This is a genomic window from Gordonia sp. YY1 (genome assembly GCF_009872315.1).
GTDB classification, from domain to species: domain Bacteria; phylum Actinomycetota; class Actinomycetes; order Mycobacteriales; family Mycobacteriaceae; genus Gordonia; species Gordonia amicalis.
This window is the reverse complement of the sequence record NZ_WXYI01000003.1, coordinates 115,344-440,706: the sequence shown is the minus strand read 5'-3', so window position 1 is coordinate 440,706 and position 325,363 is coordinate 115,344. Positions and strand designations below refer to the sequence as shown.

Annotated in this window: 232 protein-coding genes and 8 pseudogenes (1 of these 240 running past the window's edge); 152 read left to right on the top strand and 88 right to left on the bottom strand. The window is 67.7% G+C overall.

Translation table 11 applies throughout. The annotated features are described in order from the left end of the window. Positions 1–73: 73 nt before the first annotated feature. Genes nadE through BPODLACK_RS07080 form a run of 3 tightly spaced genes read right to left on the bottom strand, consistent with a single transcriptional unit; the run spans position 74 to position 1,720 of the window. On the bottom strand, positions 74–898 hold the full coding sequence (gene nadE / locus BPODLACK_RS07090) for an ammonia-dependent NAD(+) synthetase (protein WP_159404980.1): 825 nt from the start codon (positions 896–898) through the stop codon (positions 74–76). Between the two features lie 43 nt (positions 899–941). After that, entirely contained in the window at positions 942–1,436 is a 495-nt protein-coding gene (locus BPODLACK_RS07085; protein ID WP_006436956.1) for a SixA phosphatase family protein, read from the bottom strand. After that, positions 1,433–1,720, bottom strand: a complete 288-nt coding sequence (locus BPODLACK_RS07080) for a hypothetical protein (RefSeq protein ID WP_006436955.1) — start codon at positions 1,718–1,720, stop codon at positions 1,433–1,435. The genes BPODLACK_RS07085 and BPODLACK_RS07080 overlap by 4 nt, the downstream gene beginning before the upstream one ends. Positions 1,721–1,835: 115 nt before the next feature. Between BPODLACK_RS07080 and BPODLACK_RS07075 the strand changes: the two genes are divergently transcribed. Beyond that, complete coding sequence (locus tag BPODLACK_RS07075; protein WP_006436954.1) at positions 1,836–2,708, top strand: DMT family transporter; 873 nt, start codon at positions 1,836–1,838, stop codon at positions 2,706–2,708. Between the two features lie 29 nt (positions 2,709–2,737). On the opposite strand, the gene BPODLACK_RS07070 is transcribed toward BPODLACK_RS07075, so the two are convergent. Then, entirely contained in the window at positions 2,738–3,181 is a 444-nt protein-coding gene (locus BPODLACK_RS07070) for a flavodoxin domain-containing protein (RefSeq protein ID WP_006436953.1), read from the bottom strand. Between the two features lie 269 nt (positions 3,182–3,450). Here BPODLACK_RS07070 and BPODLACK_RS07065 point away from each other — a divergent pair, with 269 nt between their 5' ends. The 4 genes from BPODLACK_RS07065 (at position 3,451) to BPODLACK_RS07050 (ending at position 8,103) form a co-directional block, all read left to right on the top strand. Next, the gene (locus tag BPODLACK_RS07065; RefSeq protein WP_096275012.1) at positions 3,451–4,983 is read left to right on the top strand and encodes a CoA-acylating methylmalonate-semialdehyde dehydrogenase; all 1,533 of its coding nucleotides are present in this window, start codon (positions 3,451–3,453) and stop codon (positions 4,981–4,983) included. Between the two features lie 11 nt (positions 4,984–4,994). After that, positions 4,995–6,170, top strand: a complete 1,176-nt coding sequence (locus BPODLACK_RS07060) for an acyl-CoA dehydrogenase family protein (protein ID WP_006436951.1) — start codon at positions 4,995–4,997, stop codon at positions 6,168–6,170. A 58-nt stretch (positions 6,171–6,228) separates the two neighbouring features. Then, positions 6,229–7,098 (top strand): 3-hydroxyisobutyrate dehydrogenase, encoded by an 870-nt coding sequence (gene mmsB, locus BPODLACK_RS07055; RefSeq protein ID WP_006436950.1) that lies wholly within the window; start codon positions 6,229–6,231, stop codon positions 7,096–7,098. A gap of 132 nt (positions 7,099–7,230) precedes the next feature. Then, positions 7,231–8,103 (top strand): type IV toxin-antitoxin system AbiEi family antitoxin domain-containing protein, encoded by an 873-nt coding sequence (locus BPODLACK_RS07050; RefSeq protein ID WP_006436949.1) that lies wholly within the window; start codon positions 7,231–7,233, stop codon positions 8,101–8,103. A gap of 52 nt (positions 8,104–8,155) precedes the next feature. Here BPODLACK_RS07050 and BPODLACK_RS07045 read toward each other — a convergent pair whose 3' ends face one another. After that, positions 8,156–8,659 (bottom strand): MarR family transcriptional regulator, encoded by a 504-nt coding sequence (locus tag BPODLACK_RS07045; RefSeq protein WP_006436948.1) that lies wholly within the window; start codon positions 8,657–8,659, stop codon positions 8,156–8,158. Positions 8,660–9,604: 945 nt separating this feature from the next. Here BPODLACK_RS07045 and BPODLACK_RS07040 point away from each other — a divergent pair. Beyond that, positions 9,605–27,973: an amino acid adenylation domain-containing protein gene (locus BPODLACK_RS07040; RefSeq protein WP_159404979.1), complete on the top strand. Its 18,369-nt coding sequence runs from the start codon at positions 9,605–9,607 to the stop codon at positions 27,971–27,973. A gap of 96 nt (positions 27,974–28,069) precedes the next feature. Beyond that, on the top strand, positions 28,070–29,053 hold the full coding sequence (locus BPODLACK_RS07035; protein WP_159404978.1) for a hypothetical protein: 984 nt from the start codon (positions 28,070–28,072) through the stop codon (positions 29,051–29,053). 77 nt (positions 29,054–29,130) lie between these two features. On the opposite strand, the gene BPODLACK_RS07030 is transcribed toward BPODLACK_RS07035, so the two are convergent. After that, positions 29,131–29,772 carry a TetR/AcrR family transcriptional regulator gene (locus tag BPODLACK_RS07030; protein ID WP_159404977.1) on the bottom strand — a complete coding sequence of 214 codons (642 nt, stop codon included), beginning with the start codon at positions 29,770–29,772 and terminating at the stop codon, positions 29,131–29,133. Between the two features lie 219 nt (positions 29,773–29,991). On the opposite strand from BPODLACK_RS07030, the gene BPODLACK_RS07025 reads away from it, so the two are divergent. The 9 genes from BPODLACK_RS07025 (at position 29,992) to BPODLACK_RS06985 (ending at position 40,831) form a co-directional block, all read left to right on the top strand. Beyond that, positions 29,992–31,539 carry an amino acid permease gene (locus BPODLACK_RS07025; RefSeq protein ID WP_159404976.1) on the top strand — a complete coding sequence of 516 codons (1,548 nt, stop codon included), beginning with the start codon at positions 29,992–29,994 and terminating at the stop codon, positions 31,537–31,539. 22 nt (positions 31,540–31,561) lie between these two features. Then, a complete protein-coding gene (locus BPODLACK_RS07020) occupies positions 31,562–32,407 on the top strand; it encodes an urea amidolyase associated protein UAAP1 (protein WP_006436942.1) in 846 nt (281 codons plus the stop codon). Between the two features lie 29 nt (positions 32,408–32,436). Then, on the top strand, positions 32,437–33,105 hold the full coding sequence (locus tag BPODLACK_RS07015) for an urea amidolyase associated protein UAAP2 (protein ID WP_006436941.1): 669 nt from the start codon (positions 32,437–32,439) through the stop codon (positions 33,103–33,105). Between the two features lie 54 nt (positions 33,106–33,159). Beyond that, complete coding sequence (locus BPODLACK_RS07010; protein WP_096274618.1) at positions 33,160–35,229, top strand: 5-oxoprolinase/urea amidolyase family protein; 2,070 nt, start codon at positions 33,160–33,162, stop codon at positions 35,227–35,229. Next, the gene (atzF, locus tag BPODLACK_RS07005; RefSeq protein ID WP_159404975.1) at positions 35,226–36,896 is read left to right on the top strand and encodes an allophanate hydrolase; all 1,671 of its coding nucleotides are present in this window, start codon (positions 35,226–35,228) and stop codon (positions 36,894–36,896) included. Before BPODLACK_RS07010 ends, atzF begins: the two co-directional genes overlap by 4 nt. Before the next feature lie 233 nt (positions 36,897–37,129). Next, positions 37,130–38,899 (top strand): hypothetical protein, encoded by a 1,770-nt coding sequence (locus BPODLACK_RS07000; protein ID WP_159404974.1) that lies wholly within the window; start codon positions 37,130–37,132, stop codon positions 38,897–38,899. 119 nt (positions 38,900–39,018) lie between these two features. Then, positions 39,019–39,213, top strand: coding sequence for a hypothetical protein (locus tag BPODLACK_RS06995; protein WP_006436937.1), 195 nt, complete (start codon positions 39,019–39,021; stop codon positions 39,211–39,213). A 185-nt stretch (positions 39,214–39,398) separates the two neighbouring features. Then, complete coding sequence (locus BPODLACK_RS06990; RefSeq protein WP_040004812.1) at positions 39,399–40,283, top strand: DUF3558 family protein; 885 nt, start codon at positions 39,399–39,401, stop codon at positions 40,281–40,283. After that, positions 40,280–40,831: a DUF3558 domain-containing protein gene (locus tag BPODLACK_RS06985; protein ID WP_006436935.1), complete on the top strand. Its 552-nt coding sequence runs from the start codon at positions 40,280–40,282 to the stop codon at positions 40,829–40,831. The genes BPODLACK_RS06990 and BPODLACK_RS06985 overlap by 4 nt, the downstream gene beginning before the upstream one ends. Positions 40,832–40,840: 9 nt before the next feature. Here BPODLACK_RS06985 and BPODLACK_RS06980 read toward each other — a convergent pair whose 3' ends face one another. Further along, positions 40,841–41,668 (bottom strand): acyl-[acyl-carrier-protein] thioesterase, encoded by an 828-nt coding sequence (locus BPODLACK_RS06980; protein WP_159404973.1) that lies wholly within the window; start codon positions 41,666–41,668, stop codon positions 40,841–40,843. Between the two features lie 100 nt (positions 41,669–41,768). On the opposite strand from BPODLACK_RS06980, the gene BPODLACK_RS06975 reads away from it, so the two are divergent. The 5 genes from BPODLACK_RS06975 to BPODLACK_RS06955 all read left to right on the top strand — a co-directional run bounded on the left by BPODLACK_RS06975 (position 41,769) and on the right by BPODLACK_RS06955 (position 47,500). Then, positions 41,769–43,445, top strand: coding sequence for an FAD-dependent oxidoreductase (locus BPODLACK_RS06975; RefSeq protein WP_159404972.1), 1,677 nt, complete (start codon positions 41,769–41,771; stop codon positions 43,443–43,445). A gap of 2 nt (positions 43,446–43,447) precedes the next feature. Then, the gene (locus tag BPODLACK_RS06970; RefSeq protein ID WP_159404971.1) at positions 43,448–44,725 is read left to right on the top strand and encodes a glycosyltransferase family 4 protein; all 1,278 of its coding nucleotides are present in this window, start codon (positions 43,448–43,450) and stop codon (positions 44,723–44,725) included. Beyond that, the gene (locus BPODLACK_RS06965) at positions 44,712–45,440 is read left to right on the top strand and encodes a class I SAM-dependent methyltransferase (RefSeq protein WP_159404970.1); all 729 of its coding nucleotides are present in this window, start codon (positions 44,712–44,714) and stop codon (positions 45,438–45,440) included. Before BPODLACK_RS06970 ends, BPODLACK_RS06965 begins: the two co-directional genes overlap by 14 nt. Continuing rightward, a complete protein-coding gene (locus BPODLACK_RS06960; protein ID WP_159404969.1) occupies positions 45,437–46,489 on the top strand; it encodes a prenyltransferase in 1,053 nt (350 codons plus the stop codon). Before BPODLACK_RS06965 ends, BPODLACK_RS06960 begins: the two co-directional genes overlap by 4 nt. A 153-nt stretch (positions 46,490–46,642) precedes the next feature. Next, on the top strand, positions 46,643–47,500 hold the full coding sequence (locus tag BPODLACK_RS06955) for an LLM class F420-dependent oxidoreductase (RefSeq protein WP_159404968.1): 858 nt from the start codon (positions 46,643–46,645) through the stop codon (positions 47,498–47,500). Positions 47,501–47,507: 7 nt separating this feature from the next. On the opposite strand, the gene BPODLACK_RS06950 is transcribed toward BPODLACK_RS06955, so the two are convergent. Further along, entirely contained in the window at positions 47,508–48,110 is a 603-nt protein-coding gene (locus BPODLACK_RS06950; protein WP_159404967.1) for a TetR/AcrR family transcriptional regulator, read from the bottom strand. A 187-nt stretch (positions 48,111–48,297) separates the two neighbouring features. Between BPODLACK_RS06950 and BPODLACK_RS06945 the strand changes: the two genes are divergently transcribed. The 3 genes and pseudogenes from BPODLACK_RS06945 (at position 48,298) to BPODLACK_RS06935 (ending at position 51,392) form a co-directional block, all read left to right on the top strand. Beyond that, positions 48,298–49,689: a flavin-containing monooxygenase gene (locus BPODLACK_RS06945; protein ID WP_159404966.1), complete on the top strand. Its 1,392-nt coding sequence runs from the start codon at positions 48,298–48,300 to the stop codon at positions 49,687–49,689. After that, a pseudogene (locus BPODLACK_RS06940) lies at positions 49,686–50,628 on the top strand (alpha/beta hydrolase). The gene BPODLACK_RS06945 and the pseudogene BPODLACK_RS06940 overlap by 4 nt, the downstream one beginning before the upstream one ends. Continuing rightward, positions 50,625–51,392: an SDR family NAD(P)-dependent oxidoreductase gene (locus BPODLACK_RS06935; protein WP_159404965.1), complete on the top strand. Its 768-nt coding sequence runs from the start codon at positions 50,625–50,627 to the stop codon at positions 51,390–51,392. The pseudogene BPODLACK_RS06940 and the gene BPODLACK_RS06935 overlap by 4 nt, the downstream one beginning before the upstream one ends. A gap of 123 nt (positions 51,393–51,515) precedes the next feature. Here BPODLACK_RS06935 and BPODLACK_RS06930 read toward each other — a convergent pair whose 3' ends face one another. Then, a complete protein-coding gene (locus tag BPODLACK_RS06930) occupies positions 51,516–52,208 on the bottom strand; it encodes a class I SAM-dependent methyltransferase (protein WP_159404964.1) in 693 nt (230 codons plus the stop codon). Between the two features lie 49 nt (positions 52,209–52,257). Here BPODLACK_RS06930 and BPODLACK_RS06925 point away from each other — a divergent pair, with 49 nt between their 5' ends. The 6 genes from BPODLACK_RS06925 to BPODLACK_RS06900 all read left to right on the top strand — a co-directional run bounded on the left by BPODLACK_RS06925 (position 52,258) and on the right by BPODLACK_RS06900 (position 59,980). Further along, positions 52,258–53,232, top strand: a complete 975-nt coding sequence (locus BPODLACK_RS06925) for an NADPH:quinone oxidoreductase family protein (RefSeq protein ID WP_159404963.1) — start codon at positions 52,258–52,260, stop codon at positions 53,230–53,232. 54 nt (positions 53,233–53,286) lie between these two features. Continuing rightward, positions 53,287–53,556 (top strand): DUF2277 domain-containing protein, encoded by a 270-nt coding sequence (locus tag BPODLACK_RS06920; RefSeq protein ID WP_024497587.1) that lies wholly within the window; start codon positions 53,287–53,289, stop codon positions 53,554–53,556. Between the two features lie 515 nt (positions 53,557–54,071). Beyond that, entirely contained in the window at positions 54,072–56,471 is a 2,400-nt protein-coding gene (locus BPODLACK_RS06915) for a TPR repeat region-containing protein (RefSeq protein WP_096275010.1), read from the top strand. Positions 56,472–56,691: 220 nt separating this feature from the next. Then, complete coding sequence (locus tag BPODLACK_RS06910) at positions 56,692–57,228, top strand: hypothetical protein (RefSeq protein WP_232513016.1); 537 nt, start codon at positions 56,692–56,694, stop codon at positions 57,226–57,228. A 175-nt stretch (positions 57,229–57,403) separates the two neighbouring features. Then, on the top strand, positions 57,404–59,230 hold the full coding sequence (locus tag BPODLACK_RS06905; protein WP_096275009.1) for an ABC transporter substrate-binding protein/permease: 1,827 nt from the start codon (positions 57,404–57,406) through the stop codon (positions 59,228–59,230). 3 nt (positions 59,231–59,233) lie between these two features. Then, positions 59,234–59,980 carry an amino acid ABC transporter ATP-binding protein gene (locus BPODLACK_RS06900; RefSeq protein WP_096274613.1) on the top strand — a complete coding sequence of 249 codons (747 nt, stop codon included), beginning with the start codon at positions 59,234–59,236 and terminating at the stop codon, positions 59,978–59,980. Positions 59,981–59,984: 4 nt separating this feature from the next. Here BPODLACK_RS06900 and BPODLACK_RS06895 read toward each other — a convergent pair whose 3' ends face one another. The 5 genes from BPODLACK_RS06895 to BPODLACK_RS06875 all read right to left on the bottom strand — a co-directional run bounded on the left by BPODLACK_RS06895 (position 59,985) and on the right by BPODLACK_RS06875 (position 63,930). Next, on the bottom strand, positions 59,985–60,791 hold the full coding sequence (locus BPODLACK_RS06895) for a FadR/GntR family transcriptional regulator (protein ID WP_096274612.1): 807 nt from the start codon (positions 60,789–60,791) through the stop codon (positions 59,985–59,987). Between the two features lie 139 nt (positions 60,792–60,930). Then, positions 60,931–61,329: an SDR family oxidoreductase gene (locus tag BPODLACK_RS23770; protein WP_159404962.1), complete on the bottom strand. Its 399-nt coding sequence runs from the start codon at positions 61,327–61,329 to the stop codon at positions 60,931–60,933. Continuing rightward, entirely contained in the window at positions 61,274–62,173 is a 900-nt protein-coding gene (locus tag BPODLACK_RS06885; protein ID WP_159404961.1) for an amidohydrolase family protein, read from the bottom strand. Before BPODLACK_RS06885 ends, BPODLACK_RS23770 begins: the two co-directional genes overlap by 56 nt. Before the next feature lie 103 nt (positions 62,174–62,276). Then, entirely contained in the window at positions 62,277–63,284 is a 1,008-nt protein-coding gene (locus BPODLACK_RS06880) for an alcohol dehydrogenase catalytic domain-containing protein (RefSeq protein ID WP_159404960.1), read from the bottom strand. Positions 63,285–63,288: 4 nt separating this feature from the next. Beyond that, positions 63,289–63,930, bottom strand: a complete 642-nt coding sequence (locus BPODLACK_RS06875; RefSeq protein ID WP_159404959.1) for a PaaI family thioesterase — start codon at positions 63,928–63,930, stop codon at positions 63,289–63,291. A gap of 196 nt (positions 63,931–64,126) precedes the next feature. Here BPODLACK_RS06875 and BPODLACK_RS06870 point away from each other — a divergent pair, with 196 nt between their 5' ends. Genes BPODLACK_RS06870 through BPODLACK_RS06855 form a run of 4 tightly spaced genes read left to right on the top strand, consistent with a single transcriptional unit; the run spans position 64,127 to position 69,211 of the window. Then, positions 64,127–64,924, top strand: coding sequence for a lysophospholipid acyltransferase family protein (locus tag BPODLACK_RS06870; protein ID WP_006434756.1), 798 nt, complete (start codon positions 64,127–64,129; stop codon positions 64,922–64,924). 19 nt (positions 64,925–64,943) lie between these two features. Then, positions 64,944–66,593 carry an AMP-binding protein gene (locus BPODLACK_RS06865; protein WP_159404958.1) on the top strand — a complete coding sequence of 550 codons (1,650 nt, stop codon included), beginning with the start codon at positions 64,944–64,946 and terminating at the stop codon, positions 66,591–66,593. Next, positions 66,594–68,042: a wax ester/triacylglycerol synthase domain-containing protein gene (locus BPODLACK_RS06860; RefSeq protein WP_159404957.1), complete on the top strand. Its 1,449-nt coding sequence runs from the start codon at positions 66,594–66,596 to the stop codon at positions 68,040–68,042. It begins immediately after the preceding gene. After that, the gene (locus tag BPODLACK_RS06855; protein ID WP_159404956.1) at positions 68,039–69,211 is read left to right on the top strand and encodes an alpha/beta hydrolase family protein; all 1,173 of its coding nucleotides are present in this window, start codon (positions 68,039–68,041) and stop codon (positions 69,209–69,211) included. Before BPODLACK_RS06860 ends, BPODLACK_RS06855 begins: the two co-directional genes overlap by 4 nt. A 27-nt stretch (positions 69,212–69,238) precedes the next feature. On the opposite strand, the gene BPODLACK_RS06850 is transcribed toward BPODLACK_RS06855, so the two are convergent. The 4 genes from BPODLACK_RS06850 to BPODLACK_RS06835 all read right to left on the bottom strand — a co-directional run bounded on the left by BPODLACK_RS06850 (position 69,239) and on the right by BPODLACK_RS06835 (position 74,172). Further along, positions 69,239–70,591, bottom strand: coding sequence for an alpha/beta hydrolase domain-containing protein (locus BPODLACK_RS06850; protein ID WP_159404955.1), 1,353 nt, complete (start codon positions 70,589–70,591; stop codon positions 69,239–69,241). After that, entirely contained in the window at positions 70,588–70,977 is a 390-nt protein-coding gene (locus BPODLACK_RS06845) for a carboxymuconolactone decarboxylase family protein (protein ID WP_159404954.1), read from the bottom strand. The genes BPODLACK_RS06850 and BPODLACK_RS06845 overlap by 4 nt, the downstream gene beginning before the upstream one ends. Next, the gene (locus BPODLACK_RS23765; RefSeq protein ID WP_159404953.1) at positions 70,974–72,416 is read right to left on the bottom strand and encodes an SDR family oxidoreductase; all 1,443 of its coding nucleotides are present in this window, start codon (positions 72,414–72,416) and stop codon (positions 70,974–70,976) included. Before BPODLACK_RS23765 ends, BPODLACK_RS06845 begins: the two co-directional genes overlap by 4 nt. Positions 72,417–72,705: 289 nt before the next feature. Next, positions 72,706–74,172, bottom strand: a complete 1,467-nt coding sequence (locus BPODLACK_RS06835) for an aldehyde dehydrogenase (RefSeq protein ID WP_159404952.1) — start codon at positions 74,170–74,172, stop codon at positions 72,706–72,708. 64 nt (positions 74,173–74,236) lie between these two features. Between BPODLACK_RS06835 and BPODLACK_RS06830 the strand changes: the two genes are divergently transcribed. The 8 genes and pseudogenes from BPODLACK_RS06830 to BPODLACK_RS06795 all read left to right on the top strand — a co-directional run bounded on the left by BPODLACK_RS06830 (position 74,237) and on the right by BPODLACK_RS06795 (position 81,174). Then, a complete protein-coding gene (locus tag BPODLACK_RS06830) occupies positions 74,237–74,818 on the top strand; it encodes a TetR/AcrR family transcriptional regulator (protein WP_006434747.1) in 582 nt (193 codons plus the stop codon). Further along, the gene (locus BPODLACK_RS06825) at positions 74,818–76,062 is read left to right on the top strand and encodes a cytochrome P450 (protein ID WP_159404951.1); all 1,245 of its coding nucleotides are present in this window, start codon (positions 74,818–74,820) and stop codon (positions 76,060–76,062) included. The genes BPODLACK_RS06830 and BPODLACK_RS06825 overlap by 1 nt, the downstream gene beginning before the upstream one ends. After that, positions 76,062–76,892 carry an SDR family oxidoreductase gene (locus BPODLACK_RS06820; protein ID WP_159404950.1) on the top strand — a complete coding sequence of 277 codons (831 nt, stop codon included), beginning with the start codon at positions 76,062–76,064 and terminating at the stop codon, positions 76,890–76,892. Before BPODLACK_RS06825 ends, BPODLACK_RS06820 begins: the two co-directional genes overlap by 1 nt. After that, complete coding sequence (locus BPODLACK_RS06815; protein ID WP_159404949.1) at positions 76,889–78,256, top strand: cytochrome P450; 1,368 nt, start codon at positions 76,889–76,891, stop codon at positions 78,254–78,256. The genes BPODLACK_RS06820 and BPODLACK_RS06815 overlap by 4 nt, the downstream gene beginning before the upstream one ends. After that, positions 78,256–78,453, top strand: a complete 198-nt coding sequence (locus tag BPODLACK_RS06810; RefSeq protein WP_024497636.1) for a ferredoxin — start codon at positions 78,256–78,258, stop codon at positions 78,451–78,453. Before BPODLACK_RS06815 ends, BPODLACK_RS06810 begins: the two co-directional genes overlap by 1 nt. An 11-nt stretch (positions 78,454–78,464) precedes the next feature. Beyond that, complete coding sequence (locus BPODLACK_RS06805) at positions 78,465–79,010, top strand: nuclear transport factor 2 family protein (protein ID WP_159404948.1); 546 nt, start codon at positions 78,465–78,467, stop codon at positions 79,008–79,010. A 6-nt stretch (positions 79,011–79,016) separates the two neighbouring features. Further along, positions 79,017–80,284, top strand: a pseudogene (locus BPODLACK_RS06800) (hypothetical protein). Then, entirely contained in the window at positions 80,281–81,174 is an 894-nt protein-coding gene (locus BPODLACK_RS06795; RefSeq protein ID WP_159404947.1) for an SDR family NAD(P)-dependent oxidoreductase, read from the top strand. Before BPODLACK_RS06800 ends, BPODLACK_RS06795 begins: the two are co-directional and overlap by 4 nt. Positions 81,175–81,259: 85 nt before the next feature. Here the strand turns inward: BPODLACK_RS06795 and BPODLACK_RS06790 are convergent. From BPODLACK_RS06790 to BPODLACK_RS06770, 5 genes and pseudogenes are all read right to left on the bottom strand, one after another. Next, a pseudogene (locus tag BPODLACK_RS06790) lies at positions 81,260–82,251 on the bottom strand (NAD-dependent epimerase/dehydratase family protein). Then, positions 82,248–83,303 (bottom strand): phosphotransferase, encoded by a 1,056-nt coding sequence (locus BPODLACK_RS06785; protein WP_006434739.1) that lies wholly within the window; start codon positions 83,301–83,303, stop codon positions 82,248–82,250. Before BPODLACK_RS06785 ends, BPODLACK_RS06790 begins: the two are co-directional and overlap by 4 nt. Before the next feature lie 13 nt (positions 83,304–83,316). Beyond that, positions 83,317–84,401, bottom strand: a pseudogene (locus BPODLACK_RS06780) (TIGR03857 family LLM class F420-dependent oxidoreductase). A gap of 4 nt (positions 84,402–84,405) precedes the next feature. Next, entirely contained in the window at positions 84,406–85,995 is a 1,590-nt protein-coding gene (gene fadD1, locus BPODLACK_RS06775; RefSeq protein WP_159404946.1) for a fatty-acid--CoA ligase FadD1, read from the bottom strand. 112 nt (positions 85,996–86,107) lie between these two features. Continuing rightward, positions 86,108–86,569: a hypothetical protein gene (locus BPODLACK_RS06770; RefSeq protein ID WP_006434736.1), complete on the bottom strand. Its 462-nt coding sequence runs from the start codon at positions 86,567–86,569 to the stop codon at positions 86,108–86,110. A 103-nt stretch (positions 86,570–86,672) separates the two neighbouring features. On the opposite strand from BPODLACK_RS06770, the gene BPODLACK_RS06765 reads away from it, so the two are divergent. The 5 genes from BPODLACK_RS06765 to BPODLACK_RS06745 all read left to right on the top strand — a co-directional run bounded on the left by BPODLACK_RS06765 (position 86,673) and on the right by BPODLACK_RS06745 (position 91,758). Further along, positions 86,673–87,614, top strand: coding sequence for a PaaI family thioesterase (locus BPODLACK_RS06765; RefSeq protein ID WP_159404945.1), 942 nt, complete (start codon positions 86,673–86,675; stop codon positions 87,612–87,614). 218 nt (positions 87,615–87,832) lie between these two features. After that, positions 87,833–88,636 (top strand): TIGR03084 family metal-binding protein, encoded by an 804-nt coding sequence (locus BPODLACK_RS06760; protein ID WP_159404944.1) that lies wholly within the window; start codon positions 87,833–87,835, stop codon positions 88,634–88,636. A gap of 61 nt (positions 88,637–88,697) precedes the next feature. Further along, a complete protein-coding gene (locus BPODLACK_RS06755; protein ID WP_006434733.1) occupies positions 88,698–89,861 on the top strand; it encodes an acyl-CoA dehydrogenase family protein in 1,164 nt (387 codons plus the stop codon). A gap of 46 nt (positions 89,862–89,907) precedes the next feature. Beyond that, positions 89,908–91,080 carry an acyl-CoA dehydrogenase family protein gene (locus BPODLACK_RS06750; RefSeq protein WP_006434732.1) on the top strand — a complete coding sequence of 391 codons (1,173 nt, stop codon included), beginning with the start codon at positions 89,908–89,910 and terminating at the stop codon, positions 91,078–91,080. A 3-nt stretch (positions 91,081–91,083) separates the two neighbouring features. After that, complete coding sequence (locus tag BPODLACK_RS06745; protein WP_394855153.1) at positions 91,084–91,758, top strand: TetR family transcriptional regulator; 675 nt, start codon at positions 91,084–91,086, stop codon at positions 91,756–91,758. A 10-nt stretch (positions 91,759–91,768) separates the two neighbouring features. Here the strand turns inward: BPODLACK_RS06745 and BPODLACK_RS23470 are convergent. From BPODLACK_RS23470 to BPODLACK_RS06725, 3 genes and pseudogenes are all read right to left on the bottom strand, one after another. Continuing rightward, positions 91,769–92,168 (bottom strand): annotated as a pseudogene (locus tag BPODLACK_RS23470) (Pr6Pr family membrane protein); the annotation flags it as partial. Positions 92,169–92,322: 154 nt separating this feature from the next. After that, positions 92,323–93,441, bottom strand: coding sequence for an NDMA-dependent alcohol dehydrogenase (locus BPODLACK_RS06730; RefSeq protein WP_159404942.1), 1,119 nt, complete (start codon positions 93,439–93,441; stop codon positions 92,323–92,325). A gap of 52 nt (positions 93,442–93,493) precedes the next feature. Then, positions 93,494–94,990 (bottom strand): aldehyde dehydrogenase family protein, encoded by a 1,497-nt coding sequence (locus tag BPODLACK_RS06725; protein WP_159404941.1) that lies wholly within the window; start codon positions 94,988–94,990, stop codon positions 93,494–93,496. Between the two features lie 258 nt (positions 94,991–95,248). Between BPODLACK_RS06725 and BPODLACK_RS06720 the strand changes: the two genes are divergently transcribed. After that, positions 95,249–96,397 carry an HPP family protein gene (locus BPODLACK_RS06720; protein ID WP_159404940.1) on the top strand — a complete coding sequence of 383 codons (1,149 nt, stop codon included), beginning with the start codon at positions 95,249–95,251 and terminating at the stop codon, positions 96,395–96,397. Positions 96,398–96,423: 26 nt separating this feature from the next. Here the strand turns inward: BPODLACK_RS06720 and BPODLACK_RS06715 are convergent, their stop codons facing one another. Beyond that, a complete protein-coding gene (locus BPODLACK_RS06715; RefSeq protein WP_159404939.1) occupies positions 96,424–98,085 on the bottom strand; it encodes a sigma-54-dependent Fis family transcriptional regulator in 1,662 nt (553 codons plus the stop codon). A gap of 68 nt (positions 98,086–98,153) precedes the next feature. Here BPODLACK_RS06715 and BPODLACK_RS06710 point away from each other — a divergent pair, with 68 nt between their 5' ends. The 9 genes and pseudogenes from BPODLACK_RS06710 to tuf all read left to right on the top strand — a co-directional run bounded on the left by BPODLACK_RS06710 (position 98,154) and on the right by tuf (position 106,112). Then, positions 98,154–99,029, top strand: a complete 876-nt coding sequence (locus BPODLACK_RS06710) for an exodeoxyribonuclease III (RefSeq protein ID WP_159404938.1) — start codon at positions 98,154–98,156, stop codon at positions 99,027–99,029. A gap of 161 nt (positions 99,030–99,190) precedes the next feature. Then, a complete protein-coding gene (locus BPODLACK_RS06705) occupies positions 99,191–99,793 on the top strand; it encodes a hypothetical protein (RefSeq protein ID WP_159404937.1) in 603 nt (200 codons plus the stop codon). A gap of 15 nt (positions 99,794–99,808) precedes the next feature. Beyond that, positions 99,809–100,189: pseudogene (locus tag BPODLACK_RS23465) on the top strand (class I SAM-dependent methyltransferase); the annotation flags it as partial. Between the two features lie 100 nt (positions 100,190–100,289). Then, positions 100,290–100,538, top strand: coding sequence for a hypothetical protein (locus BPODLACK_RS23460; protein ID WP_236577621.1), 249 nt, complete (start codon positions 100,290–100,292; stop codon positions 100,536–100,538). Between the two features lie 10 nt (positions 100,539–100,548). Continuing rightward, positions 100,549–101,352, top strand: a complete 804-nt coding sequence (locus BPODLACK_RS06695; RefSeq protein WP_159404936.1) for a hypothetical protein — start codon at positions 100,549–100,551, stop codon at positions 101,350–101,352. A 411-nt stretch (positions 101,353–101,763) separates the two neighbouring features. Continuing rightward, complete coding sequence (gene rpsL, locus BPODLACK_RS06690; protein ID WP_004020596.1) at positions 101,764–102,135, top strand: 30S ribosomal protein S12; 372 nt, start codon at positions 101,764–101,766, stop codon at positions 102,133–102,135. A gap of 6 nt (positions 102,136–102,141) precedes the next feature. Continuing rightward, complete coding sequence (gene rpsG / locus BPODLACK_RS06685) at positions 102,142–102,612, top strand: 30S ribosomal protein S7 (protein ID WP_006434721.1); 471 nt, start codon at positions 102,142–102,144, stop codon at positions 102,610–102,612. An 89-nt stretch (positions 102,613–102,701) separates the two neighbouring features. Beyond that, positions 102,702–104,807, top strand: a complete 2,106-nt coding sequence (fusA, locus tag BPODLACK_RS06680; RefSeq protein ID WP_024497658.1) for an elongation factor G — start codon at positions 102,702–102,704, stop codon at positions 104,805–104,807. A gap of 114 nt (positions 104,808–104,921) precedes the next feature. Next, positions 104,922–106,112: an elongation factor Tu gene (gene tuf, locus BPODLACK_RS06675; protein WP_006434719.1), complete on the top strand. Its 1,191-nt coding sequence runs from the start codon at positions 104,922–104,924 to the stop codon at positions 106,110–106,112. A gap of 180 nt (positions 106,113–106,292) precedes the next feature. Here tuf and BPODLACK_RS06670 read toward each other — a convergent pair whose 3' ends face one another. After that, on the bottom strand, positions 106,293–107,960 hold the full coding sequence (locus tag BPODLACK_RS06670; protein WP_159404935.1) for a long-chain-fatty-acid--CoA ligase: 1,668 nt from the start codon (positions 107,958–107,960) through the stop codon (positions 106,293–106,295). 145 nt (positions 107,961–108,105) lie between these two features. On the opposite strand from BPODLACK_RS06670, the gene BPODLACK_RS06665 reads away from it, so the two are divergent. Both BPODLACK_RS06665 and BPODLACK_RS06660 read left to right on the top strand, forming a co-directional pair. Beyond that, the gene (locus tag BPODLACK_RS06665; protein WP_006434717.1) at positions 108,106–108,702 is read left to right on the top strand and encodes a TetR/AcrR family transcriptional regulator; all 597 of its coding nucleotides are present in this window, start codon (positions 108,106–108,108) and stop codon (positions 108,700–108,702) included. Positions 108,703–108,790: 88 nt separating this feature from the next. Beyond that, on the top strand, positions 108,791–109,546 hold the full coding sequence (locus BPODLACK_RS06660) for an alpha/beta fold hydrolase (protein WP_024497660.1): 756 nt from the start codon (positions 108,791–108,793) through the stop codon (positions 109,544–109,546). Positions 109,547–109,582: 36 nt separating this feature from the next. Here BPODLACK_RS06660 and BPODLACK_RS06655 read toward each other — a convergent pair whose 3' ends face one another. Further along, positions 109,583–110,518, bottom strand: a complete 936-nt coding sequence (locus tag BPODLACK_RS06655) for an oxygenase MpaB family protein (RefSeq protein WP_024497661.1) — start codon at positions 110,516–110,518, stop codon at positions 109,583–109,585. A gap of 100 nt (positions 110,519–110,618) precedes the next feature. Here BPODLACK_RS06655 and BPODLACK_RS06650 point away from each other — a divergent pair, with 100 nt between their 5' ends. From BPODLACK_RS06650 to BPODLACK_RS06605, 10 genes are all read left to right on the top strand, one after another. Further along, positions 110,619–111,605, top strand: coding sequence for an o-succinylbenzoate synthase (locus BPODLACK_RS06650; RefSeq protein ID WP_006434714.1), 987 nt, complete (start codon positions 110,619–110,621; stop codon positions 111,603–111,605). A gap of 115 nt (positions 111,606–111,720) precedes the next feature. Then, positions 111,721–113,058, top strand: a complete 1,338-nt coding sequence (locus tag BPODLACK_RS06645) for a cytochrome P450 (RefSeq protein WP_006434713.1) — start codon at positions 111,721–111,723, stop codon at positions 113,056–113,058. A gap of 4 nt (positions 113,059–113,062) precedes the next feature. Then, positions 113,063–113,710 carry a TetR/AcrR family transcriptional regulator gene (locus tag BPODLACK_RS06640; RefSeq protein ID WP_159404934.1) on the top strand — a complete coding sequence of 216 codons (648 nt, stop codon included), beginning with the start codon at positions 113,063–113,065 and terminating at the stop codon, positions 113,708–113,710. A 168-nt stretch (positions 113,711–113,878) separates the two neighbouring features. Next, entirely contained in the window at positions 113,879–114,709 is an 831-nt protein-coding gene (locus tag BPODLACK_RS06635) for an SDR family oxidoreductase (protein WP_394855152.1), read from the top strand. A gap of 14 nt (positions 114,710–114,723) precedes the next feature. Then, on the top strand, positions 114,724–115,320 hold the full coding sequence (locus tag BPODLACK_RS06630; protein WP_024497663.1) for a hypothetical protein: 597 nt from the start codon (positions 114,724–114,726) through the stop codon (positions 115,318–115,320). Continuing rightward, positions 115,317–115,826, top strand: a complete 510-nt coding sequence (locus BPODLACK_RS06625; protein ID WP_024497664.1) for a hypothetical protein — start codon at positions 115,317–115,319, stop codon at positions 115,824–115,826. Before BPODLACK_RS06630 ends, BPODLACK_RS06625 begins: the two co-directional genes overlap by 4 nt. A 4-nt stretch (positions 115,827–115,830) precedes the next feature. Continuing rightward, the gene (locus tag BPODLACK_RS06620) at positions 115,831–116,484 is read left to right on the top strand and encodes a hypothetical protein (RefSeq protein WP_024497665.1); all 654 of its coding nucleotides are present in this window, start codon (positions 115,831–115,833) and stop codon (positions 116,482–116,484) included. After that, a complete protein-coding gene (locus BPODLACK_RS06615) occupies positions 116,481–117,044 on the top strand; it encodes a hypothetical protein (protein WP_024497666.1) in 564 nt (187 codons plus the stop codon). The genes BPODLACK_RS06620 and BPODLACK_RS06615 overlap by 4 nt, the downstream gene beginning before the upstream one ends. 67 nt (positions 117,045–117,111) lie before the next feature. Further along, positions 117,112–118,317, top strand: a complete 1,206-nt coding sequence (locus BPODLACK_RS06610; RefSeq protein WP_024497667.1) for an NAD(P)/FAD-dependent oxidoreductase — start codon at positions 117,112–117,114, stop codon at positions 118,315–118,317. A gap of 5 nt (positions 118,318–118,322) precedes the next feature. After that, positions 118,323–119,069, top strand: coding sequence for a DNA alkylation repair protein (locus BPODLACK_RS06605; RefSeq protein ID WP_159404933.1), 747 nt, complete (start codon positions 118,323–118,325; stop codon positions 119,067–119,069). Positions 119,070–119,092: 23 nt separating this feature from the next. Here the strand turns inward: BPODLACK_RS06605 and BPODLACK_RS23455 are convergent. The 3 genes and pseudogenes from BPODLACK_RS23455 to mftR form a co-directional block, all read right to left on the bottom strand. Further along, a pseudogene (locus BPODLACK_RS23455) lies at positions 119,093–119,425 on the bottom strand (DoxX family protein); the annotation flags it as partial. Between the two features lie 100 nt (positions 119,426–119,525). After that, a complete protein-coding gene (locus tag BPODLACK_RS06595) occupies positions 119,526–120,584 on the bottom strand; it encodes a ferredoxin--NADP reductase (RefSeq protein ID WP_159404932.1) in 1,059 nt (352 codons plus the stop codon). A 127-nt stretch (positions 120,585–120,711) separates the two neighbouring features. Continuing rightward, positions 120,712–121,341: a mycofactocin system transcriptional regulator gene (gene mftR, locus BPODLACK_RS06590; RefSeq protein ID WP_096274561.1), complete on the bottom strand. Its 630-nt coding sequence runs from the start codon at positions 121,339–121,341 to the stop codon at positions 120,712–120,714. A gap of 160 nt (positions 121,342–121,501) precedes the next feature. Between mftR and mftA the strand changes: the two genes are divergently transcribed. The 5 genes from mftA to BPODLACK_RS06565 all read left to right on the top strand — a co-directional run bounded on the left by mftA (position 121,502) and on the right by BPODLACK_RS06565 (position 125,581). Further along, positions 121,502–121,609 (top strand): mycofactocin precursor MftA, encoded by a 108-nt coding sequence (mftA, locus tag BPODLACK_RS06585; RefSeq protein ID WP_096274559.1) that lies wholly within the window; start codon positions 121,502–121,504, stop codon positions 121,607–121,609. Then, complete coding sequence (mftB, locus tag BPODLACK_RS06580; RefSeq protein WP_159404931.1) at positions 121,609–121,977, top strand: mycofactocin biosynthesis chaperone MftB; 369 nt, start codon at positions 121,609–121,611, stop codon at positions 121,975–121,977. The genes mftA and mftB overlap by 1 nt, the downstream gene beginning before the upstream one ends. Positions 121,978–122,047: 70 nt before the next feature. After that, complete coding sequence (mftC, locus tag BPODLACK_RS06575) at positions 122,048–123,340, top strand: mycofactocin radical SAM maturase (RefSeq protein ID WP_006434700.1); 1,293 nt, start codon at positions 122,048–122,050, stop codon at positions 123,338–123,340. 95 nt (positions 123,341–123,435) lie between these two features. Next, the gene (gene mftD / locus BPODLACK_RS06570; protein ID WP_159404930.1) at positions 123,436–124,632 is read left to right on the top strand and encodes a pre-mycofactocin synthase MftD; all 1,197 of its coding nucleotides are present in this window, start codon (positions 123,436–123,438) and stop codon (positions 124,630–124,632) included. A 136-nt stretch (positions 124,633–124,768) separates the two neighbouring features. Then, entirely contained in the window at positions 124,769–125,581 is an 813-nt protein-coding gene (locus BPODLACK_RS06565; RefSeq protein WP_159404929.1) for a mycofactocin-coupled SDR family oxidoreductase, read from the top strand. Between the two features lie 190 nt (positions 125,582–125,771). Here BPODLACK_RS06565 and BPODLACK_RS06560 read toward each other — a convergent pair whose 3' ends face one another. Next, complete coding sequence (locus BPODLACK_RS06560) at positions 125,772–126,881, bottom strand: CaiB/BaiF CoA transferase family protein (RefSeq protein ID WP_006434696.1); 1,110 nt, start codon at positions 126,879–126,881, stop codon at positions 125,772–125,774. 178 nt (positions 126,882–127,059) lie between these two features. Between BPODLACK_RS06560 and mftE the strand changes: the two genes are divergently transcribed. From mftE to BPODLACK_RS06530, 6 genes are read left to right on the top strand one after another with little or no spacing between them, the layout of a single operon-like run. Next, complete coding sequence (mftE, locus tag BPODLACK_RS06555) at positions 127,060–127,770, top strand: mycofactocin biosynthesis peptidyl-dipeptidase MftE (RefSeq protein WP_024497675.1); 711 nt, start codon at positions 127,060–127,062, stop codon at positions 127,768–127,770. Next, positions 127,767–129,305: a mycofactocin biosynthesis glycosyltransferase MftF gene (mftF, locus tag BPODLACK_RS06550; RefSeq protein ID WP_159404928.1), complete on the top strand. Its 1,539-nt coding sequence runs from the start codon at positions 127,767–127,769 to the stop codon at positions 129,303–129,305. Before mftE ends, mftF begins: the two co-directional genes overlap by 4 nt. Next, positions 129,302–130,651, top strand: a complete 1,350-nt coding sequence (mftG, locus tag BPODLACK_RS06545) for a mycofactocin system GMC family oxidoreductase MftG (RefSeq protein ID WP_159404927.1) — start codon at positions 129,302–129,304, stop codon at positions 130,649–130,651. The genes mftF and mftG overlap by 4 nt, the downstream gene beginning before the upstream one ends. A gap of 9 nt (positions 130,652–130,660) precedes the next feature. Next, the gene (locus BPODLACK_RS06540) at positions 130,661–131,092 is read left to right on the top strand and encodes a PPOX class F420-dependent oxidoreductase (protein WP_159404926.1); all 432 of its coding nucleotides are present in this window, start codon (positions 130,661–130,663) and stop codon (positions 131,090–131,092) included. Then, positions 131,079–131,759 carry a hypothetical protein gene (locus BPODLACK_RS06535; RefSeq protein WP_375295619.1) on the top strand — a complete coding sequence of 227 codons (681 nt, stop codon included), beginning with the start codon at positions 131,079–131,081 and terminating at the stop codon, positions 131,757–131,759. Before BPODLACK_RS06540 ends, BPODLACK_RS06535 begins: the two co-directional genes overlap by 14 nt. A 41-nt stretch (positions 131,760–131,800) precedes the next feature. Beyond that, the gene (locus BPODLACK_RS06530) at positions 131,801–132,664 is read left to right on the top strand and encodes an LLM class flavin-dependent oxidoreductase (protein WP_159404925.1); all 864 of its coding nucleotides are present in this window, start codon (positions 131,801–131,803) and stop codon (positions 132,662–132,664) included. A 25-nt stretch (positions 132,665–132,689) separates the two neighbouring features. Here the strand turns inward: BPODLACK_RS06530 and BPODLACK_RS06525 are convergent, their stop codons facing one another. The 4 genes from BPODLACK_RS06525 to BPODLACK_RS06510 form a co-directional block, all read right to left on the bottom strand. Then, the gene (locus tag BPODLACK_RS06525; protein WP_159404924.1) at positions 132,690–134,306 is read right to left on the bottom strand and encodes an NCS1 family nucleobase:cation symporter-1; all 1,617 of its coding nucleotides are present in this window, start codon (positions 134,304–134,306) and stop codon (positions 132,690–132,692) included. Positions 134,307–134,446: 140 nt separating this feature from the next. Next, on the bottom strand, positions 134,447–135,151 hold the full coding sequence (locus tag BPODLACK_RS06520; protein WP_236577614.1) for a GntR family transcriptional regulator: 705 nt from the start codon (positions 135,149–135,151) through the stop codon (positions 134,447–134,449). After that, positions 135,148–137,061 (bottom strand): S9 family peptidase, encoded by a 1,914-nt coding sequence (locus BPODLACK_RS06515; protein WP_159404923.1) that lies wholly within the window; start codon positions 137,059–137,061, stop codon positions 135,148–135,150. Before BPODLACK_RS06515 ends, BPODLACK_RS06520 begins: the two co-directional genes overlap by 4 nt. Further along, positions 137,058–138,857 (bottom strand): N-acetylglutaminylglutamine amidotransferase, encoded by a 1,800-nt coding sequence (locus BPODLACK_RS06510; RefSeq protein WP_159404922.1) that lies wholly within the window; start codon positions 138,855–138,857, stop codon positions 137,058–137,060. The genes BPODLACK_RS06515 and BPODLACK_RS06510 overlap by 4 nt, the downstream gene beginning before the upstream one ends. Positions 138,858–139,106: 249 nt before the next feature. Here BPODLACK_RS06510 and BPODLACK_RS06505 point away from each other — a divergent pair, with 249 nt between their 5' ends. Continuing rightward, on the top strand, positions 139,107–140,375 hold the full coding sequence (locus BPODLACK_RS06505) for a hypothetical protein (protein WP_159404921.1): 1,269 nt from the start codon (positions 139,107–139,109) through the stop codon (positions 140,373–140,375). Positions 140,376–141,010: 635 nt separating this feature from the next. Here BPODLACK_RS06505 and BPODLACK_RS06500 read toward each other — a convergent pair. Continuing rightward, the gene (locus BPODLACK_RS06500) at positions 141,011–141,487 is read right to left on the bottom strand and encodes a hotdog fold domain-containing protein (RefSeq protein WP_024497680.1); all 477 of its coding nucleotides are present in this window, start codon (positions 141,485–141,487) and stop codon (positions 141,011–141,013) included. A 488-nt stretch (positions 141,488–141,975) separates the two neighbouring features. Between BPODLACK_RS06500 and rpsJ the strand changes: the two genes are divergently transcribed. The 11 genes from rpsJ to rpsQ are packed head-to-tail and all read left to right on the top strand — an operon-like array spanning position 141,976 to position 147,290. Further along, complete coding sequence (rpsJ, locus tag BPODLACK_RS06495) at positions 141,976–142,281, top strand: 30S ribosomal protein S10 (RefSeq protein ID WP_003938093.1); 306 nt, start codon at positions 141,976–141,978, stop codon at positions 142,279–142,281. A 19-nt stretch (positions 142,282–142,300) separates the two neighbouring features. Then, entirely contained in the window at positions 142,301–142,960 is a 660-nt protein-coding gene (rplC, locus tag BPODLACK_RS06490) for a 50S ribosomal protein L3 (protein ID WP_096274550.1), read from the top strand. Continuing rightward, a complete protein-coding gene (rplD, locus tag BPODLACK_RS06485) occupies positions 142,957–143,658 on the top strand; it encodes a 50S ribosomal protein L4 (RefSeq protein WP_096274548.1) in 702 nt (233 codons plus the stop codon). Before rplC ends, rplD begins: the two co-directional genes overlap by 4 nt. A gap of 1 nt (position 143,659) precedes the next feature. Further along, positions 143,660–143,965, top strand: coding sequence for a 50S ribosomal protein L23 (rplW, locus tag BPODLACK_RS06480; protein ID WP_006434679.1), 306 nt, complete (start codon positions 143,660–143,662; stop codon positions 143,963–143,965). 30 nt (positions 143,966–143,995) lie between these two features. Further along, positions 143,996–144,832, top strand: coding sequence for a 50S ribosomal protein L2 (gene rplB / locus BPODLACK_RS06475; RefSeq protein ID WP_005194639.1), 837 nt, complete (start codon positions 143,996–143,998; stop codon positions 144,830–144,832). Positions 144,833–144,849: 17 nt separating this feature from the next. Beyond that, positions 144,850–145,131, top strand: coding sequence for a 30S ribosomal protein S19 (rpsS, locus tag BPODLACK_RS06470; RefSeq protein ID WP_004020551.1), 282 nt, complete (start codon positions 144,850–144,852; stop codon positions 145,129–145,131). Continuing rightward, positions 145,131–145,541 (top strand): 50S ribosomal protein L22, encoded by a 411-nt coding sequence (gene rplV / locus BPODLACK_RS06465; RefSeq protein WP_006434678.1) that lies wholly within the window; start codon positions 145,131–145,133, stop codon positions 145,539–145,541. Before rpsS ends, rplV begins: the two co-directional genes overlap by 1 nt. A 2-nt stretch (positions 145,542–145,543) precedes the next feature. Further along, on the top strand, positions 145,544–146,350 hold the full coding sequence (rpsC, locus tag BPODLACK_RS06460) for a 30S ribosomal protein S3 (RefSeq protein ID WP_004020549.1): 807 nt from the start codon (positions 145,544–145,546) through the stop codon (positions 146,348–146,350). A gap of 3 nt (positions 146,351–146,353) precedes the next feature. Further along, positions 146,354–146,770: a 50S ribosomal protein L16 gene (rplP, locus tag BPODLACK_RS06455; protein ID WP_004020548.1), complete on the top strand. Its 417-nt coding sequence runs from the start codon at positions 146,354–146,356 to the stop codon at positions 146,768–146,770. Then, positions 146,770–147,003 (top strand): 50S ribosomal protein L29, encoded by a 234-nt coding sequence (rpmC, locus tag BPODLACK_RS06450; RefSeq protein WP_006434677.1) that lies wholly within the window; start codon positions 146,770–146,772, stop codon positions 147,001–147,003. Before rplP ends, rpmC begins: the two co-directional genes overlap by 1 nt. Beyond that, positions 147,000–147,290, top strand: a complete 291-nt coding sequence (rpsQ, locus tag BPODLACK_RS06445; RefSeq protein ID WP_024497682.1) for a 30S ribosomal protein S17 — start codon at positions 147,000–147,002, stop codon at positions 147,288–147,290. Before rpmC ends, rpsQ begins: the two co-directional genes overlap by 4 nt. Before the next feature lie 65 nt (positions 147,291–147,355). Here rpsQ and BPODLACK_RS06440 read toward each other — a convergent pair whose 3' ends face one another. Beyond that, the gene (locus tag BPODLACK_RS06440) at positions 147,356–148,120 is read right to left on the bottom strand and encodes a glycosyltransferase family 2 protein (protein WP_024497683.1); all 765 of its coding nucleotides are present in this window, start codon (positions 148,118–148,120) and stop codon (positions 147,356–147,358) included. Between the two features lie 165 nt (positions 148,121–148,285). Between BPODLACK_RS06440 and BPODLACK_RS06435 the strand changes: the two genes are divergently transcribed. From BPODLACK_RS06435 to BPODLACK_RS06420, 4 genes are read left to right on the top strand one after another with little or no spacing between them, the layout of a single operon-like run. Then, positions 148,286–149,614: a sensor histidine kinase gene (locus BPODLACK_RS06435; protein WP_035760247.1), complete on the top strand. Its 1,329-nt coding sequence runs from the start codon at positions 148,286–148,288 to the stop codon at positions 149,612–149,614. Then, positions 149,611–150,708: a hypothetical protein gene (locus BPODLACK_RS06430; protein WP_024497685.1), complete on the top strand. Its 1,098-nt coding sequence runs from the start codon at positions 149,611–149,613 to the stop codon at positions 150,706–150,708. Before BPODLACK_RS06435 ends, BPODLACK_RS06430 begins: the two co-directional genes overlap by 4 nt. Beyond that, positions 150,705–151,955, top strand: coding sequence for a sensor histidine kinase (locus tag BPODLACK_RS06425; protein WP_024497686.1), 1,251 nt, complete (start codon positions 150,705–150,707; stop codon positions 151,953–151,955). The genes BPODLACK_RS06430 and BPODLACK_RS06425 overlap by 4 nt, the downstream gene beginning before the upstream one ends. Beyond that, positions 151,952–153,124 (top strand): hypothetical protein, encoded by a 1,173-nt coding sequence (locus tag BPODLACK_RS06420; protein ID WP_024497687.1) that lies wholly within the window; start codon positions 151,952–151,954, stop codon positions 153,122–153,124. Before BPODLACK_RS06425 ends, BPODLACK_RS06420 begins: the two co-directional genes overlap by 4 nt. Here BPODLACK_RS06420 and BPODLACK_RS06415 read toward each other — a convergent pair. The 6 genes from BPODLACK_RS06415 to BPODLACK_RS06390 form a co-directional block, all read right to left on the bottom strand. After that, positions 153,112–153,495 carry a GNAT family N-acetyltransferase gene (locus BPODLACK_RS06415; RefSeq protein WP_024497688.1) on the bottom strand — a complete coding sequence of 128 codons (384 nt, stop codon included), beginning with the start codon at positions 153,493–153,495 and terminating at the stop codon, positions 153,112–153,114. The genes BPODLACK_RS06420 and BPODLACK_RS06415 overlap by 13 nt on opposite strands. A 4-nt stretch (positions 153,496–153,499) precedes the next feature. Continuing rightward, the gene (locus BPODLACK_RS06410) at positions 153,500–153,991 is read right to left on the bottom strand and encodes a phosphoribosyltransferase (protein WP_024497689.1); all 492 of its coding nucleotides are present in this window, start codon (positions 153,989–153,991) and stop codon (positions 153,500–153,502) included. A 72-nt stretch (positions 153,992–154,063) separates the two neighbouring features. Continuing rightward, a complete protein-coding gene (locus BPODLACK_RS06405; protein WP_024497690.1) occupies positions 154,064–155,146 on the bottom strand; it encodes a hypothetical protein in 1,083 nt (360 codons plus the stop codon). 100 nt (positions 155,147–155,246) lie between these two features. Continuing rightward, complete coding sequence (locus tag BPODLACK_RS06400; protein WP_024497691.1) at positions 155,247–156,341, bottom strand: hypothetical protein; 1,095 nt, start codon at positions 156,339–156,341, stop codon at positions 155,247–155,249. Between the two features lie 14 nt (positions 156,342–156,355). Further along, positions 156,356–157,240, bottom strand: a complete 885-nt coding sequence (locus BPODLACK_RS06395; protein ID WP_024497692.1) for a glycosyltransferase family 2 protein — start codon at positions 157,238–157,240, stop codon at positions 156,356–156,358. A gap of 237 nt (positions 157,241–157,477) precedes the next feature. Next, positions 157,478–158,491, bottom strand: a complete 1,014-nt coding sequence (locus BPODLACK_RS06390) for a polysaccharide pyruvyl transferase family protein (RefSeq protein ID WP_024497693.1) — start codon at positions 158,489–158,491, stop codon at positions 157,478–157,480. Positions 158,492–158,825: 334 nt separating this feature from the next. On the opposite strand from BPODLACK_RS06390, the gene BPODLACK_RS06385 reads away from it, so the two are divergent. The 8 genes from BPODLACK_RS06385 (at position 158,826) to BPODLACK_RS06350 (ending at position 225,308) form a co-directional block, all read left to right on the top strand. Then, positions 158,826–160,286 carry an ATP-binding cassette domain-containing protein gene (locus tag BPODLACK_RS06385; RefSeq protein ID WP_024497694.1) on the top strand — a complete coding sequence of 487 codons (1,461 nt, stop codon included), beginning with the start codon at positions 158,826–158,828 and terminating at the stop codon, positions 160,284–160,286. A 38-nt stretch (positions 160,287–160,324) separates the two neighbouring features. Beyond that, positions 160,325–161,140, top strand: a complete 816-nt coding sequence (locus tag BPODLACK_RS06380) for an ABC transporter permease (RefSeq protein WP_024497695.1) — start codon at positions 160,325–160,327, stop codon at positions 161,138–161,140. Beyond that, positions 161,137–162,000, top strand: coding sequence for an ABC transporter permease (locus BPODLACK_RS06375; RefSeq protein ID WP_024499488.1), 864 nt, complete (start codon positions 161,137–161,139; stop codon positions 161,998–162,000). The genes BPODLACK_RS06380 and BPODLACK_RS06375 overlap by 4 nt, the downstream gene beginning before the upstream one ends. A gap of 334 nt (positions 162,001–162,334) precedes the next feature. Beyond that, entirely contained in the window at positions 162,335–170,470 is an 8,136-nt protein-coding gene (locus tag BPODLACK_RS06370; RefSeq protein ID WP_159404920.1) for an amino acid adenylation domain-containing protein, read from the top strand. After that, a complete protein-coding gene (locus BPODLACK_RS06365; protein ID WP_159404919.1) occupies positions 170,467–210,537 on the top strand; it encodes a non-ribosomal peptide synthase/polyketide synthase in 40,071 nt (13,356 codons plus the stop codon). The genes BPODLACK_RS06370 and BPODLACK_RS06365 overlap by 4 nt, the downstream gene beginning before the upstream one ends. A 96-nt stretch (positions 210,538–210,633) precedes the next feature. Beyond that, the gene (locus BPODLACK_RS06360; RefSeq protein ID WP_442903261.1) at positions 210,634–224,319 is read left to right on the top strand and encodes an amino acid adenylation domain-containing protein; all 13,686 of its coding nucleotides are present in this window, start codon (positions 210,634–210,636) and stop codon (positions 224,317–224,319) included. A 160-nt stretch (positions 224,320–224,479) separates the two neighbouring features. After that, complete coding sequence (locus BPODLACK_RS06355; protein ID WP_024497698.1) at positions 224,480–224,707, top strand: MbtH family protein; 228 nt, start codon at positions 224,480–224,482, stop codon at positions 224,705–224,707. Between the two features lie 286 nt (positions 224,708–224,993). Continuing rightward, positions 224,994–225,308, top strand: coding sequence for a hypothetical protein (locus BPODLACK_RS06350; RefSeq protein WP_024497699.1), 315 nt, complete (start codon positions 224,994–224,996; stop codon positions 225,306–225,308). Positions 225,309–225,433: 125 nt separating this feature from the next. On the opposite strand, the gene BPODLACK_RS06345 is transcribed toward BPODLACK_RS06350, so the two are convergent. Next, the gene (locus BPODLACK_RS06345) at positions 225,434–226,087 is read right to left on the bottom strand and encodes a DUF4190 domain-containing protein (protein WP_024497700.1); all 654 of its coding nucleotides are present in this window, start codon (positions 226,085–226,087) and stop codon (positions 225,434–225,436) included. 78 nt (positions 226,088–226,165) lie between these two features. Continuing rightward, positions 226,166–226,699: a DUF4878 domain-containing protein gene (locus BPODLACK_RS06340; protein ID WP_024497701.1), complete on the bottom strand. Its 534-nt coding sequence runs from the start codon at positions 226,697–226,699 to the stop codon at positions 226,166–226,168. A 179-nt stretch (positions 226,700–226,878) separates the two neighbouring features. Between BPODLACK_RS06340 and BPODLACK_RS06335 the strand changes: the two genes are divergently transcribed. Together BPODLACK_RS06335 and BPODLACK_RS06330 are read left to right on the top strand one after the other, a co-directional pair. Next, on the top strand, positions 226,879–227,985 hold the full coding sequence (locus BPODLACK_RS06335) for an LLM class flavin-dependent oxidoreductase (protein WP_024497702.1): 1,107 nt from the start codon (positions 226,879–226,881) through the stop codon (positions 227,983–227,985). Further along, a complete protein-coding gene (locus BPODLACK_RS06330; RefSeq protein WP_024497703.1) occupies positions 227,982–228,668 on the top strand; it encodes an FMN reductase in 687 nt (228 codons plus the stop codon). The genes BPODLACK_RS06335 and BPODLACK_RS06330 overlap by 4 nt, the downstream gene beginning before the upstream one ends. Here the strand turns inward: BPODLACK_RS06330 and BPODLACK_RS06325 are convergent, their stop codons facing one another. Next, positions 228,669–229,676, bottom strand: a complete 1,008-nt coding sequence (locus BPODLACK_RS06325; RefSeq protein WP_024497704.1) for a pirin family protein — start codon at positions 229,674–229,676, stop codon at positions 228,669–228,671. Positions 229,677–229,726: 50 nt separating this feature from the next. After that, positions 229,727–230,482 (bottom strand): acetoacetate decarboxylase family protein, encoded by a 756-nt coding sequence (locus tag BPODLACK_RS06320; RefSeq protein WP_024497705.1) that lies wholly within the window; start codon positions 230,480–230,482, stop codon positions 229,727–229,729. Between the two features lie 368 nt (positions 230,483–230,850). Here BPODLACK_RS06320 and BPODLACK_RS06315 point away from each other — a divergent pair, with 368 nt between their 5' ends. Beyond that, on the top strand, positions 230,851–231,543 hold the full coding sequence (locus BPODLACK_RS06315) for a DNA-binding response regulator (protein ID WP_035760270.1): 693 nt from the start codon (positions 230,851–230,853) through the stop codon (positions 231,541–231,543). Positions 231,544–231,785: 242 nt separating this feature from the next. Continuing rightward, complete coding sequence (locus BPODLACK_RS06310) at positions 231,786–232,163, top strand: LuxR C-terminal-related transcriptional regulator (protein ID WP_024497707.1); 378 nt, start codon at positions 231,786–231,788, stop codon at positions 232,161–232,163. A gap of 42 nt (positions 232,164–232,205) precedes the next feature. Here the strand turns inward: BPODLACK_RS06310 and BPODLACK_RS06305 are convergent, their stop codons facing one another. The 7 genes from BPODLACK_RS06305 to BPODLACK_RS06275 form a co-directional block, all read right to left on the bottom strand. Continuing rightward, complete coding sequence (locus BPODLACK_RS06305) at positions 232,206–233,165, bottom strand: alpha/beta hydrolase (RefSeq protein WP_236577618.1); 960 nt, start codon at positions 233,163–233,165, stop codon at positions 232,206–232,208. A 169-nt stretch (positions 233,166–233,334) separates the two neighbouring features. Next, a complete protein-coding gene (locus BPODLACK_RS06300) occupies positions 233,335–234,171 on the bottom strand; it encodes an anti-sigma factor (RefSeq protein WP_024497709.1) in 837 nt (278 codons plus the stop codon). Further along, positions 234,164–234,772 (bottom strand): ECF RNA polymerase sigma factor SigK, encoded by a 609-nt coding sequence (gene sigK / locus BPODLACK_RS06295; RefSeq protein ID WP_096274526.1) that lies wholly within the window; start codon positions 234,770–234,772, stop codon positions 234,164–234,166. Before sigK ends, BPODLACK_RS06300 begins: the two co-directional genes overlap by 8 nt. A gap of 47 nt (positions 234,773–234,819) precedes the next feature. Then, complete coding sequence (locus BPODLACK_RS06290; RefSeq protein ID WP_096274524.1) at positions 234,820–235,602, bottom strand: ABC transporter permease; 783 nt, start codon at positions 235,600–235,602, stop codon at positions 234,820–234,822. Continuing rightward, the gene (locus BPODLACK_RS06285; protein ID WP_159404917.1) at positions 235,592–236,845 is read right to left on the bottom strand and encodes an ABC transporter ATP-binding protein; all 1,254 of its coding nucleotides are present in this window, start codon (positions 236,843–236,845) and stop codon (positions 235,592–235,594) included. The genes BPODLACK_RS06290 and BPODLACK_RS06285 overlap by 11 nt, the downstream gene beginning before the upstream one ends. Beyond that, positions 236,823–237,080, bottom strand: a complete 258-nt coding sequence (locus tag BPODLACK_RS06280) for an MbtH family protein (RefSeq protein WP_159404916.1) — start codon at positions 237,078–237,080, stop codon at positions 236,823–236,825. The genes BPODLACK_RS06285 and BPODLACK_RS06280 overlap by 23 nt, the downstream gene beginning before the upstream one ends. After that, positions 237,077–250,885: a non-ribosomal peptide synthetase gene (locus tag BPODLACK_RS06275; RefSeq protein WP_159404915.1), complete on the bottom strand. Its 13,809-nt coding sequence runs from the start codon at positions 250,883–250,885 to the stop codon at positions 237,077–237,079. Before BPODLACK_RS06275 ends, BPODLACK_RS06280 begins: the two co-directional genes overlap by 4 nt. A 601-nt stretch (positions 250,886–251,486) precedes the next feature. On the opposite strand from BPODLACK_RS06275, the gene rplN reads away from it, so the two are divergent. The 4 genes from rplN to BPODLACK_RS06255 are packed head-to-tail and all read left to right on the top strand — an operon-like array spanning position 251,487 to position 252,941. Further along, positions 251,487–251,855, top strand: a complete 369-nt coding sequence (gene rplN / locus BPODLACK_RS06270; RefSeq protein WP_006434640.1) for a 50S ribosomal protein L14 — start codon at positions 251,487–251,489, stop codon at positions 251,853–251,855. Position 251,856: 1 nt separating this feature from the next. Further along, the gene (gene rplX / locus BPODLACK_RS06265; RefSeq protein WP_005197643.1) at positions 251,857–252,174 is read left to right on the top strand and encodes a 50S ribosomal protein L24; all 318 of its coding nucleotides are present in this window, start codon (positions 251,857–251,859) and stop codon (positions 252,172–252,174) included. Position 252,175: 1 nt separating this feature from the next. Continuing rightward, positions 252,176–252,754, top strand: coding sequence for a 50S ribosomal protein L5 (gene rplE / locus BPODLACK_RS06260; protein WP_096274515.1), 579 nt, complete (start codon positions 252,176–252,178; stop codon positions 252,752–252,754). A gap of 1 nt (position 252,755) precedes the next feature. Continuing rightward, the gene (locus BPODLACK_RS06255) at positions 252,756–252,941 is read left to right on the top strand and encodes a type Z 30S ribosomal protein S14 (RefSeq protein ID WP_005197641.1); all 186 of its coding nucleotides are present in this window, start codon (positions 252,756–252,758) and stop codon (positions 252,939–252,941) included. Positions 252,942–253,019: 78 nt separating this feature from the next. Here the strand turns inward: BPODLACK_RS06255 and BPODLACK_RS06250 are convergent, their stop codons facing one another. From BPODLACK_RS06250 to BPODLACK_RS06240, 3 genes are all read right to left on the bottom strand, one after another. Further along, complete coding sequence (locus BPODLACK_RS06250) at positions 253,020–253,172, bottom strand: hypothetical protein (RefSeq protein WP_236577613.1); 153 nt, start codon at positions 253,170–253,172, stop codon at positions 253,020–253,022. 92 nt (positions 253,173–253,264) lie between these two features. Next, positions 253,265–256,606 (bottom strand): hypothetical protein, encoded by a 3,342-nt coding sequence (locus tag BPODLACK_RS06245; RefSeq protein WP_159404914.1) that lies wholly within the window; start codon positions 256,604–256,606, stop codon positions 253,265–253,267. A 378-nt stretch (positions 256,607–256,984) separates the two neighbouring features. Next, the gene (locus BPODLACK_RS06240; RefSeq protein WP_159404913.1) at positions 256,985–257,440 is read right to left on the bottom strand and encodes an SRPBCC family protein; all 456 of its coding nucleotides are present in this window, start codon (positions 257,438–257,440) and stop codon (positions 256,985–256,987) included. Positions 257,441–257,645: 205 nt separating this feature from the next. Here BPODLACK_RS06240 and BPODLACK_RS06235 point away from each other — a divergent pair, with 205 nt between their 5' ends. From BPODLACK_RS06235 to BPODLACK_RS06215, 5 genes are read left to right on the top strand one after another with little or no spacing between them, the layout of a single operon-like run. Continuing rightward, positions 257,646–259,679 (top strand): hypothetical protein, encoded by a 2,034-nt coding sequence (locus BPODLACK_RS06235; RefSeq protein ID WP_096275001.1) that lies wholly within the window; start codon positions 257,646–257,648, stop codon positions 259,677–259,679. After that, entirely contained in the window at positions 259,676–261,121 is a 1,446-nt protein-coding gene (locus BPODLACK_RS06230) for an ATP-binding protein (RefSeq protein ID WP_096275000.1), read from the top strand. Before BPODLACK_RS06235 ends, BPODLACK_RS06230 begins: the two co-directional genes overlap by 4 nt. Next, positions 261,118–264,048: a Z1 domain-containing protein gene (locus BPODLACK_RS06225; protein ID WP_096274511.1), complete on the top strand. Its 2,931-nt coding sequence runs from the start codon at positions 261,118–261,120 to the stop codon at positions 264,046–264,048. Before BPODLACK_RS06230 ends, BPODLACK_RS06225 begins: the two co-directional genes overlap by 4 nt. A 24-nt stretch (positions 264,049–264,072) precedes the next feature. Next, on the top strand, positions 264,073–264,930 hold the full coding sequence (locus BPODLACK_RS06220) for a ParA family protein (protein WP_096274508.1): 858 nt from the start codon (positions 264,073–264,075) through the stop codon (positions 264,928–264,930). Then, positions 264,927–265,418, top strand: a complete 492-nt coding sequence (locus BPODLACK_RS06215; RefSeq protein ID WP_096274506.1) for a hypothetical protein — start codon at positions 264,927–264,929, stop codon at positions 265,416–265,418. Before BPODLACK_RS06220 ends, BPODLACK_RS06215 begins: the two co-directional genes overlap by 4 nt. 15 nt (positions 265,419–265,433) lie before the next feature. Here BPODLACK_RS06215 and BPODLACK_RS06210 read toward each other — a convergent pair whose 3' ends face one another. Beyond that, the gene (locus BPODLACK_RS06210; RefSeq protein WP_096274504.1) at positions 265,434–266,831 is read right to left on the bottom strand and encodes an AIM24 family protein; all 1,398 of its coding nucleotides are present in this window, start codon (positions 266,829–266,831) and stop codon (positions 265,434–265,436) included. Positions 266,832–266,955: 124 nt separating this feature from the next. Between BPODLACK_RS06210 and BPODLACK_RS06205 the strand changes: the two are divergent. After that, a pseudogene (locus BPODLACK_RS06205) lies at positions 266,956–267,787 on the top strand (HNH endonuclease). Positions 267,788–268,044: 257 nt separating this feature from the next. Further along, a complete protein-coding gene (locus BPODLACK_RS23275) occupies positions 268,045–268,185 on the top strand; it encodes a hypothetical protein (RefSeq protein WP_191834497.1) in 141 nt (46 codons plus the stop codon). 17 nt (positions 268,186–268,202) lie between these two features. Here the strand turns inward: BPODLACK_RS23275 and BPODLACK_RS06200 are convergent, their stop codons facing one another. The 19 genes from BPODLACK_RS06200 to BPODLACK_RS06110 all read right to left on the bottom strand — a co-directional run bounded on the left by BPODLACK_RS06200 (position 268,203) and on the right by BPODLACK_RS06110 (position 292,677). Then, the gene (locus tag BPODLACK_RS06200) at positions 268,203–269,684 is read right to left on the bottom strand and encodes a sugar transferase (protein ID WP_024497716.1); all 1,482 of its coding nucleotides are present in this window, start codon (positions 269,682–269,684) and stop codon (positions 268,203–268,205) included. Between the two features lie 98 nt (positions 269,685–269,782). After that, entirely contained in the window at positions 269,783–270,418 is a 636-nt protein-coding gene (locus tag BPODLACK_RS06195) for a GAF domain-containing protein (RefSeq protein ID WP_035760271.1), read from the bottom strand. A gap of 55 nt (positions 270,419–270,473) precedes the next feature. After that, positions 270,474–271,667 (bottom strand): lipase family protein, encoded by a 1,194-nt coding sequence (locus BPODLACK_RS06190; protein WP_232513011.1) that lies wholly within the window; start codon positions 271,665–271,667, stop codon positions 270,474–270,476. Positions 271,668–271,750: 83 nt separating this feature from the next. Further along, positions 271,751–273,004: a hypothetical protein gene (locus BPODLACK_RS06185; protein WP_159404912.1), complete on the bottom strand. Its 1,254-nt coding sequence runs from the start codon at positions 273,002–273,004 to the stop codon at positions 271,751–271,753. Continuing rightward, on the bottom strand, positions 272,991–274,097 hold the full coding sequence (locus BPODLACK_RS06180) for a glycosyltransferase (protein WP_159404985.1): 1,107 nt from the start codon (positions 274,095–274,097) through the stop codon (positions 272,991–272,993). The genes BPODLACK_RS06185 and BPODLACK_RS06180 overlap by 14 nt, the downstream gene beginning before the upstream one ends. Next, entirely contained in the window at positions 274,087–275,562 is a 1,476-nt protein-coding gene (locus BPODLACK_RS06175) for a hypothetical protein (RefSeq protein ID WP_006434625.1), read from the bottom strand. Before BPODLACK_RS06175 ends, BPODLACK_RS06180 begins: the two co-directional genes overlap by 11 nt. A gap of 114 nt (positions 275,563–275,676) precedes the next feature. Beyond that, the gene (locus BPODLACK_RS06170) at positions 275,677–276,774 is read right to left on the bottom strand and encodes a cellulase family glycosylhydrolase (protein ID WP_040004491.1); all 1,098 of its coding nucleotides are present in this window, start codon (positions 276,772–276,774) and stop codon (positions 275,677–275,679) included. Positions 276,775–276,824: 50 nt separating this feature from the next. After that, positions 276,825–277,919, bottom strand: coding sequence for a glycosyltransferase family 4 protein (locus BPODLACK_RS06165; RefSeq protein ID WP_159404911.1), 1,095 nt, complete (start codon positions 277,917–277,919; stop codon positions 276,825–276,827). Further along, positions 277,916–279,436 carry a flippase gene (locus BPODLACK_RS06160; RefSeq protein WP_159404910.1) on the bottom strand — a complete coding sequence of 507 codons (1,521 nt, stop codon included), beginning with the start codon at positions 279,434–279,436 and terminating at the stop codon, positions 277,916–277,918. Before BPODLACK_RS06160 ends, BPODLACK_RS06165 begins: the two co-directional genes overlap by 4 nt. Then, positions 279,433–280,398 carry a glycosyltransferase family 4 protein gene (locus BPODLACK_RS06155; protein WP_159404984.1) on the bottom strand — a complete coding sequence of 322 codons (966 nt, stop codon included), beginning with the start codon at positions 280,396–280,398 and terminating at the stop codon, positions 279,433–279,435. Before BPODLACK_RS06155 ends, BPODLACK_RS06160 begins: the two co-directional genes overlap by 4 nt. Positions 280,399–280,430: 32 nt before the next feature. Continuing rightward, the gene (locus tag BPODLACK_RS06150) at positions 280,431–281,831 is read right to left on the bottom strand and encodes an O-antigen ligase family protein (RefSeq protein WP_159404909.1); all 1,401 of its coding nucleotides are present in this window, start codon (positions 281,829–281,831) and stop codon (positions 280,431–280,433) included. A gap of 124 nt (positions 281,832–281,955) precedes the next feature. Beyond that, positions 281,956–282,555 (bottom strand): DUF4262 domain-containing protein, encoded by a 600-nt coding sequence (locus tag BPODLACK_RS06145; protein WP_024497727.1) that lies wholly within the window; start codon positions 282,553–282,555, stop codon positions 281,956–281,958. A 92-nt stretch (positions 282,556–282,647) separates the two neighbouring features. Further along, positions 282,648–283,856: an MFS transporter gene (locus BPODLACK_RS06140; protein ID WP_024497728.1), complete on the bottom strand. Its 1,209-nt coding sequence runs from the start codon at positions 283,854–283,856 to the stop codon at positions 282,648–282,650. Then, positions 283,853–284,602, bottom strand: a complete 750-nt coding sequence (narI, locus tag BPODLACK_RS06135; protein WP_159404908.1) for a respiratory nitrate reductase subunit gamma — start codon at positions 284,600–284,602, stop codon at positions 283,853–283,855. Before narI ends, BPODLACK_RS06140 begins: the two co-directional genes overlap by 4 nt. A 3-nt stretch (positions 284,603–284,605) precedes the next feature. Next, complete coding sequence (gene narJ / locus BPODLACK_RS06130; RefSeq protein ID WP_191834494.1) at positions 284,606–285,301, bottom strand: nitrate reductase molybdenum cofactor assembly chaperone; 696 nt, start codon at positions 285,299–285,301, stop codon at positions 284,606–284,608. After that, on the bottom strand, positions 285,298–286,989 hold the full coding sequence (gene narH, locus BPODLACK_RS06125) for a nitrate reductase subunit beta (protein WP_024497731.1): 1,692 nt from the start codon (positions 286,987–286,989) through the stop codon (positions 285,298–285,300). The genes narJ and narH overlap by 4 nt, the downstream gene beginning before the upstream one ends. Continuing rightward, entirely contained in the window at positions 286,989–290,747 is a 3,759-nt protein-coding gene (locus tag BPODLACK_RS06120) for a nitrate reductase subunit alpha (RefSeq protein ID WP_159404906.1), read from the bottom strand. The genes narH and BPODLACK_RS06120 overlap by 1 nt, the downstream gene beginning before the upstream one ends. A 183-nt stretch (positions 290,748–290,930) precedes the next feature. Next, a complete protein-coding gene (locus tag BPODLACK_RS06115; RefSeq protein WP_006360202.1) occupies positions 290,931–291,260 on the bottom strand; it encodes a cupin domain-containing protein in 330 nt (109 codons plus the stop codon). Between the two features lie 328 nt (positions 291,261–291,588). Next, a complete protein-coding gene (locus tag BPODLACK_RS06110; protein WP_159404905.1) occupies positions 291,589–292,677 on the bottom strand; it encodes a PQQ-dependent sugar dehydrogenase in 1,089 nt (362 codons plus the stop codon). A gap of 266 nt (positions 292,678–292,943) precedes the next feature. On the opposite strand from BPODLACK_RS06110, the gene rpsH reads away from it, so the two are divergent. From rpsH to BPODLACK_RS06035, 15 genes are all read left to right on the top strand, one after another. Next, entirely contained in the window at positions 292,944–293,342 is a 399-nt protein-coding gene (gene rpsH, locus BPODLACK_RS06105) for a 30S ribosomal protein S8 (RefSeq protein WP_005197628.1), read from the top strand. A 13-nt stretch (positions 293,343–293,355) separates the two neighbouring features. Further along, positions 293,356–293,892 carry a 50S ribosomal protein L6 gene (gene rplF / locus BPODLACK_RS06100; protein ID WP_006434616.1) on the top strand — a complete coding sequence of 179 codons (537 nt, stop codon included), beginning with the start codon at positions 293,356–293,358 and terminating at the stop codon, positions 293,890–293,892. 3 nt (positions 293,893–293,895) lie between these two features. Then, the gene (rplR, locus tag BPODLACK_RS06095) at positions 293,896–294,300 is read left to right on the top strand and encodes a 50S ribosomal protein L18 (protein ID WP_024497734.1); all 405 of its coding nucleotides are present in this window, start codon (positions 293,896–293,898) and stop codon (positions 294,298–294,300) included. Between the two features lie 46 nt (positions 294,301–294,346). Beyond that, the gene (gene rpsE, locus BPODLACK_RS06090) at positions 294,347–294,994 is read left to right on the top strand and encodes a 30S ribosomal protein S5 (protein WP_006434614.1); all 648 of its coding nucleotides are present in this window, start codon (positions 294,347–294,349) and stop codon (positions 294,992–294,994) included. A 2-nt stretch (positions 294,995–294,996) separates the two neighbouring features. Continuing rightward, positions 294,997–295,176, top strand: a complete 180-nt coding sequence (gene rpmD / locus BPODLACK_RS06085) for a 50S ribosomal protein L30 (protein ID WP_005197622.1) — start codon at positions 294,997–294,999, stop codon at positions 295,174–295,176. 3 nt (positions 295,177–295,179) lie between these two features. Next, positions 295,180–295,620, top strand: coding sequence for a 50S ribosomal protein L15 (rplO, locus tag BPODLACK_RS06080; RefSeq protein ID WP_004023566.1), 441 nt, complete (start codon positions 295,180–295,182; stop codon positions 295,618–295,620). A gap of 202 nt (positions 295,621–295,822) precedes the next feature. Further along, positions 295,823–297,151, top strand: coding sequence for a preprotein translocase subunit SecY (gene secY, locus BPODLACK_RS06075; RefSeq protein WP_024497735.1), 1,329 nt, complete (start codon positions 295,823–295,825; stop codon positions 297,149–297,151). Then, entirely contained in the window at positions 297,148–297,702 is a 555-nt protein-coding gene (locus BPODLACK_RS06070; RefSeq protein WP_024497736.1) for an adenylate kinase, read from the top strand. Before secY ends, BPODLACK_RS06070 begins: the two co-directional genes overlap by 4 nt. Before the next feature lie 23 nt (positions 297,703–297,725). After that, positions 297,726–298,520: a type I methionyl aminopeptidase gene (gene map / locus BPODLACK_RS06065; RefSeq protein ID WP_159404904.1), complete on the top strand. Its 795-nt coding sequence runs from the start codon at positions 297,726–297,728 to the stop codon at positions 298,518–298,520. A 100-nt stretch (positions 298,521–298,620) separates the two neighbouring features. Beyond that, positions 298,621–300,012 carry an alpha/beta hydrolase gene (locus BPODLACK_RS06060; RefSeq protein ID WP_316249304.1) on the top strand — a complete coding sequence of 464 codons (1,392 nt, stop codon included), beginning with the start codon at positions 298,621–298,623 and terminating at the stop codon, positions 300,010–300,012. 2 nt (positions 300,013–300,014) lie between these two features. Further along, the gene (locus BPODLACK_RS06055) at positions 300,015–302,108 is read left to right on the top strand and encodes a bifunctional lysylphosphatidylglycerol flippase/synthetase MprF (protein WP_159404902.1); all 2,094 of its coding nucleotides are present in this window, start codon (positions 300,015–300,017) and stop codon (positions 302,106–302,108) included. Positions 302,109–302,238: 130 nt separating this feature from the next. Beyond that, positions 302,239–303,156 carry a carbohydrate ABC transporter permease gene (locus tag BPODLACK_RS06050; RefSeq protein ID WP_006360190.1) on the top strand — a complete coding sequence of 306 codons (918 nt, stop codon included), beginning with the start codon at positions 302,239–302,241 and terminating at the stop codon, positions 303,154–303,156. Beyond that, positions 303,153–303,989 carry a carbohydrate ABC transporter permease gene (locus BPODLACK_RS06045; RefSeq protein WP_024497740.1) on the top strand — a complete coding sequence of 279 codons (837 nt, stop codon included), beginning with the start codon at positions 303,153–303,155 and terminating at the stop codon, positions 303,987–303,989. The genes BPODLACK_RS06050 and BPODLACK_RS06045 overlap by 4 nt, the downstream gene beginning before the upstream one ends. 52 nt (positions 303,990–304,041) lie before the next feature. Next, complete coding sequence (locus BPODLACK_RS06040; RefSeq protein ID WP_159404901.1) at positions 304,042–305,358, top strand: ABC transporter substrate-binding protein; 1,317 nt, start codon at positions 304,042–304,044, stop codon at positions 305,356–305,358. 56 nt (positions 305,359–305,414) lie between these two features. Continuing rightward, a complete protein-coding gene (locus tag BPODLACK_RS06035) occupies positions 305,415–306,527 on the top strand; it encodes an ABC transporter ATP-binding protein (protein ID WP_024497742.1) in 1,113 nt (370 codons plus the stop codon). On the opposite strand, the gene fdhD is transcribed toward BPODLACK_RS06035, so the two are convergent. The 5 genes from fdhD to BPODLACK_RS06010 all read right to left on the bottom strand — a co-directional run bounded on the left by fdhD (position 306,517) and on the right by BPODLACK_RS06010 (position 309,709). Beyond that, entirely contained in the window at positions 306,517–307,374 is an 858-nt protein-coding gene (fdhD, locus tag BPODLACK_RS06030) for a formate dehydrogenase accessory sulfurtransferase FdhD (RefSeq protein WP_006360186.1), read from the bottom strand. The genes BPODLACK_RS06035 and fdhD overlap by 11 nt on opposite strands. A 16-nt stretch (positions 307,375–307,390) precedes the next feature. After that, positions 307,391–307,840 (bottom strand): D-aminoacyl-tRNA deacylase, encoded by a 450-nt coding sequence (dtd, locus tag BPODLACK_RS06025; RefSeq protein WP_159404900.1) that lies wholly within the window; start codon positions 307,838–307,840, stop codon positions 307,391–307,393. Positions 307,841–307,895: 55 nt separating this feature from the next. Continuing rightward, positions 307,896–308,411 carry a hypothetical protein gene (locus BPODLACK_RS06020; RefSeq protein ID WP_159404899.1) on the bottom strand — a complete coding sequence of 172 codons (516 nt, stop codon included), beginning with the start codon at positions 308,409–308,411 and terminating at the stop codon, positions 307,896–307,898. Between the two features lie 162 nt (positions 308,412–308,573). After that, positions 308,574–309,320 (bottom strand): SIMPL domain-containing protein, encoded by a 747-nt coding sequence (locus BPODLACK_RS06015; protein ID WP_159404898.1) that lies wholly within the window; start codon positions 309,318–309,320, stop codon positions 308,574–308,576. Then, a complete protein-coding gene (locus tag BPODLACK_RS06010; protein ID WP_006434603.1) occupies positions 309,317–309,709 on the bottom strand; it encodes a phage holin family protein in 393 nt (130 codons plus the stop codon). Before BPODLACK_RS06010 ends, BPODLACK_RS06015 begins: the two co-directional genes overlap by 4 nt. 295 nt (positions 309,710–310,004) lie before the next feature. On the opposite strand from BPODLACK_RS06010, the gene infA reads away from it, so the two are divergent. The 8 genes from infA to truA all read left to right on the top strand — a co-directional run bounded on the left by infA (position 310,005) and on the right by truA (position 314,782). After that, positions 310,005–310,226, top strand: a complete 222-nt coding sequence (infA, locus tag BPODLACK_RS06005; RefSeq protein WP_005170487.1) for a translation initiation factor IF-1 — start codon at positions 310,005–310,007, stop codon at positions 310,224–310,226. Between the two features lie 119 nt (positions 310,227–310,345). Then, positions 310,346–310,459: a 50S ribosomal protein L36 gene (gene rpmJ / locus BPODLACK_RS06000; protein ID WP_005207978.1), complete on the top strand. Its 114-nt coding sequence runs from the start codon at positions 310,346–310,348 to the stop codon at positions 310,457–310,459. Between the two features lie 212 nt (positions 310,460–310,671). Further along, positions 310,672–311,040 carry a 30S ribosomal protein S13 gene (gene rpsM, locus BPODLACK_RS05995; protein WP_006360180.1) on the top strand — a complete coding sequence of 123 codons (369 nt, stop codon included), beginning with the start codon at positions 310,672–310,674 and terminating at the stop codon, positions 311,038–311,040. Continuing rightward, positions 311,040–311,447: a 30S ribosomal protein S11 gene (gene rpsK, locus BPODLACK_RS05990; RefSeq protein WP_004023536.1), complete on the top strand. Its 408-nt coding sequence runs from the start codon at positions 311,040–311,042 to the stop codon at positions 311,445–311,447. Before rpsM ends, rpsK begins: the two co-directional genes overlap by 1 nt. Before the next feature lie 24 nt (positions 311,448–311,471). Then, positions 311,472–312,077: a 30S ribosomal protein S4 gene (gene rpsD / locus BPODLACK_RS05985; RefSeq protein ID WP_005197585.1), complete on the top strand. Its 606-nt coding sequence runs from the start codon at positions 311,472–311,474 to the stop codon at positions 312,075–312,077. A gap of 89 nt (positions 312,078–312,166) precedes the next feature. Further along, complete coding sequence (locus BPODLACK_RS05980) at positions 312,167–313,219, top strand: DNA-directed RNA polymerase subunit alpha (protein WP_005197582.1); 1,053 nt, start codon at positions 312,167–312,169, stop codon at positions 313,217–313,219. Positions 313,220–313,302: 83 nt separating this feature from the next. Further along, complete coding sequence (gene rplQ, locus BPODLACK_RS05975) at positions 313,303–313,887, top strand: 50S ribosomal protein L17 (protein ID WP_159404897.1); 585 nt, start codon at positions 313,303–313,305, stop codon at positions 313,885–313,887. Positions 313,888–313,906: 19 nt separating this feature from the next. Next, positions 313,907–314,782, top strand: coding sequence for a tRNA pseudouridine(38-40) synthase TruA (truA, locus tag BPODLACK_RS05970; RefSeq protein ID WP_191835022.1), 876 nt, complete (start codon positions 313,907–313,909; stop codon positions 314,780–314,782). Between the two features lie 141 nt (positions 314,783–314,923). On the opposite strand, the gene BPODLACK_RS05965 is transcribed toward truA, so the two are convergent. The 3 genes from BPODLACK_RS05965 to BPODLACK_RS05955 are packed head-to-tail and all read right to left on the bottom strand — an operon-like array spanning position 314,924 to position 317,215. Further along, positions 314,924–315,529 carry a TM2 domain-containing protein gene (locus tag BPODLACK_RS05965; RefSeq protein ID WP_159404896.1) on the bottom strand — a complete coding sequence of 202 codons (606 nt, stop codon included), beginning with the start codon at positions 315,527–315,529 and terminating at the stop codon, positions 314,924–314,926. 60 nt (positions 315,530–315,589) lie between these two features. Further along, a complete protein-coding gene (locus BPODLACK_RS05960) occupies positions 315,590–316,096 on the bottom strand; it encodes a hypothetical protein (protein ID WP_159404895.1) in 507 nt (168 codons plus the stop codon). A 48-nt stretch (positions 316,097–316,144) separates the two neighbouring features. Beyond that, positions 316,145–317,215, bottom strand: coding sequence for an alpha/beta fold hydrolase (locus tag BPODLACK_RS05955; RefSeq protein ID WP_159404894.1), 1,071 nt, complete (start codon positions 317,213–317,215; stop codon positions 316,145–316,147). Between the two features lie 190 nt (positions 317,216–317,405). Here BPODLACK_RS05955 and BPODLACK_RS05950 point away from each other — a divergent pair, with 190 nt between their 5' ends. Then, on the top strand, positions 317,406–318,077 hold the full coding sequence (locus BPODLACK_RS05950) for a DedA family protein (protein WP_159404893.1): 672 nt from the start codon (positions 317,406–317,408) through the stop codon (positions 318,075–318,077). A gap of 9 nt (positions 318,078–318,086) precedes the next feature. On the opposite strand, the gene BPODLACK_RS05945 is transcribed toward BPODLACK_RS05950, so the two are convergent. Continuing rightward, positions 318,087–319,616, bottom strand: a complete 1,530-nt coding sequence (locus tag BPODLACK_RS05945; protein WP_159404892.1) for a MinD/ParA family ATP-binding protein — start codon at positions 319,614–319,616, stop codon at positions 318,087–318,089. Positions 319,617–320,012: 396 nt separating this feature from the next. Here BPODLACK_RS05945 and BPODLACK_RS05940 point away from each other — a divergent pair, with 396 nt between their 5' ends. The 9 genes from BPODLACK_RS05940 to BPODLACK_RS05900 all read left to right on the top strand — a co-directional run. Continuing rightward, a complete protein-coding gene (locus BPODLACK_RS05940; protein WP_024497754.1) occupies positions 320,013–320,396 on the top strand; it encodes a hypothetical protein in 384 nt (127 codons plus the stop codon). Positions 320,397–320,404: 8 nt separating this feature from the next. Beyond that, positions 320,405–320,719 carry a YbaB/EbfC family nucleoid-associated protein gene (locus BPODLACK_RS05935; protein WP_006434593.1) on the top strand — a complete coding sequence of 105 codons (315 nt, stop codon included), beginning with the start codon at positions 320,405–320,407 and terminating at the stop codon, positions 320,717–320,719. A 58-nt stretch (positions 320,720–320,777) separates the two neighbouring features. Beyond that, positions 320,778–321,086, top strand: a complete 309-nt coding sequence (locus BPODLACK_RS05930; RefSeq protein ID WP_006434592.1) for a type VII secretion target — start codon at positions 320,778–320,780, stop codon at positions 321,084–321,086. Then, a complete protein-coding gene (locus BPODLACK_RS05925) occupies positions 321,083–322,432 on the top strand; it encodes a hypothetical protein (protein WP_159404891.1) in 1,350 nt (449 codons plus the stop codon). The genes BPODLACK_RS05930 and BPODLACK_RS05925 overlap by 4 nt, the downstream gene beginning before the upstream one ends. Continuing rightward, positions 322,429–322,740: a PE family protein gene (locus BPODLACK_RS05920; protein ID WP_024497756.1), complete on the top strand. Its 312-nt coding sequence runs from the start codon at positions 322,429–322,431 to the stop codon at positions 322,738–322,740. The genes BPODLACK_RS05925 and BPODLACK_RS05920 overlap by 4 nt, the downstream gene beginning before the upstream one ends. An 85-nt stretch (positions 322,741–322,825) precedes the next feature. Continuing rightward, positions 322,826–323,890: a PPE domain-containing protein gene (locus BPODLACK_RS05915; RefSeq protein ID WP_024497757.1), complete on the top strand. Its 1,065-nt coding sequence runs from the start codon at positions 322,826–322,828 to the stop codon at positions 323,888–323,890. After that, positions 323,887–324,693 carry an ESX secretion-associated protein EspG gene (locus BPODLACK_RS05910; protein WP_024497758.1) on the top strand — a complete coding sequence of 269 codons (807 nt, stop codon included), beginning with the start codon at positions 323,887–323,889 and terminating at the stop codon, positions 324,691–324,693. Before BPODLACK_RS05915 ends, BPODLACK_RS05910 begins: the two co-directional genes overlap by 4 nt. Before the next feature lie 115 nt (positions 324,694–324,808). Beyond that, entirely contained in the window at positions 324,809–325,129 is a 321-nt protein-coding gene (locus tag BPODLACK_RS05905; RefSeq protein WP_006434587.1) for a WXG100 family type VII secretion target, read from the top strand. A 29-nt stretch (positions 325,130–325,158) separates the two neighbouring features. Then, positions 325,159–325,363, top strand: the 5' portion of a protein-coding gene (locus tag BPODLACK_RS05900) for a WXG100 family type VII secretion target (protein ID WP_006434586.1). It continues 92 nt past the right edge of the window; the window shows 205 of its 297 coding nt (coding positions 1–205); it begins with the start codon at positions 325,159–325,161; the stop codon falls past the right edge of the window.

Genomic DNA, 325,363 nt, shown 5'->3' with positions numbered 1-325,363 from the left:
ACCTCACTCGGAGGTCTTCCCTATGTCACGTCGACTCGCCGAACGCGGTACCTAACGTCCCGGGTCAGTACAGCTAGGCCCGCCACCAGGAGTCGTCGAGTTCCACCGGAGTCGTGCGCTTGTGCCGGTTGCGGTGCCAGGCGGCCTCGATCTTCTCCACCGCATCGATCGGGACCTCGCGGCCTTCGAGGTAGTCGTCGATGATCTCGTAGGTCAGGCCCAGTTCGTCTTCGTCGGTCTGGCCCGCCTTCTCGTCGAGCAGGTCGGCGGTCGGGATCTTCTCCCACAGTTGCTGCGGCGCACCGAGGTGACGCAGCAGCGATCGGCCCTGACGCTTGTTCAGACCCGACAGCGGCAGGATGTCCGCGGCGCCGTCGCCGTACTTGGTGAAGAAACCGGTGACGTTCTCGGCCGCGTGGTCGGCGCCGATCACCAGCAGCCCGCGGTCGCCGGCCACGGCGTACTGCGCGACCATGCGGTGTCGTGCCTTGGCATTGCCCTTGGTGAAGTCGGTGAGCGGCGCGCCCATCGCCCCCGAGATCTCGCTGTTCAGGGCATCCACTCCCGGCGCCACGTTGACGGTCAGCGTCTCGTCGGCCGCCACGAACTCGACGGCGGCGGCGGCGTCGTGCTCGTCGTGCTGTACCCGATACGGCAGACGCATGCCCACGAACACCGCGTCGGCGCCATCGGCCCGGACACGCTCCGCCGCGATCTGGGCCAGGCGCCCGGCCAGCGTCGAGTCGACGCCGCCCGACAGGCCGAGCACATATCCCGACGCGCCGACCGCGCGGAGATAGTCGGCGAGGAAGCCCACCCGCCGCTCCACCTCGTCGGCGGGATCGATGGAGGGTCGGACCCCCAGGGCTTCGATGATGGTCCGCTGGGTCTCGCGCATACGCGCTCCTATGCTCGCTCGGGGTCGGGTCGAGCAGCCGCGGTCACTCCTCCCGAGGTATCCGCACGCCGACGAGGTGAGCGTCGGGGTCCGGCGCCATACCGAGGCGCTCCCATGGCTGCGAGACGGTGAGTACCGCATACGCGGACGTCGGAAACCGATCGATCGGACCGGCCGGATCGAGCGTCAGCGCGGTCTGTGGCATACCGGGCTCGTGTCCGACGACGAGCAGCGTGGCCGCGTCGGCCGGCGCGTGGATGCGGATGGACTCGAGCACGTCGTCGGCGTCCCCGCCGTAGATGTCCTCGACAAAGGTGACCGGCGCCCGCACGCCGGTCCGTTCGAGGGTCTGGCGGGTCCGGGTCGACGTCGAGCACAGCACCGCGTCGATGCGCAGGCCTTCGTCGCCCATCCAGCGCCCGGCGAGGGCGGCCTGCCGGTCGCCGCGTCCGGCGAGCGGGCGGTCGTGGTCGCGCGTCGCCGGAGGATAAGCCGACTTGCCGTGACGCATCAGGATCAAGGTGCGTGTGCCGCTCATGCGGTGCCGGTCCGCCGGGACTCCGCGGGATAGGCGTCCGGATCGGCGGCGATGGTGCGCAACAGGCGAACGGTCGCGCGCCACGCGGCGGCCTCCTGGCGCAGGAAGGCGGCGTGCTCGCGCTCGTCGTGCATCTCGGCCTCGTCGGCCAGCGCATCGAACTCGAGGTGTTCGTCGACGGCACAACCGATGAGTTCGTCCAGGGTCGTGCAGTCGGCGCAGGCCCGCTCGATCGCGGCTGCGTCGAGAGTGGCCAGGCGTTCCAGATCCGACCGATACCGCATGCACTCGAATGTACGTCGTCGGCGCTGGTTGTCGGGGTTGCGACACCGGGTGCATCCGCGGCCGGCAGGTGCCCGACTCGGGCGCGGGGTCCCCGACGCCCTTACCCTTGGGGACGTGCACTCCTGGGTTCCCGCGCTACTGGCGGTGCTGGCGGCGTTGATGATCGCCGCCGGCACCGTGTTGCGGCAGCGTGCGTCCCGGGTCAACGGTGCGATCACCGTCGGATGGTGGGTGGGTGCCGGGATCGCGCTCTGCGGCTTCGGCCTGCAGGCGTCCGCCCTGGGGCTCGGGTCGATCCTGCTGGTACAGCCGCTCGTCGTGCTCGCGGTGTTGTTCGCGTTGCCGCTGGAGGCCTGGGCGGACCACCGGCATCCCGCGCGCATCGAGTGGGCGTGGGGAGGGGTGCTCGTCGTCTGCGTCGCGACGTTCCTCATCGTCTCGCGACCGGAACCGTCACTCCGGCGACCGGATGCGCTCCTGCTGTGGGGCACCGTCGGGGCCGTCATCGGGATGGTCGTGGGCCTGGTGATCCTGGCGCGACGCTCCAGCCCGCACTACAAGGCGCTGTTCTACGGACTCGTCGCGGGCACGATGTTCGGGGTCTCGGCGCTGCTGGTCAAAGCGGTGATCTACCAGATGACCCACGAGTTCTGGCGCACCTTCGTCCAGCCGGAGATCTATCTGTTCGTGCTGGTGGTGGTCTGTGCGGTGGTCGCGCAGCAGCTGGGTTTCGGGGCGGGCGACCTGCAGACGTCGTTCCCGTCCATGACGGTCGCCGAACCGGCGGTCGCGATGGTGCTGGGCGTGTTGCTGCTCGGCGAGAACCTCAACGTCTCGGTGCCGACCGCGATGTTCCTCGGCATCGTGCTCGCGATCATGATCCGCGCGGTGTGTGAGCTGGCGAAGCTGTCGGCTGTCCGCGGATGGGAGCAGGCGGTGGCCACAGAGACGGCAATGCCGCCGACCGTGGGACGGCCGGCGGCATGATCAGCTCGGAGTCGACCAGTCTGTTCTGATCAGCCCTCGATGAGTTCCGCGATGCCCTCGGCCCATTCTTCGGCCTGCTTCGCGGGCTTGATCGACGACGAGTTGTCGTGGCGGGCGTGCTCGCCGACCTGGACGGCCCCACGCTTCGTCAGCATCTCGGCGATGATCTCGCCGCCGCGGTTGAAGGTGTCGTAGATCGAGTCGCCGAGCCCGAACACGGCGAAGCGCAGCCCGCCGAGATCGGGGTTGACGCTCTCGAGTTCGTCGGCGAAGGGCTCGGCACCGGTGGGGAGCTCGCCCTCGCCGTAGGTCGAGCAGACGATCACCAGGAAGTCTTCCGGGGCAAGGTCCTCGACCGCGTACTCGCTCATGTCGTAGATCGAGGGATCGTGCTGGTCGAGCGCGTCCGCGATGGCGTCCGCGACGAGCTCGCCCGTTCCGGTCTCGGTTCCGTAGAGGATGACGACCGACATTTGCAGAACTCCTCTCGACGTCGGCTTTTGGCAGCGAGGGTAACCTAACCCGCTCCTCGCTGCGAAATCGCAGGTGGGAAGGGGGTTGGAAGAAATACTTGGATGTCCTACTATGTGGTGACAGAGGCCATAACCCCGAACTCCGGAACGGGGCGCTCGCCGCCGGCTCCGACGCCGACGAGGCAGGTCCGAAAACCCCGAACAACGCGTCAGGCCCCCGGCCGAGACCCCGACCAGGCAACGCCCGAGAAGAATCAAAGGTGATCTCCGTGTCCGCTCCCGCTGTCCCTTCCATCCCGCACTTCCTGAACGGCAAGCGCGTCACCGCCGAGGGTGGCCGCTTCGCCGACGTCTTCAACCCGAGTACCGGTGCCGTGCAGGCCCAGGTGCCGCTCGCGTCGACCGACGAGGTCGCCGCCGCCATCGCCACCGCCTCGAAGGCGCAGAAGGAATGGGCGGCGTGGAACCCGCAGCGTCGTGCCCGCGTCCTCATGCGCTTCGTGGACCTGGTCAACAAGAACGCCGACGAGCTCGCGACCACACTGTCGCTCGAGCACGGCAAGACCCACTCCGATGCCCTCGGTGACATCCAGCGCGGAGTCGAGGTCATCGAGTTCGCCATCGGCATCCCGCATCTGCTGAAGGGCGAGTTCACCGAGGGTGCCGGCAACGGCATCGACGTCCACTCGGTCCGCCAGCCGCTCGGTGTGGTCGCGGGTATCACCCCGTTCAACTTCCCGGCGATGATCCCGCTCTGGAAGGCCGGCCCGGCACTCGCCTGCGGCAACGCCTTCATTCTCAAGCCCAGCGAGCGGGACCCGTCCGTGCCTGTCCGCCTGGCCGAATTGTTCACCGAGGCAGGGCTTCCCGACGGTGTCTTCCAGGTCGTCCACGGCGACAAGGAAGCCGTCGACGCGCTCCTGACCCACCCGGACGTCAAGGCTCTCGGCTTCGTCGGCAGCTCCGACATCGCGCAGTACATCTACTCGACCGCCGCTGCACACGGCAAGCGTTCGCAGTGCTTCGGCGGTGCCAAGAACCACGCCGTCGTCATGCCCGACGCGGACCTCGACCAGGCCGCCGACGCCATCATCGGCGCCGCCTATGGCAGTGCCGGCGAGCGTTGCATGGCCCTCTCCGTTGCCGTGCCGGTCGGTGAGGAGACCGCGAACCGGTTGCGCGAGAAGATGCTCGAGAAGGCCAACGCACTGCGCGTGGGCCACAGCCTCGATCCCAAGGCCGACTACGGCCCGCTGGTCACCGCCGCCGCACTCGATCGTGTCCGCGGCTACATCGCCAAGGGTGTCGAGGAAGGCGCCGAGCTCGTTCTCGACGGCCGCGAGATCGGCACGCCTGAGCAGCAGTACGGCGACGACGACATCTCCAACGGCTTCTTCATCGGACCAAGCCTGTTCGACAACGTCACCAAGGACATGAGCATCTACACCGACGAGATCTTCGGTCCGGTGCTCGTGGTGGTGCGCGCGCACGACTACGAAGAAGCCCTCGCGCTGGCCTCGGATCACGAGTACGGCAACGGTGTTGCTATCTTCACCCAGGACGGTGACGCCGCCCGCGACTTCACCGCACGCGTCGAGGTCGGCATGGTCGGCGTCAACGTGCCGATCCCGGTGCCGGTGGCCTACCACACCTTCGGTGGCTGGAAGCGTTCCGGCTTCGGCGATCTCAACCAGCACGGCCCGGCGTCGATCCAGTTCTACACCAAGACAAAGACTGTCACGACGCGCTGGCCGTCGGGCATCAAGGATGGCGCGGAGTTCGTCATCCCGACGATGGACTGAGTGCGGCCGAGATGACCACACTTGCCGAGGCCGCAGTCGCGCGGCTCGACGGTGACGAACGCGTCATCGTCGAGACCGCAGCGGCTTTCGCGGCCAAGAAACTGGCGCCCTTCGCGCTGGAATGGGATGCGTCCAACCACTTCCCGGTGCCTGAGCTCCGCGAGGCGGCCGAACTGGGGATGGGTGCCATCTACTGTTCCGAGGACGCCGGGGGCAGCGGACTCCGCCGTCTCGACGGCGTGCGGATCTTCGAGCAGTTGGCCTACGCCGATCCGGCGGTCGCATCGTTCCTGTCCATCCACAACATGTGCGCATGGATGATCGATCACTACGGCACCGACGAACAGCGCAACAAGTGGGTGCCGCGACTGGCGACGATGGAGACCATCGCGAGCTACTGCCTCACCGAACCGGGTGCCGGATCGGATGCGGCGGCACTAGCCACCCGTGCCGAGCGTGAGGGTGACGAGTACGTCCTCACCGGGGTCAAGCAGTTCATCTCCGGTGCCGGGTCGTCGGACCTGTACGTGGTGATGGCCCGCACCGGCGACGCCGGACCCAAGGGCATCTCCACCTTCCTGATCGAGAAGGACACTCCCGGACTGAGTTTCGGTGCGCAGGAACACAAGATGGGTTGGCATGCACAGCCCACCGCGCAGGTCATCCTCGACGAGGTGCGGGTCCCGGCGGCCAACCTGCTCGCCGAGACCGAGGGCATCGGGTTCGGCATCGCGATGAACGGCCTCAACGGTGGCCGTTTGAACATCGCGGCGTCCTCACTCGGTGGTGCCCAGGCGGCGTTCGACAAGGCGGCCGCCTACGTCTCGAGTCGTCGGGCGTTCGGCAACTCGCTGCTCGACGAGCCGACCATCCGGTTCACACTCGCCGACATGGCGACCTCGCTGCAGACCTCACGGTTGATGCTGTGGCACGCGGCGACCGCGCTCGACGACAACGCCCCCGACAAGGTGGAGCAGTGTGCGATGGCGAAACGCTTCGTCACCGACAGCTGCTACGACGTCGCCGACCAGGCGCTGCAGCTGCACGGCGGCTACGGGTATCTGTCCGAGTACGGAATCGAGAAAATCGTCCGCGACCTCCGTGTGCACCGCATCCTGGAGGGGACCAACGAGATCATGCGGGTCGTCCTCGGCCGTTCGATCGCGTCCCGTTACCGGGAGAGCTGACGCGAACTCGCTGCAACGCAATGGTTTTCGCAGGCAAACACTCTAGGGAGCAAAGACAATGACGACGATCGCTTTCCTCGGCCTCGGCAACATGGGTGGCCCGATGGCCGCCAATCTGGTCAAGGCCGGGCACACGGTGCACGGGTTCGATCCGGTTCCCGAGGCGGTCGAGACCGCCAAGGCCAACGGCATCGAGACGTTCCCCGCCGCCATCGAGGCCGTGGCCGCGGCCGAGGTCGTGATCACCATGCTGCCCAACGGCGGCATCGTGAAGAAGCTCTACGACGAGATCATCCCGGTCACCCCGACCGGTGCGCTCTTCATCGACTCGTCGACCATCTCGGTCGACGATGCGCGGGAGATCCACCGTCGCGCCGTCGACCACGGTTTCGCTCAGGTCGACGCACCGGTCTCCGGCGGGGTGAAGGGTGCCGTGGCCGGCACCCTGGCCTTCATGGTCGGCGGCGAGGACGAGGCCTTCTCCGCGGCGCGTGGGACCCTCGACCCGATGGCGGGGAAGATCATCCACTGCGGTGCGGCGGGTGCCGGCCAGGCGGCGAAGGTGTGCAACAACATGCTGCTCGCCGTCCAGCAGATCGCGGTCGGCGAGGCGTTCGTCCTCGCTCAGAAGCTCGGCCTCGACGAGCAGGCGCTCTACGACGTCGTCACCGGTGCCACCGGCAACTGCTGGGCCATCGAGACCAACTGCCCGGTCCCGGGCCCGGTCCCGACCTCGCCGGCGAACAACGATTTCAAGCCGGGCTTCGCCACCGCACTGATGAACAAGGACCTCGGTCTGGCGATGGACGCCGTCGCCAGCACCGGCGCCCGCGCACCGCTCGGGACCCACGCCGCACAGCTGTACCGCGGCTTCGCCGAGCAGCACGCCGACCTCGACTTCAGCGCGATCATCACCTCGCTGCACTAGGTCTCGAAGTACCTGCCTGACGGCTCCTGAAATCCCGTTGCGTTTTGTCCCGGTTACCGGGACAAAACGCAACGGGATTTCTTGCGCTCGGGGGAGGTGGAACCGCGTCGACGCGTGCTGCGTCGAAGTTCCGTGGTCGACCTCAACGAGCTCATCATTCGCCAGGACGGCGTGCTGACGACGTCGCAGGCGCACGCGGCCGGGCTGAGCCGGTCCGCGATCAGCCGACGCCGGGCAGCGGGGGACTGGACCGCGGTTGCGCCCGCTGTCTACCTGGTCTCCGGCCATCATCGTTCGGCACGGGCGCAGGCCCGGATCGCGGTGCTCTCCGTCGGCGACGACGCCGCGCTCGGTGGGATCGCGGCGTGCTGGTGGCTGAGGCTGCATCCCAGGGAGCCCGCGAAACATCTGGTGCTCACGCGACGTCGCGGGCGCCACGCGAGGTCGTCGGCGACTGCGCTGGTACGGCACCGTGACCTCGCCGACGAGGACGTCACCGTCGAAGACGACCTCCGCGTCACCAGGCCCGCGCTGTCCGTCCTCGACGCGGCAGTCGATCTCGGGATCGGCGTCCTCGACTCGGTGCTGCTCTCCGAGGACGTGACGCTCGCCGACCTCCGGGCCGCACATGGCCGATACCCCAAACGCGCCGGATCCGGAGCGGTGTCGAAGTATCTCGATCAACTCGAGGACGGGACACGCTCTGAGGCTGAACGCCTGACCGCTGGACTGTTCCGTCGTGAGGGCATCGACGGATGGACGGCCAATCTGCCGGTATGCGGGTACCTGCTCGATTTCGCGTTCACGCAGGCCAGGCTCGCCGTCGAGATCGATGGCTTTGCGTTCCACCGCGACGCCGACACATTTCAGCGGGACCGGACCAAGCGCAATGCGCTTATCGCCGACGGATGGACAGTCCTGAATTTCACGTGGGCGGACCTGACCGAACGGCCGCAGCAGGTCGTCGAGGCAGTTCGGAGTGCTCTACTGCGGGCCGCTTCGTGATGACGTTGCGTTCTGTCCCGGTTGCCGGGACAAAACGCAACACCGATCTCGGTCAGAAGTCCCCGTTGTGCTTCCGCAACGACTGGATCGCCCCGACCAGGCCGGCCATCTCGTCGTCGGTCATGCCGACGTCGGCGAAGACCTTCTCGTTGAGGGTCTTGGTGGCGTCCTCGACGGTGGAGCGGCCGAGGTCGGTGATCTCGACGAGGGTGGTGCGCCCGTCGGTCGGGTGCGGGACACGTCGGACGAGGCCGCCTTCCTCGAGGCGACGGATCGCATGGGTGACGCTCGTGACGTGAACCTGGAGACGGTCGCTGGCCTTGGTGATGGGCAGTGCGCCCTGGCGTGAGAACGCCAGCAGCCGAAGGAGTTCGAACCGGGAGAAGCTGAGATCGAACGGTCGCAACGTGGCCTCGACGCGGGCGAGCAGGATCTGGTGCGCGCGCATCACCGAGGTCACCGCGACCATGCCGTCGGCGACGTCGCCCCACCCGGCCTGGGTCCAGTTGTCCCGTGCCTCGGTGATGGGATCGAAGTCCATGCTGCGCCCTGCCATGATCACCACCCTAATCGGCCTGCGGCGTCGCCGATCGACGGCGCGCCAACCGTCGATCACGGCGTACCTGGCCGCGACGGGGTCCGCCCGGCGGGGTAGTGGGCGGCGAGGAGCAGCAGGGCCAGTCCGTGGACCTGAGCCCTGCGCGAGCGGGATGCCTCCGCCGGGTCTGGCGCACGCGGTCGGTGCCTGCCCGGTAGAGGCCGGTTCGGCGACTGCGGCGCAACGGTCGGCACGCGGTGAACCGAACGGGGGACAGCGTGATGACCAAAGGCACCCGCCGAGTGACAAAGGTCCTACGGAGCAGCGCGGCAATGTGGTTGCCGCAGATGTACATGCGTCTGGGTCGTTGTAGTTTCCTGGAACGACACCGTCTGAATCGAGACCTTCTGTCGCGGTTGAGAATCTAAGTGGAGATTGAATATCGAAATGGTCACGGCGTCGTTAGTCAAATTATTCATACCCATTAGCTACCCAATCTAATGAGATTGACGATATGCGCACTCTGGGCGATTTGTGCTTATTAACCGTCTTCCGGTGTCGCCTGAAACCACCTCCCCGACAAACGGTTTCGGGACCGTACCCCCGGGTTTGTGAATCTGGATCCGAATCTGTTTCTGCGGCAGTGGAGATGCAGAAATCTGCGCGGATAACAGGCGGTCAGGGCAATGTCATCCGATTGGACCAATTGCCGAATGTCATCATTTCGAGACCTTGCCATCCTGGTTCATAACGGGCGGTTTGTCTTCGCGGAAATCGTTGTGGCGGAAAGTTTCGCGAGAGTAGGGTCCGTTCTTGTCGAGGGGGCGACAACTATCCAGGGGGGCCACTTTGCCCGGTCTCGTGTCAGGCGCGGGATTGGCGATTTGTGGTCTGAAGATTCCGCCAGGGCTCTGCCCCCATGCCCGGCGAATGCAGTCGATGAAGACGCATGGGGAGGCCGCGTTGACCATCTCAGAGAGAAATTTCGAGTCAACCTTCGACGATGAGTCGGGCGCTCGGTCACGGGTCGGCACCCTGCCCCTGTCCGCAGCGCAGCGGGGAATCTGGTTCGCCCAGCACGTGGCAGGTGACCTGCCGATCTCGGTGGCGCAGTACGTGGAGATCGAAGGTGAACTCGACACCGGTGTGCTGGAAGACGCCGCGCGGACGACCGGACGAGAATTCGGTTCCGGGTACCTGCGGTTGATCGAGGTCGACGGCGAGCCGCGGCAGTACGTCGACGCGGCCCACAGCGCCCCGGTGTACACCGTCGATCTGCGCGGGGAGCCCGACCCGGTCGAGACCGCACATCGCCTGATGTCGGAGGACTACTCGCGGCCTCTGGATCTGCTCGTCGACCATCTGATGACGAGCATCGTGTACCAGGTGGGGACGAACCACTACTTCTGGTACCTGCGTGCACACCACATCGCCCTCGACGGGTTCGGGGCGGTCACGATGGTCCGGCGCATCACCGAGCGGTACAACGCCGGCATCCGAGGCGAGGCCCCACCGCCTTGCACGGCAAGCGATCTCGCCGACATCATCGAGCAGGACGCGTCATATCCCGGCTCGACCCGCTACGAGAACGACCGGAAGTACTGGAGCGAACACCTCGAGGGTGCCCCGCCGGTGGTCAGTCTCGCCGGCCGACTCGGCAAGCCCACGCTGCATCCGACCCTCGTGAGCACCCCGTTGCCCGACGAGACCGCCCGACTCCTCGACGACGCCTCGCATGACGGCGGGGTCACGCCGGTGATCGTCGCGGCCTTCGCCGCCTACCTCGCCCGGATGACCGGGAGTCCCGAGGTCCTTCTGGGTCTGCCGGTCTCGGGCCGGCATTCCGCCGTCCTCCGTCGCTCGGGTGGCATGGTGGCGAATGTCGTGCCGCTCCGGGTCCCGGTCGCGGGGCACACGCTCAGCGAGGTCGTCACCGCCGTGAAAGGCGAGCTGCTGAGCGCTCTCCGGCGGCAGCGGTACCGCCAGGAGGACATCTTCCGTGACATGGGGATCGCCCGCGACGAGGCGTCCTCGTTCGGTCCGGCCGTGAACCTGATGATGGTCGACAGCGAGGTCGTGTTCGGCGACGTGGTGGGACGCCTGCACGTGCTGACGTCCGGGCCCACCTCGGATCTGTTCGTCAACATCTATCCCGGTGCGGGGCACGACAGCACGCACATCGACTTCCAGGGAAACCCCAACGTCTACACCGCTGCCGAACTCGCCGACCACCACCGCCGGTTCCTGATGTTCCTGCACGAGTTCCTCGGCGGTCCGCCGGAGCGCCAGGTGGGTCTGCTCGACCTGCTCGACGATCACGAACGCGCTGCGCTTCTGCCCGTTCGTGGTCCGGAAGGTGTTGCGCCGCGGCTTCTTCCGGACATCCTCGCCGAGAGCGTGGCTCGTCACGGCGACCGGGTCGCGATCTCGTCGAACGGAGTCCGCCTGACCTATCGGGAACTGGACGCCGTCTCGTCCCGGATGGCGCGCCGCCTGATCGCCCTGGGCTGCGGGCCGGACACGTCGGTCGCGATACTTCTCCGACGGTCCGCCGAGTCCGTCGCCGCCGCGTGGGCGGTTGCGAAGTCCGGGTCTGCCATCGTCCAGGTGGACCCGGACTACCCACGCAAGCGAATCGAGCACATCGTCGCCGACAGCGGCGCCGCGGTGGCCATCTCCGCCGACGAGTTCACCGATCGACTCCCGGAGTCGATGCCCACGGTGCTCGTCGACGGTGACGATTCCCGGGGGGACGAATCCCGAGGGGAGGGCGGTCTCGGGGAGGGGGCCGCCCTCGCCTCGGGCCCGGCGATCGGGGACGGCGACCGCATTCGTCCGCTGCGTGCGGACAACGTCGCCTACGTGACCTACACCTCGGGATCGACGGGTGTGCCGAAGGGCGTCCAGGTCACGCACAACGGACTCGCGAACCTGATCTCCGACCGGTCCGAGGCCTACGGCCTCGACCCGGAGTCGCGGGTGTCCTACGCGCTCTCGCCCAGCTTCGACGCGTCGATGGAACAGCTGCTGACCTGCTTCGCGAGCGGTTCCGCGCTGATCGTCGTGCCGCCGGACGTGATCGGCGGCGAGCGGCTCACACGCCTGCTCGCCGACGAGGGTGTCACCCACCTGACGTTGACGCCGGCGATGCTGGCCACGGTCGAGCCCGAGGAGCTGACCGATCTGCGGGCGGTCATGGTCGGCGGCGACAAGACCGCGCCGCGCATCGTCGAACTCTGGACGCGGCGCGCGCGGATGATCAACGAATACGGACCGACCGAGGCGACCATCACCGCCGCAAGCGGGGTCCTCGACCCTCCCGAGGGTCTGACGGCCGGCCGGCCGGTGCGCGGCGCGTCGATGGTGATCCTCGACCCTGCGTTGCAGCCGGTCCCCGTCGGCACCGCGGGCGAGTTGTATCTGACCGGACCGGGTCTTGCGCGTGGCTACGCGAACCTGTTCGCGCAGACCGCGGACCATTTCGTCGCGAACCCCCACGGCCGGCCCGGGGAGCGGATGTATCGCACCGGCGATCTCGCACGGTGGGTCGGAGACGATTCTGCACTGTCGCTCGAACTGTTGGGACGCACCGACTTCCAGCTGAAGATCCGTGGGTTCCGGATCGAGCCCGGCGAGATCGACGCGGTTCTCATCGGTCACCCGGACGTCGAGGCGTCGATCACCGTGCCGGTCCGCAACAACTCCGGCGCAACCGTCCTCGCGTCCTACGTGACGCCCGTCCGCGACCACCGGATCGATGTCCCGGAGCTGGGCCGATTCGCGCGCGAATCGCTTCCGCCGCACATGGTCCCGGCGGTGATCACCACGCTGGACGCCCTGCCGCTCAACCCGTTCGGCAAGGTCGACCGGAAGGCACTACCCGCTCCGGTCTTCGCGTCCGCGCGCACCGGACGGCCTCCGTCGGCGCCCGGGGAATACCGACTGGCACAGCTGTTCTCCGACGTCCTCGGGGTCGACGAGGTCGGCGCCGACGACAGCTTCTTCGTCCTCGGCGGCGACAGCATCTCCTCGATCGAGCTCGTCGCCCGCGCCAAGGCCGCCGGACTGGCGTTCTCGACCCAGGACGTGTTCGAGTGCAAGACCGTCGCGGCCCTGGCGGTGCGGGCCACCGACTCAGCCGACGACGACGCCCTGCAGGAACTCCCCGGGGCGGGCGTCGGATCGTTCCCGCTGGCGCCGATCATGCACGCGATGCTCGACCGGGGGCACATTTCCCGTTTCGCCCAGGCCGCCCTCGTCGAACTCCCGGACGACCTCGACCGCGCCGACCTCGTTCGTGCACTGGGCGCCCTCGTCGACCGTCACGACATCCTGCGCGCGGTACTGCGCGACGTCCACTCGGGCGAGAGGTTCGTCGAGGTGCGGGAACCGGGCTCGGTCGACGTCGACTCCACGCTCGCCGAGGTGTGGCTCGACCGTCGCGACGCCGACGAGATCGACCAACACCTGCAGGCCGCGGCCGATCTCCTCGACCCGACGGCCGGGTTGCTGACGCGTTTCGTGTGGATGCGGGACCGTGGCGGTGCGAAGCCGGATCTGTTGTGGCTCGTCATCCACCACCTTGCCGTCGACGGGGTGTCGTGGCGAATCCTCCTGGGCGACCTCGCGATCGCCCACGGTCAGATCGCGGCGGGCGCCGACCCGCAGCTCAGCCCGCGGACGACCTCCGTGCGGCGCTGGGTCCACGGCCTGGTCGAACGGTCCTCCGGCCGTACCGCCGCCGAACTCGACCTGTGGTCGGACATCCTCGCGGCCGGTGACCGTCCGCTGGGTGCCCGCGCGCTGGACCCCGATCGCGACGTCACCGCCACCGCGGAACGCGTGCGTGTGCGCCTACCCGCCGACGTCACCGAGTCGGTCGTCACCACCATCCCCGGCCGGTTCCACGGCAGCCCCAACGACCCGCTGCTCGCCGCCCTGGCACTCGCGCTGGCACGCTGGCGGTCTCTGCGCGGTGAGGCATCGGGCAGCGAACTGATCGCGCTCGAGGGGCACGGTCGTGAGGAGTCCGCGGTCCCCGGTGCCGACCTGACCGCGACCGTCGGTTGGTTCACCTCTCGCTTCCCGGTCCGCCTGGACCTGGCCGGCATCGATCTGGACGACGCCTTCGCCGGCGGGGCAGCCGCCGGCGCGGCGATCAAGCGGGTGAAGGAACAACTGCGCGCGGTGCCCGACAACGGCATCGGCTACGGCATGGTCCGGCACCTGGACCCGGTGGGCTGCAACGAACTCCAGAACCGTCCCGAACCGCAGATCAGCTTCAACTACCTGGGCCGCGCGGGCACCCGGGATCTCGTGGGACCGTGGACGCCGTCACGCGAGTTCGACGCGCTGGCCGGGACGGCCGACCCGTCGATGGCGTTGCCGGCCATCCTGGACATCAACGCGATCGCCGAGCCGGGTCCGGACGGACTCGAACTCGACGCCGTGTTCGAATTCGCCTCGCTGGTGCTCGACCGCGCCGAGGCCGAAGAACTGTCGCAGCTGTGGGTGCAGGCTCTCGAGGCCTTCGCCCGACTCGCGCAGGCCGATCACGTGGGCGGTCACACCCCGTCGGACTTCCCGCTCGTCGAGACCACCCAGGAGGAGATCGACGGCTGGCTGCGCGACCACCCGTCGATGGTCGACGTCTGGCCCTTGACCGCCCTGCAGGCCGGACTCCTGTTCCACGCCACCTTCGACGGCATCGACGCCAAGAACAGCGCCGGAGGCATGAGTGGCGCCGACGGCTACGTCGTGCAGGCAGAGGTCACCCTCGGCGGGTCGGTCCGGCCGGAACGGATGCGGCAGGCGGCGCAGGCGCTCATCGACCGCCACGACAGTCTCCGGGTCGCCTTCGTCGAGACCCGCTCCGGTCCACGCCAGATCCTGCTGCGCGACGTGCCCGTCGACTGGACCGATTCCGACCTCACCGGCATCGTCGACGCCGAGGAGCGGCATCGTGAGCTGCGCCGGCTGATCACCGAGTCGGCGACCCCCTTCGACCTGTCGCAGCCGCCGCTGGTGCGGTTCCACCTCATCCGCGTCGACGACGACGAGTTCCTGCTCCTGCTGACGAACCACCACATCGTGCTCGACGGCTGGTCGATGCCGCTGCTCGTCCACGACCTGCTCGCGCTGTACATCGCCGACTCGGCGGACGGCGGAGCGGCCGGGCTGCCCGCACCGCGGTCCTTCCGGGAGTACCTGCAGTGGTTGGATTCTCAGGACCATGAGGCGACGACGGCCGCGTGGGAGGAGATGCTGGCCGACATCGAGAGCCCGACGCGACTCACCGGCAACCCGGACCGGGTCGCCGCGGACGACGTCGCGCAGGTCGACCTCGATCTCGACGTGGCCACCACCGACGCGGTGCTCGGACTCGGCCGCGCCCACGGCGTCACCCCGAACACCGCCATCCAGGTGGCGTGGGCACTGCTGCTCTCCGCCATGACCGGTCGGTCGGATGTGGTGTTCGGCAACACGGTCTCCGATCGGCCGGCGCACATCGCGGGCATCGAGCGGATGATCGGCCTGTTCATCAACACCCTGCCGGTGCGGGTCCGGCTCGATCCCGACGAGACCGTCACGGAGTTGCTCACCAGGGCGCAGGCCCAGCAGGCCACCATGCTCGAGCACCGCAACATCGGGCTCGCCGAACTCCAGCGCGCCGCGGGGATGGCCGACATCTTCGACACCGCCACGGTTCTGGAGTCCTATCCCATCGACGCCGAGGGGGTCGCGGGCGCCCTGGCGGATGCCGGGTTGCGGTGGAAGGGCATCGTGGCGCACGACGCCACCCCGTATCCGGTCAGCCTGCAGGTCACCCCGCCCCGACCGGTGACCGCCGGACGGGGGGCGGGCGATCCGGGCCGCTACGAGCTGATCCTGAAGTACTCCGCCGATCGTCTCGACGCGCAGAGCGCGTCACTCCTGCTCGAACGTTTCGCGATGCTGCTGGGGCAGATCGCGGCGGACCCGGGCCGGAAGGTCGCGGCGGTCTCTCCCTGCTGGGACACCGAACGGGCCGCGCTGTCCCGCGTCGAGGGTCCGCCGGCCATGACACCGCGGACGCTCCGGGGCATCCTGTCGGACACCGCGCGCCGCCACCCCGACATGCCGGCCGTGCGTTCGGGAGAGGGCACGCTGACCTACCGGGAGCTCGACCGACGGGCCGACCGTGTCGCCCGTGAACTCGTGCGCCGCGGCGCCGGACCCGAGGGGTTCGTCGCGCTGGCGCTCCCGCGGTCGGTCGAACTGATCGTCGCCATGTGGGCGGTGGCCAAGTCGGGAGCAGCGTTCGTCGCCCTCGATCCCGGCAATCCCGCATACCGCCTGGCCGAGTTGCTGGCCGACTCGCACTGCACGCTCGGCATCACGGTCGAAGAGGTCACGAAGAACCTCCCGGATTCCGTCGACTGGCTCGTTCTGGACGCCGCCGGACAGGCGGATGACGAAGGGGCGGAAGCGGACTGGTCGACGACCACGGTGGAGGCCGACAGCAGTGCGTACCTGATCTTCACTTCCGGATCGACCGGACGGCCGAAGGCGGTCCACATCGATCACCGGGGCCTGCGAGACCGGGTCACCGAACTGGGCGACTACTTCGGCGTGCAACCGGGTTCGGCAGTGCTGCAGGTGTCGTCTCCGGGCTTCGACGCCTGCGTCTCCGAGGTGCTGCTCGCGCACGGCAACGGGGCATGTCTGGTGGTGGCGCCCCAGGACGTCTACGGCGGAACCGATCTCGAGGAACTGGTGCGGACCGAGGAGATCTTGTGCGCGATCATCACCCCGACCGCCCTCAACACCATGGACCCCGCACGCGTGCCGTCGCTCACGACGATCGCGGTGGTCGGGGAGGCGACCGGCGCGGACATCGTGAACCGTTGGGCCCCCGGACGCCGGCTGATGAACCACTACGGCCCCACCGAATGCACGATCTGGGCCACCGCGGCCGACGACCTGCAGCCCGGACAACCGGTGACCATCGGCGGGCCGGTCCGCGGGGTGTCTGCGGTGGTGCTCGACGCATGGCTGCGGCCGGTGCCGGTCGGCGTGTCCGGCGAACTGTACCTGGGCGGACCGGGTCTGGCCCGCGGGTACTTCGACCGTCCCGACCTCACCGCATCCCGGTTCGTCGCCGATCCCCGGTCGGCGACCGGCGAGCGCATCTACCGCACCGGTGACCAGGTGCGGTGGATCCGAGGACGCGGCGGACTCGAACTGGACTATCTGGGACGCAACGACCAGCAGGTCAAGATCCACGGTCTGCGTATCGAGACCGGCGAGATCGACGCACATCTCGCGCGGCACGACGCGGTCGCGCAGGCCGTCACCCTGGTCCAGCCGGGACCGGCGGGCCGGCCGGTCATCGTGTCCTATGTGGTCGGCACGCCGGGGGAGCAGCTCGACGTGACCGCGCTGCGCACGGACCTCGCGGAATCCCTGCCGCGCTACATGGTGCCGACCGTCATCCTCGAGTTGCCGGCGATGCCGGTCACCCGCACCGGCAAGGTTGATCAGAAGGCGCTCCCCGCGTGGGACTTCCGCGCCGAGAGCGCCGGCGGTCGAGAGCCGTCAACCCCCACCGAGAAGCTCGTCGCCCGGCTGTTCGCCGAGGTCTTGGACGTCGACACGGTGACCGCCGACGACAATTTCTTCGCCCTCGGCGGCGACAGCATCGTCTCGATGCAGCTCGTGGCACTGGCGAAGTCGGTCGGACTGACGATCACCGGCCGCCAGGTCTTCGAGGCGAAGACGGTCGCCGCGCTGGCGGCCCTCGCCGACCTCGACGGCCCCGAGTCCGGCGACCCCGCTCGAGCAGTCGAGACCGACGTCGCACCTCTGGAGAACCGCGATGCGCTCTCCGACAACGACTTCGGGGATGTCTGCGACTCCGATGCGGAGCTCCTCCACCATCGCTACCCGGATCTGGCCGAGATCTGGCCGCTGTCGCCCACGCAGGCCGGCATCCACTTCCATTCCACGCTCGATCCCGACGCTTCGGACAACTACACCGTGCAGTCGACGATCCGGCTGTCGGGGTACCTCGACGGCGCGCGGTTGCGTCGTGCCGCACAGGCGCTCGTCGACCGTCACGACATCTTGCGCGCCGGTTTCGTCGAGACCTCCCGGGGCCCACGCCAGGTCGTGGTCGGGCACACCGACGTCGCCTTCCGCGAGATCGACCTCACCGGCCGGTCCGCCGACCGGGCCCGGGAGGAAGCCGAACGCATCGCCGCCGAGGACGCCGCCGCGGGGTTCGACCTGAGCATCCCGTCGCTGATCCGGTTCACCCTGGTCCGTCTCGAGGCCGAGGCGTTCGCGCTGCACATCACCAATCACCACGTGATCCTCGACGGTTGGTCGATGCCGCTGCTCATCGGTGAACTCCTCGAGTTCTACGGCGAGCCGGAGCGTATCGACACGGCCGGCTCGGCCCCCTCCTACCGCGACTACCTGCGCTGGCTGGCCGAGCAGAACCACGACGCGTCCATCGCGGCGTGGACACGGGCCTACGCCGACGTCGACGCGGCGACCCGCGTCAGCCGGAACGGTGCCGCGATGTCGGGAGATCGGGCCGGCGAGGTCGGCGCGGAGTTGCCCGCACAGGAGTTCCTGCGTTTGCGCTCCGTGGCCGCCGATTCCGCGGTGACCGTCGGTACCGCGGTGTCCACGGCATGGGCACTCGTCCTGCGTGTGCTGACCGGTGAGACCGACGTGATCCTCGGTTCGGCCGTCGCCGGACGCCCGCCGGAACTGCCGGGGGTCGGCCAGGCCCTCGGGATGTTCCTGAACACCGTCCCGGTCCGGGTCCGGCTCGATCCCTCGACGTCGTTGCGGGAGTTGCTGGTCGAGGCCCAGGACCACAACGCCGAACTGCTCGACCACCACTACGTGGGCCTTCCCGCCATCCACCGCGCGGTGGGGCTGGCCGACATGTTCGACACCGCGCTCGCCTTCCAGTCCTTCCCCCTGCGCGAGTCGAGCCTGCAGGAACTCGTCTCGTCGGCGGGTCTCCGCGTCGACGGGCTCACCGGCGTCGACGCCACCCCGTACCCCCTGAGTCTGGTCGTGGCACCGAAAAACGATGCGGGGGAGGGCGAACCGGGCCTGTCCATCACCCTTCGCTTCCGCCGTGACGATTTCGACCCCAGCCGGGCGCGGGAGATCGTCGACCTCTTCGTCGAGTGCCTGTCCCGGATCGCCGACGACCCCGACGCGCGCCTGGGCATGCTCGCGCATGTCGGCGGCGAGCGGGATCGGCCGGCGCCGCTGCGGGGTCACCACCCGGAGACGTTGCCCGACATCCTCGCCGCATCCGTCGCCCGCCACCCCGACGCGATCGCGGTGACGTGTGGCGCGTCGGTGTCGTACCGCTGGCTCGACGAGCGGTCGAACCGAATGGCCAGATTCCTGTTGCGCCAAGGAGTCCGGTCGCACGACGTGGTCGCCTGTGTGTTGCCGAGATCGCTCGACGCGGTCGTCGCCCTCTGGGCGGTGGCCAAGACGGGTGCGGCATTCCTGCCGGTGGACCCGACCCTGCCTGCTGAACGGATCGGATACCTGCTCTCCGATGCCGATGTCAGGCTGGGTCTCACGCACGCCGGGACCGCTACCCTGGACGGTCCCGGCGTGCCCCCCGGCGTCGAGTGGCTCGAACTCGACGACGAACGGCACCTGTGCATGCTCGACGCCGAAGCCGCCGAGCCGATCAGCGATGTGGAGCGGGGCGGTCCGATCCGGATCGCACAGACCGCCTACGTGATCTACACCTCCGGTTCGACCGGCACGCCGAAGGGCGTGCTGGTCAGCCACCGCGGCCTGGCGCGGCTCGTCGACGCACAGCATCGCATCCTCGACTGCGATGCCACGTCGAGCGTTCTGCAGGTGGCCTCACCGAGCTTCGACGCCTCGGTCTTCGAGATGCTGATGGCGCACGGTTCCGGTGGGCGCCTCGTCGTCTCGCCGCCGGATGTCTACGGCGGCCCCGAACTCGCCGAGCTGATCCGTCGGGAACATGTCTCCCACGTGGTGGTGACGCCCTCGGCTCTGGCGACCGTGCCCGATGCGGGACTCGACACGCTGCGTGTCCTCGCGACCGCCGGCGAGGCCGTCGGCCCCGAGCTGATCGCGCGGTGGGCGCCGGGACGCGCCATGATCAACCTCTACGGCCCCACCGAATCCACCATCTGGGCCACGGCCAGCGAACCGCTCGAACCGGGTGGCCGGGTGACGATCGGCCGCGCGGTCGGTCCGGTCGCCGCAGCCGTGCTCGACACCTGGATGCGCCCGGTGCCCCAGGGCGTCGTCGGCGAGCTGTACCTGTTCGGACCCGGACTGGCCGACGGCTATGTCGGGAACGCGACGACGACCGCGGCCCGGTTCGTCGCGTGCCCGTTCGGTGACACCGGCGACCGGATGTACCGGACCGGCGACCTGGTCCGGCGCACCGTCGACAACCAGCTGGAGTTCCTGGGACGCAACGATTTCCAGGTCAAGATCCGCGGTACCCGGATCGAGGTCGGGGAAATCGACGCGCTCCTCGGCGGTCGCTCGGACGTGGCGTACGCAGCCACAATCGCCCGCAGTGACAACGGGATGCCGCGGACGCTGGTGTCCTACGTCGTGCCGGTACCGGGTGCGGAGTGCTCCGGCGACGACCTGCGGGAGTCGCTGTCGCAGCGGCTGCCCGCATACATGGTCCCGGCCGCGGTCGTCGTACTCGACGAGGTCCCGCGCACACAGACCGGCAAGCTGGACCGGAGCCGGTTGCCCGCACCGGTGTTCGCCGCAACGGAGTTCCGGGCACCGTCGAATCCCGCGGAGTCCGCGGTGGCCACCGCCTTCGAGGAAGTCCTGGACATCGCTCGGGTCGGTGCCGACGACGACTTCTTCGCCCTCGGCGGCGATTCGCTGAGCGCGTCGGTGGTCGCCGCGCGAGTGGGTGCGGCGTTGGGCGTCCGTGTCCCGGTGCGCGCCCTGTTCGAGGCGCCCACCGTGTCGAGCCTGGCCGCGCTCGCCGGATCGCTGCACGAAGGACAGCGGGCACCGCTGATCCCGGGCCCGCGACCGGAGCGCCTCCCGCTGTCGCTGGCGCAGCAGCGCATGTGGTTCCTGAACCGGATGGAGCCGGAATCACCCGCGTACAACATCCCGGTGATCCTGAAGCTGGCCGGACACCTCGACATCGCGGCGCTGGAGGATGCGCTCGCCGACGTGATCGGCCGGCACGAGGTGTTGCGGACGATCTACCCGGACGACGCCGGTGAGCCGCACCAGCTGGTGCTCGACCACGTGGCAGCAGCGGTGGAGATCCGGTACGTGCCCGAGAGCGCCGTCGAAGACGCGGTGGGCGAGTTCGTACGTCGCGGCTTCGACGTGACCACGAGGGTGCCGATCCGCGTGGGACTCCTGCGCATCGGCGAGCCCGGCACCGCGGTCGGCGGTCCCTTCCTGGACCAGGCCGGAGAGTTCCTGCTGATCCTGGTCGTGCACCACATCGCAGGTGACGGACAGTCCATGGCGCCGCTGGCACGGGATGTGATGTCCGCCTACGCAGCCCGGCTCGCCGGACAGGAACCGGCCTGGGAACCGCTCGAGGTCCAGTACGCCGACTACGCGCTCTGGCAGCGTCGGGTGCTCGGTGAGCCCGACGATCCGCAGTCCCTCATGCACGCGCAGCTGGACTACTGGCGGTCGACGCTGGCCGAGATCCCGGATGTGCTGGATCTCCCCACCGACCGTCCGCGACCTGCGGTGGCGAGTCTGTCCGGCGGCCACGTCCCGGTGGAGATCGACGCCCGGCTCCACGGCCGCCTGCTGGAACTGGCGCGATCGCGGAACGCGTCGCTGTTCATGGTCCTGCACGCCGCGCTGGCCACGCTTCTCGGCCGCTTGAGCGGTGGCGACGACATCGTCGTCGGGACCCCCGTCGCCGGCCGCGGCGAGCCGGGACTCGAACCGCTCGTCGGCATGTTCGTGAACACGCTCGCGCTGCGCACATCCCTCGACCGCGATCAGTCCTTCGCCGGACTTCTCGGCGAGGTCAGGGACACCGACCTGCATGCCTACGAGCACGGCGACGTCCCGTTCGAGCGGATCGTCGAGGAGCTGAACCCACAACGCTCGACCGCACACCACCCGTTGTTCCAGGTGGCGCTCGCCTTCCAGAACCTCTCCAAGGTCGACGTGCAACTGCCCGAGGTGACCGTGTCGCGGGTGCAGGCCGACACCGGTGTCTGCCAGTTCGACCTACAGCTCGTGGTCGCCGACGCCTACGGCGAGAACGGTGCGGCGAAGGGCATCTCGGGCGCGATGATGTTCGCGCACGACCTCTTCGACCCGGAGACGGTCCAGGGCTTCGTCAAGCGTCTGTGCCGGATACTGGAAGCGATCGTCGACGATCCGGAGACACCCGTCGGCGAGATCGACTGGCTCGACTCCGCGGAACGCACCGACCTGCTCTCCCGTGTCGGACGGCCGCGGCTCCCCGGTGACCAGGCGCCGCCCTCATCGGTACTCCTGCCGGAGGTCTTCGCCGCTGCGGTTCGGCGGAACCCGCACGGGCCGGCGGTGGTCGCCGGTGGCGTCGAGCTGTCCTACGCCGAACTCGACCGACGCTCGAATCGATTGGCACGGCACCTCATCCGACGGGGTACGGCACCCGAACAGCCGGTCGCCGTCGCGGTCGAGAGGTCCCTGGACTCCGTCATCGCCTGGTGGGCCGTGGTCAAGTCCGGCGCCGCCTACGTGCCGGTCGACCCGCACTACCCGACCGCCCGGATCGGTCAGATGGTCACCGATTCCGGTGCGACGCTGGGTATCACGACGCTCGGCGCACGCGCCGGACTACCCGGGACGATCGACTGGGTCGTCGCGGACGATCCCGCCGACGCCGCGCGCATCGACGCGCTGGACGACGGCGAGGTCGGACAGGCCGAACGGATCCGGCCGGTGCGCGCAGCGAACACGGCCTGGGTCGTGTTCACGTCCGGATCGACCGGGGTGCCCAAGGGCGTCGCGGTCACCCACGCCGGGGTCGCCGACTATCTGTCCTCGCTGTTCGTCGATCCCGCGAGCGGACCCGACTCCCGGGTCCTGCATTTCGCCTCGCCGTCCTTCGACGCATCCCTGCTCGAGATCCTGCTGGCGATCAGTTCGTCGTCGGCACTCGTGGTGGCGCCGACCGACGTACGAGGCGGCAGCGAACTCGGCGACTTCCTCCGCAGCCGACGCGTCACCCACGCGTTCGTGACCCCCGCGGCGCTGGCGTCGGTCGATCCCGCGGGTCTCGACGACCTGCGAGAGGTGATGTCCGGCGGCGACGAGGTGCCGACGGACCTGATCACCCGGTGGGTGGGCGACGATCCGGCCCGCGCACGCCGATTCCGAGTGCTGTACGGCCCCACCGAGGCCACGATCGTCGCCACTGCGACCGAGCCGCTGAAGGCGGGGGAACGGTCGACGATCGGTACCCCGATGGCCGGGATGCAGGCCCTGGTCCTGGACGCGCGGATGCAGCCCGTCCCGGTCGGCGTGGCAGGCGAACTCTACCTGGCCGGTCCGGCGCTGGCCCGTGGCTATCTGAACCGGCCCGGCGTCTCGGCATCGCGTTACGTGGCCCATCCCCACGGTCGGGCCGGGGAGCGGATGTACCGCACCGGTGACGTCGTCCGCTGGAATGCCGCCGGATCGTTGGAGTTCCTGGGACGCAACGATTTCCAGGTCAAGATCCACGGCTTCCGGGTGGAGCTCGGCGAGATCGACGCCACGCTGGGGGAGCACCCCGGGGTGTCGTTCGCGGTGACGGTGCCGCGCCGCGACAGCGGGGTCGGCATGCGGCTGGTCTCCTATGTGGTGCCCACTCCCGGTGAGGTGGTCTCGGGCGAGAAGCTGCGTGCCCTCCTCCTGGACTCGCTGCCGCCGTACATGGTCCCGGCCGCGGTCATGGTTCTGGACGAGATCCCGTTGACGCCGAGCGGGAAACTCGACCGCAAGGCCCTTCCCGCACCGCTGATCACCACCCGGCGATTCCGCGCCCCGGCGTCCCCGGTGGAGGAGATCGTCGCGGGGGTCTTCGCCGAGGTCCTCGGGATCGAGGGCGGGGTCGGTGCCGACGACGACTTCTTCGACCTCGGCGGCAACAGTCTCGCCGCGACCCGTGTCGTGTCGAGGATCGGCGCGGCCCTGGGCACCAACGTCGGCGTGTCGATGATCTTCGAGGCGTCGACGGTGTCGAAGCTGGCGGCACGGGCCGAATCCCACACGGCCATCGGCCGGATCCCGTTGGGATCGCTGGAACGACCCGCACGCATCCCGCTCTCGTACGCGCAGCAGCGGATGTGGTTCCTCAGCCGGATCGAACCCGACTCGCCGGCGTACAGCATCCCGATCGTCGTACGGCTGTCCGGACGCCTCGACGTCGACGCCCTCCGGTCGGCCGTCGGAGACGTCGTCGACCGTCACGAGATCCTGCGCACGGTCTACCCCTACGTGGATGCCGAACCCACGCAGGTGATCCTGCCGCCCACCGGTGACCGTGTCCCGGTGGTCGTCACGTCGGTTCCCGAATCGGAGATGCCGCAGGCGATGTCCCGGCTGCTGGCCAGGCCCTTCGACGTGACGTCGGAGGTCCCGGTGCGGATCAGCCTGTTCTCGCTCGGCGACGACGAGTGGGTGCTCGCGGTCGTCATCCATCACATCGGTGCCGACGGTTCGTCGTTGACGCCGCTCGCCCGCGATCTGATGAACGCGTATGCGGTCCGCACGAACGGTGGGGAACCCGGTTGGGAACCGCTGCCGGTGCAGTACGCGGACTACGCGCTCTGGCAGCGGGTGGTCCTCGGTGCAGCCGATGACCCCGACTCGCTCCTGCATGCGCAGATCGACTACTGGACCAGGCAGCTGGCCGACGCGCCTGCGCTGCTCGAACTGCCCGCCGACCGCACGCGGCCGCCGACACAGTCCTACACCGGCGGCAACGTGCCGCTGACCGTCGACGCCGATCTGCACGCCGCGCTGCAGCAGGTCGCGCGTGCCCACAACACCACGCTGTTCATGGTCTTCCACGCGGCGCTGGCGGCACTCCTGGCCCGGCTCGCGGCGACCGACGACGTGTCGATCGGCACCCCGTACGCCGGGCGAGGCGAGCGCGAACTCGACGATCTGATCGGCATGTTCGTCAACACCCTGGTCCTCCGCACACAGCTGCGGCCGGGCATGTCGTTGCGGGAACTGATCGACGACGTACGAGACACCGATCTGGCGGCCTTCGGCCACTCGGACGTCCCCTTCGAGCGACTCGTCCAGGAGCTCAACCCGGTCCGGTCCGACGCCTACAACCCGCTGTTCCAGGTGATGCTCGCGTTCCAGAACACCGCCTCGGCAGACATCGAACTACCGGAGCTGTCGGCGTCCGCCGTCGAGCCGGACACCGGGATGTCGCTGTTCGACCTGCAGGTGACGGTGTCGGACACCTACGACGCGAGCGGCGCGCCGGCCGGTCTCCGAGGCGGGATCACCTTCGCCACCGACCTCTTCGACGCATCGACGGTCGCCGGCTTCGGCGAACGCCTGATGCGGATGCTCACCGCGCTCGCCGAGGATCCCGCGCGAGGAGTGCACGAGGTCGACCTGCTCGACGACTCGGAACGGGACGCGGTCCTGGTGCGGTGCAACGAGACCGCCCACGCGATCGATCCGACGGCGACGCTGGCGTCGCTCTTCGCCGATTCCGCGGTCCGGTTCGCCGACAGCCCGGCGATCACCGCCGGCGAGACCGTCCTGACCTACGCGGAGTTCGCCGGCCGCGTCAACCGGCTGGCCCGGTGGCTCGTCTCCCGCGGGGTCGGCCCGGATTCACTGGTGGCGCTGCGGATGCGGCGTTCGCTGGACCAGGTGACCGCGATGTACGCGGTGCACGCCGCCGGTGGAGCGTACGTCCCGGTCGATCCCGATCATCCGGCCGAGCGGATCGACTACATGCTGGAGTGCGCCGACCCGGTCGTGGTCCTGACATCGCTCGACGGCGTCGAACTCGACGCCTTCGACGATGCGCCGCTGACCGACGACGACCGGCTCGGTCGGCTGACACCGGACCATCTCGCCTACGTCCTGTTCACCTCCGGTTCCACCGGAAGGCCGAAGGGCGTCGCCGTGTCGCACCGTTCGGTGGTGAACCAGGTTCTCTGGATCAGCGACGAGTACGAGCTGAACGTCACCGACGTCGTCCTCCAGAAGACGCCGGCCACGTTCGACGTCTCGGTGTGGGAGCTGTTCGCCACCCTCGCGGTGGGAGCGCGCCTCGTGATCGCGCGGTCGGACGGACACACCGACACCGACTACCTCGCCGACACGATCGCCCGGGAGCGCGTGACCATCACCTCGTTCGTGCCCTCGATGCTGGCGGTGTTCGCGGGCGCCGCGACCACCGGCTCGTTGGATTCGCTGCGGGCGCTCCTCGTGGCGGGCGAGGCCTTCGGCCCGGACGTGGTCGCCGCGGCGCGGCGGATGCTGCCCGGGGTGGAACTGCACAATCTCTACGGTCCGACGGAGTTCACGGTGCACGCCACCGCGTATGCCGCGCATCCCGACGACACCGGGGCCGTGCCGATGGGCAAGCCGGTGTGGAATGCCCGTGCCTACGTTCTCGATTCGCGGTTGCAGCCCGTACCGACGGGCGTCACCGGCGATCTGTATCTGTCCGGGACCCAGGTGGCTCGTGGCTATCACGGACGAGCCGGCCTGACCGCGGAACGCTTCGTACCCGACCCGTTCGCGCCGGGGGAGCGGATGTACCGCACCGGCGACCTCGTGCGCCGCCGGCCGAGCGGGGATCTGGAGTACCTGGGCCGCAGCGACTTCCAGGTGAAGCTGCGTGGCCTGCGAATCGAGCTCGGGGAGATCGAGGCGGTGTTCGCCGAACACCCGAAGGTCGCCCGCGCGGTCGCCACGGTCACCTCGACCGACACCGTCGAGTTCCTCGCGGTCTACCTGGTGCCCGCGACCCCGGGCATCGACTCCCCGGACGCCGCCGACTTCGACACCGACGAGGTGACGGCCTACGCGTCGACGGAACTGCCGGGGTACATGATGCCCACCGCGGTGCTGGTGCTGGACACGGTGCCGCTGACCGCGTCGGGCAAGCTCGACCGCAAGCGCCTGCCGAAGCCGGCGCTGAACACCGCGGAGTTCCGCGAGCCGTCGACCTGGCTGGAAGGTGAGATTGTCCGCACCTTCGAACACGTCCTGGGGGTGCCACGGGTGGGGGTCGACGACGACTTCTACGAACTCGGCGGCAACTCGCTGCGGTCGGTCCAGGTGGTCAACGACCTGAAGAGCGAACTGCACATGGACATCCCCGTCCGGTGGATGCTGTCGGCGTCGAGTCCGGCCGATCTGGCCCGGCGGATCGAGGACGGGATGGGCAACGGCGAAGGCACCGGCGAATCCATGGAACTCGACGCGCTGCCACCGCTGGGGTTCGACGTCCTGCTGCCGATCCGGCCGGGCGGTGAGAGGCCGCCCCTGTTCTGCGTTCATCCCGCGTCCGGGCTCTCGTGGGCCTATCACACCCTCGGCCGGCACCTCGCGTCCGGACGACCGGTGTACGGCCTGCAGGCACCACAGATCGGTGGCGAGAAGGACGGTCCCACAACCGTGGCCGGGCTCGCCCGCCGCTACTTCGACGAGATCCGCACCGTGCAGCCGCACGGGCCGTACCACCTGATGGGGTGGTCGCTGGGCGGCACGATCGCGCACGCGGTCGCCGCGGAGATGCGGGCAGCAGGGGAAGAGGTCGCGCTGCTCGCGATGCTCGACACCGAGGCCGACGCGGTCGACACCGAGGCGATCACCACCATCACGGCCGGTGAACTCATCAGCAACCTCGGACCGGTCCTCGGCATCGACTTCGTCAGCGCCGACGCGACCGCGGAGGAGGCGGCCGAACAGATCGCCGCGCGTCTCGGCGGCGGACTCGGCATCGACGCCGAATCCATCGAGAACCTCACCGAGGCGTACAACATGCTGATCCGGGCGACCGGGGACTGGCAGCCACCCGTCGTCGACGTCGACCTGCGGTACTTCACCGCGGTCCGCGACCGTCGTGCGGACGCGGTGGGGCACGACGGATGGGCACCGTATGTCCGCGGGAACATCTCGAACGTCGACGTCGACGTGCACCACCTCGGGATGACCGAGAACGAGGCGATCATCCGGATCGCCGCGATTCTCGACGAATACATGACTCGCGAAAACGGCCACGAGGACGGCCGTTCCGGGTCTAGCGTTTTTCAACAAGGGGAGATTCACCATCCAGAAATGAGGTAGTCCATGAGCAGGTCAGGGACTTCGACCGAGCTACACCGAATGCGCTTCCAGGGCTTGCGCGTTCGACGCCCAGCGGTCGTACTGTTGGGATGTGCGATGGCCGCGTCGTTCGCGGTGACCGCACCTGCCGACGCAGCCACTCCAGGGGCCGGGCCGCCGACACCGGACCTCGCCCCGGCGGGGATTCTCGCCGGGGCCCCGCCGATCGGGAGGTTGCCGGACCTTCGTCCGGTGTCCCAGGTGGTGGTGTCGAAGGCCGTTGGCGGGAACCAGGAGTCGGTCGTGACGTCGACCTGGCCGCGGGTTCTGCCGGGTGATGTGTCGGTGCATCCGACGCCGCTGGGGCCCGCCCGTCGGGTCGCCGATCGAGCGGCCGGAACCGGTGACGTCGTGCGTATCGGCAATCTCGAGCTACGTCGCCCCAGCGTCGTGTCCCGGCAGCTGGCCGGGGACATCAGTGCCGGCTCGGGTGAACTCGTGGCGGGTATCTCCGACGTCCTGCGCAGCAACGGGGTTTCGGTGGCTCGTGCGGACAAGGTCGCCGAACAGATGGTCGGCGACGCCGCGGTCGGTGGTGTGATCGGCGCCGGTGTCGCGGCTCCGCTGGCCTTGGCCGTCGGCGGTGTGGTCGGTGGTGGACTCGGACTCGTTCTCACACTTCCGCTTTGGCCTACCGGTCTCGTCGTGGGTCCGCTGGTCGGGACCGCTGTCGTCGCCACTCTGGTCGCGCTGCCGGCAGTCGCGGCCGGTGTCGCCATCGGAGCGGCGCACGGTTACGACAAGGGGTGGAAGGTGCCGCTCAACCGGAAGCCGGCCACGCGTCCCCAGCCGACGTCGGTCTCTCTCGACCGGGCTCCGGCCCAGGTGGCCCCGCCGGTACCGGCGACCGCCATCAGGCAGCTGACCCCGGTGTCCGCCGTCACGCGGTCGGCCCCGGTGCCCGCGGTTCGGCGCGTGACGCCGACGCCGGCGGTGAAGAGGATCGCGCCCGCCCAGTCCGCCCGTCGCGATGCGGTGCCGTGTTCGCTGCTGCGGATGGCGGAGGTCGCGTTACAGGGAGGTGTGGTCGGCAGCTGCTGATCGGACCAGAGCAACGACCCTGGCGCAGTGACCTACTGCGCCAGGGTCGTTCTGCTCTCCGCTGGGCCGTCGGCCGGTCAGGGCCGGTGTTCGGTCAGCATCCGGATCGCGCCGACGATCGTGCCGACGAGACCCTCGGCGGTGTGGCTGCCGAGCTCGCCGCGCTGTTCGTCGGCGCGCATCATGATGACCGACTCCACGAGGCGGAACGGCAGCAGACAGCGCTTGTCCGCCGGATCGCCCAGCGCCGCGGACGTCAGCGCCGCATAGGCGGCGGCGAGTTCTTGTCGCGCGGAGCGGAATTCGACGAATCGGGGTTCGCCCACCTCGGGTAGCAGATAGAGCGCGCCGAGGTTCCAGCGTGCGCGGGCGAGCTGTTCCACGTCGAACCGGGCCAGTGTGAGCAGCCGATCCAACGCCGGTCCCTCGGTGTCGAGCAGAGCGCGGGCCTGTTCGACCGAGGCGAGCACGGTCGTCTCCAGCAGGTTCGCGAGGATGTCGTCCTTGGTGCCGAAGTAGTGGTACATCGATGCCTGACGGATGCCCACGGCCTCGGCGATCATCCGCGTCGATGTCCCGGTGTAGCCGTGGCGCGTGAAGAGCTCGGCGGCGGCGTCGAGGATCTCGTCGCGGGCGGTCTCGCCCCGACGTCTCGACGGCACCAGGCGTGGGCGCCCGGGACCGCCGGATGTGGTGGCCGAGCGCGTGCCGGTCGCCATGATTCCTCCTGCGTTGGTGGATGTTCTCGACCCAGTGGACCATGTGTGAGCGACTCCGGAGGCCGTTGCGATACCTCGACCTGCATCGATTAACGCACTCGTTACGCCCGTTTTCGCGGTCGGAACAAAACTGTCAACCGCAAGAAATGTGCGTTCGCTTATCTGTCAACTGACAGATTCGCGCTCGACGAGGAGCTCCTCGACAAGAAAGAACGCACCATGACCTCAACCCCGGAAACGGCTGTCGCGCCACCGGCCACCGCGCCGGCCGGCGACCTCGACGCCGACGACCTCTCCGAATTCGGTTACGAGCAGCAGCTGCACCGCTCGCTCGGCAAATTCGCCTCCTTCGCCGCGGGCTTCTCGTTCGTCTCCATCCTGACCACGATCTTCCAGCTCTTCGGACTCGGCTTCGGATTCGGTGGACCGGCGTTCTTCTGGACCTGGCCGATCGTCTACGCAGGCCAGTTCCTGGTGGCCCTGTGCTTCGCGGAGATCGCTGCGCGGTACCCGATCTCGGGTGCCATCTACCAGTGGTCCCGGCGCCTGGGCGGTGAGGTCATCGGCTGGTTCGGTGGATGGTTCATGATGATCGCGCAGATCGTCACCGCCGCCGCGGCGGCCATCGCACTGCAGGTGGTCCTGCCTGCGGTGTGGACGGGCTTCCAGATCGTCGGTGACGACCCGACGCTCACCAGTACCAGCGGTGCGGCGAATGCGGTGCTGCTCGGGTCGATCCTCCTGGTGATCGTCACCGCGATCAACTGTGTCGGCGTCACCTGGATGAGCCGCGTCAACAGCATCGGCGTCATCTGCGAACTCGTCGGCGTCACCGCGGTGATCCTCGCGCTGTTCACCCACGCCCGCCGCGGCCCCGACGTCGTCTTCGACACCGGCGTCCCCGGGCAGCAACCCGGCTACATCTGGGCGTTCATCGTGTCCGGCCTGATGGCCGCATATGTCATGGTCGGCTTCGGTTCCGCAGGCGAGCTCGCCGAGGAGACCCGGGACCCGCGACGGGTCGCACCGCGCACCATCCGGATGGCTCTGACCGTCTCCGCCGTCGGCGGTGGACTGATGCTGCTCGGTGCGCTCATGGCAGCGCCGACGCTCGGTGAGGAACTCGCGACCGGCGGACTGCCCTACGTCCTGGATTCGGTGCTCGGCAGCTTCTGGGGCAAGGTCCTGCTGTGCGACGTCGCGGTGGCGATCTTCATCTGCACCCTCGCCATCCAGACCGCGTGCTCGCGACTGATGTTCTCGATGGCCCGCGACGGCCGGCTCCCGTTCTCCGCGCAGCTGTCCCACGTCAACCGCCGCACCGGTACCCCGATCGCGCCGTCGATCCTCATCGGTGTGCTCTGCATCGGCATCCTGCTGGTCAACGTGGGCAACTCCGCGATCTTCGCGACCCTCGCCAGCGTCTGCATCATCCTGATCTACCTGGCCTACCTCGCGGTCACCGGTCCGATGCTCTACCGCCGGTTCCAGGGCTGGCCGCACCGGGGCGGCGTCGACGCCGGCGGCAAGAAGCTGTTCAGCCTGGGTCGCCTCGGGATCGTCGTCAACGCTCTCGCGGTGCTCTACGGAGCGCTCATGGTGATCAACCTGGCCTGGCCACGCGCCGAGGTCTTCGATCCCGCGGGCGAGATGCCGATCCTGCGCTGGGCCGGACCGATCTGCATCGCCGTCACCGTCCTCGTCGGGATCGCGTGTTTCCCACGCGGCAAGGAACATCCGAAGCCCGTCACCTTCCCCGCTTCCTGAACAACTCGGAGGAGTCACGAGAATGACCACCATCACCGCCACCGGGACCACCGCGGGAGCCCGCGAGCATGCCCGGTCGCAGGCCGGCCGTATCACCGACAGCATGCCGGTCGTCCCGGCGTCGAACTGGCCGAACCCACCCGCGGGCATCGAGCCCGCATCCCTGACCTGGGCCGAGGCCGTTCCCGGTGGGCGCTACACCAGCAAGGTCCTGGCCCGCGGTACGCGCCTGCGCCTGCACGACGTCGCCGGTTCGGCCTGCGCCCACATCCTGTTGTGGCGCGCCGACGCACCGTGGGAGCGGCTCAATGTCGCCGACACGGTGAAGGTCCCGTGGCAGGCCTATCTCGGCGCCGGACATCCGTTGCTGAGTGATCAGGGACGCGTCCTGGCGACCGTCGTCGCCGACGAGTCCGGCCATCACGACGCCCTCTGCGGCACGACCACTCTCGCCGGCAACATCGCGAAATACGGCGACGGACATGTACATTCGGCAACCCCGGCGGGACGCGAGATGTTCACTCTCGCCGCCGCCAAGCACGGCCTGACGCCGACCGACGTCGCACCCTCGGTGTCGTTCTTCCACGGGGTGAAGGTCGAGGACGACGGCTCGTTGCGCTCCACCGGTTCCGCCGGTGCCGACAAGTCGGTCGACCTCATCCTGCACCTGCCGTGCGTCGTGGCGATCGTGAACACCGCACACCCCGTCGACCCGTCGCCGACCTTCGACACCACCTCGCTCGAGTTGCTCGCGTGGAAGGCCCAGGCCGAACTCGATGCGCTGCTGGCCGGCGTCGCACACACCGACCCCGAATACCAACGGGCCGTCGCCAACTCCGAAGACGCCTGGGCCGCGGCTCGTTTCTGAGCTCCCCATCCCGAGAGGACCGAACACTCATGACCGCCACCATCGATCTCGCCGCGGCACCCGCCGCCGGCCTCGCCCTCGTCACCGGCACGGTCGTCCACGACGCCACCGTGGGTGAACGCGGCCCCTGGTCGGGTGTCGTCGCGGCCGGCGACGTGCTCACCATCGTCGACCTACACGGCAACCAGGCCGTGGACACCCTCTTCTACGGTGCCGACGACCACACGAAGCGCTACTCGGCGCAGGCCACGATCGCCGCGCAGGGCAACATCTTCCTGACCACCGGCACCGTCATCCGCGACCAGGAGGGCGACCCGCTGATGACGATCGTCGCCGACGAGGTCGGCAACCACGACACCGTCGGTGGTGCGTGCTCGCAGGAGTCCAACACCCTCCGCTACGGCCACCACACCAAGCATCAGCACGCGTGTGTCGAGAACTTCCTGATCGAGGGCAGCCGGCACGGACTGGGCAAGGCCGACCTGGTCGGCAACGTCAACTTCTTCATGAACGTGCCGGTCGACCCCGACGGGTCTCTCGGCATCGTCGACGGACTGTCGGCGCCCGGAAAGCGCCTAGCGCTGCGCGCCGAGACCGACACCCTGGTGCTGATCTCCAACTGCCCGCAGATCAACAACCCGTGCAACGGATTCGACCCGACCGCGGTCCGGGTCATCGTGACCCGACCAGCCGCCTGACACCTCCGCCGCGTCGAATCCGTACAGCTCACCGACTCACCGAGGGACCACACCATGTCTGCCTCCATCGGGGCCCCCACGCCGGCCCCCGTCACCGTCCTGCGGTCCGGCCCGCTCACCACCATCCAGGACTGGCCCGGTCGTACCGGGTACTGGAAGGTCGGGGTACCGCCCTCCGGGCCGATGGACGACCTGTCGTTCCGGCTCGCCAACCTCGCGGTCGGCAACCCCGAGGCGGCGGCCGGCCTCGAGATCACCCTCATGGGTCCGGCACTGCGCTTCGAGGCCGGGGCCGTCGTGGCGGTCACCGGTGCGCCGGTCGCCGTGACGCTCAACGGACGGCCCGTGCCGCAATGGGTTCCGTTTTCGGTGGCTGCCGGTGACGTCCTCGACGTGGGTACCGTCGGGTCGCTGGGCATGCGGGCATACATCGCGGTGTCGGGCGGATTCGACGCGGAGGATTATCTCGGTAGCCGTTCGACCTTCACGATGGGGCGTTTCGGTGGACTCGACGGCCGGCCGCTCGCGGCGGGCGATCAGCTCGCACTGCTGGGCGGTCCGACCGGTCCGGCGCGGCGCATCCTCGGCGACGAGCAGCCCGCCTTGACCAACACCTGGCAACTGGCGGTGACCGTCGGTCCGCACGGCGCACCCGAGTTCTTCACCGAGGCCGACATCGCCGACCTGTTCGCCACCGATTACGAGGTGCACTTCAACTCCGACCGGACGGGCATCCGGCTGATCGGTCCCAAGCCGCGATGGGCGCGCAATGACGGCGGCGAAGCCGGACTGCATCCGTCGAACATCCACGACAACGCGTACTCCGTTGGTGCCCTGGACTTCACCGGCGACACACCGATCCTTCTCGGACCCGACGGGCCGAGCCTCGGCGGATTCGTGTGCCCGGTGACGGTCGTGACCGCCCAGCGGTGGAAGCTCGGTCAGCTCAAGCCCGGTGACACGATCCGCTTCGTGGCCGTGCGCAGTGCGGAGACCGCCTCGCCCAAGGAGACCGGCCTCGGCCGGCGCGCCAGTTTCGTCGACGTCCTGTCCTCGGGCGGCGACGCCGACAACGGAATCCTCGGCTCGACGACGACCGCCGACGGGTCGACGTCGGTGACGTACCGCCGCTCCGGAGACGACAACATCCTCGTCGAATACGGCGAGATGCAGCTCGACCTGGCGCTCCGGGCACGTGTGCACGCGCTGAGTGAGCGCATCGCCGCCGAAGAGCCCCGGGGTCTGATCGATCTCACGCCCGGCATCCGGTCGCTGCAGGTGAAAGCGGACCCGGATGTGTGGTCACAGACGCAGATGCTCGAATGGCTGGCCGAATGCGAGAGCGAGCTTCCCGCCGCCGAAGATCTCGTGGTGCCCAGCCGAACGGTTCACCTGCCGCTGTCGTGGGACGACCCGGCCACCCGGGAGGCCATCGAACGCTACATGCTCGGTGTGCGTTCCGACGCTCCCTGGTGCCCGTGGAACATCGAGTTCATCCGCCGCATGAACGGCCTCGACTCCGTCGACGACGTCTATCGCACCGTGTTCGACGCCAGCTATCTGGTACTCGGCCTGGGCGACGTGTATCTCGGTGCGCCGGTGGCGGTTCCGCTGGACCCCCGCCACCGGCTCGTCACGACGAAGTACAACCCGGCGCGGACCTGGACGCCGGAGAACGCGGTCGGCATCGGCGGTGCTTACCTGTGCATCTACGGAATGGAGGGTCCCGGCGGCTATCAGTTCGTCGGACGCACCACGCAGGTGTGGAACCATCGCCACCCGCAGCCGGCTCCCGGTTTCGATCCCGAACACCCATGGTTGCTGCGCTTCTTCGACCGTATCCACTGGTACCCGGTGAGTGCCGAGGAACTCCTCGACATGCGCGCCGACGTCGCTGCCGGCCGCGGGGACAGTACCAAGATCGTCGACGGTGTCTTCTCGCTGGCAGAACACCAGCAGTACCTCGAAGACAATGCCGCCGACATCGCCTCTCGGCGGGAGAAGATGGAGATCGCCCGGGCCGAGGAGCGTCAGAGATGGTCGGCGCAGGGTGAATTCGCCGACGACGGCAACGGCGCCGAGACGGCAGTGGTCGGCGTGGGGAACGAGGAGCGAGTGGCATGAGCAAGGTCGACGAGGTCTACACCCGGATCGCCGCGGCGGACCGTCCCGAGGTGTTCATCACGTTGCGTCCGCAGGCGGACGTCGCGGCCGAGTTCGATGCGGCACTCGCGTCCGGCGGGCCGCTGGCCGGCACGATCCTCGCGGTCAAGGACAACGTCGACGTCGCCGGGCTGCCGACCACCGCGGCCTGCCCGGGCTACGCCTCCACGCCGACCGCAGACGCACCCGCGGTCGCGGCACTGCGGGCGGCCGGTGCCGTGGTGATCGGGAAGACGAACCTCGACCAGTTCGCGACCGGACTCGTGGGAACGCGCAGTCCTCATGGCGCCGTGCGTGATTCGCGACGACCCGATCGCATCTCGGGCGGTTCGAGTTCGGGATCTGCGGTGGCGGTTGCGCTCGGATTCGCGGACATAGCGATCGGCACCGACACCGCCGGATCGGGCCGCGTACCCGCGGGCCTACAAGGGCTCGTCGGCGTCAAGCCGACGGTCGGGGCGATCTCGACCGACGGCGTCGTGCCGGCGTGTGCAAGCTATGACACGGTCACGATCTTCGCCGCCGACCTCCCACTGGCGAACCGCGCCATGTCGGCTATGGCTGCAGCGCAGGGCCCGAGGCCGTTCGGCTCGTCGGCGCCGCTGGCCGCACCGGAACGTCCTGTGGTCGCCGTGCCCGCCGACCTGCCTGAACTCGACGAGGCCTGGCGCGCCGCGTTCGCCGAGGCGGTGCTGCGGGCCGAGGCTGCCGGACTCGTGATCAAGACCGTCGACCTGTCGCCCTTCCTGGCGGCTGCGAAACTTCTGTATGAGGACGCGCTCGTCGCCGAACGGCACGACGCGGTCGGTGACTTCCTGGACTCGGCGGACCCGGACGATGCCGGGCTCGACCCCACCGTAGCCGGGATCATCGGTGCCGCAGCCCGATTCACCGCCGTGGATCTCCTCCGCGCGCGCCGCCGCCTTGCCGAACTCCGGACGGAGGCCATGGAGGAGTGGGGTGACGCCACCGTGCTGATGGTCCCGACCGCGCCGGCGCACCCGACGATCGCCGAGGTCGCCGACGACCCGGTCGGCGTCAACTCCCGGATGGGCACGTACACCAACTTCTGCAATCTGTTCGATCTCTGCGGCCTCGCCGTCCCGAGCGGCGTCGTATCCGAAACCGACGGGACCGAGGCGCAATTCGGCGTCACCTTCCTGGGCACGGCACACGAGGATGCGGTCCTCGTCGACGTGGCGGGCCGGTTCCTCGGTGCTCCCGACATCCGGGCGTCGTGGGTGGAGACCGCGGAGTCGATCGAGCTCGCGGTCTTCGGCGCGCACATGCGGGGCGGGCCGCTCACCCACGAGCTCAGCGAGCGTGGCGCCCGATGGGCGGGCGAGATCACCACGACCCCGACCTACCGACTCGTAGCGCTCGACACCATCCCGCCGAAACCGGGCCTGATCCGCGATCCTGCTGCCGGACGGGCCATTCGGGGCGAGATCTGGCGGTTGTCGCCGGCCGCGCTCGGCGAGTTCCTCGCCGCTCTGCCGGAACCGATGATGCTGGGCAAGGTCGAGGTGGCCGCCGGCGAGACGGGACCGGCGCGGTGGATCGTCGGCTTCGGTTGCGCGGCCGACGCCGGTGCTGCCGGAACGGAACTCGACCGCGACCGCTGGTAGTCCCGACCTCGCCCACCCGCATCTCATCCGTATGACGTCGAGCCCGGTATCCGGGTTCGACGTCATACGGATCCGGGCGGCCGCATCCGTCTCGCGCAAACCTTCCGACCTGGTCGTTTGTCCAGCAGGTCGCTTCCGTGCCGTGGCGCCGCGTCGGCTACCAATTTTCGATCCCCGGTGCTTAACTTGCTCAGCGCAAGGGGTGGGAGAAGAAAGTTGGACGAGTGACCAGCATGGGGCGGAACGGAACTCAGCGTTCGGAGAAGGTCGCGCGCCGCGCGGACCGCAAGCAGAAGCGCCAGCACCGCGTCGTCGCGGGTGCTGCCGCGCTCGCCACGGTCGCCGCGATCGGCGCCGGACAGGCGATGGAACCGGCCGCGGCAGAGGCATTGTCGTTGTGGCCGACCCCCACGACCGGCTCCGGTCTGGCGAACCAGATCAAGGACCTGAAGAACGAGTACGGTACGAATCCGCTGGGCGACCTCTTCGCCGACATCAACAACGAGGCTCTGGCCGAGCTCGTCGAGGCGTGGCGGATCGAGCTCTGCGCATCGGGCGGTGGCAATGGGGGAGCGGACTGCTCCGATTCGTCCACCGACCTCGGTGGATTCGGCGTCGCGGTCGTGCTGCCCGACAGCCTCGAGCTGGTCCCGGTCGGCGTGTACGGCTCGTTCAAGGAGCTCTACGACGGTATTCCGCAGTGGATCAAGGATGCCGCGAACGTCATTCTCGTGCCGATCTTCCAGACGGAGCTGCCCTTCGAGATCACACCCGAACCCGACACCACCGGCTCGGCGACGGTCAAGGGCAACGGTTTTCAGTTTGCACTCGCATACCGCGACGGTGATGCCACCGCCGTCTCCTACCTGCCGCTGAGCATCGCGACCGCCGGGGCCAGCGACGGCCGGTCGGCGTTCGCCTTCGCGGTGATCGGTTCGGCCCACGCGTGGAACACCGGCGATCTCGACGTGACCGTTCTCGGCAAGCCTCTGGCCACCATCCCGGGGATCACGGGCGTCGGTTGCTACGGCGGACTCACCGCCGGCTACGCCGACGGCGTCGGCGCGTGTGCGAATGTCGCCGGAACCTTCGACTTCCGCTACCAGCAGCCCAACGGCGAGGTGCAGTTCGCGCTCACCGACCCGACTGCGCTCCTGGCGGACCCGACCGGCGTACTGGGCGGCGCAGGTCTCGAGATCCTGTCCGGCTTGGCGTCCGCGCTGCTCGGCGGCGAAGGTGTCGACTTCGACGGAGACTGGTTCTCCCTCTCCAAGGACTTCGCCCGGCTCAGTGTCGGGGGCGACCACGGCCTGCTCAGCGGCAACTTCCTCCGCCTCACCAGCGACTACGGCTTCACCGGGCCGATCACCGTCGACTGGCTCGGCTCCACGGTCACCTTCCGTCCCCTGGTCGAGGTGAACGGCGAACTCCGGCCCAATCGTCTCGGCCGCCCGGTCATCTCCTTCGGTCAGCTCGACACCGGCGAGATCGTCCCGGTGATCCACATACCGAGCTACGAGTTCCCCTTCGGTATCCCGGCGACCGACGACGCGGTGATCCCGCAGTCGAACACCGTCGCCCGGGTCGCGGCCTCGGCCCCCGCCGGGTTCGCGTCGGTCACCTCTGCGGACACCGAAGCCCCCGAGCTCGCTGCCCCCGAGACCGGCGAGTCGGGCAGCGACGTCGTCGAGGAAGAGGAATACGTCGGCAAGCATCGCGCCACCTACGAGGGCAAGCACCGCGCCCCCGAAACCGCGGTGGACGCCGAGGACACCGGTGCGGGCTCGGACGACGGTGCGGGCAACGACGACGGTTCGGGCACCGACGACGGCGGTGAATCGGGCAGCGGCTCCAGCGGTTCCGGTTCCGACGGCGCCGGTTCGGACAGCGGCGGCGACGCGAGTCCGGACGCCGGCGGCGACGCGGGTTCGGACACCGACTCCGCCAGCGCATCGGACTCGGGCTCGGACTCGTCGAGCAGCTCCGGCGCAGAAGCGGCCTGACACCGGCCGCCCCTCAGACCGGCGCCCCGGCATTGGACTCGATCCGTGCCGGGGCGTCGACCACTACTCTGGACGAAAAGCGGGGCTGGACGCCACGCGGAGCCGATGAGGAGGTCGTGATGGCGATCGATCGCGACAGAAGCAGAGCGGTGTCGGAGGTCGTCCGGGAGCATCCGGTGATGAGCCTGGTCGCGGTCTCGCCGGGCATCGCCGTGTTCGTGGTCCTGCTGCTGCTCGACCAGACGTTCCTGGCGATCCTGTTCGCCGTCCTCGCCGTCGGCGGCGGAGTGTATCTGTTGACCCGCAAACGGTGAGCACGTCGCCCGCGCGGTGAAACCGCGACTCGACGGCGGGCGCGGCTACAGTGGTGGCCACTGAGCTCGACCGCGACGCCGTGCGCGTCGGCGGCGGGCGCACGCGGGTGAAGGGAGTGCGGGCACATGATCGACTATTCGGGTCGTCACCACGGCCCGGCGGCCGGGCGGCCGGGTCGCTGACCATGTCCACGCGCGTCGATGCCTACATCTGGGCGATCCGTTTGACCAAGACCCGATCCGCGGCGGGTGCGGCGTGCCGGGGTGGCCATGTGCGGGTCAACGGCGTAACCGCGAAGCCCGCTCAGCCCGTGGTTCCGGGCGACGAGATCCGTGTCCGTCTGGCCGGGCGCGAACGCATCGTCGAGGTGATCAAGACGATCAACAAGCGGGTGTCCGCGCCGATGGCCGCCGAATGTTTCGTCGACCGGTCCCCGCCACCTCCGCCCAAGGAGATCCTCGCGAGCCAGCCCCGTCGTGACCGCGGCGCCGGCAGGCCCACCAAACGTGAACGGCGACAACTCGATCGGCTCCGCGACTCGAGCTTCCTCGTCGCACTCCTCGCCGTCGTCGTGCTGCTGGTCGGCGGTTGTTCGGACGACGCGCCGGCCGACCCGAACAAGCCGAACACCCCGGAGGCCCCCGCCCAGGCGGGCTCCGGACCGTTTTTCGGCAAATGCGGTGGGGTGACGCTGGACGAGGTCACCCGGATCACCGGTTTCGGCGGGCTCACCGAGACCGTCAACAACACCTCGGTCTGTGAGTGGGACACCACCGGCTCGCGCACGGGCGCGGTCGCCTCGTTCAACTGGTACCGGGGTTCACCCATCGGCCGGGAAGAGGCCAACGTCAAGTTGTCGCGCGATGTCACGAACAAGCTCGAGATCGACGGTCATCAGGGGTTCATCGGCTACACCCAGTCCGGTCAGATCTGTGAGGTCGGTATCGGTTTCGGGGCCGACTTCTTCGAATGGTCCATCCGCGGCGACGCACAGCAGGCCCGTCCGATCGAGCAGATCTGCGACGCCGCCCGGGAGCTGGCGACACTGTCGATCGAGCGTGCGTCATGAGGCGGCCGCTGGCGGTTCTCATCGCCCTTCTCCTCGGCCTGACCGCGCTCGCCGGGTGTGCACGAACGGTCGACGGTGAGCCGGTGCCGGTGGGCGCCGCCGGACAGTCCGGCAGCAGTGACATCGACACCGATCAGTTCGACAAGCTGCTCCTCGAATGCGACGTGCTCCCCGACGCCATGATCGCCGACGTCGTGGCCGGCGGTGGATTCGCCGAGCGATCCTTCAGCGGTGCCATCTGCCGTTGGCTGGTGTCCGGTGCCACCGACGTCGTCAGCGTGACGTTCAACTGGTTCGAATGGGGCAACGTCAACCTCGAGAAGGAGACGGCGAAGAAGCTCGGATTCCAGACCGAGAACATCAAGGTCGCCAGCCAGTCCGCCTTCACCCAGCGCAGTCCCGACCGTCCGGGCGTCTGCGGGGTCACCGCGCGGGCGCCCAGCCGGGGGATCTTCACCTGGTTCGTCGAACCCCGCAGTGCGCCCCAGGGGGACCCGTGCGCAGCCCCGATCAAGCTGATGGAACTGCTCCTCCAGGGCGGTCAGTAGCGCCGCGCCTCAGGCCGGTAGCGGCGCCACCACCACACTCGCGGCAACGACCAGCTCGTCGCCGGACCCTGGTACCAGCAGCCACACCGTCAGCTGGTCGCCCTCGCGGACGCGACGAAGGGTGAGGCGCGTCCCGGGGACGATGGGCCGCAGGTACTCGATGACCACCCGGTGCGGCATGTCGACGAGATCGGGGTGTTCGACCAGCTCGTCCTCGATGGCCTCGAGGTAGGCGGCGTTGTTGAGGTGCTTGAACGGATCGAAGTCGGTGATGCGCAGGACGTGCTCGCGATCGGGGAACGGGATGTCCTCGGCGGCCGGAGCCTTCTCCGGGTTCATCGACTTCCACCGCAGACGGTGTTCGTCGGTCATCGACGACAGCATCTCGAAGGCCTCGTCCGACAGCCGCGAGGGCACGCCCTTGTCGTTGACGTTGATCCAGAACGCCTCGGTCTCGATCAGGCCCTCGGGACGCGGGTCGGGATTGAACCGGTTGGTCTCGTGATCGGAGGTGAGACGCACCCGCATGTTGGTCCACCGCGTCGACAGGGCCCCGCACCAGCGCTGGGCGGTCACCGTCCCGGGCCAGGAGATCGGCCGGATGACGTCGATGACGGTTCGCCGGACGATCCAGAACGGTTCGGTCTTGCCGAACTCCGTGGCCTCGAGGTTGTCGTTGGCGATGTCTTGCAGGTACCGAGCGACGGCGTCGAGCCGCACCCGCATGTCCTGATCGACATCACCGGTCCGGACCCGGTACTGCGCCTGGTAGAACCGGGCGCCGTCCTTGCGGGCCGGTAATGATCCCGCTTGTACACCTGAAGTAACCTGGCTCACTCGAGTCCCTTCAATGGGTCGCAGGTATCTTTGCAGTTAAGGTACAGTCAAGGCCGAAACTAGAACACGTTCTACGTATTGGATTACGAGGAAACAGCAGATGGCGCATGTGATTACCCGGCCATGTTGCAACGACGCGAGTTGCGTGAGCGTGTGTCCGGTGAACTGTATTCACCCGACGCCCGACGAGCCGGAATTCCTGACGGCCGAGGCGCTCTACATCGACCCGGAGACCTGCATCGACTGCGGCGCGTGCATCGACGAGTGCCCGGTCGAGGCGATCGTCCCCGACGATCAGCTCACCGAGCGCGACGAGCCGTATCTGCAGATCAACGCGGACTACTACAAGGACCACGACGTCGAGGGCGGGCTCGTCCCGCCGCGCAAGTCGCCGCAGCTGCCCGACAAGGAGCTGCACGTGGCGATCATCGGCGCCGGGCCGGCCGCCTTCTACGCCGCCGAGGAACTCGTGCGCAAGCAGAGCATCAAGGTCGACATGTTCGATCGCCTGCCCACGCCCTACGGCCTGGTCCGCGCGGGCGTCGCCCCGGACCACGCCGCCACCAAGGGCGTCGAGAAGACCTTCGCGTCCGTCGCCGCCAAGAAGAACTTCGACTACTACCTCAACGTCGAGGTCGGCAAGCACATCAGCCACGACGAACTCGTCGCGCGCTACCACGCGGTCATCTACGCGGTGGGTGCCGCCACCGACAAGCGGCTGGGCATCGAGGGGGAGGACCTGCGCAACTCCGTCGCGGCCACCCAGTTCGTCGCCTGGTACAACGGCCACCCGGACTTCGCCGACCTCGATGTCGACCTGTCCTCGGAGCGCGCGGTGGTGGTCGGAAACGGCAACGTGGCGCTCGACGTGGCACGCATCCTCGTGACCGATCCCGACGAGCTGGCCAAGACCGACATCGCCGACCACGCCCTGGCGAAGCTGCGTGAGTCGAACATCAAGGAGGTCGTGCTGCTCGGCCGGCGAGGCGTCGCCCAGGCTGCCTACACCAACAGCGAGTTCCTGGCCCTCGGCGACGTCGAGGGGGTCGACGTGGTCATCGATCCCGAGGACCTCGCCCTCGACCCGGCCACCGAGGCGGCGCTGGCCGACGACACGCTCGACTCCACCATCGCAACCAAGATCCGGCTGGCCCGCGAGTTCACCGAACGGCCGCAGACGCCCGGCAACAAGCGCATCGTCTTCCGCTTCCTGACGTCTCCTGTGGAGATCGCCGGTGACGGAGAGGTGACCGCGCTGACGTGCGTGCGCAATGCCTACACCGACGCCTCCGGGCGAGTGGCCGTGACGCCGACCGATGAGCGGTTCGACCTCGAGACGGGCCTGGTGCTGCGAGCCATCGGCTACCGGGGCGTCCCGGTCACCGACCTCCCCTTCGACGAGGGACGCGGCGTCGTCCCGAATGCCGGCGGGCGGGTCCAGGTGGCCGCCGACGGCGAGGTCATGCCGGGCCTGTACGTCACCGGGTGGATCAAGCGCGGGGCCACCGGCGGGATCGGCATGAATCGGCTGTGTGGTCAGGAGACGGCGCGCGCCGTGATCGACGACTTCGGCGCCGGCACGATCGCCGATCCGTCGACCCCGCGTGACGATGTCGCCGCGCTCGTCGCCGATCGCGGTGCCAACCGCATCGACCTCGCCGGGTGGAAGGCCATCGACGCCGCCGAGAAGTCGGCGGGCAAGGCGGCCGGCCGTGCGCGTGCGAAGTTCGTGAGCATCTCCGAGTTCGAGGCGGCTGCCACCGCCGGGGCGCAGTAACCGTGCGGATTGCACTGCTGTCCTACCGCAGCAAACCTCATTGCGGTGGGCAGGGGGTGTACGTCCGTCATCTGTCCCGAGAGCTCGCGCTTCTCGGGCACAGCGTCGAGATCTTCTCGGGGCAGCCGTACCCGGAACTGGACCAGTCGGCGATTGACGCCGGTGTCACGATCACCAAGGTGCCGAGCCTCGGGCTCTACGACGAGCCGGACCCCTTCCGTACCCCGGGACTGAGCGAGTACCGCGACTGGATCGACCTGCTCGAGGTCGGATCGATGTGGACGGCGAGCTTCGGCGAGCCGCTCACCTTCAGCCTCCGGGTCGCCCGGTTGCTGAAGGAGCGGCGCGACGACTTCGACATCGTGCACGACAACCAGTGTCTCGGTTACGGATTGCTCGACATCCAGAAGGCGGGCTTCCCGCTGATCGCGACGATCCACCACCCGATCACGCGGGACCGCACCCTCGCGGTCCGCGCGGCCAAGGGCTGGCGCAAGATCACTGCGTGGCGGTGGCATTCCTTCCTGCGTATGCAGGGACGTGTGTCGCGCCGGATCCCGGAACTGCTCACCGTCTCCCGTAGCAGCGAGGTCGACATCCGCAAGGCCTTCGACATCCCGTCGGGCCGTATCACGACGATTCCGCTCGGCGTCGACACCGAGATCTTCACGCCCGGAACCGAACGCGTACCGGGACGCATCGTCAGCATCGCCAGTGCAGACGCACCTCTCAAGGGGGTGTCGTACCTGCTCGAGGCGGTGGCGAAGCTCGCCGCCGAACGCGACGAGGTGCAACTGGTACTGGTGTCCAAATTGGACCCGAATGGACCGTCTGCCGCGATGATCGAGGATCTCGCGATCGCCGATCGGGTGTCGGTGGTCTCGGGGCTCGAGGACTCCGAGATCGCGGAACTCCTGGCCTCGGCCGAGGTTGCGTGTGTGCCGTCTCTGTACGAGGGCTTCTCGTTGCCGGCGGTCGAGGCGATGAGCTGTGGCACACCGCTGGTGGCCACTCGCGCCGGCGCGATCCCGGAGGTCGTCGGTACGGGCGAGGAAGCCGCGCTGCTGGTTCCGCCGCGGGACTCCGGGCGTCTGGCGCAGGCGATCGGTCGACTCTTCGACGACGCCGAGCTGCGGGCCCGTCTGGGCTCGGGCGGACGGCGCCGGGCCGAGGAGAACTACAGCTGGGTGGCGGTGGCCGCGAAGACGGCGGCCCACTACGAAACCGTGCTGGCCGGACACCGGCGAGCAACAGAAGGGACATCGAGTGCTGACAGTTGACTTCGACCGTCTGGGCGTGGGCCCGGGCATCAAGGCGATCGACATCGGGGCGGGTCAGGGCCGACACTCCTTCGAGATGTTCCGGCGAGGAGCGGATGTCATCGCCTTCGACATGTCGGAGAGCGACATGGCCGATGTCGCGGAGATGTTCGACGCCATGACGGCCGAGGGGCATGTGCCCGCTTCGGCCAAGGCGCGCGCCGAGGTCGGTGACGCACTGCGTCTCCCGTACGCGGACAACAGCTTCGATGTGGTGCTGATGTCGGAGATCCTGGAGCACATTCCGTCCGACGAGGGCGCGATCAGCGAGATGGTTCGCGTTCTCAAGCCCGGTGGGGTGGCCGCGGTGACGGTGCCGCGGTACTGGCCGGAGAAGGTCTGCTGGGCCCTGTCGGACGAGTATCACGAGGTAGAGGGCGGACACGTCCGCATCTACAAGGCCTCCGAACTGGCCGGCAAGCTGCGCACGGCGGGCCTCGAGGTCACCGGCACCGATCACGCACACGCTTTGCACGCTCCGTACTGGTGGCTGAAATGTGCTGTCGGCGTGGAGAACAACGACAACCCGCTGGTCAAGGGCTACCATCAGCTGCTCGTCTGGGACATGATGAGCAAGCCGTGGCTGACCCGGGTGGGTGAGCAGGTGCTCAACCCGTTCATCGGGAAGTCCGTGGCCCTGTATCTCCGTAAGCCCGAGACTGCTGCGTCTTCATGACGGTCGCTCCGGCTGTCCCTGGAGTGGTCACCGCCGAGCAGATGCGCGCCACGGGCGCAGCGATCGTCGGCATGCAGGAGGAATCCGGCGCACTGCCGTGGTTCCCCGGCGGGCAAACCGATCCGTGGGATCACATAGAATCGGCGATGGCGTTGTCGGTCACCGGTTTTCACGCCGAGGCCGAGGCCGCTTACGAGTGGTCGCGGCGCAAGCAGCGAGCCGACGGTTCCTGGCCGATCCGCACCGTGTGCGGCAAGGTCGAGGATGCCGGCACCGACAGCAACTTCTGCGCCTACATCGCGGTCGGGGTGTGGCATCACTACCTGATCACCGGGGATGATGGCTTCCTGCAACGGATGTGGCCGGTGGTCTGGTCGGCGATCGACTGCGTCCTCCGATTCCAGCGCGAGGACGGCGCGTACCGGTGGGGTGGCGACCACCGCACCGGCGCCATGTTCGGTGAAGCTCTGATCACGGGCAACTCCAGCATCTTTCAGGCTCTGGACTGTGCGATCCGGATCGCCGGTCAGATGGATCAGCCCGACGAGGACTGGATCGTCGCCCACACCAGGCTCGGGGATGTGATCCGCGCCGACACCGTGCGGGACGAGTGGGAGATCTTCACGCCCCCGTCCGAACATTCGATGGACTGGTACTACCCGATCCTCGGCGGTGCGGTGCGCGGCCAGGAGGGTCAGGAACTGATCGCCCGTCGCTGGGACCAGTTCGTCGTCCCCGGCAAGGGTGTGCGGTGCGTCGACCACCGCCCTTGGGTCACCGGCGCCGAAACCTGCGAGTTGGCACTGGCTCTCGACGCGCTGGGCGACACAGCTGATGCGGTCGAGCTGATCGCGTCCATACAGCACCTGCGCGATCCCGACGGATCATATTGGACGGGACTGGTTTTCGCGGACGGCAAGCGCTGGCCGGTGGAGAAGAGCTGCTGGACCTCGGCGGCTGTCGTCCTGGCCGCCGATGCCGTGAGCCGCACCAGCGTCGCCAACGGGATCTTCCGTGATGTCCGGCAACGGCTCGTTGTCGCGCCCTAGCCGGACCGTCGCTCCCTGAGGTGCGAGGAGCGCAAGCGACGAGCCTCGAAGGGTCTGAACCCCTGGCCTCTGTGGCGCCCATCACCTAGACTGGTGTCCAGTCAACCGTCCGATTCTGATGAGGGCGCAGCAACGGCGCCCGGGGAGGCCCTCATGGATTTCGGAATCGTACAGTTCACCAGTGATCGTGGCCTCATGCCGCACATCTTGGCGCCGCTGATCGAGAACGCCGGCTTCGCGTCGTACTACGTCCCCGAGCACGGGCACATCCCCACTCGTCGCGACGCCGCGCATCCGCAGACCGGTGACGAGACCCTGCCCGACGATCGGTACATGCGAACCCTCGACCCGTGGACGTCACTCGCGGCCGCAGCCGCGGTGACCGAGCGGATTCGACTGGGCACTGCGGTGGCTCTTCCCGTGCAGTCCGATCCCATCACCCTCGCCAAGACCATTGCGACGCTCGACCACCTCTCCGGTGGCCGGGTGACCCTTGGCGTCGGATTCGGGTGGAACCTCGACGAGCTCGAAGACCACCACGTGCCACCGAAGCGTCGCCGGACCATGCTGCGCGAGTACCTCGAGGCGATGCGGGCGCTGTGGACGCAGGAGGAAGCCGAGTTCGACGGCGAATTCGTCAGGTTCGGTCCCAGTTGGGCGTGGCCGAAGTCGACGCAGGCGCACATTCCGGTGCAGGTCGGCGGAGCCGGCACGGAGAAGAACTTCAAGTGGATCGCCCGCAGCGCCGACGGCTGGATCACCACGCCGGGCGAAGACGACATCGAGGGTTCGGTGGCGCTGCTCAAGCGGATCTGGGCCGACGCCGGCCGGGACGGCGACCCGCAGGTCGTCGTCCTCGACTTCAAGCCGGTGGCCGAGAAGCTCGAGAAGTGGCGCGAGATCGGTGTCACGACCGTGCTGTACGGCCTTCCCGACGACTCGGTCGAGCGCGCCAGCGGATACCTGGCCAAGCTGGCCGGCAAACTCGAGCTCGCACCGGCGGTCGTCTAGCGGTCCGTCAGGCGCCGGGGTCGGTGCGCAGGCCGGGCATCACGAAACGGTCGAGGTGGCGCCGGACCTGTCCGGCGTCGTCGATGTCGATGGTCTCGCTCGGCGTGGTTCCGAGGCTGATCAACACGCGCGCAACCCATTCGGCGACCTCGTGCAGATCGTGCGCGGGATGGATCTCGCCGCGGCCGGCGGCCGCCTCGACGTAGGGGAACCAGAAGCCGGCGAGGTCGGGGACCAGTTTCACGACGCCGACGCCCGCGCATTCGGCGAACTCTGTCGGCTCCTCGGTACGCAGCCGCATCAGGAGGGTGCCGGGGTCGTCGTAGGCGCCACGGCCGATCCGCACACCGGCGGTCAGCTGACCGGCGAGATCGCCGATGTCGTCGAGCGCGGTCCGTGCGTCCCGCCAGAACGATTCCGTCAGTCGCACGATGGTGGCGCCGATCATGGACGGTTTGTCCGGGTAGTGCCGGTACAGCCAGGCTCGGGAGACCCCGGCCGACTCGGCGACCTGTTGCATCGTGGTGGCGCGAATACCTTTGTCCGCCAGCAACTTCGCGGTGGCGTCGAGCAGGCGGTCGTGAACCGACGGGTTGGTTGTCTCGATCACGGGTTCTCCTGCGTTGCTCTGCGGTCTGCGTTGCTCGTTGTGGCGTGTGTGCTCCGGCGAAGACTAACAAGGCCGTAGACAGTTCGCGGAATCTGTGTACACGGTCCCGGCCATCGTGTAGACACAAACCAGATTGTGTCTACACCCGATGTTTGTCCAGAACTGATGTCTGTCCAGAGGGGGAAGCGTGCGCTTACCGACCACCGCGATCATCGGCGCCGGGATCAGCGGTCTGACCGCAGGCAAAATGCTCACCGACTACGGCGTCCCGTACACGTGTTTCGAGAGTTCCGACCGCATCGGCGGCAACTGGGCGTTCGGCAATCCGAACGGTCACAGCAGTGCCTACCGGTCGCTGCACATCGACACCTCCAAGCACCAGCTGTCCTTCCGCGACTTCCCGATGCCGGACGAGTATCCCGACTTCCCGCACCACACGCAGATCAAGGCCTACCTCGACGCCTATGCAGAGGCCTTCGACCTCATCCCCTCGATCGAGTTCACCAATGGCGTCGAACATGCACGCCGGCTCGACGGCGGCGGCTGGGAGCTGGAGACCCAGCACGGTGAACGACGCCGGTTCGACCTCCTCGTCGTCGCCGACGGACATCACTGGGACCCGCGTTTCCCGAACTTCCCGGGCGAGTTCGACGGCATCGAGATGCACGCACATCACTACATCGATCCGCGGACGCCACATGACTTCTCGGGCAAGCGGATCCTGGTCGTCGGCTTGGGGAACAGTGCGGCCGACATCGCGGTCGAACTGTCGTCGAAGGCGCTGGACAACAAGCTGACGCTGTCCACCCGGTCCGGGGCCTGGATCGTGCCGAAGTACTTCGGCGGCAAACCCGCCGACAAGTACTACAAGACCTCCCCCCACATCCCGATGTCGTGGCAGCGGAAGTTCGTCCAGATGATGCAGCCGATCACCGCCGGACGTCCCGAGGACTACGGTCTGCCGACGCCGAATCACAAGTTCTTCGAGGCACACCCGACACAATCGGTGGAGCTGCCGCTGCGTCTCGGCTCCGGTGACGTCATCGCGAAGCCGAATGTCAGTCGCCTCGACGGGTCGACGGTCCACTTCGACGACGGCACCTCCGACGACTTCGACATCATCATCTACGCAACGGGTTACAACATCACCTTCCCGTTCTTCGACCCCGACTTCATCAGCGCGCCGGACAACCGGATCGACCTGTACAAGCGGATGTTCTACCCGGGTATCGACGACCTCGTCTTCGCCGGATTCGCACAGGCGGTCCCGACGTTGTTCCCGTTCGTCGAATGCCAGGCGCGCCTCATCGGCGCGTACGCGACCGGACACTATCGCCCACCATCGGTGGCGGAGATGCGGGAGACGATAGCCGCGGACACGCAGTTCTTCACCGGCCACATGGTGCAGAGCGCACGCCACACCCAGCAGCTCGACCATTACCCGTACGAACACAACATGCGTACCAAGGAGATCCCCAACGGCCGACGCCGCGCGCAGGAAGAGGGGCCGATGACCTGGGCGGGAGTGGCGGACAACGTTCCTGTCGCAAGCGTCTCGGGAACGGAGGCCACCGCATGACCGCACCGTCCGGAGCGCAGACCGTCCGTTTCCCGTCGGCGGGCACCGAATGCGACGCCTGGTTCTTCGCCGGTTCGTCGGGCTCGCCTTTCGAGATCGACGGCAAACGCCCCGTCGTCGTGATGGCGCACGGTTTCGCGGGCACCAAGGATTCGGGTCTCGCGCCGTTCGCACAGCGATTCTCGGAGGCCGGACTCGCCGTCTTCGCCTTCGACTACCGCGGTTTCGGTCTCTCGGATGGGCAACCGCGGCAGCAGATCTCGCTGGAACGCCAGGCCGACGACTACCGGGCCGCGATCGTGGCCGCCAAGAAGCAAGCCGGTGTGGACCCGAATCGGGTGATCCTCTGAGGTGTTTCGCAATCGGGCGGTCATGCGCTGACGGTCGCGAGCGGTCGTCTCGACATCGCCGCGGTGGTCTCGGTGATCCCGCTCGTCAACGGTCTGGCCGCCGGTCGCGTGGCCTATGACCAGGTCGGAGGTGCGGCCATCGCGCGCTCCACCGCGTCGGCCGTGGCGAGTGCCGTGTCGTCGAAGCTGGGGCGCGGCCCGAAGATGATGCGCGTGGTCGGCGAGCCGGGTGACCGCGATGCGGCACTGACCGCCCCCGGATTCCTGGAGAGCTACCTGGCCATTGCCGGACCGTCGTGGCGCAACGAGGTCGACGCGTCGGTCGGTCTGGAGATCGGCGGGTTCCGGGCCGACAAGGCATGTCGGCGACCTCAATGCCCCGGTGCTCGTCCAGATCGCCGACTACGACTCGGCCGCGCCGCCGCAGGCGGCAGCCAAGACGGCTTTCAAGGCGCGCGCCGAGGTCAGGCACTATCCGTGTGATCACTTCGACGTCTTCGAGGGCAACGACTGGTTCGAACCGTGTGTCGGACATGCGGTCTCGTTCCTCACCCGCCACCTCGCGGACAAGACCGTGAGTGCCCGGTGAAGCGCGCGATCGTCATCGGCGGGGCGTCGGGTATCGGGCTGGCGACGGTCGACGCGCTGGCGGCCGACGGAGTGGAGGTCGTCGTCGCCGATGTCGACGCCGAGCGTGCCGAGAGAGTCGCCGCCGAGCGGGGTGACACGGTCCGTGCGTTGCGTCTCGACGTCACCGACGAAGACTCGGTGGTCGCCGCTTTCGACGCGGTCGGGGAGTTCGACACGGTGGTGAACTGTGCGGGCCTGTCGGATCCGGGTACCCTGACCGAACTCGACTTGAGCGCCTGGCGTCACACCCTCGACGTCTGCCTCACCGGTACGTTCCTGGTGATCAAACACGCCGGCCGTCGGATCGCCGACGGCGGCTCGATCACCTGTATCGCCTCGCTCAACGGTCGGCAGCCAGGCGCCGGGATGGGGTCGTACTGCGCGTCGAAGGCGGGGGTCCTGATGCTCGTCGAGGTCGCTGCCCTGGAACTGGCGGACCGGGGGATACGGGTCAATGCCGTGTCGCCGGGTCTGGTGTCGACGCCGCTGACCGAGGGAATCGGATTCGTCCCCGGACTCACCGAGGAGTACATCGAGAACACCCCGCTCGGACGCAGCGGCGAACCAGCCGAGATCGCCGACACCGTCGTCTTTCTCGCCTCCGACAAGGCGCGGTGGATCACCGGGGCTGCCTTCGACGTCAACGGTGGCGCCCACCTGAAGCGGTATCCCGACGTCCTCGGCAAGGCGCGGGCGATGCTGGAACAGTACGAGTCCCAATAGCCGGAGGCCGCAACTGTTTTCGGTAATCGATCTTCGCGCGGCACCGTTTCCCTGCCGCTGATCGGACTCGATCAGCGGCAGGGAACTGGTCGCTCGGGAGGGAAATCCTTACGCGGGAAGGCGCTAGCCGGCCAGCGGTGCGCCGACGACGCCGGAGTCGCGTCGTAGCACGCGCAGCGAGCCTTCGGCCCGGACCTCGGTGAACTGACCGGTTTCCAGGGCCTGGCAGTAGATCTCGTAGGGCGGGCGTCCGCCGTCGGCGGGATCGGGGAAGACGTCGTGGATCAGGAGGGCCCCGCCGATACGCACCCACGGGGCCCAGCCGTCGAGGTCGTTCTGGGCGGCCTCCATGCTGTGGCCGCCGTCGATGAACACGAAGTCGGCGGGCTTGCCCCAGATCCGGGCGGCGACGGTCGACGGTGCGAGGAGTCCGACGACGGTCTTCTCGAGCCCGGCGTCGAACATGGTGCGGCGGAAGCGCGCCGAGGTGTCGAGCGTTCCGGTGTGCGGGTCCACGAGGGATTCGTCGTGGTACTCCCAACCTGGTTGGTGTTCTTCGGAACCGCGGTGATGGTCGACGGTGACGATGACTGCGTCATTCGCCTCGGCGGCGGAACCGAGGAAGACCGTGGACTTTCCGCAATAGGTGCCGATCTCGATGCCGACCTTCGTCGAATCCGGTTGTGACAGATACTCTCCGGCGATCTCGAACAGCGTCTGTGCCTCGTCGAGCGGCATGAAGCCCGGCGCCTCGTCGGCGACTCGGCGACGTTCGGGGGACGGTGCGTTCGGCGACGGCGCCGTGGACTGTGACATGGCACAGATCCTATCGGGTGTGTGAGGGGCGCCGCGTAGGGTGAGCGATATGAAAGCTCAGGTACTCAGCGCAGAGACAGGCCCCTCCGGACTCGAGTTGACCGACGTCCCCGACCCCACTCCCGCCGACGGCCAGGTCGTCGTCGACGTCAAGTCGTGCGGTGTGTGTTTCCCGGACCTCCTGATGAGCCAGGGCAAGTACCAGCTCCGCGTGCCCACCCCGTTCACCCCGGGGACCGAGGTCGCGGGAGTGGTGCGGTCGGCGCCCGAGGGATCGTCGGTGAAGGTGGGGGACAAGGTCCTCGTCGCGTCGATCGTCGGCGGTTTCGCCGAGCAGGTCGCGGCCGCGCCGGAACAGCTGCTGCCCCTGCCCGAGGGACTCAGCTTCGAGCAGGGTTCCGCGATGGGCATCAACTACCAGACCGCGCTGTTCGCGCTGAAGACCCGCGCGCACACCCAGCCCGGTGAGGTCGTCGGCGTGCTGGGTGCCGCCGGCGGCGTCGGCACCGCGTCGATCATGGTCGCCAAGGCCATGGGTGCGAAGGTCGTCGCCATCGTGCACCGCAAGGGTGCCGAGGAACTGCTGCGCAGTGCGGGCGCCGACGAGATCGTGCAGCTCGAAGAGGGCTGGGGCGACAAGCTCAAGGAGGTCGCACCCAAAGGTGTCGACGTCATGATCGATCCGTCCGGCGGTGAGGTCTTCGACGAGGCGCTGCGCCAGGTCGCCCCCGACGGTCGCTACGTCGTGGTCGGTTTCGCCGCGGGCGGGATCCCGACGGTCAAGCTCAACCGCGTGCTCTTCCGCAACATCGCCGTCGTCGGCGCGGCCTGGGGCGAGTACGTGCGCACCCATCCCGAGCTGAACCTCCCGGCGAAGCTGCACGAGGAACTCACTCAGATGATCGCCGACGGCATGACCCCGCAGGTCAACGTCACCTACTCGCTCGATCAGCTGCCCGAGGCGTTGACCGATCTCGCCGAAGGGCGGATCCTGGGTAAGGCGGTCGTCAAGATCGGTGACTGAGACCGGTCCGGCCGGCGACGACCGCAGGAGATGCCACCTGCGAAGGGAACCGCCATGTGCCGCAACATCACCGAACTCCGCGGACTGGAACCGCCCGCCACGGCCGACGAGGTCGAGGCGGCGGCGCGACAGTATGTACGGAAGGTGAGCGGCGTTCGGCACCCGTCGCCGGCCAACGTCGAGGCCTTCGAGGCCGCGGTCGTCGCCGTCACGGCGGCGACCCGCACCCTGCTCGACGCCCTTCCCGAGCGTCGCCAGCCGCCCAAGACGGTCCCGCCGCTTCGACGCCCCGAGGTCCAGGCGCGAATCGCCGCGCGGGGGTAGTCGCTTCGATCAGCAATAGGTATCGCTGAGCGAAACCTATTGCTGACTGTGTGGGCTCCGAGTCGGAAGCGGTTCCTGACGGCCGCGATCGGCATTGTGGAGTACCTGAGTGCACCCCTGTCTTGGCAGGGTTAGGATCGCGAAGACATTTGTGCTGATCGTGGCCACCTCGTGGCCATGCGATTGGGTGGGGGACGAGTGACACCGAAGCCTGTAGAGGTGAACCCGAGCAGTCTCGCGGACGCAGCGAGGCACTTGCATTCGTACGGGACGTCGATTCGGCGGATCGAGTCGCCGACGTTCGGAGCTATCCGTAACTCGCTGGCGGGTTTCGAGACCGCATCAGCCACGGATGGCCTCGACGGGTCGGTGAGGCAGGCTCTGACAACAATTGCGGGTCGACACGAGCAGTTCGGTGATGCTCTGAAATCTGCCTCGAGCGCGGTGGTCAATGCCGACTACGTCGCCGCTCGGCTACTGGAGTCTCTTGGCGAACTCATCCATCGTCCTGAGTGATGGCGGCAAAGACTCGAAGTATTGTCCGCGACGCGCACCCCGAGATTCTCGCTCATGCCGCGTCCGCATTGGTTCCGGTGTCGGCCGCGATCGAGAGGAAAGCCGGGGAACTCCACGCGAAGGTAACAGGCCTCGATTGGAAAGGGGTCGCGCGTGACGGAGCGGTGACCCGCGCGGACTGGGAGAAAACGCAGATGACCCGGGTTGCGGACGCAGTCGAGGAACTCGGCGAAGCGTTCACGTCTGGCAGCAGTCGGATGGCCCCGATGGTCGCGAACCTCAACACCTCAGCGTCCAATCTCGAGAACGACCTGTTCTCAGTCGAAGATGATTGGACCGTTCGTGATCTGCGCGACTACGCCTCCGAAGAGAAGCGCAACGAGGGCGACTCCACCGCGCTGTCCGAGATAGCCGAAGCTCGCCGCATCCGGGGTGAGGAAGCGACCAACGAGACCATCCGGCTGCAGAGGCTTGCGCAGGAGCTGCACACGGCTGACGTGGACACGAAGCGCGCGATCAGCGAAGCAGAAGAACTCATCAGGACGCTAACACCCGTCACAGCGGGACTCAGCATCCGCCAGTCCGAGATAGACCTGCAGGCACTCAAGGATGGCAAGCTGTCGCCGGCGGGCCGAGAGCGTCTGAGGCGAGCGACATGCCTGAGTCCCGGCCAGCTTGAAGCGCTCCGCGAAGGGCAAGTCACGGAGATCTCCCAGGGGCAGTACAACTATTTGAGCAATATCATGACCGAGCTCGAGACGGCGAACATGGACGACCTCCTCAAAGTTCACAACGCCGCGCCCGGTCTGCTCGGAGACGCGTTCCGCATCATGTCGAGTCCCAATGTGCACACGAAAGCGGGCTCGACTGGCGGCCTGGACCGTTTGCCTGGCTCGGTTGTGTCGCTGCTACGCGAGAATCCGATAAAGCACACGACAGCAGGAACGTCGACCGGATTCCCCTACTCCTTCGCGGGGGTGCCGCGTCTCGAGGACTTCAAGGCACTCAACACAATCTTGAGTGACCGGACCGACCGTGGTCTGCAGTTGGGCACCGACGTCGACCGCGGGATGCTCAAGCAGTCCTCTGAGATCGTCGGAGCTCTACCGGACGGCGACGACAAGCTCTTTGGTCTGTACGACGAGAATCAGCGCGTCGAGGACGTTCGAAAGCTCGCGAGCTCGATGCTCACCAACTCGAGTCACGACCGGCAAGCCGTCACAGATTTCCTGACCGGGGAGCGGATGAGCGTGACAGTTGCTGAAGGGCATAAGTACGACGCCGACGCGCACGTGCTGAACATCCTTTCTGAACGGTGGTCTGTCGACGGTGCCAAACTCGGTGCGGAAGGTGACTTGTCGGGCGGCAGAGATCTTTTCGATTGGATCGGGGCGGCGGCACCATCCGAGGGGTACGAGGGACAGCTCGGTGGTAGGGCCGCCGATGCATTGGCGCGCATTCTGATCGAACACGAGAACGAACTCGATTCGCTGGTCGTCGAACGAGACTCAGCAGGAAACAACAAGTACGAAACCTTCGGTGACCGGAATGCCCTGCTGTCGCAGGTACTTGCCAAGAACCTCGCGCCGTATTTCGGTAACTTCGCCGGTGCTCCGGATGGGGTGTTGGTCAACCACACAGCCGCTCCGCTCGAAGACGCGGTGGAGTTCTCGAAACTCATCGGGGTGCTCTCCACGGATCCCGGTGCGGGTCGAGTTGCGTTGAGCGCAGCCGTGCACTGGGAGAACTTCCTCGCGCACGAGTACGGCAGCGACCCGGACAACTCGGAGCTCGCCACTGCCGCTGCCAAAATACACAGGTCAATGGACGACGGGTTGACCAACGCGCTCTCAACCCTCGCCGACAACGACCAGTGGGAGAGATTGCGGGAGTACAACGAGAAGTCCTTCCTGATCGACTCGGCCGGAGGGCTTTTGGCTGCTGGCGGGTTGAAAGTGCCTGGGCTTTCCGAGGTCGCCGGCCTGGCCGTGCCACTCGTGAAGATGGATGAGATTTCATTGCCGACTGCCGATCCGCAGGACAACGAAGCTGCATGGAAGACAGAGCTTGAGAACCTGGGAACCAGCCTCGACAAATTGACCGCCGGCCAAGACCGCGTGGTACAGGTGACGTCTGGCTACCTCGAGGATCGACCAGACCTCTGGGGCAAGGCGTGGATAGCTCGCGACGGTGCTTCGATAACATTTGTGAAGCCAGACGGGTCTATCGACCTGGAAAAGGTTGAGGCCAACGGTCGAGAATTCACGAGGTTCTCGAAGGAAATTGGCGCGGAAAGTACTCGTTTCGAATACAACGACCACTTCGGTGAATCACTCGAAGATCCGACCATTAACGATTCCGACCAGTCCATGGAGGTAGTGGACCGTGCGCCGCGCTGACGTTGTCGCAGTAGCATTGCTGTGCCTTGGGCTCGTGACTGCCTGCAGCGACATCGGTACATCCTCATCCTCGGGCTCTTCGGGCAATACCGCGTCCGGTTCGGTCCGATCTATGTCCCCCTCGGAAGCGCGGGCAGCAGACCGTTTGCAGTGGAGAATGCGCTGGCGTGAGGACGGTGCTGTCGACCTGTCATCCCCGACGGGGACGTTCATTCGTGGGGTGATCGAAGGAGAAACCCTACTACTCTTCGACTGGGATGTTGACGGTGAGTTTCCAGGCATCAAAGACGCGATTCCTGGGCGCAAGGATTGGATGCCGCCTCTGGGCAGCAACGACTACCAGACGGTGGATGAGATCTATAAGATTGCCGACGTTCGTGACCTCGGCGACAACTCTGCTGTCGCGCTTGTGTGCACATCCGGGCAGGTGAGCACCGAAGAAGCGAGTTTTCCGCCCTATTTCGATTCGGAGAATGTCCCCGATGCCCGCGACAGGTTCGTGGCGGTCGACCGTCTGACGTTCCATCGTGAGGGCGAGTCGCCGCCCGAAACCCGGCCCGGTCCCAGCCTGTTTCCCGGCTATGACGTATTCGGAGATTGGTGGGTGTCGGAGTACACGGATTCGTGGGCGCCACGGGGGTCGGGGCCTGACAAGTGGGGGCGGGAACCGATGCCCGACCCGAGTATCTGCGGTGACATGGGAGACCTGACGTCTCCCGGCCCGTCGTTCCCGGGCTGGTCGGGCGCCGGAGTCTGAGACGCGCGAACGCGCAGCGGGTGAGTCAGCAGTAGGTTTCGCTCAGCGAAACCTGTTGCTGATCCGTGCCACCTGCCCCGGCGGCTCGGAGATAAAACCCCAGTTCAGTGGGGTTACGCTCACCGGTGAGCAAAAATTTGGGACGTGACCGCGGGGTCGGGCTAGGGTCCGAGTGGTGTCCAACCACCGATCTCCCCGCGCTCATCGAGCCGCTCCGCGCGTGGTTCGAATCCTCGCGCTGGCGCTGACCGCCGCCATCGTCGGCATGCTGACGATCCTCGGCGGACCCGCGCCGCATGCCCAGGCAGCCCCCGACGACAGCTGTAGCCCGGCCGGGCTTGCGTCGGCGTCGGCTGCGCCGGTCAACCTGGCCGCCGCGGAACAGGGCGGTGAGGACAAATACACCACCCCGAACACCACGCCGATCGACCAGATCGACATCGGCTCGCTCGAACTGCTTGCGCCGGGCAAGATCTCCGTCGGCACCTTGTCCGACGCCGGACCCAGCATCTGTGTCAACAGCGCCGGCAACTTCACCGGCTTCGACAACGAACTCCTCAAGGCCATCGCCGCGAAGCTGGGTCTGCAGATCGAGTTCAACGGCACCGAGTTCGCCGGTCTGCTTTCGCAGGTCGCCAACAACCGGTTCGACGTCGGGTCGTCGTCGATCACGACCACCGACGACCGTCGCAAGACCGTCGACTTCACCAACGGCTACGACTTCGGCTACTTCTCGCTCGTCGCCCCCGAGGGCGGTCCCATCAAGGGATTCGGCGACCTGTCGGACTCCACCCGTATCGCCGTCGTCCAGGGCACCGTGCAGGACGACTACGTCGTCAACACGCTCGGCCTCGACCCGGTCAAGTTCCCCGACTACGCAACGGCTTACGCCAATCTCAAGAGCGGTCAGGTCGACGCGTGGGTCGCGCCGTCGCAACAGGCGGAAGGCGCGGTACGCGAGGGCGACGGCACCGCCATCGTGGAGAACACCTTCAGCGTCAACAACTTCGTCGCGTGGGCGGTCGGCAAGAACAAGCCCAAGCTGGTCGAGGCCCTGAACTCCGGGCTCGATGCCATCATCGCCGACGGCACCTACGCCAAGCTCTACGTCGACTGGGTGCCGCGCGAACTCCCCGAAGGCTGGAAGCCGGGCAGCAAAGCCGCACCCGAACCCGAACTCCCCGACATCGCCGCGATCGCCGCCGAGAACGCCGAGAACGCCGGCCCGACCGAAGCCACCACGCCCAAGAGCACGCTCGAACAGCTCGGTGACACCTTCTTCAACTGGGAGCTCTACGAGAAGTCGTTCCCCGAACTGATCAAGACCGGCCTGGTCAACACGCTGATCCTCTCCGTGGTCTCCGGTGTGCTGGGCACCATCCTGGGGATGATCCTCGCGGTCTGCGGCATCTCCCGGTCGCGCTGGTTGCGTTGGCCCGCACGTGTCTACACGGACATCTTCCGCGGTCTGCCGGCCGTCGTCGTCATCCTCATCGTCGGCCTGGGCGTGGGCCCGGTGGTCAAGGGCCTCACCGGAAACAACCCGTACTGGCTGGGCGCCGTCGCGTTGGCACTGCTCGCGGCCGCCTACATCGGCGAGATCTTCCGATCCGGTATCCAGAGCGTCGACGACGGTCAGCTCGAGGCGTCGCGTGCGATCGGCTTCAGCTATCGGCAGTCGATGCGGCTGGTGGTGATCCCACAGGGCGTCCGGCGCGTGCTGCCCGCACTGATGAACCAGTTCATCAGCCTCATCAAGGACAGCTCCCTGGTCTACTTCCTCGGACTGCTCGCCAGCCAGCGCGAACTGTTCGCCGTCGGCCGAGACCTCAACGCGCAGACCGGAAACCTGTCTCCGCTGGTCGCCGCGGGCATCATGTACCTCATCCTCACCATCCCGCTGACGCACCTGGTCAACTACATCGACCGTCGCCTCCGTACCGGTAGGCCGGCCGATGTCCACGATGATCCGTTGCCCGTCACCGTCGTCGAGAAGGGATAGGCCATGCCTGCCACCACCACACGAAAAGCTGTGTCGCTGACCGGTACCGACCTGCACCTGTCCTTCGCCAAACATCACGTGCTGCGCGGCGTCGACATCCAGGTCGACGCGGGTACGACGACCACCGTCATCGGCCCCTCGGGATCGGGCAAGTCGACGCTCCTGCGGGTACTGAACCGCCTGCACGAACCCGACCAGGGGGACATCCTGCTCGACGGCCGGTCGGTGCTCCAGGACAACCCGGACGAACTGCGCCGCCGAATCGGCATGGTGTTCCAGCACTTCAACCTGTTCCCGCACAAGACGGTGGTCGAGAACGTCGCGTTCGGACCGCGGAAACTCAAGGGGCTGAGCAAAGACGAGGCACGCGACGTCGCGCTGAAGCAACTGGAGATCGTCGGCCTGACCGAGAAGGCCGACGTGCGACCCGCACGCCTGTCGGGCGGTCAGCAACAGCGTGTGGCCATCGCGCGTGCACTCGCGATGACACCGGAGGTGATGTTCTTCGACGAGGCGACCTCGGCTCTCGATCCCGAACTCGTCAAGGGTGTGCTCGCACTCATGGCCGACCTCGCATCCGAGGGCATGACGATGGTCGTCGTCACCCACGAGATGGGCTTCGCGCGCAATGTGAGTGACAACGTGCTGTTCATGGATCACGGCGTCGTGGTGGAAACCGGTGAGCCCGGCGAGATCTTCGACGACGCGAAGTCGGAACGACTGCGTACGTTCCTGTCTCAGGTCCTGTAGCAGCTCACATCCACTGCACGAGTTCGTCGGACCGTTCCGGGTGACGGTCCCGGAACCGTTGGACGACCTCGCTGATGTGATCGTGCATCAGCGTCTCCGCCTTACGAGGACGGCCCGCGATGATCGCCTTGGCGATGTCGGCGTGGTCGTGGCTCATCGCATCGTCCTCGGCGATGGTGTCGCGGCCGGCCTCGAGGACGTGCTCGACGACGATGTGGTCGATCGCCTGCGTGAGCAGCGTGAGGACGCGATTGCCGCTGAGTTCGGCGATGACGGCGTGAAAGTTGTTGAGATCGCTGAAGATCTCGCTCTCCTCGTGTTCCTCGACGTCGTAGTCGAGGAACCGCGCGAAGGCGGCCTCCTTCAGCTTCCGATCCTCGATCCGGGCGACCTTGGCGGACAGTTGCGGTTCCAGGATCTCCCAGGTGTCGAAGACCTCGTCGTAGGTCGCGCCGGCGAGATGGAAATACAGCGTGGCGGTGCGCGCGAGGTAGGACGCGTTGAGCGCGCTCACGAACGGACCCCCACCGGGGCCGCGCTTGAGCGTGATCAGCCCCTGGACCTCGAGGATGCGAAGCGCCTCACGGAGGGTCTCGCGGCTGACCGAGTAGTTGGCGAGCATGTCGCTCTCGGCCGGGAGACGGTCGCCGCGCCGCAGCCCCAGGCTGACGATGTCGGAGACGATCGACGCGGCGGTGGTCTCCGATGCCTTGGGGGCACGCGTGGTCTCGCCATTCTTCTCCGAAGACGATCGCATCTCTCCGGGGTTGTAGATGATCGGGAGACCCGTGCGGGTCAGTTCGCGTGTCATCGTCGACCTTTTCTCATTCGGTGGCGGCGGTCCGCGAGCCGCTGGCTGGATTCGCAGTCGGATTGCACACTACTGGTGAACGGTGTCCGACTTCGGAATTTCGTACGTGTGAACGAAACCGGCGCTCGACGCGGCGGGTTCAGTACGGGGACGATCCACCGTCGACGTTGAGGGTGGTTCCGGTGATCGCGCCACTGTGCTCGCCCAGGAGGCTCACAGCGGCGTGCGTGACCTCGTCCAGGGTCGCATGTCGGCCCGTCCTTGTCAGGTCCTTGTAATTCTGCTGAGGATTCGAGTAGCGGCCCGTGTTGGCCTTTCCTGCCGACGACGACTGCGTCGGAACCCGCGTCGGGATCTCCACGTATCCGGAACACAGCGTGTTGCATGTGATGCCGAGTTCGCCCGGGTCGGGATCCGCCGGCCCCCGTGGTGGATCTCTGCGATGTCGGTGTCCGTGCTCCGTGGCGCGGACACCGACATCGTCATTCGCTGGGCCGATCGAGCCCGAACAGCCGAGCGGCGTTGCGGTACAACACATTGCGCCGCCAGTCGTCGTCGAACCCCAGGCCGGTGACGGCTTCGAGGGCGTGCGTGTAACCGTAGGGGATGTTGGGGAAGTCGCTGCCGAACAGAATCCTGTCCCCGGCGTCGACGAGACGCGACCGAAGGTCCGCGGGGAACGGGGCGTCCTCCTCGGCGAAGTCGGTGAACGCCATCGTGGTGTCCAGGTGCACGTTGGGGTACTCGCCCGCGAGGTCGAGGAAGGCCGCGTATTCGGGCATGCCCATGTGCGCGATGATCAGCGGCAACGACGGGAACCGATGCAGTAGAGCGCGAATGGGCTCCGGCCCGGTGTGCCGGCCGGGTGCGGGACCCGAGCCGCAGTGGATGATCACCGGCACCTGGGAGTCGGCGATCTGCGACCAGACTCCGTCGAGCAGGGAATCCATGGGGGAGTAGTCGCCGACCTGGATGTGGCTCTTGAAGACCTGCGTTCCCGCCTGGATCGCGCGAGAGACGTAGGTGGTGGCCGATTCCTCCGGGTAGAACGTCGCGGTGTGCAGGCAGTCCTCGTGGTTGGCGGCGAAGTCGTTGGCCCAGCCGTTCAGCCACTCCGCCATGTTCGGCTTGTGCGGGTAGACCAGCGACGAGTAGGCGCGGATACCGAATTCGCGCAGCGTCGACACCCGGACGTCCTCCTCGGCACGGTAGGTGATCGGCCACTCCCGCCCGACCAGCGGCCCCGCGGAGTCGAAGTACGACCACACCTTGTCCATGACCGGACGCGGCATGAAGTGGGTGTGGACGTCGACGATGCCCGGCAGGTGGAGGTCCTGCCAGACCGCGCGCACCCGATCCGCCTCGTGGGAGCTGAACGGCACAGGGCCCTCAGGTCTCGGGCTGTCAGGTCTGGAGGCTTCGGGAACGGCACTGTTCACCCGTACGACGGTACGCCCGGCGGAGGTCGCAGGGCATCTCGGCCGGTCAGCCGACGGCGGGCGAGATCAGCACCTTCCGATGATCATTGGGCGCCGACAACTCGGCGAACACGCGGTCCACCTCGTCGAGCCCGACGATCTGGCTGACCAGCGTCGACGAGCCCACCGCGCCGCGGTTCAGTTCGGCGGCCGCGGTGCAGAACTCGGTCTTGGTGTAGTAGGAGACGAAGTGCATGGACGCTTCCTTGACGATGCCTGCGACGGGCATGAAGTGATCATCGCCGAGGCACACGCCGGCGACGACGATGCGGCGGTGGGTTCGGACGGCATCGAGCGCCGCGGCGATCATCCCGGGTTTGCCGACGCATTCGATGACGACGTCGAAGCCGTCGCGGACCTCTCCGGACAGCTGCTCCGGTGTGTGCACCGCGGATGCGCCGGCGTCGAGGGCCGCGGCACGCCGACCGGGCGAGGGGTCGGAGCTGATCACCTCACCGGCCACGCCGCGCGACAACCAGTGCAGCACTGCCGTTCCCACCGGGCCGGCGCCCAGCACGAGGACGCGGTCGGCGGGTTCGATCCCGGCCCGCATCACGATGTGCAGACCGACCGCGAGGGGTTCGACCAGGGCGCCGTCCACCGGGTCGATGCCATCGACCCGCACACTCTCGGCCGCACCGACGACGACGAACTCGGCCAGTGCCCCGGGGAGGACGCCCAGCCCCAGGGTGCGGACGGACGGGCAGCGAGCGATGTCGCCGACCAGACAGGCGCGACATCGTCGGCAGCCGCGGACGGGCATCGACGCGACGTGATCGCCGAGGCGGAAACCGTGGTGTGCGCCGTCGGCGGGGTCGGGTGGGCCGACCGCGACGACCTCCCCGGCGAACTCGTGTCCCAAGATGGTGCCGGGTGGGAGAAACGGGGCGGTCGACAGGTCGGAGCCGCAGATGCCGTTCGCGGCGACCCGGAGGACGAGTTCACCGGGTCCGGGCGTGGGGTCGACGACCTCGACGACCTCGAATCCGTCTGCGGTGGTCACCGCGGCACGCATCCGCTCAGCCCTCCGACCAGCGCACCACGGGTCCGTCGACCGCGGATCGCGGGACGATGAAGACGCCCTCGGCCTCGCAGGTCACGCCCTCGGCGTCGGAGATGGTGCCGCGTGCGATGCGTTTGCGCCCGTTCTGCTCGGTCACCCACGCCTGGGCCACCAGCGCGCCGAGGGGAGTGGGGCGCAGGTAGCGGACGGTGATGGTGCCGGTGTAGCACGGTGAGGAGTAACTGGCCGCGTTGCCGAGCAGATGGTCGAGGAGCATGGCGCAGACGCCGCCGTGGACCTGCCCCGGCGGTCCCTCGTAGGCGGCACCCAGGGTGAACTCGCTGCGCACGCCGTCGCGGACGTGTTCGATGTCGAGCGGGGGTGCCAGGGCGTTGCGTACGCCGATCACGGCATTCCCCCAGGCCATGCCGGTGTTCTCGCGCGTGTGCCGGACGCCGTATGGGCCGTCCATCTGCTCGGTGCGCAGGTCGGCGACGATCTCGGCGATCCGCCGCTGCGCGTCGGCGAGTGCATCCTCGCCCACCTCGGTGCGGATCACGGCGTCGACGAGGTCGCGCACGGTGTCGGTCAGGGGCGTGTAGACGCCGCGTCGACGAGCGACTTCGTCTTCGGTTATGTCCTCGAGGATGAACTCCATATGTCTACCGATCAGTAGGTGTGGCATAGGTAACGAAGGGTGGAGGCCTGCAGTAGAACGTGTTCTAATTCAAACATTAGAACGTGTTCTCGTTTCTGTTTTCGTGGACACCGACCACCAGGTCATCCAGCCCACGGGCGACCTCCGGCGGTGACCCCGCGCGAGGCGGAAACACAACCACAGGCGCTGCTCCACGATGAGTGCCGAAACCTTCGACCTCACCGCTCGCGACGAGACCTGGGTCAAACGGGTGCTACCCGTCCTGAAACTCGTGGCCAAGACCTACTTCCGCTCCGAGGTCCGGGGCATGGACAAGGTTCCCGACGGGGGCGCCCTGCTGGTCTCCAACCATTCCGGCGGGCTGATGGCCTTCGACGTCCCGGTGATCAGCGTCGCATTCGCCGACGAGTTCGGACCCGACCGGCCGCTGTACACCCTCGCCCACGACCTCATCTTCACCGGCGCGGGCAAACAGATCTTCGGCAAGGTCGGCTTCCTGCCGGCCCACCCCAAGAACGCCGTCGCCGCACTCAGAGCCGGTGCCGCGACCATCGTGTTCCCTGGCGGCGAATGGGAAGCGCTGCGTCCCACCAGCCAGTCCGCGACGATCGACTTCCACGGACGCACCGGCTACATCCGCACCGCTCTCGAAGCGGGCGTCCCGATCGTCCCGATCGTCACCATCGGCGGCCAGGAGACACAGCTCTTCCTGAACCGCGGCGACAGCCTCGCCAAGCTGCTCGGACTGCAGAAGCTGCTCCGGGTCGACAGCGCGCCGTTCGCGTTCGGCTTCCCGTTCGGGCTCACCGCCCACTTCCCGCCGAACGTGCCGCTGCCGTCGAAGCTGGTCACCCAGGTTCTCGACCCCATCGACATCACGGCCGAGTTCGGGACCGATCCCGACCATGCCGAGGTGGACCAGATGATCCGCAAGCACATGCAGCATGCCCTCGACGGGCTCGCCCGCGAGCGCCGGTTCCCGGTGCTCGGCTGACCACGAAAGGAGATCGACGATGATCACTCGTTTCCGCGATCGCGTCACCACCTACACGTGGCTCGTTCGTACCCTCGTCCGCAGCGGCTTCCTCGGCACGCTGCGACTCGACCGCTACCTCCGGATGGGTCTCAACCTGCGTCGCCACGGCGGTGCGTCACCGGTGAGCGGAATCGGTCTGGCCGCCGCCCGTGCCCCGCAGGGCCTGGCCCTGATCGACGAGGCGGGCCGCCTCACATGGGGCGAGCTGGACGCGCGCTGCGACGCCCTGGCCGTCGGACTGCGTGAGCTCCCCGGCGCTCCGGTCACGACCGTCGCGATCCTCTGCCGCAACCACCGCGGACTGATCGAGGCACTCGCCGCGACGTCGCGGCTCGGTGCCGACGCGGTGCTGCTCAACACCGGCTTCGCCGGACCTCAGCTCGCCGACGTCCTCGAGCGGGAGGGTGCCGACGTCCTCATCGCCGACGACGAGTTCGACGAGGTCATCGCTCCGGCGGCGGAACGGCTTCCGGGGATGCGCCGCATCCACGCCTGGACCGAGACCGGGCCGGTCTCGGGTTTCACGACCGACTCGTTCATCGACGCGAACCTTGGCCGGCGACCCGCACGGCCGGAGCGCGCCGGACGCATCGTGCTGCTGACCTCGGGCACCACGGGTACCCCGAAGAGCGCGCGTCGCGGTGGTAGTACCGACATCGCGTCGCTGGCCGCGATGCTCGATCGCATTCCTTGGCGCGCAGGAGAATCCACGGTGATCGCGGCGCCGATCTTCCACGCCTGGGGATTCGGGCAGGTCGCCATCTCGGCGACCATGACGTGCACCATGATCATGCGCCGCCGCTTCGACCCGGTCGCGACCCTCGACCTCGTCCGCGACCACGAGGCGACCGGACTCGCCGTCGTCCCCGTGATGCTCGAACGCATCATGGACCTGCCCGACGAGGTTCTCGACGCGCATCCGATGCCCAGTCTGCGATTCGCCACGGCGAGCGGTTCGCGGATGCGTACCGATGCCCTGATCGCCTTCCTCGACCGCTTCGGCGACGTCGTCTACAACAGCTACAACGCCACCGAAGCCGGATTGATCAGTACCGCGACACCCGAGGACCTGCGCATCAGCCCGGACACCGCCGGCCGGCCGCTGACCGGCACCAGCGTCCGGATTCTCGGCGACGACGATCGCGAACTCCCGGTCGGCGAGATCGGTCGCATCGTGGTCGCCAACAACTCCGGATTCGACGGATACACGACCTCCGACACCAAATCCTTCAGTGATGGGCACATGGTGTCCGGTGACGTCGGGCGGCTCGACGAGAACGGCCGGTTGTTCGTGGTCGGTCGCGACGACGAGATGATCGTCTCCGGCGGCGAGAACGTCTATCCGCTCGAGGTCGAGCAGGTCATCGGTGCCCTCGACGAGGTGCACGAGGTCGCCGTCATCGGGGTCGACGACGACAAGTTCGGTCAGCGTCTGGCCGCGTACGTGGTGCGGACTCCGCAGACCCTCATCGGTGCCGACCAGATCCGCCGGCACGTCAAGGAACAGCTCGCCGGGTTCAAGGTTCCGCGCGACGTCGAGTTCCTTGACGAACTGCCCCGCAACGCCACCGGCAAGATCCTCAAGCGCGACCTGGAGTCGGCCGGACCGGAACGGAAGGTGAGCTGAATGACGAACGCACGCAACACACCTGACGTCACCGAGTTGTTCGCCGGTGCCGATGCCGGTTCGGGTGCCGAGCGCATGACGGGGCCGGACGCGCTGATGCTCAACATGGAGACCCCGTCGAACCCGATGCACACTCTCAAGGTCGCGGTCCTCGACACGTCCCGACACGGTCGTCCACTGTCACTCGCCGAGATCGCCGACGTCCTGCCGCGCTATCTCGGGATGTTCCCGCGTGCCACCCAGCGGGTGCGCTGGGTGCCCGGTTGTTCGGCGCGCCCCTTCTGGGTGCAGGACAACGGTTTCGACGTCTCCGACCACATCGACGAGGTGTGGGTCGGCGCCCCGGGTGGACGCACCGAACTCGACGCCGTGCTGTCCGAACTCGCGGTCGCGCAACTCGACCGCAACCGTCCGCTGTGGGCACTCACCCTGGTTCACGGTCTCGACGGCGGTCGGCAAGCGGTCGTGGTCCGTGTCCACCACGCGGTGGCCGACGGACTCGCGGCGCTCAACACCTTCATGGCCGCCACCGCAGAACCGGGCGATCGTGTTCCCCCGGCACCTGTCCCCGAGGCTCTCGAGCAGGACGCGCGGACCCTCACGAAGGCGGCGCGCGCGGAGTCGCGTCGACTGGTCCGTCGACTCCCGTCGGTGGTCTCCGCGGCCCGGCACGCGGTGGCAGCGCGGCGCAAGGCGTCCAACGGCGAGCTGATCCCGAAACCGCTGACGGTGCGTCGTACCAGCTTCAACGCACGTAGCGGGGCGAACCGGGTATGTGCGTCGGCCGACATCGCGCTGGCCGACATCCAGCGGATCGCCCTGGCCGCCGGCACCACGGTGAACGGTGCCCTGCACGGTGTGATCGCCGGTGCGATCAGGGACGAGCTCATCGCGCGCGGCGAGGAGCCGGGCACCCCGGTGACGATCTTCGGGGTCTGCAAAGACCTCGGGTCCAACCGGGTTCACGGCAACGAGATCGCCACCGCCATGGCGTATCTGCGCTCCGATCTGGCCGATCCCGTCGAGCGGATCGTCGCGACCGGCGAGAGCTGCGCGGCCACCGTGGCGTGCCGTCGGGACGTCGGCTTCGACCTGACCGAGAAGCTGGCGACCTATACCGGACGGCTCGGTCCGTTCTTCCGCGGACTGGCCGCCAACCGGGCACCGCTGGTGATGAACAACATCACCACCGCCAACATGCCCGGCCCCCGGACCACGCGCTGGATCGGCGACATCGAGGTGGTCGACTGGATCTCCTTCGCCCTGGCGATCGCGCCGGCCGACGTGAACCTGACAACCTACAGCTACGCCGGACGGCTCAGCATGGGACTCATCGCAACACCGGAATCCATGCCCGACCCGGCCGGGTTCCTCCGCCGGGTCGTGCGGGCGGTCGACGAGGCGACCGATGCGCTCGGTATCGGCGAGATGGCACGGGAGGCCAGTTGATCGACTGGGAGACCGAACGAGCCAGGCTAGGATTGTTCGCCGGCGTACTGCCTCGGGCGATCGGCAGTTCGATCGCGGCGGGACGAGGAAACCCGGAGACGGGTATCCCGGCAGCCGGGTGCGGGCCGCGGCAGGTCGGGGAGACCGCGATCGACGAACTGTTCATCGCGGTCAACTCGGTGATCCGGGACATCCCGCCGATGGAGACGGTCGAGGACATGGTGGCGCGATGCGCCGATGTGGCCGACGAATTCCTCCGACTGGGACCCGCTGGGATGCATCGGGATCCCGGTGCGCCCAGGATCCTGTCGCGCGACCGCAAGGTCTTCGGCACCACGTCGTTCGAGCACATCGACTATGCCGTCGACCCGAAGTTGCCGGCATCGGTGGCGGCGCTGGACCCGTACGCCGACGGCATCTCGTCGGTCCGGGTGATGACGAAGCGCCGGGCCGGCGCCCGATGGCTGATCTGGGTGCATGGTGCCGCGCAGGGACGACCGGATGACCTGTATGCGTTCCGGGCGGCGCATCTCCACAAGAAGCTCGGCTACGACGTCGCGTTCCCGGTGCTCCCCGCGCACGGACCCCGGCGCGTGACGAAGGTGTCCTATCCGGGTTTCGACCCGCTGGTGAACACCCTCATCACGGTCCGCGCCGTCGCCGAGATCCGGTCGCTGATCACCTGGATCGAGAGTCACGAACCAGCCGAGATCTCGATCGCCGGAACGTCTCTGGGTGGCCCCATCGCCGCCCTGGCCGCGTCGATGGACCCGCGGATCGCCGCAGTGCTCGCGGTGGTGCCGATGCTGGACATGCATGCGACGCTCGCCCATCACATGTCTCGCGGCGGACCCAAGGGGCAGCGCCTCGCATCGTTGATGCGCGACGAGTCGGTGCGCGAGGTGGCGAGCGTCATCAGTCCGCTGTCGGTGCAACCGATCGCAACCCCGGACCGCCGGATGGTGGTCGCGGCACTCAACGACCGCGTGACCTGGGTGTCGGCTGCACAGCAGCTCCACGAGCACTGGGGTGGACGCATCCACTGGTATCCCGGAAGCCATGTCGGCCATGCCATTTCGACCGGCATCCGGCACGCGACGGACGGATTCCTGAGTGAACGCGCGCGCCCGGCCGGCCCGGCCGAGGAGGGCAAGCGGGCGATCAACTGACGTCGCCCGCGACGAGTCCCGGAAATCCTACTCGGGCACCATGTCCGGATTCGCGTCGGCGATCAGCTCGTCCCGGTCCTCGACCAAGACGAACCCGGCGTTGATGGCCGCGTCGGCGGCGTCACGATAGTGCTTCTCGTATTCGTCGCGTGTGCCGTAGCGCTCTGCGAGCAGATGCGCGGGGACGGGGTGGGTCGATCCGAACAGTAGGCAGATGCGAGAGATCGGATCGGGGACAACGCCACTCAACACATGCGTCGGCGCGTCGACGCACGGCGTACGGACGCCGCCGAGGACGTTGCCGATGTCGTCGACCTCGAACTCGGGTTCGGCAGTCGTCACCCCGCGCAGACGCAGCGGATCGGCGACCGGTGGCGGATCCCCGCCGTCGGCCCACGCGCGGAGATGGCGCAGCCCCGCGCGCAACACGAAGCGCTGCTGGCCGCGGTTCACCGGATCGGGGCAGCCGAGGAACTCCTCGAAGTCGCCGATCTGATGCAGGTCGGCGTGTGAGGTACCGGCGATCTCCCACACCCGCAGACGGTCCGTGTCCGGCTGACGAACGAGGTGGTAGCGGAAGTTGGTCAGCAGATCGGTCTCGGTCTGCACGACGAGGACCGGTGCGTCGAGATCGGTACGGATCCTGGTGGGTTCGCCGCTGAACACGGTGCCCACATCGATGCCCGTACCCACGTCGCCGGCGGGCAGACCTGCAGCCGCACGACTGTGGATGAGGAACCCGTCGAAGTCCCCGGCGGCGGCCACCGCGTTGACATAGGTGGTCAGGGCCATCGCGGATTGCGATTCGCCGACCGCGAGCACCATGCCGACGGAGAGTCCGGCGAGCGGGTGATACGGGGTCGGTGCCTCTCCGGAGTGGTCACCACGAACCGCGTATCCGATCGAGCGGAAGATGTCGTAGCAGTAGGCGTCACCGGGGTGATGTAGTCCGCCGTAGCGGCCCGGGTCCTTGGCGGACAGACTCTGGGGTTCACCGGTGGCGACGCCCACCGAACCGGTGCCGCCCTCGACACCGACGTACTGTGCCGAGACCCCCACCCAGGCGTAACCCGCGCGCACCAATTCGGCGGCGAGATAGGAATACTCGGGCGCGGCATCACTGCCGCTGCTCACGTTCAGCCACTCCACGACGGCACAGCCGTTGAACGCGGCCGCGTTTGCGGGGCGTCGGACGACCAGCCGGGTCGTGAACTCGGCCGGAGGTGTGTCTCCGTCGCCGACGAGCCGGTCGGCGATTCCCGACGCGGCGTATTCGGTGTCGGTGTATCCGGCGGCGGCGAGGTCGGGCACCGGCGAGGCACTCAGCAACGAGGGACCCTTGCCGTCTGCCAGCGGGCGAAACATGATGTGCTTGTTCACTTCTGCTTCCGGTACTTCTTGATGACCTCACCGAACATGAAGTGCATCTTGGTGCCCTGGGGCCAGCCGATGTAATAGCAGAGGAAGAGACTGATCTCCTCGAGCTGTTCGGGCGTCAGCTCGCCGTTGCCCAGAGCGGCCCCGGCCTGGATCTCGGCGACGTCGATGTTGTTGCCCGCCGCGAGTGCACCGAGCAGGATCAGTCGCCGATCCCCGTCGGAGAGACCCTCGCGAGCCCATACGTTGCCGAACACCTGGTCGGCGGTGTGCGCGAAGTAGTCGCCGGGACCATCGCTCACCTCCCAGCCGTAGACCTCGGACATCCGCCTCAGGCCGCGCTTGCGCACCTCGTCGGGTGCGTCGTCGGAGACATTGGATCGGGTCATGCGGTTTCTCCTTCGAGATGGGGGACACCGAGTCCGGGGGCCAGCTCGCGGAGTGCGATCTGCCCGAGAGGCAGGTCGACGCCGAGTTCGTCGCCGAGCGCGAGCGCCAGCGAGAGGTCCTTCTCGCCCAGTGTACGAACGCCGGTGAAGATGCCGTACCACGGATCGTCGGTGTCGAGCGTCGCCGTGGTCTCCCGCAGCATGATCGCACCGGCACCGCCGGTGACGGCGTCGGTGTGCCGAACGACTTTGCCCAGCTTGGTGATATCGAGCCCGGCAGCCTCGGCGAGGCGCGCCGCCTCGGTGGTCGCGGTGAACGAGATGAAATGCAGGAGGTTCCTGGCGAGCTTCATCTTGGTGCCCGCGCCGACCTCCGGGCCCGCGTGCACGAGCATGTCGGCGGTGAGCCGGAAGGGCTCTTTGAGCTTCTCGTAGGCCTCGCGCGGGCCGCCGACCATGATCGCCAGCCGTCCCGACGCCGCTCCCATCGCGCCACCGGAGATCGGGGCGTCGAGCAGGACCACGTCGCGGGCCGCGCACTGTTCGGCGAGGTCGACCGCGGTGTCCGGTCCGATCGTGGAATGGACGGTGATGATGGTGCCCGGACGGGCCGTCGACAACAGTCCGTCGGGCCCGGTGACCACCGACCTCACCTGCTCGTCGTTCAGGACGCAGATGCCGACGATGTCGGTCCCGGCGGCGAGTTCGGCGAGTGAACCGGCCGCCTTCGCACCCTTGTCGACGACCTTGCCGATCGCCTCGTCGGAGAGCAGGAACAGGCACATCCCGACGAGATCTTCGGGCTTGCCGAACCGTTTGAGCGGCAACCGGTTCACGATGTCGGCGACCATCTCCTTCGGGGTGGTCGTGCGGGTGGCCTCGGTGTCGATGGGGCCGGGTGCGATGGCGTTCACCCGGATGTTCTGCCCGCCGAGTTCGGTGGCGAGCTGCTGGGTCAGGCCGTTGACGCCGACCTTGGCGAGACCGTAGAAGCCGCTGTACAGCCATGCGGCGGTGGAGGACTGGTTGACGATGGCGCCGCCGCCGTTGGTCATGTGCGGGTAGACGGCGCGGGTGACGTTGAGCGCACCGTCGAGGTTCACGGACATGAACTTCTTGTAGTAGTCCCACGGCACGGTGATGAGGAAGTCGAGCTTCATGCCGCCGTAGATCGCCGCATTGTTGACCAGGCCGTCGATGGAGCCGTAGGCGTCGACCGTCGCCGCGGCGAGTGCCTTCGCCGACTCCTCGTCGGCCACATCGGTGCTGACGTACAGTCCGCCGATGTCCGCCGCGACCTGCTTGCCCTTCTCGTCGGCGAGGTCGGCGACCACGACGTTGGCGCCCTCGGCGGCCAGTGCCCGCGCGTAGGCTTCGCCGATCCCGCCGGCGGCGCCGGTCACGATGACGGTCTTGTTCTCGAAACGCTGGGAACTCATTGTCCTGCTTTCTGTGTGGGTGGTGGGGTGGGCTCTGTGACGGGCTGTTGGGGGGCTTCGACGCGGTGCCTCGCTTCGCTCGGTACCGGCTCAGCCGGCGGGGTGGGAGGCGTTTCTCGCTTCGCTCGGTACCGGCTCAGCCGGCGGGGGAGGTGGTGGTGTGGGCTCTGTGACGGGCCGCTGTGGGGGCTTCGACGCGGTGCCTCGCTTCGCTCGGCACCGGCTCAGCCGGCGGGGTCGGTGCCGGCTCAGCCGGCGGGGTTGGTGCCGGCTCAGCCGGCGGGGGAGGTCACGCGGGTCGCGCGACGGCCTTGGTCTCCAGGTATTCCTCGAAACCGGCGACGCCCATCTCGCGGCCGATGCCGGACTGTTTGTAGCCGCCGAACGGGACGTCGGCGGAGTACCAGATGCCGCCGTTGACGCCCATGGTCCCGGTGCGAACACCGTTGACCACCTTGTTGATCCGGTCCTCGTCGGTGCCGTAGACCATGCCCGACAGTCCGTAGGGGGAGTCGTTGGCGATGCGAACGGCGTCGTCGTCGCCGTCGTGGGCGATGATCACCAGGACCGGACCGAAGATCTCCTCCTGCGCGACGCGTGCCGAGTTGTCGAGTCCGGAGATCAGCGTCGGCTCCACGAAGAAACCGTTGGGCTTGTCGGCCGGGCGGCCACCACCGATCTCGATGGTGCCGCCCTCCTGCTTGGCGAGTTCGATGTAGGACTCGACGCGCTGACGCTGACGCTCGGAGATCAACGGTCCGCAGATGGTGCCCGAACTCGTGGGGTCCCCGGCCGGGAGACCGGCCAGCGCGTCGCGGGTCGCGGTGATCGCCTCGTCGAGCCTGGGGCGAGGCACGACGAGGCGCGTGGTGATCGCACAGCCCTGGCCGGCATGGGTGACGACGTTGAACGCCGCCATCGCGCAGGCCGAACCGATGTCGGCGTCGTCGAGCACGATGAACGCGGACTTGCCGCCGAGTTCGAGGAACACCTTCTTCAGCGACTCCGACGCCGCGGCCATCACCTTCTTGCCGGTCGCGGTGGAGCCGGTGAAGGAGACGAGGTCGACGCGGGGGTCGGTGGACAGTTGCTCGCCGAGGCGGTGATCGGTGGAGGTGACGATGTTCAGGACGCCGGGTGGAAGGTCGGTTTCCTCGGCGACGACCTTGCCGACGAGCGCCGCGCACCAGGGGGTGTCGGGTGCCGGCTTGAGGACGACGGTGCATCCGGCGGCGAGGGCCGGCCCGATCTTGGCGAAGTTGATCTGGTGGGGGAAGTTCCACGGCGTGATCGCACCGACGACGCCGACGGCCTCCGACCGAAGCTCACGATGGTTCTTGATGCCCATCGGCCTGGCCTCGCCGAGATCGCGGGACCACTCGTAGCTCTCGGCGAGGTCGGCGAAGTAGCCGAGATCGGTCACCGGTCCCTCGAACTGCGGGCCGTGGGTGAGGAACGACGGGCAGCCGACCTCGGCGATCGTCAGTTCGCGGAACTCGTCGGCGTGGGCGAGGAGGGCATCGCGCAGTTGTCGTAGGCAGCGGGCGCGGAAGGCGTGGTCGCGCGACCACTCGGTGGTGTCGAAAGCGGTGCGGGCGGCGGCGATCGCGGCGTCCATGTCGGCGGCGGTGGCCTCGGCGGCCTGTCCGATGACCTCCTCGGTCGCGGGGTTGACGACGTCGAAGACACCGCCGCTGCCGGGGGTGAGCTTGCCGTCGATCAACAGATCCGACGCGGTTTCGGGGCGAAGGGGCATGAGCTGGAACTCCATCTGGACAGGTGTCTGGACTCGCGTTCAAACCTAGTGTAGCGTGGCTCACATGTCCAGCCCCGTATCCCAGGAATCCACACGTCGCCGCCTCACGCAGCAGCAGGCGGAGACGGTCTCGCGGCTCACCGAGGCCGCGGTCGACGTGCTGAACGCCGAGGGTTTCGACGGGCTCACGGTGCGGTCGGTGGCCAAGATCGCGGGTGTCGCGCCGGCGACGGCGTACACGTACTTCTCGTCGAAGAGCCATCTGGTCGCCGAGGTCTTCTGGCGGCGGCTGTCCGCGGGGGTCTCCGAACCCGATCCCGCCGCGGCGCCGAGCGAGCGGGTCGCGCAGGTGCTCCGCGAGGTGGCGCTCGTCGTGGCGGGGGAGGGGCAACTCGGTGGTGCGGTCACCGTTGCGCTGCTGGGGACCGACCCCGACGTCGAGCACCTCCGCGTCCGCATCGGTGCGTTCATCCGCCGGCGTCTGGCCGCCGCGCTCGAGGAGGATCCGGAGAATCCCGGGCCGCTCCTCGACACCCTGGAGATGATCTACTCCGGCGGCCTCGTCTACGCCGGCATGGGGCACATGACCTATGAGCAGACCTCCGAACGTCTTGTCGCTGCTGCGCATCTACTGATGGAGAAGTGATGACCGAAACGACATCGGTGCCGGGGATGGAGCGAGCCCTCCCCTTCGACCCGTATGCCTATGACTTCCACGAGGATCCGTATCCGACCTACGCCCGGCTCCGTCGGGAGGCGCCGGTCTACTACAACGCCGAGATGAACTTCTGGGCACTGGCGAATCACGCCGATGTCCGCGCGGGATTCCGTGACGTGCAACGGTTCTCGAACAGCTGGGGCGTGTCGATGGACCCGTCGGCGTACGGGCCCGACGCACACAAGTCGATGTCCTTCCTCGCGATGGACGACCCCAAACACATGCGCATCCGCAAGCTGGTCTCGAAGGGCTTCACGCCGCGCCGCGTCAACGACCTCGCCGGCCGGATCACCGCGCTGACGCACCAGCACTGGAGCAAGTGCCTCGACAGGGGCGAGTTCGACTACGTCCACGACTTCGCCGCACTGTTGCCCATGGACGTCGTCTCCGAGCTCCTGGGAGTCCCCGAAGCCGACCGGACACATCTGCGGCACCAGTCCGATCTGCTCCTTCATCGCGAGGACGGTGTCCTCGACATCCCCGAGGCCGCGATCCACGCGTACATCGAACTGCACAAGTACTATTCGGAACTCATCGCCGACCGGCGGAAGAGTCCCGGCGAGGATCTGGTCTCGGCATTGATCGAGGCCGAGATCGACGACGACGCGACCGGCGAGAAGATCAGGCTCACCGAGGACGAGATCGTCGGTTTCATGGTCCTGATGGTGGTCGCGGGTAACGAGACCACGACGAAACTCCTTGCCAATGCGCTCTATTGGGGCTGGCGTAATCCCGACGAACTGGCCAAGGTGTTCGCCGACCCCGAACTCGCGGTCCCGCAGTGGACCGAGGAGACGTTGCGCTACGACAACTCGACCCAGATCGTCGTGCGTCGCGTGATCGAGGATGCACCCTACGGCGACCACGTGATCCCGGCCGGTGACCGCGTCCTCCTCCTCGTCGGTTCGGCGAACCGTGATCAGGAGGTCTTCGGGCCGGATGCCGACAAGTACGACATCGGGCGCGACAACGGCCAGGCGTTGATGAGCTTCGGTCTCGGAGCGCACTTCTGCCTCGGCGCACATCTCGCCCGTCTCGAGGCCAACATCGGTCTCGGCGAGGTGATCCGGTCGATCCGCGCGGTCGACATCGACATCGACAAAGCCGTGCGCGTGCACTCGGTCAACGTGCGCGGCTTCGCCGAACTCCCCGTGAAAGTGACGGTGCGCTGATGGGTTTTCGTCCTCATCCCGAACGTCGGCCGGTCCTCGTCGCGGGTGCCTCGTCGGGCATCGGAGCGGCGACGGCCGAACACCTCGCGGCGGCCGGCCATCCCGTGGCCCTGGCGGCCCGCCGAGTCGAGAAGCTCCAGGAGCTGGCCGACAAGATCATCGCCGCGGGCGGCGAGGCGGTCGCCGTACCGCTCGACGTGACCGACGAACAGTCCGTGGTCGACTGCGTTGCGAAAGCGGAGGCCGCACTCGGCGAACTCGAGATCGCGGTCGCCGGAGCCGGCGACCTCGCGGTCGGGCTCTCCTACGAGACGAGCCCGGAGCATTTCGCCGATCAGGTCAACATCCATCTCACCGGCGCCTACCGGATCTACCGGGCCGTCATCGGTGGCATGATCGACCGTGCCCGAGGCGATTTCGTGTTCATCGGTTCCGATGTCGTACTCCACCCGCGGCCCTGGTCGTCGGCCTATGTCGCGGCGAAGTCGGGGATCGACGGAGTGGTCGCCACCATCCAGCTCGAACTCGAGGGCACCGGTGTGCGAGCAGGTGTGGTCCGACCGGGACAGACGCTGACCGGCATGGGCATGAACCTCGACCAGAAGACCACCGAGGACATGCTCAACGACTGGATCAAGCACGGCTTGGCCCGCCACGGCAACTTCCTCGAACCCCAGCACATCGCGCTGGCCGTCGCGGCGATGGTCACCATGCCGCGCGGTGCCCACATGCGCGCGGTCGAGGTGGAGGCCGAGGGTGCGGTCTCCCGGGACCGGGCCACGACACCAGAAGACCCACAGTCGACGAAGGACAAGGGGACCCATCGATGACCGCCACCACCGCATCAGGTCTGAAGAAGCCGCATCGAGTCTCGGGCGGCGAGAGCGAACACGGCCATCTCGACGAACTCGCGAGCGACCCGATCTCGCTGTTCTGGCGCGTCCGCGAGGAATGCGGCGACGTCGGCATGTTCCAGCTCGCCGACCGCGAGGTGGTGCTGGTGTCCGGGGCCGCGGCCAACGAGGAGTTCTTCCGCGCGCCCGAGGAAGACCTCGATCAGGCTGCCGCCTACCCGTTCATGACCCCGGTGTTCGGCGAGGGCGTCGTGTTCGACGCGAGCCCCGAGGAGCGGTCCAAGGCGATCCACAACTCAGCGCTCAAGGGCGCCCACATGAAGCAGCACGCGGTGACGATCCCGAACGAGGTGGAGCGCATCATCGCCGAGTGGGGCGACGAGGGCGAGATCGACCTGCTCGACTTCTTCTCCGAACTCACGCTCTACACCTCGTCGTCGTGCCTGATCGGACGCAAGTTCCGGGAGCGGCTCAGCGGGCACATCGCCCACCTCTTCCATGACCTGGAGAAGGGCACCGACCCAATCGCGTACGTCGACTACAAGGCCGACATCGAGAGCTTCCGCAAACGCGACGAGGCGCGTGCCGAACTCGTCGAGTTCATCCAGGGCGTGATGGACGAGCGCATCGCGAATCCGACTGAGGACAAAGACGATCGCGACCTGATGGACGTGCTCGTCCAGGTCGGCTTCGACGCCAACACGATCACTGGCATGTTCATCTCGATGATGTTCGCCGGCCATCACACGACGTCGGGCACCGCCGCGTGGACGCTGATCGAGCTGTTGCGCAACCCGGACTACATGTCGCGCGTCTACGACGAGCTCGACGAGATCTACGGCGACACGCCGGCCGGTGAACGTCCCGAGTACACCTTCGCCCGCACCCGGCAGATGCCTCGGCTCGAGAACGCCCTCAAAGAGGCGTTGCGCCTGCACCCGCCGCTGATCATCCTGATGCGTGTGGTGCAGAAGGATTTCCACGTCGAGGACTACGAGATCTCCGCCGGTCAGTCGATCGCGGTGTCGCCGGCGATCTCCAACCGCCTGCCGGAGGACTTCCCGGACGCGGACACCTTCGACCCCGACCGGTACGACAAGCCGCGGCAGGAGGATCTGGTCAACCGCTGGACCTGGATTCCGTTCGGGGCGGGCCGGCATCGTTGCGTCGGTGCGCAATTCGCGATCATGCAGCTCAAGGCGATCTTCTCGGTGCTGTTCCAGAACTACGAGTTCGAGATGCTGCAGCCGTCCGAGAGCTACCGGAACGACCACTCGAAGATGGTCGTTCAGCTCCAGCAGCCGTGCCGCGTTGCCTACCGTAAGCGTCAGGACCGCTGATGCGCATCGAGGTCGATCTGGATCTGTGCCAGGGCCACGGCATGTGCGAGCTCGAGGCCCCCGAGGTCTTCGCGACGAAGACCGACCATGTCGAGATCCTCGACGCGACTCCCGACGAATCCCGGCGCGCCGAGGTCGAGGCGGCCGTGCAGTACTGCCCGACGCAAGCGTTGCGTCTCATCGAAGATGACGAGTGAAGGTGGAACACATGTCTTTTGACCGTGCCGAACTGGAAGAGATGAAGGAACGGTGGCTCGCCGCCAACATCGAGGCGGAGAAGGCGGGAGACTGGAAGCCGCTCGCCGAGTTCTACACCGAGGACGCCACTTACGGCTGGAATTACGGCCCGAAGAAGGACTTCATGGCCGTGGGTCGCGAGGAGATCCGCGAACTCGCGCTCGGCCAGGAGATGGAGGGCCTCGAAGGGTGGGAGTACCCGTACCAGGCGTGGGTCATCGACGAGAAGACCGGCGACATGATCGGGCTCTGGAAGCAGATCTATGAGGGCACCCGCGACGACGGCACCCACTATGCGCTCGAAGGTATCCAGGGCAGCTGGTTCAAGTACGGCGACAACTTCCAGTTCTCTTGGCAACGTGACTTCTTCGACTACGGCAACGTCTCCGCACTCTTCATCGAGATGATGCAGAACAACGCGATGAGCGAGGGCATGCTCAAGCGGGTGGAGAAGGCGGCGCCGGGGAATCTGCCGGGCTGGTATGACTTCGGTAAGACGCCGGTCGCGTTCTGGTGAACTGAGATGACTCCCACAGCCCCGACCTACCAAGGTCTGAGTCAGGAACAGCTCGCCGTCCTGGTACCCGAACTCCTGCTGTGCGGTCAGATGATCGACCGCAGCGGAATGGCCCATCTCATCGGCGCATTCGGACGAGACGTGATGGGCCGGATCGCCATCGAGGAGTGGAAGGCCGCGAGTCCGGTCTACACACACCGGATCCGGACCGCGCTCGGTATCGACGGTGACGGCGTCGAGGACATGTTCAAATGCCTCCAACTCGACATCGGTGCGCCGCCGCAGTTCATGGATTCCGGTTTCGGGTCGACGACAAGTATCACGGGTCGTTCGTGCTCGATCACTGCGGTGCGCTGCTCGACGTCGAACCGCTCGGCGACGACTACGTCACCACGATGTGCCACGACATCGAGGACCCGACCTTCGACGCGACGGCCATCGCCACCAACCGGCGGGCGCGAATCCGGCCGGTGCATCGTCCACCTCGTCGTCCCGTCGACCGGACTCCGCACTGCGAGTGGACGGTCACCATCGAACCCGACCGCGAGGAACTGCCGCTCCCTCCGGACGCCGAGGAGATGTTCGGCACTCGCGCCGGCCAGATCCAGCTGTCCGCGATCGACAGCTCGGCAACCGACGGCTGGGTCGACTATCGAGGCCCGCTCGTCGAGGATCTCCAGTTCGCCGAGTGGTCGGCGTCGGCATTGGGGCGGATCGCCGAAGAGGTTGCGCTGCAGCATCAGCTGTTGTCCCTCGGCTTCCTGGTCGGTTTGCGGCGGTGTGCCGAGAGCGAGGATCAGGTGGTCGAGATCCTCCGCAGACAGCTGATCGGGATCGCCGGACTCGCGGCGGACCGCATTCGCGCGGCGCTCGATCTCCCCACCGGCGCCGCAGGTCTCGCCCAGGTCCTGGCCCTGCATCCGTGCTTCGGTCCGGCGCAGTACACCGGCCTGACCGCCACCGTCGACGGCGACGCCGTCGTCGTACGGATTCCGCGTGAGTCCGATGCGACGGCCGACGGCGGGTGGATGTCGATCATCAGCCCGGATCATCTGGAACCGCTGCAGGCGGCGGCGACCGCGGTGAATCCCTACCTGAGTGTCGAGGGTGCCGTCGAGACCGACGACGCGCTCGAGATCCGGATCGTCACGTCGGACACCGCACAGAAGGAGAGCGGCGAGGTGGCGATCGCTCGGTTCAGCGGTGGCGCGAGTTTCGAATTCGTCGACCGCGGCCGCTCGATCCCGATCACGCCGGTCGGTAGCTCGACGTGAGTCCGGACGGCGGCTGGTCTCCCGGTGCCGCCGGACTGGGTGGCCGGGTCGCCGTGATCGCCGGCGCCACCCGGGGCATCGGTCTCGCGGTTGCATATGCACTCGCGGGACAGGGGGTTTCGGTCGTCGCCAACGGTCGTGACGGTGATGCGCTGGAGGAGACGGTCGCGGAGATCCGCGGCGGCGGCGGTCAGGCTGTCGGAGTCTGTGGTTCGGCCGGTGACGACGGCGTCGCCCAGCAGATGGTCGACGCCGCGCTCGCCGAGTTCGGTGCACTGGACATCGCCATAAACTGCGCCGGCATCGCCGAACCCCCGGGGTCGACGGTGCTGACCATCGCCCCGGACGAATTCCGGGCCCAGGTGGACGCCCATCTGATGAGCGCGTTCCATCTGGTCCAGGCCGCCGGGCGGGTCTTCGTCGAGCAGGCGTCCGGGTCGATCGTGCTCACCGGCTCGGCGGCGTCGCTCGGGATGTTCGGTGGCAGCGGCTATCCCGCGGCGAAGGGTGGCGTCAATGCGCTCGCACTCGCCGCGGCCGCGGGTCTTGCCAATCACCACGTCCGGGTGAACGTGGTGATGCCCGGAGCCAAGTCGCGATTGTCGACCGGCGACGACTACGTCGCGCACATCGAGGGGCTGCATCGGCGGGGGATTCTCGACGACCTCACCCGCGACGCGGCCTTGGATCCGGCGCCGCCCGAGTACGTGGCGTCGCTGTACGTCTTCCTCGCCAGCGACGCGGCCGAGCACATCACCGGCAACATCTTCAGCGCCGCAGGCGGTTTCATCGGCCGGTTCGAGTCACAGCAGGCGAGCTTCGTCGCCTACCGCGACCACAGGGACACCTCTCCGTACAGCCTCGTCGAGCTCGCCGAGCTACTCGGCTAACTCGGACACCCCACAAACCCACCCTTTATCGGCATTTCCACCACCCGCGCGGGTGGTGGAAATGCCGAAAAAGGGTGGGTTTGCGTCAGGAGTGGCGGGCGGCTCGGCGATCCACCCAGAACCGCGCCCCCTCCTCGATGGCTTCGGTGACCGGGCGCGGGCGCCAGTTCAGGTCGCGTTCGGCCTTGGAGTGGTCCATCTCCGACATGAAATGCATGAGCCGCACCGACGGAACGGTCAGCCGGACCGGCCTGCGCGTGATCGCTGCCCGAGCCGAGCCCACGGCGCCGGCCCCATACAACGCCGCACGACGGAGCACGAGGCGCGGCGGCTCCCGGCCCGCGGCGCGTGCGGCGATCGCCACGATCTCACCCATGTCGATGGACCGTTCGGACACGATGTAGCGTTCGCCCACCTCACCCCGATCGGCCGCCAGGGCAAGCGCGCGAGCGGCGTCGTCGATACCGACCGACTCGGCTCGGCATCCGCGGACTGTGAACGGCATCTTGCCGAGGGCTGCTCCGGCGACGAACGATCCATGCGGCGTCGGCTGCCAGTCGCCCGTGCCATAGGTGTTGGCGACGCACATGGCGACTCCCGACACGGCCCCGTCGCGCGAGTAGTCGAGCAACAGGTTCTCCGCCGCGACTCGACTCAGCACGTACTCGGGCGCGCGCCGAGACCAGTTGAACGCGTCGCCCTCGGTGGCCCGACGACCCTCCACCCGACCGATGGTGGCGACACTGCTGGTGAACACGAACTTGCGCAACGGCTGACGGGCGGCGACGTCGAGCACGGCCCGCAATCCGTCGACGTTGGTGCGGTACAGCGGAGCCGGATCCCGTAACCAGGCCCGGGTGTCGACCGCCAGTGGAACACCACGATGCAGCCGGCCATCGCGGCGCGCACGGAATCCTGGTCGAACAGATCGCCGGTGACATGGTGGACGTCGAGTCCGGACAACGTGCGGAGGTCGCTCGTCGGGCGGGTGAGGACGCGGACATCGTCGCCGTTCTCGACGAGCCGGCGGACCAGCCGGGAACCCAGGAAACCGTTGCCGCCGATGACGAGCTTCATCGTCCGGCCAGCCCTCCGGGTGCGAGGTCATCGATCGCCGCCGCACTGCGGGACAGCATGGCGTCGAACATGGCGGTGCCACGCTCGGTGGGCTGGGCGGCGGCCGAGCCGAAGACGATGATCAGCGGGGCCTGGATGAGGTTGCCGACGTAGTCGTCCCAGCACTCGTCGAGGGTGTACCCGGTCACCCCGGCGGTGACGACCGCGCGATGATACGACGCCACGATGCCGCGTTCGTGCTTGCGACGATCCTCGGTGGTCAGGCTGGTACTGAGCAGAAAAGCGATGTCGCGCAGCGGGTTACCGGTCGTGATCGTCTGCCAGTCGATCACCGTCACCTCACCGGACGGCCCGAACAGCACGTTGTCCACGCGCAGGTCGCCGTGGATCAGAGCCGTGTTGCGCAGCGGGGCGACGAGCCAGTCGCCGGCCTCACGCACCAGCCAGTCGACGGCGGCCGAACTCTGTCCGTCCGGGGAGAAGCGCTCGCGATAGACGTCGGCCATCGGCGCGAGCAACGACTCCATCATCTCGCGTTCGGCTTCACCGGGCAGTGGCATCTCCGCGAGCAGTGCGGGGTCGTTCCACCGCGGAGCATGCAACCCGGCCGCCGCTACCGCGACCGACTCCGCCTGTGCCGCCGTACATCCGATGATCTGGTCACCCTGCACCGCCGCGCCCATGTCCTCGAGCAGGAGGACGAACTCGGTGCCGGGGTCCGAGATCGTCGCGGCGTAACACCTCGGCATCGGCACGGTGAAAGCCGAGGCCAGATCACGATAGAACCGGACCTCGTTGCGGAACACTCCGGAACCGAATGCCCGCTGTTCCGGTTCGCCGGTCGCCAACTTGGCGATCATCGTGGCCGGGAGTTCGGCCGGTCCGGAGTAGTCGAGGGTGAGGCGGTACGACCCGGCCATCTGCCCGGTTCCCACGGCCGAGGCGGCGACGGCGGTGATCGATTCGTCGTGGCCGTTCTCGCCGAGGAAGTCCGTCAGCCAGGCGGGCGTGAGTTGCTCGACGCTCGTGGGTATCTCGATGGTTTCTGTCATGCGGGTGTCTCCGTCACGAGGGCATCCTTCCCGGGTTGGCCGGCAGTCCGACCGCGCGGTCGGGGCGTATGTCGCGGTACGCCGAGGCCACCGGCGCGAGTTCGGTCGGTGTCGCACCGTGCAGGATCACCGAGTCGACGCCCAGGTCGAACTGCGCGGCGACGGTCTTCGCGCAGTCCGACGGCGAGCCGGTCGCCGAGTGGCGACCCACGCGTTCGGGATGACGGCGGCCAGGTCGGCGAGTTCACCGGCGGTGGCGGTGGCGTCGATGGGACCGCGCGCACCGCTGAAAGCCGCAGTGGCCCGGACTCGTTCCAGGTCTGTCGGGTCCCAGGCGTTGGCCGCCATGAGTTGATCCGGATACCCCTGGAGATAGGTGGCGAGCCGCCCGTACAGCCTACGCAGACGGTCGGTCTCATCCAGGTGGTCGCCCACCGTCGCCACGACCGACCAGATCCGGATCGAGGCGGGATCGCGCCCGGCCCGCTCCGCTGCGCCTCGGACATGGGCAACTGCCCGGCGGGTCGCGTCGTCGCTGAAATATGTGTGCAGGACGACGCCGTCGGCGATCTCACCGGCCAGCTCGAGAGTCCTGGGACTCATGGTGACCATCAGGATCGGTGGGGGAGGGTCGAGTGTCACACCGAGATTCAGCAGAGGGTAGGAGCCGGCCGGTCCGTCGTGACCGATCACCATCTCGCCCGTCCACAGCCTGCGGAGGAGCCCGGTGATGTCACGCAGGCCGGCGCCGGTGACGAGGGGGAGCCCGAGTATCTGCCACTGGGGGGTGATCCCGCGCCCGAGACCCAGAGCGAACCGCCCCGCCGAGAGTTCGCTGAGCGTCGCCCCCATGGTCGCGGTGACGATGGGATGCCGGGTGTTGTGGTTGGTTGCCGCCGTGGCGATTCCGAGATTCTCGGTCGCACCGGCGAGAGCCCCGCACAGTGCGGCGGCGTCCTTGATGTTGAACCGTTCCGAGACGAAAGCGGTGCCGAGTCCGATCTCGTCGGCGAAGCGTGCTTCGGCGGCGAGCTCGCTCGGGGTGACGGGGTGCCGGGAGAGTGCGTAGTAGCCGAGCTCGGTGAGCTGATCCTCCATCGTCTCAGGCACTCGCCCCGACGGCCTCCCCGTACGTGCGCGATCGCGGCTCCCGGACCCACAGGATGCCGTCACCGGCCGTCGCACCCTCCTGCTTCAGGGTGCGCTTGAGGATCTTGTTGGTGGCGGTCGTCGGCAGGTCCTCCGCGATCCGTACGAAGCGCGGCCAGGCCTTCGGTGACAGGTCTGCCTGTGCGGCAAGCTGTTCGGCGAAGGACTCCGGGCTCAGCGAGGTGCCGTCCTGCAGTACGACGGCCGCCATCACGGCGTCACCGACCTGTTCGTCGGGGACCGCGTACACCGCGACGCGGTTGATCTCCGGTATCCGGAGCAGGATGCGTTCGATCGGTCCGGCGGCGAGGTTCTCGCCGTCGACGCGCATCCAGTCGCCGGTACGTCCGGCGAGATAGATCCACCCGTCGGAATCCTTGTAGGCGAGGTCGCCGGACCGGTACATCCCGTGACGCAGTCGCTCGTTGGTGGCGTCGGAGTCGTTGTAGTAGCCCATGAACATCCCGCCGCCCTCGACGTTGACCAGCTCGCCGATCGCCTCGTCGGAGTTGAGAAGTGCTCCGGTGTCGTCGAATCGGGCCGGGGGACACTCGGTGATCGTCGAGGGGTCGTAGACCGCGACGTTGGGGAAACCCCGGCCGATCGAGCCGTGCGGGGTGCCGGGTTCGCGGGTGATGATGATCGCGAGTTCGGTGGAGCCGAATCCGTCCCAGACCGTGCAACCGAACCGACGCGAGAATTCGTCGATGTCGCGGTCGGTGGCCTCGTTGCCGAAGGCGACGCGCAGCGGGTTGTCGGCATCGTCGGGCTTCTCCTCGGTGGCGAGGATATAGGCGAGCGGCTTGCCGACGTAGTTCATGTACGTCGCCCGGTAGCGGCGGATGTCGTCGAGGAAGGTCGACGCCGAGAACTTGGCCGGGGCGATCGCCGCGCCACCGCACAGGGCGACGCAGTAGCCACCCATCAGTGCCGCGCTGTGGAAGAGCGGCATCGAGAGGTAGCAGACGTCGCCCGGGCCGATGTCGTACTTGTCGACGAGTACGGGGCCGGCGAACGGAATCATCATGTGCGCGAACTGAACCGGTTTCGGGTTACCGCTGGTGCCCGAGGTGAAGATCAGCATGAACGTGTCCATGGCACCCGGCACCGAATGCGGGGTCAGCTCGCCGGCTCCGGCGACCAGATCGGCCCATCGGGGGGTCGAGGTGTCCAGGACGGTGACGCCGGGCAGGTCCAGGCCCTCGAGGAGAGGGCGGTGCTCGGCGTCGGTGATCAGGATCTGGCAGTCGGCGCGCAGGATGTCGGCGGCCAGGCCCTCGCCCCGTCGGGTGTTGTTGATGCCGGCGGTGACGTAGCCGCCGAGAGCCCCGGCGGCCAGGGCGATGAGCATGTCCGGGGTGTTCCCGAGCAGAGTGCCGATGTGCATCGGGCGAGACGCGTCGGCCACGGACAGTATTGCGGCCGCGGTCTTCTCCGCGTCGCGGATGTACTCGCGCCACGTCCACCGGCTGCCCTCGTAGGTGATTGCCAGGTTGTCGTCGTCGGCGCGTTCCTGAAGGAGCTGGGTGACTGTCTCGGCCATGCGGCCAAATCTAGAACGTGTTCACCCGGTCTGTGTACAGATCTGAAATATTGTCTACTGCAAGCCTGTCGGGGACGCCGAAGCGTCCCCGACAGGCTCGTGTGGGTGTGCTCTAGCGGGTGAAGGAACCGCTACCGGGTACGACGGTGAACGTCTGGTCGTTCTTGCCGATGATCGTCGTGGTGAATTCGACAGGCCCGGCGCCGGTCGCGATCGAGACCCCGTCCGACGGGCGTCCGTCGGTGCATGTGGCGAAGACCTCGCTACCGGAGTTCCCGGTCGACCGGTTCGTCCAGGAGATGCCGATGCGCGCGTCCTTCAGGTTCGTCGAGCAGGACTCGGTCGGGGTGGTGTTCAGTGAGACATGGGTGATCCCGGGTTCGGTTGCGGATGCGAGGATCGAGGCGACGAAACCTCCGGTTACACCGTTGGAGCCCACGGTGATGCCGGCGTTCGGGATCTGCTCGACGCTCAGTGGCTGCTCGCCGGGAGCCGCCTGCGCGGTGGCAGTGCCGAGGGTCAGTGCAGCGAATGCCGCGGCGGCTCCGAATCCAGCAACAGTCTTGCGTCCCATGTGTATCTCCCGTCACTTTGGACACTTCGAACCCACAGCGTACGGGAGTGATGTTGGACTCCTCAAGGTGAGGTCGGCCGCATTCTGCTGATACAGAAGATGCATGAGCGATCTGCACCACGCCGAGTCACCGAATCCGGGGCCGCATGACCCACTGTCCGCATTCCACCTCGGCGACCTGGCCGTCGAGCCCAACGGTGTGCGTGCCGCCCAGCTCCTGTGCTCGCAGTTCGCCGACCATCGCGGCCTCATCGAGGTGCCCGCCCTCGCTGTTCTCTTCGATCACTGCGGCGGAATCCCGTTCCATCGCGTCCACAACGATCCGGCGGCCGCCACGCTGCAGGCTCGGCTGTCGCTCTCGACGCACGGTCGCGCACGGATCGGGGACATGCTGGCGGCGCGTGCCGATGTCGTGATGCACGACGACGGCTGGGGGTCGACGAGCGTCGAGATCCGTTCCGGCGCAGGGCAACTCTGCTGTGTCGGTTCCGCACGCAACGTCCGCGTCGGACGCGCCCCGACGGGGCAGACACCGTCCGCGGAGATCGGGATGCCGATGCCCCGCTGCAACGACGACCACGGGGTGACGCTCCCGCCGACGATTCCCTCGGGTCTGCCGGGACGGGCGGTGGTCGAGGAGATCGCCACCAAGCAGCGGGACCCGGGGCCGCTCGTCGAGATGCTCAACGGCACGGTCGAGGTGCTCGACGGTGCCACCGACCGGGACGCCGGCATCCGCTTCCGCAGCGCCACCGATCCCTGGATGGGCAACATGTTCGGCACCATGCACGGCGGCGTCATCGCCACGATCGTCGGCCAGGCGGGCTCGTTCGCCGGTCACCTGCACGCCGGACCGGGGCAGGACTACTCGATCGGTGACATGGCCATCGGCTTCTACCGCTCGCCCGCGGTGGACGGCGGCGAGGTCACCGTGGAGGTGACGCCGATCAAGACCGGGCGTCGTATCTCGTCCTTCGAGGCCACCATGACGTCATACGACGACGTGCTGCTCAGTCGCGCGACGCTCGACGTCCACTATCACTGAGAGTCCGTCGCACCACTGCCCGAAAACCGCCCCTGAGATCTGCCCCTGAAAACCGCCTCTGAGATCGGCCCCTTGAACCTGCCCTGCAGCGGAGTCGACGACATATCGTCGCCCGACGCGGTCCGGAGGGCCGTTTCCAGGGGCGGTTTTCAGCGTTTCCGGCCGAAAAACAATCAAGCGTGCTTGATTCTTCTGGGATCCTGTGTGAGGCTGACCGCATGACTGATCGGGCAGCGGCCGTCCACGGTGTGGTGGCAGATCTCGAGGCCGAGTCGGAGCAGCTCGATGCGCTGGTCGCCGACCTCGACGACGCGGGATGGGCGACGCTCACACCCGCACCGGGGTGGACGATCGCCCACCAGATCGCGCATCTGGCGTGGACCGATGAGGTCGCGGCCATCGCGGCAACCGATCCCGATCGCTTCACAGATCTCGTCACCGAAGCCCTGCAGAAGAATCCGGAGACCTACGTCGACGACGCCGCCGAGGCCGGGGCGGGTGCCCCGGCCGAGGAGATCCTCGCCGGCTGGCGTCTCGCCCGCGGCAAGCTCGCGGATGCGCTCCGGAACGTGCCACCGGGTGTGAAGATCCCGTGGTTCGGCCCGCCGATGTCGGCCGCCTCCATGGCCACCGCGCGATTGATGGAGACGTGGGCCCACGGCCTCGACGTCGCCGATGCCCTCGGGGTGACCGTGCTGCCCAGCGACCGCATCCGCCACGTCGCGCACATCGGGGTGCGCACACGCGATTTCGCCTACATCGTCAACGGCAGGACCCCGCCGGCCGAACCGTTCCACTATGCGCTGACGTCGCCGTCGGGGGAGCTGTGGACGTGGGGGCCCGATGACGCGTCCGACGTCATCCGCGGTTCGGCGCTCGACTTTTGTCAGCTGGTGACCCAGCGTCGCGCCCTCGCCGACCTCGACCTGGAGATCGTCGGTCACGACGCGCTCGAATGGTCCGGCATCGCTCAGTGTTTCGCCGGCCCGCCGGGAGAGGGGCGCGAGCCGCGCGGGGCCTGAACCACCGCACCGACGACCCGACCCCAACACATCACAGTCACATCACACAAAGGAGCCTTGGGTGCCCATTGTCAGCCCCGACGTCTGGGACACGCCGGAACGTCTCGAACTGCGTTCGACGGTCCGCAGATTCGTCGATAAGCACATCCTGCCCTTCCAGGACGACTGGGAGCGTGACGGCGAGATCCCGCGTTCGCTCCACCTCGAGGCCGCGAAGCTCGGATTGTTCGGCCTCGGGATCCCCGAGGAGGTCGGCGGTTCCGGTGGCGATCACATCGACACAACGATCCTCGCCGAGGAACTGCACTACGCGGGTGCGGCCGGCGGCATCTTCGCCTCGCTGTTCACTCACGGCATCGCCCTGCCGCACCTGATCGCCGCCGGCGATCCGGAACAGATCGACCGTTGGGTGCGCCCGACCCTGGCCGGCGAGAAGATCGGCAGCCTCGCGATCACCGAGCCCGGCGGAGGCAGCGACGTCGGCCACCTGACCACGAAGGCCGAGCGGGACGGCGACCACTACGTCGTCAACGGCTCCAAGACCTACATCACCTCGGCTGTCCGGGCGGACTTCGTCGTCGCGGCGGTGCGCACCGGCGGGCCGGGCGCGGGCGGCGTATCGCTGCTCGTCATCGACAAGGACACACCCGGATTCACCGTCACCCGGAAGCTCGACAAGATGGGCTGGCGCTGCTCGGACACCGCAGAGCTGTCGTTCGTCGACGCACGTGTGCCGGTCAAGAACCTCGTCGGCCCGGAGAACTCCGGATTCGCCCAGATCGCCATGGCTTTCGTCACCGAGCGGTCCGGACTCGCGGTGCAGGCCTACGCCAGCGCGCAGCGCTGTCTCGATCTCACCGTGCAGTGGGCGCGCGACCGCGAGACCTTCGGCAAACCGATCATCGCGCGGCAGTCGGTGCAGGACAGCCTCACCGAGATGGCGCGTCGTATCGACATCGCCCGCACCTACACACGCGCCGTGGTGGAACGCAAGGTGACCTCACACGACGACCTCATCGCCGAGGTGTGTTTCGCCAAGAACACCGCCGTCGAAGCGGGAGAATGGGTGGCCAACAAGGCCGTTCAGCTCCACGGCGGACTGGGATACATGACCGGCACAGAGGTCGAGCGGCAGTACCGCGACATGCGCATCATCGGTATCGGCGGCGGCACCACCGAGATCCTCAACGGTCTGGCCGCCAAGCGGCTCGGCTTCCACGCCTGAACCGCTGCGAACATCCGAACCGACACGACCGAGAGGGAACGACGCGATGACAACCCTGGACAACCCCTTCGTGGAAACCCCGGAGCGCGCCCAACTGCGTTCCGCGGTGGCCGGTCTGGCGGCCAAATACGGCCAGGAGTACTTCCGGCAGTGCGCCCGTGAGGGACGCAAGACCGACGAACTCTGGCAGGAAGCGGGCAAGCTCGGCTTCATCGGGGTCAACCTCCCCGAGGAGTACGGCGGCGGCGGAGCCGGCATGTACGAGCTGGCGATCGTCATGGAGGAGATCGCTGCGTCCGGCACCGGGCTGCTGATGCTGGTGGTCTCACCGGCCATCTGCGGCAATGTGATCGCGCGCTTCGGCACCGACGAGCAGAAGCAGCGGTGGTTGCCCGGACTGGCAGACGGGTCGATCACGATGGCGTTCGGTATCACCGAACCCGACGCCGGGTCGAACTCGCACAACATCACCACCACCGCTCGCCGTGACGGCGCGGACTGGCTGCTGTCCGGCCAGAAGGTCTACATCTCGGGTGTCGACCAGGCCCAGGCGGTCCTGATCGTCGCGCGTACCGAGGACGCCAAGACCGGCAAGCTCAAGCCGGCGCTGTTCATCGTGCCGACCGATGCGGAGAACTTCTCCTACACCATGATCGACATGGAACTGCAGAACCCGGAGAAGCAGTTCCAGCTGTTCCTCGACGACGTCCGACTGCCGGCCGACGCGCTGGTCGGCGACGAGGACGCCGCTCTCAGCCAGCTGTTCGCCGGATTGAACCCGGAACGGATCATGGCTGCGGCGTCGGCGGTCGGGATGGGACGGTTCGCACTCGACAAGGCAGTGTCGTACGTCAAGGAACGAACGGTGTGGAAGACGCCGATCGGCGCGCACCAGGCCATCGCGCATCCGTTGGCGCAGGGCAAGATCGAGCTCGAGATGGCCAAGCTCATGATGCAGAAGGCCGCGACGATGTACGACGCGGGCGACGACTGGGGCGCGGCCGAGCCGGCGAACATGGCGAAGTACGCCGCGGCCGAGGCTGCGGTGAAGATCGTCGATCAGGCCGTGCACTCGATGGGCGGCAACGGACTGACGTCCGAGTACGGTATCGCGCCGATGCTGAGCCTCGTCCGCATCGCCCGCGTCGCGCCGGTCAGCCGGGAGATGATCCTCAACTTCGTCGCGCAGGCCAGCCTCGGCCTTCCCAAGTCCTACTGAGGTGTGGCGCCGGTGTCCACGGCAGTGTCCCCGAACCCAGGGTCGTCGAATGCCGGCCCGAATTCGCGTGGCCCGCAGCAGGAACGCTCACGGCTGACCCGTCAGCGACTGCTGCGGTCCACGGTCGACGTGCTCGCGGCGGACGGATGGGCGGCCGCCACGGTTGCCGCCGTCGCCAAACGTGCCGGAGTGTCGCGAGGTGCTGCGCAACATCACTTTCCGACGCGGGAAGCGCTCATCACCGCTGCGCTCGAGCAGGTCTTCGACGACCTGACCGCGGCGGCGGGCAGCGAGATCGAGGCACCCGGCTCCGACGAGGCGATCACCCCTGCGCGGGTGAGCGCCGCGGTCCAGTGCGCGGTGGCGGTGTACACGGGCACGGAATTCAAGGCGGCACTGCAGGTGTGGGCCGCGGCAGCGTCCGACCCTGCGCTGCGCAAACTGATCCTGCCCCTCGAGGCGAAGTTCGCCCGGGCCGCCCATCAGCGGACGATGGCGGCGATGGGTGTCTCGCCGGATGACCAGAAGGGACGCCGCCTTGTCCAGGCGACACTCGACTTCGCTCGCGGACTCGGTCTCGCCGATACCCTGTCGGACGATTCGGCACGACGCGCCCAGGTGGTCGACACCTGGTGCGAGCAGATCGCCGTGGCGCTGGGCGTCGAATCCGGTCTCTAGTTCACCGCCCTCAGGCGGCGACCTCCTCGCGTGACCTGCCTCGGGTCCCGGCCCAGTAGACGCCGAAGGACATGAGCGCCATCCCGACGAACACGACCACGGGCGAGATGGTCATCGAGACATAGCCCTGCCCACGGGGATCGATGAACGGATACGGATACCAGTCGACGATGGGTCCGCGGATCAGGGTGTACACGCCGTACACCAGCGGGACGGCCAGCCAGGTGAGCCAACTACGTTCGGGAATCCGCCTGGCGCGCACCAGGATCGATCCAGTCCACCAGTATCACCAGAGGGATGATGCGGTGCAGCACGTCGTTGACCCAGCCGTAGGTGACGTCCACATCCACCCCGCTGAGCAGCAGCGCGTACACGATTCCGGTGATCACCATGCAGGTGGTCACCGCTCCGTCGGCAACCGGGATCCGATGATGCTCGGACAGTTGCCCGGTCCATCCCGGACACCGGTGGTGCGGCGCGCGGGGAACTGCGTGCGGCGAACCGGAGGGCAACGGATACGCGAACTCGCCCGGGGATGAGTCCCCCGGGCGAGTCCGGCTCGGCTCACTCGCCGTGGATGATGACCCCGCGAAGGTTCTTGCCGTCGCGGAGATCCTGATAGCCCTCGTTGACCTGGTCGAGGGTGTAGGTGGTGGTGATCAGCTCGTCGAGCTTGAGCTGGCCCTGATCGTAGAGACGCAGCAGTTTGACGATGTCGTACTGCGGGTTGGCCGAGCCGAACAGGCTGCCCTTGATCGTCTTCTGATTGAGCGTGAGGTCGGTGCCCGACACGTGCACGGTCAGTTTGGCCGGATCGGCGAGACCGGTGATGACCACTGTGCCGCCCTTGCCGATGACGGCCGTCGCGTTCGACACGACTTCCTCGTCGACCGTGCCCACCAGGATCAGTGCCTGGTCGGCGCCCTGTCCCCACGTCAGTTCGTTGACCTTGGCGGCGGCCTCCTGGGGGTCCGCATAGGCGTGCGTCGCACCGAATTTCAGTGCGGCGTCGCGCTTCATGGCGACCGGGTCGACGACCACGACGAACTTGGCGCCGGCCGACACCGCACCCTGCACCGCGTTGATGCCGAGCCCGCCGATGCCGTAGATGACCACGGTGTCACCGGGTCGCACGCCGCCGGCGTACACCGAGGTCCCCCAGCCCGACGGCACGCCGCAGCCGACGAGGACCGCCTTGTCCAAGGGCAGCCAGTCGTCGACCTTCACCACCGAGTGCTGCGAGATGGTGGCGCGTTCGGAGAACGTGCCCAGCATGCACATGGCGCCGAAATCATCCTTGCCCGAATGGAATCGGAAGGTGCCGTCGGGCATCGAACCCTCGAGGATGGTCGCGCCCATGTCACACAGGTTCTGTCGTCCCGTCGAGCAGTAACGACACGTGCCGCAGTTGGGGATGAAGCTGCACACGACGTGGTCACCCGGCTTCACCTTGGTCACACCGGGTCCGACGGCCTCGATGATGCCGGAGCCCTCGTGACCACCCACGATCGGGTAGCGGGGCGGCAGGTCGCCGTCGGTGAGGTGGAGGTCGGAATGGCACAGGCCCGCGGCGGTGTACTTGATCAGGACCTCACCTTCGCGGGGTTCGTCGAGATCGAGTTCGACGATCTCGAAGGGCTTTCCGGGGGCGGTGAGAACGGCGGCCTTGGTGGTGAGTGTCATGACGTGCTCCTTTGCACTTGATGGGAACTCTGGGTGAATCAGGGATGGCCGGTCACAGCGCGATGTTGACGGCCTTGGTCTGCGTGTAGAGGTCGATGGCCGAGGAGCCGAGTTCGCGGCCCCAGCCCGACTGCTTGTAGCCACCGAAGGGCATCGCCGTGTCGAAGCCGTTGTACTGGTTGACCCACACCGAACCGGCCTTGATCTGGCGGGCCGTCCGGTGCGCCTTCGACAGGTCGGTCGTCCAGATGCCCGCGGCGAGACCGTAGATGGAGTCGTTGGCCGCGGCCGCGACCCCGGTGTCGGCGTCGAACGGCAGCGCTGCGACGACCGGCCCGAAGATCTCCTCGCGCACGATGGAGAAGTCGGGTTCGACGTCGACGAACACGGTCGGCTCGATGAAGAATCCCTCATCGCCCCAACGCTTTCCGCCGGTCAATGCTCGTGCACCGTCGGCGAGTCCGGCCGCCACGTAGCCGGACACGCGGTCGAACTGCTCCTGACTCACCAGCGGTCCGAGTTCGGTGGCCGGATCGAGGCCGGGGCCGATCTTCGCCTGGGATGCGGCCTCGGCGACCGCCGCGGTGAAGTCGTCGAAGATCGGACGCTCGACGAACAACCGGGTGCCGGCGACGCAGCACTGGCCGTGGTTGAACATCCACGCGGCCACCGATCCGGCGACCGCCTTCTCGAAGTCGGCGTCGGCGAAGACGATGTTGGGGCTCTTGCCGCCCAGTTCGAGCGACACCTTCTTGAGATTGCCCTTCGCCGCCTCGACGATCTTCTTGCCGACCTCGGTGGAACCGGTGAAGGCGATCTTGTCGACGTCGTCGTGTGCGGCGAGGGCGGCGCCTGCCTCGCCGTATCCGGTTACGATGTTGACCACGCCGGGCGGGAAGCCCGCCTCGTCGAAGATCTCACCGAGCAGCAGTGCGGTGAGGGGGGTCTGCTCGGCGGGTTTGAGGATGACGGTGTTGCCCGCCGCGAGCGCCGGCGCCAGTTTGAAGGCGGCCATCAGCAGCGGGAAGTTCCACGGGACGATCAACCCGCACACCCCGACCGGTTCGCGCAGCGTGTAGGCGTGGAACTCGCCACCCGGTACGAACGGCATCGACACGTCGACCGTCGAACCGGTGATTTTGGTGGCCAGGCCCGCGTTGTAGCGGAAGATGTCGGCGGCCCAAGCGGTGTCGACGGCGGTCGCGATGGTCGCGGCTTTGCCGTTGTCGAGTGCTTCGAGCTGACCGAACTCGGCCGCGCGTTCGGTGACCAGATCGCCGACGTGCCAGAGCAGCCGTTCGCGTTCGTTCGGCTTCATCCGCGTCCACGGTCCGGAGTCGAAGGCCTCGCGGGCGGCGCGGACCGCGCGGTCGACGTCGGTGGCGTCACCGTGAGCGACCGAGGTGAGGGGACGGGCGGTGGCGGGGTCGATGGTCTCGAAGGTGCGGCCGGACGCCGACCACACCCATTCACCGCCGATCAGCATCGGGCGGTCGTGGCCGATGAAGTCGCGGACCTTCGGGAGCAGGTCGGTGGCGACTGCGGTCATGGGTACCTCCTGGGAAAGCGCTCGACGCCGGTGGCGAAGCGAGCGGGTCGAGACGAGCCGGTCAGGGTGATCTGGGTCATAGCTGTGACCTGACTCATTTCTGCCACCGATCGGGGCGGTCGCCGTGTCCAGAAACTGAACACCTTCACCTCGTCGTTGCCGGATGGCGTGATCCGGGGTCGCGGAAAGTGCGTCCGGCGGCGTCGCTAGCGTGTCCGGGGGTGGCGAGCGCCGCCTCCACATCCGGAGAGGGAACCGATGGCAGCGCGCATGGCCGACCGTCTTCGCGGTGCGCTGCAGTCGGTGGGACCGCCGGGAGCGTCGGTGTCGCTGCGCGAGGCGGTACGTGCCGGAGTCGGATCGGTGCTGGGTCTCGGGCTCGTCGGACTCGTGCTCGCGACGTCCGGAGTCGATCTGCGGACGGGTCTGTTCCTGATCGCACCGTTCGGGGCGTCCGCGGTCCTGATGTTCGCCGCGCCCAACAGTCCGCTCGCCCAGCCCTGGTCGGCGGTCGTCGGCAACACCGTGTCGGCGTTCGCCGGCGTCTTGGTGACCCTGCTGGTGTCGCCGAGTGAGCTGCGCGTCCCGCTCGCAGTCGGTGTGGCGGTCCTGGCCATGGTGGTCTGTCGCGCAGTGCATCCGCCCGGCGGCGCCGTCGCGATGACCGCCGGGCTCAGCCCGGACGTGGTCCACGCGCTCGGGTTCCGGTTCGCCCTGGCCCCCGTCGCCGTGGGGACGATCGCGCTGGTCGTGCTCGCGGCCGGATACGCACGGGTCACCGGACGCCGGTATCCGTACCGTCGGTTCGACGACGAGTCGTCGGCCACCGCGCGGATCGGACTGGACGAGGACGAGCTGACCGACATCCTCAACCGGTACAGCCAGTCCCTCAATCTCGGTGTCGCCGATCTCGCACGACTCATCGTGGCAGCCGAACTCCAGGCTGCGGGCCATCGCGCCGACCCGCTCGTCGCCGGTGACGTCATGTCCGGGGATCTGGTGACAGTGGGACCGGACGCGACACTTCCCGACCTGGCGCAGATGTTCGACACCCACCGCTTCACCTCGTTGCCCGTGGTGACGCGCGGCGGCCGGTTCCTGGGTGTCGTCTTCCAGATCCATCTCGTCTCACGCCTTCGCGTGGGCTCGGCACGCGGATCGGACCGGATGTTCGCCCGGCTGCTGCGCCGGGACGGCAGCGTCCTGACGGCCGCCGACGTCATGGACACCACGCTGCCGATCGCGGCGCCGGACGCGCCGGTGACCGCGTTGTTGCCGATGCTCGCCGACAGCGGATGCGGTGCCGTGCCCGTGCTCGACGGGGACCTGCTGGTCGGCATCGTCACGCAGACCGACCTCATCGCCGCGCTCGCACGGCACACGCTGGCCGATCCGCTCGTCGACTGACGTACGGCCCGGCCTCATCGCGGTGCCTACTGGACCCCGAGTGCTCGCATCCGCGCGTACAACGTGGTGCGGCTGATCCCGAGGTCCCGGGCGGCGCGGACCTTGTTGCCGCCCGCTCGGTCGAGCGCGTCGACGATCGCGGTTCGCTCGGCCTGTTCCCGTCCGGAGAGATGGGCCGCCCGACTCGTCGTCCGATAGGTGGCCGGGAGATCCGCGGTTTCGATCACGCGTGCCGCCCGCTCCCGGCACGACGCCGCGGCCTCCCGCAGGACCGCGATCAGCTCGGTGAGGTTCCCGGGCCAGTCCTGGCTGAGCAGGGCGTCGGTCGCCGGTCCGGACAGCGTGAGTTCAGGATCGATCTCACCGAGGACGCCGCTCGCGACGGCCGCGAGCTCCGAGGTCCGGTGACGTAGTGGCGCCGGATCGATGCGGGTTGCGCACCGGCCGAGCAGCGCCGCGACCGCGGGACCCGCCTGTGCGCGAGGACCGCTGACGAGGATCAACGGCGCCGCCGCCGGTGTCGATGCCGTGGCCCGCGTGACCAGGGCGATGGACCGGTCGTCGAGCAGGTCGACACCGTCGATCACCAGCGGGACCCCCGACGATCGAGCTCGTGCGAGCTGACCGGCGACATCCGGCTGTCGACCGTTGATCAACTCGTCGGCGACGTCGACGACCACGGTTCGGCCGGACTCGTCGGATGATTCGGCGGCAAGTTCGAGAGCCAGCGTCGTGCGTCCGGTGCCCGGCTCACCGGAGACGGCGACGGTCGTGCGTGACGGCCGGACCGGAGTGGACCGCGTCGGCGTCGTCGGTGTGCTGAGGGCGCGGAAGCGGAACAGTGCGGCCCCGCGGGTACCGGCCACCGGTTCGACGGCGACCTCGACCTCCGCCCCGGAGACGAGCGTGAGGGGCAGCGTCGTCGTACGCAGCGCGGGATCGGTGGCGATCACGCGGAGTGCGCCGATGTCGGTGGGGGAGAGCAACTCGGCGGCCAGGGCATTGGTGAGTTGCAGGTCGTCGCCGATGGCGGCCACCGCGATGTCGCGACGTGGCGCGGCGCGCTGGAAGGCGTCGAGCACGCGTCGCTGGTGCGCACGGGATCGGTCGAGCAACCGGTCCGCGATGTCGGCGACGATGCCGTTGACCACCGGCACCGCGAGCGGGTTGATGCGGTCGGCGATCTCGGACATGCAGATGATCCCCGCGAGGCGTCGGGTCGCGGGATGGATGATCGGCTGCCCGAAGCAGCTGATCGTCCGGAACTGTTCGAGGTAGTGCTCGGTGCTGTTGACGATCACACCGCCGCGCGTCTCGGCGGGGGTGCCGAGCGCGGTGGTCCCGACGATGTCCTCGCCGAACGGGACACCGGGCGTCGCACCGATCGCATCGAGCCGGCGTTCGACGGTCGTCCCGAATGCCACCCGGGTGACCATGCGGCACTCGTGGTCGACGAGCAGCAGCGACACGTCGGTGTCGGCGAGACGGGCCGCGGCGTCGTCGAGGACGGGACGCGCCGCATCGAGCAGCGGATCGGCGGATCCGATGTCCCGGAGTCGGGCGGGGGTGTTGTCCTCCGGCCTGACTCCCGACAGCGCCGACCGTCGCCACGAGTGCTCGATGACAGGGCGGTGTGGCGTTCGATCTGGCCGGAACGAGAGAGTGTCGATGACACCAACGTGACACACATCACCGACGAAGGAAAGCCCGGATGCCGGGCCGGAACGGCGTCGGTGGGTCGTACTACCGTGGGCCCATGCGCGTCGCGACCTGGAACGTGAACTCGGTGAAACAGCGGATTCCGCGCCTGCTGCCGTGGCTCGACGAACGGCGTCCCGACGTCGTCTGCCTGCAGGAGACCAAGCTCTCCGATGCCGCATTCCACGAGACGCTCGGCGCCGATCTCGCCGAACGCGGTTATGAGATCGCGCATGCGGGGCAGGGTCAGTGGAACGGCGTCGCCCTGCTCTCGCGGGTCGGGCTCGATGACGTGCGAATCGGATTCGACGGCATGCCCGGCTACCCGAACCCGGAGACGCTCGAGGCGCGGGCGGTCTCGGCGGTGTGCGACGGCCTGCGCATCTACTCGCTCTACGTGCCCAACGGCCGCACCCCGGACTCCGATCACTACACGTACAAGCTCGAGTGGCTGGCCGCGCTCGCGCGCGCGGTCACAGACCCGTCGTCGACGCTTCTCTGCGGCGACATGAACATCGCTCCCGCCGACGCCGACGTCTTCGACCCGGACGCCTACGTCGGGCACACGCACGTCACCCCGCCGGAACGGGCGGCACTCGCCGAGTTCGCGGCTCTGGGTCTGCGGGACGTCGTCCGTGACCGCTGGCCGGACGACCGGGTCTTCAGTTACTGGGACTACCGTGCCGGAATGTTCCACAAGGACCTGGGCATGCGGATCGACCTGATCCTGGCCGGCGAGTCCGCCGCCGGCCGGGTCGAGGCGGCCTGGATCGACCGCAAGGCGCGCAAGGGCAGCAAACCCAGCGATCATGCGCCGGTCATCGTCGACCTCGACGAGGCCCCCGACGGGGACATCGGCCCGGTGGTCCCGCCCCCGTCGAATCCGGCCAAGCGCGGTGGCTCGAAGGTGAAACTCCCCCAGACGCCGGAGTGATCCCGCTCACTATTCTCGAATCTGCTGCGCCGCAACGTGATTCGTCAGCGCCCACACGGGATTGGCCTGTTGAGACGATTGCGGCAACCTGTCTCTTCTCCGATATGATCACCGCGGCCCGAGCACGGGCCAAAGATCCTCGTGAGAAAGAGAATTCACACATGAAGCACCTCAGGGCAGGGATCATGGCGCTGGCCATGATGGGTGCAGTACTCGTCGCCGTCCCCGTTGCGACGGCACACGCGGCACCGGCGACGGTGGCGCTCCCGACGGCGTCCGCAGCGATCGGCGGCGACCACAGGAGCGTGATCGTCGACGTCCGCGGGGGAAGCCTCGCGGTCACGCCGGCGGGTGCGCTGCAGATCCTCGACGGCCGCGGTCGCATCGTCTCGTCGATGCCGCTGTCGGGGCAGATGGACGGGTTCACCGTTCCGCTGCGCGCCGCGGTCAGTGCGGACAAGTCGTCGGTCACCCTCACTCCGGTCGTCGGAACGGACTTCCGGGCCGTGCTCGACGCCGCCGAGACGAAGGCGGCCAAGCAGCGCCTGACCAAGCAGCAGCGCTACGACATCATGTGGACGGAGCTGAACAAGGGCTGGCGGGGGAACACGCCCTTGTACACGCTGATCGGCGGCCTCATCGGCTTCATCGTCTTCGGCTGGATCGGCGCCGGCGTCGGTGCGTTCATCGGTGCCTACATCGGCTACGGCGAGTCGAACCCGAAGGCGTGGCCCTCGGTCGTCGCCTGGTTCAACACCCCGTAGGCGCCCGGAATCGTCATGCCCGCCCCCGGCCGGATCTCTGGACCGGGGGCGGTGTCGTATCCGGGTCCTATCGTGGGGCCCATGCGCGCCGACCCCATCGATCGACCGGCCGACCTCGACGCCGTCCGCGCGTCTTATGACCGGGTGGCCGACGACTACGTCCGACTGGTGGTGGACACGGGAATCGGCGACCCCCGGTATCAGCCGTGGCTGAAGGCCGCACTCGACGCGTTCGCCGAATCGGTGGCGGGCATCGGTCCCGTGCTCGACGTCGGCTGTGGACCCGGGACCGTCACCGCCTATCTCGCCGAGCGCGGACTCGAGGTGTCCGGCGTGGACCTCTCGCCGCGCATGATCGACAACGCGCGTCGCCTGCACCCGTCCTGCCGTTTCGAGGTCGGCTCGGCGACCGACCTGGATCTCGCTGACGCATCGGTGGGCGGTGTCCTGGGGTGGTGGGTCGTTGTTCAACCTCCCGCGGCACGTTCTCCCTCAGGTGCTCGCCTCATTCGCCCGCGCATTGATGCCGGGCGGCTGCTTCATCACCGGCACCCACACGGGCGAGAAGGACGTGCGACGCACTGTGGTCTACGGCGGTCCGGTCGAGTGGACGACCCATCAGTGGTCGCCGGAGAAGTACGTCGGATTGATCGAGCAGGCCGGCCTGCGCCCGGTCGCCGAGCTCCGGCTGCCCGCCGACGAACACGTCGGACCCGGTCTGGTCGTCATGGCCGTACGGGACTGAGGGGCACTCGATGTCGAGACGACTCCTCGTCCGGGTGGCCCGCGGCTACGGACGGTTCCTCGGTGTCGTGCTGTCACTCGCCCATCGAGCCGGAGGTCAACGTCTGCCGGCGGGACCAGGGCCGACCGCCGGGGTGCTCGTGACCGTGCACGTCGCACTCGTGACGATCTGGTTCGGACCCCTCGGGCTCGCGCTCGCGGTGATGGCGGGCCTGGGTGCCGGGGTCGTTGCCGGCCTCCGCATCCGGCACCGCCCGCTGTCCGACGAGGAACGTCGAGCCGCCGAGCGTGTGTTCGGGCCTGCCGAATGGTTCGATGACGTGATCCTCACCGACCTCTCCGGACTCGGGGGACGTGCCTTCACGCTGCCCGCGGTGGACGGCCTGGTCTTCTGTCACCTCGGCGCGATGTTCGACGCGCCGCTGGGGCCCGGGCCCGTGGCCTATCCGGTGCCCGGACAGCTGCTGATCCACGAGCTCGTGCACGTCCGGCAGATCGTCGGCGCCGGGTCGTCGGCGTCGTTCCTGGCCGACGCGCTCGCGGTTCAAGCGCGGCACGAGCTCGGCGAGAACGTCTACCGCCTCCGCGGGCCGGGTGACGCTCACCACGAGTGGGCAGAACACAACCTCGAACGCCAGGCGACGATCGTCGACCGCTGGTACGGCGGTCAGAGCTCACCGTCGCGCCGACCGATGGATCCCGACAGTCCTTTTGCACCCCTGATCGCGCAGGTCCGGGCACCGATTCCGGCCAGGGGAAACGGTCGGCCAGATCGGGCCGGACGAAGCCTCGACGCGCCGGGTCCGGGGGTGTAAGAGTGGAGAAGGTAATGCCGTGTCGCAGTGTGTTCGGGCCCCAGCGCACACGACCTGTTCACCTGCAGGTCGCGCGGAGGATCCGTTTTTTGACCTGTGCAAACCCGATCGGTAGAGTGGATCGTCGGTGCCCGGCCAATGCTGGGCCAGTCCGCATGCCCGGCCAATGGCTCTCGAGTCGGCCCCGAGATCGAGTGAACTCGGGGCAGGGCGGCACAGCGGCCTGACAGGCGAATCCGCTGTCGAGTGTATGACACGCCCGACCCCGGGGTAGCGAAAATGTACTGACCAGTGCGTATGCGCTGGTGGGGCGAGTTGTGGAAGCGCGCCGGAAGTCGGTCTGGAGATCGGTTTCCACGAGCTTGCCCGGAGCACCAACCACAACGGACAACAAAGAGGAATGAACACCTAGTGCCAACCATCAATCAGCTGGTCCGCAAGGGCCGTCATGACAAGGCTGCGAAGACCAAGACCGCGGCCCTCAAGGGAAGCCCGCAGCGTCGCGGCGTGTGCACCCGCGTGTACACCACCACCCCCAAGAAGCCGAACTCCGCGCTGCGCAAGGTCGCCCGTGTGCGTCTGACCAGCTCGGTGGAGGTCACCGCCTACATCCCCGGCGAAGGCCACAACCTGCAGGAGCACTCGATGGTGCTCGTCCGCGGCGGTCGTGTGAAGGACCTCCCGGGTGTGCGCTACAAGATCATCCGCGGCTCGCTCGACACCCAGGGTGTCAAGGACCGCAAGCAGGCCCGTAGCCGCTACGGCGCGAAGAAGGGGAACTGATAAGTCATGCCACGTAAAGGACCCGCACCCAAGCGCCCGCTGATCAACGACCCGGTCTACGGTTCGCCGCTGGTCACCCAGCTGGTCAACAAGATCCTGCTGGACGGCAAGAAGTCGACCGCCGAGCGCATCGTCTACGGCGCGCTCGAGCAGGCCCGCGAGAAGACCGGCACCGATCCGGTCGTCACCCTCAAGCGTGCGCTCGACAACGTCAAGCCCACCCTCGAGGTGAAGAGCCGCCGCGTCGGTGGCGCCACCTACCAGGTGCCGATCGAGGTCAAGCCGGGTCGCGCCAACACCCTGGCGCTCCGCTGGCTCGTGACCTTCAGCCGTCAGCGTCGCGAGAAGACGATGGTCGAGCGCCTGGCCAACGAGCTGCTCGACGCGTCCAACGGCCTCGGTGCTTCGGTGAAGCGCCGCGAGGACACTCACAAGATGGCCGAGGCCAACCGGGCGTTCGCGCACTACCGCTGGTGATCACTGTCGGCCGCGGTGGCCCTTTCCGGGTCGCCGCGGCCGGACCCACCTCAGACCCAACAGCTCTAGCGAAAATGCGAGGCGAATAAGTGGCACAGGAAGTGCTCAGCGACCTGAACAAGGTGCGCAACATCGGCATCATGGCCCACATCGATGCCGGCAAGACCACCACGACCGAGCGAATCCTCTTCTACACCGGTGTGAACTACAAGATCGGTGAAACCCACGACGGTGCCTCGACCACCGACTGGATGGAGCAGGAGAAGGAGCGTGGTATCACCATCACCTCCGCGGCCGTGACCTGTTTCTGGAACAAGAACCAGATCAACATCATCGACACCCCCGGCCACGTCGACTTCACCGTCGAGGTGGAGCGCAGCCTCCGCGTCCTCGACGGCGCGGTCGCCGTGTTCGACGGCAAGGAAGGCGTCGAGCCGCAGTCCGAGCAGGTGTGGCGTCAGGCCGAGAAGTACGAAGTCCCCCGTATCTGCTTCGTCAACAAGATGGACAAGCTGGGCGCGGACTTCTACTTCACCGTTCAGACCATCAAGGACCGTCTCGGCGCCAAGCCGCTGGTCCTGCAGCTCCCGATCGGTGCCGAAGACAACTTCGACGGCGTCGTCGACCTCATCGAGCAGAAGGCCATCACCTGGCGCGGCGTCGTGCCGACCGGTGCCGAGCCGACCATCGAGGAGATCCCGGCCGACCTGGTCGAGAAGGCTGCGGAGTACCGCGAGCAGCTGCTCGAGACGGTCGCCGAGTCCGACGAAGCCCTCATGGAGAAGTACTTCGGCGGCGAAGAGCTCACCGTCGAGGAGATCAAGGCTGCGATCCGCAAGCTGACCGTCTCCCGTGAGCTCTACCCGGTTCTCTGTGGCTCGGCCTTCAAGAACAAGGGTGTCCAGCCGATGCTGGACGCGGTCATCGACTACCTGCCGTCCCCGCTGGACGTGCCGTCGGTCGAGGGCCACGCCGTGGGCGACGAGGAAGAGATCCTCTCGCGCAAGCCGTCCGCCGACGAGCCGTTCTCGGCTCTCGCGTTCAAGATCGCGGCCCACCCCTTCTTCGGCAAGCTCACCTTCGTGCGTGTGTACTCCGGCAAGATCAACGCCGGCACCCAGGTGCTCAACGCCACCAAGGGCAAGAAGGAGCGCATCGGCAAGCTGTTCCAGATGCATGCCAACAAGGAGAACCCGGTCGAGGACGCCACCGCGGGTCACATCTACGCGATGATCGGCCTCAAGGACACCACCACCGGTGACACCCTGTGTGATGCGGCAGCGCCCATCGTGCTCGAGTCCATGAGCTTCCCGGACCCGGTCATCAACGTCTCGATCGAGCCGAAGACCAAGTCCGACCAGGAGAAGCTCGGCACCGCGATCCAGAAGCTCGCCGAAGAGGACCCGACCTTCTCGGTCCAGCTCGACGAGGAGACCGGCCAGACCGTCATCGGCGGTATGGGCGAGCTCCACCTCGACATCCTGGTCGACCGCATGAAGCGCGAGTTCAAGGTCGAGGCCAACGTCGGCAAGCCGCAGGTGGCGTACCGCGAGACCATCCGCAAGACGGTCGAGAAGCACGAGTACACCCACAAGAAGCAGACCGGTGGTTCAGGTCAGTTCGCGAAGGTCATCATCAAGCTCGAGCCACTCGTGGATGCCGAGGACGGTGCGACCTACGAGTTCGCCAACGCCGTCACCGGTGGTCGAGTCCCGCGCGAGTACATCCCTTCGGTGGATGCCGGTGCCCAGGACGCCATGCAGTACGGTGTCCTCGCCGGTTACCCGCTGGTCAACCTGAAGGTCACCCTGCTCGACGGTCAGTACCACGACGTCGACTCGTCGGAAATGGCCTTCAAGATCGCCGGCTCGCAGGCCCTCAAGGAAGCTGCGAAGATGGCCGGCCCGGTCATCCTGGAGCCGATCATGGCCGTCGAGGTCACGACTCCCGAGGACTACATGGGCGACGTCATCGGCGACCTGAACTCCCGCCGTGGCCAGATCCAGGCCATGGAGGAGCGCAGTGGTGCACGTGTCGTGAAGGCACAGGTGCCGCTGTCGGAGATGTTCGGCTACATCGGAGACCTTCGGTCGAAGACCCAGGGCCGGGCAAACTACTCCATGGTGTTCGACTCGTACGCGGAAGTTCCCGCGAACGTGTCGAAGGAAATCATCGCGAAGGCCACCGGAGAGTAATTCCCCGGTCGCCCTGGCGACACGCGCTGGCCGACAAGCGGGCGCACCAACGTAAATGAAAACCCCTGCTGGGATCCGCCCAGTAGAGCAACAACAGTCCAGGAGGACAATCAAGTGGCGAAGGCGAAGTTCGAGCGGACCAAGCCGCACGTGAACATCGGCACCATCGGTCACGTCGACCACGGCAAGACCACCCTGACCGCGGCCATCACCAAGGTGCTGCACGACAAGTACCCGGAACTCAACAAGAGCTTCGCGTTCGACCAGATCGACAAGGCTCCTGAGGAGAAGGCTCGCGGTATCACGATCAACATCTCGCATGTTGAGTACGAGACCGAGAAGCGTCACTACGCTCACGTCGACGCTCCGGGTCACGCCGACTACATCAAGAACATGATCACCGGTGCGGCTCAGATGGACGGCGCGATCCTCGTGGTTGCCGCCACCGACGGTCCGATGCCGCAGACCCGCGAGCACGTGCTGCTGGCCCGCCAGGTCGGTGTGCCCTACATCCTCGTCGCCCTGAACAAGGCCGACATGGTCGACGACGAAGAGATCATCGAGCTCGTCGAGATGGAGGTCCGCGAACTGCTGGCCGCCCAGGACTTCGACGAGGAAGCACCGGTCGTCAAGGTCTCGGCGCTCAAGGCGCTCGAGGGTGACGCCGAGTGGGCCAAGTCGATCGAAGAGCTCATGGCTGCTGTCGACGAGTCGATCCCGGATCCGGTTCGCGAGACCGACAAGCCGTTCCTCATGCCCGTCGAGGACGTCTTCACCATCACCGGCCGCGGCACCGTGGTCACCGGTCGTGTGGAGCGCGGCGAGGTCAACGTGAACGAGGAAGTCGAGATCGTCGGCATCCGCGAGAAGAGCACCAAGACCACCGTCACCGGTATCGAGATGTTCCACAAGCTCCTCGATTCCGCACAGGCAGGCGACAACGCCGGTCTGCTGCTCCGCGGCCTCAAGCGTGAGGACGTCGAGCGCGGTCAGGTCATCGTGAAGCCGGGCACCACGACCCCGCACACCGAGTTCGAGGGCCAGGCGTACATCCTGTCCAAGGACGAGGGCGGCCGTCACACCCCGTTCTTCAACAACTACCGTCCGCAGTTCTACTTCCGTACCACGGACGTGACCGGCGTCGTGACCCTCCCCGAGGGCACCGAGATGGTCATGCCGGGCGACAACACCGAGATGAGCGTCAAGCTCATCCAGCCGGTCGCCATGGACGAGGGCCTGCGCTTCGCCATCCGCGAGGGTGGCCGCACCGTTGGTGCGGGTCGAGTCACCAAGATCACCAAGTGATCTTGCTTTGACGCACTGACTCTCTGAGTCGAGAAGGCGCCCCAGCCGCGAAAGCGGTTGGGGCGCCTTTGTCATCACGTGTCCGTGAACGGATCGTCGACGAACTCTGACGAGACGAGAAAAGCCCGCCGGCGCTCGACTGCACTCAGTCGATCGCCGGCGGGCTTTTCGGGAAATGTCCTACTGCGTGTTCGTGTAGAGGTCTCCGTACTCGCCGCGCATGTTCTTCTTGTCCAGCTTGCCGACGCTGGTGCGCGGCAAGCGGTCGACCCGGATGATCGTGTCGGGGAGCTGCCACTTGGCGAACCGGTCGACGAGCAGCGCGTGCACCTCGTCGATGTCGATGTCCTCGCCGTCGGTCGTGGCCACCAGCACGACCGGTCGTTCCTGCCACTTCGGGTGTTCGACGCCGATGACGGCTGCCTCGGCCACGCGCGGATGAGCGACGATGGCGTTCTCCATGTCGATCGAGGAGATCCACTCACCTCCGCTCTTGACGACATCCTTGAGACGGTCGGTGAGCTTCATGTACCCGTTCTCGTCGATCACGCCGACGTCGCCGCTGCGCCAGTAGCCGTCGAGGAACTTGTCGGCGTCGTCGTCGAGGTTGTGATAGCGCTCGGTGATCCAGGGACCGCGGAAGAGCAGTTCACCCTGGCTGACCCCGTCATGCGGCAGGCCGTTGCCGTCGGCGTCGACGACTCGTACATCGACGCCGTTGAGCGGAAGTCCCTGGGAGCGCTTGAGATCCCACTTCTCTTCGTCGGAAATCCTGCCCTGCAGGGTGTACTTGAGGCCGCGGTTGATGGTCACCATCGGGGTGGTCTCGGTGGCGCCGTAGGCGTGGATGATGTCGGCGCCCGTCAGGTCGGCGAAGCCGCGCATCAGAGACAGGGCGGGTTCGGTTGCGCCACAGAGGAGTCGGGCGCGACTGAAGTCGGGCTTCTCGTCGAGTGTGGTGATGTAGTCGAGCATCGGCTGGAAGATCGCCGGTGCTCCGTTGGCGATGGTCACACCTTCGTCGATCATCGTGTCGACGAGCATCGCGGTGTCGTCGGCCTGGTATCGCCCGGGCAGAACGACTTTGGCGGCACTGAAGATCGCCGACTGGGGAAGTCCCCAGCACGAGGAGTGGAACATCGGGGTGATCAGCATGACCGCGTCCGAGGCATCCATGCCGAGGTTGGCGGCCTCGGCCAGCGTGTGCAGGTAGATCCCGCGATGCGAGTAGTAGACGCCTTTGGGCCGACCGGTGGTGCCCGTGGTGTAACACGCACTGTAGGAGGACTTCTCCTCGATCACCGGCCAGTCGAAGGACGGTTCGGCGGCGGCCATCAGGTCCTCGAAGAACACGACGTCGGGCAGGCTGGTGGAGATCTCGGCGGACGGGCGATCCGTCATGACGACCCACTGGCGCACACCGGGTGCGTGGGGGGCGATGGCCTCGGCGACCGGGAGCAGCGACTCGTCGACGAGCACCACCGATGCCTCGGAGTGCGAGGTCACGAAGCCGAGATCCTCCGGGGCGAGACGCAGATTCATCTGCAGCATGACCGCACCGGTACCCGGGATGGCCCAGTACAGCTCGAAGTGACGTCTGCTGTTCCAGTCGAGGACGCCGACGACGTCGGCCGGCTTCACGCCGAGGCCGGTCAGCACGTTGGCGGCGCGCTGGGTGCGGGCATAGCACTCGGCGTAGTTGTAGCGATCCCAGGAACCGTCGGCGGTGCGGGAGACGATCTCCTGCTCCGGGTAGGTGCGAGCGCTGTGGCGGATCAGCGTGGTGGTGTTGAGCTGGTAGGAGTCGCCGTGCGTCGAGGGCAGGCCCCGGACGATCTCGGTGGTCATGACGGTCCCTTCGGATTCGTTGGTCGATCGTGCTGTCCTGAGGATCACGACCAGACAGCCGATACAACTGTACAGTTGACGATTCTGATGTATGGAAACCCATCTCTTTGTACAATCGACGTCGGCCTGCGGGAGGTACACAGTCATGTCAGATCCACGCGCGAGTCCTGGTGATCTCACCGCGAAGGCGAAGATTCGCAACGCGGCACTCGACCTGTACGCCGATCAGGGGGAGGGGCGTGTCTCGATGCGCGCTGTCGCCGCGGCGGCCGGGGTGACGGTGGGGCTGGTCCAGCATCATTTCAAGACCAAAGAGGGCCTGCGCAATGCGGTCGAGCAGCTCATCGTCGACTACCACGCCCAGGCCATCGCGTCGGCGCCCACCGACGGCACCCCCGGTGAGGTGATAGCCGAACGGGACCGGGCGGTTCAACGGATGCTTCTCGAACACCCGCCGGTGGTCGACTACCTCCGACGCGCCGTGCTCGATCCGGCGGGTGAGCACGGGGCGCTGATCGGACGTCTCACGGAACTGACCAGGTCGGAGGTCACCAAATCGCGCGAGAGCGGGCTGGCATCCACCGACCGGTCCGAGGCCGTGCAGGTGGTTCGGGTGATGGTGCGCCAGCTCGGTGGCCTGTTCCTGCAGCCGATGGTCGACGCGATCTGGGCGGGCGCGGGTGGGCTCGACACCGCCGACTCGGAGAAACCCTCCCTGAGCGTGTCCATCGTCGAGCGGTAGTCCGGGTGGCCCACGATGGCCGCGGGTACGGGTGGGAACGGCATGGTGTGACGCGGCGCGCACCGCGGCCGGCCGTAGGCTGATTTTCATGCGCGTGCTGAAGCGGCGGGCCGAGCCGGCCCTCGCGGTCCGGGTGGCCGGCGAACCCAACAGGGGGTTGCCGGTGGTACTCGTCCACGGGATGGCGTCGGACCATTCGACATGGCGTCCCCTCGCATCGGCGTTGCGCCGGCAGGGTCGACCGGTCGTGAGCGTCGACCTCCGCGGACACGGCCGCAGCGGTCGCCCGCAGAGCGCCTACCGGCTCGACGACTTCCGGGACGACCTCGTCTACGTGCTCGACGTCCTCGGCATCCACCGGGCAGACGTGGTCGGGCATTCGCTCGGTGCGCACACCGCGCTCCGTCTGGCGATGCACGAGCCGTCGCGGGTGCGGCGTCTGGTCCTCGAGGAGGTACCGCCCATGCCCCGCGACGAGGCCGACCTCTCCGAGGGCATCACCATGAAGGCGACCCTCGGCGAACAGGTCCGCGGACTCCTCGCCCTGATGGGAAACCCCTTCCCGGTCATCCGGTTCGACGGCCGGATGGGCGACGAGATCGTCGCCGAGTTCGATGTCTGTGCACCACAGTGGTGGTCGGAACTGCCGCGCGTGAGCGCCTCGACGATGGTCATCTCCGGCGGGGAACGCAGCTTCCTGCCGCCTCGTCACCTGCGGACGGTCAGCGAGGCCCTGCCGGATTCACGGTTCGTCACCATCGATGCCGGACACAGCGTGCACCGCGACCGACGTGCGGAGTTCATTCGGCACGTCGAGGAGTTCCTGGGACCCAACGTTCCCTGAGGTGCGCGCGAAGCGAGCCTCGACGGGCCTGGGTCGCTAGGCCGGCTTGTTGTGCAGCGGCCGCGGGTCGACGCCCACCTTCGTCCACGCCTCGTACGCCCACGGGACGTAGAGGTATTTCAGCGGTAGTCGGTTGACCAGCGGGTTGATGGCGCGCATGAAAGCCGCGAAGCGCTGGAAGTTCTTCTCCTTCTTGTCGTTCCACTCCAGGTCGCAGACGTCACGCATCTGTTGGGGGAGTGTCCCCACGATGACCGTGCGGATGAACGCGTTGAGCGGAGCCGACAGAACCGTCCACACCGGGCCCGGGACCTTCTTGGGGCGAGGCAGCCCCTGACGGATGTAGCCGGTGGCATAGACGATCGTCTTGTGGGGGACGAAGCGGTCGAGCATGTCCTCCCAATACGCGAGGAACTCCTCGTAGGTCTGGGGCTGACCACGGTCGCTGACACCGTAGAGCTGGTACCAGACCTTGCTCTCCTCGAAGATCTGCACCTTCTCGGCGTAGCTGAGCCGGCGGATGAACGTGTCGGTGATGTAGAGGACCTGGTCGACGAAGGTCGCGTGCGCCCAGTAGAACAGCTCCGGGCTGAGCGCGTGATAGCGCGAGCCGTCGCTGATGGTGCCCTTGATGTCGCGGTGGAAATCACGGACCGTCCGGCCCCACTTCTCGGGTTCGGTGCTGTAGACGGTCTTCATCACGGGCGGCCCGGTCCGCTTGGCGCGACCGAGGAAGTCGCTGAAGATCACCGAGTGGTCGAGGACGGCCTGCCCGAGTTGCTCGATGCAGTTCTCGGTGCCGGCCAGCCGCTGGAAGCCGAGGATGCCCCGGGAATCGCCGTAGAACTTCCACACGAGTGAATCGGCTCCGAGCCGAGGCCGCACGATCTCGCCGGCGGTGTCCGGGGTGTCGTCGACGATCATCGGCTCCGCCTCGCGGATACCGGCATCGAATCCCTGGTTGACTGACATGAGGGCGAGGGTAGTGCACTTGGAACAAAGTGGGAAGGTTGTTCCATCGAATTCACACAACCCTCGTTCAAAGTCGACGCGAGTGACCCAGGAGGATGTGATGCCCGGCGGCGTGAACGGTGAGTGGGAGCTCCCGGATGTGGAGGATCTGCTCGCGACGGCCGTGGTGGTTCGTCTCCCCATGCGAACCCGGTTCCGTGGGCTGACCGCCCGCGAGACGATGGTCTTCGCCGGGCCGGCGGGCTGGGGCGAGTTCGGTCCCTTCGTCGAGTACGGCGACGTCGAGGCGTCCGCGTGGCTGCGGGCCGGCATCGAGGCCGCCTATCTCGGTCCGCGCCCCGCGGTGCGGGACACGGTGCCGGTCAACGCGACCGTGCCCGCGATCCCGGCCGAGGACGTTGCCGAACTGCTGAAGCGGTATCCGGGCGCGGGGACGGCGAAGGTGAAGGTCGCCGAACCGGGCCAGACCCTCGACGACGACGTCGCGCGGGTCGCCGCGACACGTGAGGTGATCGGGCGGGTGCGCGTCGACGCCAACGGTGGCTGGTCGGTGGACGAGGCGATCACCGCTCTCCGTGCGATCGGGGACGTCGAGTACGCCGAACAGCCGTGCCGCACGGTCGACGAGCTGGCGCAGGTGCGGCGTTCGGTGGACGTGCCGATCGCCGCCGACGAGTCGATTCGCAAGGCCGACGATCCGTTGCGCGTGGTCGCCGCGGAGGCCGCGGACGTCGCCGTGGTGAAGGTGGCGCCGCTCGGTGGGATGCGGGCGACGCTCGAACTCGCCGACACCCTCGGGCTCGACGTCGTCGTGTCGAGCGCCCTCGACAGCGCGATCGGCATGGCGGCCGGCGTGGCCGCGGCCGCGGCACTGCCTCGTCTCGACCTCGCCTGCGGCCTCGGCACCGGTTCGCTCTTCACGGCGGACGTCGCGCCGTCGTTCCTGATGCGGGACGGCGTCGTCGAACCGCGGTGGTTCGGTGCCGGGTTCGACGTCGACGTCGTGAGTCATGCTGCGCCGGAGGACCGTCAACAGTGGTGGCGGCATCGGCTTCGACGCTGTCATCGGCTGCTCGTCGAGGGCTGAGCTCTCGCCGGCCGATCGGAGGCGAGTTAGGAACGCTTTTCCCGGATTGTCTCAACATGGTCTAGTATGCGATGTGGATCACATTCTGCACGACTCGACTGGATGGGAGACGGTCATGGCGTCGGTACTCGCGACCCCTCCCGCGGGGAGCGGCTTGCAGGCCGTGCCGTGTTCGGGTCGTAACAGCATCCTCGAGATCATGTCGATGCGGCGCGACCCGTTCGCCTTCGCCGACCGCCGCCGCGCCCGGTTCGGCAACGTGTCGGGACTCGATGCCTTCGGCGTGCGGATGGTGGTGACGGGAGACCCCCGCGCCGCGCAGGAGATCCTGATGAACAAGGACCGGGCGTTCGCCAATGGTCCGGCGTGGAGCTACTTCATCGGTCCCTTCTTCAACCGCGGCGTCATGCTCCTCGACTTCGACGAGCACCGTCACCACCGGCACATCCTGCAGCAGGCGTTCAGCACCTCCGCGCTCAAGGGCTACATGCAGGAGATGCAGCCCATGATCGCCGAGCGCGTCGGGGAGTTCCCGGTCGGCTCGGTGAGACTGTTCGAACAGTTCAAGGCGCTCACCCTCGACGTCGCGCTCGAGGTCTTCCTCGGCCTGAACCTTCCCAGGGATGAGGCCGACCGGATCAACAAGGCGTTCATCGACACCGTCCGTGCAGGTGTCGCCTACGTGCGCAAACCCGTTCCGGGCGGTCGCTGGTGGAAGGGGCTGCGCTCGCGCAAGGTCCTCGAGGAGTTCTTCTACGCCAACATCGCGGCGAAGCGGGCACGGGAGACACCGGATCTCTTCTCGGTTCTCTGTCACGCGGAGAGCGATGAGGGAGATCGCTTCTCCGACGAGGACGTGGTCAACCACATGATCTTCGTGCTCATGGCCGCGCACGACACGTCGACGATCACGATGACCCAGATGGCCTACCACATGGCCAAGGCGCCCGAGTGGCAGGAACGTGCCCGGTCGGAGTCGCTCGAACTCGGACCCGAACTCGGATACGACAGCCTCGGGAGCATGACTGCGCTGGACCTGGTGATGAAGGAGTCGCTGCGGCTCTGTCCGCCGGTGCCGGCCCAGCCCCGCATGGCCATCAAGGACACCTCGGTCCAGGGTTTTCACATCCCCGAGGGCACCATCGTCACGACTTCCTCCTTGTCCGGCCAGCGGGACCCGGAGTTCTTCACCAATCCCGACATGTTCGACCCGGAGAGGTTCGGTCCGGAGCGCGCGGAGGACAAGTCGCACCGGTTCGCCTGGATGCCATTTGGTGGTGGCGTTCACAAATGTATCGGCCTGTATTTTGGCCAGATGGAGATCAAGACGATCATGCATCACCTGCTGCGTGGTTACGAATGGTCGGTGCCGGCCGACTACACGATGCCGATGGACTACAGCGCGCTGCCCGTGCCCAAGGACAAGTTCCCCGTGACCCTTCGGCGCCGGTGATCGAGTGTCGGACAATCTCGTGAAGGAGACCGTGAAGAGCGTCGGGCAGCGGAAGGGCGCCCGCACGTCCACCCGGAAGGTGCGCAACACCGCGAGCCCGGCCGACCAGGAGGCGGCGATCCTCGCGGCCGCGGCGTCGGAGTTCGCCGAGGTCGGTGTGCGCCGCGCCAACATCGACGAGGTCGCAGCGCGTGCCGGCGTCAGCCGCAGCACCCTGTACCGCCGCTTCCCGAACAAGGAGGCGCTCCTCTATGCCGTGGCCAACGATGCCTACGAACGCGGCATGCAGAAACTCGAGGCCTCGGTCAAGGGGATGGGACCCAAGGAAGCGCTCGTCGAGGCGTTCGCGGTCGGTGCCGAACTCGTCATGTCCGACCCGCTGTTGAGCCGGCTCGTCCTCACCGACTCCGAGATCAAGAGCGTCACCGCGAAGATGACGTCGCTGTTCATCGACATGGTCACCGATCGGGTTGCGGCCACGCTGCGCGAGGAGGGCGCCCAGATGCCGGTCGAGGATCTGCTCGAGGCGGTCGAGATCCATATGCGCCTGGTGATCTCGCTCCTCGAGACGCCGCCGTCGGATCCGGCCCGCACCGAACCGCAGCGGGTTCGCGACTTCGCGGCGAAGTTCCTCGCCCCGATGATCTGGTGACCGGAGCCCGACGCACTACGGCGACGACCTCATGCGCGGCGGCCGTGCGCGCCGCCCACTGTCGAGACCAATCAACAACAATCACCCGAGGTGGAACCAATGAGCCTGCGTGACAAACTGTCTCGGAAGCCCGACCACGATGCCGTCCGAGCAGCGCTGTAGGACAAGGTGGTGGTCATCACCGGCGGCGCGCGCGGTATCGGATTCGAGACCGCGACCCAGCTGTTCCGGGCGGGCGCGAAGGTGGCCATCGGCGATGTCGACGGCGAGGCGGTCGGCAAGGCCGCGGCCGATCTCGGCATCGAGGGCGTCGAGGTCGATGTCACCAGGCGGGAGTCCTTCGACGCTTTCCTCTCCGAGGTCGAGAGCCGGCTCGGACCGATCGACGTCCTGGTCAACAACGCCGGGATCATGCCGGTGGGTCCCTTCCTGTCCTACGACGACACGATCATCCGGCGGACCTTCGACATCGACGTCCTCGGCGTCATCATCGGCTGCCAGGAAGCAGCTCGACGGATGGCCCCGCGACGCACCGGCCACATCGTCAACATCGCGTCGACGGCCGGCCGCATCCCGACCCCGGGTCTGACCATCTACAACGGCGCCAAGGCCGCGGTGATCGAGTTCTCCGAGGCGCTGGGCGCCGAGCTCGAGCCGGAGGGTGTCACCGTCAGCGCCGTCCTCCCGACCTTCACCCGGACCGCGCTGATCTCCGGACTCCAGACCAACAAGTTCATCCAGACCGTGTCGCCGGAAGAAGTGGCGGCCATCGTCGTGGAGACGATCGCCCGCCCGGTGACGGGCGTGTACGCCCCGCGGTCGATGCGCTGGGCGGACTCGAGTCCCCTGTTCCCACAGGCGATGAAGCGGTTCAGCCGGAAGCTCACCAAGTTGGACTCGATCTTCCTGAGCCCCGACCAGGAGGCGCGCGCCGCCTACTCGAGCCGAATCCGCGGTGAGAAGGTCGAGAACAAAGCGGACACCCGCCTGTCGTCGTAGAGGAGAGCCCGGCTTTGAGCGAGGGGTCGCGGTCCGGTGCGGCGGACATCGCGTCCGCCCGCAGCGCTCGGCGTGAACTGCGCGAGGCGCTCGACGAGTTGCATGCCGTGGAGGTCGACGCGGGCCTGCGACGCCCGGTGCCGCGGTGGCGGTGGATTCCGGCGATTCTGGTGACGGTCGTCGCGGTCGTCGGCGCCGGGATCGCGGTCGCGGCCTGGTCCGACGCGCGGAACGCCTACACCGACGACGACTTCGAGCGGGCCGCCGCCGAACGCGTCGGCGTGCTGATCGCGCCGGACCATCGCGATCCGGGCCGGGCGCGCAAGATCCTCGCGGGCGCCACCGGCACCTTCTACGACGAGTTCGCCCAGTCCGCGGACAGCTACAGCGCTTTCGTGCAGGCCAATGGTTCGGTGTCCGAGTCCTCGGTCGACGGCACGGGTGTCTCCGCCCGGGAGGGCGACAGCGCAACGGTTCTCGTCGCGGCGACCGTCGTGTTCGACGCCGATGACGGGACCGGTCCGGGGCAGGCACGCCGATTCCGGCTACGGGTACTGGTCACACCAGACGACGGCTCGCTGAAACTCGGGGCGGTGCAATACCTTCCATGACCTCATCGAGTTACATCTCGGCGCGGGCCGGCGCTCTCCGAATTCTGGCGGCGGCGCTGGTGCTCGCGGTTGCGCTGGTCGCCGCAGGGTCCGCGTGGCGTGCCCACGCCGCGGGAGACGAGCTGCAGCACAGCCGTGAGCAGCTCCGCAACCGTGCGGGAACGATCGTGGCCGACGTCTTCTCGGTCGATTCGTCTCGGTGGCAACAGGATCGGGCGCGGGCCCGGGAGCTGGTCGCCCGCCAGTTTCTCGACAGCTACGGAGCACAGCTCACCCGGCCACCGGAGCCGGGGACGATCTCGGTCGTGTGGCGGCCCGAGATCGTCAGCGTGGTCGACGCCGACGCCGTCGAAGGGCAGGCCCTGATGCGGGTGGCGGTGACCGTACGGTCCGGTGTTCGTGCCGGATCCGAACCTGATGCGGCGACGGTCCGGCGATCGGTGCTGGCTCGCTTCGTCCGTGCCGATGATTCGTGGATGCTCGCCGCGGCCGATGTGATCGGGTGAGACGGTGACGCAGGCAGACGACTCGACCTCCGCCCGCGTGCGGCTTGCCCGCAGCCGGGTCGACGAGGCGACGCGGAGTGCGCTCACGGCCCGGATCGCCGCCGCTCCCGCGCTCCGCGAGCGTGCCGTGCGACGGACGCGCCGCCTACGAGCGGGTCTTCTGGCCGTGGCGGCGATCGTCGCGATCCTCGTCGTCGCGGGTGTTGTCCTGGGATGGCAGATCCGCGGGCAGCGGGCGGAAGTCGATCTGCAGGGCGAAGTGCTGGATTCGGCGCGTGCTGCGGTCACGGCCATGCTGACCGCCGACCCGGCCGAGGCCGGTGCCTATGTGGACGGAGTACTCGCGGTGAGCACCGGCTCGCAGCGGGATCGCATCGACAAGGCCCGTGACGCTCTCGTCACCGAAGTGCGCAGGCAGGCCGGACGCAGTGTCGGACAGGTGGTCTCGGCCGGCCTGGTGACCGATCCGGCGTCGGACGACACCGGCACCACCGTGGACGTGCTCGTCGTCGCCGACGCCACGAACCCGCTGTTGCTGGGGTCGGAGGGGGCGGCGGCTCCGGCCGCCGTCGACGCGACCGCCGAACGCATCACGGCGCTGATCACCATGGAACTCACCGGTGACGGCTGGAAGATCGCCGAGGCGCGTCTGTCGTGACCGAACTCCTGGAACCGCGCCCGACACGCCGGCAACGCCATCGCATCGCTGCCCTGACCGTCGTCACCGTCGTGGCACTCGTTGTCGCGCTGATCGCCGGGATCGCGGTGTTGCGGTCCGACCCACAGCCCAGCGAGGACGAGCGTGCCGCGATCCTGTCCGCGGCGGGCGGCGCGGTCGGTGCGCTGATGACATTCGGACCGGATGACCCACCCGACCAGCGGCGGCGCACGGATGCGCAGCTTGCCGACCCGTTGCGTCTCGAATACCGCAATCGGGGCGCCGACGTCGTCCTTCCCGGAGCGCGGGCCGCGGCGATCTCGATGGTCGGACGGGTCGTGGGCGCCGGTCTGGACGACAGCGCCGACGAACGCGCGCGGGTCCTCGTGTTCATCGATCAGACGCTGTCTGTCGCAGACGGACAAAAACCTATAGGCTTTAGGGAGCCTGCCGATGCGGACGGTGAGACAACCCCTACCGCGAGGTGGGCACTTATGCGTAAGGTCGACGGGAATTGGCTGTTGTCCGACCTGCAACCGGTCGGAGACGTAACCCGCTGAGGCACTGTCCTCGGAATGTCATCGGGCATTCCGAGTTGAACGGTGTCCGCGGTGAGAGAGGACGAAGATGAGTGGATCAGGCGCGGGCGTCGTGGTCGTCGGGGCGGGCCTGGGCGGGATCAGGGTGGCGGAGAGCCTCCGCAACAACGGGTTCACCGATCCGATCACCCTGGTAGGTGCCGAGGATCATCCGCCCTACGACCGTCCACCGCTGTCGAAGTCTGTCCTGCTCGGCAAAGACGATCGGGTCGACCTCAAACCCGCGGAGTTCTACGGCGAATCCGGCATCACCCTTCGCCTGGGTTCCGCGGTGACCTCGGTGTCGCCGGCGGAGAAGACCGTCACGCTGGCATCCGGTGACGCCCTCGCCTACGACACGCTGGTCCTGGCCACGGGGCTGGACCCGCGACCGTTCCCGGGTCTTGCCGACGCCGTGGCCGGCGTGCACATGATCCGGACCTACGACGACGCGGTGGCGTTGCGCGGCGAGATCGATACCGCCTCGACCGCTGTGGTGATCGGTGCCGGGTTCATCGGCTGCGAGGTGGCCGCGAGCCTCACCTCCCGCGGGTTGAGCGTCAGCCTGGTCGAGCCCGCTCCCACTCCGCTCGCGGTCGCTCTCGGCGAGGAGATCGGCACGCTGGTCTCACGCCTCCACACCGACAACGGGGTCGACCTGCGCACCGGGGTCGGTGTCGCCGAAATCGTCGTCGCCGAGGACCCGACCGGACCGAAGGTCACCGCGGTCAAGCTCGACGACGGCACCGAACTACCGGCGGACATCGTGGTCGTCGGTATCGGGTCGACGCCGGTGACCGGTTATCTCGACGGTTCCGGGATCGAACTCGCACCCCGCGAAGTGGGTGGCGGAATCGCCTGCGATGCAACCGGTCACACCAGCGCCGACAGTGTCTACGCGCTCGGTGACGTCGCCAACTGGCGAGACCAGGACGGCACCCCGCACCGTGTCGAGCACTGGAACCACACGGTCGAACAGGCCTCCGTCGTGGCCCACCAGATCGCCGGTGGCGACGCCGTCACCGCCGGTGTCTCGTACTTCTGGAGCGACCAGTTCGACCTAAAGATCCAGGTGCTCGGTTCCCCGCGCGCCGACGACACCGTGCACGTCGTCGACGACGACGGCAAGAAGTTCGTGGCTTACTACAGCCGCGATGGCATCCTCACCGGCGTCGTCGGTGCGGGCAAGGTCGGTGCCGTCATGAAGACCCGATCGAAACTCCAGACACCGACGCCCATCGCCGACCTGCTGTAGCACCGATGGGCGCCGAGTTGAACGCCGCTTCGGTACGCGCGGCGGCGGCCGAGATCGCCGATCCCCAGTGTGCGGTCGACCTGGCGCGGTTCTTCCAGGTCCGACCCGGCGGCTACGGGGAGGGTGACGAGTTCCTCGGCCTGCGCGTGCCCCAGCAACGGGCGATAGCCAAACGCTTCCGTGGCATCGGCGCCGATGAGATTGTCGCGCTTTTGGACTCGCCGGTTCACGAGCATCGGCTCATCGCCTTGTTCCTGCTGCGCGGCGACTTCGAACGGGCCCTACGGCCGCGGTCGGTCCCGGACTGGGACGAGGCTGCGAGGTGGGTCGGTCTGTACCTCGACGCGGTCCGTCGGGGACGGGTGAACAACTGGGATCTCGTGGACTCGTCCGCCGATTCCGTCCTCGGCGAATACTGCCGCCGGCGGGGCGACATCGACGTCGTCCTCGCCCACGCCGCCGACGGCGACCTCTGGCGGCGACGCGTGGGGATCATCGCGACCTTCGCCCACATCAAACACGCTGACGCATCAGTGCTTCTGTCGGTGGCGCCACTCGTCCGGGACGACCCGCGGGACCTCATCCAGAAGGCCTTCGGGTGGATGCTTCGCGAGACCGGCAAGCGCGTCGACGAGCAGACACTTCTGGCGTACCTCGAGGAGAACGCCGCTCGAATGGGCCGCACCGCACTGAGTGACGCGATCGAACACCGGACGCCCGAGGAGCGCGCGCATTTCCGTGCGCTGAGGTGAGGAGACGCTGAGGCGAGGATCAGCTCTCGCGCCACGCGTATCGCCGCCCAGATCATCGGGAACTGAAACGGCAGACGCGCCAGTGCGGCGACCCGGTAGGGCAGCGGTTTGTCCCACCAGATCCGCACCATGTTGAGGTTCGCGGGGTAGACGGCGAGGAACAGCAGCGCCGCCAGCGCACCGGAGAGGCGGCGGGTCCGTGGCACGAGAAGTCCGGCGCCCAAGCCGATCTCGGCAACCCCGGACAGGTACGTCAGTGTTCGCGGGTCGCCGGGGATCTCCTCCGGGATGATCTCGTCGAACGGTTTGGGTGCCACGAAGTGGAGTGCCCCGATACCGAGGAGCATCACGGCCATACCGCGGGCGAGCTGCGCCGGACTGAATCGGGAGCGTTCACGCCGGGAACTGAGGATGGTCGTCACGTCGGTGCTCCCCTTCGATGGTCGGAACTGCCGGTCAGAATTCGATCTTGAGTGAATCCGAGGTCGGATGTGCCTGGCAGCCCAGGATGTAACCGTCCTCGATGTCCTCGGGGTCGAGCGCGCCGGCGTTGTCCATGTCGACGGTGCCCTCGGTGAGAGTGCATGCGCACGAACCGCACTCGCCCTCCTGGCAGGAGTACGGGGCGTCGAGCCCGGCTGCCAGCATGATGTCGATCAGGGTGCGCTTGCGCGGCCAGCTCAGAGTGTGGGTCTCGCCGTCGAGTTCGACCTCGACGGTGGCCGCGGAAGCCTGGTCCTCCTCGCTGACCTCCTCGAGTTCGACGTCGGCGAACGGGTCGCCGGACAGCGAGTTGTAGACCTCGGTGTGGACGTTGTGGTGCGGAAAGTTCGCCTGCGCCAAGGCTTTGTGGACGGCGTCCATGAACGGTCCGGGACCGCACATGTAGGCGGTGTGGGTGGTCGAGTACGGCGCGAACACCGATGTCAGGGCTGCCGCGGTGGGCAGCCCCTGCAGGGTCTCGAGCCAATGGACGACGGTGAGGCGGTCGGCGTGCGCGTGGAGCAGGTCGCGCAGCTCGGCGGCGAAGATCACGTCGTCCTCGCTGCGATTGGCGTAGAAGAAGACGATCGGCGCGTCGCTCTTCTTCAACGCCGCCTTGAGGATCGACATCACCGGCGTCACGCCGCTGCCGGCGGCGATGAGCAGCAGCGGGTCGTCGTAGGACTTCGGCGTGAAGACCCCGGACGGGGGCAGCACCTCGACCTGGGAACCGGGGGAGAGGTTGTCGCACACCCAGTTGGACCCGTAGCCGTCGACGGTGCGCTTCACGGTCACCTTGGGACGGGCGTCGGTGTACGGCGACGATGCCAGGGAGTAGCAGCGGGCCACCGACCCGGTCTGCTCACTCGGGATGCGGAGCGTGAGGAACTGCCCCGGCTTGTAGTCGGTGAAGGCGTCCGACGACGTCCCGGGGACCTCGAAGGCGATGGATTTGGCATCGGACGTCTCATCGATCACCTCGGCCACCGTGAGGATCACGCTTCGTGAGCCATGAGGGGTCAGGTCAGACATGTAGCAGCTCTCCGACGTCGAGGACCGGGTCGAACCGGACCGAATTAGAACACGTTCTACTTCAGGATAGCCCAATCTGTGGGCGTCCCACGAGGCCATGCCGTCGCCAGCGTAGTCGCCGCGGTGGTCATGCCGTCCGGGCGAGTGACGCGACCCCGTTCGCGACGGTCCGCGCACCGGCGGCGATGAGTGCCTCGAGGTCGGCATCGGGGTCGGCCAGCCACTGCTCGTAGGCGGCGAGGGCCGCGCCCAGGCACAGCCAGCCGATGGTCTGGGGGATGTGGTCGTTCTCGTCCAGGCCGAGTCGGGCTGCGCAGAACCCGGCGATGACATGGCGCCAATCGGCATACATGATCATCGAATGCGCTTGGAGCGCCGGAACTCCGAGCAGCAGGGACATGCGCCTGCGATGGTTCTCGAGTTCCTCCGGTGGCACCCGGTTGAAAGCGACCAGCGCATCGACGAGGGCGTCGGCCATGGGGATGTCGGTGGGTATCTGTGCGAGAAGTCCGCGCAATTCGCCGAGGTGGTCGTCGAACTCTCCCCAAGGGATCTCGTTCTTCGACGAGTAGTACCGGAACAGTGTGCGGCGCGCGATGCCCGCGGCCTCGGCGATGTCGTCGACGCTGGTCTCCTCGAAGCCCCGGGTGGTGAACAGGCTGATCGCGAGCGCGCTGATCCGCGCGCGCGAGGAGATCGGGCGTCGCCCGGGCGCGGTGCGCCCCGGGTTCGCGTCCTGCTGTGTTGTCGACGTCATCGAGACCTCACCATATGGGATGCACTTCCGCGCGGCCGACGGAACACGTGCGGATCACCTGCCCGAACGGGCAGTTTTGCTCTAGCAGTGGAAATCTGCACTGAGTGCCACTATAGTCCTTCGTGATCCGAGTCACTAAGAAGATCAGGAGGTATGGATCATGGCCGACCAGTCCGCCGCTACCGCTGGAAACTCGAACGAGACCGAACTCATCGCCGAGTCGCTCGTCGAAGAGGTGTCGATCGATGGGATGTGCGGGGTCTACTGATGTCTGCCCCGACATCGAATCCGACCTCCGGCGGCCGTTCTGCGGTCGCCGGGGTCCGGTTCGACACCCCCGGTCCCGATTCCCCCGATTCCCGAGCCGGCTTCGACACGTTCGTCGCGTGGGAGCTCAACCCGAAGGTGGCGCTGCGCCCCGAGCCCTTCGGCGCCCTGCTGTACCACTTCGGTACCCGTAAGCTGTCCTTCCTCAAGAACCTCACGGTGGTGGGGATCGTGCAGTCCCTCGCCGATCACGACTCCGCCGAGGCAGCCCTTCTCGCCGCGGGGATCACGCCCGCGCAGCGTCCGCTGTATGTGCAGGCGCTCACGGCGCTGGCCGACAGCGCGATGATCACGCCCCGCGCGGCCTGATCCAGAATCCGTCCCGATCGCCAGCCCCGATCGACACCCCGCATTCAGCCCCGACCCTAGGACCGACACGATGACGACCATCGAGATGCCGCCCACCGCAGCCGAACTCGTGACCTCCGAGCGTCCGAGCGCGCCCGCCGACCAGGTGCCCAAGGTCGGCCGCCTCGTCGACCAGTTCGAGCGCGGCCTCGACGCACCGATCTGCCTGACCTGGGAGCTCACCTACGCCTGCAACCTGGCGTGCGTGCACTGCCTGTCGTCGTCCGGCAAGCGCGACCCGCGCGAGCTGTCGACCGAACAGTGCAAGGCGATCATCGACGAACTGCAGCGCATGCAGGTCTTCTACGTGAACATCGGCGGCGGCGAGCCGACCGTCCGCCCGGATTTCTGGGAACTCGTCGACTACGCCACCAGCCATCAGGTGGGAGTCAAGTTCTCCACCAACGGTTTGCGCATCGACAAGAAGGTCGCGGCGCGGCTCGCGGCATCGGATTACGTCGACGTCCAGATCTCGCTCGACGGCGCGACCGCGGAGGTCAACGACGCCGTGCGCGGCCCGGGTTCTTTCGACATGGCGGTCCGGGCGCTCGAGAACCTGGCCGAGGCCGGGTTCGCCGACGCCAAGATCAGCGTCGTCATGACCCGGCAGAACGTCGCGCAGCTCGACGAGTTCAAGGCACTCGCCGACCGCTACAACGCCACCCTGCGCATCACCCGGCTGCGTCCGTCCGGCCGTGGCGCCGACGTCTGGGACGACCTGCACCCGCTGCCCGAGCAGCAGCGCGAACTCTATGACTGGCTTGTCGCCCACGGGGATCGTGTGCTGACCGGTGACTCGTTCTTCCACCTGTCGGCCTTCGGCGGGGATTCCGGCGGCGGCCTGCCCGGCCTCAATCTCTGCGGTGCCGGGCGCGTGGTGTGCCTGATCGACCCGGTGGGCGACGTGTACGCCTGCCCGTTCGCGATCCACGAGAACTTCCTCGCCGGCAACATCTTGTCCGACGGCGGATTCCAGGAGATCTGGCAGCGTTCGGATCTGTTCACCGAGTTGCGCGAGCCGCAGAACGCCGGTGCCTGCACCAAGTGTGCGCACTTCGACGCCTGCCGCGGTGGCTGCATGGCGGCAAAGTTCTTCACCGGCCTGCCGCTGGCCGGACCGGACCCCGAGTGCGTGCAGGGTTACGGCGAAGAACTGCTCGCCGGCGATCGCACCAAACCGACGGCCAACAAGGATCATTCGCGCGGCACCCCGCTGACGCTGATGACCCGTCGCCCCGACGGCGACCTGACCCCGGTGGGTGGACGACCCACCAAGTCCTGTGACGAGAACCCGCTGGCCGGGTTCACCCCCGCCGCGCGGTAATCCACGCGGCCCCACCGTGTGTCGAGTCATCGCGGGGCATCGAACATATCCCGCGGGCGACGGCCCGCATCCGAGAAGAGTGAGTGAGTAAGAGAATGGCTCTCAACCCCTGGGCGAGAAACCCCTGGTTCGAAACGGTCACCGAGGCTCAGCGTCGTGCGAAGAAACGGCTGCCGAAGTCGGTGTACGCATCGCTGGTCGCCGGCACCCAGGCCGGTGTGACCCTCGACGACAACGTGCAGGCCTTTTCCGAATTGGGTTGGGCACCACACGTTGTCGGTGCCCAGCCGGAGCGGGAGATGACCACGTCGGTGATGGGGCAGGAGCTCTCCTTCCCGGTCATGATCTCGCCGACCGGTGTCCAGGCCGTCGATCCGGACGGTGAGGTCGCCGTCGCACGTGCAGCGGCCGCCCGCGGTACCGCGATGGGCTTGTCGAGTTTCGCCTCCCACGCCGTCGAAGAGGTGACCGCGGTCAACGACAAGGTCTTCTTCCAGATCTACTGGCTCGGCAGCCGTGAGGACATCCTCCGGCGGGCCGAGCGGGCGAAGGCGGCCGGCGCCAAAGGGCTGATCGTCACCACCGACTGGGTCTTCAACGTCGGACGCGACTGGGGCAGTCCGGAGATCCCGGAGAAGGTGAACCTGAAGGCGCTCGTGCGTCTGGGTCCGGAGATCGCGGTCAAGCCGCGCTACGCGCTGGACTGGGTCAAGGGCGGCAAGGTCGTCATCCCTGATCTCACGGCGCCCAACCTCACCCCGCAGGGCGTCCCCGGCCCGACCTTCTTCGGTGCCTACGGCGAGTGGATGGGCACCCCGCCGCCCACGTGGGAAGACCTGCAGTGGCTACGTGAGCACTGGGACGGTCCGTTCATGGTCAAGGGCATCACCCGGCTCGACGACGCCAAGCGCGCGGTCGACATCGGTGCGTCGGCCATCTCGGTCTCCAACCACGGCGGCAACAACCTCGACGGCACCCCCGCGACCATCCGCTTGCTGCCCGACATCGCCAGCGCGGTCGGCGACGACATCGAGGTGCTTCTCGACGGCGGCATCCGTCGCGGTAGTGACGTGGCCAAGGCGCTCGCGCTGGGTGCCCGCGCCGTGATGATCGGCCGGGCGTACCTCTGGGGTCTCGCTGCCAACGGCCAGGCCGGCGTCGAGAACGTCCTCGACCTCATGCGCATGGGGCTCGACGGCGTGCTGATGGGTCTGGGGCACAGGAGCGTGCATGAGCTCTCGGCCGACGACCTGATCATCCCCGACGACTTCACCAGGTCCTTCGGCGCCTGACGCGTCGCACCCGCCGATTCCCGCCCGCCGACCGGATCTCCGGTCGGCGGGCGAGTTCGTGAACGCCTCTCGGTGCCGGACCGGATGTGGGTAGAACTAGAACGTGGGCAGAACTAGAACGTGTTACAGTTCTGCCATGGGACAGTTCGACGGCAAGGTCGTCTACATCACCGGCATCGCCCGTGGTCAGGGCCGCAATCACGCGGTCCGGTTCGCTCGTGAGGGAGCCGCGATCGTCGGTCTCGACATCGCGGGTCCGATCATCGACCACGCGACCTATCCGCCCGCCACCGCCGAGGACCTCGCCGAGACCATCCGGCTCGTCGAGGGCGTCGGGGGTAAGATCCTTGCGCGGCAGGGAGATACGCGTGACCTGGACTTCCAGCAGCAGCTCGTCGCGGATGCCGTCGAACAGTTCGGACGGCTGGACCACGTGATCGCCAATGCGGGCGTGCTCACCTGGGGCAAGGTGTGGGAGCTGTCCGAGGAACAGTTCACCGACGTCGTCGACATCAACCTCGTCGGCGCCTGGAAGACGCTGAAGGCCACGGTCCCGGCGATGCTCGAGGCCGGTAACGGCGGTTCGATCGCCATCATCAGCTCCGTCGCCGGGCTGAAGGCGATGCCCCTGCAAGCGTCGTATTCGGCGTCGAAGCACGGCCTGGTCGGTCTGGCGCAGACGGCCGCGAAGGAGCTCGGCCACCATCGCATCCGGGTCAACAGCGTGCACCCCTACGCGGTGGACACCCCGATGGGCGTGGCCGACACCGAGGCACATCGCATCTTCGGGATTCCTTGGGTCAACCCGCATTTCACGTCGATCCTGGACTACCACCCGGTCGCGTCGCTCGACGAGATCTCCGATGCCGTGCTGTATCTGGCCTCCGACAGCGCCAAGGGCATCACCGGTGCCGAGTTCCAGATCGACATGGGGCACTCGAAGGTCTGACCCTTCGAGGCTCGTCGCTACGCTCCTCGCACCTCAGGGAGCGCGGGAGGTCGCTACGCTCCTCGCACCTCAGGGAGCGAGATCGTCACGAAGCGAATCGTGAGAAACGAAAATCGCCACTTCCCATTCAGGAGCGCCGGCTGGAACCAGCGCATCCGTCCGGGGAGTGGCGATTCTCCGTGGTGCCGGATCAGGCCCAGAGGGTCTTCGGGTCGACGGCCTCGGTGGCGGGTCCGGCCGGGGTCTCCGGCTGGGTGCGCGAGAAGCGCGGGGCGACCTGTGCCTGGGTGACCCCGTCGATGTCGACGAGGTTGGCGCGGGCGGCCATGTGCGGGTCGCCGGGCGCCTCGGCGAAGGTCAGCACCGGCGAGGTGCAGGCGTCGGTGCCGTCGAAGACCTTGGCCCACTCGTCGCGGGTGCGGGACTTGAAGGTCTCGGTGAAGATCTCCTTCAGCTTGCCCCAGTTCGCGATGTCGTTCTGTGCCGGAAGGTCGGCGTCGGCCAGGCCGAGGCCCTTCAGCAGCTCGGCGTAGAACTGCGGCTCGATGGCGCCGACGGCCATGTACTTGCCGTCCGAGGTCTCGTAGACCTCGTAGTAGGGGGCGCCGGTGTCGAGCATGTTGGTGCCGCGTGTGTCACTCCACAGGCCGGTGCCGCGGAACGCCCACATCATCTGTCCCAGAACGGAAGCGCCGTCGACCATCGCTGCGTCGACGACCTGCCCCTTGCCGGAGATGCCGCGCTCGAGCAGTGCGGCCAGCACGCCCACGACGAGGAACATGGATCCGCCGCCGAAGTCGCCCGCGAGGTTGAGCGGCGGCACCGGACGATCATCCTTGCGGCCGATCGCGTGGAGCAGACCGGTGAGCGAGATGTAGTTGATGTCGTGGCCGGCGAGGTTCGCGCGGGGGCCGTCCTGGCCCCAGCCGGTCATCCGGCCGTAGACGAGGCCGGGATTGACCTCGGTGAGGTCGTCGGGCCCGAATCCGAGACGCTCCATGACGCCGGGGCGGAAACCCTCGAGGATGACGTCGGCCTTGGCCACCAGGTCGAGGATCGTCGCACGATCGGTCTCGTCCTTCAGGTTTGCCTCGACGACGCGACGCCCGCGCAACAGCGCATCGGCGTTCACGCCCGGCTTGGGGAGTGAACCGGGGCGCTGGACCCGGACCACGTCGGCACCCAGATCGGCGAGCAACATGGCCGCATGGGGTCCCGGACCGATGCCGGCGAACTCGATGACCCGGATCGAACTGAGTGGGCCGGGTTTTCCACTGTTATGGGGTGTCGTACTGCTCATGTGTCGTCCTCCGGTCGTTGTACTGCCACCTGTGTCAGGCGTCACGCGTAGGCATTAGCATTCCACAACCGATCGAACGCTCGTCAAGCCGGGCGGCACGACAATTTCGGCGCGTTTTTCTTCCTGTTTTTGGGCCGAGGGGCAGAAGCTTGAGGGCGCGATGGCTAGCATTGGTCAGATGACAGGACCGTCGACGCTGGGGCAGTGCAGCTGGCCGGACCTCGATGGGAAGGTGATCACTCTCGTGGTACCCCTCGGTTCTGTCGAGCAACACGGTCCGCACCTGCCTCTGGACACCGACACGCGTATCGCCGCGGCGGTGGCCGACGTCGTCTGCGAGCGCCTCGGGGATTCCGACATCCTCCGCGCGCCGGACCTCAACTACGGCGCGAGCGGCGAACACGAAGGCTTCGCCGGGACGATCTCCATCGGGCATGACGCTCTTCGCGGGATGCTCGTCGAATACGGGCGCAGCGCCTGCAGATGGGCCAGACGCATCGTGTTCGTCAACGGACACGGCGGTAACACTCGGACGTTGATCGACGCGGTGACCCGACTCCGGTACGAGGGGCGTGATGCCGCCTGGTTCCCTTGTGCCTTCCCAGGGGCGGATGCGCATGCCGGATTCACTGAAACCTCTGTGCTGCTGCATGTCTCGCCGTCGTTGGTCGACCCCGCACGGGCGGCCGCCGGCAATCGCGAGCCGGTCGGCGCACTTCTGCCGGTCATGCGTGAGGGAGGTGTCGCCGCGGTCAGCCCGAACGGCGTGCTGGGAGATCCCACCGAGGCCACCGCCGACGAGGGACGTCGACTGGTGGCCGAGGTGACCGATCGACTCGCTGCCGCGCTTGTCTCCTGGGAGGTCGACGAGCAGGGGCGGATCGGATGACCGCGCTCGACGATTCCGCACCCCGCGGCGGCGCCACGGCCCAGGGCATCAGTGGCGAAGAAGCCGTTGGTGCACAATCGGTTTCGGACGAAAACGTAGATGAGGGCGCCGGCACGTCGGAGGAAGCGGCGCCGGAGAACCGCACTGATCTGCCCGACGGTTTCCAGGTTCAGATCGATCTGCGCTCCGCGCGCGGCGGTGACTTCCGGTATCTCGTCGGCGGATCTCCGACGCGACTGCTGCGCATGTCGGACACCGCGCTCGGGATGACTTCCGATGACGGTCGAATCGAGGTGTGCGACAACGTGACCCGCCGTCTCGCGCGTGCACTTCTCGACGCCGGGATCGCCAACCCCCGTCCGATGTTCGGGCCGCAACCCGCCGATGTCACCGTGGTGGTGCCGGTCAAGGACAACCAGGCCGGTGTCGACCGGTTGCTCGATGCCCTCGACGGTCTGACGGTCGTGGTCGTCGACGACGGCTCGGACGTCCCGATCGTGGCCGAGCGGCCCGGCGTTCGTGTGATCCGCTTCGAGGACAATCGTGGTCCGGCCGCTGCCCGGAACGCCGGGGCGGCGGCCGCCACCACCGATTTCGTGGCCTTCCTCGACTCCGACGTCGTTCCCGACCCGGACTGGCTGACCGTGCTGCTGACCCACTTCTCCGACCCGACGGTGGGGGTCGTGGCCCCTCGCATCGTCGGCCTCCGATCGGCTGACGAGTCGTCCTCGCTGGCGGAGCGTTACGAGAACGGCTGGTCGTCCCTGGACATGGGGCCGGAGGAGTCGGCGGTCCTGCCCTCGACCCGGGTCCCATACGTCCCCAGCGCGGCAATCGTGGTGCGGCGCAGTGCATTCTGTGGATTCGACGAGTCGCTCCGGGTGGCCGAGGATGTCGACGCGTGCTGGCGCATGCATGCCGCGGGATGGCGGATCCGCTACGACCCGGTCGCGCGGGTGGCCCACGACCACCGCACCGACCTGCGTTCGGTGCTGTCTCGCCGATGCTTCTACGGAACCGGGGCCGCCCACCTCGCGGCACGTCACGGCGATCGAGCCGCCCCGCTGGTGTTGTCGGTGCCGATGGCCGCGGCCGTCGTCGCACTGCTGTCGCGAACCCGCTTCGGCACCGCGCTGGCGATGCTCATCCTGACCCACCTCGCGACCCGGCTCCGCAAGCGGTTGGGCGATCTGCCCTCGGCACCTCTCGTCTCGGCGCAACTGACCGGACGAGCGGCCGGGTTCGGGTTACTGCAGGCGGCCGATGCGATCTGCCGGCACTACTGGCCGGTGGCATTGCTGATGGCTCTGGTGTCGAGACGCTTCCGCATACTCGTGGTCCAGGTGGCGGTCGTCGAGGGGGTGGTGTCCTGGTTCCGGGACCTGCTCGCGGACCCGACGACCCCGCCGGCCCTGGGCCCGTTCCGTTATCTGGTGATGCGTCGCCTCGACGATCTGGCCTACGGTGCGGGTCTGTGGCAGGGCGTCATCACCCACCGAGACGCGGAGGCATTGCGCCCGGTCATCTCCCGATGACCCGTCGATCCCGCCATCCCGCGCTGAAGTCGGCCGACAATGGTCGTCTGACCGCGGATGTCGTCATCGTCGGTGCCGGGAGCGCGGGATGCGTCCTCGCGGAGAAGCTGTCGAGGGAATCCGGGCGCGACGTCGTGCTGCTCGAGCGGGGACCCGGGCGCTGGCCGGGACCGGAAGACCGGGACCTCCGGCGTCTCCCGATCGGCGACCGCGCGCCCTACGCGGTCCGGCACGCCACCGATCTCGACGGTCTGACCGCGGCGCGGGGATGTGCGGTCGGTGGTTCCTCGGTGGTCAACGGCGGCTACTTCCTCCGCTGGCACCAGGACGACTTCGCGGACTGGCCGGAAGGTTGGGGCCTCGAGGCGATCGACGCCGCCTACTCCGAGCTGGACGGAAGCGACGGTACGATGGGCGTCTCTCCGGTGTCCGACGACGAACTCGGCGATGCCGGAACGGCTTTCGAGCGGTATTGGTCGTCGCGGGAGGTGACTCGGCCGCTCGGTGTCCGGTGGCCGGTCATCGGCGTGAACCGGGTGCTCGGCAACCGGTCCGGGATGCTGCGCCGGACCGCGGCCGAGGCCTATCTCGAGCCGGCCCTCCGCCGGCCGAACCTCCGTGTCGTGGCCGACTGTGAGGTCCGACGGCTCGAGGTCTCCGACGGGCGGCGCGTCACCGGTGTCGCGACCGACCGGTTCGCCGTGAGCGCCGGTGAGGTGATACTCGCCGCCGGCACCCTGGGCACCGCGCGGCTCCTGCTCGGTTCGGATCTCGAGGTGCTCGGTGGGGCGGGGTTTCTGGAGGCCGGTGAGCATCGCGGGTTGGTCGTCTCTTATCGGCGGACGGATCCGGCCGAACCCGGTATGGTGCTGCCGACCGTGCTCCACACCGTCGATGGACTCGAGATCCGTTGTTATCGAGATGATTTCGCGGTCTACATCGAGGGCGTGCCGCCCATCGGGACGATGGTCGAGGTGACCGCGATGCGCCGGTCGCCGGTGAAGCTCGTCGCCGACCGGGGACGGGTCCGACTCGAGTTCGGCGAACCGTCGCCCGAGGCCACCGCATCGATGCGTGCGGGTGCCGACCGCGTCGTGGAGATGCTGCGTTCGCCCGACTTCGCCGGCATCGTCGTGCCGGGCAGCGTCTCGGTGGCCGCGGTGCCCGGGTTCTCCCAGCATGCGTGGGGCACCATGCCGATGGGTGTGTGGACCGACGCACTCGGCGCCGTGTACGGGACCGAGGGGTTGCGCATCGTCGACGGGTCGATCCTGCCCACCGGCGGCCACAGCGGTCCGCATGCCACGATCATGATGATGGCGGTGCACATAGCGTCACGGATCTAGGGTGGGTGCATGTCTGCCACCTCGCTGTCCGATCCGACCGTCCGTGAATTCCTCGCGTCCGGAACCAAGACCGGGCATCTGGGCTATCTCGCCGCCGACGGGCGGCCCCTCGTCATCCCGGTGTGGTTCGTCGTCGACGGTGACCGTCTCGCTTTCAACACCGGTGCCACCACCGCGAAAGGTCGTGCGCTTCTGCGTGATCCGCGGGCCGTGATGTCGGTGGACCTGCCGGAGCCCCCGTACGGGTTCGTCCAGGTGCAAGGGCGCGCGGTGGTGACCGAGGATCTCGACGAGGTGCGTCGGATCGCCACGATGTGCGGGGCGCGGTACATGGGTGCCGACCGGGCCGAGGAGTTCGGTACGCGCAACGGCGTCCCGGGCGAACTGGGCGTGTGGATCGAACCGAGCAAGGTCATCGCGGTCCTCGATGTCACCGCGTGATGCGTCGGTGGCGACCGCACGGCGTCGAGTCTGGCCCGCCGCGGCGTTCGCACCCACCCTGCCGAAGCAGTGCTGGGGCTTCATGGTTGGTTCCGCGCTGTTCGCCCTGGGGTCGGCACCCGGATTCGGGCAGCTCGCCGGTGCCGACGTCGTCAATCTGTGCTACTTCATCGGCGCGTGGTTCTTCACCGGGGCCGGCTTCATCCAGTTGGTGCGTAGCGGCCCGCCCGCTGAGCTGGAGGCGTCGCTGCCGGGATCGGCCACCCGGGCCGAATGGCTGAGTGCCGCAACCCAGTCCGTCGGCACCATCCTGTTCAACATCTCCACGACGAGTGCGCTGTTCGCCCAGACGGTCGCCGGTGAGCGTCACCTGGTGTGGTCGCCCGATGCCGGCGGCTCGATCGCCTTCCTCATCAGCGGCGCGGTCGCCTTCGTCGCGTACTCGCGATCGTCGGGCAGTGGCCTCGACATCCGGGACCGGGACTGGTGGTCGGTGCTGGTGAACTGGGTGGGATGCGTGGCGTTCGGGGTGTCCGCGGTCGGCGCTTTCGTCACCGAGGACGGTGTCACCGCCGACGCCGTCGCCGCCACCGCCGGGACCTTCGTCGGCGCGCTCTGCTTCTTCGTGGCGTCGGCGGTCGTGCTGCCCGGGGCCAGGCATCGCTGAGCCGGCCGGGAGAACCGGGACGACGCAGTAGTGTTCGAGGCGTGCGCCACGGTATCTGCATACTGCCCGACCTGACCTGGGAACAGTCCCGTCCGCGGTGGATTCTGGCCGAGGAGATGGGTTTCGATCACGCCTGGACCTACGATCACCTCGTCTGGGGTCGTCTGCCGGACTCGCGCTGGTCGGGCTGTATGCCACTGCTGTCGGCAGCCGCCGCGGTGACCAGCGTCATCCAACTCGGAGCGTTCGTGGTCTCGCCCAATTTCCGTCACCCGGTGTCGTTTTCGCGTGAGGTAGAGACCCTCGTCGACATCTCGGACGGTCGCTTTCTGCTGGGGTTGGGCGCCGGCGGCACACCGGACGATGTCGTGCTCGGGCAGCCCGAGCTGACCGCCCGGCAGCGCGTCGATCGATTCCAGGAGTTCGTCGGCCTCCTCGACCGGACCCTGCGCGAGGACCACGTCGACGCCGACGGCGAGTACTACCGGGCGCGAGACATGCGGCTGGGGCGTGGACCCGTACGCGACCGGGTCCCGTTTCTCCTCGCCGGCAACGGACCCCGCTCGGCGCGGTTCGCGGCCCGCCACGGTGAGGCCTGGGTGACCACCGGCCAAGCGGCGGAAACGCTGGGCGACTGGTTCGCGGCGGTCGGACGAACCGTCGACATCCTCGACGAGGAGCTGAGCCGGTACCCCGGCCGTCGGATCGACCGATACCTCAGTCTCGACGCGTCTCCGCGCAATGCGCTCGAGAGCGTCGGTCTGTTCGACGACATGGTCGGGCGAGCAACCGAACTGGGATTCACCGACGTCATCGTGCACTGGCCCCGCGAGGCCGAACCGTACGAGGCGCCGATGGGTGTCCTGGAGTCGATCGCGGAGCGCGGGCTCGGTCAGGCCTCGTGATCCCGAGACCGCGGCGCCCCACGGATCAGCTGGTGGTGGTCTCCTGGGCGACCGCCGGCTCCGGCGTCGGGTCGACGACGGGGTCACCCGCGGCGTCGACCGCGATGTCGGTGGTGATGTGTGCCGCGGGTACCGACCCGTGGATCAGATGCGCGGGAACGAATTTCATGCCCAGCGTGTAGACCGCCAGGCCGAGTCCGGCGCCGATGAACCAGGTGAAGCTGGCCTGGTAGGCGGTGCCGAAGACGACGACGCAGATCGGCAGGATGGAGGCGATGACGGTCGAGGCCACCGCCACCGGATTCCAGCCGTTGCGGTACCAGTAGGTGCCTTCGGGCTTCATGGTGAACAGGTCGTCGACGACGATCTTCTGCTTCTTGACCAGGTAGAAATCGGCGATCAGGATGCCGAACAGCGGACCGATCACCGCGCCGAGTGTGTCCATCGTGTAGTGGATCGCGGTCGGATTGTTGAAGAGGTTCCACGGGGTGATGAGCACCGAGCCGACCGCCGCGATCATGCCGCCGGTACGCCAGCTGATCTTGGTGGGGGCCACATTCGAGAAGTCGAAGGCGGGGGACACGAAGTTGGCGACGATGTTGATACCGATGGTGGCGATGGCGAAGGTCAGCACGCCGAGCACGGCGGCGGTGGTGTTGTCGATCTTGTCGACGATATGGACCGGGTCGGTGATGATGTTGCCGTCCTCGTCCGTGCCGATCACCGTCACCGCCGCCGAGACGGTGCACACGACGAGCAGCGAGAAGAACAGGAAGTTGACCGGCAGGCCCCAGAAGTTGCCCTTCTTGACCTCGCCGAAACTCCTTCCGTAGCGCGAGAAGTCGCCGAAGTTGAGCATCGGGCCGGAGAAGTAGGAGACCACCAGCGCGAACGCACTGAACATCATGGTGATCGACGACCAGCCGGACAGACCTTCACCCACCGAGAGATCGAGGCTCACGTTGTCCCAGCCGGCCTTCACGATCAGGTAGCCGGCGAGCACGATCATCACCACATAGACCGCCGGCCCGCAGAAGTCGATGAACTTGCGGATGGTGTCCATGCCGTTCCAGAACACGAACGCCTGCAGGACCCACATCAGGAGGAAACCGGCCCAGCCGAGGACCGACAGCCCCAGGAAACCGTGCTGGTCGACGTCACCCCACGGTTCGAGACCCGGCCAGAACTTCAATGCCAGCAGGCCGAACGCGACCGAGGCGAGGTAGGTCTGGATGCCGTACCAGACGACCGCTATCGCGCCGCGGATGATCGCCGGGATGTTGGCACCCTTGACGCCGAAGGACACTCGCGTCGTCACCGGATACGGAACGCCCGCGATCTGCGATGGCTTGGCGACGAGGTTGCACAGGAGATTGACGGCCACGATGCCCACCAGGAGGGCGACGAGGACCTGCCAGGCGGCGATACCCAGCGCGAACAGGCTGCCGGCGAAGACGTAGCCGCCGACGCTGTGCACGTCGGACATCCAGAACGCGAAGATGTTGTACCAGGTCCACTTCTGTTCCTTCAGTGGCGCGAGATCGGTGTTGGTGAGTCGCTCGTCGTAGCCGGCTTTGATGACGCTCTCGCCCGCGGCGCCGTGATGCGACTGTGCCGCCTCGGCAGGGGTCGGTGTGGACATGTGTTCTCCCGGTGTGTCTCTCAGCGCGGAAAACCGCCCTCAGGTGCGGAAATGCTGATGGGACAAAAATAGGAACGGTTTGTTACCTGCCGATGAACGCGTGGATATATTCCAACGGGTGAGCAGCGGGGCCGGGCGTGTCAGTCGTGGCGGACGTCGAGGAGGTCTGCGTTCTCGATGATCGCGCTCTCGAGTCGCCGATGATGCCGGTGCGCGACCTCGAGGACCGCTGAGGTGTCGCGGGCGGCGAAGGCGTCGAGCAGGTCTTCGTGATCGGCGTTGAGTGCCGCCTGCGTCTCCGACGGTACCGATCGCATCATCTGGAAGGGTTCGGTGAGGTTCCAGGTCGCCTCGAACATGTTGAGCAGTCGCGGCATCGCGCACGGCGTGGTGAGTGCGCGGTGGAACTCGCGGGACACATCGTGAAATGCCTTGCCGTCGTTGAACTTCACCGCGACGAGGAGTTCGGCGTGCCGGTCCCGGGCGATCTGGAGTGACGACTCGTCGATGAGTTCGACAGATCGGGCGAGGGCGGCCTGTTCGAGGGTTCCACGAACGAAGTAGATCTCGCGGAGCTCGTCGGTGGACGGTTGGCTCACGCGGTATCCGGCATGGGGCCGGTGCACCACGAGACCCTCGCCGACGAGCGTCTTCAGCGCCTCGCGTACCGGTATCGGGCTGACCTGGAAGACGTCGGCGATCTCGGCGGGTGGGATCTGGGTGCCGGGAGGCGCGCCACCGGACAGGATCAGCCGGCGGAGCTCCTCGAGGACATTGGCGCGCTCGTTGCCCGTGCGGGTCTCCGCGAGCTGTGCGAGCAACCGGTCGGTCATCCGCCGGGTCATCGCATCACTCCGGAGCGGCTCGGGTACTTCGCGATCCACTCGGCGACGGCCTCGGTCAATCGATGCTGGTTGCTGCGCTTGACGATCTCGTGGCCCTCGTCGTCGAACATCAACATCTCGGCGACCGCGCCGCGGGCCTGCAGTTCGGCGACGATCTGTTGTGACTCACTGACCGGGACGTTGGTGTCGTGTGCGCCGTGGACCACGAGTAGAGGGGCTCGCACATCGTCGATTCGGTGGATTGGGGAGAGGTCGGCGAGCAGCTCGCGGTCTGACTCGGGGTGGCCGTACTTGGTGTAGGCGGCGACGGCGATCCACGGTTCGGTGTTGCGGAAGAAGGATTCGAGGTCGCTCATGCCGCAGATGGCGATGCCGGCGGCGAACACGTCGGGGTGGAAGGTCAGGCAGGCGAGTGTCAGGTAGCCGCCATAGGAGCGGCCCGAACAATACACCGAGTCCGGATCGGCGATACCCAGCCGGCACAGCAGTTCCGCACAATCCGCGGCGTCGTCGATGCCCGCGTAGCGGCCGTACCGGTCGTCGGCATGGGAGAAGAGGCGTCCGTAGCCCGACGATCCGCGGACGTTGGGCGCGAAGACGGTTATCCCGGCGTCGACGAGGGGCCCGAAAAGGAACTGGTAGTCCGGCCGGGTCTGGCCCTCGGGGCCGCCGTGGAAGTAGAGCAGGGTCGGGCCGGGCCGCTCGTCGCGGCTCTTCCTCGCGGACCGATAGAGAAAACCCGAGAGCGGCATGCCGTCTCGCGCGAAGAACTCCACGAGTTCGGGGCGGAGGAGACTCGAGGGACCCTCGCCGGTGACGACGTCGTCGCGGACGGGTGTCACCGTCCGGTTCGCGACGTCGATCAGGTGGACGATCGGGGAATGCTGTGGGCTCGAGACGGTCACCGACACCACCGAACCCGCCGCGCTGATCGAGAGATCGGAGGCGACCTCGCCGGGCAGCTCGACCGGTGGATGCAGCGTCTGGTCGGGGAGTGTCAGAATCTGCAACTCGCTGCGGCCCTTCACATTCCACAGGAGGGCGACGGTGGACTGGTCGTGGCTGACCGCGAACTCGTCGAGCCCGATGTCGACGCGTTGCGCCATCACCCGGAACCGCACGCCGAACTTGCTCACCTCGACGCCGAGGAGCCGCGGGAATTTCGCGTCGAAGTCGCTGCGCACCAGCGCCTGGACGCTGTCGAGGTCGCGGATCGGTTCGTTGGGCGCGGGGACGAAGACCAGCGACGGATGGTCGAAACCCTGGTCGAGCACGTAACCCTGATCGGTGACCGCGCCGGGGTCCTGAGGGAGCAGCGGGGTCATCGTGACCTCGTCGTCCGGCGCATCGGGGTGGCGCCGGATCAGGAGCATGTCGTGATAGCCGCGCGGACCGACCCGGACGAGCGTCGCCCCCTTCCAGGAGTCGATCAGTTCGCTGCCGACCCGCAGGTCGAGAGTGCGGGTGGCCTGGGTGCCGGGATGGACGCGCAACGCATGCGTCGTGCCGTCGTGGTCGATCGCGGTGAGCAGAACCCAGTCGGTGTCCCAGCCGACGAGGCGGACGGTCCCGTAGGACCGGCCGTCCGGGCGGGTGGCCGCGATCCGGTGCGCGGTGTCGTCGTCGGGGTCGGTGGTGACGACCCAGACCTGGTGGTGCTCACCGCCACTCGGGGCGATCTCGACGGCCAGCCACCGGCTGTCGGTGGAATGCACGATCTTCCGGACCGGGCCGGTGGACCGCACCTTAACCCAGCGCAGGTCGCCGACACCGTCACGGGACAGGGATCGTTGCGCCGCACGGGGATAACCGTTGCCGTCGTCGACGATATAGGCGAACGCACTCCCGTCGGGGGAGAGTGAGGCGCCATATGTCTTCCAACCGCGGTCGTCGAAACGAAGGATGGTCACCGTCGGGAATTCGCTTCCATCGTCTGGAGCCACATCTCGAGGAGGGCGGCCTGCCACAGCTCGTTGCCGTCGAGTCGGGTCCGGATGCCGTTGGGGTCGCCGAAGAGCTTCTCGAGGGCCTCGGGTCGATAGAGGCCGCGGTCGACCGCGGCCTGCGAGCGGAGGGTGTCGGTGACGAGGTCGAGGACTCCGCCGGTCAGATGGCGGATGCCCGGCACGGGGAAATAGCCCTTGGTCCGGTCGATCACCGCCGAGGGGAGGAGCGCCCGGCTGGCCTCCTTGAGAACACCTTTGCCGCCGTGTGCGAGTTTGAGTTCCGCCGGACAGGTCGCGGCGAGTTCGACGAACTCGTGATCGAGGAAGGGCACCCGCGCCTCGAGCCCCCACGCCATCGTCATCGTGTCGACTCGTTTCACCGGATCGTCGACGAGCATGACGGTGGTGTCGAGGCGCAGCGCCGCGTCGACGGAGGTGTCGGCACCCGGTGCGGACTGATGTGCATGCGCGAAGGCGAAACTGGGATCGTAGCCGGCCTCGAGGAGGTACTCGTCGGCGAGGATGCTGCGGATGTCGGAGTCGTCACGGTCGAAGAAGACGTTCGCATAGGCGCGGGTCGTGTCCTTCCGCGGCACCCCGCGCAGCGGTGGATACCAGCTGTACCCGCCGAGGATCTCGTCAGCGCCCTGCCCGGACTGGACCACCTTGATGGACTTGCTGACCTCCTGCGACAACAGGTAGAAGGCCACGCAGTCGTGACTGACCATCGGCTCACCCATCGCCGCGACGGTGTCGGGGATCGCGGGCAGCAACCGGTCGGTACCGATGTGGATCTTGTGGTGGTCGGTCGCGAAGGTGTCCGCAATCAGGTCGGAATAGGCGTACTCGTCGCCGGATTCTCCTGCCGCCGAATCGAATCCGATGCTGAAGGTGGCCAGGTCGCTCTGGCCCTGCTCGGCGAGCAGGGCGACCACGAGTGACGAGTCGACACCGCCGGACAAGAGCACGCCGACCGGGACGTCGGCCACCATGCGGCGCTTGACCGAGGTGCGCAGCGAGTCCAGTAGTTCGGCATGCCAGCGTTCCTCGTCCCAGTCGGCACGGTCGGGGTGGGGCGCGAAGGTCGGCTCCCAGTACTTCCGCTCGGTGCGCCGCCCGTTGGGGTTGATCGTCATGACCGTGGCGGGCGGCAGTTTGCGGATGCCGTTGTAGATGGTGTGTGGCGCCGGGACCACTGCGTGGAAGCTGAAATAGTGGTGCAGCGCAACACGATCGATCGAGGTGTCGACGTCACCGGCGCGGAGCAGGGCCTGCACCGACGAGGCGAAGCGGAGTCGTCCGGGCGTGTCGGCGAGGTACAGCGGCTTGATGCCGAGGCGGTCGCGGCCGAGGGTCACGACGCCGGTGTCGGTGTTCACGATCGCAAACGCGAACATGCCGATGAAATGGTCCACGCAGTCAGGGCCCCAGGCGTGGAAGGCCTTCAGGATCACCTCGCTGTCGGCGTGGGAGAAGAAGGAGTACCCCTTCCCCTCGAGTTCGGCCCGCAGTTCGTGGTGGTTGTAGATGCAACCGTTGAACACGAGTGCCAGCCCCAGCGTCGGATCGATCATCGGCTGGCTGCCCTTCTCGGACAGATCGATGATCTTCAGCCGCCGATGCCCGAGAGCGACAGCCCCTTTCGCGAAGACGCCGCTCCCGTCGGGGCCGCGGCGCGCCATCTCGCAGGTCATCGCATCGACGGTCGAGACGTCGGGCACGCTGCCGTCGAAACGGATCTCGCCGCATATTCCGCACATGATGTCTGTCCTCCTGCTCGGTGGCGCCTGCCGGTCGGCTCTGCTGTGACAAACCGTCCCTCTTCGATACTGCCGCACTCCGGGCGCGGACCCCGAAGGTCTGCACCGCACCGGGGGCGGCATCGACGACGGGGCCATCCCTCACCCTATGAGCATCCCCGCCGGGTGGCAGGCCGAGACGGTGTCGTGCAATCGGCCCGACACACAGGTGACCTCTGGCTACTATCTCCACGGCGGAGGGAAAGACCAATGTCAGCACAGGTCCATGTTGTGATTCGAGCGCTCGCCGGTGCCGTCATCGGCACGGTGCTCACGGTGGTGGCCGGTATGGTGCCGGCTCCGGCATCGGCAGCCCCGCAGGGCTATGCACCCGGCCCGGGATGCGCGTGGCAGCTGATGTCCAACAGCACCGACCTCAACGTCGCCTTTCCCGACGCCAATGCGACCTACTGGGTGCTGCCCTACGCCCTCGGTCCGGGGGATTCGATCCGTTTGTCGGGGACCTTCCCGGCCGCCCGGTATTTCTCACTCAATACCTACGGGACGGATCTCGACACCGTCGACACCCTGCGTGACGACGCCATCCGACCTGACCCGGGCAGCATCAACCCCTATGTCGCTCCCGTGGCCATGCCTGCGCCGGCCGAGCGGCGCTGGCATGCGACGGTCGTCTCCGGTGCCGCCGACCACTCGCGGAACGAGATCCGGGGGTTGCCCGCCGGACAACAGGCCCCCGTCGGATTCCTGCTCGTCCGGATCTACGTGCCCGACGACGCCGCCTCGCCGAACGGTGGTGTCACCTTGCCGACGGTCACCTTCTCCGTCGGCGGGCAGTCGATTCCGCTGCAGCCGTGCGCGCAGCCGTTCAACCCCCGGCGGTACCAGGGACCGATCGCCGCGGCTCTCACGCGTGTCTTCGACGACTTCATCGAGCGGGCCGCAGCGGCGTCGTTCCCCGACAACGCGGCCGAGGTCACCTTCACCAACCCGGCGACGACCGCGGGACTCTTCCCCAACGGCGACAACAAGTACGTCGGATCCCCTCTGACCTACCGTCCCGGCCGCGTGGCCGTCATCCGCGGCAAGGCGCCGACGTTCCCCGACAGCCGTGCCGGCCAGTCGCCGGCCACCCCCGGTCTCCAGGTGCGGTACTGGTCGATGTGCCAGAACGACAAGGTCACCCCCTACCCGGTGGTGGCGTGCGCGGCCGACTTCCAGACCCGACTCGACGCGGACGGTTACTACACTTACGTGATCGCGGCGCCCGCGGACCTGACGCCCCAACAGGTCGCGTCGTCGGATCTGACGGTGATTCCGTGGGGGACCACCTCCGTCGAGCGCAAGATCGTGTTCCTGCGCCACATGCTGCCGTCGCCGCAGTTCTATCCGCGATCGGTACAGGCATCTCAGGACTCGGGCGCACCGCCGGCGTCGACGATGGGTCCTTACTATCCGCGCGCGACCTATTGTTCGGCGGAGACGGTGCGATCGGCAGGGTGGCCGGCCTGCTACCGGTAGCTACTTCGGGGTGACCGTCACCGGTGGAGCGGGGGGCTGTTCGTACGTTGCACCCGGAACGCTTGTGGATGGACACGTAGGCGTGGCGTCGGGCGCATATACAATGTCCGTTCTACGACCAGGAAGTTGGCAAGTGGGCTTCGAGCACGGTGGGGGCCAGCGTGCGAGGAACCCTGGTTGCAGAACCATACGACGGTGTGGAGCCAAGATTGGAAGGTCAGCTCACCAACTATCCAGCCTGGGAGGTCTACGCAGACTCCGACTCTGGAGTTCCGACACAGGTCTACGGTCATATGCCGGACCCGACCGACCCGTGGGGTCCCCTGATGCACCTGCCGGGGCACCACGACGTGAAGGTGGGCGGTAATTGATCCGACGATGGTTCCGCCCGTACTCACTCAGGCTCGCGGTCGTTTGCTTGCCGTTGAGCTACCTGGTTTTCGTAGCGTTCTGGGGATGGACCTATGTTGTCGCGGCCGACACCGCGACGACGAGCGCCGCCGAGGGCCTGGTCGTCGTCTCTGCTTGGTACGGAATGTCCTGCTATGCCTGGGCGCCGCTGCTGTGGGTCCTCGTCTCGGTGGTAGGGGTCCTGATCCGGCAGTTGCGAGTACAGAGACGTCGAGCAGAGACCGCTACTTCGGCGTCACCCAGGTGGTGATGTCGCAGTGGACGACCTCGACGCCCTTGGTGTCGACGATGCTCACCGACACCGTGACGTCGGTCCCAGTGGTGATGGCGCCGAAGTCGACGGGGTCGGCGAGACGCGCTTCGGCGGTCAGCCGCGTGGTCGCCTTGGTCAGGTAGCTCGTCTGCATCGCCTTCGGGATCCATCGGTGTGTGGTCGGGGTGGTGGCCTCCATCAGCATGCCCATCGCAGCTTCGGCGAGGTTGCAGGCAGCGATCGCGTGGAAGGTGCCGATGTGGTTGTGCACGCCGAACCAGTTGGGTGCGGTGACCTTGCAGTACCCGGGCTCCATCTCCTGGACCAGGGGGAGGACGGTGCCGAAGTAGGGGACCTTCGCGACCATGCCGAGCGAGAAGAGCACGTTGCCGAGCGGGTTGGCGGGGAGTTTCTTGCGCAGGGCGAAGGTGGGGTTGAGTGCAGCCATGCGCGTATCTTACTCACCGGTCAGTTAGGTGCGCCCGCGCGCGCTCACGATGTCCGTTCCCGCTCAGCCTGCAGGCAGGGGTGAGCGGGAACGGATTCGGTGAGCGATCGCCAGGAGCAGGGGTGTGACCAAGCCGGATTTGAATCGGCACCGGCTCTGTTGCATACTTGTCGGGTTGCCTTGACCGGCGGACGCAGGTCGCACTCTGTGCCGACACCGCGGAAGCCGTCAGGTGAATGACTCCCAGGCCCGGTTTACGGGGACTGGGCGTGTAACGCGTGCTCCGAATCAGGTTCACGGACTCGACACGCCCGACCGCGGGTGCCGGAGCAAACCGGCTCGTACCAGCGACGAGCCAACGTACAACGACAGATGAACAGCGTCGATTGCCGTATCTCACACGGTGGTCATGTGCTCAGCCGGCGAGAGCCTGCCCCTGGTCACGCGGTGTTTGTCTGTCGAGAACAACTGACGGAAGAGGACACAGCGTGGCGGGACAGAAGATCCGCATCAGGCTCAAGGCCTACGACCACGAGGCGATCGACGCTTCGGCGCGCAAGATCGTGGAGACCGTGACCCGTACGGGTGCACGTGTCGTTGGCCCGGTGCCGTTGCCCACCGAGAAGAACGTGTACTGCGTCATCCGTTCGCCGCACAAGTACAAGGACAGCCGCGAACATTTCGAGATGCGTACACACAAGCGACTCATCGACATCCTCGACCCGACCCCGAAGACGGTCGACGCGCTCATGCGCATCGACCTGCCGGCAAGTGTCGACGTCAACATCCAGTAGGACGGGGGCGAGATAAATCATGAGCAACCAGAGTTCATCCAAGGGCATCCTGGGCACCAAGCTCGGCATGACCCAGGTTTTCGACGAGAACAACCGCGTCGTTCCGGTCACGGTCATCCAGGCCGGCCCGAACGTGATCACCCAGCTCCGTACGCAGGACCGTGACGGCTACACCGCCGTCCAGCTCGCCTACGGTGCCATCGATCCCCGCAAGGTGACCAAGCCGGTCGCCGGCCAGTACGAGAAGGCCGGGGTCACCCCGCGCCGCCACCTGGCCGAGATCCGCGTCAACGATGTCAGCGAGTTCGAGGTCGGTCAGGAACTGACCGCCGAGATCTTCGCCGACGGCGCGCTGGTCGACGTCACCGGCACCTCGAAGGGCAAGGGTTTCGCCGGCGTCATGAAGCGCCACGGCTTCGCCGGTCTGGGCGCCAGCCACGGCGCTCACCGCGTGCACCGCGCACCGGGCTCGATCGGTGGCTGTGCCACCCCGGGTCGCGTGTTCAAGGGCATGCGGATGGCCGGTCGTATGGGTAACGACAAGGTGACCACGCAGAACCTCACCGTCCACAAGGTGGACGCCGAGGCCGGCCTGCTGCTGATCAAGGGAGCGATCCCGGGTCGCAAGGGCGGCATCGTGATGGTCCGCGACGCAGTGAAGGGTGGTGCCCAGAAATGAGCAACACAGCGAGCACCGAGACCACGACCAAGTTGACGCTGGACGTCAAGACCGCCGACGGCAAGACCAACGGAACCGTTGACCTGCCGGCCGCGCTGTTCGACGCCCCCGCCAACATCGCGCTGATGCACCAGGTCGTCGTGGCCCAGCAGGCCGCGGCTCGCCAGGGCACGCACGCCACCAAGACCCGCGGCGAGGTCCGCGGCGGTGGCGCCAAGCCGTACCGCCAGAAGGGCACCGGCCGCGCACGCCAGGGCTCGACCCGTGCACCGCAGTTCACCGGTGGTGGCACCGTCCACGGCCCGCAGCCGCGTGACTACAGCCAGCGCACCCCCAAGAAGATGAAGGCCGCCGCTCTCCGCGGTGCGCTGAGCGATCGCGCTCGCAACGAGCGCATCCACGTGATCACCGAACTGGTTGCGGGGCAGGCCCCCTCGACCAAGTCGGCTCGCGAGTTCCTGGAGAGCCTCTCCGATCGTCGCAAGTTCCTGGTCGTGCTCGGCCGTGAGGACCTGACGGCGTGGAAGAGCGTGGCAAACCTGAACAACGTGCTGCCGATCGCGCCCGATCAGCTCAACACCTACGACGTCCTGGATTCGGACGAGGTGGTGTTCAGCGTCGAGACGCTCAACGCCTTCATCGAGCAGAACACGGCGGATGCCAAGGCTGCCGTCGAGAAGACAGCAGAGGAGGCCTGACATGACGACCGTTGCCGATCCGCGCGACATCATCCTGGCGCCCGTGATCTCCGAGAAGTCCTACGGACTCATGGAGGACAACGTGTACACCTTCCTGGTGCACCCGGAGTCCAACAAGACCGAGATCAAGATCGCGATCGAGAAGATCTTCGGTGTGAAGGTTGCCAGCGTCAACACGGCGAACCGACAGGGCAAGCGCAAGCGGACCCGCTTCGGCTACGGCCAGCGCAAGTCCACCAAGCGCGCCATCGTGTCGCTGACCGCAGACAGCAAGCCCATCGAGATCTTCGGAGGCTCGGTCAGCTGACCGGGGCTTCCAGAGAAGGACTAGAGACTCATGGCTATTCGTAAGTACAAGCCGACGACCCCGGGTCGTCGTGGGGCCAGCGGCTCCGACTTCGCCGAGGTCACCCGTGACCATCCGGAGAAGTCGCTGGTGCGTCCGCTTCACGGGCGCGGTGGCCGTAACGCTCACGGCCGCATCACCACTCGTCACAAGGGTGGCGGCCACAAGCGTGCCTACCGTCTGATCGACTTCCGTCGTAACGACAAGGACGGCATCAACGCCAAGGTCGCTCACATCGAGTACGACCCCAACCGCACCGCGCGAATCGCGCTGCTGCACTACGTCGACGGCGAGAAGCGCTACATCATCGCGCCGAAGAACCTGAAGCAGGGCGACATCGTCGAGAGCGGTCCGGCCGCCGACATCAAGCCCGGCAACAACCTGCCGCTGCGCAACATCCCGACCGGTACCCAGGTCCACGCCGTGGAGCTGCGCCCGGGCGGCGGCGCCAAGATGGCACGTAGCGCCGGCGCGTCGATCCAGCTGCTCGGTAAGGAAGGCGCCTACGCCACGCTGCGTATGCCTTCCGGCGAAATCCGCCGTGTCGACGTGCGCTGCCGCGCCACCGTCGGCGAGGTGGGCAACGCCGAGCAGAGCAACATCAACTGGGGCAAGGCCGGCCGTATGCGCTGGAAGGGCAAGCGCCCGACCGTCCGCGGTGTCGTCATGAACCCGGTTGACCACCCGCATGGTGGTGGTGAGGGCAAGACCTCCGGTGGTCGCCACCCGGTCTCGCCGTGGGGTAAGCCCGAGGGCCGCACCCGTAAGAACAAGGCCAGCGACAAGCTGATCGTCCGTCGCCGTCGCACCGGCAAGAACAAGCGATAACAGGAGGAGGTAAGAGAATGCCACGCAGCCTCAAGAAGGGCCCGTTCGTCGACGACCACCTCCTGAAGAAGGTGGACGTTCAGAACGAAAAGGGCACCAAGCAGGTCATCAAGACCTGGTCCCGTCGTTCGACCATCATCCCCGATTTCATCGGTCACACCTTTGCCGTCCATGACGGACGCAAGCACGTGCCGGTGTTCATCTCGGACTCGATGGTCGGGCACAAGCTGGGCGAGTTCGCCCCCACCCGCACCTTCAAGGGTCACATCAAGGATGACCGGAAAGCGAAGCGCCGCTGATGACTACGCAGACCGATAATCCGACCGCCAAGGCCACCGCACGCTTCGTGCGCGTCACGCCGATGAAGGCCCGCCGTGTGCTGGACCTCATCCGCGGCAAGAACGTGGACGAGGCCCTGGACATCCTGCGGTTCGCCCCGCAGTCGGCGTCCGAGCCCGTGTACAAGGTGCTGGCCAGCGCTGTCGCGAACGCCGAGAACAACCTGGATCTGGATCGCCGGACCCTGGTCGTCGCCACCGCGTTCGCCGACGAGGGCCCGACCCTCAAGCGCTTCCAGCCGCGTGCCCAGGGCCGCGCATTCCGTATCCGCAAGCGCACCAGCCACATCACCGTGGTCGTGGAGAGCCTGCCGGAGAAGGCAGCCGCCGGCCGTGGCCGTTCGCGTCAGCCGAAGAAGAAGGGAGCCTAGTAGTGGGCCAGAAAATCAACCCGCACGGCTTCCGTCTGGGCATCACCACCGACTGGAAGTCGCGGTGGTACGCCGACAAGCAGTACGCGGACTACGTCAAAGAGGATGTCGCCATCCGCAAGCTCCTCTCCACGGGGCTCGAGCGCGCCGGCATCGCGAAGGTGGAGATCGAGCGCACCCGTGACCGGGTTCGCGTCGACATCCACACCGCGCGTCCGGGCATCGTCATCGGTCGCCGTGGCGCCGAGGCCGATCGCATCCGCGGCGACCTGGAGAAGCTGACCGGTAAGCAGGTCCAGCTGAACATCCTCGAGGTCAAGAACGCAGAGTCCGAGGCCCAGCTGGTGGCCCAGGGCGTCGCCGAGCAGCTGAGCAACCGTGTGGCCTTCCGCCGCGCGATGCGCAAGGCGATCCAGTCGGCGATGCGTCAGCCGAACGTGAAGGGCATCCGGGTCCAGTGCTCGGGTCGTCTGGGCGGCGCTGAGATGAGCCGCAGTGAGTTCTACCGCGAGGGTCGCGTGCCGCTGCACACGCTGCGCGCCGACATCGACTACGGACTCTACGAAGCCAAGACCACCTTCGGCCGGATCGGCGTGAAGGTGTGGATCTACAAGGGCGACATCGTCGGTGGACGCCGCGAGCTGGCTGCGGCCGCTCCGGCAGCCGAGGATCGCCGTCCGCGCCGGCCCAGCCGGCCCCGGCGTAGCGGTGCCTCGGGCACCACTGCGACGAGCACCGACGCCGCACGCGCGGCCGAGGCCGCTCCCGCCGAGGCCACTGCTGGTGCGGCTGAGAAGCAGGAGGGCTAGGCCATGTTGATCCCACGTCGGGTCAAGCACCGCAAGCAGCATCACCCCAGCCTCAAGGGGCAGGCCAAGGGCGGCACCAAGGTGACGTTCGGCGATTACGGCATCCAGGCTCTGGAAGGCGCGTACATCACCAACCGTCAGATCGAGTCCGCTCGTATCGCGATCAACCGGCACATCAAGCGTGGCGGCAAGGTCTGGATCAACATCTTCCCGGACCGCCCGCTCACCAAGAAGCCGGCCGAAACCCGCATGGGTTCGGGTAAGGGTTCGCCCGAGTGGTGGGTCGCCCCGGTCAAGCCGGGTCGCGTGCTGTTCGAGATGACCTACCCGAACGAGGAGATTGCTCGCGAGGCCCTGCGCCGCGCACAGCACAAGCTCCCCATCAAGACCCGGATCGTGACCAGAGAGGAGCAGTTCTGATGTCCCTCGGAGTTGCTGCGAACGAGCTCCGCGAGCTCAACGACGCTGATCTGGTCGACCGCCTGAAAGAGTCGAAGGAAGAACTGTTCAACCTTCGGTTCCAGATGGCCACCGGCCAGCTCGACAACAACCGTCGCCTGCGGACCGTGCGTCGCGAGATCGCACGTATCTACACGGTCATGCGCGAGCGTGAGCTGGGCCTGGCGTCCGGACCGGAAGGTGACGACGCATGAGTGAGGACCAGAAGGTGAGCGAAACCCAGACCACCGAGCGCGCACGCCGCAAGGAGCGCATCGGCTACGTGGTCAGTGACAAGATGCAGAAGACCATCGTGGTCGAGCTGGAAGATCGTAAGAGCCACAAGCTCTACGGCAAGATCATCCGGACCACGAGCAAGGTCAAGGCACACGACGAGAACGGCGATGCCGGCGTCGGTGACCGCGTGCGGATCATGGAGACCCGCCCGCTGTCGGCGACCAAGCACTGGCGTCTGGTCGAGGTGCTGGAGAAGGCCAAGTAAGCCGACTCCCAGCGAGATCTACACCCGAACGGCCCGTTCCCCTTTCGAGGGGGACGGGCCGTTCGTCATCGAATCTGATCGACCCGGTGATCGAAGTCGTGAACCACATACGGCGCTTCGTCGTCCGCCTTCAGCCTGTGCCTCATGCCGATACGACGCATTCCTGCCGTCATCTCGCGGTACGCACGCAGCTTGTAGCGCGAGGCCGACGTCATGGTCGACACGGTCTTCTGGCGTAGATGATTCATGAAACCCCGCTCGGTGACGTAGATCTTGAAACCGGCGTCTCGCACCCGCGCACTGAGATCGCGATCCGCGCCCCACGCGTAATCCCCGAAGGTGCGCTCGTCCAGTCCGCCGACGGCGCGCCAGGCGTCCCGCGTGATCAGAAGCCCGGTGCCGTCGATGAACGTCATCTCGCGGTATCGGTGCCGGGGCACGTACTGTTCGGCCGGTCCGTCGTAGTCAGACAGCATCTTCGAGATGGCGTACTTGTCGTCGTAGACCGTCGCGACCATTCCCAGGTCGGCCGGCAGCGCCGGGTCGAGAAGGGCCGCGACATATCCCAGCGAGAGGCGGGTGTCGTTGTTCAACGTCATCGCGTTCGCATAACCCTCCGAGAAGGCCAGTCGGAAGCCGAGGTTGGACCCGCCGGCCCAGCCGAGGTTCTGGCCCGGCCGCTCGACGCGTTCGTCGCCCAGCGGGCGGTAATCGCCGCGGTTGTCGATGATCACGAAGTCCGCCTCCTCGCGCTGCAGGTCTCGGACCAGATCGTGGGTCATGTCCTGTTGTCCGTAGACGGGGACAGCGATCAGCAGTTGTCCACCCACTCGTTCTCCCTTTCTGGTTGATGCCGGTCTGTCACCGACCTCCGCCTTACCCGACCACTGACGAAGTCAACCGGGGTGCTTCGGCGACCTTGATTCGCGGATGGTCGACGAGTTCGTCTCAGCGGAGTATTGACCCCCATGCCACCCGGTGCGAGTGTTAGCGGAATGTCCGTGCCCGCCTCGTTCTCGACCCCGGCGGACCCGTCCCCGAATGCTGCAGCAGGAAGTGCGGCGGCCGTTCGTAACACGTCGGGCTCGGGGCGGGGGCCCGCTTGGGTGCGTCGGATCTTCGAATCCGACTCGGCCGAGCCGGATCTCGACCACGTCCGCCGGATCGGCGCGCGTTTCCTGGGGCTCGGGTTCATCGGCTATCCGGTGGTCTCGGTCGCCGCGATCGCCTCGTCGGGATCGGTGACGGCCTCGTGGTGGATTCCGTTGAGCATCGTGCTGTCCGTCGGTCCCGGCATCCTCCTCGTCGTCGGGAGTTTTCGACGGGGAACGTCGTGGCTGCGGCCGCTGGCACTCGGCACCTGGGCGGGTTACCTCCTGGCCATCGCCCTGTGGTTCCCGGCGTGGACGGGATCGACGTTGACCGATCCGGAAGACGTGGCGCAGTGGATGATCGCGTTCTGCGGCATGCCCAGCATGGTGTTGATGCTCGTCCACGCGCCCCTGGGTGTGATCAGTCTCGTCGTGTCGTGCGTGGCCGCGCACGTCTCGCAGCAATGGGGACGGTTCGGTGGCCTGACCTCTGATCTCCCCTTCGAGATCATGTGGTCCGTCGTATTCACCGCGGTCTTCCTCGCCGTGGTCCTGGTGGCCACCCGGACCGGACGGCACCTCGACGAGACACGCGAGGAGACCTACCGCACCGCCGCAAACGTCGCCGCGGCGTCGGCCCGCGAGGTCGAGAAGGCGCGGTTCGACGCCATCGTGCACGATCGCGTGATCGCCTCCCTGCTCGCGGTCGAGCCGGGGACGCCGGACCACCGTCTCGCCGCACAGGCCCGGTCCGCCCTCGACGAACTCGTGCGCGTGCCGAGCCCCGGCGATGCCGAGATCGTCTCGCGGGCGGAGACACTCCGGCGGATCCGGTCGGCGGCCACGGACCTGTCCGAACGATTCGAGGTCCAGGTCCTCGGCGCATCGACCGCCTCCGACAACTCCAGGGACGTCGAGTCGGACCGCGTCGGCTATCCGGTCGACGTCGTGGAGGCAGTGGTCGAGGCGATGTCGGAAGCACTGCGCAACGTGCTCCGCCACGCCGGACCGGACGCCGACTGCGCGGTGATCGTGCAACTGACCGCCGACGCACTGAGCATGGCGGTCGTCGACAACGGCACCGGTTTCGACCCGGACTCCGTAGGGCCGGGGCGGGTGGGGATCGCGGTCAGCATCCACGGCCGGATGTCGCGACTGCGCGGCGGCCACACCGTGCTGAGAAGTCGCCCGGGCCGCGGCACCACCGTGCAGATCGGCTGGGAGCGTCCGTGATCGGGAACTGCGAGCACGGACGGGACGTGGAGCGGGGCGCGGTCGACAACGCGTTCGGGATCGGTTCCTTGCCTCTGCGGCTGACGATGTCGGCGTTCGGCTGCGGATACCTCGTCGTCACGGTGTACGCGAACGCCGATGGCACCGGAGTGTGGCAGTGGATCGGGCTCATCGCGGGCTTTCTGTTCTTCGCCGCCGGCGCGGTACTCATCGTCGAGGCGCCGGGGGACCCGTTGCCCGTGCCGACCACGCTGGTGAGCGCCGTCCTCGCCGTCGCCGGTGTGAGCGCCTCGCTGTTCTCGTTGCCGTTCCCACTGACGCACGTGATGCAGACCGGACCCCCGATGGGGGCCTCGGTCATCGTCCTCGCGTTCGTCGCGGTGCGCGGCCGTCCGTTGGCGGCGTGGCTCGCCAGCATCGCCATCTCGGTGGTCGCGGCAGGCTGGGCGCATGTCGCGATCGGCGACGCGATGTGGGGTCTGGCCGTGACCCTGCCCGGCTACGCCATCATGATCATGGGGTCGTTGTTCTCGCTCATGCTGCGGCCGATGGCCAGGCAGCTGTACGCGCTGCGTGAAGCCAACGAACGGCGGGCGGCGCTCGACGCGGCGGCGGCCGCGGCGGCCGACGTGCGGGACCGGCGACTCGCGGCACTCGACGAACGGGCCCGCCCGATCCTCACCCGGATCGCGGAGAGGCGCGAGTTCAGTGCCGAGGAGGTCGCCGCCGCCCGCCTCATCGAAGCCCAGCTCAGAGACAGCATCCGGGCGTCCGATCTCGATGTGCCGGAAGTGCGGGTCGCGGCCTGGCGCGCCCGCCGGCGCGGGGTCAAGGTGGTGCTTCTCGATGACGGCGGTCTGTCCGTCCTCGCCGACGATGACGCGGCCCGCGCACGAGACCGTCTCGGAACCGCGGTTGCCGAGCTGCTCGAGGACGCCGAGAGCGGTCGCGTGACCGTCCGCATCCATCCTCCGGGACGTGAGACCCTGGCATCGGTGGGCATCGACACCGACGATCAGGTCGAGCTGGTCGAGTTCACGACCACCGGCTCGGCGCATCAGTCGATCTCCGGGGAGCGGGGATTGGTCCGATGATCACCAGGGCCGCGACCGGCAGACCGGCCCGGGCGGTGAGCGCCACACGCGTCGTCGATCGCATTCGCCGAGGCCTCGGTCGAGGCATCCGAGAGGATGCGTCCGATCTCGATCGGCAGAAAAGGATCGGCTGTAGGTTCGTCGGTTCCGGGCTGCTCGCGTTCTGCGCCGTGATGTTCCCGGTCGCGATCGCCCGCGCGGATCTCGCGGCCGCGTGGTGGACGCCGGTGAGCCTGGTGCTGGTCGTCGTGCCGGCGATGATGTTGGTGGCATCCACCTTTCTGACCGTGCCACGAGCGCTGTTGACGCTCGTCTGTGCCTGCGCCCTGGGATATCTCGCCGCGACGCTGCTGTGGTACCCGGCCTGGCTCGGCGCCCCCGACGAGTCGGCTCGGTGGGCGATCTGGTTGCTGCAGTTCCCCTCGGTCCCGAGCTTCGGGCTGGTCGTCATGCTCCGCACCGGCCTGGCACTGACGAATCTCGTCGTCGCCACCGCTGCCGTGCACACGGCCAATCAGATCGCGCGCTACGGGGAGCTCCGTCCGGTCGAGCTGTTGAGCGTGCCGCTGTCGGCGGCGCTCGCCGGGGTGTTCCTTGCGGTTGCGCTGGCCGCGGTGCGAAACGTGCGGGCGCTGGATGAGAGGCATCCGGCCGTCCTGGCGATGACGGCCACGGCCGCCGCCAACGCGGCGCAGGAGGCGGAACGTTCCCGGTTTGCCGCGCTGATCCACGACCACGTCATCGCGACACTGCTGGCGGTACGCGCGGGGCCGCCCGATCCGCGACTGGCTGCGCAAGCGGCCTCGGCCCTCGACGAACTGGACCGCAGCACCGAATCGCCTTCGGAATTCACGGCGGCGGCGTTCGCCGCGCGGATCGATCAGGCCGTCGCCGCCTTGGGCGAACGGGGATCATGCACGCACGCGATCTCCTCGCCCTCGGCTACCTACCCGGAACAGGTGGTGGACGACGTCGCCGACTGTGTGGCCGAGGCGACGCGGAATTGCGTTCGTCATGCCGGCCCGAGTTCGCAGTGCCACGTCAGGGCTGAGTTCGGCGAGGGGGCCGTGCGGGTGAGCGTGTCCGACGACGGAGTCGGATTCGATCCCGAATCGATCGATTCCCACCGATTCGGTATCGCGGTCGGTATTCGCGCGCGGATGGCCGGACTGCCAGGAGGTAGAGCGAAGATCGAGAGCGCGCCCGGACGCGGCACAGTCGTCACGGTCGAGTGGAGGCGGCCATGACCTCGGATAGGCGCGAGGACGACCCGATCGATCTCGACGAGACGACCGTCAACCTCTTCGGACTGGGTTCTCCGCTGCTCATCAGGGCACTGGTCATCTTCGCGGGCATCTACGTGATCGTGGTGATCGGCGCGGGATGGCAGATCCGATCGGTCGCCACCTGGGCCGCGTTGACGGCCGGATTCGTCCTGTTCGTGGCTGCGGCGGCGATGCTCATGCACTACGGGCGGTCGACGCTCCCACGGCGCACCGCCGCGCTGGTGACGACGTTGACCGTCGCAGGTCTGACGACGTCGTTCTGGAGTCTGCCACTGGACACCTACCTCACCCTGCAGACCACGCCGGTCACCTCGGCGATGACCATCATCCTGGCAATGGTGGTGCTCTACCGGCGGCCATGTTTCGCGTGGGTCGGGGCGCTCTGCGCCACGGGACTGTCCGCGGTGGGTGGCGAGCTGACCGGGATCGGTTACGCCGTCGGTGCCGGCAACACCGTCTTCTGCTACCCGGTTCTCGTGCTCGCGACACTGTTCGGCCTGATGGCGATCCCGATGCCCGATCGTCTCCGCAGCCTGCGGGAACAGGCGTTCGCGCAGGCTGCGGAGGAGGCCGCGACGGCGGCGGCGGCGTCCGAACGGAGAAGCCAACTGCAACGACTCGATGCCGGAGCCCGTCCGATCCTGGAGCAGATCGCGGACGGACATGCGTTCGGTCTCGACGAGGCGCTCGACGTCCGGCTGATCGAGGCACAGCTTCGCGACATCATCCGCGCACCTGGATGGGACTCACCGGAGGTGAGCACGTCGGTGTGGGCCATCCGTCGTCGAGGTGTCTCGGTGCGGTTGCTCGACGACGGAGCTCTCGACGAGTACGACACCGACGACAAACACTCGCGCGGGAACCTCGCGCGTCGGATCCTCGTCGAGGAGTTGACCTCGCTCGACGCGACGACGGCAGATCAGGGCAGCGTGACCGCCCGGATTCTCCCGGCCGGGCGCGAGGTGCTGGCCTCGATCGTGGTCGACGTCGGTCCGCACCTGCGCCGGGTGGAGGTACACCCCGACGGCAGTGTCACCACCGACCTCCCACCGGACGGTGGCGTGCCCGGGGCTCCGACGGGCGCGGGCCCGGACACCACCGTGGCGGAGACGGCCGATCAGGACTGCTGACGCCGAAGCCAGCCGAGGACGTCGCGGCTGACCGGCCGGGCGGCGTCGGCGTATTCCGGGTGCTTTTCCAGGAACGCTGCCACCAGAGGGCACACCCCGACGATGACCAGCCCCCGTGCGCGGGCGTCGTCGAGTGCCTCCCGGACCAGGATCGTCGCGAGTCCGCGGCCGCCGAACTCGTCGGCGACCTCGGTGTGGAAGAAGACCCGTTCGGTGTCGGCGCCGTCGACGCGGTCCCGATACTCGGCGAAGCCGGCGACGACGCCGTCCGCTGTCCCGTCGACGGTGATCTCGTAGCGCTGGGCGGAGGCGCTGTCGCGGACCGAGGTCGCGGCGCCGGTCTTGTCGGTGGTCGGCTCATGGGAGGTCACAGTGTCACCTTGCCACGATCGGACCCTGGACGGACCACGGGAAGTTGATCCACTTGTCGGTCGTGCGCCAGCTGTAGTCGGGGACCATGATGGTGTGCGGCTTCTTGTAGAGCACCGCGTTTCGTACTTCGGCGACGCGGCCCTGTTCCTCGCAGAAGTCGTTGACCAACTTGAGAGTCTTGCCCGTGTCGGCGACGTCGTCGACGACGAGAACCCGCTGGTCGATCAGACCGCTCGACTCGAGAAGTGACGGCAGCATGACCGGTTCCGACAGGGTCTCGCCGATACCGGTGTAGAACTCGACGTTCAGCGAGATCATCAGCTTGCAGTCCAGGGCGTAGGCGATCGCGCCGGCTGGGATCAGGCCGCCGCGGGCGATGCCCAGGATGATGTCGGGCACGAATCCGTCGTCAGCGACCTGTTGGGCGAGTTCCCGGCAGGCGACGCCGTTGAGTTCCCAGGTGAGGATCTCGCGGTCGGTGTCAGAAGTGGTCATGGGGACACTCTGCCAACATCAGAGCGCGAGCGCCCCGCGAGACCCCGGATGTCGGCATCGCTTCGTCGCCGTTCAGCGCACGAAGAACTGCAGGAGATAACTCCGGCGGATCGCCGACTTGATGGCCTGCTCGAGTTCGGGGGCGTCGTAGCCGTGTTCGTCCATCTCGACGAGCGACTTGCGAAGGAGACCACGTCGGCTGGGATTGATGTACATCCGCCGAACGGTGTCCGGGTCGATGGGATTCGGCAGGGTCGCGCATCGACCGCCCGCCAGGTCGATGTGGAGCCGGGTCCGGAAACACTTGAAACACCGCTCGCAGTTGAGACCGCCCCCCTTGTTCTCCCAGCACACACGCAAGTGGTTCATCGCCACCGGGGATTCGACGATCCGGAAGGTCTTCTGCTTGCGGTTGTGGTCGAGTTCGCGGTGTTCGAGCGTGACGCTCGACGTCGACCAACAGGGGTCGAGGTCCGGATGTGAACCCCATGGTTCCAGGGTCTCGTAGGTGTCCGAGGACGGGACGATGACCGTACCGACGTGCGACGACAGCGCGGCGGCGACGTGGGCGAGCGCCGGACCGTGATAGACGTGGTCCCACGGCACCCGCATCGGGTCCGCGAAGTCCGATCGCAGCGTCGTGCGGATCTCGATCAGTGGCTTGCCGAGCTCGGCGGCGGCCTTGCGGGCGGAGTCCAAGGCGAGCCTGCCCAGTTCCTCGTCGTCGGGTCTGATGTCGTACCCGTGGACAAAGACCAGGTGAGTGATGCGGTCGTGCTGGGTCACCGCGGAGTAGAAGCTGTCGACACCTCCGCTGAAGAAGCAACCGATGCCGGACGCGGGGGTGGTCTCCGGGAGTCGTTGGGCTTCGACCTCGACCTCGACCGGACGGTAGTGGCGGGGATACCAGCCGGACAGGATCTGTTGAGCCCGACGGGCATTGTCCAAGGCCACCGAATCGGTCGCCCCGCGGAGACGGAGGGTCGTGCCGAGTTTCATCGCCACGGGGAGCGTTGCCGACAGCCACGGTGTGGCGGAACCGTCGAGCGCGTGATTCGACTCGGTCTCGACGGTGAAAGACCGTCCTCCGGGGCCGGCGATCCGTGCGCCGATATGGTGTGAGCCCTTGGTGAACGGCTCGACAGAGATGGTCACGCGGCCGAGTATGTCAGTGGCGCTCGCCCACCGATGTCCTACCGGCGGGTGATTCTGGGACGAATCCGCGACCGACCGGAGAACGAACGTCGAAGCCGCTTCAGCGCGGGAAGTACTGCAGGAGATAGCTTCGCCGGATTGCGGACCTCATCGCCTTCTCGAGCTCCGGCTCGTCGAAGCCGCGCTCGTCCAGTTCGACGAGGGCCTCGCGGAAGCGTCGCCGTCGAGCGGGTTCGATGTACATCCGCCGTACCATCGTCGGATCGATCGGACTCGACAGCGTCGCGCACTCGCCCCCGGCGAGCATGATTCCGAGGCGGGTACGGAAACACTTGAAGCACCGTTCGCAGTTGTAGCGTCCATCCCGGTTCTCCCAGCAGACGCGGAGATGGTTCATCGCCGTCGGTGAATCGACGATCCGGGCGATCTTGTCGAAGCGGCCCGCGTCGAGTTCACCGTGCTCGATGGTGACGGCCGAAGTCGACCAGGTGGGGTCGAGATCGGGATGGGAGCCCCACGGTCTGAGTTCATGCAGGGGATAGGACGATGGCACGATGACCGTTCCCAGATGAGGGGACAATGCAGTCGCGACGTGGGCGAGGGCAGCGCCATGGTAGACGTGCCCCCAGGGCACGCGGTACGCGTCCGAGAAAGCGGACCGAAGGGTGGTGCGGACCTCGATCAACGGCTTGCCGAGCTCGGACGCGGCTGCGCGCGCACCTTCGAGTGCACGGGTTCCCAAAGTCTCGTCGTCGGGTCGGATGTCGTACCCGTGGACGAAGATCAGGTGGGTGATGCGGTCGTGTTGAGTGATCGCGGAGTAGAAACTGTCGACGCCACCGCTGAAGAAACAACCGACACCGGGTGCACGACCAGTCGTCGACGATGCATTCCGGGATCCGAAAGTCGTCCGATGATAGTGGCGCGGATACCACTCGGCCAAGATGTTCTGAGCGCCGTTCGAGTTCTCGGCTGCGACCTCGTCAATGGTGCCGTCGAATTCGATCGGCACATTCACCTTCATGGCGACCGGCAATGCGGCGGACAACCAGGGGGTGGCGGAATCGTCGAGCGAATAGTTCGATTCGGTGTCGACGACGAAAGACTTCCCCTGCGCGGCGGTGATCCGCGCGCCGATGTGCTGCGGGCCACGGGAGAACGGCGCGACATTCATCGTCGCGGTCCTGCGATCCATTATCTCGAGAGCATTCACGCAGCGAGACGCTCTTCGTCCGCGGGCCGCCGGCGTGCGGTGCTGTCGAGCGGGAGCAGGTAGCGATGCGGCCGCCAGGTCCGTGACTGGTGGTCCCAGGGGCGGAAGAGCAACCAGAAGTAGGCATAGGTGGCGAGCCGGATCGGCAGATCAACGGACATCGAGACGATCATTCGGCGGTTGCGGTGTGCGCGTGCGGTTCGTAGTCCGCCGAGGCCGTAGCCGATATTCCGCCAGGGCGCGTATTGCAGTCTGCGACAGGATGATTCCGCGAGTAGACGGGGATCGAAGTAGACGCGGAATCCGTGTTTGCCGAGGGTCAGGCCGATGTCGAGGTCCTCCCAGACCGGCTCGTTGTCGTGGAGGTCGTCGCGAATCCGGCGCCATACGTCCCGCCGGATGAAGTACGCGGGCCCGTGGACGGAACCGATGGGCCCTCCGTCCTTCAGCTTGCGATAGCTCTTCTCGGCCAGACGCTTCTGGCGCTCCATCATGGGCGCATCGTGCATGAGAAACGGCCCGGTGAGTGCTGCGAAGTCGGTGTCGTGCCCCTGGCCGGATGTGAAGAACCGTATGCCGTTCTCTGCCCAGTCGGACGGCACCCTCGTGTCAGCGTCCACCTTTGCGAGGACTTTGCTTGTCCCGCAGTCGAGGCCGCGGCGGCGGGCGTGATGGATGCCGCGGGCCGCTTCCCTGACCAGCCGAACGGAATGGAATCTGGCTGAATAGGCACGGGCGATCTCGGCCGTTCGGTCCGTCGAGCCGTTGTCGACGACAATGATCTCGTCGATCGGCTTCGTCTGCTCCAGCAGTCTGTCGAGACATTCCGCGAGGTTGGCTTCCTCGTTGTATGCAGGAATCGCGACGCTCAGGGTGGACATGGGGCTCCTTCGAGCTTTCGTTGACCAAGAGGATGGCTTCCGGCGACAACGTCACTCTTCTTACCCCATCTCCGATCGTTTCACACATCGAGTCGCAAACTGTATTGTTTGCGTAGATTTTGGGATCGGCGACGGGTTATCGCATGTGTTTGATGTCGTTTAGGGGTGCGAATGAATTGCCCCGAGGTGTCGCGAATTGAGGGACAAACAATTCATGATCTCAAGGTGTGAATTGGATCAAGTGCTGTGTGCCAATTCACGGCCGAGTGTGATCGCGGCGTCGAAGTCATCTGTCAAATGCACGGTGCCGGCTTCTCTGAAGTAATCACGGTATGCGGCTGAAACCTTGCGGTTCGCGTTGTCGACCAGAACGACTGGCTTTCCCAGGAGCAGTCCGAAAATGGCCCCGTGGAGGCGGTCGGTCACCACCACCCGTCCGCGCGAGAGGGTCCGTACCGCCTGATCCACGATGATCTCTGACTGCCGATCGAACGTTCGGCGGCTGAAGTCCGCGATACGGGGGCGAAAGCGAGCCCGCGTACTCAGAAGGACGATCAGGAAGGAACGGGGCCACCATCGCAGGTCACCGCCGAACCACTCCAACCGCCAGTCCGTGACGAAAGCGTCACCTACGAGGTCGGGAGACAGGTCTTCGGGGTCTTCAAGTGACTCGGTATCGACCCTCTTCATGATCACCAGGTCGTGGTCGGGTTCCGTCGCCGGTTGCAGGCGTCCCGCGCCGAATGCGGCATCGGGGCAGAACACGACACGATTCTGCGGGAAGAGTTCGGCGACGCGATCCAGATCGTGGCGGTGCCTGATCAGGATCGTCAGATCGGGGTGGCGGGCGTAGATCTCGCGTGTGCGAGCCAGAAAATCCTGGTCGGAGAACTCGAAGGTCTGCGGCATCTGGACGATCTTGCGATCCGGATTCTCGGCGATGACCCGCTCGCGGAATTCCTGATACACGCGATATCTGTCGCCGAAGCTCCCTCCGCCCTGAAGCAGAATCGGCCCATTCGGGACCTTTTCGTCCATGACGGCCTGGTCGTAGGTGTTGTAGGCGCAAAGGTATTGCACGTCACACCCGAGTTGGGAGAGGTAGGCGAGTTGTCCTCGGTAAATCAACACGTCGCCGGCATTGGCATGATTCGGGAAATCGAGCAGGGCGACACCCGAGCCGGGGCCGATCACCTTTTGCAGGACTTCTCGCGTACGTTGCTGTATATGGTCGATCGCAGATGCGTCCATCCCCACCAACATAGACGGCCGATGTCTTCCGCGTCGCAGTGCGGGGGCGGAGATATCCCGGGGAGGGCACGCCGGGGTGGGCAGGCGAAATCCCCCGAGCGGTACGCCGAGACGTTGCGCGCCAACCGTGCTCGGAGTGATCCACCGCGTCTTCGGGAAACGTGTGTTTCCCCAGGTCAGATGCGTTGGAGTGCGTTCTGGCTAACTTCTCGCGGCCGCCGACCGATGAAGATCGGTGTCATTGAACAGCAGTACGCGGTCTCTCGCCGAAGGGTCTGCGAACGCTAGTCTGGTGACAGAGTTCGCCGTGATGTCCGTGCAAAGATAGGAAGCCATGCCCGAGGCCACAGAGCGCGTCGCCGCACAAGAGCCACGGCATCGCCGACGTGACGCCGGATCCGAGGCCGGAGTCGACCCGTTCGAGATGCCGGACCCTGTCGAGGAGAAATTGCGGCGCTGGCGTGCGGAACGGGAAGAGCCGAGTGCTGACCACAACGGCCACTCGCCGACGCCGGATGATCCGGCTGACGCCGCGGAGCCCGTGCCGTCCGAGACGGAGTCGCCTTCGCCGTATGCGGAGCCCGGTTGGAACGGAGATGCTCCCCGGTTCGAGGACGCCCCCTACGATCGGCAGGCTCGGCAGTCTTCCGCGATCACGATTCCGGAATGGCAGACGTCGGAGAGAGGTCCCGTGGCCGCAGATTTCGAGGGACCGGCAGCTCCCGATAGCTCGGTGAGTGACTCAGCAGTCACCGAGAGCATGGCGGTGGTCGCCGGGGCAGACCGGGCCGCCGAGTCCGACGCCCCGGGTCGGACCGCGCCGTTCGCCGCGGGCGGCGCCGCCCCAGCGATCGAGGTCAGGAGCCTCCACAAGCGTTTCAAGGACACCGTCGCGGTGGAGGACGTCAGCTTCACCGTCCAGCCGGGGAGCATCGTCGCCATCCTCGGGCCCAACGGTGCCGGCAAGACGACGACCGTCAACATGCTGTGCACCCTTCTCAAACCAGACGGCGGATCTGCGACGGTGCACGGGCACGACGTCGTGTCCGAGGCGCCGGCGGTGCGCAAGTCGATCATGTTGACCGGTCAGTTCGCCGCTCTCGACGAGTCGCTGACGGGCCGCGAGAACCTCATCCTGTTCGGTCGTCTGCTCGGCCTGTCCAAGTCGGCCGCGCGAGCCCGCGCCGATGAGTTGCTCGACACCTTCTCGCTCCTCGACGCGGGCGCCAAGAAGGTCGGCAAATACTCCGGCGGCATGCGCCGCCGCATCGACATCGCCTGTGGACTCGTCACCGCGCCCAAGGTGGTGTTCCTCGACGAACCCACCACCGGCCTCGATCCGCGCAGTCGACAGGAGGTGTGGTCGCTTGTCGAGAAGTTGCGCTCATCGGGCGTCACGATCCTGCTGACGACGCAGTATCTGGAGGAGGCGGACACACTCGCCGACAACATCGTCGTCATCGACAAGGGCCGGGTGGTGGCCGAGGGCACGTCCGACGAGCTCAAGGACTCGATCGGTGCAGCGTATTGCGAGGTCACCCCACAGCTCACCGCAGACCTGCCCCGCCTGCGTGAGGTGCTCGCCGACCTGATCCCGGCGGGCGCGGTATCCGACGAGTACGACCACATGGTCGCGGTGCCCGCCCCGCGCGGGCCGGAGACGCTGGTCGACGTGATCCAGCGGACCGCTGCGGCGGGCATCCCGTTGTCGGACATCGCTTTGCGACGTCCGTCACTCGACGAGGTGTTCCTCGCTCTCACCGATCCCCGGCGGGATCGGAGACCGACGACGTGAGCGCAGGCGTGACGACGGAGCAGCGCTCCGGAGATCCGATGCGGCCGTCCGACTCGGTCGAGGCGCCGCGGTTGGCGGGTCAGCTCGAAGCGCAGAGCCGGCCGGTGCAGCAGTGGTGGGCGCTGACCGGTCGCGGGGTGTCCAAGGTCTTCCGCAACGGTGAGGTGATCTTCGCGTTCATCTCCCCGATGTTCCTGGCGGTGTGCTTCTACCTGCCCCTCAAGAGCATCATGGACGCGACGCCGGGCATGAACTACGGCCAGTTCCTCATGCCGATCATCATCTTGCAGTCGGTGAGCTTCGCCGCGTCGTCGGCCGCCATGCGTTCCGCGTTCGACGGTGCGCAGGGCATCAACACCCGGTTCCGTGTCCTGCCGATGCCGGCTGCGGTGCCGATGCTCGCCCGTACTGCCACGAATGCGATGCTGCTGGCGATCTCCCTGGTCTGCGGGGCGGTGGCCTGCCTGCTCATCGGCTGGCGGCCGGAAGGAGGTGTGACGGGGACGCTCGCGCTGGTCGGGCTCGTCGCCCTCGTTGGCCTGATGTTCGCACTGCTCGCCGACGGGATCGGGCTCGTCGCGGGATCGCCGGAGGCGACGAGCCAGGCGATGGCGTTGCCCACGCTGATCCTGGGAATGCTGTCGACCGGGTTCGTCCCGATCACCCAGTTTCCCGAGTGGATCCAGCCCTTCGCCCGGAACCAACCGATCTCGCAGCTGACCACTGCCATGCGCGCCTTCGACAGTGGGACGGCCACCTGGGAGCTCGTGCGTCCCTCGCTGTGGTGGTGTGCCGCACTCGCAGCGGCGGCGGTTGTGCTGCTCATCCTCGGCAACCGAAAGCTCCGATCATGACGACAGCACCCGAAGCCGAGCTCGAGCACGGGACAGCTGCGCACCCGTATGTGCAGGCTCCAACGACCTCGCCCGTGCCGGAGTCGTCGATACGCGGCTGGTGGGAGCACAGCAAGCCCCTGACCGGACGCCAGGTGATGGTCTACGTCCGCGACTACCCGACGCTCCTCCAGTCGCTGATCTTCCCGGCGCTGAGCATGGTGATGTTCAAGGTGGTCCTCGGCGACGCCATCGGATCGGCGACCGGCCAGAACAGTGCCTACCGGACGGTTCCGCTCGTGGTCCTGGTCGCGGCCATGTTCGGGTCGATTGCCTCCGCGACACGCCTCAACCGGGAACGATCGACCGGCCTGCTCGCCCGGTTGTACGTCCTGCCGATCAACCGGGCCGCCGATCTGACCTCACGGGTGGCGTCGGAGATGATCCGTATCCTGGGGACGACGATCGCCCTGCTGCTGGCCGGACACCTCATCGGGTTCCGTTTTACGCAGGGCGTTGGACCGGCGATCGGCCTGGTCCTGGTGGCGATGGCCTACGGCGCGGCGTTCGCCTGCATGACCCTGGCTCTGGCGGTCAACGCCGGTCCTGGTGCTCCTCTGGTGCCGTACCTCGGGCTCTTCTCGAGTCTCCTGATGTTCTTCAACTCGGGATTCTCCCCGGTCGAGGCGTATCCCACCTGGTTGCAGCCGATCGTGGCCAATCAGCCGATGACCCCGGCGATCGACGCCATGCGTAGCCTCGCGGCCGGTGGTCCGCTCACCGAGAGCCTCGTCAAGGTCGCGATCTGGACGGTGCTGATCATCTCACTGTCGATCTATCCGGCACTACGCGGTTACCGCAAGGCGGCGCGCGACAGGTGAAAGGGGCGTAACCGGAATCCGACGTATTAACTATGATCCGATCGGGGATTTGTGATCATGAATAAAAGCTCGCTGTGAGTGCCCTCGAAGGGAATCGGGTAGACAACACATCGGGTACGTCGTCGAACCGACGTTTCGGCGTAACGAGACGTCTAGCTGCCACGATTAAATACGACGGCCGTGTCGTTGCTCCCGCACGTGGCATGCTCCTCAATGTGAAATAGGATGAAGTACTTGCCCGAACCAACTGGATTGCACATCTGAAGGATCACCAACGCGCGTGTCGTGAGGTTCTTCACCGAGGGCAGGACTAGCGAAGGAGTGGTCAGAGGACGTGGCAATCGCCAATTTCCGCGTGAATACGTCGGGTGACGTGGATGGGACAGACGACGTCCTTCCTCTCACTGCGGCGCAGCGCGGCATGTGGTTTGCCGAGTCGCTTTCCTCCGACTATTCGGTGAACATCGCCCAGTACGTCGACATCCGGCACGAGTCCGGTGCGCTCGACTACGACCTGCTCGCCCGTTGCTGCGTCGAGGTCGGCAAACTGGTCGAGTCGCCGTACGTCCGACTGGCCGAAGTCGACGGCGTTCCGGTTCAGTACGTCGATCTGGATTTCGACCAGCAGGTCGACATCCTCGACTTGCGTCATGAGCCAGACCCCGAAGCTGCGGCCCTGGCGTGGATGCAGCAGGAGTACCGCCGTCCGGTCGACCTGCTGATCGATCAGTACATCGTCATCACGATCATCAAGGTCGCCGACGATCGCACCTTCTGGTACAACCGCGCGCACCACATCATCATCGACGGCTACGCGGCGCTGTCCATCATGCGACGCACCGTCGACCGCTACAACGCGCTTCGACGCGGCGAGCAGCCGCACGACAAGCTGCCGGCCACGATGGCCGACATCGTCGCGTACGAGGACGCCTACCGCACCAGCTCACGTCGCGACACGGACCGTGAGCACTGGCTGGAGCGGGTGACCGATCTGCCCGAACGGGTCACCTTGTCCACATCCGTCCCGTCCGCGCCGCTGTCCTTCGACAACGTCGTCGTCGGCGACGAGCTCGCGCCGGCGCTGCAAGCGCGGCTCGAAGCGATCGCCACTGACCTCAACAGCTCGATCGCGGTGGTGCTGACCGCGGCCTTCGGGGCCTTCCTGTCCCGTATGGCGGGGACCGACGACATCGTCATGAGCCTGCCGGTGACCGGCCGCGCGACCGCGAAGATCAAGGCGGCGGGCGGCATGCTGTCCAACATCCTCCCGATTCGCCTGCGTGACGTCTCCCAGCACTCCGCTCGCGACCTCATCCGATCTGCGCAGCTCGAACTGACGGGCGCGCTGCGCCACCAGCGGTATCGTTCCGACGACATCCGCCGGGATGCCGGTCTCGACGGGAGTTCGGTCTCCTTCGGTCCGACCATCAACATGGTCTTCTTCGATGATGACGTCGCGATCGACGGCACCTCGATGGAGTACCGGATTCTCACGTCCGGCATTCTCGAAGACCTGCTGATCAACCTGTACCAGTCCAGCCCCGGTGCGCCTCTGGTCGTCGACCTGCACGGCAATCCGCATCTGTACAGCTCGGCGCAGATGGCCGCTCATCACCGGCATTTCCTCGCCTTCCTGCGGCGCTTCATCGACGATGTCGACGCGCGCGTCGCCGACATCGAGTTGCTGCTGCCCGGTGAGGGCACCGCGTTGCTCCGCATGGGCACGGGGGAGCGCGTGGACTGGCCCCTGGACGGCGACGTACTCGACGCCTTCGCCGCTCGCGCACTCGAGGTGCCCGACGCGGTCGCGCTGGTCTCCGGTGATCGGCAATGGACCTACCGTGACTTCGACGTGCTGCGAAATCAGCTGGCCCACCAGTTGATCGCCGACGGTGTGCGTCCCGGTGACCGGGTTGTCGTCGCGCTGGATCGTGGTGTGGCGCAGGTGAGTTCGATCTACGCCGTGATGACTGCCGGTGCGGCCTATGTTCCGGTGGACCCGACCCAGCCCGACGAACGGCGCTGGCACATCGTCGACACCGCCCAGCCGGCTCTCGTGATCGACGAGGAGTATCTGGAGCGGGTCGGCTTCGACGCCGGCAGCGGAGTGCCCGGTCGCCCGAGTGGTCCGGTGTCGCGCCCGAAGGTGCCGGACATGCCGGCCTATGTGATCTTCACCTCCGGTTCCACCGGAACCCCCAAGGGGGTCGAGGTGCGCGCCGAGGCGGTCATCAACCGCCTGGCCTGGATGCAACGCAACCACCCGATCTCACCCGCTGACGTCGTGCTCTACAAGACGCCGTTCACCTTCGATGTATCCGTCTGGGAACTCCTGTGGCCGCTGCAGATCGGCGCATCGATGGTGATCGCCGATCCCGGTGGCCACCGGGACCCCGACTACCTCTCCCGGCTCATCGAGGATCGCCGGATCAGTGTGCTGCACTTCGTGCCGTCGATGCTGCACGCCTACGTCGACGTCGCCCACGCCGCCGGACGCAGTCGTGCCTTCGGGGAATCCGTCCGGCAGATCTTCACCTCCGGAGAAGCGCTCGGCCGCCAGCTCGCCGATCGTGTCCTCGAACAGTCCGACGCGAAGCTGGTCAACCTCTACGGCCCCACCGAGGCGGCGGTGGACATCACCGAGCATGTCGTCGCTGCTTCCGATCCGACCGTGCCGATCGGCACTCCGGTGGCGAACTCCGATGTGTACGTGCTCGATTCAGCACTTCGACCGGTGCCCAAGGGTGTTGCGGGCGAGTTGTATCTCGCGGGCTGTCAGCTCGCGTCGGGCTACGTGCGCCGCCCCGACCTGACCGCATCCAGATTCGTTGCCAATCCGTATTCACCCAAGCGCGGTCACCTCATGTACCGGACCGGTGACCTCGTACGGTGGAGCCACGACGGCGAACTGGAATACCTGGGCCGGTCCGACTTCCAGGTCAAGATCCGCGGTCAGCGTGTCGAGCTCGGCGAGATCGAGGCGGTCCTGTGCCAGATGCCGGCCGTCGAGGGCGCCGTGGTCGTGGCTCGCACGGATCTGTCGAGCGCGCCCATGCTGGTGGCGTACGTCACCGCTGGTTCGGACGGGGTCGAGGATGCCGACGCGCTCGAATGGTGCCGTCGGCGTCTGCCCTCGCACATGGTGCCGGCCGGAGTCGTCGTACTCGATCGGTTCCCGGTGAACAGCTCGGGCAAGTTGGACCGGAAGGCACTACCGACCCCGGTGGTCGGACGCAGCGAGGACACCCCCTACGTCCCGCCGTCGACCCCGCTCGAGGTCAAGGTCGTCGGACTGATCGAGGAACTCCTCGGGGTCGACCGAATCGGCCTGCGCGACAACATCTTCACCCTTGGCGCCGACTCTCTGGTTGCGGCCCGTCTGGCATCCCGGCTGCGCACCGTCGGTCGCGTCGGGGTGAGTCTCACCGACATCTTCGAGAGCCGCGACGTCGGCGCGCTGATCGCGGCGGCCAAGCCGCTCGAGGGTGCCGCCGCTCAGGTTCGGCAACTGGCCCCGATGCCCCGTCCGGACCGAATTCCGTTGTCCTATCCCCAGAATCGTGTCTGGTTCATCAACCGGCTCGATCCGGCCAGTGGCGCATACAACGTTCCCGGTGCCGTCCGGCTCGGGCGCGAGGTGGATGCCGATGCGCTGTCGGCGGCGATCGCGAACGTGGTCGCCAGACACGAGCCGCTGCGTACCACATTCCCGGACCACGACGGCGAGACCTTCCAGCTGATCCACCCGGTCGCCGAGGCCGCGGCCGCCGGTCTGTTCGGGGTCGACGAGGTGGAACCGTCCGCGGTCGACGCCGCCATCCACGAACTGGCATCGGCAGGTTTCGATCTCGCCGTCGACTATCCGGTCCGGGTACGCCTGCTCCGAACGATCGACGAGGACGGGCAGCCCGACCATGTCCTGGTGCTGGTGATGCACCACATCATCAGTGACGGTGCGTCGCTGGGGCCGCTCATCAAGGATGTGCTCTCCGCGTACTTCGCGCGCGCACACGGCGTCGAGCCGGTGTGGTCGCCGCTTCCCGTGCAGTACGCCGATTTCACCCTGTGGCAGCGTGAGTTGCTGGGGGACGAGAGCGACACGTCGTCACTCGCCGGACAGCAGATCGCGTTCTGGCGCAATGAACTGCACGGAATGCCGGAGCTCATCAGCTTGCCGGCGGACCGTCCCCGGCCGACCGTGCCCACCGGCGCGGGCGGGCACTTCGACACCTGGCTCGACGCCCGGACGGTGGCGCGACTCCGCGCAGTCGCCGCCGAGTCCGAGGTCACCATCTTCGCGGTCTTCCACGCCGCCCTCGCACTGCTGCTGTCGCGCGTCTCCGACACCCGGGACATCGCCATCGGCACCGCGATCGCGGGTCGCGACGAACCCGAACTCGCCGATCTCATCGGCATGTTCGTGAACACCGTGGTGTTGCGGACCCGTATCGACCCGGATGCGACCATCGCGGAACTGCTGCGGTCGGCCCATCACACCCGGGCCCAGGCGCTGAGCAACGCCGACGTCCCGTTCGAACTGGTCGTAGACGCCGTCGGCGCGCGCCGGTCCCGGTCGCATTCACCCCTGTTCCAGGTCGAGCTGGTGCTCCAGCACGACCAGGTCGAGCAGCTGCTCGACTCCGAACCCGAACTCGACCTGATCGACGCACGTACCCCGTTCGCCAAGTACGACCTCTCGCTGAGTGTGGTCGATTTCGGCGACAGCGGTCCTCACGCGGACAAGGTCTCGATCAGCTTCACGTACGCCGAGGATCTCTTCGACCGCACGACGATCGAACGATTCGCCCGCTACTTCCACGAGGTTCTCGATGCCTTGGCCGGCTCACAGGAGGCCACCGCCTCGGCGCGGGTCGCCGACGTGTTCCGTTTCCCCGCGAGTGAACTGGCCCGCGTCGAGGAGTGGTCGGCCGGCCCGTCGGTCGAGGTGTCGCCGCAACTGATCCCGGACGCCGTGGCCGATCAGGTCCGCGCCGCGCCGGATGCGCCCGCTCTGGTCTTCGGTGACCGGACGGTGACCTACGGCGAGTTCGGCGCCCGCGTCGCGGTCCTCGCCCGTTCGTTGATCTCTGCCGGTGTCGGCCCGGATGTCGCAGTCGCGGTGTGTGTTCCGCGCTCGGTGGAGTTGCTCGTGGCCATCCATGCGATCGCCGCGGCGGGTGGTCACTATGTCCCGATCGATACCGAGGCACCGATCGAGCGCGGTGAGTACATGGTGGCGACCGCCGGGGCAGAGGTGATCGTCGTCGGTCCCGGGGTACTCCCGTCGATGGTGGCCGACCTCGGCAACCGGGTGAACGTCGTGACCGTGGACGCCGACGCCGATGTCGACCTGTCGACCCCACCGCTCTCCGCGTCCGAACGCCCGGGAGTCCTGCGTCCCGACCATGCCGTCTACACGCTCTTCACCTCGGGCTCCACCGGTCGGCCCAAGGGGGTGACGGTCTCACACGAGGCGCTGGTGAACCGGTTGGCCTGGATGCACGACGGACATCCGCTGTCAGCGGCGGACACGGTACTCCAGAAGACGCCGGTCACCTTCGACGTCTCGGTGTGGGAACTGTTCTGGCCGTTGATGACCGGCGCTCGACTCGTGATCGCCGAACCCGGGCGGCACGGCGATCCCCGATACCTGGCCGACCTCATCGACCGGCACCGGGTCACCACGGTTCACTTCGTTCCGTCGATGCTGTCGACGTTCGTCGACGTCCTCGGCGACGCCCTCGCGGACCTCACGACGCTGCGACTCATGTTCACCTCGGGTGAGGCGCTGACGGTGACGACCGCGCAGGCCGTGATCGCGGCGCTCCCCGAGATCGGACTCCACAACCTCTACGGGCCCACCGAGGCTGCGGTCGACGTCACCGAACACACCGTCGCGCCGGGGGAGACCACGGTCCCGATCGGGCGGCCCGTGTGGAACACGACCACCCGGATCCTCGACTCTCACCTGCGTCCCGTGCCCGTCGGCGTCCCGGGCGAGCTGTATCTCGGCGGCGTGCAACTCGCGCGCGGCTACGCGGCCCAGGGCCGGCTGACCGCCGAGCGCTTCGTCGCGGACCCGTTCGGCGAACCCGGCGACCGGCTCTACCGCACCGGCGACCTGGTGAGGTGGAACTCCGCGGGCGGTATCGAGTACCTCGGGCGCAACGACTTCCAGGTCAAGTTGCGCGGTCAGCGTCTGGAGCTCGGCGAGATCGAGGCCGCCCTCATGTCGGTTCCGGCCATCGTGCATGCGGCTGCGACCGTGGCCGACCTCCGGGCCGGTCAGAGTCTGGTCGCCTATTACTCGCCCGACACCGTGGAACCGGATGTCGCGCAAGCTCATCTGACCGGGTTGGTGCCGGAGTACATGGTGCCGACGATCTGGATGCCGCTGGCGCAGATGCCGCTGAACTCCGCGGGCAAGGTCGACCGCAAGGCGTTGCCGGAGCCGGTGATCGAGGCCGCCGAGTTCGTGCCCCCGGCCACCGACACCGAACACGCGATCGCCGACGTCTTCGCCGATGTCCTCGGCGTGGATCAGATCAGCGTCACCGAATCGTTCTTCGACCTCGGCGGCAACTCGCTGTCCGCCACCAAGGTGGCCGCGCGGGTGTCGTCGGAACTCCAGGTCGAGATCCCGGTCGTCGCGGTCTTCGACGCCCCGTCGGTACGTCAGATGGCCGCCTTCGCCGAACACGGCGCGCCGTCTCGCCGTCCGCGGCTCGCACCTCGGCACGGCGGCCACACCGCGCCGTTGTCGCCGGTGCAGCGGGGCATGTGGCTGATCAACCGCGCCGACCCCGCCTCGCCTGCGTACAACGTGGCGATGGCTCTGCGTCTGTCTGGGCGGCTCGACACGACTGCGATCCGTGCGGCGATCGAGGACCTCGTCGAGCGTCACGAGTCGCTGCGCACCAGGTACCCGCTGGTCGACGGCGAACCCATGCAGGTGGTCCTCGAGACGAGCGCGGCCCTCGAACTGCTCGAACGGAGTGTCGTCGACGTCGAGGGTGACCCGATCCCGGTGATCGCCGAATTCACCGGTCGTGGATTCGACGTGACGGCGGCGCCGCCGCTGCGGATGGTGCTGCTCCGGTTGACCGCCGAGGAGCACATCCTCGTGTTCGTCGTCCACCACATCTCCGCCGACGGTGCGTCGATGCTGCCGCTGGCCGGTGACGTGATGACGGCGTACTCGGCCCGCGTGGCCGGGCAGCGGCCCGGCTGGGCTCCGCTCGAGGTCCAGTACCTCGACTACACGCTCTGGCAGCTCGAGTCGCTCGCGGTCATGGGTCCCGACGACACCACCGAAGCCGACCGGCAGCTCGCGTACTGGGTCGATCGCCTACGGAACGCGCCCGCCCGACTCGAGCTACCGACCGACCACGCCCGACCCCGCACGCCGTCCTTCAGCGGCGGCGAGGTGCGCTTCGAGATCGACGGCGCGCTGGTCCGCAAACTCGACACGGTCGCCCGGCACAACAACGCCACCCTGTTCATGGTGATGCAGACCGCACTGGTGGTCCTTCTGAGTCGTCTCACCACCCAGCGCGACATCGTGATCGGTACTCCGTTCGCGGGACGCGGCCAGCCCGAACTCGACGGTGTGATCGGCATGTTCGTGAACACATTGGCCCTGCGTACGCGCCTGCAGGACGAGGAGAAATTCGCCGAACTCCTGCATCGTGTCCGTGACGAGGACCTGGCGGACATGGCGAACGCCGAGATCGCATTCGATACCATCGTGTCATCTGTTCTTCATTCGCCCCCGACCAGCTACAACCCGATCTACCAGGTGATGTTCGCGTACCAGAACTTCACCATCCCCAGGCTCGACATGCACGACATGACGATCGCGCCGATATCCGAGCAGCTGACCCCAGCCAAGGTGGACTTGCAGCTCACGTTGTACCCCGACGACTTCGGCGCACCTGCAGCAAAGGACACTGATTCTATGACGGGCCAGTTGATCTACGCGGCTGATGTCTTCACCAAGGGCACCGTCGAGACCTACGCCCAGCGCTACCTGCGCGTCCTCGAAGAGGTCGCGGAGAATCCCCAGGCGCTGGTCGGCGACATCACCATCGCCACCGCTGACGAAGACGCTGCATCGCAGTCGGCGGTCCGCGCCGAGACCACCATCCCGCTGCCCGACCTGGTCGCCCGCGCCTCCGTCGCCGCGCCCGACGCCGTGGCGGCTGCGCACAGCGGCACCGAGGTGACCTTCGCGGTCCTGTCCTCGATGTGCGATGCCATGGCCGCCGCGCTCCCGGATCCGGATTCTGCGCTGGCCACCGCACTGATGAGCCTCATGCCCGGCCTGGCTGCGTCCTCCCCGGATGCACTCGGTGAGGTGCTCGCCGGGCTCCGCACCAACGCCGCGAATGCGATCGAGTCCTTTGCCGGCGGTGGCGTTCCGCACGGCAACGATGCCTTTCCGCCGACCGAAGGAATGACCCAGACGTGACCGATGTCGAATCAACAGCCTCTGACATCTCTCTCACCTGGGGCTCGCGGCCTTCGACACTTCACCTGATCGCTTTCGCGGCCAGCGTCGCGCCCGCTCAGACTGCCTATGAGTCGGCGTCCGGTCCGGTCACCTTCGGTGAGCTCTACAGCCGTGTGTCGACCACGGCCGGGATCTTCGCCGCCCAGGGTCTCGACACCGAGGCCGCGGTCGGTGCCGGCGTCACCCAGACCGAGGCGGCTGCGGGACGGTCACCGGCCGACATCGCCGACGCCACCCGCCACGCCGTCGCGCGCATGCGCGCCCGTGCTCTCGAACTCGTCGGCAGCCCCGACCTCGGTTCGATCACCGGACTGTTCCGGTCCGCCGTCACCCGGCACGGTGACCGGCCGGCCGTCAGTGATTCCGCCGGGACGCCGCTGACCTACCGCGAACTCGACGATCGCACCGACGAGCTGGCGCGCGGCCTGCGGGCGGCGGGCGCCGCTCCCGGCGAGCTCGTCGGCGTCGCACTGGCCCGGCGGACCGAACTGGTCGTCGCCCTGCTGGCCATCCTGAAGACCGGAGCGGCCTACCTCCCGCTCGATCGATCGCAGCCGGTCGCCCGTGCCGCGTCGATCGTCGACGACGCGCAGCCTCTGCTGGTGCTCGCCGACGAGGACATCGCGCACACCTGGGCCGAGATCGACACCCGGTTCGCGGCACCCGCCGACATCGTCGCCGCGAATCCGCGGGGACCGGAGGGGGATGACGCGCCCGCGGTTCTCGACGACCGCCTGCCCGCCTACCTGATCTACACCTCGGGCTCGACGGGTAGGCCCAAGGGCGTCGTCGTCTCCCATCACGAGGTCGTCGCCCTGATGAAGGCCGCGGCCGAGGAATTCACGTTCGGTGAGACGGATGTGTGGACCCTCTTCCACAGCTACGCCTTCGATTTCTCGGTGTGGGAACTCTGGGGACCCTTGATCACGGGCGGTCACGTGGTCGTTGTCGACCAGGACACGACCCGAGATCCCGACGCCTTCCTGGAGCTGCTCGTCGATCGCGGCGTCACCGTGCTCAGCCAGACGCCCTCGGCGTTCTACCAGCTCATCGCCGCACAGCGTCGCCGTCGCGCCGAACTCGATCTTCGTTATGTCGTATTCGGTGGCGAGGCACTGAGTTTCGAGCAGGTACGGCGTTGGTTCGACGACAACCCGGACGACCGCGCCCAGCTGGTCAACATGTACGGCATCACCGAGACCACGGTGCACGTCAGCTACCGGCCGCTCGACCGTGAATCGGTGTCGGCGGGAGATGCGTCGTTCATCGGCCGTCCACTGTCCGATCTCGAGATCCACATCCTCGACTCACGGTTGCGCCCGGTGCCCGAAGGGGTCATCGGTGAGATCTATGTGACCGGTGACCAGCTCGCACAGGGTTACCGGGAACGGTACGGGCTCACCGCAACCCGCTTCGTCGCCAACCCGTTCGCGGATGCCGCTGCCACGGGCAGCCGCATGTACCGCACCGGCGACCTCGCGCGCCGCGTCGGCGACGACATCGAATACCTCGGCCGCGGCGACGCCCAGGTGCAGCTGCGCGGGTTCCGTATCGAGTACGGCGAGATCGAGGCCGCACTCCTCGGCGTCGAGGGTGTCGCCGCGGCGGCCGCGCACGTCGTCGAGCTGCCCGAGCGCGGCGAGATCCTCGCCGGTTACGTGGTCGCCGAACCCGGTGTCGAGATCGACGAGCAGGCGGTTCGCCGCCGGGTGGCCATCGCCGTACCCGAGTACATGGTCCCGGATGTGGTGGTGTCGCTCGAGCGGCTACCACTGACCCAGAACGGCAAGCTGGACCGTAAGTCGCTGCCACGCCCCCGACTTGCCGCGACGACGGAGTTCATCGCACCGGCGAACGACACCGAAGCGGCTCTCAAGGAGATCTTCGTCGATGTTCTCGGACTCGAGGACATCAGCGTCGTCGAGTCGGTGTTCGACGTCGGCGGCAACTCGCTACTCGCCGCCCGGATCGTGGGCCGCGCCACCGAGTCGCTGGGCGTCGACCTGACCGTGCGCGACCTGTTCGACGCACCGACCATCCGCGACCTCGCGGAGGCCGCCGGCTCCAAGATGCCGGCACTGCCCCCGATCGAGCCAGTGGCCGACCGCCCCGCGCGAATTCCGCTTTCCCTTGCCCAGCAACGGATGTGGTTCATCAACCGGTTCGATCCGGCGTCGCCTGCCTACAACATCCCGATGGTGCTCCGGTTGTCCGGCGACGTCGACGCCGAGGCGCTCCGGCGCGCACTGCTCGACGTCATGGCGCGTCACGAGGTGCTGCGGACCACGTACCCGGAGATCGATGGTGACGCCCATCAGCTGGTACACGACACCGACGCCGCGGAGGCGATGCTCGACTGGCGATCGGTCTCCGAGGGCGACCTGCCGGAGTTGATGCTGACCGGATTCGATCTCGTCGCCGAACTGCCGGTTCGAGTAGGACTGGCACGGTTGTCGGAATCCGAGGCGGTCCTGGGTCTGGTGGCCCACCACATCGCCTGCGACGGCGAATCGCTCGCACCACTGGTCACGGACCTGATCACGGCGTACACCGCGCGCGTCGCCGGTGCGCCGCCGCAGTTCGCGCCGCTTCCGGTGCAGATGGCCGATGTCGCCCTGTGGCAGCAGGACGTGCTCGGTTCGGCCACCGACGAGACGTCGATGATCGGTGCCCAGTTGGAGTACTGGGCACGCCAGCTCGACGGCGCCCCCGATGTCCTCGACCTGCCGACCGACCGGCCGCGTCCGGCCGTCGCCTCACTGCGCGGCGCCCGTATCGAATTCGTCGTCCCGCAGGAGGTCTCGGAGCGCGTCTCGCGGATCGCCCGTGACCACGGTGCGAGCCCGTTCATGGTCGCCCACGCGGCGCTGGCGGTGCTGCTGAGCAAACTGTCGGCCGGCGAGGACATCACCGTCGGCACCCCGATCGCAGGCCGTGGGCAGTCGATCCTCGACCCGATGGTCGGCATGTTCGTCAACACGCTGATCCTCCGGACCGACACCGACGCACGGCAGACCTTCGAGCAGTTGCTCGACCAGGTGCGCCGGACCGATCTCGAGGCATTCGCCAACGCGGACATCCCGTTCGAGGCCGTCGTCGAACGGGTCAATCCCGTACGCACCGAGGCGTACGCACCGCTGGCGCAGGTCTGGCTGTCCTTCGATCAGTCCGCGATCGCCGAATTGGCCTCGGAGACCTTGACGGTGGGGGAGAGCGGCGGACTGCACGTCACCCCGGTCGAGCCGCACGACATCGCCGCGAAGGTCGATCTCACCGTCGGGATCGCCGACAACGGCGACACCTGGACGGGTTCGGTGGTGTACGCCACCGACATCTACGACGCGGATTCGGTTCGCGGTTTCGCCGACCGGTTCGTGCGTGTCCTCGACGAACTGACCGCCCGGCCGGGCGCGGTCGTGGGCGACATCCACCTCGTCACGAGCGCCGAATCGCAGCTGCTCGAATCGTGGACGACCGGACCGCGACTCGAGGTCCCGGTCCGCACCGTCGCGGAGGCCCTGGCCGAGTCGTTCGTGACGAACGCGACCCGGGTCGCCGTCCACGACGGCGGTCGTGAACTGAACTTCGCCGAGTACGGCGCGTTGGTGAACGCCTTCGCCGACATCCTGACCGACGCCGGTGTCGGCCCCGATGTGGCTGTCGCCGTTTGTGTTCCGCGTTCGGTCGAGATGCTCGTCGCCGTCCACGGCAGCGTGCTCGCCGGTGGACACCACGTGCCCGTCGATCCCGAGGCACCGGCGGACGTCGTCCGTCACCAGCTCGCGATGTCGGGCGCGGAGATCATGGTGGTCGCGAGCGAGGCGCCCGCCGTGGTCGCCGATCTCGATGACACCGTCACCGTCATCACCGTCGACCCCGTGTCCCTCGCGGCGTCGGAACCGGCCCCCGCCGCCGCTCGGCGGCGCGCGGCGCCGCACCTCGACAGCCCGGCCTACACGTTGTTCACCTCCGGCTCGACCGGGCGACCCAAGGGTGTCACCGTGACCCACCGCGGCCTGAACGCGATGCTGGGCTGGTTCGGGGCGCACGTCGGCGATCCCGCGCAGGAACGTGTGCTCGTCAAGACGCCGTACACCTTCGATGCCTCGGTGTGGGAGTTGTTCTGGCCCTTCATCGCCGGCGCGCGAGCAGTTCTCGCCGCCCCGGACGGTCACCGGGACCCGGCGCACCTGGCCCGCGTGATCGCCGACCAGCAGGTGACCAGCGTCCAGTTCGTCCCCTCGCTGCTCGCCGTCTTCCTCGACGAGACCTTCGACGCCCCTGCCTCTCTGCAGTCGGTGCGCCAGGTCTTCACCGGTGGTGAGGCGCTGACCCCGGCACTGACCCAGCAGACTCTCGCCGCGGCACCGCGTGCGGTGATCGTCAATCAGTACGGTCCCACCGAGATGACCGTCGACGCGACGGTCCGCACGTTCTCCGGACCGGTGGACGTCGTCACGATCGGCCGTCCCGCGCCCGGTCTCACGGCCCGCATCCTCGACTCCCGTCTACGTCCGGTCCCGCCGCGTGTGGCCGGCGAGCTGTACCTCGGCGGCGTCCAGACGGCGCGCGGTTACGCGTCTGCGCCCGGACTGACCTCCGCGTCCTTCGTGGCCGATCCGACCGGCCCGGCCGGCGCGCGGCTCTACCGCACGGGCGACCTCGCGCGCTGGCGGTCGGACGGCGAGATCGAGTACCTCGGCCGAAGCGACTTCCAGGTCAAGATCCACGGTCAGCGAATCGAACTCGGCGAGATCGAGGCCGTGCTCGGCGCGGCGCCGGGCGTGGTGCAGGCCGTTGCCGCGGTCGTGGCCACCGGAGCAGGCGACGCGCTCGTGGCCTACCTCGTGGGTCATCCCGGTACCGCTCCCGACACCGACGAGGTGCGCGCGTACGCCACCGAACGTCTTCTCGCACACCTGCGCCCGAGCCTGTGGATGGTTCTCGAGGACCTGCCGCGCAATGCCTCCGGCAAGGTCGACCGACTGTCCCTGCCCGCGCCGGTGGTGAGTGAGGCCGAGATCGTCGAGCCGGCGACCCCCGCCGAACGTGCCATCGCCGCCGTGGTGGCGGAGGTTCTCGGGGTGCCCGAGGTCTCCGTGGTCGAATCGTTCTTCGACCTCGGCGGCAACTCCCTCGCCGCCATGCGCGTCGCCGCCCGAGCTGGTGCCGCCCTCGGTGTCGAGGTCAGCGTCCGCGACCTGTTCGAAGCGCCCAGTGTGCGCGAACTCGCCCAGCGCGTGGCCGGCCGGGTCCCCGGTCTGCCACCGGTCACGGCGGTGCGCCCTCGTCCCGACGAGATCCCGCTGTCCTATGCGCAGCAACGGATCTGGTTCATCAACCAGTTCGACACCAGCTCGCCGGCCTACAACATCCCGATCGCCCTGCGGTTGCGGGGCAAGCTCGACCTGGCCGCGCTGCGCTCGGCGATGGTCGATCTGGTGGAACGCCAGGAGGTGCTCCGCACGGTCTTCCCGTCGGTCGAGGGATCACCGCGCCAGGTCATCGGTGACGCCACCACTGCCGCAGCCGATCTGGACTGGGCGACGGTCGATGCCGAGTCAGATCTGTTCGTCGCCGCCGCAACCGGTTTCGACGTCACCGTCGAACGGCCGATTCGCGTTCGCGTCCACCGCGTCGACGACCTCGAGCACATCGTCCTGATCGTCCTGCACCACATCGCCGGCGACGGCGAGTCGATGCGTCCGCTGGTGACCGATGTCGTGACCGCCTATGTGGCCCGTTCCCAGGGTCGCGCACCACACTTCGACGAACTCGACGTGCAGTTCGCCGACGTCGCCCTCTGGCAGCGGCGTGAGCTGGGTCTGGTGTCGGATCCGGAGTCCCGGGTCGCGGCGCAACTCAACTACTGGCGTACCCAGCTTGCCGGATTGCCCGACGTCCTGGCTCTGCCCACCGACCGTCCCCGGCCGCACGTCGCATCGATGCGGGGTGCCGAGGTCGAATTCGAGATCCCAGCCGCCACCGCCGAACTCGTGCGGAAGGTGGCCGCCGAGCGTGGCGTCACCGAGTTCATGGTCGTCCACGCGGCGCTCGCCGTGCTGTTCGCGCGTCTGTCGTCCACCGACGACATCGCGATCGGCACCCCGATCGCGGGACGCGGCGACGCCGCGCTCGATCCGCTCGTCGGCATGTTCGTCAACACGCTGGTCCTGCGGACCGCGGTCGACGCGGACGCCCGGTTCGCCGAGTTGCTCGACGCCGTCCGGGTCGTGGACCTCGACGCCTTTGCACACGCGGATGCGCCTTTCGAGGCTGTCGTCGACGCCGTGGCACCGGTCCGTTCGGAGGCCTTCGCGCCCCTCACCCAGATCCTGCTCACCTTCGATCCCGAGGTCACCGAACCGTCGGCACTGCTGGCCGACATCGACGATCTCGCCGTCGAACTGGTCGACACCCCGGAGACCTCGGCGAAGGTCGACCTCACGGTCGGACTCCGTGGTGGCCGAGGCGGAGTGTGGATCGGCCGCGCCAACTACGCCGAGGACCTGTTCGACGCGACCACCGTCGAACGCATGATGGCGCGTTACGCGATGCTGCTCCATGCGCTGGTCGCCGACGTGGACGTCGCCGTCGGTGATGTCGCACTCCTCGACCCCGCCGAGCACGCACAGCTCGCCCCGGTGGGTCGCGTCCCCGCGGCCCCGGCGCTGCCGCTCGCCCATCTGTTCGCCGAGACCGCCGCGCGTGTCCCGGAGAACCTGGCGGTCGGTGATCTCGACCGTGCACTCACCTACGGGGAACTCGACGCCGAATCCAACCGTCTCGCAAGGTATCTGCTCGCGCGCGGCATCGGCCGCGGAAGTCTTGTCGCGCTGGTGATCCCGCGCTCGGTCGACCTGATGGTCGCCATTTGGGCCGTCACCAAGACCGGGGCCGGTTACGTGCCGATCGACCCCGATTACCCGGCGGACCGCGTCACCCACATGATGACCGACTCCGGCGCAGGGGTCGGGCTCACCGTGTCCGGCGCCGCCGACGTCGAGGCATTCGGTGGCGAATGGACCTACCTCGACGCCCCGGATGTCGTGACAAGCGTTGCCCGGCACTCGGATACGACCATCGCCGACGCCGAACGCGGGGCGCGCATCGACGTGGCCGACACCGCCTACGTCATCTACACGTCCGGGTCGACCGGTCTCCCCAAGGGCGTCACGGTCACCCACGGCGGACTCCGCAACTTCGGGGTCGAGGCGGCCAAGCGGTCGGGGATCGTCGAGGCCTCACGGGTGCTCGGCTTCGCGTCGCCGAGCTTCGACGCCTTCGTCCTGGAGTACCTGCTGGCCTTCACCGCAGGCGCGTCGGTCATCTACCGCCACCGGGATGCGGTGGCGGGTGCGCCACTTCAGGAGTTCATGCGTGAACAGCACATCACGCACACCTTCCTGACGCCCACGGTGCTCGCGTCCCTGGACCCGGCCGAACTGCCGGACCTGTACACCGTCTACGCCGGCGGCGAGGCGGTGCCGGAGTCCCTTCGTGAGCGGTGGGCGCCGCTGATGCGGTTCCAGAACCTCTACGGTCCGACCGAGACCACCATCGGCGTCACCATCGGTGCGCCGATGCGGTCCGATGAACCGGTCCTCATCGGGCCGCCCATCGACGGAATCGACCTCCTCGTCCTCGATTCCCGGCTGCACACCGTGCCCGTCGGTGTCGCGGGTGAGCTCTACGTCAGCGGACCCGCTCTCGCGCAGGGTTATCTCAACCGCCCGGGACTCACCGCCGAACGTTTCGTCGCGAACCCGTTCGGGACACCCGGCGACCGGATGTACCGCACCGGCGATGTCGTGCGCTGGGTCGTCGATGCCGACGGCACGCTGTCGGTGGACTATGTCGGACGAAGCGACGACCAGATCAAGCTCCGTGGCCTGCGTATCGAACTCGGTGAGATCGAGAGCGCACTGACCGATCATCCCGCGGTCGCCTCCGCGGTCGTCGTCGGAGTCGGGGCAGACGGTCAGCTGGCGTCGAGCGGACAGTCCGTGGTGTCGGCGCTCGCGGCCTACGTCGTGCTCGCATCCGAGGTCGAACTCGGCTCGCTGCGTGACCATCTCGCGGCACGCCTGCCGTTGTTCATGGTGCCTGCCAGCATCGGTGTCCTCGACGAGCTCCCGCTGACCCCGGTCGGCAAGCTGGATCGCCGGGCCCTGCCCGCACCCACCATCGACGTCGAATCCGATCACGTCGAACCCGAGACGCCGACCGAACAGCAGCTCGCCGCGATCATCGCCGGCCTTCTCGGGCTCGAGCGGATCAGCGTCACCGATTCCTTCTTCGCCCTGGGTGGCGACTCGATCATGTCGATCCAGGTCGCCTCGGGCGCCCGCGCGGCGGGCATCGAGGTCACGCCGCGAGACATCTTCGAGCACAAGACCGTTCGCGGCATTGCCCGCGCGATCGGCAGCCGGACCGATCGGGTCCCGGCGCTCGAGGAACTGCCCGGCGGCGGGACCGGACCGATGGTCGTGCCCCCGGTGGTCTCCTGGGCGCTCGAGCTCACCGATCGTGTCGAGGATTTCGCCGATTTCTCCCAGTCGATGGTCCTGACCGCACCGGACGAGCTGACCGCCGACGTCGCGGCTGAGCTCCTCGCGCAGGTCGTCGCGGCTCACCCGATGCTCGGCGCAGCCGTCGAACCCGGCGACGAACCGGGTGCGTGGGCCCTGCGCACAGGCGTGGCACCGCTCGACGCCGCCGCGGTGACCGGGCGCACGAGTCCGGTCCGCATCGGCGAAGCCGGCTTCGAGGAGGTCCTCGTGGAGGCCTTCGAGGAGGCCTCGCGTCGTCTGGATCCCACGCGCGGACAGCTGGTCTCGGCAGTTCTGGTCGCCGACCCCGACGGACACCGACGACTCGTCGTCGTGATCCACCACCTCGGTGTCGACGCCGTCTCGTGGCGGGTGATCATCGAGGACCTGCTCACCGCCTGGGCTCAGCGCAACAGCGGCGTCCCCTACGAACTGCGGCCCGAGGGGACGTCGGCGCGCGCATTCGTCGCGGCGCTGGACGCCCAGGGTGCCGACCGCACAGTCGAACTCGGCTACTGGCTTGCCCGCTCGCCACGCACGGCGACCGATCTCGGCGGAGAACTCGATCGCGCCCGTGACCGGATGTCGACCACCGAGACCTATGTGCACACGGTCGACTCCTCGGTCACCGAGGCGTTGCTCACGACCGTTCCCACCGCGTTCCGCGGAAACGTCAACGACGCCCTCGTCGGCGCTCTCGCGCGCGCCGTCCGGGCGTGGCAGAAGGCCCGGGGTATCGCCGACGATCAGCCGGTGACCATCATGCTCGAAGGTCACGGGCGCTACGAGGAAGCGTTGCTCCACGGGCCCGGCGCCCGATCGGTGGACCTCTCCCGCACGGTGGGATGGTTCACCACCATCGCGCCGGTGGCCGTCGACGTCCACGGCACCGCCATCCGAACTGTGAAGGCCGCCAAGGAAGAACGGGTCGGCCAGCCCGACAACGGCATCGGCTACGGGCTGTTGCGCTACGCCGGCACCGAACTGTCACGGCGCCCGTTGCCGAGTATCGGGTTCAACTATCTGGGCAACGTCGCCGGGACCGGCGCCGACGCGGTCGGCGCCGAGAGTGACGTCGCGGGACTCGCCTTCCTGCCCGATCCGGCCGCGCCCCGTCTGCCCGGCACGGTGACCGGGGCGATGGTGGCGCCCAACGTCCTCAGCATCAATGCCGGCACCACCGTGTCGGCGCAGGGCCGCGAGTTCGTGGCCGGATTCTCCTTCCCGCGTGCGGTTCTCGATGTCGAGGCAGTAGCCGATCTGGCACAGCTCTGGGACGCCGAACTCGCCGACGTGGTCGCCGAGATCGCGCGCGTGGGCGACCCCGGACTGTCGCCGTCCGACGTCGTGGGTGCCCGCCTCACCCAGGACGACCTCGACACGCTCGCGCGCCGATTCCCGGGCGCCGATGTCTGGCCGTTGTCGCCGCTGCAGCGCGGCCTCCAGTTCCAGGCCGAGCTCGCCGCGGCGGGCCGTGATGCCGGTGCGGTGGACGTGTACACGGCGCAGGCCGTGCTCACCCTGAGGGGCGAGGTCGACGCGCAGCGCCTGTCCGATGCCGTGCGCGAGGTGTTCGCACACCACCGCGTCCTGCGGTCGAGCTTCGTCCGCGTCCCGAGCGGCGAGGTCGTCGCTGTGGTACCCGAGACCGTCGACATCCCCTGGCGCATCGTCGATCTCGACTCGACCGCCACGGACGGGGTCGAGGCTGTCGCCGAGTCCGAGCGCGGCGTGCCGTTCGACCTCGAGTCCGGACCGCTCATGCGGTTCGTGCTCGTGCGTCGTGGCGATACCTCGACCCTCGTGGTCACCAGTCATCACATCCTCATCGACGGCTGGTCGAGCCCGCTGATCCTCGCCGACCTGTTCGCGCTGTACGCGACCGGCCAGACCTACACCGGAACCGTTGCGGCGCAGTCGGGTAGCGAGGGCGACTACCTCGACTACCTGCGCCACATCGCGGCCTCCGACACCGAGGCCGGCCTCGCCGCATGGCGGTCGGTCCTCGAGATCGTCGAGGAGCCGACACTGGTCGGCGCCGGTCGCGAGGCGACCACCGATCAGCTGCCGCGCGACGCCAGCACGATGCTCTCGCCGGAGCTGACCGCAGCCATCGAGGACCTCACCCGGGCGAGCGGCGTGACCGTGTCGACCGTCATGCAGTTCGCGTGGGCGGTTCTGCTGTCGCGGATCACCGGTCAGCGTGCCGTGGTCTTCGGTGAGACCGTCTCCGGACGCCCGGCAGATCTCGACGGGGTCGAGACCATGGTGGGTCTGTTCATCAACACCCTGCCCGCGGTGGCGGACGTCGATCCGAACGCGACCGCCGCGCAGGTCCTGTCGGCCATGCAGGCTGCCAAGGTCAAGGTTCTCGACCACCAGCATCTGGGTCTACCGGAGCTGACCGCGCTCGTGGGACGCGGGCAGCTGTTCGACACCCTGACGGTCCACGAGTCGTATCCCGTGGACGCGCAGTCGCTCAAACAGGGCGCCGACGCCGGCGGCATCGGCGTCGAAGACCTCCAGGCGAGCGACTCGACGCACTACCCGCTCAACCTGGTCACCGGAGTCATCGGGGACCGGTTCGAGCTGAAGCTCAAATACCTTCCCGCCGCCTTCACCGACCGTCAGGTCGATGTCTACGCGCAGGCTCTGATCCGGATCCTGTCCGCCGTGGTCGCCGACCCGTCGGTCGAGGTCGGTTCGATCACGCTTCTCGACGAGGAGGAGTACCGGCGCGGCCTCACCCCGCCGCAGACGCGTACCCGCAACACCGATTCGTCGTTGGCCGAGTTGTTCGCCCGCAGTGTCGCCGCGTTCGGCCGGCGTCCGGCGGTGACCGACACGGTCTCGACCGTGGACTACGCCGAGCTCGACGTGCGTTCGGCCGAGATCGCGACTGCTCTTCAGGCGCGTGGTGTCCGTCCGGGCGATCTGGTGGCGGTGGCGCCGTCCCGGTCGGTGGATCTCGTCACCTCGATTCTCGGTGTGTTGCGTTGTGGTGCGGGCTATCTGCCGCTGGACACCACCAACCCGGTCGACCGCCTGCACTTCATCGTCACCGACGCTGCGCCGAGTGCGGTGATCATCGACGACTCCACCGTGGACTTCGAGCTGTGGTCACAGCTGGAGACGACGCCGGTGGTCTCGGTGGCCGAACTGGCGGCCGAGGGAGCCGGTGGGCGCCCGGCCCCGGTTTCGGTGCTTCCCGAGTCCCGGGCGTACGTGATCTACACCTCCGGCTCGACCGGGCGCCCCAAGGGCGTGGAGATCACTCATCGCGACGTGGTGACCCTGATGGACACCGCCGCAGGTGATTTCAGGTTCGACGAGACCGATGTGTGGACGCTGTTCCACTCGTACGCGTTCGACTTCTCCGTTTGGGAACTGTGGGGTCCGCTGCTGACCGGTGGCCGTCTGGTCCTCGTCGACCGCGACCTGGCCCGTTCCCCGGAGGAGTTCCTGGAACTCCTCGTGCGCGAGCAGGTCACGGTCCTGAGTCAGACTCCGTCGGCGTTCTATCAGCTGGCCGAAGCGCGCCGGCGTCGACCGGTGGCACTGTCGTTGCGCTACATCGTCTTCGGTGGTGAGGCCCTCAGCTTCGAGCAGGTCCGGCGCTGGTTCGACGACCATCCGGCCGAGACCACACAGTTGGTCAACATGTACGGCATCACCGAGACGACGGTGCATGTCAGTTTCCGTCCGCTGGATCCGGCATCGGTGGCCGCCGACGACGCGAGCTTCATCGGACGTCCGCTGGCCTCGCTGGGCATCCACGTGCTCGACGACCGCCTCCGGCCGGTGCCGGAGGGCGTCGTCGGCGAGATGTACGTGACCGGTGGCCAGTTGGCACAGAGCTACCTGAAGCGCGCCGGTCTCTCCGCCACCCGTTTCGTCGCGTCTCCCTACGGTGAAGCCGGGACGCGGATGTACCGCACCGGCGACCTCGCACGCCGCGTCGCCGGCGACATCGAATACCTCGGCCGTGGCGACGCGCAGGTGCAGTTGCGCGGCTACCGCATCGAGTTCGGTGAGATCGAGGCTGCCCTGCTGGCGGTGCCCGGGGTGAGTGCGGCGGCTGCACGGGTCGTCGAGATCCCCGGCCGCGGTGAACAACTCATCGGCTACCTGGTTCACGATGTCGAGGCCGGCGAGCCGGTCGACGCCGCCGAGGTCCGTCGTATCGCCGGCCGATCGGTGCCGGCGTACATGGTGCCCGACCAGATCGTCGGCATCGGCGCCCTGCCGTTGACCGCGAACGGCAAGCTCGACCGGAACGCGTTACCGATTCCCGAGACGGGGGCGGTCGTCGACGAGGTGGTGGCCCCGGCAACTCCGGAGGAGACGACCGTCGCACAGGTCTTCGCCGAGGTCCTCGGCCTCGATGAGATCGGCGTGACCACGAGCTTCTTCGACCTGGGCGGCAATTCGTTGTCGGCCACCCGTCTGGCCTCCCGGGCCGCCGATGCGCTCGGTGCCGAGGTGTCGGTGCGTGACGTGTTCGAGTCGCCCTCGGTCCGTGATCTCGTGCTTGCGGTCGCCGGACGTGGCGCCAGCCTGCCACCGGTCGTCGCGGCCTCGCCTCGTCCCGACCGGATCCCGTTGTCGTTCGCGCAGAGTCGTATCTGGTTCATCAACCGCTTCCAGCCCGAGTCGGTTGCCTACAACATCCCGGCGGTCCTGCGGCTGACCGGTCCGCTCGACATCGAGGCGCTGCGCGCCGCGTTCACCGACGTCGTCATCCGGCACGAGGTCCTGCGGACCACCTTCCCGGACGATGCCGGCGTGGCGTATCAGCTGATCCACCCGGCGGACTCCGTCGCCGACCGCCTCGACTGGGCGATCGTCGACTCCGCGGCCGACCTCGAGACGGCCGCCGCCACCGGCTTCGATGTCACGGCACAGTGGCCGATGCGCGTGCGACTGTGGCAGATCTCCGACACCGAGTCCGTGCTGGCGATCGTCATCCACCACATCGGTGCCGACGGTGAGTCGCTGGCGCCGCTGGTGGCCGATGTCATCACCGCGTATCAGGCCCGCCGCTCGGGTGGAGAACCTCAGTTCGCGCCGCTGGCGGTGCAATTCGCCGACTACGCGATCTGGCAGCACGCCGTCCTCGGCGACCCCTCGGACGCCTCGTCGATCATCGGCCGGCAGCTCAGCTACTGGACCGGACAGCTCGCCGGTCTCCCCGAGGTGATCGACCTCCCGGCGGACCGGCCGCGACCCGCGGTCGCCTCACACATCGGCGCACAGGTCGGCCTGCAGATCCCGGCCGACGTGACCGCTGCCGTCGAGGCGCTCCGCGCCGAGCGCGGGGTGACCGCGTTCATGGTCGTGCACGCGGCGCTCGCCGTGCTCCTGTCGCGCCTCTCGGCGACCGAGGACATCGCGGTGGCGACTCCGATCGCCGGTCGTGGCCAGCGCGAACTCGATCCGCTCGTCGGCATGTTCGTCAACACGCTCGTCCTGCGGTCGCACATCGACCCGAAGATGAGTTTCGACGACCTCGTCGCCGAGGTGCGGACCACCGACCTCGACGCGTTCGCACACGCGGACGTGCCCTTCGAGGCACTCGTCGAGAAGCTGAATCCCGTTCGTTCCGAGTCCTTCTCGCCACTCGCCCAGGTGATGCTGTCCTTCGACCCGGCCGCGTCGGCCGGTGCTGCGGTGGAGAATGTCGCCGAGCTGGGGATCGCTCCGGTGGAACGCGATTCCGTGGCGGCACAGATGGACCTCACGTTCACGGTCACCGCGGACGGTGTGGACAATCCGTGGGACGTCTCGGTCATCTACGCGACAGAACTGTTCGACGAGTCCACGGTCGCCGACTTCGGACGCCGTTTCGTCGACGTCCTGCGCGACCTCGTCACCAGGCCGGCCGCGCCGGTCGGCGACATCCCGCTGGTCGACGCCGAGCAGCTGGCGGTCATCTCCGCTGCCGAGCAGGGCGACCTGATGACCCTGCCGTCGTCGGTGTACGACGACCTCACGAACGTCGTCGCCGCGACGCCCGACGCGCCCGCGCTGCGTGTCGGCGAACGCACGGTCTCCTACGGCGAATTCGGTGCACGGGTGTGGGGCCTCGCACGCACGTTGCTCGCCTCCGGGGTGCGCCCCGGTGACGCCGTGGGACTGTGCCTCCCGCGGTCGGTGGAACTGCTCGTCGCCGTCCACGCGACGATCGCGGCGGGCGCGCACTATGTGCCGATCGATCCGGCCGCGCCGCGCGACCGCGTCGAGTACATGCTGACCACCGCCGGTGTACGACGTGTCGTGGTCGCCGCCGGCCGCATTCCCTCGGTCGTCGAGGATCTCGGCGAGGTCGAGATCGTCACCTACGACGCCGGTGAGGTCATCGATCTGACCGCCGCGCCGGTCACCGATGCCGAACGCGGTCGGGCGATCCGGCCGGACGATGCCGCGTACACGCTGTTCACCTCGGGTTCGACGGGTCGGCCGAAGGGTGTGACCGTGTCGCACCGGGCGATGATGAATCGTCTGGAGTGGATGCGGGACTGGTATTCGATCTCCGATTCGGATGTCTTCGTGCAGAAGACGCCGGTGACGTTCGATGTGTCGGTGTGGGAGTTGTTCCTGCCGTTCGCGGTGGGGGCGACTCTGGTGGTGGCCGAGCCGGATCGGCATGGTGATCCGCGGTATCTGGCGGATCTGGTTGTTGCGGAGCGGGTCTCGGTGATCCATTTCGTGCCGTCGATGTTGTCGGTGTTCCTCGATGTGCTGGGTGATCGGGTGGGCGAGTTGTCGTCGTTGCGGTTGACGTTCACCTCGGGTGAGGCGTTGACGGCGGCGGTGGCGCAGTCGTTGCTGTCGGTGTTGCCGGATGTGGAGTTGCACAACCTGTATGGGCCGACCGAGGCCGCGGTGGATGTGACGGCGCATCATGTGGTGGCGGGGGAGCAGTCGGTGCCGATCGGTGTTCCCGTCCCCAACACGGTTGTGCGGGTGCTCGATTCGCGTCTGCACCGAGTTCCGGTCGGTGTTCCGGGAGAACTCTATCTCGCGGGCGTCCAGCTGGCGCGCGGATACGCGTCGCGGGCGGACCTGACCGCCGACCGGTTCGTGGCCGACCCGTATGGTGAGTCCGGCGAACGCCTGTACCGCACCGGCGACCTGGTGCGCTGGAATGCGCGTGGTCAGCTGGAGTATCTGGGTCGCACCGACTTCCAGGTGAAGCTGCGCGGCCAGCGTCTCGAACTCGGTGAGGTCGAGGCCGTTCTCATGTCGGCGCCGGGCGTTCTGCACGCCGCCGCAACCGTGGCCGAATCACCTCGTTCGGGTCAGCATCTCGTCGCCTACCTCGCTCCGGACACCGTCGCGCTCGACGAGGTGAAGGCCGTCGTCGCACGCGAACTGCCCGAGTACATGCGGCCGACCGTGTGGATGCCCGTTGCCGACCTCGTCCTCAGCGCGTCCGGGAAGATCGATCGAAAGGCGCTGCCGCAGCCCGAGTTCGGCACCGGGGAGACCGTCGCGCCGACCAATCCCGTCGAGGAGACGGTGGCCGGTGTGTTCGCCGAGGTGCTCGGCGTCGACGACTTCGGCGTCACCGACAGCTTCTTCGATCTCGGTGGCAACTCGTTGTCGGCGATGCGGGTGGCCGCCCGCGCCGGCGACGTGCTCGGCGTGGACATCTCGGTGCGTGACCTGTTCGAGGCACCGAGCGTCCGCGAGCTGATCGCGGCGGTGTCCGGCCACGCCGACGGTCGCGCGCCGATCGTCGCGGTCTCGCCGCGTCCGGACCGCATCCCGCTGTCGTTCGCGCAGCAGCGGATGTGGTTCATCAACCAGTTCGATCCCAGTGTTCCGACGTACAACATCCCGGCCGTCGTGCGCATGACCGGCGCGCTGGACGTCGACGCCCTGCGCGCGGCGATCGGCGACGTGGTCGCCCGCCACGAGGTCCTGAGAACCACTTTCCCGCAGGACGAGCAGGGGCCCCACCAGCTGATCCACGACGCGGACCGGGTCGACACCGAACTCGACTTCTCGGTGGTCACCACCGCGGAGAACTTCGAGACCGCGGTCACCCGCGGATTCGACGTGTCCGTGCAGTGGCCGGTGCGCGCCTGCCTGTGGCGGGTCGACGAGCAGGAGCACGTCCTCGCCGTCGTGGCCCACCACATCGCCTCCGACGGCGAGTCGATGAACCCGCTCGTCACCGACCTGGTCACGGCGTACGTGGCACGTGTCGAGGGTGGCGCGCCCGCGTTCGCACCCCTCGACGTCCAGTTCGCCGACTTCGCGATCTGGCAGCACGAGGTTCTCGGCTCGGCCGACGATCCGGAGACGATCGTCGGACGTCAGCTCGAACATTGGACGACCCGCCTCGCCGGACTGCCGGACGTCCTGGAACTGCCGATGGACCACGAGCGGCCCGCGGTCGCTTCGCAGCGTGGCGGCCGTCTGGACTTCGAGGTTCCGGCGCACGTCGCCGAAGCCATCGCCGAGGTCGCTCGTACTCACGGGGCGACCCCGTTCATGGTCGTCCATGCAGCGCTCGCGGTACTGCTCGCGCGGTTGTCGGCGTCCGACGACATCGCGATCGCGACCCCGATCGCGGGCCGCGGTGGACGGGCCCTCGACCCGCTCGTCGGTATGTTCGTCAACACCCTCGTGCTGCGGTCGCGCATCGTCCCGCAGATGACCGTCGGCGAACTGATGTCGCAGGTCCGCACGACCGACCTCGACGCATTCGCGAATGCCGACCTGCCGTTCGAGACACTCGTCGAGGCACTGGACCCGATCCGGTCCGAGGCGTTCGCGCCGCTCGCGCAGGTCATGCTCACCCTCGACCAGTCGCTGCTGTCCGGTGGTCTGCCCGGCGCCGGACCCGTTGCCGCCGTCGGTGGGGAGTCCCTGCCCGAACTGGCCGGACTGTCGATCACACCGGTGGACCCGCCACAGGTCTCGGCTCAGCTCGACCTGGCCGTCGCGCTCGCCGCCGACGGCTCGGGCCGGCCCTGGTCCGGTTCGATGATCTACGCGCTGGACCTGTTCGAGGAGTCGACGGTCCGCACGCTGGCGGACCGGTTCGTCACCGTGCTCGCCGACCTGACCGGCGCCGACCGTTCGGATGCCGCCGTCGGCGATCTCGCCCTGATCTCCGGTGCCGATCGTGACCGGGTCGAGGACTGGTCCGTGGGCCAGGACGTCACCTACGCCGACCGGACCTACGACGGCACCGTCCACCGTGCCGATGTCATCTCCGACGTCATCGCCTCGCGGACGCTGTCGGATCCGTTCCTGACCGCCCTGGACTTCGCGGGACGTCGCGTCACCTACGGCGAATTCGGTTCGCGCGTCGCCACTCTCGCGCGCACCCTGATCGACATGGGTGTCGGGCCGGATGTCCCGGTCGGCGTCAGCGTCGACCGCTCGATCGAAATGGTCGTCGCGATCCACGCCGTCCTGGCCGCCGGTGGACAGTATGTGCCGATCGACACCGCGGCACCCACCGACCGCGTCGCCTACATGGTCGAGACCGCAGGTGTGCGGATCGTGCTCGTCGCCCGCGGCGAGAAGCCCTCGGCGGTGGTCGATCTCGACGACCGGATCACCGTCCTCGAGGTGGATGCGACCCAACCGGTGACCGATGCGTCACCGGTGACCGACGCCGAGCGACGCGCGCCGCTGCGCGGGGACCACGCCGCGTACACCCTGTTCACGTCCGGTTCCACCGGTCGCCCCAAGGGAGTGACCGTGTCCCATGCGTCGGTCATGAACCGCCTGTGGTGGGGCCTCGGCGAGTTCCCGTGGGGCGTCGGCGATCGTGTCGTCCAGAAGACGCCGTACACGTTCGACGTCTCGGTGCCCGAGCTGTTCGGCCCGCTCCTCACCGGCGCGACGATGATCATCGCGCGACCCGGCGGACACACCGACCCGGACTACCTCGCCGAGCTGATCAGCTCCACGCGCGCCACCTCGGTGCACTTCGTGCCGTCGATGATGTCGATCTTCCTCGACCTCGTCCCGGCCCAGAAGTTCGCCGAGTTCTCCTCGCTACGTTGGGTCTTCGCCTCCGGCGAGGCGTTGCCGCCGGCCGTCGTCGCACGTCTGCACGAGCGGCTTCCCGACGTGCGGATCGTCAACCTGTTCGGACCCACCGAGGCGGCCGTCGAGGTCGCCGTGGCCGACGTGTCGTCGGCACCCGCCCTGGTCCCGATCGGCGTGCCGGTCACCAACACCTCGACCTGGGTCCTCGACGCACGTCTGCGTCCGGTCCCGGTCGGTGTCCCGGGTGAGCTCTACCTCGGCGGTGTCCAGCTCGCGCGTGGATACGCAGCCCGGCCGGACCTCACCGCCGAACGCTTCGTCGCCGATCCGTTCGGTGCGCCCGGTGCCCGCCTGTACCGCACCGGCGACCTCGTCTGCTGGCGTGCCGACGGCACCCTGGAGTACTTGGGCCGCACCGACTTCCAGGTCAAACTGCGCGGTCAGCGCATCGAGCTCGGCGAGATCGAGTCGGTCATCGCCGCGGTTCCGGGTGTCGTCCACACCGCGGTGACGGTGACGAAGGCGCCTACGGGTGCCGATCACCTCGTCGGCTACGTGGCGCCGCAGAGTGTCGATCTCGATCTCGTGAAGTCCACGGTGGCTGCCGAACTCCCGCAGTACATGTGCCCGACGGTGTGGGTGAAGGTCGAGCAGCTCGAACTCAACACCGCGGGCAAGATCGACCGGAAGTCGTTGCCGGAACCCGACTTCGGGGTCCACGAAGAGGCGTACGTCGCCCCCGCGAACTCGACCGAGGAGATCCTCGCATCGATCGTGGCGCACCTGATCGGAGTGAGCCGGGTCTCGGTCACCGAGTCATTCTTCGCCCTCGGCGGTGACTCGATCATGTCGATCCAGCTGGCCTCCGCGGCTCGCGCGGCCGGCCTGGACCTGTCGCCGCGGGAGATCTTCGAACACCGCACTATCCGTGCGATGGCCGCGGCCGTCGGCGACTCGTCCGAGCGTCTGCCGATGTTGGAGGAGTCCGAGCCCGCCGGCGTCGGCGACCTCGACGTGTCCCCGGTCGTCCACTGGATGATCGAACACGCCCCGGAGACCGCCGATTTCGCCGACTTCGTGCAGGCCTCGGTGCTGCGTGCGCCGGACGAGCTGGATCTGCCGGCGCTGACCGAACTGCTCGCCGCCGTCGTTGCGCGGCACCCGATGCTCACCGCGACCCTCACGGAGGGGCCCGGCGGTTGGCGCTCGACCGCGGGCAACGACTTCGAGGCCGCCGCTGCCGTCATCGAGATGTCCAGTGCGGCAACGGTCGGCACCGAAGAGTTCGATGCAGACATCCGCGCCGCGTTCCGCACCGTCTCGGCCGGCCTCGACCCCGCGACCGGCCGACTGGTCCGTGCTGCCCTCATCCGTGATCAGAACGGTGTCGGACGGCTGCTCCTCGTCATCCATCACCTCGGTGTCGACGCGGTGTCCTGGCCGATCCTCATCGAGGACCTGATCACCGGGTGGGCGCAGCTGTCGCAGGGCCGGACCATCGAGCTGCGTACCGAGCAGACCAGCGCCAGGTCCTGGAACGCGGCGCTCGCCGCACTCGCCGAGTCCCCTCGCGACGAGGTCGCCCACTGGCTCGACCGGTTGCCGACCCGTCCGACCGATCTCGGTGTCGAGTTCGACCCGGCACGCGACCGCATGTCCACCGAGCGTCTCGTCTCCCGCGAGGTGGACGCCGACGTCACGGCGGCCGTCCTCACCTCGGTTCCGGAGGCGTTCGGGGGCAACGTCAACGATGTGCTCCTCGGTGCCTTCGCACGGGCGGTCCGCTCGTGGCAGACCCATCGCGAGATCGCCGACACCGCACCCGTCACCGTCCTCATGGAGGGTCACGGCCGGTACGAGGAGGTGCTGGCCGAGGGGCCGATGCCGCGTCGCGCCGACCTGTCCCGGTCGGTGGGCTGGTTCACGACCATCGCGCCGGTCCGCGTCGATCCGGGTCTCCACATCATCCACGCGGTCAAGGCCGCCAAGGAAGAACGCCTGGCCCAGCCCGACCACGGCATCCGTTTCGGTCTGCTCCGCTACGGCGTTGCGGGCGAACCGGGTTCGTCCGAACTCGCCGGGCGTCCGCTGCCGTCGATCTCGTTCAACTACTTCGGTGCCGGCGGTGGCCGCGAATCGGACGCCGATGCGCTCCCGTTCACGAACGCTTCCGACGCCCCCGTCCTCGGGTCATCCGCATCGGGTCGGATGACCTCGCTGAGCACCCTCGGGATCAGCGTGACGACCGCTCACCACGCCGACGGAGGCCGTAAGCTCGTCGCCGGCGCGAACTTCCCGGGCGCTCTGTTCGCCGACGAGGACATCGCCGACCTGCTCACCCTGTGGACGGCCGAGCTGAAGGCCGTCGCCGATCTGGTGACCGCGGGAACCGCCGTCGGCCTGTCGCCGGCGGATGTCCCCGGCACGCCGCTGCGCCAGGCCGACCTGGACGCTCTGGCCGCGGCACACCCCGGTGCGGACGTGTGGCCGCTCACCCCACTTCAGCGAGGCCTGCAGTTCCAGTCCGAACTGGCACTGAGTTCACGCTCGACCGACGCCGTGGACGTCTATGTCACACAGGCAATCCTGACCCTCGACGGTCACATCGACGTCGAAGGACTGCGGCATGCCGCCGAACAACTCTTCGTCCATCACCGGATCCTGCGGTCCGGCTATGTGCGGACCGCGAGTGGTTCCGTCGTGGCCGTGGTGCCGCCGAGCGTCGAGATCCCTTGGGAGGTCGTCGAAGCGGGTGTCGACGAGGTGGAGGCGACGGTCCGCCGTCTCGCCGACGAGCAGCGGATCAAGCCGTTCGACCTGTCGTCGCCGCCGCTGGTGCGGTTCGTCGTGGTGCGCGCCGACGACGCCACGCGGGTCATCGTCACCAACCACCACATCCTCCTCGACGGTTGGTCCGGTCCGCTCGTGCTCGCAGATCTGCTGGCCCTGTACACCACCGGGGCCACCTACACCGGACAGGTCGGTCCGGCACGCTCGGAAGACGGTCGTCCCAAGGATTTCCGGGACTATCTCGACCGCATCGCGACCGCCGACCGGGAGGCCGGGCTCGCCGCCTGGTCCCGTCTGCTGTCCAAGGTCGAGGGCCCGACACTCGTCGCGCCGGGGGTCGAGGCCACCGCGGACTCGTTGCCCAAGAGTCGCGACGTGGTCGTCGGGGCCGAGGCCAGCTCGGCGATCGACGCGATCTCGCGCGATCACGGCGTGACCACCGCCACCGTCCTGCAGGTTGCGTGGGCGATCCTGCTGTCGCGCCTGACAGGCAACCGTGTGGTCACCTTCGGCGAGACCGTGTCCGGTCGTCCCGCCGACCTCGAGGGCGTCGAGTCTATGGTCGGGTTGTTCATCAACACCCTGCCCGCCGCGGTCGACGTCGATCCGCATGCGTCGATTCTCGAGATCATCAAACAGGTTCAGGCCGACAAGGTCTCGGTGCTCGACCACCAGCATCTCGGCCTGCCCGAGATCGCTCAGGCGGCCCACGTCCCGGTCATCTTCGACACGCTCGCCGTCCACGAGTCGTATCCGGTGGACACCGACTCGATCACCGACGTCGACACCGGACAGGGTGTACGGGTGGTCGACGTGGAGACCACCGACGCCACGCACTACCCGGTGAGCTTCGTGACCTCGCGTCGCGACGAGCAGATCAAGCTCGGATTGTCCTACCTGCCTGCCGCTTTCGACGACGAGCAGGTCGAGGTGTTCACCGACGCACTCGCACACATCCTCACGGCGATGGCGAAGCGTCCCGACACGTTGTCGGCCGACGTGGCCCTGGCGAATGCGGCGGCGCTCGACAAGGTCCGCGAATGGGCCACCGGCGCGAGCACCCCCGTGCCCAGGGCGTCGTTGGCCGATCTGGTCGCCGACCAGATCGCGGCGACCCCAGAGGCGACTGCCCTCGTCGTCGGCGAGCGCGCCGTCACCTACGCAGAGCTCGGTGCCCGCATCGCGGTGCTGGCCCGTCAACTCGTCGCCGCCGGCGTCGGACCGGAGGTCGCGGTCGGTGTGTGCATCGACCGCTCGGTGGAGATGGTCGTCGCGATCCACGCGATCGTCGCAGCGGGTGGGCAGTATGTGCCGATCGACACCGCTGCGCCCGCCGATCGCGTCTCCTACATGCTCACGACGGCCGGGGCCCACATCGTCCTCGTCGCCGCGAATGCGGTGCCGGATGTGATCGCCGAACTCGGCCGCGAGCTCGGTGACGACCTGCACATCACCGAGATCGACTGCACGGCAACGGTCGATGGCACCACACCGCCTCTGACCGACGCCGATCGGGTGCGCCCGATCAATCCGGCCGACGCGGCCTACACGATCTTCACCTCCGGCTCCACGGGTCGTCCCAAGGGCGTCACCGTGTCGCATGAGTCGGCCGTGAACTTCCTGCAGTGGCGTAGTTCGCTCGTCGAGAACCCCGCCGAGCAGATCGCTCTCCTCAAGGCGCCGTACACCTTCGACGCCTCGGTGTTCGAGCTGTTCTGGCCCCTCATGGTCGGCGCCACGACGGTGGTGGCCGAGCCCGGCGGTCACACGGATCCCCGCTACCTGCAGCGTCTCATCACCCGGCACGGGGTCTCGATCGTGCAGTTCGTGCCGTCGATGCTGTCGGTCTATCTCGAAATCGCCTCGGGCATAGGTGATTCCGGTCCGTCTCCGCTGCGGTACATCATCACCGGTGGCGAGGCGTTGTCCGATGCCGTCGCCGCCGAGGTCCACCGGAAGGAGCCGTCGGCGACGCTGCTCAACCACTACGGCCCCACCGAGACGGCGGTCGACCTCACGACGAAGACGGTGTCGGTGGGGGACCGGGTCACCATGGGCCGGCCCGGCACCAACACCACGACGTGGGTGCTCGACGGCAGGTTGCGGCCGGTTCCGCCCGGTATCGCGGGCGAGCTCTACCTCGGCGGGGTCCAGGTGGCGCGCGGGTACACCGGTCAGTCAGGTCTGACCGCCGAACGATTCGTTGCCGATCCCTTCGGTGAAGCCGGCTCACGCCTGTACCGCACGGGAGACCTCGTGCGGTGGAACACCGCAGGTGAGATCGAGTACATGGGCCGTACCGACTTCCAGGTGAAGTTGCGGGGGCAGCGACTCGAACTCGGTGAGATCGAGTCGGTCATCGCCTCGGCGCCCGGCGTGGTCCACTCCGCGGCCACCGTCGTCGATGACCAGCTCGTCGCCTACGTCGCGCCGCCGGTCGACCTCGACCCCGTACGCGAGGTCGTGGCCGCGTCCCTGCCGGAGTTCATGCGTCCGACGGTGTGGATGCAGCTGGAGACCATGCCGCTGAACACAGCGGGCAAGGTGTCCCGGCGTGACCTCCCGCGTCCCGACCTCACCGCGGAAGAATTCGTCGCCCCCGAGGGCGATCTCGAACGAGCCGTCGCCGAGATGTTCGCCGACGTCCTCGGCGTCGACGAGATCGGTGCGACCGCGTCGTTCTTCGACGTCGGCGGCAACTCGCTGTCGGCGATGCGAGCCGCGGCTCGGGTCAGCGACGGCCTGGGTGTCGAGGTCTCGGTACGCGATCTCTTCGAGAACTCCTCGGTGCGCGCACTCGTCGCCGCACTCGACGGCCGCGAAGCCGGCCTCGAACCCGTGGTCGCGGTGTCCCCGCGGCCGGATCGCATCCCGCTCTCGTTCGCCCAGCAGCGGATGTGGTTCCTCAACCGCTTCGAGCCGGGTTCCGCGATGCACAACCTGCCCGCGGTCCTGCGGCTGCAGGGTGAGCTCGACGTCGAAGCGCTGCGTGCGGCGATCGCCGACGTGGTGCGTCGCCACGAGGTCCTGCGGACCACGTTCCCCGACATCGACGGCGCGCCATACCAGCTCGTCCACCCCGAATCGGTGGTCGACGAGCAGCTCGACTGGGAGGTCGTGGACTCGCAGGACGAGCTGATCACCGCCGCCGAAGCCGGCTTCGACGTCACCGGAGAGTGGCCCATCCGGGCACGGCTGTGGCAGGCAGCGGAGAACGAGTACGTCCTGGCGGTGGTCCTGCACCACATCGGTGCCGACGGCGAGTCGATGGCACCACTGGTCTCCGACCTGGTCATCGCCTACAGCGCGCGGGCGCAGGGTCGCGAACCCGAATACCCGCAGCTCGCAGTGCAGTTCGCGGACTACGCGCTCTGGCAGCACCGCGTCCTGGGCTCCGCCGACGATCCCGAGTCCGTGGTCGGTCGTCAGCTGGCCTACTGGACCGAACAGCTCACCGGATTGCCGGACGTGCTGGAGCTGCCCGCCGACCGTCCGCGTCCGCCGGTCGCCTCCGGCCGAGGCGCCCGCGTCGGGGTCGAGATCCCGGCCCACATCGGGCCGCGGATCGCCGAGACGGCCCGCGACGCCGACGTCACCCCGTTCATGGTGGTCCACGCCGCCCTCGCGGTTCTGCTCGCGCGCCTGTCGGCGACCGACGACATCGCGATCGGGACCCCGATCGCCGGACGTGGTCAGGCGGTACTCGACCCGCTGGTCGGCATGTTCGTCAACACGCTCGTCCTGCGCTCCCGGATCGACGGCGATGTGGCGTTCGGCGACCTGCTCGCGCAGGTGCGCGACACCGACCTCAACGCGTTCGCACATGCCGACATCCCGTTCGAGACCCTGGTCGACCGACTCAACCCGGTTCGCTCCGAGGCGTTCTCGCCGCTGGCACAGGTGATCTTCTCCTTCGATCCGTCGGCGAACGCCGCAACCGCTCTCGGCGATGCCGGGGGCCTCGTGGTGGCACCGTACGACGAGGTGGCGGTCGCGGCACAGGTCGATCTCTACATCGAGATGGCGTCCCGCCCGGAGGGCGAGCCGTGGGGTCTGTCGGTCATCTACGCCACCGACCTCTTCGACGAGCCGACGGTCGCGGAGTTCGCGGATCGCTTCATCCGCATCCTCGACGCGCTGACCGCCGACCCCGCCATTTCGGTGGGCGATGCGCCGTTCGTCGCCCCGGAGACCGTGGCCGCCATCGAGGCCGCGGAGTGGGGCGAGCAGGTCGAACTTCCGCCGGCCCAGACCGTCAGCGAGGCGGTCGCGGCGCAGGCACAGCGCACCCCGAGTGCGACCGCTCTCGTCTTCGGTGAGCGCGAGGTGTCGTTCGGTGAGTTCTCCGCACGGGTGAACACCCTGGCGCGCGAACTCATCGACGCCGGTGTCGGACCGAATGTGGCGGTGGCGCTGTGTATCCCGCGTTCGGTGGAGATGATGGTCGCCATCCATGCGGTGGTCGCCGCCGGCGGTCAATACGTCCCGATCGATCTGGCGGCGCCCGCCGACCGTGTGCGCTACATGTTCGACACCGCCGGAGTCGCCGTCCTGCTCGTCGCCGATCCGGATGCGGTCGGCAACGCGGTCTCCGCCGCCGATGAAGGCGGCGTCCGGGTGATGAGCGTCGACGCCGCGCAGCCGGTCGACGTCGATTCCGCCGCCGCGGCACCGGTCGCCGATGCCGACCGCACCTCGCCGCTGCGCGGTGACGATGCCGCCTACACGCTGTTCACCTCCGGTTCGACCGGGCGGCCGAAGGGTGTGACCCTGACGCACACCGCCGTGCTGAACCGGCTGTGGTGGGGTCTGGACGCACTGCCGATCGGTCCCGACGACGTGGTGGTGCAGAAGACCCCGTACACGTTCGACTGCTCGGTACCGGAGCTGTTCGCGCCGTTGACGATCGGTGCACGTCTGGTCGTCCTGGCCGACGGAGGCCATCTCGACCCGCGGTACGTCGCGGACGAGATCGCGCGCACGGGCGCCACGATGGTGCACTTCGTGCCGTCGATGCTCTCCGTGTTCCTCGAGGTGGTCGGCCGCGAGAAGCTCGAGTCGCTCGACACGATCCGCATCGTGTCGACCACCGGTGAGGCCCTGCCTCCGGCGGTCGCCGCACCGGTGCGTGAACTGTGGCCGGACGCCCTGTTCTTCAACCTGTACGGCCCGACCGAGGCCGCGGTCGAGATCACCTTCGAACGCATCCACCGTGTCGCCGCCGACGATCCGACCGTCCCCATCGGCATCCCGGTGTGGAATTCGTCCGCGGTCGTGCTGGATTCACGCCTGCGACGGGTGCCTGCCGGCGTGCCCGGCGAGCTCTACCTCGGCGGTGTGCAACTCGCCCGCGGTTACGCCGGCCGTCCCGACCTCACCGCGGAACGATTCGTCGCGGATCCGTACGGCGATCCGGGATCGCGGCTGTACCGCACCGGCGACCTCGTGCGCCGGCGCCCGGACGGTGTCCTGGAATATCTCGGCCGCACCGACTTCCAGGTCAAGCTGCGCGGCCAGCGCATCGAGCTCGGCGAGATCGAGGCGGTCATCGCCTCGGCTCCGGGTGTGGTCCATGCCGCGGCGACCGTCGCCACTGCACCGGGTGGCGGGGAGCATCTCGTGGGTTACCTCGCCGGCGCACCCGGTGAGACCGTCGACCTCGAGGCTGTGAAGGCAGTTGTCGCCGAATCGCTCCCGGAGTACATGCGGCCGACCGTGTGGATGCCGGTGGAGGACATCGCGCTCAACACCGCGGGCAAGATCGACCGTCGTGCGCTGCCCGAGCCGGTGTTCACCGCAGGCGAGTACGTCGAACCCGCCGATGAGACGGAGGCGGCGGTTGCCGCCGTCTTCGCCGACGTGCTCGGCGTGGACCGGATCAGCGTCACCGACTCGTTCTTCGACCTCGGCGGCAACTCGCTGTCGGCGATGCGCCTCGCGGCGCGGGTCGGCGAGGTCACCGGCACCGACGTCTCGGTCCGTGATCTGTTCGACGCCCCGAGCGTGCGCGAACTCGCGCTTGCCGGCGGCGGTCGGCAGGCCGCGCTGGCGCCGATCGTGCCCGTGTCGCCACGGCCCGAACGAATTCCGCTGGCCTTCGCCCAGCAGCGCATGTGGTATGTCAACCAGGCCGACACGTCGTCGGCGGCGTACAACATCCCGGTGGTGCTGCGCCTGTCCGGTTCAGTGGACACCGACGCGCTGCACGCCGCACTGATCGACGTCGTGGTCCGCCACGAGTCGTTGCGCACCACCTTCCCGTCCGCCGACGGGGTGCCGTACCAGAAGATCAATCGCCCCTCGGCGGTCGCGGCACGCCTGGACTGGCAGGAGGTGTCCTCGCAGGAGGAGATCGAGTCGGCGGTCACCGCGGGCTTCGACGTCACCCGGGACTGGCCCATCCGAGCCCGTATCTGGCGAGTCACCGAGGACGAGCACGTGCTCGCGGTCGTCGCCCACCACATCGCCGCCGACGGCGAATCGATGATGCCTCTGGTGAGCGACGTCGTCACGGGTTACCTCGCCGAGACCGCCGACGCCGATCCCGAGTTCGCCGAACTCGAGGTCCAGTACGCCGATTTCGCGATCTGGCAGCACGAGGTCCTCGGTACGCCGGACGACCCCGAGTCCGTCGTCGGGCGTCAGCTCGCCTACTGGACCGAGCGGCTCGCCGGGCTGCCCGACGTCGTGGAACTGCCCACCGACCGTCCGCGCCCGGCCCGGGCAAGCGGGCGCGGTGCCCGTGTCGACTTCACCATCGACGCCGAACTCGGTGCTCGGATCGAGCGGCTGGCACAGGAGACGTCGACGACCCCGTTCATGGTCGTGCACGCGGCACTGGCCGCCTTGCTCGCGCGGCTGTCGGCGAGCGACGATATCGCGATCGGGACCCCGATCGCCGGACGCGGGCAGCGGGTGCTCGACCCGCTGGTCGGAATGTTCGTCAACACCCTCGTCCTCCGCACCCGGGTCGAGTCGGACCGCGGCTTCGGCGCGCTGCTCGACGCCGCGAAGGACGCCGACCTGGCCGCCTTCGCCAACGCCGACGTCCCGTTCGAGGTGGTCGTCGATGCGGCGGGTGCCCAGCGTTCGGCGGCGTTCGCGCCGTTCACGCAGGTGTGGCTGACGTTCGACCAGTCCACTCTGCCCGAACTCGCGGGCGCCGACCTGACCGTCGGCGAGATTGCCGGTGTTCAGGTCAGTTCGGTTGCTCTGCAGCAGGTTCCGGCGCGCGTCGACCTGCTCGTCGGCGTCACGCAGGCCGAGGCCTCGACCGACTGGTCGGGCAGCATCACCTACGCGACCGACCTGTTCGACGAGCCGACGGTGAACCGCTTCGCCCAGCAGCTCGTCACGCTTCTCGGTGAGGCACTCACCGAACCCGAGACCCCGCTCGGCGGGATCAAGCTGGGTGAGAGCATGTCGGTCGCCCAACTCGCGCGGGCGGCCGCGCAACCCGAGCCGCAACGGGCGACCGTGTCGATCGCCGACTCCGACGCGATCGTCAGCGGGGGACCGGGTACCGGACCGGTCGTCCTCGGCGACCTCTTCGCGCAGGCCGCGTCGAAGTGGGGTATGCGTCAGGCCGTCGTCGACGCCGACAACGTGATGCTCTCGTACGCCGAACTCGACGCGCGGTCGAATCGTCTGGCCCGCTGGCTGATCGGGCAGGGGATCGGACCGGAGAAGCTGGTCGCGCTGGCGATCGGCCGGTCGGCACAGCTGCTCACCGCCATCTGGGCGGTCGCCAAGACCGGCGGCGGGTACGTGCCGATCGACCCGGACTATCCGGCCGACCGGGTGGCGAACATGGTCGAGGACTCCGGCGCCGTGCTGGGCCTGGCCGTGGGCGCATCGGGATCGCTGCCGGGCGAACGTTTCTCGTGGATGCGTCTGGATGACTCGGGCGTGGCCGCGGAGATCTCCGCGCTGTCCGATGCGCCCATCGAGGCCGCGGAACGTCTGGCGCCGGTGCACGTGAACAACCTCGCCTACGTCATCTACACCTCGGGCTCCACCGGACGGCCGAAGGGCGTCGCGGTGACCCATTCGGGTCTGGCGAACTTCGCGGCGGAGGAGATCCGTCGTTCCGGCGCCGACGAGTACTCGCGCGTGCTGGGCTTCGCCTCGCCGAGTTTCGATGCATCGGTGCTCGAATACCTGCTGGCCATGGTCTCCGGTGGCGTGCTCGTCTACCGCCCCGCCGACGCCGTCGGCGGAACGCCGCTGCAGGACTTGATGATGCGGCAGGCGATCACCCACACGTTCCTGACGCCGACCGTGCTCGCCACGATCGAGCCGCAGGCGGTGCCGGCGCTGCGCGTCGTGTACGCCGGTGGCGAGGCCGTGCCGCAGGCGCTGAAGGATGCGTGGGCACCGTTCCGCCGGATCCAGAACCTGTACGGTCCCACCGAGACCACGATCGGCGTCACGATCAGTGCGCCGATGGCCGTCGGCGAATCGGTGTCCCTCGGCGGCCCGCTCGCCGGCGTCGGACTCATGGTGCTCGACGCGCAGTTGCGTCCGGTCCCCGTGGGTGTCACGGGTGAGCTCTACGTCGCGGGCGGCGCGCTGTCCCGCGGCTACCTCGATCGTCCGGGTCTGACCGCGGATCGCTTCGTCGCCAACCCGCACGGCGCTCCCGGCGACCGGATGTACCGCACCGGCGACGTCGTGCGCTGGAAGCAGGACTCCACCGGCGCCCCGGTCCTCGAATACTCGGGGCGCAGCGACGACCAGGTGAAACTGCGCGGTCTGCGGATCGAGCTCGGCGAGATCGAATCCGTCCTCGCCGAGCACCCGGCCGTCCGCTCCGCGGTCGTCGTCGGTGTCGGCGGTTCGGTGGCGACCGCCCTGGCCGCCTACGTGGTCCCGGTCACCGGGGACACCGCGTCGATCGACACCGCCGAACTCCGTGCCTTCGTGGGAGAACGCCTTCCGGCACACATGGTCCCGGCTTCGGTGGCGGTCCTCGACGGCCTGCCGCTGACCCCCGTCGGCAAGCTCGACAAGGAAGCCCTGCCCGAACCGGTCATCGAGGTCGGCGAGATCGTCGAACCGGAGACCCCGGAGGAAGCCGCGGTCGCGGCGGTGTTCGCCGACGTCCTCGGACTCGAGCAGATCAGCGTCGTCGACTCGTTCTTCGATCTCGGCGGGAACTCGCTGTCGGCGACGCGTGTCGTCGCCCGCGTCGGGGAGGCGCTCGGCGTCGAGACCTCGGTCCGTGACCTCTTCGAGGCCCCGACCGTCCGCGCGCTGGTGACCGAGGTCGCCGGCCACGCTGCGGCACTGCCGCCGATCGTCGCCGAATCGGAACGGCCCGAACGCATCCCGCTGTCCTTCGCGCAGCAGCGGATGTGGTTCATCAACCAGTTCGACCCGTCGTTGCCCACCTACAACATCCCGGTGGTGCTGCAGGTCCGCGGGCCGCTCGACACCGACGCCCTGCGGCTCGCGCTGATCGACGTCGTCGAACGGCACGAGGTCCTGCGGACCACCTTCCCGTCGGACAGGGGCAGGGCGTATCAGTCGATCCACCCGGTCGCCGAGATCGCGGACCGGCTCGACTGGTCCGTCGTGGACTCGCAGGCCGAGGTCGAGACCGCCGTGCTGACGGGATTCGACGTGGCTGCCGAATGGCCGATTCGCGCTCGGGTGTGGCGGATCGACGCAGACCGGGCCGTCGTGGCCGTCGTCGCCCATCACATCGCCGCCGACGGTGAGTCGATGAATCCTCTTCTCGCGGATGTGATGTCGGCCTACGATGCGCGGGTCTCGGGCTCGCAGCCCGACTTCACCCCGCTCGAGGTCCAGTTCGCCGACTACGCGCTGTGGCAGCACGACGTGCTCGGCGACGGCTCGGACCCGTCCTCGGTGGTCGGTGCGCAGCTCGCGTACTGGACCGACAAGCTCGCCGGGCTGCCCGAGGTGCTCGACCTGCCGTCGGACCGCCCGCGTCCGCTTGTCGCGTCGCAGCGCGGCGGCCGCGTGGGGACGTCGATACCGGCCGAGATCGGTGACCGCATCCGCGATCTCGCCCGCGAGTCGGACGCGACGCCGTTCATCGTCGTGCACGCCGCGCTCGCGGTGCTGCTCGCGCGGTTGTCGGCGAGTGAGGACATCGCGATCGCCACCCCGGTGGCCGGTCGCGGGCAGCGGGTCCTCGACCCCCTGGTCGGCATGTTCGTCAACACCCTCGTGCTCCGCGCGCAGGTGGACCCGGCGATGCCGTTCTCCGAACTCCTCGGGCAGGCCCGCGAGACCGACCTGCAGGCCTTCGCCCACGCCGACGTCGCCTTCGAGATGCTGGTCGAGCGCCTCAACCCGGTGCGGTCCGAGGCATTCGCCCCACTGGCGCAGGTCATGCTGACCTTCGGCCAGACAGCACTGCCCGAGATGGGTGCCGACACCGCGCCTGCGTCGATCGCCGGTCTCGTGATCGAGCCGATGGCGCCGTCCGATCCGCCCGCCAAGCTCGACCTGACCGTGGGAGTGACCGTCCCCGAGGATGACTCGGACTGGCCGCTGGAACTCGTGTTCGCCCGCGACCTGTTCGACGAGGGCACGATCGCCGCGTTCGCGCAGCGGTTCGTCACCCTGCTCGACGAGCTCACGGCGGCCGTCGCGATGCCCGTCGCCGATGCGGCGCTGCTGGATTCGGCCGAGCGCGGTCGTGTCCTGGCGCAGGCGTCGGGTGCCGAGGTCGTCGTCTCCGGTCTGTCGGTGGCCGACGCGGTCGCCGCACAGGTGGCGGCGTCCGCGGATTCGGTCGCGCTGACGTTCGCCGGGCGCGAGCTGTCCTACCGTGAATTCGGTGCTCGCGTCGCCGAACTCGCCCGTGAGCTGCTGCGGCTGGGCGTGGGCCCGGACGTGGCGGTCGCGGTCTGCATCGACCGCGGCGTCGAGATGGTCGTGGCGATCCACGCGATCGCCGCGGCGGGCGGTCAGTACGTGCCCATCGACACCGCTGCACCCGGCGACCGCGTCCGGTACATGGTGGAGACTGCCGGAGTGGGCGTCGTCCTGCTCGGCGCCCGGCCGGTGGCCGCCGATCTGTCGGATCTCGGTGAGGGCGTTCGTTTCCTGACCGTCGACGCCGATCGCGACATCGACCCGTCGACGGGGCCGATCACCGATGCCGAACGGGTGCGGCCGATCCGTGGCGACGACGCGATCTACACGCTGTTCACCTCCGGCTCGACGGGCCGGCCCAAGGGCGTGACGGTGTCTCATCGTTCGGTGGCCAACCGTCTCTGGTGGGGACTCGCCGAGTACCCGTGGTCCGACGGCGACCGCATCATCCAGAAGACGCCGTACACCTTCGACGTGTCGGTGCCGGAGCTGTTCGGACCGCTCCTGGCCGGTGCGACGATGGTCGTCGCCGCGCCGGGTGGGCACGCCGATCCGCTCTATATCGCCGAACTCGTCGAGCAGACCGCAGCGACGTCGGTGCACTTCGTACCGTCGATGATGTCGGTCTTCCTCGATGTCGTCCCGGCCGAGAAGATCTCACGTCTCCGCACGCTGCGCTGGCTGTTCGCCTCCGGTGAGGCGTTGCCGTCGGCCGTCGTGGCCCGTGCCCACGAGTTGCTACCGCACGTGCAGATCGTCAACCTGTTCGGACCCACCGAGGCCGCGGTCGAGGTGGCCTATGCCGACGTCACCGAGGCCGAGTCGATCGTGCCCATCGGTGTGCCGGTGTGGAACACGACCACCTACGTCCTCGATGCACGCCTCAACCCGGTCCCGACCGGGGTGCCGGGCGAGTTGTACCTCGGCGGCGTGCAGGTCGCACGCGGATACGCGTCGCAACCGGGTCTGTCCGCGGAACGCTTCGTCGCCGACCCGTACGGGGCACCCGGTTCGCGGCTGTATCGCACCGGCGACCTCGTGCGCTGGAACGCCGACAGTGCGATCGAGTACCTGGGCCGCACCGACTTCCAGGTGAAACTGCGCGGGCAACGAATCGAGCTCGGCGAGATCGAGTCGGTCATCGCGGCCACACCGGGCGTCGTGCACACTGCGGTGACCGTGGTCGACGCACCCGGTGGCGCACAGCATCTCGTGGCCTACGTGGCGCCATCGACCGTCGAGAGGACCGTGCTGACGGATGCGGTCACCCGGGCGCTGCCGGAGTACATGCGGCCGACGCTGTGGATGCCGGTCGACGACGTGACCCTCAACAGCGCCGGCAAGCTCGACCGTCGGGCGCTGCCGGCACCGGACTTCGCCGGTCTCGACGCCGACCACGTCTCGCCGGTGGGTGCTGCCGAGGAGACCCTGGCGCAGATCGTCGCCGGACTGCTCGGACTCGAACGGGTCTCGGTGACCGAGTCGTTCTTCGCTCTCGGCGGCGACTCGATCATGTCCATCCAGCTCGCCTCCGCGGTGCGTGCCGCCGGATTCATGCTGACGCCGCGCGACATCTTCGAGCAGCGGACCGTCCGCGCGATGGCACGCGTGATCGCCGGTGAGGCCCACCGTCTACCGCCGCTCGCCGAGCTCGACGGTGCCGGGAGTGGCGGCCTCCCGCTCCTGCCGGTCATGTCGTGGATGGTCGACCACTCCACCGCGCCGGCGGATTTCGCCGACTTCTCGCAGAACGCGGTGCTGTACGCCCCGGAGGGACTGACCCCTGAGGTGTTCGACGAACTGCTCGAAGCGCTCGTCGCGGCGCACCCGATGCTGGCCGCACGACTCGAGCACGCCGACGGTTCCTGGACGCTCACGGCCGGTGCTCGCACGGCCGGACCCCGGCGCACCACCGCCCGGCGTTCGGCCGCACGGGTGGGCACGAGTGAATTCGACGCCGACGTCCGTGCGGCGCATGTCGAGGCGCTCGGACGACTGGACCCGGCTTCGGGTGAGCTCGTCGCGGCCGTCATCGTCACCGATGCGGACGGCGTCGGTCGGGTCGTTCTCGCGGTCCATCACCTCGGTGTGGACGCCGTGTCGTGGCCGATCCTCGTCGAGGATCTCGTGACCGCCTGGGCGCAGCGCGCCGCCGGTCAGACGTACTCGCTACGCGCCGAAGGGACCTCGGAGCGGACCTGGGCACATGCGGTGGCCGGGCAGGTCGAGCGGCGTCACGCCGAACTCGGCTACTGGCTGGAACGCTCACCACACCGGCCCACCGATCTCGGGGTCACCCTCGATCCCGATCGCGATCGCTTCGCGACCGAGGTCTCGGTGGCCCACACCTTCGATGCCGAGGTGTCCGAGGCCGTCCTGACCTCTGTCCCGGAGGCGTTCCGCGGCAACGCGAACGATGTGCTGCTCGGTACGTTCGCCCGCGCGGTCCGCGCGTGGCAGGGTGCCCGTGGCATCGCCGACGTCTCGCCGGTCACGGTGCTCGTCGAGGGCCACGGCCGAGCGGACTCGATCGACGTCTCCGGCGCCGGGCATCCCGAGGGTGGGGAACACAGCGTCGATCTCTCGCGGACCGTCGGCTGGTTCACCACCATCGCGCCGGTGGCTGTCGATCCGTCCGCGGATGTCGTCCACGCGGTGAAGTCGGCCAAGGAAGAGCGTCTGCGCCAACCGGATTCGGGCCTCGGCTACGGGGTGCTGCGCTACCTCGCGGACACCGAGTTGTCGCGGCGTCCGCTGCCGTCGATCGGCTTCAACTTCTTCGGAGCCGGCCGCGCCGGTCGGGCGTCCGAGGCGGAGGCCGAGATCGTCCCGTTCACCGGCGCACCCGACGCGCCGGCCCTGCCGGCGTCGGTGTCGGGGGCGATGGTCGCCTTGAACCAGTTGAGCGTCAACGTCGGTACCCGGCGGGACGAGCAGGGACGTCGACTCACCGCGAACTTCACGTTCCCGGGTGCTCTGCTGCGAGACGCGGACGTCAACGACCTGGCCGCCCTGTGGGCGGACGAACTCCGGGCACTCGTGGGGCGGGTCGCCGAGGACGGCGACCCCGGACGGTCGCCGTCCGACGTCCCGGGCAGCACGATCACCCAGGACGAGCTCGACGCGCTCGCGGTGCGGTACCCCGGGGCCGACGTGTGGCCGCTCACCCCGCTGCAGGCCGGTCTGTACTTCCAGTCGCAGGTCGCGACGGCCATGGCCGTCACGAACACCGACGACGGGGAACCCGGGGATGCCGGCGTGGACGTGTATGTCACGCAAGCGGTTCTGCATCTCGGTGGCGACGTGGACACCGGACGCCTACGGTCCGCGGCCGAACAGCTGGTCGCTCACCACCGCGTGCTCCGCAGTGCCTACGTCCGCACCCCGAGCGGCGCCCCGGTGGCCGTCGTGCCGCCGGAGGTGGAGGTCCCGTGGACAGAGGTCTCGGTGGGGACCGATCCCGCCGGTGCGGTCGCGGACGGACTCGTGCGTCAGATCGCCGATGCGCAACGCATCACGCCGTTCGATCTCACCGAACCGCCGCTGATCCGGTTCGTCTGTGTCCGTCGCGGGGACCACGACGACACCTCCGTGAGCCTGATCGTGACGAACCATCACATCCTGCTCGACGGCTGGTCGGGGCCGTTGGTCCTCGCCGACCTGCTCGCGCTGTACGCCGGGATGGGAACGTACACGGGCACTCTCGCGGGTGACTCGGACTTCGGCGACCACGTGCGGCGCCTCGCCGCGGCCGACCCGACGGCCGGACTCGACGCCTGGCGACAGGTGCTCGCACCGCTCGACGAACCGACGATGGTCGGCGGCGGCGACGAGGCCACGACGACGTCGTTGCCCCGCAACCACGAGGAGTGGCTCGACGCCGAGCTGACCGCGGGCATCAACCGCCTCGCCCGTGCGCGTGGCGTGACGGTCAGCACGATCCTGCAGTTCGCGTGGGCAGTGCTGCTCTCGCGGATGACCGGGAACCGGGTCGTCGCATTCGGCGAGACGGTGTCGGGACGCCCGGCCGATCTCGACGGTGCCGAGGGCATGGTGGGTCTGTTCATCAACACGGTGCCCGCCGTCGTCGATGTCGATCCGACCGCGTCGATCGGTGACGTGCTGACCGCCATGCAGGGCGACAAGGTCGCGGTGCTCGATCATCAACACATCGGTCTGGCCGACATCGCGGTGCAGGCCGGGATGGGTGCCCTGTTCGACACGTTGACCGTCTTCGAGTCGTTCCCGGTGAACACCGATTCGCTGGAGACCGCGGACGCCTCACTCGCCGGTGGTCTCCAGATCGTCGGGGTCGACGCCGACGACTCGACGCACTATCCGCTCAATCTCGCATCGTCACCGTCCGGCGACCGGCTCCAGCTGAAGCTGAAGTACCTCCCGTCGGCCTTCGGCGAGGAGCAGATCCGGATCTTCGGGACGGCGCTGCGGGAGATCCTGCGGACGACCGTCGCCGAACCCGATCTGCGGACCTCGGCCATCCCGCTGCTAGACACGGCCGCGGCAGCCGAGCTGGCGCCGGTCCCGGGACCGGCCACGCCGGCACCGCGCCTGCTGTCGGACGTCTTCGCCGACGTGGTCGCCGCGCACGGCGACATCGTCGCGGTCACCGATGCCCACGGTGCAACGCTGACCTTCGACGAACTCGACGTGGCGTCGAACCGGGTGGCGCGGTGGATGATCGGGCGCGGTATCGGCGTCGACTCAGTCGTCGGCCTGGCCGTCGGCCGGACCGCCGACCGGCTGGTCGCCCAGTGGGCGGTCGTCAAGCTCGGCGCGGCGTACCTGTCGATCGATCCGTCGCTGCCCGCCGACCGGATCGCACACATGGTCGCCGACTCCGGGGTCGAGCTCGTGGTCGGCGCCGGTCGCGATCTCGTCGCGGACACGGATGCGCTAACGGCCGGGGTCGAGTGGATCGAGGTCCGGGCGCTGGCCGCGGAGGTCGACGGCTTCGACGGTGCGGCACTGGCGCCCGCTGAGATGCCGGGGACCCCGCAGCTCGACGCGACCGCCTACGTCATCTACACCTCCGGTTCCACCGGCGTCCCCAAGGGCGTCGCGGTGACGTATCGAGGCGCGCACGCGTTCGCCGTCGTCGAGGTCGAGAAGTTCGGTGCGACACCCGGATCGCGGGTCCTGGGCTACGCGTCACCGAGCTTCGACGCCTCGGTGCTGGAGTGGCTGCTGGCGTCGGCCTCGGGGTCGACGCTCGTCTACCGTCCCGACGACGTGGTCGGCGGTCCGGATCTGACCGCCTTCCTCGCGGAGAACGAGCTGACGCACGTGTTCCTGACACCGAGCGTGCTGGCGACCGTCGAGGCCGCCGAGCTGCCCGCGTTGCGGATGCTCGCCTCCGGTGGTGAGGCGGTCTCGCAGGCGCTCGTGAAGCGGTGGGCCGGACAGGTGACGTTCCACAACGCCTACGGTCCGACCGAAGCATCGGTCGCGGTCGCCATCAGCGATCCCCTCGATCCGGACGAATCCGTGCACATCGGCGGACCGCTGGCCGGGACCGGCCTGGCGGTGCTCGATCAGGGACTCGCGCCGGTGCCCGTCGGGATGGCGGGCGAGCTGTACGTCACCGGGGCCTCCCTCGCACGGGGCTACCTGCGACGTCCGCGCCTGACCGCTGAACGCTTCGTCGCCTCCCCGTTCGGATCGCACGGGGAACGCATGTACCGCACCGGTGACCGCGTGCGGTGGGTGCGTAACTCCGGCGGGCAACTCGTCCTCGAGTACCTGGGACGGGCCGACGACCAGGTCAAGATGCGCGGTCTGCGCATCGAACTCGGTGAGATCGAGAACGCGCTTGCCGACCACCCCCGCATCGACACCGCGGTCGTACTCGGGATCGGCGGATCGGTGGCGACCGCCTTGGCCGCCTATGTCGTCCCTGCCCCAGGTGTGCCGGTCGCCGAGATCGACATCGCCGAGGTGCGGGACCGACTTGCGGAACGCCTGCCGTCGTACATGATCCCGGCGACCATCACGGTGCTCGAAGCACTGCCGCTGACGCCGACCGGCAAGCTCGACAAGCGTGCGCTGCCGGCACCGGAATCCGATGCCGGGGACCTCGTGGCACCGGAGACACCGGCCGAGGCGCAGGTGGTCGCTATCTTCCGTGAGCTGCTGGGCGTGGAGACCGTCTCGGTCACCGGCGACTTCTTCGCACTCGGCGGCAACTCGTTGTCGGCGACGCGACTGGCGGCACGCATCAGCGATGCGCTCGGCGCCGACATCGGCGTGCGCGAGGTGTTCGAGGCGGCCACGCCGCGGGCACTGGCGGCTCTCGCCGACGGGCGCGGAGGTCTGCGGGCCGCGGTGACTCCGGTGTCACCACGACCGGACCAGATCCCGTTGTCGTATGCGCAGCAACGCATCTGGTTCATCAACCGTCTCGACCCGGCTTCGGCGGCCTACAACCTGCCGATCGGTGTCGAACTCAGCGGTGATCTCGATGTCGAGGCTCTGCGGGCGGCGATCGGTGACGTCGTCACACGGCACGAGATCCTGCGCACCACCTTCCCGGCCGTCGACGGCCGGCCGACGCAGGTCGTCCACGACGCCGACAGCGCCGCGGCACGACCCGACCTGGCCGACTGTGGTTCGCAGGAAGAGCTGTTCGAGGCGCTGACCACCGGGTTCGACGTGACCACGCAGGTGCCGGTCCGAATCCGCTTGTGGCGCCGGGACGATCGGACCTGGGTCCTGGTCGCGGTGCTGCACCACATCGTCGGCGACGGCGAGTCGATGATGCCGTTGATGGGCGACGTGATCGGCGCGTACCAGGCACGGGTCGAGGGCCGGGCTCCGGAACTGCCGCCGCTGCCGGTGCAGTTCGCCGACTACGCGCTGTGGCAGCACCGGGAACTCGGCGCCTTCGACGATCCGACGTCGGTGGTCGGCCGACAGCTGTCCTACTGGCTCGACCAACTGGCCGGTCTGCCGGACGTGCTGGAACTGCCCGCGGACCGACCACGCCCGACCATCGCGTCCATGCGTGGCCGCCGCGTCGACTTCGAGATCCCGAAGGCGGTCGCCGCCAGGATCACCGGGCTCGCCCGCGACCGGGGACTCACGCCGTTCATGGTGTTGCATGCCGCGCTCGCGGTCCTGCTGGCCCGGGTGACGGCAACCGACGACATCGCGGTCGCGACTCCCATCGCGGGACGCGGCCGGGCGGAGATCGATCGGCTGATCGGCATGTTCACCAACACCCTGGTGCTCCGTACGAGCATCGACCCGGGTATGACGTTCGAGGAGTTGCTCGACGACACGCGCGTCGTCGACCTCGACGCGTTCACCCACGCCGATGTGCCGTTCGAGACGCTGGTGGACCGCCTGAATCCCACCCGCTCGCGCGCGTTCTCACCGCTGGCCCAGGTGATGCTCACCTTCGCCCAGCCGGACGGACCGGCGGAGGCGCCGGGTGGGGCAGTGCTGTTCGAGGCGAACGGCCTGACGGTCGCGCCGCTGGAGACGCCGGTCACCTCGGCCCAGCTGGACCTGACGGTCGCGGTGGGGATGCGACATGACCGGTCCTGGTCGGCCAGCATGGTGTACGCGACAGACCTGTTCGACGAGCCGACGGTCGAGCTGTTCGCGCAGCGCTTCGTCACGCTCCTCGACGGGCTCACCGCTCGACCGGACGACGCGGTGGGCGAGAGCCCGCTGGTGACGCCGGCCGAACGGGAGCGGGTGCTCGACTGGTCGTCGGGTGGACGGGGGCCCACGGCCGGGACCGGCACCCTGCCGGGCATCATCGGTCACCGGGAACCCGGGCGCGATGATTGACGGACGTGACACGGGGGGACACTCAGCACGGCGAAGCAGACAGACATGCACCGAGATGGAGGCACGAACCGAGATGGAGGCGAAGCGATGACCGATGTGGTCCACGTGGCGACGAGATCGGATGTCCCCGCCATCGTGTTCGGGACACGTCGCGTCTCCTACACCGAGTTCGGTGCCCGTGTCAGTGTCCTCGCCCGCCGGTTGATCGACGCGGGCGTCGGTCCCGACACCGCGGTGGGTGTCGCGATCCCGCGATCGGTGGAACTGCTCGTCGCGATCCACGCCGTCGTCGCCGCCGGGGGCCACTACGTGCCCCTCGACCTCGACGCACCGACCGACCGGACCCGGTACATGCTGGAGACGGCCGGGGTTCATCTGCTCCTGGTCGGTCGTGACGGTCAGATGCCGGATGTCGCCGATGCCGTCGAGATCCTCGTCGTCGATGCGGACACCGACATCGACCTGGCGACACCGCCGGTCAGCGATGCCGAACGCCGCGCTCCCTTGCGGTCCGAGGATGCCGCGTACACGCTGTTCACCTCGGGTTCGACGGGTCGGCCGAAGGGTGTGACCGTCTCCCATGCGGCGATCGTGAATCGTCTGGAGTGGATGCGGGACTGGTATTCGATCAAGGATTCGGATGTCTTCGTGCAGAAGACGCCGGTGACGTTCGATGTGTCGGTGTGGGAGTTGTTCCTGCCGTTCGCGGTGGGGGCGACTCTGGTGGTGGCCGAGCCGGATCGGCATGGTGATCCGCGGTATCTGGCGGATCTGGTTGCTGCGGAGCGGGTCTCGGTGATCCATTTCGTGCCGTCGATGTTGTCGGTGTTCCTCGATGTGCTGGGTGATCGGGTGGGCGAATTGTCGTCGTTGCGGTTGACGTTCACCTCGGGTGAGGCGTTGACGGCGGCGGTGGCGCAGTCGTTGCTGTCGGTGTTGCCGGATGTGGAGTTGCACAACCTGTATGGGCCGACCGAGGCCGCGGTGGATGTGACGGCGCATCATGTGGTGGCGGGGGAGCAGTCGGTGCCGATCGGTGTGCCGGTCCCGAGCACGACCACCTTCGTCCTGGACTCCCGGTTGCAGCTCGTCCCCTCGGGTGTGCCCGGTGAGCTCTACCTCGGCGGCGTCCAGCTCGCCCGCGGATATGCGTCCCGGTCCGGCTTGACCGCGGAACGTTTCGTGGCCGACCCCTTCGGCGAGAACGGTGAGCGGTTGTACCGCACCGGCGACCTGGTGCGCTGGAACGCGCGTGGTCAGCTGGAGTATCTTGGCCGCACCGACTTCCAGGTGAAGCTGCGCGGCCAGCGTCTCGAACTCGGTGAGGTCGAGGCCGTCCTCATGTCGGCGCCCGGTGTCCTGCACGCTGCGGCGAATGTCGCCAAGGTGTCGGGCGAGTCCCACCTCGTTGCCTACATCTCGCCCGAGACCGCCGATCTCGATCAGGTGAAGGCCGTTGCCGCACAGTCGCTGCCGGCCTACATGCGGCCCACGGTCTGGATGAGTCTCGAGCGTCTGCCGCTCAACAGCGCGGGCAAGGTCGCCCGGCGGCAACTGCCCGCACCGGAAATCGCCGTCGCGGAGTTCGCCGCTCCCGAATCCGACGTCGAGACCTCGATCGCCGCGGTCGTGGCCGACGTACTCGGCACCGATCGCGTCAGCGTGACCCAGTCGTTCTTCGATCTCGGCGGCAACTCGCTGTCCGCGGCGCGGGTCGCCGCACGCGTCGCAGATCTGCTCGATGTCGATGTCTCCGTCGGCGACCTGTTCGACGCGCCGTCCGTACGCGAGCTGGCCGCGCTGGTGGCGGGCCGTGGACGCAGCGTCCCCCGCGTCACCGCCATGCCGCGTCCCGACCGGTTGCCGCTGTCGACCGCTCAGAGCCGCATGTGGTTCATCAACCAGTTCGACACCTCATCGGCTGCCTACAACATCCCGATGGCGCTGCGGTTGACCGGCGAGCTCGATCTCGACGCGCTGGCCGGCGCAGTCGGCGACGTCGTGGCCAACCACGAGATCCTGCGCACCACGTATCCGAGTGACGACCAGGGTCCGCTGCAGCTCGTCACCGATCCCGAGACCGCGCGCGAACGCCTCGACTGGCGGGTCGTCGACACTGACGGAGACCTGTTCGCCTCCGCGACAACGGGTTTCGACGTCGCGAGGGAGTTTCCGCTACGCGTCCGGGTGCGGCGCCGCGACGAGGGCACCGTCGACCTGGTCATCACGGTCCACCACATCGCCTTCGACGGCGAGTCCACCCCGGTCTTCGTCCGCGACCTGCTCGCCTCCTATCTGCACCGCACGCAGGGCGGTCCGGCGGTGGCCGCGCCGGCGATCCAATACGCCGATTTCGCTCTGTGGCAACAGGAGTACCTGGGCGCGGCCGACGATCCCGGGGCGCCCATGGGGCGTCAACTCGACCACTGGCGCGACGTGCTCGCCGGACTCCCGGCCGTCACGGATCTGCCGATGGACCGGCCCCGTCCCGCGGTGCTCGACACCGCGGCGGCGGTCGAGACCGTCACCGTCGACGACGCGCTCACCGAAGCGCTCGAACGACTCGCGCGGGAACGCGACGTCACCCTGTTCATGGTTCTCCACGCCGCGCTGGCCGTGACCGTCGCGCGTCTCGCGAGCACGACCGATGTCGTCATCGGCACGCCCATCGCCGGCCGGACCGATGCCGCGCTCCACGACCTCGTCGGCATGTTCGTCAACACCCTCGTGCTGCGGACGGCCGTCGATCCGGCGTCGTCGGCGAACGACCTCATCGGCGCCGTCCGGGCCGTCGACCTCGACGCGTTCGCCCACGCGGACGCCCAGTTCGACGACCTCATCGAGGAACTCGCACCGGAGCGTTCGACCTCCTACCCGCCGCTGGTCCAGATCGCCTACACCCTGGTGTCCGGGAGCGGACGGCCCGAGGACCTCGACCGCGTCGAGATGTCGGGACTCAGTGCCGAACCGCTCGGCGTCGCCGAACCGGTCGCGAAGTTCGACCTCACCGTCTCGGTGGTCGAGCGCACCGCGTCCTCGCCGATGCGGGCCGACTTCCTCTATGCCACCTCGCTGTTCGACGCCGCCACCATCCGGCGGTTCACCGACGTCTTCCGTCAGGTGATCGCCGCGATGGCCACCGATCCGGCCCTGCCGGTCGGTGACATCGACATCGTCGGCATCGATGCCACCGCGCTGTCCGCACCGAGCCGGAACTCGGTCGGCGGGCTCGAGCCCGCCGCCGACGGCGGTGTCTCGGAGCCGGTGGCGCTCACCGAACTGCTGGCGCGTCGAGCTCTCGATCCGCAGCGCGCGGCCCTGGTCTTCGACGGCATCGAGGTCTCCTACGCCGATTTCGAAGCTCGCACGGACCGTCTTGCCCGGCAACTGATCTCACGCGGCGTCGGGCCGGGCGACGTGGTCGCGGTGGGCCTCGAGCGATCGATCGGTTCGGTCGTGGCCGTGTTCGGCGTGATCAAGTCGGGCGCGGCGTACGTGCCGATCGACCCCGCTTATCCGGACGACCGGATCGCCTACATGGTCGCCGATTCCGGTGTGCGACTGGGCCTTACGGACTCCGGGACGCGTCATCGCCTCGGCGAGTCCGCCTGTGACTGGCTGTCGCTCGACGACCTCGATGATCCCGCGGTGACCGCGACCCCGCTGACCGACGCCGACCGGCGCGCCCCGGTGGGACTGGACGACCTGGCGTACCTCGTCTACACCTCGGGCTCCACCGGCCGTCCCAAGGCGGTCGGCGTGACGCACCGTGGCATCGCCAACTTCGTCGACGCGCTGACCGAGGTCACCGGCACGCCCGAACAGGCCCCGGACACCCGTGTCCTGCACGTCGCCTCACCGAGCTTCGACGCATCGGTGCTGGAGATGATGTGGTCGATCGCGATCGGTCACACGCTCGTCATCGCGCCGGCGTCGGAGTACGCCGGCGAGGCGCTGGGTCGGGTCCTCGAACGCGAGCGGGTGACCGACACTCTCATCACTCCGACAGTGCTCGCCACCGTCGACCCGCGACACGGGCGCTTCATCCGCAACCTCGTCACCGGTGGTGAGGCGTGCCCGCCGGAACTGGTGGCGCGCTGGAACTCGCCGGCGGATGCGGAGTCCGGCCGCACGATGTACAACTTCTACGGTCCGTCGGAGGCGACCGTCTGGGCCACCACGGGCCTCTCGGAGGTCGGTCGTCCGGTGACGATCGGCCGACCCGTTCGGGGTTTCGCCGCCTACGTTCTCGACGCCCGGCTGCATCCCGTACCGCAGGGAGTCGTCGGCGAACTGTATCTGTCCAGTGCGGTCTCACTGGCACGCGGATATCTCGGCCGGCCCGACCTCACCGCCACGTCGTTCGTGGCCGACCCGTTTGCCGCCGAGCCGGGCCGCCGGATGTATGCCACCGGCGACCTCGTCCGGATCACCGCCGATGGCGAGATCGAATTCGCCGGTCGTGCCGACCATCAGGTCAAGATCAACGGCCAGCGGGTGGAACTCGGCGAGATCGAGTCCGTCCTCGGGGACCAGCCCGGAGTCGGTTCGGTCGTCGTGCTCGGTGTCGACGACGAGCACGGGCGCACCCGCCTGGTCGCGTACCTGGTGGGCGAGTCCGACGGGCTCGACGCCGACGCCGTCCTCGCCGGTGCCGCGGATCGTCTTGCCGGACACATGATCCCGCACCATGCGATGGTGCTGGACGAACTCCCGGTCACGCCGGGCGGCAAACTCGACCGCCGAGCACTGCCGGCGCCCGAGTTCATCGCGCCGGCGGACGGCCTCGTGGCCCCGGCGACGCACGCCGAAGAGACGCTGGCCGCGATCGTCGGCGGCCTCCTGGGCGTCGACACCGTCTCGGTGACGGAATCGTTCTTCGCCCTCGGCGGCGATTCGATCATGTCCATCCAGCTGGCCTCCGCCGCGAAGGCGGCCGGGCTACCGCTGTCGCCGCGAGAGATCTTCGAGGAGAAGACCGTCCGGGGTATGGCTCGGGTGGCGTCGGCCTCCGGGGCCCGTGTCCCGATGCTCGACGAACCCCAGGGCGGGGGAGTCGGCGACGTCGTGTTGCCGCCCATCGTCTCCTGGCTCGTCGAGGCGGCGCAGACGCCTGCGGACCTCGCGGACTTCAACCAGTCGATGGTGCTGTCCGCGCCGGCGGGCCTGACGGTCGAACATCTCGGGGAGATCCTCGCCGCGGTCGTGACGGCTCATCCGATGCTCTCGGCACGGTTGCAGCGCACCGACGGACGCTGGACCCTGCAGACCGGCGCGCCCTTCGATGCCGGGACCGCCGTGCGCGCGGTCGGTGTCGACGCAGGAGTGGGGTCGGACGACTTCACCGACGCCGTCGTCGCCGCGCACGCCGATGCCGCACGCCGCCTCGACCCGGCAACGGGCCGGCTGGTGGCCGCCACCATCGTCACCGGCGCCGACGGCGCCGGTCGGATCGTGCTCGTCATCCATCACCTCGGTGTGGACGCCGTGTCCTGGCCGATCCTCATCGAGGACCTGCTGACCGTTCACGCACAGCTGGACGCCGGTCAACCCATCGCGGTCCGCGCCGAGGAGACCTCGCAGCGAGCGTGGCAGCAGGCGCTCGCGGCGCAGACCGACGCACGACGGGCCGAGCTCGCGCACTGGGCGGACCGGGCCCCGCTCGTGCCCACCGACTTCGGTGCGCCGCTCGATCCGGTCCGTGACCGCTACGGAAACCTGACGACGATCGTCCACCGGGTCGACCCGTCGATCACCGAAGCCGTGACGACGATTGTGCCCGAAGCCTTTTCGGCGTCCGTCACCGATGTTCTGCTCGGTTCGCTCGCCCGCGCGGTGCGGTCCTGGCAGCATGCTGCCGGCATCGTCGACGAGTCGCCGGTGACGGTGCTGTCCGAGGGTCACGGACGCTATGAGGAAGTCCTCCTCGACGGCGAGGACCCGCGACGCGCCGACTTGTCGCGCACGGTCGGCTGGTTCACGACCATCGCACCGCTGACCGTCGACCCGGCGGGCGACATCGTCCACGCGGTCAAGGCCGCCAAGGAAGAACGCCTCGGCATGCCCGGGCAGGGCGTGGGTTACGGCCTGCTCCGGTACCCGGTCGACGGCGCCGGCGACGGGCTCGATGCCCACCCGCTCCCGTCGATCGCCTTCAACTACCTCGGCAACCGGGGTGGGGGCGCCGGTGACCAGGTCGAGGCCGGGCCGGGCACGGCGGCGGAGACCGCCTTCCTCCCGGCGCCCGACGCACCATTCCTGCCGGCCACGGTGTCGGCCGGGGTGGCCGCCATGAGTGCGCTGACCATCAACGCCAGCGTCACCGGTTCATCGGCGGGTCGCGTGCTGTCGGCGAGTATCCAGTTCCCCGAGGCGATCCTGTCGCCGGCGGACGCGCAGGCGATCGCCGACCGGTGGTCGGCCGAACTCGAGTCGGTGGCACGTCTCGTGGAGTCGGGCACCGACGTCGGCCCCTCCCCGGCCGACGTCCCGGGTGTCGAACTCACCCAGGCGGACCTCGATTCCGTCGTCGAGCGGTTCCCCGGTGCCCGAATCTGGTCGCTGTCGCCGCTGCAGCGCGGCCTGTACTTCCAGTCCCAGTTCGCCGGCGACGACCAGCTCGACGTCTATGTCACGCAAGCGGTTCTGCACCTCGAGGGCGATGTCGATCTCGATCGTCTCCGCAACTCGGTCGTTGCCCTGCTCGATCACCATCCCACCCTGAAGTCCGGCTTCGTCCACGTCCCCGGCGGTGCGGTCGTGGCCGTCGTGCCGCCCACCGTCCCGCTGCGGTGGCGAGTCGTCGACATCGCCGACGATGCGGGGCGACTGCGGGAGGTCGAGGACGCCGACGTCCGCGTCGCCGTGGAAGCGGTGGCGGCCCAGGAGCGCACCGATCCGTTCGACCTGTCCGACCCGCCGCTGCTGCGCGCGGTGATCGTGCGACACGCTCGTGGGTCGAGTGTGGTCATCACCAACCACCACATCCTCTTCGACGGCTGGTCGGGGCCGCTGGTGCTGGCGGACCTGCTGGCCCTGTACGCCACGGGCAGTCCGTTCACCGGTCAGGACGCCGGTACCCGCACCGACTTCGGCGACTACCTGGCGCGCATCGCCGAGACCGATCAGGCCGAGGGGCTTGCGGCATGGGCGCGCGTCCTGCAGCCGATCGAGAGTCCGACCCTGGTCGCACCCGGGCTGGCGCCGGTCGTCGTCGACGGGGACCAGGACTCCACGGAACACCTTCCGCGCGAGCGTCGTTGGGTCCTCGACACCGATCTGGTAGCCGGTCTCGAGCGCACCGCACGTACCTCCGGGACGACGATGGCGACGGTGCTGCAACTCGCCTGGGCAGTCCTGTTGTCGCGACTCACGGAGAACCGGGTCGTCAGCTTCGGTGAGACGGTGTCGGGTCGACCCGCCGACCTCGACGGCGTCGAGTCGATGGTGGGCCTCTTCATCAACACGCTCCCCGCGGTGGTCGACGTGGACCCGGACGCGACGATCGCGGAAGTGCTCGGTGCGCTGCAGTCCGACAAGACCGCGGTCCTCGACCATCAGCACATCGGGCTGCCGGAGATCCTCACCCACGTCGGCCGTCCGGCGCTGTTCGACACGCTGACCGTCCACGAGTCCTATCCCGTCGACAACGAGTCTCTCTCCAGCGGCGCCGCGAGTTCGGCTGTCGGACTGGTGATCCGAGACGTCGAGGTTTCGGACGCGACCCACTACCCGCTGAACCTGGCGACCTCGCCGAGCGCGGGCGGGATCTCGGTGCGGCTGACCTACCTGCCCGACGCCTTCGACGACGACCAGATCGCGGTGTTCGCCCGCACCCTCGAGACGATCCTGCGGTCGATCGCCGCCGAACCGCAGACCCGGATCGGCGACATCGAACCGATGTCGGCCGAGGACATCGCCCGGATCGACGAATGGTCGACCGGTGTGGAACTGGTTCTGCCCGGTTCGCATGTGGCGGATCTCCTGCTCGATCGAGTCGCCGCTGCGCCCGCCGACCCGGCCGTCGTGACCGTGTCGAAGGAACTCACCTTCGGGGAACTGGGTGGGCACGTCAGCGATCTCGCCCGCCGGCTGGTGGCGCTCGGCGTCGGCCCGGACGTGGCCGTCGGTGTCTGCATCCCGCGTTCGATCGAGATGATCGTCGCCGTGCACGCCGTGCTCACCGCGGGCGGGCAGTTCGTGCCGATGGATCCGCAGACCCCGGCCGACCGGATCGACTACCTCGTCGACACCGCCGCGGTGGCGGTCGTGCTCGTCGGTCCGGGTGCGGTACCGGCCGGTGTCGAGGTGCTGGGTGACGACGTGCGGGTGCTCGGCGTCGACGCGTCCGTGCCGGTCTCCGGAGACCTCTTCGTCCCGACCGAGCGTCTGGCCCCGGTGCGTGCGGAGAACGCCGCGTACACGATCTTCACGTCCGGCTCGACCGGGCGTCCGAAGGGCGTCACCGTCAGTCATCGTGCGTTGCGGTCGCACCTCGAATACGATCTGCGCCGTTACGGATTCGGCCGCGACGACGTGATCCTCCAGGTGCTCGAGCTCACCTTCGACCCGTCGGTGGGCGAGATCCTGCGGCCGTCGCTGTGCGGCGGCCGGGTCGTCGTCATGGCGCCGGGGGAGCATCGCGATCCGGTGGCCGTCCTGCGCTACCTGACCGATTTCGGGGTCACCTCGGCGACGCTCGTGCCGTCGATGCTGTCGGTGTTGACCGAGGTCGCCGATCCGGCGGACCTGCGTCGCGTCTCGTCGTCCTTCCGGTTGCACACCGGCGGTGAGGCGTTGCCGCAGAGCGTGGCCGACACCGTCCACACGCTGCTGCCCGGCGTCGGTCTGCACAACCAGTACGGTCCGACCGAGACCACCATCTACGCGACCGTGTCGCGGACCGCGGCCGTCGGTCAGGAGGTCTCCATCGGTGTTCCGGTCGCCAACACCGAGGCCCTCGTCCTCGACGAACGACTCCGCCCCGTCGCGCCGGGATTCACCGGCGAGCTCTACCTCGGCGGCGCCCAGCTCGCGCGCGGCTACGCGTCGCGCCCGGTCCTCACCGCCGAGCGTTTCATCCCCGATCCGCACGGCGAGCCGGGTGCGCGTCTGTACCGGACCGGCGATCTCGTGCGGTGGCGCGCGGACGGCGCCCTGGAGTATCTGGGGCGCACCGACTTCCAGGTGAAGCTGCGTGGACAGCGCATCGAGCTGGGCGAGATCGAGTCCGCGCTCGCCTCGGCTCCGCACGTCGTGCACGCCGCGGCCGCGGTGGTCGAGACGCCGGCGGGGCAGCAGCTCGTCGGCTACCTCGCGCCCGCGACCGTGGACCTCGATGCCGTCAAACACCATGTCGCACAATCTCTGCCGGAGTTCATGCGGCCGGGTATGTGGGTCCTGCTGGAACAGATGCCCCTCAGCACCGCGGGCAAGATCGTCCGCCAGGAGCTACCCGCGCCGGAGATCGACCTGTCGGCGGTGGTCCCGGTCGACGGACCACGTGAGGCGGCGGTGGCCGCCGTGTACGCCGAACTCCTTTCGGTGTCCACCGAGGCCGTCGGCGCGACCACGAACTTCTTCGAGATCGGCGGCAATTCGCTGTCGGCGATGCGCGCCGCGGCACGTATCGGTGAGGCACTCGGTGCGGACGTGACCGTCCGCGATGTATTCGAGGCGCCGACGCCGCGGCTCCTCGCCGAGCTACTCGGTGGACGTGGCAGCGGGCTCGCCCCGATCGTCGCGGTTCGACCGCGGCCCGAGCGAATCCCGCTGTCCTTCGCGCAGCAGCGGATGTGGTTCATCAACCGCTTCGACCCGTCGCTGGCGGCCTACAACATCCCGGCGGTCCTGCGCCTGACCGGCGACCTCGACCCCGAGGCGCTCGGGTCCGCGATCGCGGATGTGGTTGCCCGACACGAGATCCTGCGCACGACGTATCCCGAGATCGAGGGAGTCCCGGTGCAGGCGATCGCCGGGGTCGAGCAGATCCCCGGTCACCTCGACCACGCGTTCCTCCCGCTCCTCGCGGACGCCGGCGAGAACAGCTGGAACGACGAGGTCGCTCGGGCCGTCACCACCGGGTTCGACCTCTCCGTCGACTGGCCGGTGCGGACGCGTCTCGTCCAGATCGGTGCGGACGAGTACATCCTCGTCGTGGTGCTGCATCACGTGGCGTCGGACGGGGAGTCGCTCGGTCCGCTCGTGACCGATCTGACCACGGCCTACCTCGCTCGTGCGGCAGGCGGGGCGCCGACGTTCGCCCCGCTGCCCGTCCAGTACGCGGATTACGCGCTGTGGCAGCGTGCTGTCCTCGGCGAGGTCGACGACCCCTCGTCGCCGGTGGGTGCCCAACTCGCCTACTGGACGTCGCGACTGGCCGGGCTCCCCGATCTGCTGGAGTTGCCGACCGACCGCCCGCGGCCGGTGGTCGCCTCGCAGCGAGGCGCGCGTACCTCGTTCACGATCCCGGGCGAGGTCACCGCGCGCGTCGCGCAGATCGCCGAAAGCCGCGGCATCACACCGTTCATGGTGGTGCACGCGGCGTTGTCGGTCCTGCTCGCGGATCTGGCGGGCACCGACGACGTCGCGGTCGGCACGCCCGTCGCCGGTCGTGGCGCCGAGGTCCTCGACCCGCTCGTCGGCATGTTCGTGAACACCCTCGTGCTGCGCACCGCGCACACGCCGGGCGACACCTTCGACGCGGTTCTCGAGCAGGTCCGCACCATCGACCTCGATGCGTTCGCGCACGCCGACGTGCCCTTCGAGACGCTTGTCGACCGGCTCAACCCGGTGCGGTCGGAGTCGTTCGCGCCGTTGGCGCAGGTGTGGCTGACGTTCGACCAGAGCGCGGTCGCGGAACTCGCGGGCCGCGATCTGAGCGCCGACCTCGGTGGCATCGCGGTGACCGGTGTGGACGCCGGGGAGGTGCCCGCGAAGGTGGACCTGCTGTTCTCGGTGGCGAAAGCCGATGCGGGCCAACCGTGGTCGGGGGCTCTGCAATACGCCACCGATCTGTTCGACGAGTCCACCGCGGCCGGATTCGCGGCGCGGCTGAACCAGTTGCTGGACTCTCTGACCGCGAACCCCGCATCGCCGGTGGCCGCGTCGTCGATCCTCCTCGACGGCGAGGCGGACGTGCTCGTGCCGGTGGGCGCGGTCGCCGCGGCCGACCCGGTGACGCTGGGCGACATGTTCGCGACCGCCGGTGCACGCTACCGGCGACGCACGGCCGTCGTGGACGCGTCGGGGGCCAGCCTGTCCTACGCGGCGCTCAACGAACGGTCCAACCAGCTCGCGCGGTGGCTGATCGGGCGCGGAGTGGGCACCGAAAGCCTTGTCGCCCTCGCCATCCCACGCTCGGTGGAGTTGCTGGTGGCGATCTGGGCGGTGGCCAAGACCGGTGGTGCCTACGTGCCGGTCGACCCGGACTATCCGCCGGAGCGCGTCGCGACGATGGTCGAGGACTCCGGCGCCGGCCTGGGACTGTCGGTGTCCGCGGCGGGTGACCTGCCGGAGCAGGGGTTCGGCTGGACTCGGCTGGACGACGAGTCGATCGCCGAGGAGATCGCCGGTTTCGACACGGCACCACTGGAACGCACCGAACTCCCGCTTCCGGTCCGGCCGGAGAATGTCGCCTACGTCATCTACACCTCGGGCTCGACCGGGCGACCGAAGGGCGTCGCGGTCTCGCACGAGGGGTTGTACAACTTCGCGGTGCGCAAGTCCGAGGCGCTCGGTCTCGAGGACGGTGTCGTGGTGATGGGATTCGCCTCACCGAGCTTCGACGCGTCGGTGCTCGAATACCTGCTCGCGACCGTCAACGGCGGAGCGCTGGTCTACCGTCCGGCAACCGCTGTCGGCGGAACCGAACTGCAGGACTTCATCATCCGGCACGAGATCGCCACGACGTTCCTCACGCCCTCGGTGCTGGCGACCCTCGACCCGGCGGGCCTGCCGAGTCTGGCCGCGGTGTCGGTGGGGGGCGAGGCCGTGCCGCAGTCGCTGATGGACGAGTGGTCCCCGCACACGCGTATCCAGAACGGATACGGGCCGACCGAGACCACGATCATGGTTGCCGTCGGCAGGCCGGCAGCGCCCGGGGAACCGGTACGTCTCGGCGGACCCCTGCCCGGTGTCGAACTGCTCGTGCTCGACGCGGCACTGCGGCCCGTGCCCGTCGGAGTGGCCGGTGAGCTCTATGTGCTCGGGCCCGCCGTGTCCCGCGGTTACCTCGCCAAGCCCGGGCTGACGGCCTCGCGGTTCGTCGCGAGTCCGCACCCGAGCCGCCATGGCGGAACGGGCAGCCGGATGTACCGCACGGGCGACGTCGTGCGCTGGCGGTACACCGCGACCGGAGAGCTGACGCTCGAGTACTCGGGACGCAGCGACGACCAGGTCAAGCTGCGCGGCCTCCGGATCGAACTCGGTGAGATCGAGGCGGTGCTGCGGTCGGCTCCCGGTGTGACGTCGGCGGTCGTCGTCGGCGTCGGGGGATCGGTGGCCACGTCGCTCGCCGCCTATGTGGTCGGAGACCGCATCGAGACCGAATCGGTACGTGAACATCTCGTGGGACGGTTGCCCGCGCACATGGTGCCGTCGTCGATCACCGTCCTGGACGAGTTCCCGCTGACCCCGGTCGGCAAGCTCGACCGCGCGGCACTCCCGGAACCGGACGTCACTGCCGCCGAGTTCGTCGCACCGGAGACGGCCATCGAACAGGCCATTGCCGACGCCTATGCGGACGTGCTGGGTCTGGGCGAGGTCGGTGCGTCCGACAGCTTCTTCGACCTCGGCGGCAACTCGTTGTCGGCCACCCGGGTGGCGGCCCACCTGCGCGAGGGACACGGTCTGGACATCGAACTGGCCTGGCTGTTCAGTGACCCGACGGTGCGCGGTCTCGCCCGGCGCATCGCCGCGGACAACGAGGTCAGCAGTGACATCGTGATCACCCTGCGTGCGGAGGGGGCACAGGCACCGCTGTTCTGCGTGCATCCCGCGGGCGGTCTCGCGTGGTTCTACGGCGGCCTCGCCCCGTATCTCACCGATCGCCCGATCCACGGTCTGCAGGACCCGCACGTGGTGACCGGCGAACCGAGCATCACCGACGCCCGTGAACTCGCGCGGCGCTACGTCGAGGAGGTCCGGCGGATCCAGCCGCACGGGCCGTACCACCTGCTCGGGTGGTCGGTCGGCGGTGTCATCGCGCACGCGATGGCGACCCACCTGCGCGAACTGGGGGAGTCCGTGGCCTACCTGGGGATCATGGACTCCCGACCCGAGGACGAGCCGGTCGTCGTCGGCCACGACCGGCCGGTGGCTGAGGAGGCCGTGATCGAACCCGACGCCGCGACCGTGGTCGACGTCCTGGGCGGCTGGCGAGATCTGTTCGACCTCGGTGACGACGTGCAAGCCAGTACGTCCGAGGAGGTCACCGCGATCATCCGGGCGCAGATCGCAGGCATGGGACTGCTGGCCGAGGAGCAGGTGGAGCGGATCATGGACAGCTTCGATTCGTCGACGCAGGTCGTGCTGGACTACCGCCCGGATGTCTTCGACGGCGATGTGCATGTCTTCACCGCCACCGAGGACAAGGACGACCCGGCTCAGCTGGCCGCCGCCTGGCGGCCCTTCGTCGGCGGGTCCGTCGACAACGTCGACGTGCCCACCCACCATCTGGGAATGGCCAACGCCGAGGCCCTGGCCGTGATCGGCCCGGAACTCGACCGGCAACTGGCCGCCGTCGACCCCTCGATCGAAGACGGTCGAAGGACGACCGAGTGAGGAGCTCGCCATGACATCATCGTCATGACGACGACCAACGCCTGGGAGCGGGTCCTGAGGGACCCGCGGGCCCGGGAACAACCGAACGACGAGAAACGGGCGACGCCGTCGCCCACGGAAACAACTGGCCGGGTATCCGGCCGATGGAGAAAGGATCCACATGACGAATCCATTTGACGACGAAGACGGCCGCTTCTACGTGCTCGTCAACGACGAGAACCAGCACTCGCTGTGGCCGACCTTCGCCGACATCCCGGCCGGCTGGACAAAGGTGTTCGGTGAGGACAGCCGTGCGGCGTGCCTCGAATACGTCGAACAGAACTGGACCGACCTCCGGCCCAAGAGCCTCATCGAGGCCATGGAGGCCGACAAGGGCGCCGGCTCCTAAACCGCTTTGTCTGGTATCGATCTACCGGAATGTCGGGACGATCGCTTGTGAATAACAAGTTAAGCAAGGACTCGCAGTGAACTTCCGTAACTGGAGTCACAGCAGTAACATCAAGTTACATTTTCCTTGCAGGTTTGCTTGTGGAATGTGCCACAGATGCTGAAGCAAGAGTCCTCAAATTCCATGAGGTAGGGCACACTGTGTGGAAGGGCCGCAACGTACCAACGTCTGGGGAGGCGGGGACGCCGCGGTCACGCCGGTTAGGCGGGGGGAAAGGTAGTTGACCATGGACGATCTGCTGCACGACATCCAGAATCGTGGTGCGATCACGCCGCACCTTACTGCGGTGCGGCTGGGCGATACGGCGCTCACCTACGGTGAGTTGGCCGATCGCATCGAGGACTATGACATCGTGCTCGCCGAGCAGGGTCTGTCCCACACCGCTGCTTTCTACGCCGCGCTGCTGCACTGCATGCCGTCGCTGGCGGAGATCCGGCCGGTAGAGGCACGGCTGCAGGTCATCGGCGAGATCCAGGCGTGGCTCGGACGCGAGCGCGGAGAGGTCGCCGCGATGCGGCCCCGCCTTCGCGCCGTCAGCTAGACCGCGTACGCACGTCTCGACGGCGAGACCCGCCTGGCGCACACCGGGCGGGTCTCGTCGTCCTTGTGCTCTCGTACGTCCGGCGGCGATCCGCGCTTCTGCTGTCTCTGCCCGGCGGTGTCGGGTCAGAGGCCTATGAGCAACGCCAGGAACAGCAGGATCGGACCCCCGACCGCAACGCTTCCGGCACCGCACACGATGCCGGTGATCGCACGACCCTTCCCTTTACGCGCGGCGGGTTCACGGTTGATCTGCTTGATCGCCACGGCGCCGGACACGACAGCGATCATTCCCAGAACGGCACCGAGTCCGAGGGCGAGCGTCATCGGGACCGCGAGCAGGCCGGTGGTCAGCGCGAGCGAAGCGGCGGGCGCAACCGTGCGACGCGGGGCCGGCGGGGCGTAGGGCGGCAGGGAGACGGCCGAGGACTCTCGAAGACTCGTGACCGGCACCGGCCGACGGACCGATGGCCGAGCGGATGTTCCTGCGGTGAAGTTGTCCGCGGGCCTCTGGAGAGCGGCGTTCTGTAGTCCCCAGAAGTCTCCGACCGGTGGGAGGGCCGCATATTCCTCCGGATGCAGACGGGTGCCTGTCGTGACGCGCGTGGACGGATGCGCCGACGCCACCACGGGCGACTCTCGTGCCGGTGGTGGCGTCGGATCGTATGCGTCCCCCAGGCTCGGGAGGACGTTGTCGTCGAGATCGTTGACCGCCGGCCACAGTGCGTGGCGATCGGTGACGGCCGGCGGGAACGGCTGGGTCGAATCGTCGATGCGCATTCCCACCTCCTCACCCGTCGGCCCGGGCATCGGGCCGTCCGGGCAAGTCTACCGAGGAGGTGCGTCCGCTTCGGTGTGTCAGTTCCCCTGCTGCCCCTGAGCCATGCTCGCGAGCTGGGTGACGGCGTCGCTGCTGAGCTTCCAGTCTCCGTCGACCTTGACGTAGGCGAGCTGGATGTCGACCGGTGCCGTGGAGTTGGGGCTGGTCACCGCGACGGTTGCGGTCGCCTTCGTGTCACCGTCCTTGGCGACGTCCTTGACCTCGAACTTGTCGGGCGTGTAACCCGCAGCCGAGGCGCCCTTCGCGAAGGCGATGACGGTGGTCTTGGTGACCGGGTTCGAGACGTCCACGACCTTGTCGATCTCCTCGGCCGGGGTGGCGGGGTCGATGGCCTTGCGCAGGATGTCCTGAGCCTTGGACTCGTTCAGGCCGGTGACCTGGTCGATGGCGTCACCGGCGGCGGTGGAGACCTCGGACGCGGCCGACTGGACTGCGGTCGACACCTTGCTCGTCGCTTCGTCGACGGTGTCGGACGAATCAGAGCAGCCGGTGGCGACGAACAGCGCGGCTCCCGCGAGAGTGATGGCGGCGACGGACTTCCGGATCTTCATTGATTCCCCTTCACGACGCCCCCGCGGATCGGTACCGCGGAGTAGTGAGCCCACACTAACCCAACTCCTCGACCACTCGGTTCAGGCGGCGGGGCCATCGGAATTAATCGGACCGCGGTCCGGTTATGGTGGACGAGGCTGCCACGGCAGCGCTATCGGCAGGAAACGGAAGGCGCGACATGCAGTTCGGAATCTTCAGCGTCAGCGACATCACGACGGACCCCACCACGGGCAGGACGCCCAGCGAGAACGAACGGATCAAGGCGATCGTCGAGATCGCGAAGAAGGCCGAGGACATCGGGCTCGACGTGTTCGCGATCGGTGAGCACCACAACGAGCCGTTCTTCTCGTCCTCGCCGACGACGACCCTCGCCTACATCGCCGCGCAGACGCGACGTCTTCAGCTCAGTACCGCGACCACGCTCATCACCACGAACGATCCGGTGAAGATCGCCGAGGACTTCGCGATGCTCCAGCACCTCGCCGACGGCCGGGTCGACCTGATGCTCGGACGTGGGAACACCGGGCCCGTCTATCCGTGGTTCGGGCAGGACATCCGCCAGGGTATCCCGCTCGCCATCGAGAACTACCACCTGCTGCACCGGCTGTGGACCGAGCACGTCGTCGACTGGGAGGGCCGGTTCCGTACGCCGCTCACGTCGTTCACCTCGACCCCGCGTCCGCTCGACGGGGTGGCCCCGTTCGTGTGGCACGGGTCGATCCGCAGTCCGGAGATCGCCGAGCAGGCCGCGTATTACGGGGACGGCTTCTTCGCCAACAACATCTTCTGGCCCAAGGAACACTTCCAGCGGCTCATCACGTTCTACCGCGAGCGATTCGAACACTACGGCCACGGCAAGTCCCACCAGGCCATCGTCGGCCTGGGCGGCCAGTTCTTCATCCGGCCCCGCTCACAGGACGCGGTGCGTGAGTTCCGTCCGTACTTCGACAACGCACCCGTGTACGGCCACGGTCCGTCGCTGGAGGACTTCACGTCGCAGACGCCGCTGACGGTGGGCAGTCCGGCCGAGTTCGTCGACAAGACACTGTCGTTCCGCGAGAGCTTCGGGGACTACCAGCGCCAGCTGTTCCTCGTCGATCACGCGGGACTGCCGTTGAAGGTCGTGCTCGAACAGCTCGATCTACTCGGCGAGGTCCTGCCCGAGCTGCGCGAGGGGTTCGCTCAGGGCAGGCCCGCCGATGTACCCGACGCGCCGACCCACGCGTCCCTGGTGGCCGGTCGCCAGGAGTCCGACGAAGTGGGGAAGGTGGAGGTGCGGTCATGAGCGAGGGTGTCCTGCGCGTCGTTGCGGTGAACGCCGGGCTGTCCGAGCCGTCGTCGACGCGGATGCTGATCGATCGGATGGCGACGGCGGTGACCGGCGTGCTGAGCGGTCGCGGGGTGGCCGCCGACGTCGAGGTGATCGACCTGCGGGATCTGGCCGTTGATCTCGGACGTTCGACGGCCGTCGGCTTCGCCTCCGGGGAGACCCGTGCCGCGCTCGACGCGATCGAGTCCGCCGACGCGCTGGTCGTCGCGTCGCCGGTGTTCAACGCGTCCTACAGCGGCCTGTTCAAGATGTTCTTCGACCTGGTCGACGTGGACGCGATGGCCGGTAAGCCGGTGCTGATCGGCGCCACCGGTGGTAGCCCGCGGCACTCCATGGTGCTCGATCACGCGCTGCGCCCGCTGTTCTCGTATCTCCGAACCGTCGTCGTGCCCACCGGGGTGTACGCGGCGTCGGAGGACTGGGCGGGCGCCGAGAGGCCCGGGGACACCGGGCTGAACCACCGGATCGACCGTGCGGCAACCGAACTCGCGTCCCTGATCCGGCCGCGTGCGTCGACTCCGCGTCCGGGAACCGAGGCCGCACCGGCGGGCGCGCGCGTCGGGGGACCCGGCGCGCGACAGCAGGCGATCGAAGCGGCGGGGATCGCCAACTTCGCGAGGTTGCTGGGTGGCTCCTGATCAGGCGCTGCCCGGCGTGTTCTTCCGCGGGCGCAGCCGGGAGTGCGGCAGTGCGGGTGCGGGTAGGTGCTGGATCGGTCCCTCGTATCCCTGCACCTGCCCGAACCGTTCGCTGTGGGCCATCCACTCCTCGCGGAACCCGACGATCTCGTCGTGCGTGCGACCGATGAAGTTCCACCACATCACGATGTCCTCGCCGAACGGGGTGCCACCGAGCAGGATCATCCGCGCGGCGTCGTCGGAGGTGTTGGTGAGCGTCAGTCGTGAGGCACCCACCCCGAGGTAGCCGAGTTCGGTGCGTTCGAGAGGCGCGGCGCCGGTGTCGGCGACCTCGATGGTCCCGACGTCGACGAGGATGCCGTGTTCGAAGGCGGGATCGACGTCGATGTCCACGGTGGCGGCGGGGGCGAAGTCGAGTTGGGCACCGAGCAGCGGGGTGAACGTGTGAACCGGTGAGCGGGTGCCGAACAGCTCGCCGAGGAACACCTTGGCCGTGACCCCTTCGAGCACCACGTCGTGCGGGCGATGATGGGCGAAATCCCTTGGGGTGTCGGCGGCGTGGGCGGGAAGCGCGGTCCACAACTGGACGCCGTGGAGGATGGTGGTCGGTGGGGTCGAGACCTCGGTGTGCGCGATGCCGTGTCCCGCGGTCATCAGGTTGATCTCGCCGGGCCGGACCATCGCGTGGTTGCCCATCGTGTCGCGATGCTCCACCTCGCCGGTGAACAGCCAGCTGACCGTCTGCAGGCCGGTGTGCGGATGCGGCGCCACATCCATCCCGCCGGTGCTCGCCACGTCGTCGGGTCCGTAGTGGTCGACGAAGCACCACGCGCCGATGAGTGATCTCGAGCGTTGGGGGAGGGTTCGGTGGACGGTCATCGCGCGAGGGCCGCCGAGGGGCACGTCGCGGGCGGTGAGAACCTCCATGCGGAGGTGTCCGGCGCCCGTCGCCCGGCCGGTGTCGGTGTGGCATTCGACCTCGGCCGGATGGGCTTCCAGATTGCTCATGGCGACCATTCTCCCCGGGGTGGGGGGCCGATGTGGCCAGACGCGTGTCCTCAGACGAGTGTCGGGTTCTCGAACAGCATCGTGATCTTCTCCACCGAGCTGGTCATCAGCGCGCGTCGCCCGAGTCGGAGCGACCGGAGTTCGGCGGCGATCGGGTGGTCGCCGAGCTCGAGATCCGCCCCGCCGAGACGGGTGCGGGTGCCGGTCACCGATGTCAGCCGCCAGGGAGTGAGCCTGGTGATGCCGTCGAGTTGCGAGTAGGCGTGCAGGACGGTGTCGGCGGTCGTGTCCGGGACCTTGATGCCGGGCTTGATCCGCAGGTCCGCGATCAGCGCGCCGTCGGCCTCGAGGCGGCCGTGCCGGACCGATGAGCCGTGATCGACGTCGAACTCGGCCAGCGTCTTCGGGAAACCCCAGATCCCACGTCCGGCGGCCAGGGTGAAGTCGCCGTCCACCGGTAGCCGGTGGACGAGGGCCCGCGCGTCGCCCTTCGCAAGAGCGCGGAGCGCTCGGACGGGTGAGGCCGGCGGTCGGGAGGGGTCGTCGACGAGGAAGCAGACACCGAACTCGTTGTACGGCCCGAGGTCGCCGTCGATGTAGTCGACGAAGACGAGCATGCACATCGCACGTCCTGGACGGATCCGCAGCGGACGCAGTGTGCCGGGCCGTCCGGACTCGCTGTCGATCGCACGCTGGACGGCTGCGGCGTCGGCGGTGAAGCCGGCGACGAAACACCGCGCATGCCGGATCTCCACGGGCATGGTCACCGTGGTGCCGAGGATGTCGTGGGACGAAGGTGCTGTCACCGGTACTTCCTTCTTCTGGTCGGATGCGGGTGGTCGGCCGCATCGACGAACACTAGAACGTGTTCTAGTCTGGCATGACCGGGGTGCGGAGAGGTCGAAGAAGGCGGATGTCCCCCATCCTGTGGACATCGACGGTGGAAAACGTGACGGGTTGTCGCTGGTCCAGGCAATCCAACGGTCGATGTCCGACTTGTCGTATACGGTTCGCCCAGTGTGTGGCCCCGGAGCGCTGTGTAATTGCTGAAGGCGCGAGAAGGCTGCACGGTGAGCCGACGAAAGGGGGCACCGTCGATGCCCGAGGGGAACGTCGCGTCGCCACACCGGAGGAGTGCGGCACCGGGCCGGGTGCCGATGACGTGGTGCGCGCGATGACGGCAGACGAGGCTCCGGTGGATCGCGTCATCCGGGTCGGGATGGTCGACGATCACCGTTCGCCGATCTGGGGGATCGAGCGGGTCCTGGATCCGGTCGACGACATCTCGCTGGTCTGTTCGGCATCCACGGTCACAAGTGTGCTCGCGGGGATGCCCCTCGACGTCGTCCTGCTCGATCTGCGCCTCGACGACGGGACCACGCCCAGGGAGAACGTCAACGCGCTCTCCGCTGCCGGTGTCGCCACGGTCGTGTACACATCCGGTGAACACACCGCGCTGCTGCGTTCGGCGGCTCGGGCAGGCGCGCTCGGCGTCGTGCTCAAGTCGGCGGATGAATCGGTCATCATCGACGCGATCCGAGCGGCTGCCGAGGGTCGGGCGGTGCTCACGACCGAGTGGGCCGCGGCCATCGACGGCGACCCCGAGCTGGCCGCAGTCGATCTGTCGCCACAGCTGCAGAAGGTTCTGGCCCTGTACGCGTCGGGGGAGACGTCGGCTCGGGTGGGAGCTGCTCTGGGTGTGTCCGCGGAGACCGTGAACGAGTACCTGAAGCGGATACGGCAGAAGTACGCCGACGCCGGCAGGCCGACCCGGACCAAGGTCGACCTGTTCAAGCGTGCGGTGGAGGACGGGTGGCTGCCGGTGCCCCAGCGGAACCGGAGTCGCGGCACCGATCCCGGTCGGTGAAAGTCACTGATAATAGGGAACTTCGGCCCTAGCAAAGGACGACTCAGGTGCGGAATCAGTAGGCAGAAAAGGGGAACGGTGGGGAATCGGCAGTCGATCGACGTCAGAACAGTAGAAGTCCCCAATTCTGGGTCTACCGGGTCATCGGCAGCAGCACTACTTTCAGAATCATTGGGAATGATGCGCGGAGCGTACGGCGTCGGGGGACGTGAGCATTGCGCCAGAAATTAGGGGATGGACCAGTGACGGCCACTTCAGAGTTCTATCGAACCGCACAGTCCCGGGGGGCCGTGGACCAGCGTCGCGTCGGCTCGCCGGAAACGATGCTACACAACGGAATCGCCCGGCTTTCCGACTACCGCACGGCCGGTGACCGCGCACCGTCGGCGCTGCCGCGACCGAGCCTGTCCGACCGTGAGGTCGAGGTTCTGCTCGCCTGGCTCGCCGCCGAGTCGAAAGAAGAGGCGGCAGCCCGACTCTTCATCTCGGCGTCGACCGTGAGCACCCACCTCGCACGAATCCGTGCCAAATACACCGCGGTGGGCCGTCCGGCCCCGACCAAGACACATCTCTTCGCGCGCGCCCTCCAGGACGGGTACACCAGCCTCGATCGCTGGTGATCATCACCACGCGTGGTCTGCGGTGATCCTCGGAGAAGGGGGTCAGCGCAGGTCGCGCGCCAGGTTGGGCCAGGTCGCGTACAGGTCGTCCTGCCAGTAGCCCCATGAGTGGGTGCCGGTCGGCCGGAGATTCACCTGAACGGGCAGTCCGAGGGACCGCATCCGCTGGACCATCTGGCGGGTGCACATGTCGATCGCGACCTCGATCCCGCCGCCCACGATGGCCTGATTGGCCAGATCGAAGGCATTGCCGTCGATGCCCGGGTCCCCGAGTTGCTCATGCACACCGGGCGCGCCGGTCCCGCTGGTCATGTACACCTTGGTCCCGCGCAGTTTCTCGGCATTCAGATAGGGGTCGTTCGCACGCCAGCCGGGACCGTTGAGCGGACCCCACATGTTCACCACGTTCCCGCCGCCACGATCCTCGACGACCATCCGGATGTACTGCTGGCCGGCCGGATCGCTCGTCCGTGCACATCCGCTGAACGCAGCGACGGACCGGTAGAGGCCGGGTGCGGCGATGGCCAAGTTGAGCACCGAGGTGCCCGCCATCGAGATTCCGGCGATGGCGTTCGCGCCCGTCGTCGGGAACTCGGCGTCGATGACGGGCGGGAGTTCCCTGGTCAGGAACGTCTGCCACTTGTTGCGGCCGAGTACCGGGTCGTCGCGCTGCCAGTCGGTGTAGTAGGAGAAGGCGCCGCCGATCGGCGTGACGACATAGGCGTTCTTGTCGGCGAAGTACCGCTTGTAGGTGGTCCGCGCATCCCAGGTCGCCGAGTCCTCGCCACCGCCGGCACCGTTGAGCAGGTACAGCACCGGGGCCGGACGCGACCGGTCGCGTGGGGTCAGTACGGTCACCGCGACCGTGCGATTCATCGCCGCCGAGTGCACCAGCAGAGTCGTCTGCTGGGGATCGTCGACGTACCTGTCGACGACTCGAGATCCCGGCGCCGCGTCGGCGGCAGACGCGGGTACCACGACGAGCGCACCCAGCATCGCCATCGTCGCCAGCATGGCCGACCAGAACCATCTACCACCGTGCACGTACACCACGTCCCCGCCTGTCATCCTCGATCCGTCCCAACGATGTGTCGCGACGCAGAACGCCGCAGTCGTCCCGCGGAGTACCCCCGTCGTCAGTGTAGGCGTGCGTCTGCTCGGTGCCGTGGGCTCAGAGTGGGACCTGTACCAGGATCGGCGTCGTCGGCTGCGCGGAGCCGCTCGCTGGTTCGATGGTCACCGCCAGGACCTGCGCGTCGCCGAGTCCGTCGACGACGACCGGTTCGGTGTCACCTCCCGGGATCAGGCCGGCGGGTACCGGGTTCTCCGCTCCGCCCACCAGCCAGAGCTGGAACGCGCTGTCCGGCGAGATCGGACGGCGCTGGTTCCGGATGAGTGTCACCGCGCGGCCGACCGTCTCGGAGGCGATGACCGTGATCGTCCCGTGGCCGTCCGCCAGGGTTTCTGCGGTGACGGTCGAGTCACCGGCCGCGAGGACCTCGAGGACCTCCTGCTGCCCCCCGCCGACCGCCGTCGCGGACGGCGAGGGTTCCGGTGCCGTCGTACGGCCGATCAGGACGCCGGCGCCGAGTGCCACGGCGACGGTCACCGCGGCCGCCGCGAGCACGGCCGTCTTCCGCCGTGGCCCCTGCGTGCTCCTCTGACGGTGTCGATCCACGGGCTCGGGTGTCGTTGTCTGTGCCGATGGCGACGAGCCGAACCGCGCGGTGCCGTCGAAGATGTGCGACAGCACGCGGCGTCGGAGATCGGACGGCGCCTCCAGGGCGTATGTGCTGGCGAATCCGGCCATGGCGGTGTGGATCTCGACGATGCGTGCCTCGTAGGACGACCGCTTCGCCGCGGGAAGCGCGGCGAGTTCCCGTTCCGCGCGGAGGGTCTCCTCGGGAGTCAGGGCGGATACGGCGTACAACTCGATGTGGTCATCGAGCCAGGCGGACATGCCGTCGTCGGGGTCCGCGTCGGTTCTTGTCATGGTCAGTTCAGACATCCTCCTGCGTCCCCAAGCACTTTTTCAGGCGGCGCAAGCCATCTCTGATCCGGGACTTGATGGTGGGCAAGGGGGTCTCGGTCTGTGATGCCACCTCCGGGTAGGTCAGGCCGCCGAAGTAGGACATCTCGATACAGCTCCGTTGCAAGTCCGTGAGCTCGCCGAGACATGTTCGTAGCGTACGCGCCTCGTCGGCGTGGACAACCACCTCGAGCGGAATGTTGCGCGGAGTTTCGACGGAAGCGGCGCCGTAATCGGACATCCGCTCCTGCTGGAGCTGTTCGGTGCGCACGCGATCGACGGCGCGACGGTGGGCGATGGTCATCATCCAGGTGATGACCGAACCACGTGCGGGGTGGTAGTCGCTCGCCTTCTGCCAGTACTGCAGATACGCCTCCTGCACGATCTCCTCGGCGTACTCGCGGTCGCGGATGACACGGAACGCGAGTCCGTAGATGCGCGAGCTGGTCAGGTCGTACAGACGCGTGAACGCGGCTCGGTCCCCGGTGGAGGCCGATTCGAGAAGATCGCGCAACAAACGAGATTCGTGTCCACGTCCGTGGTCCGCATCGGGGGTCGCGCTGCCGTCGTCCGATGTCACTGGTCCACGGTAACCAAAAGAGGCGGGAGTTCTCCGGCGATCTGCAATCACCGATTTGCTGAGCGTCGGTAAAGAACAAGGGAGACAGGGATGCACACCGCGAGGATGGCCAGAGACGAGCCCACCGCATACCCCACGGCATGGTCGGCCACCCACCCGGTGGCGGCCGGGAAATTCGGTGGCGCCTCGTTGGCGAAGAGTTGCCGGCATGCGGTCGCCACCGCGGTCACCGGGTTCCACTCCGCGATGGCGCGTAGCGGGCCGGGAAGGCTCTGTGCGGAGATGAACGCACTCGACAGGAACGTCAGGGGGAACATCCAGAGAAAGCCGATGCTTTGTGCCGCTTCGACATTCGGGGCTCCAAGACCGGTCACGGCGCCGACCCAGGCCATCGCGACAGCGAAGAGTCCGATGATGCCGAAGGCGATCGCGGCGTCGGCGGCGCTGCCCTGAACCCGCCATCCGATGGCAAGTCCGCAGGCGACCATCACCACCAGCCCGACGGCGCACAGGAGCATGTCGGAGGAGACCCGGCCGCTGATGACGCCCAGTCGCGACATCGGTAGCGAGCGGAGGCGGTCGATGATTCCGTCGGAGGTGTCGTTCGCCAGGCCGACAGTGGTGAAGGCGGCGTTGAACACGACGGTCTGCGTGAAGATCCCGGCCATCAGGAACTCGCGGTACGAACCGCCGCCGAACGTCGCGCCGAAGACATAGGCGAAGAGGAAGACGAACATCAGCGGCTGGATCGTCGCACTGATGAGAAGCGTGGGTATGCGTTTGACGGTCAGCAGGTTTCGCTCGACCAGTACCGCGGTGTCAGTGAACACTAGCGCGCTCCGTTCGGTTGGGGAGAGTGTCCGGTACGTCCGCCTCGGTGTCACCTGTTCCGATGACAGCGTGATCGATCGACCCCCCAGAACCGTTGACCGCCTTACCATTAATGCCCGATTTGGCGACCGTGATGTCCGAATCGCTTGATATGTCCGCGATCTCGACATCGACAGCCGTATCCGAATCGGTGGTGCCGGCGCGTTCGGTGAGCGTCAGGAAGACGTCGTCGAGGGTCGGTGTCGTGACGGACGCGTCGACGACCTCGATCCCGGCCGACGACAGCGCCCGGACCGCGGCGACCGCACTGCGGGTCCCGTCGGCGACGGGGACCGACCAGCGCACGGATTCGGCATCGGCGCCGCCACTTTCGCCGCCCGATTCGAGACGTTCGGGTCGCCCGACACCGATCTCGGTCAGGGAGGCCGAGATCTGCTCGTCGTGGGGGTCGTCCGTGTGGGGGACGGCGAGTTCGACGGTGAGGATCGATCCGCCCGTCGAGGCCTTCAGATCGGCCGGGCTTCCCTGGGCCCGGATCGTGCCGTGGTCGATGACCGTGATCTCGTCGGCCAGCGCGTCGGCTTCCTCGAGGTACTGCGTCGTCAGCAGAACCGTCGCACCGGAGCCGACCTGTTCGGCGATGACCTCCCACATCTGGCGTCGCCCGCGAGGGTCGAGTCCGGTCGTCGGCTCGTCGAGGATCACCAGCGACGGGCGGTTGATGAGTGCCCCGGCCAGGTCCAGTCGACGACGCATCCCGCCCGAGTAGGTCCGCATCGGTCGATCCGCGGCGTCCTCGAGGTTCAGTTCCGCGATCAGTTCACGCGCGCGTTCCGACGCAACGGCCCGTGGTTGCCCGTACAACTGACCGACCATGCGCAGGTTCTCGAAGCCGGTGAGGTTTCCGTCCACGGCCGCGTACTGGCCCGACACCCCGACGATCTTCCGGACGGCGCCGGGATCGGCGATGGCGTCGACACCGTCGACGAGCACCGAACCCTCGTCGGGGGTCATCAGGGTCGCGACGGCGCGCACCGCGGTCGTCTTCCCGGCACCGTTGGGGCCGAGGAGGGCGTGCACCGTTCCGGTGGGGACCGTCAGGTCCAGCCCGTTGAGGGCGTGAACACGTGGCCCGCGGCCGAACAGTCCGGTACGGAAGGTCTTGTGCAGTCCGCGCAGTTCCAGCGCGTAGCCGGTGTCCTTCCCGGCCGGCGTGTCGTCAGCGATACTGTGCCGCCCCACGGGTGACCTCGCTTTCGTCGTCCGGTGAACTCTCCATCGTCCGGATCAGGCTGGCGGGCCTCATGTCCCGCCAGTTCTGCTCCACGTACTCGAGGCATTCGTCGTGACCCGACGGGCCGAAGACGGTGCGCCAGCCGTCGGGCACGGGTGCGAAGTCCGGCCACAGCGAATGCTGGTTCTCGTGGTTGACGAGCACCCGGAAGGTTCCGTCGGTGTCGTCGAAGGGGTTGGTCATCGCTTCTCCTCTCGTGGGGCGGTAGCCGGCGTTGCCGGCGGTTCACTGATCGCGTGTACCCAGTCGGATACGTGCTCGGGCAGCATCATTCGTGCATGCGTGCTGCGTACCCCGACGTCGACGACCCGTCCGGTCACCTTCGAATGCCAGGCCTCGACGGCGGGCGCTCCGGGCTCGGGGTCGACGGTCGCGGTGACGAAGGTCAGGTCGCCGTCGTAGAGACGTGGCCGCCACCCTTCCGCCAGTGGTGAGGCGTGGCGGAAGACCTCGTGGACCGTGCCCAGCGTCTCCCGGCTGAGACCGGCAAGTGCGCCCCCGATCGAGGAGATGATGCGATACGCGTCGTCGACGGTCAGTTCGGCGGTGCCGGAGGGGAGCTCGGTGTCGACGTCGAGTCCGAATTCGCGCATCAGAGCGGTGATCGAGACCCCGACGTCGAGGTCGGGTCGCTCGGAGATGACGTAGCTGTCGAGCAGGACGAGCCGGGCGACCTCATCGCCGGCCTCCCGCAGCTGTACGGCCATCTCGTGCGCGATCAGACCGCCGAGTGACCAGCCCAGCAGGTGATAGGGGCCCTCCGGATACACGGTGCGGATCTGTGCGACGTACTCGGCGGCGAGGTCACCGATCGAGCGCGGACACGGCTTTCCGGACAGTGCCGGATGCTGCAGTCCGTACAGCGCCCGACCGGAGGCTAGATGGGGTAGGAGCGAGGTGAAGCTCCAGGAGAGGCCGATCGCCGGATGGACGACGAACAACGGTGGTGCGTCGGGACTCTCGGCGGTCGTACTGCGGCTGCGACGAAGGGGAAGGAGTATGTCCAACCCCGGCGTGCCGGCCGGCTCCGACGGGTCCGGGTTCTCTCCGTCCATGCCCAGCGCCGCAGCGAGTTCCGCGGGGCTCGGCGCGCCGAACAGGGACTGCGCAGACACCTGGCGACCGATGAGTTCGGTCAGCCGCGACGTCACGGTGGTGGCCAGTAGCGAGTTGCCGCCGAGGTCGAAGAAACCGTCGTCGGCGCCGATCGTGTCCGGACGGACCTCCAGGACCTCGGCGAAGACCTGCGCGATCGTCGTTTCCCCACCCGGGCTCGGTGCGCGCCTGCTCGCGTCCTCGGCGGGCGCGGGCAAGGCCTTGCGATCGAGCTTGCCGGTGGGGGTCAGCGGGATGGCGTCGAGCAGGGTCACCGAGGTCGGCACCATGTGCCGTGGAAGCCTGCGGCTCACCCGGCGTCGTAGGTCCGCGGGTTCCGGGGTGGCTCCGTCGGCCGCGGTGACGTAGCTGCGGAGCGTGGCCGTCGCGCCGGCACCGTCGACGAGGGTCGCCGCGAAATCGACATCCGGTTCGGTTGTGAGGGCGTCGTCGATCTCGCCGAGTTCGATCCGGAAGCCGCGCACCTGGACCTGGGTGTCGCCGCGGCCCGCGTAGACCAGACGGCCGTCCTCGGTCCACCGGACCAGATCGCCGGTGCGGTACATGCGACGACCGGCGAACCGCGGACCGCTGACCATCGGCACCGGCAGGAACCGGGTCGAGGTGAGGCCCGGCCGTCGGTGGTATCCGCGGGTGATCTGCGGCCCCATGAGATAGAGCTCGCCCACGACGCCGGCCGGGACCGGGTGCAGGCGCTCGTCCAGAACGAGCGCACCCACCCCGTTGTTCGGTGTGCCGATCGTCAATTGCCGCTCGGGCGTGAGGGATTCACTACCGGTGATGATGATCGTGGTCTCGGTGGGGCCGTACACGTTGATCAGGGTGCGTCCGGGTGCCCACCGCCGCACCAGATCCGCGCCGTAGTCCTCGCCACCCACGGCCAGTGCTCGTAGCGAGGGCACCGCGGACGGCGACATGCTCGCGACGGCTGCCGGAGTGATGAACGCATGGGTGACCTGCGCGGAGTCGATGACCGAGCTGAGCGCATCGCCGCCGTACACCTGCGATCCCACGATGACCAGGGTTGCCGAACCGGCCAGTGCGAGCAGCATTTCCAGGACCGAGGCGTCGAAACTCGGCGAGGCGAAGTGCGATACCCGCGACTCCGGCGCCGGTGCCAGGCGATGAGCCAGTTCGTCGTGTACCGGGCGCAGTCCGGAGTGAGGTACCAGTACACCCTTCGGGCGACCGGTCGAACCGGAGGTGTAGATGATGTACGCGAGCTGATCGGGCCGGATCGTCGACCCGCGTTCCGCGTCGGTGACCGGCGCCGGAGACGAGTGCTGCATGCGCGTGGCCGTCGCCGCGTCGTCGAGGACGAGCATCGGCATCGGGTCCCCGGCCATACCCGCGGAGATCGACTCCCTTGCGGCCGAGGTGGTCACGACGAGTCGCGCGCCGCTGTCGCCGAGCATGTGGGCGATCCGGTCGGCGGGATAGGTCGGGTCGATCGGCACGTAGGCCGCACCGGTCTTCACGATGGCCCAGATCGCCACGAGGGACTCGATCGAACGCTGCACCGCCATCGCCACCACATGTTCAGCGTCCGGGGCGCCGACGCCCCGACCCAACAAGACGCGCGCCAGCCGGTTCGAACGGGAATCGAGCTCAGCGTAGGTGATGGTCTCGGGAGCCTCCGGCGATCCCGCCATCGCGGCCACGCCATCGGGGTTCCGCTGCACCGCCTGCGCGAACAGTCGGTCGAGCGTGGTGGGCATCTGGGCCGGAGGGCCGAGCGCTGGTGTGCGCTCGACGATCTCGAGCGGGTCGGTGACCCGGATGTCGCCGACCGACCGGCCCGGGTCACCCAGCATGCCGCGCACGACTCGCATCAGGCGGGTGGCGAGGAGTTCGGCGTCCTGGTGACGGTAGCGGGCAGTGTCGTAGGTGACCTGGAGGGCGGCGTCGCCGTCGCGCATCCCGGTGACGGTGAACTGGAGATCGAATTTGGCGGCCGGGGATTCGAATTCGGTGATCGAAGCGTGCAGTCCGGGAGCCATCTCGAAGGTGGTCTCGGGCAGGCCGCCGGTTGGCTGCGAAGTGGTCCCGGCCGCGAAGTCGTGGACCGACAGCGCCACCTGGAACAGCGGATGACGCCCGGGTGTGCGCGGGGGGTTCAGCGACGAGACGATGTCGTCGAAGGGCAGACCCCGATGGTCGAGCGCATCGATGTCGGCGTCACGAACCCGGCGGACGAGCCCCGCCACCGTGTCGGCGGCGTCGAGTCGGGTCCGCAGGGGCACGACGTTGACGAACATACCCACGACACCGCTGTAGTCGCGGCCCGCGGCGGAACCGTCGCGGTTGGCGACCGGGCTGCCGACGACGAGATCGTGGCCGATACCGAGGCGGTGCAACAGGATCGCCAGCGCCGTGTGCAGAACCGAGAACGGCGTGGTCGACTGTTCGCGGGCGAAGGAGAGCAGGCCCGCCCGGGTGTGCGCGGGGAGCGCGAGACTCACCGAGCGCGCGCCGGCCGCGGACGGCGGTCGATCGATCGCCGGCGATGCGACGGTGGTCTCGGCCGGGGCGTCGGCGAGGGTCTCCTCCCAATAGCGCAGGTCTGCGGCCAGACGAGCCACATCGTCGCTCTCGAGCGCATGGTCGCGGTAGTCGACGGCGGCCGGGGCCCAGTTCCCGGTACGACCACGCCGCCGCTCGTCGTAGGCGCGCGCCAGGTCGGCTACCAGGATCGGCAGCGAGGCCCCGTCGGCCGCGATGTGATGCAGAACGAGCACCAGGAGGTGTTCGGTCTCCGGACCCGGGGCCGGACGGTCCACGACGAGCGTCGCGGTGATCGGTGCCTGGCGGCTGACATCGACGGGGCGCGTTGCGCACCGGGCGATCTCGGCGTGGACGTCGTCGGTCCGCTGGACCCGGAGGTCGCCGATCACCACATCCGGGTCGTCGAGAACGCGGCCCACCGGGCCGTTCGCGCCGGGTTCGAAGACCGTGCGCAGACTGGTGTGCCGGGCGACGATGTCGACGAGCGCGCCGCGGAGGGCCGGCACATCGAGTTCTCCCCGCAGGCGCAGCACGAACGGCATCAGGTAGTCGGTGGACTCCGGATTCGCCGTGGCCATCGAGTGGAGCCGTCGCTGGATCGGTGCCAGTGGGAACTGGGCGGGACGATCCGAGATGTGTTCGGCGCCCGGATGTTCGGACGCCGCCTCGGCCGAGTCGGCTTCGTTCTCGTCCAGAGCCGTGACGTCCCAGCCCGCCGGAAGGGTGAGGAGCGGCGCAAGCGATTCGGGCGTCGGGTGGTCGAAGACATTGCGGACCAGGAGTCGTTCGCCGACGTGGACCCGGTTGATCCGGCTGACGAGCGTGGTCGCCTGCAGCGACGTGCCGCCGAGGAGGAAGAAGTCGTCGGTGGCGCCGACGTCGTCGGGGCGGAGGTCGAGAACGTCGGCGAGGATCCGCGTCAGCGCAGACTCGGCGACGGTACGCGGAGCTCGGCCGGTCGACGGCTGCGCGGTCGTCGCGGGATCAGGCAGCGCGCGATGGTCGAGTTTTCCGTTGCGGGTCAACGGGATCGAGTCGAGTACGACAACCGCGGACGGGACCATGTGGCGCGGCAGCCGTTGCCGGGCGGCGTCGAGGATGGCCGCGGAATCCGGTGCGTCGGTCGGTCCGGTGAGGGTGACGTAACCGACGAGTACCGCGTCGGCGCCCTCGCCGCGGACGACGGTCGTGGCGAAGTCGACCCCCCCGGCGGCGGTGAGCGCCGCGGTGACCTCGTCGAGTTCGATGCGGAAACCGCGGACCTTGACCTGGTTGTCGCTGCGGCCGTGGTAGATCAGCGCGCCGTCCGCGTCGCGCCGGACGATGTCGCCGGTGCGGTACATGACCTCACCGGACCCATCGGGCCGGGCGACGAATCGCGCGGCGGTGGGTCCACGACGATCGAGATAGCCGCGGGCGACGCCCGGACCGCTGAGGTACAGCTCACCGGGGACATGGTCGGGGACCGGGAGCAGGCGATGGTCGAGGACCAGTGCGGTGCAGTCGGTGACCGGTGTCCCGATGGTGATCGGCATACCCGGCCGGAGCGGCGACGACATGACGGCGACGATCGTGGTCTCGGTCGGTCCGTAGGAGTTGACGTACCTGCGGTCGGAGCCCCAGCGCGCCACCAGGTCCGGCGTGGAGGCCTCCCCGCCGACACCGAGCGTGCGCAGATGGGGAAGGGGATGCGGCGCGGCGGTGGCCAGCGCGGCCGGGGTGATGAATGCGTGGGTCACCGCGTGCAGGTCGAGGAAGTCGACGAGTTCGTCGCCGCCGTAGATCGCCGGCGGGACGATCACCATCGTCGCGCCGACCTCGAATGCGAGCAGGAACTCGAGCATGGCGGCGTCGAAGGACGGCGACGCGAAGTGCAGTGTGCGGTCGCCGGCAGACACCCGGTAGCGGTCGCGCTGCGTCGTCGCGAACGCTGCGAGCCCGCGGTGGGTCACGCTGACGCCCTTGGGCTTTCCGGTGGACCCGGAGGTGTAGACGATGTAGGCGAGCGAGTCGGTGTGGCGGGGACTCGTTCGCTCCTCCGGGGCTCGGCTCTCCCCGGGGGTGCCCAGCGTGCCGGGGGTCACCCACCGGACGTCCTGGGGCACGTCGGCGAACCGATCCGCGGTCGTGATGCCCAGCGACGCCCCGGAATCGGCGATCATGTGAGCGATCCGGTCAGCGGGGTAACGGGTGTCGACGGGGAGGATCGCGGCGCCGCTCTTGGCGACCGCCCAGGTCGCGATCACCGACTCGAGGCTGCGGTCGAGGGCGACGGCGACGACGTCGTCGCTGCCGACCTCGAGGGCTCGCAGGTTGTGCGCCCAGACCGTCGAGATCTCGTCGATCTCGCCGTAGGTCAGCCGGCGGTCGCCGTCCTCGACGGCCACCTGATCCGGATGCCGGCGCGCGGTGGCGGTGATGATGTCGGCGAGGTGGCGCGGGGTGATCGTGGGTTCATCCGCCGGTTGCCGGGAGTGGATCGTCGACGTGGCCAGCGGGAGATCGTCCACCGGGACCTCGGGGTGTGCCGTCACGGTCTCGGCGAGGTCGGCGAACATCCGGGCCAGGGACTCGACGCGGTCGCGGGAGTGCACGTCGGTGGCGTAGGTGAACAGCGCGCGGCCGTCCCGGATGCGCAGCTCGAGATCGAAACGGGCTGCGCCGGTGTCGATCGCCTCCGCCTCGATGCGGAGATCCTCGAGGTCGGCAGGGTCGAGGAGCCCGGATGTCCCGGACGCGGACGTCCCCGAAGCGGAGGCATCGGAAGTCTGGGCGTCGAAGACGAGAGCGATCTGGAAGATCGGATGCCGGCCGTTGCGAGGCGGGTTGACCATCGAGACGATCCGCTCGAACGGCATGTCGGACTGAGAGAGCGCTTCGAGGTCGCGATGGCGGACGGAGTCGAGGAGCTCGGTGAAGCTCGCCCGACCGTCCACCGGGGTCCGCAAGACCACCGAGTTCACGAACATCCCGACGACGTCGGCGAGTCGCGGATCGTTTCGCCCGGCCACCGGGGTGCCGATGACGATGTCGGAGGCGGCACCCGCGACGTGGGTGCCGGGATCGGCGTGCAGACGGTGGAGGAGTGCGGCGAACAGTGCGTGAACGCTCATGAATTCGGTTGCGCGCCCAGCGGAGACAGCCGTCAGACGGCGTCGTACGTCGGTGCTGAACTCCACCTCGACGACCTCGGCGCGTCGTGTCCGGCCGGCCGGGGCGTCGGGGATCAGGATGGGACCGGTGTCGACTCCGTCGAGCTCGTGTCGCCACCAACGGCCGAGCTCGTCGTCGTCGGCGAGGTTCCCGGCCTGCCACCGCAGGTAGTCGAGGTAGTCGATCGCGGTGCTGGGCTCGTCGGCATCCGCTTCCGCGTTCGTCGCAGCTCCACTCCGGAGTTCGCCATAGGCGAGGATGATGTCGCGATGCAGCGGGATCATCGACCACCCGTCGGCGGCGATGTGATGGATGACGACCGACAGCCGATGGTGCATCGGATCTCCGTCGAATCGGTGCAGCGCGGTCCGCAGGGGCAGGTCGGTGGTCAGATCGAACGGTCGGGCGGCCAGAGCGCGGGCAAGCTCCGGCCACCGCGCCGCCGTGGTGTCGGTGACCTCCAGGTCGAGAGTGACCTCCTCGGCCGGGCGCACATCCAGAACGGGCCTGCCGTCGACGTCGGGATAGACGGTTCGCAGCATCACATGGCGCTCGACGGCTCGGCGGATCGCGGAACCGAGCGCGTCGACGTCGAGTCGACCGCGGAGGTCGAGCGCGAATGCGATCGCGTAACCCGCGGTCGCCGAGTGGTTTTCCTCGGCGACCGCGCCGAGGGCGAGTTGGTTGAGGAACCAGAGTTGCTGCTGGGCGGCACCGGGCTCCGCAGGTGCGTCGGGGTCGTGGATGAGTCGGGGGACACGAGCCTCGTCCGCACCCGGGCGGGCGAGGCCGCCACCGTCCGCGAGCCGGGCGATGTCGGCGACGGTTGAATGATCGAAGATCTCACGTACCGGTACCCGGCGACCGGTCAGGTGCTCGAGAGCCCCGACGATCTGGGTCGCCAGCAGGGAGTTCCCGCCGAGGTCGAAGAAGTCGTGGTGCCGGCCGACCGTGCCGGGTGAGAGGTCGAGGCGTTCGGCGATGAGGTCGGCAACAGTCTGTTCGATCGGCGTGATCGGTGCGACGAACACGGTGCCGTTGTCGTTCGGCAGGGTGTCCGGAGCGGGCAGCGCCCGTAGGTCGATCTTCCCGATCGGCGTGGTCGGGATCTCGTCGAGTTCGACGATCATCGACGGGATCATGTGTCGGGGAAGACGATAGGCCAGTCGTTCGCGGACGTCGGAGACCGCGTCGGAGGTGTCGTACCCCATCGTCACGTACGAGACGAGGTGGGCGCGGTCGCCTTCGCCGTGAGTGGTGGTCACCGCCCCGCGGACAGCGGCGTCGGCGACCAGAACGGCATCGATCTCACCGAGTTCGATGCGGTGGCCCCGGATCTTGGTCTGGTGGTCGGCACGTCCGCGGAACTCGAGTTCGTGATCGGTCGTCCATCGCACCAGATCGCCGGTGCGGTACATCCGCTCGCCCGGATCGCCGAACGGGTTGGCGATGAACCGCTTCGAGGTCAGCGGCCGCACCCCGTGATACCCGCGGGCGAGATGCTCACCGGCGATGTACAGTTCGCCGATCGCGCCGGGAGCGACCGGCTGCAGGCGTTCGTCGAGTACGAGTGCGGAGACGCCGCGGATGGGTCGGCCGATGGTGAGCGTCGTGTAATCGGGTTCGATGGGTGCCGACACCGCCGCGACGACCGTCGTCTCGGTGGGCCCGTAGGCGTTGAACAGTTTCGGCCCGGTCGACCACGTACGCACCACTTCCGGATTCGGATGCTCGCCGCCGATGACGAGGGCCTCGAGGTCCGGGACATCGTCGGGCGCCATGGTGGTCAGGACGGAGGGAGTCAGGAATGCGTGGGTGATGCGACCCTCCCGCATCAGCCGCGCCAGTTCGGCTCCACCCACGACGCCGGGCGGGATGATGTGCATGGTCGAACCGGCCGCGACAGCCATCAATATCTCGAGCACGGAGGCGTCGAAGCTGGGCGACGCCATGTGCATGGTCTGGCTGTCGGCCGTGATCCCGTACTGCGTGACCTGTTGTGCACCGAAATCCGCGAGGCCGCGATGGCTCACGACCACGCCCTTGGGCCTGCCGGTGGTGCCGGACGTGTAGATCAGGTAGGCGGGCTGGTCGACATCCAGTGGGCCGGGCCGTTCCGACGGCGACACCGGTGCGGCGGGCTTCCGGGCGATCAATTCGACGACCGCGTGATCGTCGAGGACGACGGTCCGCGGGACCACTGCGGCGGATTCGTCGACCAGCGCCGCCCGAGGATCCGACGACTCGTCGGTGAGCAGAAGGCAGGAACCGGAGTCGGTCAGCATATGCGCGATGCGCGCCGCCGGGTAGGCCGGGTCCACGGGCACCCACGCAGCGCCTGATCGGGCGACCGCCCACATCGCGATCATCCAGTCCACGCCGCGGGGAAGTGCCACCGCGACATGGCGTTCGGGTCCGGCGCCGCGGTCGATCAGCAGACGCGCGAGCCGGTTCGACGCCTCGTCGAGTTCCCGGTACGTCAGCGACCGATTGCCGTCGGTGATGGCGATTCGATGCGGAGAGGACTCGGCCGCCGTGGACAACAGCGTCGTCAGATGTTCGACCGGACGGCTGCCCTCGCCGACCGCAGGGACGAGATCGAGCCGTTCGTGGAGATCGAGAACCGGGAGATCCCCGACCGCCGAATCCGGGGCAGCGGTGGCGGCCCGGAGCACCCGGTCGAGACGTGAGGCCAGCGCGCTCACCGTGGACCGGTCGAAGAGGGCGATGGCATAACCGATTTCGAGATCGAGCCCGGCCGGCTCGCCGTCGGTGTCGTGCAGCTCGGTGAAGGTGAGTTGGAGGTCGAAGGTGGTGTACCCGGTGTCGACCCGCGACGCGGTGGCGCTCAGTCCGGCGAAGTCGAGTCGGATGGCCGAACGGTCCTCCAGGGCGAGGGACACCTGGAAGAACGGGTGCACGTGGGACGACCGGTCCGGATTGAGTTCGGTGACCACCCGGTCGAAGGGCAGGTCGGCGTTGTCGAAGGCGCTGAGATCGGTGTCACGCACGTGCGCCAGCAGGTCGACGAACCCGGCATCCTTGTCGACGGACGTGCGCAGCGCCAGCGTGTTGACGAACATGCCGACGACGCCGTCGAGGTCGGCGTCCCCACGTCCGGAGACCGGGGTCCCGACGACGATGTCCGATGACCGGGACAGCGAGCGCAGGAGTGCGGCCACCGCGGCGTGCAACACCATGAACACGGTCGTGCCGGTCGCACCCGCCAGCTCCCGGATGGCCCGGTGGGTGTCTGGTGAGAGCGTGCGGGTCACTGCGGCGCCCGTGGCGTCTCCGCGACCGGTGCGCGGACGGTCGAGCGGCAGATCGGTCTCTTTCGGGGCGCCGGCGAGAGTGTCCCGCCAGTGGTCGAGTTCGGCGGTCGCGTCGGCGCTCTCGGAGAGCCAGGTGTGGCGTTCGGCGCTGACCTGTGAATAGGTGACCGGCAGTGCCGCCCAGTCGGGTTCGGAGCCCTCCAACCGGGCGCGGTAGGCCGTCGCGAGATCGGCGGCGAGCGGTGCCAGTGACCATCCGTCGGCGGCGATGTGATTGACCACCAAAGTAAGCCGGTGATCGTCGGCGGAGGTGCGGACGAGGCGCGCACGGATGGGCAGTTCGGTATCGAGATCGAATGTGCGCGAGGCGAAGTCGCGATCGGAGGTCAGGTTCGGATCCGGGGAGTCCAGGACGGGTAGGTCGATGTCGACCCGGTCCGCCGGGCGCGGTGACATGCACGCGACACCGTCCTGCTCGACGACCACGCTTCGCAGTGGTTCATGCCGGGCGATGACATCGACGAGCGCCTGCCGGAGACCATCGGTGTCGAGTGCGCCGACCAGGCGGACCGTGAACGGCATGTTGTAGGTGGCGGCGGCGGCCGGATCGAGCCGCCCCGCGAGCCACAGCCGGTGCTGTGCGGGGGAAAGCGGGACCGCGGAGTCGACAGGGGAGGCCGTGCGGACCTCCGCGTCCGGGTGGGCCGGGGTGGACCGGCCCGCCTCGTCGCGGTCGACGCCCATCTCGACCAGCGCGTCGACGATACCGCCGATGTCGTCGGCATCGAAGATCGTCCGGATCCCGATGCGCTTGCCGGTGGCCCTGGACAGACGGGACGCGACGCGTGTCGCGGACAGGGATGTCCCCCCGACGTCGAAGAAGCGGTCGCGCATGGAGATGGAGGATGGATCGGCATCAGAGCCCGGACCCAAGGCGTCGTCCGCGAGCTCGTCGGCGCCCAGGACGTCGGCGACGGTGCGGACGACGAGCCGGTCCAACGCGGTTGCCGGCCCGACGAATTCGCGGTCGTTGCGAAGTTCGGGGCGGGGGAGGGCACGGCGGTCGAGCTTGCCGTTCACTGTCGTCGGCAGTGCGTCGAGCGCCATGACCACCACCGGGATCATGTGCTCCGGCAGGGCCGTCCGGAGTTCGGCGCGGAGGTCGCGATCGTCGAGGCCGTCGCCGGTGACGTAGCCGGCTATCGCGGGTTCGTCGCCGGCGAGGTCGTTGCGGACGGTCGCTGCCACCGACGTGACCCCGTCGAGGCGGGAGAGGGCGGATTCGATCTCACCGAGTTCGACTCGCTGACCGCGGATCTTGACCTGCGAATCGGTTCGACCCAGGTATTCCAGTTCACCGTCGGGGAGGATGCGCGCGAGATCGCCGGTGCGGTAGAGCCGTTCACCATCTCCGTCCGGAGACGCGACGAAACGCGCTGCGGTGAGGTCGGGGCGGGAACGGTATCCGCGAGCGAGTTGTACACCGCTGAGGTAGAGCTCGCCGACCGCGCCGACCGGTTGGGACCGTAGGCGATGATCCAGTACGTGGACGCCGGTGTTCCAGACCGGTGATCCGATGGGGGTGAGTGCCGCATCGGGACGGCAGGAGTCGTGATGGGTCACGTCGATCGCGGCCTCGGTGGGACCGTACAGATTGTGGATCGGCGCGGAGGTGAGCCGTGCGGTCGCGCCGACGGTCGAGGTTGTCAGGGCCTCGCCGCTGGTGAAGATCCGACGAAGAGATGTCAGCCGGGAAGCGTCCGCCGAATCGAGCGCGGCGGTGAACGCAGCCAGCATCGATGGGACGAAATGGACAGTGGTGACACCGTTCTCGGCGATCACGTCCCGCAGGTACCACGGATCGCGGTGTCCGTCGGCGCTCGGGACGACGAGGCCGGCACCGGCGATGAACGGCCAGAAGAACTCCCACACCGAGACATCGAAGGTCGACGGTGTCTTCTGCAGCACCCGGTCTTCGGTGGTGAGCTGATAACGCGACTGCATCCACGCGAGCCGGTTGACGATGGCGCGATGGCTGATCACGACACCCTTGGGCTTGCCCGTCGAGCCGGAGGTGAACAGCACGTAGGCCGCCTGGTCGGCGGAGGGGACCGCGTCCGGCGCAGGGCGGCCGGCGATGTCCTCGCCTGCTGCGTGCAACTCGTCGAGGACTGCGTCGGTGATGATCAGGTCGGGTTCGGCGATCTCGAGGATGTGCGCGAGGCGGTCGGCGGGTTCGGCGGGGTCGATCGGCAGGAACGCCGCACCCGCGCGGACGACACCGTGCAGGGCCAGCACCTGGTCGACGCTGCGCGCGAGCTGCACTGCGACGACACTCTCCGGGCCGACGCCACGATCGGCGAGAGCTGCTGCAATGGAGCGTGTTCGGGCCGCGACCTCGTGATGGGTCAGCGATTGTGCGCCGTCTGCGTCGACGACGGCGGTGGCATCGGCGTGTGCGGCCGCTGCCTGGTCGAGCAGATCGACCAGGGTCGTCTGACCGAGGTCGACCTGCTCGCCGGTGGTGTGTTCGGCGAGGGCTGTGCGCTCGTCGTCGGTCAGGATGCGCAGCTGGGAGATCGGGGTGCTCACCGGGGCGGTGACCAGCGCGGACACGAAGTCGACGAGACGGCGGTGGTGCCTGGTGATCTCGTCGGGGGAGTAGATGTCGGGGTTGGCCTCGAGATCGAGGCTCATACCGCCGTTGAAGCTGTCGTAGACGTTCACAGACACGTCTTCGATGGGGCCGGTGGACAGGACGTTCAGCTCGCCGTGGAGCGGACCGAAGTCGATGTGTTCGAAGAACAACATGACATTGACCAGGGGCCCGAAGAAGCCGCGCCGTGCGCCGGCGGCACCGAGAATCTCCGAGACGATGTCCTCGTGCCGGAACTTCTGGTGACGCACGGCGGATTTGATCTCGCAGTTGACGGTCTTCAGCAGTTCGGCGATGGTGGCCGAATCGTCGAGCGGGATGCGTAGGGGCACGACGTTCGAGATGAGTCCCGCCGACGTGCGCAGGATGTCGCGATCACGTGCGGCGACCGGGAGGCTGAGCGTTGCCTCGTCCCGGTCGGTGAAACGGGCCACGTAGGCGGCGACCGCCGCGGCGATGATCGACGCCGGACGCACGCGAAAGTCGTGGCCCAGGGTGCGGATTCGCGCCACCAGGTCGTCGTCGAGCACTGCCGACCGCACATCCGACAACGGAGACGCCGGGCCGGAGAGGCTCGTCAGGGTGGTGATCTCGGGGAGATCGGCGAGGTGCCGGGTCCAGTGCTCACGGTCGGCGGCGAACTTCTCCGAGGAGCGGTATACCCGGTCGAGTTCGGCGATGTCGGCCATGGTGGCGGTGTCGGCCAGCGGCGGCTCGGTGCCGTTGGCGATCGCGGTGTAGTGCGAGGCGACCCGCAACATCAGGTACATGGCGGCATATCCGTCATAACCGATGTGATGCCCACGGCAGTACCAGATCGAGTGCCCCGGGCCGACTTTCAGCAGATGGGTCTCGAGTAGGGGATCGGCGAACAGGTCGGTCGCCTGCGACCGGCGGTGATCGATCCAGGCGAGCGCGGCCGCGCGCGGATCGGTCTCGTCGGAGAAGTCCTGCCGGCCCAGCACGACCAACCGCGAATGGTCGATCGTCATCAACGGCTCGCCGTCCTCGGTGGGGACGAGGCGCAGCATGGACGCCTCGGTCTCCATCTCCGTGAGTGTGGCAGCACGCTGCATGATCTCCGGGTCGACGTCGACCAGCGGGTTGTCTCCGTCCGCACCGCCGTCACGCGCAGTGTCCCCACGGAACTCGATGAATGCATCGATGGTCATCGGCACGTCTGGTTCGAGCTGCTGCGCATAGAAGACACCGCGTTGTGCGGCTGTCATCTGAATCGCGAGATCGGTGTCGGTGATGTGCCGGATCGCGTCGTCTGTGGTCACACATGCCTCCCCTGACTGCGGTGCGCCCCGTACTCGGCATCGACGAACACGGGGCATGGCCCCACGTCGAGTGCTTTGCTTGCTGCGGTCGGGTTGCGCTGAGCGAACTGACCTTCTTCAGCTCCGGGAGGACGTCGTGATCGTTCGGCCCGCAAAGGGGACTGCTCTCCCCCGACACGTCACGTCCCCGGTGGTGAACCGCCGGATCTTTGCTTGATCCGGAACAGGCTCACCAGCTGATAGGTCTTGTCCCACGGGTGCTTCGTGTGGCGAGGGGCACCAGATGGGTCTGTCCCCGAAAAACCTTCCCCCGAGCGGGATACCTGAAACCGTTCAGAAGCATCATCGGCGATTCTTCCGGCGCCCCGGTCAGGGTCGCCGGACCGCGGATTTGGCCTCGACCAGGGCGTTCCCCTACACTTGTGGGGTTGCCTGCGGCACTGCTGTGTCGCAAATCGGCTCACGAACCCACTGGGCGATCCGTCCAGGTGTCACAGCCTGGTGGAAAACCCCAGGCAGGCGTGTGTTCGGTGGCAGCGGACCGTGTGCGTCGGGTCGGAAATCCGCCGTACATAAGAAGCCAGGTCAAGGAGACTAACGAGTGATTCAGCAGGAATCTCGCCTGCGGGTCGCCGACAACACCGGTGCCAAGGAAATCTTGTGCATCCGCGTGCTCGGCGGTTCCTCGCGGCGCTACGCCGGCATTGGTGACGTGATCGTCGCCACTGTCAAGGACGCCATCCCCGGCGGCAACATCAAGAAGGGTGAGGTCGTCAAGGCCGTCATCGTGCGCACCACCAAGGAGCGCCGGCGTGCGGATGGCAGCTACATCCGCTTCGACGAGAATGCCGCCGTCATCCTCAAGGGTGAGAGCGACCCCCGCGGTACCCGCATCTTCGGCCCGGTCGGCCGCGAGCTGCGAGAGAAGAAGTTCATGAAGATCGTGTCGCTGGCACCGGAGGTGATCTGACATGAAGGTGCACAAGGGTGACACCGTGATCGTCATCTCGGGCAAGGACAAGGGAGCCAAGGGCAAGGTCATCCAGGCCTTCCCGAAGACCCAGCGTGTCCTCGTCGAGGGCGTCAACCGAATCAAGAAGCACACCGCCGCATCGGCCAACGAGCGCGGTGCCTCCTCCGGCGGCATCGTGACCCAGGAAGCCTCGATCCACGTCTCGAACGTGATGGTCGTCGATTCCGACGGCAACCCGACCCGCGTCGGCTACCGCGTCGACGAAGAGACCGGCAAGAAGGTCCGGATCTCGCGCAAGAGCGGGAAGGACATCTGAGATGACCACTACTGAGAAGATCCAGCCGCGCTTGAAGACTCGCTACCGCGAGGAGATCAAGGATGCGCTGAACAAAGAGTTCGAATACTCCAACGTGATGCTGATCCCCGGCGTCGTGAAGGTCGTCGTGAACATGGGCGTCGGCGACGCCGCCCGTGACGCGAAGCTGATCAACGGCGCTGTCGAGGACCTGGCCAAGATCACCGGTCAGCGTCCGGAGATCCGCCGCGCTCGCAAGTCCATCGCGCAGTTCAAGCTGCGTGAGGGCATGCCGATCGGTGCCCGCGCGACCCTGCGCGGCGACCGCATGTGGGAGTTCCTGGACCGCCTCGTGTCCATCGCCCTCCCGCGTATCCGCGACTTCCGCGGTCTGTCGGACCAGCAGTTCGACGGCAACGGCAACTACACGTTCGGTCTGAACGAGCAGTCGATGTTCCACGAGATCAACATCGACAACATCGACCGCCCGCGGGGTATGGACATCACCGTCGTGACGTCTGCCCGCACGGACGAGGAAGGCCGCGCACTGCTTCGTGCCCTGGGCTTCCCGTTCAAGGACAACAACGTTAAGGACAACTGACATGGCAAAGAAGGCTCTGGTCAACAAGGCCAACAAGAAGCCCAAGTTCGCCGTGCGGGGCTACACCCGGTGCAACAAGTGCGGCCGTCCGCACTCGGTGTTCCGCAAGTTCGGCCTGTGCCGAATCTGCCTGCGCGAGATGGCGCACGCGGGCGAGCTCCCGGGCGTGCAGAAGTCCAGCTGGTGACTTTTCCCCGAGGCTGACGCTTTGACGAACGGCCCCGATCTCCGTCTGGCGGAGATCGGGGCCGTTTCGTGTCTGTGGTCAACCTTTCCGGGCCAGCCACTCCTCGATGAGATCAGGGACGCTCTCGATCGACGCGGTGAGTGAGCGCTGATAGATGCGCATGACGATCGGGTCGGCCATCTTGCCGAAGACACCGCCGAAACCGTTGGCGGACTCGACGTGATAGGTCATACGGACGCCGTGGGAGGTCTCCTCCAGATTCGAGTGCGTCTTGTGGATGTGTGCTCATCCGTTTCGGTGCGGCGAAGTCGTTGCCGCGCAGTCTAATCGAGTGGATCGAGGGTGGTCGCGGGCATGATCGGGACGCGCACCGAGATCACTGTGGAAGACCCCGACGCATCGGAGACCAGAACGGCGAAATCGTGTGAGGCCGACCCTGTGGTCCAGTGGCGCTGCGCCGTGGTAGGCGTGAAAACGAATGTGCCGCTGCCGGAATCGAGTATCACCTGGGAGTCGGTGGTCAGATAACGGAGAGCGCAGGTCTGGCCGGTCGTCTCGGCCACCGAACCCGACACGGCGCCCGTTTTCGGGTTGATGGCCGAGATGGTAGGTCTGAGTTCGACAACCAAGGCGGGGGCCGGGTTCTCGACGCTGTGACTGTTGTGGGCGGTCGTCCTGATCGGACGGATCGTCGTGGTACCGGCGTCGTGCGTGAGAAGGATGACGTCGCCATCGGGTGAGATGACCGGGCCGTGCGTCGAATGGCCGTGGAACTCCCCGGCCTCGACGACCGAACCGTCGGTGTGGAAAACGACCAGAGTCGTTGTCGGTCGCCGGGTTTGGGGACAGAAGCGGGTCAGCGGCAGATATGTCCGGCCGTCGTGGGCGATCGCCGGGGTGCCGGCCGGCTCCCCGAAGACCGGAGGGGACACCACGGTCGTGGCGTCCGGGCGTATCACCGCGAGGGAGATGAGCGGGGCCCCGCTGACCGGGTCGGTGGCGAGCATCGGGATATGCGCGGCGCCGGTCCGGTCGAAGTGGACCGAGACCGGGGTCCCGTGGACGACGTACCCGTCGTCCACGATGCCGTCACCGCGGATGACGGTGACCGTCGTGGTGTCCTCGCCGGCCGGCGTGGTGGTCGTCGCCGTCAGCAAGACCGCGCCGGACTCGTCTGCCTGGACGGACGCCGGCCCGATTCCCGTTGCGATCATCTGCGCGACGCCGTCCGGTGAGATCCCGACGACGGTGCTCATCCCGGTTGAGGGGTCCGTCAGCGCGAGGAAGAGGTGGTCGCCGGGTCCGGCAACGGCGCCGCCGTCGTCGGTGCCGGCGAGATCGACCGTCGAGATCTGGCCCTCGGAACGGACTGCGGTGACATGAACCGATTCGGGAGACCGTGAGACCACATACACGGCGGCATCGGTCGGCACCACGGAGGACACGAGCCCGGGGATCTCTCCGACGGTGGTCATCGAACCCCCGAGGTCGCGGATCGCGAGGGTGGCGACCGGCCGGCCGACGTGATCGCCGTGATGGCGCACGAAGTACAGCGTGTCCCCGCGCCGCGCCCAGATGTCGCCGCCCTCGCCGTCGAACACCGGCCCGACGGGCGAGAGTCCAGCAAGGCCGGCCTCGTAGAGACTGGTTTCATCGGCATCCGACGTCGAGACGAACACCTTTCCCGACGAGGACAGGACAAGGCGGCTGCCGGCGCCAGGGATACGCGGGAACGTAAAGGCGGTGCCGTCGTGGTCCAGGGCGGTCAGGTACGTGTAGGCCCGGCCGTCGTCGTCGGACCACGTGGTCAGCAGGTAGCCCACGCCGGCGCCGTCGAACAGTAGGTGATCTGCGGGTTGGCCGAGGATCGGTCGGGTGGTCGACGCGGCGCCGGACGGATCCACTCGAGTGACGCGCACCGATGTCCTGAGGGTCTCGTCGGCGATCTCCGCGAGTTCTGTGAGCTGATGGGCGCGGCCGTCAGGGCCGAGGACGACGCCACGGTTCGGCTCCGCCGGCGACCCCGCGATGGGGACCGTTGCCACCGTCATGGTCTTCGGCCGGACCACGGAGACCTGGGTGCAACCGTCGCCGCGTCGGGTGGTCACGAACGCGGCGTCGTCGTGGCCGATGACCACGTCGTCGATCTGGCAGCCGGGTACCGTCACCTGCCCGAGGGTGTACGGACTCGTGATCGGCAGGGCGACGGTGATCGGTGTCGTACCGCCCCGGCCGTCGGCCGCCGTGATCACCACGGAGTCGAAGCGAGCGGATTCCGGGGCATCCGGTGCGGCTGCTGCGACGCGGGCCGGCAGGCCGGGCGTGTAGGTGTACGTGCCGGTCGACGCGTCGTAGGCGAGCACGCTGCCGCTCGCGGTGAGGAAGGTCTGGTCGCTCGTCCGTGTCACGCCGTGCAGCGTCGTCGGGATCGGGTTTCCGTCCGGATCGGTGAACCGCAAGGAACCGTGCAGGACGCCGGAGGGAGCGGGTGCTGCCACCGTCTTTGCATGAGTGTGGCGTGGTACCGGGATCGTCGACGCAGGGTCGTTCGACGTGACCGTCACCGCGGCCGCCATGCGCTTTCTGGTGAGGAGCGCGGAACCGAAGACGAGACCGCCGACGAGCGCGGACTGTGGGACGGGACTGTTCGATCCCGACCCCTCGGCCGAGCCGAGGAACTGGTCGGGACCGGTTGTCACCAGGCCGGTTGTGTAGGGGGTGAGGGGAGATTCGGCGGTGGCGACCGGGCCGGGGGTGCCGAAACGCCGTATCCACCACAGGAGGGTCCACGGTGCCGGGCTGACTGCGCCGGTGCTTCCTCCTCCGAGGATGTGGATCCCCAGGAACGTCAGGAGCCCGAAGGCGCCGGTCTTGTACGGCTGCGGGGCCACGGCGACCGGCGGGGTGGAGGTCTTGAGCATGGGGGCCCACGGAGGCGGGTCGCCGGATGGCGACACGCGACGATCGAACTGTGATCCGGTGGCCCCGGCCGATCGTGCGGCAAGCGGAGAGTCCCCGGGCCGGCGTTCGGCTCCGGGCGGCGGAGTGCCGTCGGCGCCGTCGCGATCGGCGTCGTCGGGTTGGTCCGGCACCGGATTTCGGTGGATGTCGACGTCGACGTCCGCGACTGCGGTGTTCGGGGCGGGGTCGGAGGAGGGTTCCGGGTCGGGCTCGGTCACCTCGGCGGCAGGTGGCGCGCTGGGCTCGCCCGCGCTGGACCCCTCGGTCTCGGATGGTGGGGTGGGGTCCACCGGGACGACGTCGTTCTCCGAGAGGGAGCTCGAGGGTTCCGCTGGGGAATCGCCGGCATCGGAATCCGTGCTCGACCCGGGGTCGGGTGTGCTGTCGGCGGAGCCACCGCCGGAGTCGCCGCTGCTGGAGTCGCCGCCGGATCTGGTGCCGCCCGAACCGCTGCCGGTGGAGTCTCCACCGCCCTCCGCGCCGCTACCGCCGGAGGCGCTGCCGCCCGAGTCACCACTGCCCGACTCGCCACCGCTGCTCGAGTCCCCTCCGGAACCAGGGGCGTCCACGCTGTGCGAGCCGCCGCCGGAGTCGCTCGGTTCGGCCGTCGCGGGTGCCTGCCCGCCGAAGCAGAGCGCCAGACCCACGGCAGCTGCGACCGCGAGCACCCGGACGCGGCGGGGTCGCGCAGTGGTCATGGTCATCTTCGGGAGACCTTCGATACGAAGCAGCACATATCGCTGTGAACGACGATGGCTGAACAGATCACCACCGCGGACCCAGCCGACGTCTCTGACGGTAGTCGTTCGCGGCGGCGGTCACGAACAGTTCCGCGAACGATTCACCTGGTCGGAGTCCCGCGTGTGATGGACCCGCCGCCGGGCTCGCGGCGTCCCCCGAACGGGGGCCATCCGGGTTGTGCTGTGGTGCAGTGCATCCGGTGCTCGGCGGGGCCACGGCTCAGTTCGACGACCGGCGACGTGACCGTTGATGCGACCTCCGATCGCTCCGGCGTGCGACACGAAAACCGTCCGAGCGGACGACACCCGAATCGTGTCGTCCGGATGGTCTCGCGACAGAGATCAGCGTCTTGCCGCCCAGTTGTCGACGAGGCGCGGCAGCTCTCGGGCGCTGGCCGACAACGAGCGCTGAAAAGCACGGATGGCGAGCGCGTCGGCGACCCGGCCGATGGCTCCGCCGCCGACACCATCGTTGTGGACACGGTAGGTGAGTCGGACTCCGTCCAGCGCGTCATCGAAGGTGGCGGAGATGGTGAACCCGACGGGCGACTCCGTGGAGGCGAACTCGGTCGCCTCAGCGGGGTCGACGCGGATGAACTCGCCGACCCAGCCGACCGTGCGCCCCAGCGCTTTCATCTGGCCCTTCCACGTGGTGCCGACACGGATGGGCCCGTCCGACACCGGCACGATGCCGACGACACCCGGAGTGAGTGCCGCGACGTGCTCGGGGACCAGGCAATACTCCCAGACGGTCTCGACCGACTGCTTGATCACGACGGAGGCGGAGGCAACGGGCATGGGCGCGACGTTACCCGTGACCCCGGAATCCGTAGCGAAAGTTGGGATATGGCGCGCATTTTCGCGACGGATACCGCAGCGAGGATGGTGGGAATCGGGACAGCTCCACACCCGCTCGTCGTGCGTGATCGCGGGCATTGGATATGCTCCGACGACGGGATCATCACCGCAGTGTGTGGTGGCGGAATGTTGGAGCTCGAAGGTGATGTTCGCGTTTTCGGAGATCGGCGCGGCCGCGTTGCGCGGAACCACCTGGGTCGACCTGTTTCCGTGGCTCGACACCTACGAGTCATCGGACGCTGCGCACCTCGAAGCCCTCGTGCCGAACGTCCCTGACTGGTGGATCGCCGATTCCCCGCGCGAGACCGCGGCGGACACCTCACTCGACGAACTGGTCGCCGGCCTGGCACGTCTGGCCGTCCGTCGGCACCGAACCGCGACCTTCGGCGAACTCGCGCCGGGGATCGACCCGTCGGCGAGCCTCGTCGCACTGCGTCTGGGTCCGCGAGCCGAGACCGTCGTGCGGAGACTCACCGACCGGGACCGGGTGGAGGGCTTGTTGTCGACGACCGTCGGGTCGTTGTTCGACCTCAGGGGCACGAGTCCAGAGACCGTGCAGGACGTCGCCACCGGCGTCCTGGGTGCCTCGATCCTGGTCGACCCCGAGGACGGTCTGCCCGAGGACGAGAACACCGTCGATCCCGTCGTCACCCAACTCGTCGACGACCTGCGGGTACTGGCGCGATGGCGTGGGCTCCGCGGTGCGCAGGACGCACCCCTGATCCGCATCGACATCGAGGACGAGACGCCCGAGCAGGTGCAGGAGGTCGCTGCGCGTATCTCGGCGATCACCGGGCGGGACTTCGCGCGCACGGTTGAGTCGAATCCGGTCGACGAACTCGAGAACCTGATCGAGCAACTCGACGAGCGCGAGACCCTTGCCCTCACCGCCTTCGTGATGGCCACCGACCCGATCACGATCGGCGAGCTGAGCGTACGGCTGCACGTGAGCAAGAGTCGTGCTTCGGGGATCGTGGCGAAGCTCAGGCAGGACCTGGCCTCGGCCTGTGAGTACGAGACCACGGCCGGCGGTCTGTTGGCGAGCATGCGAGGGCAGATCCGGCCGGTGACCCCGTTGATCAGGCTGCTCGAGATGCAGCCCGTGCTCCGGACCGAGGTCCCGTCACTGGGCGTGCCGTTGTGGCTGGCGCTCGATCGGCTCGACGACGGATTCGAGGTCACCGGGCCGTGGGCGATCGCACCGGACCTCCGTTCGGCCACCGGGCGCACGATCGTCATGCTCGAGCAGTTCGAATCCGGCAACGGGGTCGTCCCTGTCGACGATGCCGCCGAAACGCTGCAGCTGACGCCCGACGAGACACGACAGTGGTTGGAGTACTGCGGGATCCCGGTCCTCGACGACCATGTGCTGCTGTCCACCCGACGCCTCGTCGACCATGCCGCAGCAGTCCTGGAGGTGGTCGGCGGACCCGTCGACATCCGCACACTGGTCGACCTGGTCGACACCGATCGTTCCGAACAGTACGTCGCCCGCCGGCTCTCCGACGACGAACGGTTCGAGACCACCGCTTCCGGGCTGTGGCGTCTGGCCGGACGGGAAATCGCTGCCGGCGGCGTGGGGTCCGTGCCCAGGCGGCCCGCCCTCCTCGACGTCGCAGGTGAACCCGGTGCTGTCGACGGAGTCGCCGGCATGGACTCCGTCCGTCCCACGCGACGCCTCTACCGAATCGGCGACACCTGGTGCTTCCGGATGCGGGTCACCACCGAGCACCTGCGCGGATCGGGCTTCACGATTCCGGTTGGCGTGGCACAGGCATTCGGCTGCAACAGGGGTGAGACGCGTGAGCTGCGAAGTCCGCTCGGTCCACAGATGATCCGGTGGACCGGAATCAACCCGACGTGCGGGACCATCCGGCGGTTTCTGGTGGAGGAACAGGTCGCGCCCACGGACTACGTGTTCCTCACTTACTCGGCCACCGGTGGATTCGGGGTTGTTCCCTGCGTCGCGACGCTCGAAGACCCCGTCCGGGGTGCGCTGGCACTCGTCGGTGTCGCGCAGCCGGACACCGTGTCCGACAACGAGGCGGTTCCGTTGCTCGCGAGCGCGATCGGGATGGAGGCCTCCGCCAAACCCCGCCGAATCCTCAGTCGCTACCAGGCACGGGACGACGCGGTCGCCACTCTGCTGGAGTCTGCGTGGACGGTGGCCGTTCGATGACCGCAGAATCGGCGGAAACCCCGACCATCCGCGCGCTCGGGCTGCACCACACCCTGCTCACGGCAGTGGCCGATCTGATCGACAACAGCGTGGATGCCGGGGCGCAGCATGTGCTGGTGCGGTTCCTGCAGTCCGGACAACGGGTCAGCGGACTGCGGATCGTCGACGACGGACTCGGCATGGATCCGGTCACCATCGACGCCGCCATGCGGTACGGCACCCAGCGTGCCTACCGCGGGGACGAACAAGGCCACTTCGGAGTCGGTCTGAAAGCCGCATCCCTCAGCCAGGCGGACCAGGTCACGGTGTATTCGCATGCCGTACAGGGTGATCCGGTCGGCCGGCGGCTCACCGTCGAGGCTCGCCACGATGCGCCCCGGCTCGATGTCGTCGACGATGCCGACGCGGCCAGGGTGATCGACACGGCCGCACCGCGGTTCCCGTTCCGGTCGGGAACCATCGTCGAATGGCGCGGGATTCGGACCTTTCCCAACGGCGTCGCCACCGAGGAACAGGGTGCCTGGCTGGAGGTCACGGTCGCCGATCTGCAGGCGTGGCTAGGCCTGGTGTTCCACCGTCTGATCGCCGACGGCCTCACCATCACCGTCGATGTCGCCGACGAGTTGGCCGGGCGGGCCGGTGTACCAAGGTCGGTGCGGCCGGTCGACCCGTTCGGTTATCGCACCAGTGGCGGCACGGGCTATCCGAAGTCCGTGTCCGTTCTCGGCAGCGACGTGGTGACCGCACACATCTGGCCCGCACGCAGTACCTCGCCCGACTACAAACTCGATGGGCGACCCGGCCGGGATTCCCAGGGGTTCTTCGTGTATCGCAATGGCCGACTGTTACAGGCCGGTGGATGGCTGGGCGTGTTGCGTCCACGACCCGAGTGGGCGCTGGCGCGGGTTGCGATAGACATCGACCCCCTTCTGGCCGAACACATCACGATCAATCCGGAGAAGGCCGGGGTGACGCTCGACGCCACACTCGCCACGGCGCTTCACGACGCATTGGGCAACTACCTCGACGACGCGGCGGCGACCGCCGTCGCCGCGCGGCGGGTTCAGCGTCGTCCGATCACCGTGGTCGAACCGGGGACCGGGCTGCCCGATGAGGTGGCAGACGAGTTCGCGGACACCTTCACCTTCGTGGAGACCGCAGAACCCGTCCAGATCGGATGGCGGGTACTGCCGCAGGATCGCTTCTTCGAAATCGATCTCGAATCCCGTGCACTGTGGCTGAATGCGCGTCTCCGCAGGAAGCTGGGCGGCCGCCGACGTTCGAACGGCGCTGACCTCCCGGTATTGCGGACCTTGGTGTTCCTGCTGGCACAGGACATGTTCGACGCGGTGCGGCACAGTGCCAGGCAGGTCGAGCAGATCGACGCCTGGCAACGGGTGCTGATCGCTGCACTGGCTGCAGAGGATGGGGGTGACGAGTGATCGACGTGGTGATCGACGCTCTGGTGCGCGAGTTCAAGACCGATCTCGCTCCGGCTCGCTTCCTCGGTGCCGTGGCCGGACGTGTCCTGGACGCCGGCGGAGGTCCGGTCACGATGGAAGCCCTGATCGACATCATCGTCGACGACCGGGCTTCGGCGGTGCGGTCGGCCGTCCGATCGTCGCTCACACGCTGGGACGCGGAAGGAGCCGCGGAGTGGACTGCGGCAACCGCACCGCAGACCGACGGGCGTCGGACGCTGATCTACACACTCCTGGGCATTCCCGAAGTCGCTTTCGAAGCGCTCACCGCCGCGTTCCCGATCGCGGTCGGCCCCACTGTGATCGCCGCCCCGCAGCCATGGGAACCCTGGTATGTGCCCGAACGTCGTGTGGCACAGAACTTCTACTGGTCGGCCTATCGACGCGTGCTCGCCGTTAAGGGCTGGGAACCCGAGGTCATCACCGGTCTCGACGTCGCGACCACCGCCGTCGTCCAGCGTCTCGCCGATCCGACCCGTGACGAGCCCTACCAGTCCAAAGGACTTGTGGTGGGTCACGTCCAGAGCGGGAAGACCGCGAATTTCACCGGGGTGATCGCAAAGGCGATCGACGCCGGCTACCGGCTGGTCATCGTGCTGACCGGCACGATCGAGTTGTTGCGCAGTCAGACTCAGCGCCGACTCGACATGGAACTCATCGGCATGCAGAACATCGACGACGCCGAGTACGAAAATGACGAAGACTGGCATGCCGGTCGGTTCCTCGATCATGTGCTGGACCCGAACCACTCCAACGAAGCCCCGGCGATCCGCAGGTTGACCGGCCGCGTCGACGATTACCAGGCTCTGGCCAAGGGGATCGGCACCCTGCACTACGAATTCGCTGATCATTCACGGCCGCTCTTCGATCCGGTCAACCTGTACTCGAGCAACGTCCGGGTGGCGGTGGTCAAGAAGAACGCTGCCGTGCTGCGCAAACTCGTCGCCGACGTCGGGAGAATCCCGACGCCTCTGGAACAGATCCCGACCCTCATCATCGACGACGAGGCCGACCAGGCGTCGGTGAACACCCAGAATCCGAAGAACTTCGCCGCCGGCCGGATCGAACGGACCGCCATCAACGAGCAGATCTCGCGTCTACTCGACACCCTCAAACGCAGCCAGTACATCGGATACACGGCAACGCCGTTCGCGAATGTCTTCGTCGATCCCGACGACTCGGTGAACATCTTCCCGAACGACTTCATCGTGAGTCTCGACCGGCCCGAGAAGTACATGGGCGGAGCCGATTTCCACGACGCCGATCAACTCGACGACGGGGTCGAGAAAACGCCCGCGAATTCCAACGAGAAGGCGTTCGTCCGGGATCTACGTGCGCAGAGCGATGAGGATCGCACCGCCGAGATGCGGCGTGCGCTGGACTCGTTCGTCCTGGCCGGCGCGATCAAACTGTACCGGCAAAGTCGAGGTGTACCAGGGGATTTCCACCACCACACCATGCTGGTCCACGAGTCGGTGAAGCAGGCCGAGCACAAGGCGCTGGCCGACGACTTCGAAATGGTGTGGAAGAGAGCCGGGTACAGCCAGCCGCACGGATTGGCGCGGCTGGAGAACCTGTGGGACGACGACTTCCGTCGGGTGTCCGCGGTGCGAGCCGACCCGTCGACGGCAAGTCCGGCGTCATTCGGTGAGCTCGAGGTGTTCATCGGCGCGGCGTGTGACCGGATCGGTTCGGGCGTCAGCCCGGTCATCGTGGTGAACGGAGCGGCCGACAAGGACTACATCCAGGAGCCGCTGGACTTCCAGGAGCATCCCGTGTGGAAGATCTTGGTCGGCGGAACCAAGCTGAGCCGCGGGTTCACGGTGGAGGGGCTCACGACGACCTACTACACCCGGCGAACCGCGCAGGCCGACACGCTGATGCAGATGGGACGCTGGTTCGGCTTCCGCCCCGGCTACCGAGATCTGGTGCGGCTGTTCATCGGCCGGGAGGTGCCGGGACCGGGCGGCCGGATCGTGGACATGTACGAGGCGTTCGAGGCCGTCGTCGCCGACGAGGAGGAGTTCCGCGACGAACTCCGTCGGTTCAAAGGCGTGAATGAGGCCGGTGAGCCGATGATCACCCCGCGCGATGTACCACCGATGGTGTTCCAGCGGTTGCCGTGGCTGCGGCCGACCGCGACCAACAAGATGTACAACGCCGAACTGAGCTATCGCAGCGTCGGCGGCCAGAGTTTCAGCTTCACCATGCAGGCACCCCGCGGCGACGGCTCGTACAACGCCACCCATTTCGCGGCGGTGCGGCCACTGCTCGATGCCCTTGACGAGTCGGGCGAGTTCTCGTTCATCGACAAGGATTCCACGTCACGGATGTTCCATGCGCGGTACGGGATTGTCGACGCCGAGGTCGTTCTGGAGACGATCACCCGGTTCGTGTGGGATGCCAACTGGGACTTCGAACCGCATCGTCGGGCCTTCGAATCGGCGATGAAACGCGGGGCGCTGGAGGACATGGCGATCCTGCTGCCGATCCCCAAGACGAAGAAGCCTGCGACGATCGGCGACTACCCGACGGAACTTCCGCTCGTCAACCGCAAACGCGAAGAGGCTGACTATCGCACGGGTTTCACCGGAACCGCGGTGCGCGAACGCGACGCGATCGAACACATCGCGGGCAACCCGAGCAAGCTCGTCGGCGGCCGGTTGGCCGACGCGCTCCGGTCGCCCACCCGCGGAGCGATGATCCTCCTGTTCGCCAGCGATCCGCCCAAGGGGAGTCGCCACTTCAAGTCGCACAGGCGAGGCAGGGCCGATCCGCGTGACGTGGCGACCCTGTTCTCGTATGCGCTTCCGTATCTTGCTGATCCCTCCCCGAAGGTCGGGTTCACGGTACGCAAGGAAGGGGCGGGGGCAATCGTCGATGCATGACCGTATGGAAGGTAGGAATTCTCGATGGCGAAGGTGATCGCGACGATCAGCCTGAAAGGCGGTGTCGGCAAGACGACCGTGACCGCCGGGCTGGCCGAGTTCATGGCGGCGGAGTTCGGGCAGCGGGTCTTGCTCATCGATCTCGACTCGCAGATCAATCTGACCACCATGATGATCAGCGAGGAGCGATGGTTCGAGCTGAACACGAATGGCCGCACGCTGGCCACGTTGTTCTCCGACGCGATCAACGGTACCCAGTACTTCCGGCTGAACGACGCGATCGAACGGGGTGTCTCCCCGGTGAAGAAGGTGAATACCGTCGACCTGCTGGCGTCGTCCCTGGATCTCATCGAGGTCCAGGAGGAACTGAGTGCGCTGCGGGTGGAGGGGCGCGCTCGAGGCAACGGAACCCAGTTCCTGCGTGAAGCAATCGCACCGGTGGTCGACTTCTACGACTACGTGCTGATCGACTGCCCGCCGAACATCGGACCCGTCACGCTGAACGGTCTGGCCGCCGCGGATGCCTACATCATCCCGACGATCCCGGATGTGTTGTCCACGTACGGTATTCCCCAGATCCAGACCCGCGTGCGCAAGATCGGTGACGAGATCGGCCGGACGATCGTCGAACTCGGCGTGGTGATCACCAAGTACAAGGCGAACTCGGCCGTGCACCGGTCGACGGCCCTGCGTCTGCGTCGTGATCCCACCATCCAGCATGTGCTGCCCAGCTACATCAATGAGGCGAATTCCGTTGCGGCAGCTGCTGAGTTCACGCCCTACGGGACGCTCCGGGTCAAGTACGGCAATCAAGGACAGTTCGATCAGTTCCGTGGGCTGGCCATGGACGTGATGACCGAGGCGCAGGAGAAGATCCGATGAGTTCCGACGACACCCGCCGTCGAATGGAGTACCAGGCCGTCGGCGGGGCGCTCGCGCAGCTGGACGCCAAGAATCCGCAAGCCGCACAGCTCATCGCCGGACTGACCACGGTGATCATCGCGGAAGCCGAGCGGTCCTCCCGCTTCGCCGCCGCGCTGACCGGAGTCGTCGACGCATTGCGTCCGGCCGATGGTGTGCTCGGCGCAGCACCGGTGCCGGCGCCGCGGAAGCGTGCCGCGGCGCCGAAGAAGCGGGTGACGCGTCAACCGGGTGCGTTCGACCCGTTCGTCGTCTACCGCGAGAGCGGCGGGCAGGACCTGGCGGCGCGGCTTGGCGAGCTGACCATCGAGCAGCTCCGGGACATCATCGCCGAACAGGAACTCGACACCCGTAAGGAAACCGGCCGCAAGCGGAAGGCCGAGGTGCTGGTTGCCTGGATCGTCGAACGGGTCGAGGCGTCGGAGAACAAGGGGAGCGTCTTCCGGTAGGAGCCGCCGCCGGGCTCAGCGCCCGAGGATGCCGCCCAGCATCCCGCCGGCGCCGGAGCCCGCGGCCCCGCCGCCGCCCGTGCCGCCGATGAAGCCGCCCGGCGGCAGCTCCGACGGCTGCACGACGACGAAGCCCTGGCCGGAGAAGGCGAGGGTGAAACGTTCGCCGGTGCTGCGTCCCATCAGGGTGCCGAGGTTGAACGAGTCGTTGGACTTCACCGAGGTACGGAGACTCGACGACCAGGCGACCGCGGCCTGTGGGTCGGCGTAGGTCGCGGCGTCGACGTTGAGCACCACCGGGGTGCCGTCGGTGGTGATGGCGATGCGTCCGCGACCGGTGAACACGCAGTTGTACAGGCCCGCGTTGCTCATCGCGCCCGCCCCCTGGACGCGCTGGATGTCGTAGCGCAGGGTCGAGTCGAACGCCAGGACGTTCGCGCCGTTGATGGTCAGGCCGTCGGTGCCGTCGAGGTCGATGAGATGGACGTCCGACGCGGCGTTGGCGAGGAACAGGTCGCCGCGTCCGGTGACCTTCATCAGCGGGACACCCTCGCCGGTCATGGCCTGGCGCATCATCCGGCCCAGCCCGCCGGAGCCGAGGGCCTCGAAGTTGAGGTCACCCTGGTAGGCGACCATCGACCCGGTGCGGGCCATCACCTCACCCGAGAGACCGATACGGCACATCTTGCTGCCCTGCTTCTGGATTCCCTGGCCGCTGACCTCGGCGTGGGACGGGGCGAACAGATCGCTGTGCATGGGGACTCCCGTGGGTTGGGTGGTGGCCGGAGCCGGGGGCGGAGTGACGGGTGACGGCGCGGCCGCGGGTGGTGACTGTGGTTGCGAGGCGGGCGGCCACGGCTGGGGATCGGTCACCCGCGGTGGCCGGCCGGGCTCGGGTGGTGGTGCCGGGTCGTCCTCGACCTCGATGCCGAACGCCGAGACGAGACCCGCGAGCCCGGCGTCGTAGCCCTGACCGACGGCGCGGACCTTCCAGGTGTCGTTGCGGCGGTAGATCTCCAGGCAGACGACGGCGGCCTCGCTGGTGAGGCCCGTGGGCGCGAACGTGAGTTCCTCGCCGCCGCCGCTCAGCGTCGCGGTCAGCGCACCGGCGGTCGCGAAGGTGGACGGCCCGCTGCCGTCCAGGCTCGCGGCCACGACGACGGTCGTGATGTCGCGGGGTAGCGCGGCGGTGTCGACGGTGACGATGTCGACCGCCCCGGCGGACCGGTAGCCGACGCCCGGACCGGCCGGCTGGTTGTAGAAGATCAGGTCGGCGTCGGAGCGGACGCGACCGGCATCGGTGAGCAGGATCGCCGAGGTGTTGACCGGCGATGCCGAACGCACCGAGACCGTCACAGCCGACGACGGCAACGGGCGGTTCTCTCCGGCGGACAGGGTGAGCACGTCGTCCATTGTGCCAAGTCGGACGCGCGAGGGAACTGCCTGTATACCGACTGACGTCACCTGTGGGCCGTCCCGCGGCGTTCCAGGACCCACGGCACCGTGAGTTACGCGGTGTGCGTCAGTGAAGGGGCCAGTGAGTCGCGAGCTCCCGCGGATCGACACCACTTCACTCAACGTGGTCCTTGACCAACTCGTCGAGATCACCCTGCCCGCCGACGATCCCACCGGCCGTCTGACGTACGAGCAGCTGGAGTATTGGCGGTTGATCCGCAACGTGGCCGATCGCCAGATCGCCACGCACGCAGCATACCTCGACGACCTTGGCGTCGCGGAAAAGGCGGGTTCGACCACCAAGAAGCTGCTGATCGAGATGGGGTTCCCGCCCGCAGCGGCTACTCGCACCACTCGGATCGCCGACGCTCTCGGCACGCTGAGCAAGGTCGAGGCCTGCGCTGCCGATGGTCGTCTCTCGGGTGAAGTCGTCGATGCCATCGTCCGGGGCATCGCGGTGATCGAGAGACGTTCATCTGCAGCGCTTTCCGACGGCGACCGGACGATCTACGAAATCGAACTCCTCACCCAAGCCTTGTCGGGTGCCACGCCCACCGAGATTCACAGACGGCGAGACCGTGCCCTTGGCCATGGGCCGCGAACGACGACTGTTCCCGGCACGCCTGCGCAAGGCGATCATCCTGCGCGACGAGACCTGCATCAAATGCGGTGCGCCGCCGTCACATACGCAGGTCCATCACATCCAGCACTGGTCCGACGACGGTGATACCGACCTCGACAACGGGTGCCTGCTCTGTCAACGCTGCCACACCCAGGTCCACCACAACGGCTGGGACATCATGCTGGGCTTCCTCCGCCACCCGTGGCTCATCCCGCCCGCCGACGTCGATCCGCAACGGCGCGCCCTACCCGCCTACAAGCGGCGCACCATGCGACTCGACGACGCCGCCTGACTTTCGCGCAGCCGGCTTCGATACGGCTCGTCGCAAGCTCCTCGCGTACTCAACCAGCAGCGGGGTCCGCCACATGTCGGGACCGCATCTGTTCCTTGACAACTCCACAGTGTGAAGGCGCCGGAAAATCAGTGGCGCTCGTGGGCGGTGACGCCGCACCATGTTCACCGACAGTGCGTCCACGGCGATGTCCGTGGTGATTCGACGCTGCCGCAACGCAGTTCGCGTCTGTGGTGGCCGGCGGTGAGGAGGTCGTCATGACCGTGGTTCTACTGGCGATCGTGGGCGGCCTCATCCTGCTCGCGATCATCATCCGCACGGTTCTCGTCGTCGCCGGCGACGGTCGTCGGCGGGTGAGGTACCAGGACGCGTACGACACCCGGCGTCCGAGCCTCTGAGTATCAGCTGCCGGCCATCATTCGGCGCGCTTGAGTACTGCGAGGACCGTCAGCAGCAGGATCTTGACGTCGAGCCACAGCGACCAGTTCTCGATGTAGTAGTTGTCCCATTCGGCGCGGTCGGCGATCGAGGTCTGACCGCGGAGACCGTGCACCTGGGCCCAGCCGGTCACGCCGGCCTTGACCCGGTGCCGTTCGCCGTAGCGGCGGATCTGCACCTCGAACAGGGACACGAACTCGGGGCGTTCCGGGCGGGGCCCGACAAGACTCATCTCTCCGCGCACGACGTTGAGCAGCTGTGGCAACTCGTCCATCGACGTCGAACGCATGATCTTGCCGATCCTGGTGCGCCGGTCGACGCCCTCGACGCCGCCGGGGGCGTTGCCGGCCGCGGGCCGGAACTTCTCGGCCGTCGGGTCCTCGGGTCGCATCGAACGGAACTTGAGACAGTCGAAGACCCGGCCGTCGCGGCCCACACGCGGCTGGGCGAAGAAGATCGGGCCGGGGGAACTCAGGCGCACCAGCAACATGAGTGTCAGGAACACGGGCGAGATCGCGGCGAGGATCAGCGCTGCAACCACACGGTCGCCGATGTGCTTCGTCCGGAACTGCCATCCCTGCGGATTGGTGTGAGGAACCGACATCAACGGGAGGCCACCGATGTGGTCGACGCGGCTGCGTCGGCCGATGACGTCGAACATGCGGGGAACGATCCACACCTTGACCCCGTGCCGGTGTGCGATGCGGACCGACGCGGTCAATCGCTCGACGTTCGTGACCGCGAAGGCGACCACGAGGATTTCGGCATTCGTCGCCCGGATCGCCTGGTCGAGGTCGTCGACACCCCCGAGCTGAGGAACCCGGGACGCGCGTTCGTCCCGGTCACGCGGCGGTGCCCCGGCGGCCAGGACACCGACCGGCTTGAGGCCGTGCTCCGGCGCTGCGACCATGCGCCCGACCACCTGCTCGGTGACCGGTCCATCGCCGATGATCAGGGTCGGTGCCATCAGGTGTCCGTGGCGGCGGAGGTTGCGCTGAACGAGATCCCGGACCAGCCGCCCGAACGGGACCCAGAACAACGCGGAGATCCAGAGCTTCGTCGTGGCCGCGCCCGGACGTTCGTCGAGGCCGGCCAGGAGCATCAGCGACAGCAGGACCATCGCCGCGACGGTGCAACCGGTCATGACCTTGCCGACCTCGTCCAGGAATCGGCGATTGAGTCCGCGCCGGTAGATCTTTCGTAACCCGAAGACGCCCACGAGGGCGACCGGGTACAGCGCAATGGTCCAGAGTGGGGGATAGTCGGACTGGCGAAGGACGATCCACCAGATGGCGACAGCTGTGGCGATCGCCGAGGTCACGACGTCGATGGAAACCGTGATGGCGGTACTGAGCGGATCATCGCGCACCAGGTCGCCGAGTGAGCGCCGAGAATCAGGGGAGTCGGCAGGCCTGCCCGACCTGGGCAGCGCCTCGACCTCCGAGGTATGGGTAGCCAAGTCCACTCCATCGATGAACGGCCCCCCGGTCACCGCCAATTGTAAAGGTGGCTAACGGAAACATGCGACTCGGCCTCACATTTGCCGGCGAGTCGCGCTCAGTCGCGGAACACGGCTTCCCTCACCACCACCGACAGATCGGTGAGCAGGGCGATGTCGGTCGACGACCAGTGGTGCGGTTCGGTATCCCAGACGCAGAAGGTACCGATGACGTGTCCGTCGCCCGCGTGCAGCGGAATGCCGAGGTAGGAGGCCACCTCGCCGTTGCGTGCGGTCGAGTGCTCGGACAGGACCGGATGGTCGGCGATGTCGTCGATCACCAGCATTGCGTCACTCACAACGGGGTAGACGCACAGAGAGTCCAGCAGCGGCCGCGTACCCTTGTGCCCCGGCTTTCCGGACTGCCAGGCGATCGACGCGTTGGTCTGTCCTTCGGCGGTGACCACGTTGAGTGCCGCGTAGGCGACGCCAAGCGCATTGATCGTCAGGCTGATCGCGTCATCGACGGCCGGATGTGGCTGACCGGAGAGAAGCCCCGATTCCTCGATGGCTCGCACGCGGGCCGGGTCGGACAGCAGTTCGCGTAATGCCGCCGCGGTCTTCTCATCTGCCCCTCGAACCGCGTCGAAGATGGCCGACATGGTCGAGTCGCCCGGGACGCCCAGTACCGACGACAGTCGATCTGCGGACGCGTCCGCTTCGCGGTCGTCCGCCTCGTTCGGGTTGGTGTTCATGAGAGGTCTCCACTTCGCGAGCCACACCGCGCTTGCCCCGACGGCGGGTGGTGGGTCATCGACAGTCGTTCCGGACGGGATCCCCGTTCGACACGGCCTTCACCCAGTCTGCTGTTTTCGAGCCGACGTCGAGTATGCCGTGCGATTGCCCCCTGACGATCACCGTGTTGATCACATCACCTCGAGCGCAGGCCTGCTCTATCGCGCCCGCGGTCCACGACGGACGGATCACCTTGTCCTCGGAGCTGTAGGAGATCAGCATCGGAGCGCTCGCCCGACCCTGCGGCAGACTCGCCTCACCCAGCCACCCCCGCAGTCGTTCGGTGGCAGCGGCGTCGATCGGACGGTAGTCGGGGGGTTCCGTGATCTCGACGATGTCCTGTTTCTGCACCCGCGCGGCGTCGTTGCATTCGAGGAAGACCCGGAACGTGTCGCGGATGGGACCGCGGAGGTAGTCGTCGATGTTCAGTTCCGGGTGGACCGTCTTCAGTCCCGTCAGGATGACCGGAAGGAACGCGATCTGATCCGGTGTCAGCGTGCCGGCCGCCATGGAGTCGGCGAGGGGCCGGATGTCGAGTGCCGGACTCATGCTGACCGTCCCCATCAGGTTCAGTCCGTCGCCATAGGAATCGGCGATCTCGTTCGCCCGGAACACCGCGTGCGCACCTTGGGACACACCGAATCCCCACCAGTCGTCGGTGGTGTCGTGGACGATCGAGCGCACTGCGCGCACCGAGTCGATGATGTTGCGTGCGGCAACCGTGGGTTCGAGGTAGGCGTGATCACCCGGGGTGCCCAGACCCTGGTAGTCGGTCTGCACGACCACGAATCCCTGCTCGAGGAGGGTGGCGACGAGATCGACGGTGCCGAGCAGGTTGCCGTAGAACGACGGTGCGCAGTTGTTCGCGACGCCGGTCGTCGGGTGACCGAGCGCGATGACGGGCCAGCCGCCGGCGGGGGCCGTTCCACGGGGCACGAATGCGGCCGCCGACACAGGCACCAATTCGCCGGTGACGGGATGCTCCGAGCGATACCGGAAACGCAGCGCGCGCTCGGCGATCTTGGCCAGTGAGCGGTACTCGCTGGTGTCGGAGGCCGTGCCGATGACGTCGCCGGGCGATGCCCCCTCCGGCACCGTGCTCCCGGACGGGCCGGACTCGGAGGAGCCATCGGTGGCGCAGGACGTCCCGGTGAGGGCGACCAGCAGGGTCGTGAGGAACAGGACGGTCGAGATGATTCCCGAGCGCAACGGTGAGGATGTTCCCGAGCGCAGGGGTGAGGATCTTCCCGAGCGGAGCGATCGTGGGCCACGGAACCTGGGGCCGGGTGCACTCATGATCGGGTGAGGAGCCGTTCGAAAAGCGACACCGGATCGTCGCAGAGGTGCTGCTGGGCGGCTTCGATCAGGGCGGGGTCGATGAAGGCGCGGTAGAAGGTGGTGGTGAGAGAGCGGACCCCGCCGATCTCGCTGACGAAGGTGGTCGCCGCATCCGGACCGTCCGGTTCGAGGGAGGCATAGAGGTGGTGCGACGGCGCGGTCGGGTCCCAGTCGACGTCGTCGAACATGTCGATCCGCCCCATGTCGCTGACCGAGAGACGCAGTCGGTCGGGCACCTGGACGTCGTCGGATGCCCCCGGCTCGATCCCGGCCCCCGACTTGTGTAGCAGGCCGCGGAGTTCCGCCGAGGCCAGGATGGCGGCCGGCCACCCGGAACCGGCGACCGCGCGGATGCGGTCGCCGACCTCGGGCGGCGTCGCCCCGTCAGGGACTCGGATCGGGATGCCGACGGCGAGGTTGCCGTGATCCGCGGCGTGCGTGGGGTCGAGGTAGCGCCGGCAGTCGAACAGCACTTGCGTGCGATCGTCGATCGAGACGCCCTGCGCGGTGACGGCCGCACGCCACAGTGCAACGGTCACGGCGGCCGAGGACGCCTTCATCCCGCTGTCGGCGACCGCGGCGCGTAGTGCGCGTGCCCGGTCGGCGGGCATCGAGGTGGCCACGACGTGGCGCGTGGTGCGCCAGTCCGACAGCGAACGGGTGGGGCCCGCCGGAGCGCCGGCCGCGTTCGCCGCGCGCAGGCGGGCGATCTCGCGCAGCCGTCCGGGGTTGCGCAACAGGTGCCTGCGGGCGGCGTGCCACGCCGAGTTCGCCGGCAGTGACCGTTCCAGGTTGGCTGCCATCGCGGCCTCGTCGCGGCCGGCCAGCCCGGCGAACTGCTCCAGACCGACCCGGCCGTCGCCGATCCCGTGGCTGTGTTCGAGAACGAGCCAACTCCCGCACAGCAGATACTCGGGGCGTCCCGCCGGTACCGGAGCGTTCCGCAGCCGTGTCAGGATCTCGCCGGGGGACAGCTCGGCCAGATCGGGCCGCACCGAGATGGGGATCGGCGAGACGTCGTGGGCCCACGTCTTCGACGCCGGGTCGGGGACGACGGTGAGGCGCGAGGTCGGGGTCAGCGCGGGTGCGAGGCGCTCGCGGATGCGGTCGGCGTCGAGTGAGGCCAGTGGACCGGTCATCGCGATCGTGCGAGACGTCGCGAGGGCGCGATCGAGGACCGTCGAACGCGTCGTGTCAGATTGCGGCACCGACGACCTCCCGCATCTCGGCGCGGAAGCGTTCCCGGCGGAATCGTTCGGCCCACGCCCGTATCTCGGTGCGGTCGTAATCGGCGACGGCGAAGTCGCGCATGGCTGCGGCGAACCGGTCGACGATGTCGTCGTCGGAGCCGGGTTCGACGAGGAGTCCGGTCGACCCGGGGACGACGGTGTCCAGCGCCCCGCCCTCGCCGAGAGCGATGACCGGCGTGCCCGTGGCCATGGCCTCGACCGGCACGATCCCGAAATCCTCGATGCCGGGCATCAGGACGGCACGCGCGCTGCGGTGCAGGCTCAGGAGCGTCTCGTGGGGAACCCGCCCGAGGAAGGTGGTCTTCGGGCCGGCCAGTTCACGGCACTGCTGCATGGCGCGGCCGTCTCCGGCGACCACCAGCCGGACATCGGCTTTCGCGGCAGCGGCGATGGCGAGGTCGGGACGTTTGTAGGGCACCAGGCGCCCGGCGAGGAGGTAGAAGTCCTCGCGTTCCACTGCCGGATCGGGGGTGAATCCATCGAGGTCGACGGGTGGGTGGACGACGATCGCGTCGCGGTCCCAGTGTTCGCGGATACGTGCCGCCACGGCCGTGGAATTCGCGACCACGGTGTGGAGTTCCGGTGCGGCTGCGACCTCACATCGGCGCGCGACGACCGACAGGGCCGACAGTATCGCGGCACCGGCAGCTCCGCCGCCTTCGCCTGCGCGCAGCGACGGGTCCCAGGCCCACCGGGCGGGACTGTGAACGTAGGCGATGACGGGTGCGTCGGTGGCGAACACCGACTGTGTCGCGAACGCGTGGTGGCTGGCCACGATCGCCGATGCGTCCCGGAGATGCATGTGGCGGAAAGCCCACGGCATCAGGGGAAGCAACGGGGCGTAACTGCGTTCGTGGAGCAACCGGTAGGCGCGGTTGAGTGGCGTGGTGATCGGGGGATCGGTCAGACCCGCCGGGATCCCTTCGGCGCGGGCGATGGGTGCGTGGACCTCGACCTCGCGCCACGTCGCGGCGAGCTGCTCGACGACGTGTTCGGATCCGGCGATCTCGGTGAGCCGTTCGTGGACGACGGCGATGCGATCACCGGGCATGGTCACCCATGTCCCACGTGGTGCCGTTCCGGTTCGGGGAGAACGGCTCCTGAGGACGAGGGTCCCGCGGGGACGCGTCCAGCGGGGACACGCGGAACCGGTCGGAGTCGAACGGCCGACCGTGCGAGTGCCGGTGGGCCGGCGTGCGTGGCGGGTGGGACGGCACCGCCGTCGTGGCCACGTCGCCGCTGGGGAAGGGATCGACGTGGGCTCGCGGTGTGTGGACATCGACACCGGGACCCGGTGGTGGACCGTCGTCGGCCAGAGTGTCGTCGGCTCCGACGGGAGGACGTCGCAGTACGACGAGGTGACGGTTGATGCCGATCTCGGCGAACTGGGCGAGCGCCCGCTCGGCGAGTGACCGGTCGGTGCCGGCGGTCGAGATGGTGACCACTGCGAGCGCGAGGTCACCCGGATCGACACGCTGCCACCACGGTTCGGTGAGCGGGAGCCGTTCGAGACGCATCGGATGTCCCGCGGCGTCGTCGGCGGGCGGGGCGGTCCGGTCGACGAGGCCGTCCGCATCCACACCGGAGCCGGTCAGGATGAGCGCGACCTGTGCGCGTCGGTGTCGTTGGGCGAGCGCGGGCAGCACGGTGTCCGGCAGTCCTGGGCCGGCAGTGGCGTCGTCGTAGGAGAGCTGCGCCCCGTACTTGTGGGCGATTCTCCTCGCCCAGATGGGATTCGGTGTCCGCCCGGCTCTGCCCCGGATCAGTACGAGCAGTTCGGCGGCGAGGATGGTTGCGGCGATGGCGGCCACGGCACCTTCCTGCGTCGGATTCGGGGCGATCGGTTTCGCGCCCGCCGAGGGGGCGGCGAGGATCGCGAGGCTGTCGGTCGAGGAGTTCTGCAGGCGGGTCAGTTGTGAGTTGAGGTCCGCCAGGGTGGCATTGGACTCCGCTTTGGAGTCGCCCCGATCGGGCAGCGCGCGGTTTCGTGCCCGCTCGGCGGTGATCTGGGCGCGAAGCTGGTCGACGACCCGGCTGATGTCGCGGGCGTGGTTGGAGATCGCAGCCGCCGAGATCGCGGTCACCATGGCGCGTGCCACGTTCTCGGCCTGTTCGGATGAGGGTGCCGTCGCGGTGAACAGCAGCAGCGAGGGCGTCGTACCCGGTCCGGTGGTGACGTGCTCGCGGAGTTCGGTGGTGTCCCAACCGGTGTCGACCTGGGTCAGGACCTGCTGGAGCACGTTCTCGTCGGTCGAGAGCGCGATGAACGGGGCACGCATCTGCTCGATGTAGGCGTCCCCCGGGATGATGTCGCCGGACGGGGTGATCTCGGCGACCACGGTCGCCGAGTACTCCTTGGGTACGAGCGCGGTGCGCAGACCGAACACGCACGCGCCGACGAGCAGGCCGATCAGAATGGCGGGCAGGGCGACACGGGCGAGATCGCGGAAATGCCCGAAGAGATCGACCGACGGTGGCGCGTCGCGGCGTCCGGCGGAGTCCAGACTGGAGGTCACACATCTCTCCTGTGGTGTTGGGTGCCCCCCGGCGGTCGCCGCCCGATGATCTTGCCGTCGGTCGACTTTCGGTTCACTTTAGCTAACGACCTGCCCTCACGTGTGACGTGACGTCTAGCGCGAGTCCAGAAAGGTGTACGCGTGCTTGGGCGACCAGTCGCGGCGCACCAGGCCGAAGTTGTGTTCCAGGTTGTTCGGGTCGGTCCCCGCGTCGCGCAGGGAGTAGACGAACAGCGGTCCGAGCCACGACGCATCGTTCTGCGCGCCGATCGCGATCTGGATGCTCTGGGCCTGGATCTCCTCGGACACCGCGTTGGTCCCGCTGCCGGTGGGGGCGCCGAACTCGGTCATCCAGATCTTCTTGTCGCCGTCCCCCGCCGCGACCATCACGTCGCGCATGTCCCACATCCGTGCGGCCGTGCTCCACGATGCCGCGGCCGGATCATTGGGGAGCGCCGGATAGGTGTAGGGGTGCACACTCAGCGCGTCGAAGGATCGGTTGAATCCGCCCTGATAGAGGTTGCGGACGAAGGTCAGCGGTGCGATGTCGCGACCGTTGTCGGTCCCGGGGGCGAGACCGCCCGAGATCACCGCCGCCTCGGGGACGGCCCGCTTGATGGCGGTGTAGGACGCCGCGAGGAGTCGCCCGTACTCGGTGGTGTTGGACCGGGGCAGCCAGTAGTTGGCGAGGTTGGGCTCGTTCCAGATCTCCCACACCGCGATCGACTGTGAGTAGCGCTGGGCGGCCGCCGCGGCGAAGGAAGCGAACAGGTTGGGGTCGGCGGGCCGGTAGTGGGAGTTGCGCGGGAAGTCGAGCGGCCGTGCGGCCCAGAGCGGGGTGTAGGTGGCCAGACCGACCGGACACATGCCGTGGGCGACGACGGCATTCACCACTCGGTCGATGGGCGCCCAGTTGCGCTGGCCGCGACGGGGTTCGACGACCGACCAGTCCACGTCGATCCGAACCGCCCACATGTCGAGCTCCTTGGCGAGCGACAGTTCCCGGTTCAGGTCGGCGTCCGACGCGGCGAGTATCGAGGCTCCGGGCGAGGCCGCCACCTTGTGGCTGCCGCTCGACAACGCACAGGTGGTCGGCGCCGAGTGGGCGTCGCTGCGCACCCACACGATGCCGGCGAGGGTCGCGAGCAGGACGCAGGTGAACGCCAGCACTGACCGGGAGGTCTTCCGTCGGCGGGAGAGGGACTGGTTCATGGGCAGCCTATCTAGGAAGGAGTGCAGTGCGCGCCACCTCTGTGTCGTCGTCATGACGACAACTCGTGCAGCATAAGCGGCAACGTGACGGATTTGTCGTGTTTGGTGCTGATCCGGTCACGGGCCTGCGCGGTCATTGCTCGCCGGAGGTCCGCATCGTCGAGAACTCGTGTGATGGCCGCGGCCAATGCTGGCGCGTCAGACGGTGGAACAAGGATTCCGGCGCCCCCGCGGAGGAACTCGGTCGTGCCGCCGTGATCGGTGCCGATGACCGGTTTCCCGTAGGCCATCGCCTCGAGCACCGAGAGCGGACCGGCTTCGGGGGTCACGCTGGCCGACACGACGACATCCCACCGCTCGAGCGCGGCCTGCGGATCGGTGTGACCGAGAAATCGCACGCGACCGGCGAGATCGGGTCGTCCGGCACGCTCGTGCAGGAATGCGACGTGGTCGGCGTCCCCGGGGAAGGACCCGCCGGCGAACTCCAGTTCGACTCCGGGGAGTGAGGCGACGGCCTCGAGCAGGACCGCGTGACCTTTCCACGGGGTGAGCAGCGCGAGGATTCCGACGACGGGCGGGTCGTGGAGTTCGGTCGACAGTGCGGGTACCGGCCACCGGACCCCGTTGTGTGCCACCACCGTGGGCAGGCCCATCGCCGTCAGCGGCGCCGCGGTTGCCTCGGACACCGCCACCGCACGGCGGATCGCCGGCGCGCCGAGACGCACCACCGCACGCTGACGCCCGGTGGACAACGTGTCGTGCACCAGCCACGACGCCCGGTCGTGAGGACTCGCGACCCGTGCCGCGGGCAAGGCGAACAGGGAGTTCACGATCGTCGTGGCGTCGTGCCGGGTGATGCGGCGGAGGATGCGTCCGGCGCGAACCCAGTCCACCAGGAGACGCGAGGCCCCGGCCAGACGGCGGAGCCCGCGTTCACCGCTCAGCCCGAGCGGTGGGATCGGCACGTGCTGCACACCGTCCGGCAACCGGTCGGGCAGGGGGCCGTCGGGACACACGACGACCACCCGCCGGCCGCGCTCGAGCGCGACGTCGATGAGGTCGAGCATCACCTTCTCCGCCCCCGACACCTGCCCGGTGTGTGCGACGAAGACGAATGTGCCGGTGGACATCACTGGTTCTGTCATCGCATCACCTTTGTGTGGCGGCCGGCAGGAAGGGTGGTCAGCCGTAACAGGGCGGCCGCGGGCAGGGCGACGACAAGCGCGGCCATGACGGACACGACGGGCCACGGCACCGGGTCGACGGCCCAGACACCGACGACGCAGACGGCGGCGGTGAGCAGCGCCAGCGCGATGAGTGCACCGAGGGGCAACAACTCGGCGACGGGCAGCGTCCGGGCCACGACGACCCACAGAGCCACGGCGCACACGCCGAAGGTGATCACGGTCGTGATCGCCGCGCCGGTGTAGGAGTACCGCGGGATCAGCACCACGTTGAGGGCCACGTTGAGAGCGAGGCCGGCGACCGCGATCCATGGATACCGTCTCGCGGATCCGGTGGCGGCGAGGAGGAATATCCCGAGTACGACGAAGGCCATGATCGCGGCACCCAGCACCAGGAACCGTGCGGCGTCGGCTCCGTCGACGAAGCGGCGGCCGTAGAGGAGTTCGATGATCTGTCCGGCGCTCGGCCAGAACGCCGCCACCGTGACGGCGCCGGCCGCGCCGAAAGCGATCGCTGCGCTTCGGCATTGCCGGCGGAGTTCGGCCGGACGGTGCGGCCAGGCCGCCACCAGCAGTGTGCTGATCGGGCCGACGGCAGCGAGGATCAGCGTGTCCATGATGTCGGAGAACTTGTAGCCGATGCTGTAAATGCCCACCGCGTCGAGCGAGTCGAGCAGGCTCAGCAACAGCACGTCGATCTTCTGCAGTGCGATGGTCAGCGCGAACCCGATCGCCAGTGGCAGGGCGTCGGCGAGCATCGGTTTCCACCGTGACCACTCGACGACCCGGGACGGCCGCAGCCCCGACGATCGGCGTGCGATCCCGGCCACCTTCACGACCAGCGCGAAGATCTCGTTGGCGACGGGCGCGAGGACGAACACCAGCAGCCAGGGTGCGGCGAACGCCGCCGCGATGGTGATCGCGAGTTGCACGACCTGGCCGAGGCTCTCGGCGATCGCGGTGAGTAGCAGCCGATGCCGGCTCTGGAAGATGACCGTCAGTGCCTGCCCCGGGGTGGCGAACACGACGACGAGTCCGGCGATCGCGGTCGCCCGGATGACCTCGCCCGGATACTGCAGCACGACGACGTAGAGGACGGCGAGCACGTACCCGACGAGTCCCAGGAGTATGCGCAACGCGATGAAGGCGGACGAAGTCCTGGCGACGTCTTCGGCATCGTCGGAGATGAGCCGGGCCATCACCGCCCGGCCCACACCGAGGTCGGTGAAGATCGCGGTCAGCCCGAGGAGCGCGAAGACGAACGAGTAGCTGCCCCAGTCCTCCGGGGACAGCGTGCGCGCGATGATGACGCTGCCGGTCCAGCCGAGGGCGGCGATCACGATGCGACTCACCAACATCGCCGCGGTGGCGCGCGTCGCCGCCCGAGCGTCGGATGCCGGATGGGCGGGGGGCGGTGCAAGGACCTGCCGCTCGATCTCGAGGTCGGAGGGCAGCGGCCCGGTGACGTCCGGGCTCACGGCGATGTCCCCGGACGTGGCAGCGGGGCGGGCACGTCGACTCCGGCCGCGCGATACGCCTCGACCGTGCGCCGGGCGGTGGTGTCCCAGCTCAGCGATGCCCCGACACGGGTGCCCGCATCCACCAGTCCGCGGCGGGTCTCGGAGTCCCGGACGAGGGGTTCCAGGGCGCGGACCCAGGCGTCCTCGTCGTGTCGTTCCACGAGCACGGCACCGTCGCCGACGACCTGTGGTAGTGCGCCGACGGCGCTCGCGACGACGGCGCCGCCACATGCCATCGCCTCCACCGGCGGCAGCCCGTAGCCCTCGTAGAACGACGCATATGCGGTCACGGTGGCCGCGGCGTAGAGCCCGGGAAGATCGTCGACGTCGACGTATCCGAGACCGAGCGCGGACGACGGGGCGTCCGGACCGGTGGATCCGGCACCACCCAGAACACACGGGATGCCGAGTCGGCGGGCGACGGACGCGACCAGCGCCACGTTCTTACGTGGCTCGACGGTGCCGATCTGCAGGAGGAAACGTTCGGGCAGTTCGTATTTCGTGCGGACCCGCTCGATGTCCGCGGTGCCGGGCGGCCGTGCCCAGGCTGCCGGCGCGAGTTCGGTGACGTACGCATCGCGTCCGCAGACTTCGCGGATGCGTTCGGCGGTGAACTCGGAAACCGCGATCAGGACGTCGGCCCGCCGCAGCGTGGCGCGGACCAGTACGGACTCGCCCGCAGCGCGAAACCGGCTCGACGCCGACGGCATGTCCAGCACCGACAGATCGTGCACCGTGGCCACGGTCGTCGTCGGACCCGCGACGGGGAGATCGACGTCCAGGCCGTGGAACACCCCGCCGCGTCGCGTGGGCAGTACGCCGTGGACGGCGCGTCGGACGCCGTCGGCCACCGGCCGGCGTAGCGGGGCGATCGACGCGGGCAGCTCTCCGGTGGCGTCCTCCTGGACGACCGCGGCCAACGGGATGTCACCGAGATGCGCCGGCAGCGCGCTCAGTAGTTCGCGGATGTAGGTCTGGACGCCGCTTCCTCCGGGTCGAAGTGCAAGCGCACCGTACGTGATTCGTGTTGTGCAGTCGCGCATCCCACAGCTCCCAACAGCATCCAGAAGTAGAAGTCGAGCGGAAAGATCTCGAAATAGGTGGCCACCAGACTGGCTGCCATCGCCGCGACGATCGAGGCGCTGACACCCAGGACGAACGCCCCGTCGGGGTCGGGGAGCCGGCGGGCGGACTGCACACACCAGATCACTGCCGTCACGATCATCGCAAGAAAGAGCCACAGCCCGAGCGGTCCGAGCTCCAGCAGGAGCTTCACGTAGTAGTTGTCCGGCTGATAGTTCGACGACATCCCCTGAACGGTTCCGCCTGCACCAGCGGTGACCGTCTGGGTGTCCTCCCCGCGGGCCGCCGACATCGCATCGGCCGCCGACCCGCTGGAACCGAGCCCACGACCCAGTGGGTGCACGCCGATGCTGGAGAAGATCTCGCTCCACCCGGTACCGCGCTGGCTCAGGCTGCTCGACGAGAAGAACACGCTCGTGATCGATGGCGGCAGGAACGGCAGGGACACTAGGGCTAGCGCGGCGATCGCGAGCATCGGCGCGACGAGGCGCCGGAATCGTAACGCCGCGAGCCAGATCACGCCGATGGCGAGGCCGAGAATGGCCGCGCGGACCACCGAGGTCGCCATCGTGATCGCCATGACCGGCCAGCAGGCGAGGAACAACTGATTGCGCCGACGGGTCATGTCGGACAGGGCCACCGCGCCGCCGACCAGCAGGGCCATCGTCACGAACAGCCCGAAACCGAACGGCTGGTTGAACGTGCTGAACGTACGGAACAGCGGTCCGCTCGAACGGACCTGTTCGCCGTAGGTGTAGCCGAGTTCGACGAGTTTCGCCGGGCCGATGATCTGCTGCGCGATGCCCACGACGGTGGTGATCACGCCGAGCGCCATGATGATCGACACGAGCCGGTCGCGGTCGCGGGCGTCGAACGGTGTCAGCCACAGTGCGAGAACGGCGAACAGATAGAAGAAGGTCACCTTGATGCCGTAGAGCCCGACAGGTCCGTAGACCCACGCCGCGGAGATCAACCCGAAGACCACGAGCCCGGCCGCCGCAGGCCACCACGGCATATGGAGTGGAGGTCCGGTCCGTGCGGACGGGCGGACACGGCGGTTTGCCGCGCAGATCAGGGTGAGCGCGAGGAGGCCTTCCTTCCAGGCCGCCGCTATCCCCGGCACGGGTGCGACGTCGAGCAGGCCGTCGAGAGGGGTCAGCGCCGCGAGCAGCAGGATTCCTCGCTGGGGCCGTTGATAGATGGCGGCGGTGACAACTCCGCCGGCGACGACGAGACACAGAACGGCGAGCACGACGGGGAGGTGCTGCACGCGCGTCCGCCTTCCTCGCACCCCCGTCGGTTGTTACCCCCGGTGAACAATGTTGGCACCTCGGCGCCGGATTGTCCGTGGCAACCCCCAGATAGGGCGTGTCGCCACGGACGACACCGGCGTGTCAGTGGCCGGAGATCCGGCGGCCCCGGCGGGGTCGGGTGCGGTCGGGGCCCGACTCGGTGGTGACCAGGTGAGCGGTCCGCCGTGCGTGTGCCGAGAGGTCCGGGAGGCCCTTCACGGGTTGATGCATCGGCAGCAGGATGTAACCCTCCTCCCAGGGGAACCGGCCGTACTCATCGGGCCAGACGACTTGCAGCGTCGGGTAATCCGGGAACAGCAGATTCGCGAGGACGAGCTCGTCCTTGTCGACCTGTTCGATCAGCCGCACCGACACCGCCACCGTCTGCAGACGGATGTCGGTCTGGGTCGCGACCAGATCGCGCCAGTCCTCGCGGTGGAGCAGGTCGCCGAGCTCGTTCAGGATGTGGTGCGCGGTGAGCGGATCGACACCGTAGATGGCCAGTTCGGGGATCGAGTGCAGCGAGAGGCCCGCGGTGTAGGAGAACCCGCAGTCGGCCTCGCGGCTGCCGGCCTCGGGGAACCCTTCGCCGACGGAGGTCACCTGCCAGCCGCAGCGGCGGATGGTCTCGAGGGTCGAGCGGATGACGGGATTGGGATGCCACCGGGGCAGACCTCGGATTGCGGCAGCGTGGTCTGACATGGATCGCTCCTTTGTTCGAAGGGTGCGACCATGACACCACGGGGGTCCGACAACTCTGCTCGTCGAAGCCCGAGTGCCGGTCGGGCGCGGGCTCAGTCGGCCGGCCTTCCGCGGATGCCGAAGATCGTGAACACCATCGCACCTGCGGCGAACACCGCGAGCAGGGCGAGGCCGGTGGTGTAACTGTGGGTGGCGGCGTCGTAGGTGGCCCCCATGACCAGTGGCGGGAAGAAGCCGCCGACCCCGCCCGCGGCTCCGACGATGCCGGTCACCGAGCCCACGCGTTCGGCCGGCGCGGCCTGTGCGACCCAGCTGAACACGGACCCCGATCCGAGGCCCATGCAGATCGCCATCAGCACGAAATCGATGCCTGCCGGGATCTCCACCGGGGGTGTGGTGATCATCCAGGCGGCGAGGACCACCGCGCCGCCGCACGAGATCACCGTGATGATCCGCGGTCCGAACCGGTCGGACAGGATGCCGCCGAGCGGTCGGGCGAGTACCGCCGCGATCGCGAAACCCGCGGTTCGGGTGCCGGCCGCCTGCAGGTCGAAGTCGTAGACGTCCTTGAGGTAGGTCGGCAGATAGGTGCTGAACGCGACGAAACCGCCGAACGTCGCGGCATAGAGGAAACCGAGTTGCCAGGTGATGGGTAACTTGGCGGCGGCGGCGAGCTTCGGCACCACGGAGTCGTGGGACGGAACCCAGCGCGGTGAGTCGCGCATGAACATCCAGCAGACCGCCGCGGTCGCCGCCAGCGCCACCGCGATGACGACGTGGGTGGCGACGTATCCGAACCACGACACGAATCGCGGGGTGAAGAACGCCGACAGCGCGGTGCCGCCCATTCCCGCGCCGAACACCCCGGTCGCGAAGCCACGACGTGACTTGTCGTACCAGGCGTTCACGAAGGGAATGCCCACCGCGAACGTCGTACCGGCGACGCCGAGGAGGAACCCGGCGACGAGCAGCAGCGGGTAACTCGCGAGGCGACCGGCCGCCGCCACCAGCAACACGAACGGGATCGTGACGACCAGAAGCACCGTGAACATGAGACGACCACCGAACCGGTCGGTCAGGGCTCCGGTCAGGATCCGGCCCAGCGACCCCACGAGAACGGGGATCGCGACGAGGATCGACTTCTGGCTTGCCGACAGGTCCAGCTGATCGGTGTACACCACTCCGAGGGGGCCGATGAGATTCCATGCCCAGAAGCTGATCGTGAAGGCCAGCGTCGCGAGCGTGAGGTTGATCGACTGCGACCCGGTGGTTGCCCGGGTGGCTGCGGTGTCGGTGGTCATCGATCACGGTCCTTCACTCCGACCGGGGCCCAGCCCGGCCGAGACGGCCGGCTACCCGGTGCCGGTCGACGGTCGCGGCTCCGGTAGACGATGTACGGCCGGAACAGATAGTGCACGGGTGCGGTGAAGATGTGTACCAACCGGGTGAATGGCACCATCGCGAACAGGAGCATCCCGATCAGAATGTGGACGTGAAAGCGGAACGGGGCCTGCACCATCGCCGAGACGTCCGGTTGGAGGACGAAGATCGATCGGAACCACGGGGACACGGTCTCCCGGTAGTTCACGCCGTGCGCGTGCGGGTCCGCCGCGCCGATGATCGTGATGTAGGTGCCCGCGATCAACGCCGTGGTGAGCACGAGATACATCGCCTTGTCGTTGCGGGTGGTGGCCATGAACACCGGGCCGACGGTGCGGCGGCGGTAGACGAGCATGCCCACTCCGACGAGCGTCGCGACCGCGGCCAGCAGCCCGAAGATCGCCGCGCCCCAGTGGTAGGTCGTCTCGCTGACACCGACCGCGTCGGTCCACGACTCCGGGATCAGCAGACCCATCGCATGTCCGATGATGACCACGAGTATCCCGTGGTGGAACAGCGGCGAGGCCACTCGTAACAGGCGGGACTCGTAGAGTTCCGAGGATCTCGTGGTCCAGCCGAATTTGTCATAGCGATATCGCCAGATCGTGCCGCCGATCAGCAGTCCGAGCGTCACGTACGGCAGTACGCCCCAGAGGAAGATGTCCACGCGTCACCTCACGGTCGGGTTCGGGATCGGGGGTCGTGATGACGTCGGATCGATGGGGAGAAGCCGGGGATCGTAGGGTTCCAGTCCCACGGTCTCGGTGGGGACCGGCCGGCATCGTGCCATCGCCGTCTCGCGGTCGGGCGGGGACGGACTGGGCAGGGTAGTACACACCGCGGCCACCGCGCCGGCGTACGGTGAGTCCGCCTCCAGCAACGAGAACTTGATGAGTTCGAGTGCCGCGCGGTGTTTTTCGAGGAGTTCGACGCCTCGTCCGGGATCGGCGCGCGCACTGAACTCGAGGACGATCGGCAGATGGTCGGGTAGCTCGCCGTGGAGGTCGACGAGGAATCCGCTGTCCCGGTAGACCTGTTTGAACTCGCCGAGCGAGGATCCGCGCCGGCGGGTGTCGCCGTCCGACCAATAGGACAGGTACAGCGTGGATCGCTTCGACAGGTCGAACAGATCGATGTAGTTGCGACGCAGGGTCATCGCGTCCTCGCCGGCGAGGTGGTCGACGGTGCGTCCGAGCAACTGCACCGCGGCGTCCCGGCGCTGTTCGTCGAGAGCGGCGCGCATGAGGTCGATGCGCGAGAGCACGTCGTCGTCGGGATAGCTGAGGCACCAGGAGCTGATCTGGTGGATCACCCGGACTCCGGTCGATGTTCTCGCGGCGCGGTCGAACCGGGGGAAGGCCCTCATCCGCGATCGCCCCGTTCATTCTCTCGCCCGTGCTCCGCGCGGTCGGGGAACATCCCCGCGGGAACACCGTTCCCGTCCCAGTTCAGCAGGTTGGTGCGTCCGGCCAGCGTGTGCGAGCCGGCCGCGGTGTCGGTGGTCTGTCGCTGCCGCAGCGCGTGGAAGGTCTCCACCGAGACCGGTGCCGGACGGCCACTCGCCTCACCGAACGCGGACGAGTCGAACATGCCCGGACCCTCGTCGTAGTCGAGCGCACAGGCCATTTCGTCGAGTTTCTCGGCCTGTTCGAGATGTGCGGTCGGGATCACGTACCGCTCATCGTATTTCGCGATGGCCATCAGCCGGTACATCTCGTAGATCTGTTCCTCGGTCATCCCCACCGCCGCGGGGATGGCACCGTCGGGTTCCCGGCCGAGCGTGACATCACGCATGTAGGCACGCATCGCCGCCAGGCGGCGCAACACCGCGTCGACCACCGTGGTGTCACCGGCGGTGAACAGTTCGGCGAGGTACTCGACCGGGATACGCAGCGCCTCGATGGCGCCGAAGAGGGTTCCCGGGCTCTCCGCGTCGTGTCCTTGCTCGGCCAGCAGGTCGACGATCGGGGACAGCGGCGGGACGTACCAGACCATCGGCATGGTGCGGTATTCCGGATGCAGCGGAAGTGCGACCCGATACTTCTTGGCCAGCGCGTACACCGGTGAGCGGCGCGCCGCCGCCAGCCAGTCGTCGGGGATCCCGTCGGCCCGAGCCGCCGCGAGGACCTCGGGGTCGTCGGGGTCCAGCATCAGATCGAGTTGGGCCCCGTAAAGATCCTGCTCATCCGGGGTGGACGCGGCCGCGGTGACGGCGTCGGCGTCGTACAGGAAGATCCCGAGGTAGCGCAGGCGTCCGACGCAGGTCTCCGAACACACGGTGGGTTGACCCACCTCGATGCGCGGATAGCACAGGGTGCACTTCTCGGCCTTACCGGACTTGTGGTTGAAATAGATCTTCTTGTACGGACATCCGGTGATGCACTGACGCCAGCCGCGGCACCGGTCCTGGTCCACGAGCACGATCCCGTCCTCGCTGCGCTTGTAGATCGCGCCGGACGGGCACGACGCCATGCACGAAGGATTGAGGCAGTGCTCGCAGATCCGCGGCAGATAGAACATGAAGGTCTGCTCGAACCCGAGTTTGACCGCGTCCTCGCTGTCGCGCCGGAGCTTCTCGACGATGGGGTCGTGCGGCACGTGTTCTGTTGCGCCACCGAGGTTGTCGTCCCAGTTCGCCGACCAGGTCACCTTGGTGTCCTCGCCGGTGAGCAGGGATTTGGGACGCGCGACGGGGAAGTCGTCACCGAGCGGGGCATCGATCAGCGTCTGGTAGTCGTAGGTCCACGGCTCGTAGTAGTCGTTGATCGTGGGCTGCACGGGACTGGCGAACAGGGTCAACAGCTTCTGGAGCCGTCCCCCGGTGCGCAACCGCAACTTCCCGTTGCGGTTGAGTCGCCATCCACCGCGCCACGTGTCCTGATCCTCATAACGCCGTGGATAACCCTGCCCGGGACGGGTTTCGACGTTGTTGAACCACACGTACTCGGTGCCCGACCGGTTGGTCCAGGCCTGCTTGCAGGTCACCGAGCAGGTGTGGCATCCGATGCACTTGTCGAGATTCATCACCATCCCGACCTGGGCCATGACTCGCATCAGTACGTCACCTCCTGGCTGCGCTTGCGGATCGTCGACACCATGTCGCGTTGATTGCCGGTGGGGCCGAGATAGTTGAAGGCGTAGGACAACTGGGCGTATCCACCGATGAGGTGAGTGGGTTTGACGAGAAGTCGGGTGGGGGAGTTGTGGATTCCGCCGCGGCGCCCGGTCGCCTCCGACTTGGGTACGTCGATGGTGCGCTCCTGCGCGTGATGTACGTAGCAGACGCCCTCGGGCATCCGGTGACTCACGATCGCGCGGCAGACGAACACCCCGTTGGCGTTAACGCATTCGATCCAGTCGTTGTCGGACACCTCGATCGACGCGGCGTCCTGCGGACTCAGCCAGGCGACCGGACCACCACGCGACAGCGACAGCATGAACAGGTTGTCCTGGTACTCGGAGTGGATCGACCACTTGCTGTGCGGCGTCAGGTAACGCACCGTGATCTCGCGCGCGCCGTCGGGACCGAGTCGCGGTTCGCCGAACAGGCGGTGCATGTCCAGTGGGGGTCGGTAGATCGGCAGCGACTCGCCCATGTCGATCATCCAGTCGTGATCGAGGTAGAAGTGCATGCGTCCGGTGAGTGTGTGAAAAGGCTTGAGCCGCTCGATGTTCACGGTGAACGGGGCGTACCGCCGACCGCCGGTCTCGGAGCCGGACCATTCCGGCGAGGTGATCACCGGAACGGGTGCCTTCTGGGTGTCGGCGAACCTGATCCGCTTCTCCTCCGAACCTCGTGCGAGGTCGTCGAGTTGCACACCCACGCGGGTCTGGAGCTGTTCGAAACCGGCCACCGCGAGTGCGCCGTTGGTGGTGCCGGACAGCGTGAGGATCGCCTCGGCGAGCTTCTCGTCGGTGTCGATCGCCGGGCGGCCTTCGCCGGCACCGCTCGGCATGACGCCGTTGGACTCGGCGAGCGTCCGCGTGTGTTCCTCGAGAGGGTAGGTCACGCTCTTGACGGTGAAGCCCAGAGTGTCGGCCAGCGGTCCGATCGTCGCGAGCTTGTCGGCGATCGCCGTGTAATCACGTTCGACGACACTGAAGTTCGGCATGTTCCGACCAGGTGTGCCACGCACGCCGGTGTCGCGCCAGTCGACGACCCGCCCGTGCGGTTGGGCGGTTTCCCCGGGGGTGTCGTGCTGCATCGGCGCACTCACGAGGTCGTGACGTGTCCCGAGGTGCGTCCGAGCGAGCTCCGACAACTTGCGGGCGAGCCGGTGGAACAGCTCGAAGTCCGACTTCGCCTCCCAGGGGGGAGCGATGGCCGGGGTGAACGCGTGGACGAAGGGGTGCATGTCGGTGGACGAGAGATCGTACTTCTCGTACCAGGTCGCCGCAGGCAGCACGATGTCGGACAACAGCGTCGTGGAGGTCATGCGGAAGTCGGCGGACAGCAGCAGGTCGAGTTTCCCCTCGGGAGGCCGGTCATGCCACCGGATCTCGCTCGGACGCGGTGCCTCGGGATCTTCGGTCCCCAGCACGTTGTGATGTGTGCCGAGCAGAGTCCGCAGGAAGTACTCGTTGCCCTTGGCCGACGAACCGAGCAGGTTCGACCGCCACAGGACGAGAGTTCGCGGCCAGTTCTCCGGCGCGTCGACATCGGAGATGGCGGGTGTCAGGTCGCCGGTGTGCAGACGGTCGGCGACGTAACCGGCCACGTCGTCGGCGTCTCCACGGTCGACCGCTGCGGTGGCCTCGTCGGCGACGTCGAGGGGATTCGCCGAGAACTGCGGGTAGAAGGGCATCCACCCGAGCCGCGCGGACTGTGCGATCGCGTCGGCGGTGTGCTCGTGGTTCATCGAGCCGCGCGCCAGCGGCGAGGCGAGTGACGCGGTGGAATATCCATCGTTGCGCCACTGCCCGGTGTGCATGTACCAGTACGACGTCCCGGTCATCGTCCGAGGCGGACGCGACCAGTCGAGCGCGTTCGCCAGCGACACCCAACCGGTGATCGGACGACACTTCTCCTGCCCGACGTAGTGTGCCCAGCCGCCCCCGTTCCGGCCCATACAGCCGGTGAGGATGAGCAGCGAGAGGATCGCGCGGTAGGTCGCGTCGCCGTGGAACCATTGGCAGATTCCGGCGCCCATGATGATCATCGAGCGGCCCTGCGACTCTTCGGCATTGGCAGCGAATTCGCGGGCGACGCGGATCGCGGCCTCGGCCGGGACGCCGGTGATCTCGGCCTGCCACGCCGGGGTGTATGGCGTGGTCGCGTCGTCGTAGCCGGTGGGCCACTCGCCGGGAAGCCCGTCCCGGGCGACGCCGTACTGCGCGAGCATCAGGTCGAAGACGGTCGTGACGAGGCGGCCGTTGATCCGCCGGGCCGGGACACCGCGGCGGACCACCGAGCCGCTGCCGTCCGGTGCGTCGAAGACCGGGAAGGACACCGAGACGAGCTCCGCGTCGGGACCCAGGAGAGTCAGGGCGGGCCGCACGCCCTCGAGGTCGAGATTCCACCGTCCCACGCCGGACTCGGCGTACCGGAACCCCACCGAACCGTTCGGCACCGCGGGACCGTCGCGGTCCTCGTCCCAGAACACGGTCTTCCAGACGTCCTCGGCGGTGTGACCGGAGCCGACTTCGTCGGCGGTGGGGCTGGAGCCGACTTCGTCGGCGGTGGGCCTGGAGCCGACTTCGTCGGCGGTGACGAACTTGGCCGCCACCAGCGTGTCCTGGTCGTCGTGCTCGTCGAGGCGGATGAGGAACGGGAGGTCGGTGTAGGTGCGGACGTAGGAGTCGAAGAAGTCGGTCGTGCGGTCGCGGAAGAACTCGGTCAGGATGACGTGGCCCATGGCCATCGCGAGAGCGGCGTCGGTGCCGGCCTGCGCCGGTAGCCACTCGTCGGCGAACTTGGTGTTGTCGGCGTAATCGGGACTGACGGCGACCACCTTGGTGCCGCGATAGCGAACCTCGGCCATCCAGTGTGCGTCCGGGGTACGGGTGACGGGCACGTTCGATCCCCACATCATCAGGTAGGTCGCGTCCCACCAGTCCCCCGATTCCGGGACGTCGGTCTGGTCGCCGAACACCTGCGGACTCGCCACGGGCAGGTCGGCGTACCAGTCGTAGAACGACGTCATGACGCCGCCGATGAGCTGGATGAAGCGCGTGCCGACGCAGTGGCTCACGATCGACATCGCGGGGATCGGTGAGAATCCCGCACACCGGTCGGGCCCGTAGGTCTTGATGGTGTGGACATGTGCCGCGGCCGCCATCTCGGTGGCTTCGTCCCAGCTCACCCGCACCAGGCCGCCTTTGCCCCGGGCCTGCTGGTAGGAGCGGCGCCGGAGCGGATCGGACACGACATCGGCCCAGGCGAGGACGGGGTCACCGAGCCGGGCTCTCGCCTCGCGGTACATCTCGACGAGAACACCTCGCGCGTACGGGTGCCGAACACGCGTGGGGGAGTAGGTATACCAGGAGAATGCGGCGCCGCGCGGACATCCGCGTGGCTCGTACTCGGGTCGGTCGGGTCCCACCGACGGGTAGTCGGTTTCCTGGGTCTCCCAGGTGATGATCCCGTCCTTGACGTAGACCTTCCACGAGCACGAACCGGTGCAGTTCACCCCGTGCGTGGAACGGACGATCTTGTCGTGGCTCCACCGGTCTCGATAGAAGACGTCGCCGGCGCGCCCACCGTCACGGAATACTGCGCGACGGTCGTCGGTCTCGTCCCAACGGGTGAAGAACTTGCCGATGTTCAGAAGGGCAGTGGCTGCAGTGCCCTGAGTGTCGCCGGACCGGGCCATGCGCGCAACGATACGGATCTGTGTCAGGCGATATCTGCCATTTCCTCGATTCGACGCGAATGCGACAGACAATCTCAAGAATGGTGTGTCGGGAAATCAAATCCGCACACTCGAACAATTGCGGACCCCAGGGCAGGTTGCGCTCATCGATTGCGTAGGTCTGACGTGCTTCGGCGTCGTGGGTCAGTGCGTGGCGACTGTCAGCAGCACCGCGGAATCCTCGCGGGCGGTGAGTCCGTGACGCTCGGGAGGGATCGTGACGAGGTCGCCCTGCCGGCCATCCCAGTTGTGCTCGCCCGTCTTGAGGGAGACGTGGCCCCGGAGGACGTGAAGGGTTGCCTCGGTGGGGCTTTCGTGATCGGACAACGTGGCTCCGGCGACCAGCGCGATAACCGTCTGTCGCAGGTGCCGTGAGGAGTCGCCGTACAGTGTGTGCGCAGCGCGACGGCTCCTGGCCCCATGTGCGGTGGTCAGGAGCTCGTCGACGAGTTCGGGCAGCCGGGTCGAGTGCATGGCTCGACGATGGCATACGGCGCGCACGATGGTTGTGGTTCTGCCGATCGACGCCGATTTGTTGCCGACCGGAACACTGCCGGAGCTTTCGCCGGCTTACACATGTGCGGCCTGGTGAATAGTGCGCTGCTCTGGGCGGAACTCGCGCTGAATACGCGATGTCGTCATGGTGCCTGCGGAAATCGGTGGTCTCTTCACGGGGCTGGTCGGATGATGATCGTGGCCGCGTCGGCTCGACGGGTCAGACACGCGAAGAGCGCCGATCGAGTGAGCCCCAGTCGAGAGAGCCGCCGTCGGGTGACCCGGATCTGCTGTCGACAGCGTCGTGTCATCCGGCAATCACGCGCAGTATGCGGTCGTCGTCATCGGTGGGCTGTCCGCGGCCGTCGGTGTTGCTCGTGCTCACCCAGAGCGAACCGTCGGGTGCTGCGGCCACCGCGCGGATCCGTCCGTAGTCGTCGGTGAGGTGACTCGCCGGTTGACCGGTCGACTCGCCGTCGAGGGGCACCTCCCACAGCCTCCGGCCGCGCAACGCGGCGACGTACGCGCGATCACCGACGATCGCGAGGCCGGCCGGCGAGGCCTCCTGCGGGGTCCAGGTGACCTTCGGGGCGATGAACCGAGGATCGTCGGATTCGCCTTCGAACTCGGGCCAGCCATAGTTGCCGCCGCGCCGGATGAGGTTGAGTTCGTCGCGCTTGTTCTGGCCGAACTCGGTTGCCCACAGGCGGCCCGCGCCGTCGAATGCCAACCCTTCCACGTTGCGATGGCCGTAGGAGTAGACCTCGTTGCCGAACGGGTTGCCGGGCCATGGGCGACCCTCGGTGTCCACACGTAGGATCTTGCCGTTGAGGGACCGTATGTCTTGTGCGACAGCGGGTTCGGCTGCATCGCCGACCGCGACGAAGAGGCTGCCGTCGGCATCGAAGACGAGCGCACCGCCGTGGTGGTTGTAGGCGGCGTCGAGGCCGCGCAGGAGCGTGCGCGGACCGGTGAGTCGCCGGCCGTCGAAGTCCAGCCGGACGAGCCGGTTGTCGGAGTCGGTGGTGTAGTAGACGAACACCGCGTCCTCGGCGCCCGGGGCGATCGCGATGCCCTGCAGCCCACCCTCGCCGCGAGGCGCGGCGTCGCCGATCTCGCCGACGGTCCGGACCTCGCCCGACCCGGACACCCGCACGATCGTGGCGTCGTCGCGTTGGGTGACCAACGCATCGCCGCCGCGGAGGAATCCCATTGCCCACGGCACGTTCAGTCCCGAGGCGATCACCTCGACGGCTGTCCTCCCCGTGTCCTCGGTGTCTCTCTGCCCGTCGCGCGACGGTGAGGGGCGGACGACGTCGGCGCCCGAGCAGCCGGAGGTGAGTACGGCGCCGGTGAACCCGAGCAGCCCGGCGGTGAGAAGCTGGCGGCGATCCATACCCTCGATGGTGCCCGATCTCGGTGGCGCTCCCGGGCCCGATTTGGGTCTGGCCAGCAGATTCCCTACACTAGACCGGTTGCCTGTGCACCTCAGGTGCCCGGGACACAACTGAATAGTCTCCGGTGCCGGCGAAAAGCCAAGGGCACCGGCGGCGAGAACCTTCAGAAACTATCCACTTCGTGGAAGGCCCACCGCAGGTCAGAGGGATTTCCCTCTCATCGGCGCTGTATGGGAACCGCCACGAGAAAGGTTGACGGTCACCCATGACCATGACTGACCCGATCGCAGACTTCTTGACACGTCTGCGCAACGCCAACTCGGCGTACCACGACGAGGTGAAACTCCCGTCGTCGAAGATCAAGGTGAACATCGCCGAGATCCTCAAGCGTGAGGGCTACATCACCGACTACCGCATCGAGGATGCGGAGGTCGGCAAGAGCCTCATCGTCTCCCTGAAGTACGGCCCCAGCCGTGAGCGCTCCATCGCAGGTCTGCGCCGCGTCTCGAAGCCGGGTCTCCGGGTTTATGCAAAGTCCACCAACCTGCCCAAGGTGCTGGGCGGCCTCGGCGTGGCCATCATCTCCACGTCGTCGGGTCTGCTCACCGATCGCCAGGCAGCCAACCAGGGCGTGGGCGGCGAAGTCCTCGCCTACGTCTGGTAGGGGAGGAAACGACATGTCGCGTATCGGTAAGAACCCCATCGAGATCCCCGCGGGCGTCGACGTCACCGTCGACGGACAGCGCGTCTCCGTCAAGGGCCCGAAGGGTGAGCTCTCGCTCACCGTCTCCGAGCCCATCGAGGTCGCCAAGGAGGACAACTCCGTCGTCGTGACCCGCCCCAACGACGAGCGTCGCAGCCGCGCGCTGCACGGCCTGAGCCGTTCGCTGATCAACAACCTGGTCATCGGCGTCACGCAGGGCTACACCACGAAGATGGAGATCTTCGGTGTCGGCTACCGCGTCCAGGCGAAGGGCAAGGACCTCGAGTTCGCCCTCGGTTACAGCCATCCCGTACCGATCGAGGCCCCCGAAGGCATCACCTTCGCCGTGGAGTCCCCGACCAAGTTCTCGGTCTCGGGTATCGACAAGCAGAAAGTCGGCCAGATCTCGGCGAACATCCGCCGCCTGCGTCGTCCGGACCCCTACAAGGGCAAGGGCATTCGCTACGAGGGTGAGCAGATCCGTCGCAAGGTCGGAAAGACGGGTAAGTAAGCCATGAGTGACACAGCTACCAAGACCAGCCGTAAGCCCCTCGGCAAGGACGTGTCGACGCGTCGTCGCACCGCGACCGCCAACCGGCACTTCCGTCTCCGCAAGAAGGTCAGCGGAACCCCGGAGCGTCCGCGTCTCGCCGTCAAGCGCAGCTCGCGCCACATCCACGTGCAGCTCATCGACGACCTGGCCGGCAAGACGCTGGCCGCCGCGTCGTCGATCGAGTCCGACGTGCGTGCGGCCGGCGGCGACAAGTCGGCGCAGGCCCGCAAGGTCGGCGAGCTCATCGCCGCTCGTGCCAAGGCCGCCGGCGTCGACGCCGTCGTGTTCGACCGTGGTGGCAAGGACTACCACGGCCGTATCGCCGCGCTCGCGGATGCCGCCCGTGAGGGAGGCCTGAGCTTCTGATGACCATCTTCACCAGCTACACCCACATGACCGGAGGGAACCTCTGATGCCCGGACGTCAGCGTGACGGCGGAAACGGACCCGCCGGTAACGACAGCAACCAGAACACCGCAGGTGGCGGCAACGACCGTCGCGGCGGTGGCCGCGGAGATCGCCGCGATCGCGGCGGCCGCGACCAGGACCGCAACCAGCTCGAGCGCGTGGTGACCATCAACCGCGTCTCGAAGGTGGTCAAGGGTGGACGTCGTTTCTCGTTCACCGCTCTCGTGGTGGTCGGCGACGGCCAGGGCATGGTCGGCGTCGGCTACGGCAAGGCCAAGGAAGTCCCGGCCGCGATCCAGAAGGGCGTCGAAGAGGCTCGCAAGAACTTCTTCCGCGTGCCGCTGATCGGTGGCACCGTCACCCACCCGGTTCAGGGTGAGGCCGCTGCCGGTGTCGTCATGCTGCGCCCGGCCAGCCCCGGTACCGGGGTGATCGCCGGTGGCGCGGTGCGTGCCGTGCTCGAGTGCGCGGGCGTCCACGACGTCCTCGCCAAGAGCCTCGGCTCCGACAACGCCATCAACGTCGTCCACGCCACCGTCGCCGCTCTCAAGATGCTGCAGCGTCCCGAAGAGGTCGCGGCCCGCCGCGGTCTGCCGATCGAGGACGTCGCTCCGGCCGGTATGCTGCGCGCTCGCGCAGGACAGGGAGTCTGATCATGGCAGAGCTGAAGATCACTCAGGTCAAGGGCACCATCGGTACCAAGAAGAACCAGCGTGACAGCCTGCGGACCCTCGGACTGAAGGGCATCCGCCAGACCGTCACCCGCGAGGACACGCCGATCAACCGCGGCCTCATCAACGCGGTTCGTCACCTCGTGACAGTCGAAGAGGTTTAAGCAATGACCATCAAACTCCATCACCTTCGCCCCGCACCGGGGTCGAAGACCGACAAGACCCGCGTGGGTCGCGGTGAGGGATCCAAGGGTAAGACCGCGGGCCGCGGCACCAAGGGCACCAAGGCGCGCAAGAACGTGCCGGCCGGTTTCGAGGGTGGCCAGATGCCGATCCACATGCGGCTGCCGAAGCTCAAGGGCTTCACCAACCGCAACCGGATCGAGTACCAGGTCGTCAACGTCGGCGACATCGCGCGCCTCTTCCCGCAGGGCGGCACCATCGGCGTCGACGAGCTCGTCGCAGCCGGCGCGGTGCGCAAGAACAAGTTGGTGAAGGTGCTCGGCGACGGCGACCTGTCGGTCAAGGTCGACATCACCGCCGACAAGTTCACCGCCTCCGCCAAGGAGAAGATCGCCGCTGCCGGAGGCAGCGTCACCGAACTCTGACGGAACAGACCCGCGGTCGGGCGGCAGCAGAGCTGCCGCCCGACCGGGGCGTTTCGGCGTCACTGTTAGAGTTTCAGACGTTGTCTGCCGCATCCGCACAGATCGCCGCATCCCGAACATTGTCGACTGCCGAGCACACGGGGGATCGGGTCGCCACCGACCCGGAACACAGACCTCGCGTGGTCGTTCCTAGGAGGAGTTAGTGCTTTCCCCCCTCTTCGCGGCCATACGGACGCCGGACCTGAGGAAGAAGATCCTCTTCGTTCTCGGCATCATCGTCCTGTATCGCCTCGGTGCGACCGTGCCGTCGCCCGGCGTGGACTACCAGGCCGTGCGGGCATGTCTGGACGAGGTCTCGAACGGTGAGTCGAGCTCGGTCTACTCCCTGATCAACCTGTTCTCCGGCGGCGCGCTGCTGCAGCTGTCGGTGTTCGCGATCGGCATCATGCCGTACATCACGGCGTCCATCATCGTCCAGTTGCTCACGGTGGTCATCCCACGGTTCGAGCAGCTGCGCAAGGAAGGCCAGGCCGGTCAGGCCAAGATGACGCAGTACACGCGTTATCTGGCTGTGGCGCTGGCACTTCTCCAGTCGACCGGCATCGTCGCCCTCGCCGACCGCGGTCAGCTCCTCCCTCAGTCCTGTGCGACCAGCGGTGAGGTCCTCAACGACTCGAGCATCTTCGGTCTCGCGATCATCGTGCTCGTCATGACCGCCGGCGCCTGTGTCGTCATGTGGTTCGGCGAGCTCATCACCGAACGCGGCATCGGCAACGGCATGTCGCTGCTGATCTTCGCCGGTATCGCCGCTCGCATCCCGGCCGAGGGTCGCACCATCCTGAACTCCCGCGGCGGACTCGTCTTCGCGCTGGTGTGTGTCGCCGCGCTGATCATCGTGGCCGGCGTCGTCTTCATCGAGCAGGGTCAGCGCCGCATCCCGGTGCAGTACGCCAAGCGCATGGTCGGCCGCAAGATGTACGGCGGGTCGTCGACCTACCTGCCGCTGAAGGTGAACCAGGCCGGCGTCATCCCGGTCATCTTCGCCTCGTCGCTGCTGTACCTGCCGCAGCTGATCGTCGAACTGACGCGCAGCACCGACGGCACGCAGTCGACCTGGCAGGAATACGTCACCAGGTACCTGACCGATCCCAGCAACGGGGTCTACATCGCGGTCTACTTCCTGATGATCATCTTCTTCACGTACTTCTACGTGGCGGTGACGTTCAATCCGGAGGAACGCGCCGACGAGATGAAGAAGTACGGTGGCTTCATCCCGGGCATCAGGCCGGGCGCCCCGACCGCGGAGTACCTGGGCTATGTGCTCAGCCGCATCACTCTGCCGGGCTCGATCTACCTCGGTATCATCGCGGTGCTGCCGAACCTGTTCCTCGAGATCGGTAACAGCGGCAACGTCCAGAACCTGCCATTTGGGGGCACGGCCGTGTTGATCATGGTCGGTGTGGGTCTGGACACGATGAAACAGATCAACAGTCAGTTGATGCAACGCAAGTACGAAGGATTCCTCAAGTGAGACTCGTTATTCTCGGCCCCCCCGGCGCAGGTAAAGGCACCCAGGCGGAACTGCTGAGCGAAGCCCTCGGCATCCCGCACATCTCCACCGGTGACCTGTTCCGCGCCAACATCTCCCAGGGCACCCCGGTCGGCATCGAGGCCAAGAAGTACCTCGACGCAGGCAACCTGGTCCCGTCCGAGATCACCGTCGACATGGTCCGTGCGCGCGTGAGCGAGCCGGATGCGACCAAGGGCTTCATCCTCGACGGATTCCCGCGTTCGACCGAGCAGGCCGACGCGCTCAAGGAGATCCTGGCCAACCTCGACGCCTCGCTCGACGCCGTGCTGTCCTTCGTCGTCGACACCGATGTCGTCGTCGAGCGCATGCTGGCCCGTGGCCGCGCCGACGACACCGAAGAGGTCATCCGCAACCGGATGGACGTCTACACCAAGGAGACCTCGCCCCTGCTCGACTACTACGGCGATCAGGTCAAGACCATCGACGCGGTGGGCGACATCCAGGATGTCCACCAGCGTGTGCTGAGCGCTCTCGGCGCCGGCGTTTCCTGACGTCCCGCCGACTGCGTCCGCTCATGGGCTTTCGTAAACGTAAGCGCGTCCCGTTCCGCTCCGCCGGCGAGCTGGATGCGATGGCGGCGGCGGGCGCGGTCGTCGGAGCAGCCCTGGTGGCCGTTCGCGCCGCCTCGAAGCCGGGGGTGAGCACCCTCGACCTCGACGAGGTCGCCGAGACGGTGATCCGCGAAGCCGGGGCCGTGCCGTCCTTCAAGGGCTACCACGGCTTCCCGGGATCGATCTGCAGTTCGGTGAACGAGGTCGTGGTCCACGGAATCCCGTCGGCCGATGTCGTTCTCGCCGAAGGCGATCTGGTGTCCATCGACTGTGGTGCGGTCCTCGACGGCTGGCACGGCGACTCGGCCTGGACCTTCGGTGTCGGAGAGCTGTCGCAGGCCGATGCGGAGCTGTCCGAGGCCACCAGGCTCTCGATGGAGGCCGGTATCGCCGCCATGGTCGACGGCGCCCGCCTGACCGACATCTCCCATGCGATCGAACTCGGTACCCGCGCCGCCGAGGAGAAGTTCAGCCGTCCCTTCGGCATCGTCGACGGGTACGGCGGTCACGGCATCGGCCGGGAGATGCACATGGACCCGTTCCTTGCGAACGAGGGCGCGCCGGGCAAGGGCCCGCTGCTGGTGATCGGGTCGACGCTCGCGATCGAGCCGATGCTGACTCTCGGCACCGTGGACACCACTGTCCTCGCCGACGACTGGACGGTCGTCACCGACGACGGATCTCGCGCCGCCCACTGGGAACACACGGTCGCGGTCACCGCAGACGGTCCGCGGATTCTGACTCCCCGCCCGGAATGAGATTCTCGCCCTCTGGGTGTTGAACGCCGCCATCGGCCCCCGCTGTCGGCGTCCCGCAGTGCTAACCTGGCCGGGTCATCTGCTGGGGAGGTCCATGGCGATGGGTGATGCCGTAGGTCTGTCGATCATCGGCGGCTGGATTCCGCTGACGGTGACGGTCCTCGGTGTGGTCGCGGTCCTCTGGCTGATTCTCTCGCCCCGGAAGCGCCATCTGTTCGTGGTGGTTCCGGTGACAATTGCCGTGACAGTCGTGCTGGCCCTGCTGGTGCGTCGTTTCATCGAACATTCCTGGGGCGAATCGGTTCCCGTGGCGGTGTGCGCATGGGGTGCGGCGGGCGTTCTCGGCCTGCTGCTGTCGGTGCCCCGTCTCGTCGCCGGACGCGGCGTCGTCCAGAGATCTGTGACCGTATTGGCCGCAGTGCTGGCTGTCGTGCTCGGGCTCTCGCACGTCAACACGTTCTATGCCTGGTACCCGACCGTCGGTGCGCTCATTCACGACGAGGGTGCCCCGACCGTCTCGGTGGCGCAGGTCGCTCACCATCAGCGAGTCGTCGATCTGCCGGAATGGCGCCCGTCCCGCGACACCGGACGTCACGGGAGGATTCTGACGGCCGGGATTCCCGGTACCGTTTCGGGTTTCCGAGCCAGACCGGCCAAGGTCTACCTGCCGCCGGCCGTCTTCGATCCGGTCTCACCTCGGCTTCCGGTCCTGGTCTTGCTGGCCGGTCAGCCCGGTTCGCCGGAGGATTGGCTGTTCGGGGGCCGGCTGGCGGCGACCATGGATTCCTATGCGAGCGCTCACGACGGCCTGGCACCGATCGTGATCCTGGCCGACGGCACCGGCAGCATCTTCGGCAACCCGCTCTGCTTGGATTCCCGGCTGGGGAGGGTCGCGACATATCTGACCGACGATGTCGCGAGCTGGGCGCGCAGGACACTTCCCGTCGCCGAGACGGACCGGCGGGCGTGGGCCATCGGCGGGCTTTCGTACGGCGGCACGTGCGCACTTCAGCTGGCCACGACCCGTCCGGGGATGTACCCGACGTTCCTGGACCTCTCCGGCGACGCCGAACCGTCTCTCGGTTCCACGAAGACCACGGTCGACGCGGCGTTCGGGGGCGACGCGGCGGCCTTCCGGGCGGTGACACCTCTCCATCTGTTGGCGAGCCGGCGCTACCCCGACTCGGCGGGGGCGTTCGTCGTCGGACGCGGTGACCGTTCCACCCGGCCGGCGGTGGTGACGTCGTACCGGGCGGCGCGGGCGGCCGGCATGGACGTCCACTACTCCGAGGTTCCCGGTGGGCATACTTTCACGGCGTGGGCAGTTGCTCTCCGGCAACAAACGCCATGGCTCGCCCAACGTCTCGGGCTCGGGCCACCCGGACAGCCGACGCATGGTCCAGTTGTGCGCCGAAATCGCCCGGAGCGCATCGAATACGGGACATTGCCGAACAAGGAGGCACTGCGGGGCAGCGCGCCGTCGTACGGTTGACCATGCACTTCGACGTGTCGTGGTCCTCTGCTGTCCGCCGGTTGCCGTTCACCGCCGCGCTCGCCATCGCGCTTGCGGTCGTCGGGGTGGCGACCGGGTCGCTCTGGAGCCGGGCGAACGACAAGGCCTGGTATCACGAGGTGGCCTTCGGTCTGCCCGCTCTGCGTGAGGGCAAGTGGTGGACGCCGATCAGCTCCGCCTTCGTCGAACCCGGCCCGTGGCTGTACGTCATCGCGTTCGTGGTCGTGATCGTCGGAATGGGTTGGGCCGAGTGGCAACTGGGCACCGTGAAGGCGATCCTGGTCGGCGTCGGCGGCCACCTCGTCGCCGGCTTCCTGACCGTCGGTCTGCTGTGGCTGTTGTCGACCGAGGTCACCTCCTGGCGGTGGGCCGAGGAGCTGGCCGATTCGCGGGGGACCGGTGTCGGCGCCCTGGTTGTGTCCGCGGTCGCGGTGGCCTCGGCGACCGTCCGGTCACCGTGGCGCCTGCGCGTGCGTGTGCTGATGGGTGCGGTTGTCGCCATCGCCTTCCTGTTCCAGGGGACGCTCGCCTCCGTCGAATACGTTCTCGCAGCGGTCATCATGCTGGTGATCGGGGAGAAGTTCTTCGCCATCAAGGAACGCGGCTACATGCCGCGCACTCGGCGTGAGGTCCGGATGCTGGGCTGTGCCGCGCTGCTGGTGATCGCGGCGGCGAACCTGATGGTCTTCCTGTTCCCCGGGGACGGCCCGCTGGGCCCGACCGACGCGGGCGACGCCTCAGTGTTCACCATGCTGATCGGTCTGGTGATCAACGTGCTGATCGCCGGCGAGCTGCGGCGGGGAAAGCGCTGGGCCTGGTGGGTCGCGGTCGTGATCGGCGCAGTGAACGTCGTCGCGACGGTGTTGACGGTCGTCCTCGTCATCTTCACCGACGTCTCCACCGAGGGGGCGGTGACACTGGGAACCACATTGCTGTGGGCGTTGTTGCTCGCCATCCTGATCCCCGGCCGGTTCGCGTTCGCCGTCCCGTGGCGGGTGCGGCATGTGGGCGCGGGAGATGACCCCGACGCCGACCCGGTCGACCGGGTCAAGGCGCTCCTGCGTGAACACGGCGGCGGCACGATGTCGTGGATGACGACCTGGCCCGGCAATTCCTATCAGTTCACCGGCAGTGCGGATGATTCCGCGGGGCAGTCGGTGGTCACCTACCAGAACCACGTCGGGACCCTTCTGGCACTGGCAGATCCGGTGTGCGCACCGGAGCGGGGCAAGGCGGCGGTCGACGCCTTCATCGAGCTCGCGGAGCGATCCGGTGCGACGCCGTGCTGGTTCTCCATCGGGTCGTCGACATCGGAGATCGTCACCGAACGCGGTTGGCTCAGCGTGCAGATTGCGGAGGACACGATCGTCGACCTGCCCGGCCTCGAGTTCAAGGGCAAGCCGTGGCAACACGTGCGGTCGGCGATGAACAAGGCCGGCAAGCAGGACATCTCGATGAAGATGGTGACCCTCGCCGACGAGTCCTTCGCCGTGCGTACCCAGGTCCGCGCCATCTCCGAGGAATGGGTGGGGGACAAGGGCTTACCGGAGATGGGTTTCACGCTCGGCAGTGTGGAGGAGGCGATGGACCCCGCGGTGCGGGTCGCCCTCGCCGTCGATCCGGACGGCAACGTCCACGGTGTGCTGTCGTGGCTCCCCGTGTACGGGCCCGGCGGCGGGGTTGCGGGTTGGACCCTCGACATCATGCGGCGGCGGACCGACGGTTTCGGTCCCGTCGTCGAGTACCTCATCGCCTCCTCGGCTGTCGCGTTCAAAGACGAGGGCGCACAGTTCATCTCGCTGTCGGGTGCGCCGCTGGCCCGCACCGGGGATTTCGATCCCGAGCCGCTCGACAAACTGCTCGACGCGCTCGGCGCAGCGCTCGAACCTTACTACGGCTTCCGGTCGTTGCACACGTTCAAGAAGAAGTTCAATCCGCGCTACGAGCCCGTGTACCTGGCTGTTCGCGACGAAGGTGATCTTCCCCGCATCGGTTTGGCCGTATCGCGCGCCTATCTGCCCGACGCCACCGCCGGGCAGTTGCTCAAGCTCGCGGCGGCCGGCAAGGAGGCGTAGGCCGCCCGGCAACCGGTACGCTCGACCTGGACGACCGTACCGGTTGTGACACCCACCGGACACCCAGTTGTCACCGGATCACCCCCGACTCGTTCGCGGGATGTCCGAATCGATCTGAATACTCCCCCGGGTGCCCGCGGTCACCGAACGAGTCCTTCCCCAAGTGGGGCGCCGACGTCCGTGGCGCACCTATGCGCTCTTTCTGGCGATCGTGGGCCCCAATCTCGTGCTCTTGGGGGTGTTCACCTACCGTCCCTTGATCGAGAACATCCGAATGTCGTTCTACGACTGGAACATCTCGTCGCCGGGGGCAACCTTCATCGGGTGGTCGAATTACCGGGAGTGGGCGACGCGCTCCGATACCTGGACGATCGTCTCGAACACCGTCGTCTTCACCGTCGTCGCGGTGGCGGGGAGCATGCTGATCGGACTGGTGCTCGCCATGCTGCTCGACCGGGCGCTCCGAGGTCGGAACCTGGTGCGTTCGGTGGTTTTCGCGCCGTTCGTGATCTCCGGTGCGGCGATCGGCATCGCGTTCCAGTTCGTCTTCGATCCGCATTTCGGTCTCATCAACGACCTGATGACCCGATTCGGCCTCGGCTCTGCACCGGACTTCTACCAGCAGCCCGGCTGGGCACTGTTCATGGTGACGGTCACCTATCTCTGGAAGAACATCGGCTACACGTTCGTCATCTACCTGGCCGCGTTGCAGGCGCGACGGGTCGACCTCGACGAAGCCGCCCAGATCGACGGTGCCAGTGCGGCAACCCATTTCCGCCGGGTGCTCTTGCCGCAGCTTCGTCCGACGACGTACTTCCTGTCGATCACCGTGATGCTCAACTCGTTACAGGTCTTCGACATCATCAACGTGATGACGCGGGGAGGACCTCTGGGTAACGGCACCACCACGATGGTCTACCAGGTCTACGAGGAGTCGTTCCGCAACTTTCGAGCCGGCTACGGTGCCACGGTCGCGACCATCATGTTCGTCGTCCTGCTGGTGATCACCGTTGCGCAGGTGCGTGTCATGGATCGGGAGAGTCGATGAACGACGTGAGCAGGCATCGTCTGGTGACCGCCTGCGGCTACGCGGCCATGGTGCTGGTGGTGGTCGTGGTGGCGCTGCCCTTGGTGTGGATCGTCCTGGCGTCGTTCAAGGACCGCTCCGAGATCTACGTCCAGCCGGCGGTCTGGTGGCCGTCCAGCTGGCACCCCGAGAACTACACGGAGGCAACGACATCCGTGCCGTTCTGGCAGTTCCTGCGGAACTCCGTCATCGTCACGTGTGTCCTGACCGTGGCGAAGTTCGTCCTGGGCGTGCTCAGCGCCTACGGGCTGGTGTTCTTGCGGTTTCCCTTCAAGAACGTCGTGTTCATCCTCATCATCGCAGCGCTGATGGTGCCCAATCAGATCACCGTCATCACCAACTATTCCCTGGTCGCGCAACTCGGCTTCCGGAACACCTTCATCGGCATCATCCTCCCGCTCGCCGGTGTCGCCTTCGGCACCTTCCTGATGCGCAACCACTTTCTGTCCATCCCCGCCGAGATCATCGAGGCCGCTCGGATGGACGGCGCGGGTCATGTCCGGCTGTTGCTGCGGGTCGTACTGCCGATCTCGATCCCGACCATGGTCGCATTCGCGCTCATCACCCTGGTCAACGAATGGAATGAGTACCTGTGGCCGTTCCTGATGGCCGACGACTACTCGGTGGCAACGCTGCCGGTAGGTCTCACGCAGCTGCAGAACAACGACGGCGTCACCAACTGGGGACCGGTGATGGCCGCGACCGTCCTGGCGATGCTCCCGATCCTGATCGTGTTCCTGGTACTGCAACGCCAGATGATCAAGGGCCTGACCTCCGGTGCGGTCAAAGGATGACCAGCACGGGCTCCACGTATCCGACGAACAACGAACAAAGGGGTATGACACCATGACCGATCTCTCGCGCCGGGGCTTTCTCGCCGCGGCAGCCGCCGCAGCCGCCGGTCTCACTCTGGCCGCCTGTGCCGGTTCCGGAGACAGCGGGGGCGATTCCGCCGGCGGAGACGCCAACACCCTCACCTTCTGGTCGAATCACCCCGGTAAATCGGCCGATGTGGAGAAGGAACTGATCAGCCGGTTCGAGGCCGCCAACCCCGACATCAAGGTCAAGCTCGTGGACGGCGGCAAGAACTACGAAGAGGTCGCCCAGAAGTTCAATGCGGCGCTCTCCGGCGGATCGGTGCCCGACATCGTCGTCCTGTCGGATGTGTGGTGGTTCAACTTCGCTCTGCAGGGCGCGATCACGCCGCTCGACGACCTGTTCGGCAAGGCCGGCGTCAACACCTCGGAATATGTTGCCTCGCTGGTCGAGGACTACAACTGGAATGATCAGCACTGGGCGTTGCCGTACGCCCGGTCGACGCCGCTGTTCTACTACAACAAGGACGTGTGGGCGAAGGCCGGACTGCCCGATCGCGGTCCGGCCAGCTGGCAGGAGTTCGGTGAGTGGGGTCCGCGGATCCAGCAGGTCGTCGGCTCGGGCAAGAAGGCCCACGGCTGGGGTAACGCCACCGACTACCTGGGCTGGACCTTCGAGGGTCCCACCTGGACCTTCGGTGGTGCCTACTCCGACCAGTGGGACCTGAAGTTCACCGATCCCAAGACGATCGAGGCCGCGCAGTATCTGTCCGACTCGATCAACAAGGACAAGTACGCCGCGATCTCCAACGACATCGCCGCCGACTTCAGTGCCGGGATCATCGCGTCCACCATCGCGTCGACCGGTGACCTCTCCGGTGTCACCAAGGATGCCAAGTTCAGCTTCGGCACGGCCTTCCTGCCTGCGCCGGACGGAACAAAGGGCTGCCCGACCGGCGGCGCCGGCCTCGCCATCCCGGCGAAGATCTCCGATGAGCGGAAGGTGAACGCGCTCAGGTTCATCGACTTCTTCACCAACACCGCCAACACCGCGTACTTCTCGCAGAACGTCGGTTACATGCCGGTGCGGACCGGGGCGGCCGACGACCCGTCGATGAGGAAGTTCCTGGCCGAGAACCCGAACTTCAAGACCGCCATCGAGCAGCTGCCGAACACCAAGTCGCAGGATTACGCCCGGGTGTTCCTGCCCGGCGCCGACAAGGTGATCGGCACCGGCTACGAGCAGATCGGTCTGCGCAACGCCGATGTCACCAAGACCCTCGGCGATGTGCAGCAGCAGCTGCAGCGGATCTACGACGGACAGATCAAGTCCAAGCTGCCGAACTGATCACGCACCCCGTAACCATCTCTGACAGCAAGACACAGGGCAGGATTCGATAGTTCATGGCTTCAGTGACCTTCGACGCGGCGACCCGGCGGTTCGCCGACGACCTACCACCCGCGGTGGATTCGCTCGATCTCGACGTCGCCGACGGCGAGTTCATGGTGCTCGTCGGCCCGTCGGGTTGCGGTAAGTCGACCAGCCTCCGGATGGTCGCGGGCCTGGAGTCGGTCGAATCGGGGGCCATCCTGATCGACGGCGTCGACGTCGTCGGGATGGCCCCCAAGGCGCGCGACGTCGCAATGGTGTTCCAGAACTATGCGCTGTACCCGAACATGACGGTCGCCGACAACATGGGCTTTGCCCTCCGCAATGCCGGTATGAGCAAGCCGGACACCGGCAAGCGTGTGGCCGAAGTCGCCGAAATGCTCGACATCGCACATCTTCTCGACCGGAAGCCCGCCAAACTGTCGGGGGGACAACGGCAGCGGGTGGCGATGGGACGTGCGATCGTCCGGCGTCCCAAGGTCTTCTGCATGGACGAGCCGTTGTCCAACCTCGACGCGAAGCTGCGGGTCAGCACCCGCGCGCAGATCGCCGCGATGCAGCGGGAACTGGGTGTCACGACGCTGTACGTGACACACGACCAGATCGAGGCGATGACCATGGGGCACCGGGTGGCCGTCCTCGACCATGGTGTGTTGCAGCAGGTGGGCACTCCGCGGGAGATCTACTCCAGGCCGTCGAATCTGTTCGTCGCATCGTTCATGGGGTCGCCGCAGATGTGTCTGATCAACGGCCGCATCGACGACGGTGTCGTGCGTCTGGGCGCGGCACACCTACCGGTGCCCGACTCCGTCCTCGCCGCTGCGAACTCCTCGGAGGTGGTCGTCGGACTCCGCGCCGAATCGTGGACGGTCTCGACGGTCTCGCACGACGGGGCGCTGCGCGGGACGGTTGATCTGGTCGAGGAACTCGGCGCCGAACAGTTCGTCTACTGCAGTGCCGATGTCCCGCTGCGGAACAGCCGTATCGTCGTTCGCGTCGACCATCGGCGCACCATCGATGTCGGTGACGTGGTCGGTCTGGTGCCGGAGCCCTCCGAGACCTACTGGTTCGACCCGGTCACCGGTGCCGCACTCGACGATCCGCTGCGCCACGACCTCAACTCGTGACGATCCCGGCGTGTTCGTCGACGGCGACGACCCGATCCGGCCGCGTGTAGACCACCATCGACTCGCCGCGGGAGAACCCGATCAGGGTGATGCCGAGCTCGTCGGCGAGATCGGCGGCGAGCGAGGACGGCGCCGACACCGCGCTCAGCATCGGGATGCCCGCCATCGCGGCCTTCTGCACCAGTTCGAAGCTCGCCCGGCCGGAAACCTGGAGGACGGTGCCGGTCAACGGGAGTCGGTCGGCGAGGACCGCCCAGCCGACGACCTTGTCGACGGCGTTGTGCCGGCCCACGTCCTCACGGACGACGAGCAGTTCGCCGTCGGCGTCGAAGAGCGCCGCCGCGTGGAGCCCGCCGGTCTTGTCGAAGACGTCCTGCTCGACGCGTAGACGGTCGGGGAGACCCAGCAGCGTGTCGACGTCGACGGTCAAGGTGTCGGCCGCCGGGTCGTGGGCCGACGCGGTGTGGACGGACTCGATGCTGTCCTTCCCGCAGACACCACAGGCACTGGTCATGGTGTTGTGGCGGACGACGCCGGATGCGGGCGGCCGAACGTGGGCGGCCAGCGAGACGTCGACGACGTTGTAGGTGTTCGCGCCGGTGGAGTCGGTACCCGCGCAGTACCGCGCGGTGGAGTAGTCGCTGCCGGCGATGATGAGACCCTCGGAGACGAGGTATCCGGCCACGAGTTCGAAATCGTGGCCGGGGGTACGCATGGTGACGCTCAGCTGTCGACCGCCCACGCGGATCTCCAACGGTTCCTCGACGGCGAGGGTGTCGGCACGCTGCGTCGGGGCCGCATCGCGTCGGATGCGGGTGACGCGCCGGCGTGCGGTTATTCGTCCCACGGTTCGACCCTAGTCGTCAGACGTCGAGAATCAGGGTGACCGGTCCGTCGTTGACCAGGCTCACCTGCATGTTCGCTCCGAACCGGCCGGTGGCGACGGTTGCCCCGGCGGCGCGCAGGGCGTCGGCGACCGCGTCGACCAGCGGCTCGGCCACCGGGCCCGGGGCCGCGGCGTTCCAGGACGGGCGTCGTCCCTTGGCGGTGTTGGCGTACAGGGTGAACTGGCTGATGACCAGGATCGGGGCGTCGATGTCGGCGGCGGCTTTCTCGGGGCCGTCGTCGCCGTTGAAGATCCGCAACCGCCAGATCTTGTCAGCCAGCTTCGCGGCATGGTCGGCGGTGTCGTCGTGGGTGGCGCCGACGAGCGCGACCAGGCCCGAACCGCCGGCCGGGATGTCGAGTTCGCCGACGACCTCGCCGTCGACGCTCACGCGGGCTTGACTGACTCGCTGGATGACGGCTCGCACCGGTCCAGGATGCCAGGCGCGCGTGGCTCTTTCGCGACAGGGGAGACCCGGAGAGCTACCTGATCTCGATGTCCCCGTCGAACTCGTACGGGGTGGCCGCGGGCTTGCATCCACGGAAGGAGGCGGTGGGTGCCGGGCCGTTCACCCCGACCTTGTTGTCGTCCTCGCCTGCGCCCTTGCGTACGGTGATCTGCACCGCGAGTGCGTCCTTCAGCGGAGCGGGGACGAGGTTGGGCTCGGTGCCGGTGATCGGGTACACCAGCGACGCCGTGTTGCCCTCGGTGTGGATGCACGTGATCGGTCCCTTCACCTTGAACGGGAGGGGATTGTCGTCGTCACCGGCCAGCAGGGTCGCGACGTAGGTTCCGGTGGTCTTGCCCTCCGCGTCGGTGGTGCCCTCGGCCGTGATCTCGAGGATCTCGGGGTCCGGCGCGATCTCGAGTTCGCCGGAGACCTTCAGCGACTTGGTCTCGGCGGCGTCGGCCGGCGCGGTGACCCCCAGGGTCGCGACCAGTGCGGCCGCTGCGGCGACACCGGTGGCGGTGAGTGCGCGTACTCGGATACCCGTCATGACAATCTCCTTCGCTAGACTCCGCTCTCCTATTCCCCGGCCCCCCTCACGGTAGAAACCGCGTTCCGGCGGTGTTATCGGGTTGTGACCCAGCTGTTGTCGATCCGTGGCGAAGATTCTTCGCGCACCGGGCAATTCGGGTGCGCATCACGTCGAACGAGCTCAGTTGAGCGCGAACGTCACCGTGACCGTGAAGGTCAGCTCCTGCTCGCCGGGTTCGATGGGGACGGGGGCTGCGGCGACATCGCGCTCGAACGAACCGGGGGAGGCGGGCTGCTCCTGGCCGCTGGTCGTCTCCTTGACGGTCAGGACCTTGCCGAGATCGTCGCCGGCCAGCGAGGCGTACTGCTCGGCGCGCCCCCGGGCGTCGTTGAACGCCGTTTCCCGGGCCTCCTCGAGGAGTTGAGAATCGTCGTCGATGGCGAAGGCGACATTGCTGATCCGGGTGTTGTCGCCGCCCGCGGTGGCGGCCGCGCTCAGGATCGTCGAGGCCGTGGAGATGTCGCGGATGGTGACCCGGATGGAGTTGGTCGCCACATATCCGCTGATCTGACCGGAACCGCCGGGGACCGGGCTCGAGTACTGCGGGGTGACCGAGACCTGCTGGGTGGCCACGTCCTTGCGTTCCACACCGGCGCCGACGATCGCGTCGGTGACCGCGCGGATCTTCTCGCTCGTCTCGTTCACCGCGGTGGTCACGTCGCCGGCCGTCGACTCGACGCCGATGTCGGCGCGCAATGTGTCGGGGGCGCCGCTGACCTGTCCGGAGCCGACGACGGTGACCGACCGTTCCTGATCGACGGCCGCGTCGCTGCCGCACGCGGCGAGCGTGAGAGACAGCGCCGGGACGGCGACGGCCACGCCCCCGAGGCGTCTGAGGCCCTCGAGGGTCTTCCTCGCGGCGCTCATCGATCGACCGGGTCCCGCATCAGCAGCGCGAGTAGCCAGCCCACGACCGAGACGACGATCGCGCCGAAGATGGCCGACCAGAAGAAGTCGTCGACCTCGAGACCCCAGTGCGTGGTGTTGCGGGTGATCCACGCGGTGATCTCCAACATCAATGCATTGATCACGATGTGGATGAGCCCCAGCGTCAGGATGTAGAAGGGGATCGAGATGATCTGCACGATCGGCTTCACGAAGGCGTTGAGGACGCCGAAGATCACGGCCACGACCAGTGCGATCCCGATCTTCTCGGCCGTCGTCGACCCGCCGACGAACTCGATGCCCGGGACGATCAGCGTCGCCACCCACAACGCCACCGCGGTGCACACGGTGCGGACCAGAAATGCCAGCATGGGCAACAGTCTGCCAGTACGGTCGTGCCGAAATCGTGGTCTCGTGTCCGAACCATGTGGATGGCCGGGTAGATCGGCACGCATTTGGACTGTTCTCGCAGTTCGCGTAACATAGATCGTCGGTGCGTCTCGCGTGCCGGTGTTCGCGTGCCCCCACGCGGATCCGGAGACGCTCGCACCGGGTGCAGGTCCTTGCGGACCGGTGCCCACACCCTAACGGACAAACACTGATTCAACCGGGCCAACGACGCAGCACCATCCGGGTGTCGCGGAAACGGCCAGGATCGCGGAGGACATGGCGAAGAAAGACGGGGCCATCGAGGTCGAGGGTCGAGTGATCGAACCCCTGCCCAATGCGATGTTTCGTATTGAGCTGGAGAACGGACACAAGGTTCTCGCCCACATCAGCGGCAAGATGCGGCAGCACTACATCCGCATCCTGCCCGAGGATCGGGTCGTCGTGGAACTCTCGCCCTACGACCTCGGTCGTGGGCGGATCGTGTACCGCTACAAGTAAGACTTTCCCGGCGCCGCCGGGAGAAGACTTCCCCGACATCCGTCTGGGAGGAGACCGACACCCACGTGTACGGCCGCGTTTCGGCGTGCGCGCGGGCGAGCCGAGCAGGAGAGATTGACGTGAAGGTTCAGCCGAGCGTCAAGCCGATCTGCGAGAAGTGCAAGGTGATCCGCCGCAACGGTCGGGTCATGGTGATCTGCGAGAACCTGCGTCACAAGCAGCGTCAGGGCTGATCACGCGCACCCCTCCGGGTCGCTTGAGTCAGAACAACTGAAGAACGACAACCGAATATCAGAAGACCTCTCAGCACCAGCGGCGACAGACGAGTCACCGCCTACCTCCGGATCAGAGGCCGGAGCCCGCGAGGTGTGGACACACGGTCCGCACACAGCTCACGGGACGGACTGGGAGAAGACCTCTGGACATCGAAAAGGAAATCCGCCACATGGCACGTGTTGCTGGTGTGGATCTCCCCCGCGAAAAGCGGCTGGAGATCGCACTGACCTACATCTACGGAGTTGGACGCACCACCTCCAAGGAGATCCTCGCGGGAACGGGCCTCAGCCCCGACCTCCGCGCGAAGGATCTCACTGACGCAGACGTCTCGAAGCTGCGTGAGTACATCGAAGCCTCGGTGAAGGTCGAGGGTGACCTGCGTCGCGAGGTGCAGGCCGATATCCGTCGCAAGATCGAGATCGGCTGCTACCAGGGTCTGCGCCACCGTCGTGGCCTGCCCGTCCGTGGACAGCGCACCAAGACCAATGCCCGCACTCGCAAGGGCCCGAAGAAGACCATCGCCGGGAAGAAGAAGTAATGCCTCCGAAGTCACGTAGCGCAGGCCCCAAGAAGGGCACCCGCCGTCGCGATAAGAAGAACGTCCCGCACGGCCACGCACACATCAAGTCGACGTTCAACAACACCATCGTGTCGATCAGCGACCCCAGCGGAAACATCATCAGCTGGGCGTCGTCGGGCCACGTCGGTTTCAAGGGCTCGCGCAAGAGCACCCCGTTCGCGGCTCAGCTCGCGGCCGAGAACGCTGCGCGCAAGGCCCAGGAACACGGCGTCAAGAAGGTCGACGTGTTCGTCAAGGGACCGGGCTCGGGTCGCGAGACCGCCATCCGCTCCCTGCAGGCAGCCGGCCTCGAGGTCGGCACCATTTCCGATGTCACCCCGCAGCCGCACAACGGTTGCCGTCCGCCCAAGCGGCGTCGGGTCTAGCGGGAAAGGGAGGAACAGAGAAACATGGCTCGTTATACCGGCCCCGCAACTAAGAAGTCTCGTCGTCTTCGCGTCGATCTGATCGGTGGAGACGCTGCGTTCGAGCGTCGCCCCTACCCGCCCGGCCAGCACGGCCGCTCGCGGATCAAGGAGAGCGAATACCTCCTGCAGCTGCAGGAGAAGCAGAAGGCCCGCTTCACCTACGGAGTGATGGAGAAGCAGTTCCGTCGCTACTTCGAGGAGGCGAATCGTCGCACCGGCAAGACCGGTGACGAACTGCTGAAGCTGCTCGAGACCCGTCTCGACAACGTCGTGTACCGCTCGGGCATCGCGCGGACCCGTCGTCAGGCTCGCCAGCTGGTCAGCCACGGCCACTTCACCGTCAACGGTGTGAAGGTCGACGTCCCCAGCTACCGCGTCAGCCAGTACGACATCATCGACGTCCGTCCGAAGTCGCTGCAGACCGTCCCGTTCCAGATCGCCAAGGAGCTCGTCGGCGATCGTCCGGTCCCGGGTTGGCTCCAGGTCGTGCCCTCGACCCTGCGCATCCTCGTGCACTCGGTGCCCGAGCGCGCTCAGATCGAGGTCCCGCTGCAGGAACAGCTCATCGTCGAGTTCTACTCCAAGTAGTTCCTCGAGCAAGACCAGCCCGACAGCTACCTGCTGTTCGGTTCACCCTCGAGGCCGTCATATAGCGGGCGGCCAAAGGAGAAAACGAAATGCTCATCTCACAGCGACCCACCCTCACCGAGGAAGTCATCGCCGAGAACCGGTCGAAGTTCGTCATCGAACCGCTCGAGCCGGGCTTCGGTTACACCCTCGGTAACTCGCTGCGTCGTACTCTGCTCAGCTCGATCCCGGGTGCTGCGATCACCAGCATCCGGATCGACGGTGTCCTGCACGAGTTCACCACCGTCCCCGGGGTCAAGGAAGACGTCACCGACATCATCCTGAACCTCAAGGGCCTCGTGGTCTCCTCGGACGAGGACGAGCCGGTCACCATGTACGTGCGCAAGCAGGGTCCGGGCACCGTCACCGGCGCCGACATCGTGCCCCCGGCCGGTGTCACCGTGCACAACCCCGATCTGCACATCGCAACCCTGAACGACAAGGGCAAGCTCGAGATCGAGCTCGTCGTCGAGCGGGGCCGCGGCTACGTGCCGGCCGTGCAGAACAAGGCGTCGGGTGCCGAGATCGGCCGTATCCCGGTCGACTCGATCTACTCGCCGGTGCTCAAGGTGACCTACAAGGTCGAGGCCACCCGTGTCGAGCAGCGCACCGACTTCGATCGGCTCGTGCTCGACGTGGAGACCAAGAACTCGATCAGCGCGCGTGACGCGCTGGCGTCGGCGGGCAAGACCCTGGTGGAGCTCTTCGGGCTCGCCCGGGAGCTCAACGTCGAGGCCGAGGGCATCGAGATCGGGCCGTCTCCGGCGGAGGCCGACCACATCGCGTCGTTCAGCCTGCCGATCGAGGATCTCGAGCTGACCGTCCGTTCGTACAACTGCCTCAAGCGCGAGGGTGTTCACACCGTCGGCGAGCTGGTTGCCCGGACCGAGTCGGATCTGCTCGACATCCGCAACTTCGGCCAGAAGTCGATCGACGAGGTCAAGGTCAAGCTGCACGCGCTCGGCCTGTCCCTCAAGGACAGTCCGGCCAGCTTCGATCCGTCGCAGGTCGCCGGTTACGACCCCGCCACCGGTACGTGGTCGGAAGACGCGTCGTTCGACGCCGATTCCGGTGAGGATTTCGCCGAAACCGAACAGCTCTAGTCGCGTCGCCGCGGCAAGCTGTCACGCTCGCCCAAACCCTGACTTCCCGCTCGAGCGATCGGGAGTCCTCCTAGGAGAAGACAATGCCCAAGCCCACCAAGGGTGCCCGCCTCGGCGGGTCGGCCAGCCACCAGAAAGCGATGCTGGCGAACCTCGCCACCTCGCTCTTCGAGCACGGCCGCATCACCACCACCGAAGCAAAGGCCAAGCGCCTGCGCCCGTACGCGGAAAAGATCATCACCCACGCCAAGGCCGGCAAGCTGGCCAACCGTCGTGAGGTGCTGAAGGACATCCGCAACAAGGACGTCGTGCACACGCTGTTCGACGAGATCGGCCCGTTCTTCGCCGATCGCAACGGTGGTTACACCCGCATCATCAAGACGCTGCCGCGCAAGGGTGACAACGCCCCCATGGCCGTGATCGAGCTGGTGCGCGAGACCACCGCGTCGAGCGAGGCTTCGCGCGCGACCCGCGTCGCCGCCTCGAAGAAGGCTGCGGAGACCGAGAACGTGGTGGAGGCTGTCGAGGCCGACGCCACCGACGCCGAGGTCGCCAACGCCGAAGCTGTCGCCGAGGCCGTCGACGACGAGTCGACCGCCGCCACCGCCGTGGAGGCGGAAGAGGCGACCGACCCCGCTTCGTCCGACACAGACGACGACAAGAAGTAGTCGACTGAGTCGAGAACTGCTGACCGAACCCGTCGGCCCGGATTCCGGTGCCGGCGGGTTCTGTCGTCTGCGCTTCGACCTCGGCTACGACGGCACCGATTTCGCCGGATGGGCACGGCAGATCGGTCAGCGCAGTGTGTGCGAGGAACTCGAGACCCGGTTGTCGACGATCCTGCGGGTGCCGGTCCGGCTGACGGTGGCCGGGCGGACCGACGCCGGTGTGCATGCGACGGGGCAGGTCGCGCACGCCGTCATCCCGGCCTCGGCGCTGGAGACCCGGTCGATCGGCGGGGACCCGTCGACCCTCGTCGGTCGACTGGCGAAGATGTGCCCGGATGACATCCGGGTGAAAGAAGTCCGGGTGGTACCTGACGCATTCGATGCGCGGTTCTCCGCGCTACGACGCCACTACCGGTACCGCCTGGACGATTCGCGCTGGGGCCCGGAACCCGTGGTGGCCCGGACCACGGCGACGTGGCGCCGACCGCTCGATGTGCGAACGATGAATGCCGCGTCGTCGGAGTTGTTGGGGCTGAACGATTTCGCCGCCTTCTGCCGTCGTCGCGAGGGCGCGACGACGATCCGCGACCTCCAGCGTTTCGAGTGGACCCGCGACCCGGACGGAGTCCTCGTCGGTGAGGTCACTGCGGATGCGTTCTGCTGGTCGATGGTGCGGTCGCTGGTGGGTGCCGTCGCGAGCGTCGGCGACGGCCGGCGCGGCATCGACTGGTGTCGAGGACTACTCTCGGAGAAGGTGCGCAGCCCGCAGGTTCCGGTGGCGGAGGCCCGCGGACTGTGTCTGGTTGGCGTCGACTATCCGGCCGACGACGAACTAGCCGCCCGCAACACGGTGACCCGCGACGTGCGCGGATCCACCGGTTGCTGCGGCGGCTGAGGTAGCCCTGCTTCCTGAGTAGCCCCGGAGGTTGGGGGGGGTGAACAATTGCTCCCTGAGTAGCCCCGGAGCTTGCGGAGGGGAGGGTGAACAACTGCTCCCTGAGTAGCCCCGGAGCTTGCGGAGGGGCGTATCGAAGGGTCAGTTCCCGAGCTTGAGGCCGTTCTTGTCCCGGACGCTGCCGGTCAGCATCATGATGCCGTCGACGAGAGCCCAGATCGCCACGCCGAAGATCAGCACGAACCCGATCAGGAAGATCGCGGTGATGTAGCCGATGATGGTCAGGCCGAGCTGGATACCGCCGATGGTGTTGTCGCCGATGTAGAAGCGGCCGACGCCGAGCGAGCCGAGGAAGATCTGGAGCAGACCCGCGACGAGCTTCGACTTGTCCGACAGCGGTTCGCCGGTCGCGGGATCGCGACCGTACGGAGCGGTGGGGTCCGGTGCGCCGGGATATCCGTAGCCAGCCGGTGCCCCGTACTGGGGTGCACCGTACTGAGGTGCTCCGTACTGGGGTGCTCCGTATTGAGCGGAACCGTACTGCGGCGGGGTGCCGTACTGCTGCTGGGCGTCATACCCCTGCGGTGACTGGTAACCCTCGGGCGCGCCGGGAGACGGCGGTCCCGCGTATCCCGCGTTGGGGTCGGTGCCGTGGGCCGGGCCGCCGTTCTGGGAGGTCTCCGCAGGCGGGGGCTGTTTCACGAACGGGTCGCACGGCTTGTCTCCGGGGTTCTCCGGACTGGTCATCGGGGTCGTCCTCCTCGGTGTGGTCCTGCGTGGTGTCGAGCGTGCTCGGTGGTCGTGCGGTCAGGCCATCGCGGCCAGCGTGCGGGCGTAGTTGACGCGACCCGAGACGTCACCCATGGTGACCGGCGAAAACGCCGGGATGTTGGTGACGTGCAGGAAGCCGCCCGCGCCGCGCACGATCACCTGGATGTAGCCGCTGGTACTGCGTTCCTTCATCAGCAGGAACAGCAGGCTGAGAAAGCACACCATGAAGAACCCCACGATGGCCAGTACCAGACCGGTCTGTGACATCCGTTCGGTCGACACGGACATGTCGGTGACGGTCCACTGGGTACCGGAGATCGGACAGGTGCCCGAAGGCGTGATGACGAAGTTCTGGGTGCACGTGATGTCGCCGATCACGACGAGCGGTTGCTCGGGGATCGGTGCCGCGCCGTACTGGTACTGAGTCGGATCCGACTGTGGCGCACCGTAGCCGGGCACGGCGAAACCGGGGCTCGAGTCGTACTCGGAACGTTGGTGCGGGAACGGCGTGGTGCCGTCGGGCCCGCCACCCGGGTAGGTCATGGACCCATGGTGGCACAGACCTCCGACACGGGACGGCGGTGTGCTCGCTCAGGTCGCATTGCGTTCGTCTTCGAACGCCTCGAGTACCTCCTCGACCGTGTCCTCGTCGCCGGTGAACTGCTCGGGATGTGCTCCCTCGGACATCAGATGACGCCAGTTCAGCGGGTCGAACACGATGGGCTCGTGCCGCGAGATGAAGTCGATGACCACTCGGCAGAAGCGTTCCGGATCGTCGTGGAACGGGAAATGTCCGGAGCCGACAAAGGTTTCGAGTTCGGAGTGCGGAATCGCCGAATGCGCGAGTTCGGCGTGGTGATACGGGATGACGATGTCCTCGTCACCCCATACGAGCAGCACGGGGAGGCGTTCGGTGAGGTAGCTGCGGTCGAGCATCGTGACCGACTGTCCGCGCCAGTCGACCACGGCTCGCAGTGTTCGCAGGAACGCCGAACATGCCGTCGGGTCGGCGAGGCCGCCCAGGACGCGCATCAGGTCCTCGTGATCGGCGAGAAGGCGCCTGGGTGTGGTGCTCGCCGGCGCGAACGGGAGTACCGGGGCGGCCGCGGCGGCCTTCGCGGCGGCCCGGAGTCCGGGTACGACGCCCGGGATTCGGAGTGCCGACAGGGCCTGGTGGACGACTGGTAGGGAGATCAGGCGCAGGGCGGGGTTGACCTCCCTGGTCACGCCGCCGGCGGCGACGAGGACCAGGCGCTCGACGAACCGCGGGAACTGATAGCAGAACTGCATCGCCACACCGCCGCCGAGTGAGTGCCCGACGACGGTGACCTTGGAGTGCCCCAGGACGACGAGGAGATCGCGCATCCCGTTGGCGAAAGCCGGGACCGAGTAGTCGGCCCGGGGTTTGTCGGAAAGGCCGTGGCCGAGGAGATCCGGCGCGATGACCGTGTAGTGCTGGGCCAGGATCGGGATGACCTCATCCCACGTCGACGAGTTGTCGCCGATGCCGTGGATGAGCAGCAGGGCGGGACCGCTGCCGGCGATCCGGTAGGCGCGACGGTAGCCGTGGATCGTGTGGTACTCGACGCGGACGTCGGTGTCGGTGACGGGTCGCAAGGACGGGCCTGGTGTCTTCGACGGACCGGGGGTCTTGAACTGCACTGTGGTTCCCCCTTCTTGCTCGAGGTGTGCTGCTTTCCTCGAGTAAACCCCATCTCGTGGGAGGTCGCGCGCCGGTATGTGAGTGGGACGGATGACCAGGCCGGCCGTCGCCCGGACCTCCACCGGAATTCATCTGTTGGTCCGGTCCGAACAACCGTCTCACCTGCGCGAACCACTACTGTTGGCGCTGATGAATCCGTTCGATGTCGAATCCTTCGTGGCCACCGGTGGCCTGGTCGGTCTGTGCGTCCTGGTCTTCGTCGAGACCGGATTGCTGGTCGGTGTCGTCTTCCCCGGTGACTCGCTCCTGTTCACCGCGGGTGTCTTCGCCGCGCAACCCGACCCGTTCGCACCGGTCTGGCTGGTCATTCCCCTGGTGGCGCTGGCCGCGGTGGCGGGGGACCAGTGCGGCTACCTCATCGGTCGACGGCTGGGTCGCGGTGTCGTCGAGGGCCGGATGATGCGGAGCATCGGTCCCGAATATGTGGTGAAGACCAACGCCTTCTTCGACCGATTCGGTCCGCTGACGGTGTTTTTCGGCCGGTTCATCGGGATCGTCCGAACGCTGACGCCACTCGTCGCGGGCTTCAGCGGGATGTCGCACCGTGTGTTCACGCTGTTCAGCGTTCTGGGTAGCTTCGTCTGGGCGGGCGGGATAATCCTGGCGGGCTACCTGCTCGGCAACGTGCCGGTCGTCCGCGACAACATCGAGATCCTCATCATCGGATCTGTTTTCACGGTCGTGGTGCCGATGTTCGTGCACGCGGCGCGGCGCTGGCGGGAGACGCGACGACGGCAACGCGCCGTCGTGCCGGTGGACTCGGCCCCGTCGGAGAAACAGGTCCCGCCAGAAGCGACGTGAGACCCCGATCTATCCGAGGTAGGGATCTTCCCGCGGCAGCGTGGTACCCGAGAAATCGTCGGCGATGGTGGCCGCGAGCTCGACGAACGACCGCTTGGCGTCCTTCGACATCAGCTCGAGGTCGACGTCGGCGCCCTCCGCGAGATGGTCGTCGAACGGGATCTTGTGGACCGCACGGCACCTGGTCAGGAAGTGCTGGCCCAGCTGATCGGTGTCGATGGTCGACGACCCGGGACGCGACGAACTCAGCACAACGACGGCCCGCGACACGAGGTGCCCGAAACCGTGGGCCTCGAGCCAGTCCAGGGTCGCACCGGCGCTGCGTGCACCGTCGAGCGCCGGCGAGCTGACCAGGATGATCGTGTTGGCGAGGTCGAGGACACCGTTCATCGCCGAGTGGCTCAGACCGGTGCCGCAGTCGGTGATGATGATGTTGTAGAACCGCTGGAGGATGGTGACGACCCCGCGGTACTCCTCCTCGTTGAACGCCTCGGCCACCGCCGGATCACGTTCGGAGGCAAGCACTTCCAGGCGGCTAGGTGCCTGGGATGTGTGAGCCCGGACATCGGAGTAGCGGTACACGTTCTGATCGGCGAGCAGATCGCGGACCGTGGACCGCGTCTGCTGCGGGATCCGCTGGGCGAGCGTGCCGAGGTCGGGGTTGGCGTCGACGGCGATCACCCGGTCACCGCGCAGGGACGCGAAGGTCGAGCCGAGGCCGACGGTGGTCGTCGTCTTGCCGACGCCGCCCTTCAGCGACAGCACCGCGATCCGATAGTCGCCCCGCACGGGCCGGTTCACGCGTTCGAGGAGCTGCTGATGGGCGATGTCGCCCTGTGACTCACCGGGGTTGATGGCGCCGGCCGACAGGGTGTGGACCGCTCGTCGCCATCCGCGGCTCGGTGCACGACGCGCCTTGCGGATCAATGCGACCTCGTCCAGCGACGGTCCGCCCGGTGGCGGGCCGTAACCCGCAGGCATCGGCTGACCCGGATATGCGGGTGCGGGGCCGGTGCCCGGGCCGAACTGTCCCGGCGGCATCTGACTGTTCACCATCGGCGGGCCGGCGGGGCGGGCCGGGACGTGGGCTCCGGACTCCGGGAACGACGGAGGCAGGTGAGGTGCCGGTGGGGATGACTGGTCGAACGGGGGAGTGGGCCCGGCGTGGATGGGCGGTCCGGGCGGAGGCGTGTACGGGTCGGCTGCCGGATTCGTAGCGGGGAACCGGCCCGGCTCGGGCGCGGGCGGAACCGGCGGTGGCGTGTACCGACCGGCGGTCGCGGGCGTGGTGCGGCCAGCGGGATTCGTCTCGGGTGGACGCGGTGCGTCGTGGCCGGGCGGCGCCGTGGCCTTCGGCTGGGTGTGGCCGGGGATCGGCGGTAAAGCGGTGTCTAGGCCGTCTTTCGACGAGGGCGGTGGCGCCGGTGCCGACGGTGGTTGCGGAGCCGGTGCGGCCTCCGGGGGAGGCGGTGCGAACTGCAGCCACGGCGGTGGTGCCGGCGCGTCGGCGCCGTTCGGCGTCGAGTTCTCGTACGTCATCGGGAATCCTCTGGTCTTGCGGCCGGGCCGACCGGGCGAGCGGTGATCCGTGCGCGAGCATGATCACCGGCGGCATGCGAGGATCTGCTTGCACTGTGATCGACTCCGGCAGCGTCGACGAGAGTGTACCCAAGGGTGTGAGAGGATTTCGGACGAGATCCACAGTTCGTCTCACACCTGGGTTCGAGATATCGGATTCGGCGTGTGGTGGCGTTGATCGGATTGTGGCAGGATCAGGCACTTGAATCCCAGGTGCGAGGCGGGGCGGCACCGTGGTCATGGTGATGCATGACGCGGTGACCGTATCTGGGAGGTGGCTTCGTCGAACGAAAATTCGATGGAACCGGGAGGAACCCCGTCTGCGTCTAATTCGGCGTGAAGGGGGGTTCGGCTTCGATGAGCTACACCGATGAGACGGCAACGTATGCCGATGACGCGCGCGACGACGATCCGTGGGCGCCTGTGCATCAGTTCTCACAAGCACGTTCGCGATCTGGTGGCCTGGCCGTCCGGACAACGGCCCAAGGTCTGCCGGTTGCCGTGCACATCGCGTCCACCGAACTCGACAAACATCCCGAACTGCTGGCTGCTGACATCCTGCGCCTGTGCAAGCAGGCCGCGATGTCGGCCGGAATCCGGTTGCGGGAGAACCTGCTCGCGGCCGGAGTCGATCGCGATCTCGTCAACGAGATGAAGCTGCCGCGTCCGGAGGATCTGTCCGCGGCCGAAGAGCGTGACGACGAGGAAGCCGACGCCATGACGTCGTGGTTGCGCCGATGAGCTGGGCCATGGACGAACTCGAGGCGCGTGCCGCCCGTCAGCTGGACGGACTGCGATCTTTCCAGGAGAACCTCGAGGCGATCACGGTGGCGGTGACCTCGGCCGACGGTCTGGTGACCGCCGAGGTCGACGCGAAGGGGGCCCTGATCGATCTTCGCCTCGAGCGTGGCGCGAACGAACTCGGCGCCGCACGGCTGGGTGAGCAGATCGTGGCGACTTCGGCTCTTGCCGCACAACGGGTCTACGCCCGCGTGGCGGCCGTGACCGAGGACTTCAACGAATCGTTCGGCGACATGCTCGGTGCGCGTCCGGCGGGTGAATGACACCGACCGGCCGACAGGTGGCCGACCGAGAAAGACTTGCACTCACGAGGGGGTTGTGATGACAAACGTGAAAGTGACATCCGAAGCGCTCGAAGGCTTCGCGGCGACGAATGCGGCCATGGCGTCCGCCATCGGAACGGCCGGGTCGATCGACGCCGCCGCCAACACGGCTGCGATGGTCCCGGTGTTCGGCCTCATCGGTCAGGAGTTCCTCGCGTCGTTCATCGTGGCTCAGGCCAATCACCTGATGTCGGTCGGACAGCTCGCCGCGGTACACGCCGCGACCGCCGCCTCCACGGTGGCAGGTCTCGCCGAGTACGAGGGCACCGACGCGGCGACCGCCGCGGCGATCCGCTCGGTGCTGTGACCCCGATCCCTCCGTGGCCAGGCCCGCTGCCCGGCGTCCCGGACGTGCCTGCACTGAACCACATGACGGTGCAGGAGATGATCGACGCCAGTCCGCTGGGACCGATCCTCGACCGCACGGTTGCGGATGTGCTCGGGGGACTGGGACTTCCGCCCCTCCCCGCACTGCCGCCGTTGCCGCCGATGCCGGGTCTGCCACCGATACAGCCACCGAACCTGGACATGTTCATCAAGCCGATCACCGACCTGCTCGGTGGGTTCGGCAGCGGTGATCTCAACGGTGCCGGATTCGACCCGACGATCATCTTCGACAGCCTCACCAAGGTGCTCGAGACGTCGATGACGATGGGGCAGGGCGCACTCAAGCTCGCCGATCAGCTGTGGTCGGGCCAGGGTGCGGTCGGTGCGGCCACCAAGACTGCCGAGGCCGGAACGAACAGCACGGCCCTGGCAGCCCAGGGATCCGGCATCTCGATCGACACCAAGACCGCCGCCGCCATCGTCGCGAAGGGGTTGGCCGTCGTCCAGGGAATCGTCGCCGCCACGGTCGCCAAGATCTCGGCTCTGGTCCCCGTCATCATGAGTCCGGCGATCGCGGTCGGGCTCAGTACGGCGGCGGTGGTCGCCGGGGCCGGGCTGGAACTGGCCACCGCGGCGGTCGCGGTGACCCGGGCAGAGCTCCTCGCTCCCACGACGGCCATGACCGCGAACGGGGCGCCCGTCGCGGTCACCGGCGCGCCCACCGCAGGTGCCGGGCAGTCCCCGTTCGCCCTGGCCGGCTCGGTCCTCGACGTGGTCTCCCCGGCGGTGTCCACTGCCGCCGAACTCCCGTCCTCGTTGATGCAGCCGATCAGCAAGATGCTCGGCGTCAATCCCGATTCGGCGATCGTCGGCCCGGCCGGAATCCCGCTCACCAAGGCCAAGGCCGCCGGAGGCGGCGGCGGAGGGGGCGGAGGCGGTGGTGGCGGCGGAATCGGCGGAGTCGGCGGCATCATGGCGCCGCTGAGCGCTTCCCGTCCGACGGTGCCGACCAGTTTCGGCGTCGGCGAGCCTGCGATGGGGTCGCCGGCGGCGACTCGGGTCGCGACGACGCCGGCGGCGATGCCGATGGGCGGGGCGCCGATGGGCGCAGCCGGAGCCGGAGCGCGTGGAGCAGGTGCGTCCGAGGGGCAGCACAGCGTGCCCGATTATCTGGTCACCGAGGACAACGGGCGCGCGGTGGTCGGTGAAGATCCCGAGGTCGCACCCGCGGTCATCGGCCACGACGAGACGGCCGACACCGATTCCGGTCCGGACATCGAGCTACGGCTGGGCGTGCCCGGTCTGACACGAGACGAGGAAGTATGAGCAACACACAACTTCGCGTAGAGCCCGACGCATTGTTCTCGGCTGCAGGTGATCTCGACAAGATCGCGGATCGGCTGGAACTGGCTCTCAACGGTGCGGGGCCGAAGCTCGCGGTTCACGCCCAGGGTCGGGATGAGGTGTCGACCGCAACCGCGGCCAGTTTCACCTCGGTGGCCCGGGAGTTCGAGAAGGACACGGCGACCGGCATTCTCGAGCTTCGCAAGATCGCCGCCCTGCTCCGGGCGCAGGCGTCCGGATTCATCGAGGGTGAAGCCGAGGCCGCCGCCGCATTCAAGACCGAGGCGTGAACCCACATACCTGACCGACCGCCGCCACCGCGGCAGTCGACTCGGACATCGCACCAGACTCGTGGACCAGCAGAGGGGAGGGACCATGACCAGCACGACCGGAGCAGGCTTCACCGGCGTCAACTGGGACGCGCGTACGAGCGGACAACTTGCCGCCGACCTCGGGGCCGGGCCGGGTCCCGCGCCACTGGCGGAAGCCGGGTCGGCGTGGGCGTCGCTCGCGACCGAGATCGGCGAGGCCGGGATCGACTACGCTGCGGTACTCGCGCGAATGGGTGTGCACTGGCAGTCCGCACACACCAGTGCGGCGTTCGAGAAACTCACGGAGCTGGCTCCGTGGTTCGCCGACACCGCCGCCGAGGCTGCGGAGAATGCCCTGCGTGCGGAGGCGCAGGCAGCTGCGACCACCGTCGCGCGCCTGAACATGCCCAACCTCGCCGAGGTCGAGGTGGCGACGAAGCTCCACGAGATCGCCACCAGCGCAACCGCGGTCGCGCCGATCATCGCCGGGGCCGCGGCGGAGGCCGAACGTGCTGTCGCACAGCAACGTATGCGCGCAGCCCGGGTCATGCAGACGTACGAGAACGCGACGGAACCGGTGGGCAAACCCTGGCCGTCTTCGCGCCGGGCTCCCGACCTGGTGTCCGGCGAGGCGCTTGCTTCCGAGCAGGCCGCCGCAGCTCGGGCCGGGGCGCGAGCCGAGGTCACGCCACCGATGACGCCTCCGAGCGCGCCGATGACGGGTGTGATGTCCGGCTCGTACGCGCCGCCCGCGGAAAAGCTCCGCTACGCGCCGACGGTCGTGGCGAGTGCTGGACCCCCGTCTGCGACTCCCGTTGCGGCATCCGCGAGTACGGCGACCACGCCGGGGGCCGGTGTGCCGCCACCGATGGCGCCCGGAACGGCGGCCGCCGGCGATCGTGGCGCCACCATCCGCAGCGTCTCCGTCGACTCCGAGTCGTCCGATCCCGGCGATGGCCTCGCACGTGCGTCGGACGGCCTTGACGCCCCGCGCACCTGGGCCGACGTCGAAACCTCCGATCATCCTGCAGCCCACTATGTCTCGGCGCCGGTCTCCGAGTCTTCGAAGGTCGATCCGCGGTATCTGGCGGAGACATTGTTCCTCGGTGATCACGGGGACCGCGCATGATGCCGACGACTCACGACGACGCCGTCGCGCTCGACGCGGCTGTGCTCCTTCGCCTCGGGGATCGCTTCGGCGTGCAGACCTGGCCGGTGGTGCTCGACATGCCCGTCGGTGCTGAGGACGAGTCCGCGCAGCATGTGGCCGACCGCGAGAGCGATGCGGCCATCGCCGCCCTCGGCCTGGTGGACCACGACGAGCCCGTCCCGTGGCTGGCCACGGTTCTCCGCGTCCTCTCCCGGCCGCAACGTGAGATCGAGATCCGTTCCTTCACCGATACCGGTGTTCGCCGAATGTGCCTGGCACGCAGGGGTTATGAGCATGTTCTGGCCGAACGTTCCGGCGAACGGCTCGACCTGGCCGTCGTCGAGCTCGCCGACCTCGACGCGGTGGCCGACATCGTGCGCTCCCGGTTCGACGACGCCGCTGCATGCGAGTTCACCTCGTTCTCGGTACCCACCGACGAACTCGTCGACAGCCTCGGACGGAGTGGCACGGGTACCGAGGTCACCGACGCTCTGTACACGCTCGGCGTGCCGCTGGCCGATGCCGTCGTCATCTCCTCGGCATTCGCATCCTGCCGGGTGCGCACCGAGATCGTCGCCTCCTCGAACGAGGACGGACGATTCTCCCAATCTTCTGGGGCCCTAGCCGTTTTCGACACCGCCCGGGGGCGGATCGTGTCGAGTCCCAGTAAGTCTCCGGACGGTCGGGTGTGGACCACCCTCTCACCGGGTTCGGGTCATCGGATCGCGCAGGCCGTGCGCCTGCTGATCGAGACCCTCCCGGGCGGGACGTGGTCGACATGATCCGCATCGGGGGATCTCGCGGTCCACACCGCGAGAGACAACTGTCAGGGGTATCTGTGTCACGGATACCAACGGGGGCATCGCCAAACGGTGCCGTTACACAGGAGGACAACTCATGCTGAATCTGCCAGGTGCCAGTGGCCCCGGTGTGAAGGTCGATGTCGCGGAGGGCCAGGCCACCGCGGCCGGCGTCGGCGGGATCGTCGCCGATATGAAAGAAACGATCGACGTCATCGCGAAGCACGCGTCGAACGCGACGCCGACGTGGCAAGGCAAGGCGGGCGTGGCATTCGACGGCACACACACCGACTGGAACAAGGCCGCGAACACGATGAACCAGCTCCTCGATCAGATCAAGGCCCAGCTGACCAACGGCTTCACCGGCTACGAGGACCAGGACGCCGCCGCAGCCGGTGGCCTCAACATCACCGTCTGACCTGCTTCGCCTCTTCGAAAGGGACTTCCATGACCATCAACTACGATTTCGCGGCACTCGGTGACCTCAGTGGCGGACTGCAGCGGGCATTCAGTGAGCTCGACGCTCTCAACACGCAGCTCAAGAACCAGATCGCCGCGCTCGACGGCAACTGGAGTTCGGCTGAGGCGAAGGCGGCCTACCTCGACGCACAGATGAACTTCGACCGCATCTTCACGCAGTCGCGGGAGTCGC

Excerpts from the sequence above, each read along its gene's own strand:
- nadE (WP_159404980.1), bottom strand. The coding sequence starts at position 898 with ATGCGCGAGACCCAGCGGACCATCATCGAAGCCCTGGGGGTCCGACCC.
- BPODLACK_RS07085 (WP_006436956.1), bottom strand. The coding sequence starts at position 1,436 with ATGAGCGGCACACGCACCTTGATCCTGATGCGTCACGGCAAGTCGGCT.
- BPODLACK_RS07080 (WP_006436955.1), bottom strand. The coding sequence starts at position 1,720 with ATGCGGTATCGGTCGGATCTGGAACGCCTGGCCACTCTCGACGCAGCC.
- BPODLACK_RS07070 (WP_006436953.1), bottom strand. The coding sequence starts at position 3,181 with ATGTCGGTCGTCATCCTCTACGGAACCGAGACCGGAACGGGCGAGCTC.
- BPODLACK_RS07060 (WP_006436951.1), top strand. The coding sequence starts at position 4,995 with ATGACCACACTTGCCGAGGCCGCAGTCGCGCGGCTCGACGGTGACGAA.
- mmsB (WP_006436950.1), top strand. The coding sequence starts at position 6,229 with ATGACGACGATCGCTTTCCTCGGCCTCGGCAACATGGGTGGCCCGATG.
- BPODLACK_RS07045 (WP_006436948.1), bottom strand. The coding sequence starts at position 8,659 with ATGGCAGGGCGCAGCATGGACTTCGATCCCATCACCGAGGCACGGGAC.
- BPODLACK_RS07035 (WP_159404978.1), top strand. The coding sequence starts at position 28,070 with ATGGCCGCGTCGTTCGCGGTGACCGCACCTGCCGACGCAGCCACTCCA.
- BPODLACK_RS07030 (WP_159404977.1), bottom strand. The coding sequence starts at position 29,772 with ATGGCGACCGGCACGCGCTCGGCCACCACATCCGGCGGTCCCGGGCGC.
- BPODLACK_RS07025 (WP_159404976.1), top strand. The coding sequence starts at position 29,992 with ATGACCTCAACCCCGGAAACGGCTGTCGCGCCACCGGCCACCGCGCCG.
- BPODLACK_RS07020 (WP_006436942.1), top strand. The coding sequence starts at position 31,562 with ATGACCACCATCACCGCCACCGGGACCACCGCGGGAGCCCGCGAGCAT.
- BPODLACK_RS07015 (WP_006436941.1), top strand. The coding sequence starts at position 32,437 with ATGACCGCCACCATCGATCTCGCCGCGGCACCCGCCGCCGGCCTCGCC.
- BPODLACK_RS07010 (WP_096274618.1), top strand. The coding sequence starts at position 33,160 with ATGTCTGCCTCCATCGGGGCCCCCACGCCGGCCCCCGTCACCGTCCTG.
- atzF (WP_159404975.1), top strand. The coding sequence starts at position 35,226 with ATGAGCAAGGTCGACGAGGTCTACACCCGGATCGCCGCGGCGGACCGT.
- BPODLACK_RS07000 (WP_159404974.1), top strand. The coding sequence starts at position 37,130 with ATGGGGCGGAACGGAACTCAGCGTTCGGAGAAGGTCGCGCGCCGCGCG.
- BPODLACK_RS06995 (WP_006436937.1), top strand. The coding sequence starts at position 39,019 with ATGGCGATCGATCGCGACAGAAGCAGAGCGGTGTCGGAGGTCGTCCGG.
- BPODLACK_RS06990 (WP_040004812.1), top strand. The coding sequence starts at position 39,399 with ATGTCCACGCGCGTCGATGCCTACATCTGGGCGATCCGTTTGACCAAG.
- BPODLACK_RS06985 (WP_006436935.1), top strand. The coding sequence starts at position 40,280 with ATGAGGCGGCCGCTGGCGGTTCTCATCGCCCTTCTCCTCGGCCTGACC.
- BPODLACK_RS06975 (WP_159404972.1), top strand. The coding sequence starts at position 41,769 with ATGGCGCATGTGATTACCCGGCCATGTTGCAACGACGCGAGTTGCGTG.
- BPODLACK_RS06960 (WP_159404969.1), top strand. The coding sequence starts at position 45,437 with ATGACGGTCGCTCCGGCTGTCCCTGGAGTGGTCACCGCCGAGCAGATG.
- BPODLACK_RS06955 (WP_159404968.1), top strand. The coding sequence starts at position 46,643 with ATGGATTTCGGAATCGTACAGTTCACCAGTGATCGTGGCCTCATGCCG.
- BPODLACK_RS06930 (WP_159404964.1), bottom strand. The coding sequence starts at position 52,208 with ATGTCACAGTCCACGGCGCCGTCGCCGAACGCACCGTCCCCCGAACGT.
- BPODLACK_RS06925 (WP_159404963.1), top strand. The coding sequence starts at position 52,258 with ATGAAAGCTCAGGTACTCAGCGCAGAGACAGGCCCCTCCGGACTCGAG.
- BPODLACK_RS06920 (WP_024497587.1), top strand. The coding sequence starts at position 53,287 with ATGTGCCGCAACATCACCGAACTCCGCGGACTGGAACCGCCCGCCACG.
- BPODLACK_RS06915 (WP_096275010.1), top strand. The coding sequence starts at position 54,072 with ATGGCGGCAAAGACTCGAAGTATTGTCCGCGACGCGCACCCCGAGATT.
- BPODLACK_RS06900 (WP_096274613.1), top strand. The coding sequence starts at position 59,234 with ATGCCTGCCACCACCACACGAAAAGCTGTGTCGCTGACCGGTACCGAC.
- BPODLACK_RS06895 (WP_096274612.1), bottom strand. The coding sequence starts at position 60,791 with ATGACACGCGAACTGACCCGCACGGGTCTCCCGATCATCTACAACCCC.
- BPODLACK_RS23770 (WP_159404962.1), bottom strand. The coding sequence starts at position 61,329 with ATGTGTTGTACCGCAACGCCGCTCGGCTGTTCGGGCTCGATCGGCCCA.
- BPODLACK_RS06880 (WP_159404960.1), bottom strand. The coding sequence starts at position 63,284 with ATGCGTGCCGCGGTGACCACCGCAGACGGATTCGAGGTCGTCGAGGTC.
- BPODLACK_RS06875 (WP_159404959.1), bottom strand. The coding sequence starts at position 63,930 with ATGGAGTTCATCCTCGAGGACATAACCGAAGACGAAGTCGCTCGTCGA.
- BPODLACK_RS06870 (WP_006434756.1), top strand. The coding sequence starts at position 64,127 with ATGAGTGCCGAAACCTTCGACCTCACCGCTCGCGACGAGACCTGGGTC.
- BPODLACK_RS06865 (WP_159404958.1), top strand. The coding sequence starts at position 64,944 with ATGATCACTCGTTTCCGCGATCGCGTCACCACCTACACGTGGCTCGTT.
- BPODLACK_RS06860 (WP_159404957.1), top strand. The coding sequence starts at position 66,594 with ATGACGAACGCACGCAACACACCTGACGTCACCGAGTTGTTCGCCGGT.
- BPODLACK_RS06845 (WP_159404954.1), bottom strand. The coding sequence starts at position 70,977 with ATGACCCGATCCAATGTCTCCGACGACGCACCCGACGAGGTGCGCAAG.
- BPODLACK_RS23765 (WP_159404953.1), bottom strand. The coding sequence starts at position 72,416 with ATGAGTTCCCAGCGTTTCGAGAACAAGACCGTCATCGTGACCGGCGCC.
- BPODLACK_RS06835 (WP_159404952.1), bottom strand. The coding sequence starts at position 74,172 with ATGCCCCTTCGCCCCGAAACCGCGTCGGATCTGTTGATCGACGGCAAG.
- BPODLACK_RS06830 (WP_006434747.1), top strand. The coding sequence starts at position 74,237 with ATGTCCAGCCCCGTATCCCAGGAATCCACACGTCGCCGCCTCACGCAG.
- BPODLACK_RS06825 (WP_159404951.1), top strand. The coding sequence starts at position 74,818 with ATGACCGAAACGACATCGGTGCCGGGGATGGAGCGAGCCCTCCCCTTC.
- BPODLACK_RS06820 (WP_159404950.1), top strand. The coding sequence starts at position 76,062 with ATGGGTTTTCGTCCTCATCCCGAACGTCGGCCGGTCCTCGTCGCGGGT.
- BPODLACK_RS06815 (WP_159404949.1), top strand. The coding sequence starts at position 76,889 with ATGACCGCCACCACCGCATCAGGTCTGAAGAAGCCGCATCGAGTCTCG.
- BPODLACK_RS06810 (WP_024497636.1), top strand. The coding sequence starts at position 78,256 with ATGCGCATCGAGGTCGATCTGGATCTGTGCCAGGGCCACGGCATGTGC.
- BPODLACK_RS06805 (WP_159404948.1), top strand. The coding sequence starts at position 78,465 with ATGTCTTTTGACCGTGCCGAACTGGAAGAGATGAAGGAACGGTGGCTC.
- BPODLACK_RS06785 (WP_006434739.1), bottom strand. The coding sequence starts at position 83,303 with ATGACAGAAACCATCGAGATACCCACGAGCGTCGAGCAACTCACGCCC.
- fadD1 (WP_159404946.1), bottom strand. The coding sequence starts at position 85,995 with ATGGCCGAGACAGTCACCCAGCTCCTTCAGGAACGCGCCGACGACGAC.
- BPODLACK_RS06770 (WP_006434736.1), bottom strand. The coding sequence starts at position 86,569 with ATGGGACGCAAGACTGTTGCTGGATTCGGAGCCGCCGCGGCATTCGCT.
- BPODLACK_RS06765 (WP_159404945.1), top strand. The coding sequence starts at position 86,673 with ATGAGCGATCTGCACCACGCCGAGTCACCGAATCCGGGGCCGCATGAC.
- BPODLACK_RS06760 (WP_159404944.1), top strand. The coding sequence starts at position 87,833 with ATGACTGATCGGGCAGCGGCCGTCCACGGTGTGGTGGCAGATCTCGAG.
- BPODLACK_RS06750 (WP_006434732.1), top strand. The coding sequence starts at position 89,908 with ATGACAACCCTGGACAACCCCTTCGTGGAAACCCCGGAGCGCGCCCAA.
- BPODLACK_RS06730 (WP_159404942.1), bottom strand. The coding sequence starts at position 93,441 with ATGACACTCACCACCAAGGCCGCCGTTCTCACCGCCCCCGGAAAGCCC.
- BPODLACK_RS06725 (WP_159404941.1), bottom strand. The coding sequence starts at position 94,990 with ATGACCGCAGTCGCCACCGACCTGCTCCCGAAGGTCCGCGACTTCATC.
- BPODLACK_RS06720 (WP_159404940.1), top strand. The coding sequence starts at position 95,249 with ATGGCAGCGCGCATGGCCGACCGTCTTCGCGGTGCGCTGCAGTCGGTG.
- BPODLACK_RS06710 (WP_159404938.1), top strand. The coding sequence starts at position 98,154 with ATGCGCGTCGCGACCTGGAACGTGAACTCGGTGAAACAGCGGATTCCG.
- BPODLACK_RS06705 (WP_159404937.1), top strand. The coding sequence starts at position 99,191 with ATGAAGCACCTCAGGGCAGGGATCATGGCGCTGGCCATGATGGGTGCA.
- BPODLACK_RS06695 (WP_159404936.1), top strand. The coding sequence starts at position 100,549 with ATGTCGAGACGACTCCTCGTCCGGGTGGCCCGCGGCTACGGACGGTTC.
- rpsG (WP_006434721.1), top strand. The coding sequence starts at position 102,142 with ATGCCACGTAAAGGACCCGCACCCAAGCGCCCGCTGATCAACGACCCG.
- BPODLACK_RS06670 (WP_159404935.1), bottom strand. The coding sequence starts at position 107,960 with ATGACCACCGAGATCGTCCGGGGCCTGCCCTCGACGCACGGCGACTCC.
- BPODLACK_RS06665 (WP_006434717.1), top strand. The coding sequence starts at position 108,106 with ATGTCAGATCCACGCGCGAGTCCTGGTGATCTCACCGCGAAGGCGAAG.
- BPODLACK_RS06660 (WP_024497660.1), top strand. The coding sequence starts at position 108,791 with ATGCGCGTGCTGAAGCGGCGGGCCGAGCCGGCCCTCGCGGTCCGGGTG.
- BPODLACK_RS06655 (WP_024497661.1), bottom strand. The coding sequence starts at position 110,518 with ATGTCAGTCAACCAGGGATTCGATGCCGGTATCCGCGAGGCGGAGCCG.
- BPODLACK_RS06650 (WP_006434714.1), top strand. The coding sequence starts at position 110,619 with ATGCCCGGCGGCGTGAACGGTGAGTGGGAGCTCCCGGATGTGGAGGAT.
- BPODLACK_RS06645 (WP_006434713.1), top strand. The coding sequence starts at position 111,721 with ATGGCGTCGGTACTCGCGACCCCTCCCGCGGGGAGCGGCTTGCAGGCC.
- BPODLACK_RS06625 (WP_024497664.1), top strand. The coding sequence starts at position 115,317 with ATGACCTCATCGAGTTACATCTCGGCGCGGGCCGGCGCTCTCCGAATT.
- BPODLACK_RS06610 (WP_024497667.1), top strand. The coding sequence starts at position 117,112 with ATGAGTGGATCAGGCGCGGGCGTCGTGGTCGTCGGGGCGGGCCTGGGC.
- BPODLACK_RS06605 (WP_159404933.1), top strand. The coding sequence starts at position 118,323 with ATGGGCGCCGAGTTGAACGCCGCTTCGGTACGCGCGGCGGCGGCCGAG.
- BPODLACK_RS06595 (WP_159404932.1), bottom strand. The coding sequence starts at position 120,584 with ATGTCTGACCTGACCCCTCATGGCTCACGAAGCGTGATCCTCACGGTG.
- mftR (WP_096274561.1), bottom strand. The coding sequence starts at position 121,341 with ATGACGTCGACAACACAGCAGGACGCGAACCCGGGGCGCACCGCGCCC.
- mftA (WP_096274559.1), top strand. The coding sequence starts at position 121,502 with ATGGCCGACCAGTCCGCCGCTACCGCTGGAAACTCGAACGAGACCGAA.
- mftB (WP_159404931.1), top strand. The coding sequence starts at position 121,609 with ATGTCTGCCCCGACATCGAATCCGACCTCCGGCGGCCGTTCTGCGGTC.
- mftC (WP_006434700.1), top strand. The coding sequence starts at position 122,048 with ATGACGACCATCGAGATGCCGCCCACCGCAGCCGAACTCGTGACCTCC.
- mftD (WP_159404930.1), top strand. The coding sequence starts at position 123,436 with ATGGCTCTCAACCCCTGGGCGAGAAACCCCTGGTTCGAAACGGTCACC.
- BPODLACK_RS06565 (WP_159404929.1), top strand. The coding sequence starts at position 124,769 with ATGGGACAGTTCGACGGCAAGGTCGTCTACATCACCGGCATCGCCCGT.
- BPODLACK_RS06560 (WP_006434696.1), bottom strand. The coding sequence starts at position 126,881 with ATGAGCAGTACGACACCCCATAACAGTGGAAAACCCGGCCCACTCAGT.
- mftE (WP_024497675.1), top strand. The coding sequence starts at position 127,060 with ATGACAGGACCGTCGACGCTGGGGCAGTGCAGCTGGCCGGACCTCGAT.
- mftF (WP_159404928.1), top strand. The coding sequence starts at position 127,767 with ATGACCGCGCTCGACGATTCCGCACCCCGCGGCGGCGCCACGGCCCAG.
- mftG (WP_159404927.1), top strand. The coding sequence starts at position 129,302 with ATGACCCGTCGATCCCGCCATCCCGCGCTGAAGTCGGCCGACAATGGT.
- BPODLACK_RS06540 (WP_159404926.1), top strand. The coding sequence starts at position 130,661 with ATGTCTGCCACCTCGCTGTCCGATCCGACCGTCCGTGAATTCCTCGCG.
- BPODLACK_RS06535 (WP_375295619.1), top strand. The coding sequence starts at position 131,079 with ATGTCACCGCGTGATGCGTCGGTGGCGACCGCACGGCGTCGAGTCTGG.
- BPODLACK_RS06525 (WP_159404924.1), bottom strand. The coding sequence starts at position 134,306 with ATGTCCACACCGACCCCTGCCGAGGCGGCACAGTCGCATCACGGCGCC.
- BPODLACK_RS06520 (WP_236577614.1), bottom strand. The coding sequence starts at position 135,151 with ATGACCCGGCGGATGACCGACCGGTTGCTCGCACAGCTCGCGGAGACC.
- BPODLACK_RS06510 (WP_159404922.1), bottom strand. The coding sequence starts at position 138,857 with ATGTGCGGAATATGCGGCGAGATCCGTTTCGACGGCAGCGTGCCCGAC.
- BPODLACK_RS06505 (WP_159404921.1), top strand. The coding sequence starts at position 139,107 with ATGTCAGCACAGGTCCATGTTGTGATTCGAGCGCTCGCCGGTGCCGTC.
- BPODLACK_RS06500 (WP_024497680.1), bottom strand. The coding sequence starts at position 141,487 with ATGGCTGCACTCAACCCCACCTTCGCCCTGCGCAAGAAACTCCCCGCC.
- rplC (WP_096274550.1), top strand. The coding sequence starts at position 142,301 with ATGAGCAACCAGAGTTCATCCAAGGGCATCCTGGGCACCAAGCTCGGC.
- rplD (WP_096274548.1), top strand. The coding sequence starts at position 142,957 with ATGAGCAACACAGCGAGCACCGAGACCACGACCAAGTTGACGCTGGAC.
- rplW (WP_006434679.1), top strand. The coding sequence starts at position 143,660 with ATGACGACCGTTGCCGATCCGCGCGACATCATCCTGGCGCCCGTGATC.
- rplB (WP_005194639.1), top strand. The coding sequence starts at position 143,996 with ATGGCTATTCGTAAGTACAAGCCGACGACCCCGGGTCGTCGTGGGGCC.
- rpsS (WP_004020551.1), top strand. The coding sequence starts at position 144,850 with ATGCCACGCAGCCTCAAGAAGGGCCCGTTCGTCGACGACCACCTCCTG.
- rplV (WP_006434678.1), top strand. The coding sequence starts at position 145,131 with ATGACTACGCAGACCGATAATCCGACCGCCAAGGCCACCGCACGCTTC.
- rplP (WP_004020548.1), top strand. The coding sequence starts at position 146,354 with ATGTTGATCCCACGTCGGGTCAAGCACCGCAAGCAGCATCACCCCAGC.
- rpmC (WP_006434677.1), top strand. The coding sequence starts at position 146,770 with ATGTCCCTCGGAGTTGCTGCGAACGAGCTCCGCGAGCTCAACGACGCT.
- rpsQ (WP_024497682.1), top strand. The coding sequence starts at position 147,000 with ATGAGTGAGGACCAGAAGGTGAGCGAAACCCAGACCACCGAGCGCGCA.
- BPODLACK_RS06435 (WP_035760247.1), top strand. The coding sequence starts at position 148,286 with ATGTCCGTGCCCGCCTCGTTCTCGACCCCGGCGGACCCGTCCCCGAAT.
- BPODLACK_RS06425 (WP_024497686.1), top strand. The coding sequence starts at position 150,705 with ATGATCACCAGGGCCGCGACCGGCAGACCGGCCCGGGCGGTGAGCGCC.
- BPODLACK_RS06420 (WP_024497687.1), top strand. The coding sequence starts at position 151,952 with ATGACCTCGGATAGGCGCGAGGACGACCCGATCGATCTCGACGAGACG.
- BPODLACK_RS06410 (WP_024497689.1), bottom strand. The coding sequence starts at position 153,991 with ATGACCACTTCTGACACCGACCGCGAGATCCTCACCTGGGAACTCAAC.
- BPODLACK_RS06400 (WP_024497691.1), bottom strand. The coding sequence starts at position 156,341 with ATGGATCGCAGGACCGCGACGATGAATGTCGCGCCGTTCTCCCGTGGC.
- BPODLACK_RS06395 (WP_024497692.1), bottom strand. The coding sequence starts at position 157,240 with ATGTCCACCCTGAGCGTCGCGATTCCTGCATACAACGAGGAAGCCAAC.
- BPODLACK_RS06390 (WP_024497693.1), bottom strand. The coding sequence starts at position 158,491 with ATGGACGCATCTGCGATCGACCATATACAGCAACGTACGCGAGAAGTC.
- BPODLACK_RS06385 (WP_024497694.1), top strand. The coding sequence starts at position 158,826 with ATGCCCGAGGCCACAGAGCGCGTCGCCGCACAAGAGCCACGGCATCGC.
- BPODLACK_RS06380 (WP_024497695.1), top strand. The coding sequence starts at position 160,325 with ATGCGGCCGTCCGACTCGGTCGAGGCGCCGCGGTTGGCGGGTCAGCTC.
- BPODLACK_RS06375 (WP_024499488.1), top strand. The coding sequence starts at position 161,137 with ATGACGACAGCACCCGAAGCCGAGCTCGAGCACGGGACAGCTGCGCAC.
- BPODLACK_RS06355 (WP_024497698.1), top strand. The coding sequence starts at position 224,480 with ATGACGAATCCATTTGACGACGAAGACGGCCGCTTCTACGTGCTCGTC.
- BPODLACK_RS06350 (WP_024497699.1), top strand. The coding sequence starts at position 224,994 with ATGGACGATCTGCTGCACGACATCCAGAATCGTGGTGCGATCACGCCG.
- BPODLACK_RS06345 (WP_024497700.1), bottom strand. The coding sequence starts at position 226,087 with ATGCGCATCGACGATTCGACCCAGCCGTTCCCGCCGGCCGTCACCGAT.
- BPODLACK_RS06340 (WP_024497701.1), bottom strand. The coding sequence starts at position 226,699 with ATGAAGATCCGGAAGTCCGTCGCCGCCATCACTCTCGCGGGAGCCGCG.
- BPODLACK_RS06335 (WP_024497702.1), top strand. The coding sequence starts at position 226,879 with ATGCAGTTCGGAATCTTCAGCGTCAGCGACATCACGACGGACCCCACC.
- BPODLACK_RS06330 (WP_024497703.1), top strand. The coding sequence starts at position 227,982 with ATGAGCGAGGGTGTCCTGCGCGTCGTTGCGGTGAACGCCGGGCTGTCC.
- BPODLACK_RS06325 (WP_024497704.1), bottom strand. The coding sequence starts at position 229,676 with ATGAGCAATCTGGAAGCCCATCCGGCCGAGGTCGAATGCCACACCGAC.
- BPODLACK_RS06315 (WP_035760270.1), top strand. The coding sequence starts at position 230,851 with ATGACGGCAGACGAGGCTCCGGTGGATCGCGTCATCCGGGTCGGGATG.
- BPODLACK_RS06305 (WP_236577618.1), bottom strand. The coding sequence starts at position 233,165 with ATGGCGATGCTGGGTGCGCTCGTCGTGGTACCCGCGTCTGCCGCCGAC.
- BPODLACK_RS06300 (WP_024497709.1), bottom strand. The coding sequence starts at position 234,171 with ATGTCTGAACTGACCATGACAAGAACCGACGCGGACCCCGACGACGGC.
- BPODLACK_RS06280 (WP_159404916.1), bottom strand. The coding sequence starts at position 237,080 with ATGACCAACCCCTTCGACGACACCGACGGAACCTTCCGGGTGCTCGTC.
- rplX (WP_005197643.1), top strand. The coding sequence starts at position 251,857 with ATGAAGGTGCACAAGGGTGACACCGTGATCGTCATCTCGGGCAAGGAC.
- rplE (WP_096274515.1), top strand. The coding sequence starts at position 252,176 with ATGACCACTACTGAGAAGATCCAGCCGCGCTTGAAGACTCGCTACCGC.
- BPODLACK_RS06255 (WP_005197641.1), top strand. The coding sequence starts at position 252,756 with ATGGCAAAGAAGGCTCTGGTCAACAAGGCCAACAAGAAGCCCAAGTTC.
- BPODLACK_RS06250 (WP_236577613.1), bottom strand. The coding sequence starts at position 253,172 with ATGACCTATCACGTCGAGTCCGCCAACGGTTTCGGCGGTGTCTTCGGC.
- BPODLACK_RS06245 (WP_159404914.1), bottom strand. The coding sequence starts at position 256,606 with ATGACCATGACCACTGCGCGACCCCGCCGCGTCCGGGTGCTCGCGGTC.
- BPODLACK_RS06240 (WP_159404913.1), bottom strand. The coding sequence starts at position 257,440 with ATGCCCGTTGCCTCCGCCTCCGTCGTGATCAAGCAGTCGGTCGAGACC.
- BPODLACK_RS06235 (WP_096275001.1), top strand. The coding sequence starts at position 257,646 with ATGTTCGCGTTTTCGGAGATCGGCGCGGCCGCGTTGCGCGGAACCACC.
- BPODLACK_RS06230 (WP_096275000.1), top strand. The coding sequence starts at position 259,676 with ATGACCGCAGAATCGGCGGAAACCCCGACCATCCGCGCGCTCGGGCTG.
- BPODLACK_RS06220 (WP_096274508.1), top strand. The coding sequence starts at position 264,073 with ATGGCGAAGGTGATCGCGACGATCAGCCTGAAAGGCGGTGTCGGCAAG.
- BPODLACK_RS06215 (WP_096274506.1), top strand. The coding sequence starts at position 264,927 with ATGAGTTCCGACGACACCCGCCGTCGAATGGAGTACCAGGCCGTCGGC.
- BPODLACK_RS06210 (WP_096274504.1), bottom strand. The coding sequence starts at position 266,831 with ATGGACGACGTGCTCACCCTGTCCGCCGGAGAGAACCGCCCGTTGCCG.
- BPODLACK_RS23275 (WP_191834497.1), top strand. The coding sequence starts at position 268,045 with ATGACCGTGGTTCTACTGGCGATCGTGGGCGGCCTCATCCTGCTCGCG.
- BPODLACK_RS06195 (WP_035760271.1), bottom strand. The coding sequence starts at position 270,418 with ATGAACACCAACCCGAACGAGGCGGACGACCGCGAAGCGGACGCGTCC.
- BPODLACK_RS06180 (WP_159404985.1), bottom strand. The coding sequence starts at position 274,097 with ATGCCCGGTGATCGCATCGCCGTCGTCCACGAACGGCTCACCGAGATC.
- BPODLACK_RS06170 (WP_040004491.1), bottom strand. The coding sequence starts at position 276,774 with ATGAACCAGTCCCTCTCCCGCCGACGGAAGACCTCCCGGTCAGTGCTG.
- BPODLACK_RS06165 (WP_159404911.1), bottom strand. The coding sequence starts at position 277,919 with ATGACAGAACCAGTGATGTCCACCGGCACATTCGTCTTCGTCGCACAC.
- BPODLACK_RS06145 (WP_024497727.1), bottom strand. The coding sequence starts at position 282,555 with ATGTCAGACCACGCTGCCGCAATCCGAGGTCTGCCCCGGTGGCATCCC.
- BPODLACK_RS06140 (WP_024497728.1), bottom strand. The coding sequence starts at position 283,856 with ATGACCACCGACACCGCAGCCACCCGGGCAACCACCGGGTCGCAGTCG.
- narJ (WP_191834494.1), bottom strand. The coding sequence starts at position 285,301 with ATGAGGGCCTTCCCCCGGTTCGACCGCGCCGCGAGAACATCGACCGGA.
- narH (WP_024497731.1), bottom strand. The coding sequence starts at position 286,989 with ATGCGAGTCATGGCCCAGGTCGGGATGGTGATGAATCTCGACAAGTGC.
- BPODLACK_RS06120 (WP_159404906.1), bottom strand. The coding sequence starts at position 290,747 with ATGGCCCGGTCCGGCGACACTCAGGGCACTGCAGCCACTGCCCTTCTG.
- BPODLACK_RS06115 (WP_006360202.1), bottom strand. The coding sequence starts at position 291,260 with ATGCACTCGACCCGGCTGCCCGAACTCGTCGACGAGCTCCTGACCACC.
- BPODLACK_RS06110 (WP_159404905.1), bottom strand. The coding sequence starts at position 292,677 with ATGGATCGCCGCCAGCTTCTCACCGCCGGGCTGCTCGGGTTCACCGGC.
- rpsH (WP_005197628.1), top strand. The coding sequence starts at position 292,944 with ATGACCATGACTGACCCGATCGCAGACTTCTTGACACGTCTGCGCAAC.
- rplF (WP_006434616.1), top strand. The coding sequence starts at position 293,356 with ATGTCGCGTATCGGTAAGAACCCCATCGAGATCCCCGCGGGCGTCGAC.
- rplR (WP_024497734.1), top strand. The coding sequence starts at position 293,896 with ATGAGTGACACAGCTACCAAGACCAGCCGTAAGCCCCTCGGCAAGGAC.
- rpsE (WP_006434614.1), top strand. The coding sequence starts at position 294,347 with ATGCCCGGACGTCAGCGTGACGGCGGAAACGGACCCGCCGGTAACGAC.
- rpmD (WP_005197622.1), top strand. The coding sequence starts at position 294,997 with ATGGCAGAGCTGAAGATCACTCAGGTCAAGGGCACCATCGGTACCAAG.
- rplO (WP_004023566.1), top strand. The coding sequence starts at position 295,180 with ATGACCATCAAACTCCATCACCTTCGCCCCGCACCGGGGTCGAAGACC.
- map (WP_159404904.1), top strand. The coding sequence starts at position 297,726 with ATGGGCTTTCGTAAACGTAAGCGCGTCCCGTTCCGCTCCGCCGGCGAG.
- BPODLACK_RS06060 (WP_316249304.1), top strand. The coding sequence starts at position 298,621 with ATGGGTGATGCCGTAGGTCTGTCGATCATCGGCGGCTGGATTCCGCTG.
- BPODLACK_RS06055 (WP_159404902.1), top strand. The coding sequence starts at position 300,015 with ATGCACTTCGACGTGTCGTGGTCCTCTGCTGTCCGCCGGTTGCCGTTC.
- BPODLACK_RS06045 (WP_024497740.1), top strand. The coding sequence starts at position 303,153 with ATGAACGACGTGAGCAGGCATCGTCTGGTGACCGCCTGCGGCTACGCG.
- BPODLACK_RS06040 (WP_159404901.1), top strand. The coding sequence starts at position 304,042 with ATGACCGATCTCTCGCGCCGGGGCTTTCTCGCCGCGGCAGCCGCCGCA.
- BPODLACK_RS06035 (WP_024497742.1), top strand. The coding sequence starts at position 305,415 with ATGGCTTCAGTGACCTTCGACGCGGCGACCCGGCGGTTCGCCGACGAC.
- BPODLACK_RS06020 (WP_159404899.1), bottom strand. The coding sequence starts at position 308,411 with ATGACGGGTATCCGAGTACGCGCACTCACCGCCACCGGTGTCGCCGCA.
- BPODLACK_RS06015 (WP_159404898.1), bottom strand. The coding sequence starts at position 309,320 with ATGAGCGCCGCGAGGAAGACCCTCGAGGGCCTCAGACGCCTCGGGGGC.
- BPODLACK_RS06010 (WP_006434603.1), bottom strand. The coding sequence starts at position 309,709 with ATGCTGGCATTTCTGGTCCGCACCGTGTGCACCGCGGTGGCGTTGTGG.
- infA (WP_005170487.1), top strand. The coding sequence starts at position 310,005 with ATGGCGAAGAAAGACGGGGCCATCGAGGTCGAGGGTCGAGTGATCGAA.
- rpsM (WP_006360180.1), top strand. The coding sequence starts at position 310,672 with ATGGCACGTGTTGCTGGTGTGGATCTCCCCCGCGAAAAGCGGCTGGAG.
- rpsK (WP_004023536.1), top strand. The coding sequence starts at position 311,040 with ATGCCTCCGAAGTCACGTAGCGCAGGCCCCAAGAAGGGCACCCGCCGT.
- rpsD (WP_005197585.1), top strand. The coding sequence starts at position 311,472 with ATGGCTCGTTATACCGGCCCCGCAACTAAGAAGTCTCGTCGTCTTCGC.
- BPODLACK_RS05980 (WP_005197582.1), top strand. The coding sequence starts at position 312,167 with ATGCTCATCTCACAGCGACCCACCCTCACCGAGGAAGTCATCGCCGAG.
- rplQ (WP_159404897.1), top strand. The coding sequence starts at position 313,303 with ATGCCCAAGCCCACCAAGGGTGCCCGCCTCGGCGGGTCGGCCAGCCAC.
- BPODLACK_RS05965 (WP_159404896.1), bottom strand. The coding sequence starts at position 315,529 with ATGACCAGTCCGGAGAACCCCGGAGACAAGCCGTGCGACCCGTTCGTG.
- BPODLACK_RS05960 (WP_159404895.1), bottom strand. The coding sequence starts at position 316,096 with ATGACCTACCCGGGTGGCGGGCCCGACGGCACCACGCCGTTCCCGCAC.
- BPODLACK_RS05950 (WP_159404893.1), top strand. The coding sequence starts at position 317,406 with ATGAATCCGTTCGATGTCGAATCCTTCGTGGCCACCGGTGGCCTGGTC.
- BPODLACK_RS05945 (WP_159404892.1), bottom strand. The coding sequence starts at position 319,616 with ATGACGTACGAGAACTCGACGCCGAACGGCGCCGACGCGCCGGCACCA.
- BPODLACK_RS05940 (WP_024497754.1), top strand. The coding sequence starts at position 320,013 with ATGAGCTACACCGATGAGACGGCAACGTATGCCGATGACGCGCGCGAC.
- BPODLACK_RS05935 (WP_006434593.1), top strand. The coding sequence starts at position 320,405 with ATGGACGAACTCGAGGCGCGTGCCGCCCGTCAGCTGGACGGACTGCGA.
- BPODLACK_RS05930 (WP_006434592.1), top strand. The coding sequence starts at position 320,778 with ATGACAAACGTGAAAGTGACATCCGAAGCGCTCGAAGGCTTCGCGGCG.
- BPODLACK_RS05920 (WP_024497756.1), top strand. The coding sequence starts at position 322,429 with ATGAGCAACACACAACTTCGCGTAGAGCCCGACGCATTGTTCTCGGCT.
- BPODLACK_RS05915 (WP_024497757.1), top strand. The coding sequence starts at position 322,826 with ATGACCAGCACGACCGGAGCAGGCTTCACCGGCGTCAACTGGGACGCG.
- BPODLACK_RS05910 (WP_024497758.1), top strand. The coding sequence starts at position 323,887 with ATGATGCCGACGACTCACGACGACGCCGTCGCGCTCGACGCGGCTGTG.
- BPODLACK_RS05905 (WP_006434587.1), top strand. The coding sequence starts at position 324,809 with ATGCTGAATCTGCCAGGTGCCAGTGGCCCCGGTGTGAAGGTCGATGTC.